436 protein-coding genes, 2 tRNA genes, 6 pseudogenes and 1 other annotated feature (2 of these 445 cut by a window edge) are annotated in these 450,997 nt (G+C 65.0%); of the genes and pseudogenes, 236 read left to right on the top strand and 208 right to left on the bottom strand.

Annotated features, from left to right (window positions below):
* The 3 genes in view from LO787_RS25255 to LO787_RS26290 are tightly spaced (each overlapping or abutting the next) and all read right to left on the bottom strand, a layout consistent with a single transcriptional unit that may run on beyond the window.
* Positions 1-372, bottom strand: partial view of a hypothetical protein gene (locus LO787_RS25255; RefSeq protein WP_232493710.1) — the start only. It extends 378 nt beyond the left edge of the window; 372 of the gene's 750 nt are visible here — the first part of the coding sequence; it begins with the start codon at positions 370-372; the stop codon falls past the left edge of the window.
* On the bottom strand, positions 369-2,003 hold the full coding sequence (locus LO787_RS25250; protein ID WP_420847826.1) for a pyrroloquinoline quinone-dependent dehydrogenase: 1,635 nt from the start codon (positions 2,001-2,003) through the stop codon (positions 369-371). Before LO787_RS25250 ends, LO787_RS25255 begins: the two co-directional genes overlap by 4 nt.
* Positions 1,996-2,370 (bottom strand): hypothetical protein, encoded by a 375-nt coding sequence (locus LO787_RS26290; RefSeq protein ID WP_420847825.1) that lies wholly within the window; start codon positions 2,368-2,370, stop codon positions 1,996-1,998. The genes LO787_RS25250 and LO787_RS26290 overlap by 8 nt, the downstream gene beginning before the upstream one ends.
* Positions 2,371-3,265: 895 nt before the next feature.
* On the opposite strand from LO787_RS26290, the gene LO787_RS25245 reads away from it, so the two are divergent.
* The 9 genes and pseudogenes from LO787_RS25245 (at position 3,266) to LO787_RS25205 (ending at position 10,156) form a co-directional block, all read left to right on the top strand.
* Entirely contained in the window at positions 3,266-3,583 is a 318-nt protein-coding gene (locus tag LO787_RS25245; protein ID WP_232493708.1) for a hypothetical protein, read from the top strand.
* Positions 3,583-3,969 (top strand): EF-hand domain-containing protein, encoded by a 387-nt coding sequence (locus LO787_RS25240; protein ID WP_232493707.1) that lies wholly within the window; start codon positions 3,583-3,585, stop codon positions 3,967-3,969. The genes LO787_RS25245 and LO787_RS25240 overlap by 1 nt, the downstream gene beginning before the upstream one ends.
* A complete protein-coding gene (locus LO787_RS25235; RefSeq protein ID WP_232493706.1) occupies positions 3,966-4,532 on the top strand; it encodes an RNA polymerase sigma factor in 567 nt (188 codons plus the stop codon). Before LO787_RS25240 ends, LO787_RS25235 begins: the two co-directional genes overlap by 4 nt.
* Entirely contained in the window at positions 4,522-4,938 is a 417-nt protein-coding gene (locus tag LO787_RS25230) for a hypothetical protein (protein WP_232493705.1), read from the top strand. The genes LO787_RS25235 and LO787_RS25230 overlap by 11 nt, the downstream gene beginning before the upstream one ends.
* A complete protein-coding gene (locus tag LO787_RS25225; protein ID WP_232493704.1) occupies positions 4,935-5,411 on the top strand; it encodes a periplasmic heavy metal sensor in 477 nt (158 codons plus the stop codon). The genes LO787_RS25230 and LO787_RS25225 overlap by 4 nt, the downstream gene beginning before the upstream one ends.
* Positions 5,408-6,787 carry a DUF1800 domain-containing protein gene (locus tag LO787_RS25220; protein ID WP_232493703.1) on the top strand — a complete coding sequence of 460 codons (1,380 nt, stop codon included), beginning with the start codon at positions 5,408-5,410 and terminating at the stop codon, positions 6,785-6,787. The genes LO787_RS25225 and LO787_RS25220 overlap by 4 nt, the downstream gene beginning before the upstream one ends.
* A 2-nt stretch (positions 6,788-6,789) precedes the next feature.
* Positions 6,790-7,935, top strand: coding sequence for a DUF1501 domain-containing protein (locus LO787_RS25215; RefSeq protein WP_232493702.1), 1,146 nt, complete (start codon positions 6,790-6,792; stop codon positions 7,933-7,935).
* 111 nt (positions 7,936-8,046) lie between these two features.
* A pseudogene (locus tag LO787_RS25210) lies at positions 8,047-8,371 on the top strand (integrase core domain-containing protein); the annotation flags it as partial.
* A 150-nt stretch (positions 8,372-8,521) separates the two neighbouring features.
* Positions 8,522-10,156 carry a Na+/H+ antiporter gene (locus LO787_RS25205; protein ID WP_232493701.1) on the top strand — a complete coding sequence of 545 codons (1,635 nt, stop codon included), beginning with the start codon at positions 8,522-8,524 and terminating at the stop codon, positions 10,154-10,156.
* Here LO787_RS25205 and LO787_RS25200 read toward each other — a convergent pair.
* Complete coding sequence (locus LO787_RS25200; RefSeq protein ID WP_232493700.1) at positions 10,113-11,018, bottom strand: Rossmann-like and DUF2520 domain-containing protein; 906 nt, start codon at positions 11,016-11,018, stop codon at positions 10,113-10,115. The genes LO787_RS25205 and LO787_RS25200 overlap by 44 nt on opposite strands.
* Positions 11,019-11,113: 95 nt before the next feature.
* On the opposite strand from LO787_RS25200, the gene LO787_RS25195 reads away from it, so the two are divergent.
* Positions 11,114-12,007 (top strand): pirin family protein, encoded by an 894-nt coding sequence (locus LO787_RS25195; RefSeq protein ID WP_232493699.1) that lies wholly within the window; start codon positions 11,114-11,116, stop codon positions 12,005-12,007.
* Here the strand turns inward: LO787_RS25195 and LO787_RS25190 are convergent.
* On the bottom strand, positions 11,982-12,671 hold the full coding sequence (locus LO787_RS25190) for a Coq4 family protein (protein WP_338045403.1): 690 nt from the start codon (positions 12,669-12,671) through the stop codon (positions 11,982-11,984). The two genes, LO787_RS25195 and LO787_RS25190, sit on opposite strands and share 26 nt — an antisense overlap.
* Positions 12,672-12,858: 187 nt before the next feature.
* Between LO787_RS25190 and LO787_RS25185 the strand changes: the two genes are divergently transcribed.
* Together LO787_RS25185 and LO787_RS25180 are read left to right on the top strand one after the other, a co-directional pair.
* Positions 12,859-13,476, top strand: a complete 618-nt coding sequence (locus LO787_RS25185) for a TetR/AcrR family transcriptional regulator (protein WP_232493697.1) — start codon at positions 12,859-12,861, stop codon at positions 13,474-13,476.
* Between the two features lie 200 nt (positions 13,477-13,676).
* Positions 13,677-15,188, top strand: a complete 1,512-nt coding sequence (locus tag LO787_RS25180) for an MFS transporter (RefSeq protein WP_232493696.1) — start codon at positions 13,677-13,679, stop codon at positions 15,186-15,188.
* 14 nt (positions 15,189-15,202) lie between these two features.
* Here LO787_RS25180 and LO787_RS25175 read toward each other — a convergent pair whose 3' ends face one another.
* The 4 genes from LO787_RS25175 to LO787_RS25160 are packed head-to-tail and all read right to left on the bottom strand — an operon-like array spanning position 15,203 to position 25,596.
* Positions 15,203-16,393, bottom strand: a complete 1,191-nt coding sequence (locus LO787_RS25175; protein ID WP_232493695.1) for an HlyD family type I secretion periplasmic adaptor subunit — start codon at positions 16,391-16,393, stop codon at positions 15,203-15,205.
* Positions 16,383-18,545, bottom strand: a complete 2,163-nt coding sequence (locus LO787_RS25170) for a type I secretion system permease/ATPase (RefSeq protein ID WP_232493694.1) — start codon at positions 18,543-18,545, stop codon at positions 16,383-16,385. The genes LO787_RS25175 and LO787_RS25170 overlap by 11 nt, the downstream gene beginning before the upstream one ends.
* Entirely contained in the window at positions 18,542-19,753 is a 1,212-nt protein-coding gene (locus tag LO787_RS25165) for a TolC family protein (protein WP_232493693.1), read from the bottom strand. The genes LO787_RS25170 and LO787_RS25165 overlap by 4 nt, the downstream gene beginning before the upstream one ends.
* 59 nt (positions 19,754-19,812) lie before the next feature.
* Entirely contained in the window at positions 19,813-25,596 is a 5,784-nt protein-coding gene (locus LO787_RS25160; RefSeq protein ID WP_232493692.1) for an Ig-like domain-containing protein, read from the bottom strand.
* A gap of 257 nt (positions 25,597-25,853) precedes the next feature.
* Between LO787_RS25160 and nhaA the strand changes: the two genes are divergently transcribed.
* A complete protein-coding gene (gene nhaA / locus LO787_RS25155) occupies positions 25,854-27,035 on the top strand; it encodes a Na+/H+ antiporter NhaA (RefSeq protein WP_232493691.1) in 1,182 nt (393 codons plus the stop codon).
* 75 nt (positions 27,036-27,110) lie between these two features.
* Positions 27,111-33,143: pseudogene (locus tag LO787_RS25150) on the top strand (pertactin-like passenger domain-containing protein); the annotation flags it as partial.
* 330 nt (positions 33,144-33,473) lie between these two features.
* Here LO787_RS25150 and LO787_RS26285 read toward each other — a convergent pair.
* A pseudogene (locus LO787_RS26285) lies at positions 33,474-35,345 on the bottom strand (glycosyltransferase); the annotation flags it as partial.
* Between the two features lie 68 nt (positions 35,346-35,413).
* Positions 35,414-36,091 (bottom strand): DUF4214 domain-containing protein, encoded by a 678-nt coding sequence (locus LO787_RS25145; RefSeq protein ID WP_232493689.1) that lies wholly within the window; start codon positions 36,089-36,091, stop codon positions 35,414-35,416.
* Positions 36,092-36,552: 461 nt separating this feature from the next.
* Between LO787_RS25145 and LO787_RS25140 the strand changes: the two genes are divergently transcribed.
* Positions 36,553-37,251, top strand: a complete 699-nt coding sequence (locus tag LO787_RS25140) for a ParA family protein (RefSeq protein WP_232493688.1) — start codon at positions 36,553-36,555, stop codon at positions 37,249-37,251.
* Positions 37,248-37,643: a hypothetical protein gene (locus tag LO787_RS25135; RefSeq protein ID WP_232493687.1), complete on the top strand. Its 396-nt coding sequence runs from the start codon at positions 37,248-37,250 to the stop codon at positions 37,641-37,643. The genes LO787_RS25140 and LO787_RS25135 overlap by 4 nt, the downstream gene beginning before the upstream one ends.
* A gap of 66 nt (positions 37,644-37,709) precedes the next feature.
* On the opposite strand, the gene LO787_RS25130 is transcribed toward LO787_RS25135, so the two are convergent.
* The 3 genes from LO787_RS25130 to LO787_RS25120 form a co-directional block, all read right to left on the bottom strand.
* Entirely contained in the window at positions 37,710-38,009 is a 300-nt protein-coding gene (locus LO787_RS25130) for a hypothetical protein (protein WP_232493686.1), read from the bottom strand.
* A 232-nt stretch (positions 38,010-38,241) separates the two neighbouring features.
* On the bottom strand, positions 38,242-39,108 hold the full coding sequence (locus tag LO787_RS25125) for a helix-turn-helix domain-containing protein (RefSeq protein ID WP_232493685.1): 867 nt from the start codon (positions 39,106-39,108) through the stop codon (positions 38,242-38,244).
* A gap of 505 nt (positions 39,109-39,613) precedes the next feature.
* Entirely contained in the window at positions 39,614-40,918 is a 1,305-nt protein-coding gene (locus LO787_RS25120) for a capsule biosynthesis protein (protein WP_420847776.1), read from the bottom strand.
* A gap of 264 nt (positions 40,919-41,182) precedes the next feature.
* Between LO787_RS25120 and LO787_RS25115 the strand changes: the two genes are divergently transcribed.
* Positions 41,183-42,649, top strand: coding sequence for an LTA synthase family protein (locus LO787_RS25115; protein WP_232493684.1), 1,467 nt, complete (start codon positions 41,183-41,185; stop codon positions 42,647-42,649).
* 180 nt (positions 42,650-42,829) lie between these two features.
* Here LO787_RS25115 and LO787_RS25110 read toward each other — a convergent pair whose 3' ends face one another.
* Entirely contained in the window at positions 42,830-43,573 is a 744-nt protein-coding gene (locus tag LO787_RS25110; protein ID WP_232493683.1) for an SDR family NAD(P)-dependent oxidoreductase, read from the bottom strand.
* A gap of 172 nt (positions 43,574-43,745) precedes the next feature.
* On the opposite strand from LO787_RS25110, the gene LO787_RS25105 reads away from it, so the two are divergent.
* The 3 genes from LO787_RS25105 (at position 43,746) to LO787_RS25095 (ending at position 47,152) form a co-directional block, all read left to right on the top strand.
* Positions 43,746-44,321 (top strand): sterol desaturase family protein, encoded by a 576-nt coding sequence (locus tag LO787_RS25105; protein ID WP_338045402.1) that lies wholly within the window; start codon positions 43,746-43,748, stop codon positions 44,319-44,321.
* Positions 44,322-44,657: 336 nt separating this feature from the next.
* Entirely contained in the window at positions 44,658-45,803 is a 1,146-nt protein-coding gene (locus LO787_RS25100) for a DUF2279 domain-containing protein (protein ID WP_232493681.1), read from the top strand.
* Between the two features lie 314 nt (positions 45,804-46,117).
* Entirely contained in the window at positions 46,118-47,152 is a 1,035-nt protein-coding gene (locus LO787_RS25095) for a glycosyltransferase 61 family protein (RefSeq protein WP_232493680.1), read from the top strand.
* 294 nt (positions 47,153-47,446) lie between these two features.
* Here the strand turns inward: LO787_RS25095 and LO787_RS25090 are convergent, their stop codons facing one another.
* From LO787_RS25090 to LO787_RS25060, 7 genes are all read right to left on the bottom strand, one after another.
* Positions 47,447-47,767: a hypothetical protein gene (locus LO787_RS25090; protein WP_232493679.1), complete on the bottom strand. Its 321-nt coding sequence runs from the start codon at positions 47,765-47,767 to the stop codon at positions 47,447-47,449.
* Between the two features lie 95 nt (positions 47,768-47,862).
* A complete protein-coding gene (locus tag LO787_RS25085; RefSeq protein WP_232493678.1) occupies positions 47,863-48,150 on the bottom strand; it encodes a helix-turn-helix domain-containing protein in 288 nt (95 codons plus the stop codon).
* Positions 48,147-48,341, bottom strand: coding sequence for a type II toxin-antitoxin system RelE/ParE family toxin (locus tag LO787_RS25080; RefSeq protein WP_232493677.1), 195 nt, complete (start codon positions 48,339-48,341; stop codon positions 48,147-48,149). Before LO787_RS25080 ends, LO787_RS25085 begins: the two co-directional genes overlap by 4 nt.
* A 190-nt stretch (positions 48,342-48,531) precedes the next feature.
* Entirely contained in the window at positions 48,532-49,764 is a 1,233-nt protein-coding gene (locus tag LO787_RS25075) for a glycosyltransferase family 4 protein (RefSeq protein ID WP_232493676.1), read from the bottom strand.
* Positions 49,761-51,326 (bottom strand): capsular polysaccharide export protein, LipB/KpsS family, encoded by a 1,566-nt coding sequence (locus LO787_RS25070; RefSeq protein WP_232493675.1) that lies wholly within the window; start codon positions 51,324-51,326, stop codon positions 49,761-49,763. Before LO787_RS25070 ends, LO787_RS25075 begins: the two co-directional genes overlap by 4 nt.
* Complete coding sequence (locus LO787_RS25065; RefSeq protein ID WP_232493674.1) at positions 51,308-51,895, bottom strand: histidine phosphatase family protein; 588 nt, start codon at positions 51,893-51,895, stop codon at positions 51,308-51,310. The genes LO787_RS25070 and LO787_RS25065 overlap by 19 nt, the downstream gene beginning before the upstream one ends.
* A gap of 13 nt (positions 51,896-51,908) precedes the next feature.
* On the bottom strand, positions 51,909-52,727 hold the full coding sequence (locus tag LO787_RS25060; RefSeq protein WP_232493673.1) for a 3-deoxy-manno-octulosonate cytidylyltransferase: 819 nt from the start codon (positions 52,725-52,727) through the stop codon (positions 51,909-51,911).
* 125 nt (positions 52,728-52,852) lie between these two features.
* Between LO787_RS25060 and LO787_RS25055 the strand changes: the two genes are divergently transcribed.
* The gene (locus LO787_RS25055) at positions 52,853-53,098 is read left to right on the top strand and encodes an AbrB/MazE/SpoVT family DNA-binding domain-containing protein (protein ID WP_232493672.1); all 246 of its coding nucleotides are present in this window, start codon (positions 52,853-52,855) and stop codon (positions 53,096-53,098) included.
* On the top strand, positions 53,095-53,484 hold the full coding sequence (locus tag LO787_RS25050) for a type II toxin-antitoxin system VapC family toxin (protein ID WP_232493671.1): 390 nt from the start codon (positions 53,095-53,097) through the stop codon (positions 53,482-53,484). Before LO787_RS25055 ends, LO787_RS25050 begins: the two co-directional genes overlap by 4 nt.
* A gap of 13 nt (positions 53,485-53,497) precedes the next feature.
* Here LO787_RS25050 and LO787_RS25045 read toward each other — a convergent pair whose 3' ends face one another.
* Complete coding sequence (locus tag LO787_RS25045; protein ID WP_232493670.1) at positions 53,498-54,484, bottom strand: KpsF/GutQ family sugar-phosphate isomerase; 987 nt, start codon at positions 54,482-54,484, stop codon at positions 53,498-53,500.
* Between the two features lie 191 nt (positions 54,485-54,675).
* Here LO787_RS25045 and kdsA point away from each other — a divergent pair, with 191 nt between their 5' ends.
* The 4 genes from kdsA (at position 54,676) to LO787_RS25025 (ending at position 57,160) form a co-directional block, all read left to right on the top strand.
* Positions 54,676-55,503 (top strand): 3-deoxy-8-phosphooctulonate synthase, encoded by an 828-nt coding sequence (kdsA, locus tag LO787_RS25040; RefSeq protein WP_232493669.1) that lies wholly within the window; start codon positions 54,676-54,678, stop codon positions 55,501-55,503.
* A 77-nt stretch (positions 55,504-55,580) separates the two neighbouring features.
* Positions 55,581-55,802, top strand: a complete 222-nt coding sequence (locus LO787_RS25035; RefSeq protein ID WP_232493668.1) for an antitoxin MazE family protein — start codon at positions 55,581-55,583, stop codon at positions 55,800-55,802.
* Entirely contained in the window at positions 55,799-56,122 is a 324-nt protein-coding gene (locus LO787_RS25030) for a type II toxin-antitoxin system PemK/MazF family toxin (protein WP_232493667.1), read from the top strand. The genes LO787_RS25035 and LO787_RS25030 overlap by 4 nt, the downstream gene beginning before the upstream one ends.
* Before the next feature lie 42 nt (positions 56,123-56,164).
* On the top strand, positions 56,165-57,160 hold the full coding sequence (locus LO787_RS25025; RefSeq protein WP_232496417.1) for a phytanoyl-CoA dioxygenase family protein: 996 nt from the start codon (positions 56,165-56,167) through the stop codon (positions 57,158-57,160).
* 14 nt (positions 57,161-57,174) lie between these two features.
* On the opposite strand, the gene rfbD is transcribed toward LO787_RS25025, so the two are convergent.
* From rfbD to LO787_RS25000, 5 genes are all read right to left on the bottom strand, one after another.
* Positions 57,175-58,053, bottom strand: a complete 879-nt coding sequence (rfbD, locus tag LO787_RS25020; protein ID WP_232496416.1) for a dTDP-4-dehydrorhamnose reductase — start codon at positions 58,051-58,053, stop codon at positions 57,175-57,177.
* 25 nt (positions 58,054-58,078) lie between these two features.
* Positions 58,079-58,654, bottom strand: a complete 576-nt coding sequence (gene rfbC, locus LO787_RS25015; protein WP_232493666.1) for a dTDP-4-dehydrorhamnose 3,5-epimerase — start codon at positions 58,652-58,654, stop codon at positions 58,079-58,081.
* A 189-nt stretch (positions 58,655-58,843) separates the two neighbouring features.
* Positions 58,844-59,731 (bottom strand): replication initiator protein A, encoded by an 888-nt coding sequence (locus LO787_RS25010; protein ID WP_232493665.1) that lies wholly within the window; start codon positions 59,729-59,731, stop codon positions 58,844-58,846.
* A gap of 87 nt (positions 59,732-59,818) precedes the next feature.
* Positions 59,819-60,184 carry a helix-turn-helix domain-containing protein gene (locus LO787_RS25005; protein WP_232493664.1) on the bottom strand — a complete coding sequence of 122 codons (366 nt, stop codon included), beginning with the start codon at positions 60,182-60,184 and terminating at the stop codon, positions 59,819-59,821.
* 17 nt (positions 60,185-60,201) lie between these two features.
* A complete protein-coding gene (locus LO787_RS25000; RefSeq protein ID WP_232493663.1) occupies positions 60,202-60,504 on the bottom strand; it encodes a type II toxin-antitoxin system HigB family toxin in 303 nt (100 codons plus the stop codon).
* A gap of 170 nt (positions 60,505-60,674) precedes the next feature.
* On the opposite strand from LO787_RS25000, the gene LO787_RS24995 reads away from it, so the two are divergent.
* Positions 60,675-61,634, top strand: coding sequence for a tyrosine-type recombinase/integrase (locus LO787_RS24995; protein WP_232493662.1), 960 nt, complete (start codon positions 60,675-60,677; stop codon positions 61,632-61,634).
* 10 nt (positions 61,635-61,644) lie between these two features.
* Here LO787_RS24995 and LO787_RS24990 read toward each other — a convergent pair whose 3' ends face one another.
* Entirely contained in the window at positions 61,645-62,778 is a 1,134-nt protein-coding gene (locus LO787_RS24990) for a polysaccharide biosynthesis/export family protein (protein ID WP_232493661.1), read from the bottom strand.
* A 426-nt stretch (positions 62,779-63,204) separates the two neighbouring features.
* On the opposite strand from LO787_RS24990, the gene LO787_RS24985 reads away from it, so the two are divergent.
* From LO787_RS24985 to LO787_RS24960, 6 genes are all read left to right on the top strand, one after another.
* A complete protein-coding gene (locus tag LO787_RS24985; protein WP_232493660.1) occupies positions 63,205-64,314 on the top strand; it encodes a KpsE/RkpR family capsule polysaccharide export protein in 1,110 nt (369 codons plus the stop codon).
* Positions 64,315-64,324: 10 nt separating this feature from the next.
* A complete protein-coding gene (locus LO787_RS24980; protein WP_232493659.1) occupies positions 64,325-65,122 on the top strand; it encodes an ABC transporter permease in 798 nt (265 codons plus the stop codon).
* Positions 65,119-65,784: an ABC transporter ATP-binding protein gene (locus tag LO787_RS24975; RefSeq protein ID WP_232493658.1), complete on the top strand. Its 666-nt coding sequence runs from the start codon at positions 65,119-65,121 to the stop codon at positions 65,782-65,784. Before LO787_RS24980 ends, LO787_RS24975 begins: the two co-directional genes overlap by 4 nt.
* Positions 65,785-65,822: 38 nt before the next feature.
* Entirely contained in the window at positions 65,823-67,091 is a 1,269-nt protein-coding gene (locus tag LO787_RS24970) for a glycosyltransferase (protein ID WP_232493657.1), read from the top strand.
* Between the two features lie 76 nt (positions 67,092-67,167).
* On the top strand, positions 67,168-67,929 hold the full coding sequence (locus tag LO787_RS24965; protein ID WP_232493656.1) for a class I SAM-dependent methyltransferase: 762 nt from the start codon (positions 67,168-67,170) through the stop codon (positions 67,927-67,929).
* Between the two features lie 23 nt (positions 67,930-67,952).
* A complete protein-coding gene (locus LO787_RS24960) occupies positions 67,953-68,642 on the top strand; it encodes a class I SAM-dependent methyltransferase (protein ID WP_232493655.1) in 690 nt (229 codons plus the stop codon).
* Between the two features lie 78 nt (positions 68,643-68,720).
* Here LO787_RS24960 and LO787_RS24955 read toward each other — a convergent pair whose 3' ends face one another.
* The 4 genes from LO787_RS24955 to LO787_RS24940 form a co-directional block, all read right to left on the bottom strand.
* Positions 68,721-69,677, bottom strand: coding sequence for an FkbM family methyltransferase (locus LO787_RS24955; RefSeq protein WP_232493654.1), 957 nt, complete (start codon positions 69,675-69,677; stop codon positions 68,721-68,723).
* Positions 69,678-69,687: 10 nt separating this feature from the next.
* Positions 69,688-71,925, bottom strand: a complete 2,238-nt coding sequence (locus tag LO787_RS24950; protein WP_232493653.1) for a glycosyltransferase — start codon at positions 71,923-71,925, stop codon at positions 69,688-69,690.
* A 58-nt stretch (positions 71,926-71,983) separates the two neighbouring features.
* The gene (locus LO787_RS24945; RefSeq protein WP_232493652.1) at positions 71,984-73,654 is read right to left on the bottom strand and encodes an FkbM family methyltransferase; all 1,671 of its coding nucleotides are present in this window, start codon (positions 73,652-73,654) and stop codon (positions 71,984-71,986) included.
* A 102-nt stretch (positions 73,655-73,756) separates the two neighbouring features.
* The gene (locus LO787_RS24940; RefSeq protein ID WP_232493651.1) at positions 73,757-74,014 is read right to left on the bottom strand and encodes a glycosyltransferase; all 258 of its coding nucleotides are present in this window, start codon (positions 74,012-74,014) and stop codon (positions 73,757-73,759) included.
* A gap of 426 nt (positions 74,015-74,440) precedes the next feature.
* Here LO787_RS24940 and LO787_RS24935 point away from each other — a divergent pair, with 426 nt between their 5' ends.
* From LO787_RS24935 to LO787_RS24910, 6 genes are all read left to right on the top strand, one after another.
* Positions 74,441-74,608 carry a helix-turn-helix domain-containing protein gene (locus tag LO787_RS24935; protein WP_232493650.1) on the top strand — a complete coding sequence of 56 codons (168 nt, stop codon included), beginning with the start codon at positions 74,441-74,443 and terminating at the stop codon, positions 74,606-74,608.
* Positions 74,609-74,819: 211 nt separating this feature from the next.
* Positions 74,820-75,020 (top strand): hypothetical protein, encoded by a 201-nt coding sequence (locus tag LO787_RS24930; protein ID WP_232493649.1) that lies wholly within the window; start codon positions 74,820-74,822, stop codon positions 75,018-75,020.
* Positions 75,017-75,340 carry a hypothetical protein gene (locus tag LO787_RS24925; protein WP_232493648.1) on the top strand — a complete coding sequence of 108 codons (324 nt, stop codon included), beginning with the start codon at positions 75,017-75,019 and terminating at the stop codon, positions 75,338-75,340. The genes LO787_RS24930 and LO787_RS24925 overlap by 4 nt, the downstream gene beginning before the upstream one ends.
* Positions 75,337-75,789, top strand: a complete 453-nt coding sequence (locus LO787_RS24920; protein WP_232493647.1) for a hypothetical protein — start codon at positions 75,337-75,339, stop codon at positions 75,787-75,789. The genes LO787_RS24925 and LO787_RS24920 overlap by 4 nt, the downstream gene beginning before the upstream one ends.
* A complete protein-coding gene (locus LO787_RS24915; protein ID WP_232493646.1) occupies positions 75,786-76,706 on the top strand; it encodes a DUF7146 domain-containing protein in 921 nt (306 codons plus the stop codon). The genes LO787_RS24920 and LO787_RS24915 overlap by 4 nt, the downstream gene beginning before the upstream one ends.
* Positions 76,703-78,256, top strand: coding sequence for a hypothetical protein (locus tag LO787_RS24910; RefSeq protein ID WP_232493645.1), 1,554 nt, complete (start codon positions 76,703-76,705; stop codon positions 78,254-78,256). Before LO787_RS24915 ends, LO787_RS24910 begins: the two co-directional genes overlap by 4 nt.
* A 257-nt stretch (positions 78,257-78,513) precedes the next feature.
* On the opposite strand, the gene LO787_RS24905 is transcribed toward LO787_RS24910, so the two are convergent.
* Positions 78,514-79,341: a hypothetical protein gene (locus LO787_RS24905; protein WP_232493644.1), complete on the bottom strand. Its 828-nt coding sequence runs from the start codon at positions 79,339-79,341 to the stop codon at positions 78,514-78,516.
* Positions 79,342-79,570: 229 nt separating this feature from the next.
* Here LO787_RS24905 and LO787_RS24900 point away from each other — a divergent pair, with 229 nt between their 5' ends.
* Positions 79,571-80,155 carry a hypothetical protein gene (locus LO787_RS24900; protein WP_232493643.1) on the top strand — a complete coding sequence of 195 codons (585 nt, stop codon included), beginning with the start codon at positions 79,571-79,573 and terminating at the stop codon, positions 80,153-80,155.
* A gap of 17 nt (positions 80,156-80,172) precedes the next feature.
* Here LO787_RS24900 and LO787_RS24895 read toward each other — a convergent pair whose 3' ends face one another.
* The 6 genes from LO787_RS24895 to LO787_RS24870 form a co-directional block, all read right to left on the bottom strand.
* Positions 80,173-80,346, bottom strand: coding sequence for a hypothetical protein (locus tag LO787_RS24895; protein ID WP_232493642.1), 174 nt, complete (start codon positions 80,344-80,346; stop codon positions 80,173-80,175).
* 61 nt (positions 80,347-80,407) lie between these two features.
* Positions 80,408-80,596, bottom strand: a complete 189-nt coding sequence (locus LO787_RS24890; protein WP_232493641.1) for a hypothetical protein — start codon at positions 80,594-80,596, stop codon at positions 80,408-80,410.
* Positions 80,593-81,069 (bottom strand): DUF5681 domain-containing protein, encoded by a 477-nt coding sequence (locus LO787_RS24885; RefSeq protein ID WP_232493640.1) that lies wholly within the window; start codon positions 81,067-81,069, stop codon positions 80,593-80,595. Before LO787_RS24885 ends, LO787_RS24890 begins: the two co-directional genes overlap by 4 nt.
* Before the next feature lie 5 nt (positions 81,070-81,074).
* Entirely contained in the window at positions 81,075-84,896 is a 3,822-nt protein-coding gene (locus LO787_RS24880) for a thermonuclease family protein (RefSeq protein WP_232493639.1), read from the bottom strand.
* Positions 84,896-86,032 (bottom strand): hypothetical protein, encoded by a 1,137-nt coding sequence (locus LO787_RS24875; protein ID WP_232493638.1) that lies wholly within the window; start codon positions 86,030-86,032, stop codon positions 84,896-84,898. The genes LO787_RS24880 and LO787_RS24875 overlap by 1 nt, the downstream gene beginning before the upstream one ends.
* A 6-nt stretch (positions 86,033-86,038) precedes the next feature.
* Complete coding sequence (locus LO787_RS24870; RefSeq protein WP_232493637.1) at positions 86,039-86,785, bottom strand: hypothetical protein; 747 nt, start codon at positions 86,783-86,785, stop codon at positions 86,039-86,041.
* Between the two features lie 311 nt (positions 86,786-87,096).
* Between LO787_RS24870 and LO787_RS24865 the strand changes: the two genes are divergently transcribed.
* The 3 genes from LO787_RS24865 to LO787_RS24855 all read left to right on the top strand — a co-directional run bounded on the left by LO787_RS24865 (position 87,097) and on the right by LO787_RS24855 (position 88,076).
* Complete coding sequence (locus LO787_RS24865) at positions 87,097-87,288, top strand: helix-turn-helix domain-containing protein (protein WP_232493636.1); 192 nt, start codon at positions 87,097-87,099, stop codon at positions 87,286-87,288.
* Positions 87,288-87,563 (top strand): hypothetical protein, encoded by a 276-nt coding sequence (locus tag LO787_RS24860; RefSeq protein WP_232493635.1) that lies wholly within the window; start codon positions 87,288-87,290, stop codon positions 87,561-87,563. The genes LO787_RS24865 and LO787_RS24860 overlap by 1 nt, the downstream gene beginning before the upstream one ends.
* 132 nt (positions 87,564-87,695) lie before the next feature.
* Positions 87,696-88,076: a hypothetical protein gene (locus LO787_RS24855; RefSeq protein WP_232493634.1), complete on the top strand. Its 381-nt coding sequence runs from the start codon at positions 87,696-87,698 to the stop codon at positions 88,074-88,076.
* Between the two features lie 139 nt (positions 88,077-88,215).
* On the opposite strand, the gene LO787_RS24850 is transcribed toward LO787_RS24855, so the two are convergent.
* A complete protein-coding gene (locus LO787_RS24850; RefSeq protein ID WP_232493633.1) occupies positions 88,216-89,172 on the bottom strand; it encodes a hypothetical protein in 957 nt (318 codons plus the stop codon).
* Positions 89,173-89,275: 103 nt separating this feature from the next.
* Here LO787_RS24850 and LO787_RS24845 point away from each other — a divergent pair, with 103 nt between their 5' ends.
* Positions 89,276-90,265: a PGN_0703 family putative restriction endonuclease gene (locus tag LO787_RS24845; protein ID WP_232493632.1), complete on the top strand. Its 990-nt coding sequence runs from the start codon at positions 89,276-89,278 to the stop codon at positions 90,263-90,265.
* Positions 90,266-90,302: 37 nt separating this feature from the next.
* On the opposite strand, the gene LO787_RS24840 is transcribed toward LO787_RS24845, so the two are convergent.
* Positions 90,303-90,542 carry a helix-turn-helix domain-containing protein gene (locus tag LO787_RS24840; protein WP_255700823.1) on the bottom strand — a complete coding sequence of 80 codons (240 nt, stop codon included), beginning with the start codon at positions 90,540-90,542 and terminating at the stop codon, positions 90,303-90,305.
* A 168-nt stretch (positions 90,543-90,710) separates the two neighbouring features.
* Here LO787_RS24840 and LO787_RS24835 point away from each other — a divergent pair, with 168 nt between their 5' ends.
* From LO787_RS24835 to LO787_RS24795, 9 genes are all read left to right on the top strand, one after another.
* On the top strand, positions 90,711-91,355 hold the full coding sequence (locus LO787_RS24835) for a hypothetical protein (protein WP_232493630.1): 645 nt from the start codon (positions 90,711-90,713) through the stop codon (positions 91,353-91,355).
* Positions 91,355-91,768: a hypothetical protein gene (locus LO787_RS24830; protein WP_232493629.1), complete on the top strand. Its 414-nt coding sequence runs from the start codon at positions 91,355-91,357 to the stop codon at positions 91,766-91,768. Before LO787_RS24835 ends, LO787_RS24830 begins: the two co-directional genes overlap by 1 nt.
* Position 91,769: 1 nt before the next feature.
* On the top strand, positions 91,770-91,994 hold the full coding sequence (locus LO787_RS24825) for a hypothetical protein (RefSeq protein WP_232493628.1): 225 nt from the start codon (positions 91,770-91,772) through the stop codon (positions 91,992-91,994).
* A 2-nt stretch (positions 91,995-91,996) separates the two neighbouring features.
* Positions 91,997-92,251, top strand: a complete 255-nt coding sequence (locus LO787_RS24820; RefSeq protein WP_232493627.1) for a hypothetical protein — start codon at positions 91,997-91,999, stop codon at positions 92,249-92,251.
* A 188-nt stretch (positions 92,252-92,439) separates the two neighbouring features.
* Positions 92,440-92,616 (top strand): hypothetical protein, encoded by a 177-nt coding sequence (locus LO787_RS24815; RefSeq protein ID WP_232493626.1) that lies wholly within the window; start codon positions 92,440-92,442, stop codon positions 92,614-92,616.
* A complete protein-coding gene (locus LO787_RS24810) occupies positions 92,613-92,942 on the top strand; it encodes a hypothetical protein (protein ID WP_232493625.1) in 330 nt (109 codons plus the stop codon). The genes LO787_RS24815 and LO787_RS24810 overlap by 4 nt, the downstream gene beginning before the upstream one ends.
* 23 nt (positions 92,943-92,965) lie before the next feature.
* Complete coding sequence (locus LO787_RS24805; protein ID WP_232493624.1) at positions 92,966-93,514, top strand: hypothetical protein; 549 nt, start codon at positions 92,966-92,968, stop codon at positions 93,512-93,514.
* Positions 93,515-93,572: 58 nt separating this feature from the next.
* A complete protein-coding gene (locus tag LO787_RS24800) occupies positions 93,573-94,193 on the top strand; it encodes a hypothetical protein (protein WP_232493623.1) in 621 nt (206 codons plus the stop codon).
* Between the two features lie 1,077 nt (positions 94,194-95,270).
* Positions 95,271-96,131 (top strand): nucleotide kinase domain-containing protein, encoded by an 861-nt coding sequence (locus LO787_RS24795; protein WP_232493622.1) that lies wholly within the window; start codon positions 95,271-95,273, stop codon positions 96,129-96,131.
* Here LO787_RS24795 and LO787_RS24790 read toward each other — a convergent pair.
* The 4 genes from LO787_RS24790 to LO787_RS24775 all read right to left on the bottom strand — a co-directional run bounded on the left by LO787_RS24790 (position 96,105) and on the right by LO787_RS24775 (position 98,122).
* Positions 96,105-96,854: a dCTP deaminase domain-containing protein gene (locus tag LO787_RS24790; protein ID WP_232493621.1), complete on the bottom strand. Its 750-nt coding sequence runs from the start codon at positions 96,852-96,854 to the stop codon at positions 96,105-96,107. The two genes, LO787_RS24795 and LO787_RS24790, sit on opposite strands and share 27 nt — an antisense overlap.
* Before the next feature lie 14 nt (positions 96,855-96,868).
* The gene (locus LO787_RS24785) at positions 96,869-97,459 is read right to left on the bottom strand and encodes a hypothetical protein (RefSeq protein ID WP_232493620.1); all 591 of its coding nucleotides are present in this window, start codon (positions 97,457-97,459) and stop codon (positions 96,869-96,871) included.
* 69 nt (positions 97,460-97,528) lie between these two features.
* Complete coding sequence (locus LO787_RS24780) at positions 97,529-97,900, bottom strand: hypothetical protein (protein WP_232493619.1); 372 nt, start codon at positions 97,898-97,900, stop codon at positions 97,529-97,531.
* 145 nt (positions 97,901-98,045) lie between these two features.
* A tRNA-Arg gene (locus LO787_RS24775) sits at positions 98,046-98,122 on the bottom strand.
* Positions 98,123-98,225: 103 nt separating this feature from the next.
* Between LO787_RS24775 and LO787_RS24770 the strand changes: the two genes are divergently transcribed.
* The 12 genes from LO787_RS24770 to LO787_RS24715 all read left to right on the top strand — a co-directional run bounded on the left by LO787_RS24770 (position 98,226) and on the right by LO787_RS24715 (position 110,509).
* Complete coding sequence (locus tag LO787_RS24770; protein ID WP_232493618.1) at positions 98,226-98,723, top strand: MmcB family DNA repair protein; 498 nt, start codon at positions 98,226-98,228, stop codon at positions 98,721-98,723.
* A 252-nt stretch (positions 98,724-98,975) separates the two neighbouring features.
* Positions 98,976-100,460, top strand: a complete 1,485-nt coding sequence (locus tag LO787_RS24765) for a DEAD/DEAH box helicase (protein WP_232493617.1) — start codon at positions 98,976-98,978, stop codon at positions 100,458-100,460.
* Positions 100,461-100,578: 118 nt separating this feature from the next.
* A complete protein-coding gene (locus LO787_RS24760) occupies positions 100,579-101,322 on the top strand; it encodes a sterol desaturase family protein (protein ID WP_232493616.1) in 744 nt (247 codons plus the stop codon).
* A gap of 29 nt (positions 101,323-101,351) precedes the next feature.
* On the top strand, positions 101,352-101,714 hold the full coding sequence (locus LO787_RS24755) for a DUF2141 domain-containing protein (RefSeq protein ID WP_232493615.1): 363 nt from the start codon (positions 101,352-101,354) through the stop codon (positions 101,712-101,714).
* A gap of 41 nt (positions 101,715-101,755) precedes the next feature.
* A complete protein-coding gene (locus LO787_RS24750; RefSeq protein WP_232493614.1) occupies positions 101,756-103,057 on the top strand; it encodes an MFS transporter in 1,302 nt (433 codons plus the stop codon).
* A gap of 92 nt (positions 103,058-103,149) precedes the next feature.
* The gene (locus tag LO787_RS24745; RefSeq protein ID WP_232493613.1) at positions 103,150-104,511 is read left to right on the top strand and encodes a PAS domain-containing protein; all 1,362 of its coding nucleotides are present in this window, start codon (positions 103,150-103,152) and stop codon (positions 104,509-104,511) included.
* A gap of 208 nt (positions 104,512-104,719) precedes the next feature.
* Positions 104,720-106,081 (top strand): M48 family metalloprotease, encoded by a 1,362-nt coding sequence (locus LO787_RS24740; protein ID WP_232493612.1) that lies wholly within the window; start codon positions 104,720-104,722, stop codon positions 106,079-106,081.
* Positions 106,082-106,123: 42 nt separating this feature from the next.
* Positions 106,124-106,822 (top strand): DsbA family protein, encoded by a 699-nt coding sequence (locus LO787_RS24735; RefSeq protein ID WP_232493611.1) that lies wholly within the window; start codon positions 106,124-106,126, stop codon positions 106,820-106,822.
* A gap of 54 nt (positions 106,823-106,876) precedes the next feature.
* Entirely contained in the window at positions 106,877-108,040 is a 1,164-nt protein-coding gene (locus LO787_RS24730) for a sensor histidine kinase (protein WP_232493610.1), read from the top strand.
* Between the two features lie 46 nt (positions 108,041-108,086).
* Positions 108,087-108,884: a LytR/AlgR family response regulator transcription factor gene (locus LO787_RS24725; protein ID WP_232493609.1), complete on the top strand. Its 798-nt coding sequence runs from the start codon at positions 108,087-108,089 to the stop codon at positions 108,882-108,884.
* A gap of 66 nt (positions 108,885-108,950) precedes the next feature.
* Complete coding sequence (nadC, locus tag LO787_RS24720; RefSeq protein WP_232493608.1) at positions 108,951-109,811, top strand: carboxylating nicotinate-nucleotide diphosphorylase; 861 nt, start codon at positions 108,951-108,953, stop codon at positions 109,809-109,811.
* The gene (locus LO787_RS24715; RefSeq protein WP_232493607.1) at positions 109,808-110,509 is read left to right on the top strand and encodes a ribonuclease T2 family protein; all 702 of its coding nucleotides are present in this window, start codon (positions 109,808-109,810) and stop codon (positions 110,507-110,509) included. Before nadC ends, LO787_RS24715 begins: the two co-directional genes overlap by 4 nt.
* 103 nt (positions 110,510-110,612) lie before the next feature.
* Here the strand turns inward: LO787_RS24715 and LO787_RS24710 are convergent, their stop codons facing one another.
* Entirely contained in the window at positions 110,613-111,068 is a 456-nt protein-coding gene (locus tag LO787_RS24710; protein WP_232493606.1) for a nucleoside deaminase, read from the bottom strand.
* A 112-nt stretch (positions 111,069-111,180) separates the two neighbouring features.
* Here LO787_RS24710 and rpmB point away from each other — a divergent pair, with 112 nt between their 5' ends.
* Positions 111,181-111,465 (top strand): 50S ribosomal protein L28, encoded by a 285-nt coding sequence (rpmB, locus tag LO787_RS24705; protein ID WP_232493605.1) that lies wholly within the window; start codon positions 111,181-111,183, stop codon positions 111,463-111,465.
* Positions 111,466-111,547: 82 nt separating this feature from the next.
* Here the strand turns inward: rpmB and LO787_RS24700 are convergent, their stop codons facing one another.
* Genes LO787_RS24700 through xseA form a run of 4 tightly spaced genes read right to left on the bottom strand, consistent with a single transcriptional unit; the run spans position 111,548 to position 115,229 of the window.
* Positions 111,548-112,555 carry an esterase-like activity of phytase family protein gene (locus LO787_RS24700; RefSeq protein ID WP_232493604.1) on the bottom strand — a complete coding sequence of 336 codons (1,008 nt, stop codon included), beginning with the start codon at positions 112,553-112,555 and terminating at the stop codon, positions 111,548-111,550.
* Between the two features lie 59 nt (positions 112,556-112,614).
* Positions 112,615-113,448 carry a M23 family metallopeptidase gene (locus tag LO787_RS24695; RefSeq protein WP_420847824.1) on the bottom strand — a complete coding sequence of 278 codons (834 nt, stop codon included), beginning with the start codon at positions 113,446-113,448 and terminating at the stop codon, positions 112,615-112,617.
* A gap of 59 nt (positions 113,449-113,507) precedes the next feature.
* Entirely contained in the window at positions 113,508-113,711 is a 204-nt protein-coding gene (locus LO787_RS24690; protein ID WP_232493603.1) for a DUF2093 domain-containing protein, read from the bottom strand.
* A 27-nt stretch (positions 113,712-113,738) separates the two neighbouring features.
* Entirely contained in the window at positions 113,739-115,229 is a 1,491-nt protein-coding gene (xseA, locus tag LO787_RS24685; protein WP_232493602.1) for an exodeoxyribonuclease VII large subunit, read from the bottom strand.
* A 5-nt stretch (positions 115,230-115,234) separates the two neighbouring features.
* Between xseA and purD the strand changes: the two genes are divergently transcribed.
* A complete protein-coding gene (gene purD, locus LO787_RS24680; RefSeq protein WP_232493601.1) occupies positions 115,235-116,518 on the top strand; it encodes a phosphoribosylamine--glycine ligase in 1,284 nt (427 codons plus the stop codon).
* The gene (locus LO787_RS24675; RefSeq protein WP_232493600.1) at positions 116,511-117,011 is read left to right on the top strand and encodes a hypothetical protein; all 501 of its coding nucleotides are present in this window, start codon (positions 116,511-116,513) and stop codon (positions 117,009-117,011) included. Before purD ends, LO787_RS24675 begins: the two co-directional genes overlap by 8 nt.
* Before the next feature lie 150 nt (positions 117,012-117,161).
* On the opposite strand, the gene LO787_RS24670 is transcribed toward LO787_RS24675, so the two are convergent.
* Entirely contained in the window at positions 117,162-117,668 is a 507-nt protein-coding gene (locus LO787_RS24670; protein ID WP_232493599.1) for a 3'-5' exonuclease, read from the bottom strand.
* A gap of 14 nt (positions 117,669-117,682) precedes the next feature.
* Entirely contained in the window at positions 117,683-118,675 is a 993-nt protein-coding gene (locus LO787_RS24665) for an adenosine kinase (protein WP_232493598.1), read from the bottom strand.
* Between the two features lie 162 nt (positions 118,676-118,837).
* Between LO787_RS24665 and LO787_RS24660 the strand changes: the two genes are divergently transcribed.
* A complete protein-coding gene (locus LO787_RS24660) occupies positions 118,838-119,305 on the top strand; it encodes a hypothetical protein (protein ID WP_232493597.1) in 468 nt (155 codons plus the stop codon).
* A 68-nt stretch (positions 119,306-119,373) separates the two neighbouring features.
* Here the strand turns inward: LO787_RS24660 and LO787_RS24655 are convergent, their stop codons facing one another.
* Both LO787_RS24655 and pdxH read right to left on the bottom strand, forming a co-directional pair.
* Positions 119,374-120,297, bottom strand: coding sequence for a cation diffusion facilitator family transporter (locus LO787_RS24655; protein ID WP_232493596.1), 924 nt, complete (start codon positions 120,295-120,297; stop codon positions 119,374-119,376).
* Complete coding sequence (gene pdxH, locus LO787_RS24650) at positions 120,294-120,917, bottom strand: pyridoxamine 5'-phosphate oxidase (protein ID WP_232493595.1); 624 nt, start codon at positions 120,915-120,917, stop codon at positions 120,294-120,296. The genes LO787_RS24655 and pdxH overlap by 4 nt, the downstream gene beginning before the upstream one ends.
* Before the next feature lie 183 nt (positions 120,918-121,100).
* Between pdxH and LO787_RS24645 the strand changes: the two genes are divergently transcribed.
* The 3 genes from LO787_RS24645 to fabI all read left to right on the top strand — a co-directional run bounded on the left by LO787_RS24645 (position 121,101) and on the right by fabI (position 123,796).
* Positions 121,101-122,051 (top strand): DnaJ C-terminal domain-containing protein, encoded by a 951-nt coding sequence (locus LO787_RS24645; RefSeq protein WP_232493594.1) that lies wholly within the window; start codon positions 121,101-121,103, stop codon positions 122,049-122,051.
* 67 nt (positions 122,052-122,118) lie between these two features.
* Complete coding sequence (locus tag LO787_RS24640; protein ID WP_232493593.1) at positions 122,119-122,973, top strand: YihY/virulence factor BrkB family protein; 855 nt, start codon at positions 122,119-122,121, stop codon at positions 122,971-122,973.
* Positions 122,974-122,992: 19 nt separating this feature from the next.
* Positions 122,993-123,796, top strand: coding sequence for an enoyl-ACP reductase FabI (fabI, locus tag LO787_RS24635; protein WP_232493592.1), 804 nt, complete (start codon positions 122,993-122,995; stop codon positions 123,794-123,796).
* Positions 123,797-123,888: 92 nt separating this feature from the next.
* Here fabI and LO787_RS24630 read toward each other — a convergent pair whose 3' ends face one another.
* The 6 genes from LO787_RS24630 to LO787_RS24605 form a co-directional block, all read right to left on the bottom strand.
* Entirely contained in the window at positions 123,889-124,740 is an 852-nt protein-coding gene (locus LO787_RS24630) for a sulfite exporter TauE/SafE family protein (RefSeq protein WP_232493591.1), read from the bottom strand.
* Positions 124,741-124,917: 177 nt separating this feature from the next.
* A complete protein-coding gene (locus tag LO787_RS24625) occupies positions 124,918-125,493 on the bottom strand; it encodes a hypothetical protein (RefSeq protein ID WP_232493590.1) in 576 nt (191 codons plus the stop codon).
* Between the two features lie 93 nt (positions 125,494-125,586).
* The gene (locus LO787_RS24620; RefSeq protein WP_232493589.1) at positions 125,587-126,108 is read right to left on the bottom strand and encodes a demethoxyubiquinone hydroxylase family protein; all 522 of its coding nucleotides are present in this window, start codon (positions 126,106-126,108) and stop codon (positions 125,587-125,589) included.
* Between the two features lies 1 nt (position 126,109).
* The gene (locus LO787_RS24615; protein WP_232493588.1) at positions 126,110-126,592 is read right to left on the bottom strand and encodes a disulfide bond formation protein B; all 483 of its coding nucleotides are present in this window, start codon (positions 126,590-126,592) and stop codon (positions 126,110-126,112) included.
* An 18-nt stretch (positions 126,593-126,610) separates the two neighbouring features.
* The gene (locus tag LO787_RS24610) at positions 126,611-127,966 is read right to left on the bottom strand and encodes a S41 family peptidase (RefSeq protein WP_232493587.1); all 1,356 of its coding nucleotides are present in this window, start codon (positions 127,964-127,966) and stop codon (positions 126,611-126,613) included.
* Positions 127,967-128,183: 217 nt separating this feature from the next.
* On the bottom strand, positions 128,184-128,366 hold the full coding sequence (locus LO787_RS24605) for a hypothetical protein (RefSeq protein WP_232493586.1): 183 nt from the start codon (positions 128,364-128,366) through the stop codon (positions 128,184-128,186).
* Between LO787_RS24605 and LO787_RS24600 the strand changes: the two genes are divergently transcribed.
* The 4 genes from LO787_RS24600 (at position 128,353) to LO787_RS24585 (ending at position 133,742) form a co-directional block, all read left to right on the top strand.
* Positions 128,353-129,327, top strand: coding sequence for a glycosyltransferase (locus LO787_RS24600; RefSeq protein ID WP_232493585.1), 975 nt, complete (start codon positions 128,353-128,355; stop codon positions 129,325-129,327). The genes LO787_RS24605 and LO787_RS24600 overlap by 14 nt on opposite strands.
* A gap of 8 nt (positions 129,328-129,335) precedes the next feature.
* Entirely contained in the window at positions 129,336-130,847 is a 1,512-nt protein-coding gene (locus LO787_RS24595; protein ID WP_232493584.1) for an oligosaccharide flippase family protein, read from the top strand.
* A gap of 95 nt (positions 130,848-130,942) precedes the next feature.
* Positions 130,943-131,845 carry a retroviral-like aspartic protease family protein gene (locus LO787_RS24590; protein WP_232493583.1) on the top strand — a complete coding sequence of 301 codons (903 nt, stop codon included), beginning with the start codon at positions 130,943-130,945 and terminating at the stop codon, positions 131,843-131,845.
* Positions 131,846-131,921: 76 nt separating this feature from the next.
* Positions 131,922-133,742 carry an ABCB family ABC transporter ATP-binding protein/permease gene (locus LO787_RS24585; RefSeq protein WP_232493582.1) on the top strand — a complete coding sequence of 607 codons (1,821 nt, stop codon included), beginning with the start codon at positions 131,922-131,924 and terminating at the stop codon, positions 133,740-133,742.
* A gap of 124 nt (positions 133,743-133,866) precedes the next feature.
* On the opposite strand, the gene LO787_RS24580 is transcribed toward LO787_RS24585, so the two are convergent.
* The 6 genes from LO787_RS24580 to LO787_RS24555 all read right to left on the bottom strand — a co-directional run bounded on the left by LO787_RS24580 (position 133,867) and on the right by LO787_RS24555 (position 137,799).
* Positions 133,867-134,187 carry a hypothetical protein gene (locus LO787_RS24580; protein ID WP_232493581.1) on the bottom strand — a complete coding sequence of 107 codons (321 nt, stop codon included), beginning with the start codon at positions 134,185-134,187 and terminating at the stop codon, positions 133,867-133,869.
* A gap of 408 nt (positions 134,188-134,595) precedes the next feature.
* Entirely contained in the window at positions 134,596-134,796 is a 201-nt protein-coding gene (locus LO787_RS24575; RefSeq protein ID WP_232493580.1) for a DUF1737 domain-containing protein, read from the bottom strand.
* Between the two features lie 63 nt (positions 134,797-134,859).
* Entirely contained in the window at positions 134,860-135,258 is a 399-nt protein-coding gene (locus tag LO787_RS24570) for a GFA family protein (RefSeq protein WP_232493579.1), read from the bottom strand.
* Positions 135,259-135,367: 109 nt separating this feature from the next.
* The gene (gene hslU / locus LO787_RS24565) at positions 135,368-136,666 is read right to left on the bottom strand and encodes an ATP-dependent protease ATPase subunit HslU (RefSeq protein WP_232493578.1); all 1,299 of its coding nucleotides are present in this window, start codon (positions 136,664-136,666) and stop codon (positions 135,368-135,370) included.
* Between the two features lie 11 nt (positions 136,667-136,677).
* A complete protein-coding gene (gene hslV, locus LO787_RS24560; protein WP_232493577.1) occupies positions 136,678-137,268 on the bottom strand; it encodes an ATP-dependent protease subunit HslV in 591 nt (196 codons plus the stop codon).
* A gap of 42 nt (positions 137,269-137,310) precedes the next feature.
* Positions 137,311-137,799 carry an outer membrane protein assembly factor BamE gene (locus LO787_RS24555; protein ID WP_232493576.1) on the bottom strand — a complete coding sequence of 163 codons (489 nt, stop codon included), beginning with the start codon at positions 137,797-137,799 and terminating at the stop codon, positions 137,311-137,313.
* Between the two features lie 182 nt (positions 137,800-137,981).
* Here LO787_RS24555 and LO787_RS24550 point away from each other — a divergent pair, with 182 nt between their 5' ends.
* Together LO787_RS24550 and LO787_RS24545 are read left to right on the top strand one after the other, a co-directional pair.
* The gene (locus LO787_RS24550; protein WP_232493575.1) at positions 137,982-138,509 is read left to right on the top strand and encodes a ubiquinol-cytochrome C chaperone family protein; all 528 of its coding nucleotides are present in this window, start codon (positions 137,982-137,984) and stop codon (positions 138,507-138,509) included.
* Positions 138,506-139,033: a YceD family protein gene (locus LO787_RS24545; protein WP_232493574.1), complete on the top strand. Its 528-nt coding sequence runs from the start codon at positions 138,506-138,508 to the stop codon at positions 139,031-139,033. Before LO787_RS24550 ends, LO787_RS24545 begins: the two co-directional genes overlap by 4 nt.
* Before the next feature lie 40 nt (positions 139,034-139,073).
* On the opposite strand, the gene ssb is transcribed toward LO787_RS24545, so the two are convergent.
* The 5 genes from ssb to LO787_RS24520 all read right to left on the bottom strand — a co-directional run bounded on the left by ssb (position 139,074) and on the right by LO787_RS24520 (position 143,606).
* Complete coding sequence (gene ssb / locus LO787_RS24540; RefSeq protein WP_232493573.1) at positions 139,074-139,670, bottom strand: single-stranded DNA-binding protein; 597 nt, start codon at positions 139,668-139,670, stop codon at positions 139,074-139,076.
* Between the two features lie 187 nt (positions 139,671-139,857).
* Positions 139,858-141,702: a ferrous iron transporter B gene (feoB, locus tag LO787_RS24535; protein WP_232493572.1), complete on the bottom strand. Its 1,845-nt coding sequence runs from the start codon at positions 141,700-141,702 to the stop codon at positions 139,858-139,860.
* Positions 141,699-141,938 carry a FeoA family protein gene (locus tag LO787_RS24530; protein WP_232493571.1) on the bottom strand — a complete coding sequence of 80 codons (240 nt, stop codon included), beginning with the start codon at positions 141,936-141,938 and terminating at the stop codon, positions 141,699-141,701. Before LO787_RS24530 ends, feoB begins: the two co-directional genes overlap by 4 nt.
* A gap of 340 nt (positions 141,939-142,278) precedes the next feature.
* Positions 142,279-142,950: a COQ9 family protein gene (locus tag LO787_RS24525; RefSeq protein WP_232493570.1), complete on the bottom strand. Its 672-nt coding sequence runs from the start codon at positions 142,948-142,950 to the stop codon at positions 142,279-142,281.
* A gap of 11 nt (positions 142,951-142,961) precedes the next feature.
* The gene (locus tag LO787_RS24520) at positions 142,962-143,606 is read right to left on the bottom strand and encodes an ankyrin repeat domain-containing protein (protein ID WP_232493569.1); all 645 of its coding nucleotides are present in this window, start codon (positions 143,604-143,606) and stop codon (positions 142,962-142,964) included.
* 75 nt (positions 143,607-143,681) lie between these two features.
* On the opposite strand from LO787_RS24520, the gene LO787_RS24515 reads away from it, so the two are divergent.
* Genes LO787_RS24515 through LO787_RS24490 form a run of 6 tightly spaced genes read left to right on the top strand, consistent with a single transcriptional unit; the run spans position 143,682 to position 147,671 of the window.
* Positions 143,682-144,296 (top strand): SCO family protein, encoded by a 615-nt coding sequence (locus LO787_RS24515; protein ID WP_420847775.1) that lies wholly within the window; start codon positions 143,682-143,684, stop codon positions 144,294-144,296.
* Positions 144,297-144,303: 7 nt separating this feature from the next.
* Positions 144,304-144,816: a YcgN family cysteine cluster protein gene (locus LO787_RS24510; RefSeq protein ID WP_232493567.1), complete on the top strand. Its 513-nt coding sequence runs from the start codon at positions 144,304-144,306 to the stop codon at positions 144,814-144,816.
* A 5-nt stretch (positions 144,817-144,821) separates the two neighbouring features.
* Positions 144,822-145,547 carry a M48 family metallopeptidase gene (locus LO787_RS24505; RefSeq protein ID WP_232493566.1) on the top strand — a complete coding sequence of 242 codons (726 nt, stop codon included), beginning with the start codon at positions 144,822-144,824 and terminating at the stop codon, positions 145,545-145,547.
* Positions 145,548-145,579: 32 nt separating this feature from the next.
* A complete protein-coding gene (locus LO787_RS24500) occupies positions 145,580-146,065 on the top strand; it encodes a hypothetical protein (protein ID WP_232493565.1) in 486 nt (161 codons plus the stop codon).
* Positions 146,066-146,075: 10 nt separating this feature from the next.
* Positions 146,076-147,050 carry a bifunctional diaminohydroxyphosphoribosylaminopyrimidine deaminase/5-amino-6-(5-phosphoribosylamino)uracil reductase RibD gene (ribD, locus tag LO787_RS24495; protein ID WP_232493564.1) on the top strand — a complete coding sequence of 325 codons (975 nt, stop codon included), beginning with the start codon at positions 146,076-146,078 and terminating at the stop codon, positions 147,048-147,050.
* A 3-nt stretch (positions 147,051-147,053) separates the two neighbouring features.
* A complete protein-coding gene (locus tag LO787_RS24490) occupies positions 147,054-147,671 on the top strand; it encodes a riboflavin synthase (protein ID WP_232493563.1) in 618 nt (205 codons plus the stop codon).
* A 48-nt stretch (positions 147,672-147,719) separates the two neighbouring features.
* On the opposite strand, the gene LO787_RS24485 is transcribed toward LO787_RS24490, so the two are convergent.
* Complete coding sequence (locus LO787_RS24485; protein ID WP_232493562.1) at positions 147,720-152,774, bottom strand: autotransporter domain-containing protein; 5,055 nt, start codon at positions 152,772-152,774, stop codon at positions 147,720-147,722.
* A gap of 296 nt (positions 152,775-153,070) precedes the next feature.
* Between LO787_RS24485 and LO787_RS24480 the strand changes: the two genes are divergently transcribed.
* The 4 genes from LO787_RS24480 (at position 153,071) to LO787_RS24465 (ending at position 160,770) form a co-directional block, all read left to right on the top strand.
* The gene (locus LO787_RS24480) at positions 153,071-153,670 is read left to right on the top strand and encodes an RNA polymerase sigma factor (RefSeq protein ID WP_232493561.1); all 600 of its coding nucleotides are present in this window, start codon (positions 153,071-153,073) and stop codon (positions 153,668-153,670) included.
* Between the two features lie 100 nt (positions 153,671-153,770).
* Complete coding sequence (locus tag LO787_RS24475) at positions 153,771-154,736, top strand: FecR family protein (RefSeq protein ID WP_232493560.1); 966 nt, start codon at positions 153,771-153,773, stop codon at positions 154,734-154,736.
* 111 nt (positions 154,737-154,847) lie between these two features.
* Positions 154,848-157,751: a TonB-dependent receptor gene (locus LO787_RS24470; RefSeq protein WP_232493559.1), complete on the top strand. Its 2,904-nt coding sequence runs from the start codon at positions 154,848-154,850 to the stop codon at positions 157,749-157,751.
* A 169-nt stretch (positions 157,752-157,920) separates the two neighbouring features.
* A complete protein-coding gene (locus LO787_RS24465) occupies positions 157,921-160,770 on the top strand; it encodes a type III effector HrpK domain-containing protein (protein WP_232493558.1) in 2,850 nt (949 codons plus the stop codon).
* Positions 160,771-160,783: 13 nt separating this feature from the next.
* On the opposite strand, the gene sctT is transcribed toward LO787_RS24465, so the two are convergent.
* Genes sctT through LO787_RS24405 form a run of 12 tightly spaced genes read right to left on the bottom strand, consistent with a single transcriptional unit; the run spans position 160,784 to position 168,686 of the window.
* Positions 160,784-161,599 carry a type III secretion system export apparatus subunit SctT gene (gene sctT, locus LO787_RS24460; RefSeq protein ID WP_232493557.1) on the bottom strand — a complete coding sequence of 272 codons (816 nt, stop codon included), beginning with the start codon at positions 161,597-161,599 and terminating at the stop codon, positions 160,784-160,786.
* Between the two features lie 10 nt (positions 161,600-161,609).
* Positions 161,610-161,867 (bottom strand): EscS/YscS/HrcS family type III secretion system export apparatus protein, encoded by a 258-nt coding sequence (locus tag LO787_RS24455; RefSeq protein WP_232493556.1) that lies wholly within the window; start codon positions 161,865-161,867, stop codon positions 161,610-161,612.
* A gap of 16 nt (positions 161,868-161,883) precedes the next feature.
* A complete protein-coding gene (sctR, locus tag LO787_RS24450) occupies positions 161,884-162,540 on the bottom strand; it encodes a type III secretion system export apparatus subunit SctR (protein WP_232493555.1) in 657 nt (218 codons plus the stop codon).
* Positions 162,537-163,547, bottom strand: coding sequence for a FliM/FliN family flagellar motor switch protein (locus LO787_RS24445; RefSeq protein WP_232493554.1), 1,011 nt, complete (start codon positions 163,545-163,547; stop codon positions 162,537-162,539). Before LO787_RS24445 ends, sctR begins: the two co-directional genes overlap by 4 nt.
* Positions 163,548-163,555: 8 nt before the next feature.
* Positions 163,556-164,032, bottom strand: a complete 477-nt coding sequence (locus tag LO787_RS24440; protein WP_232493553.1) for a hypothetical protein — start codon at positions 164,030-164,032, stop codon at positions 163,556-163,558.
* The gene (locus LO787_RS24435) at positions 164,029-165,363 is read right to left on the bottom strand and encodes a FliI/YscN family ATPase (RefSeq protein ID WP_232493552.1); all 1,335 of its coding nucleotides are present in this window, start codon (positions 165,361-165,363) and stop codon (positions 164,029-164,031) included. The genes LO787_RS24440 and LO787_RS24435 overlap by 4 nt, the downstream gene beginning before the upstream one ends.
* Positions 165,360-165,953, bottom strand: coding sequence for a type III secretion system stator protein SctL (sctL, locus tag LO787_RS24430; RefSeq protein ID WP_232493551.1), 594 nt, complete (start codon positions 165,951-165,953; stop codon positions 165,360-165,362). Before sctL ends, LO787_RS24435 begins: the two co-directional genes overlap by 4 nt.
* Positions 165,950-166,519 (bottom strand): hypothetical protein, encoded by a 570-nt coding sequence (locus tag LO787_RS24425; protein WP_232493550.1) that lies wholly within the window; start codon positions 166,517-166,519, stop codon positions 165,950-165,952. Before LO787_RS24425 ends, sctL begins: the two co-directional genes overlap by 4 nt.
* A gap of 11 nt (positions 166,520-166,530) precedes the next feature.
* Positions 166,531-167,283, bottom strand: a complete 753-nt coding sequence (sctJ, locus tag LO787_RS24420) for a type III secretion system inner membrane ring lipoprotein SctJ (RefSeq protein WP_232493549.1) — start codon at positions 167,281-167,283, stop codon at positions 166,531-166,533.
* A 52-nt stretch (positions 167,284-167,335) separates the two neighbouring features.
* A complete protein-coding gene (locus LO787_RS24415) occupies positions 167,336-167,758 on the bottom strand; it encodes a hypothetical protein (RefSeq protein WP_232493548.1) in 423 nt (140 codons plus the stop codon).
* A 22-nt stretch (positions 167,759-167,780) separates the two neighbouring features.
* A complete protein-coding gene (locus LO787_RS24410) occupies positions 167,781-168,002 on the bottom strand; it encodes a hypothetical protein (RefSeq protein ID WP_232493547.1) in 222 nt (73 codons plus the stop codon).
* A 30-nt stretch (positions 168,003-168,032) separates the two neighbouring features.
* Positions 168,033-168,686, bottom strand: coding sequence for a hypothetical protein (locus LO787_RS24405; RefSeq protein WP_232493546.1), 654 nt, complete (start codon positions 168,684-168,686; stop codon positions 168,033-168,035).
* 346 nt (positions 168,687-169,032) lie between these two features.
* Between LO787_RS24405 and LO787_RS24400 the strand changes: the two genes are divergently transcribed.
* The 7 genes from LO787_RS24400 to LO787_RS24370 all read left to right on the top strand — a co-directional run bounded on the left by LO787_RS24400 (position 169,033) and on the right by LO787_RS24370 (position 176,923).
* Complete coding sequence (locus LO787_RS24400; RefSeq protein WP_232493545.1) at positions 169,033-169,191, top strand: hypothetical protein; 159 nt, start codon at positions 169,033-169,035, stop codon at positions 169,189-169,191.
* 109 nt (positions 169,192-169,300) lie between these two features.
* Positions 169,301-170,272: a SctD/MshK family protein gene (locus LO787_RS24395; protein WP_232493544.1), complete on the top strand. Its 972-nt coding sequence runs from the start codon at positions 169,301-169,303 to the stop codon at positions 170,270-170,272.
* A complete protein-coding gene (locus LO787_RS24390; RefSeq protein WP_232493543.1) occupies positions 170,269-170,679 on the top strand; it encodes a hypothetical protein in 411 nt (136 codons plus the stop codon). Before LO787_RS24395 ends, LO787_RS24390 begins: the two co-directional genes overlap by 4 nt.
* A complete protein-coding gene (locus tag LO787_RS24385) occupies positions 170,676-171,038 on the top strand; it encodes a tetratricopeptide repeat protein (protein WP_232493542.1) in 363 nt (120 codons plus the stop codon). Before LO787_RS24390 ends, LO787_RS24385 begins: the two co-directional genes overlap by 4 nt.
* The gene (sctV, locus tag LO787_RS24380) at positions 171,035-173,152 is read left to right on the top strand and encodes a type III secretion system export apparatus subunit SctV (RefSeq protein ID WP_232493541.1); all 2,118 of its coding nucleotides are present in this window, start codon (positions 171,035-171,037) and stop codon (positions 173,150-173,152) included. The genes LO787_RS24385 and sctV overlap by 4 nt, the downstream gene beginning before the upstream one ends.
* Before the next feature lie 10 nt (positions 173,153-173,162).
* The gene (locus LO787_RS24375; RefSeq protein WP_232493540.1) at positions 173,163-174,212 is read left to right on the top strand and encodes an EscU/YscU/HrcU family type III secretion system export apparatus switch protein; all 1,050 of its coding nucleotides are present in this window, start codon (positions 173,163-173,165) and stop codon (positions 174,210-174,212) included.
* A 203-nt stretch (positions 174,213-174,415) separates the two neighbouring features.
* A complete protein-coding gene (locus LO787_RS24370) occupies positions 174,416-176,923 on the top strand; it encodes a TonB-dependent receptor (RefSeq protein ID WP_232493539.1) in 2,508 nt (835 codons plus the stop codon).
* A 164-nt stretch (positions 176,924-177,087) separates the two neighbouring features.
* On the opposite strand, the gene LO787_RS24365 is transcribed toward LO787_RS24370, so the two are convergent.
* The 5 genes from LO787_RS24365 to LO787_RS24345 all read right to left on the bottom strand — a co-directional run bounded on the left by LO787_RS24365 (position 177,088) and on the right by LO787_RS24345 (position 185,778).
* The gene (locus tag LO787_RS24365; protein ID WP_232493538.1) at positions 177,088-178,440 is read right to left on the bottom strand and encodes a HAMP domain-containing sensor histidine kinase; all 1,353 of its coding nucleotides are present in this window, start codon (positions 178,438-178,440) and stop codon (positions 177,088-177,090) included.
* Complete coding sequence (locus LO787_RS24360; RefSeq protein ID WP_232493537.1) at positions 178,437-179,114, bottom strand: response regulator transcription factor; 678 nt, start codon at positions 179,112-179,114, stop codon at positions 178,437-178,439. Before LO787_RS24360 ends, LO787_RS24365 begins: the two co-directional genes overlap by 4 nt.
* 128 nt (positions 179,115-179,242) lie before the next feature.
* On the bottom strand, positions 179,243-182,035 hold the full coding sequence (locus LO787_RS24355; RefSeq protein WP_232493536.1) for a M14 family metallopeptidase: 2,793 nt from the start codon (positions 182,033-182,035) through the stop codon (positions 179,243-179,245).
* Between the two features lie 94 nt (positions 182,036-182,129).
* A complete protein-coding gene (locus LO787_RS24350) occupies positions 182,130-183,410 on the bottom strand; it encodes a M20/M25/M40 family metallo-hydrolase (protein ID WP_232493535.1) in 1,281 nt (426 codons plus the stop codon).
* 25 nt (positions 183,411-183,435) lie between these two features.
* Positions 183,436-185,778 carry a TonB-dependent receptor gene (locus LO787_RS24345; RefSeq protein WP_232493534.1) on the bottom strand — a complete coding sequence of 781 codons (2,343 nt, stop codon included), beginning with the start codon at positions 185,776-185,778 and terminating at the stop codon, positions 183,436-183,438.
* Between the two features lie 47 nt (positions 185,779-185,825).
* Here LO787_RS24345 and LO787_RS24340 point away from each other — a divergent pair, with 47 nt between their 5' ends.
* The 5 genes from LO787_RS24340 to LO787_RS24320 all read left to right on the top strand — a co-directional run bounded on the left by LO787_RS24340 (position 185,826) and on the right by LO787_RS24320 (position 191,083).
* Complete coding sequence (locus tag LO787_RS24340) at positions 185,826-186,071, top strand: hypothetical protein (RefSeq protein ID WP_232493533.1); 246 nt, start codon at positions 185,826-185,828, stop codon at positions 186,069-186,071.
* A 65-nt stretch (positions 186,072-186,136) separates the two neighbouring features.
* The gene (locus LO787_RS24335; RefSeq protein ID WP_232493532.1) at positions 186,137-186,799 is read left to right on the top strand and encodes a response regulator; all 663 of its coding nucleotides are present in this window, start codon (positions 186,137-186,139) and stop codon (positions 186,797-186,799) included.
* A gap of 13 nt (positions 186,800-186,812) precedes the next feature.
* Positions 186,813-188,384, top strand: coding sequence for a sensor histidine kinase (locus tag LO787_RS24330; protein WP_232493531.1), 1,572 nt, complete (start codon positions 186,813-186,815; stop codon positions 188,382-188,384).
* A 98-nt stretch (positions 188,385-188,482) separates the two neighbouring features.
* Positions 188,483-189,781, top strand: a complete 1,299-nt coding sequence (locus LO787_RS24325) for a dicarboxylate/amino acid:cation symporter (protein ID WP_232493530.1) — start codon at positions 188,483-188,485, stop codon at positions 189,779-189,781.
* 30 nt (positions 189,782-189,811) lie between these two features.
* Entirely contained in the window at positions 189,812-191,083 is a 1,272-nt protein-coding gene (locus LO787_RS24320) for a dicarboxylate/amino acid:cation symporter (RefSeq protein ID WP_232493529.1), read from the top strand.
* Here LO787_RS24320 and LO787_RS24315 read toward each other — a convergent pair.
* The gene (locus tag LO787_RS24315; protein ID WP_232493528.1) at positions 191,059-191,964 is read right to left on the bottom strand and encodes a LysR family transcriptional regulator; all 906 of its coding nucleotides are present in this window, start codon (positions 191,962-191,964) and stop codon (positions 191,059-191,061) included. The two genes, LO787_RS24320 and LO787_RS24315, sit on opposite strands and share 25 nt — an antisense overlap.
* 128 nt (positions 191,965-192,092) lie before the next feature.
* Between LO787_RS24315 and bdcA the strand changes: the two genes are divergently transcribed.
* Complete coding sequence (bdcA, locus tag LO787_RS24310) at positions 192,093-192,806, top strand: SDR family oxidoreductase (RefSeq protein ID WP_232493527.1); 714 nt, start codon at positions 192,093-192,095, stop codon at positions 192,804-192,806.
* Between the two features lie 277 nt (positions 192,807-193,083).
* Here the strand turns inward: bdcA and LO787_RS24305 are convergent, their stop codons facing one another.
* From LO787_RS24305 to LO787_RS24260, 10 genes are all read right to left on the bottom strand, one after another.
* The gene (locus LO787_RS24305) at positions 193,084-193,428 is read right to left on the bottom strand and encodes a rod-binding protein (protein WP_232493526.1); all 345 of its coding nucleotides are present in this window, start codon (positions 193,426-193,428) and stop codon (positions 193,084-193,086) included.
* A complete protein-coding gene (locus LO787_RS24300) occupies positions 193,425-194,552 on the bottom strand; it encodes a flagellar basal body P-ring protein FlgI (protein ID WP_232493525.1) in 1,128 nt (375 codons plus the stop codon). Before LO787_RS24300 ends, LO787_RS24305 begins: the two co-directional genes overlap by 4 nt.
* Positions 194,553-194,806: 254 nt before the next feature.
* On the bottom strand, positions 194,807-195,652 hold the full coding sequence (locus LO787_RS24295; RefSeq protein ID WP_338045401.1) for a flagellar basal body L-ring protein FlgH: 846 nt from the start codon (positions 195,650-195,652) through the stop codon (positions 194,807-194,809).
* A complete protein-coding gene (gene flgG / locus LO787_RS24290; RefSeq protein ID WP_232493524.1) occupies positions 195,652-196,440 on the bottom strand; it encodes a flagellar basal-body rod protein FlgG in 789 nt (262 codons plus the stop codon). Before flgG ends, LO787_RS24295 begins: the two co-directional genes overlap by 1 nt.
* A 68-nt stretch (positions 196,441-196,508) precedes the next feature.
* Complete coding sequence (locus LO787_RS24285) at positions 196,509-197,249, bottom strand: flagellar basal body rod protein FlgF (protein ID WP_232493523.1); 741 nt, start codon at positions 197,247-197,249, stop codon at positions 196,509-196,511.
* Positions 197,250-197,382: 133 nt separating this feature from the next.
* Positions 197,383-198,192 (bottom strand): flagellar hook-basal body complex protein, encoded by an 810-nt coding sequence (locus LO787_RS24280; protein ID WP_232493522.1) that lies wholly within the window; start codon positions 198,190-198,192, stop codon positions 197,383-197,385.
* A 24-nt stretch (positions 198,193-198,216) separates the two neighbouring features.
* Positions 198,217-198,528 (bottom strand): flagellar hook assembly protein FlgD, encoded by a 312-nt coding sequence (locus tag LO787_RS24275; RefSeq protein WP_232493521.1) that lies wholly within the window; start codon positions 198,526-198,528, stop codon positions 198,217-198,219.
* Positions 198,525-198,929 carry a flagellar basal body rod protein FlgC gene (gene flgC / locus LO787_RS24270; protein WP_232493520.1) on the bottom strand — a complete coding sequence of 135 codons (405 nt, stop codon included), beginning with the start codon at positions 198,927-198,929 and terminating at the stop codon, positions 198,525-198,527. The genes LO787_RS24275 and flgC overlap by 4 nt, the downstream gene beginning before the upstream one ends.
* Before the next feature lie 2 nt (positions 198,930-198,931).
* On the bottom strand, positions 198,932-199,279 hold the full coding sequence (gene flgB, locus LO787_RS24265) for a flagellar basal body rod protein FlgB (protein ID WP_232493519.1): 348 nt from the start codon (positions 199,277-199,279) through the stop codon (positions 198,932-198,934).
* Positions 199,280-199,405: 126 nt separating this feature from the next.
* Positions 199,406-199,594, bottom strand: coding sequence for a hypothetical protein (locus tag LO787_RS24260; RefSeq protein ID WP_232493518.1), 189 nt, complete (start codon positions 199,592-199,594; stop codon positions 199,406-199,408).
* Position 199,595: 1 nt separating this feature from the next.
* On the opposite strand from LO787_RS24260, the gene LO787_RS24255 reads away from it, so the two are divergent.
* From LO787_RS24255 to LO787_RS24220, 8 genes are all read left to right on the top strand, one after another.
* Positions 199,596-200,240 carry a MotA/TolQ/ExbB proton channel family protein gene (locus tag LO787_RS24255; RefSeq protein WP_232493517.1) on the top strand — a complete coding sequence of 215 codons (645 nt, stop codon included), beginning with the start codon at positions 199,596-199,598 and terminating at the stop codon, positions 200,238-200,240.
* A complete protein-coding gene (locus LO787_RS24250; RefSeq protein ID WP_232493516.1) occupies positions 200,237-200,644 on the top strand; it encodes a hypothetical protein in 408 nt (135 codons plus the stop codon). Before LO787_RS24255 ends, LO787_RS24250 begins: the two co-directional genes overlap by 4 nt.
* A gap of 39 nt (positions 200,645-200,683) precedes the next feature.
* Positions 200,684-201,169: a flagella basal body P-ring formation protein FlgA gene (locus LO787_RS24245; protein ID WP_232493515.1), complete on the top strand. Its 486-nt coding sequence runs from the start codon at positions 200,684-200,686 to the stop codon at positions 201,167-201,169.
* 89 nt (positions 201,170-201,258) lie between these two features.
* Positions 201,259-201,555, top strand: coding sequence for a flagellar biosynthesis anti-sigma factor FlgM (gene flgM, locus LO787_RS24240; protein WP_232493514.1), 297 nt, complete (start codon positions 201,259-201,261; stop codon positions 201,553-201,555).
* Complete coding sequence (locus LO787_RS24235; protein ID WP_232493513.1) at positions 201,555-201,896, top strand: flagellar protein FlgN; 342 nt, start codon at positions 201,555-201,557, stop codon at positions 201,894-201,896. Before flgM ends, LO787_RS24235 begins: the two co-directional genes overlap by 1 nt.
* A gap of 169 nt (positions 201,897-202,065) precedes the next feature.
* Positions 202,066-202,923, top strand: coding sequence for a lytic transglycosylase domain-containing protein (locus LO787_RS24230; protein WP_232493512.1), 858 nt, complete (start codon positions 202,066-202,068; stop codon positions 202,921-202,923).
* Positions 202,920-205,046: a flagellar biosynthesis protein FlhA gene (locus LO787_RS24225; RefSeq protein ID WP_232493511.1), complete on the top strand. Its 2,127-nt coding sequence runs from the start codon at positions 202,920-202,922 to the stop codon at positions 205,044-205,046. Before LO787_RS24230 ends, LO787_RS24225 begins: the two co-directional genes overlap by 4 nt.
* Positions 205,043-205,777 (top strand): sigma-70 family RNA polymerase sigma factor, encoded by a 735-nt coding sequence (locus LO787_RS24220; RefSeq protein WP_232493510.1) that lies wholly within the window; start codon positions 205,043-205,045, stop codon positions 205,775-205,777. Before LO787_RS24225 ends, LO787_RS24220 begins: the two co-directional genes overlap by 4 nt.
* A gap of 41 nt (positions 205,778-205,818) precedes the next feature.
* On the opposite strand, the gene LO787_RS24215 is transcribed toward LO787_RS24220, so the two are convergent.
* Complete coding sequence (locus LO787_RS24215) at positions 205,819-207,576, bottom strand: bifunctional metallophosphatase/5'-nucleotidase (RefSeq protein WP_232493509.1); 1,758 nt, start codon at positions 207,574-207,576, stop codon at positions 205,819-205,821.
* Positions 207,577-207,643: 67 nt separating this feature from the next.
* Positions 207,644-208,045, bottom strand: coding sequence for a metallopeptidase family protein (locus LO787_RS24210; RefSeq protein ID WP_232493508.1), 402 nt, complete (start codon positions 208,043-208,045; stop codon positions 207,644-207,646).
* 97 nt (positions 208,046-208,142) lie between these two features.
* Between LO787_RS24210 and nagZ the strand changes: the two genes are divergently transcribed.
* From nagZ to LO787_RS24170, 8 genes are all read left to right on the top strand, one after another.
* Positions 208,143-209,153, top strand: coding sequence for a beta-N-acetylhexosaminidase (gene nagZ, locus LO787_RS24205; RefSeq protein WP_232493507.1), 1,011 nt, complete (start codon positions 208,143-208,145; stop codon positions 209,151-209,153).
* A gap of 1 nt (position 209,154) precedes the next feature.
* Entirely contained in the window at positions 209,155-209,952 is a 798-nt protein-coding gene (locus tag LO787_RS24200; RefSeq protein WP_232493506.1) for a segregation and condensation protein A, read from the top strand.
* Positions 209,953-209,956: 4 nt separating this feature from the next.
* A complete protein-coding gene (scpB, locus tag LO787_RS24195; RefSeq protein ID WP_232493505.1) occupies positions 209,957-210,586 on the top strand; it encodes an SMC-Scp complex subunit ScpB in 630 nt (209 codons plus the stop codon).
* A 110-nt stretch (positions 210,587-210,696) separates the two neighbouring features.
* A complete protein-coding gene (locus LO787_RS24190; RefSeq protein WP_232493504.1) occupies positions 210,697-210,939 on the top strand; it encodes a twin-arginine translocase TatA/TatE family subunit in 243 nt (80 codons plus the stop codon).
* A 20-nt stretch (positions 210,940-210,959) separates the two neighbouring features.
* The gene (tatB, locus tag LO787_RS24185; protein ID WP_232493503.1) at positions 210,960-211,370 is read left to right on the top strand and encodes a Sec-independent protein translocase protein TatB; all 411 of its coding nucleotides are present in this window, start codon (positions 210,960-210,962) and stop codon (positions 211,368-211,370) included.
* A gap of 10 nt (positions 211,371-211,380) precedes the next feature.
* Positions 211,381-212,211, top strand: coding sequence for a twin-arginine translocase subunit TatC (gene tatC / locus LO787_RS24180; protein ID WP_232493502.1), 831 nt, complete (start codon positions 211,381-211,383; stop codon positions 212,209-212,211).
* Positions 212,212-212,215: 4 nt separating this feature from the next.
* Entirely contained in the window at positions 212,216-212,425 is a 210-nt protein-coding gene (locus LO787_RS24175; RefSeq protein WP_232493501.1) for a hypothetical protein, read from the top strand.
* Between the two features lie 252 nt (positions 212,426-212,677).
* Entirely contained in the window at positions 212,678-213,283 is a 606-nt protein-coding gene (locus tag LO787_RS24170) for a phytanoyl-CoA dioxygenase family protein (RefSeq protein WP_232493500.1), read from the top strand.
* A gap of 177 nt (positions 213,284-213,460) precedes the next feature.
* Here LO787_RS24170 and LO787_RS24165 read toward each other — a convergent pair whose 3' ends face one another.
* The gene (locus tag LO787_RS24165; RefSeq protein ID WP_232493499.1) at positions 213,461-215,155 is read right to left on the bottom strand and encodes an amidohydrolase; all 1,695 of its coding nucleotides are present in this window, start codon (positions 215,153-215,155) and stop codon (positions 213,461-213,463) included.
* Positions 215,152-216,084 (bottom strand): NAD(P)-dependent oxidoreductase, encoded by a 933-nt coding sequence (locus LO787_RS24160; RefSeq protein WP_232493498.1) that lies wholly within the window; start codon positions 216,082-216,084, stop codon positions 215,152-215,154. The genes LO787_RS24165 and LO787_RS24160 overlap by 4 nt, the downstream gene beginning before the upstream one ends.
* A gap of 114 nt (positions 216,085-216,198) precedes the next feature.
* Between LO787_RS24160 and LO787_RS24155 the strand changes: the two genes are divergently transcribed.
* The 4 genes from LO787_RS24155 to LO787_RS24140 all read left to right on the top strand — a co-directional run bounded on the left by LO787_RS24155 (position 216,199) and on the right by LO787_RS24140 (position 221,090).
* Positions 216,199-217,455 carry a threonine ammonia-lyase gene (locus LO787_RS24155; RefSeq protein WP_232493497.1) on the top strand — a complete coding sequence of 419 codons (1,257 nt, stop codon included), beginning with the start codon at positions 216,199-216,201 and terminating at the stop codon, positions 217,453-217,455.
* 191 nt (positions 217,456-217,646) lie between these two features.
* Positions 217,647-218,477: an arginyltransferase gene (locus LO787_RS24150; protein WP_232493496.1), complete on the top strand. Its 831-nt coding sequence runs from the start codon at positions 217,647-217,649 to the stop codon at positions 218,475-218,477.
* A 135-nt stretch (positions 218,478-218,612) separates the two neighbouring features.
* On the top strand, positions 218,613-219,437 hold the full coding sequence (locus LO787_RS24145; RefSeq protein ID WP_232493495.1) for a hypothetical protein: 825 nt from the start codon (positions 218,613-218,615) through the stop codon (positions 219,435-219,437).
* 44 nt (positions 219,438-219,481) lie between these two features.
* Positions 219,482-219,537, top strand: a sequence feature (sul1 is cis-regulatory element that is thought to sense ions involved in sulfur or methionine metabolism; They are found in Alphaproteobacteria).
* A 62-nt stretch (positions 219,538-219,599) separates the two neighbouring features.
* The gene (locus LO787_RS24140; RefSeq protein ID WP_232493494.1) at positions 219,600-221,090 is read left to right on the top strand and encodes a SulP family inorganic anion transporter; all 1,491 of its coding nucleotides are present in this window, start codon (positions 219,600-219,602) and stop codon (positions 221,088-221,090) included.
* A gap of 4 nt (positions 221,091-221,094) precedes the next feature.
* Here LO787_RS24140 and LO787_RS24135 read toward each other — a convergent pair whose 3' ends face one another.
* The 7 genes from LO787_RS24135 to LO787_RS24105 all read right to left on the bottom strand — a co-directional run bounded on the left by LO787_RS24135 (position 221,095) and on the right by LO787_RS24105 (position 227,591).
* A complete protein-coding gene (locus tag LO787_RS24135; protein WP_232493493.1) occupies positions 221,095-221,481 on the bottom strand; it encodes a DUF1801 domain-containing protein in 387 nt (128 codons plus the stop codon).
* Positions 221,478-222,104, bottom strand: coding sequence for a lysozyme (locus LO787_RS24130; protein ID WP_232493492.1), 627 nt, complete (start codon positions 222,102-222,104; stop codon positions 221,478-221,480). Before LO787_RS24130 ends, LO787_RS24135 begins: the two co-directional genes overlap by 4 nt.
* A gap of 313 nt (positions 222,105-222,417) precedes the next feature.
* Positions 222,418-223,827, bottom strand: a complete 1,410-nt coding sequence (gene glnA / locus LO787_RS24125) for a type I glutamate--ammonia ligase (RefSeq protein WP_232493491.1) — start codon at positions 223,825-223,827, stop codon at positions 222,418-222,420.
* A 104-nt stretch (positions 223,828-223,931) separates the two neighbouring features.
* Positions 223,932-224,270, bottom strand: a complete 339-nt coding sequence (locus tag LO787_RS24120) for a P-II family nitrogen regulator (RefSeq protein ID WP_008832116.1) — start codon at positions 224,268-224,270, stop codon at positions 223,932-223,934.
* Positions 224,271-224,754: 484 nt separating this feature from the next.
* Positions 224,755-225,678, bottom strand: a complete 924-nt coding sequence (argC, locus tag LO787_RS24115) for an N-acetyl-gamma-glutamyl-phosphate reductase (RefSeq protein ID WP_232493490.1) — start codon at positions 225,676-225,678, stop codon at positions 224,755-224,757.
* Positions 225,675-225,980, bottom strand: a complete 306-nt coding sequence (locus LO787_RS24110) for an SH3 domain-containing protein (RefSeq protein ID WP_232496413.1) — start codon at positions 225,978-225,980, stop codon at positions 225,675-225,677. Before LO787_RS24110 ends, argC begins: the two co-directional genes overlap by 4 nt.
* 228 nt (positions 225,981-226,208) lie before the next feature.
* A complete protein-coding gene (locus LO787_RS24105) occupies positions 226,209-227,591 on the bottom strand; it encodes a leucyl aminopeptidase family protein (protein WP_232493489.1) in 1,383 nt (460 codons plus the stop codon).
* A 49-nt stretch (positions 227,592-227,640) separates the two neighbouring features.
* Between LO787_RS24105 and LO787_RS24100 the strand changes: the two genes are divergently transcribed.
* The 3 genes from LO787_RS24100 (at position 227,641) to LO787_RS24090 (ending at position 230,588) form a co-directional block, all read left to right on the top strand.
* Positions 227,641-228,468, top strand: a complete 828-nt coding sequence (locus LO787_RS24100) for a DUF4163 domain-containing protein (RefSeq protein WP_232493488.1) — start codon at positions 227,641-227,643, stop codon at positions 228,466-228,468.
* A 51-nt stretch (positions 228,469-228,519) separates the two neighbouring features.
* Positions 228,520-229,350, top strand: coding sequence for a type I methionyl aminopeptidase (map, locus tag LO787_RS24095; RefSeq protein ID WP_232493487.1), 831 nt, complete (start codon positions 228,520-228,522; stop codon positions 229,348-229,350).
* Positions 229,351-229,499: 149 nt separating this feature from the next.
* Positions 229,500-230,588 carry a hypothetical protein gene (locus LO787_RS24090; protein ID WP_232493486.1) on the top strand — a complete coding sequence of 363 codons (1,089 nt, stop codon included), beginning with the start codon at positions 229,500-229,502 and terminating at the stop codon, positions 230,586-230,588.
* Between the two features lie 162 nt (positions 230,589-230,750).
* Here LO787_RS24090 and LO787_RS24085 read toward each other — a convergent pair whose 3' ends face one another.
* The 6 genes from LO787_RS24085 to bioF all read right to left on the bottom strand — a co-directional run bounded on the left by LO787_RS24085 (position 230,751) and on the right by bioF (position 237,566).
* Positions 230,751-232,943 carry a TonB-dependent siderophore receptor gene (locus tag LO787_RS24085; RefSeq protein ID WP_232493485.1) on the bottom strand — a complete coding sequence of 731 codons (2,193 nt, stop codon included), beginning with the start codon at positions 232,941-232,943 and terminating at the stop codon, positions 230,751-230,753.
* Between the two features lie 200 nt (positions 232,944-233,143).
* Positions 233,144-234,397: an adenosylmethionine--8-amino-7-oxononanoate transaminase gene (locus tag LO787_RS24080; RefSeq protein ID WP_232493484.1), complete on the bottom strand. Its 1,254-nt coding sequence runs from the start codon at positions 234,395-234,397 to the stop codon at positions 233,144-233,146.
* Positions 234,394-235,026, bottom strand: coding sequence for a dethiobiotin synthase (gene bioD, locus LO787_RS24075; protein ID WP_232493483.1), 633 nt, complete (start codon positions 235,024-235,026; stop codon positions 234,394-234,396). Before bioD ends, LO787_RS24080 begins: the two co-directional genes overlap by 4 nt.
* Positions 235,023-235,808, bottom strand: coding sequence for a methyltransferase domain-containing protein (locus LO787_RS24070; protein WP_232493482.1), 786 nt, complete (start codon positions 235,806-235,808; stop codon positions 235,023-235,025). The genes bioD and LO787_RS24070 overlap by 4 nt, the downstream gene beginning before the upstream one ends.
* Entirely contained in the window at positions 235,801-236,406 is a 606-nt protein-coding gene (locus LO787_RS24065; RefSeq protein WP_232493481.1) for an alpha/beta fold hydrolase, read from the bottom strand. Before LO787_RS24065 ends, LO787_RS24070 begins: the two co-directional genes overlap by 8 nt.
* Entirely contained in the window at positions 236,403-237,566 is a 1,164-nt protein-coding gene (bioF, locus tag LO787_RS24060) for an 8-amino-7-oxononanoate synthase (protein ID WP_232493480.1), read from the bottom strand. The genes LO787_RS24065 and bioF overlap by 4 nt, the downstream gene beginning before the upstream one ends.
* 60 nt (positions 237,567-237,626) lie before the next feature.
* Between bioF and LO787_RS24055 the strand changes: the two genes are divergently transcribed.
* From LO787_RS24055 to LO787_RS24035, 5 genes are all read left to right on the top strand, one after another.
* Positions 237,627-237,776 carry a hypothetical protein gene (locus LO787_RS24055; protein ID WP_232493479.1) on the top strand — a complete coding sequence of 50 codons (150 nt, stop codon included), beginning with the start codon at positions 237,627-237,629 and terminating at the stop codon, positions 237,774-237,776.
* A gap of 65 nt (positions 237,777-237,841) precedes the next feature.
* Positions 237,842-238,333 (top strand): rRNA maturation RNase YbeY, encoded by a 492-nt coding sequence (ybeY, locus tag LO787_RS24050; RefSeq protein ID WP_232493478.1) that lies wholly within the window; start codon positions 237,842-237,844, stop codon positions 238,331-238,333.
* Between the two features lie 22 nt (positions 238,334-238,355).
* Complete coding sequence (locus LO787_RS24045; RefSeq protein ID WP_232493477.1) at positions 238,356-239,279, top strand: hemolysin family protein; 924 nt, start codon at positions 238,356-238,358, stop codon at positions 239,277-239,279.
* 98 nt (positions 239,280-239,377) lie between these two features.
* A complete protein-coding gene (locus LO787_RS24040) occupies positions 239,378-240,217 on the top strand; it encodes a LysR substrate-binding domain-containing protein (RefSeq protein ID WP_232493476.1) in 840 nt (279 codons plus the stop codon).
* 254 nt (positions 240,218-240,471) lie between these two features.
* Positions 240,472-241,203, top strand: coding sequence for a DUF2059 domain-containing protein (locus LO787_RS24035; RefSeq protein WP_232493475.1), 732 nt, complete (start codon positions 240,472-240,474; stop codon positions 241,201-241,203).
* Between the two features lie 257 nt (positions 241,204-241,460).
* On the opposite strand, the gene LO787_RS24030 is transcribed toward LO787_RS24035, so the two are convergent.
* The gene (locus LO787_RS24030) at positions 241,461-242,480 is read right to left on the bottom strand and encodes a PhoH family protein (RefSeq protein ID WP_232493474.1); all 1,020 of its coding nucleotides are present in this window, start codon (positions 242,478-242,480) and stop codon (positions 241,461-241,463) included.
* Between the two features lie 268 nt (positions 242,481-242,748).
* On the opposite strand from LO787_RS24030, the gene LO787_RS24025 reads away from it, so the two are divergent.
* Entirely contained in the window at positions 242,749-243,240 is a 492-nt protein-coding gene (locus tag LO787_RS24025) for an RcnB family protein (protein ID WP_232493473.1), read from the top strand.
* A 57-nt stretch (positions 243,241-243,297) separates the two neighbouring features.
* Here LO787_RS24025 and LO787_RS24020 read toward each other — a convergent pair whose 3' ends face one another.
* The gene (locus tag LO787_RS24020) at positions 243,298-243,990 is read right to left on the bottom strand and encodes an alpha/beta fold hydrolase (RefSeq protein ID WP_232493472.1); all 693 of its coding nucleotides are present in this window, start codon (positions 243,988-243,990) and stop codon (positions 243,298-243,300) included.
* Positions 243,987-245,336 (bottom strand): tRNA (N6-isopentenyl adenosine(37)-C2)-methylthiotransferase MiaB, encoded by a 1,350-nt coding sequence (gene miaB, locus LO787_RS24015; RefSeq protein ID WP_232493471.1) that lies wholly within the window; start codon positions 245,334-245,336, stop codon positions 243,987-243,989. Before miaB ends, LO787_RS24020 begins: the two co-directional genes overlap by 4 nt.
* A 186-nt stretch (positions 245,337-245,522) precedes the next feature.
* Between miaB and LO787_RS24010 the strand changes: the two genes are divergently transcribed.
* The 4 genes from LO787_RS24010 to LO787_RS23995 all read left to right on the top strand — a co-directional run bounded on the left by LO787_RS24010 (position 245,523) and on the right by LO787_RS23995 (position 250,186).
* Positions 245,523-246,962 (top strand): hypothetical protein, encoded by a 1,440-nt coding sequence (locus LO787_RS24010; protein WP_232493470.1) that lies wholly within the window; start codon positions 245,523-245,525, stop codon positions 246,960-246,962.
* Positions 246,963-247,151: 189 nt separating this feature from the next.
* Positions 247,152-247,649 carry a hypothetical protein gene (locus LO787_RS24005; RefSeq protein WP_232493469.1) on the top strand — a complete coding sequence of 166 codons (498 nt, stop codon included), beginning with the start codon at positions 247,152-247,154 and terminating at the stop codon, positions 247,647-247,649.
* On the top strand, positions 247,646-249,394 hold the full coding sequence (argS, locus tag LO787_RS24000; RefSeq protein ID WP_232493468.1) for an arginine--tRNA ligase: 1,749 nt from the start codon (positions 247,646-247,648) through the stop codon (positions 249,392-249,394). The genes LO787_RS24005 and argS overlap by 4 nt, the downstream gene beginning before the upstream one ends.
* A gap of 3 nt (positions 249,395-249,397) precedes the next feature.
* On the top strand, positions 249,398-250,186 hold the full coding sequence (locus LO787_RS23995) for an SPOR domain-containing protein (RefSeq protein ID WP_232493467.1): 789 nt from the start codon (positions 249,398-249,400) through the stop codon (positions 250,184-250,186).
* A 244-nt stretch (positions 250,187-250,430) separates the two neighbouring features.
* On the opposite strand, the gene LO787_RS23990 is transcribed toward LO787_RS23995, so the two are convergent.
* The 3 genes from LO787_RS23990 to hemC all read right to left on the bottom strand — a co-directional run bounded on the left by LO787_RS23990 (position 250,431) and on the right by hemC (position 253,135).
* The gene (locus LO787_RS23990) at positions 250,431-251,348 is read right to left on the bottom strand and encodes an MICOS complex subunit MIC60 (RefSeq protein WP_232493466.1); all 918 of its coding nucleotides are present in this window, start codon (positions 251,346-251,348) and stop codon (positions 250,431-250,433) included.
* Between the two features lie 20 nt (positions 251,349-251,368).
* Positions 251,369-252,058, bottom strand: coding sequence for a uroporphyrinogen-III synthase (locus LO787_RS23985; protein ID WP_232493465.1), 690 nt, complete (start codon positions 252,056-252,058; stop codon positions 251,369-251,371).
* A gap of 126 nt (positions 252,059-252,184) precedes the next feature.
* A complete protein-coding gene (gene hemC / locus LO787_RS23980) occupies positions 252,185-253,135 on the bottom strand; it encodes a hydroxymethylbilane synthase (RefSeq protein WP_232493464.1) in 951 nt (316 codons plus the stop codon).
* A 44-nt stretch (positions 253,136-253,179) separates the two neighbouring features.
* Between hemC and tsaD the strand changes: the two genes are divergently transcribed.
* The 5 genes from tsaD to LO787_RS23955 all read left to right on the top strand — a co-directional run bounded on the left by tsaD (position 253,180) and on the right by LO787_RS23955 (position 258,246).
* Positions 253,180-254,214 (top strand): tRNA (adenosine(37)-N6)-threonylcarbamoyltransferase complex transferase subunit TsaD, encoded by a 1,035-nt coding sequence (tsaD, locus tag LO787_RS23975; protein ID WP_232493463.1) that lies wholly within the window; start codon positions 253,180-253,182, stop codon positions 254,212-254,214.
* The gene (locus LO787_RS23970) at positions 254,211-255,209 is read left to right on the top strand and encodes an NAD(P)H-dependent glycerol-3-phosphate dehydrogenase (RefSeq protein ID WP_232493462.1); all 999 of its coding nucleotides are present in this window, start codon (positions 254,211-254,213) and stop codon (positions 255,207-255,209) included. Before tsaD ends, LO787_RS23970 begins: the two co-directional genes overlap by 4 nt.
* Positions 255,206-256,750 carry a lipopolysaccharide biosynthesis protein gene (locus tag LO787_RS23965; protein WP_232493461.1) on the top strand — a complete coding sequence of 515 codons (1,545 nt, stop codon included), beginning with the start codon at positions 255,206-255,208 and terminating at the stop codon, positions 256,748-256,750. Before LO787_RS23970 ends, LO787_RS23965 begins: the two co-directional genes overlap by 4 nt.
* A 9-nt stretch (positions 256,751-256,759) precedes the next feature.
* Complete coding sequence (locus LO787_RS23960; RefSeq protein WP_232493460.1) at positions 256,760-257,482, top strand: OmpA family protein; 723 nt, start codon at positions 256,760-256,762, stop codon at positions 257,480-257,482.
* Between the two features lie 146 nt (positions 257,483-257,628).
* On the top strand, positions 257,629-258,246 hold the full coding sequence (locus tag LO787_RS23955; protein WP_232496412.1) for a hypothetical protein: 618 nt from the start codon (positions 257,629-257,631) through the stop codon (positions 258,244-258,246).
* A 152-nt stretch (positions 258,247-258,398) separates the two neighbouring features.
* Here the strand turns inward: LO787_RS23955 and LO787_RS23950 are convergent, their stop codons facing one another.
* The 6 genes from LO787_RS23950 to LO787_RS23925 form a co-directional block, all read right to left on the bottom strand.
* Positions 258,399-259,472 carry a helix-turn-helix transcriptional regulator gene (locus tag LO787_RS23950; RefSeq protein ID WP_232493459.1) on the bottom strand — a complete coding sequence of 358 codons (1,074 nt, stop codon included), beginning with the start codon at positions 259,470-259,472 and terminating at the stop codon, positions 258,399-258,401.
* A gap of 237 nt (positions 259,473-259,709) precedes the next feature.
* The gene (gene rutA / locus LO787_RS23945) at positions 259,710-260,780 is read right to left on the bottom strand and encodes a pyrimidine utilization protein A (RefSeq protein WP_232493458.1); all 1,071 of its coding nucleotides are present in this window, start codon (positions 260,778-260,780) and stop codon (positions 259,710-259,712) included.
* Positions 260,781-260,783: 3 nt separating this feature from the next.
* The gene (gene rutD / locus LO787_RS23940; RefSeq protein WP_232493457.1) at positions 260,784-261,566 is read right to left on the bottom strand and encodes a pyrimidine utilization protein D; all 783 of its coding nucleotides are present in this window, start codon (positions 261,564-261,566) and stop codon (positions 260,784-260,786) included.
* Entirely contained in the window at positions 261,559-261,942 is a 384-nt protein-coding gene (gene rutC, locus LO787_RS23935) for a pyrimidine utilization protein C (protein ID WP_232493456.1), read from the bottom strand. Before rutC ends, rutD begins: the two co-directional genes overlap by 8 nt.
* Positions 261,943-261,944: 2 nt before the next feature.
* Positions 261,945-262,673, bottom strand: a complete 729-nt coding sequence (rutB, locus tag LO787_RS23930; protein WP_232493455.1) for a pyrimidine utilization protein B — start codon at positions 262,671-262,673, stop codon at positions 261,945-261,947.
* A gap of 41 nt (positions 262,674-262,714) precedes the next feature.
* The gene (locus LO787_RS23925; protein ID WP_232493454.1) at positions 262,715-263,212 is read right to left on the bottom strand and encodes a PilZ domain-containing protein; all 498 of its coding nucleotides are present in this window, start codon (positions 263,210-263,212) and stop codon (positions 262,715-262,717) included.
* 322 nt (positions 263,213-263,534) lie between these two features.
* Here LO787_RS23925 and LO787_RS23920 point away from each other — a divergent pair, with 322 nt between their 5' ends.
* Both LO787_RS23920 and LO787_RS23915 read left to right on the top strand, forming a co-directional pair.
* A complete protein-coding gene (locus tag LO787_RS23920) occupies positions 263,535-265,628 on the top strand; it encodes a RelA/SpoT family protein (RefSeq protein WP_232493453.1) in 2,094 nt (697 codons plus the stop codon).
* A 232-nt stretch (positions 265,629-265,860) separates the two neighbouring features.
* Positions 265,861-267,222, top strand: coding sequence for a M20/M25/M40 family metallo-hydrolase (locus tag LO787_RS23915; RefSeq protein WP_232493452.1), 1,362 nt, complete (start codon positions 265,861-265,863; stop codon positions 267,220-267,222).
* A gap of 134 nt (positions 267,223-267,356) precedes the next feature.
* Here the strand turns inward: LO787_RS23915 and LO787_RS23910 are convergent, their stop codons facing one another.
* The 4 genes from LO787_RS23910 to LO787_RS23895 form a co-directional block, all read right to left on the bottom strand.
* A complete protein-coding gene (locus LO787_RS23910) occupies positions 267,357-268,241 on the bottom strand; it encodes an HpcH/HpaI aldolase/citrate lyase family protein (protein WP_232493451.1) in 885 nt (294 codons plus the stop codon).
* A gap of 326 nt (positions 268,242-268,567) precedes the next feature.
* Positions 268,568-269,419: an SDR family NAD(P)-dependent oxidoreductase gene (locus tag LO787_RS23905; protein ID WP_232493450.1), complete on the bottom strand. Its 852-nt coding sequence runs from the start codon at positions 269,417-269,419 to the stop codon at positions 268,568-268,570.
* Between the two features lie 17 nt (positions 269,420-269,436).
* The gene (locus LO787_RS23900) at positions 269,437-270,678 is read right to left on the bottom strand and encodes an MFS transporter (protein WP_232493449.1); all 1,242 of its coding nucleotides are present in this window, start codon (positions 270,676-270,678) and stop codon (positions 269,437-269,439) included.
* Between the two features lie 55 nt (positions 270,679-270,733).
* On the bottom strand, positions 270,734-271,375 hold the full coding sequence (locus tag LO787_RS23895) for a TetR/AcrR family transcriptional regulator (RefSeq protein ID WP_232493448.1): 642 nt from the start codon (positions 271,373-271,375) through the stop codon (positions 270,734-270,736).
* A gap of 98 nt (positions 271,376-271,473) precedes the next feature.
* On the opposite strand from LO787_RS23895, the gene LO787_RS23890 reads away from it, so the two are divergent.
* Positions 271,474-272,823: a hypothetical protein gene (locus tag LO787_RS23890; protein ID WP_232493447.1), complete on the top strand. Its 1,350-nt coding sequence runs from the start codon at positions 271,474-271,476 to the stop codon at positions 272,821-272,823.
* Positions 272,820-274,244, top strand: coding sequence for an acyl-CoA reductase (locus LO787_RS23885; protein WP_232493446.1), 1,425 nt, complete (start codon positions 272,820-272,822; stop codon positions 274,242-274,244). Before LO787_RS23890 ends, LO787_RS23885 begins: the two co-directional genes overlap by 4 nt.
* On the opposite strand, the gene LO787_RS23880 is transcribed toward LO787_RS23885, so the two are convergent.
* A complete protein-coding gene (locus tag LO787_RS23880; RefSeq protein WP_232493445.1) occupies positions 274,241-274,531 on the bottom strand; it encodes a type II toxin-antitoxin system RelE/ParE family toxin in 291 nt (96 codons plus the stop codon). The genes LO787_RS23885 and LO787_RS23880 overlap by 4 nt on opposite strands.
* Positions 274,524-274,769, bottom strand: coding sequence for a type II toxin-antitoxin system ParD family antitoxin (locus LO787_RS23875; RefSeq protein ID WP_232493444.1), 246 nt, complete (start codon positions 274,767-274,769; stop codon positions 274,524-274,526). Before LO787_RS23875 ends, LO787_RS23880 begins: the two co-directional genes overlap by 8 nt.
* Before the next feature lie 184 nt (positions 274,770-274,953).
* On the opposite strand from LO787_RS23875, the gene LO787_RS23870 reads away from it, so the two are divergent.
* The 5 genes from LO787_RS23870 to LO787_RS23850 all read left to right on the top strand — a co-directional run bounded on the left by LO787_RS23870 (position 274,954) and on the right by LO787_RS23850 (position 279,323).
* Entirely contained in the window at positions 274,954-275,184 is a 231-nt protein-coding gene (locus LO787_RS23870; RefSeq protein WP_232493443.1) for a biotin/lipoyl-containing protein, read from the top strand.
* A gap of 40 nt (positions 275,185-275,224) precedes the next feature.
* Positions 275,225-275,776 (top strand): peroxiredoxin, encoded by a 552-nt coding sequence (locus tag LO787_RS23865; protein ID WP_232493442.1) that lies wholly within the window; start codon positions 275,225-275,227, stop codon positions 275,774-275,776.
* A gap of 126 nt (positions 275,777-275,902) precedes the next feature.
* On the top strand, positions 275,903-277,030 hold the full coding sequence (prfB, locus tag LO787_RS23860; protein WP_232493441.1) for a peptide chain release factor 2: 1,128 nt from the start codon (positions 275,903-275,905) through the stop codon (positions 277,028-277,030).
* 100 nt (positions 277,031-277,130) lie between these two features.
* Complete coding sequence (locus LO787_RS23855; RefSeq protein WP_232493440.1) at positions 277,131-277,886, top strand: class I SAM-dependent methyltransferase; 756 nt, start codon at positions 277,131-277,133, stop codon at positions 277,884-277,886.
* A gap of 30 nt (positions 277,887-277,916) precedes the next feature.
* The gene (locus LO787_RS23850; RefSeq protein ID WP_232493439.1) at positions 277,917-279,323 is read left to right on the top strand and encodes an NAD(P)H-dependent flavin oxidoreductase; all 1,407 of its coding nucleotides are present in this window, start codon (positions 277,917-277,919) and stop codon (positions 279,321-279,323) included.
* A 22-nt stretch (positions 279,324-279,345) separates the two neighbouring features.
* Here the strand turns inward: LO787_RS23850 and LO787_RS23845 are convergent, their stop codons facing one another.
* From LO787_RS23845 to LO787_RS23835, 3 genes are all read right to left on the bottom strand, one after another.
* Positions 279,346-279,825: a DUF805 domain-containing protein gene (locus LO787_RS23845; RefSeq protein WP_232493438.1), complete on the bottom strand. Its 480-nt coding sequence runs from the start codon at positions 279,823-279,825 to the stop codon at positions 279,346-279,348.
* Between the two features lie 31 nt (positions 279,826-279,856).
* Positions 279,857-281,194: an ammonium transporter gene (locus LO787_RS23840; RefSeq protein ID WP_232493437.1), complete on the bottom strand. Its 1,338-nt coding sequence runs from the start codon at positions 281,192-281,194 to the stop codon at positions 279,857-279,859.
* A 136-nt stretch (positions 281,195-281,330) separates the two neighbouring features.
* The gene (locus LO787_RS23835) at positions 281,331-282,329 is read right to left on the bottom strand and encodes a 2-hydroxyacid dehydrogenase (protein ID WP_232496411.1); all 999 of its coding nucleotides are present in this window, start codon (positions 282,327-282,329) and stop codon (positions 281,331-281,333) included.
* A gap of 96 nt (positions 282,330-282,425) precedes the next feature.
* Between LO787_RS23835 and LO787_RS23830 the strand changes: the two genes are divergently transcribed.
* Entirely contained in the window at positions 282,426-282,902 is a 477-nt protein-coding gene (locus LO787_RS23830; RefSeq protein WP_232493436.1) for an SH3 domain-containing protein, read from the top strand.
* Positions 282,903-283,029: 127 nt separating this feature from the next.
* Positions 283,030-283,404, top strand: a complete 375-nt coding sequence (locus LO787_RS23825; protein ID WP_232493435.1) for a DUF4168 domain-containing protein — start codon at positions 283,030-283,032, stop codon at positions 283,402-283,404.
* A gap of 77 nt (positions 283,405-283,481) precedes the next feature.
* Here the strand turns inward: LO787_RS23825 and LO787_RS23820 are convergent, their stop codons facing one another.
* On the bottom strand, positions 283,482-284,675 hold the full coding sequence (locus LO787_RS23820; RefSeq protein WP_232493434.1) for an acetyl-CoA C-acyltransferase: 1,194 nt from the start codon (positions 284,673-284,675) through the stop codon (positions 283,482-283,484).
* Positions 284,676-285,120: 445 nt separating this feature from the next.
* Here LO787_RS23820 and LO787_RS23815 point away from each other — a divergent pair, with 445 nt between their 5' ends.
* Genes LO787_RS23815 through trhO form a run of 21 tightly spaced genes read left to right on the top strand, consistent with a single transcriptional unit; the run spans position 285,121 to position 304,627 of the window.
* Positions 285,121-285,495 carry an NADH-quinone oxidoreductase subunit A gene (locus LO787_RS23815; RefSeq protein ID WP_008833064.1) on the top strand — a complete coding sequence of 125 codons (375 nt, stop codon included), beginning with the start codon at positions 285,121-285,123 and terminating at the stop codon, positions 285,493-285,495.
* Entirely contained in the window at positions 285,492-286,061 is a 570-nt protein-coding gene (locus tag LO787_RS23810) for a NuoB/complex I 20 kDa subunit family protein (RefSeq protein ID WP_232493433.1), read from the top strand. Before LO787_RS23815 ends, LO787_RS23810 begins: the two co-directional genes overlap by 4 nt.
* A 7-nt stretch (positions 286,062-286,068) precedes the next feature.
* Positions 286,069-286,878, top strand: coding sequence for an NADH-quinone oxidoreductase subunit C (locus tag LO787_RS23805; RefSeq protein ID WP_232493432.1), 810 nt, complete (start codon positions 286,069-286,071; stop codon positions 286,876-286,878).
* A complete protein-coding gene (locus tag LO787_RS23800) occupies positions 286,875-288,086 on the top strand; it encodes an NADH-quinone oxidoreductase subunit D (RefSeq protein ID WP_232493431.1) in 1,212 nt (403 codons plus the stop codon). Before LO787_RS23805 ends, LO787_RS23800 begins: the two co-directional genes overlap by 4 nt.
* Positions 288,083-288,433, top strand: coding sequence for a nuclear transport factor 2 family protein (locus LO787_RS23795; protein WP_232493430.1), 351 nt, complete (start codon positions 288,083-288,085; stop codon positions 288,431-288,433). Before LO787_RS23800 ends, LO787_RS23795 begins: the two co-directional genes overlap by 4 nt.
* A 16-nt stretch (positions 288,434-288,449) precedes the next feature.
* A complete protein-coding gene (locus LO787_RS23790) occupies positions 288,450-288,653 on the top strand; it encodes a hypothetical protein (protein ID WP_232493429.1) in 204 nt (67 codons plus the stop codon).
* Complete coding sequence (locus LO787_RS23785; protein WP_232493428.1) at positions 288,646-289,314, top strand: complex I 24 kDa subunit family protein; 669 nt, start codon at positions 288,646-288,648, stop codon at positions 289,312-289,314. Before LO787_RS23790 ends, LO787_RS23785 begins: the two co-directional genes overlap by 8 nt.
* Positions 289,314-290,624 carry an NADH-quinone oxidoreductase subunit NuoF gene (gene nuoF, locus LO787_RS23780; RefSeq protein WP_232493427.1) on the top strand — a complete coding sequence of 437 codons (1,311 nt, stop codon included), beginning with the start codon at positions 289,314-289,316 and terminating at the stop codon, positions 290,622-290,624. Before LO787_RS23785 ends, nuoF begins: the two co-directional genes overlap by 1 nt.
* Positions 290,624-292,642: an NADH-quinone oxidoreductase subunit NuoG gene (gene nuoG / locus LO787_RS23775; protein ID WP_232493426.1), complete on the top strand. Its 2,019-nt coding sequence runs from the start codon at positions 290,624-290,626 to the stop codon at positions 292,640-292,642. Before nuoF ends, nuoG begins: the two co-directional genes overlap by 1 nt.
* A complete protein-coding gene (gene nuoH / locus LO787_RS23770) occupies positions 292,639-293,685 on the top strand; it encodes an NADH-quinone oxidoreductase subunit NuoH (protein WP_232493425.1) in 1,047 nt (348 codons plus the stop codon). Before nuoG ends, nuoH begins: the two co-directional genes overlap by 4 nt.
* Positions 293,682-294,167, top strand: coding sequence for an NADH-quinone oxidoreductase subunit NuoI (nuoI, locus tag LO787_RS23765; protein ID WP_008833054.1), 486 nt, complete (start codon positions 293,682-293,684; stop codon positions 294,165-294,167). The genes nuoH and nuoI overlap by 4 nt, the downstream gene beginning before the upstream one ends.
* A 27-nt stretch (positions 294,168-294,194) precedes the next feature.
* A complete protein-coding gene (locus tag LO787_RS23760; RefSeq protein ID WP_232493424.1) occupies positions 294,195-294,812 on the top strand; it encodes an NADH-quinone oxidoreductase subunit J in 618 nt (205 codons plus the stop codon).
* Positions 294,809-295,114, top strand: coding sequence for an NADH-quinone oxidoreductase subunit NuoK (nuoK, locus tag LO787_RS23755; protein ID WP_043975203.1), 306 nt, complete (start codon positions 294,809-294,811; stop codon positions 295,112-295,114). Before LO787_RS23760 ends, nuoK begins: the two co-directional genes overlap by 4 nt.
* Before the next feature lie 4 nt (positions 295,115-295,118).
* Entirely contained in the window at positions 295,119-297,221 is a 2,103-nt protein-coding gene (nuoL, locus tag LO787_RS23750) for an NADH-quinone oxidoreductase subunit L (RefSeq protein WP_232493423.1), read from the top strand.
* Between the two features lie 4 nt (positions 297,222-297,225).
* A complete protein-coding gene (locus LO787_RS23745) occupies positions 297,226-298,758 on the top strand; it encodes an NADH-quinone oxidoreductase subunit M (protein ID WP_232496410.1) in 1,533 nt (510 codons plus the stop codon).
* Positions 298,758-300,221, top strand: coding sequence for an NADH-quinone oxidoreductase subunit NuoN (nuoN, locus tag LO787_RS23740; RefSeq protein ID WP_232493422.1), 1,464 nt, complete (start codon positions 298,758-298,760; stop codon positions 300,219-300,221). Before LO787_RS23745 ends, nuoN begins: the two co-directional genes overlap by 1 nt.
* Positions 300,218-300,922 carry a biotin--[acetyl-CoA-carboxylase] ligase gene (locus LO787_RS23735; RefSeq protein ID WP_232493421.1) on the top strand — a complete coding sequence of 235 codons (705 nt, stop codon included), beginning with the start codon at positions 300,218-300,220 and terminating at the stop codon, positions 300,920-300,922. Before nuoN ends, LO787_RS23735 begins: the two co-directional genes overlap by 4 nt.
* 15 nt (positions 300,923-300,937) lie before the next feature.
* On the top strand, positions 300,938-301,717 hold the full coding sequence (locus LO787_RS23730; protein ID WP_232493420.1) for a type III pantothenate kinase: 780 nt from the start codon (positions 300,938-300,940) through the stop codon (positions 301,715-301,717).
* Entirely contained in the window at positions 301,714-303,339 is a 1,626-nt protein-coding gene (locus LO787_RS23725; protein WP_232493419.1) for a ribonuclease J, read from the top strand. The genes LO787_RS23730 and LO787_RS23725 overlap by 4 nt, the downstream gene beginning before the upstream one ends.
* Positions 303,340-303,351: 12 nt before the next feature.
* The gene (locus tag LO787_RS23720; RefSeq protein ID WP_232496409.1) at positions 303,352-303,642 is read left to right on the top strand and encodes a DUF1467 family protein; all 291 of its coding nucleotides are present in this window, start codon (positions 303,352-303,354) and stop codon (positions 303,640-303,642) included.
* Positions 303,643-303,685: 43 nt separating this feature from the next.
* Positions 303,686-304,627, top strand: coding sequence for an oxygen-dependent tRNA uridine(34) hydroxylase TrhO (gene trhO, locus LO787_RS23715; protein WP_232493418.1), 942 nt, complete (start codon positions 303,686-303,688; stop codon positions 304,625-304,627).
* Positions 304,628-304,649: 22 nt separating this feature from the next.
* On the opposite strand, the gene LO787_RS23710 is transcribed toward trhO, so the two are convergent.
* Entirely contained in the window at positions 304,650-307,247 is a 2,598-nt protein-coding gene (locus LO787_RS23710; protein WP_232493417.1) for a coiled-coil domain-containing protein, read from the bottom strand.
* A gap of 126 nt (positions 307,248-307,373) precedes the next feature.
* On the opposite strand from LO787_RS23710, the gene LO787_RS23705 reads away from it, so the two are divergent.
* The 4 genes from LO787_RS23705 (at position 307,374) to LO787_RS23690 (ending at position 311,285) form a co-directional block, all read left to right on the top strand.
* Positions 307,374-307,676: an Hpt domain-containing protein gene (locus LO787_RS23705; protein WP_232493416.1), complete on the top strand. Its 303-nt coding sequence runs from the start codon at positions 307,374-307,376 to the stop codon at positions 307,674-307,676.
* 89 nt (positions 307,677-307,765) lie between these two features.
* The gene (locus LO787_RS23700) at positions 307,766-308,947 is read left to right on the top strand and encodes a hypothetical protein (protein ID WP_232493415.1); all 1,182 of its coding nucleotides are present in this window, start codon (positions 307,766-307,768) and stop codon (positions 308,945-308,947) included.
* A 35-nt stretch (positions 308,948-308,982) separates the two neighbouring features.
* Positions 308,983-309,915, top strand: a complete 933-nt coding sequence (locus LO787_RS23695) for a hypothetical protein (RefSeq protein ID WP_232493414.1) — start codon at positions 308,983-308,985, stop codon at positions 309,913-309,915.
* Positions 309,912-311,285 (top strand): sensor histidine kinase, encoded by a 1,374-nt coding sequence (locus LO787_RS23690; RefSeq protein ID WP_232493413.1) that lies wholly within the window; start codon positions 309,912-309,914, stop codon positions 311,283-311,285. Before LO787_RS23695 ends, LO787_RS23690 begins: the two co-directional genes overlap by 4 nt.
* 1 nt (position 311,286) lies before the next feature.
* Here LO787_RS23690 and LO787_RS23685 read toward each other — a convergent pair whose 3' ends face one another.
* From LO787_RS23685 to gltX, 3 genes are all read right to left on the bottom strand, one after another.
* Positions 311,287-311,484 (bottom strand): hypothetical protein, encoded by a 198-nt coding sequence (locus tag LO787_RS23685; RefSeq protein WP_232493412.1) that lies wholly within the window; start codon positions 311,482-311,484, stop codon positions 311,287-311,289.
* Positions 311,485-311,639: 155 nt separating this feature from the next.
* On the bottom strand, positions 311,640-312,923 hold the full coding sequence (locus LO787_RS23680) for a citrate synthase (protein WP_232493411.1): 1,284 nt from the start codon (positions 312,921-312,923) through the stop codon (positions 311,640-311,642).
* 11 nt (positions 312,924-312,934) lie between these two features.
* A complete protein-coding gene (gene gltX, locus LO787_RS23675) occupies positions 312,935-314,401 on the bottom strand; it encodes a glutamate--tRNA ligase (RefSeq protein ID WP_232493410.1) in 1,467 nt (488 codons plus the stop codon).
* Positions 314,402-314,536: 135 nt separating this feature from the next.
* Between gltX and LO787_RS23670 the strand changes: the two genes are divergently transcribed.
* Positions 314,537-316,645: a ComEC/Rec2 family competence protein gene (locus tag LO787_RS23670; protein WP_232493409.1), complete on the top strand. Its 2,109-nt coding sequence runs from the start codon at positions 314,537-314,539 to the stop codon at positions 316,643-316,645.
* 165 nt (positions 316,646-316,810) lie between these two features.
* On the opposite strand, the gene lexA is transcribed toward LO787_RS23670, so the two are convergent.
* From lexA to LO787_RS23625, 9 genes are all read right to left on the bottom strand, one after another.
* Positions 316,811-317,503 (bottom strand): transcriptional repressor LexA, encoded by a 693-nt coding sequence (lexA, locus tag LO787_RS23665; protein ID WP_232493408.1) that lies wholly within the window; start codon positions 317,501-317,503, stop codon positions 316,811-316,813.
* A gap of 101 nt (positions 317,504-317,604) precedes the next feature.
* Positions 317,605-318,831: a molybdopterin molybdotransferase MoeA gene (locus tag LO787_RS23660; protein WP_232493407.1), complete on the bottom strand. Its 1,227-nt coding sequence runs from the start codon at positions 318,829-318,831 to the stop codon at positions 317,605-317,607.
* The gene (moaC, locus tag LO787_RS23655; RefSeq protein WP_232493406.1) at positions 318,819-319,304 is read right to left on the bottom strand and encodes a cyclic pyranopterin monophosphate synthase MoaC; all 486 of its coding nucleotides are present in this window, start codon (positions 319,302-319,304) and stop codon (positions 318,819-318,821) included. Before moaC ends, LO787_RS23660 begins: the two co-directional genes overlap by 13 nt.
* Before the next feature lie 34 nt (positions 319,305-319,338).
* A complete protein-coding gene (trpC, locus tag LO787_RS23650) occupies positions 319,339-320,130 on the bottom strand; it encodes an indole-3-glycerol phosphate synthase TrpC (protein ID WP_232493405.1) in 792 nt (263 codons plus the stop codon).
* A 10-nt stretch (positions 320,131-320,140) separates the two neighbouring features.
* The gene (gene trpD, locus LO787_RS23645) at positions 320,141-321,133 is read right to left on the bottom strand and encodes an anthranilate phosphoribosyltransferase (protein ID WP_232493404.1); all 993 of its coding nucleotides are present in this window, start codon (positions 321,131-321,133) and stop codon (positions 320,141-320,143) included.
* The gene (locus tag LO787_RS23640) at positions 321,130-321,729 is read right to left on the bottom strand and encodes an anthranilate synthase component II (RefSeq protein WP_232493403.1); all 600 of its coding nucleotides are present in this window, start codon (positions 321,727-321,729) and stop codon (positions 321,130-321,132) included. Before LO787_RS23640 ends, trpD begins: the two co-directional genes overlap by 4 nt.
* Positions 321,726-322,514 (bottom strand): phosphodiester glycosidase family protein, encoded by a 789-nt coding sequence (locus LO787_RS23635; RefSeq protein ID WP_232493402.1) that lies wholly within the window; start codon positions 322,512-322,514, stop codon positions 321,726-321,728. Before LO787_RS23635 ends, LO787_RS23640 begins: the two co-directional genes overlap by 4 nt.
* Positions 322,511-324,022, bottom strand: coding sequence for an anthranilate synthase component I (trpE, locus tag LO787_RS23630; protein WP_232493401.1), 1,512 nt, complete (start codon positions 324,020-324,022; stop codon positions 322,511-322,513). Before trpE ends, LO787_RS23635 begins: the two co-directional genes overlap by 4 nt.
* A gap of 19 nt (positions 324,023-324,041) precedes the next feature.
* Entirely contained in the window at positions 324,042-325,991 is a 1,950-nt protein-coding gene (locus LO787_RS23625; RefSeq protein ID WP_232493400.1) for a peptidylprolyl isomerase, read from the bottom strand.
* 328 nt (positions 325,992-326,319) lie between these two features.
* On the opposite strand from LO787_RS23625, the gene tpiA reads away from it, so the two are divergent.
* The 5 genes from tpiA to add all read left to right on the top strand — a co-directional run bounded on the left by tpiA (position 326,320) and on the right by add (position 332,037).
* Positions 326,320-327,081, top strand: coding sequence for a triose-phosphate isomerase (gene tpiA, locus LO787_RS23620; protein ID WP_232493399.1), 762 nt, complete (start codon positions 326,320-326,322; stop codon positions 327,079-327,081).
* A gap of 124 nt (positions 327,082-327,205) precedes the next feature.
* The gene (secG, locus tag LO787_RS23615; RefSeq protein ID WP_232493398.1) at positions 327,206-327,607 is read left to right on the top strand and encodes a preprotein translocase subunit SecG; all 402 of its coding nucleotides are present in this window, start codon (positions 327,206-327,208) and stop codon (positions 327,605-327,607) included.
* Between the two features lie 142 nt (positions 327,608-327,749).
* Positions 327,750-329,384 carry a CTP synthase gene (locus LO787_RS23610; protein WP_232493397.1) on the top strand — a complete coding sequence of 545 codons (1,635 nt, stop codon included), beginning with the start codon at positions 327,750-327,752 and terminating at the stop codon, positions 329,382-329,384.
* A 123-nt stretch (positions 329,385-329,507) separates the two neighbouring features.
* The gene (locus tag LO787_RS23605; RefSeq protein ID WP_232493396.1) at positions 329,508-330,902 is read left to right on the top strand and encodes an alkaline phosphatase family protein; all 1,395 of its coding nucleotides are present in this window, start codon (positions 329,508-329,510) and stop codon (positions 330,900-330,902) included.
* Positions 330,903-331,047: 145 nt separating this feature from the next.
* Complete coding sequence (add, locus tag LO787_RS23600; protein ID WP_232493395.1) at positions 331,048-332,037, top strand: adenosine deaminase; 990 nt, start codon at positions 331,048-331,050, stop codon at positions 332,035-332,037.
* Here add and LO787_RS23595 read toward each other — a convergent pair.
* Together LO787_RS23595 and LO787_RS23590 are read right to left on the bottom strand one after the other, a co-directional pair.
* Positions 332,034-332,969 carry an AEC family transporter gene (locus tag LO787_RS23595; RefSeq protein ID WP_232493394.1) on the bottom strand — a complete coding sequence of 312 codons (936 nt, stop codon included), beginning with the start codon at positions 332,967-332,969 and terminating at the stop codon, positions 332,034-332,036. The genes add and LO787_RS23595 overlap by 4 nt on opposite strands.
* 195 nt (positions 332,970-333,164) lie before the next feature.
* Positions 333,165-333,632 carry an Hsp20 family protein gene (locus LO787_RS23590; RefSeq protein WP_232493393.1) on the bottom strand — a complete coding sequence of 156 codons (468 nt, stop codon included), beginning with the start codon at positions 333,630-333,632 and terminating at the stop codon, positions 333,165-333,167.
* Between the two features lie 154 nt (positions 333,633-333,786).
* Here LO787_RS23590 and grxC point away from each other — a divergent pair, with 154 nt between their 5' ends.
* The 4 genes from grxC to LO787_RS23570 all read left to right on the top strand — a co-directional run bounded on the left by grxC (position 333,787) and on the right by LO787_RS23570 (position 335,506).
* Positions 333,787-334,050 carry a glutaredoxin 3 gene (gene grxC, locus LO787_RS23585; protein ID WP_232493392.1) on the top strand — a complete coding sequence of 88 codons (264 nt, stop codon included), beginning with the start codon at positions 333,787-333,789 and terminating at the stop codon, positions 334,048-334,050.
* 4 nt (positions 334,051-334,054) lie between these two features.
* Positions 334,055-334,882 carry a carbon-nitrogen hydrolase family protein gene (locus LO787_RS23580; RefSeq protein WP_232493391.1) on the top strand — a complete coding sequence of 276 codons (828 nt, stop codon included), beginning with the start codon at positions 334,055-334,057 and terminating at the stop codon, positions 334,880-334,882.
* A gap of 7 nt (positions 334,883-334,889) precedes the next feature.
* Complete coding sequence (locus LO787_RS23575) at positions 334,890-335,390, top strand: DUF1178 family protein (protein ID WP_232493390.1); 501 nt, start codon at positions 334,890-334,892, stop codon at positions 335,388-335,390.
* Between the two features lie 39 nt (positions 335,391-335,429).
* Positions 335,430-335,506 (top strand) — tRNA-Arg (locus LO787_RS23570).
* Positions 335,507-335,585: 79 nt separating this feature from the next.
* On the opposite strand, the gene LO787_RS23565 is transcribed toward LO787_RS23570, so the two are convergent.
* The gene (locus tag LO787_RS23565) at positions 335,586-336,644 is read right to left on the bottom strand and encodes an NAD(P)-dependent alcohol dehydrogenase (protein ID WP_232493389.1); all 1,059 of its coding nucleotides are present in this window, start codon (positions 336,642-336,644) and stop codon (positions 335,586-335,588) included.
* Between the two features lie 234 nt (positions 336,645-336,878).
* On the opposite strand from LO787_RS23565, the gene LO787_RS23560 reads away from it, so the two are divergent.
* Both LO787_RS23560 and LO787_RS23555 read left to right on the top strand, forming a co-directional pair.
* Positions 336,879-338,279, top strand: a complete 1,401-nt coding sequence (locus tag LO787_RS23560; RefSeq protein WP_232493388.1) for a M20/M25/M40 family metallo-hydrolase — start codon at positions 336,879-336,881, stop codon at positions 338,277-338,279.
* Complete coding sequence (locus LO787_RS23555; RefSeq protein WP_232493387.1) at positions 338,276-339,553, top strand: Xaa-Pro dipeptidase; 1,278 nt, start codon at positions 338,276-338,278, stop codon at positions 339,551-339,553. Before LO787_RS23560 ends, LO787_RS23555 begins: the two co-directional genes overlap by 4 nt.
* Before the next feature lie 12 nt (positions 339,554-339,565).
* Here the strand turns inward: LO787_RS23555 and LO787_RS23550 are convergent, their stop codons facing one another.
* Both LO787_RS23550 and LO787_RS23545 read right to left on the bottom strand, forming a co-directional pair.
* The gene (locus LO787_RS23550) at positions 339,566-341,167 is read right to left on the bottom strand and encodes a phytoene desaturase family protein (RefSeq protein ID WP_232493386.1); all 1,602 of its coding nucleotides are present in this window, start codon (positions 341,165-341,167) and stop codon (positions 339,566-339,568) included.
* A complete protein-coding gene (locus LO787_RS23545) occupies positions 341,164-342,333 on the bottom strand; it encodes an aromatic ring-hydroxylating oxygenase subunit alpha (RefSeq protein WP_232493385.1) in 1,170 nt (389 codons plus the stop codon). Before LO787_RS23545 ends, LO787_RS23550 begins: the two co-directional genes overlap by 4 nt.
* Positions 342,334-342,369: 36 nt before the next feature.
* On the opposite strand from LO787_RS23545, the pseudogene LO787_RS26215 reads away from it, so the two are divergent.
* Both LO787_RS26215 and LO787_RS23540 read left to right on the top strand, forming a co-directional pair.
* Positions 342,370-342,483: pseudogene (locus LO787_RS26215) on the top strand (TetR family transcriptional regulator C-terminal domain-containing protein); the annotation flags it as partial.
* Positions 342,484-342,516: 33 nt separating this feature from the next.
* On the top strand, positions 342,517-342,963 hold the full coding sequence (locus LO787_RS23540) for a TetR family transcriptional regulator C-terminal domain-containing protein (RefSeq protein WP_338045439.1): 447 nt from the start codon (positions 342,517-342,519) through the stop codon (positions 342,961-342,963).
* On the opposite strand, the gene LO787_RS23535 is transcribed toward LO787_RS23540, so the two are convergent.
* From LO787_RS23535 to LO787_RS23525, 3 genes are all read right to left on the bottom strand, one after another.
* Positions 342,960-344,273 carry an APC family permease gene (locus LO787_RS23535; protein ID WP_255700816.1) on the bottom strand — a complete coding sequence of 438 codons (1,314 nt, stop codon included), beginning with the start codon at positions 344,271-344,273 and terminating at the stop codon, positions 342,960-342,962. The genes LO787_RS23540 and LO787_RS23535 overlap by 4 nt on opposite strands.
* 4 nt (positions 344,274-344,277) lie before the next feature.
* Positions 344,278-346,578 carry a TonB-dependent receptor gene (locus LO787_RS23530; protein ID WP_420847774.1) on the bottom strand — a complete coding sequence of 767 codons (2,301 nt, stop codon included), beginning with the start codon at positions 346,576-346,578 and terminating at the stop codon, positions 344,278-344,280.
* Between the two features lie 264 nt (positions 346,579-346,842).
* On the bottom strand, positions 346,843-348,606 hold the full coding sequence (locus LO787_RS23525; RefSeq protein ID WP_232493382.1) for a tetratricopeptide repeat-containing sulfotransferase family protein: 1,764 nt from the start codon (positions 348,604-348,606) through the stop codon (positions 346,843-346,845).
* A 263-nt stretch (positions 348,607-348,869) separates the two neighbouring features.
* Between LO787_RS23525 and LO787_RS23520 the strand changes: the two genes are divergently transcribed.
* The gene (locus tag LO787_RS23520; RefSeq protein WP_232493381.1) at positions 348,870-349,016 is read left to right on the top strand and encodes a hypothetical protein; all 147 of its coding nucleotides are present in this window, start codon (positions 348,870-348,872) and stop codon (positions 349,014-349,016) included.
* A 157-nt stretch (positions 349,017-349,173) separates the two neighbouring features.
* Positions 349,174-350,976, top strand: a complete 1,803-nt coding sequence (locus LO787_RS23515) for a DEAD/DEAH box helicase (protein WP_232493380.1) — start codon at positions 349,174-349,176, stop codon at positions 350,974-350,976.
* A gap of 209 nt (positions 350,977-351,185) precedes the next feature.
* Here LO787_RS23515 and LO787_RS23510 read toward each other — a convergent pair whose 3' ends face one another.
* On the bottom strand, positions 351,186-351,347 hold the full coding sequence (locus LO787_RS23510) for a hypothetical protein (protein ID WP_232493379.1): 162 nt from the start codon (positions 351,345-351,347) through the stop codon (positions 351,186-351,188).
* A 462-nt stretch (positions 351,348-351,809) separates the two neighbouring features.
* On the opposite strand from LO787_RS23510, the gene LO787_RS23505 reads away from it, so the two are divergent.
* Entirely contained in the window at positions 351,810-351,980 is a 171-nt protein-coding gene (locus LO787_RS23505) for a hypothetical protein (protein ID WP_232493378.1), read from the top strand.
* Positions 351,981-352,189: 209 nt separating this feature from the next.
* Positions 352,190-352,423, top strand: coding sequence for a hypothetical protein (locus tag LO787_RS23500; protein ID WP_232493377.1), 234 nt, complete (start codon positions 352,190-352,192; stop codon positions 352,421-352,423).
* A 746-nt stretch (positions 352,424-353,169) separates the two neighbouring features.
* Here LO787_RS23500 and chrA read toward each other — a convergent pair.
* Together chrA and LO787_RS23490 are read right to left on the bottom strand one after the other, a co-directional pair.
* Positions 353,170-354,573, bottom strand: a complete 1,404-nt coding sequence (chrA, locus tag LO787_RS23495) for a chromate efflux transporter (RefSeq protein WP_232493376.1) — start codon at positions 354,571-354,573, stop codon at positions 353,170-353,172.
* Positions 354,570-355,526: a chromate resistance protein ChrB domain-containing protein gene (locus LO787_RS23490; protein WP_232493375.1), complete on the bottom strand. Its 957-nt coding sequence runs from the start codon at positions 355,524-355,526 to the stop codon at positions 354,570-354,572. The genes chrA and LO787_RS23490 overlap by 4 nt, the downstream gene beginning before the upstream one ends.
* 152 nt (positions 355,527-355,678) lie before the next feature.
* Here LO787_RS23490 and LO787_RS23485 point away from each other — a divergent pair, with 152 nt between their 5' ends.
* Positions 355,679-356,941, top strand: a complete 1,263-nt coding sequence (locus LO787_RS23485) for an alginate export family protein (RefSeq protein WP_232493374.1) — start codon at positions 355,679-355,681, stop codon at positions 356,939-356,941.
* A 301-nt stretch (positions 356,942-357,242) separates the two neighbouring features.
* Here LO787_RS23485 and LO787_RS23480 read toward each other — a convergent pair whose 3' ends face one another.
* The 4 genes from LO787_RS23480 to LO787_RS23465 form a co-directional block, all read right to left on the bottom strand.
* Positions 357,243-357,491 carry a hypothetical protein gene (locus LO787_RS23480; RefSeq protein ID WP_232493373.1) on the bottom strand — a complete coding sequence of 83 codons (249 nt, stop codon included), beginning with the start codon at positions 357,489-357,491 and terminating at the stop codon, positions 357,243-357,245.
* Positions 357,492-357,836: 345 nt separating this feature from the next.
* The gene (locus LO787_RS23475; RefSeq protein ID WP_232493372.1) at positions 357,837-360,896 is read right to left on the bottom strand and encodes an autotransporter outer membrane beta-barrel domain-containing protein; all 3,060 of its coding nucleotides are present in this window, start codon (positions 360,894-360,896) and stop codon (positions 357,837-357,839) included.
* Positions 360,897-361,445: 549 nt separating this feature from the next.
* Positions 361,446-362,261, bottom strand: a complete 816-nt coding sequence (locus LO787_RS23470) for a transglutaminase-like domain-containing protein (protein WP_232493371.1) — start codon at positions 362,259-362,261, stop codon at positions 361,446-361,448.
* A 5-nt stretch (positions 362,262-362,266) separates the two neighbouring features.
* The gene (locus LO787_RS23465) at positions 362,267-363,205 is read right to left on the bottom strand and encodes a transglutaminase family protein (protein ID WP_232493370.1); all 939 of its coding nucleotides are present in this window, start codon (positions 363,203-363,205) and stop codon (positions 362,267-362,269) included.
* Positions 363,206-363,219: 14 nt separating this feature from the next.
* Here LO787_RS23465 and LO787_RS23460 point away from each other — a divergent pair, with 14 nt between their 5' ends.
* Complete coding sequence (locus LO787_RS23460; protein WP_232493369.1) at positions 363,220-364,065, top strand: N-formylglutamate amidohydrolase; 846 nt, start codon at positions 363,220-363,222, stop codon at positions 364,063-364,065.
* Between the two features lie 28 nt (positions 364,066-364,093).
* On the opposite strand, the gene LO787_RS23455 is transcribed toward LO787_RS23460, so the two are convergent.
* From LO787_RS23455 to LO787_RS23445, 3 genes are all read right to left on the bottom strand, one after another.
* Positions 364,094-365,257, bottom strand: a complete 1,164-nt coding sequence (locus tag LO787_RS23455) for an extracellular catalytic domain type 1 short-chain-length polyhydroxyalkanoate depolymerase (protein WP_232493368.1) — start codon at positions 365,255-365,257, stop codon at positions 364,094-364,096.
* A 1,043-nt stretch (positions 365,258-366,300) separates the two neighbouring features.
* Positions 366,301-366,735: a response regulator gene (locus LO787_RS23450; RefSeq protein WP_232493367.1), complete on the bottom strand. Its 435-nt coding sequence runs from the start codon at positions 366,733-366,735 to the stop codon at positions 366,301-366,303.
* 11 nt (positions 366,736-366,746) lie between these two features.
* The gene (locus LO787_RS23445; protein WP_232493366.1) at positions 366,747-367,955 is read right to left on the bottom strand and encodes a PAS domain-containing protein; all 1,209 of its coding nucleotides are present in this window, start codon (positions 367,953-367,955) and stop codon (positions 366,747-366,749) included.
* On the opposite strand from LO787_RS23445, the gene LO787_RS26210 reads away from it, so the two are divergent.
* The gene (locus tag LO787_RS26210; RefSeq protein ID WP_338045400.1) at positions 367,954-368,184 is read left to right on the top strand and encodes a hypothetical protein; all 231 of its coding nucleotides are present in this window, start codon (positions 367,954-367,956) and stop codon (positions 368,182-368,184) included. The two genes, LO787_RS23445 and LO787_RS26210, sit on opposite strands and share 2 nt — an antisense overlap.
* Here LO787_RS26210 and LO787_RS23435 read toward each other — a convergent pair.
* A complete protein-coding gene (locus LO787_RS23435; RefSeq protein ID WP_232493364.1) occupies positions 368,178-368,912 on the bottom strand; it encodes a Crp/Fnr family transcriptional regulator in 735 nt (244 codons plus the stop codon). The two genes, LO787_RS26210 and LO787_RS23435, sit on opposite strands and share 7 nt — an antisense overlap.
* 190 nt (positions 368,913-369,102) lie before the next feature.
* On the opposite strand from LO787_RS23435, the gene katE reads away from it, so the two are divergent.
* The 8 genes from katE (at position 369,103) to LO787_RS23395 (ending at position 377,712) form a co-directional block, all read left to right on the top strand.
* Positions 369,103-371,331 carry a catalase gene (gene katE / locus LO787_RS23430; RefSeq protein ID WP_232493363.1) on the top strand — a complete coding sequence of 743 codons (2,229 nt, stop codon included), beginning with the start codon at positions 369,103-369,105 and terminating at the stop codon, positions 371,329-371,331.
* Between the two features lie 76 nt (positions 371,332-371,407).
* Entirely contained in the window at positions 371,408-372,505 is a 1,098-nt protein-coding gene (locus LO787_RS23425) for a glycosyltransferase (RefSeq protein WP_103097292.1), read from the top strand.
* A complete protein-coding gene (locus tag LO787_RS23420) occupies positions 372,498-373,454 on the top strand; it encodes a glycosyltransferase family 2 protein (protein ID WP_103097260.1) in 957 nt (318 codons plus the stop codon). The genes LO787_RS23425 and LO787_RS23420 overlap by 8 nt, the downstream gene beginning before the upstream one ends.
* Positions 373,451-374,494, top strand: coding sequence for a glycosyltransferase (locus LO787_RS23415; protein WP_232493361.1), 1,044 nt, complete (start codon positions 373,451-373,453; stop codon positions 374,492-374,494). The genes LO787_RS23420 and LO787_RS23415 overlap by 4 nt, the downstream gene beginning before the upstream one ends.
* Entirely contained in the window at positions 374,491-375,621 is a 1,131-nt protein-coding gene (locus LO787_RS23410) for an acyl-CoA dehydrogenase family protein (protein WP_103097254.1), read from the top strand. The genes LO787_RS23415 and LO787_RS23410 overlap by 4 nt, the downstream gene beginning before the upstream one ends.
* A complete protein-coding gene (locus tag LO787_RS23405; protein ID WP_232493360.1) occupies positions 375,594-376,295 on the top strand; it encodes a PIG-L deacetylase family protein in 702 nt (233 codons plus the stop codon). The genes LO787_RS23410 and LO787_RS23405 overlap by 28 nt, the downstream gene beginning before the upstream one ends.
* Positions 376,292-376,879: an SAM-dependent methyltransferase gene (locus LO787_RS23400; protein WP_232493359.1), complete on the top strand. Its 588-nt coding sequence runs from the start codon at positions 376,292-376,294 to the stop codon at positions 376,877-376,879. Before LO787_RS23405 ends, LO787_RS23400 begins: the two co-directional genes overlap by 4 nt.
* Positions 376,876-377,712 carry a glycosyltransferase family 2 protein gene (locus LO787_RS23395; protein WP_232493358.1) on the top strand — a complete coding sequence of 279 codons (837 nt, stop codon included), beginning with the start codon at positions 376,876-376,878 and terminating at the stop codon, positions 377,710-377,712. The genes LO787_RS23400 and LO787_RS23395 overlap by 4 nt, the downstream gene beginning before the upstream one ends.
* A gap of 62 nt (positions 377,713-377,774) precedes the next feature.
* Here the strand turns inward: LO787_RS23395 and LO787_RS23390 are convergent, their stop codons facing one another.
* Together LO787_RS23390 and LO787_RS23385 are read right to left on the bottom strand one after the other, a co-directional pair.
* The gene (locus LO787_RS23390; protein ID WP_103097243.1) at positions 377,775-377,954 is read right to left on the bottom strand and encodes a hypothetical protein; all 180 of its coding nucleotides are present in this window, start codon (positions 377,952-377,954) and stop codon (positions 377,775-377,777) included.
* Between the two features lie 271 nt (positions 377,955-378,225).
* Positions 378,226-378,444 (bottom strand): glycine zipper domain-containing protein, encoded by a 219-nt coding sequence (locus LO787_RS23385; RefSeq protein WP_232493357.1) that lies wholly within the window; start codon positions 378,442-378,444, stop codon positions 378,226-378,228.
* Positions 378,445-378,734: 290 nt separating this feature from the next.
* Here LO787_RS23385 and LO787_RS23380 point away from each other — a divergent pair, with 290 nt between their 5' ends.
* The 6 genes from LO787_RS23380 to LO787_RS23355 all read left to right on the top strand — a co-directional run bounded on the left by LO787_RS23380 (position 378,735) and on the right by LO787_RS23355 (position 382,225).
* Positions 378,735-379,580, top strand: a complete 846-nt coding sequence (locus tag LO787_RS23380; protein WP_232493356.1) for a transglutaminase-like domain-containing protein — start codon at positions 378,735-378,737, stop codon at positions 379,578-379,580.
* A gap of 375 nt (positions 379,581-379,955) precedes the next feature.
* Positions 379,956-380,192, top strand: coding sequence for a hypothetical protein (locus LO787_RS23375; protein WP_232493355.1), 237 nt, complete (start codon positions 379,956-379,958; stop codon positions 380,190-380,192).
* Positions 380,193-380,274: 82 nt separating this feature from the next.
* Entirely contained in the window at positions 380,275-380,523 is a 249-nt protein-coding gene (locus LO787_RS23370; protein WP_232493354.1) for a hypothetical protein, read from the top strand.
* A gap of 663 nt (positions 380,524-381,186) precedes the next feature.
* Complete coding sequence (locus LO787_RS23365) at positions 381,187-381,447, top strand: hypothetical protein (RefSeq protein WP_232493353.1); 261 nt, start codon at positions 381,187-381,189, stop codon at positions 381,445-381,447.
* 8 nt (positions 381,448-381,455) lie between these two features.
* Positions 381,456-381,722: a hypothetical protein gene (locus tag LO787_RS23360; RefSeq protein WP_232493352.1), complete on the top strand. Its 267-nt coding sequence runs from the start codon at positions 381,456-381,458 to the stop codon at positions 381,720-381,722.
* A 320-nt stretch (positions 381,723-382,042) separates the two neighbouring features.
* Positions 382,043-382,225, top strand: coding sequence for a hypothetical protein (locus LO787_RS23355; RefSeq protein WP_232493351.1), 183 nt, complete (start codon positions 382,043-382,045; stop codon positions 382,223-382,225).
* Positions 382,226-382,952: 727 nt separating this feature from the next.
* On the opposite strand, the gene LO787_RS23350 is transcribed toward LO787_RS23355, so the two are convergent.
* Both LO787_RS23350 and LO787_RS23345 read right to left on the bottom strand, forming a co-directional pair.
* Positions 382,953-383,267: a hypothetical protein gene (locus tag LO787_RS23350; protein WP_232493350.1), complete on the bottom strand. Its 315-nt coding sequence runs from the start codon at positions 383,265-383,267 to the stop codon at positions 382,953-382,955.
* 108 nt (positions 383,268-383,375) lie between these two features.
* Positions 383,376-383,666 carry a hypothetical protein gene (locus tag LO787_RS23345; protein ID WP_232493349.1) on the bottom strand — a complete coding sequence of 97 codons (291 nt, stop codon included), beginning with the start codon at positions 383,664-383,666 and terminating at the stop codon, positions 383,376-383,378.
* 252 nt (positions 383,667-383,918) lie between these two features.
* On the opposite strand from LO787_RS23345, the gene LO787_RS26280 reads away from it, so the two are divergent.
* Both LO787_RS26280 and LO787_RS23340 read left to right on the top strand, forming a co-directional pair.
* Positions 383,919-384,257: a helix-turn-helix domain-containing protein gene (locus LO787_RS26280; RefSeq protein WP_420847773.1), complete on the top strand. Its 339-nt coding sequence runs from the start codon at positions 383,919-383,921 to the stop codon at positions 384,255-384,257.
* Between the two features lie 10 nt (positions 384,258-384,267).
* Positions 384,268-384,627, top strand: coding sequence for a hypothetical protein (locus LO787_RS23340; protein WP_232493348.1), 360 nt, complete (start codon positions 384,268-384,270; stop codon positions 384,625-384,627).
* 179 nt (positions 384,628-384,806) lie between these two features.
* Here LO787_RS23340 and LO787_RS23335 read toward each other — a convergent pair whose 3' ends face one another.
* Positions 384,807-386,285 (bottom strand): phytoene desaturase, encoded by a 1,479-nt coding sequence (locus LO787_RS23335; protein ID WP_232493347.1) that lies wholly within the window; start codon positions 386,283-386,285, stop codon positions 384,807-384,809.
* A gap of 138 nt (positions 386,286-386,423) precedes the next feature.
* On the opposite strand from LO787_RS23335, the gene ispH reads away from it, so the two are divergent.
* Positions 386,424-388,289 (top strand): 4-hydroxy-3-methylbut-2-enyl diphosphate reductase, encoded by a 1,866-nt coding sequence (gene ispH, locus LO787_RS23330; RefSeq protein WP_232493346.1) that lies wholly within the window; start codon positions 386,424-386,426, stop codon positions 388,287-388,289.
* Here the strand turns inward: ispH and LO787_RS23325 are convergent.
* Positions 388,286-388,864 carry a PAS domain-containing protein gene (locus tag LO787_RS23325; protein WP_170065963.1) on the bottom strand — a complete coding sequence of 193 codons (579 nt, stop codon included), beginning with the start codon at positions 388,862-388,864 and terminating at the stop codon, positions 388,286-388,288. The two genes, ispH and LO787_RS23325, sit on opposite strands and share 4 nt — an antisense overlap.
* A gap of 328 nt (positions 388,865-389,192) precedes the next feature.
* Between LO787_RS23325 and LO787_RS23320 the strand changes: the two genes are divergently transcribed.
* From LO787_RS23320 to LO787_RS23310, 3 genes and pseudogenes are all read left to right on the top strand, one after another.
* Complete coding sequence (locus LO787_RS23320) at positions 389,193-390,182, top strand: NAD(P)/FAD-dependent oxidoreductase (protein WP_232493345.1); 990 nt, start codon at positions 389,193-389,195, stop codon at positions 390,180-390,182.
* A complete protein-coding gene (locus tag LO787_RS23315) occupies positions 390,172-390,918 on the top strand; it encodes an SDR family NAD(P)-dependent oxidoreductase (RefSeq protein ID WP_232493344.1) in 747 nt (248 codons plus the stop codon). Before LO787_RS23320 ends, LO787_RS23315 begins: the two co-directional genes overlap by 11 nt.
* 240 nt (positions 390,919-391,158) lie before the next feature.
* Positions 391,159-392,681 (top strand): annotated as a pseudogene (locus LO787_RS23310) (cryptochrome/photolyase family protein).
* A 207-nt stretch (positions 392,682-392,888) separates the two neighbouring features.
* Here the strand turns inward: LO787_RS23310 and LO787_RS23305 are convergent.
* Positions 392,889-395,402, bottom strand: coding sequence for a PAS domain S-box protein (locus LO787_RS23305; protein ID WP_232493343.1), 2,514 nt, complete (start codon positions 395,400-395,402; stop codon positions 392,889-392,891).
* Between the two features lie 1,184 nt (positions 395,403-396,586).
* On the opposite strand from LO787_RS23305, the gene LO787_RS23300 reads away from it, so the two are divergent.
* The 7 genes from LO787_RS23300 to LO787_RS23265 all read left to right on the top strand — a co-directional run bounded on the left by LO787_RS23300 (position 396,587) and on the right by LO787_RS23265 (position 405,321).
* Positions 396,587-396,850, top strand: a complete 264-nt coding sequence (locus tag LO787_RS23300; protein WP_232496407.1) for a DksA/TraR family C4-type zinc finger protein — start codon at positions 396,587-396,589, stop codon at positions 396,848-396,850.
* A gap of 743 nt (positions 396,851-397,593) precedes the next feature.
* On the top strand, positions 397,594-398,298 hold the full coding sequence (locus LO787_RS26165; protein ID WP_103095072.1) for a cold-shock protein: 705 nt from the start codon (positions 397,594-397,596) through the stop codon (positions 398,296-398,298).
* 328 nt (positions 398,299-398,626) lie between these two features.
* Positions 398,627-400,657 (top strand): RNA polymerase sigma factor RpoD, encoded by a 2,031-nt coding sequence (gene rpoD / locus LO787_RS23285; RefSeq protein ID WP_232493342.1) that lies wholly within the window; start codon positions 398,627-398,629, stop codon positions 400,655-400,657.
* Positions 400,658-400,847: 190 nt separating this feature from the next.
* A complete protein-coding gene (locus LO787_RS23280; RefSeq protein WP_232493341.1) occupies positions 400,848-401,300 on the top strand; it encodes a VOC family protein in 453 nt (150 codons plus the stop codon).
* Between the two features lie 617 nt (positions 401,301-401,917).
* On the top strand, positions 401,918-402,439 hold the full coding sequence (locus LO787_RS23275; RefSeq protein ID WP_232493340.1) for a lipocalin family protein: 522 nt from the start codon (positions 401,918-401,920) through the stop codon (positions 402,437-402,439).
* 457 nt (positions 402,440-402,896) lie between these two features.
* Entirely contained in the window at positions 402,897-403,763 is an 867-nt protein-coding gene (locus LO787_RS23270; RefSeq protein WP_232493339.1) for an EAL domain-containing protein, read from the top strand.
* A 1,243-nt stretch (positions 403,764-405,006) separates the two neighbouring features.
* Entirely contained in the window at positions 405,007-405,321 is a 315-nt protein-coding gene (locus LO787_RS23265) for a hypothetical protein (RefSeq protein ID WP_232493338.1), read from the top strand.
* Between the two features lie 244 nt (positions 405,322-405,565).
* Here LO787_RS23265 and htpG read toward each other — a convergent pair whose 3' ends face one another.
* Together htpG and LO787_RS23255 are read right to left on the bottom strand one after the other, a co-directional pair.
* The gene (gene htpG / locus LO787_RS23260; RefSeq protein WP_232493337.1) at positions 405,566-407,449 is read right to left on the bottom strand and encodes a molecular chaperone HtpG; all 1,884 of its coding nucleotides are present in this window, start codon (positions 407,447-407,449) and stop codon (positions 405,566-405,568) included.
* A gap of 20 nt (positions 407,450-407,469) precedes the next feature.
* Positions 407,470-407,733, bottom strand: coding sequence for a hypothetical protein (locus LO787_RS23255; protein ID WP_232493336.1), 264 nt, complete (start codon positions 407,731-407,733; stop codon positions 407,470-407,472).
* 229 nt (positions 407,734-407,962) lie between these two features.
* On the opposite strand from LO787_RS23255, the gene LO787_RS23250 reads away from it, so the two are divergent.
* Entirely contained in the window at positions 407,963-408,532 is a 570-nt protein-coding gene (locus LO787_RS23250) for a type 1 glutamine amidotransferase domain-containing protein (protein ID WP_103095077.1), read from the top strand.
* Between the two features lie 159 nt (positions 408,533-408,691).
* Here LO787_RS23250 and LO787_RS23245 read toward each other — a convergent pair whose 3' ends face one another.
* A complete protein-coding gene (locus LO787_RS23245; protein WP_338045438.1) occupies positions 408,692-408,880 on the bottom strand; it encodes a DUF3253 domain-containing protein in 189 nt (62 codons plus the stop codon).
* A gap of 760 nt (positions 408,881-409,640) precedes the next feature.
* Between LO787_RS23245 and LO787_RS23240 the strand changes: the two genes are divergently transcribed.
* Complete coding sequence (locus LO787_RS23240) at positions 409,641-410,780, top strand: GGDEF domain-containing protein (RefSeq protein WP_232493335.1); 1,140 nt, start codon at positions 409,641-409,643, stop codon at positions 410,778-410,780.
* Positions 410,781-412,080: 1,300 nt separating this feature from the next.
* Here LO787_RS23240 and LO787_RS23235 read toward each other — a convergent pair.
* A complete protein-coding gene (locus LO787_RS23235) occupies positions 412,081-412,368 on the bottom strand; it encodes a hypothetical protein (RefSeq protein WP_232493334.1) in 288 nt (95 codons plus the stop codon).
* Positions 412,369-412,518: 150 nt separating this feature from the next.
* Here LO787_RS23235 and LO787_RS26275 point away from each other — a divergent pair.
* Positions 412,519-412,669 (top strand): annotated as a pseudogene (locus LO787_RS26275) (IS5/IS1182 family transposase); the annotation flags it as partial.
* 131 nt (positions 412,670-412,800) lie between these two features.
* Here the strand turns inward: LO787_RS26275 and LO787_RS23230 are convergent.
* Together LO787_RS23230 and LO787_RS23225 are read right to left on the bottom strand one after the other, a co-directional pair.
* A complete protein-coding gene (locus LO787_RS23230; protein WP_232493333.1) occupies positions 412,801-414,063 on the bottom strand; it encodes a multidrug effflux MFS transporter in 1,263 nt (420 codons plus the stop codon).
* Between the two features lie 328 nt (positions 414,064-414,391).
* Positions 414,392-414,631: a hypothetical protein gene (locus tag LO787_RS23225; RefSeq protein WP_232493332.1), complete on the bottom strand. Its 240-nt coding sequence runs from the start codon at positions 414,629-414,631 to the stop codon at positions 414,392-414,394.
* Between the two features lie 652 nt (positions 414,632-415,283).
* Here LO787_RS23225 and LO787_RS23220 point away from each other — a divergent pair.
* The 4 genes from LO787_RS23220 (at position 415,284) to LO787_RS23205 (ending at position 419,988) form a co-directional block, all read left to right on the top strand.
* Positions 415,284-415,589: an integration host factor subunit alpha gene (locus LO787_RS23220; protein WP_232493331.1), complete on the top strand. Its 306-nt coding sequence runs from the start codon at positions 415,284-415,286 to the stop codon at positions 415,587-415,589.
* Positions 415,590-416,019: 430 nt separating this feature from the next.
* Positions 416,020-418,404, top strand: coding sequence for a glycosyltransferase (locus LO787_RS23215; protein WP_338045399.1), 2,385 nt, complete (start codon positions 416,020-416,022; stop codon positions 418,402-418,404).
* On the top strand, positions 418,391-419,701 hold the full coding sequence (locus tag LO787_RS23210) for a glycoside hydrolase family 130 protein (RefSeq protein WP_232496404.1): 1,311 nt from the start codon (positions 418,391-418,393) through the stop codon (positions 419,699-419,701). Before LO787_RS23215 ends, LO787_RS23210 begins: the two co-directional genes overlap by 14 nt.
* Before the next feature lie 98 nt (positions 419,702-419,799).
* A complete protein-coding gene (locus tag LO787_RS23205; RefSeq protein WP_103095089.1) occupies positions 419,800-419,988 on the top strand; it encodes a ComEA family DNA-binding protein in 189 nt (62 codons plus the stop codon).
* A 412-nt stretch (positions 419,989-420,400) separates the two neighbouring features.
* On the opposite strand, the gene LO787_RS23200 is transcribed toward LO787_RS23205, so the two are convergent.
* From LO787_RS23200 to LO787_RS23150, 11 genes are all read right to left on the bottom strand, one after another.
* Positions 420,401-420,694 (bottom strand): hypothetical protein, encoded by a 294-nt coding sequence (locus LO787_RS23200; RefSeq protein WP_103095154.1) that lies wholly within the window; start codon positions 420,692-420,694, stop codon positions 420,401-420,403.
* 143 nt (positions 420,695-420,837) lie between these two features.
* The gene (locus LO787_RS23195) at positions 420,838-421,656 is read right to left on the bottom strand and encodes an SDR family NAD(P)-dependent oxidoreductase (protein ID WP_103095090.1); all 819 of its coding nucleotides are present in this window, start codon (positions 421,654-421,656) and stop codon (positions 420,838-420,840) included.
* A 10-nt stretch (positions 421,657-421,666) separates the two neighbouring features.
* Positions 421,667-422,866, bottom strand: a complete 1,200-nt coding sequence (locus LO787_RS23190) for a zinc-dependent alcohol dehydrogenase (RefSeq protein WP_103095091.1) — start codon at positions 422,864-422,866, stop codon at positions 421,667-421,669.
* Positions 422,866-423,441, bottom strand: coding sequence for an SRPBCC family protein (locus LO787_RS23185; RefSeq protein WP_232493330.1), 576 nt, complete (start codon positions 423,439-423,441; stop codon positions 422,866-422,868). The genes LO787_RS23190 and LO787_RS23185 overlap by 1 nt, the downstream gene beginning before the upstream one ends.
* 150 nt (positions 423,442-423,591) lie before the next feature.
* Positions 423,592-426,708: a helicase-related protein gene (locus LO787_RS23180; protein WP_232493329.1), complete on the bottom strand. Its 3,117-nt coding sequence runs from the start codon at positions 426,706-426,708 to the stop codon at positions 423,592-423,594.
* 266 nt (positions 426,709-426,974) lie between these two features.
* Entirely contained in the window at positions 426,975-427,154 is a 180-nt protein-coding gene (locus LO787_RS23175; protein WP_103095094.1) for a hypothetical protein, read from the bottom strand.
* A gap of 126 nt (positions 427,155-427,280) precedes the next feature.
* Complete coding sequence (locus LO787_RS23170) at positions 427,281-427,577, bottom strand: UvrB/UvrC motif-containing protein (protein ID WP_232496403.1); 297 nt, start codon at positions 427,575-427,577, stop codon at positions 427,281-427,283.
* Positions 427,577-428,422, bottom strand: coding sequence for an oxygenase MpaB family protein (locus tag LO787_RS23165; RefSeq protein WP_103095096.1), 846 nt, complete (start codon positions 428,420-428,422; stop codon positions 427,577-427,579). Before LO787_RS23165 ends, LO787_RS23170 begins: the two co-directional genes overlap by 1 nt.
* A 222-nt stretch (positions 428,423-428,644) precedes the next feature.
* The gene (locus LO787_RS23160) at positions 428,645-429,124 is read right to left on the bottom strand and encodes a helix-turn-helix domain-containing protein (protein WP_232493328.1); all 480 of its coding nucleotides are present in this window, start codon (positions 429,122-429,124) and stop codon (positions 428,645-428,647) included.
* 13 nt (positions 429,125-429,137) lie between these two features.
* A complete protein-coding gene (locus LO787_RS23155; RefSeq protein WP_232493327.1) occupies positions 429,138-429,659 on the bottom strand; it encodes a hypothetical protein in 522 nt (173 codons plus the stop codon).
* The gene (locus LO787_RS23150) at positions 429,649-430,941 is read right to left on the bottom strand and encodes a tyrosine-type recombinase/integrase (protein ID WP_232493326.1); all 1,293 of its coding nucleotides are present in this window, start codon (positions 430,939-430,941) and stop codon (positions 429,649-429,651) included. Before LO787_RS23150 ends, LO787_RS23155 begins: the two co-directional genes overlap by 11 nt.
* Before the next feature lie 187 nt (positions 430,942-431,128).
* On the opposite strand from LO787_RS23150, the gene LO787_RS23145 reads away from it, so the two are divergent.
* Both LO787_RS23145 and LO787_RS23140 read left to right on the top strand, forming a co-directional pair.
* Positions 431,129-432,109 carry an outer membrane protein assembly factor BamB family protein gene (locus LO787_RS23145; RefSeq protein WP_232493325.1) on the top strand — a complete coding sequence of 327 codons (981 nt, stop codon included), beginning with the start codon at positions 431,129-431,131 and terminating at the stop codon, positions 432,107-432,109.
* 86 nt (positions 432,110-432,195) lie between these two features.
* Positions 432,196-432,543 (top strand): RidA family protein, encoded by a 348-nt coding sequence (locus tag LO787_RS23140; protein ID WP_232493324.1) that lies wholly within the window; start codon positions 432,196-432,198, stop codon positions 432,541-432,543.
* Here LO787_RS23140 and LO787_RS23135 read toward each other — a convergent pair.
* Positions 432,518-433,159, bottom strand: coding sequence for a DedA family protein (locus LO787_RS23135; protein WP_232493323.1), 642 nt, complete (start codon positions 433,157-433,159; stop codon positions 432,518-432,520). The genes LO787_RS23140 and LO787_RS23135 overlap by 26 nt on opposite strands.
* A 427-nt stretch (positions 433,160-433,586) precedes the next feature.
* Between LO787_RS23135 and LO787_RS23130 the strand changes: the two genes are divergently transcribed.
* Positions 433,587-436,577: a TonB-dependent receptor plug domain-containing protein gene (locus LO787_RS23130; protein WP_232493322.1), complete on the top strand. Its 2,991-nt coding sequence runs from the start codon at positions 433,587-433,589 to the stop codon at positions 436,575-436,577.
* 46 nt (positions 436,578-436,623) lie between these two features.
* Here LO787_RS23130 and LO787_RS23125 read toward each other — a convergent pair whose 3' ends face one another.
* The 6 genes from LO787_RS23125 to LO787_RS23100 all read right to left on the bottom strand — a co-directional run bounded on the left by LO787_RS23125 (position 436,624) and on the right by LO787_RS23100 (position 440,212).
* On the bottom strand, positions 436,624-436,833 hold the full coding sequence (locus LO787_RS23125; RefSeq protein ID WP_232493321.1) for a hypothetical protein: 210 nt from the start codon (positions 436,831-436,833) through the stop codon (positions 436,624-436,626).
* A 10-nt stretch (positions 436,834-436,843) separates the two neighbouring features.
* Positions 436,844-437,545, bottom strand: coding sequence for a murein L,D-transpeptidase catalytic domain family protein (locus LO787_RS23120; RefSeq protein WP_232493320.1), 702 nt, complete (start codon positions 437,543-437,545; stop codon positions 436,844-436,846).
* Positions 437,546-437,674: 129 nt separating this feature from the next.
* Complete coding sequence (locus LO787_RS23115) at positions 437,675-438,523, bottom strand: formate/nitrite transporter family protein (RefSeq protein WP_232493319.1); 849 nt, start codon at positions 438,521-438,523, stop codon at positions 437,675-437,677.
* Positions 438,520-438,945: an SRPBCC family protein gene (locus tag LO787_RS23110; RefSeq protein WP_232493318.1), complete on the bottom strand. Its 426-nt coding sequence runs from the start codon at positions 438,943-438,945 to the stop codon at positions 438,520-438,522. Before LO787_RS23110 ends, LO787_RS23115 begins: the two co-directional genes overlap by 4 nt.
* A 188-nt stretch (positions 438,946-439,133) precedes the next feature.
* Positions 439,134-439,547, bottom strand: a complete 414-nt coding sequence (locus LO787_RS23105) for a mechanosensitive ion channel family protein (RefSeq protein WP_338045398.1) — start codon at positions 439,545-439,547, stop codon at positions 439,134-439,136.
* A gap of 416 nt (positions 439,548-439,963) precedes the next feature.
* Positions 439,964-440,212: a hypothetical protein gene (locus LO787_RS23100; protein WP_232493317.1), complete on the bottom strand. Its 249-nt coding sequence runs from the start codon at positions 440,210-440,212 to the stop codon at positions 439,964-439,966.
* Between the two features lie 255 nt (positions 440,213-440,467).
* Between LO787_RS23100 and LO787_RS23095 the strand changes: the two genes are divergently transcribed.
* The 3 genes from LO787_RS23095 (at position 440,468) to LO787_RS23085 (ending at position 444,638) form a co-directional block, all read left to right on the top strand.
* On the top strand, positions 440,468-441,775 hold the full coding sequence (locus LO787_RS23095) for an NtaA/DmoA family FMN-dependent monooxygenase (RefSeq protein WP_232493316.1): 1,308 nt from the start codon (positions 440,468-440,470) through the stop codon (positions 441,773-441,775).
* Positions 441,775-442,953, top strand: coding sequence for an alpha-hydroxy acid oxidase (locus tag LO787_RS23090; RefSeq protein ID WP_232493315.1), 1,179 nt, complete (start codon positions 441,775-441,777; stop codon positions 442,951-442,953). Before LO787_RS23095 ends, LO787_RS23090 begins: the two co-directional genes overlap by 1 nt.
* A 65-nt stretch (positions 442,954-443,018) precedes the next feature.
* Entirely contained in the window at positions 443,019-444,638 is a 1,620-nt protein-coding gene (locus LO787_RS23085) for a phospholipase D family protein (RefSeq protein ID WP_232493314.1), read from the top strand.
* Between the two features lie 249 nt (positions 444,639-444,887).
* Here LO787_RS23085 and LO787_RS23080 read toward each other — a convergent pair whose 3' ends face one another.
* From LO787_RS23080 to LO787_RS23060, 5 genes are all read right to left on the bottom strand, one after another.
* Positions 444,888-445,664, bottom strand: a complete 777-nt coding sequence (locus tag LO787_RS23080; RefSeq protein WP_232493313.1) for an SDR family NAD(P)-dependent oxidoreductase — start codon at positions 445,662-445,664, stop codon at positions 444,888-444,890.
* A gap of 1 nt (position 445,665) precedes the next feature.
* Entirely contained in the window at positions 445,666-446,745 is a 1,080-nt protein-coding gene (locus tag LO787_RS23075; RefSeq protein ID WP_232493312.1) for a nuclear transport factor 2 family protein, read from the bottom strand.
* Positions 446,742-447,500, bottom strand: a complete 759-nt coding sequence (locus LO787_RS23070) for an SDR family oxidoreductase (protein ID WP_232493311.1) — start codon at positions 447,498-447,500, stop codon at positions 446,742-446,744. The genes LO787_RS23075 and LO787_RS23070 overlap by 4 nt, the downstream gene beginning before the upstream one ends.
* A 123-nt stretch (positions 447,501-447,623) precedes the next feature.
* Positions 447,624-449,897, bottom strand: a complete 2,274-nt coding sequence (locus LO787_RS23065; protein WP_232493310.1) for a TonB-dependent receptor — start codon at positions 449,895-449,897, stop codon at positions 447,624-447,626.
* Positions 449,898-450,070: 173 nt separating this feature from the next.
* Positions 450,071-450,997, bottom strand: the 3' portion of a protein-coding gene (locus LO787_RS23060) for an aromatic ring-hydroxylating oxygenase subunit alpha (RefSeq protein WP_232493309.1). Its footprint extends 411 nt past the window's final position; the window shows 927 of its 1,338 coding nt (coding positions 412-1,338); the start codon falls outside the window, past its right edge; it ends in the stop codon at positions 450,071-450,073.

Genomic DNA, 450,997 nt, shown 5'->3' with positions numbered 1-450,997 from the left:
CCTTTCCCTCACCAGATAGACATCGACGGGGCAGGTCCTGCCGATATGATGTTCCATCTGACGCGCGAGCGCCTCAACCGCGCCGGTCGCGGCATTCACTTCGAGGCCCGCGAGAAACGGGGACGGACGTCCCAGAAGATCAAGATTGAGGTCGGGATCCACCGGCCAGTCGAGCACGACGCGGCTCGTTCGTCGGTCTTCGGCCATCCGGTGCGCCAGTCGATCAAGCGCTGGTGTCAGGCGCGCCAACTGGCAGTCTTCCGCATGAACGAGAGCGATAGCCTTGTCCGGCGCTTCGGAGGCTTGACCGGGAACCGGGCTCGCGCCGATCATCGCTGCCGCGACAGACAGCACGGTGATCCGGCCCCTCATCGAGCCAACTCGAATACGTAGATGGACGAACTGGCGTTGCCGGGCACGGCTATTTCCGGCACCAATGGCAGATACCCGCCAGACAGCATCGTCCCGTAGCCGGCGACGATCGCGATATACTGGCGGCCATCCACGGAATAGCTGATAGGCGCGCCGCTAGGTACATCCCCAAGCCTTGTCGACCAGAGGATTTCACCGTCCGCCTCGTCTCTCGCCGTAAAGACACGGTCGAGCCCGCCGGAAAAGACGAGGCCGCCCGCCGTCGCCAGCAGGCCGCTCGTCATCGGTGCGCGCTGGGACGCGATCCATTTCGTCTTGCGGGTCTGCAGATCGAAGGCCTGCACGCGGCCGTAATTTCCGTCGCTGTGCGGTCGGGGCATGACGCTCCATCGCACTCCACTCGACAGCGGAGACATCTCCCCCGCATCCACGGGTTGCATTTCCATGCAGGCGACGTTTAGCGGAAGGAAGAGCGTTGAACTGGCTGCATCGTAGGAGCCCGGTATCCAGTTCTTGGCGCCGTTCTGCGCCGGACAGACGGTCGTAGCCTTGCCCTGACCGGGGATCAGGGCAGGGTTGGTCGTCTTCCTGCCGGTTAGCGGATCAATGCGGGTTACCACGTTTTGCAGGCCCGCATCGATCGAGAACAGATACGCACCGTTCGCCGCATCGAGTGCATCGATGATCGCCGTCTTGCCCACCGTCACCACCACCTTGGCCGGTTTGCCCTTGACGGGCAGGCTGACGATCATGCGCTCGAAGGCCCAGTCGAGATCCCACTGGTCGTTCGCCTGATGCTGGAAATGCCATACCAGTTCGCCGGTCGGGGGCCGCATGGCGAGGGTGGTATTGGTATAGAGAGCGTCATTGGTCACCCCGGGCTTTTTGACCGGGTGAGCCAACGGTGCAGTGTTGTAGGTGTTCCCCGTGCCGAAGAACATGAGGCCGAGTGCGGGATCATAATAGCCCGTTGTCCATACCGAGCCGCCGCTTCGTTGCGAATAGGGCAGATCATTCCATGAACTGGCACCGGGTTCTCCGGGTTGCGGCACGGTGTTGAAGGTCCACAACTGCTTGCCCGCATCGGCGGAGAGCCCCAGGATCCGGCCAAACCCGCCGCATGTGACGCACACCACGCCATTCGCGCTGCCTTCCGGCATCCGCCCCCCTCGAAACAGCCCTTCCACAACGATTCCGTCGACGACCATCGGTCCGCCCGAGGTGGGCCCGGTCGAGGTTTGCCAGACAGGTCGTCCGGTCGTCGCGTCGAGCGCGACGAGTTGGTCGTCGCCCGTCGCCAGGTAGAGCCTGTGGCCATACAGGGCCATGTTGCGCTTGACCCGCATCGGCAATCCAGAAGCTGTGGCGGGCACCTCGTGCTTGTAGGTCCACAGCACACGCCCGCTCGCGGCATCGATTGCATCGACCTGATCGCGGTTGCTGTAGACGAACAGCACGCCGTCATGGACCAGCGGAGTTGCCGCATTGGGCCCCGGCGAGAGGTTATAGGACCATGCAAGGCTCAGTTGCGAAACATTCGTCCTGGTGATCTGCGACAGGGGGCTGAACCCTTGGCCATCCAGCGTTCGGCGCCAACTCAGCCAGTCACCCGCCGGCGGATTTTCAAGCATGGCGTCGGACACCGGCGTCATGCTTGCGGCCGGATCCGGCAAAGCGGGCCAGGGTGGTAACTTCGCCTGCGCCGCGAGCCCTCCGCTCGTATCCCCGGTATAGGGCAGATACAGCTTCTGCAGGGCCAGATAGTCCGAAGGCAGGGCCGCGCTTCCCACCTTCTGGCCGTTCTTCGCAAGGATCAGGGTGACGAGCCCCGATACCTGTTCGGACGAGAAGGAACCGGCACCGCCCGGCGGCATGGTATCTGAACAGGGCGCCGAGCGACGTTCCGGCCGACCATTTGCCCAGAAACGTGCGGCCCTTGAGTGCCGGTGCTGCGCCGCCTTCAAGCTCCGGGCCGTGGCACGCCGCACAGGCTCTCATGTATAGGTCTCGGCCCTGCTGCATTTGTGCGTTCGTGAACGAGATGGCCTGGACGGAGCGGGCTGGGGCGGCTCTTTCGCCGGGGCTGCCCAGTGCATTGCCGTGTGCAAGCGCGCCGCCCAGCAATGCGACGGACGCCAGTGGCAGCGCTTTCGCTGCTTGTTTCGCCATATCCTGTCCCATCCGAATCGTTATATTGGACATCATGACCGGGTGACCGGCTTCCTGCGGAACTCTCGACTGCCATCGCGACCAGCAGCATTCTCGAAATTACAGCCTGGTGGCTGCGGCAGCTGGACGATATTCCGGTCGAGGAGATCGCGGATCTGATGGTTGCACTCGTCCACGACCCGATCGCACGGGTCTCGACGTCAGCGAAGCTGAAGTTTCGCTGACGCAGCGAGCACTTCACTGTGACCGAAGTACAGAAACTTCACTCCAGTGGACCAGAGCATGGTGGCGGGTCAAACAATGCAGGCGATCATCACCTAGGAACAAGAAATAGGCGGTTAAGAATCTGAATAGGGTCGATTTCAGAATCGGGCAGGATGGTGCCGCAGCGCACGACATCCAAACGGGCAGTCTTACAAGGCTTCAGGCAGACTGCACTCCGCCGCTCCTTGTGGCTTTGTTACCCCAGCATGCTTTGCTTCTGATGGAGCAACTATCCACGCAGATTCATGATGATAACGTCTGCCCCACAGCGGTGGCAAATCCCCTGATCTTTGTGCCCGGAATCGGGATCTGAAATGGTGAACCGAGAGAACTGTGCGTAGCGTTCAAAAACATTGCTTCGGGATCAAACATGTTGCGACGGGTTTCCGGTCCTGCTGCGTTCAAGAAGCGTCATGCATGAAGCGTGGCATCCACGATCATCCTTGAAAGAGGTGAAGTCATGAACGCAAAGAGCTTCGCGGCGCGCATCGGAGCGGTCCTTCTGACCGCGAGCGTCATCACCACTCCGGCATTGGCCGGGGTCAACGGTCGGCAGGCCAACCAGCAGCACCGCATCGCGCAGGGCTGGCACTCCGGCCAACTGACCGGACGGGAGGCGGTGCGCCTCGAACGGCAGCAGCATCGCATCGCCCGCACCGAGCATCGCATGCGCGCCACCAACGGCTTGAACCCCCACGAGCGCGCGCGCCTGCATTATCGGCAGGACCGGGCGAGCGCCAACATCTATCGCCAGAAGCATGATGGGTGGCGCCGCTGATGCGCCGTCTCTCACTGCTCGCCATCCCGGCACTCGCTGTCGCGGGGATGGCCTGCGCGCAGAGCCCGGCGGCGACTGACGGGATCGCCAAGGCCGACTTCCAGTCCATGCTGCGCGCCCGGATGCTGAAGGCGGACACCGATGGCGATGGACGCATCAGCGCCGCCGAATGGTCCGCCGCCGCCAAGGCGCGGGGCAAGGGCCGGATGGGCGACCGCGTGTTCTCGCGCATGGACGCCAACGGCAACGGCTTCATCGAGGCTGCGGAACTCGACGCCATAGCGGCGAAGCGCTTCGACAAACGGGACGTCGATCATGACGGCAGGCTGTCCGGCGACGAGCGCAAGGCGATGGTCGACGAGATGCGGGAGAAGGCCGGCGCTTGATCGAGGGCGTGGACAGTCACGACCCCGACGCCGATCTTGTCCGGCGCGTGGGGCAGGGCGATGCGGCGGCTGCGCGCAGGCTCGTCGCGATCAAGCTGCCCCGCTTGCTTGCACTCGGTACGCGTATCCTTGGCGATGGCGCTGCGGCGGAGGAAATCGCGCAGGAAAGTCTGCTGCGTGGCTGGCGTCAGGCGCCGCGCTGGCGCTTCGGCACGGCGCGGTTCGATACCTGGCTGCATCAGGTCGCGCTCAACTTGTGCCGCGACCGGTTGCGCAGGTTGCGGCGCGAGGATCTGACGCCGGAACCGCCCGAGCGCATCGATCCCGCGCCGCTGCAGGATCAGGCGTTGTCAGGTCGGGACGAAAGCGAACGCATAGAACGCGCCCTGCAGGCCCTGCCGCCCCGCCAGCGCGAGGCGATCGTGTTGCAGTACTTCCAGGAACTATCGAATGCCGAAGCCGCCCGCATCATGGAGATCAGCGTGGAAGCCCTCGAAAGCCTGTTGGCACGCGCCCGGCGCGGCCTTCGCGAACTCTTGATGGAAACCGACGATGACGCCTGAACGCCTGTCCCGGATACTCGCCGCCTATGGTGCGAACGCCGACCGCTGGCCCGCCGCCGAGCGCGACGCCGCGCTACGCCTGTTGACGGACGATCCCGAGGCGATGCGGTTCATGCGGGAGGAGCAGTGGCTGGACGCCCTGCTGTCCCGCCATGTCGTTCCCGCGCCCCATGCGGCTCTGGTCGGCAGCGTGCTGGTGGGATTTGCGCCGCCTTCCGGCCTTTCGGTGCTGCGAAGCTGGTGGACGCGCTTTGCCTTGGCGGGGGCGGCGCTGGCGGGCGTGGCGGTGGGCGTGCTTACGCTCGACGTGATGCACGCGCGTTCGTCCGGGCGACAGGCGATGACCCTTGCAGACGACCAGGAGACGATCTTCACGCCGCTGGATACCGATGAGGCATCGCTGTGAAGGGGCGCGGCTTCCAGATCCTGCTAGTCTGCTCGCTGGTGCTGAACGTGTTCGTGGTGGGCGGGCTGGTCGGCGCGGGCGTCATGTGGAAGCAGGCCGATGTGCAGCGCCCGGTCGCCGGACTGGGCCGGGGCGGGCGACTGCGCGCCGCCGCCCAGGATCTGCCGCAACCTTACCGCCGCGAACTGCGCCAGACCGTCGTGGAGACCATGCGTGAGCTTCGCCCCCGCATCCGCGAGGCGCGGGCGGCTCGACAGGAAGCCGCGCGCCTGCTGGCCGAACCGACGCTCGACCGGGCCGCGCTGGACGCGGCGCTGACGCGCGCGCGCAGTGCCGACATGGCGGTGCGTACCGGGCTGGAGAGCAGCGTCGTGCGCTTTGCCGGGACGCTGCCGCAGGCCGAGCGCGTCCGGCTGGTCGAGGCGCTGACCCGGCAGCAGCCGCGCACCGCCGCAAAGGATACGCAGCAATGACCGCAGCCATCGCCCTCAATCGCTTCGGCCTCGGCGCGCGGCCCGACCAGTCGGCGCCGGACGATCCGAAGCGCTGGCTCCTTGCGCAGTTCGACCGCTACGATCCGCGCGGGCAGGGTTGGGCCGATCTGCCGTCCACCGCGACCATCGCTGCGGATTACCTGGAAGACCGCGAAGCCGTGCGCACGGCGGACAAGGACGCGAAGCAGCTTGCCCGGATGGAACTGCGCCGCGACGGGCGCGATCTCTACCGCGTCGCGGTGAATGCGCGGGCGACGAGCGCGCTGGCCACGCCGACGCCGTTCGTCGAGCGGCTCGTCCACTTCTGGTCCAACCATTTCGCGATCTCCGCTGACAAGCAGACAGTCATCCCCTTCGCCGGCGCGTTCGAGGCGGAGGCGATCCGGCCGCATGTGCTGGGCCGCTTCGAGGACATGCTGCTCGCCGTGGAGCGGCATCCGGCGATGCAGCTTTTCCTCGACCAGACGCAGTCGGTCGGCCCAGCCAGTCCGTTCGCGCAGAGGGCTGCCGGGCGCAACCCGGCCAAGGCGCCCGGCCTCAACGAGAACCTCGCACGCGAAATCATGGAACTGCACACGCTGGGCGCGCGCACCGGCTATACGCAGGCGGACGTGACCGAGTTCGCCCGCGCCCTTACCGGCTGGAGCACGGCAGGGCTGGGACGCGGCGGCAAGGGTGGACGAGCAGGCACGCCCGGCGGCTTCGTGTTCCGCCCCATGCTGCACGAGCCGGGGCCACGCACCATCATGGGGCGCACTTACGCGCAATCGGGCGAGGATCAGGCGCTTGCGGTGATGCGTGACCTTGCCGCCGCTCCGGCAACCGCGCAGCATGTCGCTACAAAGCTGGCGCGGCATTTCGTCGCCGACGATCCGCCGCCCGGACTGGTGCGCCGTCTGTCTGATGCATTCCAAAAGAGCGACGGCGATCTGCCGACCCTCTACCGCGCGCTTGTTGATGCGCCGGAAAGCTGGTCGTCCGTGCCGGTGAAGTTCAAGACGCCGTGGGAATGGCTGGTGTCCTCCATGCGCGGTCTCGGCATGAGCGACGCGGGCGAGGTGCAGGTCGCCGGTATCATGCAGCAGTTGGGCCAGCCGGTCTGGAGACCGGGATCGCCCGCTGGGTTCGACGATATCGCCGCAAGCTGGGCCGCACCCGACGCCTTGTTGCGCCGGGTCGAGATGGCCCAGCGCCTCGCCACCCGCGTCGCCGATCGCATCGACCCGCGCGAGCTTGCGCCGCGGCTGCTTCCCGGCGCGCTGTCGCCGCAGACCGCGCAGGCCATCGCGCGGGCCGAGAGCCTGCCGACCGGCTTGGCACTGCTGCTGGTCTCGCCGGAATTCCTGAGGAGATGACCATGATCCGCTCCCGCCGTCACGCCCTGCGCGACATAGCCGCAGTCGGCACCGCTCTGCTGTTCTGCCCGAGCGTGGCCTTCGCCGCCGCGCCGGGCGAGCGACGCTTCGTCTTCGTCATCCAGCGCGGCGCAGCCGACGGGCTGCATACACTGGTCCCTCACGGAGACCCCGACTATGCGCGACAGCGGGGTGCTCTCGCGGTCGATCTAGCGGGGTTGACGAAGCTGGACGGCATGTTCGGCCTTCATCCCGCGCTGGCGGAGACCGGCAGGATGTACGGCGCGGGGCAGGTCATCGGCTTCCACGCGGTCGCCTCGGCCTATCGCGAGCGGTCGCACTTCGACGGGCAGAACGTGCTGGAGACGGGCGGCAGCCGTCCCTACGCGCTCAAGGACGGCTGGATGAACCGGCTGGTTGCCCTGATGCCGGGGCAGAAGGCCGAGCCCATCGCTTTTGCGCCCACGGTGCCGCTCGCCCTGCGCGGTGCCGCGCCCGTGACCTCATACGCCGCCTCCGGCCTGCCGCGCGCGACGGATGACCTGATGGCGCGTGTGGAGCAGCTCTATTCGCAGGATGCGGCGCTCCATGCCTTATGGACTGCCGCGACGACCACCCGCGATCAGGCGGGAGAGGACGCCAAGGGTCAGGATCCCGCCACCGTCGGCAAGCTTGCCGCCGGGTTCCTTGCCCGCCCCGACGGTCCGCGCATCGCCATGATCGAGACCGGCGGGTGGGACACGCACAGCGGGCAGGCCGGGAGGCTGGCGGCGCAATTCAAGCGGCTCGATACGCTCCTCGCCGCGCTGCGTGACGGCATGGGGCCCGCTTGGGACAAGACGGTGGTCCTCGTCGCCACCGAATTCGGGCGGACTGTGGCGGTGAACGGCACCGGGGGGACCGACCACGGCACCGGTTCCGCCGCGCTGCTGGTCGGCGGTGCGGTGAAGGGCGGGCGCGTGATCGCGGACTGGCCGGGGCTTGCCACACAGGCGCTCTACGAAGGGCGTGATCTGCGACCTACCGCCGCGCTGGAGGATATCGTCGCCGCCACCGTTTCCGAAACCTTCGGCGTGGATGCGACTTCCCTTTTCCCGGATAGGGCAAGGAAAGTACCTTTTGGAGGACTTATTCGACTCGCCCAATAATGCTGCAGGTTATCGGCGGCGACCGAAATAGCATGCGCTACTGGTCACAGCAGGAAGATCATGCCGGACTTCGGGCAAAACCGGCGTCGTGCCATCGGGGCATGGGCATCGGCTCCGGTGCGGGACACTCCGATTTCGGGGCGCCGGGTGGTGCGCAGGCGCACCGATCTGATCGCCGAACGCGACAAGCCTGGGATGAGTGTCAGCGATAACTGCACCGAACTGACCTCGAACGCCGTCCTCGCCTGGTGTGGGGAAATCGGGGTGGAGGGTACTTATTGCCCCGGGCAAGCCGAGGCGGAACGGCTACGTCGAGAGCTTCAACGGTCGCATGTGCGACGAAGTGCCCCATGAGAGCTTGTTCCTGAGCCTGGGCCATTTCCGGGTGGTGATCTGCGCCTGGCCAGAGAATTACAATCTGGAGAGGCCGCACTCATGCGCAACAAAGCTGCTCCAATCCGTGCTGGTGGGAACCTGAGCCTCACGTCACACGTCGCGAACAATCAAGGCCGCTTTCATTGCAGGGTTGCCCTCGCAGTTCCAGGCCCTCTAAGCTCCAATCACGTCAAGGACATGGAGTGAGGTTTTGGAGACAGTTTCGATCGTGCTTTTCCTGCTGCTGGCGGTCGTCGTCAGCGGTGCCGTTGCCAGAATGTTGCCGTTTTCCGTACCCACGCCGCTGGTGCAGATCGCACTTGGCGGGGCCATCGGCCTTTCTACCTCGCACCGGGTTGATCTCGATCCAGAACTGTTTCTTTTTCTCTTCCTGCCGCCACTGCTTTTTCTCGACGGCTGGCGAATTCCCAAGGACGAGCTTTTCAAGGATGCCTCGACGGTAGTCGAATTGGCCTTGGGGCTAGTGCTCATGACCGTGATCGGCATGGGGTTCCTGATCCATTGGATGATCCCCGCGATGCCGCTGGCGGTTGCGTTTGCATTGGCTGCGGTCGTTTCGCCTACCGACCCCATCGCGGTTTCCGCGATTGCTGCGCGTGTGCCCATTCCCAAGCGGATGATGCATATCCTAGAAGGGGAGTCTCTGCTCAACGACGCTTCGGGGCTTGTCTGCCTGCGTTTCGCGGTGGCGGCGGCGTTGACGGGGACGTTTTCCGCGAGTTCGGCAGCGTTGAACTTTGTTTGGGTCGCGGGCGCGGGGCTGGCGATAGGCGTCGTCGTTACCCTTGTGGTCACGCGGGTCAAATCCTGGGTAACGAAGCGCTGGGGTGAAGATACCGGATCGCAGATCCTGGTGAGCCTCCTCATTCCGTTCGGTTCCTATCTGCTCGCGGAGCATCTCCATGCGTCCGGCATTCTCGCCGCCGTCAGTGCGGGCGTGACGATGACGTATGCCGAGATATCGAGGCAGGCACTTGCCGTCACGCGGATGCGGCGCAATTCCGTGTGGGACATGGTCCAGTTCACGCTCAACGGCATCATTTTCGTGCTGCTGGGGGAGCAGATGCCGGGCATTCTGGCCGGGGCGAAGCAGACGGTCGCGGCGACCGGCCACAGTCAGCCATGGTGGCTTGGCGTCTATATCCTCGTCATCGTGGCGGGCCTTGCGGGGCTGCGCTTCCTGTGGGTCTGGGCGTCGCTCAAGCTGACGATCCTTCGCCGCGCACGTCGGGGCATCGGCGTGCAGAGCCCCGATTGGCGCCTGATCGCGGCGACATCGGTGGCCGGTGTGCGAGGGGCGATCACGCTGGCAGGTGTGCTGACGCTGCCGCTTACTCTGGATGATGGAACTCCGTTCCCCACGCGCGATCTGGCGATCTTCCTCGCGGCCGGGGTCATCGTGGTTTCGCTCGTTCTGGCCAGCCTGGCATTGCCGATATTGCTCAAGGGGCTGGCCATGCCGCCGGAGCCGGTTCGGCAGGCCGAGGAGGACGGTGCCCGCATAGCGGTGGCCGAGGCCGCCATTCAGGCGATCGAACGGCATCAGCACGCGCTGGCCGAAAGCCATGGCGAGGCCGACATCTACGCCGACGCAGGCGGGCAGGTCATGACGCTCTATCGCGAACGGATCGAAGGGTTGAGCGAGCGCCAGACCAGCGAGGCGGTGCGCACGGGGAACCGGTTGCTGCGCGAGTTCAGGCTGGTGGGCGTGAAGGCGGAGCGGACCGCGCTGCTGAAACTCGTCCGCGGGCGGCAGATCAACAGCGAGACCGCGCGCAAACTCACGCGCGAACTGGACTTGTCGGAAGCACGCTATCTCGGCTGAGCACCGCGCGCAGTTCTGACTGGGCCAAGCCACTGCGCCGCTGCTGCGCATCGAGCGTCGCCTGCGCCATCGCGCGGTAGGCGTCGAGCAGTTCGGGGCTGCCGTCGGATATCGCCTGCAGGTGCCGTGCAACAGTCCCAGCATCGTCACGCAGGATCGGCCCGGAGAGAGCCGCATGCCCGCTGACGAGGCTGTTTTCCAGCGCGGCGCGGGCAAGCGGGGCCAGCAACGAGCCGGGCTCAGCTACTCCAGCGCTGGCAAGAGCCTCGGACGCCCCGGCGATCAGGGTCACGAGATGGTTGGCCGCATGGCACAGCGCGGCGTGATACAGGGCGCGCTGTGCCTCTGCGATCTCGACCGCAGTGCCGCCGAGGGCCGCCACGATCGTCCGGGCCTGCGCGGCCGCGTCCGGGCTCGATCCGGTCACGGCGAAGCGGGCCGACATCATGCGCTCAACCTCGCGCCGGGGATTGCCGGTGAAGGTCATGGCGGGATGCACCGCGGCGGTGCGCGCGCCTGCGTTTTCGAGCGGGTCGAGGATCGTCGTGCCGCTACCCCCGCTGACGTGGAAGATGAAGCGCCCGGCGACCATCGGGTTCGCGGCCATGGCTGCGACCACATCGGGAATCGCATCGTCGGCAACGGCGATGGCGATCACGTCGCACGCCTCGAGCAACTCCGACAGCCGGTCCACGGCAAGGCAGTTGCCGATCTCTGCGACGGCGGCCTGTGCCCGTCCTGCCGAGCGCGACCAAATCAGAGGCGCGGCGGCCGAATGCGGGCCAAGTCCAAGCGCCATGGCGCGACCGACCCGGCCGGCTCCGACAATGCCGATCCGGCCGAGGGGGAGAAGGTCATCCATGCACCTGCGCATAGCGCCTTCCGGACGAAGTTGCACGGCGGGCGGGAAGCGGCGTATGGATTGCCCCCAAAGCTTCGCAACAAGAGTACCATGACATGATCGAAATGGTTATCGAACAGCGCCGCCGCAGCCTTGGCGGCGGGCTGGACGTCGGGCGCGTGCTCCCCTTCGCCAAGCGGCGCATGGTGGGGCCGTTCGTATTCTTCGATCACATGGGGCCGCTCGATGTCGCGGCGGGTGCGGATCGCAGCCTCGATGTCCGCCCGCACCCGCATATCGGCCTGTCGACCGTGACGTACCTGTTCTCAGGCGAGATCATGCACAGGGACAGCGTGGGCTCTCACCAGCCGGTGCGCCCGAACGAAGTGAACTGGATGACCGCCGGCAGCGGCATCACCCATTCGGAGCGTTTTGAGAAGGCCCGTGCCGTCGGCGACCATCTGCACGGGATTCAGGCCTGGGTGGCCTTGCCACAGGAGGATGAGGAGACCGATCCGGGCTTTTCCCATCACGCAGGCGACGACCTGCCGCAGTGGAGCGAGGCCGGTATCCAGGGCCAACTCATTGCCGGAAGCGCCTACGGCCTCGTTGCAGGGGCGCGGACGCATTCGCCGCTGTTCTATGCCCACCTCGACATGGAGCCGGGTGCGACCGCTGAAATCCCTTCGGGTCATGCGGAACGGGCAGTCTACGTCGCTACGGGCGCAATCGAGATCGACGGCGCGCGGCACGAAGCCGGACGGATGCTGGTGCTCGGCGCGGCTGTGTCGCGGATGACGGCGGCCGAGCGCTCGACGGTCATGGTGCTCGGCGGCGAACCGGTCGGCGAGAGGTTCCTTTACTGGAACTTCGTATCGTCATCGAAGGACAGGCTCCGGCAGGCGGCAGAAGACTGGAAGGCGGGGCGGATGAAACTGCCGGACGCCGACGACCAGGAATTCATTCCGCTGCCGGATGACCCGTTCATGAAGCCACCGGCGATGTCCTGAAGAACCCGGCGCGCTCGCTGCCCATGGTTTCGTAGGCGGCGGGCCGCGCGATCCGCAGTCTGATGCGGGCCGCGTCCAGCGGTTCGCTCAGGATCGCTTCGTAATCCTCGCCGAGCAGCCACGCGGCTCGTCGCCCGTTCCGATAGCCCTCCCGGATGGCGCGCAAGGCGCCGCCGCCACCGGGCGTGCGGCAAGCCTTGAAGGCCGCGCCGAGCGCGATGAATGCCCAGCCGAGCCCGCCGGTCTGCGCGTAGGAGAATGCGACGAGGCAGGCCTCGCCGAGCGGGTCATCGGCCCGGTAACCTGTCAGGATGTGCCAGATGTCGTGGACGTCGCGGGTGCGCCTGCCGAACCAGGCATGCGGGTGCTCCGCTTCGCTCGCCATGCCGTCCTCCATGCTCACGGCGGCCAGTCCCTTTGCGGAATAGCCTGTTCTTGTGAGAAAGTCGGCATAGGCTGCGCCGACGCTCGATGGCGGACAGGAAGCTACGAAGCTTGCGTCCGAAAGAAGCCGGGCCAGTTCGGTTCGGCGGTAGGCGATCCGTCCGCCGGCTTCCGTGCGCAGCAGACGCGCGTATCCCTTGCCTGCCGACCCCGCATTCAGGGCGCGCATGATGCGGAACACTTGCGCAGTGTCGTCGGCATTGGACAGCAATTGCCGCAAGGCATTCAGGGCTGCGCCCCAGTCCCTGCGTGTGGCGAGATCGAAACTGCCGGAATTGCCTGACATCGAGCTTTCCTTTCAGCAGCGGCATGGGAAAGTGATTGAACCGCTTGGCTACTGCGATAATATGAGCATCGCTCACATTCGAAAACTCGCGTTCGCCTCACTCCACTGGCGCAGGTGAAAAATGGCGGAAGATAGCCGATCCACGGTCCGCACGCCGCGTCAGGGACGGGCGCTGCACAAGATCGAACTCATATTGGAAGCCGCGATCCGACTCGTCGACAGCGGCGGCATGGGTGCGTTGACGACCAACGCGGTGGCGCAAACCGCTGGGGTCAGCATCGGCACGCTGTACCAGTACTTCCCGAATAAGGAGGCGATCCTCGATGCGCTGGCCGACCGGGAAATGGCCGAACTCTCCCAGCGGGTGATCGCGGCGCTGTCGGACGCCTCGATGCATGACGCGGGGGAGAAGGTGTCACGCATCGTTCGGGCCGTCACCTGCGGCTATGGCGAGAGGCGGCAGGCTCACCGGCTTGTCGCGGAATACTCGCTGTCGCGCGGTGGCGGGCGGCTGACGCCGTTGATCGAACGCGTCATCGCCTTGCTGACTGCCGGTGATGCCGAGGCTGAGCAAGCCGGTTTTGGCGCCACCGAAGCCTTCGTGCTGACCAACGCATTCGCCGGAGTGCTGCGCGCGATGATCCTGGGGCATGAGGACGGCGAACCTTCGCAAGCCGACATCGAGGCTGCGCTCAAGCGCCTTGTCATGGGCTTCGTACAGACCTTGCCAGGCGATTGAATCCGAGGGATTGTCCGGGCACTGCGCGGTTCGGGGTTCCAATATGCTGCGTTGCACCTATATGCCCCGTAGCGGCAGCGCCCGCGACAAGATGGGCGCGCCGGATGGGGGATCCCAGCCGTCCGTAACCCGGAAAGTCCGAACATGCCTTCAATCGCCCGATATCTCGAGGTCCATCCATGAGGCCGCGGCGGCGAGGTATGGCTTCGGTCAATGCCGAAGTGCGCGACGGCATCGTGCCTGCCGCAGGGTCACTGGCAAAGACGAAGGATCTCGGCCCTCCCGAATCCAGCCCGAATTATCGGCTTGTCGCGCTGATCGTGGCCTCGGCGCTGTTCATGGAATTCGTCGACTCGACTGTTCTGGCGACGGCCTTGCCAACCATGGCGCGCGACTTTGCGGTACGGCCGCAGGAGATGAGCGTCGCGCTGACATCCTACCTGCTCGCGCTGGCCATCTTCATCCCCGCGTCGGGCAAGCTGGCGGATCGCTTCGGCTCGCGCACCGTGTTCCGCAGCGCCATACTGCTCTTCGTTCTCGGAAGCCTCGCCTGCGGGCAATCCCGCACGCTCGAGATGATCGTGGTGTCCCGCTTCGTGCAGGGCATGGGGGGCGCGATGATGATCCCGGTGGGGCGGCTCGTCCTGCTGCGGTCGGTCGCCAAGCGGGACATGGTCAATGCGATGTCGTGGCTGCTGGTGCCGGCGCTGATCGGGCCGATCCTCGGCCCGCCGCTGGGCGGATTCATCGTGACCTACCTCGACTGGCGCTGGATATTCTACATCAACCTGCCGATGGGCGCGCTGGGCTTCTGGCTGGTGGGGCGGTACATCGCCAATATCCGCGAGGATGATCCCGGCCGTTTCGACGCCCGCGGTTTCGTGTTGAGCGGCGTATCGCTGGGATGCCTGCTGTTCGGCTTCGAAATGGTCAGCCGACCGGGCGAGGGCGCCATGGCGGCGATCCTGATCGTGATCGGCGGCGCCGCCGGAGCGCTCTACGTCCGACATGCCATCGGGCGAGAGGGGGCGATACTCGACCTTGGATTGCTGCGCGATCCCACGTTCCGGCTGTCCGTGATCGCCGGTTCGATCACGCGGATAACGCAGGGCGCCCAGCCGTTCCTGCTGCCGCTGATGATGCAGGTCGGCCTCGGGTTCACGGCGGCGAAGAGCGGTACCATCACCGTCGCTACGGCCATAGGCTCGCTGGCGATGAAGAGCTTTGCACCCCGCGTCCTGCGTCGCTTCGGTTTCCGCCGGGCGCTCATCTGGAACGGCATCATCGCAACCGCGGGCTATGCGATCTGCGGGCTGTTCGGCCCTAGCTGGCCGACCTGGGCGATGTTCTGCGTGCTGGTGCTCTGCGGCTTCTTCATGTCGTTCCAGTTCACGGCCTACAACACGATCGCCTACGACGGCGTGGACAAGCAGCACATGAGCAGCGCCACGGCATTCTACTCCACCTTCCAGCAACTGATGCTGTCCCTCGGTATCTGTGTCGCTGCGACGGCCCTGCATCTGGCTATGTTGGCCAATGGTAGCTCTACGCCCACGCTCAGTGACTTCTCGGTGGCGTTCTGGGTGGTCACTGCGATCTCCGTGACGGCCACGTTCTGGAACCTGCGCTTTGCAACGGATGCCGGAGCGGAAATCAGCGGACACGCGGCCCCATCGGAAGGCGACGAGGCGGAACAGCGCTCGGCAGCCTGACCTGACGCAGCCGTTCAGTGCAACCGCGCCTTGAGTAGAGGGCGCAGCAAGTAGTTCAAAACGCTGCGCTTTCCCGTCAGGATATCGACCTCGGCAACCATGCCGGGAATGATCGGCAGAGGCTTTCCGTCCCGGACAAGATGCGCGCCGTCGGTCCTGACAAGAACCTGATAGTAGGCCTCCTTGCCATGCACCGTCTCTTCCTCGATCGTATCGGCGCTGATCCTCTCGACCCTGCCCTTGAGGTCGCCATAAATCGTGTAGTCGTAGGCCGTTATCTTGACCTTGGCTGCCATTCCCGGAACGAGAAACGCCACGTCACGCGGCCGCACTTTCGCTTCGATGAGCAGGCGGTCGTCCATGGGCGTGATTTCCATGATCGGCTCGCCAGGCTGCACCACGCCACCGCGAGTATTGACCAGCACCGTATTGACCCGCCCGCGGACCGGTGAACGGATTTCCGTGCGTCGCAACTGATCGCCACGCTGCTGCATGATGGGATTGAGCGCGCTCAGCTCTGCCTGCTTGTTGGCCAGCTCGGTATAGGCTTCCTGCGCGTAGGTGTTCTCAAGTTCTACCAGCTTGCCGGTGAACGTCGCGATATCCTGTCGCAGCTTGAGCGCTTCCATCTCGCTGACGACCTTGCGTGCGGTGAGCGGCTGCACGATCGCAAGTTGGCCCTGAGCGATGCGAATCTGCTGCTGCAATGTGCTCCGACCTTCCTCCAACTTGCTGCGTCGCGACAGGAACAGTTCGCGCTCCGACCGGGCCAAAGCGCCGTTGAGCGGTAGCCCGGAAGGAAAGGTAATGGTTTGCTTGCCGAGGACTTCGGCATGCAGGCGAGCAATGGCCGCTTTCAGAACATCGGACTGGTTGGAGGTTTCCTCGAACGACGTCCGAAAATGCGTCGGATCGAGGCGCAGCAGCGACTGCCCTTGCTCGACCATGTCGCCTTCGTGGACAAGCATTTCCCCCAATATGCCGCCTTCGAGACTCTGAATCTTCTGCATACGACTGATCGGAACTACGCGGCCCTCGCCGCGTGTCACTTCGTCAAGACGGGCAAGCGCAGCCCATCCTACGGCGACGATTATGCAGGCCAACGATGCCCAGAATAGAGGACGATACAGAGGGCGTGTTCCGGTTCCAAGCGGATCGCTCAGTTCGCGGCGCAGGTTTTCAGCAACGATGCCATCAGTCTGCATGAGCAGCCTCGGCTTTGACCCGCATCGGCGCGCTATGCTGGGTGTTGGAGAGGATGCCATCCGAGGGGCCATCCATCGCCACAGTGCCGTCTCGCATCACTACGATGCGCTGGACCAGAGCGAGCATGGAGCGCTTGTGCGTGATCAGGATCAGCGTTCGGTTACCCAGCCAGCTTTTCATGCGGGCTATGAATTGTTCTTCTGCAGCTTGATCGAAAAAGGCGGTTGGTTCGTCGAGCAGCACGATCTGTGGATCTTGAAGCACCACTCTTGCAAGTCCTACCGCTTGGCGCTGCCCTCCTGACAGGCTGCGGCTTCCCGAAAGCTGCATATCGAGACCGAGGGGGTTGGCGCGAACGAAACGGCCCAATCCGACGTCGTCCAGTACGGCATACATGTCAGCATCCGATATTGCCTGACCCTCGAGATTTAAATTCTCCCGCAAGGAGCCGTGCATCAAGGCGACATCCTGCGGTAGAAAACCTATCGCAGCGCGGCGGTCAGCCGGATCGATCTGGGAGAGGTTGATCCCGTCAAGCATTATAGTGCCAGAACTGGCATCGCCAAAGCCGGACAGAATCCTCAGCAGTGTTGACTTGCCCGCGCCGTTGCCACCGAGGATTGCCAATTTCTCGCCGGCATCGATTGTCAGTTTCCTGACATCCACGACCGGGGGCCCGTCGTCGTATCGAGCGGTGAGACCGCTTATCGTGAAGTTTCCGCGTAACTTCTCAACTCTTGCGAAAATACGGGCTTCCGGACGTTCGACGGGAGCCGCCATGAGTTGGTCCAGCCCCTCCAAAGCGATGCGCGTATGCTGCCAGCGTGTGAGGATCGCCGCAGCTTGGGCCATGGGCGCAATAGCCCGCGCAGCGAGTAGTGAACAGGCGACCAACGCGCCGACAGTCATGTCTCCATTGCTGATCAGAAATACGCCAAATATGACGACTCCGACGTAGCAAAGTTGTTGCACCATCGCTGCGCCGTATGTCAGCGCGCTCGACAGCGAATGACTATGGCGTGCGGTTTCGGCAAGTTGGGCGGTGAGGGCTCGCCATATCATCATCGCGCGCCCCTCGCCGCGTCCTGACTTGATAGCTTCGAGGTTTTCGACGGCTTCGATCAAGATGCTGTTCTTGATCGCTCCTTCGCGCAGGCTCTGGCGCGACAGCCTGGCCAAGCTGCGCTGCATCAGCAGACTTGGCAGTATCATGAGTACGATTGCGGCAACGGGCACTATGACCACCCATCCACCAATCAAGGCGATGATTCCAAGGAAGATCAGCGTAAAGGGCAGGTCGCTGGCTATGGCGGCGCTGGAGGATGTGAAAAACTCGCGCACGCCCTCGAACTCACGGATTTGGCTGGTGAACGATCCGAGAGCTGCGGGGCGTGCTGAAAGTCGCGTCTGGAGGAGCCGTGCAAAAAGCTGGGTCGATAGCGTGAGATCAAGGCTCTTGCCCATCGTGTTCAGCAAGTGCCCCCGCATATGTCGGAGCAGGGCTTCGAACACTATGGCGAGGACCACTCCGCTTGCGAGAATCCACAGGGTATCAAACGCTGCGTTCGGTACGACGCGATCATAGACTTGCATGGCGAAAATGGCCGTTGCGATAGCAAGCAGGTTTGCCATCATCGCGCCCAACGCGACTTCAAGATAGCTTCTGCGATAACTTCGAAGGGCGCCGAAGAACCAATGCCGCCCGTTTCTGGCAATCGGGCCATGAATGCTATGGTCGTTACGAAACTGCGCCTTGGCAAAGATTGTCGTGCCGCTGTGCAGTCCAGCCAGATCGGCAACCGGCATTCGTTGCACGCCTCCGTCAGCGCTTGGCAGGCGCAAGATCGCATAGTCTGCTTCGATGGAGGAAAGGACCGCGCTTTCGCCATCCTTGAAGATCAATAATGACGGGAGCAGATAGCCGGGAATGGGGAGGCTGGAATCCCGAACCCGTGCGGTAATGTCCAGCCTCCGCATTGCCTGCGGGACCATGGACAGATGCAGTCTTCCGTTATCCAACGGCAGTCCATCGGCGAGCTCGCCAGCGCTCGTGTGGCGCCCCAGCATCCCTGCAAGGAGAACGAGGCCCTCTCGTAGCGGGTCTCGGCCTGGCATCGATGGACTGCGTTTCGTGGATGCCGCTTCGGTCATTCCATCTCCGTCGGAAGTTCGACCAGATCGGCCAAGCAACCTAATTGGGCCGCCAGGCGATACTGGATGCGTATCAATTGGAGCCGGACATCGTTCAGGGACCGCCGTGCGTCGAAATGCTCGCGTTGGATCGTCACGAGATCGACGATATCCCGCCTGCCGACCTCGAATTGCTCGCGGTAGACCTGACTCAACTGCGCGGCATCGACGACCTGACGTTCCAGCGCCCGTGCCTGCTCGACGAGTGCTGCACCGTTGGTGGTCAGATTGCGCAATTTACGTTCGATGTCGCGGCGAGCGGCAGCTTCATTCCACTGCGCAGCCGCGATGCGTTGGCGAGCGCCTTCGGTTCTATCGAAGGCGGAGAGCCCCTGCATGGGATTGACCCTGAGGCGTAGGGCAAGAATGCCGTCGCTCTGCATACGTCCGCCAATTTCCCGGCTGAGTGCAGTTGCCTCGACATTGACGCGAGGCAGAATAGAAGAACGCGCTTCGTCGTATTGCGCTCGTGCATGGTTCGTGGCTTCGACCGCTTTGCGGTAAAGCGGGGCGGCCTCAATGAGAGTTTCGAAGTTTGTCTTATCGATTTGGCCGAGCATGGGAGCAGGTGCAGGCTCGACCAATGCTTCGGCGGGCGCACCGACAAGCGTATCGAACTGCGCGACAGAATCCAGAACCATTCCCTGATCGCTGGCCAGACGCTGTCTGGCACGCGCCAGTTCGAGCGCCGTGCGGTCGGGTTCGCTACGATCTGCGTATCCGCTGTCGGTCCGCAGGCGTGTCATCCGGTCCAGATCTTCGAGGGTGCCAATCTGTGTTTGATCGACTTCGCATTGGCGTCGATACAACAGGACATCGAGATAAGTCTCGATAACGTCGAGTGCAGCCTCGTCGCGTGCGATCAGCCATTCTTCCTGGCGTTGCCTTTCGGTCGCGCGGGCGCCTCGCACCTTGCTTCGCGTCTGCCCCCAGTCATAGATCATCTGTGCGGCGGTCACTTCATACGCCCACTCGTCGGGGGTAACGTCCCGAGGGCCTCCTGACGCGGAAAGTGATGGCAGGTAACCTGCTTTCGCGACATCGACATCGACATGGGCCGCCTTCGCTTCCGATGCCGCTGCGGCCATGGACGGGTGGTTCAGGATGGCGGTCGCCACCGCTTCCTCGATCGTCATCGCCCGCGTGAAGGCAGGCGTAAGCAGCAACATGATCGCGAGAGTTATCGGCGAGAAATCCCATGCGGTTCTGCGGATTGCGCATGATATGCTCACACGACGACCTGAACTGTATTGTCCTCTACCAGGACGGTCGTCGCACCGAACGTGTAGACGTCGAAGACAAGGCCGTCATGCGTCTCCGTTGTACCTGTATCTATGGCGCCGACGATGCGAAGAACGTCGTTTCCTTCGCCTGTCACCTGCAGGGTATTACCCGCATCGGTAATGGCATCGATCTCGCTCGCTGTGAGAGTGAGTGTGCTGCCGTTGTCTCCGGAACCGAGATCGATCCGTTCGATGTTGGCAAGTGTGCCGGCACCGGGGCCGTAATCGAGATCCATCCCATTGGCGAGCCACAGAGTATCGAAACCTGAGCCCCCATCGATGATCGAGAAATTGGCAGCCGTTATCTCGATGGTGTCGTTGCCCGGCCCCGCCAGCACATGATCGCCGGTCGCTACGTTGAGGATCAGGTCGTTGCCACTATTGCCGTTGATATGCTCGGCACCGGTGGAGCCTGACATTATGTCATCGGCGAGAGTTCCGTTCACATCTATCTGGCCGATGTTGAGCGACAACCCCGCCGGGCTCAGCGCCAGACCGTAGAAGGCACTTTCGTGTCCTTGCGGATCCGTCGCGACGAAGCCGAGCGAAATCTGTGATCCCAGGTTGAGGATGTCGGTTATGTTGAGGCCAAGCTGCGACAGGATTGCGGGGCTGAGCAGGTTCAGCGTGAAATGGCCTGAATTATCGGCGATTATCGGCAGAAGTTCGACATTGAGCGCCGGAGTAACTACACGGATAACGACGATTGAATCCGGCTCGGTCGTTCCGGTCACTCCGAATTGCGGACTGAAGGGATTCAGGCTGACTGCCAACCCGAAATTGCCAATCGCCACAGGTGGTTCGATATTGGGCGCCACCGCCAATGAAGCGACATCGCTCACATTGCCTGCCTCATCCTGGCCGGATACGGTAACCTGAGCACCGAGGAGTTGTGCCCAGTCCAGTTGGATATCGAGGCCGGTCAGCAGATTGAGAGAAGCTAGCCCGGCCCCATCCACGACGACCACGGTACTGGCAACTGTTCCGCCGATATCGACGGATATTGTCAATTGTGTCCCCGGATCGGCGGATATGTCCAAAATGCTTGCCAGCAGTGACAGAACCGGAGTGGATGGGGGTATGGTGTCGATATCGAAACTGTCGGGTGCCGAGGATGCGCCGCCGTCGATAGATGTGGTTATGTTAGCAGGACCTTGGGGCAGGGATGCAATGCCGCCGGCGGGCGAGATATTCAGCAATACGATACCCGCAGTCACATCTGCCGAAGTCAGTTCATGCGAGACTTGAACCTGATAGCCGCCTTGGCCATTGAGCGTTACGGTGACTATTTGGCCAACTTGCATGGTCGGACGGAGGGATATCTCGACCTCGATGCCGTTTGCCGCTTCATCCGCATTTAGCCAGCCGTCGGCCACTTCCACGACTGTGAAAGCGGGCGGAGCGTAATCGGGGGCGATGAGGAGTGCGGGCGCACTTTGGTTTCCGGCGGCATCGATCGCTATCGCCTCGACCGTTTGCCCCGCGATCAGAGGAGCAGTGAGAGGCAGATTGAAGCCGCCGCTTCCATCGACGGTAACGGTGATTGCGTTTGCCGTATCACCGTCGATGATTATGCGGACCTGGCTATTGGGTTCGGCAGTGCCGATGAGCAGTTCCCCGTTTGCCAATAGAGTTAGAAAGGGACTGGTGGGTGGCAGGCTGTCTATGGCGGTGCTGGCAGTCAGGCTCGTATTGCCCGCCTCGTCCTGCGCCACGGCGTTGATTATGGTCGCGTTGGGTAAGGGCAAGACAGGCGTAAACGTCCACGTGCCATCCGGGTTTGTGATGGTCTGGCCGATCACCAGGCCGAGGCTGTCGGTCAACGTCACCAACGAGCCTGCTTCAGCAGTGCCGAAGATTACGGTCCCGTCGCTGGCACCTATCACCGGCGTTGCCGGAGCGATGGAATCGACGAGCGTGGTCGCAGGGAGGCTCTCGTTGCCGACTTCGTCGATTGCTACGACATTGACCGTGGTGCCATTGGGCAGAAGGACGGAGGGAGTGAAACTCCAGTTTCCTTCACCATTCGCGACAGTCTGACCGATCATGTTGCCGAATTCATCGGTCAGCCGCAGGAGGACGCCAGCGTCGGCTGTGCCTTCCAGGAGTAGCCCGGAAGTAGGGTCGATGGTCGGGATGGACGGCGGTACACCATCAACGACTGTGCTCACGGGACCGCCAACATTGCCGGCAGCATCAATAGAAATGGCGATCACGACTGTTCCATCGGGAAGCGGCAGCAGCGGGATGAATACCCAGTTTCCGTTGGTATCCACCGACACTTCACCGATGGGCGGACCGAGGTCTGGAGCAGTCGCGTTCACGGAGTAGACCGCGATGCGCCCTGAACCGGATTCGGCTAACGAGAACGATGCCAGCGTGTTTCCGGTGCCATCCATGAGGACCACGGTGGCACCAGGTTCACCTGTGCCCGTCACTTCCCAGCCATTGGTGGGGTCGATAGTCGGCGCGATCGGGGGTGATGAATCAACGGTCGTGGTGGCGGGGGAACTGATGTTTCCTGCCGCGTCCTGAGCTGTGGCGTTGACCACCGTGCCATCGGCCAGTGGCGCGGAAGGCGTGAAAGTCCAGAAACCGAATGCGTCGGTTGTCACCTGTCCGATGACATTACCGTTCCCGTCCGTCAGAAGAAGCAGAGAGCCAGCCTCGGCGGTGCCGTTGAGTTCGGTGCCGTTGCTGGGATCGATAGTGGGAGCGGATGGGGCCGTCGCATCGACTGCAGTGCTGACGGGCGAACTGACGTTACCAGCTGCATCCTGCGCTGTCGCCTGGACGATGGAGCCGTCCGCCAGAGGTGTGGCAGGCGAGAAACTCCAGTTGCCCATGCCATCCGTGATGGTTTGTCCAATGAGATCGCCATGGTCATCGCTTAGAGTGACCAAAGTCCCTGCTTCCGCTGTACCGGTAATGAGGACGCCGTTCGTGGCAGCGATCGTCGGAGCAAGCGGGGCCGTTGCGTCGATCGTCGTCGATACATCGGCGCTTGTGTTTCCTGCTGCGTCCTGCGCTACGACGTGGACCACCGATCCGTCGGGCAATGGGTTGACTGGAACGAAGCTCCAATTCCCAGAACCGTCAGTTGTGGCCTGACCGATGATTGCGCCGCTTTGGTCACGCAACGTGATCAGCGAGCCTGCTTCAGCAGTCCCGGTAAAGACCATGCCATTGCTCGGGTCGATGGTTGGTATTGGCGGAGCAATGGCGTCCACGACAGTACTGGATGCGGGACTTGTGTTGCCGGCAGCATCCTGAGCGACGACACTGACCGTGGTTCCGTCGGGCAGGGACGATACCGGCGTAAAACTCCATTGACCAGATGCATCGACGAGCACCTGACCGACCGGATTACCGGAAGCGTCGGTCAGGATCACGGTGGTTCCAGCTTCGGCGGACCCGGAAAAAGTTGTTCCGCTGGAGGCGTTGATGACCGGCGTTGCCGGTGCGACCATATCGACAATGGCCGTTGTGGCGGGGCTGGCATTTCCCGCAGCGTCCTGAGCGGTCGCGGTGATTACCGTGCCATCAGTCAGTGGCGAAGCGGGCGTGAAGGACCATATCCCGCTTGCGTTGGCGACGGCCTGTCCGATCGGGTTGTCGTCGCCGTCCGATAGAATGACGATTGCTCCGGCTTCTGCGCTGCCGCTTATCACGATGCCGTTGGTTGGTTGAATTACAGGGGCGTCCGGTGCAACCGCATCGACTACGATGCTGGCGGTTGCGCTAAGGTTCCCGGCTGCATCCTGAGAGGTCGCGTTGACTATGGTGCCATCCGGCAACGGAGAAGGCGGCGCAAAAATCCAATTGCCGTTCTGGCTTGCCGTGACTTGTCCGATAGCATTCCCGTTGCCATCGATCAGGATCACGATCGATCCTGCTTCGGCGGTCCCCGACAGGACGCCACCGTCGGACGGCGCTATGGTTGGCGTGGCAGGTGCCGAAGCATCCACGGTGGCGCTGGTCTGATCGCTGACATTGCCTGCTGCATCCCGGGCCACGGCAATCACGGTGCTGAGGTCCGGCAGGGGGGCTGTCGGGCTGAATGACCAGACGCCGTTTTCATCGGCGCTGGTCTGGCCGATCAGGTTACCGCCGCTGTCGGAAAGGAAGACCGTGGTGCCTGCCTCTGCTGTCCCTGAAATGGTCATGCCATTTGTAGGGGCAATTGTTGGGGCGACGGGGGCATTGCCATCGATGGTGACTGTGGCTTGCGGACTTGCATTACCCGCGGCGTCGTATGCTGTGGCGGATACGATCGTGCCATCGGGCAGGGGCGTGGCGGGAGTAAAGGACCAGTTTCCGGCGCCATCGACTGTAGCCTGACCGATTATCGTGCCCTCATCGTCGGTCAGGATGATCGTGGCACCGGCTTCGGCAGTTCCCTGCAAAGCTTCGCCGTTTGACGGGAGCAATTCCGGGGCAGGAGGCGCAGAGGCATCCACGATCACTGTCGATGTCGGACCGGCCTGACCCTCGGCGTTGACCGCGAAGACTATGACAGGAGTGCCGTCAGCGAGTGGTGTCTGAGGTGTAAAGGACCATGTGCCGTCGGCTGCGATTTCTGCCTGCCCGAGGATGTTCCCTGCTGCGTCGGTAAGCACGACAGCGACACCTGCTTGTGCTGTCCCGGAGAATTCCATTCCGTTCGAAGGCGCGACGGAAGGTGCGGTTGCCGGTGGAGGCGTCAGGTCGGGAGCCAGAATGGTGGCGGTGGGGCTGGAGTTGCCGGCTGGATCTGTGATCGTGACCTCGATCTGCTGCCCGTTGTCGACGGGCGCGGGAAAGAGGATCGTAAAGGTGCCGTCGGGTGATATCTTGACCGAATAGTCCGGTTTCCCGTCTCCATCGACATCCACGCTGACTGTGGCGCCCGGCTCGCCGATGCCGCTCAGGCCGGTTCCGTCGGGTGCGATGCTGAGTTGCGATGCCGGAGCGGGCGGCGTTGTGTCAGGCGCAGTGACGGTGGCCGCGGGGCTGACGTTGCCGGCGGTGTCGCGCACAATGACGCTCAGCGTTTCGCCATTCAGCAGGGGCGGCGTCAGCGGCACGGAGAAGGTGCCGTCTGCGGCTACGGTAACGGAATAGTCGAAGGCACCGTCGCCATTGGCGTCAACGCGTACCGTCGCGCCAGCTTCGGCGCCGCCCGTAAGGCGATCGCCCGTGGTGTTGACGGCGAGGTTGGTCGCTATCGTCGGCGCTGTCGTATCCGGTGGCGAATTGCTGTCATTATCACCTCCGCTGCTGCCCGAGGCAGCAGCGACGACAAGCCCGCCGCCGCCAATCGCGGCCAGTGGTATGAGCGTGCCCGCTCCCAAAGCGCTACCGCTCGCCCCCGCCGTCACGCCCGCAGCGACCGTGCCGGCGGGACCGCTGAAGCCCGCCATGGCGTCCATCGGCACATAGCTGGACGCAGCTAAGCCGCCGCTTGCGGTCTGCGCGAGGTCGACTGCCATGAGCTGATCGTCGTTAACGAGCAGTAGGTGAGAGGCGCGCGTCGGGTCGAGGTAGAAGTTCGCGATGCGCACCACCTCGCCCGACTTGAGGTGGACGAGCAAGTCGCTGCCTTCACGGCTGAAGTTGGACACTGCGGAGGGTTCGATGTCGAGGGCGACGCTGCCGCCGGGCGGTACAGGTATGCCGCCGTCGATGGTCTGGATCGGTGCGGACCGAAGACCTGCGGAATCCGGGGCGATCTTGGCTTCGACGGGCATCGTGCGCCTCCCTCAGCGATCGGCCGGAGTTCGCCGATCAGGCGATCGGGATAATCGCGCGCTGAAAATCTCCAACCGAGACTTCATCCGTTTTCGAGGGGGTTTGGCGGCGGCCAAGTGCCTTAGCTGGATAGGGAAAAGTTTCTTGGTTAAGGCAGGTCTATAACGGATGCAGTTGGCCGCTTGAGCTTTTGGAAAAGCACGCCAATTGCCTGATTATTCTCGCGATCTGCGGGAAGGCCCACTATGCCGGGTGGATGACGAAGAAGCTTGCCGTGGAGGCGATCCGCCGGCCACGATCCGTTCTGAGAGACTTCCTGAGGAGCGAAGCCGCAGGCGGCATTCTGCTGATGGCCGCTGCCGCCGTTGCGCTCGGCATGGCGAACAGCCCTTTGGCCGATGCCTACTTTCACAACCTGCATCGATATCTCGGGCCTCTTTCGGTCTCTCACTGGATCAACGATGGCCTGATGACGCTGTTTTTCCTGCTCGTCGGGCTGGAGATCAAGCGGGAACTGGTGGACGGGCAACTCGCACGATGGTCGGATCGCGTGCTGCCGACCATCGCCGCCGGAGCAGGAATGGCGGTGCCTGCACTGATCTATCTTTCCGTCACGGCTTCGGAGCCGTCCTTGCATCGTGGTTGGGCAATCCCCACGGCAACCGATATCGCTTTCGCCATCGGCGTAATGGCGATGCTGGGCGATCGCGTGCCGGCTTCGCTCAAGCTGCTGCTGACGACCATCGCGATCGTCGATGACATGGGTGCGGTCGCGGTGATCGCACTGGCTTATACGGACACGATCGACGCAATGGCGCTTGGCGCGGCGGGAGCGATCCTGGCCGCGATGTTCCTGCTCAACAGAAAAGGCGTGCAGCGGCTTGCTCCCTACATGGTGCTTGCCGCATTGCTATGGCTGGCTGTCCTCCTTTCGGGCATCCATGCTACGGTTGCAGGCGTGCTCGCTGCGGTCTTCGTGCCGATCAGGGCCACTCCCGGCACGCCGGAGAGCACCGAGTCTCCGCTGCACCGGCTGGAACACGGCCTCCATCGGTGGGTGGCCTACGGGGTCGTACCCCTGTTCGGTTTCGCGAATGCCGGCGTCTCGCTTCGAGGTATCGGCATCGATCAGGTGCTTGCACCCCTGCCGATGGGCGTGGCCGGCGGGCTTTTCCTGGGCAAGCAGGCGGCGGTGTTCCTGGCATTGCGGATCAGCGCATGGCTCGGGTTGGGCTGTCGCCCGGCCGGTGCGGGATGGTTGCAGACTTACGGGATGTGCCTGCTGTGCGGCATTGGCTTCACGATGAGCCTGTTCGTCGGCGGGCTGGCATTCGATGACCCCGCGCACATCGATCAAGTCAAGATCGGCGTGCTGGGCGGATCACTCGTATCGGCCCTGACAGGCTTTCTGTTGCTCAGGTTCGCCCCTCGACGGTAACCGCATTGCAATCTTGCGAGGGTAGGGCGCAAGTTTTCGTATCAGCCGCGTAAATTTTCTTACGGGTCTGCACCCATGGCGACGTTCAGCTCGCATCAAAAAGGGGGCAACGGGTCGGATCCCATAGCCAGTTCTGAAGTCTGCCATCGTCATCGGCGTCCGTCGGTGGGTGCGGGATCCGATTGTGGATTGCTCCTGGACGTCACCAGGGAGCACATTGTGCACGACGATCGCGTTGTTTCGAGCATCAAGTCCGGGCGACCTTCCCGCCTTCAGGCCCGCCGCCGTCAGGCGCTGCGTCTCGGCACCACTCTCAGCGGCGCTGCGGCTGCACTGCTTCTGGGAAGCGTACCCGCGATAGCGGCGGCTCCGGTCTGCGGTGTGCTGACCCTCACCGCGATCACCTGCCCGGCGTCAGCCAGCTATCCCGGTGGCATCCAGTACGTCATCGGCAACGAGGACACGCCGCAGGATCTAACTGTCCATCTTGCCGACCGCATCTCGGTCGACACCGGCGACGATTACGTGAATGGCGTCACGGTCAGCAATTTCTCCGGCGGCGCCGCCTCGCTGATCGCCGATGGCGCGAGCACGATCGCCACGCATGGTGCAGGCTCGATCGGCGTCGCGGGACACACGAGCACGGGCGACCTGACCATCCACGTCGGCGACGTGACCACGCAGGGCTTCGAGGCCCACGGCATCGCCGCAGGCAGCGTGTCCGGTGCGATCGACGTGAAGGCTGGCGCAGTCAAGACTACCGGCGACTATGCGGACGGCATCCGCGCCATCGGCTACAGCGGCGCTATCCATGTGTCGGCCGACAGTGTCGAGACTGACGGATTTTACTCGCGTGGGGTGCTCGGGCGGACCGTCTCCGGCAGCCTGACCGTCGATGTGGGGTCGGTCACCACGCACGGGGACTATTCTGTCGGCATTGATGCACAGGCAGGGCAGAGTCCCGACTTCGATCCGGAGACCGGTCAGGCTCTCCTTGGCGCCCCTGCCGACCTGACCATTCATGCAGGCGCCATCGCTACAAGCGGTTACGCTTCCGACGGTATCCTGGCCACCAATCTCACCATGGGAGAAACGAAGGTATCGGCGGGCGATATCGTCACCACGGGCGATAACGCCTGGGGAGCCTACGCGGGCGGGTTCGGGAACATTTCGTTGTCCGCCGATACGGTCGAGACTAGCGGTGCGAGTTCGGCCGGTCTTGCTGCTGTCAGCGTCTACGGCAATGTCGATCTGACTGTCGGGACGGTAACGACGCACGGCGATTTCTCGAATGCCGTCAACATCATGGCGTATAGCAATGCCGCCCAGGTCACAGTTGACGCCGGGGACGTCGCCACTTCCGGCACAAGCTCGGTCGGCATCTATGTCGGCGGCTCGACGGGCTACGTCGTCGAGGGGCGCACGCTGGCGATCAAGGCCGACAGCGTCACGACCAGCGGCACGAACACGGCGGGCGTGGTGGCTAAGGTCAATGGCGACGTGTCGATCGACCTCGGGACCGTGGTCAGCGATGGCGACCTTTCGCGCGGCGTGATCCTCTACAATACCGAAGGCAATGCCACGATCGACATCGGCAGCATCGAGACACGTGGCGACGTCGCGCGCGGTCGCGATGCTATTGGACTTACGATCGTCAAGAACGGCGGAACGCTCGAAGCTACGATCGGGTCGATCAGCACGGTGGGCGACCATTCTCCGGCGATGCTCGTCGGCGGAGTGGATGCGGAGCAGAATTTCATCATTACCGGCGGACTGACCACCAGCGGTGATTTCGCTGCCGGCTTCCAGTCGGCGATGGTTCGCGGCGCGCTGAACCTTGATGTCGCCAAGGTAGCTACATCGGGCGACTTCAGCCACGGCATTTACACAAGCATCGATTCCGGTGACTCGATCATCAAGGCGGGGTCCGTTTCGACCGCCGGATCTGACTCGACCGCTGTTAAAATGGTTAGTGTCAGCTACGATGGTGTTGCACACCAGACCTCTGTCGATGCAGGTACGATTACGACCAAGGGCGAGGGTTCGACCGGTGTCGACATCATTGCGCTGGGCAACAACGCCAGCGTGAAAGTCGGTTCGCTGACGACTTCGGGTGCTCACTCGTCGGGCATCCAGATTGCCGCGTTGCGAGGCTACAACCCTGAAACCGGCGTGTTCGGCGGCGACGTGACCGTCGACGCCGGTACGATCGTCACGATGGGTGATAATGCCCACGGCATCGATACCTTTGCCGACGGCAAGACCAATATAACCGTTCAGCAGGTGAGCACTTCCGGCAAGGATTCCATCGGTATCCATGCCGTCGGCTACGGCGATATCACCATCAACGCCGGCACCGTTAAGACCACGGGCTATCATTCCTTCGGCATCTATGCCGCCAACAACGTTGCCGGTCTGCCGGGCGGCATCACCATCAACGCGGACGAAGTGTCGACTGCGGGCTTCGCTTCGACCGCAATCCGTGCCAACGCCTATGTCGGTCCAGTATCGGTTCATGCGGGCAAGATCACGACTTCGGGCTACGGTTCGGACGGCGTCTATGCATCGAGCTTCTTCGGCGACGTCAGCGTCGATGTGGGATCGCTGACGACCACGGGCGGGGCCGGTCGCGGCATCGTCGCCTACACGGGCGGCACGGCCACCATCAATGCTGGCACGGTCGTCACCGAAGGACAGGGTTATGGCCCGGATTCCGACGCGGGCGGCATCAAGGCGGTGGGCGCTGCCGTCATCGTAAATGCTGACTCGGTCAGCACCAAGGGCGATCACTCGGTAGGCATATTCGCCAACAGCAACTACGTCTGGACCACGGACCAGGCGGATCGCGACATCACCATCAGCGCGGGCAACGTATCGACCGCAGGCTACAGGTCGGACGGCGTCTACGTGACCAACATCGGCCGGGACGGCAACACCTCGATCACGGTGGGTGACGTGCAGACGAAAGGTGATTTCGCCTTCGGTGTCTACTCCAACAACCTTTACGGCAACAACACGATCAAGGTCGGCACCGTGTCGACCGAGGGCTTCTATTCGCGCGGCATCCATGCCCAGGCGACCCTCGGCAACGTGAGCATTACCGGTGACAGCGTCAGCACCAAGGGTGACTCCTCACACGGGATCATGGCCCTGACGGGAGGTTCGTCGCGGTCGTACGGGCAATCGATTTCGGTCGATGTGGGCAGCGTGTCCACCGCAGGCAAGGACTCCTACGGTATCCTGACGGTGGCGCTTGGCACCCAGATGGACACCGTCATCAAGGTGGATACGGTCAAGACCACCGGCGACGGTGCCCACGGTATCTACGCCTATAGCGACGGCCGGGACAATTCTATCTCCATCGACGCGGGATCAGTGGAGACGGCGGGCAAGGAGGCAGTCGGCATCTTCGCAGTCAACACCGCGATCAACGGTGATGTCTCGATCAACGTCGGCAGTGTCAAGACCACCGGCGACGTCAGCGCCGGGATATTCGCCTACACGTTCGATGGCGACGTTTCGATCAATGCAGGCGCCGTGGAAGGCGCAGGCATCGGCGTCTCTGCGGTACGTGGTGACGTGACAATCAAGGCCGGCTCGATCGCGTCCAACAATTATGAGGCAACCGGTATCTCGGCGAGCGGCAAGAACGTTGCCATCGACGTGGACGACGTGACGCTGAACGGCACGCTCGGTACGGGCATCCTCGCCCTCGCTTCAGACGATGTGACGGTCACTGCCGGCAGCGTGACGACGACCGGTTCCGGCTTCGGTATTCTTGCAGCGGGCGAGAACGTCACCATTGCGGTCGACAATATCGAAACGAGCGCGCTTGAAGCGGCTGGCATTTATGCAACCAGTTACGGCAGAGGCAATGCGCTCGATATCACGATCAATGAGGCCATCAAGGTGGCCGGCGACTATGCGCGAGGAATTATCGCAATTTCCGGTGGGACGATTGCCGTTCATAACAATGGCGAGATATCGACCGGCGGCTATAATTCCTCTGATGCGATTTACGCCATAGCCTTAGACGGCATCACTATCGATGGCGCTCAAGGGGAGATTGACACCACCGGTGCCAACTCATGGGGCATTTTTGCTTATGCCTTGGGCGGCGATGTCTCGATCGAGCAGGATTCCGTGCTTACACGCGGCGCTGGGTCAGTCGGCGTCTATGCGAATAGCCGTGGCCTGGCATACGAGGGCGGGGCGGCTTCAGGAAATATCAAAATAGCGGTCGATTCCATCCAGACCGTCGGAATGCAGTCCGACGCGCTCGTTGCGATCAATTCGGACGGTAACATCGACATAGATGTAGGCTCAGTCGTGACCTGGGGTGACGGCTCTGCCGGCATTCTGGCCTTCGCAAACTACGGCGACGTGACGGTGAATGCGCAGAACGTCACGACGCGGGGCGAAACATTGTCCGGTCGCTGGATCGACGATACGTACGTCCCGGCGCGCGTTCCGACGGGTATCTATGCGCTCGGTGAGAACGTGACGGTGAATGTCACTGGCACGGTTTCCACCGAGGGCCACGAAGCAAGCGGTATCTACGCCGCTGCGCTGGGTGGCAAGGCGGTGATTCACGCAAACAACGTGTCTGCTCATGGCCGCTTCGCGGCGGCCGTTCGCGGGTTCAGTACGCAGGACGGCGTCGAGATCACCACCACCGGCGCCATCTCGATGTCCGGCGCACTCAACGCCTACGGCGTGCTCGCACTTGGCGATGGGCCTTTGTCGGTGACGAACAAGGGTTCCATCGAAGTCGAAGCGGACTACGGCTCGGTCGGCATCTATCTTCGCACCGGCACCCGTTCAGGAAGCCCGATAAAGGTGACGAACGCCGGAACAGTCAGCGTCGAAGGTGGAGCATCATCCGGTATTCGCGCCGTTTCGGCTTCCAAGGATGACATCACCGTAATCTCTACCGGCAAGGTAAGCGCCTTCGGCGACCGCAGTGGTGGTATTGCTGCAGCGGTGTACTCCCGTCGTCGCTACCGCGACGCGGCACCCGTCGTTGCTCTCGCTGACGAAGCAACTCCAACGGTTACAGTTGCCGCTGCCGACGTATATGTATCTGGTGCATTCTCGACCGGCATTGGTGCCAACAACAATCTGGGCGCCGTCGATGTTCTCGCGGACAAGGTTGTTGCGAAGGGTGATTTTGCCAACGGTATTGTCAGCCAAGCGATCGATTTGAGCATCAAGGCGAATTCCGTCACTGCAGATGGTCACGGTATTTTTGTACAGGTGGACACCGCAAAGATCGAAGTCGGTAATGTAGCATCGAAGCACGGCGGCGTGATCGTTGCCGCCGTCACCAGCGCAGAACTGACGGTTCGTGGCAGCGTCGTATCGCAGGACTATCATGCCGTCGAACTGTCTGCGGGCTCAGGAACGAGCGTTCTGAATGTGCTCAAGGGCGCGACGGTCACGGGTGGCGGCAAGGTGGGATCCGTCGGCGAATTGACCGGCCCGGGCTATTCGATCGCCATCTTTGGCGCGGAAGGCTCGACCATCAACAACGCCGGCACCATCAACAACAAGGGCGATGGCTATACGATCTATGTCTTCAATCCGCTGAACGAGGCGGGGCAGCCGACTTCCGGCAATCACGCCGTCACGATCAACAACAGTGGCCTGATCGAAGGCGACCTGCGTCTCACCAACCAGAAGGACACCTTCGTCAATTCCGGCAAGTTCCTCGCCATGGGCGACAGCGACTTCGGGGACGGCGACGACTTGCTGCTCAATAGCGGCACGCTGGTGGTGCGCAACCTCGCCAACGAAGCGCGGGCAGCGGCTGGAACCTCGGTCACGCTGAAGGGGCTTGAGCGCTTCGAGAACAGCGGCACCATCGACCTGCGCAGCGGCGCGGTCGGTGACACGCTGACTCTCACCGGCAATTACGTCGGTTCGGGCAATGCCCTGCTGGCTCTGGACGTGAACAATGGTCTGGCCGACAATCTGGTGATCCAGGGCGCCGCAACCGGCTCGACCGGCATCGTGCTCAACCAGTTGAGCAAGGACGCGACGCTGCTCTCCAAGCCCATCGAACTGGTCAAGGTCGGCGCGGGCAGTTCGTCCACCGCGTTCCACATGGCGCAGACCGAAGTCGGCCTCGTCCACTACACGCTGGCCTACAATGCGGGCAGCTTCGGCCTCACCTCCCAGGCGGGCGCGGGCGTCTATCGTCTGGCCAAGCTGGGCGAGGGCGCGCAGGCGATCTGGGATCAGTCCGCACAGGCGTGGAGCAGCCACATGACCGAACTGCGCGACGTTGAAGGTGCAGACACGCGTGTCTGGGGTCAGGTCTACGGCGGCGTCATGAACCGCGACCAGTCGCAGGCGATCGGCGACACGACCTACAGCCTCGACGATGTCGCAGCTCGCATAGTGGCGCAGCAGATCCTCGCGGGATACGGCGCCGTGGAACGTCACCCGCCGCATGTCGAGCCCGGCATCGCGCCAGCGCGCCTCGTACCGATGGCGCAACGTCTCGCCGTCGATCACCAGGCCATCGTCGCCCACGATGTCCACTTCGAGCTGCGGATGATCGCGCAGCAGGCCGGGCAGCGCATCGAGCAGGAGATCGGCACCCTTGCGCAGTTCCAGTCGCCCGACGAACAGCAGCCGCACCACGCCCGGCTGCGCCGCCATGGGTTCGACCCCGCGCGCGAGATCCTCGATCCCGTGAGGGACGATCGTCACCCTGTCCGGCTTCAGCGAGACGGCGTAGCCCGCCTCCAGGTCGGCGACCAGCGCGCCGGTGTTCGCCAGGATGAAAGGGGCCGTTTCCAGCAATTCCTTTTCTTTCGCGATGACCTTGTCGACGTGGGACTTGCGATACCACGCGTTGCCCAGCCAGTCAGGCTTGTGCGGCAGGGCGAGCTTGTAGGTCGTCTGGAGGCTGACGACCGTCGGGATGTCGAGGTTGCGCAGCGCGGCCAGCGGTTCGAGATCGAAGAGCGGGCCGCAGACCACCTGGAACCGGCGGCGCGACTGGATGCGCTCGATCTCCGCCGCCGCCGAGGCGCTGTAGTTCAGCAGCGTCAGCGGCACGTCCTCGCGCTCGGCCTGCGCCGGATCGGCAGGACTGACGACGATGCGATGGACCCAGACCCCGTCGATGAAGTCGATATAGGGAAAATCCGTCTCGCTGCGGCAGATCACCGTGACCTCGTGCCCGCGCGCGGCGAGGCCGATGGCCATCTCGCGGGTCCACTGGCCGATGCCGCCGTTGCCCACCGGCGGATAGTCCTGCGACAGGAAGCAGAGCCGCAGCCGGTCCTGCGCCGCCAGCGGCAGCGCGAACCGGTGGAACTGCGCCGGGTCTCCCGTGAATTCGGCGGACGGGTCCGCCAGCAGGCCTTGCGGGCCGTGGTACAGGAAGGCATCGCGCACGCCGTCGCGCACACCGCGCTCGACTTCCTCGATCAGCCGGTCGACGGTGGCCTGGTCCGCATGGCCGTACCGGAACAGGTCGCCCTTCCAGGCCCGCTCCTTGCGAACGAAATCGGCAAGATAGGCCATGACCTCGTGCAGCGGGCGCTGGCGGCCGCCGTGAACGCAGCAGAAGTACGCCTTGGAGCGCGCCGTCGGGTACATGGTGCGCGGCACGCGGGTCTCGGTCCGCATGTGGCTGGCTTCGTACTTGTGGTGGATCTCCGCCTCGGGAACGATCGCGGAAGTCCAGCCCCGGTCGTGCAGGCGCACGGTGACGTCGGTTTCGTCGAGGAAGTAGGCGTACTCCTCGTCGAAGCCGCCGATCGCCAGCAGCCGGTCGCGCCACGCCGAGAAGTTGGTGCCGGTCAGTGCGAGGAAGCGGTCGTCGCCGAGGTTCTCGGGGGCGCCTTCGCTCTCGGCCGAATCCCCGAAGCGGTCCACCACCAGATACTTCGCCTGGAAGTCGATGCCGCGATTGTCGCGGATGAATCCGCCGACCTGCGCGACGTCGGGATCGTCGTAGCCGGTCAGCAGCAGGTCCAGCCAGTCCGGCTCGGGTATGGCGTCATCGTCGATGAACGCCACGATGTCGCCGCGGGCCATGGCGAGGCCGATGTTGCGCGCCGCCGACAGGTTGAGCCTGTCGATCGTGCCGAGGCGGACGAAATCGGCATGCCGCGCGACGATCCGTGCGGAATCGTCCGGCGACGGGCCGAGGACGACGATCACCTCGAACAGCGGGTAGCGCAGCTGGCGCAGGCTCTGCAGGGTCCGGTCCAGCGACAGCGCCCGGCCGGCGGTTGCGATCACGATGGATACGGACTTGGGCGAAGCGGGGAAAAGGGCTGGGTTGGTCATATGTGATCTGTCGGGATGCATCCCGACCGGGGTTCCACTGTTTCGGGTAGAGGGTAAGGCTGCCGCGCTCAGGCGGAGAGCCCCGCAGCGTCGCGGGCCGCGATCAGCGCATCGATGCGGGCGGCGTCGCGCTTCTGCGCGGCGGCGAGCCCCTCGATCGCGCTGGCGAGAAGCATGATCTGGTCCTTGAGCGCGGCGTTCTCCTCGCGCTGGACCTGCAGCATTTCCTTGGCGAACACGGCCATCTCCCCCTGCGAGGAGCCGCGCGCCGAAGGTGCCCTGCCCCGGACCTCCGGCAGCAGCCTGCGCCAGCCCAGAAGACTGGTCTCGCGGCGGATCAGGTCGTCGAGTTCGCGGCGGAACGACCATCCCCGCGGATCATGCCGGCGGGCTTCTTCCGAGGCGCCAATGCCGCGCAGGATCCTCATCCGGTCGCCGTGCCTGCCGAGCTGGCCAAGATAGTGGCGCATGCCGTCCGCATCGGCATTGCGGCCGAGCATGCGGACATAGACGGCGTCCACGAAAGCCTCGTCCGACAGCTCGAACAGCGCGGGCGGCGCAAACCGCGCCTGCGCTTCCTTCGAACGCGCCAGCGCCACCAGGACGGACTGCCTGCTGCGCCCCTGCGCAAGCTTGCGGCGGTATCCTTCAAGGCCGGAAGTGTCGATCTCGCGCCCCAGCACGAGGCGGTACGCTTCGTGGAGGAACGCCTCGTCTTGCAGGGAAACGAGTTCCGCAATGGTCATGTCTTTGGTTCCGGGTAAGTCGTGTCGTTCAATTCGACGCTTGTGCAGGTGTACTGGAAGGCGGGTGCGCGATCGCTGCGGCCAGGATCAGATCGACGAGGCGCGTGCCAAAGCCACCGCACCGGTTCATCGCACAGCTCCGGAGCCGACCGCATTTCCGGCGGGACTGGACCGCAACGATCGCTTCCGGTTCGGTATTCCCACATTGAAGCCTTGTTGCTCGATTGCGGCCCGCACACGCGGATGGCGCGATATGCGAGCAGGAATTGTGCCATAGCGACTGCCCTTCGGCGCGTCCATATGACGGCGCCTAAGCGAAGCGGTCGCGCGGCCAGATCAAAGATATCCTGTGGATACCATTCATGGTACTTCGATGGTATCTCATGTTATCCGGAACGTCTTCGTGAATTGACATGGTAGCTACCAGCTAGCTATCCGGTACTGCGAAAGGGGAATCGTCCATGCCGACCGTCGTCTTCGTCAGTCCCAAGGGGGGCGTGGGCAAGACCACCGCCGCCCTGCTGCTCGCCTCGGAGCTGGCGCGCGCCGCGCCCGTCACCGTGGTCGATGCCGACCCCAACCACCCCATCGCCGCCTGGAGCAAGGGCGCGCAGCTGCCCGACACGCTCTCGATCCTAGCCGACGTGGACGAGGACAACGTGATCGACCGGATCGAGGAAGCGGCGGCGACGACGCCCTTCGTCGTCGTCGACCTAGAGGGCACCGCGGCCAAGATCGTGCTGCTCGCGGTCAGCCAGGCCGATCTCGTGGTGATCCCGATGCAGGGCTCGCAGCTCGACGCCGAACAGGCGAGCCGCGCCATCCGCGTGCTCAAGCAGCACGAGAAGATGACGGGCCGCGCGGTACCCTACGGCGTGCTGCTGACGCGCACCTCGCCGATCATCCGCACCCGCACGATGGGGCACATCCAGGGCGGGCTGCTCGATGCCGGGGTGCCGGTGTTCGAAAGCCAGCTCAACGAGCGCGAGGCGTTCCGCGCGGTGTTCTCGTTCCAGCAGACGCTGGAGAACCTCGACCCGCGCGAGGTCTCCAATCTCGACAAGGCGCAGGCCAATGCCGAGCAGTTCGCCGCCGAAGTGATCGAGCGGCTGCGCGCCGCGCGCACGCCCGCCGCCGGTGAAGTGGAGACTGCCCGATGAGCCGTGCTAACCCTTTCGGCAACCTCGATGATTTCGCCGCCCCGCCCTCCCCCAAGCCGGTTCCGGCCGAAGCGATCGAGGAGATCGCGCAGGCAAGCGGCTTCCCGAGCCGCAAGGCGCGCACCGAGGGCGCCCCCTCCCCTGCCCCGGCGGCCCCGGCAAAGCCCGCGAAACGCGAGAAGGCAGCGGTCGCGCCCCCTCCCCCGAATCCGGCCCCCGCACCGGTCCGTCAGCCGCGCCGCCGCACCACCGGTCGCAACCAGCAGATCAACATCAAGGCCACGGAGGAGACGATCACCGCGCTCTACCGCATCGCCGACGAACTGGACCTCCCGCTCGGCGCCGTTCTGGAGCGCGCACTGGCAGCGCTGGAGCAATCGGGCGGCAAATGATGGATATCGGGTAGCTATCCGATAGGCGATAGCTACCCGATATCGTTATGGTACTATTGAGATATCTTAAAGATATCGACGCCGACTCATGAAGCGGGCGAGGGTGCAGGTCGTGACGACCGGCCCGATCCAGTCGATCCACTGATCCGCCTTGGGCCAGACGCGCAGGTCGAACGGTCCCCACCATGGCATGTTGGCACGCAGGCCGTGCCCGAACATCTCGATCCAGCGATATTCGGCCTGGGCGATCTCGCGGCCGATGAAGTAGGCGCTCGCCAGCGCCGCGCCGGCCCACCAGTTGCGGGTGAGAAGACCCACCGCCAGTTGCAGAGCGAGGGCCGCGAGGATGTGCTCCAGATACATCATTCCGCAGGAAACTCCGTGGGGGAGGGCAGGGCGCTATCAAACGGATAGCTGATAGCTATCGCATAGCTACTACGTATCATCAGGATATCCTCCAAGCAGCACCAACCTCCCGGAACAGGACAAGGCTCGCTCCGCGCGATGCCGCCTCGGCTTGTTCCCCCCGGGAACACTCGCGCCGCGCAGCGGTGCGTCGGCCCTTGCGGCCAGGAAGTGGGTTGGCAGGTTCATGGTGTCATTTCCGGCGTCCGTGTCGCCAGACATTCAGGCGTGGACCGTCCAGGTCCACTCCATATTCCCTTGTTCTGATGAAATCAGGTAGCGGTTGCGTATCGGTTTGAGACTCGCGCTCCTGGCGATCCGAAGCCGCGTCGATCGCCGCGCCCAAGCGGGCGAGAACCTTGCCGAGCGCGCCGCCGACATGGGCCTCGGCGAGTTCGCGGCAGGTGAGAGACCTGACCATCGCCTCCATGTCCTCGGCGTGGGCTTCCTCGCGGTGCAGGGCATCGTCGGGCGCGGGGGCAGGGCGCATCCAGCGCGGTAGGTAGTCCATGACGATCTTCGGCAGGAAGGCGCGGTAGGCGTTCGAGGTCTGCTCGTAGCGCGGCCCCGGACCCTCGGCGTCCTCGATCCGCCTGAAGCGGCGCTGGCGCACGAGGAAGCCGATGCCTTCGAGGATCTTCAGCGCGCGCGCCACCGTGGCGCGGCCGAGGCTGGTCGCTTCGGCAAGGTGGTCGTAGCTCGGGAAGACGCGGCCGCCGTTGAGGCGCGAGAGCGTCAGGATCTCCTCGAAGACGCGCACGCTCGCGGCGGTGAGGGTGGTGAGTACATGCTCGGCCGGGGTGAGGGTGCGCGTCCCCTCGCGCGCCTCGCGGCGCAGCTGGCGTCCGGCATCGAGGATGCGGCGCGCGGCGCGCAGCAGGCGGTCGGTCTCGCCCTTGCCGGGCGTCACGAAGAAGGCATGCTCGAAAGTGCCCGCCTCGACGCTGCCGCGCAGCACGCGCGCGCCGGTACGGTGCGGGGCGCCCGAGCGCGCCTTGCGGGCGGGCCTTACGCCGCCGAGTGCGGCGGCAAGCGCCATGTTCAGGGTATGCGTCGCCATTCGTCCCTCCACGGGAGGGCCGTCATCGAGACAAAAAGAGGGCGTGGCGCGAAGCGCGCATCCTTGAAAACGGTTTCGGGATGGGGTATAAGGACAGCCGAAGTGGTTGTTTTCGGGTGAGCGTTTGGCGACGCTTGTCCTTGCCTCATCAGGATGCCCGGCCTTCGTGCCGGGCTTTCTTTTAGGTGATCACGGCCTGTCCTTTTTCCAGAATCCGGCTGCCCGGATCGCCACGTTGCAGCGCAGCCGGATGGCTCCACTTCAATCGGACAATTTTCGCAGCAATCCCCACCGGGCGGAACCCAATACGGTTCGTGCTATCGAGTAGGAAAATGAAAATTCGTTCGTGCTTTCAGATAGAAATTGCCGAACGCATTCGTGCTATCGCGTAGAAATTCGCCGCGCAATTCGTGCTATCGAGTAGCAATTGGCGGCAAACTTCGTGCTTTCGAGTAGGAATTCGCGAGAGTCCGCGAATCACCCCCCGCGCCGCCTTACGCGCCCCTCATTCGGGGGCGATCGGGTGGCCTTCGAGGCGGGCGACGGCATGGCGCACCACCTTCTCCAGCGCCTCTTCGGAGAAGAAGCCGCCGGGGATCAGGCAGCGCTCGATCAGCACCCGCCGGAACGCCGCGAAAGTCTCGGGCGAGGGGGGCACGGGATCGTTCCAGAAGGCGTCGATGCCGTTCTGATAGGTGATGTCGGCGATGTCGTAGACCGCATGGCCCAGCACCACCACCGGCAGCCCCTCGGCGAGCGCGAAAGTGCCGCTGGTGCTGTTGATCGTGACGACGCCCTGCGCGCCGCGCGTGACCGCCACGATATCCCCCCAGGCAAGGTAGTCGACGCGGTCCTCCACGCCGAACAGCGCGGCCATGTCCGCCGTCACCTGCCGCCAGTCGCGCACGCCGTTGTCGAGCGGGTGCTCCTTGACCACCAGGCGCGTGCCAGCGGGGGCATGCGCAGCGAACGAGCCGATCACCAGCCTCAGCGCATCGGCGATCCCGGCGAAAGGCGAGTGCAGGCGGATCTGCGCGTCGGAATCGAGTTGCAGCGGGAACAGGAAGTAGGGCGCCCTGGACGCCGTCAGCCGCGCCATCAGCACGGCGGCAGAGCCTTCGCGCTCCTTGCGGCGGCGCAGCTTGCGGAACCAGCCCATGCCCTCGACTACCGGATGCCAGGGGCGATGGTTGCTCCAGCCCGGATAGTACCAGCGGCTGAGCACGTCGGCGACGTTGTAGCCGAGCCCTTCGAGCGCGCGGCGGCGGAACGAGGAGGGCACTTGCGCATGGGGCGGTACCGGGGGGAGGGCGGCCGCGGTCGCGCGATACCACGCCGGGTCGCGCGGCAGCGAGGAGTGGCCGTTGACGCCCCCCAGCTCCAGCGTCACCCAGTCGGGCCGGATATAGCCTTCCTCGAAGACGTGGACCGGCACGCCCAGATCGCGGCAGATGCGGATCGCGGGCATGTGATGGTCGCGGCAGTCGCCGAACAGCACGACGTCGGTCGCGCCGATCTCGTCGACCAGCGCGGCGAAGGCATCGGGCCAGTCGGCCAGCGTGCCGCGATAGTCGATGCCATTGGGCAGCCGCCAGAACGCGCGGTCGCCGCCGTTGAAGTTGACCTTGTGGACCTGGTGCCCGGCGGCGATCAGCCCCTGGCCGAGACGGCGGAACAGCGGCCCCATCAGGCCCTGGAGCAGCAGCACGGTGCGCTTGCGCGGCGCGGGCTCGCGCCCGCTTGCGAACCCCGAGGGTCCGCTCGAAAATCCGGCTGAAGGTCCGGTTGCCGTGGTTCGATATTCAGGCATTCGGAAAACCCGTGCTCCGTGGTGACATACGTAAACCTGCGTGGCGGCAGGCACTTGCGCCGCCCGGCCTGCGTGGCATGTCCCGACGAGCGTTAGTCCCGCCGACGCCATGCGGCAAGCCCGAGCCGCGCGCGCATGCCCTGCATGGGAGAGGACGGAGTCGCCTGATGACAGCCTTGGCCGCGCCCGCTATGAGCCCGTCCCCACCCCCGCCTGCACGCCTGTCGGCCCGCACGGGGGCCAAGTGATGGTGCCACGCAGACAGTGACCTTCGACGGACCGACATTCGCGGCAAGCCTCATCGGCGCAGGGCTGCTGGACGCGCTGGTGCGGCCGCGCAAGTCCTTGCAGGGCGGCGAAAATCCCGGATTCCTGCGCAGCGGCGCGGGGCTCTGGCTGCTCGCCTGCATGACGACGGCGCTCTACGGCGGGTTCCTCGCGATCTGCGGCAACGGCGCGGTGGCGATGGTGCTGGCGCTGGCGGTGCAGGCGCTGCTCGCGGTCGCCTCCAACGCCAAGCACGCCATGCTCGGCGAACCGTTGCTGTTTTCGGACCTGGCGTTGATCGGCGCGGTGTTCCGCCATCCCCAGTTTTATCTTTCCGCCGTGGCGGTGTGGCAGCGGGTGGCGGCCGGCATCGTCGGCGCGGTGCTGCTCGGCCTCGTCGCGTGGCTTTCGATCGCGGACGCGGCGGCGCACCTCAGCGGCCTCGTGCTCATGGGGGGAGGGCTCCTCGCGCTCGCGCTCTCGCTGCGCCTGCCGCCCTGGCGCGCGCTGGCGCAAGTGCCCGACGCCCATGCCGACACCTGCCGCCATGGCCTGCTGCCGGTGCTGCTGCTCTACTGGCTGCGCTGGCGCGCCGGGCGCGATCCGGCGCCATGTGCGGCCGTCGCCCGGCAGGCTGAGACAGATGCCCCCGAACTGGTGATCGTCATCCAGTGCGAGAGCTTCGCCGATCCGGTCGAACTGTTCGGCGATCCGGCGCTGGCGCTGCCCGCGCTGGAGGCCGCGCGCGCCTCGGCCTGCCGGTGGGGCAACCTGAACGTCAGCGGCTTCGGCGCCTATACCATGCGCACCGAGTACGGCGTCCTGTTCGGGCGCGACGAGGCCGCGCTCGGCTTCCGCCGCTACGATCCGTACCTTACCGCCACCGGAGAGGGCTCCTACGCGCTGCCCGCAAGGCTCGGCCCGACATGGCGCAGCCTGTTCGTCCACCCGCACGACATGCGCTTCTACGGCCGCGACCGGATCATGCCCGCGGGCGGCTTCGCCGCGCTGGTCGGCGAGGACCGCTTCGCCCCGCCGGGGCCGGGGGAGGGCCGCTACGTCACCGACGCGGCGATGGCGGACGAGATCATGGCGCTGGCCGAGGCCGCGACGCAGCCGACGCTGCTCTACGCCGTCACCATCGAGAACCACGGGCCCTGGGAGACCGAGGCGGGGGTTGAGCTGGTGGAAGGCTACATGCACCTCGTCCGCAAGGGCGACGTGATGCTGGCGACGCTTTCGGCGCGGATGGCGGCGCTGGGGCGCCCGGCATTGCTGGTGTTCTTCGGCGACCACCGCCCCAGCATCCCCGGCGCGACCGCTCCGGGCGGAGACCGGCACACGCCCTACGTGATGCTGCGGATGGACTCTGCGGGCAGGGTGCTGCCGGGAGACAACCGCCGCGAAGACCTCACCCCTGCGGAACTGCACCACGCGATCCTCGGGCAAGTGCTGGGACACTGAATTCCTCCCCCACCGGGGGAGGGGGACCGCCCGCAGGGTGGTGGAGGGGCACGCGCAGGATCGCGTACCCTCGAAGGACCGCGCTTTTGCAAGGCGCGCGCGGCGAGGTCCGGCGATCCGCCGCGTGCCCCTCCACCATGCTTCGCATGGTCCCCCTCCCCGTACCGGGGAGGAACTGCGTCACCCCGGCGGGGCCAGGCCGCCCAGCACGCGGTCGCGCAGGAGGCGGGGGAGCAGGCGGTCGAGCCAGCGCAGCGCGATGAAAGGCCAGGGCAGGACGAGGTGCGCCTGCCGCCGCACCGCCGCCCTGGCGATGCGTGCGGCCACCGCGTCCGCCGTCATCAGCATCGGCTTGGGCCCCGGCACCTTGCGGCCTGCGGCAGTGTCGATGAAGCCGGGGGAGACCAGCGTCACGCTCACCCCGTGGCGCGCGACGCCGATCCGCAGCGCGTCGGCGAAGCGCGCGAGGCCCGCCTTGGTGCCCGAATAGGCCGCCGCGAAGGGCAGGGCGTGGAACGCCGCCGCCGAGCCGACCAGCACGATGCGGCCCGATTTCCGCTCCGCCATCCGCGCCGCCAACGCCGCCGAGAGCGCGGCAGGGGCGGTGAAGTTGACCGTGCCCATCCGCGCCACCATCGCCGCGTCCTCGACGAGGTCGCCCGCCGCGCGCACGTCGCCCCGGCCCGAGGCGAATAGCGCCAGATCGAACCGTTCTTCCGCGTCGTCCTCCGCCAGCGCCGCCAGCGCCGCGTCGACGTCGCCGATATCGAGCGAGCGCACCTGCGCCTGCGCCCCCGCAGCCCGGCAATCCGCCGCGATCGCCGCCAGGCGCGCCGGATCGCGGCCCCACAGGGACAACCGGACACCGGCCTTCGCATAGTGCCGCGCCAGCGCCCCACCGAGCCCGCCCGAGGCGCCGGTCACCAAAATACGGGTGGGGGCAAACGATTCCGTCATCCCCATGATTGCCGTTTCCTCATTCTTCCTGTCACATGTTAACCCCGCCTGGAGGCATTTCGACTTGACAGCCAAGCTGCCCTCCTGTCCAGCATCGCCCGCAATGCCTGCTCCGGTTTCCAGTCCGCAACGCATCCGGTTGTTCAAAAGCGAGCGCCTGGAAAAGCTTACCCTGATCTCGCCGCGAACCTTCGCGGTGAGCTGGGCGGTGCTGCTCCCGCTGATCGCATGGGCCGGGTGGGGCTGGGCGAGCCCGCTGCAGGCCCTCGCGCTGGTCGCCGTGGGCCTCATGGCGTGGACGCTGTTCGAGTATGCGATGCACCGCTACCTGTTCCACCTCGACAGCAAGGTGAAGGCGGTGCGCTGGCTGGTGTTCCTGATCCACGGCAACCACCACGACAGTCCGAACGACCCGATGCGCGGCCTCATGCCGCTGCCGGTGAGCATCGGTGTCGGCCTGCTCGTCTGGGCAGGGTGCGAGGCGGCGCTGGGCATGGCGGGAACCTGGGCGTTCCTCGGCTTCATGACCGGCTACGTGATCTACGACGCGGTGCATTACGCCTGCCACCAGTTCCCCATGCGCGGCCGCATCGGCGCGATGCTCAAGCGCCACCACATGCGCCACCACTACGTCGACGACGAAGGCAACTTCGCGATCTCGGCGATCTTCTGGGACCGCGTGTTCGGATCGCGGATCACCTCGCTCAAGCGCTGAGGACGCGGCGCTGGCCGATAGGGCTGGCGCTACCCTGTTCCATTCTTTCCCGTCGCCCCTGCGCAGGGGTTGAGCGCACAGGCGGTGTGTGAACCGCCACAAGGACGAATTCCGCAGCGATCTCAGCGTCATGGTGAATCGGCCCGTCCGGCAAACCATGACTCTTCGATGACAAAACGCTGGCAAGATCGTCTCACGGCATTAAAAACAGTTCATTCCGGATGATTTTCTTCCGGACCGGCCTCCGGCAGCGGGGGGACCGGCCACGGCCTCGGTCGCCGCGCGGGCTCGTCCCGCAGGCGCCCGGCGATGGAACGCGCTGCGACAGGGAATGCGATGAGGAACCGCTACGGGTGCTGGACGGCGATGGGGCTGTTCGCCTGCCTCACGGCCACTCCGGCCTGCGCCGAGGCGCTGGAAAGCTCCATTCCGGAGGAAAACGCGCCGTTCCGGATCGCGGCACCGCAAACCCTCGCCGGCATCGCCCCGGAGCACTGGGATCTCGACGACATCGCCCGCGCCGAACGCGGCGCCGCGACCGAGGCGCGCCTCGCCGCGCTGCCGCAGGAGGCGCAGCCCGCGCCCGCCGCCTACGGCCCGCCCGCACCGCCGTCGCCGTCCGACCCCGCCGCCGCGCCTTCGATCACCGACGGCCCGCCGCCGCGCGACGCCAACGGCCACGTCCCGCGCGAATTTTCCACGCATCGCGGCTTCTTCCGCCAGACCGGCGCGGTCGGCACCGAGCTCGCGCTGCTGAGCGCCTACGTCGGCGCGCAGTCGATCCCCAAGCTGTTCAAGCCGACCACCGGCTTCCACTTCAAGGACGAGGGGTGGTTCGGCAAGGACACCCACAACATCGGCGTCGACAAGCTCACCCACGCCTACAACACCTACCTCATCGCCGAGCTGCTGCACTACCGCATCCACCGCAACACCGGCGGCTCGGAAGGCGATGCGCTGACCGCGGGCATCCTCGCCGCAGGGCTGATGGCGATCAACGAGATCTCCGACGCGATCGAGCCCGACAGCGGCTATTCGATGCAGGACGTGACGATGAACATCGCCGGCGCCGCCTTCTCGGTGCTGCGCAACACGGTGCCCGGCCTCAAGGAAAAGGTGGCCTTCAAGCTGGAGATCATCCCCAACGGCAACATCTACAGCCACGTCGGCAAGAAGCACTACGAGCAGCAGCGCTTCATGTTCTCGCTGAAGGGCGCCGGGTTCGAGGGGCTGGAGCGCAGCCCGCTGAAGTACCTCGACCTCCAGGTCGGCTACTACGCCAGCGACTTCCTCAACAGCGACCGGGACAGGGGGATCACCCCCAAGCGCCACCTGTTCGTCGGCGTCGGCCTGAACCTGGGCGAACTGCTCTTCGCCAAGTCCGGGTCGCGCATCGGCCGGGCGGCGTACTCGGTGCTCGACTATCTGCAGGTGCCCTATACCTCGCTGCGCTACGACACGACGGGGCGGTTCGGGAACTGAGGCCGCCCGCATCACTGCGACGACGGCGACATGTATCGGCGCGTCCCGCAGGCAGGAGACAGGCAGTCCACTGGAGCACGGCTGATACGACGCAGAATGAAACTGTCTTACGCTTCAGCAATATTGTAGAAATAATTCTTTCTTTTTCTTCGGGCATATGCTAAAGGCAGAATGGTCCGAATATTACGGATACTTCCTGCGACTTGAGTGTGCTTGACTGGCATACTCAAAGCGGGAGTATTTGCATGTACGCATCGCCCGATGCAGCCCCCGGGGGCCGGACATCCGATCGCAAGCCGGCAGTCGCGCCGCGCATGTCGTTTCGGCCCGCCGCATTCGCGGTCAACAGGCTGCTGCGTCGTCCCCGCGCCGAACTGCTCTCCGCCGCCACCGATTCCTGGCAGATCGCACCCGGCACGGAAGTGATCGTGCGTCCGGCGATCTGTCTGCCGGGCCAGCTCGACCGCATCCGTGGCTCGGAATTCGGTTCCGTGGAAGAGGTCCTGCGCGACTTCAGGGGCGGCTTCGCGTCGATGCAGGGCGCGACGATGGGCTACCGCCTCAAGAACGTGCTGCTCAGCGACGGTACGCTCTATGCCGAAAGCGCCGTGCGGCCCCTGCGGCAGCGCGCCGGATGGACGCCCGCGGCGCGGCCCGCGCGCGAATTCGACACCGCCTCCATCTACGAAAGCTGGATGGGCAACCGCTGGTTCGGGCTATGGCTCGCGAACGACTGCCCCACCTACCGACTGGCGGAGGAAACCGGACACCCGTTCACCACCGGCCAACCGACCGGCCACAAGGCCGATTACGAGGCCCGGCTCGGCATGGCCCCGGAGCGGGGATCGAGCGCGTGGTTCCGCGAGCTGCACATCTTCGACGATGCCTCCAACAACCAGCACAAGCGTCGCCGCGCCGATGCCATTCGCGACCGGCTGGCCCGCGATGCCATGCCCGAGCACCCGGGCGTGTTCCTGCTGCGGGGCAATACCGGCGACCCGCGCGTGCTGCGCAACGAGTGGCACATCGCCGAGCGGCTCGGCCGCTCACGCGGTTTCCAGATCCTCGATCCCAGCCACGCGAGCGTCGATGAAATCGCACACGTCTGCGCGAATGCCCGTGTCGTCGCCGGTGTCGAGGGCAGCCATCTCAACCACGGTTTCGCGGTGATGCCGCCCGGATGCTGCGCCCTCGCCATCTTCCCGCCGACGCGGGCGGTTTCCGTGATGAAGATGCTGACCGACCGGCAGGAGCAGGATTTCGCGGTCGTCATCGGCGAAGGCCATGACGAGGCCTTCACCGCCGACATCGACGATATCGAGAGGACGCTCGACCTCGTGAAGTCCTGATCCCGCCGACACCTTCGGCCCGGCAGTTCGCTCACCAGCGATGATCGAAAAGAATAAAAGAGGAATCACGCAGAGGCGCGGAGACGCGGAGGATCAGCCCTTGCGGCGAAGCTGCTTTTGCTTTCGAGGCTGCGGTTTACGCTCTGTCGGATCATGGAATGAGCCTGCGGCTCAAAGCGACACCTCTGCGCCTCCGCGCCTCCGCGCGAACCCTTTTCTTTCTTCCAAGCGGGGCTCACCCAACGTCCGCTAGGGGGCGTGTGCTGACTGGCAGATTTTGTCCGCAAGGGGTGGTTAGTTGCCGTTCGCTTCGCTCAGGCTGCCGAATATTTCTCGGTGCCAAATCATCGTATTGTCACGTAGCCATGCAGTGTTTTCAGGCGTCTCGAATTTAGCAAGCTGCGTCATATTAATGCCGTATCTGCGACAGAAGCCGATGATCTCCCACATATCATCATCCGTTGGAGATCGATTGAGATTGATGAACAAATCCCTCACTTCGCCGTGATAATCCGCGACAAAGGCCATACGGTCCAGCCATTCAAAAAACGCTCTCTCGTCGGCATCATGGTAATAAAGCACGTCAGTTGCGACGATTTGAAGAAGCGTGGTCATGCTGACTTGCTGCCAGTGGAGCTTGAGAGAAGCAAGGTCCGCTATGGGGCGTATCCGGACAGCCCGCAGTCGCCGGCAACCGACCGCCGATACTCTCAGCCCAGCAGTTCACTCACCAGCGAGGGTTTGCGCGCGATCATCGCCAGCAGCACCTGCGCGGGGCCGGTGGGGTGGCGGCGGCCCTGTTCCCAGTTGAGCAGGGTGCCCTTCGCCACGCCGATGCTGCGCGCGAAATCGCCCTGCGAAAGCCCGGTGCTGGCGCGGATCGCGGCGACGTCGACGGCGGGCACCACGACGTCATGCACCTGCGCGCCGATGTCCTTGCCCTGCGCATGGTCCAGCGCTTCGCTCAGGCCCTGCATGATGCTGTCGTAGGCACTCACTGTCTTTCTCCATAGCGCGCGACGAGGAGCTTGCTCAGTTCCACTGCGGCGGCCTGTTCGGCCCTTGTCAGGTTGTCCTTCTCGTTCTTGGCGAAGACCGTGAGGAGAAAGATCGGCATGTGCAGCCCCCCGAACACGTAGACGGTGCGAAACCCTCCGCTCTTGCCACCGCCCTTGCGCGCAATACGCATCTTGCGCAGACCACCCCCAGCGACATCCCGGATTCCGGCCGCGCGGCGACATGGTTGACCAGTGCCATGCGTTCGTCATCGCTCATGATCGCCCTGGCGCGCCGGATGAACTCCGGCAGCTCGACGACGGTCTGCAAGGCGGTCACGGCACCAATCTATGCGTCAATGGCGTATGCGTCAATGGCGCATGTCATGCCCGCAGCCCCTCGATCGCCTTCGCGACGATGGCCATGTGCTCGGCCCAGCTCGGGTTGTGCCAGCCCGGCAGGCGCGCCATCTGCGCGGCGTGGGCAGGCCCGCGCGCGGCGTGGTCGAGGATCATGGCCTGCCAGCCCGGACCGTCGAGCGGGTCGAGGTAGTCGGGCACCGCGCCGCCCACTTCGCGCAGCGCCGCCAGGTCGCTGGCGATGACCGGGGTGCCGACCGAGAGCGCCTCGGCCACCGGCATCCCGTAGCCTTCGGCGAACGAGGGCATCAGCAGCGCCCGCGCGCCGCGCAGCAGGGCGGAGAGGCGCGCGTCGGGGCAGCCGCCGAGTTCCTCCACGTTGCCGACGAGGCCGGGGCAGCGCTCCAGCATGTCGACGATCTGCTCGTTCTCCCAGCCCCGGCGGCCGATGACGATCAGGCGCGGAACCTGCCCGGGCGGCAGGGTCTCGGCCAGATGCCGCCAGAGGTGGAGCAGCAAGAGGTGGTTCTTGCGCGGCTCGATGGTGCCGAGGCACACGAAGTAGGGGCGCCCGTCCGTGTTTGGTTCGTCCGGCGACTTCTCGGGCAGGGCTGCGGGAAGGGCCTCGGTGCCGAGCAGCGCAACGTGGACCGGGGTGCCGGGCACGAGCCAGGGCTCCAGCGAGCGCCCGGTGGCGGCGGAATTGACCACCGCCGCGCCGCCGCTCGCCGCGATGGCCGAGGCGATCGTCTCGATCCGCCGCCGGTGCAGCGCCGCGCCGGAGGGGCGGGCGTACTCGGGAAACTCGATCGGGATGAGATCGTGGACGAGGCAGAGGAACCGCGCCCGCTCGCGCCCGAGGATGCGGTGGACCTTGGCAGAATTGGTCAGGTGGTGGGGCGAGGCTTGCACGTAGACGGCCCCGCCCTCCGCGCCCGAGCCGATGCCCCCGCTGCCCACACCCTTGCTCGTCGGCAGCAGCGCGGCAAGCTGCGGCATGACCGAGGCGAGCGAACGCTGGCGCGGCGCGTCCTCCTCGCTCGCCCAGCGGCGTTCCAGCTCGTCGAGGTAGGCGCGCGCGGCATCGCGCTTCAGGCGGCCATAGAGCCCCGAGGGGTGGACGGCGGCGAAGGCGAGGTCGTCGCCGTAATGCGCCAGCAGGCCGCGCGCATAGGCCATCTCGACGCGGTCCACGCCCGAGGGCGTCGAATAGCGCAGGCGCGAGATCAGGCGGGATATGTCGAGGATTACGGTCATTTTCTGCGGATCAGGTTCATCAGCCTGCCCTGCCAGCGGCGCAGCGGCGCGATCCAGCCCAGGCGATTGGTTGCGCTCTGCGTCGCCATGCGGCCGACCAGCACCTCGGGCGGGCAGGGCAGGCCGGTCACGGGATCGAGATAGCGCGGGTAGAGGATCAGCACCCCCGCCACCAGCGCATCGAGGGTGAGCGTGCGGGTGCGCCGTTCGGGCACGGCGCCCAGATCGCGGGTCAGGCCCCAGCCCGCATAGAACGGGACGCCGTGGCACGTCACCTCCCGCCCGCGCATCAGCGCCTCGAACCCGGCGAGCGAGGTCAGCACATGCACCGCGTCCACCGCATCGAGCAGCGGCGCCATGCCGCCGCCGCGCACGACCCGGTCGGCATGGGCGAGCGCCTCGGCATCGGGGACCGCGCCCTTGCGGTGCCCGGCGTCGACGTCGGGGTGCGGGCGGAACCAGATCTCGGCATCGGGTTCCAGTTCGCGGGCGCGGCGCAGGAGGGCGAGGTTGGAGCCGGGACCACCGCCCGCGGCGAGGACCGACATGTCGTCCTCGACCTGCCCGGTGACGAGGACGAGACGGCGGTTCGGATCGCGTTCCGGCAGCGTCGCGGTCAGGTCCGCCGCATACTTGCTGATGCCCGCCTTCACGATCGTCTCGCGCAGCGCTCTGGCCCGTTCAAGCACCCTTGGGTGCATCTCTGTGCCGTTCAGTACCGCTTCGAGATCGCTGGGTTGCGAGGGGTCGAAATGGATGCCGGTGGCGTCGACGACCACGGAAGACGGCGGCACGAGGTCCACGCCTAGGCCGACGGAGCGCACGAAACCGTCCTCCACGCGCACCAACGGCACGCCTTCGGCGCGGGCCTTCTCGATGAGGGCAGGGGAGACGCGCGAGGGCCAGATGGCGACCGCGCCGCCGCCCCGGCGGGCGATCTGCAAGGCCCGGTCGGCGGACGGCACGATGGCCAGACGGTGCGCCGGATGCCAGAGGAAACGGCGGATTTCCGCGCGCTTCCACCATGCCATGCCGCAGGCGGCGAGGATCGGCCGGTTGGCCTCCAGCGTGCTGCGCCACAGCGCCAGCAGCTCCACCACCGCCGCGATGGTGGAAGGCCCACCGGTGAACGGATCGCGCCATTGCGCGCAGGTCAGCGCCTCTGCCGCAAGCCGGTCGAGCTTGGCCGCATCGTCGCCCGGAGCACCGAAGCGGCCCGGCGACAGCACCTCCACCGCCAGCCCGGTGACGCGGGCGAGGACGATCCACTCGTCATCGCCGTGCGCCTCCAGACGCTGCGCATGGAGCAGCACGGACCATGGATCGACCTCAGGATAATCCTTGGTATTCAGCGGCCTGCGCACGATGGCGACGCGATGCTCGGCCCGTGCGGGCGCGGCCCAGAAGTCCCCCCCGACACGCGCCTCGCGCACCAGGGCGAACAGCGCGGCGGGGTCGCCCGGAGCATTGCCCTGAGAGGCGGGGAGGGACACCCCGGAGCTTCCCCCGGGAAACGGGGGAGAGCGCAGGATCGGCGGAAAACTCACGGTCTGACGCTCCATTCGGCCAGGCCGAGCACGCCATCCTCACCTCTGCGGATGATGCCGTAGGAGCCCGTCGCCAGCTTCATTCCACCCGGCACCTCGAGCCCCGCCGCGATCAGCGCGAACCGCGCCGCGCCGTTGCTGGTGACGAGGAGGGTCGGGCCGTGATCCCCGGAAAACAGCGCGCGCCAGGCGGCGATCCGCACCTCCGCGTCCACCGTCCAGCCCGGCGGCGGCTCCGCGCGCGCATCCCACGCCGCCAGCGCCTCTGCGCCGATGCGGGCAAGGACTTCGGGCTCGGTGCGGTCCTCGTCGGGGCCATGGTCGATCTCGCGCAGCCAGTCGACCGGTTCGGCCTCGGGCGCGCCGGGCAGGTGGGCGAGGATCGCATCCGCCGTCTGGCGGGTGCGGGCGAGGGGGGAGGCCAGAACCCGCAGGAAACCGAGGTTCTGCGCCGCGAAATGCGCGCCCAGCGCGTCGGCCTGCGCCAGCCCCGCGGCGGTCAGCGGCAGGTCGGTGCGCGCGCCGATGCGGCGCGGCGGCTCGCCGGCCTCGAAGGTATTGCCGTGTCGGACGATAACGAACATCGGATGCGCGGTATCAGGCCGGGAACGGATCGCCTAGCCGCGCGATGGCTTCCTCCGCCAGCGCGAGGTCCGCCGGGGTGTCGATCCCCGACATCGCATGGCTCGGCGGGGCGACCTCCACCGTCGCGATCGAGCGCCCGCCTTCGAGGAAGCGCAGCTGTTCCAGCCCCTCCAGCACCTCGTAGGCGCTCTGCGGCGCGGCGGCAAACCAATCCAGCGCGGCCATGCGGTAGCCGTAGAGGCCCATGTGCTGCCAAACCGGCGAAAGCGGCCCGGCGGCGCGCAGCTTCGCCTCGTCACGCAGGGCGGGGACGATGGTCTTGGAGAACCACAGCGCCCGCCCGTCCGCGCCCCGGATGCAGGTAGTGCCGCTGAAAGGCGCGGTTTCCTTGTGTTTGCGCAAGGCTTCGAGGCGCTCCCAGTCGAGCCGGTAGACCGGCGTCGCCACGTCCGCACCGCCTTCGCGCAGCGTCGCGATCAGCCCCGCCACCACCGCAGGCGGCACGAACGGCGCGTCGCCCTGCAGGTTGATGACAAGTTCGGGCAGCACACCCCGAGAGCGCGCGGCGGCGCAGGCGCGCGAGGAGCCGGAGTCCAGCTCCGCCGCCGTCATCGCCACCTCCGCGCCGATCTGGCGGGCATGTTCGGCGATGCGCGCGTCGTCGGTCGCGACCACCACCGCGCACCCGCCCGCGAGATCGGCGGCGGCGCGGGCGACCGCGTGGACGCGCTCCAGCAACGTGCGCCCGGCGATGGGCAGCAGCGGCTTGCCGGGCAGCCGCGTCGATCCGTAGCGCGCGGGAACGACGATGAGGGCGGGGGAGATGGTCATCGGTGGCGTCAATGCCCGAACGCGGGGGGCTTCGACAAGCTCAGCCTGAGCGGGGTTGATGGCAATTCATCGCGTTTCATGGCATAAGCTGCAATCAGTGGCATATATGATCGAATGAGGCATGCATGACCATTCAGGTCAACATAACGCCGAACGGGCGCATGAGCCTTCCCGCCGAGATCCGCAAGCGGCTCGGCCTCGTCGATGGCGGAGCGATCTTCCTTGAGGAGACCGAGGACGGCATCGTCATGCGCACCGCCGCGCAGGCCGTTGCCCGCGCACAGGCCCTTGCCCGGCAGTATGCGGCGGGACAGCCCGCCGCCGATGCCGCAAGCTTCCTTGCCGGCCGCCGGGAAGACAGCGGCGAATGACCGGCATCGTGCTGGATGCGTCCGCGCTGATCGCCATGCTGAACGCGGAACCGGGCGCCGATAGGGTCGCGGAGGCGATAGCGTCCACCCGCATGTGCGCGGTGAACTATGCCGAAGTCGTCAGCCATTACGCGCACCTCGGCATGCCGCCCGCCACCATCGACGCGATGCTGGACCCGCTGCCGATCGAGATCGTGCCCGCCGACCACGCGCTGTCGCGCATCGCCGGTCGCCTGCGCGCGCTGACGGCGGAGGCCGGGCTCTCGCTCGGCGACCGCTACTGCCTTGCCCTGGCGCAGCGCGACGGGCTGGCGAGCTGGACGTGCGACAGGCAGTGGAGCCTCGTTGCCGAAGCCATTGGCGTGGATGTCGTGCAGATCCGCTGACGTCGCGGACGCCTCAGGCCACCCCGGTCCGCACGATGTCGTGCATGTGGACGATGCCCACCAGCTTGCCCGCATCGACCACGAACAGCACCGAAACCGCGTTCTCGTTGAGAATGCGCAGCGCGTCGGAGGCCAGCGTGTCCGCCGACACGGTCAGCGGGTTTACCGACATGTGCAGGCCGATGTTGTCGTTGAGGTCATGCACCGTGATGCAGCGGCGCAGGTCGCCGTCGGTGAAGGCGCCGATGAGCCGGTCGTCAGCGTCCACGACGGCGGTGCAGCCGTAGCGCTTGCGGCTCATCTCGATGGTGGCGCTGGTGAGCGAGGCGTCGCCGCCGACGCGCGGGATGGCGTCGCCGGTGCCCATGATCTCGCCCACGGTGGAAAGCTGCGCGCCCAGCTTGCCGCCAGGGTGAAACACGCGGAAGTCGGAGGACGTGAAACCGCGCGCCTCGATCAGCGCCACCGCCAGCGCATCGCCCAGCACGAGCTGGATGGTGGTGGAGGAGGTCGGCGCCAGCTCGTTCGGGCAGGCCTCGCGCACCGGCGGCATGATGAGGGCGATGTCCGCCGCGCGCGCTGCGGTGCTTTCCGCATGGCTGGTGGCGACGATCAGCGTCACACCGTAGTGGTTGCAGTAGTGCAGGATGTCGCCCAGCTCGGCAGTCTCGCCCGACCAGGTGATGGCCAGCACCACGTCCTGCTTGGTGATGACGCCAAGGTCGCCGTGGCTCGCCTCGCCGGGGTGGAGGTACAGCGCCGAAGTGCCGGTGGAGCGCATGGTCGCGGCGATCTTGCGCGCGATATGACCACTCTTGCCCATGCCGGTGACGATGACGCGGCCGCGCGTGGCCGCCAGAGCCGCGATGGCCCGTTCGACCTCGCGGCTGAGGTCGGGGCCCTGCAGCGCGGTCTTCAGCGTTTCCAGCGCCTGCATCTCGATATCGAGGGTCTTCAGTGCCGAAGCGGCATATCGCGTCTGGAAGAAAGCGCTCTTCATATCGTTCTGTGTCTTTTTGTTATTCGGCTACCCGCAAGCAGGCAGGAATCTGGACCATTATTTGAACCAGAGAGGGATTGCCAGAAGTTTCATTCCCGGCTTAGGGAAGCCCCTTAAGGCGCATCGCCCTGGCCGCATGGCATCGGGCGCACCACCCTGTTTCAGCAATTCAACCAGTCAAGGCATCACCCATGATCCTCTGCGGAAACGCCGTAGGCCCCCAGACCCCCATATTCGCGATTGCGGGACCATGCGTCATCGAAAGCGAGGAACTGACGCTTTCCGTCGCCGAAACGCTTGCTGCGACCGCTCGGCGGCTCGGTCTGTTCCTGATCTTCAAGAGTTCGTTCGACAAGGCCAACCGCAGCTCGGACAAGTCGTTCCGCGGCCTCGGCATGGACGAGGGCCTGCGCATCCTGGAGAAAGTGCGCGCCGAGACCGGCCTGCCGGTCATCACCGACGTGCATGAAGCGGCCCAGGTCAAGGCCGTGGCCGAAGTGGTCGACGTGCTCCAGACGCCCGCGTTCCTCGCCCGCCAGACCGACTTCATCGCCGCCGTCGCCGCCTCGGGCAAGCCGGTCAACATCAAGAAGGCGCAGTTCATGGCGCCCGGCGACATGAAGCAGGTCGTCGCCAAGGCCCGCAACGCAGCCGAGGCGGCGGGGCATGACCCGGACGCCTTCCTGCTGTGCGAGCGCGGCACCTCGTTCGGCTACAACACGCTCGTCTCCGACATGCGCGGCCTGTCGATCATGGCCGAGACCGGCTGCCCGGTGGTGTTCGATGCGACCCATTCGGTGCAGCAACCCGGCGGCCTTGGCGAGCGTTCGGGCGGCCAGCGCGAATACGTGCCGCTGCTGGCCCGCGCGGCCGTGGCGGCAGGCGTCGCGGGCGTGTTCATGGAGACCCACCCGGACCCCGACAAGGCGCTGTCCGACGGCCCCAACGCCCTGCCGCTCGACCAGTTCGAGGCCCTCTGGGCGCGGATGATGGCGATCGACGCAGTGGTGAAGGGGTGAGGAGTGCGGGAGGCATTCCCTTGCCTCCCCACCGGTCCGGCATTATGTTACATGTAACGATTGCCAAGGAGCACGCCATGCCCGCACCTGTCAGCGAACGCGTCCGGAAGCGCCGCGATGCGCTGCGTGCCGCGGGGCTGCGTCCGATCCAGATCTGGGTGCCGGACACGCGCAGGCCCGGGTTTGCCGAAGAATGCCGCAGGCAGGCCCTCGCCGTCGCTGCTGCCGATACCACCGATGCCGACCTCGACGACTTCCTTGACGCCGCGCTCGTCGACCTGGACGCCGAAGACGAGTGAAACGCGGCGATCTCGTGACGATCGCGGCGCCAGGCGATTTCGGCAAGCCGCGCCCGGCCCTCGTCGTCCAGTCCGACCGCTTCGATGCGACCGGCACGCTGACGGTGCTGCTGCTCTCCGGCACGCCGGTGGACGCGCCGCTGATCCGCGTGCCCGTGGCGCCGACACCCGATAACGGCCTGCGCAAGCCCTCGCAGGTCATGGTCGACAAGGCCATGTCGGTGAAACGCGAGCGGATCGGCGCAACCATCGGTCAACTGGACGCCGAAACGATGCTGTCGGTGACGCGTTCGCTAGCGGTCTTCCTCGACATTGCGTGACCTGAATTGAAAGAGAATGCCGTGAAAATCGCCAAGGTGCTGATGGCTCCGGTCTGGGCGGCACAGCTGCTGACGGGCGCCAAGAGCTTCCTCGACAACCCGCTGATCGGCTCGCGCCGCCTCAACGCGCGCGGGCTGCACGTCGCGCGGGTCAGACTGGCGGCAGGGCTCTGTTCTTGGCGGCGGCGGCGGCTTGCGGGCAAAGTGCGAGCCGACTGGCGCGAGGCGTTCGACCGCGACGGCTTCGTCGCCATTCCCGACATCGTGCCCCCGGCCGAGTTCCCGACGCTGCGCGCGGCGCTGCTGGCCTACGAAGGCCCCGCGCGCGAGATGCGGCAGGGCGATGCCATCACCCGCAGGCTGGCGATCGACCTGGACATGCTCGCCGCGATCCCGGCGCTGCGTGCGCTGCTGGAGCGCGAGGATGTCGTGGCGCTGTTCCACTACGTCGCCGGCTTCCGCACGACGCCGCTGCACTACATCCAGACCATCGTCAGCCACTTCGAGGGCAACGAGCCGGACCCGCAGGAGACCCTCCACGCGGACAGCTTCCACTCCTCGCTCAAGGCCTGGCTGTTCCTCAATCCGGTGGCGGAGGACGAAGGGCCGTTCACGTATGTGCGCGGCTCGCACCGCTTCACGCCCGAGCGGCTCGCTTGGGAGCGGCAGCGCTCGCTGGCCGACCCACGCGCCATAGACCGGCTCTCGGCGCGTGGTTCTCCGCGGGTTTCGGCGCAGGATCTGGCGGCAATGAAGCTTGGCGACGCGGAGGCGCTAGCGGTGCCCGGCAATACGCTGGTGGTCGCCGACACCCTCGGCTTCCACGCGCGCGGCCTCTCGGCACGGTCTGGCGAACGCGTCGAGATATGGTCCTATGCCCGCCGCAACCCCTTCCTGATGTGGCTGGGCGGCGACCTGCTCAGCCTGCCGGGCATCGCCGAGCGCCGCGTGAACTGGCTCTGGTCCGCGCGCGACAGGCTGGAAAAGCGCATCGGCCAGCCGTGGCGCCCGGTGGGAACCCGGCGCCCGACGGACTGAAAAGCGGCCCGCCGTCAGGTCAGCCGCGCGACCACGGCATCCAGCGAACCGCGCCAGTCAGGCAGTGCAACGCCATGGATCCGGGCGATCCGCGTGCAGTCGAGCCGCGAATTCGCGGGCCTCGTCGCCGGGGTCGGATACTCGGCGGTAGTGATCGGCCGCACCCGCGCCGACGGGCCGCCCTGCGCCGCCGAGGCCGCGAAGATGCCCTGTGCGAAGTCGGCCCAGCTCGCCTCGCCGCCCGCAGTCATGTGGAACACCCCGCGCAGATCGGGGTCGTCGCTGGCGACAAGGTTGGCGGCTACCATCAGGATACCATCGGCGATATCCAGCGCACTGGTCGGATTGCCGCGCTGGTCGGCGACCACCGCGATCTCGTCGCGGTCCCCGGCAAGACGCAGCATGGTCTTGACGAAATTGCCGCCGAAGGGGCTGTAGACCCAGGCGATGCGCAGCACCGCGCTGTTGTCGCCATGCTCGGCCAGCACGGCGCGCTCGCCCGCCAGCTTGGATGCGCCGTAGACGCCGGTCGGGCCGACGGGATCGCTTTCCACGTAAGGGCGGTCCAGCATCCCGTCGAACACGTAGTCGGTCGAGACATGGACCAGCGGCACGCCCAGCCTCCGGGCGGCGCGCGCCACCGCGCCCGCGCCCGCCGCGTTCACGGCATGGGCAAGGTCGCGCTCCCCCTCGGCCTTGTCCACGGCGGTATAGGCGGCGGTCGAGATCACCACATCGGGCGTCGCTGCCTCCAGCGCGCACATGATCGAAGCGGGATCGGCAAGGTCCAGTTCGGGGCGGCCAAGCGCGATCACCTGATGCCCGGCAGCGGCGGCGCGCTCGACGAGCGCGGTGACGACCTGCCCGGCCTTGCCGGTCACCGCGATCCGCAGCGCCGGACCGTCAGAGTAAACGCCGTCATGCATAAGCTCTCTGACTCCAGGCGAAATACTCGGGCAGGTCCGCCAGCAGCGGCTGCTTGCGGTCCTTGCCCGAAAGGGTTTCCGGGTCGGCCACGTCCGGCCAGGCGACGCCGATCGCCGGGTCGTCCCAGGCGAGCCCCTTGTCGCACGCGGCACTGTAGTAGCCGGTGACCTTGTAGCAGATCACCGTATCCGGCTCGAGCGAGCAAAACCCGTGGGCAAAACCCGGAGGCACCCACATCTGGCGGCCATTCTCCGGCGTCAGCGTCTCCCCCACCCACTGCCCGTAAGTGGGCGAGCCGGCGCGGATGTCCACCGCCACGTCGAACAGCGCGCCCGCTGTGCAGCGCACCAGCTTGCCCTGCGCATGCGGTTCGCTCTGGAAGTGGAGCCCGCGGATGGTGCCCGCCTTCGCGCTGCGGGACTCGTTGTCCTGCACGAAGGTCCAGTCTCCGCATTCCCGCGCGAAGACGTCGGCGCGGAAGGTTTCGGCGAAGTAGCCGCGCTCGTCGCCGATGTGGCGCGGCGTGACCAGCATGACGCCGGGAATGTCGAGGGCCCTGATCTCCATGTCCTGCCTTTCACCTTAGTTCGCTCGGCAAACCGGGAAGGACATGGCTTCGTCCGTCGGCCGTGTCATGTCGCTGGGACTTGCACGGCCACGCCCTATGACGGAGCCACCTTCCGGCAGCCTTGAAAATTCGTGCTTTCGAGTAGGAATTAAATTCTGGAAATTCGCCACACCGTGCGCAGACCACGATCAGTCCATTGCAAGCTGCCCAGCCACCTTCGAACGTCGCCGGATCACGACCTTGGCCTTGGTCGATTTTCTCCCGCGTTTTCCTGTATTTTCAGTATCTTCAGGTTCCTCAACCAGCTGCAAGTCATAGTCCGGGATGGCGTTTTCGGCGACGATCTGGCGCATCGCCACGCGGAAATTGGAGAGCTGGTTCTGGAATCCGATCTGCAGGCGGAAGGTCGCAAGGTCGATTTCCAGCGCCTCGCCCTCGACGCAGGTGCTGCGCGCCACTTCGTAGATGCGCCGCTCGATCGGGCCGAGCTGGAAGTAGGTGTGCGCGTAGTCGAGCACCTGCCGGTCGCGCAGGATGGCGCGAAACAGCCAGTCGCAGAGACGAACCTTGACGGCTTTCAGCCGTTTTTCGCCCTTCTTCCCCGACCTTGCATATTGCAGTCGCGCTTCGGAGAGCCACGAGAAGAAGCCCTCCTCGCCCTCTCCGCCGGCCTCGATGTTGGTGCGGATCTGCGTGCCCTGCAGCCGCTCCAGCGCGTCCGCGAGGCGCGAATAGGAGCGCGCCGAGTGGTTCGATCCGGTGACGCTGAAAAGGTCATGCGCGGTGAACGTGAAGTCCTGCGAGACGGCGTCCCCGTCGTCGATCTTCGACGCCATAAGACTCGCAATATAAAGGACAATTTCCTTGTCATAGATCGTCGCGACGCCCCGTGCGCTGGGCCGCACCTCGATCGAGACCGAGGGCGTGGCGTAGGCCAGCGGCTTCATCCAGGCGTTCTTGGACAGCGCGAAGAACGGGAACGCCATCAGCGAGCGTTCGCCGCGGATCTCGCCGGTCAGCGGGCTGTCGAGCAGGAACAGCTCGCCCTGCGGCATGGGGAGTGGAGTTTCCGTCATTTTCCGTGCCCTTCCCCGGCCTGCGCGGCCTGTGGGTAATTTCTACTCGAAAGCACGAATTCACGCCCTTTCACGTTCGAGCCGCCCTCACGCATTGAGCGCATACTCCTGAACCAGCACCCTTTCGGGCACATGCCAGGCGCGCGCGATCTTGCGGATCATCGGCAATGTCAGCGCGCGCTTGCGGCCGAGGATCTCGGTCGCGCGCGACTGGCCCACCAGCGCGGCAAGGTCGGCGCGGCTGTGGCCGTTCATCGCCATGGCCGCCTCGATCGCGCCCACCGGGTCGAGCGCCGCGATCGGCCAGCGGTCGCGCTCGTAGGCTTCCACCAGCGTCACCAGCACGTCGAGCCGGTCGCCCTCCTCGCTGCCTTCCTCGGCGCCCCAGAGTTCCTCGATCAGGCGCAGCGCCGCCTCGTGGTCCTCGTCGGTCTTGATGGGTCGGATGTGCATCCGCGCGTCTCCTGAGATCAGAACAGGCTGACGCGCAGGGCGTCGATCCTGTCGTATTCGGCGTGGGTGCCGAGGAATTTCACGAAGGCGATCGACCGCCTCCAGTCGAAGGCGACCACCATGCGATAGTCGCCGCCTGCCACCTCGAAGCGGACGCGCTCGCCGTTGAGCGCCTTCGCCTTCGAGAAATCGGCCATCACGTCGAGCGGACCCGCCCAGCTGGCCGCTTCCGCCACTTCGAACCAGTGCCGCAGGGACCGCTCGGTCCCCGGATGGCGTTCCCAGAAGGCGACCAACCGGTTCCTCGCGATGATCCTCATGGGAGGAATGCCTACACTTTCCCAAGACGGGAAACAAGCGTGATTTTCCCAAAACGGGAAATACCACCGATCATTCTGTGATAATGTCCTTTATCATGGACTGATTATGCGCCAGACAGGGTGACTGAACTGAACCTAGCGATACCCAAGGCGCCCTGAGCGGAACCGGCATGACACAGCTCGCACTTTCACCCGCACAGGTGCCGATCATAAAAGAGGCATCACCCGAAGCGCGGATTCGCTTCCTCGAATTCTTCGCCGCCGCCATCCGCAATCCCAACACGCGCCGCGCCTATGCGCGCGCCTCGCGCGATTTTCTCGCCTGGTGCCACCGGCATGGCGTGCGCGATCTGCCGAGCATCGCGCCGATCCATGTCGCGGGCTGGATCGAGGAGCTGGGACAGTCGCTTTCCGCGCCGACCGTCAAGCAGCGTCTGGCGGCGGTGCGGCATCTGTTCGACTGGCTGGTGACCGGGCAGGTCGTGCCGTTCAACCCGGCGTCCTCGGTGCGCGGTCCTTCCCATTCGGCGCGGACCGGGCGGACGCCGGTGCTGGAGGGGGAGGAAGCGCGCGCTCTTATCGAGAGCATCGACCTTGCCGCGCCGACAGGCTTGCGCGACCGCGCGCTGATCGCGCTCATGGTCTACAGCTTCGCGCGGATCGGGGCGGCGCTGGCGATGAAGCGGGAGGACGTCTTCGTGCAGGGCCGCCGCCTGTGGGTGCGGCTGCACGAGAAGGGGGGCAAGCGGCACGAGATGCCCTGCCACCACCTGCTGGACGAGTACCTGACCGCCTACCTCGACGCCAGCGATCCCGGCAGCATCCCCGGCAACGCAAAGGCCCCGCTGTTCCGCGCCCTAGACCGCAAGACCAAGCAGCTCGGCGACCGGCCGCTCACCCAGCCCGACGCCTTCGCCATGGTCCGCCGCCGCGCCGAGGCGGCAGGCATCGCCACGCGGATCGGCAACCACACCTTCCGCGCCACCGGCATCACGACATATCTGAAGAACGGCGGCACGCTGGAGAACGCGGCGGCCATGGCCAACCACGCCTCCACCCGCACCACCCAGCTCTACGATCGCCGCCGCGACGACATCACGCTGGCCGAAGTGGAGCGGGTGCGGCTCTAGGCCGTCATCGTCACTGCGTCACGGTGATGGTCGTCGCAACCGGCAGCAGGGTCGAATAGATCACGTTCACGAACTTCTGGAAATCGGCCAGCGGCGCGTTGGACACGTAGAGCACGTCCCTGTCGCGGATCGGGAAGCCCTGCGCGACGAAGAACATCGCCGGATCCTTCATGTTGATCCGGTAGATCACGGGAACCTTGCCGTCCGGCGTCAGCCTTGCGTTCGCCTGCTCCTCGGGCGCCAGCGCGGCGGGATCCTCGAGCCGGAACAGGAACACGCCCTTCACGTCGGCGCGCGCATCCTGCAGGCCGGCGACGCGGCCGAGCGCCTGGACCAGCGTCACGCCGGTCGCCTCGAAGGGCACTTCCTCGTTGCGGTTGGTCGCACCCAGCGCGACGAAGCTGTAGGGCTGGAACAGCACCGTCATCACGTCGTCGGGCTGGAGGATGACGTTCTGCCGCGGATCGCGGATCACCGCTTCGAGCGGCATCGCCGACGTCTGGGCGCCGCGCGTGATGCGCACCATGGTCTTGTTCACCGGCTGCCTGGCGCCGCCCGCGCTGGCGAGCACGTCGAGCACGCGCTCGCCCCGGGCGCTCAGCGGCACGCGGGTGCTGCCGCCGACATCGCCGACGACGGTGACCGCCGCAGTGGCATTGCGCACGAGGCGCACGATGGCCTGCGGCTGATGCGCCTTGCCGGCGAGACGCGCGGTGATCTCGCGCGCGATGTCCTGGGGCGTGCGGCCGGCGGCCTGCACGTTGCCCACGAAGGGAATGACGATGCGCCCGTCGCTGTCGACCATCTGTTCGGGCAGCGAGGTTCCGCGCGCGGTGGCGCCGGACGAGGACATCCTGGGATCGGGGGCGGAAACGCCGAACAGCGCGGCGGGCGGGGCTTCCCAGATGCCGATGTCGAGGACGTCGCCCTTGCCGATCGTCGATCCGATCGCGCGGCCTTCGCCGAGGTTTTCCGAGAACGCGGACTTTCGGTCCGTCGCGAGCAGGCGGCGCGCGACCGCATCGGTCACGTCGATGACCTTGATGTCATAGCCGTTGCGGGCGGCGTCCGGGGCATTGCCGACGCTGCGCGCCGAAGGGCCGCTGGCAGGCGCGACGGCACAGGCCGAAAGCATGCCGGCCATGCAGGCCGCAACCATCGCCCGAGAAAGTAGATATTCTTTTTTCATGGTAAATCAGACAACTGCAGGAGTGAAGCTTGGCATTTCCCAGGCAGGCAGGCCTGCGCTATGGCGCAAGCGGGGGCACAGATCAAGAAAGCCCGTCCGGTCTGCGGCACTTTTCAGCGCCTTTGAAGGGCTGCGCAGGCGACCTCGCGACCTGCCCGGAACGGCTCCCGTTTAGCCACAGGCTTGGCGTGTCCCGGGGCGATGCCTGCCGTCGCGGGCTGGACGCCCGAAACGATGGCAGCTAGAAGCCGCCGACACTCACGGGGGCCGCCTCGAGACGATCCGAAGGGCAAGCCCCCTGTCGATGCCGGAAGGAACCACCTTCGCGCCGACACCGCCTGCCCGGGAAACCCGGCACCTAAGGCACGAACGTAACTGCGAATGATGAATACCATTTCCAAGAAGATCATGTCCGCCGGCCCGCTGTTCTGGATAACGGTCCTGATCCCGACTGCCCTGTCCATCTTGTATTTCGGAATATTCGCTTCCGACGTCTATGTGTCGGAATCGCAGTTCGTCGTGCGCAGCCCGGACAAGCCCTCCACCACCGGCCTCGGGATGCTGCTCAAGAGCAGCGGCTTCGCCAATGCCGGTGACGAGATCTACGCCGCGCAGAACTACGTGCTCTCGCGCGATGCGCTCCAGGCGCTGAACGCGAAGCAGGAATTCGCCAAGGCCTACGGCGCCCCCTCGATCTCCGTGTTCGACCGCTACAATGCGTCGGGCATGGAAGGAAAGTTCGAGGATCTCTACAAGTATTACGAGAAGAAGGTGGACGTCGAGCACGACACCACCTCCTCGATCGTGACGCTGACCGTGCGCGGCTACACCGCGCGCGATGCCCGCCGCTTCAACGAGCGCCTGCTCGAGATGGCGGAAGCCACGGTCAACAAGCTCAACACCCGGGGCCGCCAGGATCTCATCCGCTTCGCGCAGGCCGAAGTGGACGAGGCGAGGAAGAAGTCGGAGGACGCCTCGGTGGCGCTCGCGCTCTATCGCAACCGCCAGGGCGTGGTCGATCCCGAGAAACAGGCGACGATCCAGCTGCAGATGATCTCCAAGCTGCAGGACGAACTGATAACGACGCGCACGCAGCTGCGCGAACTGCGCGCGCTGGCGCCGCAGAACCCGCAGATCGAGGCGCTCGAGACGCGCGTGCGCGGCATCGCCTCCGAGATCGACGAGCAGACCGGGCAGGTCGCCGGCGGCAAGCGCTCGCTCTCGTCGCAGGCGGCCGAGTACCAGCGCCTGCAGCTCGACAACCTGTTCGCCGAAAAGCAGCTCGCCAGCGCCCTGGTCTCGCTCGAGGACGCACGAAACGAGGCGCGCCGCAAGCAGGCCTACGTGGAACGCATCGTCGAGCCGAACATGCCCGACGACGCGCTCGAACCGCGCCGCCTGCGCGGCATCCTCGCCACGCTGGTGCTCGGCCTCATCGCATGGGGTATCCTGAGCATGCTGCTGGCCGGGATGCTGGAGCACAAGGACTGAGGCGCGCACCGTGGCTCTTTCCCAGCTTTCCGCGATAGGCCGCAGCGCAAGCGTCCAGTGGCGCGTGATCCACGCGCTGCTGATGCGCGAGATCCTGACGCGCTACGGGCGGCACAACATCGGCTTCCTGTGGCTGTTCGTCGAGCCGATGCTGTTCACCACCGGCGTCACCATCCTGTGGACGCTGGCCAAGTCGGTCCACGGCTCGAACCTGCCGATCGTCGCCTTCGCGCTGACCGGCTATTCGGCCGTGCTGCTGTGGCGCAACATGCCCGCGCGCTGCATCGGCGCGATCGAGCCGAACCTGTCGCTGATGTACCACCGCAACGTGCGGGTCATCGACATCTTCCTCGCCCGCCTGATACTCGAGGGCGGCGGCGCGACGATCTCGTTCGTCACGCTGTCGCTGTTCTACATCTCGATCGGATGGCTGGAACCGCCCGAGGACGTCATGACGATCGTCGCGGGATGGCTGTCGATCGCGTGGTTCGGCGCCAGCCTCGCCGTCTTCCTGGGCGCGCTGTCCGAGAAGAGCGAACTGGTCGAGAAGATCTGGCACCCGCTGTCCTACCTCACCTTCCCGTTGTCGGGCGCCGCGTTCATGGTCGATGCCCTGCCGCCCGAAGCGCAGCGCTACGTGCTCTACGTGCCGATGGTGAACGGCGTGGAACTGGTGCGCGAAGGCTACTTCGGCGCCCATATCCGCGCCCACTACGACATCCCCTACCTGATCGGCTGCTGTGCGGTCCTGACCCTGCTGGCGCTGGCGCAGGTCGCCGTCGCCAACCGCGAGATCACCCCGGAATGATCCGCCTCGACAACGTCCACAAGGTCTACCCGACGCGCTCCGGCGACCGGGTGGTGCTGAACGACATCTCGTTCACGCTGGATCGCGGCGAGAAGCTGGGCATCCTGGGCCGCAACGGCGCGGGCAAGTCCACGCTGATCCGTCTCGTCAGCGGCGCCGAGCGTCCGACCGCGGGCGAGGTCACCCGCGACATGACGGTATCGTGGCCGCTGGCGTTCGGCGGCGCGTTCCAGAACACGCTGACGGGCCTCGACAACGTGCGGTTCATCAGCCGCATCTACAACCAGCGCACCGAGCACAACATCGACTTCGTCTACGAGTTCACCGAACTCGGCGCCTACCTGCGCGAGCCGGTGCGCAACTATTCGTCGGGCATGCGCGCGCGCCTCGCCTTCGCGATCTCGATGATCATCGAGTTCGACTGCTACCTGATCGACGAGATCACCGCGGTCGGCGACGCCAAGTTCTACGAGAAGTGCGAGGAGGAGCTGTTCGGCAAGCGCCGGGACCGGGCCATGCTCATCATCTCGCACGACCTGGAATACGTCCGGAGGCACTGCCGGCGCTTCGCCGTCCTCCACGAAGGCGACCTCGTGTTCTATCCCGAGTTCGACGAGGCGCACGAGGCGCACTTGCGCAACCTGCACATCGGGGAAGGCTGAGAAGGCCGCCCGGCACGCCGGCGCTTCTTCCACGCACCATGCGGACATTCCTCGAACTTCTGCCCCATCGGATCGAGCAGGCGCTGGACTGGCGCGCCCTGCGCGTGGCGCGCGCGCGCCGGAACCGGCAGCGGACGGCTCCCGCCCCTGCTTCAGGCCCTGCCCTGCCCGTCGCGGCGCACGCGGACAGGCCCCGGCTGTTCATCGACATGGCGGTCATCAGCAACCACGATGCCGGGACCGGCATCCAGCGCGTCGTGCGCGCGCTGGCGCTGGCGCTGCTCGACGAGGCGCCCGCAGGCTGGGACATCCGCTTCGTGTCGGCCCGCCGCAAGCGGCGCTACTTCGAGATCGCATGGCCCGTGCCCGACCTCGCCCGCCCGGTCGGCGAGGAGATGCGCGCGCGGCCCGGCGACGTCTTCGTGGGGCTGGACTATTCGCTCGACGCGGTGCGCCGCCACCGCCGCCAGCTCGCCCGCTTCCGGCGCGACGGCGGCGCGCTGTGGTTCCTCGTCCACGACCTGCTGCCGCTCGACCGCCCGGAATGGTTCTCGCGCAACACGGTCATCCGCTACGGCGCCTGGCTCGGCGTGCTGGCCGGGATCGCCGACGGCTTCCTGTGCAACTCACCCCAGACCGAAGCCGAACTGCGCTGCGCCCTCAGCCGCGTCCACGGCCTGACGCGCGGGTTCCGCACGCAGGTGCTGCCGATGGGCCACGCGATCCTGGAGGCGCCCGATGCCCCTCAGGGCGAGCCCGTGGCGGCGCGCTTCGACACGACCGCACCGTTCGCGCTGATGGTCGGCACGCTGGAGCCGCGCAAGGGCCATGCCGCCGTCATCGCCGCCTTCGAACTGCTGTGGGCGCGCGGGCGGCAGGACAGGCTGGTGCTGGTGGGCCGCCTGGGCTGGCAGGTCGATCTGCTGCGCGACCTCATCGTGAACCACCCCGAGCACGGTTCCCGGCTGCTGTGGTTCGACGACGTCGGCGATGCCGAGCTTTTCGCGATCTACGAAGCCTGCACCGGCGTCGTCATCGCCTCCCACGGCGAGGGCTTCGGCCTCCCGCTGATCGAGGCGCTCGGCCATGGCAAGCCCGTGCTCGCGCGCGACCTGCCGGTGTTCCGCATCCACGAGGGTCGCGGCGTCCACTTCTTCGCGGCGGACGCCTCGCCGCGGGTTCTGGCCGATGCGGCGCGGGCGTGGTTCGAGGCGGCACAGGCAGGTCAAATCCCGGTCTCCGTTCCCTCCGAGGACTGGCGCGTCTCGGCCCGCATGTTGCTGGCGGCGCTGGACGCAAAGAGTTGATGACAGTTCCCGCAAGGGCATGACAAAGCCTCGGGCGGACCATATCAAGCCATGTTCCAAGGGGTTAGGGGAATTCATGCTAAAGCGCCTGCTGTCGGGCTTTCGATCCGACGAACCGATCCGGGACACCGACCGCGACTGGCAGATCATCGGCGAGACGGAGCCCTTCTTCGGAGTCCTGACCGCCGACCGGTTCAAGCGCGAGAACCTCGATGAGGATGCACGCGCCGAATTCTTCCGCTCCGGCGAAGGCGACATCAACCATTTCATCGACCGCATGCGCGAGATCTTCGGGCCCTTCGAGCCTCGCTCGGCGCTCGACTTCGGCTGCGGCGTCGGCCGCCTTACCGCCCCGCTCGCCGCGCTGACGGGAACCGCCACCGGCGTCGACATCTCGCCGGGCATGCTGGCCGAGGCGCGCAGGCACCCGCATCCGGGCCTGCGCTTCCTCGATGCCATCCCCCACGAGCCGTTCGACTGGGTGGTCTCGGCCATCGTGCTCCAGCACATCCCGCCCGAACGCGGCTACGACATCATCGCCGAGTTGCTCGACCGGGTGGGGCCGGACGGCGGCGCCACCATCCAGATCATGTTCGGCCGGACCGTCCATCACGAGAATTCGGTCGGCGCCCGCCTCATCATCGACGACGAGGGCGGCGTGCGCCCGCCCCGTCCCTTCAGGCGGCGCCGGAAGATCCCGGAAGGGGTGATGATCATGCACGACTACGACCTCTCGCGGGTCGTGGGCCTGTTCTACCGCGCCGGCCTCAGGCGGCTGTACCTCGACCACATCGACCACGGCGGCATCGTCGGCGCGACGATCTACGCGAGAAGGTGAATTTCGTACCAACAGGGACCTGGATGATCGACACGGTTATGATCGACACGATTTTCGCAAATGGAGGCATTGATTTCGGAAAGCTCGAAGGCTGCTCCGTAGATGGAAGGTTCTTCCCGCATGGCTGGACGAACGGAACGGAAGTCAACGTCCTGTACAATATCGCCAAGAACATTGCAGGCGACATTCTGGAAATCGGTCCCTGGCTGGGCCGGTCCACGCTTGCCATCGCCGCCGGCGTAAGGGACGCCTCCAACGCCAAATCGTTCGACACGATCGACTATGGGCCGACGTCGATCGCCGAGTGGAAAGAGCTGTTCGACAACGACTTTTCCGAGTTCGTCGACGACGACGAGATCGTCAGGAACATACACTGCACCGGCGGGAGCATGGGCGCTCTCATCGAGAATATCCGCCGGGCAGGCCTGCTGAAGTACGTAACCACGTTCATCCGCGGAAACTTCCTGCACGTTCCGAAGCGGGATCGCTATTCCATGATCTTCTGCGACACCCTGCATGACGAGAAAGAAGTCCGGTCTTACTCGGCCGCGATCAACACGCTGCTCGCCCCGGGTGGCTGGCTGGTCTGCGACGACGTCCCCAACGAGACGCTCGGCGCCATCGTGAAGGAATACGTCGACTGCGACATCGTCGTCTATTCCCGCGCCTTCGATCCGTATTCGAAGTTCATGATCGCCCGCAAGGCGGCCTGAACGCCGCTCGACCATTGCCCGGCTTCGCGCCGGGCAATGGTTCGGGTCGTCATGCCGGAACCCGCCGGGACAGCTATCCTACGGTCTCCACAGCAGGATATTGTCGTAGGCAATTTCACCGAGGCGATCGAACCGGATCACTTCGGTGTCCGAAATTCTTCCGCTGTCGGGGACCGAAGCCGCCACCAGCCCGAGTTCCCGGAACATCGCGATCATGTCGTCGGCCGATACTCCCGCGTCGCGCATCTGGTTGACCGACCACTCCATGACGATCCTGACGTCCGGCGATCTGGCGATGACGCGCCGCGCGCCCTGCAGGACTCCGAGTTCGTGACCCTCCACATCGATCTTGAGCCAATCGACCTTGAGGTCCTCCGGCAGACTGTCGTCCAGAGAGACGACCTTCACGTCATGCCTGGCGCAGTCTCCGCCGACGTCCGATAGCGTAGCGTTCGCCGCGCCGTTCAGGGGAACGGAGATCGTCGCGCTGCCTTCCCCGGCGCCGACCGCCGCATCGCTGATCGTGACCGGCGCCATCGACCAGTTGATCTCGCAATTGGCCCGCAGGAGCGGGACGAGGCGCGGGTTTGGTTCATAGGCGTAGACTTGCCCCGAGCCTGACGCGCCAATGCGGTTGGCACCAAGTACCGTGAAATATCCGAAGTTGGCGCCGACATCGACGAAAACAGTCGACGGATCGAGGTTATGGAGGAACAGACGCGTCATCTCCGCTTCCCATTGCCGGTAGATGATGAGCTGCGGCGCCATTATCCGGTCGTTCGGGTCGATCAGGAACTTGACGCCGTGAATCGTCTGCACGAGCATCGATCCGTCCGGCATGGGCGTGCCGAACGGGCCTACAAGCTGGCGGGTCTCGGTGGCGACATTCAGCAGATGATCTACAGTCTGCGTGAGCGTACCTATGGATGCCTGCAAGGCCTGGATCTGCTTTTGAAGCACATCGAGACTTTCGTTGTCGTCGTGAACTTTACTCTTGAACATCACACACCCTCGCAAATCAAATAGCCCGCCCATTCGCCGGCATTCAGTGTCCCGCGACTTTCCTGAAGTAGGCTTCGCTGGCGTCGATCATCGCTTCCATTCGGAATTTCTCTTCGTAGGCCGCACGGCCCGCGCGACCCATGGCGCGCCTGCGTTCCGGATCGCGGATCAGTTGCGCCAGGGCGTCGGCCAGCATGGCTGGATCGTCGCGGGGGATGAGCAGTCCGTTGACGCCGTCGGCCACCACGTCGACGACGCCGCCCACGGCGATCCCGACAACCGGCTTGGCGAAGATCATGGCCTCGACGAAGATGAGGCCGAAGGATTCATAGCGTGACGGGGCGACGAAGATGTCGCAGCCCGCATAATGGCGCAGCAGATCCTCGCGGGATACGGCGCCGTGGAACGTCACGCGGGCCGTATCGACACCGTCGCGCCGGCAGCGCTCCTCGAACGTGCGGCGCAGCGTGTCCTTGCCGATGACCTGCTGGTCGTCCCCGACGATATCGACGTCCAGCTGCGGATGATCTCGCAGCAACCCCGGCAGCGCATCGAGCAGGATGTCCGCCCCCTTGCGCAGTTCCAGGCGTCCGACGAACAGCAGCCGCACCCGGTCCGGGGCCGCCGGCATCGGCACGATCCCGCGCGCGAGATCCTCGATCCCGTGGCCGATGGTGGTGACCCGGTCCGGCGTCAGGCGCACCGCATAGCCCGCCTCGAGATCCGCGATCAGGCCGGGGGTATTGGCGAGGATGAAGGGCGCGTTCGCCAGCAGATCCCCCTCCTTCGCGATCACCCTGTCGACGTGATTCTTGCGATACGAGGCGTTGTCCAGCCAGTCCGGCTTGTGCGGCAGCGCCAGCCTGTACGTCGTCTGCAGGCTGACCACGGTGGGAATGCCCGACCGGCGAAGCACCGCCAGCGGTTCGAGATCGAACAGCGGCCCGCACACCACCTGGAACCGGCGACGGTCCTGGATACGCCGGATTTCCGCTTCGATCGAGGCGCTGTAGTTCCACAGGGCGGCGGGCACGTCCTCGCGAACGGCGTGGTCGCCCACGTCGACCTGCTCGGTGATGCGATGCACCCAGACCCCGTCGATGAAGTCGATGTAGGGATAGTCGGTTTCGCTGCGACAGATCACCGTGACTTCATGCCCGCGCGCCGCAAGGCCCGTGGCCATCTCCCGGGTCCACTGCCCGATCCCGCCGTTGCCGACCGGTGGATAGTCCTGCGACAGCAGGCATATCCGCAGCCGGTCGCCCGCAGCCAACGGCAGCGGAAACGCATGGAATTGCGCCTGGGCCGTCTGCTCAAGCTGCGCAGCGGTCATCCCGCGCGGGGAGCGATAGAGGAATGCATCGCGCATGCCGTCATGTGCGCCGCGCTCCACTTCGCCGATCAGGCGCGCCACGGTCTCCTCGTCGGCCTGTCCATCCACGAGAAGGTCGGTCTTCCACCTGCGTTCCTTCTCGATCAGGTCCGCGAGGTGATCGGTGATCGCGTCGAGCGAATGGTTGCGGCGACCGTGGACGCAGCAGAAGTAAGCCTTCGAACGTAGCTGCGGGTACATGGTGCGGGGCACGCGCGTGGCCGTGCGCATGTGGCTGGCTTCGTACTTGTGATGGATTTCCGCCTCGGGAACGATCGCGGCCCCCCAGCCCCGGTCGTTCAGGCGCACGGTGACGTCGGTCTCGTCGAGGAAATAGGCATATTCCTCGTCGAAGCCGCCGATTGCCAGCAGCCGGTCGCGCCGCGCCGAGAAGTTGGTGCCGGTCAGCCCCAGGAAGCGGTCGTCGCCCAGCTCCACCCCGGACAGATCCTCGTGGTGCGTGCCATCGCCGAGCCGGTCGACGGTGACGTAGCGGCACTGGAAGTCGATGCCGCGATTGTCGCGGATGAAGCCGCCGACCTGCGCGACGTCGGGATCGTCGTAGCCGGTCAGCAGCAGGTCCAGCCAGTCCGGCTCGGGAATGGCGTCGTCGTCGATGAACGCCACGATGTCGCCGCGGGCATGGGCGATGCCGATGTTGCGCGACATCGAAAGGTTCAGCTCGGGACAGGTGGTGTACCGGATGAACCCGGCATGCCGCGCGGCGACTTCGGCGCTCCGCCCGTCGCGCGAACCGTCGACCACGACGACCTCGAACCGCTCGTACCGCAACTGGCGCAGGCTCTGCAGGGTCCGGTCGAGCGATTCCGCGCGATCGGCCGTGCAGATGACGACAGAGACGGTCGGCAGCCCGACCGGGGAAGAGAATGCCTGAGGCACATCCGACATGATTTTTCGCACCTAAAACCAAAACCGCCCACGCCCGGCCGCCACCGGGCATCGACGTTCACTGACGGGAGCCGACCCCCTCGATCGCTGCGGCCAGCAGACTGACCTTGTCCTGAAGGTGCCGCATCTCTGCGGGATCGACCAGCGCGGCGCTGCCCTGCTCGTCGGCCCGCGCCTGCCCGGCACTTTCGCGCCCGGCGCCGGCGAGCAGCGGCGGCAGGGGATCGGGGTGCAGCCATGTCCGCCAGCCCAGCGGGCTGCGACGGCGCTGCAGGAGATCGTCGATCTCCTGCCCGATGCCGTCGTCATGAGCGCGCCCCTCGGCGGAAGCGCGCAGTACCTTCAGCAATTCCGCCCGCGCGAGCCCGGCCTGAAGCCGCTCGGTGTGGTGCGCCCTGCCCTCGTGATCGGACGGGCGACCCAGCGCCCGCCGGTAGGCGGCATCGACGAAGTCCTCGTCGGCCAGCCCGGCAAGGTCGCTCCCCGTCGCATGGGCGCGGGCTTCGGCGGAAGCGGCCAGGTCTTCCAGCAGCCACGACCGGCTGCGCCCGTGGGCAAGCCGGACGAGGTAATGCGTCCTCCCGTGCGGGTCCGCATCGCGCCCGAGGATCGCGCGATAGGCGCCGTCGACGAAATCGCCGTCGGGCAGCGCCAGCAGCCCGCCCAGCGCCGAACCGTTCCCGTGCCGGCGCCAGACCCGCAGCGGCCAGGGCAGCGACCGGTCCGCGAGCGAGCGGGACACCAGGCTGCGCGTCAGGACCTCGCGCAGGCGAAGCTCTTCGAGCGCCGCCTTCATCTCGGCAATGTTCGTCTCGCGCTCCACCAGACGCACGACCAGTTCGTCGGCGCGCGCGGTCGCCTCCTGCCACGCCTTCCTCGACTGCTCGTGCAGCATGTGCTGCTGCGCATGCTGCTGCAACGCGGCGTGCAGCTCCGCGCGCGATCGGGCAAGTTCGCCCTCGATCCCGGCGATGCGCCGGTCACGGGCGAAGATCTCGCCTTCCATGAACGCCTTCATGTCCTGCGAGAAGACCGAGCCGCCGCTGGGTTCGATCTGGAACTCGTCGAAGATGTTCGGCGGATGGATCAGGCTTTCGCGCAGCTCGGCATGGCTGTCGCTGAGGTAGAAGCGGTTGAGGCCGTCGTCGTAGGCGAAGCTGTACCCCTTGGAGAGGACGATGTCCTCCCATTCGCCATATGTCGGGGTGCGCGTCTTCGGATACGTGGCCTCGACCACGACGATCCACGGCCGGCGTGGCGATGTCTGCCAGGACTCCAGCACCTGCCGCTCGAAGCCCTCGACGTCGATCTTCATCCAGTGGATGTCATCCCCCGGAACCTGGTCGAGCAGGTCGTCCAGCGTGATCGAGACGACGCTGGTGGCCACGACCGGAGCATGCTGCTGCCCCAGGTGGAAGTCCGCCACTTCGCGGTCCGCCGTCGAAAGGCCGCCGCCCGGCGTCTCGAAGAAGGGCCTGACGCCCCTCTCGTTCGAGACGATGGCCTGCACCACCATGTCGCCGGGCCGCTTGTCGCGCAGCAACCGGGCGACCTCCGGCCCCGGCTCGACGTGGACGCCGTGCCAGCCGTGGTCGTGGAAGGCCCGGCTGACGGAATCGATGTCGGGATGATGTGCGCCGACATCGACGTAAGTGCCGTTCGGAATATGCCCGAGCGCCCGCCAGAGAATGACGTCCTCGAAATTCTGGGCGTAGGATACGATACCCATCAGGCGGCGACCGCTCCCGGCTGGCGGACGGCGTGGAAGCCGTTGCAGTCTATCATTCCAGCACGACTGTTCAGCATCTTGTTCTCCTCGGTGGTGCGCCGGTCATCGGGCGAATGCCACCTTCCTGAAACAGTTCTCGGTGCCTTCAACCATCTTTTCTATATTAAATTTTTGTTCGTACAGGGCGCGACCAGCCTGCCCCATGCGCATCCGGGCGACCGGATCATCCACCAGACGGGCAATCGCCTCGCCGAGCAGCGCGGGATCGTCCCGCTCCACCAGAAGGCCGTTCACGCCGTGGTCGACCACGTCGACCACGCCCCCCACCGCCAGCCCGACCACCGGCTTGGCGAACGTCATCGCCTCCACATAGATCAGCCCGAAGGATTCGTAGCGCGACGGGGCGACGAACAGAATTACGTGCCCTTCAATGGGATGCCTGGCTCAAGGAAAAGGGGGAAAAACCTGCCGCGCGCCACGACGCAATATCCGCAGCGTTTGGGGTTCCTTGGGATACCATCAGAAAATGGAGAGCACCGCTTCAATCTACCCTCGGTGATCGACCGTACAACTACCACATTCAGGTTGCAAAGCGCCTCGCGGCAAGCGCGTCGCCATTAGGCGATCTCGCAGGTGACGGCGCTCGCTATCGCGCAGCAAAGGGCTTTGCTCGGTAACGGGAAGTAGGTTTGGAAAAGATTTGATTTCGTTTCCTTGGATTTGCCTTCGGATCGAGCGTTAATTCGCTGTCGCCCGCCAGTGTTCGCTGGCTCGAAGGAGCGACAGATGGAACCCCTCACCCTCACTATCGACGATACGAAGAAGGCAATCGGCCTCGGTCGGACCAAGATTTACGACCTGATCGGACAGGGAAAGCTGGAAACCGTGAAGGTCGGCCGCCGCACCCTCGTGAAGACTGCCAGCATCCGCGCCCTCGTGGATCAGGCCGCGTGAACCGCCGTGCGCACCACCGCGAGGGCTGCGTCGCCCCGTAAGACGCGAAAGGCCCGCACCATTGGCGTGGTGCAGGCCCCCACAAATTTCCTCTACAGCAGCACTGACGAGGATAATCTGATCGGACAGCAGGCGCAACGGCTCGTTCGCCTCTTCGGTCTTCCTGACGGTCGCGCGCGCACCATCGCCGCCCTCGCATGGGGAGGCGCTCATGGCTGATCCCTTCACGACGCCACAGTCCGCCGCGCTCGCTCTGCTAAACTCCGATCAGCACCTGACGCGCAAGGCAGGCTCGTTCCTCGGTCAGACTGCCGTCGATCCCAAGCCGCTCACCTCGGCGCAGATCGAATGGCTGGCGACGCTGCTGGAGCGTGCTGGCTTGCCCAAGCTCGCAGAGGGAGACCGCTCGTGATCCACGAACCGATCTATCCTCATGCCCCTGGCCATCGTGGCATCGACACGTCCATTGAGGCTGCGGAGGCTATCGAGATGTCCGTGGGGCATCTCCAGCGCGTCGCCCTGCGGGCTATTCGCGCCGCCGGTAGCCGAGGCCTGACGACGAACGAATTGGTCGCCGCTGTCGGCATCCACCGCGATTCTTTGCAACCAAGAACCACCGAACTTCGGGCTCTTGGCTTGATCCGGGACAGTGGTGCCCGCCGACGCAATGCCAATGGCAAGAACGCCATCGTTTGGGTCGCTGTGCTCCAGCTCGGGAGGGCTCCCCAGTGATCCATTCGACGCTCTCCCGCGCCCACATCGACCGGAAGCTGGACGAGGCGGAACCTCACCTGGTCCCGATCCTCGAAGCGGTGCGCGACTATAAGGTGGGGCTCATGTTCGTCGGCCAGAGCGGCGAGGCATTCCGGCTGCCCGTCGATCGGAAGCGCTCGGCCATCACTATCATCGGTGATGACCTGCACGAGGCTCTCGGGCCTGCGGGTTTCCACATGCCGTCGGTCCGTCGGATCATCCGCGCCTCGCACACCTTCGCAGTCATCTCCTGCGCCGCGTTGGAGCCAGTCTACGACGCGATGGCGTTCGCCGCATCGACGGCGCGCAGGAACGCCCTGCTGATCGAGACGCAGCCCGAGTTCGAGGCCGAGTGGGCAGAACTCATCCGCAAGCTGGCGCCTGGACGGCCATTGACCATCGCTACCGTGAAGGGAGGGCGCGCATGAACATGCTCGTCAATGTCGCGGCTGTGGCCGCAGCGAACCCGCTCCCGCAGATCATCGGCGCCGTGGTCCCATTGCATGCCGCTGGCGACGAGTGGAAATGTTGCTGCCCGTTCCACAATGACCGCTCTCCGAGCCTGTCGATCTACAGCGGCGGCAAGCGCTGGTACTGTTTCGGCTGCGGCAAGGGCGGCGACGTGATCGACTTCTTGCGCGAGTTGCATCAGATCGAGTTCCGCGAAGCTGCCGCCATGCTCGCCGCTGGTGACATGCCTGCCGTGGCCGTGAAGCCGATCGTTGATGCGCCGGAGCGGACGAAGGAAGAGCGAATCGAGGAAGCCCGCACCATCTGGCGGGCGGCGTCTCCGGCTACGGGCACCCTGGCTGAAGCCTATCTGCGGTTCCGCGGCCTGGACCTCGCAATTCCCGAAACCATCCGCTTCACTTGGCTGACCTATGGCAACCACGGCCAGAAGCATCCCTGCCTGATCGCCGTCATCACCGGGGCTGACAACCGCCTGTGCGGCATCCAGCGGACCTACCTTGCAGCCGACGGGCGCGGAAAGGCGAACGTCCGCAAGCCAAAGCTCTCGCTCGGCCGGATCTCAGGCGGCGCCGTCCGTCTTGCACCTGCGGCGTGCGACCTGATGGTCTGCGAAGGGCTCGAAGATGGTCTGACGCTCCAGCAGGAGATGGGCCGTGCCGTTTGGGTGGCGGCAGGCGCGGGCAACATGCCGAAGATGCGTTTCCCCTCGCTGGTGTCCCACGTGACCGTCGGCGGCGATTCCGACGAGGCGGGCCGCACCGGGGCCGATTCTGCAATTGATGCCTACCGGACGCGCGGGATCAGCAGCCGCGCGATCTTCCCGGTAGGGGCCAAGGATTTCAATGCCGAGCTGATGGGGAGGCTCGGGAAATGAGCGCACGTCCGAATTCGAATATCGCCGTCGTATCAAACCCGCCCCGCCCGCTCATCACTGTGCGCGCTGGCGAATTGCACCTCATGGCATCGGAGGGAGAGCGCGCGCTGATCGGCGCCGGTTCTCCGCTCTATGTGCGTGGCGGTCTCGTACGCCCGATCGTCGATGAGTTGCCTGCCGCTCATGGCCACAAGACAAAGGTCGCGCGCTTGGCTGAAGTCACGGCAGATACCCTGGTCGATCACCTTTCCCGCGAGGCAGACTGGGAGAGGTTCGACGCCCGCAAGAAGCGCATGGTCATCACCGACCCGCCCCGGCCCGTCGCCGCGACGATCCTTTCCCGCGATGGCGAATGGCAGTTCCCGAGGCTGGCCGGGGTCATCACGACACCGACGCTGCGCCCGGACGGCACGATCCTTTCGACGCCCGGCTACGATGCCCAGACGCAGCTTCTGCTCATGGACCCGCCACGTCTTCCTGCGATCCCCGAGCAGCCTACCCGCGCAGATGCCTTGAAGGCCCTGGCATTCCTCAACGCGCTGCTGGACGAGTTCCCGTTCGTCGATGAGGCAAGCCGCTCGGTGGCCCTCTCGGGCCTCATCACGCCGGTTGTGCGCGGCGCGATGCAGGTTGCCCCCATGCACGTCACCAGCGCGCCAGTAGCAGGCTCAGGCAAGAGCTACATCATCGACCTCGCGGCGGCCATCAGCATCGGGCAGCGCGCGCCCGTGATGGCTGCTGGACGTGATGAGGCCGAAACCGAAAAGCGCTTGGTGTCGGCTCTCTTGGGCGGGCAGGCCATCATCTCGATCGACAACGTGAATGGCGATCTTGGAGGGGACTTTCTGTGTCAGATGATCGAGCGTCCCATCGTCGAGCCACGCGTGCTGGGATCTTCAAAGCTCATGCGGATCGAGAGCCGGGCTACAACCTTCGCCACGGGCAACAACATCCACCTTGTCGGCGATATGACGCGCCGCGTGGTGTTGTGCTCGCTCGATCCCAACATGGAACGCCCGGAACTGCGGCAGTTCAAGAAAAGCCCCATGGATCAGGTGCTCTCCGATCGCGGGAAGTACGTGGCGGCGGCACTGGTCGTGGCCCGTGCCTATGCGGCGGCTGGCTACCCCGATCAGCTTCCGGCGCTTGCGTCCTTCGAGGACTGGAGCCGAATCGTGCGCTCGGCGCTTGTGTGGCTGGGAAAGCCTGATCCGGTGAAGACGATGGAGACGGCCCGCGCCGATGATCCTACCACTTCTGGCCTCCGCGCCGTCTTGGCGTCTTGGCATAACGCTATCAGTTCAGCCGAGCGAACGATCGGGAAAGTGATCGCCACGACCGATGAGCGCATGTTCGAGAACCGCACTCACAGCGACCTCTATCAGGCGCTGCTCGATGTCGCGCAGGGAAGGCCGGGGGAGATCAACGCGAAGGCGCTCGGAATCTGGCTAGGTCGGCATAAGGGCCGGGTGATAGATGGCCTTAAGATTGTTGACGGGTATGATAAGAGTGCCAAGCAGAAGACTTGGGCGGTGGTGCGGGTGGGATAGAGTGGCGCGTCGCGAAGTTGGGCCGGGCAACTCATCCTTGCGTCATTAGATATGGCGTGCGATTCCCATAGCTGAGGCCCGACCATGTTCATGAAGCTCATTGCTGCCGCGATCCGCGACCCGGTAGTGATCGGGATTAGCGCCATATTGGGCGGTATCGTAACTTGGTGCGCCACTCAATGGCCCGTCCCGACGGCTGGGGTTGTAGCGGTCGTTGGGCTTCTCTCTCTCGCGCTGCTGCGGCAATCCGGAAGCCCCTAAGGCTTGGGGTTCAATACCTGAACGATTTTGTAAGTACCGGGGACGGGGATCCAGAGCTGTCCTTCTAGGCGCTCGCGATAGGACACCCGCACCTCCATGGTGACGCCTTCTTGAAGAGTGATTGGCAAGGTGCCCAATTTCATTGCCTCAAGAAACTGCTCGTCCACCATCTTCGCCCGGAATGGCAGACCGTCGCGCATGAAACCCCAGGCGTAAGGCTTCGCAATCGCGACGGGTCGAGTCACGATCACGTTCCAAACGCCCCCGCCCTCGCGTTCGCTGGGAGCATCCTCTTCCATAGCCCATAGCCCGCTTCGCTCAGCAAACTCCGATTGATTAACTGACATCACCGGCGGGCCGTCTCGCGTCTCTCGAACGACCACACGCTTGATAGCCGGATCCGAATGCACGATTTTGTAGAAGCTCTCGACGTGCCCTTGGACTGCCGGTGATTCAGCGACCTGGCGCTGCTTCTCTGCAACGTCGGGGTCATCGCTGAATGCATTAACCGCGATACCTCCGATGATTGCGCCCGGCAGGATCAGAACATTCAGTGCCAAAATCTGTTTGATGCGTGGATACGGCTCCAGCTTTTCAGCAACGGGAGCCAAAACATTCTGCTCAATGAAATTCAGGACAGCTGAGAACCTCAGGCATGCCGGTTCCGCGCTGATCAGATCGATGGAAACGTCGCCTGATGGATCGATCACCCGCGCCGCGGCTTTGATGGCCTCCGCCCACTCGATGAGGGCCCGGGCAGCGATGATCGCGTCAGCATTCTTTCCGGACGATAGTTCAAATTCAAGAATTGCAGGCGCTTGCACCGTGGTTCCCCCATTTACGCATCGCAGAACCTGCCAACCTTCCCCACCAAGTCAATGCGGGTAGTACGGGTAGATACGGGTAGTTTCCCAGCCTCTATATGTATTTTGTCACTGACAAATCCCCGCGTTAGGTTGGGAGACTACCCGTATCTACCCGTACTACCCGCAAATTGGTCTTGAGCTTGGACGCCTCAGGGGTGCTATGTAGTCTGCGAAGCGGGGGCTTTTCATGCGCGGATATTTGTCGTTCCTACTGTCGCTCGTCGCGTCATTCGCGATGCAGGCATTTGCTCCGTCCAGTGCAAAGGCCACCGACTGCTACGAGGCGACGGTAATGGCGCCATCCCCCTTCATGGGGAACCATGACGAAGTGATCAAACTGGATGATGGCTCACTCTGGCAGGTGCAGAACGAATACGAGTACCTGTACGAATATCAGCCCGAGGTCGTCATCTGCCCCTCCCGAGGTGTTCTCGTGATCGAGGGCAAGTCATTGGATGTCGTTGCCTTGCAGGCATCCAGGCCGTTGGGGGCTCACATCACGCCAAGTAAGCCATCTGCTGTTGTGACGGTCGTGTACCGCCCGGAAGGTTGCGATTACTTCGTGGCCGACGGGCCAAGGGGCTATTACCTTTTGGAGTGGTACAGGGGGCACGATCCAGCGGAAGGCGAAACGTTGGTTGGTTACGATCGCGGCTATGGGTTCAAAGATGTGGTATACCCCGATAATGGGCAAACCGGGCGTATATATGCCGAGGATTATCTACTGAGCCGGGACAGCGTCATCGAAAAGCTAGCGGAGAAATGCCGCTGACATGGATAACAGATAGGTCAGATTTCGGGCTGGAACTTCGACCATCGGCCAGCTTCGAATGTGGCAGCGAATATTGGGCCGATGCCGCCTCCGGGCTGCACACCATGTAGCTCGATGCGGTCAACCCGCTCGAGCTGTGGCCGCCCGGCTTCCAGCTTTTCTACCCGGCGATGAATGTTGGATGTGCTCATTTTCAATCTCCAAGGGGTGCCTGACAAAATTAATTCGAGGCTGATCCAGACAGCCGTTTCTTCAATGGGATCGGCGTCCAGGCTTATCGATCCAGACCGACAGTGCTGCGGTGATGGGATCAGCCCCGCCGTCCGCCAGATGACGCTCTCGGGCTTCGTCCAAAGTCTCCCCGGCGTAGACCAACACCGTGACCACACCGGACGATGATAGGGATGTCTCCAGTTTGGAGATCCGACGTTCGAGGTTCATGCCTGCTTCTCCTCCAGTGCTGCGATGCGTGCTTCCAGATCACCGACCTCCACCAGCGACTTATGGGCGGTGAGAAGCGCCATGACGCGCCCGGCCTCGTCCGGTGTCACCTCGCCCTCCGAAACCGCCTGCAACAGCGCACAGGACGCCGAGACGGTATCCGCCGCCGTCTTGATGGGCGGGAGGTCGAACGTGATCGGGGCGTCCTTGCGAGGGGGCGCAATGCGATCGAGACACAGGCGCATCGCGGTGGTGTCACCGGCAAGGGCCATGTCGATCGCCTTTCTGGTCAGCTTGTCGTGCTCACCCGCCAGCATTTCTTCTATGGCACGAGTGGCACGGTGCCGTGTCCCAGGTTTCTTGCCAGCTGGATTGCCCGAGGTGCCAGGTGCGAACCTGCCGTCTGCATGGCGCGCCTCCTGCTTTTCGCCTGCATTTCCATGTTCGGACTCATTGGGATGATCTTCCCCCATGTCACTCATCGGCGAGCATCCAGACTGAAACCGGGCGGCGGCGGATCGGCCCTCACACCTGAAGGAGGAAAACCGCGGAACAGTTCTGCTCGGGCAGCTTGGCGAGCCTGCTTCACGACCTTCGCGGCTGCATCCTCCTTGGCTTCGTGGTCCATCTCGCCCCACTGCGGCGTCGATACGAGCGCGGTCATCGCCTGGTGCGAGGACTGACCGGCCATCGCCACGTAGCGATCGTACTCCTGCGGCGTCAGTTCACGGTCGCCGATCCTCTTCGACGGATAGCCCGGCGCATAGCTGAGCTGGAGCAGCGCCTTGTTGACCGGATCATTGAGCGCGGTGCTGACTGCCGAGGGCGAAAGGAAGTCCGGGCCAATACCGCCTTCGCTCCTGATCTCCTTGCCCCAGATGTCGCGCCGGGGGAGCAGGGTTTCACGCATGCCGGGGATGCGGGCCTTCAGGGCCTCGCCCATCGTCTCGACTTCACGCTGGGTCGGATCGAGCGTGCGCGCGGTGCCTGCGACGATGTTGGGCACCAGCAGCGAGCCGACAAGGCGCTGCATCATGTTGTCGGCATTGCGCTCGGGGTCGCTCAGGGCTTCCACGAAGCCAGTCGCGCCGGAGAGCCAGGTCTTGTTGGCGAGGTTCCCGAGGATCGACGCAACAAGCAGCGTAGCCTTGTCCTCCTTCTGCCGATCGCTCATGCCTTCGGGCAGGGTCGCCATATCGGCCGCCACGCCGATCGTGGACGAGAAGGGATCGAGGCGGGCATAGCTGTAGTAGGTATCGCCGACCTTGACGCTGTAGGGTTTCCAGCCATCGGCATAGAGTAGCCGGGTCTTCTTGGGGTCCGACGGGGCGGCGCCGGTAATCATGCCGCTGCGAGCCGCTTCATACATTGCCGCACCAAACCCGGTCCCTACCAGCATCTTTGCCATTGCGAGGTCGCGGCGCGCACCGCCAGCCACGTAGTCCTTGCGCCATTCAGCCAGCAGCGGGGCGGCCGGGGAGCGCTCCGTCGCGAACTTGAGCAGATTCGTGGGTGTGCGGATGAACGGCAGGAAAAACTTCGTGACGATGCTGCTGTTCGCCATGTTCGAGACGCCCTGGGCAAATGGCCCAAGCTTCGACTGAAACGTGACGTAGCGCCCGTAATCCTCTGCAGCATGCAGCATCCCGTTCGTGGGGTTCGCTACCAGATCGGCGATGCGGTTGGCGGCATCGGCACCCCGCAACCCCTCCTTGTGAGCCATCCGAGCCGCGATGCCGTTGAGTTCCATTCGGCGGGCGATGCCCTTGAAGAACTCGTCCTCCGCCGTCAGCAGGCGGGTCGGCGTCCGGACAATCTCACCCGCGATACCGGGGATGGCCTTGTACTCCTGTCCCTCGACCTTGCTGATGAAGTCGGCAGGCTCGCCGGTACGCAAGGCCTGCGAGAACAGCCTTGCGCCTTCCTTTGCGCCCTGTACCAGGCCGAACATGCGCTGTCCGACCTCAGTGCCGGTGATGCGGTCCAAGTTGGCGCGGGGGAGTACCTGACGGGCCTTGCCGATAGCCGCTGCCGCCGCATGTTCCGGCACCTGCGCGAGCGCCGTCAACGTGTTGGAAGTGATGTTGACCGCGTGCGTCTGGGGGAAGGACAGCAGGAAGTTGACGTACAGCTCGGTCAGCTTGTTCTTCCACGTCGGCTTGAGCGCCTTGTCGATGAGCGCGTTGAACTTGCCCGGCTCCAGTTCCTGCGCATCGAGAATGACGTTCGCCACGTCCTGAAGCGTGTCCTTGCCACCACCGCCACGCACCATCGCGGAAAGCACGTTGCCGCGCACGGCTCGGCTGTCGGCCATCATGCGGAACTGCGCCAGCGCCCGCCCGGCTTCCGCCGTTGCGCCTGCGACCTGCTCCTGGATGGCGACGTGCCGCACGAGCTTCTGGCGAAACTCGGCCAGCAGTTCATCGCCGGGGCTGTCCATGCCCTGGATGCGCTTCGCGGCGTTCACCAATTCATTGCCCGACTTGGCGAGTATCTGACGGGCGGCCAAGGCTTCCTCGGCGTTGAACGCCTGCCCCTTGCGACGAGCCATCAGCGTTTCGGGCGTCATGTTGAGATCAGCGGCGAGCCGCGCCGTCTCTTCCTGAGTCACCCGGCCGCGCTTGGCGGCATCAAAGCCGATCTCGCGGTCAACGGTTTTCAGCGCGCGGGAGATGTCCTGCGGGGTATCCAGCTTGCCGAGGTTGATGTTGCCCGCAAAGTCGGGAGCAGTGGGCCATTCCTCGCTCGCGGCAGTCGGCAGCACATCGCGCGGCTGTATGTCGCTGGCGCGAGCCTGCACCTGGGCCTCGGTGAGAGGCTGGCCCATCGGCTGCGGCCGATCCATCGCAAGGTAGTCAAGCTGACGCACCTCCTGCGAGATCGACGGCGTTGGCTCCGCAGCCATGGGAATCGGCGCGTCATCTAGTTTGAATCCGGGCGGAGGCGGCGCGACATCCTGTTCGACGCCGGCCACCAAGTCATCCACGGCACCTCCTGCGGCGGGCATGTCATCGGATGCGCGTCCGAGCACGCGGCGTGCGAGCCTACCGACGCGGGGAGCGGCATACTCCAGCAGTTTCCCACCGGCCACGCCAAGGACAGCACCGGCAGGAGCACCCACCGCAGCGCCAAGCGCACGTTCACTCGCAGAACCTTCGGTGCCCAGAAAGCCAGTGGCGCCACCATAGATCGCGCCAACGCGCGCCAGTTCGGCAGCGGTCTTCGCCTCAGCACCAAACGGGACAGCCAAGCCGCCTGCGATCTCGCCAGCAGTGGTGGCATAGGGATGTTCGTATTCGTCGAAGCCTAGGATCGAGGCGTTCTGCTGCTGGTTGTTGGACCAGATGTCGGCAAACCGGCGGTCGCTGTTCCAGATGCTCTCTCGACCATCAGTGCCGCCAAGCGTGTCCACGACGGCACCAGCCTCATCGAGGCCGCTGGCAAGAATGCCGCTGCCGCCGCCCCGAACGAATGCACCGAGCGCGCCGTCGCCCTGATCGGTCAATGGGCGGACGTAATTCTGGTAGCCGACGGTCGCGGCGAGCCCGGTCTTCTCGATCTGCTCACGTGCGCGTTTCACATCGGCGGGATCGGTGATGAAGCCATTCTCCTTGGAGAAACGCACGACCTGCTCGACCGAAACCTTGGGGTCGTTGACCATGCCAAGGAAAGCCTGCTCGACCTCGGGGCGCATCCCGGCCATCGGCGTCGGCGTATCCCACCACTGCGCTACGGTTTCGCGGGATGGCGCAGGAAGAGGCTCCTTGCGATAGTCGGCGGGGGACTGGAATTTCGTGTCGTGGATGCCGAGGCCGTTGAGGCGCGCCAAGCGTTCGGCCTGCATGTACTCGAACCGGCGCTGGGGATCTGCGGCAAGGTAATCGGGAGCGGCAAGCGCGTTGCCATTCTTCGCCAGCGTGAGCCCGGCATCCTTCCCGCCGATGTCGATAGGCGCGACAGGACGGCGAAAGGACATGCCGACAGGGGAACCGATCGTGTGCGGCCCTTCGGTGAGCAAGCCACCGAAGGCGTCACGTGACTGTTGCCCGATCGGGACGGCGCGCCCCGATCGATCCCAGCCCTGCTGCGACAGTTCGGGCGCATCGACGCCCCACAGCCTCAGGTTCTGCCCGGAGGAGAGCTTTGCCGTGTCGCCATCCACCGAACGCACGATGATGTCGCCGGATAGCGACGGCGCGGCAGAGGGCTTGGAAGCCGGAGAATCGAATTGAAACCCCGGCGGCGGAGCCGGAGCATCATCCAGATCAAAGCCCGGAGGAGGAAGCGGATTGCTGGCCATCAGTTGATCGGCACCCAGCGAGAACCGTCCCAACCGACCTGTTTGCCGGTGCTGGGGTCAGTGGCAGTACGGCTGAATTTCTGCCCGCCTGTGCCAGTGGGGCGCGACGGCACCGCCGGAGCACTTCGGCTTCCGTGCTTGCTGCCCGTATCTCGAAGTCGAGCGTCAGTGATGTCCTGCCCTCGGCGACGATCAGTCGATGCAATATCCTGCCCGCGACGTCCGCGTGCATCAGTCAGATTCTGGCCGCGAGCAATCAGGCCCCGACGGGCATCACGGCCGGAAATGAGGCTGGCCGTGTTGCGGTCCGCTCGCTCGTTGTCAGCTTCGTCATCGGCAACGTCCTGTTCGAGCCGTCGTTCTGCCCTGCCATCCTGAAACGCCTGCATAGCCGTCAAAGCCATGCGCTGCTGAGTTTCAGCTTCCTCCTCACTCCACCGTTCCGGCAATCCCTGAATGCCCCTGGAGGCAAGATCGTCGCGAATTTGCTGATAGAGCGCAGGCCGCTGCGCCTCGGGCGCGCTCCGAACCGCGCCGACAATCTGTCCTACGAAGCGAACGTGTTCAGAAACTCGGGAAAATGCTCTGGCACGCGCTTCATCATCCATCTGCAGAAGGGTGTAGGCCCCCTTGGGATCCAGATCGGCCAACTTGTCGAGGCCCTCGCGGTTTAAGGACAAGCCTGGCGAGAAGTCGATACCATCATCCGAGTGTTCCGCGTCGGGAAGGAGGTAGGACGGCGGGGTGGGAACGTCGGGCATCGCCGGACGCGGTGCTTCAATCGGTAAGGCGCCCTGAGGTGCCGAAGCGAGAGAAGCAGACTCCACCGACGCCGCCGGACCGGCAGTGTCCTGCACAGGAGCCGGGATCGCGCCACCCGTTCCAGCAAGCTCAGGCAAACTGGAGAGCTTGCGTAGACCCTGCGTGATTCCAATCCCGGTAGAAGGTGGAGGACGCTTCCTGATCGCCGCGCGATATGCGTCCTCGATTTCCATCTCTTTCTGATCGGCGCGGTCCTGCCGATCCATCTGGCGCTGCATGTACAGATCGGACAGGCGCTGGCGCTTGAGGCCCTGATGCATGCCAATAAGTTCGGGGATGCTCACCTGTTCGATGCCGTAGGGATTGGGGGCCATGTCAGATCAATCCTTCTTCTGGCGGATTTGGCGAGCACGCTGGGGCACCGATGACGGCCCGTCGGACGCAAGGATGGAAATTAGTTCGGCACTTTCTTCGTCGCCCTGGTCGGCAGCGCGGTCGAGATTAGCCATGCCGTTCGCCGCCATCTCGTGAGCGTAAGCGTTCGCGCCTCTCTCCTCGGCATCCAAGGCCTTGAAATACTGCGCTGCGCCTAGCCTTCGAATGCTCAGAAGGCGCTGCGTCGGCGTGGCGTTGGGGTGGATCGCGGCAAGCTGGACCAGCAAAAGGACCACCGCCAGTTGCTCAGCCCGGCTGACACCCTCGGACAAAGGCGCGTCATAGGTGCGCTGCGCGAGTTCAAGGATGGCGCCCACATTACCCGCAACCACAAAGGCCAGCAGATCGTCATCCGCGTGATCGTCCCGGATCTCCGCAGGCTCATTGGCGAGCGCCGACAAACCCTGATGCAGAAATGTGGCAAATGGCAGTCCACGGCGCTTAGCAGCCCCGATCAGACGGTCATGCAACTTAGCCGGGATGGATATGTCTTGAGGCGGTGCCTTGTAGTCCGGCCCAAAGAGCATCGCCATGAAGATCGGATCAGGACTGTAAGGCACTGAGCGAACAGATGCGGCGCCTTCAGTCGCCGCACGGAGAGCGTGGCGAACATATTCGGGCCGCGACATGCCCAGCGATGCCGCGCCATCAGAGACGCTATCGCTCAAGGCGGCCGGGAGCCGCAGATGCATGACGCTATGAGAGAAGTTTGGATCGGCCACAGACAATCTCGCGCAGGTTGCGATGAGAGCGTTGTCTGTTGCCTTTGACCGGCCGCTGAAACGGTCGAGTTGAAGATCAACTCCGGCCGAAACTGTCTAGCATCGCTGGCACTGCGCGGCAAAGCATTTGTATAAGAAAAGGATACAAAACCGCCTCGCCACCCGCGCCCCGCATTCGCGATTTCCGCGACACCTGCAACGCTCCGGGAAGTGGGGGCGGTACCGCCTGATCTTACTACTGGCAGACTTCGATATGCGACCTCAACGACGGAGGAACCGCAATGTCGCCAATCAAGCCTGCCATGCTGACGATCAACGAATTTCGGCAATGGGCGCGCATCGGACGCACCAAGATCTACGAGGAGATAGGCAAAGGAGCCCTGCCCGCCAAAAAGGTTGGTGGCCGTACCCTCATACCGATGGAAGGAGCCGAACGCTGGCTAGCGTCTCACCCTTCCTTGGGAGAGCGTTGATGCCCAAGCGCCGCTCGCTCCCTCTCGACGATGCCAGCCCGCAGATGAAGACCCTGGCCGCCTGGTGCACCGACCATGGCCTCAATGTGCGACGCACCTCAAGCCTGCAACTCAAGGTCGGTCCCTTCAACGTCTGGCCCGACGCCGGGACTTGGAACCGGGACGACGACCTCAAGCGCAAATCCGGCCTTCGCCTATTTCGCGAAGCAGTCGAGCGCTGGGGGCGTGAATCCGGCATCTGGGTAAGCGGCACCATCATCGCTTTCCCGCTCTGAACGCTGGGGGAGTTGCCGTCCGATGACGTATCCAGCGCCTTGCGCATGGTTTACCTTCGCGATCAGGCTCTCCCCACGCTTCGCCGATGCGATGCAATCGCCACTTCTACCTCCATCCATCGTCTACCTGTCTTGCAGGTTTCAGAAATCTTTGCCTTTCCGGGGAGAGAACCATTGGATTTTCTAGATAATCAATTCGAGCTTCCGGCACCGCCTGCCGACATCAGTATTGATCCGGAGGGCTGCTGGCCCCCGCTACCATTCGACCTGCGGCTGAGCTGGTTGCCCAGACCCTACGGTGCCTCCGTGCGTGCATGGATCGAATGCGGGCTACTCGATGGGGCTTTCGTTGCAGGCGAATGGTGGGTCGAGCGTCGCGCGCTGGAGCACATTGTTCGCGAGGCCGGATTCAGTACCTTTGTGGCAGCAGACCCCGCCTACGTCCCTGGCGACTTGCTGATGACGGATGCTCGGCGCGCCCAGATCATGGAGGGGAGAGGGGAGGTTTGGTAATGGTGGAGTATGACGCGACAGTCGGATGAGATTGGATGGACTTCCAATGGGATAGGGTCATAGAGTATCCGGTTTTTATACGAAAATCTCCGGTTATGTGATTTTCTTCCGGAAATGGCAGGGAGCCGGTTGGCGGAGGTCAGATCGTAATTTGCCTCAGACTTCGCGCCAACTCGCCCTGATTCAGGTAATTTGCTCCATAGTGCAGGCCTTGTGGGTCGAAGTCCTCGGGCCACAGCGGCGGCAATCCGATGGTCCGCCGAAGCTCGTCCCTTGCTGCTGGCCCGATAGACCGGGATGCGCCGCACCTTGCCCCTTCGATGCGCCCTTGCGGCACCGACTTCAGCAATGGGAACTCGCCGGTGAGAAACTGGCGAAAGTCAGGATGCATGGTGGGTGGCAGCACCTCACGATCTAACCCCTTCATCATGTACCGGAACACCCGCCATTGATCGGCAACATCACCGAGCGGCTGGATGCGCACGAGATGCTTCCCCGTGGGGCCCTTACGAGGATCCGGCATCGGCGTTTCGGTGAGAGTGTGGGCCGCGCGGCGTGCCCCGCGCCGGAACCGTTGGAACAGCGGCGGCGGCACATGCACGAGCAAGTGAGTGTGCAGCCCCATGCGCTCGCCTACCTCCCGGACCCATATCCCAGCGAATGGAACCTCCTGCTGTGACAGCCGGGTGTCGGGGGACTTCTGCAGGGCTGTTGTCACGTCGCGGCACCATCGCCGCATCAGGTCAGTGAAGCGATCATGCAGCGATTTGATATATGGCGGGTGCTGGACGCCGCTCAATTCCCAAGAGACCGTGACAAAGGTGTTGAGCATCCAGCCGCGATAGTTGGCGGTCGCCACGGCAAGATACATGCGCTTCCATTCGGCCAGCGTCAGATGGTCTGAGATAGGCTGCTGGCGCACGTGGCGAACATGCGCAGTGCTAAGCGCCAGGCGCGATTCGGGGCCGTCCCCAAGCACCACGCGAGGCCTCCCCTGTCGATCGATCGGCTCGATCCCGTCGCGCCTCAAGGCAGCCAGCCGTTGCTCACGTTCTGGGAGGTCGCGGAAGCGATCGGAGGCGAGGTCATCATCCATGGTGCATGCGTAGCCGCCAGAAGGTCGGGAAAGCGTAAACACCTCCCATGCATCCGTGAATTTTCCGGGCCTGCAAGTCTCGCAGGCTGAACGGAGACTCACCTTGAACCGAACCCATCTACCCCTCGTCCCCGAGCCCATCCTGCGGCGCTTTCGGGTGAACGAGCCGAACGACACCCGCTTCCGCTCCTGCGCGCGCCTGTTGCAGAGCCTCTGGCGTAGTGGCCGCGAGCTTCGTCCCGGTCGCCACGTCTCACCGAATGGAGACAAACGCTGGCTCGGCTCGCGCATCAATGACTACGCTGCGCGCCGGGGTGGGAACTTCATGACGCCGGAGATCTCGAAGCTGGCCTATCTGGAGCACGCCTACCGCGAACCATGGGCAACCTCGGACGAGCAGCGCCTGTGGACGAACCTGCTCTCCAGCCACCCGCTCGTTTTCAATGCCCTCGGTCCGCTGCGGCTGGACCCGGAACTGGCGACCGCCATGCTACGCGCCATGTTCCCGGACCTTGCCGATGCCACAGCCGACACAGTGCTGTTCGAACATTCCCCGGGGCGCGGCGCGGCAGACCTCACCGAGGACCACACCGCTTGGGATGCGGCCATCACCTACGCTCGCGCCGACGGTACCAAGGGCGTCATCGCGATCGAGATGAAGTACAGCGAGAGCGGCTGGGAGCCCATCAAGGAGCTTCGGAAGCGGTACGCCGATCTGATGCCAGCGGCGGGCCTGTTCATCGACCCCATGGCGCCCGAACTGCGCAAGCGCCCGATCCAGCAACTCATGCGCGAGCATGTCCTGCTTCAGTCGGCGATCATGCGCGGCGACTACGCCGAAGGGCGGTTCGTGGTGATCCTGCCCGAACTGAACACGCCGATGCAGCGGGCCTGTCAGCGATATGCCGGGCAGCTTGCAGACCCGACCGAAGGCAAGGCTAGTTTCTCCACCTTGAACCTCGAAGCGTTCATCGGCCTGATGCGCAGCAACGGCGACGAGGACTACGCCGATGATCTGCGCCACCGCTACTGCGCGTGGGAATACATCGACGAGGTGATCGCGGAGGGCATTCCGGCTGAACTGGAGGGTTGAAGCGAGGCCCCCCGGCCTCATCACAGGCCGGGGGCCTTCATTCGGCAAGCCTGACGCCTGCCCCGCCTAGTTCAGAAGTTTCTCCTCCGGCAATAAGCACCGCCCCATGATTCGCCAGCACGGCAGCAATGGCATCGAGGTTATTTGCTACCGGAACGGAGCGACCGGCTTCGTAATTCCGAACGGTCGATTCACCGACCTTTGCCAGTTTCGCCAAGTCCGCTTGGGACAGACCTACTAGCCCCCGTGCGGCGCGGCAGGTTGCGGGCGTAAGCAAAATCGCGTGCTCCTAACGGCTTTCAGCAACCATAACGAAAACCGTTGACAGGTGCAAACTGGTAGAGGATAACGAAAACCGTTACCCACAGTTGGTAATGGTCGAGCTAGGAGGCGGCAACCACCGAGCCCGACCTAATCGCAACCTTGCATAATCAAGGAGACGACTATGACCGTCACTACCACTCGGCGTGCGCTGTTGAAAGCTACGCCTGTCATCGCCGCGAGCGCGTTGCTCACCGCCCCTGCCAGTGCTGCGCCGACCAGCGCCGACCTCCTTGGCTGGGAGCGTGCAAAGGCCGCTTATCTGGCCGCCGTCGATCACGCTGCTGTGCTCGGAAAGCGCTTCAGCGAGTGGGAAGCGGAAATGTTCGCGGACAAGAAGACCGCGCCGACCGCGACCATCGAGTACACTGCGGAAGGCTTCACCCACGGCCCTGTAACGATGGCGTCATACGCATCGACCGTCGATGTGAGCCGAGGCGACTACAAGAGCGAATATGTCGTGAGCCGCATCGGCGGCACTCCCGAATATGCGGCATTCTGCCGTGCCGTCGAAGCGTGGGAGGCAAGGCCGGAACGTGTCTCGCTGCTGGAACGGAAGCAGCAGGTTCAGGTCGAATGGGAGGCCGCCGTCGAGGGCTGCGGAGCAACCTGGGCAACCGCCGTCGAGTTTCCACTTTCCGACACTGCGTTGGTCAGCGAGAAGATCGCGCTCCTCCAGCGTGAGACCGAAGGCGACGGCGGCCTGCTCACCGAGCTTCTCAATGCCGTCGCTGCGGACCTTGCCCGCGTGAACGGGAGGCCGGTCTGATGTCCGCTCAATTCGACCTTTCGCGCTTCACTGAGCAGCTGCTTGCCCCACTTCCTGATGGCACAGAGGTAGCTGACAGCGACAAATTCCGCCGCCTGCTCAAGAAGGATATGAAAGCGGCGTGGCACCCGGTCTGGCTGAAGCTGAGCATTGCCAAACAGTATCGCGACATCGCGATGTCGGAGCGGGCTTATGCAGGAAGATACGGAACCCTCACAGCCGACATGAGGAACGAGGGAGATCGTCGCCATAGAGCGTTGGTTGCCGCTGTGGCTGATCTGATGGATGTGCCCGCCCCGACAAAGACGGACCTCAGGGAAAAGATCAGCTGGCAGAAGTTCGATGGCGGCTATCCCGCATGGGATGCGGCAATTGCTGCCGATCAAGCCCGGCTCTGCGGCGAGGAGGCGTAACATGGCGACCCAACTCGCATTCGACGCCGCCGTCTGGATGGCCCGCTTCAAGGAAGCTGGCGGCGCCTACGTCCTCGCCGACGATCACCTCCACCTCTGGCCCTCACCTGGCACGCGCACTCACGCCGACCGCGCGGAGACGTTCTCCATGGTTGTCGGTCTCTCGAACGCCGACCGCCAGCAACTCGCGGAGCACCTCAGCTCAGCCAAGATGGTGGAGGGCTGACCATGGCGCTTCTGACTATCACCACGGCGGGCCTACGCCCTCTACCGCTCGGCTTGCTGTCTCAGTCGATCCCGCTGCTTTCGCGAGGTGAACTGGAGGACGTGATCGAGCGACTGATCGACGAACTGGACCACCGGGACGGCGACCACGATCTGGAGCCTGAGGAGGATGTCTGCCTCGCTGGCGATGACGGCTGTGCTCCCGTCTATCGCCACGGGCGGCTGTATTGGGGCGGCGATCAGGAGGAAGGCGTGTGAAGGCGCCCCTATTCCTCCGTCGCCTGTTCGATCGGAAGGGCGAGCAGCCAGAGCTTTGGGCGCCGCGTCGCCGCTGCAAACCGAGAGTGCGTATCCGGCCCGACGGGTGGATCGTTCATCCTGTAGGGCAGCCCTTCCCGTTCTATCCAATGACGCTCGTCGAAACGTGTATGCGGGGCGGTCTCGTATTGACCGGCCGCGACGCCGAATACGCCAAGTTCTGGCACGAGAGCTTCTGGACCGGGCGCGCCACCAGTTGGAAGCACAACATCGTAGCCTACCGGATCGTCGCCTTCTCGGGCGAGCTGATACCTTCGCAGTGCCCCGATCCCCGGCGCCCTGCGGGTGAAGGAGAACTGAGATGAGTATGAAGACCGAACAATGCCGCCCGTCAGGCAGCGCAACGACCCAGGCCATCCGTGACTTCATTCTGGCGGGCGGCCGTATCATCATCACTCCTGACGGCGAACTTACCGAGGGCGGCGGGCTACCTCGCGCCTTTACGCATGGCTCTGTGGCCGAAGCAGACGAATACCTCCGCGCCGGGCGGGCCTACCTTGTCGCCCGGACAACGCACGGGGGCGACGCTCGGATCATGCGGGCAGTTCGACGGCTAGGGCGGCGCACCGAAAACGGCTGGCTGGCCTTGGGGACATCGGGGGCCAGTATCCGAAAGCGAGGTCTCAACTGAGCGAAACGCAGCATTTGCTGCCGATGGCGCCCTGGTCCCTGCCGGATCAGGGCGTTTCGGCGCGCGTACCGCAGGTTCACGACTTCGCGGCCAGCCTCGCCATGTCGAACGAGCAAGCCGAGGCAGGCTGGTGGGTCGAGTTATACCGCAAGGCGTTCCCGACCATGATCTCGGCCGTCTCCGTGCGCGACGATGGATGGGCCCAGCGCGGCGGTATCGATCGCGTCATCACCCTTGCTTGCGGTCGGACCTACACCATCGACGAGAAAGTACGAGCCGCCGACTGGCCGGACATCCTCTTGGAGCAGTGGAGCGATGAGGAGCGGCGCAAGCCCGGCTGGGTCCAGAAGCCGCTGGCTTGCGACTTCATCGCCTATGCCTTCGCGCCGTCGCGGCGATGCTACCTACTCCCGGTCGTGCTTCTCCAGCGCGCTTGGCGCCACAATGGGCGGCAGTGGATCGAGCGGTTCGGGCAGCGGCGAGCGCGGAACGTCGGCTATATCAGCACCAGCGTCCCCGTGCCTTTGCCGGAGATGGCGCAGGCGCTGCTGCAGGCGATGTTGGTGGAGTGACAAGCGAGCAGCATTTGGCGGTTTCCCCGCCTTCAAGCGTCCATTAAGCTGTTTTCAGATGGATGAAAAACTTCTCAGCCTGCCTTGGCAGATCCAATTGGCATTGGGCAGCGGATATGCTGCATATCTAGTGGCTTATGCTGGGCGGCGCGCCCATCACACCGCCGTCGATGTCACCTTCCGGTCGCTCGCATTCGGTCTTGTGGCGACGACAACGTTATTCGTGGTGCAATCGCTGCCCGCTCTGGTCGTTATTCCGGAAACGGTTTTGTTGACCGTGATCACCGGCGCCTTGTGGAGGCGGTTTGGCATACCTGTATATGATTGGCTGATGAGAGAAGCTGACATCTCATGGGCAGATGACACCCCTACCGCATGGCAAAGCATTACGGTCTGCAATAATAAACACGAGCTTAGCCAACTGACCGTTCAGCTTGATGACGGTACGCTGTTGGTTTGCAACGATACGAGCCAGTTCGCCGATCAGCCGTTCGGCCCTGCGGTGATTGGAGCTAACGGCGACGTCGCCTTGTACGTAAATTTCGAGGTCGCGGCGGATGGCACTGAGATCGACATTGATGACGCCGTTGTCCCGTATTGGGGCGCAAGAATGACCTACATTCCAGCCTCAAAGATCGCGCGGGTCAGCTTGCGACACCGTCTTTTTACCCCCGCTTAGGAGGAGGAGGAGCGGGCGGCGGAGGTGGGGGCGGAGCCTTCGGTCTGACGCTATCGGGAATGTAGACCGGAGGCGGGGGCGTAGGCATCTCAGGCATCTGCGTCAGCCCTTCTTCGGAGGCGGCGGCGCTGCCGTAGACGAAGTTGGCGCCGGTTTCGGTCGATACGAAAACTCGCCCTCAGGCCTCGGAGTTACTTTCGGGACATAACTCCTCTGTTCCCGTTCTCTATCCGCCACAGAATCATTCCTTCTCTTGCTGACCAGCACTCTCGCGGCAACCGAGCTTCAGCGTCAATGTGGTCTCTAGAGATATTCACTTTATCCTAGACGCCCTAGCTACGGAGACGCGTTAAGTGCTGCGGACGAAACGGTTTTCAGCCACCAAATCTGCGTGCAGGAGACGCCCTCGGAAATCCTCAGATCGCCTGTGCCTACGAAGCCGCATTGAGCGTCGTAGCGGCTTGGTCTGGTTGAGGGATCGCATGTCGATTGCAATTACATTTCCGCTTCAGAGTTCGGGTTACGGGGTGCTTCTGCGGCGGTAGGGATTTGCCACTCGGTTCCGCCGTGGCTCTGTTCCCAAGTCGGGGCATCAGCGCTGCAGCGTATTGATCCTTGGAAATCACCCCATTGAGGTAAGCATTACATAGTTGCCACGCCACCTGTTGCGCTGAGGGCCCTTGGTCTTCTCTATCTGTCCTGTGACCGCTAGTATCGACCTTTTCCATGGATGCCCGCCGCGCAAAAGCTGGCTCAATGCAAATCACCTTAACTCCATTAATCTGGCCGTGCCGTATCATACGGCGATCGCTTTTGACTGATCCAAGGCCAGCTAATTCGGCCGGGTCATATGCTCCAAAGAGCGGTTTTGATCCACCTTGGAGCAGGCGGAATGAGGCGTAAGCCAGGATTGTGATCGCGATCGCAATTGATGCCCAAACTGCCGCCCGCGCAAGGGTGTGCACCCACGTGGAAAATCGATAGCCGCCCATTCAAATCATGCCCATCCATGTGCATGCTTCGGCATGCCGTAAAGCCTGATGTCGCAGGCGACTGAGTATGACAAGGCCAGTATCAATGCAGGATTCTGAAGAAGCCTTTTTTGCCTTCATGGCGAAAAGAGAACAACTCCGCCTTCGGAAAGAGAGCGGGGCCCCATGGCCTTGGTCAGAAGACCCGATCTTGAACGCCTTCAAGTTCACGAATGTCAAACGCGAGGATGACCGGACGACCAAATGGATGCGCCAAAATTGGACTATGCCGCATGGGAACCGTCCCCATGGGGAGATCATCTTTAATTGCGCATTCTTCCGATATTTCGGCACAATGGAGTTCGCCGCTGCTGCCGGTTGGCGGGATCACTGGGACAGCGAAGAGATTTGTCGCTTGGCTGCGGAGCGTCAGAACGCTGGTGAGCGAGTTTTCACCGGCGCTTACATCATTCCTAGCCTAGGGCACCGGGGTCCGAAGGCTGAAGCGGTTTCTCGCCTTATATTAACGCCACTATGGCAGCGGCGGGACGAGCTCGCGGACGTTGCTGACCAGTCAAAAAGCTGGGAGCAGGTTGCGAACGTGCTTCGAGGAATGCCCGGGTTCGGCGGAAGCGGGTTTATGGCAAAGGAGGTGCTGCAAGACGCGATGCACACTCCCGCCATGTCTCATGTGCTTGATCGCAATACTTGGTGTCCAGCGGGACCTGGCGCTCGGCGGGGCCTCAATCGCCTTTATGGCCGCCCCATCGGCGCCCAAGTCAAAGAAAGAGCCTTAATTGCCGAAATGATCACGCTGCTGGCTATGGCCGAAGAAAATCTGCCGGATTACATGCCTGAACTGGAACTCCACGACATTCAGTTCCAGCTCTGTGAATTCGACAAATACGAGCGGACCAGGCTTGGCGAGGGCCGGCCTAAATCACGATACCTCTATCGCGGATCCTGAATTGCTCTGGCCGTCTGCAGAAGGGAGAAGAGCCCAGGCCGCCAATATTAGTCCGGCTATCACTGCTAGCGCGGCCATAACTCGATGGATCATCGATAACTCTCGCTGCAGGGCCTCAACCTTTTCCGAAAGGCTTTGAAGTGAGTGCAGAGGACGATCAACTCGGGACACCAGATCAGTGGGGATTTCTACTAGCGGCTCGTTGTTGGTCTTGATGAAGCGGTTCGCCCCGGGAGCCGTAGCGGTATCCAAATCGGCAATCCAAAGAAGGAAAAGCTTCTCGCCCCGCCTTACGTGGATGTTGGACGGCCCAGCGTTATAGACTGAATAGACCAGTCTTCCGTGAAAGCCAGGATCCACGTGAAACCCGGATACGTTAATCAAGCCGTTCCATTTGAGCTTCGACTTCAGCGAGATGAAGCCCATACAACCAGCAGGGATCTTGACGACTTCATGCGTCAATAGAAACGCAAATTGGCCAGCAGGAATGACCAATTCCCCGCCTGATACAGGCATTTTGATGCCCGCGATGTCTATTTCCCCAGCTTCGGCAAGCTGCTGCTTGATGTTGGGGCCAGCTTCACCGAACTGTGGAGTCACGAAAGACTCATGCCCCAACCTAAGCGTATACGCTGAACAATCGATCAGCTTGTCGTCGAACGGGGTCACCAGGTCGACTTGCTTGCCGTCGCGTAGCAAGCGATCCCCGCTCCAAAAGGTCACGCTCTCACTCCGACCTACAGGCGCCCATAGAAAATGGACTTCTCTTTGACCCGCTGAAGGCGCTCCTTCACAAGCAGAGGCATAGACCACTGACGCGCTTCTGCTGCGCTTAGCGCCAAAGCGACCATTGTCGCTGCCGCGCCTTGGAGCGTCTGGCGGTAAGGAAACTCTTCAAGATGATCGAGACGCTCACACGCCGACGCCATTTCACCTGCCAATATCGCGACACGACGGGCCAACGCCGACCGTGAGGTATCTTCGATCTGGCCTATCTCAGTGACCAATGGATGGGCTCTGACGTTCAACCCATTAAGCGTTGAGAGCCCGATCACGAAAAGGTCTGTGATAGTACGGCGTAGACGAAGGTCGTCTGGATCGTTCGCAAGGTAACCTGAGTACTTCGCAAAGTGCAGCGTCATGTGGGTCAGCCGCTCTTTGACCGTCAAGCGGCTGATTTCACGATGGAAATTTTCGTCATGGCAGAACTGATCAAACTGAAGATTTTCGAATTCTTCAGCGCCAATCGACGGCCAGTTGACCATCGAGTCTGCGGCCCGCGCCGCCACCTGATTATCGGGGTGCATTTCTGCGACTCCCAGGTCCATTGAGCTGATCCCCATAACATCGGCAGTCGGCGCCCATGGCGCAAGAGTAACATTTCGTCCAGCGTGGAATCAACTTGATTCCACACCCATCGCTTGAGCTAACCAGCGATCGCGCAACTCGGTTGCAATGAGCAAGCGTAAACCCGCATCAAAGCTGATACCAGTTGTAGATGCGAGGTGCTCAAAACGCAGAGCGTGTTCCTGAGAGTGCCCCGGCAAGGTGATGCGGCGTCTCAATGAGCTAGCCCCAGGGGAGGGGAAATCAATCGCATCTTCCGGCAAAACCCCTAGATGCACAGCACGAACGATGAGGACGCTCGCCAAACTCGGAGCCTTCAATCCGACAAGGTGTGCGTACGCGGCAAAATGCCTTGCCTCTTCCGATGCCAGCCAAACCCCAGACCTTTCTTTCAGGTCATCGCCTGCGAACGCATTACGCATAACGGAGGTAAGCCTGCCCACGCTCAATCCTGTCGCCAAGCCTAATAGGCATACGTCAGCCCCCAAATGTGGGATAAAGTGTGGGAACCATCAAATCTCTGCCGGCCCATTTCCGCGCAAAATCAGATAGTTAGAAAAATAAACATGGCGCACCCGACAGGATTCGAACCTGTGGCCTCTGCCTTCGGAGGGCAGCGCTCTATCCAGCTGAGCTACGGGTGCAGTGCAGCGGCGGGTAGCAGAGGGCGGCGGGGACTTCCAGCGGCAAATTTCGCGTCGGGTGACGAGACTTGCAAGTTCCCTTTATGTTCCTATGATGACCCACATGGCCGAAGCCGATTCGCTCTCCTTCTCTCCCCTCGCTTCGCACGTCGCCGCCGATGTGGCGCGGGGAATCTCGCGGCTTTTCGCGCGCAACGGGATCTGGTGCCTGCCGGAAATGCCGCTGCGCGGAGGGCGGCGGGCGGACCTCATGGGGATCGACGCCAAGGGCCACGTCATCATCGTGGAGATCAAGGTTTCGCGCGCCGACCTGCTCGGCGACGGCAAGTGGACCGACTATCTCGACTATTGCGACAGGTTCTACTGGGGGCTTTCCCCCGCGCTCGACCGTTCGCCGCTGGAGGGCGAGGCGTTCCTGCCCGACAGTTGCGGCGTGATCGTGGGCGACGGCTACGATGCGGAAATCCTGCGCCCGGCGCCGCTGCGCCAGCTTGCCGCCGCGCGTCGCAAGGTGGAGACGGAGCGCCTCGCCCGCGCCTCGCTGCGGCGGCTGGTCACGCTGGGCGATCCGCATACGGCCCAATGGGGCAGCGACGGCTGACGCAGTTATCCGCAATTATCTTGCGCAACGCTGCAATGCACACTATGTAGCGGCCCAGCAACCGGCGTGCGGGGTCCACCCCGCCGCAATCCGAGAGCAGCGTGAGGCCACGGCGCAATGCCAAGGCCGGCCCGGACTTGCGGTTGCGACCAACCAGCTTCCTTCCTCACGCAGGGTCGCCACAACGACACCTTGCCGTGCGCGCGCCTTTCTCAAAAGCCTTCGCGCGCCCCGCACTTTTGAAAGTGACGCATGTCCTATTTCTCTGAACTTGGCCTCGCCGAGCCCATTCTCCGCGCGCTCGCAGCCAAGGGCTATACCGATCCCTCGCCGATCCAGCGCAAGGCGATCCCCTCGCTGCTCGAAGGCCGTGACCTCCTCGGCATCGCGCAGACCGGCACCGGCAAGACCGCCGCGTTCTCGCTCCCCTCGCTCCACCGCCTCGCCAACGATCCCAAGCCGCGCCAGAACGCCGGCTGCCGCATGCTGGTGCTTTCGCCGACCCGCGAACTCGCAGCGCAGATCGCCGAGAACATGCGCGGTTATGCGAAGTTCCTGAACCTCACCGTGCAGTGCATCTTCGGCGGCGTGCCGGTGGGCAAGCAGGCGCGTGCGCTTGAGCGCGGCACCGACATCCTCGTCGCGACGCCCGGCCGCCTGCTCGACCTGATCGACCAGCGCGCACTGACGCTCAAGCACGTCGAGATCTTCGTGCTCGACGAAGCCGACCAGATGATGGACCTCGGCTTCATCGTGCCGCTGAAGCGCGTCGCCGCGCTGCTGCCCAAGACCCGCCAGAGCCTGTTCTTCTCGGCCACCATGCCGCAGGCGATCGCGGAACTGGGCCGTCAGTTCATCAACGATCCGGTCAAGGTCGAGGTCGCCCCGCAGTCGACCACCGCCGAGCGCGTCGAGCAGTACGCGACGCACATCAACCAGGCCGAGAAGCAGGCGCTGCTGACCATCTCGCTGCGTGAGGGCCTCGCCCCCGACGCCGCCGAGAACGCCAGCCACGGCGCCATCGACCGCGCTCTGGTGTTCACCCGGACCAAGCACGGCGCCGACCGCGTGGTGCGCCACCTCGTCGCCGCCGGCATCCCCGCCGCCGCGATCCACGGCAACAAGAGCCAGGCCCAGCGCACCGCCGCGCTCGGCGGCTTCCGCCAAGGCACCGTGCGCATCCTCGTCGCCACCGACATCGCGGCGCGTGGCATCGACGTCTCGGGCGTCAGCCACGTCTATAACTTCGAGATCCCGAACGTCGCCGAGCAGTACGTCCACCGCATCGGCCGCACCGCGCGTGCGGGTGCGGACGGCGTCGCGATCAGCTACGTCGCGCCGGACGAGAAGCCCTACATCCGCGACATCGAACGCCTGACCCGCGTGAAGCTGGAAGCGCTGCCGCTGCCGGAGAACTTCATGCAGCTGGCCGCGCGCCTGCCCGCGCCCTCGCGCAAGGTGGAACAGCCGCAGGGCGAGCGTCGCCAGGGCGGCGGCCGCAGCGGCGGTGGTCGCGGCGGCGAAGGTCGCGGTGAAGGCCGTGGTGGCCAGCCGCGCCGCGAAGGCCAGCGTGACGGCCAGCGCAGCGATCGTCCCCAGGGGGAGCGCAGCCGCTCCGAAGCTCCGCGCGGCGACCGTCGCGAAGGCGCCGAGGGTGGCGAGCGCAAGCGTCGCTTCCGTCCGCGCGGCCCCAAGGGCATGGGCGCTCACAAGGGTGCGGTGAAGCGCGCAGGCTGAGCCTGATCCGCTGAGGCAGAAACAAGGGAGCCCGGGGCCGACGCCTCGGGCTTCTTTGGTTTCCGGGATATGCCTTTTCACTTCCCCTTGCCCCGTCGAAGGCATAAGCCCGGCGCCCATGGCGCTCGACGCTCCCCTTCTTGCGATATGCGCCTCGGCGCTGGCCATGACGGCGATCATGGGCGTCCGCTATCTCCTGACATCGGGCCTGTTCGCGTGGATCACCGCGCGGGTGAGGCCGGGGCACTATCGAGGCCTCGACCGGCAGATCCGGCGCGAGATCGCGTGGTCGCTCGCCTCGGCGGCGATCTACGGCTTTCCCGCCGGCGTCGTCGCATGGGGCTGGCGCGAGCATGGCTGGACGCGGATCTATACCAACGTGCAGGACTATCCGCTGTGGTGGCTGCCGTTCTCGGTGCTCGCCTACCTCCTGCTCCACGACGCATGGTTCTACTGGACCCATCGCTGGATGCACGAGCCGCGCGTGTTCCGCGTCGCCCATGCCGTCCATCACGCCAGCCGCCCGCCGACGGCCTGGGCGGCGATGAGCTTCCACCCCGTCGAGGCGGTGACCGGCGCCATCGTGATCCCGGCGCTGGTGTTCCTCGTCCCCATCCACGTCGGCGCGCTCGGCGTCGTGCTCACGATCATGACCGTGATGGGCATCACCAACCACATGGGCTGGGAGATGTTTCCCCGCGCCCTGGTGTATTCGCCGCTTGGCCGCTGGCTCATCACCGCCAGCCACCACCAGCGGCACCATGAGAGTTATCGATGCAACTACGGCCTCTACTTCCGCCACTGGGACCACTTGTGCGGGACCGACGCCGGGCTCTCGCAGGCATTCTCCTCCTCGCGCTGACGGCGGCTGCGCCAGTTCAGGAGACCGGGGTGTCCGTGGCGGTCAGCGGAATGCGCTCGGCGAAAGGTCAGGTGCTCGCCTGCCTCACCACCCGAGCCGACGCCTTCCCCGATTGCAGCAAGGATCCGCAGGCCCGCAAGCTGACCGTCACCGCCAGCGAAGACCTGCACCTCGATTTCGGTCGCGTCCCCGCCGGGCGCTACGCCGTCTCGCTGATCCATGACGAGAACGGCAACGGCAAGCTCGACACCAGCCTGATGATCCCGCGCGAGGGCTACGGCTTCTCCCGCGATGCCGCCGTGCGCTTCGGACCGCCTAGTTTCAGCCGCGCCGCGGTCGACATCGGCGGCGAAAATGTCCGCCTGGCGATCCACATGCGATATCTGCTCTAGCCGCCCTTGCCCCGCCCCGCCGCCCGGCTTACCCCGGACAGGTGAGACGGGACGAGGACAGGCTTGAGGAGGCCGTCGAGAAGACGGTCGAGGCGACGACGGCGGGGCTGGTTCCGCCTCCGCCCAGCGGTGCGTTCTCGCCGTTCCGCTACCCGGTGTTCCGCGCGATCTGGACCGCGAACCTGTTCTCCAACCTCGGCGGCACGCTGCAGGGCGTAGGCGCAGCGTGGCTGATGACCGAACTGACGCCCTCGCACCAACTGGTCGCACTGGTGCAGGCTTCGGCGACGGTGCCGATCATGCTGTTCGGCGTCTTCGCAGGGGCCATCGCCGACAACTACGACCGGCGACTGGTCATGCTGGTGGCGCAGGTGGGCATGCTGGTCGTCTCCGCCGCGCTGGCCGCCCTCGCCTACGCGGGGATGCTGACGCCGTTCCTGCTGCTCGCCTTCACGCTGAGCGTCGGCATCGGCACCGCGCTGAACTCGCCCGCGTGGCAGGCATCGGTCCGCCAGCAGGTCGCCCCGCGCGAGATTCCGCAGGCGATCGCGCTCAATTCGATCTCGTTCAACATCGCCCGCTCGGTCGGCCCGGCGCTGGGCGGGCTGCTGATCTCGATCTGGGACGTGTCGTTCGCCTTTGCCTTCAATGCGCTCAGCTACATCGGCCTGATCGGCGTGCTGCTGTGGTGGAAGCCCGAGCCGCGCCCGATCGAGCGCCGCCCGATCCTGCCCGCCGTCGGTGTCGGCATCCGCTACTGCGCCACCAACGGCCCGGTCCGGCGCATCCTGATGCGCGGCTTCGCGCTGGGGTTCAGCCTCTCTGCCTACCAGTCGCTGCTGCCGACCGTGGTGAACGGCCCGATGCACGGGACCGAGCTGGATTTCGGGCTGATGCTCGGCCTGTTCGGGATCGGCTCGATCATCGCCGCCCCCTTCACCGGGCCGCTGCGCCGGAAGATCGGGCTGGAGGGCATCCTCGCGGCAGGCGCGGCGATGTTCGTCATATCGCTCTCGGTCGTGGCAGAGGTGCAGAGCGTGGCCTTCGCCCTGCCCGCCGCGTTCATCTCCGGCATGGCCTGGGTGATGATCCTGACGACCCTCAACACCGCCGTTCAGCTGCGCTCGCCCGACGCGATCCTCGGGCGGTGCCTGTCGATCTACCAGGCGGTGACGTTCGGCGGCATGGCGCTGGGATCGTGGACCTGGGGCGCGGTGGCCGACTGGCAGAGCCTGTCCGTGGCGCTTCACGCCGGATCGGTGTTCCTGATCGTCTCGTTCGTCGCGCTGCGCGTGGTCGCCCCGCTGCCGAAGCCGGGCGAGGGTATCGTCAAGCAGGCCTGAGATCGCGGGGATCACCGGCGGGCGCAACTTAAGCCTTAATAAACCATGTTGCGCCAGAACGGGCGAACTACAGGGGCGAGTCGGGATTCGACATGGACAGTTTGCGCGGTGAGTTTTCCGGTCAGGATGATTCCGAAGGGGAAGACCTCGGAACCGATGCCGGTGCCGCCACGCCTGCGCGCAAGTCCGGCAACGACGAGCGCCGCATGCAGGTGCGCGCCTACAATTTCTGGGCGAGCCTGCTGGGCGAGAAGACCTTCCCCGACATCGCCGACCTCGATCCCGCCAACCTGCCCGACTTCGGCCCGCGCAGCGTTCTGCTCGATTTCAGCCCCGAGCACGGCAGCGGCATCGAGGATCCCGCCATCGCCTATGTCGGCGCGACACTGGCACAGGAATGCGGAGCGGACGGCCCCATCGTGCGGCTGGCCGACGTGCCGGGCGGCTCGCTGCTGTCGCGCATCACCGATCACTACATGCAGATCCTCGCCAATGAGGCGCCGATCGGGTTCGAGGCGGAATACGTCAACCCGCGCGGGATGACGGTGCTCTATCGCGGCATCCTCATGCCGTTTTCGCGCGATGGCTACCGGATCGACTACATCTACGGCGTCATCAACTGGAAGGAGAGCGCCGAGCCGCTGCCGCCCCACGCACCTGCCCCGGTGGACGAGGACGCGGACGAGCGCCCCGCCATGCTGCGCGCACCCGCGCCGCTGACCGACTGGGCGGACGGCCCCGCCGATTTCGGCTTCGCGCTGCCCGCCATCGACGCCTATGCGCCGATGGAACTGCCGAGCCCCGGCTTCGACACTGGCTTTTCCTTCGATGCCGAGCCGACCGCGTTCGACGAGAGCACCTTCGGCCTCGCCGACTGGCTCGCCTCGGCCCGCGATCTGGCGCTGGCCGCCAGCCGCGCCGAGGACCGCTCGCACCAGGCGCTCTACGAGGCGGTGGGCAGGGCCTACGACTTCGCGCTCGCCGCGCAGGATTTCCCTGAGGATCTGGCCGAACTGGTCGAGGATGCCGGGCTGAAGGTGCAGGAGCGCGCCCCGCTGCTGGCGCTGGTGAAGCTCGTCTTCGGCGCCGACTACGACAAGACCCGCCTCACCGAATACGCCACCGTCATCGCTCACGGCCAGCGCCTGTCGCTGGGGCGCGGCATGCTGGCGGCCCATCTGGCGACGACACAGGGCGGGCTCAAGGCCGTGGTGCGCGAAGAACGCCGCCTGCGCCGCGAGGAGGCTGGCACGGTCCCCGCCAATGCCCGCGAGCGTCTCGCCAGCGACCTGCGCACCATCGAGGCGCGCCCGCTGGCCGATCTCGCCTCGGACGGGGAAGAGTTCACCCTCCTCGTCGCCCGCCGCCTGCCAAGCGGCGAAGTGGTGCTGGTGGGTGAAGTCGGCGACGACGAGGCCCTGCTCCAGCGCGCGGCGCGGCGGTTGCTGGGGTAACTGCGCTCTTTTATCGTTCGTCATTGCGAGGGCCGCAGGCCCGCGGCAATCCGGAGCCCAGTGGGCTGCACTGGATTGCTTCGCTCCGCTCGCAATGACGAAGTGAAGGGCAAACGTCCGGAACACCCCGCCCTCGACACCGTTATCCCAACCGTGCATGCATGCGGCTTCATCGCCGGTTAAGCCCGTCCGGTCCCCAAGGGAAACGATGCCGAAGCTGCGAATACCCGCACTGCTCCTCGCGATTCCCGCGCTGATCGGACTGTCCGCGGCTCCGGCCTATGCGCAGTCGATCCTGCGCGATGCCGAAACCGAGGCGCTGCTGCGCGACATGGCGGCGCCGCTGGTCAAGGCCTCCGGCCTGCGCCCCGGCGACGTCGACATCGTGCTGGTCAATGATTCCTCGGTGAACGCCTTCGTCGCGGGCGGGCAGGCGGTCTACATCAACTCGGGCCTCATCAACGAGGCGGACACCGCCGCCGAAGTGCAGGGCGTGATCGCGCACGAGCTGGGCCACGTCACCGGCGGCCATGCCGTGCTGAACCTCGGCGGACAGGGTGCCACGAACATCTCGTTGCTCTCGCTGCTGCTCGGTGCCGCTGCTGCCGCTGCGGGCGGGGGCGAGGCGGCGATGGGCGTCATCATGGCGGGCCAGCAGGCGGCCATGGGCAAGTACCTTGCCTACAACCGCTCACAGGAAGCCTCGGCCGACGCGGCAGGTGCGCAGTACCTGTCCAGCGCCGGGATCAGCGGGCGCGGGTCGCTGGACTTCTTCAAGAAGCTCCAGAGCCTCGAATTCCGCTACGGCTACCGCCCCAAGGACGGGGACGAGTTCTATTCCAGCCACCCGCTGACCGGCGATCGCATCACCACGCTGCAGGATACCTACGAGAAGGATCCGGCGTGGACCAAGCCGGACGACGCGACGATCCAGAAGCGCTTCATGCGCGCCCGGGCCAAGCTCTACGGCTTCCTCGCCGAGCCCAACCAGGTCATGCGCAAATACCCGCTGACCGACAACTCGATCCCCGCCCGCTACGCCCGCGCCTATGCCTTCCACCGCGAATCCAAGTTCGCCGAGGCCCGCACCGAGACCGAGGCGCTGATCGCCGCCGATCCGAACGATCCCTATTTCCTCGAACTCGACGGCCAGATCCTGCTCGAAGCGGGCAAGCCCGCCGAAGCGCTCGGCCCCTTGCGCAAGGCGACCGAACTGTCCGGCAACTCGCCGCTGATCGCGGTGCTGTTCGGTCACGCCCTGATCGCCACGGAAGACCCGGCAAACTTCAAGGAGGCGCAGAGCGTTCTCAAGAACGCCGTGGCGCGCGACCGGGAGAACCCCTTCGCGTGGTATCAGCTCGGCGTGATCTACGCGGCCAACGGCGACATGCCGCGCGCCTACCTCGCCAGCGCCGAGCAGCAGGCGATGTCGGGCCGCATGGAGGAAGCGCTGCGCAGCGCGCAGGCTGCCGTCGCCGGTCTGCCGCAGGGCACGCCCGACTGGCTGCGCGCGCAGGACATCGAGATGCAGGCCCGCGCCGCGCTGGAACGCGACAAGAAGCGGCGCTAGAGCGCCCCCAGTTTCCCTCACGATCAGGTAATCATCAGCACAATGGGTACAGCCGCAAGGTTCGCAGTGGTCGCCGCAGGCATCGTCGTCGTGGGTGTCGGCGGGTGGTTCGGCGGGCGCGTCGCCGTAGAGCGCGTGGTCCACGACTACATCCTCCAGAACCCCGAGATCCTGCCCGAAGCGATGGACGAACTGCGCCGCCGCGAGGCCGCCAAGGCGCTTGCCGGCGTGAAGCAGACGGTCGAGACGCCGTTCCCCGGCGCGGTGCTCGGCAACCCGAACGGCGCGGTGACGCTGGTCGAGTTCTCCGACTATGCCTGCGGGTATTGCCGCCAGAGCCTGCCGGACGTGGCGAACCTCATCGCCAGGAACCCGGACCTGCGCATCGTCGTGCGCGAACTGCCGATCATCGGTCCGCAGAGCCCCGAGGCCGCCAAGATGGCCCTCGCCGCCGCCGAGCAGGGCAAGTACGCGCAGTTCCACGATGCCATGTACAACGCCGGGCAGGTCGACGCGCCGACGATCGAGGCGGTCGCTAAGAAGATCGGCCTGGATATCGAGCGCGCCCGCCGCGTCGCCGCCAGTCCGACGGTCGAGGCGGAACTCGGCCGCAACCTCGAAATGGCGCAGCGCCTCGGCTTTTCCGGCACGCCGAGCTGGATCGCGGGCGACCGCCTGATCCCCGGCGCGGTCGGCTTCGACAAGCTGGCCGAGGCGGTGAAGGGCGCGCGTGGCGGCTGATCTCCCGGTTTCCAAGGTTTCCCAACGCCTGCAACATCGTCTAGGCTTTCCCGCATGAGTGTCCTGCCGATCCAGCCGATCCCCTTCTTCGCCGACAAGGACCGCGCCTTCTGGCGGCTTCAGGCCGTGGGCTGGGGCGGGGCGATGGTGCTGCGCACGATGTCGGCGCTCGCCAACAGCCTGCCGCTGGCCTCGCTGGTGCTGGTGCTGATCGCGACGATCACCGGCTTCTCGATCTCGCTAGTGCTCTCGGTGGTCTACCGCACGCTCATCAAGAAGCGTGCGCTGGTCACCTGGGGCTTGACGATCCTGGTGCTGCCGGTCGCGGTCGCGCTGCACGCCTTCATCGACGCCTGGGTGATCTCGCTCTGGCGGACCGAGGGCGACGCCAGCTTCGCGCAGCTCTTCGTCGGCGTGTTCTACCTCGACGCGACGCTGCTCGGCGCGTGGACGGCGCTCTACTACATGGTCAACTTCTACCTTCAGGTGGAGGAGCAGAACGACCAGCTGATCCGGCTGGAGAATCAGGCGACCAGCGCCCAGTTGGCGATGCTGCGCTACCAGCTCAACCCGCACTTCCTGTTCAACACGCTGAACTCGATCTCGACGCTGGTGCTGCTCAAGCAGACCGAGCCCGCCAACGCGATGCTCAGTCGCCTGTCGTCGTTCCTGCGCTACACGCTCATCAACAAGCCCTCCGCGCGCGTCACCGTGGAGCAGGAGGTGGAGACGCTGCAGCTCTACCTCGACATCGAGCGGATGCGCTTCGAGGAACGGCTGCGCACCACGTTCGACATCGATTCCGCCACGCAGCACGGCCTGCTGCCCTCGCTCCTGCTCCAGCCGCTGGTCGAGAATTCGATCAAGTACGCCGTCAGCCAGCAGGAAAGCGGGGCGGAGATCACCGTGGCGACGCAACTCGTCGGCCCCATGCTTCGCATCACCGTCTCGGACACCGGCCCGGGCTTGCAAAGCCCGACGACCGACAACAGGTTGTCGGGCATGACCTACGATGGAGGGGAGCCGGTCTCGACCGGCGTGGGATTGTCCAACATCCGCGATCGCTTGTCGCAGGCCTATGGCGAGAACCACCGCTTCGAGACGATCGAGCCGCTGGAAGGCGGTTTCGCGGTCGTCATCGAGCTTCCTTTCGAACGCCGCGAAACCACGCAGGACATAGCCGAACCCGCGCGTCAGCCCGCATTTGTGGCGCGATGAAACCTTTTTGCCCCGTGCGCGTTGGGCGCACCGGAGAAACTGACATATGACAATCCGCACGATCCTTGTCGACGACGAGAAACTCGCCATCCAGGGCCTGCAGCTTCGGCTTGAGAAATACCCCGACGTCGAGATCATCGACACTTGCGCCAACGGGCGCGAGGCCATCCGCAAGATCAAGACCGAAAAGCCCGACCTCGTCTTCCTCGACATCCAGATGCCCGGTTTCGACGGCTTTTCCGTCGTGAAGGGCGTGATGGAAATCGAACCCCCGCTGTTCGTCTTCGTCACCGCCTACCAGGAACACGCCGTCCGCGCCTTCGAGGCGAACGCGGTGAACTACCTGATGAAGCCAGTGGACGAGAGCAAGCTGGACGACACCCTCGCCCGCGTGCGCCAGCGCCTTGCCGAGAAGCGTTCGGCCGACGAGGCGGAAAAGCTCAAGACGGTCCTCGCCGAAGTCGCCCCCGATGCGGTCGACCAGATCCCCGAGGAAACCGACCCCAACGCCGACCGCTACGAAAAGCTCATCAACATCAAGGACCGCGGCCAGATTTTCCGGATCGACGTGGACTCGATCGAGCACATCGAGGCGGCGGGCGACTACATGTGCATCCGCACCGCCGACAACTCGCTGATCCTGCGCGAGACGATGAAGGATCTGGAGCGCCGCCTCGACCCGCGCGTGTTCCAGCGCGTCCATCGCTCCACCATCGTCAACCTCAACCAGGTCCGCCAGGTGAAGCCGCATACCAACGGCGAATGCTTCCTCGTGCTCGATTCGGGCGCGCAGGTGAAGGTGAGCCGCTCGTACCGCGACGTGATCGCACGGTTCGTTCACTGATATTGCGGGGGAACAGCGAAACCGCTCCCCCTCGACAACCCGCCGGGAACGCGCGACAGAGCGCGCATGACCCAGTTTGCGCTTCCCGGCTTCGACCTCTCCGCCTTCGTCACCGCAACGCTCGCCGAAGACCTCGGCGAAGGGCTTCCCGGCGGCGGGCGTGACGTCACATCCGAAAGCGTGATCGATGCCGACGCCCGGTTCTCCGGCGTCATGGATTCGCGCGACGCGATCACCGTCGCCGGACTGCCCATCGCAGCGGCCTTCTTCCGCGCGCTCGATCCCGCGATGGATATCAAGATTCTCGTCGAGGAAGGCGCGCAGGTCTCGCCCGGATCGGACCTCATGCGCCTGACCGGCAACGCGCGCGCCATGCTGACGGCGGAGCGCAGCGCGCTCAACACCGTGCAGCACCTCTCCGGCATCGCGACGATGACGCGCGAATACGTGGACGCGATGGCGGGTAACGCGACGCTGCTCGACACCCGCAAGACCATCCCCGGCCTGCGTCATCTGGAAAAGTACGCGACCCGCATGGGTGGCGCGAAGAACCATCGCATGGGCCTGTGGGATGCGGCGATGATAAAGGACAACCACGTCCTCGTCGCAGGCGGCGTCGGCCCCGCCGTGGCCCGTGCCAAGGCGGCAGGCGTGGCGCAGATCATCTGCGAGGTCGACCACCTCGACCAGATCGAACCCGCCATCGCTGCGGGCGCACATCACCTGCTGCTCGACAACATGGGCCCCGACATGCTGCGCGAGGCCGTGGCGCTCGTCGCAGGCCGCGTGCCGACCGAAGCCTCGGGCGGGGTCAATCTCAAGACCATCGGCGCCATCGCCGCCAGCGGCGTCACTTACGTTTCCGTTGGCCGCCTGACGCAAAGCGCCCCCGCCGCCGACATCGGACTGGACTTCACCCCGCTGTGAGGCTGGCCGCCGCCCTCGTCGCGGCGATTGCCGTCCTGCCTGCTCCGGGCTTCGCGCAGGCCTATCAGTGCTCGGTGCCGCGCGCGCTCGATCCGGTCGGTCCCATCACGCCTGATGGTCCTGCGCGCCGGACACCTGTCGCCGGGTACACGCTCGCCGCCAGCTGGTCGCCGGACTATTGCAAGACCAGCGGCGATACGCGCTCGATGCAGTGCAACCGCGCCAACGGACGCTTTGGCTTCGTGCTGCACGGCCTCTGGCCCGAGGCGGCGCGCGGCCCTTCTCCGCAGTGGTGTGCGACGCAGCCGGTGCCTTCCCCCCAACTGCTGCGCGAGAACCTGTGCATGTCGCCCTCGCCGCGCCTGCTGGCGCATGAATGGGCGAAGCACGGCAGTTGCATGGTGGCGAGCCCGCAGAAGTACTTCCGCGTCAGCGCGATTCTGTGGCGCTCGATCCGCTGGCCGGACGCCGACCGCCTGTCGCGCAAGAAAGACCTGACGGTGGGCGACCTGCGTGAGGAGTTCATCGCGGCGAATCGCGGGTGGCCGCGCGAGGCCGTGGGCGTCGAGACGAGCCGCACCGGATGGCTGCGCGAACTCAGGCTCTGCTACGGCAAGGACTTCCGTCCGGCGCGGTGCCCGACGCGGTCTTATGGGCCCACCGATTCGACGGCGCTGAAGATCTGGCGTGGACTCTAATTCATGTATTTTCGTCATTGCGAGCGTAGCGAAGCAATCCAGAGCAGCTCAAGTGCCTTGGATTGCTTCGCTACGCTCGCAATGACGACGGGATACTTATCGGTCACCGCCGCTCGCGAAAGAACCCGCGCAGCATCTCCGCCGATTCGGCCTCCCCCATGCCCGAATAGACCTCGGGCCGGTGCAGGCACTGCGGATGCTCGAACACCCGCGCCCCGTGCTCCACCGCGCCGCCCTTGGGGTCCGAGGCCGCGTAGTAGAGCCGCGCGATGCGGGCGTGGGCGATGGCGCCGGCGCACATGGCGCAGGGCTCCAGCGTGACCCACAGTTCGCAGCCCTCCAGCCGCTCGTTGCCGAGCAGGCGCGCGGCGGCCCGAATCGCCTCGATCTCGGCGTGGCTGGTGGGGTCGTGCCTCTCGCGCGGCGCATTACGTCCGGTGGCTAGAACCCGCCCGTCCTTGACGACGACCGCACCGATGGGCACTTCACCCGCATCGGCGGCTCTGCGCGCTTCCTGGAGGGCAAGCGCCATGGGTTCGGGAAGCGGCCAGCGGGTCATGTCTCCGCGCTAGCCCGTCAAAAAGCTGTGCGCAACTTGACCTTCGAAGGGGGAATCGGTAAGGGCGCGCCTTCCCGTACTAACGGCAAGCAATTTTCGAGCGAGAAAGACTATGTCCCGCATCTGCGAACTGACTGGCAAGGGCCGCCAGGTTGGCTGCAACGTCAGCCACGCGAACAACAAGACCAAGCGCGTCTTCCTGCCCAACCTCCAGAACGTCACGCTGATGTCGGAAGGTCTGGACCGCAGCTTCAAGTTCCGCGTTTCGACGCACGGCCTGCGTTCGGTCGAGCACAACGGCGGCCTCGACAACTGGCTGCTGAAGACCTCGGACGCCAAGCTTTCGCCGCGCGCCGTCAAGGTGAAGCGCGAGCTGAAGAAGCAGGCCGCAGCCTGATCCGTCGCTCCCTTCTGGGAGCGCGTCAGGATACGGGTTTGAAAAAGCGTGCGAAGCTTGGCTTCGCGCGCTTTTTTCGCGTCTACTTCGGCCAGGGCAATTGCTTCGGATCGACCGACAGCTTCCACAGCAGCGTGCGCTGGAGCACGCGCATGGCGTTGTCGTCGGACATGATCCAGACGGTGATCCGCCCGTCCTTCTCCGGCACCGCCGCAATCGCCTCGAAATTGTCGACCGGCAGCACCGAGGCCAGCGAAGCCAGCGGCGCTGAGCGCCACACGCCGCCTGCGCGAATCGTCGCGGTGTCGGCGATGACGATCCTTCCCGCGAATCGCATCGGCATCGGCCAGAGCAGCCGCCGCATCAGGACCAGCGCGCGCCCGTCAGGCAGCATCGCCATATCGACGACCGAGAAATTGTCCGGCCCATCGAACCGGAACGGCTGCGCGTGGGGATGCTCGACGGGATCGCCCGCGAACAGGAGGGCGTCATGCAGACGCGGTTCGGCAAGCGTGGGCGGAATCTCGCGAATCACCACGAAGCGACCGTCGGCCAGCCGCGTCATCGCTTCCGGCCCGGTATTGGTGCCCCAGTCCGCCATGCCCGCCGGCTCGACGCGCCCGGTCTGGTGCAGTTCGGGCGAGAGGCGCACGATCGCGTTCACCCCCTCCATGCCCACCCAGTAACGGTCGCTCGCCGGATCGTAGGCCACCGATTCGACATCGTGCCACGCCTTGCCGCGCTGGGTGTGCTCGAAGACGATCCGCCGCGCCCGCGGCTTCGACGGCGCGGCTCCGGGCGGAGAGAACCACAGCGAATGCGCGCCGTCGTTGAAAGCTGCCAACCGCCCATACGGCTGCGCGACGAGCGCCGAATAGCCGAACACCAGCCCATTGTCCGAAGTCACCTGCCATGCACCCTCCAAATGGAACGGGCCGAGATATCGGTCGAGCACTCGTTTGGGCGGCATCGTCACCGGCGTGATCGCGATGACGGGTGAATTGTCTACGGGCCGCTTCGGCTCGGGCGCGTGGGTCCATGTCACCCACAGCAAGGTCGCAAGGGGCAGGAAGGCGATGCTGCGGCGCACAAGGCCTGAATAGGGCCTGCGCCTCGCTTGGCAAGCCGGACCGGGCCGTTACGGAGCGATCAGATCATCGGCCCTGTGAACAACAGCGGATCGAGCCGCGCATCGTTCCATTTGATCGACCAGTGCAGGTGCGGACCGGTGGCGCGCCCGGTCATGCCGATGCGGCCGATCACCTGCCCCTGTTTCACATGATCGCCTTCTTTCACAAGTATCTGCGAGCAGTGGAGGAACGCGCTGTTGAGCCCCATGCCGTGATCCAGCATCAGCAGGTTGCCCTCCAGCGTGAAGGGCTTTTCCGCCGCAAGGATCACCACGCCGTCGGCCGGAGCCACGAACGGCGCGCCGCTGCCGCCGGTCGCGATGTCGAGGCCGGAGTGATAGGCGCCGGGCTCTCCGCGATAGATGCGCTGCGAACCGAAGCGGCCCGAGATACGCCCCTTGGCAGGCCACGCGAAGCGCTGGCGCCACCCCTGCGCATCAGTGACTTTCGCACGCGCCGCCTCGATCCGGGCCAGTTCGGGACGGCGCAGAGCCATGAACGCCTCGGACGGTCCGCCGGTACTACGCGCGATGTTGACGTTCTCGATCTGCCAAGCGCGCGGCGCGACGGCGAGGCGTTGTTCGCCCAGCGTGCCGTTGGAATAGGAGACGCGCAAGACCGCCTGCGGTCCCGCATCACGATCGAAGGCAACGAACCAGGCACCGTCCGGACCGACCTTCACCGGCATCCCATCGAGCGAGAGCGAGCGCACGCCGCTCGGCAGATTCCCGCGAATCCAGCCGCCCTGCGTCAGTTCGCCGGTGAAGGCGAGCGCCACCGGCTTGGGCGGCGCGGCGGGCGCGACCGGGGCCACGCCGCCGGGCTGTGCCGCGCGCAGCGCCACGAAGGGCACCGAGACGGCCACGGCTACCGCGACCAATGCCAGCGATGAAAGGCCCCGTTTCTTGCGGGTCACGCCTGCCCGGTCAGCCGCCGAGTGGCGATCTCGGCCGTGGCGTAGGCTTCCTGGTGCTCAACGCTCCAGTAGCGCAGTGCTTCGAGCGCGATCTTCTCACCGGTCACGGCGCAGGTGACGTAGTGGCCCGGGCTGAGCACGCGAAAGCCGTTGGGGCCGTAGGCGAGCTTTGCGGGGCGGTCTGCGGAGGACATCAACATGGCCACGGTTCTAGCAGAGCCTCCGCCTCAGAACAAATCACCCTGCCGCGACGCGGGTGGAGTCGGTCGCGCGGGCTTGGCCGCAGTGGGACGCGGCGCGGGCGGCGGAGCGCCCTCGCCCGCACGGACCGCCAGTTCACCGTCGCGGAACTCGATCACCAGATTGCCTTCGCGCGCGGCGGCATCGCGGGTAGTGAGCGCCGCGCCGGACGCCGTCTTCACCAACGCATAGCCGCGCTGGAGCGGCAGGCGCGGGTCAAGCTGCGGCAGCACGCGGGCGACGGGGGCGAGCGAATCACGCGCCAGCGACCAGCGTCGCTCCAGCAGGCGCGGAGTGAGGCCGATGCGGGCAAGACGCTCCTCGCTCACCTGCACGCGATGGCGCAGCAGCGGCAGCGAGAGACGGCCCGCGACCTGCTGCAAGACGCGGCCCTTGCGGGTCGCCTCGTCCTGCAGGCCTCGGCGGAGGCGTTCGGAAAGTTCGTCCAGCTTCTGCGCCTTGGCGGCAAGGATAGCCTCGGGCTTGGGCAGGCGCTGGACGCGGGCCTCCAGCCGCTCGCGCCCGAGCACCACGGGGCGCAGCGCGCAGCGGCGCTTGCGCAGGGCAAGGTCGGCCAGCTGGCCCATCAGTTCGGCGCGCACCGGCACCGCCATTTCGGCGGCAGCGGTCGGCGTCGGCGCGCGGCGGTCGGCGGCGTAGTCGCACAGTGTCGTGTCGGTTTCATGCCCGACCGCCGAGATCACGGGGATCGTCGATTCGGCGACGGCGCGCACGACGATCTCCTCGTTGAAGCTCCACAAGTCCTCGATCGAACCGCCGCCGCGCGCGACGATGACGAGGTCGGGGCGCGGAACCGGGCCGCCGGGCTGGATGGCGGAGAAGCCGCGCACCGCGTTCGCCACCTGCGCCGCGGCGCCCTCGCCCTGCACCAGTACCGGCCAGACCAGCACCCCGCTTGGGAAGCGGTCGGCCAGACGGTGCAGGATATCGCGGATCACCGCGCCGGTGGGCGAGGTGACGACGCCGATGGTGCGCGGCAGATAAGGCAGCGCGCGCTTGCGCTCGGGCGCGAAAAGCCCCTCTGCGGCGAGGCGGGCGCGCAGCTTTTCCAGCAGCGCCAGCAAAGCGCCCTCACCCGCGATCTCCATCGTCTCGATGACGATCTGGTACTTCGAGCGGCCGGGATACGTCGTCAGCTTGCCGGTGGCGATGACCTCGACGCCGTCCTCGGGCCGGAAGGCGAGGCGCTGCGCACCGCCCTTCCACATGACGCCGTCGATGACCGCCTTGTCGTCCTTGAGCGCGCAGTAGAGGTGGCCTGACGCCGCCCGCTTCACGCCCGAAAGCTCGCCACGCAGGCGCACGAAGCCGAAGCGGTCCTCCACCGTGCGCTTCAGGAGATTCGAAATCTCGCTGATCGAGAGCGGCGCGGCGTTGTCCCCGGCCGTGTCCTTCGCTACCAGCCCCCCCGAACGATAGGCGTCGTCATCGTCGTAGAAGAACTGATCGGAAGGCACGGGAAATGAACATCCTGCTACTGGGCTCGGGCGGCCGCGAACATGCGCTGGCCTGGAAGCTGGCGCAATCCCCGCGCTGCGATGCCCTGTGGGCGGCGCCCGGAAATCCCGGCATTTCCGAGCTCGCGACCTGCATCGACCTCGACGCGACCGACCATGCCGCAGTGCTGGCCTTCTGCGAGGCCAACGTGATCGGCCTCGTGGTGATCGGCCCCGAGGCCCCGCTGGTGGACGGCCTTGCCGACTCGCTGCGCGCCGAAGGCTTCGCGGTGTTCGGCCCGGGCAAAGCGGCGGCGCAGCTCGAAGGCTCCAAGGGCTTCACCAAGGATCTGTGCGCCCGCGCCAATATCCCGACCGGCGGTTACGAGCGCGTCTCCGGCGAGGAAACCGCCATGGCGGCGCTGGCGAAATTCGGCGCACCCGTCGTCATCAAGGCGGACGGGCTTGCCGCAGGCAAGGGCGTCACCGTGGCGATGACCATGGGCGAGGCCGAAGCGGCGGTGCGTGACATCTTCGCCGGGCGCTTCGGGGAAGCCGGCGCGGAAGCGGTGATCGAGGAATTCCTTGAGGGCGAGGAAGCCAGCTTCTTCGCACTGACGGACGGATCGACCATCGTCCCCTTCGCCTCCGCGCAAGATCACAAGCGCGTGGGCGACGGCGACACCGGCCCCAACACCGGCGGCATGGGCGCCTACAGCCCCGCCCGGGTGCTGACGCCCAAGCTGCAGGCCGAGGCGATGACGAAGATCATCGCGCCGACCGTGAAGACCCTTGCGGACGAGGGCATGCCCTATTCGGGCGTGCTGTTCCTCGGCCTGATGCTGACTGCCAAGGGGCCGCAGCTGATCGAGTACAACTGCCGCTTCGGCGACCCGGAATGCCAGGTCATGCTGATGCGCCTCGAATCCGATCTCGTCGAGCTGCTCCATGCCTGCGCGGAAAACCGCCTCGCCGCGATCGAGCCACCGCGGTTCTCGGACGATGTGGCGCTGACGGTGGTGATGGCCGCCGATGGCTATCCCGGCACCCCCGCGAAGGGCGGCGCGATCCGCAACATCGCGGAAGCCGAGGTAGAGGGCGCGAAGGTCTTCCATGCGGGCACCGCGCTGAACGACGGCGAACTGGTGGCGAGCGGCGGGCGCGTGCTTGCCGTCACCGCCCGTGCGGGCAGCGTGACCGAGGCACAGGCCAGGGCCTACGCGGCAGTCGACGCCATCGACTTCGCCACCGGCTTCACCCGCCGCGACATCGGCTGGCGCGAGGTGGCGCGCGAAAAGGCTCATGCTTAAGCACGCCGACCCGATTCTGAAGCTGTGCCTCGCGGCGGGCGCGCTGCTGGGCGGCGCGGGCGTGGGATACTACTACGGCATCTACCTGCCCGCGCAGGACATCCGCCGCCAGACGCTGGCGATGGCGGAAAAGCAGACCCTCGCAGCAGAGCAATCCCGCGCGCTGGCCGAACGCGCCCGGCGCGAACAGGCGGCGCAGGGCGAATACGCGCAGTGCGTGAACTTCGCCGAAACCGCCTACCACCAGCGCTGGACGCAGGCGTGCCAGACCATGCACGATGCCGACCAGTCCGCCTTCGAGGACTGCGCCGACAACCTGTTCTCCACCGAGCGCGGCTGCCTTGCCAAGCATCCGATCCGCCCGGCGCAGGACTGCGCGCTGCCGACGCAGACCGCGCAGGCGCTGTCCGAGGCGCGCGAGCAGCGCAAGATGCAGTGCGCGGCGCAGCTAGAGACGGCGCAACGTGGCGGACAGGCGGCGCAGCTTAACTGAGCACCGAGTTCTGCTCCGACTGAGCGGGGTCATATCTTTTTCGTCATTGCGAGCGCAGCGAAGCAATCCCCCATCGATTGCCGACCGTGGATTGCTTCGCTACGCTCGCAATGACGAAAGGTGGAGGAAGGTGCTCGTTTCTACGACGCCCTACTCCACTTCCCCGTCCACCAGCAGCTTCACCACCAGCGCCAGCCGCTTGGCGTCTTCCCGCGCGAGGTGCTCCTTGGGAAGCCGCAGCTTCGCCTCTTCCAGCGCGGCGACGACCTGCGGGCGGGAATAGCCGCCATCCTTGAGGAATTCACCGAGGTAATGCACGGGAAACGGCGGCTTCGTGCCGATCGCCTGGCACAGCACCTCAAGCCAGTACTGGTCGAGGTCGGCATCGGCATAGACCGGGCAATCGCGGACGAACTCGGCCATTTCGGCCAGCACCTGGGTGGGCGGCAGCCCCTCGTCATCCAGCATCTGCTGGGTGATGCCGTGGAGCTTTTCCGCGTCGTCCGACCAGTCCCAGTAGCGCCAGGCCTCGGCGGGCCTGATCAGCCAGGCCCGGTTCGAGCCGTCGATCCGCGCCACCGCGACTTCGATGGGATAGGACTGCCCGTATTCAGGCAGGCAGCTCGCCTCGAAGTCGATCAGTGCGGGACAGCTCAAACCATTTCCTTTCGTTACATGCGTGCAGCCACGAACTCAGCGAGGTCGCATTCGGGGCGCGCGCCGTAGTGCGAGATGATCTCGCTCGCGCAGATTGCACCGATCTTCAGGCTTTCCTCAAGCCCCTTGCCGCGGACGTGCCCGTAGAGGAAACCCGCCGCGAACAGGTCGCCCGCGCCGGTGGTGTCCACCACGCGCTCGATCGGCTGCGCGGCGACTTCCGCCCGCTCGCCGCCCGCCAGCGCCACGGCGCCGTCCGCGCCCTTGGTGACGACCAGCACCGGAACCTTGGCCGAGAGCATCGCGATGCCGTCCTCGAAGGCAGCGAGGCCGGTCAGCGTCGCCATTTCGCTCTCGTTGCAGAACAGCAGGTCGATCAGGCCTTCGTCGATCAGCGACAGGAAGTCGGCGCGATGCATGTCGATGATGAACGATTCCGACGGCGTGAAAGCGATCTTGCGTCCGGCGGCCCGCGCAGCCGCGATCGCCTTGCGCATTGCCGCGCGCGGCTCGACCGGATCCCACAGGTAACCCTCGAGGTAGAGCACGGCAGCGTCGGCGATCACCGCATCGTCCACCATGTCGGCGGACAGCAGGTGCGAGGCGCCGAGGAAGGTGTTCATGGTCCGCTGGCCATCGGCGGTGACGAAGATCAGGCAGCGGGCAGTCGGCGTCTCGCCGGCGCGGGCGGGGACATCGAACTCGATGCCTCCAGCGCGGATGTCGTGCGTGAACACTTCACCCAGCTGGTCGTCGGCGACCTGGCCGATGAACCCGCACTTGGCGCCCAGCGCGGCGAGGCCCGCCAGCGTGTTGGCGGCCGAACCGCCCGAGACTTCGCGGGCCGGGCCCATCGCGGCGTAGAGGGTGCGGGCCTGATCGCCGTCGATCAGCTGCATGCCGCCGCGCACAAGGCCGAGTTCTTCGATCTGCGCGTCGGAACAATTGCCGATGACGTCGATGATGGCGTTGCCGATGGCGATGACGTCCAGACGGGGTTGCGTCATGGGGTGGGGAAGTCCTTCAGTGATAATCGGGAAATTGCGGTATGGTGCGCGACTAGCCTGCCCCGCGCCCGCCTACAAGCTGGCAGCTGCGACGACGGGCCCCGCAGGCGCGGCGAAGCAGCGTTGACTCGCACGGTGCGCCGCGCGATGCCGCAAGCGACCATGAGCACGACGATCCCCGGGAGAGCCTCCCTTCACCGCCGCCTTGTTGCCCCATTATGTGCGGGCGCTCTGGCGCTTGCACTGGCGGCCTGTTCCAGCGGCGGCACCACACCCGTGAAGAGCACGCCCGCCGCGCCTGGCAAGCGCATCAAGGGCGTCCCCGTCGTGCGCGAACCTACGCGTTCGGCTCCGCGCGATGCCGCCGTGCAGATGGCCCCCGGCCTCGAAGGCGTGATCGGCGCCAGTCAGAGCCAACTCACCCGCATGTTCGGCCAGCCCCGCCTGGACGTATGGGAAGGCGACGCGCGCAAGCTGCAGTTCACCGGCACCGCCTGCGTGCTCGACGTGTTCCTCTATCCCAGCACCACGTCGAAGGAGCCCCATGCGACTTACGTGGAGACCCGGCGCGCCTCTGACGGACAGGATGTCGACCGCGCAGCCTGCATCGCCGCACTGCGGGGGAAGTAAGGGCTTCGACAAGCTCAGCCTGAGCGGGCAGACATCAAATTCCTCCCCGGCACGGGGAGGGAACGCCCTCACCCCACCCGGATCGGCGGAAGCACGTCCAGCCCGGCGTCACCGGCTTCGTCCACCAGCCCTTCGGGATCGGGGTGGATGAGGATGTCGGTATCGGGAAACTCCACCCGCAGCCTCTCCTCCAGCGCGTCCATGACCTTGTGCGCCTCGCGCACGGTCATGTTCCCGTCGACCCAGACGTGGAACTGCACGAAGTCGCGGTTGCCCGAAGTGCGCGTGCGCATGTCGTGGACGCCGGTGATATCCGGATCGCGGGCGAGTACCTCCAGGAAGCGCTGCTTCTTCTCGGCAGGCCATTCGTGGTCCATGAGCTGATCGAGCACCTGCCGCGAAGCACTCCATGCCCCCCACGCCAGCCAGACCGCGATGGCGAGACCAAACAGCGGATCCGCGCGCGAGACGCCGAGGTAGCGGTCCAGCACCAGCGCCGCGATCACCGCGCAGTTCAGCAGCAGGTCCGACTGGTAGTGGACGCTGTCGGTGGCGATGGCGAGGCTGTCGGTACGGCGGATGACGTGGCGTTGCCAGCCGATCAGCGCGAACGTAACGAGGATCGCCGCGATCGAGACGCCGATGCCCGCCTCCGCCGCCTCGACGCGCCCGCTGGCGAAGAACTGCTCCACGGCACGCGCGGCGATGCCGAGCGCCGAGATGGAGATCAGCACGATCTGGAACAGCGCCGCGATCGCCTCTGCCTTGCCATGGCCGAAGCGGTGCTTGTCATCGGGCGGGTGCGCAGCGATCCACACGCCAAGCAGCGTGGCGAGGCTGGCGACGAGGTCGAGCGTGGTGTCGGCAAGGCTGCCCAGCATCGCCGTGGAGCCGGTGAACCATGCCGCCCAGCCCTTGATCGCCAGCAGCAGGCTCGCCGCGCCGATGCTCGCAAAGGCGGCGCTGCGATTGAGGGTAGCGTGATCGCTCACGGATAGAGCAGGCTGCTCGCCCAGCCTTCGGGGCCATGCTCGAACCGGCGGCGCTCGTGGAGGCGGTACGGGCGGTCATGCCAGAACTCGATCGCCTGCGGACGAACCCGCCAGCCACCCCAGTGAGCAGGACGCTCCACCTCAGCGCCTTCGAACCGCGCGCGCGCCGCCTCGTAGCGGGCGAGGAAGGTCTCGCGCGAATCGAGCGGGGCGGACTGGTCGGACGCGACCGCGCCCAATTGCGAATCGCGGGCGCGAGAGTGGAAATAGGCTTCGGCCTCGGCCTCGCTCACCGGCGACAGCACACCCTCGATGCGGATCTGGCGGCGCAGGCTCTTCCAGTGGAACAGCAGCGCGACGTGCGGATTCGCGGCGATTTCCTGCCCCTTGCGGCTGTGGCCATTGGTGTAGAACACGAAGCCGTCGGCATCGTAGCCCTTGAGCAGCACCATGCGGACCGAAGGCGCCCCGTCAGGCGTCGCGGTAGCCAGCGCCATGGCGTTGGAATCGTTGGGTTCGGCCTCGCGCGCCTCATCGTACCAGCGCGTGAACAGCGCGAAGGGATCGCCATGCGGGATGACTTCGTGGGCGTCGGTATCGGTGGGGTGCGCGGTGCTCACGGTATGGATGTCCTGACTTGCGACGCCTTGATGGCAACGGGGAACCTGCCCGCCGGTGCCCGGTTGCGTCAGGCACGACCTTGATCGCGGACAATTCTCCTGTGCGAATTAGGGAACCGCGCCCCACGGTGCAACCCACGGAACGCTTGTCCAAATCCGAGTCGCAACCTAGCTAGGGGCATCATGGCAGCAGATCCCTATACCACCCTCGGCGTGTCACGCGGTGCGAGCGAGAAGGACATCAAGTCCGCCTATCGCAAGCTGGCGAAGGAACTCCACCCGGACACCAACAAGGACAACCCGGCAGCGGCCGCGCGCTTCAACGACGTAACGCGCGCCTACGACCTGCTTTCGGACAAGACCAAGCGCGCCCAGTTCGACCGGGGCGAGATCGACGCCGAGGGCAACCCGGCGCATCCCTTCGGCGGCGGCGGTTTCGGCGGGGGCGGCTACGGCGGCGGTCCGGGCGGCCAACGCGGTTTCGGCGGCGGCTTCGGGGCCGAGGACGGGATCGACCTGGAGGACATCTTTGGTGGCATCTTCGGCGGCGGCGGTCGCGGGGGAATGGGCGGCATGGGCGGCGGAGGTCGTCGCGCGGCTCCCAAGGGCGCCAACGTGAACTACCGCCTTGCCGTGCCGCTGACCGATGCGGCGGAACTGAAGCCCCAGCGCATCACCCTGTCGGATGGCAAGACCATCGACCTCAAGCTGCCTGCGGGGCTGGAGGACGGCACCCAGATGCGGCTTGCGGGCAAGGGCGAGCCCGGCCCCGGCGGCAACGGCGATGCCACGGTGACGATCCAGATCCAGCCGCACGCATTCTTCAGGCGCGACGGCGACGACCTGCGCATCGACCTGCCGATCACGCTGGACGAGGCGCTGCTCGGCGCGAAGGTCAAGGCGCCCACGCCGGCAGGGGCGGTGATGCTCTCCGTCCCGGCGGGCGCGAGTTCGGGCAAGGCGCTGCGTCTCAAGGGCCGCGGCATGACCCGCAAGGACGGCACCCGCGGCGACCAGCTCATCACGCTGCAGATCATGATGCCCGAGCCGGACTCCGAAGCCGGGGTCGACCTCGCCAGCCGCCTCGAAGGCTGGAGCGACGGCCGCGACGTGCGCGGGAAGCTTGGCGTCTGACGCCTCCCACGAAGCGCTGAGGGCAAAGCTCCGGCGCAAGGCGGGGCCGGGAACGCGGTTCTTCCGCGTGACCCGTCGCGTCGTGGGCGGCACGTGGGACGACGGGTTCATCCACGCGGGCAACCTTGCCTACATGAGCCTGCTGTCGCTGTTCCCGTTCTTCATCGCCCTCGCCGCCATCCTCAAGGCGCTGGGCGAGCAGGACCAGATGGGCGCGTCGATCGATACGATCCTGCGCGCCCTGCCCCCGCGGGTCGGCGATGTGCTGCGCCCGGTGGCTCATGACGTCGCCGCAGCGCGCCACGGTTGGCTCCTATGGGTCGGCGGTCTCCTCGGCCTATGGACCGCCGGCAGCCTGATCGAGACCATCCGCGACATCCTCCACCGTGCCTACGACGTGAAGAAGCGCCACCGCTTCTGGCGTTCGCGCCTCGTGTCGAGCGCGGTGATCTTCGGATCGGTGCTGCTGCTGCTCGTCTCGCTGTCATCGCAGGTGCTGCTGTCCACCGCCGAGACGGTGCTGGCGACGCTGTTTCCCAGGCTCGACACGCTGTCCGAACAGATCGCGCTCAGCACGGCGATGAGCGGAGGCGGGATTTTCATCTCGATCTATCTGCTGTTCTATCTGCTGACGCCCTCCGCCTATCAGCGGCGGCGCTATCGCAAATGGCCCGGTCCGGCGTTCGTCACACTCTGGTGGCTTCTGGTCGCCTGGGCGCTTCCGAAAGTGTTGCAGAGTTTCCTCATGTACGATTTGACGTACGGAAGCCTCGCCGGAGTGATGATCGCGCTTTTCTTTTTCTGGCTTGTCGGACTAGGGATGGTCATAGGCGCTGAACTGAACGCAGCGCTCGCGCAGGCGAACGAGATGGAACACGTCCCGACAAGCCCCGCCACGGCTTTTGGGCCGAACGACAAGTAAGAGTTACAGGAAGAAACGAATGACCGGTCTGATGCACGGCAAGAGGGGGCTCATCATGGGCCTCGCCAACGACAAGTCGCTGGCCTGGGGTATCGCGAAGAAGCTGCACGAACAGGGCGCCGAACTGGCGTTCTCCTACCAGGGCGACGCGCTTGCCAAGCGGGTGAAGCCGCTGGCGGAGAGCCTCGGCTCAGATTTCCTGATCGACTGCGACGTGTCCGACATGGCCGCGCTCGACGCCGCCTTCGATACGCTGAAGGCGCGCTGGGACACGATCGACTTCGTGGTCCACGCCATCGGGTTCTCGGACAAGAACGAACTGCGCGGCAAGTACGTCGACACCAGCCTCGACAACTTCCTGATGACGATGAACATCTCGGCCTACTCGCTGGTCGCCGTCACCAAGCGCGCCGAGGCGATGATGCCCAACGGCGGCTCGATCCTGACGCTGACCTACTACGGCGCCGAGAAGGTCGTGCCGCACTACAACGTCATGGGCGTCGCCAAGGCCGCTCTCGAGGCCTCGGTGAAGTACCTCGCCAACGACCTCGGACCGCAGGGCATCCGCGTCAACGCGATCTCGGCCGGGCCGATCAAGACGCTGGCGGCCAGCGGCATCGGCGATTTCCGCTACATCCTCAAGTGGAACGAGTTGAACTCACCGCTCCGCCGCAACACCACCATCGAGGACGTGGGCGGATCGGCGCTGTACTTCCTCTCCGACCTCGCCTCGGGCGTGACCGGCGAAACGCACCACGTAGATTCGGGCTACCACCTGGTCGGCATGAAGCAGGAAGATGCCCCGGACATCGCGCTGGCCTGAGCCTTCGCGGTCTTGTGAAATGCGAAAAGGCCGGGGCTGATGCTCCGGCCTTTTTCTATGGCGCGCTTACGGTAAGAGCTTCTCCGGAAAGCTCACCGCTCCGCCGCCTTGGCAGGCGCGATTACATCGACCTTGACCTTCTCAGGCGTGGTAGCCTTCACGAAAAGCTGCCACGAGGACACCGCCAGCACCGCCGCCAGCAGCGGCTGCAGCACCTTGTCCGGCGCATGCGAGGACAGGTAGCTGCCCACGACCACGCCCGGGATGGAGCCGATCAGCAAGTTGGTCAGCAGTGTCCCATTGACGTCGCCCATGATCCAGTGCCCGGTCCCGGCGATCAGCGCGAGCGGGACGGCGTGGGCGATGTCCGAGCCGACGATGCGCGCCACCGGCAGCTTGGGGTAGAGCACCAGCAACACCGTCACGCCGATCGCGCCCGCGCCCACCGAGGATATCGACACGGCAAACCCGATCAGCGCCCCCAGCAGCACGGTGCCGCCGATCTCGCGCTCTGGCGAGCGTGCGGCGTGACGCTCATGCGCGTGGCGGAACAGCCACTTGCGGCCGATCACGGCGAGCGAGGTCAGCGCGAGCAGGCAGGCCAGCGAGATCAGGATGACGTGCTCGGTGGACTTGCCCACCTTGCCGACCCAGGCCAGCACCAGCAGCGTCAGCAGCGCGGCGGGAATGCTGCCCAGCGCCATGCGCTTGACGATCTTCCATTCCACCGTCTCGCGCGATCCGTGGACGGCAGACCCGGCGATCTTGGTGATGGCGGCGAACAACAGGTCGGTGCCAACCGCCGTCTTGGCACTGACGCCGAACAGCAGCACCAGCAGCGGCGTCATCAGCGAGCCGCCGCCCACGCCCGTCAGCCCCACCAGCGTGCCCACGAGCAGTCCCGCGACGGCGTGGAAGATATCGATCGAACCGGTCAGGCCCATTGCATACCCGTGCTTGCCACCCGGCGCTTCACCCGGCGTTCTTATCGCGCCGTTCCAGCCGGTTTGGCCGCCCAAGACAAGCGGATTTCGGGTTTCAGGGGGTCAAGACGGACTTCGCGGGATGCGCGATCAACGCGTAGTTCTGGACCGATCCGGTACGAAGCGTTGATCGCGGTCTTATTTCTTTTCAGGCGCAGGGACCGGAGCACCGCCCTCAGCCGCATCCTGCTCGGCGGCCTGACGCTTGCGTTGCTCGAAGTAGGCCTTCTCGGCTTCCTCGACCCGTGCCTGATCGGCGGCGGCATCAGCGTCGATGGTCGACAGGCGCTTCTCCCGCTCGGCCTGAATCAGTTCGCCGAAGCGGACATCCGAACCGTTGGCCTTCTCGGCATAGGCCTTGTTGATGAGCTGCTGCGTGCAGCCCAGCGAACCGCCCGCACCGACCGGCGAGCAGCTCTGCGTGCCGAACTTGCCCACCGTCTCATAAGCCTGCACGCGGTTGGCCCAGGCATCCGACTTGGGGCTGTCGAACCCGCGCAGCGGCTCGGGAATGCGGTAGCGTTCCTCTTCCGGCTTGCGCGCGCAGACAGTGATCTCTCCCGAGCCCGAGCCTGGGCACGGATCGTCACCGTAGACGATGAGCTGGTTCACCTTCTCGCCCGAGGGGTCGACCATGCCCCCATCCTGCGCGAATGCCGGCGCAGCGGCCAGCGAGAGGGCGGCTACTGCGGCAGAGAGGAGGAGGCGGGTCATCGGTGGCTCCAGCAGGTCGATGTGGGGGCGTCGCACCCGATATAGGAAGGTGGCAGCTTGAATGACAGCTTAAGAACGTCAACCCGCGAGGTATCAGATCCGTTCCGACAGCTTGATGGCGACACGGCAGCCCATACGGATGGCGTGGAACAGCACCGGATAGGCCGGGGCCTTCTCCGCGCCCGCCGCCAGCGCGGCATCACGGTGCTCGCGCTCCTCGTCCCGGAACTTGAGGATCGCGGCACCCAGTTCGGGATCCTCGTCGCCCAGTTCCTCAAGCTGTTCGGTATAGTGACGGTCGATCTCGGTCTCGATGGCGGCGGTGCAGGCCATCGCCGCCTCCGGCCCCATCAGCGCCGTCGCCGCGCCCAGCGCATAGCCCGCGACCGACCACACCGGCTGGAGCAGGGTCGGGCGCACACCGCGCTCGGCGATCATCGCGTCGAACTTCGCCTGATGCTCGGCCTCCTGCGCGGCCATGCCGGCCACCTCTGTGGAGTGCGGCGCGCGCGTGCCCATCACTGCGAGCTGACCCGCATAGATACGATTCGCGCCGTATTCGCCCGCCTGATCGACCCGCAGCATGCGCTCGCTGCGCTTGTTCATTGTCGTCATCTCACGCCTTTCCACTGCGGGCGATGAGGCCGAACACGGCCAGCGCACCCGCGGTCGAGAACAGGAAATTCCATCCCGCCAGCGATACGCCAAGCAGGCTCCATGGCGCGACGTCGCAGCGGATCACCGGCGCCTTCATGATCGCGTCGAGCGGATCGCCACCCGCTGCGAAGGGACTGGCGGTGCAGGCGGTCATGCCCTCCCACCAACCGTATTCAACGCCTGCGTGGAAGCCGCCGATCAATCCGGAGACGAGCACCGCCAGCGCCGCCACGGCCACCAGCGGGCGCACCGGCCTCCAGAAGAAGGCGAGCAGCCCCAGCAGGATCGCGAACATGTGCGGATAGCGCTGCCACCAGCACATCTCGCAAGGATGCAGCCCGAAGACATACTGGCTCACCAGCGCGCCACCGAGCAGGAAAACGGGCACGCCCAGCGCAAGCCAGCGGGCGGCGCGCACGGGCGCGGCGACGGAAACGGCCATATCCCCCTGCTCCGCCGGTCAGTTCTTGGTCGCGGCGGCGAGCGCGGGCTTGCCGGCTGTGCGCTGCAGGGTGGAGATCGCGTAATTCAGCTGGAAGTCCTTGATGCCCTGCTTCTCAAGCTCTGCGGCGGTCACCTTGAAGCGCGGATCGTCCTGCTTGTCGGTCTCCAGATCCTTGTCCTTCAGCGCCGCCTCGTTGATGAGATGGCCGCGCAGGTCGGATTCGCGCACTGCCCGCTCAGCCCGCGCGCGGGCATCGGGATCGGAAAGCTGCGGCACCTTGATGTCGGGAACGATGCCGCCCTCCTGCACCGAATGGCCCGACGGCGTGAAGTAGCGCGCCGTGGTGATCTTGATCGCGCTGTTCTGGTCGAGCGGCAGGAACGACTGGACCGAGCCCTTGCCGAAAGTCCGCTCGCCCATCACCACCGCGCGGTGCTGGTCCTGCAGCGCGCCCGCAACGATCTCCGACGCGGAGGCCGAACCGGCGTCCACCAGCACGACTACCGGCAAGCCCTTGGCGGCATCGCCGCGGAACACCGACTCGGCGCGGTAGAACTGGTTCTCGTTCGGGTTGCGACCGCGCTGCGAGACGATGTCGCCCTTCTCGAGGAACAGGTCCGACAGCGCCACCGCCTCGTCCAGCGAGCCGCCGGGGTTGGAACGCAGGTCAAGCACGATGCCCGCCAGCTTGCCGCCACCCTTCACCGCCGCCTGCTTCTTGAGATCGGCGATCGCGCTGTTCACGTCGTTGCCGACGTCGCGCGAGAACTCGTTCACCGAGATCACGCCGACGTTGTCCTTGTACTCCCAGGTCACGGGCTCAAGCTCAATCACGCCGCGCGTCACGGTGACGTCGAACGGCGCATCGCGGCCCGGGCGGAAGATCGTCAGGCGGATCGAGGTACCCGCCGTCCCGCGCATCTTCGACACCGCCTCGTCCAGATCGCGCTCGTAATAGAGCACGCCGTCGAGGTGGGTGATGTAGTCGCCCGCCTTGAGCCCCGCCTTCTCCGCCGGGCTGCCCTTGAACGGCGAGACGATCTTCACCGCGCCGTCATCCTCCACCACCGAGAGGCCAAGGCCGGTGTACTTGCCGTCGATCATCGTCTCCAGCCGCTGGAGCGACTGGCCGTCGAGGTAATTCGAATGCGGGTCGAGGCTCGCCAGCATCCCGTCGATCGCGCCCTTGAGCAGCTTGTCGTCGTCCACCTGGTCGACATAGTTGTCCTTCACGATCTGGTAGATGGTGAAGAGCTTGTCGAATTCGTGGCTGGTGCGCGTGTCCACCGCAGCGAGGCCGGAGGTCGCGACGGGCAGGACCGCCACGGCAGAAACCAGAAGCGCGGCGCGCGCGAACGGGGCGATCTTCATCGGGCGTGATGCCTCTTCATTCGTCGATCCGGCGCGTTCCGGCCGGAGATGGGGTTCATGACCGTCATCCTATCGTCCCAATGGCGTGAACGCCAGCGGAACGGGGATGTGCATCCATATAGGGGAGATCGGGAGAATTGCTCCGAATATCCGGCGGGTACGATCTCTCACTGCCATCTCAGCCCCGGAAAACCGGGACTTCGATCACCGCGAGGCCTCATATGGTATCGCTGGACGCATGTTCAAGGTCTTGTGATTGCCGATCAATCCCAACGCTTTCTTTACCATGCCACGGATAAGCCCGAGGACGAGACGGCGCAGCCACACGCATCAGACAAGCCAGGGAACCGATCATCTTCATGCCGACACCGGCAATCAGCGTCGCGATGAGCGTCTTCAATGGCGACCGCTTTCTGGCGCTCGCCATCGAGAGCGTTCTCGCCCAGGATTTCGGCGACTTCGAGTTTCTCATCCTCGACGATGGCTCGACCGACGGTTCGACCGACATCGTCCGCCGCTATGCTCAGGCCGATTCACGTATCCGTCCGATCCTTCGTGAGAACCGCGGGCTCGTGGCGAGCCTCAATGAGATGATCGAGGCCGCTCGCGCGCCGATCATCGCCCGCATGGATGCCGATGACATCTGCCGTCCTGACCGCTTCGGAAAGCAGATCGGGTTCCTTGCAGACAATCCCGACTACGGCGTCGTCGGAAGCTGGAGCGAGGACATCGGTGAGAACGGCGAGAAGCTTGTCCGCTCAGGCGCCGATCACCCCGAGACGCACGAAGACCTTATCGCCGCCATCGAAGTGGGCGGGCAGCTCATCTGCCACCCCGCCGCCATGTATCGACGTGAGGTGGTCCGCTCGGTCGGTGGCTATCATGCAGCATTCCGTCACTGCGAGGATCTGGACTTGTGGCTCCGGCTGTCCAGCGTGACCTGGCTGGGTAATATTCCCGAGCGGCTGCTGCGCTATCGACGCTATCCGGGTCAGGTTTCATCCCGTCATGCGACCGAACAGCAGATCGGCACCGCTGTCGCTCAGGCTGCGTGGCGCGAACGCAAGGCCGGTAGATACGACCCCACCGCCGATCTCGACAGGCTCCCCCCGATCGATGAGCTGGATGCGCTGTTCGGCCGCCCCGGTATTTCCCGACAGGTGCGCGAGCAGGTTGCGCTGGGGCTGCTCTACTCGGCGAGCGCCATGCGTGATGAAGGATTCGAACTGCTCATGACGCACTTGCGCGATGGCGGACGCCGTGACGGCATGTGGCGCACGGTCGCTCGCCTGGTGCGCTTCGGCGAACCGGCGCGGGCGCTCAGGCTTGCCGCGACGCTCACGACGTCCAGCCCGGCCTGATATTTCCTATGTCGACCGAGACAGCATCTCCGGACAGCGGACGCGGAACGGGCAGCGTCAAATCCGCAGCGCTCTGGGCTGCCGCGAGCCAGTACACGCAATTCGCGATGCAGTTCGTGACGTCTGTCATCGTCTCGCGCTTCTTCCTGAAGCCGGAAGAGATCGGCCTGTTCTCGGTGGCGCTGGCGGCTGCGATGATCCTGTCGGTCGTGCAGGACTTCGGACTTACCCGTTACCTCGGACGCCACCCCACCGCCGACGAGGACACCGTGCGCCATTGCACCGTGATCGCGGCGTGCTTCTCGTTCCTGCTTGCCGCGCTGATCCTCGCCGTCGCATGGCCGGTCGCGCGGTTCTACGGCGAGCCCCGGCTCTTCCCGATACTCGCGCTGATCGCGGGCTCCTATCTGCTCAATCCCTGGAGCATCGTCCCGGTGGCGCTGCTTTCGCGGCGGCTCGACTTTCGCGGGACTTTCCTTGTCAGCGCAGCAGGCTCGGTGACGAACAGCGCCTGCGCGCTCACGCTTGCAGCCATGGGCTACTCGGCCGAGTCGCTAGCCTGGGCGATGATCGCGCAAGCGGCCGCACGCGGAATCGCGGCGCAGATCCTGCGCCCCACCCCGCCGAGCTTCCATGTGAACTTCGGCCGGGCCCGCGAGATCATCGGCTTCGGCTCGGGCAGCGCGATCCTGTACCTGTCAGGCGGAATCGGCATGCGCACGCCGGACCTGATTATCGGGCGGATGCAGGGCATGGCCGCAGCCGGCCTGTTCAGCCGGGGCGTTGCCCTCGCCACCCAGTTGCACTACCTCGTCGCCGGCGCGGTGGGCTCGATCTACTATCCCACGTTCGCCCGTCTGCGCGACGAGGGCAAGGATCTCGGCCCCTATTACGAGCGTGTCGTCGCGGCGCACGGCGCCATCGTATGGCCGGCCATGGCGCTGCTCGCAGTGCTGAGCGAACCGGTGATCCTGCTGCTCTACGGTCCCGGCTGGGCGGGGGCAGCGCCCCTCCTCGCCTTCGTGGCGATAGCGGAATGCTGCTTCGTGGCGCTGCCGCTGCACATGGACCTGCCGATCCTCCTTGGGCGAATGCGCCAGTTGCTCTGGTTCAACCTGTTCGATACCGCCCTGTCCGTCGGCACGCTGGCGGCGGGGGCGGCAGTCGGCGTGGAAGCGGCGGCGGCATCGAGGCTGGTCTATGGCCTTGGATGGTTCTGCCTCTACGCCATCTGGCTGCAACGGCTGGTCGGGTTCCGCTGGAGTGCGACGCTGAGGATTTACGCGGCAAGCATTTTCGTGGCCGTGGTGACGATAGCCCCGGCGCTGTTCGCCGTCATCGTATGGCGTTCGCCTGCCACGCTCGGCTTCCTCGACCTGGTCGCTACCGGTATCGCATCCGGCCTTGCATGGATCGGAGCGATCTGGCTGCTGCGCCACCCCGCCCGGGACGATCTCTTCGGCATGGCGGCACATGTTCTCAAACCGATCCGCACCAGGCTGAATCCGCATTCGGCCTGAAACGGAACAATGTTCCACATGGTGTTTCACGCAATATCGTGATATCAAGTTCTCCCATAATGCAGGCATGGCGTTGACCGTGCCGGGAGGATGCGATGTCTGGAATGAGCATGGCGCTGGCGATGCTGATCGCCAATCCGGTTATCCTCGGTGCGACGCCCACGCCGCCCTCCTCTGCCGTCGAATCCGGCGATACCGTACAAGGTGCGACTGATACCTACGCACGGATGACCGTCGACGTCGCAGTTCATGGCATAGGGCCATACCGCTTCCTCATCGACACCGGATCGCAGCGCACCGTGGTCTCGACGGCACTGGCCGGAACCCTGGGGCTCACTCAGGGTCCGCAAGTGCGCGTCGTCGGCATCGCCGGTGCTGGTGACGTCGCTACGGCGCAAGTCGACAGCATCGCCATCGGCCCGCGCGCCTTTTACGACCTGACCGTGCCGCTGCTGGAGCGCGCCAATATCGGCGCGGACGGCATCCTCGGCACTGACAGCCTGCAGCACCAGCGCGTCGTGCTCGATTTCGTGCGCGATACGATCCGGATCGGTGATCCGGCACAGACCGGCGGGAGCGGCGGATACGAGATCGTCGTGCGCGCCAAGCAGCGCTCGGGTCGGCTGATCCTCACCGATGCGCTGGTCGATGGCGTGCGCATCGACGTGGTGATAGACACCGGCGCGAGCGGCACGGTCGGCAACCGCGCGCTTCAGGAGGCGCTGTCGCGCAAGCATCGGCAAGCCTTGCTGAAAGGCTCTCTCTCGAGCGTGACCGGCCATGAGCTTCCGGTCGACCTCGGTCTTGCCGGGAAGCTGGAACTGGGCGGGGCCGGGCTCACCAACGTCGTGATCGCCTATGCCGATGCGCCTGCATTCCGCGAACTGAAGCTCGACAAGCGGCCCGCCGTGTTCCTGGGGATGCGCGAACTGCGCGCGTTCAAGCGCGTGGCGATCGACTTCTCGAGCCGGAAAGTTCTGTTCGATCTCGTCAAGTGATCGCGGCCCCGGACTTCGCGCCTTGCCGGGACGATTGCCGGATTGTTTCGTGCGCGCCATTGCCTAAATAGCGCCGATGCCTCCCGATACTGCCGTCAGAGACCCGAATGCCCGCCACGATGGCTGGCGCACGCTGCTTCGCTTCCTTCCCTACCTGTGGCCGCGCGACAATCCCGCGCTGCGCTGGCGGATCGTGTGGGCCTGCGTGTTCATCGTGCTCTCGACCGCGACCCAGCTGGTCCTGCCCTATCTGATGAAGTGGGCGGTCGACCTCATGGGTTCGACCGGTCCGAAGCTGGTGCAGCTGGCGATGCTGATGGTGCTTGGCTACTCCGCCGGGCGCCTCGCGCAGACCGCGTTCGACAACCTGCGCAACATTGTGTTCGAGAAAGTCGGGCAGGACGCGACGCGCCAGCTGGCGGAGAACGTGTTCGGCCAGTTGCACCGCCTGTCGCTGCGGTTCCACCTTGCGCGGCGCACCGGCGAAGTCACCAAGACGATCGAGCGCGGCACCAAGAGCATCGACACGATGCTCTACTTCATGCTGTTCAACATCGCGCCGACGGTGCTGCAGCTCGCCGTGGTGGCGGTGATCTTCTACGTCAATTTCGGGCCCGGCCTGGTGATCGCGACCGCAGTTGCCATCGCCGCCTACATCTGGGTCACGCGCGTCATCACCGAATGGCGCACCAAACTGCGTGAGCAGATGAACCGGCTCGACGGGCAGGCGCTCGCCCGCGCGGTGGATTCGCTGCTGAACTACGAGACGGTGAAGTACTTCTCTGCCGAAAAGCGGGAGGAGGAACGCTACGCGCAGGCGACGCGCGCCTATGCCGTCGCCGCCGTGAAGAGCGAGAATTCGCTCGGCCTCCTGAACATCGTGCAGGGCGTGGTCATCAACCTGCTGATGGCGGGCGCGCTGGCGTGGACGGTCTACGGCTGGTGGCGCGGGAACTACACGGCGGGCGAACTGGTCTTCGTGCAGACGTACCTGACGCAGCTGTTCCGCCCGCTCGATATGCTGGGCATGGTCTATCGCACGATCCGGCAGGGCCTGATCGACATGGCGGAGATGTTCCGCCTGCTCGACACCGCCGTCGAAGTGCCCGACGCCCCCGGCGCTCCGGCGCTCGTCATCCGCCAGCCTTCCATCGTCTTCGACGACGTGGTGTTCGGCTACGAGCCCGACCGCACGATCCTGCACGGCCTGTCGTTTGAGGTTCCGGCGGGACAGGCCTTCGCCATCGTCGGCCCCTCCGGCGCGGGCAAGTCCACCATCGCGCGGTTGCTCTATCGTTTCTACGATCCGCTTTCGGGGCGCATCCTGATCGACGGGCAGGACATCCGGCAGGTCACGCAGGGCTCGCTGCGCGGCGCCATTGGCATCGTCCCGCAGGATTCGGTGCTGTTCAACGATACCATCGGCTACAATATCGGCTATGGCCGCGACGGCGCCACGACCGAAGAGATCGAGGCGGCGGCGCGCGGCGCGGCGCTGATGGGACTGGTCGACCGGCTGCCGCAGGGCTTCGAAACCGAAGTGGGCGAGCGCGGGCTCAAGCTCTCCGGCGGCGAGAAGCAGCGCGTCGCCATCGCCCGCACGCTGGTCAAGAACCCGCCGATCCTGATCCTCGACGAAGCGACCAGCGCGCTCGACACCCGGACCGAGCAGGACATCCTCGCTACCCTGCATCGCGTGGCCGAACATCGCACTTCGCTGTCGATCGCGCACCGGCTGTCCACCATCGCCGATGCCGACCGCATTCTGGTTCTCAACGAAGGTCGGCTTGCCGAGAGCGGGAGCCACGCCGAATTGCTGCGCCGTGACGGCCTTTATGCCGAGATGTGGATGCGTCAGGCGGCCGAAGCGGAGGCGATGAACGAGGCGGCGGAGTGATTCGTACCGCTGGATTCTACCTACATCGTCATTGCGAGTGTAGCGAAGCAATCCACGGTCGGCCTGTGTCGCTGGATTGCTTCGCTACGCTCGCAATGACGACACGAGGAACCCCAATCTGACCTCAATAACCCGACGCCTTGCAGAGTTCTTCCAGCTTCTGGACCTGCGGGTGATCCTCGCCGTACTGGCGACGATAGATCGGACGGTTTTCACAAGCCTGCTTCTGGTATTCCGGCGTGCCGGGTGCGGGGCGACCTTCGGATGCCTGCGGTGCCGGATCGGCTACCCTTTCCCGCTGGCGGCGCGCTTCGGCATCCATGCGCGAGCGGTAGAACACGCCCTCGGCAGCCTGACCGGGCGAGATGAGCGGGATGATGTCCTGCGCCACGGCAGGTGTGGCGAAGAGCGCCAAGGCCAGGGGGGCGACCGTCTTGCGGACCATGTCGTTCTCCGAAAAGCGTCGGGCGGATTTCGTTTCCCGAGCATCGCGATATGGTCGGAGCGGGCAACCGCAAAGCCCGCGGACCGTGCCGCAATCACGGTGAACCCATGGCCTCGACACCACGGAACCTATTGAAGAGCCGTCAGTTCTTCGACGCAAGGTTCACAGGGAAGACGATTCGATGAGGCCATGTTTCGCGAGCATCGGCGCACTTGCACTGGCGGCGGCGCCACTGGCCGCCATCCCGCTCGTCGTACCCACCACGCCCGCGCAGGCGGAAGACACCCGGCAGGCCGAAACGCTTCAACCTGAAACAACCGTGATATCTGCGGACAAAGCGCGGCCTGGTCGCTGAGCATCCTTTTCGTCATTGCGAGCGTAACGAAGCAATGACGAAGTGAAGCCGGATCACTTCACGACATCAGCCTCGTGCCAGACGACGGCCTGTGCCGCCTTCATGCAGTTTTCCGCCGTATCCCATGACAGCGACGGCGAACCGTAGAGCCGCCAGCCCTGTGCCAGAGCCTCCGACACGCGCTCGCAGAAGGCGCGGTCGTCCGCACCGGTGAGCAGGCGATACACGGGGCGATCTTCAGGCGTCTGGTACATCTTCGGCATCTCTCTCCAAGCGAGGAGAAATGCCTAGCCGCTCCTTAGAAGCTGGCAAGCCCCTTAGCCCGGATAGCGCGCGAATTCCGGCAGGCTGCCGGTCGTTTCCATCCAGCCAACCCGTTCCGCCACCTGGATATGCGCCTGCGGTTGCAGCGCATCTGGATCGTCGAGCGTGGCGACCTGGATATCGACCAGTCCGGGGAGCACATCCTCGTTGACGTAGTAGAGACCTGTTCCGCAGGTCGGGCAGAAGTGCCGGAACGCCGCGCCGCTGGAGTTGTACGCCGTGGCCATCCCTGCCGTCAGCGTGAAGTCCGGTGTCGCGAAAGCCGCCCATGCCACCACCGGCGCCCCCGCCGACTTGCGGCAATCACTGCAATGACACAACGCGACATGCTGCGGTTCACCTTGGACACTGTAGCGCACCGCGCCGCACTGGCATCCACCCTCTAGGCTCATGGCGATTCTCCTTCGCCATCGAAGCTACCCATTTCAACGGAACATTCAAGGAACAAAAAGGGCGCGAACCGAAGTCAGCGCCCTTCCCGTTTCCCGTCCGATCCGCCGATCAGAGGATATACTTCGACAGATCCGCGTTGCCCGCCAACCCTTCGAGCTTGGTGCGCACGTAGGCCTCGTCGATGGTCACCGTCTCGCCCTTGCGGTCCTCGGCCTCGAAGCTGAGTTCCTCGAGCAGCTTTTCCATCACCGTCTGCAGGCGGCGGGCGCCGATGTTCTCGACCGTCTCGTTCACCAGCGCGGCGATGCGGGCGATCTCCCCGATGGCGTCCGACGTGACCTCGACCGTGACCTGCTCGGTGCCGAGCAGCGCCTTGTACTGGGCGATGAGGTTGGCGCGCGTCTCCGACAGGATGCGCACGAAATCCTCCTCGGTCAGCGCCTTCAGCTCGACGCGGATCGGCAGGCGGCCCTGAAGTTCGGGCAGCATGTCACTCGGCTTGGCGACGTGGAAGGCGCCGCTGGCGATGAACAGGACATGGTCCGTCTTCATCGGACCGTACTTGGTGGCGACCGTCGTACCCTCGATCAGCGGCAGCAGGTCGCGCTGCACGCCCTCGCGGGACACCGAGCCGCCGCGCACGTCCGACACCGCGATCTTGTCGATCTCGTCAAGGAAGACGATGCCGTTGTGCTCCGCATTGGCCAGCGCGACGCGGGCGACATCGTCCTGGTCCATGCGCTTTTCCGACTCCTCGTCGACCAGCTTGTCCCAGGCGTCGGGCACCTTCATCTTGCGGCGCTTCATGCGCTGCCCGCCGAGCTTGCCCATGATGTCGCCGAGGTTGATCATGCCGACCGAACCGCCCATGCCCGGGATCTCCATCGGGCCGGAGGGGCTGTCCTCCACCTCGATCTCCACCTCGGTCTCGTTCATGGCGTTCTCGGTGATGCGCTGGTGGAAGGCCGCGCGCGTCGCTTCCGAGGCGCCCTCGCCCACCAGGGCGTTGAGCAGGCGATCCATCGCCGCCTTGCTAGCGGCCTCGCGCACCGACTCGCGGCGGCGGTCCTTCTCCAGCCGGATCGCTTCCTCGACCAGATCGCGGGCGATCTGCTCGACGTCGCGGCCGACATAGCCCACTTCGGTGAACTTGGTGGCTTCCACCTTCACGAAGGGCGCATCGGCCAGCTTGGCCAGACGGCGGCTGATCTCGGTCTTGCCGCAGCCCGTCGGCCCGATCATCAGGATGTTCTTGGGCGTCACCTCGTCACGCAGGTCGGCGTCGAGGCGCTGGCGGCGCCAGCGGTTGCGCAGCGCCACGGCCACGGCCTTCTTGGCGTCCGTCTGGCCGACGATGTGCGCGTCGAGGGCGGCGACGATCGCCTTGGGGGTCAGGTTGTCGTTCATATGTGTTCCGGTCAGACGGTCTCGACCGTCACGCGGTCGTTGGTGAATACGCAGATGTCGGCGGCGACCTGCATGGCCTTGCGCGCGATGGTTTCGGCGTCGCTTTCATAAGCGTCGATCGCGCGGGCTGCGGCGAGGGCGTAGTTGCCGCCCGAGCCGATAGCCGTGATCTGGCTGTCGCCGCCTGATGATCCGGCTGCAGCGCCCTCGGGCTCCAGCACGTCGCCGTTGCCGGTCAGCACCAGCAGCGTGTCCGCATCGGCCACGATCATCAGCGCTTCGAGATTACGCAGGTACTTGTCAGTGCGCCAGTCCTTGGCGAGTTCGACGGCCGCGCGCATCAGCTGGCCCCGATACTGCTCCAGCTTGCGTTCGAGCCGCTCGAAGAGGGTGAAGGCATCAGCCGTTGCGCCCGCGAAGCCGGCGATGACCTTGCCGCCCTCACCGATGCGCCGGACCTTGCGGGCGTTCGGCTTCATCACCGTATTGCCCATGGAAACCTGGCCGTCACCGGCGATGACGGTCTTGCCGCCCTTTCGCACGCCGATGATGGTCGTTCCGTGCCACTGGATAAGGCCGTGGCTCGCCCCGTCGTTGTTCATGAGCGCGGATATATGCCGCTGTCCGCGCGGTTCAAGAACCGATCAGCTGCCGTTCGGACCCGGGCCGGTCGGAGCCTGGCCCATGCCGCCAGCGCCCACAGCGCCGATGTTGCCGAACAGGTCTTCGAGCAGGCCGCGCTTGCGACCCAGCGTCGGGGTGCTGTGGCCGTCCGGATCGATCCGCGCCACCTGCTCGATGCCGCGCTTGTCGACGCCGACCACGTTGTTGGCCGCATCGAAGCGCACGCGCAGGATCGTCTGCTCGTCCGTGCGGGGCTTGCGGAAGGGCGGGGCCTTCACGGTCTGCGAGACGTAGTACCAGTCCTTCTGGCCGAACTGGCTTTCGAAGGTCGGGCGGCCCAGCGTCTTTTCCACCGACATGCGGTTGTCGATGCCGGGCTGGACCGAATCGAGCAGCGCCTGGTCGATCAGGTAACCGCGATGGTCGCGGATCGACGAGCAGCCGCCGACCAGAGTCGCCACTGCCAGCGCGAAGCCTGCTGCCGCGACCTTGAGACCCACCTTGCGCATTTCAACACTCCAAACCGCAGGAACGGAAGCAACGGCCATTGCCAGCCACGTCCATACCCATATATCGCCGGATGGCCTTACGGCCCCACAAGCGCCCGCGCAATGGGCGTTGCGGTGTGCCGCTTGAATTGCCCCTGAACGGATTCCTTAAGGATACCCTCGTAGAAAGGTTTGCCGCCATAGTGTCCCTGATTTCCCGCCTCCTCGGCAAAGGCACAGATTCCCGCGATGCCGTGCGGCCGCTCTGGCATCGCGTGGTGGAGATCGCGCGCGAGAAGCCATGGTATGCCGAATGCGGCGTCGCCGACACCGTCCCTGGCCGCTTCGACGCGGTGACGCTGGTGATGGCAGTGGTCATGCTGCGCGTCGAGCGCGACAAGGCCGTGGACGACACGCTCATAAATCCCTCGGTGCGGCTGACCGAGCTGTTCGTGGACGACATGGACGGGCAACTGCGCCAGTCGGGCGTGGGGGATCTCGTCGTCGGCAAGCGGATGGGCAAGCTCATGAGCGTGCTCGGTGGCAGGATCGGCGCTCTGCGCGAAGGGCTGGCAGGCGACGACGCGGCGCTGGCGGCGGCGCTGGAGCGCAACGTCACGCTGGTCGAAGGGGCCGACACCGCCCGCCTCGCGGCTCGCGTGCGCACGCTTCATGCGCAGGTCGATGCGCTTTCCAACGAAGAACTGCTTTCTGCCAGGATCGAACGATGAACCCTGAATTTTCCCGCCTGCTCGATGTCCGCCAGGTCGAGGGCAAGCATGTCTCCCTCACCCCTAACGAGGCGGAGCGCGCGGCGCTGGCAGCGCGTTTCGGGCTGGTGCGGATCGACACGCTCTCCGCCGAACTGGACCTGACGACGAAGGACCGGGCGGACGGCTTCCAGGTGGAGGCGCGGGGCACCCTCAAGGCCGAGATCGTGCAGCCCTGCGCGGTGTCGGCGGAGGATATCCCGGTATCGATCGACGAGCCGGTCTACGTCCGCTTCGTACCGCAGAGCACCGCCTATGCGCCCGATGAAGAGATCGAGCTGACCGCCGACGAGCTGGACGAGATCGAGTACGAAGGCACGCACTTCGACCTTGGCGAAGCGGTGGCGCAGAGCCTGGCGCTGGCAATCGACCCGTTCCTGACGGGGCCCGATGCCGAAGCGGCCCGGAAGGCGGCGGGCATCGGTGCGCCTGAGGATCAGGGGCCGTTCGCCGCGCTCAAGGGATTGAAGCTGGGGAAGGACTGAGCGCCCGAAGGCGCTCAGAGTATCAGGGGGCGCGGCGCGCTCAGAACGGGATGTCGTCGTCCAGATCGTCGCCGTAGCCGCCGCCCGAACCGCCGGAAGAGCTGCCCGAGGATGAGCCGCCGGTGCGGCCCCATTCGCTGCCGCCGGACGAGGAGCCGCCGCCCCATTCATCACCGCCGCGCGAACCGCCGCCGGAGCGCTGACCACCGCCGAAGCCGCCTCCCGAGGAACCACCCTCGTTCCAGCCGCCACCGCCGCTGCGCTGGCCACCACCGCCGCCACCCGGCGCGCCGTCGAGCATGGTCAGCACGCCGCCGACGCCGCCGACCGAGACTTCGGTGGTGTAGCGGTCGTTGCCGTTCTGGTCCTGCCACTTGCGGGTGCGCAACTGGCCTTCGATGTAGACCTTGGAACCCTTGCGCAGGAAGCGCTCGGCCACGCCGACGAGGCCGTCGGACTGGAGCACGACCGAGTGCCACTCGGTCCGTTCCTTGCGCTCGCCGGTGGCGCGGTCCTTCCAGCTTTCCGATGTCGCGATGCGCAGGTTGGCGATGCGGCCGCCGTTCTGGAACGACTTGACCTCGGGGTCGGCCCCCAGGTTGCCGACGATGATGACCTTGTTGACGCTGCCTGCCATGCGGGAATCGCTTTCCTTCGAATTTCGGCGTCCGGGTTAGCCTAAGCGCGGCGCTGGATGCGAGTCCGGCTGACCGCCTTTTCGACAATTCTAACCGTCATTGCGAGCGTAGCGAAGCAATCCAGCGTCGCAGGCCTTAGATTGCTTCGCTACGCTCGCAATGACGAGATAGGGAAGGACCGGCGTGTCAGAGCCCCGCCGCGATCGCGATCCAGTACGTCGCACCGGCGGCGATGTAGGCGAGGCCGAAGAGATAGGCGAGCATGAACGTCGGCCACTTCCAGCCGTTCGTCTCGCGCCGCGTCACCGCGATCGTCGACATGCACTGCGGCGCGAAGACGAACCACGCGAGGAAGGCCAGCGCCATCGGCAGCGTCCAGCGCGCCTTGAGCTTGTCGCCCAGTTCCAGCGCCTGCTCGTCCTCGTCGTCGCCCGCATCGACAGCATAGGTGGTCGCCAGCGAGGCGACCGCGACTTCGCGCGCGGCCATCGCCGGGATCAGCGCGAGCGCCATGTCGCGATTGAAGCCGATCGGTTCCACCACGTAGGCGAGGCCGTTCGCCACCTTGCCCGCGATCGATGCATCGACCTGGCTTTGGCCGGGTTCGGCCTTGGGGAAGTTCAGGACCACCCAGAGCACGACCGTGACCATGAAGATGATCGTGCCCGCACGGCGCAGGAAGATCCACGCACGCTGCCAAAGGCCGATCGCCATGTCCTTGAGGCGGGGCATCTGGTACTTGGGAAGTTCCATGATGAAGCCCGACGCCGCGCCCTTCGTCACCGAAAGGCGCAGGATCAGCGCCACGAGCACGGCGCCGACGATGCCGAACAGGAACAGCGCGAACAGGACGAGACCCTGCAGGCCAATTCCCCAGCCAACCGTGGTGTTCGGGATGAAGGCGCCGATGATGACGGTATAGACGGGCATCCGGGCCGAGCAGGTCATCATCGGCGCGATCAGGATCGTCGTCAGCCGGTCCTTGGGATCGGTGATCGAACGGGTCGCCATGATGCCCGGAATGGCGCAGGCGAAGCTGGAGAGCAGCGGGATGAAGCTGCGGCCGGACAGCCCGACAAGGGCCATCAGCCGGTCCATCAGGAACGCCGCGCGCGCCATGTAGCCCGAAGCCTCCAGCGCCAGGATAAAGGCGAAGAGGATGACGATCTGCGGCAGGAACACCACCACCGCACCGACACCGGCGATGACGCCTTCCGTCAGCATGTCGCGCAGCAGGCTCTTGGGCAGCGCCGCCTGCACCGCGTCGTGCAGCCCGCTGACTCCGGCATCCAGTGCATCGGCGAAGGGCGTCGCCCAGGCGAAGACCGCCTGGAACACCACGAAGAGGATGGCCGCCATGATGACGAAACCGAGCCAGGGGTGCAGCAGCACCTTGTCCAGCTTGGCATGAAGGCGATGGCGCTTCGATTCCGACAGGATTGCGGCGTCGGCCATGGCATGCGCAGCAACGCGGCGCTCGGTCGGGCCGATGTCGGTGAGGCCCGGCCCCGCGTGGCGCTCACCGGCATTGGCGATAGCCTCGCCCAGTTCGGCAAGGCCGCGGCGGCGCACGGCGACGGTCGGGATGACCGGGACGCCCAGTTCCTCGGCCAGCACGGCGGCGTCGAGCACCAGTCCGTCCCGCTCGGCAAGGTCGACCATGTTGAGCGCGACGACCGTGGGCTTGCCCAGCGCCAGCAGTTCCTGCGCGAAGACGAGATGCTGTTCGAGGTTCGATGCGTCGAGCACCACGACCAGCACGTCCGGCGCGGCTTCGCCGGGGAAATGCCCGGCGATGACCTTGGCGGTCACTTCCTCGTCCGGGCTCGTCGGGTCGAGGCCGTAGGCGCCGGGAAGGTCGGTCATCTCCACCGGCTCGCCGGTCGGCAGCACGAAGCGGCCCGACTTGCGCTCCACGGTGACGCCCGGATAATTGGCGATCTTCTGGCGCGCGCCGGTCAGCGCGTTGAACAGCGCGCTCTTGCCCGCGTTCGGGTTGCCGACGAGCGCGACTTTGCGTTGGCGGCTCACAGTTCCTCGACCTCCATGGCGCTTGCATGGGCCCGACGCACCGCAACCGTCATGCGTCCGACGGTGATCGCGATGGGATCGTGCCCGCCGAGGATGCCACGATGCGACACCGATATCTTCGCGCCCTGCTCCAGCCCCAGCGCACGAAGCCTGCGCGCCTCTTCCGGAACGAGTACGGACCAGTCCACGGCGACGATTCGCGCGCTCCGGCCAATGGGAAGCTTGTCGAGAGTCATTGCGGCCCGGTGCCAGATAACATCCTTAATTGCAACTGGATCGCAATAGGGGAAGCGCTGGATTTCTGCGGGGGCAAGGTTTTGACATATGCGCAGAAGCGAGAGTGCCCTTGAATCGTCATTGCGAGCGTAGCGAAGCAATCCAGCGTTGCGGGCCGACCGTGGATTGCTTAGCTACGCTCGCAATGACGAAGCATGGGTGGCTAATTCCTCCCCGAGCTTGTCTCGGGGAGGGGGACCGCCGCCGCAGGCGGTGGTGGAGGGGGAGAAGGCGCGCAATTCCCCCTCCGTCAGCCCTGCGGGCTGCCACCTCCCCGAGCAAGCTCGGGGAGGAATTGGTTTACCGTGCCGGGTAGCGCATGCGGCCAAGCAGGCGCGTCACGCTGAAGCGCTCGTCGGGCTTACGCAGCAATTGCGCCTTGGCCTTCTCAAACCGCATGATCCCGGCGATCCGCCGGTCAAGGAAGGCGCGGGTCTCGGCCTTGTCCTCGCTGGTGTCGCGCGCGAAGGCGTGGAGCGTCGCGGCATAGATGCCGCCGAGGATCGCGCGCTTGGTGTAGTGGTTGTAGTCGGTCGCGGTATCGCCCGCGAGGCGCCACATCCTGTCCGCGCTGCGCCAGCCCAGCCGCGTCGAGGCCGCCACGTTCTGCGGCATCGCCATGATAGTGAGCGCGCGCAGCAGCGCTTCCTCACGCCCGGCGACGGCATCGAGCCGCGCCCAGACGAGGCGGCGGATACGTTCGCGAATGGAGAGGTTGGACAGTGCGCCCACCCTGCCCTCCGACGCGCCCACCGACGCATTCATGGTCGCATCGACATGGCCGATCCATGCGGAGATCATCGCCATCGCCCCGTCGCGGAAGGCATAGGCGGCAAGCGCGGGATCGACGCCCGCCGAAGCCGCGGCGGAAGCCACCGCGTCCGCCGTCCAGCCATCGAACACGGCGGCATCGGCGATCAGCGGGGCCAGTTGCAGCCGCAGTTCGTCGAGCGATTCAGCCTGCTGGGTCATTGCGCGCGCCTTCAGAACGTCGGGCCGTAGACGGGCTTGGCATTCTTGCCGGCACCCTTCTTGGCATAAGTGTTGATGACGTTCGCGAGATTGGCACCGCCACCCTCGATCTTGGCGTAGTCGCGCGCACTACGGCCCGAATTGTCCGAACGGTCCGGGTTCGCGCCCGCTTCGAGCAGCGCCTTCATGAGCTGCATGTCCTTGCGGTGGACCGCGAAGATCAGGGGCGTCTCGCCCGCGTCGTTCGGCGTGTCGGGCTGCGCCTTCTGGTCGAGCAGAAGCTGCGCGCCTTCACGCCAGCCTAGGTTCACGGCGAGTTCCAGCGCGCTGCGGCCACGGTCGTCGGTGGCGTTGACGTTGGCGCCCTTGGCGATGAGGTAGCTCAGCCAGGTGAGGTCGCGGCGGGCGGTGACGATGTGCAGCGCGCCTTCGCCGGTGGTCACGTCCTTGGCGTTGATGATCTGGGAGGACTTCATGATCGCCTCCTCGACCTTGTCGCCTTCCTTCTTCTTCACCGCTTCAAGGAACTTGTAGCCCTCGGAAAAGTCGGCGCGAGCGGGCGAAGCGACGAGCATTGCCATCGCGAAAGCCGGGATCGCAACCTTGAGGACCGCGCGAGCCAGGTCCGCAACGCCGCGCATCTTGATCTTCAACACCTAGAATGTCCTTCCACCACAGGTCTTTCGCGCGGCCCCGCCACCCGCGCCTTGCATGGAATCGTCTAGCAGGTCATGAGCGATGGCGCCATGACATACCGTTCATTCCGCCACCTCGCCGCGATCATGCTTCTGGCGGGCCTGCCGCTCGCCGCCTGTTCGCAGCAGCCGAGCGCCGAGCGCCCGCCGCTGGAAGGCGCCGCCATCGGCGGGCCGTTCACGCTGATCGACAAGGACGGCAAGTCCGTGACGTGGGACAGCTTCAAGGGCAGCTGGCGCGTGGTCTACTTCGGCTACACCTTCTGCCCGGACGCCTGCCCGCTCGACGTCCAGTCGCTGATGCGCGGCTTCGCGCTGTTCGAGAAGAGCCACGCGGCGCAGGCCGCGAAAGTGCAGCCGATCTTCATCACCATCGACCCCGCGCGCGATACGCCCGAGGTGGTCGGCCAGTGGACCGCCGCGTTCAGCCCGCGCCTGCTCGGCCTGACCGGCTCGCCCGAGCAGGTCGACAAGGCCGCCAAGGCTTTCGCCGCCTATTACAAGAAGGGCGCGGAGACTTCGGGCGGCTACCTCATGGACCACAGCCGCATCGCCTACCTGATGGACCCGGACGGCAAGCCCATCGCGATGCTGCCGATCGACCAGAAGCCCGAGGCGGTCGAGGCCGAACTCGCCAGGTGGGTGAAGTGACGCTAGCGTGACGCGCGAAAAGCCCTTCTGGGAACGCCCCCTCGACCAGCTCAGCCGCACGGAGTGGGAAGCCCTGTGCGATGGCTGCGGCCAGTGCTGCCTGCACAAGGTCGAGGACGAGGACACTGGTGAGATCTATCACACCAACGTCGCCTGCAAGCTGCTCAACCTCAAGACCGCGCAGTGCAGCGACTATGCGAACCGCCGCAGCTTCGTGCCCGACTGCCTGAAGCTGACGCCCGAGACGGCGGGCAAGTACGCCTGGCTGCCGCCAAGCTGCGCCTATCGCCTGCGCGCCGATGGCGATCCCCTGCCCGAATGGCATTACCTGATCAGCGGCAGCCGCGACACGATCCACGAAGCGGGCATATCGGTGGCGGGCAAGGTGATCTCCGAGACGGTGGCGGGGCCGCTCGAACAGCACATCGTCTGGCCCTACGGCGACGAGGACGAGGAGGACTGGGAGGACGACGATGCGTCCGAGCCCTGGGACGTTCCGCCGCCCGGCGGGAAAGGCTGACGGCGGTGCTGGACTGGCTGCGGCGCGATCCCCGGGAAGAGCCCGTCGTCGAAGTATCCGGTCGCGCGCTGCCGGTGGTGATCCGCCGCCTCGAACGCGCCCGCCGCATGACCATGCGCCTTGCCCCAGACGGCAGCGAGGTGCGCATCTCGATCCCGCGCTGGACCCGCAGCGCCGAAGCCCTGACGTTCGCGCAGAGCCGCCGCGACTGGCTGGCCAAGCAACTCGCCGCCCTGCCCGATGCCAGCCCGCTGGCGGACGGCGCAACGATCACGTTCCGGGGCGATGCGCTGGTGGTCCGCCACGACCTTACAGCGCCGCGCCGCCCGGTGGTGGACGACGGCGAACTTCGGCTCGGCGGTCCGCCCGACTCGCTCGCCCCGCGCGTGTTGCGCTGGCTCCAGGCCGAGGCGCGCGACCTCCTCGCCGCCGACCTTGCCGAATATTGCGAGCGCGCCGCCCAACCCTGCCCGCCGCTCGCCCTGTCGAGCGCGCAGCGGCGCTGGGGTTCGTGCTCGCACGAAGGAACGATCCGGATCAACTGGCGGCTCGTCATGGCGCCCGATGCGGTGCGCCGCTCGGTGGTCGCGCATGAGGTCGCGCACCTCGTCCACTTCGATCACTCGCCCGCCTTCCATCACTTCCTCAAGACCATCTTCGAAGGGTCGGTCCATGAGGCCAACAGATGGCTCAAGGCGCACGGTCGGGCGCTCTATGTGCCGTTCGGGTAGCGCTAGGTGCATTTAGGTTCTATCTAGGCGCCATGCTTAAGCGCTCCGGATACTGGAAACACGTCAACCCGACCGGGATGGTCGCGGACTTCAAGATCGTCTGGCAGCAGGCGGGGCACAACCGCTGGCGCATCGCCGCGGTCTCCGCCGCCTGCACGTTCGGCGTGTTCTACCTGATGTTCACGCAGGAAGGCAGCGCCCCGCACCCGCCGCCGAAGGTCACCTGGATCTCCGTCCTCAAGGAACACCGGACGGACGAGGAAATCAGGGCGGAGAACATCGCCAACCAGAAGGCCAAGGAATCCAACGCCCGCGAACTCGCCCGCCGCGACAAGGAAGTGCGCGATCTCTACAAGGCGATCGGCCGCTATTCCGGCATGGACGTGGACAAGATCGCCCGCGAAGCCGAGGCCGAGGAAGCCGCCAAGGCCAAGGCCGACCGTGAACGCGTCGAGGAAACCCTGCGGCGCGGCGGCATCGCCAACCCCACGCTGGCCCCGGCCCCCGACGGACAGTGAGGACCGGCCAGTGAGCGAAGACGCGCGCTGGCTCGCCGCCGCCGCCGCCCTTGCCGCGCGTGCCCGCCCGCTGAGCAGGCCGAATCCGGGTGTCGGCGCGATCATCGTGAAGCATGGCCGCGTGATCGCGCGCGGCTGGACGCAACCCGGCGGTCGGCCCCATGCCGAAGCCGTGGCGCTGGCCTCAGCCGGTGAAGCCGCGAAGGGTGCGACCCTCTACGTCACGCTGGAACCCTGCGCCCACAAGTCCGAGCGCGGCCCCGCCTGCGCCGATCTGGTCAGCGCTTCGGGCCTTGCCCGCGTCGTCGTCGGCTGCATGGACCCCGATCCGCGCACCGCCGGAGCAGGCATTGCCCGCATCCGTGACGCCGGGATAGCCGCCGAATACCTGCCTTCTCCCGCCTGCGCTGCCAGCCTTTCAGGATATCTGATCCGCAGCAGGCTGGGCCGCCCCGAAGTCACGCTGAAACTCGCGCTGTCGCTCGACGGCTGCATCGCGCTGGCGAGTGGGGAGAGCCAGTGGATCACCGGGGCCGAGGCCCGCGCCCACACCCACGCCATGCGTGCCCGCGCCGACGCGATCCTCGTCGGCGCGGGCACGCTGCGCGCCGATGCGCCGCGCCTCGATGCGCGACTTCCGGGTCTTGCCGAGCGCAGCCCGCAGCGCTGGGTGCTGACCCGCGGCGAAGCGCCGGAAGGCTGGCACACCCTGCCCTCGCCGGAAGCGGTGAGCAGCATGGCGGGCGTCCAGTATCTCTTCGTCGAAGGCGGCACGCATGCCGCCGCGGCCTTCCTGGCGGCAGGACTGGTGGACAGGCTGCTGATCTACCGCGCCCCGGTGTTGCTGGGCGGCAGGCCCGCGCTGGGCGACTTCGGCCTTTCCGCTCTCGCACAGGCGCATGGGCACTGGCGCATGGCCGAACGGCGACAGCTTGGCAGCGACACGCTCGAAGTCTACGAGGCGCTCAGCATTCACGAAGGTTAGGCCATGTTCACCGGAATCGTCACCGCCATCGGCACCATCCGCGAAGCCCGTCAGACCGGCGACCTGCACGCGGTCATCGCCTGCCCCTTCGACCCGGCGGGCATCGCCATGGGCGCCTCGATCGCCTGCTCGGGTGTGTGCCTGACCGTGGTGGACAAGGGCGGCGTCGCCGGTGACGCATGGTTCGCGGTCGACATTTCCGCCGAGTCCGTGTCCCGTACCGTCGCCGGGCGCTGGGAGCAGGGCAGCAAGCTCAACCTCGAACCGGCGCTGAAACTGGGCGACGAACTCGGCGGCCACATCGTCACCGGCCATGTCGATGGCGTCGGCACCGTCGCCAGCATCGAGCCGGTGGGTGACTCCCGCCGCTTCACCATCGCCGCGCCGAAGGAACTCGCGCCCTACCTCGCGCCCAAGGGCTCCATCACCGTCGATGGCGTATCGCTGACCGTGAACGAGGTCAGTGACGAGGCCGACGGCACCTGCCGCTTCACCCTCAACATCATCCCCCACACCGCCGAAGTCACCACCATCGGCGCGATGCAGGCGGGCGACGGCGTGAACCTCGAGATCGACGTGCTGGCGCGCTACCTCCAGCGCATGCAGTCGCTGCGCGGCTGAGTTCTGCGGCGGCACCGGGAACCTCCCGATGCCGCCTCAAGCCTTGCGTCAGAACGCGAAGCGGACGCCCGCACGGCCACCGCCGCCGCTGACGTTGTTCCCGAACACCGCGTTGCCCTCGACGAAGCCGCTGACCGGTCCGCTGGACAGGATAGTCACGCCCAGCGCCGCCTGACCGTAGTCCGAAGGGCGCATGCCATCGACGATCTCGGAAAGGCCGCCGCTTGTCAGCGTGACCTTGCCCTCGCCCCTGAACTCGTGAACCCACGCGCCCTTGGCGTAGAACGCCGCGGCCCGGCCAAGCTTTCCGCCGACGCGGGCGCCGATGCGTCCGGTCAGCCCTTCGCCACGACCGAACTCCAGAGCCTGCCCGAAGGGATGGAGGGCACCCAGATCGTCTTTCTGCCACGCCAGCGACGCCTGCGGTTCGATCAGGAAGGCGTCCGTGCCCAGCCGCGCACCTATCTCTCCCTGCATGCCGTAGCCGTCGCCCGTGGTCCTGTCCGACCAGCCGAGCGCGATGCTGCGGGCCCCGATCCAGTGGTGAGAATACTGGCCCAGCAGGTTCGCGTAGAACGCTCCCGAACGTAGCGAGCCGTAGCCGCCAAAGTTGACGGTGTCGAACTTCGCCCGATCGCCGCCCTCGGTGAAGTTCTGGCGTGAACTGACATAACCGGCGCTTACGCCGAAGACGGTGCCGTTGCCACCGTCCGCCTGCGATCCCGCCAGATCGACGCCCATCTGGAAGCCGAAGAAGTCCTGCCGATAATCGAGCGCGTAGTCGTCCCCGTCGATGACAACCGACTGGTCGCGGTCGATCACGCCGCCATAGGCCTGTCCCCACAGGCGTGTGCCGGCGCCGGTGTCGTCGCGCAGGTGCGCCATGTGCCCGGACCACGCCTGTGCAGCCTGATCCCAGATCGCCCGAGCGCCTTCACCCAGCTTGACCGCGCGATGCACCGGAGCACCGGCGCGCCCGGCGAGGCCATACGTTCCAGCCGCGGTATCGTAGGTGAGCGTATAGCGGATCAGGCCGACATCGGGCCGGGCGATGCTGAACGTGTCCGCCGCGCTCTTGCCTTCCACCCGGACCAGAGTGACCGTAGCGAACAGCGTCGCCTCGGATGCCTTGCCGTCGAGCAGGATGGACGTATGTCCCTTGGCGTCGCCTTCCACGACCAGCATGTCGCTCGCCAGCTTGCCGATATCGAGGCCGAGCCGCGCGTTGCCGGACCCGACATAGTCCCCCTCGATCACCAGCTTGTCGCCGACGAATCCGTTGCGCATCTCGATCACGCCGCTGTTCTCGAACAGATCGAGCCCCTTGAACGTGATGGACCCGCCTCCCGTCACGCGCTGGCCCGCGCGTAGCTGGGCCACTTCCGGCGCAACGACGAGCGAACCGCTGTTCGTGAAGACGTCCCGGCCCGAGCCGAAATCGCTGTCGCGCGTGGCGACGAACTGCCCTGCGTTGACGAACACGTCCTGAATCGATGTCAGGCGGACGTTACCCTCGATCACGCCCGTGTTGTTGATAGTGGCGCCGAAAGTGCCCGCAGGCACGCTGGTCGGCTCCCAGTCGGTGACGTTACCGACGAATATCGTGAACTGATCCCCCATGTTGCGGATCAGCCCCGCGTTGTTCACCGTCACACCGCGCTGTGAGCCCAGGATAAGCGCATTACCCTTGCCGATCGCGCCCTCGTACTCATGCCTCCCACCGCCGATCACGGTCACGCCCTTTGCGATGTCAAGCACCGATGCGCCGTAGTCCGAGCCCAGTTCCACCGCGACGTCGTTCCCCGCATCGATATTGCCGGTTAGGGTGAGCCGCATGTCGCCCCGCGCCCGCGCCAGAATGCCGCGCGCGTCGGAGACGACACCCCCATTGACGATCGACACGTTTCCTGCGCCGAGCGCGGAAAGCCCCGCACCCCCGCCCATCGCAGTCAGTTTCCCGGTGCGGATCGTGATGTCCCCTTGATAGTTCAGCGCGGTAACCGCGGTCGATCCCTCCCCCGAAACACTGACCTGCCCGACATCGACCGTCAGCACAGGCGCGCGCTCGGCTGCGCGGAAAGATGCCGCAGGGCGATCGCCGCCGCGCCCCTGCCTGTCGACAACCGCAACGACGCCGCCAGCGTACTTTCCTTCAGCAGTGATCGCCCCGGTCGCGATCACCGAGACATCACCGCCGACACCCTTGGCGCGGATCGCGTTGACGAGATCGCCCCTGGCCGAAACCGCGCCGCTGGTGCGGACGGTCACGGTTGTGCCGGAGGTAGCGCCTCCCACGGCGTAGATGCCATGCGCACCCAGCCCCTGTGTCGCCACGGCACCCGAACTGGAAACCGAGATCGGGCCTTCTCCGAAAGCGAGGACGCCGTAGCTGGCACGGCCGTTCGTCCTGACAGCACCGGAAAGCGCCACGTTCACTCCGCCGGACGCCGCGAACGCCTTCACACCGGCCGAGAAATCACCCTGAGTGGAAACGTCTCCCGCAGTCACTTCGACGTGGCCGTTAAGGGCGCTGGCATAGATCGCCGTCGCGGCAAGACCTTTGGTGGATACCGCCCCACCGGCATGGATGGTTATTCCGCCGTCCTCACCCGGCTCGAACCCGGCAAGAGCCATGATACCGCCGTTGTACTTGCCGGTGGTCGCGATCGCGCCCTTGCTCGTCACCGTGACCTTGCCGTCGATGTCGCGCGCCACCGCCGTGATCGCGGCGCCGGGGCCGTAGAGATCGCCCTGCGACGTGACCGCACCGGTAACGCTGACCACGGCGCTGCCGCCGTCCGCGCGGATCGCGTAGGACACCGGCCCTGCGACGGCTATGTCGTGCGCCACGACCGTTGCCGTACCTCCGGCAATGGCGACGATTCCGTAGAGATGCCCGTAATCGTGCGACGCCTTGATCGATCCGGTGCTCGTCACCGTCACGTCGCCGGCTCCGCTGATGCCGACGATACCGGCCGCTGCGTAGCCGGTGACGTTCAGATCGGTTACGGCGATATCGACGTTGCCCTTGCCGGAACGCGCATAGATGCCCGTGCCGAAGTCGCTGTCGATGTCGACCTTGCTCTGCGTGATGGCGATGGAGCCGTACTGCGTCCGCGCATCGATGCCGTTCGAATAGAGGCTGCCGACCGAGACGGAGCCCTTGCCGTCGATCGTGATATCGCCCGAACTGCGCGCGATGATGCCGCCGCCGAATGCGCCGTCGCTGGCGATGGTGCCGTCGTTGGTGATGGTCAGCCCGGAATCGCCAGACAACGCGGCGATGCCGTAGGAATAGTAGTCGCCGCTGGTGTGGATCGTGCCCTTGTTGACGATCTTCACCTCTTCGCCGACGGCGACAATACCGCTTGAGTAGCTGCCGCTCGTGCTGATGGTCCCATCAACAGTGATGTCGACCATACCCTGCCGCGCCTCGGCGAACACGGCATCGCTGCGACCGCCCTGCGTGGATACGCTACCGGCAGCGATGGTGATGTTGCCGCCGCCCGACACCGCGTAGATGCCGTCGGAGATGTAGCCCTCAGTCGTAATCTCGTCGGCTTCGATAGTGATGTCGCCGTGCGCCGAGAGGGCGTAGATGGCGTCGGCATAATTACCCGAAGTCGCGATCGATCCCGCCTTGATATCCACCTTGCCGACGTCGCCATAGCTCGCGGCAGCGATGCCTGTCCCGCCGAGTCCGCTGGTCGAGACCGAGCCCGCCGTGATGGAAATCCCGCCGGTCCCGCCGTAGCTCACGCCGACGATACCCGCCGACGCCATGCCCGTGGTGCTCACCGCGCCCGCGTCGATCACGACATCGCCATTCCACGAGCGCCCGAACACCGCGTCGGACTGCATCCCCTGAGTCTCCACCGTACCTGCGGTAATGGTGGCGGTCCCGGGCTGGTACACTCCCGCCGTCGCGGCGATTCCGGTAGCGAAATCACCGGTGGTGACGACCTCTCCTGCATCAACGCTGACGTTGTGCCCGGCGCTGGCGACGATGCCGTTCGCCGCCATGCCCTGAGTGCTCACCGTCCCAGCAATCACTGCGGTGTTGCCGCCAAGACTGGAAGCGATGATGCCCGTGCCGTAGAGCCCCCCCGTCTTTATCGAACCCGCATCGACGCGCGTGTCGCCCGAACCCGTCGTCGTGGCGATGACGCCATATGCATAGGCGCCGACCGTCGACAGGCGGTCCACATGGACGCTCGTACTGGCCGAGCCGGAGGCATAGATACCCGCTGCGTAACTGCCGCCCACAGTAATCGTGCCAACGTCCACGGATGCGCTGCCCTGGTCCGAAGTCGCGAAAATGCCGGATGAGCGGTCGTTGTGGACTGAGACCTCGCCTGCCGTGACCGACACGTCCCCAAGCACCGACGCCGCGAAAATGCCGTTGGCGTTGAACCCCTCGGTCTCCGCCTTGCCGACCGAGATGCTGACATTGCCGCTGTAGCCTATAGCAATCACGCCATCCGCATATTCGCCACGCGTCTTCACCGATCCGAGATCGACGTCGATGTTGCCGTTGTAGCCTGTGACTGTCACGCCGTCCGCTTCGTCGCCCCGCGTCGTCACCGATCCGAGATCGACGTCGATATTGCCGGAAACGCTGCCGGCGACGACGCCCAGCGCATGCCCTCCCGACGTGGTGACATCGCCCGCGTGAATGGTGAGGTCGCCCGCCCCGGTGATCCCCGCGATCCCGATCGAGCCGCCTCCGTGCGTGGTGACCGAACTCGCGCCGTCAGCGATGATCGCAGTCGCACCGCCCGAGAAGTTGGTGACGGTGATCCCATTGACGTAGTCATCTCCGGTTTCCAGCGAGAGGCCGTCGCCAAGGCGAACGGTCAGATCGTGCGGAGGCATTTCGTCACCGATCACGTAAGTGACGCCGCCCTCGTAAGCACCGGAGGCTGGGCAGATGACCGTCGTGAGCGTGAGCGGCCCGCATTCCTCGCTCGCCCTGACAGGAGTGCCTGCCAGCAGGAATGCGGCAGCGCCGCCCAGGCAGGTGCCCAGCCGCAACGCCAGGCGTGAAACGGTGAGGTTCGAGGGATTCTTCAGACTGGAACGCGCACGACCGGAATACTGCACAGGATGCTCCTTGCTGCGTGTGCGAGAGCATCGGCGATCCGGCGCGGCTTCGGGCGCTCAACGCGCCTCTAGCGAAGGATCAAACGGCTGCCCCCGTCATTTCGCGCAAACGCCGCCCGGCGTAAAAACCCGTAACTATTCTGTCATGGCGTGAAATATTGTTAACGCCCGACACATGCCGAGACGGCTTTCCGCGCAATATCGCTCTGTCCTCCCGGCAACATCGCGCCGTCCAGTCGCTAAATTGACATGTGCAGGCCGTACCGGGCGACACGGTTCAACCGGGGCTGGGCGGGATGCCGGAAGTTCGTCCAATCGACAGATGGTTCATCGACGAGGTGTTTCCGCATGAGCGGCGCTACCTCGCCGCTGCCCTGCGCCTGACGTCCGACGCGGAGGACGCGCGGGACATCGTCCAGGAGGTGTACCTCAAGCTTTTCGCCATCGACGGCTGGGCAGCCATCGACAATCCGGCGAACTACGTGCTGCGCATGATCCGCAATGCAGCGATCGAGCGCATGCGCCGGGCACGCATCGTCTCGTTCCAGCAACTGGCTGAAATCGAGACATTCGATATTGCCGATGAAGCGCCGGACCCCTTCCGCGAGGCGGCCGGGCGGCACGAGTTGCGCCGGGTCAAGGCGGCGCTCGATACCCTGCCCGAAAGGTGCCGCGCCGTCGTGCTGCGTCGCCGGTTCTCGGAAGAAACGCCAAGCGAGATCGCCCGCGCTACCGGAGAGAGCCTTTCGACCCTCGAAAAGCGCCTTGCACGGGGGATGCAACTGCTCACCGCCGCGCTGTCGATCGATGGCCCGCTTGGTCGGAAAGCCACACGAAAATCCGATATCGTCGATGCCGATGATCCGGTTTCACCTGATGAGGCGGTCAGCCGCTAAGGGCTGGCGCCCTGCCATTATTTTCCTGTAATCGTGATCCCGACATGGAGGTGCGCCGCGCGTGACGCGTCCTGTTAATGAATGGTTTTGGCAGGTACGCGTGGGCATTCGAGGCGACGAAGCGGAAGACGGCGATACGGTTGAGGCGCAGGCGGCGGGCTGGTGGTCGCGCCTGCAGCTCGATACGGCGGATCGTGAGGAATTCCGCCGCTGGCGTGATGCCGATGCACGCCATGCTCTCGCCTTCGCCCGGGTTCAGGCCAGTTGGGAGACACTGGGCGAACAGGATGCGCTTGCGGCTTCGGGACAGGGGCAGACCGACCTGTCCCGGCGACGGTTGCTGAAGGCTGCCTGCTTCGGCGCGGTGTTCGTGTCCGCAGGGGCCGGGCTCTACAGTACGCGCGCGCTCGCGTGGGATCATGCGAGCACGGGTGTAGGCGAACTTCGCCGGATAGCCCTTCCCGATGCAAGCGTGCTGGAACTCAACACCGATACCGCCGTGTCCTGGCATTTCACCAGCGAGTCGAGGAAACTGAGGCTGGATCGCGGCGAGATCGCATTGAGCCTTGCCCGAGGGGCACCGGCGATGCTCTCCGGAGGGCCGGTCACGCTCACGCTGTCGGCAGGGCGCTTCAATGCCCGCCTTGTCGACCAACGTGTGGGCCTGACCGCGCTGGCCGGGCGCGCCATCCTTACCGGCGGCACGTCGCTGCTCGGTGGTATGCCGGGAGGAGCGATCGGGGCAGCAGTTGAAGCCGGGCACAGCGCCGACCTGACCGCGAACGGCCTCACGATGCAGCCGACGACGGCTGAAAACCGCGCCGTGCTGACGGCATGGCAGAGCGGCGACATCGTGTTCCTGAACGAGCGGCTCGAAGACGCGGCCAACGAATACAACCGCTATCTCTCCCGCAAGATCGAGGTCGCACCGGAACTGCGCGACTTGCGGGTGGGCGGACGCTTCACGACATCAGACCCCAGCGCGTTCCTGGATGCCGTGACCCTCGCGCTGAATGCGCGCGTCGATACCAATGCGCAAGGCACGCGGATCAGCGCGGCGAGGTAAATTTTGCGGTACGTCAGGTAAATTTTTCCGGAAACTTGGCGGCCCCGCAGCATGCCAATCGTCCTTTGGGCCGGTGACGCTGATGTCATCTGACCGATCGAAGGAACCGGAATGTTCGGGGCACCCTCTCGCACTGGCATTGCTCATGCCAGCCTTTTCGCCATCGCATGCGTCGTCGCATCGCAGCCCGCCGCAGCCCAAAGCAATACCCAGGCCACTGCGGGCCACGCACTGTCGTTCAACATTCCCGCACAGTCGCTTCCTGCCGCGCTGACGGCATTCGCCAAGCAGGCGGGAATCCAGATCTTCTTCCCCGCCGACCGCATCGCGACCCGGCGCTCCCCCGCGATCAAGGGCAAGTCGAGCACGAAGGCGGCCCTCGCGCGCCTGCTGGCGGGTAGCGGCCTGGAGGTCGCCAGCGAAAGCGGGGGCACCATCGTCCTGCGCCCAGCACGCCAGAGCACTATCGAAGCCGCCGACCGGACCGACAGCGCGCAGGACGCCGCTTCGCGCGCCGAGGAAATCGTCGTCACCGGCTCGTCCCGCAAGGGCACCCTCAAGCGCCAGAGCGACACCGTCGTCAACGCCGTGACCGAGCTTGAAATCAAGCGCCTGCCCAACCTCGGCGTATCGGACGTTCTCCTCCGCCTGCCCGGCATCCGCCGCAACGATACGCAGAGCGGCGAGAACCGCTACGTCTCGATCCGCGGCCTCAACAATGCGGCCGCGTCCCAGTCGATCGACGGTGTGCTGCTGACCACCTACATCAACGGTTCGCGCGCCACCTCGACCGAGGCGCTTGGCGCGAACTTCGTGAAGAACGTCGTCGTCGCCACGACCGTCACGCCTGACATGGATGAGAACGCCAACTCCGGCCACGTCGCGCTGACGACCATCAGCGGGCTCGACGGCGATGGCCAGCACCTCCTCGATGCGCGCGCGTTCATCGGCAGCAACAGCCGTCACGACGGCGACATGGACACTCGCCAGCCGCTGCGCGCATCGGCCACATGGCGCGGCAAGCTTGACGATGAAGGGCGCATCGGCCTTGCGGTCGGCGCAGGCATCGACCGACTCGGGTCGCGGCAGGACGCGATCTCGGTCGGCAGCTACACCGACGTCGCCGGCAACCTGGTGCCCAACGGCGCCCTGACGCGCGGCGCGACCTATACCCGCAGCGAGCGCATCTCGGCGATGGCCCGCCTCGACTTCCGTCCCACCGACGCGCTCTCCCTCTTTGCCGAGTATTTCTACTTCTCGCACGATTTCACCACCGACCAGCGCACGTCGAGCGTCAATGTCTCGGCCGCCACGGCAACCGGTGTCTCCTCGGGTGAAGGACAGTTCAACCGCGCCAGCGCGACGTTCGGCTTCAACCATTCGGAAAGCCCGCTCATCCGCAGTCATATCGCCATCGCGGGTGCGGACTATGCGATCAGCGACAAGGACGCCCTGTCGTTCCGCTTCGGCGCGACGTTCAACCGCGTCAGCGCCTGGGGTATCGCCACCAGTGGCTTCAGCGCCGCGTCAAGCGCACTCACCTCGCCCATCGGCTACAGCTTCGGCGACAACGGGCTGGACTTCACGCCCGGCACCAGCACTGCGCTGGCCGACCCCGCGAACTATCGGCTGGGCGGCAAGGTCACCGTCAACGACGTCCGCAGCACGGACCGGAACTACTTCGCCCGTCTCGACTATGCCCATAATGTGGATACGGGCGACCAGGGCCTCGGCATCAAGGTGGGCGCCCAGCTCAAGACGCTGGACCGCACCAACCGTCAGCGCGGCTATGCCCGCATCCTTCCTTCGGGCCAGTCGATCAGCCTGGCTGACGTAACCGACGCATCCTCGGTTACGCTGTTCGATCCGCTGGACTGGAACCAGGACACCTTCCTGAGCCTGATAAACCAGCGCGGGATCGCCTCGCCGGATGCCAACCGGCTCTATGCGGTCGATCCCGCCGATGGGTACGGACAGAACTTCGACGGACAGGAGCAGATCGTCGACCTCTACGGCGTCGCCTCCTACTCGCTCGATCGCGCCCGACTTTCCGCAGGTCTGCGCGCGGCTCGCACGCACCGCGAACTCGACGACTTCGAACCCGACGCGACCGGCCGCTGGGGTGAGCGCCACTACGAGCAGAATTACTGGCACGTCCTGCCGAGCGTCTATGGCTACTTCGACGCCACCGACCGCCTGAAGCTGCGCGCCGCGTTCTCGAAGTCGCTGGAGCGCCCTGCCATCAACAGCCCTGCCCGCCGCCTCGTCACCAACTACGACACGCCGGTCACGCGAACCATCAGCTACAGCAATCCGTACCTGCTGCCGATCCGCTCGACCAACTTCGATGCATCGGCCGAGTACTACTACGGCAGCCACGACGCCTATTTCTCCATCGGGGCCTTCTCCAAGTACCTGCGCGACATCCCGGCTGTCAGCAGCACGCAGTCGATCGCGGCCGATGGTGTCCGCGAAATCGTGACCTACACCAGCAACGTCACCCAGGTCGGCGACAAGAAGGTCTATGGACGCCTGCGCGGGATCGAGGTCGTCTGGTCGGACCCGCATCTCGGGTTCTTCCCGGAAAGCCTCGGCAATCTGGGGCTGATGCTGTCCTACGACTACATCGTCTACCGCAGCACCGCGATCAATGGAGGCGGCGGCACCCCGCCCAACGACACGCGCCTCGTCGATGCGGCGCAGCGGCATTACGTCAACGCCTCGCTCTCCTACAACTACGGGCCCTTCGCGGCGAACCTGTTCGCCCAGAAGCAGTCGTCGGTTCCCAACCAGACTTACGTTCCAGCCAACGACCGCCGCGTCAGCTACGGCGCCCTGGTGGACCTGCAGGTGAGCTACGCGATCACCCCGAACCTGCGCGTCATGGCGGAAGGGCGCAACCTGTTCGATCAGGAGATCGTCGATCGCATGGGAGTGACGGACTACGGCCCCGCCTATCAGGTCCGCAACAATGGCCGGACACTGTGGCTTGGAGCGCAGTTCACGCTGTTCTGACGGCTGCTTGAACGCGGGGGGCATGGCGATGTCCCCCGCGGCCTTTCGCGCTCAACAACAACCAACCACTTCCCACAGAACCGCAATATGGCTGAATGAACACAATGCTTCACCTGACGGGATAAGCCCATTTCCCGCGCACCGCGCGTACCCGTCAGGAGGATTGCCAATGCCCGTCGACAAGCTCAGTCGCATGGATGCCGCGAACATGCCGGATCAGCAGGCAGGCTGGGACGATGCCGTCAAGCGCGCCCAGGGCGAAACCGGCGCCGAAGGCGAGGGGCAGGTCTTCAAACCCGTCATTTTTGCCGCGAACGACGCGAACTGGCGCGATCAGGCCAACAACGTGCTCGACAAGGGTGCGGGCAGTGACAAAGGTGCCTGGAAAGATCTGTTCCCGGATCTTACCGGTGCTGAGCGAGACAAGGCCATCCGGGAGGCAAACCGCTCCATCACGGCGGTTAACGAACTCAACGACGAGTTCAAATCTCGTAACGACGTGGACGGCTTCTCATTCACCGACGATGGGCTGGTCTTCTACAAGGAGGGCAAAGTCGTCGACGTCCCGAACCTGACCGACGACCAGAAGCTGATGTTCAAATGGCTCGCCAACAATGACGGTCTCGTCAAGGAACTGGGCGGTGGCGACGGCATCGCACTCCAGATGGAAATCGCGCCATGGCTCGACAGCAAGGTCGAGGGGATCAAGTCGGCCGGCAAGGAATACAAGGCGTGGGTCGAACAGAATCCCGGCGCCTCGCACGAACAGCGTGTCGAGAAGCGGCTTGAGCTGATCGGCAAGGCAGGCGAAGGGCTTGTCCCTCAGGATTCGGTCAATCCGGCGCTGAGCCCCACCGCCCCTGAAAAGTCCGGTCCAGCGCTTGAGAAGTGGCTCAAGGCGCACGGAAAGGATGCCGATCCAATGTCGAAGGAGGTGGCAGGCAACGCCGACTACCTCATCGGCCACTGGGATCAGATCACGAACGGCAAGAACGAACTGACGCTCGACGACCTCAAGGCCTATATCAGCGCGCACCCCGAACTTTCTCAGGACGCCAAGGATGCGCTCAACTTCTGGTCGCACCCCGGCATGTTCGACCAGATCGACAGCGGCGGTGACAACCCGGCCATGGGCAAGGACGACGGCATCGTCCTGAAGGGCAACATCGAAAGCTGGCTGGATATCGAAGCGCCGACCAATGCCTCGCAGTTCAGCAACCTGCTCAATGACGCTGCGCTTCAGTCGCTTGGCAACAAGGTCGATATCTCCAACATCGGTCCCGATATCTTCGCCAATCCGAACAACTACACGAAGGAGCAGCGCGCTGCCGTTCTCGTCGAACTGATGAATGCGCGGACGATGATCCACGCCGGCATCCAGTCCGGCGTATGGAGCGACTATGCATCGCAGCTTCGCGTCGAGCATGTCGCCAAAGTCAATCCGGACAGCGACAAGGTCATCGCGGACCTCGATGACAAGATCAACAAGCTCATGGATTCCGAAGGCATCCAGGATTACATGCGTGATGCGACGGGCACCGAGATCAAGAACATTCTCGACGGTGATCCGGGGTTGAAAAGCAGCACCCAGAACTATTTCGACACCCACATCAAGAACGGTTCGGAATTCAAGAACATCAACGAGATAAAAGACTCCAAGGGCAACGCCGTCGGAATCCCCGCCGCGCTCGAGGCGTTCATCAACCAGGCCGAAACGCTGTCCAAGGGCCTCGGCCTCGCGCCGCCGGATCTGCGTGCGATGATTACCGAATCCGGACAGATGCCGGCGGTCGAGCAATACTTCAAAGACAAGATCGTCACCGGCAGCGATTTCTCCGACATGATCGCCAAGGGTATAGACCCGAACATCGCGATGATGTCTTTCGGTGACGAGATCGCCAAGTTCTCCCAGGTTCTCGATCCGGCGCTCGTCGAAAGCACGCGTGATGAGACAACCAGGAAGTTCGGCGAAATCGCGAATGACGCCCTGCTCAACGGCGTGAAGTTCGAGGACATCAAGGCCGCCTACGGCAAGGAAGACGGGACTCTGGATGAGGACAAGATCCGCGAACTCTTCACCACCATGGCGGAGCAGAACCCCGAGCTTTTCGTTGGTCCAAATGGCACTAAGATCACACCGGATCAGGTTGTGGCGATGTTCCGTCAGGCCTTCGACGCGATCCGTCAGGGCGCCAAGGTCACCGATGCTTTCAAGAAGCTGGATTTCATCAAGGATTTGCCGACCAACTTCGTGCAGTCGGCATACGGCAAGGGCATAACGCACCTGCTCAGCGGCACGATCATGGGCGGTGTCACTATCGCGCGCGGCATAAAGTACGGAAACGGTGCAAAGACACCTGCCGACATCGCCGGTATCGTGACCGGCAGTACGATCACCGCCGGGCTTATGATCGAGGGCGGAGCCAAAGCATATAACACCTGGCTTAACGATGTCGGAGCTCAGCTCGAAGCCGAAGGGCGTCTGGGCCCGAAGCCCGGCCCGGATACGCCCGCCACTGAACAACGAAATGCCTATGAGGATTGGAGGAACAGCAAGGCCCAATGGGCCAGCAAGGTCGAGAATGCCGGCAAGATCCTCGGCGGATCGTCCAACATCGTCATGGGTATTTTCAGCATCATCTCCGGCGCAGCCGATATCAAGAAAGGCAACACGGTCGTTGGTGGCGTGAACATCGCCGGCGGCGGTCTCACGCTCATCGCGGGCGGCGTTTCTGCAGCGGAAGGGATCATGAACTTTTTCGGCCTCGGAACACGGCTGGTGCTAAGCAGCATGGGCATGGTCGCCGGCGTCGCGGGCGGTATTGCCACCCTGTTCGGGCTGGGCGCCATGATCGGCCTTCAATACTGGGCCGACAAGCAGCAGGAAAAGATGTTCGACAAGTTCGCGCGCAACCTCGACGACTTCCTTGGCCAATGGCATATCACCGGCGGGCCGACGCAGGATGGCGACTTCACGCACGAAGACGACTACATCAACTGGGGTGCCGAAAACCCCTGATCGGCTCTGACGCCTAGTTTCCGGCAAGGGCGCGCAGGATGTCCTGCGCGCCCTTCAGCATTCCGAACTGGTCGACCATCAGCGGCACCAGGAACACGGCGTAGAGCAGGATCACGAGGCAGAAGATCAGGTTCTTCACCGAAAGCGACAGGTCGAAGATGTTGAGCTGCGGGCTCATGCGGGAGAGGAACGCCAGCATGACCTCGGCGATCAGCAGCGCCACCACCACCGGCGCGATGAGGACGAGCGCGGTCTGCATGATCCGGTCGAGCAGTCCCAGCACCAATGGGAACGCCCCCTCGCGCAGCACCGGCCCCATGCTCGCCGCCGGCCACAGGTCATAGCTGCGATATAATCCGTCGAGCAGCAGCAGGAACGCGCCCGACATGAAGAACAGCGCGACCATGGTGATCGTCAGCAAGGTCGCCATGATCGTCGATTCCGTGGCGGAGCCGGGGTCCACCAGCTGCGCCATGGTCGAGCCGCGTTGAAGGTCCACAAGGTCGCCCGCCACTTCGGCCGCCCAGAACGGCACGCCGAAGACGAGCCCGATCACGCAGCCTACCGCGAGTTCCTTGATGAGGATCATCGCAATCAGCACCGCGCCCGGCTGCTCTGCCCCCTGCGGCATGGCGTGGAGCACCGACGGTATCATCGGCAGCGAGATCACCACGGCGACCGACGAGCGGATCATGCCCGTGAGCCCGAGCCGGGTGAAGGCAGGCGTCATCATCACCATGCCCATCGCCCGCGCCACCGCCACCGCCGCGCCCGACAGCAGCGTATAGGCGAGCGGCAGCAGCACGCCGGTGACGTAAGTGGCGTCCATCGCGGATCGACTAGCGCGTCAGCGCGGGAAATGAATCGAGCGCTTCCCCGGCAAGCGCCGTGACCTGCGTTGCCAGCAGCGGCCCGAAGAACAGCACGACCAGCAGCACCATCACCAGCTTCACCGCCTGGGGCAAGGTCTGGTCCTGTATCTGGGTGAGCGCCTGGAAAAGCCCCACCGTGAGCCCGATCGCGATCGCCGTGGCCAGCGCCGGGGCGGACACCAGCAGCACGGTCAGCAGCCCGCGATTGATGAAATCGAGGAACATATCCTGATCCACCGTATCAGCCTCCGTAGCTCAGGATCAGGCCGTGCATCAGCCGCGACCAGCCCTCCACCGCCACGAACAGGAATATCTTGAGCGGGATGGAAATCAGCGTCGGCGTCACCATCGACATGCCCATCGCCATCAGCACGTTGGCGACGATGAGGTCCACCACGAGGAACGGGATGTAGAGCAGGAACCCGATCTCGAACGCGCGGGTCAGTTCCGACGACACGAAAGCCGGGATCAGCACGATCAGGTCGTCGTCGCGCAGATCCTCGCGCGCATCCTCCGACCAGACGGTATCGGTCGCTTCCACGAAGAAGCGCCGTTCACGTTCCTTGGCGAAGCGGGCGAGGTAGGTCTGCAACGGCTCGCGCACGGTCTCGGCGGCATCCCGCAGCCCATCTATCGTCTCTATGTCGACCGGCCTGCTTTCCAGCGCATTGTACATGTTCCCCGCCAGCGGCGTCGTCACGTAGACGGTCAGGATCAGCGCGATGCCGTAGAGCACCAGATTGGGCGGAGACTGCTGCACGCCCATCGCATTGCGCAGCAGGAACAGGACCACCGAAATCTTCAGGAACCCGGTCATCGTCACCACCGCGAGCGGCAGCAGGCCGATGAGCGATACAACGATGATGATGCCGATGATGTTGGGCTGAAACTCGTTCATAGTCGCACGGTCTCGTCCGTGCCTGCCAGCCGCACGATGCGCACACCGGTGCCCTCGCCGATACGGACGAGTTCTCCAACGCCGATCCGCGAACCGTTGACGACGAGGTCCACGCTCGCCTGATCCGCAGGTTGCGCGGACAAGGCCAGAATGCTCCCCGGCCCCAGCGCACGCACTTCGCCCAGCGTCATCGTGAGGCGCTGGAATTCGAGCACGACCGTCAGCGGCAGTGCATCCAGCGCCACATCGTCGAGCGCGTCCATGGCATCCATCCTTCCCGTAATCGGTGCGCGCTGTGGCAGCGGCGCGAAATGTCCGTCGAGCACCAAACCCTTGTCGCTGCGGCGCAAGGGCGCCGCCTGAGCGCCTGCAAGGGTCAGCAGCGGCTCGACCCGATCCAGCATGACCACGTCGCCCGGCCGCAGACTGCGTATGTCTGCGACAGTGAGTTCCTGCCGCGCAGCCTCCGCGCACAACAGCAACGGCAGTTGGGTCGGGTCGGCCGCTGTCACCGGTGCAAGTCGATCGAAATGGTCGGCCAATGACAGCGCAAGCTTGAGCGGCAGTTCCAGGACCAACGGCATGGCATCAAGTCGCATGCCGATACTGACCGGCTCTACCGAAGCACCGCCCGCGCCAAAGGTGATCGGCGCAAATCCGGCGTCCTCGATGCAGGTGAGCAGGTCCAGCATCGCGAATTCGAGCAGCAGCGCGAATGCCTGCGGATCGGGCTCCTGCGGCCACGTCTCCAGCGGAGCGATGCTCCACGCCGCCAGATGTTCCGGCAGGCGCACGCAGCACCCCGCTTCCGCAACGGTGAACGGCAGCGCAAGCCACTCCGGCTCGGACGCGACCATGGTGTCGAGGACCAATGTGACGGCCCTGCCACCCACCGTGGCGACCACAGGCGGGCGGGTGCGCGACAGGCGGTTAAGGATGTCCACCGCGTCTGCTGTGACCTGATGCAGGCGAGACGGCCACGGTCCGGGCTGGAACGGCAGATCCATGTGCTCTCTCAGCATGGCCGCGGTCCCCCCAGATCCTCGCTTTCCATCTCTTCCGCCAGTTCGCGCTCGCGGACGTCACCGCGAAGAGCGTCCGCCAGCGCCAGATCGATGCGGTCCCGCTCCCGCAAACGCTTGCGCCAGGCCGTTCGCAGATCGTCTAGCCGCACCCGCCGCGCGGCGACCGCACACTCTGCCTCACCAATCCGCACCAGCAGGTCGCTGCGCGCAAGATCGGCATTCAGAAAGCCGGCGCGAACACGGCCAAGCTCCGCCTGTCCCATGGCATCGAGCCCGAGCGCCTGCAGGAGATGCAGTTCGCGCAGTTCGACCTCCTGGTCGTGCCTGCGCGCGGCATCCCGAGCAGCACCAGCCTCGGTTTCATCAACCGCGAGGCGCGCCGCCTCTGCAATGACGCCTGCCTGCGCCCGTTCCTCGCGCAGCCTGCGGATGGCTGCGATGGCCTCGATCTCTGCAGAACGCTTCATGCGACGATGGCCCTCATGCGAGAAACCGTGTTCTCGAAACCGCTGACTTCGCCGGATGGCTGGCGCAGGAACGCGTCGATCACCGCGCGGCGGGCTACCGCAGCATCGGCGCGCGTGTCGGCACCAGCCGCATATTCACCGATGCGGATCAGCAACTCGATCTCCTGGTAGGCAGCCATGTGATCGCGCACTGCCGCCGCAAGCCGGCGGTGCTCGGCAGAGGCGACGGCGTCCATCAACCGGCTGCGGCTCCGGAGCACGTCGATCGCCGGGAAGTGATTGCGCTGCGCCAGATCAGGCGACAGCATCAGGTGCCCGTCGAGGATCGACTTAACCTCCTCCGCCACAGGATCCTGCGCTCCGTCGCCTTCGGTCAGCACGGTGTAGAGCGCGGTTATCGACCCACGGCGGCCGGTTCCGGCCCGCTCCAGCAGACGCGGCAGAGCCGCGAAGAACGAGGGCGGATAGCCCCGGCGGGTCGGCGGTTCTCCAGCGGCGAGACCCAGTTCGCGCTGCGCCCGCGCGAAGCGGGTGATGGAATCGAGCACCAGCAGGACGTGGCGCCCCTGATCGCGGAAATGCTCGGCGATCGTCGTTGCGGTGTAGGCCGCCTTGACGCGCTCCATCGCCGGGCGATCCGACGTCGCCATGACCGTCACCGAGCGCGCGCGGGCGGCATCGTCGAGATGCACCTCCACGAATTCCCGTACCTCGCGGCCACGCTCGCCGATCAGGCCGATCACGATGACGTCCGCCTCGGTCCCCGTGACGAGCGAGGCCAGTAGCGAGGACTTGCCCACGCCCGCTTCGCCGAACAGGCCGATACGCTGCCCGCGCGCCACCGTGAGCAGACCGTCGATAGCCCGCACGCCCAGCCGCAGCGGATGCGCGATCCGCGTGCGCTCCAGCGGATGCGGGGGGGCGGCATGGACCGAGCGCATCGGCGTGTCGGGCGGCAGCGCCGGTCCGTTGTCGAGCAGTCGCCCGAGCGGATCGACCACGCGGCCGAGCATCGCGGCTCCGACCGGAACCCGCAGCGCATCACCGGATGCGAGCACCTGCGTATGCACCGACATGCCGTCCAGATCGCCGATCGGCGCAAGGATCGCCTCGTCGCCGGTGAGGCCGATCACTTCCGCAGGCACCATGCGCTGCCCCGCCGGATCGCGCAGCAGGCACAGTTCCCCGATGCGCGCGGAGGGCAGGCTCGCCCGCACGACGACGCCGCGAATCTCACGCAGACGGCCATGGACCGGGTGAAGGTCGATCTGCCCGACCGCTTCGACGAGGCCGGGCAGCAGTCCCTGAAGTCTGTGCGTCGGATTACTCACGTCAGCGCACCCGCCATGGACTCACCGAGCATTTCCCGGACGACGGCGAGTTGGGTATCGACACCCGCATCGATGCTGCCGGTCTCGTCGGAGACGAGACACTGGCGTGAGCCCAGATGCCGGTCGGGCACGACTTCGATGCTTCGTGCGGTGCCGAAATGCTCCTCCACGAATGCCTCGACGTGCGGCACCATCGCCGGTGCGACCGTTACGGTCAGATCGCGCTCCTGCCCGAAGGCCGCGAGCGCCGAGCGGATCGCCGTCCCGACGAGATCGCGATCGTCGAAACCGTTGAGGATTCGCGCAACGACGGTCAGGGCAAGGTCCGTCAGATCGTTTTCGATCCCCGCGAGCAGGCAACCGGCATCCAACCGGGCCTGCTCGAGCAGGCGGGCACCTTCGTCCGCCCCGACCCTGTGGCCTTCCTCGTAGCCTTGCCGCCGGGCGGCTTCGACTTCGGTCGCGGCGGATGCGCGTATCCGGGCGGCTTCAGCCTGCGCCTGGCGGAGCACGGCATCAGCATCGAGCCAACGCACGGCATCATCCGCCCGCAGGATTCGCTGCGCCGGAATGGCGGGAAAGATGCTCATCCCTGAAACTCCGCTACCGCAACGCGCCTCAGAATTGCGGCTCCCTCGGCAAGAACATCGAGATCCTGCGTGTCGGGCACCAAGGCGTCCGATGGCCACTTGAGCCGCAAGTGCGCCTGCACGGGTGCCGGTTGAGCAGCGATCCAGGCCGCTATACAGCCCCGACCATCCGCACGCAGCGCGACGTCAAAAGCATCGATCCCCTCCGGCATCATGCGGTCGAGAGCGAGGTCGGACAGCATGCGGGCCAACGCCATCGCGTTCGAACCGAACCGGTCGATCATGGCTGCGACGACGTTCCCCCGGATCTCGCGCAGGATCGCGGACGACCAGACGACAGCCCCGCAAGGGACCGCGAACGCTTCCAGCTCATCGCGATCGAGCGCGGCAAGCCGGCGATCCACGGGGTCCGCGATGTGCAAGTCGGAAAGGCGATAATGCCGCATCGCCAGTTGATGCAGCCGGGGCGCGAAGCGCTCGCTTGCCGCCATGGCCGTGGCGACGCCGGACGCCCCCGCACCGGCGAAGCAGGCGGCAAGCCGCTCGGGATGGATCGCGAATTTCATGCCCGGCACTTTCAGTTCGGCGACGCCAGCTTGTAGATTTCCGCCTGCTGTCGGCGGAGCACGAATGCGGCGGCGACAGCGCCGAACGCGGCCGCAAGCAGCCCGAGCAGGCCGAAGGTCCAACCGGCCCGCGTCACGCTGGACGGCGCCATCGCGAGGCCCATGAAGTGAACGAGGCGTCCGTCGCCAACGGAGGCAGCCTCTCCCGGCACCGCCACCGTGACCACCGACACGCGGTCGTAGCTCAGACCGGCCACGCTGCCTGCGACCAGCGACTTGATGCGCGGCACCAGCGGGCCCACGGCGAGTGCCGGCTCATGGCGGATGAAGACCGAGGCCGAGGACGGCTGCGCATCGCGGCGCAATGGATCGCTCGACGGCAGCACCACATGGACGCGCGCGGACACGACGCCATCGATCTCGGACACCGTCTCGGACAGTTCCTCCGACAGCGCATAGAGCATCTGCGCGCGCTCCTGCGTGGGCGACACGACGAGGCCGTCGCGCTTGAACACCTGCCCCATCGATTCGAACTGGCGGTGGGGCAGCCCTGCCCCTTCGAGCACGCGCACGGCCTCGGCGAACCTGCCCTTGTCGACGTGGATCGCGATCCTGCCGTCTTCCTGCTGCACGCGCGTCGCCGGAATGCCCTGATCGTCCAGCGCAGCCAGCATCGCGTTCGCCTCCCGCTCGGGAAGGTTCGCATAGAGTTCGGTATCGCAGCCGCACAGCAGGAGCGCCGCCGACATAACGAGTCCGGCCATGGCGCAGCGCACACCAACCCGCCTTCGCATTGACCCTCTTTCCGTCATGTCGTCACTGTCCGCGCAACAGCGTGTTCGCCGCGCCCGAGACCTGCGTACCGCCACGGACCACAAGCTGCGTCTCGATCGAGTAGTTGAACACCGCACCGAGCGACGTGATGATCCGGTCGATATGCGAAGGCTGCCCGCCGCCCGCGCCGCCTTCGATGCTGGACGCGCCACCGCGCGGTGCGGTGACCTGGATCGCGTCCGCGCCATCGCGCAAGGGCGACTTTTCGGCGAAGCGGCTGACGCGCTCCATGTAGCCGCCGAGGTTGTCGAGCACCATCGAGCCGAACTGACCCGGACTGGCTGCATCCTGCGTGCGCTCGCGCGCCTCTGCGGCGATCTTGTCGAAGACCGCCGCAGAGGCGTTGTGCGAGGGAGGCTCCGCCATCGCCGAAAGCGGCACGACGGGTATCGTTCCTGGTGTCATGGCATCAGCCTCCGCGCCTGCCTCACTCGTCCGACATGGCTTCGCCGAGGATGTCGTTGGCGCGTGGCATGATGATCATCTGGCCACCGGCGACGACCATTCCTTCGACCATGGCGTCCTCGAAGCCTTCGGGCAGATCGTCCTCGGCCGCAGCGGCGCGCGCGCTTTCAAGCGCGCCTTCGAATTCGGCCTGACCGGAAATCTCGGAGAGATCGCCTGCACCGGAAACGGGATTGACGGGCATCTTTATCTTCCTTTCGCTGCTGGGTTGAAATCAGGTGTTGGGCCGGGAGACGGAGACCGTCTCCATGCGGGAATTACCGCGATGAATGCGGACCTGCGCGCCTCTGGGCTCGCTTCGGGGAGGTGGCATGCGCGCCCCTGAAGGAGCGGCGGCCGCAGGCGGCGCGTCGGACTGCATCTGCTGCACGACCTGCTCGACGGCGCCGACATAGGCAGGCGGCCCCGATACCCGCACGATGCGTCCGTCGGCCGACGGGCTGAGGACGAAACGCCCGTCGGCAAGGCCGAGGGTGCGCACCTGCCCAACGATCCGCCCGCCGCTGGACCGTCCCGCATCGAGGATGCGCGTCACATATTCGGACTGCGCGCAGACGTGCAGCACGAACCCGTCGAAATACCAGCCGAGGCCGCCGGAATCGGCGACCATGTCGAGGAAATCGCCCGCCGTCTCTCCGCGCAGCGGCCCCTTGATGCGGCCGCGAACCGATTTCGAGACCTGCACGGGGACGCGCATGTTGCGCCCGAATTCGGCGAAGACGTTGCGCGTGTCCTGGGCGATCACGACGTAGGGATAGGGCGCGAAGGCCCATTCGGGCCGCGCCTCGGCCGGCGAACACAGTGCGCCAGACAGCGCCACGGACATCATCGCGCAGACCAGTCGCGGAGCAGAAAGCGCCCGTATCACGCCACTTCTCACATTTTCCAACTTTGTGGGATGAAGACCTGACGCTAGCATCGAAAGCGATCCGCTTTATATAAAGTGATAATGATCGTTATTTATTCATAATAACTATCTCCAATTACTTCTCGTAAATGACGATTTTCTTTCATATCAGCAAATTATATTTTAATTCTCTGAAATATTTTTGCCATTCTCGCGGTGATAGATACTTCCAGCATCAGGACAGAAGGAGCAATCCGACTGTCAGGGTGTCACGGAAGGCCGCGTCAGGGACTTCGCAACGTCGCGGATCTTCCAGTGTGTCTCACCGAGGGGTCTTCCGACCCCTCAGCCAACGATGGAGAACGACATGTCCGTAGCCCCCGCCGCTTCGACCGGTGCCGACGCCGCGATCGCCAAGATGGAAGCCGCTTTCGACGCCGCCATCGAGAAGTCGGCCAAGATCACGGAAGTGACCACCGAGAAGAAGACCGAGCTCGACGCCACCAAGCAGCGTCCGCAGAACTGATCCGGTGGAAGCCGTGGGCATCGCCCATGGCTTCCCCTCCGTCACCTGGCCTCCGTCGCATCATCCACCGCGACGGGGCCGGGCGACGCGTCCATGAAGTTTCCTGCCGTTGTCCCGAAAGATCGCCCTCATGCCGCTGGCGCGCACGCTGGCTCCGCTCGGACGCCCGGCGCCGAGTCCCGGCGTCGGTGCAGCACCGCGCCCCGGCACGCTGAACGCTCTCGTTCTTGCCCCGCCCTTCGAACTCGAAGTGCTCTCGGGCATCCAGCAGGGCGTCAAGATCGAGATCGCAGGCCCGACGTGCCTGATCGGGGCATCGACCGAATGCGATGTGGTGCTGGCGGGTACGGGCGTTGCCGACCGCCATTGCCGCATCAGCCTCTACGCGTGGAAGGCTGCGGTGGAGGCTCTCGATGGCGATGTCGGGCGCGAAGGCCAATCGACCGTCGTGGCGGGATATGGATGTCGCGCCGAACTGCCGATGGACCTGCTCCTTGGCGAGACCCGCATCCGCATCTCCCGCAAGGCAGGCTCGTCGCGACGGTTGAAGCCGCTGCTGATCGGCGCCGGAGCGTTCGCGCTGCTGACCATCGTCACCATGTTCGCCTCGCGCGCGACCGAGCCTGATTACGATGCAGCGCGCCAGCGGAGCGCCGCTTCCCGCTTCCCGGACCGCGCGCCCTACGCTGCCAGCCCGGAAGCGATGCGCCAGCTTCGCGCGCGGATCGAGGAAGCCGGTCTCTCGTCGCTCAGCGTGACGGCTGCGGATGGCCGTATCGAGGTTGCGGGCGAACTCGTCCCGGCGGAAATGGCGAAGTGGACCGAGATCGAGCAATGGTTCGACCGCACGCATGGCCGCGATCATCTGCTGTCCAGCATGGTCGAGCCCGGCGACGGCACCGCCGCACCGCAAATCCGCCTGCAAGCGATCTGGCTCGGCCCGCAGCCCTACGTGATCGACCGCAGGGGTGAGCGCATCTATCCCGGCGGCGCGCTGGAGGACGGCTGGGTGCTCAAGTCCATCGACACCGAACGCGTGACGGTTTCGCGCAACGGGCAGGACATGGCGATCGTCCTATGATCCCGCACCTGCCACCCGTTTCGCCGCAGTCCTCCTCGGGCGCGGCACAAGCCGAGCGCCGCCGCATCGATCCCGCGCTGGCCGAAGCCTGGCGCCGGGTGCAGCCCGGAGCCGACCCCGCCGCCGCCTTCGACGCGCTGGTGCGCCAGAAGCGGGACGCCGACGCGACGGTGCGCCGGTCACTGGCGCAGGAACTCGACGCCCTGACCGCGCCCGACTTGTCCGATCCGACGGTCTTCGGCGGGCCGCGCAGCCTGCAACTGCTTCGCCATGTCGCCGACACCCTGCTCCCCGCCATCGACGTGGACGAGGAGACCCGCTCGGTCACGCTCGCCCTCATCCGCGAGGAGATCGAGGCGCGCGTGGCCTGCGACCTGCAGCGCCAGATCGACGCGCCGCAGCCGTGAGCCGGTTGCCCGCCGCCCCTCCCGCCGATCCCGATACGCGATCGGCCGCGACGCTGCTCCACTCGACCGGCTACCTGTGCCTGCGCGCGGGGAGAAACCGGCGGGCGCTGGCGTTCCTGCTCGTCGCCCACCGGATCGCGCCCGCCGAGCCCGCCATCCTGCGCGCGCTTGCGGTCGCCTTCCTGGCCAACGGAAGTCCCCGGCAGGCCCTGGGCGCGCTCGACCAGATCGCCCCGATGGAACGGACGCAGTCGCCTGCCTTGCAGCTTCTGCGCGCCCGCGCGCTCCGGCTGGCCGGGCATGACGGCGAGGCGCGCGCCGCTTTCGCGATCTATCTCTCGCTAAGGAAGACGCCATGAGCGCGCTGCGTTTGCGCCTCGACGCCCTCGCCCGGTCGGCGACGTACCGGTCCGACGTCGTCGTCGCCGCGTCCATGCTGCTCGCCATAGTGATGATGCTGATCCCGCTGCCGACCGCGCTGGTCGACACGCTGATCGCGGTGAACATCTCCTTCAGCCTGCTGGTGCTGATCGTCGCCATCTGCATGGGACGCCCGGCGGGGTTCTCCTCACTGCCGCCGATCATCCTGCTGGCGACGCTGTTCCGCCTGTCGCTTTCGATCTCGACCACGCGCCTGATCCTGCTCGACGGCGACGCGGGGCAGATCGTCGAGACGTTCGGGCGCTTCGTGATCGGTGGACAGGTGGTGGTGGGGCTGGTGATCTTCCTCATCATCACCACGGCGCAGTTCCTCGTCATCACCAAGGGCGCCGAGCGCGTGGCGGAAGTGGCGGCGCGCTTCACGCTGGACGCGATGCCCGGCAAGCAGATGTCGATCGACACCGACCTGCGCAACGGCGACATCGACCAGACCGAGGCCCGCGCCCGGCGCGGCCGTCTGGAGCGCGAGAGCCAGCTTTACGGCGCGATGGACGGCGCGATGAAGTTCGTTAAGGGCGATGCCATCACCGGGCTCATCATCGTGTGCATCAACCTCATCGGCGGGCTGATGACGGGGATGCTCCAGAAGGGCATGAGCTTCGGCGACGCGGCGACGACGTACTCGCTGCTGACCGTGGGCGACGGCCTGATCGCGCAGATTCCGGCGCTGCTGATCTCGGTGGCATCGGGCACCGTCGTCACCCGCGTCACGAGCGACCGGGACGAGGGGCTGGGCTCCGAGATATTCCAGCAGCTCGGTGCGAGCGAGCGGCCGCTGGGGCTGGCTGCCGCCGCCGTGACGGCGGGCGCATTGGTGCCCGGTTTCCCCACGATGGTCTTCCTGATCCTCGGCGCCTGCTTCGGCGGTGCGGCGTGGATGGTGCGGGCGCGACGGCTGCGGGCGGAGACGGCGCTGGACGAGAGCGCGCCGGTTCCGGAGACCGAGGCTCTCGCCGATGAGGCCGGGGATGCCCTGCCCGCGCCCGTGCCGATGACGTCGGACGGGCCGACGCGGGTGCGGCTGGTGATGCGGGTCGGGCTCGGGCTGGCGGCTCAGGTGCCCGGCACGCGCTTCGTCGCCGAGGCGGACCGCCGCCGCGACGACCTGCTCGCCGATCAGGGGCTGGAGATGCCCGCCGTCGAATGGCACCCCGACGCCAGCCTGCCCCCGCAGCGGATGCGCATCGACCTTGAGGGCGTGCCGGTGACGGTGGGCGAGATACCCGAGGGCTGCCTCCTCCTCGACGACGACGCCGCGCACCTCGACCTCGCCGGGATCGCCTGGCGCGAGGGACCGTCGGCAGGCCTGCCCGGCCCATCGCGCTGGGTCGCGGCCGCAGATGGCGCGGCGTTGCAGGCGGCGGGGATCGCGACGCTCGCGCCGGTGGAGGTCATGAGCCGGTGCCTCGAACGCGTACTGCGGGGCTATGCGGCGCACTTCATCGGCTTGCAGGAGACGCGCGAGATGCTCTCGGCGATCGAGGGCGACCATGGCGAACTCGTCAGGGAAGCCAGCCGCCTCGCCAACATCAAGCGGCTCGCCCAGTTGCTGCGCGGGCTGGTCGAGGAGAACGTGCCGATCGGCAACCTGCGCCTGATCCTCGAGGCGGTGGTCGAGTGGGCGCCTGCAGAGAGCGACGCGGCACAGCTTGGCGAGCGCGTGCGCGCCGCGCTCGGGCGGCAGATTTGCCACCGCCATGCCCAGCTCGACCGGGTGCTCAGCGCCTGCGTGCTGACGCGCGCGGTGGAGCAGGCGATCCGCGATTCGCTGCGGCAGGGCGCGGTCACGCTGTCGGGCGAGAAGGCGGAAGCATTGCAGCGGGACTTGCGTGAGATCGTCGAGGGCCAGCCGCAGCCGGGCATGGTCGTGCTCGTCTCCTCCGACCTGCGCCGCCCGCTGCGCCAGTACCTCATGCGCGCCGGAATCGAGGTTCCGGTGCTGTCCTATGCCGAGATCGCGCCCGAATATGCGGTGCAGTCGGTCGCCTCGCTGGCGCTGCCCGCGCCCGAGGGGCTTGCGCTGACCGCGTGAGCCCGCGCCGATGAGCGACAGCAGCGAGGAGAAGAGCCTCCCCGCGTCCGACAAGAAGATCCGCGACGCCCGCCAGAAGGGGCAGGTGGTCAAGAGCAAGGATCTCGTCACCGGCGTGGCGCTGGCTGCGAGTTCGATCTACCTCGGCTGGGCCATCCCCGCCATCGGCGACCGGGTGCAGGCCCTGCTGGGAGCAGTGGCCGAGCGTACTTACACCGAGCCTTTCGATCAGGTCTGGCCGATGGCGCTCGACCTCATGCGGCAGGTGCTGCTGGGCGTCGCACTGCCACTGCTCGCGATCACGCTGGCCGCCGTCGCGTTGACCAATCTGACAGTGATGCGCGGCTTCGTGTTCTCGGTCACACCGCTCACGCCCAACTTCAAGCACGTAAATCCGGCCGAGGGCGTGAAGCGGATCTATTCGATTCGCGGGCTGATCGAGTTCGCCAAGTCGCTGGTGAAGATCGCCGCGCTGCTCGTCGCCTTCGTCATCGTGTTCCGCTCGCACCTGCAGGATCTGATGATGCTGTCGAGCTGCACGGCCTCGTGCCAGCTCGCCGCGTTCGGGGCGATGGTGCGCCCGCTGATGGCGACGGCGCTGGTGGCGTTCATCGTCGTCGGCCTGATCGACGTGCTCCTCCAGCGCTGGCTGTTCCAGCGCGACATGCGCATGACCCGCAGCGAATCGAAGCGCGAGCGACGTGACATGGAGGGCGATCCGACGATCCTGCGCCAGCGCCGCCGCCAGCGCGAGGAGGCGCACAGCCAGTCGAGCGCGCGCGGCGTCGCCAAGGCCACGCTGCTGATCGGCGCGCCGGGGCTATGGACCGTGGGCATCCGCTACGTGCGCGGCGAGACGCCGGTTCCGGTCGTCGTCTCCCGCGCCGAACCGGGAGAGGCCGCCGAAACCATCGAACGCGCGCGCGCCGCCGGAGTCACCGTCGTCCGCGACGACGCGCTCGCCCAGATGATCGCCCGCACCGCGCGTACCGGCGAGCCGGTGCCGCGCCATGCCTTCCAGCAGGTCGCCGATCTGCTGGTTTCCGCGGGCATGATCTAGTTTCGGGACAGCGTGCGAAAGATTCTTTCGTGCCTCAACCCTCGTATAAATCCGCGGATTTTCAGGAGGTTCATCCAAAGATGAGGTGAACATGAAGATCACGCGACTCAGGTGTCATCAAACCTCCATACAACTGTCGTGATGCAGCCATATTAGCCAGCCCGAGACAGACATATCCTGTCAAAAAAGGGTGGAATTTCATCATGATAAACAAGATGGCCCGCGCAACGTTGCTTGCCGGCTCGATGCTCGCCAGCATGACTGCGACGACTGCCTGGGCCGACGAGGCCGCAGCGGTGAGCGCGGACACCACCGCAGATGCCGCCGATTCGGGCATCGGCGACATCGTCGTCACCGCGACCAAGCGCGAGACGAACCTCCAGGAAACCCCGATCGCCATCGCGGTCGTGAACCAGGAGGCGCTCAAGGAGCGCCATGTCCAGAGCCTTTATGACCTCGCCGACGGCGCCGTGCCGTCGCTGCGCGTCGCAACCTTCGAAGCCCGCCAGAGCGCGCTGACCATCGGCATCCGCGGCATCGTGCCGCTCGACGCCAACCAGCCCGCGCGTGAGCAGGGCGTCGGCATTTACGTCGATGGCGTCTACATGGGCCGCCAGCACGGCCTCAACGCGGCGCTGTTCGACATCGAGCGCGTCGAAGTGCTCAAGGGCCCGCAGGGCACCCTGTTCGGCCGCAACACCGAGGGCGGCGCCCTCAGCATCGTCAGCAAGGCCCCCAGCGGCGAGTTCGGCGGTCGCATCGACGGCGGCTACGGCAACTACGGCGCCTACACCGGCGGCATCCACCTCGACCTGCCCGAAATGGCCGGTTTCTCGGTCAAGCTGGACGGCATCATCCAGCACCAGGATCCGACCACCAAGAACCCGCTCGAAGGCCAGGCCGGCTTCAACCAGTACCACCGCAAGGGCGGCCGCGTCGCGGTCCGCTGGCAGCCGACCAGCAACATCACCAACGATTTCGCCTTCGACATCGCGCGTGACGAGAACACCCCGTTCTACAGCCAGCTGCTGAACTACAACCCCAACGGCTGCGTCGCCGGAACCCAGGCCGCCAGCGCCGCCTGCGCCCTGCCGGGCACCAACTACACCAACCTGACCGGCGTGGTTAAGCCGCTGCTTCCGGGCGTCGTGGTCAACGGCAAGACCCGCATGAAGGTCGCCGACATCGGCGTGCCGCAGCAGCCCAGCGTCGACAAGACCCACGGCTTCACCAACACCTTCAAGTGGGAAGCGACCCCCGAGCTGGAAATCCGCTCGATCACCGCATGGCGCGGCGTCGATGCGACGCAGTGGGACAACTCGGGCGGTGCGCACCGCGTCCCGGTCGTCACCCTGACCTCGGCCTGCACCGAGGCGAAGCCCTGCGCGTTCAGCCGCTACAGCCTTGCCGACCTGCGCCAGCGCCAGTTCAGCCAGGAATTCCAGGCGGTCGGCACCATCGGCAAGATCGACTACGTCGCAGGCCTGTTCTACTTCAACGAGCACGTCAGCGACGACGCCGCCACGCCGAACTCGAACGGCGTCTACCTCAATGCTCAGGGTCAGGCTGTCTACACGATCCTCGATCCCTGCACCGGCTCGGGCGGTTTCGGCTCGACGGTGGGCTGCCGCTCGATCGACCGCGCTTCGGAAGTCTGGTCGAAGAGCTACGCTGCCTATGGCCAGCTGACCTACAACGCCACCGAACAGCTCCACCTGACCGTCGGCGGCCGCTTCACGCATGACGAGAAGAAGGGCGTCCTGCACTTCTCGCGCAACGTGAACTACGACACCGACACCGCGAAGGCGGCGGCGGCAGGCTACAAGCCGCTCGACAAGAAGTGGGATCGCTTCAACCCGATGGTCACGCTGGCCTATGACGCCACCGACGACCTGCACCTCTACGCCAAGTATGCGACCGGCTACCGCGCCGGCGGCGCCAGCTCGCGCACCGCGAACTACCAGGCGTTCGATCCCGAGGACGTGAAGTCCTACGAAATCGGCCTCAAGAGCGACTTCTGGGATCACCGCGCCCGCTTCAACCTGGCCGGCTACATCATGGACCGCAAGGACAGCCAGGTCGACATCAGCTCGATCCAGTCGTTCAACGGATCGAACTTCAACAACCTGGTGACGATCAATGCTCCGGGCACGACGAAGATCCGCGGCATCGAGGCCGACCTCACGCTCGAACCGGTCGAAGGCCTGGTGCTGAACGCATCGTATGCCTACACCTACACGAAGATCCCGCTGGTTCCGATCACCTACACCGGCACCAACGGCGTCTCCACCACGGTCGACCAGCGCTTCTACATCGTGTTCACCCCGCGCAACGCGGCGAGCGGCTCGATCGACTACACCCTGCCGATCGGCGGCGGCGACACGGCGGTCAAGTTCCACCTCGACGGCAACTACTCGCAGGCGACCCAGGCCTTCGACCAGTTCGCCACGAAGAACGATGCCTCGCTGATCTTCAACGGCCGCGTTTCGGTGGCTGGCATCCCGGTTGCGGGCGATCGCAAGATCACCATCGGCCTGTGGGGCCGCAACATCTTCAACGAGCAGTATGTCTTCCGTCGCGACCCGTCGAACAGCCTCCCCGGCGCCCCGACGACCAGCGCGACCACGGGCAGCATCGCCAACATCCTGGGCGACTACGGCAACTTCAACGCGCCGCGCACCTTCGGTGTGGATGCGAGCTTCTCGTTCTGACGAGCTTCCCGGACCTTCGGGTCCGGGGACAAACGATAGCCCGAGCGGAGCGGCCTCCTTCACGATGAGGGGGCCGGTCCCAGGTCACTCGAGCAATCGCATACTCGACCGGTGTGATGCCCCCGCGTCACACCGGTCATTTGTTTTCCGGCCCATCGTTTGTGTCAGGCAGGCAGGGTCACGACGATGCGAAGCCCCGGCGCCGCATCCTCCAGCGCCAGCCCGCCGCCGTGGAGCCGCGCTATCGCGTCCGCCAGCGGAAGGCCAAGGCCGTGCCCCCGGTGGCGATCCGCGCCCCGGCCGCTGCGATCCAGCCGCCCGAAGCGGCGCATGACCTTCGCCCGCTGCTCGCGCGGGATGCCCGGGCCATCGTCCGCCACGATGGCGGCAACGGTCCTGCCCCGCTGCTCGACCGACAGCCGGATCGTCGTTCCCGCCGGGGTGTGCATGACGGCGTTCTCGGCAAGATTGGCCAGGAGCTGCGTCAGCAGTTGCCGATCGCCGACCATGGGCACGGAGACATGGGGCGCGAGCTCGACGTTATGCCCACGTTCGTCCGCCAGTGGACGCACCATTTCGGCGACATCCTCGGCAAGCGCGGCGAGGTCCAGCGCCTCGAAACCGGCACGGCGCGATCCGCTCTCGATCTCGGCGATGCGCAGCATCGCGGCGAACATGCCGAGCAGGTCGTCGGCCTGCTCGCGCGCAAGCTCGATCTCCGCGTGCAGCGGCCCGGCGTCGGCGCGCTCCTCCAGCATGGCCAGTTCGTTGCGCAGGCGGGCGAGCGGCGTGCGCATCTCGTGCGAGACGTCGTTGGTGACGTTGCGAATCTCGGCCATGAGCTGTTCGATGCGATCCAGCATCCGGTTGAACGCCGCCGCCTGCTGGTCGAACTCGCCCCCGTCGCCCGCGACCGGCACGCGCTGGCACAAGTCGCCCTCGATGATCGATTCCGCCGTCTGCCGCACCTCGCCGATGCGACGACCGACGAGGCCACGGAACAGCAGCAGGCCGGTCAGCACCACCAGCACGATGGCCCCGAACCCGGCGACGTAGATCAGCCGGCGGGCCGAAGTGTAGTTGTCGATCGGCTCGGTCTCGGCGAAGACCGCCAGCCGCATGCCCCCGGCAAGCTCGCGCACGAACACGCGGCCCGCGCTCAGGCCCTCGATGCTGTCGGCGTCGTCGAGGCTGGAAAAGCCGAGCGGAAGCTGCCGGGTGAAGCGGGTGTTGCCCGCGATCATCCTCCCCTGCGGATCGGTGAGCAGTATGCCGAGGTCCGCGGTGTCCCTGCGCCCGGTCAGGTCGTCTATGCGTCGGCTCAGTTCAGTTCTGTGCACGGTCGTATCGAGCGGCGCGATCTCGTGGCTTTCGAACTCAATGCGTTGATCTACAAGCGCATTTATGGTCGATCGCGTGGCGATGAAGGTCGCCAGCCCGGCCGTCGTGGTGACGCAGAAGAACAGCGCCAGGAAGGCGATGGTCAGTCCGCGCAACGACCGGGGGATCATGCTCATACCTGCAGGACGTAGCCGATCCCGCGCACCGTGCCGATGGGATCTTCCCCATATTGCAACAACTTGACGCGCAACTGCCGGATATGGGCATCGACGATGTTGGTCGTCGTCACGAAGTCCCGACCCCAGACCCGCTCGATCAGCATGGCCCGCGTCAGCACCGTCCCCGCATCACGCACCAGTTCCAGCAGCAACTTGAACTCGGTCTGCGACAGGTTCAGCGGCTGATCCCCGCGCCATGCCGCCATGCGCGATGGGCTGATGACGATATCGCCCGCAGCGATAGTATTGGCCGGACGCTCACTGACCTTGCGCGCGCGCATCAGCGCCTGAAGGCGGGCGTTGAGTTCCAGCGGATCGACCGGCTTGACGACATAGTCGTCCGCCCCGGCCTCCAGTCCCTCCACCTTGTCCATGGTATGCCCGAGCGCGGTGAGCATTAGCACTGGCATGTCCATGCCCTCGGCCCGCAATTCGCGCAGGACCGTGATCCCGTCCACGGAGGGCAGCATCCAGTCGAGGATGACCACATCGAAAGCATGCCGCCCAACGAGGGACAGGGCCTCCGTCCCGTCCCCCGCGACCTGCACTTCATGGCCGAAACCGGCCAGTTGCCCGGCGATCTGGCGCTGGAGATGAAGGTCGTCCTCGACCAGAAGGATTTGCAGGCTCATGACCGGATGCGCGCGACGTTGTGTACCACATCGGCACCATAGCCGCGCACGGGCAGGCTGACCACAGCATCCTCGCCCAATTCCGCCAGAGCGGCCCGCCTTTCGACGGGCCACAGCGGGATGGTCGATCAGTTCCCTTCGGCCGGCTTCGCGTCGCTGCCCGCAAGGAGCACGCCGTTCAGCAGGAACTTGAACGTCGCGAAGGGCTGGCCGCGCTGGGTCACTTCCGGTCCCATCAGGAACACGCGGCCCTTGCCAAGCCCGCCTTCGACGATGCCCGCGCCGCCGTTGAGCAGCTTCTGGCCCCAGCCCCAGCCGGAAACCAGCGGGTCGTCCTTGTCGAACCAGCTGACCTTGCGGACGCTGGGGCCGTCGGCGCGGAAGACCGGGTTGTTGTTGTAGAACATGTTGACCGTGGGTGCGACGCCGAAGGCCAGGGGATCGCTGCTGTCGACTTGCGCGCTCAGGATCGATCCGGGGACGTAGAAGCTGTTGGAGGATACCTGCTTGGCCTTGCCATCCGCCCCCTTGGGAGCGAGCAGGTTCGTCACAGGCAGGCCCAGCGCCTCGCCCATGCGGGTGGAGTTGCCGACCGCAATGACGGTTCCACCCGCCTTCGCAAAGGCCGCGACCTGCGGGAAGGTGGCCTCGGGCGTGATCTTGCCGAGCATCTTGCGATAGGCCGCTGGAATGTCCGCAGCCTCAGGCTGCGGGCGCGAGGGGCCTTCCTCCCGGCCCAGCACGTCGCTCTGGAAGACGAGCACGTCGTACTTCCCCTTGAGACCGCCCTTGTCCAGCGCCTGCGGGTAGACGAGTTCGTAGGGGAATTCATACTGCTCGAAGATCCAGCGCGTCCAGCCCGAGGCCATCGAGCCGCCGTAGACATCGACGAGGCCGATCTTGACCGGCTTCACCGCGACGGCTTCGCCCTGCGGTTTTGCGTCGACGGCATGAGCGTCGAGCCCGAGCGGGCCAACCGCAGCGCCGACGATGGCCTTGGCCTTGGCCGAAGCCGGGATCCACAATGCCCCGGGTGCCAGCGGCTTGCCAGCGAGGGTCAGACCGGACTTGAGCCAGAACACCGGCAGCCCGGCCTTCAGCAGCCGGTTGGTCAGCGTGTAGCTGTTGTTCACGCCATGATCGACGACCCAGCCCGCCGCGCCGGAACCGATCACACGGCCGGGCGGTGGCGCGGCGATCTCGTCCGGAATCAGCGGGAACGCCGGCGGCGGAGCGTCGAGTACGCGGTCGAACGCCACGTTCATCTGCAGCGCCAGCGTATAGCCGGTCACGTCGTAGGGCTTGATCGGCGGCCCGCCTTCGTAGGTGAAGTCCTGCGGATGATCCTGCGGCTCGAACATGTCGAGCACATGGGGGCGGAACGCCTGATCGGAGCGCACCACGTAGCTGCCCGCCGGATAGCTCTTGCCGCCGAAGCTGAATGCGGCGGGGGCCTGCTGAACTTCAATCCCGGTCTTGATGAGCGCGTTCAGGAAGCGCACCGTCGTCGGCATGTCCGCCTGCGCATCCGCCGGAATGATGTAGGCGCGCGGAGCGCGCTTTTCCGGCGCATTCAGGACGGTCTTGTAGAGGCTCGCGGGAACGACCTTCTCGTTGCCCCAGCCATAGGCGCCGCCCATTTCATCGGGGCCAGGAGGTGGCAGCTTCTTCGCCTCCTCCTTCACCGCCTCCAGCCGCTTGGGCGTGATGACCCAGCTGTCCTGGCTGCCCTTTGCGATCTGGTTGCGGCCCATCACGTAGCGGTTGTACTGGATCGTCTCGCGATAGCGCGATGCGTAGTCCAGGATCGCGCGGTCCATTTCCTTCACGTAGTCGAGCGACTGCTGGAAGTGCCAGTCCTGCGGAGCGATGGGCAGCACCTCGTCCTGTCGCGGCAACTGGTTGTCGGGGACGAGCGGGATCTTCATCGGCGTGGGATTGCCGATGATCTCGGTGAGGATGCCGATCTGGTTGTGGAAGTAGCCGATCGTGCGGATGCCGCCGTTGAACCACGTCGAATAAGGCGCGGCCGAGCGCATCGCCGAACCGCCCTTGCCCTGCGCGACAAGGCGCGCGTGCATCATCTGGCCGACCACGTCGGTCTGGTTGATGACCAGCGGCTCGTTATTGAAGTTGTAGGGATCGCGAAACGGCGGGATGAACACCACCGCGCCGAGCGGGCCGGTCTGGTGCTGGTTGTAGAGGATCTGCGGGAACCACTCGCGATACCCCGCCCGGTTCATGTTGGTCGTCTCGGGCTGGGTGGAGGCGAAGCTGTCGCGGTTGTTATCGTGGCCGATGTACTTCTGGTAGAGCACCGGGATGGAATCCGTGGTGACCTTGCGCGGGTTCGCCATGTACCAGTCGGCCACGAGTTCGAGGCCGTCGGGGTTCGCGAAGACGAACAGCATGATGTCGTCGCCGAGCAGGCGCAGCGTCTCGGGATCGTTGCGCGTCAGCATCTCGTGGATGATCTGGACGTGGCTCTGCGCGTTGACGATCTCGCTCGCGTGAAGCCCGGCGTCCATCCACACCATCGCGCGCCCCTCGGCGGCGAGTTTCTTCGCGGCTTCGTCGTCGAGGCCCTTCGCCAGCGCCAGCTTCTGGGCGATCTGGCGGTACTTCTCCAGATTGCGGATGTTATCGGGCGAGGAGACAATCGCCATGTACTGCTCGCGCCCCTCGGCGGTCTTGCCGATGCTGACGAGCTTCATGCGGTCGCTCTCGCCGGCGACCTTGGTCAGCCAGGCGGAGATCTTCGTGTAGTCGGCAAGGAAGTAATCGGCACCGACCTGTCCGCCGACGACCTTTTCCGGCGCCGTGATCACGGCGCTGGTCGGCGGGGCATCCTCGGCATGGGCCGGAGCGGCGAGCGGGAGCGAGAGACACGTGGCGGCAAGCAGAAGACTGCGACGGGACATGACAGGACTCCTTGCGGCTCGCGGCGCCGCCGGGGGGTGAAGGAAGGAAAAAGCCGGGGCGGGCCGCTGGATAAGCCCGCCCCGTCAGGATGGGTCAGCGTGCTTCTGCGAGGGTTAGGACCGTTGCGAGGCCGACGGCCATGTTCTTGAGGTCTTCGGGCGGGTTCATCTTCATGCCTTCCTCAAGCGAGTGGGCGCGGAAGGTGTCGAACCCGGAGCCGAGCGTTACCGCCTCGATCCCCATGCTCATCGGGATGTTGCTGTCGGTCGATCCCGCGCCGTAGCGCGGCTCCACGCCCGATCCCTTGGCGACGGCGGTCGCGACCTTGATGATCCGCGCGTCGAGCGGGGTCGTGCCCACCGGACGGTCGCCGATCAGCTTGGCATCGTAGGAGATCTTGCCCTTGGCGGTCGACCGGGCCGCGTTCTCCTTGTCCACTGCCGGTTGCAGCAGGGCGAGGAACTGCTTCTCCTCGGCATCGAGTTCCAGCTTGCCGTTGGAGCGCATGTCGATGGTCATCGCGGTGGCGAAGGGGATGGAATTCACCGAGGTGCCGCCTTCGAGGATGCCGACGTTGTACACCGTCTTGGGCTCGGCCGGGGCCTTGATCTTGCCGAATTCGACCATCGCGTTGGCCATCGCGAAAGCGGGGCTGACGATGCCGAAGTCACCCATCGAGTGACCACCCGGACCGTTGAACGTCACCTTGTAGCGGCGCGATCCGGTGCCCGCGTTGGTGATGCGTCCAGCCTCGCCCGGCTCGAACGAGATGAAGTACTTGATGCGGTCCTTGTACTTGCCCTTCTGGAACAGATAGCGCGATCCGCGCAGGTCGCCCGGACCTTCCTCGCCGACGTTGCCCATGAACAGGATGTCGGCCTTGGTCGAATAGCCCGCGCGGTTCATCGCGCGGATGAAGGCCAGCAGGACCGGCAGGCTGGAGGTGTCGTCACCGATGCCGGGAGCGTAGAGCCCGTTCCCCTCGCGCCGCACCTTCACGTTGGTGCCGCCCGGAAACACGGTGTCGAGGTGCGCGGTCACGACGATCAGCGGGCCGCCTCCCGTGCCCTTGCGCAGGCCCATGACGTTGCCGACCTCGTCGCGCTCCACGTCGGTCAGGCCCTCGGCGCGGAGCATTTCCATGTAGGCGGCGCCGCGCGCGTCTTCCTTGAACGGCGGGGCCTCGATCTCGGTCAGGGTGATGATGTCCTGGATGATCCGGTCATAGTCGCCCTTCAGCGATTCCTTCGCCTTGGTGAACTTCGCGCCGGAAAGCAGCGTCGTCGCGGCCTTGTCCTCGACGGTGGTGGCAGCCATCGCGCCGGGGGCACCGAGGACGAGGCCTGCGGTGAGGGCCAGCAATGAGATACGCATCGTATTTCCCCTGTTCGGAGTTGGATCAGAAGTTGCTGTAGAGGGTCGCGCCCAGCGTGCGCGGTGCGGTGGTGGCCCAGTAGTCAGGCACGCCCGCCGCGCTGGAGATGGTATTCACGCCGACCTTGTTGAGCAGGTTGCGCACATAGAGGAACACCCCGATCCGGTCGTTCTGCACACCCGCGCGCAGGTTCACCATGCTGTACTTGCCGAACTCGCGGTAGAGCGCGTTGGTCGGTCGGATCTGCGAGGTCATCTTGCCGGTATAGGTCCAGTCGGCGCGGAGCAGGGCCGAGAAATCGCTGAACGCCGGGAAGGTGTATTCGGCGCCCGCGCTGGCGGTGGTGCGCGGAATCAGCGGCAGGATGTCGCCCTTGCGGCCCGCGGCGGTCACTTCGGCGCTGATCTGGTCGGCGGTCAGGCGCGGCTTCAGGTAGTGGAACGCGGCGTTGAGGTAGAGACCCGGGAACGGCGTCGCGCTCGCCTCGGCCTCGACGCCCTCGATCCGGGCCGAGCCGACGTTGCCGATGTACGAGAAGTTGCCGTAGGTCGCCTGGACCGACGTCTGCAGGTTGTTCCAGTCAATGCGGTAGGTATCGACGTTGAACGTCAGCTTGCGGTCGAACCACTGGGTCTTCAGGCCCGCCTCGTAGTTCCACAGCGAGTCCGCCGCATAAGTCTGCGCCGATTCCGGGATGCCCGGCGTCAGGTTCGCGCCGCCGGGGCGGAAGCCCTGCGATGCAGTGGCGTAGAACATGATGTCCGGCGTGATCTTGAGATCGACGTTGAACTTCTTGATGAGGCCGTTGGCGTTCGCGGTGACCTCACGGTAGGCCGTCGGCACCTGCCCGTTGAAGTAGTTGTAGCCGAGGTTCATGCCGCCAACGGTCTTCTTGTAGTCGTAGTAGCGCAGGCCTGCGGTGATGGTGAGCGGCTCGAAGATGCGATAGCTGACCTCGCCGTAGACCGCGGTCTGCTTCACCTCGTCGGTGACGTAGCGCGATCCCAGATCGACGGTCGGCTGCTGCGGCTCGCCCGTCGCCGGGATGCCCGCGAAGACAAGCGTGTCGACGCGATCGTTGCGATCCTCGCGGAACAGGCCCAGCGTGTAGCCCAGCGAACCCGAGCCGGTCGAGCTGAGGCGCAGCTCGTTCACGAAGTTGCGCACGAAGCGGGGCTGGTAGTTGCCGATGGGCTGCTGCGCTGCCGCCCAGCTCTGGTAATCGGCGCGAAGCTGCGCCGAGGAGAGACCGTTCGCGCCGCTCGCGCAGTTGCTCGAACTGGTCGAGGCACCTGCGCTCGTCTGCTGAAGCAGTGAGCCCGAGTAGGTGTTCTGAAACAGTCCGCAGTAGCGGTTCGACGCGGCGATGCTGGCGTAGTTGTCCGAGTTGTCGTTGGTCTGGCGCACGTCCCAGCGGTAGAACGAATTCGCCAGGGCAAGCTGGCCGATCGGCGTGTCCCACTTGGTTTCGAGCGCGTAGAGCTGCAGCTTGTCGTAGGCGGGCGAGGCGACCTTCTGCGCGGACGTGAACTTGCCGACAGAGGGCGCCCACTGCGACGTGCCGTCGAATTTCTGCGTCTGCACGATCGTCATGAAGTTCATGTTGAGCGTATCGGTGGGCTGGAAGCCGACTTGAAAGCGCGCACCCTCCAGCACCGAGCGGTTCAGATCCTTGCGGCCGATCGTCGGATCGTCGACGTAGCCGGGGTTCTGCTGGCGGTAGAGCACCAGTCGCGCGCCCAGCACGTCGCTGACGATCGGCACGTTGACCGCGCCTTTCAGGGAGTAACCGAACTCGCCGTGCTCCACGGTTTCGCCGCCGAATTCGGTCGCGCCCTCGTATTCCGTGAGGTTCGGTTTCTTGAAGATGACGCGCAAAGTGCCGCCCATCGAGCCCGAGCCGTAGAGCGTGCCCTGCGGCCCGCGCAGCACTTCGACGCGCTCGACGTCGAAGAGGTTGAGGTTGGGGGTGACGCCCGAGGGGTCGGAGCTGGTGCCCGAGGGGCCGGTCAGCGGCGTCTCGCCGTAGTACAGGCCGACGGTGCTCTCGCCGGCGGTCTGGATGCCGCGGATCGAGATGCGGGTGCGGCCGGATTCACCGGCGATCAGGTTGAGGCCCGGCACCTGCCGGACGATGTCCGCGATGCCCGTGGCGCCCAGGTTCTGCAGCGATTTCTCGGACAGCGCGGTGATCGCCACCGGCGTTTCCTGGACGCGGGTGGAGCGGCGCAGCGCGGTGACGAGGATGTCCCCGCCGACACCGTCCGCCGCCTCCTGAGGCGCGGATTCCTGCGCCTGCGACACGCCGGGCAGGGCGAGCAGCGACACCGAGAGTAAGAATGCAGCGCGACCGTAGTGAGTGGCCATGATTGCCCCCTGTTGCAGCCGGTCCGCGCCCCGTCGCGACGCCGCCGGTGGTGGCGATCTTCTGCGCGGAACGGGATGCGGACCCGGATTTTGTTGTCGAGGTTTCCCCTCCCGACGCCATGAAGGCTGCGGGCGCCCACCTGTCACGAAGCTGTCACTGCCTGCTGCATCGCAAAAAGAATCTTGCCCATCGCGACAGGTTGATGACAGGTTCGGTTCACAAACTTGCGAATCAAACGGAAGGAAATTGCGTCGGAACAGGGCCGGCGCGTCCGAAGCCGTGCAAGCACTGAACGACACCTAGAAGGTGCACAAAGGGGTCTGGAGGGTGCCGCAACTCGTGTGAGGGAGTGAGTTGTTGCGGATACTGATCGTTGAAGACGACGAGCGCCTGGCGCGCGGCATGGAAGCCTCGATGAGCGCGGGCGGCTTCGCCGTCGACGTCGTCGGCACCGGCGAGGAGGCGCTCGATGTCGTCGCCGCCGAAAGCTACAATGCCGTCATCCTCGACCTCGGGCTGCCCGACATCGACGGGCTCGAGGTGCTCCAGACGCTGCGCCGTGCGGGGGATGCCACGCCGGTGCTGATCCTCACTGCGCGCGACGCGGTGAGCGACCGCATCGCCGGGCTCGATCGAGGCGCGGACGACTATCTTTCGAAGCCGTTCCACCCACGCGAACTGGAATCGCGCCTGCGCGCGCTGATCCGTCGCAGCCAGGGCACTGCGGACCCGGTGCTGCGCGTGGGCGACCTCAGCCTCGACCGGTCGACCCGCGTGGTGGAACTGCGCCGCTGCGTCCTCGACCTGCGCCGCCGCGAGATGGCGGTCCTGGAGACGTTGATGGGCCGCCCTGGCAAGGTCGTGACCAAGCAGCGCCTCAATTCCGAGGTGTTCAACTTCGCCGACGCCGTCGCCCCCAATGCGCTGGAGGTCTACGTCGGCCGCCTGCGCCGCAAGCTCATGCCCGACGGGCCGACCATCCGCACCATCCGGGGCCTCGGCTACATGCTCGAAGCATGAGGTCGCCGGGCTGATGGCGTCGCTGCGATCCCGGCTGACGGCGGCGGTGATGGTGCCGCTGCTCGCCCTCGCCGTGACCTTCGGCGGCATCACCTGCTGGATGATCCAGAGTTCCGGCGCGAACACGTCCGACCGTATCCTCGTCGGCTCGGTGCGCCTGCTGAGCCGCGCGGCCGACGCCGGGGACGCGGTGCGCGACGAACTGCTGCCGCTCGCGGTCCACCTGCTCCAGCGGCGCTCGGCCCCCGTCACCCACTACAGCATCTGGGACGCCGGCCGCCTGCTTGCCGGGGAGCGCGGCCTCGTGCCGCCGCCTCAGTACGACCCCCGCACCGGCGAGACCGCCCTGCGCCTGCCCGCCGCCAGCTTTCCGCGCACGTACCGCAACACGCGGCTGACCGGCGGCTATGTAGATCCCCGCGATGCCGAAGGGGTGATCCAGCCCGCCTACCTTCGCGACGGCACCCTCGGCGGCAAGCCGGTGCGCATCGCCACCGAGATCCGCCGCCTCCACCGCAACGGCCGCCCCGTGGTCATCCAGGTGGCGGACTTCGTGGACGATCGCGACGCCTTCCAGCAGACCTATTTCCTGCGCGTGCTGGGCGCCGGCGTGCTGATCGCGATGACGGCGGTGCTGCTGTTCTACTGGGCGATCACCTGGGGCCTCAGGCCCTTCGCCTCGCTCACCGGCCAGATCGAGACTGCCCGCCGCGAGCCGCCGCCGCACTTCCGCCTCGCGCTGGAGGAGGACGCCCCGCGCGAGGCGCGGCTGCTCTCCGATTCGTTCAACGCCCTGCTCGCCCGCACCGAGCGCGCGGTGGATTCGCTGCGCCAGTTCACCGCCAATGCCTCGCACCAGATGCGCACGCCGCTCGCCATCGTGCGCGTCCATCTCGACGTGCTGGAGCGCTACGGCCCGGCCTCCCCGCGCGGCAGCGCGGCGCTGGACGACATCGGCAACGCGGTCGCCTCGCTCGAACGGCTGCTGCTGCAACTGATCGCGCTCGCCCGCACCGAGGAGCAGGGCATCGCCGCCGACGCCAGCTTCGATCTCGCCGCCGTCGCCTCAGACCTCGTCGCCGCGCGGGTGGTCCAGCCCGGGCTCGATGCGATGGACATCGGGTTCGAGGCCGAGGACGACGATCCCGTTCCCGCGCTCGGCCATCCGGTGCTGGCGGCGGAGATGATCGGCAACCTGTTCGACAACGCCGTGCGCTACAACCGCCCCGGCGGCGCGGTGACGGTGCGCGTGCTGCGGCGCGACGGGATCGCGCGGATCGAGGTGGAGGACGACGGCCCCGGCATCGCTGCCGAAGACCGCGAGCGCGTGTTCGAACGCTTCTACCGCGCCCGCGCCGAAGCCTCTCCCCCCGGCAGCGGCCTCGGCCTGTCGATCGTGCGCGCGCTGGCCGAACGCATGGGCGCGCAGGTGCGCCTCGATGCCGGGGCAGGCGGGCGCGGCGTGCTTGCTGCGATCGATTTTGCCGCCCCGCCGCAGGCCGACGACGTGCCCGACCATCTCGACGGGCACGCGCCCGCCCGCATCGCCGACGCGCATGAAATCAAGCTCGTGACAGCTTGCTGACAGGCTACCTGCGTCAGACCCGACATCATGGACTGCGCGCCTTCCGGCGCCGCAACAGGACCGCAAATGCTTCCAATTCAATCCGCTCGATCGGTGCGATGATCGAGACCGTGCCTCCTTCTCCCCCGCCCTCCCCGTCCCGTCTGACGGACATGCGCCCGCAGGGGCGGTTCCGCCCGCACCTGCAGGTCCGCCTCCTCCTCGGCTTCGTGCTGGGCATGGGCGGCGGGACGCTGGCGGGCCTGTTCGCCAGCACCTCCCCCGCCACCGCGCTGCTGATGCGCTGGGTGGTGAAGCCGGTGGAGCAGGCCTTCCTGTTCGGCATGTTCCTGCTGATCGTGCCGCTGCTGGTCTCCGCCATCGTCAGCGGCATCGCGCGGCTGCGCAGCATGGCGGGGATGCGGCGGCTGCTGTTCTCCACCCTCGCGCACATGCTCGCCGCCTCGCTCGCGGCGGCGGTGATCGGGCTCGCCATGGCGAACCTGTTCCGCCCCGGAGACGTCGTGCCCACCGAGATCGGCCAGCAGATCCTTGCCGCCAGCCACCCGCAGGCGCCGCAGGGCTGGCTGGACGCAGCGTTCTCCTATGCTGCCGTCGAGCGCCCGATCCTCATCGTGATCCTCGCCTCGGTGCTGACCGGCGTCGCCCTGACGTTCCTGCGCACCCGCCGCAGCGGGCAGGTGCTGGCCAACAGCGAGCGCGTGTTCGACGCGGGCCTGCGCGTCCTCGGCTACGTCGCCCATCTCGCCCCCATCGCCGTCGCCTGCTTCATGTTCGACCTGACGCTGGTCTTCGGCTGGCACCTGCTGCTCTACCTCAGCGCCTATGTCGGCGTGGTGGTGGCGGCGCTGTTGCTGCAGGTGGCGCTGACCTTCTTCGCGGTGGTGTGGATGCGCGGCGGGGTGACGCCCACGGTCTTCCTGCGCGGGGTGCAGGAACCGGCAGTCATCGCCTTCTGCACCTCCTCCTCCAACGCCACCCTGCCCAGCGCGCTCAAGGCCGCCGAACTCGACCTGCACCTGCCCCCCCGCGCCGCGCGCCTCGTCCTCGGCGTCGGCACCATCGCCAACCAGGGCGGCACCGCGATCTACACCGCCGTCACCGTTCTGTTCATCGCCCAGTTCTTCGGCATGGACCTCTCGCTCGGCAAGCAGGGCATGGTCCTGGCGGTCGCCGCGCTGGCGGGGATGGGCACCATCGGCGTGCCCGCCGGATCGCTGCCAACCGTCGCCGCCGTGCTCGCCCTCACCGGCCTGCCGCCCGAGGGGATCGGGCTGGTGGTCGGCGTGGACCGGCTGCTCGACATGTTCCGTACCATGGTCAACGTGGTCGGCGATATCGCCATCGCGACCGCCGTCTCGCGCGACCAGCAGGGGCGCACGCTGCCCGCGATGTAGCGCGCCCGCTGCCCCCCACAGGAGATTGCCATGACCCGCAAGATGACGCGCAACGTCGTCGTCGCCATCGTGCTCGGCGTGATCTGCGGCCTTTCGCTGCACGCCGGGTTGGCCGACGATCCGCACCGGCTGGAGACGACTGCCAGGCTGCTGCACCTGCCCGCCGACGTGTTCATCCACCTCGTCAAGATGGTGATCGCCCCGCTCGTCCTCGCGACGCTGGTGCAGGGCGTGGTCCACGCCGGAAGCCAGGGCGCGGTCGGCCGCATCGGCCTGCGCGCGATGGCGTGGTTCCTGACCGCCAGCCTCATCTCGCTCTCGATCGGGCTGGTGATGGTGAACCTGTTCCAGCCCGGCGAGGGGCTCGGCCTCGTGCGGACCGGCGCGCCGGGCGTGGTGGAGACATCGGGGCTCGACCTCGGCACCTTCGTGCTCCACGCCTTCCCCACCTCGATGGTGGACGCGATGGCGCGCAACGCGGTGCTGCAGATCGTGGTGTTCTCGATCTTCGTGGGCGTGGCGATCGCCTCGATCGGCGAGGCGGCGCGGCCCGCCGTCGATCTGGTCGAGGCACTGGCGGCGATCATGCTGCGGGTGACCGGCTTCGTGATGCTGGCCGCCCCGGTCGCGGTCTTCGCCGGGCTGGCTGCCACGCTCGCCACTCACGGTGCGGGCGTGCTCGGCACTTTCGCGCGGCTGCTGGCGGAATACTATCTCTCGCTCGGGCTGCTGTGGTTCGTGCTGCTGGCGGCGGGCGCGGCCTTCATCGGGCGCGACATCGCGCGGCTGCTGCGCCATCTCCGGGTGCCGCTGCTGATCGCGTTCTCCACCGCCTCCTCCGAAGCGGCGCTGCCGCGCATGATGGAGCAGCTCGACCGCTTCGGCGTGCCCCGCCGCACTTATGGCTTCGTGCTGCCGCTGGGCTACAGCTTCAACCTTGACGGCTCGATGATGTCGGCCACCTTCACGGTGCTGTTTATAGCGCAGGCCTACGGCATCGACGTGCCGCTGGCGACGCAGGTGACGATGCTGCTGGTGCTCATGGTGACGAGCAAGGGCGTCGCCGCCGTGCCGCGCGCCAGCCTCGTCGTGGTCGCCGCCACGCTCGGCCAGTTCGACCTGCCGGTGGAGGGGGTCGCCTTCATGCTCGCGGTCGATCAGTTCATGGACATGGGACGCACCGCCACCAACGTGCTGGGCAACGGCATCGCCACCGCCGTGATCGACCGCTGGGAAAGCGCCGCGCCCGAAGGGGCCGGGGAGCCGCTGCCCGAAACTCAGTCCGCCGCCTTGTCCCAGTAGGGCGGATCGCCGAAGCTGCGGCGCAGGCTGTCCGCCAGTGCATGAATCTTGGCCGAGGCGCCATGGTCGCGTGGATAGGCAAGGAACAGCTCAGCCCCTTCCGCCTCCACCCCGATGTCGATCTCGACGAGCGTGCCTGCCCGCAGCGCCTCATGCACGAAGAACGTCGGCAGCAGCGCGATGCCGAGCCCGGCCACGGCGGCATCGCGCATGACCAGCCCGTTGTTGACCCGCAGGCATGCGCGCGGCCGGATCACGCTCCACCCCTCCGGCGCGGCGAAGCGCCAGTCCCCCTCGCGATTGGCATAGAGCACGCCCTTGTGCCGCTCCAGCTCCGTCGGGGTCGCGGGGCAGCCACAGCGGTCGAGATAGGCGCGCGACGCCACCAGCAGCCGGCGGCTCGTGGCAAGGCGGCGCGCGATCAGCCGGTTGTCGCCCACCGCGCCGTGCCGCAGCACCGCGTCGAACCCGCCCGCCGCCGCATCGACGAAGCTGTCGTCCAGTTCCAGCGAAACCTCGATCTCCGGGTGGTCGACAAGGAACCGCGCCAGCGCCGGGCCAAGGTGCAACACCCCGAAGCTCACCGGCGCAGAGAGCCGCAGCGGCCCCGCCAGCCTGCCCGTCCGCGCCGCCAGCTCCGCCGCAGCCTCCGCGACTTCGCGCAGGATGCGCTGCGCCCGCGGCAGCAGGGTCTGCCCACTGTTCGTCAGCGAAAGCCGCCGCGTCGAACGCTGGATCAGCGTCGTGCCGAGCCCGCGCTCCAGTTCCGCAAGCCGCTCGCCCACGACCGACTTGGCCAGGCCGAGCCGCCGCGACGCCTCGCTGATCGAGCCCGCGTCCGCCGTCGCCACGAATGCCGCAATCCCGTCCAGCTTCATCATCGTTCGGTTTTTCCGTCGGCCAGTCCCAAGTTTCGCCCGCTAGTCCGAACGATGTCCAGCGGTCATTTTCATCTCCGGAAGGCGGACCGACGACCGGACCGCACCTCGAACGAAAATGGAGACCTCTCATGGATGATCTTGCAGGAAAGAATGTCATGATCCTCGGCGGCAGCCGCGGCATCGGCGCCGCCATCGTCCGGCGCTTCGCCGCAGGCGGCGCCTCGGTGACCTTCACTTACGCCGGTTCGCACGATGCGGCGGCAGCACTCTCGGCGGAGACCGGCGCCACCGCCGTGCGCGCCGACAGCGCAGACCGCGACGCCCTGATCGCAGCGGTCGCGGAACGCGGCGCGCTCGACGTGCTCGTCGTCAACGCCGGTACGCTGGTGCTCGGCGATCCCCTCACGCTGGATCCCGACGCGATCGACCGCATGATCGACATCAACGTGCGTGCGCCCTACCACGCCTCGGTCGAAGCCGCGCGCCAGATGAACGACAACGGCCGCCTGATCGTTATCGGTTCGACGAATGGGGATCGTATGCCGTTTGCGGGGGGAGCGGCGTATGCTTTGACGAAGTCGGCGATGCAGGGGATGGTTCGTGGCCTGGCGCGCGATTTCGGGGGTCGGGGGATTGCGGTGAACAGCATCCAGCCGGGGCCCACGGATAGCGACATGAACCCGGCGGACGGCCCGATGGCGGCGACGATGCATGGCTTCATGGCGATCCCGCGCCATGTTGCTGCCTCGGAGGTCGCCGAACTGGCAGCTTACCTGGCGGGCCCGCATGGCGCGATGATCACCGGTTCGCTGCAGACGATTGACGGCGGTTTCGGCGCGTAGGCGGTGCGGTGCGGGATCGGCGCGTTTGCGTGCCGGTTCTGCGCCGTGCGGATTGCAGACGCAAGAAAGGCCCCGTTCGGGGCCTTTGCTTTGTCTTTGCCCCCTGCCTTTGCAGGGGCGACGGGAGGAGGGGGCAGAGTTCTGGCGCATGCTTTCGGCGCTGTATCCGAACCTCGTTCCCCCTTTTCGTCATTGCGAGCGCAGCGAAGCAATCCAGCGTCGTGAGCCGACCGTGGATTGCTTCGCTGCGCTCGCAATGACGAAAGGAGGGGGCGCCTCACTTGTCGGCCTTGGGCTCCGTCGTTTCCTGCGGGGCCGTCGACCCATCCGACACGAACCGCGCCATCTGCGCCTCCAGCATCTTCGCAAGGCCGATGGTGCCTGTTTCGGCGGTGGCGTCGGTGAAATGCTCGTCCTGCAACTGGCGGAAGGTATCCATCGCCTGCCCGCCCGAGATGTCGCCCGCGCCGCCCTCTTCGCCGAAGCTGGTCTTGCGCGCGGCGCCGAGCATTTCGCGCAGGAACACCGCCTCGAACTGCTTGGCGACGGTGTGCAGCTTTTCGCGGTCGGTCTGCTCCGCCTTGACGGTCATGGCGGCGCTGGAAGGCAGGATCGTGCTCATATCACCACCATCTCCGCCTTGAGCGCGCCCGCCTGCTTGAGCGCCTCCAGGATCGCGACGAGGTCGGACGGGGTGACGCCCAGCATGTTCAGCGCGTCCACCACTTTCGACAGCGAGGCGCCGCCCCGGAAGTACGCGACCGAGCGCTGTTCCTCCTCGACCGAGACGTTGGAGTGCTGCTCTGTCTCGGTGCGGCCCCGGCTGAAGGGGGCGGGCTGGACGACCATCGGGTTCTCGTCCACGCGCACGGTCAGCTTGCCGTGGCTGATCGCGGCGGGAGACAGGCGCACGGCCGAATTGATGACGACGGTGCCGGTGCGGCTGTTGACGATGACGCGCGCGGCGGTCTCGGCCGGGTCCACGTCGATCATCTCGATCGCGGCCATCATGCTGGCACGGCTGTCGGCATCGCCCGGCAGGCGCAACGCAAGGGTCACGCCGTCCTCGACCGAGGCGATGCCCGGAACCTTGCGGTTGATCGCGTCGCGCACCCGCGCGGCGGTCAGGAAATCGGCGCTGAACAGGTTCCAGCGCAGCGTGTCGCCCGCGTCGAAGCCGGTGGCGACGGCGCGCTCCACGCTGGCGCCCTCGGCGATGCGGCCCACGGTCGGGATGTTGACGGTGACTTTCGAGCCGTCGCGGCCCGATGCGTCGAGCCCGCCGACCGCAAGGTTGCCCTGCGCCATCGCGTAGATCTGCCCATCCGCGCCGTAGAGCGGCGTCAGGATCAGCGCCCCGCCGCGCAGGGACTTGGCCTTGCCGATGGTGGAGACGGTGACGTCGATGCGCTGGCCCGGCTTGGCGAAAGCGGGAAGATCGGCGGTGATGACCACGGCGGCGGCGTTCTTGAGCCCCGGCGCGATCCCCGGCGGCAGGGTCAGCCCCATGCGGCCCGAAACGCCCTTCATCGCCTGCGTCACGTATTCGAGGTTGTCGTCCCCGGTGCCCGGCAGGCCGACTACGACGCCGTAACCGGTCAGCTGATTGGTGCGCACGCCCTGAAACTGGCCGAGATCGCGCACCCGCTCGGCATGGGCGGGAAGTGGGGTAAACGCGGTGAGGAGCAGCGCGAAGAAGGCGAGCAATCCCCAAACCGCGTCATTCCCGCGCAGGCGGGAACCCATCTCCTGTCCCATCCCCTTGCGCAACGGGCAAGCGCACGAGATGGGTTCCCGCCTGCGCGGGAATGACGGGACAGGGGGAAGGCTGCAAAGCAGCCGCAGCAGCGCCGGGATACCGCACTCCCACTTCGTCATTGCGAGCGAAGCGAAGCAATCCGGCGCAGAGCCACGGCGCGCTGGATTGCCGCGGCCCTGCGGGCCTCGCAATGACGAAGTGGAGGAGGAGACGGAGAGAGCAAAAGTCACGTCGGCCACCATCAGAACGGCGAGATCTTGTTGAAGAAGCGGCCCAGCCAGCCCTGCTTGCTGGCCTGCTGCAAGGCGCCCTTGCCCGAATACTCGATGCGGGCATCGGCCACGCGGTCGGAGGCGATCTGGTTCTCGGCGTCGATGTCGGCCAGCCGCACGATGCCGGAGAAGCGCACCCATTCGTCGCCCTGGCTGATGAGCATGCGCTTCTCGCCCCGGACCAGCGCGGTGCCGTTGGCGCGCACTTCGGCGATCGTCACCGACAGCGTGGTGTCGAGCGAGGAGGTCTGCGCCGCATTGCCCTGCCCGTTGAACGAGGAGTTCGACCCGGCCTTCAGCGAATCCGCCTTGAGCAGCTTCGAGACGAGGCCGCTTGTCGGCGGCTGGACGGAGAGCGAGCCCGACTTGCCGCTCTTGGAACTGACCGCCTTGGAGGCGCTGGTGCTCTCCACCAGCAGGATCGTCAGCGGATCGCCTACGCGCGCGGCGCGGGTGCCCTGATAGAGCGCGCCGTAACCGGTCGACGCGGCGAAGATGGACCCGGTCGCCACCACCGGCACAGGCGCGGCGACGGGCAGGGTGGGCTCGAAGCCGGAGGGCTTGGGCGGCTTCTTCGCGAGCACGGGGGCGGGCGAAAGCGCCAGCAAGGCGACGGACGCAAGGATCCTCCCCCGACGGGGGAGGGGGACCATGCGAAGCATGGTGGAGGGGCACGCGGCGGATCGCGTGCCCTCTAAGGACAGCGCCGTCTCGGGCGTGCGCAGCGAGGACACGCGACCCTGCGCGTGCCCCTCCACCACCGTTCCGGTGGTCCCCCTCCCCGTCCCAGGGAGGAACTGGCGTTCCCTGCTCATCACAGCGTCTGGTTGGCGTTGCGCAGCATCTCGTCCACGGCGGAGATCATCTTGGAATTGATCTCGTAGGCGCGCTGCGTCTCGATCATGTCGACGAGTTCCTCGACGACGTTGACGTTGGAGGCTTCGAGCATGCCCTGCCGGACATGGCCGCGCCCCTGCTCGCCCGCGATGCCGATCTGCGCCGGGCCGCTGCCCGCCGTCTCCAGCATGAAGTTGTCGCTGGCGGCCTGCAGCGCCACCGGGTTGGTGAAGCTGGCGATGGTGATCTGCCCCAGCTGCGTCGGCTCCGACTGCCCGGCCAGCTGCGCCGAGACGGTGCCGTCGTCCGAGACGGTGATCGAGGTCGCCCCCTCGGGCACGGTGATGCCGGGCTGCACGGGGTAGCCCTGCGACGTCACCAGCTGGCCTTCCGCCGTGCGGCTGAAGTTGCCCGCGCGGGTATAGCCGAGCTGGCCCCCCGGCATCTGGATCTGGAAATAGCCGTCCCCGTCGAGCGCGAGGTCGAAGGCGTTGCCGGTGGTCTGCAACGAGCCCTGCGTCTCCATCCGCGTGGTCGACTGGACGGCGACGCCGGTGCCGAGGTTGAGCCCGGTGGCATAGGCGGTCTCGGTCGAGGACTGGGCACCGGCGACGCGCGTGTCCTGATAGGCCAGCGTCTCGAAATTGGCGCGGTCGCGCTTGAACGCGGTGGTCGAGACGTTGGCGAGGTTGTTGGCGATCACGCGCATCCGCGTGTCCTGCGCCTCGAGTCCGGTGCGGGCGACCTGAAGGGCGGAACTGGGCATGGTCAAGATCCTCTGGGTGGTGGTCGGTGTCGCTTAGGTGCAGTTCAGTGCAGCTCAGTCGGGGCAGTTCAGTCGAGGCGCATCAGGCGGCTTCCCGCCTCGTCGAGATCGCCTGCGGTCTTCACCAGCTTGGTGCGCATGTCGAAAAGCCGCTGCGCCGCGATCATCTCGGTCAGTACCTCGGAAGGGTTGACGTTGGACTGCTCAAGGGCTCCGGGAATTACCTGAGCGTTCTCGTCGACCGGCAGGATTCCGCCATTGGGCACGCGGAACTGGCCCGCGATATCCTTGGCGATCTTCGTCCCCGCAGTGCTGACGAGCTTGACCTTGTCGAGCACCTGCGGCGCCGCATCCGGCGTGTCGGGGTCGCTCACCAGCACCCCGCCGTCCGGCCCGATCGACACTTTCGACCCGGCGGGCACGGTGATCGGTCCCGACTGCCCGATGACCGGCAGCCCGTCCCCGTTCTGCAGCACGCCGGTCACGGTGATCGAGAGATCGCCGCGCCGGGTGTAGCTTTCCTGCCCGTCCATCGCCTGCACCGCGAGCATGGCATCGCCCTGCATCGCGATGTCGAGCGGCAGGTTGGTGCGGTTGAGACCGCCCGCCTTCATTGACGCCGCCGAGACTTCCGAACTGGAAAGCGCACGCACTTCCAGCTGCGGACCTTCGAGGGTGGTCGGCGTCGCCTGAAGGATTTCCGCTTTGAAACCAACGGTCTGCGCGTTCGCCATGTTGCTGGCGATCACGCGTTCCCGGTTCATCGAGGCGTTCATGCCCGAGACGGCGGTGTAGATCAGGCGGTCCATGGGCGGTCCTTCTGGCGCGCATCCGTCCCCGCTTTCGTCATTGCGAGGCGGCGTAGTCGCCGTGGCAATCCACCGCTGCGCACGCCGCTCGGGATTGCTTCGCTACGCTCGCAATGACGAGGGAACGGGGTCATCAGGTGCGCAGGTTGATGACGGTCTGCGAGATCTGCGTGGCGGTATCGATGGCCTTGGCGTTGGCCTGGAAGTACCGCTGCGCACTGATCAGATCGACGAGTTCCTCGGCGATATCGACGTTCGAACGCTCCAGCTGGCCCGAGTTGATTGGGCCGAAAGCGCCCGAACCCGGCGCACCGTAAGCGGCAGGGCCAGACTTGCCGCTAACCTTCCAGCTCGAATCGCCGATCTGCTTGAGGCCGGTGGGCGAGGTGAAGTTGGCGAGCGCCACGGTGCCGACGTTGATGCTGCTGCCGTCGTCGTAGGAGGCGACGAGCTGGCCTTCCTGGTCGATCGTCACGCTGGCGAGGGTCGATCCGGCGGCGTTGGTCGGGGCGACCAGCGCGTCCTGACGCACGGCGGTGTTCACGGTGCCGTTGGTGTTCGGGAAGATCTGCAGGCGGCCGCCCTCGGCGTTCTTGATGTAGCCGCTGCCGTCGACGCTGAAGGCGCCGTTGCGGGTGTACTGGGTCTGGCCCGAGGTCGGTGAGACGGTGGTGAAGAAGCCTTCGCCGCCGATCGCGAGGTCAAGCGCGTTGCCGGTCTGCTCGACCGCGCCCGAGGTGAAGTTCTGCTTGATCTCGGCCACGCGCGAACCGATGCCGACGGTCAGTGAGGGATCGGTGACGACCGAGGACGAGACGATGTCGGCGAAGTGCGTGGTGCTCTTCTTGAAGCCGTTGGTCTCGGCGTTGGCGATGTTGTGCGAGATGACGTTGAGGTCGGTCTGCGCGTTCTTCAGGCCGGTCAGCGAGGTGTAGTAGGACATCGGTTATCTCCGGGAAAATGGGGTTCAGGCGGGCTTGGTCTGATTTTCGGCGAGCTTGGCGATGGCGGCGGCGGTGGCGTTCTGGGCCGAGACCACCGCGTCCAGCTTCTTCGCGATGGCATCGAGCGTCTCGCCGCTCTTCGTCGTGCTCGCGAGCGAGGAGAACTGCGCCATCTGGGCCAGCATCTCGCTGTTGTCGGTCGGGTTGGTCGGATCCTGCTGCTTGAGCTGGGCCGTCATCAGCTTGATGAAGTCCCCCGAATCCAGGTCGGCGAGCGAGTTCTTGGCCTTCGCGGCCGGAGCTGCCGCCGTTGAGTTTATGGCGTTGACGGTCATTTCATCCTCAGGGTGTCGAGCATCAGCTGCTTGGCGGTGGAGAGCGCCTCGACCATGTTCTGGTACTGGCGCGAGGCTTCGAGCATCTCGACCATCTCCGCGTTCTCATCGACGGGAGCGGTCCACACGTCGCCGTTCTCGTCGGCGAGGGGGTGGTCGGGGTTGTGCTGGCGCACTGCGGCGGCCTGTTCGCGCATCACGCCGTTGACCTTCACCGTCGCGAGGCCGCTGGCGCGGTCGAGGTCTTCCGAGAAGACGGCGCGGATCGGTTTGTAGGCGCCCTGTTCGGTGGCCGAGACTGAGCCCGCGTTGGCGAGGTTGGACGCCGCCGCGTTCATGCGCACCAGCTGCGCCGACATGCCGCGCTGGGCTACGCCGAAGAGGTTAAGGGGATTGGCCATCCTCACTCGCCCCGCAGCGCGCGCTTGACGGTGTCGACCCGCCCGCGAATGAAATCGAGCGTGGCCGAATAGCCGACCGCGTTTTCCGAGAAGGCGAGTTGCTCGTTCTGCAGCTCCACCGTGTTGCCGTCGAGCGAGGGCATCACCGGCACGCGGTAGAGCGCGGCGGTCTTGCCTGCGGCCTCGGCATCCATGCCCTTGTCGGCCGCGCGGATGGCGGTGGCGAAGTCGATGTCCTTCGCCTTGTACCCGGGGGTGCCGGCATTCGCGATGTTCGAGGCGATCAGGCCCATGCGCTGCGAGCGCAGCTCAAGCGCCTTGCCGTGTATGCCGAATAAGTCCTGCGCCATGCGGTACTGGTTCCCGAAACGTGGTTCGCCGGGAACTTCGCAAGGGGTGTGCCAAACGGTTGCAGAGGCGAGCGTATGGCCATTTCCAGAGTAGAGTCTGTTGCTCGGGAATGGCCGTTTTCCTCGTCATTGCGAGCGCAGCGAAGCAATCCAGAGCCGGGTCGCGCTGCCGTGGATTGCTTCGCTGCGCTCGCAATGACGAAGGGGTGAGCGTGCCCCCGGCAAACCCTTGCCGCCAACCGGCAAATGCAGGTTGCCGCCTGAAAACGCGCGGGAACTGCCGTTCTGGTCCTCAAAAGAAGGATCCTTGCGCAAGATGATCTCCCATTCCCTGTTCGATCCGCTCGGCGTCACGATCGTCGTGGGCGGCACCTGTCTGGCGACCGTCCTGCGCTGCGGGGTGAGCGACACGCGCACGGCGCTGGGCGCGGCGGCGCGGCTGTTCCAGCCACGCTTCAAGGCGTCCCGCGCGCGGGCCGAACTTGCCGTGCAGGTGCAGGAGATCCAGCAGGATGGCGTCATCCGCGCCGAGCCGCACCACGTCGGCGATGCCGAGATCGACGACGTCACCGACGCCCTGATCGAATCACGCTCGATCGAGGCGTTGCAGGAGGCGCACGTCGCCCACAAGCGGCGGCGGCTGGGGCAGAGCCGCCGCGCGATCCGCACTTTCGAGCAGGCGGCGGAACTCTCGCCCGTGTTCGGGCTGGCGGGGACGCTGGTGTCGCTGACCCGGCTGCCCGCCGATCCCGGCGCGGCGGCCGACTTCACCGGGGCGATCTCGATGGCGGTACTGACCACGCTCTACGGCCTGCTGCTCGGCAACCTGCTGTTCGCGCCCGTCGGCCGCATGATCGCCCGCCGCGCCGCGCATGAGGAAGGCGAGCGCCAGCGCGTGCTCGACTGGCTGGAGAAGCAGGTCGCCGGTGCCCTGCCGCACAATTTCGGGGTCGGGCGATGAAGGGCAACGCTTTCGGCTGGCAGACTTCGCTGGCGGATCTGTCGCTGATCCTGTTCATGCTCTCTGCCGCCGCGCTCCATGGCCGACCGGCGGCACACAGGGCAGAGGTCCGCGCCTCGCCGCGGTCGGAGCCGCTGGCCGTCTACGATGCCGCTCCCGATGCCCCGCGCCTTGCCGAATGGCTCGGTCAGCAGGCTGTCGATCCGCGCCAGCAACTGACCATCACCACCCGCTACGGATCGCAGTCCGGCGCCCGCGAGGCCGCTCTGCGCGAGGCGGCGCGACTGCTGGCGGAAGCGGGCGAGGCCGGGCGCTCCGCTCGCGTCGTGATCGAGCCGGGGGCAGGGCCCGCACGCGTGGCGCTGGCCTACGACGTGCCGGGTGGCACGGCTCTTGCTCGATAAGGGGCGCAACCGCCCTCAATCGAAAGGCCGCTATCCCCGATGTCCGCCAGCCTGCTCCTGTTGGCAGCAACCGTATCGGCGCAGTTCGCCGATCTCGACGCCATCGACCGCCAGGTCGCGGCCTTCACCGGCGCTGCGGCGGGCGAGATCGGCGGGGCGACGACGCCCCTCGACCGCCGCCTGCGCCTGCAGACCTGCCGCACCGGCACCGCGCTGTCGTGGCGCACGCAGGCGCATGACAGCGTCGTCGTACAGTGCGGAGACGCGGGCGGCTGGCGCCTCTTTGTCCCCGTCCGCGCCGTCGCGGCGGCGCAGGCCGGTGCCATGGCGGTGACGCGCGGGGATGCGGTGTCCATCGCGGTCTCGGGCGAGGGCTTCACCGTCTCGCAACCCGGCGAGGCGCTGGAATCCGGCCCCGTCGGCGGCTGGATCAAGGTGCGCCCGGTCTCCGCGGGCAATGCGCGCGGGGAGACGATGCGGGCGCAGGTCCAGCGGCCGGGTCTGGTCGCGGTGCCCCTGCCGTGAATTGCCGCTCCGGCAAAAATCTGCCGCTACCCTAAAAGTCCTGCCGCCCCTGCCGTTCTGAGGGGCAGGACATCTCAAGGAGCGGCAACATGCCACCAATCGAAGTGGGGTCTGCGCAGCGCGTCGGCGCTATCGAAAGCAGGCTGGCCCGCGTGACGGGCGGTGACACGAATCTCGCGGTCGTGAAGACCCCGACCACCAACACCGTCTCGGCTGCACCGTCGGTCGAGACTTCGCAGGCGCTCGCGGCCGGGAAGGCCCCGATCGACACCGACCGCGTCGCCCTCATCCGCCAGGCGGTGGAGGCCGGGACTTATCCGCTGGTCCCCGCGAAGATCGCCGACGCCATGATAGCAGCGGGAATGCTGCTGAGGACCGGACACTGATGCTTACGCCCTCTTCCGACCTGCGCGACGCCCTGCGGCAGATGCTTGCCGTTCTGGAAGAGGAGCGGCAGGCGCTTGCCGGTCTCGACATCGACGCGATCGTCGGCACCACCCGCGACAAGGACCGCCTCTGCGGCGCGCTGGAGCATTTCGGCGAGGCGCAGCTGGACGAGGAATCCCGCTCGATGCTCGACGCCGCGCGGCGGCTGAACGAGGTGAACCGGCAGGTGCGCAACATCATCGCCGCCAACGTCTCGCGCCGCCTGAACGCGCTGACGGGGAGCCCGCAGCTGTACCGCATTCCCAAGGGATACGCGGCGATGGCGAACGGGCGGGGCTAACGTCCTTCAATCGTCATTGCGAGCGCAGCGAAGCAATCCATGGTCGGCCCGCCGCCGCTGGATTGCTTCGCTGCGCTCGCAATGACGATGCGAGAGGAAAGCGCTACTCCCTTCTGGCACACCTCTTGCTGAAACCGCTCCCGGCAACCCCTTTGCCGGGAGTTCTGTTTTGAGCGACGGAAGAGTTCTCAGCAGTCTAGGCATGCTTGCGGGCGCGGGCACGCAGGTGCGCGACGCCATCGCCCGCGCCGCCGAAGCCACCGGGGTCGATTTCGACTACCTGCTGGCCCAGGCCAAGATCGAATCCAGCCTCGATCCCGCCGCCCGTGCCGCCACCTCCAGCGCGGCGGGGCTCTACCAGTTCACCACGGGAACCTGGACCGCGACGCTGGGCCGCCACGGCGCGGAGCACGGCATGGGCTGGGTCAACGACGCGCTCGCGACGCCGACCGGCCGCGCGCAGGTCATGGCGCTGCGCTACGATCCGCAGGTCGCCGCGCTGATGGCCGGGGAACTGGCGTCCGACAACCGCGCCGACCTTACCGCGCGGCTGGGGCGCGAGCCTGATGCCGCCGAACTCTATCTCGCGCATTTCCTCGGCTCGGCCGGTGCAGGCAAGTTCCTCGAGGCGCTGGCGGCGGATTCCACCCAGAGCGCCGTTTCCCTGATGCCCAAGGCGGCTGCGGCCAACCGCTCGATCTTCTTCGCAGGTGGTGCGCCGCGCTCGGTCGGCGGGGTCATGGCGCTGATCCGCGACAAGGTGCAGGGCGCGATGGAGGGCGGTTACACGCCGTCGACGACGGTCGACTGGTCCAATCCCCAGATTGCCTACCAGACCGCCGGGCTGGACATGCCTGCTGGCCCACTCGCGAGGGAGTTCCACGCCGGGCAGCCGCAGGGCGCGGCGCAATCCGCTCCGGCCCGTTCGATGTCCGAAACCCTCGCCAGCGCCTTCGGGACAGGCGGCTCATCCGCGCCCGAACATGTGCGCGCCGCTTACGCCAAGCTCGCGAGCCTCGGCCTGTGAACCTGCTTTCCCGTATCGGCAATCCGGGGGCGATGGCGCTTCCGGCGGGAATCCTCGTCCTCATCTGCCTCATGATCGTGCCGGTTCCCGCGATCGTGCTGGACGTGTCGTTCGTGCTCAACATCGCGCTGTCTGTGGCGGTGCTGATGGCGGCGATGAACGCGGAAAAGCCGCTCGACTTCTCCGCCTTCCCCTCGGTCCTGCTGTTCGCGACGCTGCTGCGGCTGGCGCTGAACGTCGCCTCCACCCGCGTCGTGCTGGTCCATGGGCACGAGGGCGAGGCGGCGGCGGGCAAGGTGATCGAGAGCTTCGGCGCCTTCCTCATCGGCGGCAACTTCGCGGTCGGCATCTTCGTGTTCCTGATCCTGATGATCATCAACCTGGTGGTCGTCACCAAGGGCGCGGGCCGCGTGTCCGAAGTCTCCGCCCGCTTCACGCTCGACGCGCTGCCCGGCAAGCAGATGGCGATCGACGCCGACCTCGCCGCCGGGCTGATGACGGCGGACGAAGCCAAGGCCCGCCGCCGCGAAGTGGCGACCGAGGCGGACTTCTACGGCTCTATGGATGGCTCCTCCAAGTTCGTGAAGGGCGACGCCATCGCCGCGATGCTGATCCTGGGCGTCAACGTCATCGCCGGGTTCTGCCTCGGCATGCTGAGCCACGGCCTGTCCGCGAGCGAGGCGGCGCAGACCTACATCACGCTCGCCATCGGCGATGCGCTGGTGGCGCAGGTGCCGGCGCTGCTGCTCTCCATCGCTGCCGCCATCATCGTCACCCGGGTGTCCGACAGTCGCGGTCTGGCCGGGCAGATCGGCGGTCAGTTCGCCTCTCCGGGCACTTGGCTACCCGTAGGTGTCGTTCTGTGCGCGATCGGTGTCATCCCGGCGATGCCGCAGTCGATCTTCCTGCCCGCCGCCGCCATGGCATTCTGGCTGTGGCACAGCCTCAAGAAACGCGCCGATCGAGCCCTCATCGCGCCGGTGGTGGAGGAAGAACCCGTTGCTGCGCCGGACCCTTCGAAGATCGCGCTGGAGGACGTCTCCGACCACACCCTCGTCACCATCGAACTGGGCTACGGTCTCGTCCAGCTGGTCGACGAGCGGCGCGGAGCCCCGCTCGTCAGCCGCGTAACCGGGGTGCGCAAGCAGCTGAGCCAGAGCTTCGGCTTCATCGTCCCGCAGTTTCGCGTGCGTGACGCGCTCGACATGCCGCCGCACGAATACCGCATCGTATTGGGCGGCGTGAACCTTGGCGGCGCGGCGGTGCGGGCGGACAAGGTGCTCGCCATCGACGCAGGAGAGGCGCGCCCCGGCCACGCCCTGCGCGGCGAGCCCTGCTTCGACCCGAGCTTCGGCTGCCCGGCGTTGTGGATCGACCCCGCCGCGCGCGATCAGGCGACGGCGGACGGCTTCCTTACGGTCGATCCCGGCACGGTCATCGCAACGCACCTCAACCAGCTGCTGTCGGCGCGGCCGCAGGATCTGCTCGGCCCCGATCAGGTGCGCACGCTGATCGATGCGCTGAAGGAGCACTCGGCGGGCCTTGTCGAGACGGTCCATCCCCAGCCGCTGTCGCTGGCCGCCGTCACCCGCCTGCTCCGCGCGCTGCTGGAGGATTATATCTCCATCGCGCATCTGGTGCCGATCTTCGCCAGCCTTTCGCGCGCGGTGCAGCAGACGGTGGAGCACGACCGCCTCGTCGAACTGGTCCGCGCGGACCTCGGCGCGCTGATCGTCGGGCGCATCTGCTCGCCCACCGAGCGCCTGCCGGTGGTGACGCTCGACGCCGGTCTGGAGGGCGCGATCGTGCAGGGCATGGTCGATCCCGCGACCGGCCAGCCCGTGATCGAGCCCGACCTCGCCCGCATGATCGGTGAGCGTATCCTGGCGCTTGGCGAGATGCGCGGTCCCCACGCGACCCCGCTGGCACTGGTCGTGCAGCCACGGGCGCGCCGCGCGCTGGCCGCCCTGCTGCGCCTGCGCGCGCCGGGGTGCCTCGTCCTCTCGATCTCCGAACTGCCCGCGACGCAGCCGATCGAAGTGATCGACGTGATCGGCGCCGCCGCTCCGCCAGCCACACCGCCGGGGCTTCCCGCGCCCGATGAAGAAAGTATGGCCGCATGAATATCGACCAGATGGCCTTTTCCGCCGCCCGGAGCGCATACCGGGGCGACGTGGCGGATCGCGTCCGTCGCTTCCTGCCGATGGTCAAGCGGCAGGCCTGGCACGTCCACGGCACCGGGCGCCCGGGCATCGAACTGGAGGATCTGGTGCAGGTCGGCCTCGTTGCTCTTACCGAATGCGCGCAGAAGCACGACCTGCCGACCGAGGACGGCTTCGCGGCCTATGCCAAGATGCGCGTGCGCGGCGCGATGGTGGACCTCGTGCGGCGCACCGTGCCGGGATCGCGTGGTACGTCGGAGCGCCGCCGGATGCTGGCCGACAAGGAAACGCAGCTGCGCGGCTATCTGGGCCGCGATCCCCGGCCTGACGAACTGGCGCGGGCGATGGGCATGGGGGAGGGCGAACTCGTCAGCATGCGCGACGCCGCCCAGCCGCTGCGCTTCGAGCCCATCGACGAGGTCTATTCCGACCAGTCGATGACCTTCGCGACGGAGACGCCCGACAGCTTCGCCATGCTGGCCGATGCGCAGTTGCGCGGTGCCGTGATCGAGGCGATCACCGACCTGCCGGATCGGCTCAAGATGATCGTGCAGCTCTACTTCGTCGAGGAACTGAATCTCGCGGAGATCGCCGAAGTGCTGCAGGTGTCGATCCCGCGCGTCCACCAGCTGAAGGCGCAGGCGATCGACAAGCTGCGCGCGAGTTTGCAGGGGGTGGCGGAGGTTTTGTGACGCTCACGTCGTCCCGGAGCAAGTCTGGGACGACGATACCCTTACTTATCCAGCCGCACCGCCCGCTCTTCCTGCGGAACCTCGCGCACCGGCACGGCGGCGAGCCAGTCCTGGAACGCCTCGTTGTCGACCATGCCGCGCACCACGTCGGTGCCCTGCTTGAAGGTCGCGAAGCCGTCGCCGCCTTCCGCCAGGAAGTTGACCACGGTGACGCGGTACTTCGCGGTCGGGTCGAGTGGCTTGCCGTTCAGCGTCAGCGAAACCACCCGGCTGCCAGAGGGGCGGCGCATGTCGTAGCTGAACTTCAGGCCCGCCGAGGGCGCCAGCGCCTGCTTGTCGCCGGTGTCGTCGAGGCCGTCCTCGATCACCGCGCGGACTTGCGCGCCGGTCAGGGTCATGGTGACGAGTTCGTTGTTGAACGGCTGCGTCGCGTAGACCTGTCCGAACGTGACGGTGCCGTCCGCTGCCGGATCTATGGGCGCGCGGATGCCGAAGGGGTTGGTGAAGGCGATCTGCGATCCCGCCGCCTTCGCGCCCGCCAGCTGCGAATCGGCGATCAGGTTGCCGAGCGGGCCGCCCGATCCGCTCTCGCTCGATGCCTTGGCAGCGGGGCCGGACAGCTTGCCGACCGGCCGGGCGATGAGGCCCGCCGCATCCTTCACATAGCCCGCGATGTACTCTGCCACGTCGGCGCGGGGCTGGAACTGCGGATAGAGCGGCGTGTTCGGAACGTCGCCCCGGCCGCTGGTGTAGCCGGGCGACTGGACGATGACGTTCTGCGCCTTCTTGGCCACGACCTTGTGCGTCGTCGGGTCGATGCTGAGCGTGATGTCGGTGACGAGCTTGCCGTAGACGCCCGCGCTGGTCAGCAGGATCGGCGTGCCGTCGCCCGACTGGCCGTACTGGCACACATACTGCCAGTGCGTGTGGCCCGAGACGACAAGGTCGACGCCGGGGTTCAGCCGGTCGAGGATCGGCTGGATGTCACCCGCAAAACCCTCGCACGAATTGGGGTTGGAAACGGTGGTCTTGCCGCCCTGGTGGATCAGGACGACGACCGCGTCCGCGCCCTCCGCCTTCAGCTTGGGGATGGCGCGGTTGATCGCGTCGGCCTCGTCGCCGAAGGTCAGGCCCTTGAGCTGGTCGGGCGAGACGAGCGTGGGCACGGTCTTGAGCGAAAGCCCGACGAAGCCCACCGTCACCTGGCGCGCGCCTTCGCCGAAGGTCTTGAGGCCGGTTGCCGGGAACAGCGTGGTGCCGTCCGCCTTGAAGGTGCCTGCCGACAGGTACTTGTAGCTGGCGCCCTTGAACTGCTCCAGCTGGCACGGCTCCAGCCGCGTGTTCTTCTCGCACCCGCCGTTCTGGAGGCGCTGCAGTTCCTTCCAGCCGCGGTCGAATTCGTGGTTGCCGACCGCGTTGAACTCCAGCCCGATGCGGTTCATCACGCCGACCGCGGGCTCGTCGAGGTGGAGCGAGGAGGCGAGCTGCGAGGCGCTGGTCAGGTCGCCCGCCGCGACGACGACGTTGTTCTGATGCTTCGCCCTGATCGAGTCCACTGCCGAGGCGAGCCATGCGCCGCCGCCTGCGGGAACGGGGATGGTTTTGCCGTCAGCGCCGGGGGCCTCCACCGCTGCCTTGGGCGGCTCCAGCGCGCCGTGGAAGTCGTTGATCGCGATGATCCCCACTTCGACCGGCGCGGCGGCAGTCGGCGTGCCGGGGCGGCTGGCCTGAGGCGCGGCGCAGGCGGCAGTGAAGGCAAGGGCGAGAAGCGGCAGCGCGCGGAGACGGGGGGAAGTCATGGCCCGGCTCTATCGCAACAGAACGTGACGAACCAAGGACGATTTTCGCGCCGGGGCGCGCGCAGGATCAGCGCGCCTGATCCTCCAGCGCGTGCATCGCATCGTCCGACAGGCCGAAGTGGTGGCCGACCTCGTGGATCACGACATGGGTCACGAGGTCTTCCAGAGCGACTTCCGTTTCGCACCACTCGGCCAGCAGCGGCTGGCGATAGAGCGTGATGCGCGGCGGAAATTCACCGGAAACCCACGATGATTCCATGTCCATCGAACGCCCGTGGTAGAGCCCGGTCAGTTCCCAGGCATCCTCGATCCCCATGTCCGCCAGCGTCTCCTCGTCGGCGAATTCCTCGATGTGGACGGTGATCCCGTCTAGGTGCTGCGCGAAGGGTTCGGGGATGCGCGCGAAGGCGGCGCGGGCGAGCCGGTCGAACTCGGCGGCGGAGGGGGGAGGGCCGAAACTGCGCGTCATGCCGGTGGTCATGGCAGGTTTCGTCGCAGCGCGCCATCCACACCCTGATGGGGGCGCCAGCTTGCGAAAATCGCCCGTTTCTGCGAGCCAACAAGGCATGGTTCCGGCAATCTTCGGCCTCTCCGGCCTGACCCTCACCGACGACGAGCGCGCGTTCTTCCGCGATGCCGATCCGGCGGGCTACATCCTGTTCGGCCGCAACGTGGAGAGCCGCGCGCAGGTCCGCGCGCTCACCGACGAGCTGCGCGCGATCCACGGGCGCGACCGCCTGTTCGTCTGCATCGACCAGGAAGGCGGCCGCGTCGCCCGCATGAAACCGCCAACGTGGAGCGCCTATCCGACCGGCGAAGCGTTCGACCGGCTTTACGACCTCGCCCCCGCCAGCGCCATCGAAGCGGCGCGGCTGAACGCGCAGGCCCTGGGCATGGACCTTGCCGAAGTGGGCGTCAGCGTCGATTGCCACCCCTCGCTCGACGTCCGCCAGCCGGGCGCGCACGACGTCATCGGCGATCGCGCGCTGGGCGCCGAGCCGATGCGCGTGGCAGCGCTGGGCCGCGCCATCCTCGACGGGTTCGCGCGCGCAGGCGTCGCGGGCTGCATCAAGCACATTCCCGGTCATGGCCGCGCGATGGCGGACAGCCACAAGGAACTGCCGACCGTCACCGCCTCCGCACAGGAACTGGCGACCGACATCGCGCCCTTCCGCGCGCTCGCCTCCGCCCCCATCGGCATGACGGCGCATGTGCTCTACACCGCTTGGGACGCAGAGAATCCGGGCACCCTTTCGCCCGTCGTGGTGGGCGAGGTGATCCGCAAAGCGATCGGCTTCACCGGCTTGCTGCTGACCGACGACCTCGACATGCAGGCGCTCTCGGGCACCGTGCCGGAGCGGGCGGCACGGGCCATCGCGGCGGGTTGCGACATCGCGCTCAACTGCTGGGCGAAGATGGACGACATGGTCGGCATCGCGAAGGCCCTGCCGGTGATGGGCGCCGAAACCGCCGCCCGCCTCGACCGTGCGCTGGCCGCCACCGGAGAGCCTGCCGCCGCCGAGCACGCCACGCTGCTCGCCCGCCGCGACGCGCTGCTGGCGCTGCGGAGCGCTTGAGGTGGCCACGGCCCCCGGCCTCTTCGACAACTGGGACGCAGAGGACCGCAGCGGCGTCCAGACCGACAAGCTGTACCTTGAGATCGAGGGCTGGGAAGGGCCGCTCGACCTGCTGCTCGACCTCGCGCGGCGGCAGAAGGTGGACCTTCTGCGCATCTCCATCCTCGAACTGGTGGACGCCTACCTCACCTATATCGAGGAGGCCGAGGCGCTGCGGCTGGAACTGGCGGCGGACTATCTGGTGATGGCGGCGTGGCTCGCCTACCTCAAGTCCGCGCTGCTGCTGCCGCGGGACGAGCAGGAGGAGCCCGGCCCCGAGGAAATGGCGCTGCGCCTGCAGTTCCGGCTCCAGCGGCTGGGGGCCATGCGCGAGGCGGCGGCGCGGCTGATGGGGCGCGACCGGCTGGGCCGCGACGTGTTCGTGCGCGGCGCGCCGGAGGGGCTGCGGGTCGACCGCAAGTCGCTCTGGCAGTGCGAGTGGTTCGACCTCGTAAGAGCTTATGGCGACGTGAAAATCCGCTCGCAGCCGGTGGTCCACATGGTGCGCGAGCGGATGGTGATGACGCTCGACACGGCGATCCAGCGGGTCGCCTCGATGCTGGGTGTGGCGATCGACTGGGTGGACCTCAAGGACTTCCTGCCGCCCGCGCACGACAGCTGGGCGAACCCGCAACTGCGCCGTTCCGCGCTGGCTTCCAGCTTCGTCGCGGCGCTGGAACTGGCGCGTACCGGCAAGGCCGAACTGGCGCAGGAAGAGACATATGGCCCCCTGCGGATCAGGGCGCCGAAGGGACATTGAGACGGTGACGGATAGTGTACTGAACGGCACCGACGATGTGCTGAGGGCGGTGGAGGCGACCCTGTTCGCCGCCGAGGAGCCCCTGAGCGCCGAGCAGCTCGCACTGCATCTTGGCTTCGGCGAGAAGGCCTCGACCGTGCTTCCGGCGCTGGCCGAACTCCAGCGGCACTATGCCGGTCGGGGCGTCCAGCTGATCGAGCGGGGCGGGCGCTGGCATTTCCAGACCGCGCCCGATCTTGCCCACCTGCTCCGCCGCGAGAAGGAGGATCTGCGCCGCCTGTCGCGCGCCGCCACCGAAGTGCTCGCCATCGTCGCCTATCATGAACCCGTCAGCCGCGCCGAGATCGAGGCGATCCGCGGTGTGCAGACCGCCAAGGGCACGCTCGACGTGCTGATGGAGGCGGGCTGGGTGCGCGTGGCCGGGCGGCGCGAGGTGCCGGGGCGACCGGTGATCTATGCGACGACGCCGGTATTCCTCGACCATTTCGGACTTACCTCCCTGCGCGAGCTTCCGGGCATCGACGAATTGCGTGCGGCGGGCTTGCTCGATCCGGTGGACGAGGACATGATCGAATCCGTGCTCGGTGGCGGAAAACCGGGCGCTTCGGACAAGGCGCAGCCCGAAGACGACTGAGGTGCGACCGTCGAAGGACAGAACCATGACGGGCTGGCAACTTGCCGTCAAAGCGCCTACATGCCCCCTATGAACGGTCGGAATCGGCCGCATGTTTTGGAGTTGAGGTTATGGGTAGCTTCTCGATCTGGCACTGGCTGATCGTTCTCGTGATCGTGCTCGTGCTGTTCGGACGCGGCCGCGTGTCGGAAATCATGGGTGACTTCGGCAAGGGCATCAAGAGCTTCAAGGACGGCATGAACGAGGAAGAGGCCAAGAAGGCTTCCAACTCGACCCCCGCCGCCCAGATCTCGTCGCAGAAGGCCGATCCCGCGCCGACCACGACGACTGAAACCAAGAACGAACAGGCCTGAGAAACCGGGCCTGATCGGGGATGTTCGACGTAGGCGCATCCGAGCTGCTGATGATCGTCATCGTGGCGGTCGTGGTCATCGGTCCCAAGGACATGCCGATGGCGTTGCGCACGGCCGGTCGCTGGATCGGCAAGATGCGCAAGATGTCGAACCACTTCCGGTCCGGCATCGACGCCATGGTGCGCGAGGCCGAGCTGGAGGAGATGGAGCGCAAGTGGCGTGAGCAGAACGTGGCCATCATGAAGGCGAGCCCGCAGCTCCCTTCGATGGATTCGACCGTGAACCCCACTGCCGACGACATGCAGCCGCCGCTGGCATCGGTCTCCGAACACGCGCCCGAGGAGGCCGTGGAACCGCAGGTCGAGCCTGCGGCGGAGCCCAAAGCCGAACCCAAGCAGGCCGAACTGCACCTGCCGCCCCCGCCGCCCTGAGTTTCACGCCATGCAGCCCTTCCGCATCTCCGACATCGACGACACGCAGGCGCCGCTGCTCGACCACCTGATCGAGCTGCGCGGCCGCCTGCTGCGCGCCTTCCTGGCCTTCGCGGTGGCGTTCGCGGTGTGCTTCTACTTCGCAGGGGACATCTTCTCGTTCCTCGTCCGCCCGCTGACCGAGGCGTTCCCGCCCGGGCAGGGCAAGCTGATCTACACGAAGCTGTACGAGGCCTTCTTCGTCGAGGTGAAGATCGCGATGTTCGCGGCCTTCTTCGTCAGCTTCCCGGTGATCGCCAACCAGATCTGGCAGTTCGTCGCCCCCGGCCTCTACGCCAAGGAGAAGAAGGCGTTCCTGCCCTTCCTCATCGCGACTCCGGTGCTGTTCACCATGGGCGCCGCGCTGGCGTACTACGTGGTGATGCCGACGGCCTTCCACTTCTTCCTGGCGTTCGAGGGCGAGAAGGGCGGTCTCAAGCTGGAGGCGCTGCCGGGCACGGGTGACTACCTCGCGCTCGTGATGCAGTTCATCCTGGCGTTCGGCATCAGCTTCCTGCTGCCGGTGCTGCTGATGCTGCTCAACCGCGCCGGCATGGTGACGCGCGCCCAGTGCGTCGCCGCGCGCCGCTACGCGATCGTCGGCGTCTTCATCGTGGCCGCCGTGGCGACCCCGCCGGACGTCGTCTCGCAGCTGCTGCTGGCGATCCCGCTGCTCATGCTGTTCGAAGGCACGCTGATACTGATGTGGTTCACCGAACGCCGCGACGCGAAGGAACGCGCGGCCGAGGAAAAGGCCATCGAGGAAGCCGCCAAGGAAGCCGGACACGCCGCGGCGGAGTGAGGGTATGATCCCCGTCGAGGTCTTTGGAAATGAGGAGAGCGACGACGCTCCGCTGTTCGTCGCCTCGTTTGATTTTCTGCCTCGGGTGGGTGAGAATATCTCCAAGGACGTGGGCGGCTACTTTGCCTATTACGAAGTGGTCGAGATCTGGCATCGCGAGGACGCGGACAGCGGAACGTTCCGGGCCTGCCTGGCGGTGAAGTTGAACGATTGAAACTGCCGTTGGGGGTGGGCTTCGACAAGCTCAGCCTGAGCGGAGCCAGGCTAAGACGCTGCGAGGGGGCACTGCCCACTCCCCACCAACCACCTCCAAACCCGCTCAGGCTGACCTTGTCGAAGCTCCCGGCGGCAAGGCGCTCGCCTTGTGCTCATCTATTCCGATGCCTAACCCATGGGCATGGATAGTCTGACAGACGATTTCGCAACTACAGGTGCCGTGCGGTTGCGAGGGGCGCTCGCGTCCAGCATGGCCGAATTGGAGCGCAGCCTCTCTGGCTTGCCTGCCGACAATGCCGGGGTTCGCCTTCATGGAATAAGGCCGCTGCGGGAGATGTTGGCCGCTGATGGCTGCGTGGGTATGCGTCCCGCCAGCTTGCTCGGCCAGTCGGCCAGACCCGTTCGAGCGGTCCTGTTCAACAAGACGTCCGCGACGAACTGGTCGCTCGCCTGGCATCAGGACCGGACGATCTGCGTGAAGGCGCGGCGGGAAGTCGCGGGATTCGGCCCATGGACCGTCAAGCAGGGCATGATCCATGTCGCGCCGCCGGTCGAACTGCTGGCGCGGATGGTGACGATCCGCGTCCATCTGGATGACGTTCATCCGGGCAACGCGCCGTTGCTGATCGCGCCGGGATCGCATCTTGCAGGCATGGTGCCGGTTCAGGATATCGCCGAGGTCGTGGAGCGCTACGGGACGAAGGTTTGTCTGGCGGAGGCGGGCGACGTGTGGATGTATTCCACGCTTATCCTGCACGCTTCCGAAGCGGCGCGGGAACCGGCAAGCAGGCGCGTTCTACAGGTGGACTACGCGGCGTTCGACTTGCCCGGCGGGCTCGAATGGCAGGGTGTGTGAAGCGGCTTCAGCCCTTTGGAGCGCTCTAACTCCCGACAAGCCAGATTTACCCCGCCGCCCCTGCGCAGGCAGGGGCTTATCCCGGGCTAGCTGCCTCGCAGTGAGCAAGGTGTCGTGACGAGAGAAGCGATGGGCCCCTGCCTACGCAGGGGCGACGGGCAGTGGGGCGGAGAGCCCTTACCGCCGCACGCCCGCCTTGCCGCCGTCCTGCGCGGCCGACCATGCCAGTCGCCCGCCGATCCACGTTTCCAGCACCTTCGTGCCGCGTAGCACCTGCGGGTCGGCGGTCATGGGATCCTGATCGACGAACAGGAAATCCGCGCGCATTCCCTTCGCGATGCGGCCGAGGCGGTCTTCGGCGAACAGGGAGTAGGCCGCGCCGGTGGTGTAGGCGGCCAGCGCCGCCTCGCGCGGGAGGCTCTCCTGCGGTTGCCAGCCGCCGGTGGGCTGGCCGTCCGCGCCGGTGCGGCTGATCGCCACCGCCAGCCCCTCGAACGGGTGGGCGGGCTCGACCGGGGTGTCGGAGCCGAACGCCAGCTTCGCGCCGGTCGCGGCGATGGACTTCCACGCATAGGCCCCGGCCAGCCGCTGCGGGCCGAGGCGGGCCTCTGCCATCGTGCGGTCCGAGGCTTCGTGCTGCGGCTGCATCGAGGCGATGGTGCCGTTGCGACCGAAGCGCGGGATGTCGGCGGGGTCGACGATCTGCGCATGCTCGATGCGCCAGCGGCGGTCGCCCTTGTAGGTCTGCGACAGTTCCTCGATCGAATCGAGCACGGTCGCGTTGGCCTCGTCGCCGATTGCGTGGACGGCCACCTGGAAGCCGTCCATCGCGGCGCGGCTCATCAGGTTGCCGAGCTGGGTGCCGCTCATCTGCGGCAGGCCCTTGGTGGCGGTATCGTCGGCGTAAGGCGCCTTGAGCCACGCCCCGCGCGAACCCAGCGCGCCGTCGAGGTAGAGCTTCACCCCGTTCATCTTGAGCTTGTCGTTGTAGAGCCAGGGCGTCGGGCCCGGCCCGCCGATCAGTGTCATCGCGTCGATCCCGCCCGCATAGGCGACCACGCGCATGCGCAGCTGGCCCTTGTCGGCGGAGCGGCGATAGGTCTGCCAGTCCTCGATCGAGGTGCCCATGTCCGCGACGGTGGTGACGCCCGCCGCCAGGAACTGCAACTGCGCCTCGCCGAAGGCGGTGTCGGCATCCTCGGGGCGGGCCTTGGGGCGCTTCTTCTCGACCAGCGCGGTGGCGCCGTCGATGAGGACGCCCGCCGGGGCCTTCGATCCCGCGACGCGCACGATCTCGCCGCCCGCCGGGTCGGCGGTAGCCGCGGTGACGCCTGCTGCCGAGAGCGCGGCAGAGTTGGCCCATCCGGCGTGGCCGTCGATCCGCATGAGCCACGCGGGCTTGCCGCCGGTCGCGCCGTCGAGTTCGGCGGCGGTCGGCATGCGGTCCAGACCCCAGTTGGCCTGGTTCCAGCCGCCGCCGAGGATCCACGGCGCATCCGGGTGCGCCGCCGTCCACGCCGCGATGCGCGACAGGGCCTCATCCAGAGACTTCGCCATCGACAGGTCGAGCGTCATCTTCGCGAAGCCGGTCTCCATGACGTGGCCGTGCGCGTCGATCATCCCGGGCACGAGGATGCGGCCCTTGCCGTCGACCTTGTAATCGACCTTCTTGGGGCGCTTTTCGTCCTTGTGGAACACCTGCAGGATGTGACCGTCAGGGCCGATCAGGAAGCCCTCGAAGCGCTCCACCCCGCCGTTGCCGTCAGGGGTCAGACCTTCGACGTTGTCGACGAGGATGTCGGCGCGGGCCTGCGTGGCCAGCGCCGTGGTGCCGGAAAGCAGCGCGATGGCTGCCGCAATCTTCAAATTCACTGGCTACCCTTCTTCGGCAGGCGCTTGATGATGGCGCTCGTATCGAGCCGCCCGCCGCCCTGGGCCTGCACTTCGGAGAAGAACTGGTCGACCAGCGCCGCGATCGGCAGCGATACGCCGAGCCCGCGTCCTTCCTCGAGGCTGAGACCGAGATCCTTCCTCATCCAGTCGATCGCGAGGCCGAAGTCGAACTCGCCCGCGTCCATCGTTTTCCAGCGGTTGTCCATCTGCCAGGACTGCGCCGCCCCGCCCGAGATCGCCTCGTAGACCTTTTCCATGTCGAGGTGCGATGCCTGCGCGAAGCGCACTGCCTCTGCCAGCGCGGCCACGTTGCCGGCGATGCAGATCTGGTTGGCCATCTTGGCGATCTGGCCCGAACCCGCCTTGCCGACGTGGACGATGCGGCTGGAATAGCTCTCCATGATCGGACGCGCCGCTTCCAGCGCGTCGTCCCGCCCGCCGCACATCAGCGTGAGGGTGCCATTTTCCGCGCCGATCTGCGACCCGGTCATCGGCGCGTCGACGCAGTGGATCTTGAGGTCGCGCGCCTCGACCGAGATCTGGCGGGCGATGCGGGCCGAGACGGTGGTGTGGTCGATGAAGGTGCCGCCCTTCTTGAGCATGCGGAACACGCCGTTGGGGCCGAGCACGACGTCGGACAGGTCATCGTCGTTGCCGACGCAGGTGATGACGACGTCGGCGTCCTGCGCCGCGTGGGCCGGGTTGGCGGCGATGCGGTGGGCGAGGCCGGGGTTGGCGTCGCGCCACTTGCGCGCGCGTTCGGGCGTGCGGTTGTAGATCGTCAGCTCGTGCCCGGCTTCGGCGATATGCCGCGCGATCGCGCCGCCCATCGTGCCGAGGCCGATCATCGAGACTTTACGCGGCGGGGTCGCGGGGGCGGGCGCTGGGGAGACGGTCTGCTCGGTCATGAGGGCGTTCTAGCGCCTTTTGCGCGAAAGCAAACCGCCATGGCTCGTGCATCCATGCACGTGGAGGCGACTGCGCTTTCAATTCATCGCGCAATCCGGTAGTCGCGCGGTTCTATGGACCAGACTCTGCTCAACATCGCTCCCGCGGACGTTTCCGACGCCCCGCTGACCGCAGCCGACGTTCGCGCGGCGGCGGAGCGAATTTCGGGCAAGGTCGTGCGCACGCCGACCGAGTACAGCGCCACGCTCAGCGCGATCACCGGCTGCGACATCTGGCTCAAGTTCGAGAACCTGCAGTTCACCGCCGCCTACAAGGAGCGCGGTGCGCTCAACGCGCTGCTGCAGCTGCCGGAAGAGCGCAAGGCCCGCGGCGTCATCGCGGCCTCGGCGGGCAACCACGCGCAGGGCCTCAGCTACCACGGCACACGCCTCGGCGTGCCTGTCACCATCGTCATGCCCAAGACCACGCCGACCGTGAAGGTCATGCAGACCGAGAGCGTCGGCGGCAAGGTCGTGCTGGAGGGCGAGAGCTTCGACGAGGCCTACGCCCACGCGCGCAAGCTGGAGGGTGAGCTTGGCCTGACCTTCGTCCACCCCTTCGACGACCCGCACGTCGCCGCCGGGCAGGGCACCGTGGCGCTGGAGATGCTGGAAGATGCCCCCGAACTGGACACGCTTGTGCTTCCGGTCGGCGGCGGCGGCCTGTCCTCGGGCATGGGCACCATCGCGCGCGACATCAACCCGGACATCCGCCTGATCGGCGTCGAGGCGCAGCTCTACCCGTCGATGTACAATCTGCTCAAGGGCACCAACCTGCCGATCGGCGGCGATACGCTGGCCGAGGGCATCGCGGTGATCGCGCCCGGGCTGATGACCTCCAAGGTGCTCCGCCCGCTGCTCGACGAGTTCCTGCTGGTCAGCGAATCGTCGGTCGAGAGCGCGCTGTGCCTGCTGCTCCAGATCGAGAAGACGCTGGTCGAGGGTGCGGGCGCCACGGGCCTTGCCGCCGTCATCAACAACCGGGAACTGTTCGCGGGCCGCAAGGTCGGCATGGTGCTTTCGGGCGGCAACATCGACACGCGCCTGCTGGCGAACGTGCTGCTGCGCGACCTCGCCCGCTCGGGCCGCCTCGCACGCCTGCGGATCGGCCTGCAGGACCGCGCCGGTGCGCTGTTCAAGGTGGCGAAGGTGTTCCACGAACACAACGTCAACATCATCGAGGTCTTCCACCAGCGCATCTTCACGCACCTGCCCGCCAAGGGTCTCGTCACCGAGATCGAGTGCGAGGCGCGCGACAAGCAGCAACTCGAAACCCTTGTCTCCGCCCTGCGGCGCGAGGGCTACGAGGTGAAGCTGGTCGAGACCGAGTAGTAACGATTACACCATCGAGCCGCCCCGAATTGACACGCGGGGCCCTCGATGGTGCCGCTTCGGTGCGATTTTGCCTCCGGACGGTCGGTTTTTGTGGTTAAATGACTCGCAACAGGCTGAGCCCGTATGCATATTTGCATGAGCAGACGGACCTGAGAGCCGGCCACAACGCTAGAGGAAGACCCAGTTAGGTGACCGCGCCCGTTCGATTTCCGCGCTTTTTCGTAACGAGCCCGGCGCCGTGTCCGTACCTGCCTGGCCGCAGCGAGCGCAAGGTCTTCACGGAACTCAAGGGCCCGCACGCCGATTCGCTGAACGATGCGCTGGGCCGCATCGGCTTCCGCCGCAGCCAGACGGTCGCCTACCGCCCTTCCTGCATCGATTGCAACGCCTGCGTCTCGGTCCGCGTCGTCGCTTCGGAATTCCAGCCCTCGCGGACGCAGAAGCGCACGCTTGAGGCGCATGCAGACCTCGTCGCCACGGTCTGCCGCCCCTGGTCCACCAGCGAGCAGTTCGACCTGCTCCAGCGCTACCTCGCGGTGCGTCACCCCGAAGGCGGCATGACAACGATGGACGAGGTCGACTTCGCCGACATGGTGGAGCACACGCCCGTCACCAGCTACGTCATCGAATACCGTGAGCCGTCCGCAGACGGCGTGACCCCGGGCCGCCTCGTCGGCGCCTGCCTGACCGACCGCCAGTGCGACGGGCTCTCGATGATCTATTCGTTCTACGATCCCGAAAGCATGCGGCAGGGCCTCGGCAACTACATCATCCTCGACCACATCCAGCGGTCGAACGAGATGGGGCTGGGCTACGTCTACCTCGGCTACTGGGTCGAAGGCTCGGCGCGGATGCAGTACAAGGTGCGCTATCGCCCGATGGAAAAGCTGGGCCGCGCGGGCTGGGAGCGCATCTCGGCCACCGAACACGACCGCCTGATCGCCGCCGCTGTCGCCAATCCCGGCGCAGGCAAGGGCGCGACCGGCCCCAAGGACGGAATGCCCGCGATCAAGGGCTGAGGGCGCGTCGCGCGTGCGACATCCCGCGTGCGACAACCGTTCGTTTCGCTTGATTGGCAGGGGCGGAGCAGGGCATAAATCCGCCTCGCAGAACCATGTGGACGGGCGGCGATCACCATGCACCAAAAGCGTTTGATGCTTTTCGCGATCATCGGCCTGCTTCCCACGGCTCTGTCTGCCCAGACCCCTCCCGAACTGCGTGATCTGGTCGGGGCTCGCGGATCGAGCGGCGAAACCCAGCTCAAGGCGCGGGGCTATCGTTTCGTGCGCCTGCAGGAAGGCGACGATCGCAAGTGGAGCTACTACTGGAACCCCGCCAACCACCAGTGCGTGACGGTGGCGACATATGATGGTCGCTACGACGCGATCACATCGAGCCCCGCACCCGATTGCGGAGAGGCCGAGCGCGCCGGCGACGCGCATCATGGTTCAGATGACCGTGGTCGCCATCCCGACATAGGTTTCGGTCGCCCTGCGCCGACGCGCGAAAGTCCGAGCTTTGCCGCCGCCGGGACCGGATACGTCGAGGTCCAGGGGCAGCAGGTCGAACTGGGCCTCGTCTGCTTTGGAGACGGGCAGCGGTCGGGTGTCGTCAACAGCAACGGCTGGACCTGGGATCGCGACAAGGACCGCTATGTCTACGGCAACCGGGTGGACATGACCGCGCAGCAGTTCGATGCCTCGGTGATGATACAGCTCTGGCCGGGCGGCGGGCGTATCAAGCTGCCGAAGAAGCTCATCCCGCCGATCCATTCGCGTGGAGACGGGGCATGGTGGGATATCTACGACGTGTCGCTCGGGCGCGACGTTATTTCAGGCGCCTACAGGCTGAACGGGCTCAACAAGCCCAAGCTGACGATCAACCGCACCAGCGGGCAGATTTCCATCGTCGGCACCGCGCCTTACGCCTTTCGCGGCACCTGCGACCTGATCGACGGGCACGACCACCGGCGTTTCTAGCCCTTGCGGACTTCGACGCATTTCCGCTAACAGCGGCGTACTCGCAAGGATCCGGTGCAATTCCGGATGGCTATTCCGGCCGCCGATCCGCCGGACAACATCACACATGACCTTGAAACCAAGCGCAGCCCGCTGCGCCATGTGCCTTGTTGTGGAATTTCCATGTCAGAACAGTTCACCCGCTACCGCCGGCAGTGGTTCAGCGACGGCGCGACCGCGCGCCGCGACGTGCTCGCCGGTATCGTCGTCGCGCTCGCGCTGATCCCGGAGGCCATCGGCTTCTCCATCATAGCGGGCGTGGACCCGCGCGTCGGGCTCTATGCCTCGGTCGCCATCGCCATCGTCGTGTCGCTGATCGGCGGGCGGCCGGGGATGATCTCCGCCGCCACCGCCGCCGTGGCGGTTCTGGTCGGCCCGCTGGTGCGCGAGCACGGCGTCGAATACCTGTTCGCCGCGACCATCCTGATGGGCGTGTTCCAGGTGATCGCCGGGCTGCTGCGGCTCAATCTCGTGATGCAGTTCGTCTCGCGCTCGGTCATCACCGGGTTCGTCAACGCGCTCGCCATCCTGATCTTCATGGCGCAGCTGCCGCAGCTTACTGGCGTGGGCTGGCAGACCTACGCGATGGTCGCGGGCGGGCTCGCGATCATCTATCTGTTCCCGCGCGTCACGAAGGCGGTGCCGTCTCCGCTGGTGGCGATCCTGGTGCTGACGGTGCTCGCCATCGGGCTCGGCATTCCGGTCAACACCGTGGGCGACATGGGCCGCCTGCCCGAAGGGCTGCCCACCCTCGCGCTGCCGCAGGTGCCCCTGAGCTTCGAGACGCTGCGCATCATCGCGCCCTATTCGCTGACGATGGCGGCGGTCGGCCTGCTCGAATCGATGCTGACTGCGCAGATCGTCGACGACATGACCGATACCGACAGCGACAAGCGCCGCGAATGCATGGGGCAGGGCGGTGCCAACATGGTCGCGGCGCTGTTCGGCGGCATGGGCGGCTGCGCGATGATCGGGCAGTCGGTCATCAACGTGACCTCGGGCGGGCGCGGCAGGCTCTCGACTTTCGTCGCGGGGGCCTTCCTGCTGTTCCTGCTGGCGGTGCTGGGCCCGTGGGTGGGACGGGTGCCGATGCCCGCGCTGGTCGCGGTCATGGTCATGGTCTCGATCGGCACGTTCAGCTGGGCCTCGATCGCCAACCTGCGCCGCCATCCGCCGACCTCCTCGGTGGTCATGCTGGTGACGGTTGCGGTGGTGGTGGCGACGCGCGACCTGTCGCTCGGCGTGCTGACGGGCGTGCTGCTCTCGGGCATGTTCTTCGCCGCCAAGGTGCAGCGCCTGTTCGCGGTGGAACGTAGCGAGGCAGGCGGCATCGCGACCTACCGCGTCTCAGGCCAGATCTTCTTCGCTTCGGTGGAGCGGTTCACCCGCGCGTTCCAGAACGAGGCCGACGCCGCGCATGTCGTGATCGACGTGTCGCGCGCGCACTTCTGGGACATCTCGGCAGTCGGCGCGCTCGATCGCATCGTCGCGCGCCTGCGCCGCGAGGGGCGCAGCGTGGAAGTGGCGGGCTACAACGCGGCGAGCGCCGATCTGGTCGACCGCTTCGCGCTCCACGACAAGACGGGCGTGGAGACGGGGGCGGTGCCGCACTGAACGCCTAGCGCTTCTTCTTCGCCCCGTTCAGCGCCGCCGCTTGCCGGAGCAGAGCCGCCAGCGCCGCGTCGTCGAGCGCGTCCCCCTCGTGGATGTCGATGGCGCGGCGGACATTGCCGTCGAGGCTGGCGTTGAACAGGCCCGCCGGGTCGGGCAGCGCTGCGCCCTTGGCGAAGGTCAGCTTGACCGCAGCCTTGTAGGTCTCGCCGGTGCAGACGATGCCGCCGCCCGCATACCAGGTGGGCACGCCGCGCCACTTCCATTCCTCGACCACGTCGGGAAGCGCGGCGAGGACGCAGGCGCGGACCTTGGCGAGCATCTCACCCCGCCAGTCGCCGAGTTCGGCGATGCGCGCGTCGATCAGCTGGGCAGGCGTGAGCGTGTCGGTCATGGCATCCCGTAGAGCTTGGCCTCTTCCGCGCGGCGGTTCTTGAGGCCGTTCATCGGCTTTCCGTCGTTGTAGATCCACTGCCCGAACTGCGCCTTCGCCTCGGCGAACTTGCCCGCCTTGTGCATCTTGCCCAGCGTCGAGGAGCGGATCGCGCCGGTGTTGTAGTGGAACGAGACGAGCGCGTCGAACTGGTTCTGCGTGGTCGCCGCCGTGCCGAGGAAAGCCGCCACTTCATCGACGTAGCTGACCATGTCGACGTCGAAGCGGGCGTCGCACTGTTCCTGCGTCCAGATCGTGCCCTTCTTCACGTCCGCGCCGGTCGAGCCCCAGCCGATGGTCCAGGGCTTGCCGTCGGCGCTGCCGGGGTCGGGATAGGCGGCGAAGGTGCCGTTCGCGAGGCGCTTCTCGCAGCCTTCCCACTTCTTGATGAGCTTCGCCCCCGCAGCGCCCAGCTTGCGGCCGCTGGCTGCCGGGGCGGGTGTTGGCGTGGGTTCGGGGGCGAGGCCGCCGGGAAGCGCGCCGGTGGACTGGTCGATGGCCTTGTCGAGCGCGTTGACTTCGGCCTGCGTGAAGGAACGGCCCAGTATCTTGCGGACCGCGTCGAAGATCGGCTTGCGATTCATGGAAAATGCCCTCCGCTGGAAAGACCACGCGCAGTATCGCGCCCGGTTCGGACTGCTTGTTTGCGTACCCGATGTTCTTGGGAGCGGCTTTGGTGCCGCCTTGGTGGCGCTCGGTCACTTCAAGCGCTCAGGATCAGGTACGCCTGCGGGCATGTTGTAGGAAAGCGGAATTTGCGCAGCGGCCGCCAGCTATCGTGATTTGTCATCGGCGCGCAGGCAGGGTGCCGATCGCAGGCCCTGAACGCGAAAGGGGCGCCCGGATTGCTCCGGACGCCCCCTCTCGGCGAACTTGTCGCCAGCGCTGATCGTGGGATCAGGCGCTGTAGTACATGTCGAACTCGACGGCCGACGGCGTGGTTTCCCAGCGCAGCACTTCGGGCCACTTGAGTTCGAGGTAGGCTTCGATCTGGTCCTCGGTGAACACGCCGCCTTCGAGAAGGAAGGCGTGGTCGGCCGCGAGGGCGTCGAGGGCTTCACGCAGCGAACCGCAGACGGTCGGCACTTCGGCGAGTTCGGCCGGCGGCAGATCGTACAGGTTCTTGTCCATGGCTTCGCCCGGGTGGATCTTGTTCTTGATGCCGTCGAGGCCGGCCATCAGGAGCGAAGCGTAGCACAGGTAGGGGTTGGCCATCGCGTCGGGGAAGCGGAATTCCACGCGCTTCGCCTTGGTGCCCGCACCGTAGGGGATGCGGCACGAGGCCGAGCGGTTGCGCGCCGAGTAGGCGAGCAGAACCGGTGCTTCGTAACCCGGGACCAGGCGCTTGTAGCTGTTGGTGGTCGGGTTGGTGAAGGCGTTCAGGGCCTTGGCGTGCTTGATGACGCCGCCGATGAAGTACAGGCAGGTCTCCGACAGGCCGGCGTAGCCGTTGCCGGCGAAGGTGTTCTCACCCTCGTTCCAGATCGAGATATGCGTGTGCATCCCCGATCCGTTGTCCTTCATGATCGGCTTGGGCATGAACGTGGCGGTCTTGCCGTATGCCTGTGCGACCATGTGGACGACGTACTTGTAGATCTGCATGCGGTCGGCGGTGGTGACCAGCTTGCCGAAGGTCAGGCCGAGTTCGTGCTGCGCCGAGGCCACTTCGTGGTGGTGCTTGTCGCAGGGCAGACCCATCTCGATCATGGTCGAGACCATCTCGGCGCGGATGTCGACGGCCGAGTCGACCGGAGCGACCGGGAAGTAGCCGCCCTTGGCACGCGGACGGTGAGCGAGGTTGCCCACATCGTAGTCCTTGTTGGTGTTGGTCGGCAGTTCGATGTCGTCGATCTTGAAGCCGTTGCCGTCGTAGCCGTCGTAGAACTTCACGTCGTCGAACATGAAGAACTCGGCCTCGGGGCCGACGAACACGGTGTCGCCGAAGCCGGCCGACTTCACGAACGATTCAGCGCGCTTCGCGGTCGAGCGCGGGTCGCGGGCGTAGAGTTCGCCGGTCGAGGGCTCGACGATGTCGCAGAACAGGATCAGCATCGGGGTGGCCGAGAACGGATCGGTGTAGACCGCTTCGAGGTCGGGCTTGAGGATCATGTCCGACTCGTTGATGGCCTTCCAGCCCTCGATCGACGAACCGTCGAACATCAGGCCGTCTTCCAGCTCATCCTCGCCGAGGACGGTCGAGACCATGGTCAGGTGCTGCCACTTGCCCTTCGGGTCCGTGAAGCGAAGATCGACCCACTCGATCTCCTCGTCCTTGATCTTCTTGAGGACGTCCTTTGCACTAGCCATTTTCTTGGTTCTCCAGCGTTACTCTTCCGATCCCGAAAGAGGATAGGGTTGGTCTTGTTGCGGGAATGCGACGGCCCCCATGCCGCCGAGACCCGATCCTGCGATCAGAGCGCGTCGTCGTCGCGTTCGCCGGTGCGGATGCGCACGGCGGTTTCGACCGGGACGACGAAGATCTTGCCGTCGCCGATGCGGCCGGTCTGCGCGGCGTCGGCGATGGCTTCGACCACGCGCTCCGCCAGCGCGTCGGGAACGACGACTTCGAGCTTAACCTTGGGAAGGAAGTCGACGACGTATTCGGCGCCGCGATAGAGTTCGGTGTGGCCCTTCTGGCGTCCGAAACCCTTGGCTTCGGTGACGGTGATGCCCGAGACGCCCACTTCGTGGAGCGCTTCCTTCACTTCGTCGAGCTTGAACGGCTTGATGATGGCTTCGATCTTCTTCACGCCTGCCTGGACCCCTGCACTTGCACCCGGACTGTCTCTTGAGGATGCCGGTCCGGGAACCAGAAGCCTCGCGCGCGATTCCCATCAAGAATCGTGCCAATGCGGTCGTACCCCTGATAGGACGAGTGTGCGTCTGCGAAAAGACCGGATTTGGGCGATTTACCCGGTCAGCAAACAATCTGTCGCATATGATGCGGGGGATCGGGGCAATCTTGTGTTCAAGATTCGGGCATCGGGTGCTCGAAAATTGTGCATTGCGGTGTTTGTGGCGCGGCTAACGGCTGGGCGCGACTCCGGGTCGTCCCGAAGCCTCTTGAATCGTCATTGCCAGCGCAGCGAAGCAATCCAAGGATCATGTGTCGGCCCTGGATTGCTTCGCTGCGCTCGCAATGACGAAGTGTCATTTAGTCGAGTTCACGGGCGCTCTGACGCGACGTAGGCCGTTCACGGCCAGCGGTCCCGGGGCGAGCCCGGGACGCGAGGGTCAGACCCGCAGGCCCGCCGTCTCTTCCAGACCGGCCATGATGTTGAGGTTCTGCACCGCAGCCCCGCTCGCGCCCTTGCCGAGGTTGTCGAGGATCGCGACGAGGCGCGCCTGCGAGCCGTCCTTCGCGCCCAGCACGCGCAGGGTGAGGGTGTCGACGGGCTCCATCGAGCCGCGCAGGAGCAGTTCGTCGGGCTGGTCGGCCTCGACCTTCACGACCTTGCTGCCTGCGTAGAATTCGGCGAGCGCGGCGCGCAGGGCGTCGGGCGAACCGGCGTCCTGCATCATCGAGAGGTGCAGCGGCACTTCGACCAGCATGCCGCGATGGGCGGGCACGACGGCGGGGGCGAAGATCGGATCGTGGCCGATGCCGGTCTGCGCCTTCATTTCCGGCACATGCTTGTGGCCGAGCGCGAGGCCGTAGGCGCGGAAGGCGATGTCGGTATCGTCCTCGAAGCGCGCGATCAGGGCCTTGCCGCCGCCCGAGTAGCCCGAGACGGCGTGGCAGACGTAGGGCCAGTCGGCGGGCAGCAGCCCGGCACGGACGAGCGGCGCGACGAGGCCGATGAAGCCGGTGGGATAGCAGCCCGGATTGCTGACGAAGCGCGCCTGCGCCACTGCATCGTGCCCGACGACTTCGGGGAAGCCGTAGGTCCAGCCTGCCGCGACGCGGTGGGCGGAGGAGGCGTCGATCACGCGGGTGCGGTCGTTGGCGATCATGCCGACGGCGGCCTTGGCGGCGTCGTCGGGCAGGCACAGGATCACGAAGTCGGCGTCGTTCAGCGCCTCTGCGCGCGCGGCGTCGTCCTTGCGGCGGTCATCGCTGAGCGTGATGAGCTGGAATTCGGCACGACCGGCGAGGCGGTCGGCGATCTCGAGGCCGGTGGTGCCCGCGGCGCCGTCGATGAAGACGCTGGCGGTCATGCCGCTTCGAGGTCCGAAAGCGCGACGTAGCCGACCGCGCCGTCCTCGCCCAGTTGGCCCCAGGACCAGCTTCCGGCGATGTCGAGCACGTTGAAGGTCTCTCCGGCGGGCAGGTCGGCGAGGGCGTCCGCCTCGTCGCGGCCGAAGGCCCGCAGCACTGCGCCCGCCTTGATCGTGCGCGGCATGGGCACGGCGTAGTGCGGCACGAAGTAGCGGCCCGCCAGCTTGATGTGGGCAAGGTCGCCGCGCACGGGAAGGCAGCCGGGATCCGCGCTCACGCTCGGTCCGGTCATGACCAGCATGCCGTCCGTATGGTCAGGGCGAGTATACGAATCCACAGAAGCCAACGCGGGTGCGTCTCCAAAATCAAAGATGCGCGCGCCTAGCCGAGACACGACATTTTCGCAAGTTCGGGAGTTCCGGGGTGCTGTCTCCCTCCTTCGTCATTGCGAGCGGCAAAGCCGCGCGGCAATCCAGCCCGGTTTGCGAAGGTCTGGATTGCTTCGCTTCGCTCGCAATGACGAAGAGGGTCAGCCATAGCGGCCCTTCAGCATGTGCCATGCCGCGCGCAGGCCGAGGGCGTCGCCGCCCTTGGGACGGCCGGGCTTGGCGGTGGGGCGCCACGCGAAGGTGTCGAAATGCGCCCAGTCGATGCCCTTCGGCACGAAGCGGTCGAGGAACAGCGCCGCCGTGCTCGCGCCCGCGAAGCCGCTGGAGCCGGCGTTGTTGATGTCGGCCACGTCGGACTTGAGGTATTCGCGGTAGCCCTCGTGCAGCGGCAGGCGCCAGCAGGGATCGTCGACCGCCTTGCCCGCCGCCAGCAGCGCGTCGGCAGTCGCGTCCTCGCGGGTGAAGAGGGCGGGCAGGTCCGGCCCGACCGCGACGCGCGCGGCGCCGGTGAGGGTGGCGAAGTCGATCATCAGCTCCGGCTTGTCCTCACCCGCGCGGGTCAGCGCGTCGCCGAGGATCAGGCGGCCCTCGGCGTCGGTATTGCCGATCTCCACCGAGATGCCCGCCCGGCTGCGCAGCACGTCGCCGGGGCGGAAGCTGTTGCCCGAGATCGCGTTCTCGACCGCCGGGACCAGCATGTGCAGGCGCACCGGCAGGTTCGCGCTCATGATGAGGCGGGCGAGGGCGAGGGCATGTGCCGCGCCGCCCATGTCCTTCTTCATCAGCAGCATGCCTGCGGACGGCTTCACGTCGAGCCCGCCCGAATCGAAGCAGACGCCCTTGCCGATCACGGCGATGCGCGGATGCTTGGGATCGCCCCATTCCAGCTCGATCATGCGCGGCGCATGGCTGCGGCCTGCCGCGCGGCCGACGGCGTGGACCATCGGGAAGTCGCGCTCCAGCACGTCGCCGCGCGTCACGCGAATCTCGGCGCGGAAGGCCTTGTGCAGCGCCTCGGCCTCGGCCTCCAGCTGGGCGGGGCCCATGTCCTCGGCGGGGGTGTTGACGAGGTCGCGCACCAGCATGACCGCCTCCGCCTCAGCGGTCAGGGCGTCGATCTGCGCGGGCTCGCCGGTCAGCAGCACGCGCGGGCCTTCGTCCTCGGCCTCCGACTTGTAGCGGTCGAAGCTGTACTGGCCGGTGATCCAGCCGAACAGCGCCGCGCCCGGCTCCCCGCCGACGCGGCGGTAGGTGCCGGCGGGCAGCTTCTCGGCCAGCTTGGCCATGCACCAGGTCGAGAGGGCGGCGGTGTCGGCCACGCCCGCGACCACGGACCAGCCGTCACCATCAGGGATGATCGCGTATTCGCCCGCGCTGCCGTCGAAGCGGTTCGCCTCCAGCGCGGCGCGCTGGGGAACGGCGAGGCCCTTCACGAATTTCTCCAGTCCATCCTTGTCGACGAGGTGGATGGAAACGGCCTTCTGGCCGCGGTCGGGCTGGATCAATGCGTTCTTGTCGCTCATGCCGCATTTCTCTAGCCTTCCCGGTAGCCCTGTTGCGAGAGGTATTTTGATGCGGATTGGCGGTATCGTGGTGGGTCTGGCGCTGCTGGCGGGTGCATGCAGCGGTTCAGGCGATGCCGGGACGCAGGCTACAGGCGGCGCGACTTTCGTCGCGCAGGATCTCGATTTCGGGACCGAGGCCCCGACCGAAGCCGCACCGCAGCCCAAAGGCCGCTCCGAAAAGGAGGAGACCGAGCTTTACGAGTTCGCCTATTCCTACCCCGATGCCGCCGCCGGGATCGAGGGGCTGCGCGCGATGCTCGACCGCAAGCTGGACGACACCAAGGGCGAACTCGTCACCACCGCGCGCGGGAACCGGGAGGAGGCGAAGAAGGACGGCTATCCCTACCACGCGCACTCGATGCAGGTGGACTGGAAGGTCGTCACCGACCTGCCGGGTTGGCTTTCGCTCTCCGCCGAGATGTACCAGTATTCGGGCGGCGCCCACGGGATGAGCGGGTTCGACACGCTGGTCTGGGATCGCGGGGCCGACACCGCGCGCAAGCCGGTGGACTTCTTCACCGGGCAGGACGCGCTGCGCTCCGCCCTGCAGGCGCCGTTCTGCAATGCGCTCGACAAGGAGCGCGAGAAGAAGCGTGGCGAACCGGTGCGGCATGATAGCAGCGACATGTTCGCCGAATGCATCGACCCCACGGCGCAGACGCTGATCCTGGGCTCGACCAACGGCAAGACCTTCGACCGCATCGGCATACTCGTCGCGCCTTACGAGGCGGGGCCATATGCCGAGGGCAGCTACGAAGTGACGCTGCCAGTGACGGGCAAGGTCATGGCCGCGTTGAAGCCCCAGTATCGCAGCGCGTTTTCGGTGAAGCCTTGATTTCTGGCCGATGATCTCGCAATTCCGCCCCCGATGCGCTATCTGGGGCGGATGACCGAATACCAGATCGTAGAGCCGGGCCAGGAAGACCTCCTGCGCGACGGCACCATCAAGCTGCACGGCCCCGACGGTTTCGAGGGCATGCGCCGCGCGGGCGCCCTTGCCGCGCGCATCCTCGACGAGATCGCGCCGATGGTGCAGCCGGGCGTCACCACCGCCGCCATCGACGACAAGGTGCGCGAACTGACCCTCGCGGGCGGCGCTGTTCCGGCGACGCTGGGCTATCGCGGCTATGCGCATTCGTGCTGCATCTCGATCAACCATGTCGTCTGCCACGGCATCCCGTCGGAAAAGACGCTCAAGGACGGCGACATCGTCAACATCGACGTGACCCCGCTGCTCGACGGCTGGCACGGCGACACCAGCCGCATGTACCTCGTCGGCGACGTGCCGCTGAAGGCGCGCCGCCTGGTCGACGTGACCTACGAGTGCCTGATGATCGGCATCGAGCAGGCCAGGCCCGGCAACCGCGTGGGCGACATCGGCGCGGCCATCCAGGCCTATGCCGAGGCGAACCGCTACGGCGTCGTGCGCGAGTTCTGCGGTCACGGCCTCGGCCGCCTGTTCCATGACGCTCCCGAAGTGGTCCACGCCGGTCGCCCCGGCACCGGCCCGGAACTGCGCCCCGGCATGTTCATGACCATCGAGCCGATGATCAACCTCGGCAAGCCGCCGGTGAAGCTGCTCTCGGACGGCTGGACGGCGGTGACCCGCGACAAGTCGCTCTCGGCCCAGTTCGAGCACTCGATCGGCATCACCGAGGACGGCTGCGAGATCTTCACCACCAGCCCCACCGGGATGCACAAGCCGCCTTACGCTTGAGGCGGGGCGGTTAGCGCATCCGTTCGTCATTGCGAGCGTAGCGAAGCAATCCAGCGGTGCGGGCCGACATGGATTGCTTCGCTGCGCTCGCAATGACGAGGGGGAGGGGATTGCCTTCCCACTCATCGCCCCGGCGCGCGCCTCTGCGCGTGACCCCGCCCGCACCGCATGACAGCTTCCCTCCCGCACAGACGGAAGGGAGAGCGATGGACCTGTCGGGCGGGATCGCGGTCGAACGCGAGCATGTCGTGGCGGAAAGGCCCGAGGACGGCATCCGCGATGCGGTGAACGTGTGGATCGAGGAGGAGAACGGCCTCTTCGCCATGCGCGTCGGCGTCGAGGCGGTGGGCGCGCAGTGGGACCGGCACGAACTCTGGCTCGACATCGCCTTTGCCGATGGTCGCCTGTGGTCGCGGCGCGGCGACGGGGAGACGCATCCCGCCTATGACGCGCAAGGGCGCCCCACCGTGCGCGGGACCGGGCCGGTGCGCTTCGAGTGCGTGGAGCCGTTCCGTCTTTGGACCGTGGCGTTCGAAGGGCCGGTGGCGCGGACCAGCGCGCAGGAGATCCTCGATAACCCGGACTTCGCCGAGACCGCGTGGAGCGAGGTGTCCTTCTCCGTCGATATGGAGATGGCCGCGATCCCGTGGGAGCCGGGCTCGATCCTGCCCGAAGCGGCCGAGGCGCTGGGTGGCAAGCAGGGCGACTACATGAGCCCGCGCTACGAACAGCTGTTCCGCGCCACAGGCACCCTGACCATCGACGGCGAGGCGCGGACGTTCCGGGCCAATGGCCTGCGCATCCGCCGCACGGGATTCCGCGCCTTCGCGGGGTTCTGGGGGCATTGCTGGCAGTCCGCCGTGTTCCCGGACGGGCGCGCCTTCGGCTTCAACTCCTACCCGCCGCGCGAAGGCGAGCCGCCGAGCTATTCCGAAGGGTGGATCATCGAGGACGGAGTTCGCACCGGCGCGCGGCCGGTGGTCATCCCCTGGTTGCGGCGGCTGGTGACGGGCGGGGAGGACGTGTCCTGCGAACTGGAGACGGTGGACGGCAGACGCATCGCCATCGGCGGGCGGACTTTCGCCAACACCCGGTCGCGCGGCGGGCATGTGCTGCCGCCGGACTGGCCGAAGGACTGGCCCATCGTCCAGCAGGCCCATGCGGTCTACACCTGGGACGGCGCGACGACGACGGGGATGATCGAACGCTCCAGCAAGCCGAGCGTGATGGACTTGTAGAAGGCCTTCCGTTCGTCATTGCGAGCGTAGCGAAGCAATCCAGCGGCATCGGATGGCCAACGGATTGCTTCGCTGCGCTCGCAATGACGAGAAGGGCCGTATGAAAGCAAGAGGGCCGCCGCGATGTGCGGCGGCCCCCCGTAGCCGATCAGACCTTGCCGATCAGAACTTGTAGTTCGCGCTGACCGTGAAGTTGCGCGGCGCGCCGTAGCGGTACTGGCTGAACGAGCCGGTCTGGCTGTAGTACTTCTTGTCGAACAGGTTCTCCAGGTTGCCCTGGATCTGCAGCTGCTCGGTGACGCTGTAGCGCGCCATCAGGCTGACCAGGGTGTAGCCTTTCTGCTGGAAGCGGAACGGTACGGGGTCGCCGTCGGCATCGAAGAGGTACGGGTTTGTGCCGTCCGAATAGCTCTTGCTGCGATAGTTCACGCCGCCGCCGACGGTCAGGCCTTCGAGGAAGCCCGGCAGGTCGTAGGTGGTGAAGATCTTGAGCAGCTTGCGCGGCTGGTCGGGATTCGCGGCGACGTTATTGGCGTCCTCGGCCTTGAACTGGCTGTAGCTGGCGTTGACGTTCCAGCCTTCGAGCGGCTGGCCGGTGACTTCGACCTCAAAGCCCTTGCTGGTGACGCCCTGCGCCGCGCGATACGGCTGGACCGGGTTGGTGCCCGGAACCGCGATCGGCTCGCCGTCGGTGATGCCGACGTTGTCCTGCTCGATGCGGAACAGCGCGACCGAGGTCTGCAGCGCGTCGTTGAAGAAGCTGCTCTTCAGGCCGATTTCGTAGGCGTTGCCGTCAAGCGGATCGAGCAGGTTCAGATTGCGGTCACGCAGGTTCTGCGGCTGGAAGATCTTGGTGTAGCTGGCATAGACGCGGTGGTTCGGCGTGATGTCGTAGAGCGCGCCGACATAGGGGATGAACACGTTGTCATCGCCATAGTCGCTGGTGCCGCTCCAGGCGAAGCCCTTCTGGTTCCAGCTGGCGAGGCGTCCGCCGACGATGATCTTCAGCGGATCGGCGACGTTCATGCGCAGTGCGCCGTAGTAGCCGGTCTGCTCGATGCGCTCCTGCTCGTTGCGGACGGGGGTGGTGCCCCAGACCGGCTCGGGGAAGGGCAGGCCCTTCTGGCCGATGAACGGGGTGTTCGTGGCCCACGAGTTCAGCCCCGTGCCCCATGCCGGATTGTTCTCGGTATAGGGTGCAACGAAGTTGTCGGTGTGGCGCTTCAGTTCGCTGTACAGCGCGCCGAGGACGACTTCGTGGTCGCGGCCGAACAGGGTGAATTCACCCTTCAGCTGCGCGTCGATGCTGTTCTGGGTGCTGACGCCCTTGGACTTGTAGGGGTTGCTCGATTCCAGCGTGCCGGTCGCCTTGTCGACGCCGCCGTACATGTAGAGCAGCTGGGTGTCGCCGGTGTTGCGCAGGCGGTTGTAGTTGACCGTCAGGTTCCAGCGGTCGCCGAAGCCCTGGCGGACAGTGGCGAAGATGTTCTGGTTGGTGGAGTTCCAGTAGGTCCAGTCGGCGGCCGTCGCCTGCGAGCGCGGCAGGTCGGTCAGCGTGCCGTCGGTGTAGAAGGTCGGCAGCGCGCCCCAGCTTGCGCCCTTGGGCTTGGTGTCCTGGTGGCTGATGCCGGCGCGGACCAGCGTGGAGTCGGTCAGGTCGGCCTCGATCACGCCGTACAGCACCCACTTCTTGCGGTGCTGGATGTCCATGTAGAAGTCGCCTTCCTCGTAGCGGCCGACCGCACGGGCGCGCACGCGACCGTCGGAGGTAAGTGCACCGCTGACATCGGCGGAGAGGCGCCAGGTGTTCCAGCTGCCGATGCTGGCGCTGGCGTAGCCGGTCAGCTCGGTGGCGTCGGCATGCTTGCGCACGAGGTTGACCGAGGCCGACGGGTCGCCCGCGCCCGAGAGCAGGCCGGTGGCGCCGCGCACGATCTCGACGCGCTCGTAGATCGAGACGTCGATGCTGGTCTCGCCGTTGCCGCCGGCGAGGGTCCAGGCGGCGGGGACGCCGTCGACCTGCGTGTTGCGGATCTCGAAGCCGCGCGCGAAGAAGCTGTTGCGAACGTCGTCGACCTCGTTGGCCGACACGCCGACGCTGTTCACGATCACGTCCTTAACGCTGATGAGGTTCTGGTCGAGGATGCGCTGCGAGGTCATGATGCTGACCGACTGCGGCGTTTCCTGCACCGAGAGGCCGAGGCCGGTCGCGGTGTCGATCTTGTTGTCGATGGTATACTTGCCGGTGACGACGATCTCGTCGCTGCCGGGCTCTTCGGCCGGAGCCTGTGCCATCGCGGGCATGGCGCTGAGCGCATAGGCGCTGCCCAGCATGAGAGCGAACTTGAACTTCATTATTGGTCCCCTGCCTGGAGCGTTTCCACTCGATTGCAGGGGCCGCTAGTAGGATTGCGGATCATTCGCAATAGCAATTTCGAGCCTATGCCGCATTTCGGCCCGAAGTGTGGCGCGATGCCTACAGCGCGCGCGTGGTCGCTGCTCGCCACGCGATCATCGGTTGCGGCATTGGTGGGGAAGCGGCGCTGTGGCGCGGCTCAGAACGAGATGACGGCCTCGCCGATGGCGTTCCACACTTCGTCGAGTTGATCGTCGGTGATGCAGTAGGGCGGCATCACGTAGACGGTGTTGCCCAGCGGGCGCAGCAGCGCGTCGCGCTCGCGGAAGAAGGCAAGCAGCCGGGGCGCGAGGTCGTTCATGTAGCCCGTCTCCCCGCCCGTCCGCAGGTCCAGCGCGGCGATGGTGCCGAGCGTGCGCGGGTTTTCGAAATGGCAGAAGCGGCCGAGCTTCTCCAGCCACGCGGCCTGACGCCGGGCGAGGTCGGCGACGCATTCGCGCACCGGCTCCTCGCGCCAGATGGCGAGGTTGGCGGCGGCGGCGGCGCAGGCGATCGGGTTGGCGGTGTAGCTGGAGGAGTGGAAGAACATCTTCGCCCGGTCGGTGGACCAGTGCGCGGCGAAGATCGGCTCGGTCGCCATCGTCACTGCCAGCGGCAGCGCACCGCCGGTCAGGCCCTTCGACAGGCACAGGATGTCGGGCACCACGCCTGCCTGCTCGCACGCCAGCAGGGTGCCGGTGCGGCCCCAGCCGGTCATCACCTCGTCGGCGATGAACAGGACGCCGTACCGCGCGCAGATCTCGCGCATCGCCCGCAGCGTTTCCGGCCCGTAGACCAGCATGCCGCCCGAGCCGAGGATCAGCGGCTCGACTATCAGCGCGGCGATATCGCCCTCGCGGCACAGGGCTTCCAGCGCGTCTAGCGTGACCTGCTCCGCCCCGGCGGCGGGGTAGGGGATGCGGCCGACGTCGAACAGCAGCTGCTCGTAAGGCTGGTTGAACACCCCGCGCGCGCCGACCGACATCGCGCCGATGGTGTCGCCGTGGTAGGAATGCTCCATCACGACGATGCGGTGGCGGGCCTCACCCTGCGCATGCCAGTAGCCGAGCGCCATCTTCAGCGCGACCTCGACGCTGGTGGAGCCGGAATCGGAGAAGAACACCCGCGTCAATTCGGGCGGCATGATCGCCCGCAGCCCGGCGGCGACGGCCTCCGCCGGCTCGTGCGTCCAGCCCGCGAAGATCAGCTGGTCCAGCTTCCCCGCCTGCTCGGCCACGGCGGCCATGATGCGCGGGTGGCAGTGGCCGTGCGTCGTCACCCACCACGAAGAGATCGCGTCGATCACCGTGCGGCCGTCCGCCGTGTGGAGCAGTGCCCCTTCGGCATGGGTGACGAGGGGGATCGGCTCTTCCAGCCCGTGCTGGGTGAAGGGGTGCCAGATCGCCGAACTCACGCGAAGTCCTCCACGCGGAAATTCGCGGCGAAGGCGGCGGCGAGCGTTTCGGGCGTCAGCGGATCGAGGCGGGGCAGGCGGCCGAGGCGTTTGACGCCGCCCATCGCGCAGATGGTCGCCTCGCTGTCCTCCACCGCATCGCCGACGAAGGCGACGCCGAGCACTTCGACGCCGCGCGAACGCAGCGCCTCGATCGAGAGCAGCGAGTGGTTGATGGTGCCCAGCGTGGTGCGCGCCACCAGCACCACCGGGGCGCCCCAGCGGGCGAACTGGTCGGCGTAGGTTTCGCTGCGGGAGATCGGGACGAGCGCGCCGCCCGCGCCCTCGACCACCAGCGGGCCATCGACCTGCGGCAGCGCGAGGCGGTCGGTGTCGATGGTCACGCCGTCGATCTCGGCGGCGAGGTGGGGGGAGCAGGGGGTGGCGAGGCTGTAGGCTTCGGCCAGCACCTTGCCCTGCGGCAGCCCGCCGAGATACGCCACGCGCTGCGCGTCGGGGCCTTCCTCCTCGATCCCGGCCTGCACCGGCTTCCAGTAATGCGCGCCCAGCGCACCCGCGAGCGCGGCGGCGAACACGGTCTTGCCGATGCCGGTATCGGTGCCGGTGACGATGATGGGGCGCGAAGTCATGAGGGGCTCACGTAAGGAAAGGTCGGGGCGCGGCGCAAGTGGCAGGTCGCGACTTCGTAGGTCACTTCGCATCCGCTTTGGGCGAAACGGGCCATGACGCGGCGCAGCTGCGCAGGGGTGAGGGGGCGGTGCGCGGGGGCGGAAGTGCCCGCACCGATGGCCTTCACGGCGCGCAGGAACGCGCGCGGATCGGGGTGGCGCTCAAGGTGGTCTTCCACCAGAAGCGTCTCGGGCGAGAGCGTGGCGAAGCTCTCCACGGGCGCGAAGGCGGGGGTGCCGGGGGCGATGCCCTCGGCCTCATGCGCGGCGCGCCACTCGCGGAAACTGTGGGGGCCGAGCGTGGTGACGACGAGGTGGCCGCCGGGCGCCAGCCACTGCGACAGGCGCGCGAGCGCGGCGGGCGCATCGTCGAACCACTGCACTGCAAGGCTGGAGCAGATGAGGTCGAAGGGCGCCCCCCCGGGCGTGCCGTGTTCGCCGTCGAGAGTGGCGAAGCGCAGCGTGCGGCCCGGTTGCGGGGCGGCGAGGCGGGCCTTGCAGCGCTCCACCATTTCGGGCGCGATGTCGGTGACGAGCCACTCGCCGCCAAGGCCCTGCGCGGCCAGCGCTTGCGTCAGGAAGCCGGTGCCGCAGCCGATCTCCAGCACGCGGGGGCTGGAGGGCAGGTCCAGTGCGGCGATGCGCGCGGCGAGGCGGTCGGCCACGTCGCGCTGCACGCGGGCGTTGCCGTCGTAGTCCGGCGCGGCGGCGAAGGCGCTGCGGATGCGGTCGCGCCTAGACATGCCCGAGCATCCCGCGAATGGCGGCGGCGCACAGGTCCGGCGCTTCGAGGGGCAGCAGGTGGCCGCCCGCCGCGTCGATGCGCTGCACATCGGCCCCGGCGAAGGTGGCCGCGCGCATGGCGGGCGGGAGCAGCGGGTCGGCCTCGCCGTGGATCGCCAGTACCGGCACTTGCGGGAGCGTCGCGCAGGCGTCGCGCAGGCGCAGGAGGTCGGCGGCGAGCGGTTCGGGGGCGATCTCGCCGAACGGGTCGGTGCAGCCGACGCTGTGACGGAACTCGGTGAGGACCGCGCGCGGGTCGGTGGCGAAGCGGCGGATCATGCGGTCGAGCACGCGGACGGGGACGCCCGTATCGCCGCTGAAGCGCTCGAACCCGTTGATCGCGACGACGCCTACCAGTCCCGGCGGCGGGGCGGAGAGCACCCGCATGGTCCCGAACGAGTGCGTCACCGCGATGCAGGGGCCTTCGACGAGAGGTTCGGCAGGCGCACCGAAGTAGCCGCGGTCGTCGGTCACGGCCTCGCATTCCGGCAGGAGCGCGATCAGCGGCGTCCAGAAAGTGCGGTCGAAGCCCCAGCCGTGGGCGAACAGCAGCTTCACCGAAGCGACTCTATCGCGGCGAGCAGGGCGTCGATGTCGCCCTCTTCATGCGTGGCGCGCAGGGCGATGCGCAGGCGGCTGGTGCCCGGCGGCACCGTCGGCGGACGGATGGCGGAGGCGAGGAAGCCCGCGTCCTCCAGCCTGGCGGAGAGCGCCATGGCATCCTCCTCCGCGCCGATGACGGCGGGCACGATCTGGGTCGAGGACGCGCCGTGGTCGAGGCCGAGGCGCGTCAGGCCACCGCGCAGACGCTCGCCCAGCGCGGCAAGGTGCGCGCGCTCGGCATCCATGCCGGGGATCAGGTCCAGCGCGGCATCGACCGCGCCCAGCACGGCGGGCGGCGGCGCGGTGGTGAAGATGAACCCGCTCGCCGCGTTGACGAGGTAGTCGATCAGCACGCGCGACCCGGCCACATAGGCCCCGAACCCGCCCAGCGCCTTGCTGAAGGTGCCCATGACGAGATCGACCTTGCCCGGCACCAGTGCCGAAAGCCCGCGCCCTTCCGGGCCGAGCACGCCCGTCGCGTGCGCCTCGTCGACGAAGAGGGCGGCGTCGTGGCGCTCGGCGATCTCGGTCAGGCGGGCGATGTCGACGCGGTCGCCGTCCATCGAGAACACGCTTTCGGTCAGGATCAGGCGGGCCGGGGCGTCGGCGCCCTTTTCCGCCAGCAGCGTTTCGAGGTGGTCGAGGTCGTTGTGGTGGAAGCGGTGCTGGCGCGCCCCGGCCATGGCGATGCCGGCGTGCATGCTCGCGTGGATCAGGCGGTCGGTGAAGACGGCGATGCCGGGAATGGCCGCCAGCAGCGCCGGGATCACTGCCGCGTTGGCCTGCCACCCGCTCGCGAAGATGAGCGCCGCCTCGCAGTGCTTGAACGCCGCGATCCGGGCTTCCAAGGCGAGGTGCGCCGCGCTCGTCCCCGTCACCAGCCGCGATGCGCCCGAGCCCGCGCCGTCGCGCGCGGCCCATTCGGCGGAGCGCTCCACCAGCAGCGGATGGCGGGCGAGGCCGAGGTAGTCGTTGCTGGAAAAGTCGATCAGCGTTCGCCCGGCGCGCTCCACGCGGCCTTGCGGCAGCAGCGCCGTGGCGCGAAGCTCGCGCCGCCGACCTGCGCGGGTCACGCGCTCCAGCGCCGCCTCGAGGTGGGAATCGAGCCTGCTCATGCCGCGCCCGGTATGGCAAGCTGGCCCTTGGCACAATGGGCCGCGCGTCCGGGGTGGGGTATGAAGGCGCTGTCCGGCGGGGTTTCGTCGATCGTTTCCTCTCTCCCCGAGGCTCTCGCCGGACGCATCCCTCCTTTCGTCATTGCGAGCGCAGCGAAGCAATCCGGCGTTGCGCGAGGTCGCTGGATTGCTTCGCTGCGCTCGCAATGACGAAGTGGTGGGGGAGTGCGCGCATGGCGCTCGACCCGCACCGCGCCCCGCGATAAAGCCCGGCGATGGATCTCGAAATCGACATCGAAGCCCCCTGGGCACCCGGCACCGACTGGGCCGACCTTGCCGAAGCGGCGCTGGAGGCGCTCGTCACGCTGGCGCCGGAGCTGGACAACCCGCGCCTCACCGCCAGCCTGCTGTTCACCAGCGACGAGGAGGTCCACGTCCTCAACCGCGAATGGCGGGCCAAGGACAAGCCGACCAACGTGCTCTCCTTCCCCATGCTGGAGCGCGACGCGCTGCTCGATCTGGCGCAGGACGGCCCGCCCGAGATGCTGGGCGACCTTGCCCTCGCGTGCGAGACCTGCACGCGCGAGGCGGCGGAGAAGGGGGTGCCGGTGGAGCACCACGCCAGCCACCTCATCATCCACGGCCTGCTCCATCTGGCGGGGCACGACCACGAGACTTCGGACGAGGATGCCGAGGCGATGGAAGCGCTCGAAACAAAGGCACTTGCGATTTTAGGCATTCCCGACCCATATGGGGACCGCACTTAGGCAACAGGGGTAATACCGAACGATGGCCGACAATGGCCGCCACACCGACTCCGCTTCCGGAGAAGGCGACAGTACCAACACGCTTTGGCGTGCTTTCAAGCGGCTTTTCCAGGCAGAGGGCGACCAGTCCCTGCGAGCCCAGCTTGAAGAGGTCATCAACGAGCACGAAGGCGATCCCGAGGGCGCCTCGACCGTCAGCGGCGATCTTTCGCCGATCGAGCGGCAGATGCTGCGCAACCTCCTGCATTTCAGCGAGCACGACGCGGACGACGTGGCGATCCCGCGCAGCGAGATCGTGGCGATTCCCGCATCGGCCAGCTGGGCCGACGTGGTGGAAGCCTTCGCCGAGCACGGCCACAGCCGCATGCCGGTCTACGGAGAGACGCTCGACGCCATCAAGGGCATGATCCACATCAAGGACGTGTTCCCGCTGCTGGCGCGCGGCGCGCCGCCGCCGGAGGACTGGACCACGCTGATGCGCCAGCCGCTCTACGTGCCGCAGTCGCGCGGGGCGCTGGACGTGTTGGCCGACATGCGCGCCCAGCGCACGCACCTTGCGGTCGTCATCGACGAGTACACCGGCACCGACGGGATCATCACCATCGAGGATCTGGTGGAGGAGATCGTCGGCAACATCGAGGACGAGCACGACGATGCTCCCGAGGAGTTGCTGGTTGCAATCGACGACGGGATGTGGGACGCGGACGCCCGAGCGGAACTCGACGAAGTGGCGCAGCGGATCGATCCGCGCCTTGCCGAAGTCGAGGAATCGGTGGAAACCCTTGGCGGCCTTGCCTTCGTGCTGGCCGGGCAGGTGCCCGAAGTGGGCGCCGTCCTGGACCACGACAGCGGCTGGAAGATCGAGGTCACCGATGGAGACGAACGGCGCGTGACGCGGCTTCGGCTGCATCCGCCGGTGGAAGAGTTGGAGAGAGAGGCAGAGTAACCGTCGTCGCCGGGCTTCCGGCGATGGCCACAGCTGAGTGAAAAGACAGTCTATTGCCTGTACGTCGTCTACCCCCTCTGCGCGCGCTCGAAGCGTTCGTGCGCGTCGTTCGCCTCGGTTCCGCCAAGGCGGCCGCCAACGAACTCGCGCTCAGCCCCTCGGCGCTGTCGCGCCGCGTCGCCGCGCTTGAGGACTTCACCGGCAAGCGGCTGTTCACCCGCCAGCACCAGGCGATGAAGCTGACCGACGAGGGCCAAGCGTTCTACACCGCCATCGCCCCGAAGCTGGAGGAGCTGGCCGAGGCGGTCGAGGCGCAGATCGATCGCGGGCAGGTGCTGCGCCTGCATCTGGGCGTGCCCTCGCTGTTCGGCGGCCAGCGCCTGTTCCCGCGCCTGCCGGAACTGCGCAAGCTGCACCCGCGCCTGCACATCGACATCGACACCGGCGCGCATCTGGAGGATCGCGTGGGCGATACGCTCGACGCGGCGATCATCCTGGCGAAGGAGCCGGACCCGCAGTATTACCGCGTCCAGCTCGATCACAACAAGGTCTACGCCATCACCTCGCAGGCGCTGGCGGACGAGATGGGCTCGGTGCCGGACGAGGCCAAGCTGTCGCGTCAGACCTTCCTGATCCATCAGGATCTGCCCGACAGCCTCGAGGCGTGGAAGCGGGCGATCGACATGCCCGACCTCGATCCGGCCTCGGTCGATCGCTTCGATTCCGGCCAGCTCGTGCTGGAAGCGGCGGCGCAGGGCCTCGGCATCGCGATCATGCACGACGACCACTTCCGCCGCGCGCACGACACGCGGCTGGCGCGTCTCTACGACGTCGAGGTGGAAAGCCCGTACCGCTACTGGTTCGTCTGCCGCCCCAAGTCACTGGAATCGCGCCCGGTGCGCATTTTCCACGAGTGGCTGCTGCAGGCGGGGCTGTAAGGGCCCACCGCCCTTTCCATTACCCTACCGTCGTCATTGCGAGCGGGATAGGTTGGACCCTGCCGAGGGGGCTTCGACAAGCTCAGCCTGAGCGGGTTTTGGAGATTACCTCTAATTCCGGTCAGGCTGAGCTTGTCGAAGCCCCCGCTGCGCGCGCCATCGCGTGACCGGCACCCTTTTCATTTTTCCCATTGCGGCGAACGGGATATGCATCGCGCCGTCCCGTTCATGCGGACCCCATGGGAGTATCTCAGATGCGCTTCGTCCTCACCGCCTGCGCGGCCCTGCTCGCGTCCGTTTCTCCTGCCTTCGCCGCAGAGCCTGTCGCGACCGATCCGGCGCGCCTTGCTGCCGCGAAGCAGACGGTGGACTACGTGTTCCCGCTCGGCACCTACGGGCGGATCATGAACGGCACGATGGACAAGATGATGGATTCCATCATGGACTCCATGATGCAGATGCCGCTGAAGGATCTTGCCGGGATCAGCGGCGTCGATACCTCGCAACTGGGCAGCGGCACCATGGCGCAGATCATGGAGATCTACGATCCCGCCTTCAAGCAGCGCATGCAGGTGTCCACCCGCACCATGATGACCGACATGATGGGCCTGATGACCCAGTTCGAGCCCGACATCCGCGAGGGGCTCGCCAGCGCCTATGCCGGGCGGTTCGACGCGAAGCAGCTTCAGGAGATGAACGCCTTCTTCGCCACGCCCACCGGCAAGGCCTATGCGGCCGAATCCTACATCATCATGATGTCGCCCGAAGTGATGAACCGGATGCAGGCGCTGATGCCCCGGCTGATGAAGGAGATGCCCGCCATCGTCGAGAAGGTGAAGGCCTCCACCGCCAACCTGCCCGCCCCGCGCGCCTATGCGGACCTCAAGCCCGCCGAGAAGGACAAGCTGGCCGGACTGCTCGGCATCTCGCGCAAGGAACTGGACGACGGCGAGGCGAAGAAGGCGCAGTCGCTCAAGGAGGAGTGAGGGGCGGAGAGGCGTGATGGCGTCGTCCCGGACTTGATCCGGGACCGCTGGCGGTCTTCAGGCGGGCGCTCTCGACCTGAGCAGAAAATAGAAGTTCGTCATTGCGAGCGCAGCGAAGCAATCCAGCCGCATGGCGCCGACATGGATTGCTTCGCTGCGCTCGCAATGACGAGGTGTGGGGCTGCACGCTTCAAGCCCGCTCACCCTGAGCTTGTCGAAGGGTCGCAGCCGAGCGAAGGGCCCATCCGCGCAGGGCGTTACTCCGTCGGCCCCTCGTAAGCCTCGACGATCCGCCCCACGATGGGATGGCGCACCACGTCTGCCGCGGTGAAGCGGGTGACGGCGATGCCTTCCACGCCTTCCAGTCGCGATACCGCGTCGGCAAGGCCGGAGTGGCGGTCGCCGCCGGGGATGTCGACCTGGCGCGGGTCTCCGCACACTACCATGCGGCTGTTCTGGCCGAAGCGGGTGAGGAACATCTTCATCTGCTCGCGCGTGGTGTTCTGCGCTTCGTCGAGGATGACGAAGGCATCCGCCAGCGTGCGGCCGCGCATGAAGGCGATCGGCGCGATCTCGATCTCTCCGTTCGCCAGACGACGCTCCACCTGCTCGGGCGGCATGCAGTCGTAGAGCGCGTCGTAGAGCGGGCGCAGGTAGGGGTCGACCTTGTCCTTCATGTCGCCGGGCAGGAAGCCGAGCTTCTCGCCCGCCTCGACGGCGGGGCGCGAGAGGATCAGGCGCTGGACCGATCCGGTCATCAGCTGGCTGACCGCCTGCGCGACGGCGACGTAGGTCTTGCCGGTGCCTGCCGGGCCCAGCGCGAAGATGACGTCCGACTTGGCGAGCTGGCGCATGTATTCGATCTGCGTCGCGGAGCGCGGCACGATCGTCTTCTTGCGGGTGCGGATCATGATCGGCGGCGCGCCCGCGTCACCGGTGATGATGCCTTCGAGGGTGGGCTCGCTGCTCATCGCGATGAGCGATTCGATGGCTCCGGCGTCGAGTGCCTGGCCCATCTCGAGCCGGTGGTACATGCCCTTGAGCGTGTCGCGGGCGCGGGCGACGGCGTCGTCCGGTCCTTCGATCTGGATCTTGTGGCCACGGGCCGAGATGTAGACGCCGAGGCGGTTTTCCACCTGCACCAGATTGGCGTCGAACTGGCCGAAGACGGCCCCCAGCAGCACGGGTTCGTCGAACTCTATTTCGACACGCGCCCGACGATGGGTTTCGGGGCGGAACTGAGCCGGATCAACGGCGCGAGCTGCTTTGCGGGCCATGTGCTCCTTTCATGCGAGATGGAGTCTCGTTCTGTCGTGAAGATGGCTCTGCATGGCGCATGCTGCAAGGAGGCGCGCCGGAAATTTCTTTCGTTTCGCCGGGGATAACTGCGCATTTCGGCGCTTGCGTCTGCAACTGTCGCAGGGGTGCGACACTTATGTCCGGCGGCTGCACGCCACATTCCCGGGTCGTTCAGGAGGGGGTGTGCAGAAGTGCAATCACAACAAGGCCACCAAGGCCCTGAGTTTTCGAAGAAGGAGAATAACGGTGCGCAAGTTCTTCATGATGGCCCTGGCTGCAAGCGTCGCACTGCCCACGCTGGCGGTCCCCACCATGGCCTCCGCCCAGAGCGCCCGCGAGGTCCGCGACAGCGCCCGCGACGTGCGCCGCGACCAGCGCGACCTGCGCCAGGCCCAGCGCTACGGCGACCGCCGCGACGTCCGCGATGCCCGCCACGACCTGCGCGATTCCCGCCAGGAGCTGCGCGAGGACTGGCGCGATTATCGCCGCTCCAACCGCAACGTCTATCACCGCCCCGCCTACGTCGGCCCGCGTGGCTATGCCTATCGCCCGGTCGCGGTGGGCCACCGCTTCGACCGCGCCTATTACGGCGACCGCTACTGGGTGCGTGACTATGCCCGCTACCGCCTGCCCGCCCCGCGTGCCGGCCACCGCTGGATCCGCTACAACAACGACATCGTGATGGTGAACCCGCGCAACGGCCGGGTGGTCACGGTCTACAACGGCTTCTTCTGGTAAGAAGCGTCAGGTTTGACGAGAGAGCCCCGTGGCGAAAGCTGCGGGGCTTTTTTGACGTTATCTTGCCAGCCACTCCCGCAGCGCCGCGTTCACCGCATCGGGCTGCTCCATCGGCGCCATGTGCCCGCAGTCCTCGATCCGCCGCAGCACCGCGCCGGGCACGGCTTCGGCAATCGTCTCGGCATAGCGCGGCGGGGTGGTGCGGTCCTGCGCGCCCACCAGCACCAGCGCAGGCACGGCGATCGCGCTGAGGCCCGGCAGCGCATCGGGGCGTCCGACGATGGCGCGCTGCTGGCGCTCGAACGCATCGATGCCGACGCGCAGGGCCATCGCCACCACCGCATCGCCGATGGCGGGGTCGGCGCCGGGATGCACCAGCAGGCCGAGGCTGCCGCGCAGCACTTTCTCGAAACCGCGTTCCTGTGCGGTCTTCACCGCCGCGCGGCGCACGGCGGCATGGCCCGCGTCGTCGGCATTGGCGTTGGTGTCGAGCAGGGCGATGCGCGTGACCCGATGGGGTGCGCGGGCGATCACTTCCATCGCCACGTAGCCGCCCATCGAGAACCCGGCTAGGGCGAAGCGGTCCGGCGCGTCGTCCAGCAGCCGCTCGGCCATCGCGGCGATGGAATCGTCGCTGAGGGTATCGGCCACCGTCATGTCCGCCACGTCCGCCAGAGCCGCAGTCTGCGCGCGGAACACTTCCGCGTCGCAGGTCAGGCCGGGGACGAGGACGAGTGGCTGGCGGCTCACGCCACTTCCGCGGCGAGTGGCACCGCGCCGAGGCTGTTCGGCCCCGCGCTGGTGATCTCGAAGCGGACCAGCTGGCCCACTTCGGCCTCGCCGGTGAAGTGGACCGACTGGAGCCACGGCGACTTGCCGAGCCACTGGCCGGGATGCTTGCCCTTGCGCTCCACCAGCACGTCACAGACCTTGCCGACGGTGGCGGTGTTGAAGGCGTACTGGTCGCGGTTGAGCGCGGACTGGAGGCGCTGGAGCCGCTCGTCCATAACCGACACCGGCACCTGATCGCCCATAGTCGCGGCGGGCGTGCCGGGGCGGGGCGAATACTTGAAGCTGAAGCACTGGGCATAGCCGACCGCATCGACCAGCTTGAGCGTATCCTCGAACTCGGCATCGGTCTCGCCGGGGAAGCCGACGATGAAGTCGCCCGACAGCGCGATGTCGGGGCGCACGGCGCGCACGCGGTCGAGGATCTCCAGATAACTGGCGGTCGTGTGGCTGCGGTTCATCGCCTTGAGCACGCGGTCGTTGCCCGCCTGCACCGGCAGGTGGAGGAACGGCATCAGCTTGTCGACCTCGCCATGGGCGTCGATCAGGCCCTGCGTCATGTCGTTGGGGTGGCTGGTGGTGTAGCGGATGCGCGCGAGGTCGGGGATCGCCGCCAGTTCGCGCACCAGCCCGTCGAGGCCGACCGTGTGCCCTTTCGCGTTCTCGCCGGTCCAGGCGTTGACGTTCTGGCCGAGCAGCGTGATCTCGCGCGCACCGGCATCGACCAGCCGCAGCGCCTCGTCGATCAGCGCGGCGTGCGGGCGGGATACTTCGGCGCCGCGCGTATAGGGCACCACGCAATAAGTGCAGAACTTGTCGCAGCCTTCCTGCACCGTCAGGAACGCCGTGGGGCCGGAGCGCTTGCGGCGGGGGAGCGCGTCGAACTTCGTCTCGGCGGGCATGTCGGTGTCGGTCACGCGCTGGCCGGAGGAGGCGGCGCGGATCATCTCGGGCAGGCGGTGGTACGCCTGCGGGCCGACGACCATCTTCACGGCGGGCGCGCGCGCCATGATCTCGTCCCCCTCGGCCTGCGCGACGCAGCCGGCGACGGCGATCAGCGGCGAGGAGCCATCCTCGCGCCGCAGGCGGCCGATGTCGGAATAGACCTTCTCCGCCGCCTTCTCGCGGATGTGGCAGGTGTTGAGCACGACGAGATCGGCGTCCTGCCCCTCGGGCGCGGGGGCGATGCCCTGTTCGGCGAGCAGTTCGGCCATGCGGTCGCCGTCGTAGACGTTCATCTGGCAGCCGAAGCTCTTGACGCGGTAGGTCTTTGGAGCCGCAGCAGGGGGAGTCGCAGAAGTTTGCATCGCGCGCCGTTAGCCGAAAAGCGCTGCTTTGGACAGGGGGCGGGTAGTGCCCGGTTGCGCGCACGGTTAACCCTTGGTTTGCCTTCCCGGGCTAGAGCGAGACCCTGTCCGATCCCGTCGCGGAGTGCCGTCCTGCCGTTTCCAGCCGCCTTTCGCCTGCCGTTCGCCCGCGTCCTGACCGTGGCGATGCTGGCGCTGGTCGCGGCGGTCATGGCGTGGGGCTGCTTCCAGCGCGGGCCGTGGTACGATGAGTTCTACACCCAGTTCGTCTCCCGCCCGGAACTGCCATGGGGCACGGCGCTGACCGGAAGCTGGCTGCCCGACAATCACCCGCCGCTCTATTACGCCCTCGCGCGGGCGAGCGCGTGGCTGGGGGAGATCGAGTACCATCGCCTGCTCAACCTCGGCATCGGGGCGCTGGCGGTGGCGGGCGGGATCGTCGTTGTCCGCGACGTGCCGCGCCTTGCGACCACCGGCACCGCGCTGGTCATGGCGGTGGCGGCGAACCACTGGACGATGCTGGCGGGGACGGAGCTGCGGTCCTACTTCCTCTCGCTCTGCGCCGGGGCGGTGCTGGCGCTGAGCCTCTGCGCGATCCGCATGACCGGCAGCGGTGGGAGTAGAGGACGCCGCGCGGTCTACTGGATCGCGGCGCTGCTGGCGTTCAACACGCATATCGTGACCTCGCTGACCGCCGCCGCGCTGGTCGCCCCGTTCCTCGCCGCCGCGCTGCTGCGCCGGGACTTGACGGAGGCGCGCATCATCGCCTTGCCGCCGCTGGTCGGCGGGCTGGTGCTCTGCACCGTCGCCGCCGTGCAGCTCCCCTATTGGCTGGGCAACACCACCGTGTTCTGGATCGGCGAGGGCTTCGCGCCTGCCTACTGGGCGATGCACTATGCGGTCCTGCGCACGGCGGAGGCCAACCCGCTGCTGCTCGCCGGAGCGCTGGCGGGCGCGGCGCTGATGGCCCGCGACGTGGCGCTGCGGCGCCAACCCAGCGCAGAGGCGGGCGCTTTGGCGCTGCTGGTGGGCGGCGGGGTGCTGGCCATCGTCGGCCTCGTGGCGCTGCACCTGCTGCGGCCTCTCGTCATCGAGAAGTACCTGATGGCGCTCGTCGCCATGGAGATGGTCGGTCTGGCGCTGGCGTTTGCCCGGATGTTGCGCGCTCTCGGGCCGCGCATCGGCGCGCTCACGCTGGCGGTGACGGCGGCGGCGAGCATTCCCGGCCTGATCCAGAGCACCACCTCCGCCGTCATGCATCGCAGCTGGTTTGCCAGCGGGCGCGCGGTAGCGGCGGAGGCGGCGCTGTGCCCGGGCACCGTGATCCACGGCGGCGACTGGTGGAACGACGACGTGCTCGCCCTCCAGCCGCAGGACAACGCGCGGGTGGTGCCTTACGCCTATCGCGCCGTGGCGGACAGGCTGGGCTTCCGGCTGGCTCCGGCAGGTTCGCATTCTTTGTCGCGGAACTGCCCGACGATCTTCTGGGGCGAGCACGACAACAAGCTGGTGTTCGACCGCGACCACGTCGCCGCCCGCCTCCGCGCCGAGGGCTTCCCCGACCTGCCCCTGACCTTCCGCCGCATCGGCAGCGGCTGGATCGCGGTGACGCCGCCGCGGCGTTAGTATTCCTACCTTCGTCATTGCGAGCGTAGCGAAGCAATCCACACCGGCTTGCGCGTCGCTGGATTGCTTCGTCGGCTGCGCCTCCTCGCAATGACGAAGGGTAGGGGGGCGAACGGAGGGGCAAGAGCGCAGGCACGCCCCCCAAGAACCGTTTTCCTACAACCCCGCCTGCGGGTTAGCGTCCCGCGCATGACGACACTCCGCACGCCCCGCACCCGCCGCCCCAACGCCGAATACCGCTGGACGCGCGACAAGATGGTCGCCTTCCTCAACGAACTGGCGCGCGGGCATACCGTCGCGGCGGCGGCGCGCATGGTGGGGATGGGGCGCCAGTCCGCCTATCGCCTGCGCGCCCGCCTTGGCCCCGTCTTCGCCGGGGTCTGGCAGGAGGCGCTGGAGTTCGCCGCGCAAGGCGACACCCTTGCCGTACAAGGCGACACGCAAGGCGACACACAAGCCGACACGGGCCCCACGCAAGGCGACACATCCCCGCCACAAGGCGACAGGTCCGCCCGCAAGGCGGCACCCAAGGCGACACATCCGGCCCCGAAACCCCGTGTTTCCCCTCTGGACCGTGTAAACCGTGTAAACCCCGTCTCGTTCTGGCGCGCTCCATGGGCAGCATTGCGCGCCATGCGACGCCCTGTTCCCCTTTGCGCGCACATCCGCTATCCGCGCGCGTCATGAGCAAGACCGAAACCCTTTACGCCGCCTTTGCAGGCCACCTTTCCGCCGCGCTGGATGCGCTGGAAGCAGCGGGCACGCTGCCGGGCGGCCTCAAGCGAGGCGCGATCACGGTCGAGCCGCCGCGCGATGCCTCGCACGGCGACCTGTCGACCAACGCCGCGATGGTCCTCTCCAAGCCCGCTGGCCTGAAGCCCCGCGATCTGGCCGAGGCGCTGGTGGCCGAACTGTCGAAGCTCGATTCGGTGACTTCGGCGGAAATCGCCGGTCCCGGCTTCATCAACCTGCGCCTCTCGCCTGCCGCATGGCTGGCCGAACTGCGCGCCATCGCCACGCTGGGCGCGGATTACGGCCGCTCGACCATGGGCGGCGGCGCGACCGTCAACGTCGAGTACGTCTCCGCCAACCCGACCGGCCCGATGCACATGGGCCACTGCCGCGGCGCGGTCGTCGGCGATGCGCTGGCGACGCTGCTGGAGTTCGCGGGCCACAAGGTCGTCAAGGAATACTACGTCAACGACGCGGGCGCGCAGGTGCAGGTGCTCGCCCGCTCGGCCCACGTCCGCTACCGCGAGGCGCTGGGCGAGGATGTCGGCGCGATCCCCGAGGGGCTCTATCCGGGCGACTACCTCGTGCCGGTGGGCCAGCAGCTCGCCGCCGAGTTCGGTGACAGGTACGCCAAGGCGCCTCAATCGGAATGGCTGACGCTGTTCCGCGAAAAGGCGGTCGCCGCGATGCTGGTGATGATCAAGGAAGACCTCGCGCTCCTCGGCATCCACCACGACCTGTTCTCGTCCGAGGCGGAACTGCAGGCCAGCGGCAAGCCCGACGAGGCCGAGGCGTGGCTGCGGGCCAAGGGCCTCGTCTACGACGGCGTGCTCGAAGCGCCCAAGGGCAAGACGCCCGAGGACTGGGAGCCGGTGGAACTGCCGCTGTTCAAGTCGACCGCGTTCGGCGACGATCAGGACCGCCCGATCAAGAAGTCGGACGGCAGCTGGACCTACTTCGGCGCCGACCTCGCCTATCACTTCCAGAAGGCGCAGGGCGCGGACGCCCTCGTCGACATCTGGGGCGCCGACCACGCGGGCACCGTCAAGCGCATCAAGGCCGCCGTCGCCGCCATGACCGGCGCTGACGGAGCGCCGACGCCGTTCGAGATCAAGCTGGTCCAGATGGTCCAGCTGCTGCGCGACGGCGAGCCGGTGAAGATGTCCAAGCGTTCGGGCAACTTCGTGACGCTGGCCGAAGTCGTCACCGAAGTGGGCAAGGACGTGGTGCGCTTCACCATGCTGACCCGCAAGCCCGAAGCGCAGATGGACTTCGACTTCGCCAAGGTGGTGGAAGCGTCGAAGGACAACCCGGTGTTCTACGTGCAGTACGCCAATGCCCGCGTCCACTCGACGCTGCGCAAGGGCCTGGCCGAGGGCGGCTTCACGCCGTCTGCGGATCATGTCGAACTGCTGGGCGAGGAGGAGCTGGAGCTGGTCAAGCTGGCCGCGCAGTTCCCCCGCATCGTCGAGGCTGCCGCCGCGGCGCGCGAACCGCACCGCATCGCCTTCTTCCTCGGCGACGTGGCCGCCGCGTTCCACGGATACTGGAACCTCGGCAACGACAGGGTGGAAAAGCGGTTTGTTAACGCGCAGGATGCCAAGCTGACGGGTGCGCGCCTTTTCCTGGCGGCGCAGATCGGGCAACTTGTCCGCAACGGCCTGGCCCTTCTCGGGGTCGAGGCGGTGGAGGAAATGTGACGCATGGCAGGGTCTGACGACGGCTATATCCCCAGACCGGAGACGCGGAAGAACCCCGTCTTCGGCAGCGGGACGCAGGGCAATCCCTACTTCGAGGAGGACATGCCCCCGTTCGGAGATGCTCCCGAGCAGCCGCGTCAGCTTGCGCTGGAGGAGGACGTGCGCCTCCCCTGGCTGGAAGGCGATGACGAGGGATTCGAGGAGGAACGCTCCGGCATCGGGCAGGGCGTACTGCTCGGCGCGCTCGGCCTCGTCGCGCTGCTGGTGATCGGCGGCGGCGTGGTCTGGGCGATCAAGAGCCGCCCCGATGCCCCGCTCGTCGCCGACGGCGGCGTGATCGCCGCGCCCAAGACGCCTTACAAGGTGCGTCCCGACAACCCCGGCGGCGAATTCGTCGCGGGCACCGGCGACACCAGCTTCGCCGTGGCCGAGGGCCAGTCCCGCCCGGTCCAGATCGACAAGAGCGACGACACGCCGTCGCCCGGCTTCGTCACCACCGCCGCGCAACCGTCCGACAAGCCGGAGGCCAAGGCCACGCCGACGACCCCGGCGGTCAGCGGCGTCGGCGTGCAGGTCGGCGCCTACGCCTCGCGCGAGCAGGCCGAGGCGGGCTGGAACACGCTCAAGACGCAGCACGAACCGCTGGCGGGCGTCAGCCACCGCATCGTGCAGGGCAAGGCCGACATCGGCATCGTCTACCGCCTCCAGGCCGTGCCGGGCGACGCCGCGGCGGCCCGAGCGCTGTGCTCGGGGATGAAGGCGGCCGGGATGAGCTGTCAGGTCAAGAACTGAGGGGGCGGGCCGGGGCTTATGGTCCCGGGGGCTTCGACAAGCTCGGCCTGAGCGGAAACACCCTCACTTTCGTCATTGCGAGCGCAGCGAAGCAATCCATGGCCGCGTTAACCGCGCTGGATTGCTTCGCTGCGCTCGCAATGACGAATACCTATAAAGCCCGCTCAGGCTGAGCTTGTCGAAGCCCCGTCGGCAGGGCGCGCCTAAAGACAGCCAGCGGTCCCGGATCAAGTCCGGGACGACGTCAGGCCCCTTCGGTCGCGTCCGGCTGCGGCTCGGGCTCGCCGGTCGGCGCTGCCGGAGCCAGCGGGCTCGGCTGGTCGACGGTGCGGCCGGTGGCGTCCTGCAGGCGGTTGGGCTCCAGCATCGCCGTGGTTTCCAGCAGGTCGAGCGCCTTCTGCACCGCCTCATACCGGCGCGCGTCGGCGATCCAGGTTTCGGCGGCATCGGCGCCGGGCAGGCGCTCGACTTCGCCGATGGCCGAATCGATGCGCTTGGCGGTCAGCATCAGGCGGGCGCGCTCGATGCGGGCGATGGGGTTCGCCAGCGCCGCCGAATCGCGGCGGACCACGAAGAGCGCGGTGAACTCCTGCCGGGTGCGGTCCCACAGGCTGCGGTTGGTGTTGGTGACAGTCAGCTCGGGAGAGAGCGCCTCCAGCCGGGCGCTCAGCGCGTCGATGGTGACGGGGTTGGCGGCGAAGTCCACCACCGTCTGCACCGCGCGCGGCTGGGCATTCATGAAGCGCAGGCGCAACTGGTCGGCGACATAGCCCAGCGGCTCGCCGCGATCGACCATGCGGCGCGCAGCGAAGGCGATCAGCAGCCCCTCGGCCCGGCCCGCGTTCCCGGCGGCGGCGTCGGTCTGGAAGTCGATGCGCGAGATGCGGTCCTCGATCATCGCCAGCCGCCCCTCGACCGTGGCGAGCTGTCCCAGTTGCGCGGGCGCTGCTGGAGCCGCGCGGGGCATGGGCGCGGCGGCCTGCGGCGCTGCGCCGCCGCTCTCGATCAGCGTATGGAGGTAGCCGCGCTCCGCCATCCACGCGACGAGCCCGACGCCGATGACGAAGGCGATGAAAGCGACGAACAGGGTCATGCCCGCCGAACGCCCGCGATAGATGGTCTCGGGGGCGGCGGGGGGAGCCGGCGGCGGGATGTCCTGCATCAAGTCCTTGCGCGTAGCGGTTACTGTCCGGAGCCGGCTTCTTGGCACATCTGTTGCGCCAAGGCCAGCAATGCGGCGTCGTCCGGTTTCGCGGCGCTGCGCACCTCGGCCCAGCCCTCTCCGGTGCGGGCGGCGACGCGCGGGCCGATCAGGGCGAGGCCGATGCGGGCGCGGTCGATCGCGGCTTCGTCGCAGAGTTGGGCCAGCCGTGCTGCGGCCTCGCCCGAGTGCAGCAACACCACGGCGGGGCGGGTCAGCGCCTCGGCCAGACCGGGAGGCAGGGGGAGGGGATCGCTGGCATAGACCTCGCGCGTGGTCACGGCGATGCCGGGCGGCACGGGCAGCTCCACCCGCTCGCGCCCGGCAAGGCGCAGCAGGCGGGTGCGCGCGGGGTGCAGCACGCCGAGCAGGCTGGCGAGGCCGCCTTCTCCGGTTGCCGCGACTTCGAGCCCGGCCTCGGCAGCGGCCCGCGCCGTGGTCGCGCCGACGCAGTAGGCGGGGAGGCCGCGATAGGCGGCGAGGGCGGGGCCGCCGTGGCGCAGGGCGTTGGCACTGCCGAGCAGCAGGGCGTCCACGTCCTCGCGCGGGACGGGCTCCCACGGGAGGGGGTGGACCTCGAAAAGCGGGAAGGTCCGCGTATCGAGCCCCAGTTCGCGGGCGGCGGCCAGTGTTGCGGAGGCGCCCGGTTCGGGGCGCAGGATGAGGATCACGAAACCCGTCGTCCCGGGCTCGACCCGGGACCGCTGGCCGGGAACGGCTCACCTTGCTGCGCGCGCTGCAAGGTGGCGCCTAAAGACCGCCCGCGGTCCCGGGTCGAGCCCGGGACGACGGAGGTGTCATGCCCCGGCAAAATGCACCGCGATGGCCGGCACCGCGCGGGCGAGCAGGTCGGCGGCAAGGCGCTGCGGCCCCTCCGCATCCCCCGCGGCGAAGCGCGCCTCGCCGGTGACATGCTCCGCCCCGTCGGGGCTGTAGAGCGCCGCGCGCATCGAGAGCGTGTCGCCCTCCGTCCGCGTCAGGACCGCGATGGGGCTGTGGCAGTTGCCGCCGAGCCCCGCCAGTAAGGCGCGTTCGGCCAGCACTTCGGCGCGGCTGGGCGCGTGGTCGATGGCGGACAGGAAGGCGCGGGTGCGGGCGTCGTCGGCGCGGCATTCGACCATGATCGCGGCCTGCGCCGGGGCGGGCAGCCAGGCCTCGGCGGCTAGCGGACGGCCCGTGCCCGTCTCGCCAAGGCGCTTGAGGCCCGCTGCGGCGAGGAACGTGGCGTCCGCCTCGCCCGCCGCCAGCTTGGCGAGGCGAGTGGCGACGTTGCCACGGAAGGTGATGACCTTGCAGTCGGGCCGGGCATGGAGCAGCTGCGCGGCCCGGCGCGGGGCGCTGGTGCCGACCACGGCGCCCTGCGGCAGCGCGGCGATGCTGTCCGCCCCCACCAGCACGTCGCGCACGTCTTCACGCGGGAGGATCGCGCCGATCGCGAAGGCATCGGGCCGGATCGTCTCGACGTCCTTGGCGGAGTGGACCGCGAAGTCGATCTCGCCCGAGACGAGCCAGGCGTCGAGTTCCTTGGTCCACAGGGCCTTGCCGCCGATCTCGGCCAGCGCCCGGTCCTGGATGCGATCGCCGCTGGCGGTGACGGGAACGATCTCTATATGCGCCGGATCGATTCCGTGCGCCTCTGCCAGCCTGTCGCGCGTTTCGTGGGCCTGCGCCATCGCCAGCGGCGAGCGGCGTGTGCCCAATTTGTAACGCTCTGCGCGGAAGGTATCGGGTTGTTTATCGTGGGTCATCGGCGGCTTGTGCTACCGGGCAATGTCGTTCAGGGGAAGGCCGGATGAGCATAGTCCTCGGCATTGAATCCTCGTGCGACGAGACGGCGGCGGCGCTGGTCAGCGACGGCAGGGTGATCCTCGCCCAGCGCATCGCCTCGCAGGACGAGGAGCACCGCCCCTTCGGCGGCGTCGTGCCCGAGATCGCCGCACGCGCCCATGCCGAGCGGCTGGCCCCGCTGATCGAGGCGACGCTGGCCGATGCCGGGATGACGCTGGATCAGGTGGACGCCATCGCCGCCACCGCCGGGCCGGGCCTGATCGGCGGCGTCATGGTCGGCCTCGTCACCGCCAAGGCGCTGGCCATGGCGACCGACAAGCCGCTGATCGCGGTCAACCACCTCGAAGGGCATGCCCTGTCGCCGCGCCTTGCCGACGCGAGCCTCGCCTATCCCTACCTGCTGCTGCTGGTTTCGGGCGGCCACTGCCAGATCCTGCTGGTGGAGGGCGTGGGCGAATTCCGCCGCCTCGCCACCACCATCGACGATGCACTGGGTGAGGCGTTCGACAAGTCCGCCAAGGTGCTCGGCCTCGGCTATCCGGGCGGGCCTGCGCTCGAACGGCTGGCGCTGGAGGGCGATGCGAAGAAGGTGCCGCTGCCGCGCCCGCTCAAGGGATCGGACGAACCGCACTTCTCCTTCGCGGGCCTCAAGAGCGCGGTCATGCGCGCCAAGCAGTCGGGCGAATATGCCGATGCCGACATCGCCGCCTCGTTCCAGCAGGCCGCCATCGACTGCCTGATCGACCGCACGCGTCGGGCCTTGGCGAAAGTCGGTAAGGTCGAGGCGCTGGTCGTCGCGGGCGGCGTTGCGGCCAACAAGGCGATCCGGGGCGCGCTGGAAGCACTGGCGGCGGGGAACGACCTGCCGTTCATCGCTCCGCCTCTCAAGCTGTGTACCGACAATGCGGCGATGATCGCCTGGGCCGGGGTGGAACGGCTGGCGCGCGGGCAGTCCGACCCCCTCGACGTGGCGGCGCGCCCGCGCTGGCCGCTCGACCCGGAGGCCGAGGCGGTGCGCGGTGCGGGAGTGAAGGCATGAACGCGAAGATAGGCGTGATCGGCGCGGGCGCATGGGGCACGGCTCTGGCGCAGGCGCTTGCGAGTGACGGGAGTGAAGTCCTGCTCTGGGCGCGCGAGGCCGCGCTGGTGGAGGAGATCAACCGCGACCATCGCAATGGCACCTACCTGCCGAGCGCCGCGCTGTCCGCCGGGGTCGTCGCGACCAACGACCTTGCTGATCTTGCCGCGCTGCCGGTGCTGCTGGTCGTCGTGCCCGCGCAGTTCCTCGCCTCGGTGATCGCCGGACTGCCTGAAGGCGACCGCGATCTGGTGCTCTGCGCCAAGGGGATCGAGGCGGGCACGGGCCGCCTGATGGCCGATGTCGCTAAGGATGCCTGCGCGCCCGAGCGGCTGGCGGTGCTCTCCGGCCCGACCTTCGCACGCGAAGTCGCCGCCGGTCTGCCGACCGCCGTGACGCTCGCCTGCGGTGGCGGGCGGGAGCAGTGGGAGCGGCTGTCGCCGTTGCTCGCGCGCCCGGCGCTGCGGCCCTACTATTCCGACGACGTGGTCGGCGCGGAGATCGGCGGCGCGGTCAAGAACGTGCTCGCCATCGCCTGCGGCGTGGTGGAAGGGCTGAACCTCGGCCAGAACGCCCGCGCCGCGCTGATCGCGCGCGGTTATGCCGAGATGCTGCGCTTCGGCCTTGCGCGGGGTGCCCGGGCGGAGACGCTGGCGGGGCTCTGCGGCCTCGGCGACCTCGTGCTGACCTGCTCGTCCACGTCCAGCCGCAACTTCTCCCTCGGCCTTGCGCTGGGGCAGGGGCTGACTGCGGTCGAGGCGCTTTCGGGCAAGAACAGTGTCGCCGAAGGCGCCGCGACCGCCCCCGTGCTTGCCGATCTTGCCCGCCGCGAGGGTATCCAGATGCCCATCGTTGAGGCCGTCCACCGTCTGCTCGCGGGCGAGGCGCCTGCCAGCGCCGTCGTCAGCGACCTCCTCGCGCGCCCCCTGCGCGACGAGCAGGAGCCCGTTACTTGACCGATTCCACTGCCGCACCGCAGGGCGAGAAGGAGCGCGACGACATCGCCGCTCTCGCCAAGGGCGGGCGCACCAACCTGTTCGGCTTCTTCCTGCGCCTTGCCGCGCGCATCCCGTTCCTGTTCATCGCGGGCCGCGCCGCCGCCTACGGACCGGCGGCGCTGGGCCGCTTCGCCTCGGCGCTGGTGCTGATCGAGCTGACCTCGATGCTGTGCACGATGGGCGAGAAGCGCGGCCTCGCGCAGCGCCTGTCGGAGACGGAAGGGCAGGTCCGCCCGGCCAACGTCATCGCCGACGGCTCGATCATCGCGCTCATCGCCAGCTGCTCGGCGGCGCTGTTCTTCTGGTTCGTGCCGGGCGTGCTGTTCCCCGGCGGGCACTACACGCAGATCGACCGGCTGATGGTCACGGCCCTGCCGGCGATGACGATGACCGAGATCTGGCTGGCCGCGCTCGCCTATCGCCTGCGCGTGACGCCGACGGTCTGGTCGCGCGCCATCGTCGAGCCGTGGACGATCTCGATCATGGCGGGCGCGATGATCTGGATCGCGCCGGAAAGCGGCCTGTCGATCGCCTACATCGCCTCGATCTATGCGGCGGCCATCACCGCGTTCATCCCGTTCTTCCGCGAATACGGCGTGCCGCGTGGGTGGAAGCCCCGGCTGAGCGGCATGCGCAAGCTGGCCCTGCGCTCGGCGCCGATCGCCATTGCAGACGCCATCGAGTGGGGGACGCGCCGCGTCGACATCTTCCTGCTCGGCTTCCTCGCCCCGGCCTCGGCGGTCGGCGTCTACTACGCCGCGCAGCAGGTCGCGAGCCTGCCGCAGAAGCTCAAGACCAGCTTCGAGCCGGTGCTCGGGCCGGTTATCACCCGCAATCTCAAGGAGCATGACTATGCCGCCATCGCGCGGCAGGTGTGCCAGGTGGGGTTCTGGATCACCGCGTCGCAGGCGGGCATCGCGCTGGCGCTGGGCATTCCCGGCAACGGCGTGATGGGCCTCGTCGGGCGCGAGTTCGTGGGCGGAACCGGCGCGCTGGCGTTCCTGCTCGCCGCCGAGGTCGTCGCGGCGACGGCGGTGGTGAGCGAGGCGGCGCTGATCTACGTCGCGCGGCTGCGCAACCTGTGGGTGTCCATCGGCACCATCGCGCTGCAGGCGCTGCTGACGCTGGGCGGCATCCTGCTGATGCAGCGTCTCGGCTTCAACCCGCTGTTCCAGGCCGCCGCCGCCGCCTGCGCGCTGATGGTGGCGCTGGGGCTGTCGTCCATCGTCAAGTCGGTGATGCTCTCGCGCATCCTGGGCGAGCCGATCAACAATTGGCGCTGGGCGCTGGTCTGGGCCGCCGCGCCCGCCGTCGTCATCGGCTTCCTCGCCCTGCGCTTCCTGCCGGAGTGGGCGGCGCTGGCCTTCGGCATCCCGGCGATCCTCGGCTCCTACTTCCTCGTCATCTGGAAGAAGGCGTTCGGCCCCGAGGATCGGCGGCTGTTCCAGAAAGCGAAGAAGGTCGAAGCGGTGGCTGACAGTCCCGTCCCGACCCTCTAGGCTACCCGCATGAATCCCCGCCGCGCATCGCTGATCGTCGCCGGAGCCGCGCTGTGCCTCGTCATGTCGTTCGCCGTGATGCGGGCGCGCGGCGGCGTCTTCGTGGGCGAGCTGAAGGCACAGGCGCTGGCGGTCCGGGACGCTGAGGGCGGTAGGGATATCGCCATCAACTTCCGCGACCGCTACGGCTGGCTGACCCGCCACCCGGTGCTTTCGGGCGGCAAGGATCTCGACGCGGAAACCCGCAAGCGCGTCGCTGCAGGCATCGTCGCGATCCCCGGCATCTCGGGCGTAAGCTGGGCGCGCGACAGCGAGGGGCAGGCGGTCTCGGCCCATTGTCAGGACGACGTGGAGCGCATCCTCGAAACCCGCACGATCCGCTTCGGCGAGGCGAGCACCCGGCTGGAGCCTTCCAGCGAGCGCCTGCTGGGCGAGGTCGCCCGGTCGCTGCGCCCCTGCGTCAGCAGCGTGATCGCCGTCACCGGGCACACCGATGCCTCGGGCAACCAGAAGGTCAACGTCGCGCTGTCGCAGGCGCGCGCGGAGGCGGTGCGCTCGGCCCTGATCGCGCGGGGCATCCCGGCGACGAACCTGCGCGCGGCGGGGCTGGGATCGGCACGGCCGGTCGAGGGGCTCGATCCGATGGATCCCGCGAACCGCCGCATCGAATTCTCGGTGCTCTACACCGCGCCGGTCAAGCCGACCCCGATCGACACGCCGGGGCCGGGATGACGTTTGTGCGCGCGAGACACTAGGAAAGGACGCTCCCTTGCCGCTATGGCTCGAAATGGCTGTCGCCGTGCTGACGTCCTACGGGATCGGTTTCGGCTTCGGCGCGCTGATCTGGAATCGCAGGAAGGTGGACTGACGTGCTGCAAATGGTTCAGGCGAACTGGCTGGTGTTCATCGCCGCGCTGCTGGTGGGCATCGTGGTGGCCTACTGGGTCTTCGTGCAGGGTTCGAAGCCCGCGCGGCGCGAGCATCGGCCCGACGTTCTTGACGAGGGTGCGGCTCCGGCGCAGCGCAACCAGGCGCTGATCGACGATGCGCCGCCAGCCTCGCAGTACCACATCGACCCGCCGGCGATGGCGGGGACGATGGCGGGCATCGGCGAAGTGATCGCCGTCGCCGCGCAGGAAGAGGTGGACGAGGCCCGTGCGCATGAGCACGAGCCGCCGCAGACCATCGCCGCCGAACCCGACCCGACGCCTGCGCCCGCCGCGCCGCCGGTCGTTGAAACCGCCGATGGCGACGTGGCGGCGGACGACCTGCGCAAGATCAAGGGCCTTGGCCCCAAGATGCTGACGCTGCTGCACTCGCTGGGGGTCACCAGCTATGGCCAGATCGCGGCGTGGACCGATGCCGACCTCGATGAACTGGACACCAAGCTCGGCGCCTTCGCGGGCCGTCCGCGCCGGGACAACTGGGTGGAGCAGGCGCGCCTGCTGTCGAGCGGAGATACCGGCGCTTACGAGGCGCAGTTCGGGAAGCTCTGAACCCTTAATCTCAAGTCCGTCGCCCCTGCGCAGGCAGGGGCCCATCAGGTCTATCGCCATGGCACCTTGCTCACTGCGAGGCGGCGAGCTTGGGATGGGCCCCTGCCTGCGCAGGGGCGACGAGAATGGGTTGGGTGTTTGGGTGTCGGGCCTTACCGCCCTGCCATCTCGATAACGGCGCGCGCGATCGAGACCAGTTCCGCCTCGCGGTTGACGCCGGCCTTCTGGAAGATCGTGCGCAACTGGCTCGCCACCGTCTGCGCGCTGACCCCGCGTATCTTCGCAATCTCCTGCCGCGAGTGCCCCTGCGCCAGCAGCGCCACGATCTCGCCCTCGGCCCGCGTCAGTTCGAGCGCGGCGGAAATGCGCGCGCCCTGATCGCCCGCAAAACCGAGCGGAGCCTTGAGCGTCACGATGACACTGGGCGCGAAGCCGAAGTTCCAGTCCTGCTTGGGCAGCGAGCAGATCTCCACCAGCAGCGGGCCGCGCGCCGACTGCATCCACAATTCGGACGGCATCGTCAGTCGACTGTTGAGCGCGATGCCGATGCGTGCCTGCAGGACACGGTCGATATCCGGCCGGACGGAGCGCAAGGCGCTGCCGCGCACCTGCAGCGTATCGGGCGCGAGCAGCCTTTCCGCCGCGTTCGTCACCGAGCGGACCCGACCTGCGGCGTCGAGCATGATGGCGGCCGTGTGCAGGGCGTCAAGCGATCCGTGCAGCAATTCGGCGCCCTGGTGTTCGATCGCACCCTGTAGCCGTATCGCGGCCATGACTTGCGGAGCGACGTTCAGCAGTGCTTCGCGCTGGATTTCGGTAGTCCGCCCGTCGCTGGCGGAATGCAGCGCGGCAAGGCCGAAGAAGCTTGTGGAGGTGCTGTCGAGCACGATCTGGGCGCCGTGCTCGGCATCGAGTCGGCGGACGTGTTCCATGTAGGCTTCGTTGGTGCCCAGGGCCCGCACTTCGTCGTAGTGGTGTTCCCAGACGAGTTCGTAAGGCGCGCGCGATGCCGCCACGCGGTAGTTGACCTCCGGCCGGTGCCCTTCGATCGCCGCGAATTCGTCGGTGTAGCCGTCCCAGGTGTCGGTCACCCGGTTGAACAATGTGTGATGCTCGCCGAGGGCGATCAATTGCGCGCGGCCCGAACCCGTCGCGCTGGCAAGCGCCCGGAGCGCGCTGTCCCAACCAGATTCCTCGAACGGAGCGCGCGCGAACAGCGCCCCCAATTCCTCGATTCGAATGGTCTTGCCCCCCGACGTTGACCGGGAGCCAATGTGAACCTCGGCTCAGGTTAACGCAAGCCCATGTAAAAGTGAGGGATTGGCAGGCGAATACCATGATCGTGGTATGCGCCGAATCGGCCTTTGCGGCATTCCAGCTGTGCGACCCGAAGGATCGGTATTGCGAATTGCGATCCTTTATACCTGCCCGGGGCCTGTCCGCAGGCTCCGGGCACTTTTTCATCAGTTCCGCAGGTGCGCGCGGCTCTTCATCAGGGGCTGGATGCGGGTGCCGAAGTTCTCCACCCCTTCCACGAAGTCGTCGAAGGTCAGCAGGACGCCGCCGGTGCCGGGCACTTCGGCCATCTCGTCCAGCATCCGCGCCACCGTCTCGTAGCTGCCGACGAGGGTGCCCATGTTGATGTTCACCGCGCCTTCCGGGGCGGCGAGCTGGCGCACGTTGGTGTCGGTGTTGACGGTGTCCTTGGCGCCCTGATCCGCCAGCCAGGCGATGGCATCGATGTCCACGCCGTCGTTGTAGAGCTGCCACTTCGCCTGCGCTTCCTCATCGGTCTCGGCGGCGATGACCATGACGAGGACGAAGACCTGCACGTCGCGACCGGTTTCGGCGGTGAACTTAGCGAGGCGCTCGTTGTTGAAGGCGAAGGCGGTCGGCGTGTTGACGCCCTTGCCGAGGCAGAAGGCATAGTCCGCCCACTTGGCCGAGAACGCCAGTCCGGCGTCGGACGATCCCGCGCAGATGATCTTCATGTCGCCGTCGGGCTTGGGCCGCACGAGGCAGTCGTCCATCGTGTAATGCTCGCCCTTGAAGTCGGAGCGGCCGGTCTCCCACAATTCGCGCAAGATGCGCGCGTATTCGTCGAGCACCTGATAGCGGTTGCGGAAGTGCTCCTCGCCCGGCCACAGGCCCATCTGGGTGTATTCGGGCGGCTGCCAGCCGGTGATGAGGTTGAGCCCGAAGCGGCCGTGGCTGATCGAATCGATCGTGTTGCACATGCGCGCGGCGAAGGCGGGCGGGATGATGAGCGTGGGGCAGGTGGCGAAGATCTTGATCTTCTCGGTCACGGCGGCGAGGCCGGACATCAGGGTGAAGCTTTCCAGCCCGTATTCCCAGAACTCGCTTTTCCCGCCGAAGCCGCGCAGCTTTATCATCGAGAGGAGGAAGTCGAGCCCGTGCTTCTCGGCCCGGAGCGCGATCTCCTTGTTGAGATCGAAGCTGGGCATGTACTGCGGCGAGGTCGTGCTGATGAGCCAGCCGTTGTTGTTGATGGGCACGAAGACGCCGACTTGCATGGGCTAGCTCTCCAGGAACGAAAGGGCGAGGCGGTCGAAGCCGTCGGGATCGGTGATGTTGCAGGCGTGGCCGCCCCAGTCGAAGCTGGCGGTGCGGGCGCCGGGAATCGGCGCGGCAAGGTCGAGCGAGGCGGCATGAGGGACAAGGAAATCGTCGCGGGCGGCGATGACCAGCACGTCGCTCAATCGGCCGAGGTCTTCGGGCGAGGGGGCATAGGCGCGCACGGCGGCGATGCGCTTTTCCATCGTCTCCGCGCCGGGGAATGCGGCGAGGTGGTGCGCCAGTTCGGCCTCCAGATCGGCGTCGTGCGCGGCGATCCAGCCGGGCGGGTAGAGGAACAGCGGTTGCGCGCGCAGGAACGGCTCCACCCCTGCGTGTCGCAGCAGGGCGAGGCGGGTATCGAAGCAGCGGCGGGTGTGGGGGGACAGGGTGCGCCAGCCGTTTATGACCACCAGCCTGTCGATACGACCGGAGGCTAGTGCGGTTTCGATCCCGATCATGCCGCCCAGCGCATGGCCGATGAAGTGCGCCCGCTCGATGCCAAGCGCGTCCATCAGGGCGATCACGTCGCCCGCCATGTCGGCGATCGAAGTCGTGTCCGGCAGGGCACGGTCGCTGCGCCCGGTGCCGCGCTGGTCGTAGGTGAGGACGCGATAGTGCTGCGCCAGCGCGGGGAGGTTGGGCTTCCAGTAGGCCCCTGCACCGCCGAGCCCGCTCGACAGGATCAGTGTGGGCGCGTCATCCGGCCCGTGGAACTGGTAGTGGAGACCTGTGGCTTCAGCCAACGTGCGCCACCGAGGCGATCTCGACGAGGCATTCGGGCTTCACGAGGTCGGTCTTGATGCAATAGCGCGCCGGTTTGTCGCCGGGGAAGTATTCGGCATAGACGGCGTTGAACGCGGCGTAGTCGGCCATGTCCTTCAGGAAGATGTGGTTCATGGCGATGTCGGCCATGGCGCCGCCTGCGGCCTCGACAGTGGTCTTGATCGCTTCGAGCACGTGGCGCGTCTGTGCCGCCGCATCGCCGGGGTAGAGCACCAGCCCGCCGGTGCCGAGCGCCAGCATGCCCGAGACATAGAGAATGCCGTCCGCCTTCGCACCCGACGAGTAAGGGGCGATCGGGGCGGGGAATGCAGGCGGATTGATGGGCTCGAAGGGCATGCTCACTCCTTTGGGGGCAGCTGGCTCACGGCGGTGCGGAAGTCCGCGACGGTGCTGACCCAGCCGAAGAACTTCTCGACGTTGTAGACCGTCGCCGCCTTGATGAAGTCGGGTCCGAGGTGGTGCGTCGCATCTTCCAGCAGCACGCCGAAGTATTCGAGATGGAAGCCGTCGCGCAGGGTCGATTCGACGCAGACGTTGGTGGCGATGCCGGTGAACACCAGCGTGCGGATGCCGCGTGCGCGCAGGATGGAATCCAGCTGCGAGTTGAAGAAGGCGGAATAGCGCGGCTTGTGCACGCGCAGGTCGCCTTCCTTGGGCCTCAGGGCATCGACCAGTTCGTAGTCCCAGCCACCGCGCGCAAGGAACTTGCCCGCGACTTCGGGGCGCCTGCGCATGGTCTTGAGCGCATTCGACTTGTGCCAGTTGGGCGAGAGCGGCGTGCCAGCCTCCACGTAGTCCGCGTCCCAGCCGTTCTGGAGGAACACCACCGTCATGCCCGCCGCCCGCGCGGTGTCCAGCACATCGGCGATGTGCCCGATCGTGGCGGCGGCAGGGCCGACATCGAAGCCTGCCTCGTCCACGTAGCCGCCTTTGGAGGCGTAAGCGTTCTGCATATCGACGACGATCACGGCGGTCGTCGCGGGATCGAGCCGGATGGCCTCGGGCCGCGCAGGAAGCACTGCGGATGCGGTTGAACCGGGGGACGGATCGACGACGGTCTCGTTCACCCCGGTACTATTGTGCAGGCGTCAGGGGCGGTCAAGCACCCTCAGCAGGCGCGCATCCCGGCGGAGCTTCGCGGTTCCTGGGGGCGAATGCCGAGCAGCTTCTCGAGGGCGGCGGCGAAGCCTGCGTTGCGCTGGCGGTTGCTGGCGGTGATCCGGTCTACGTCGAGGCCACCGCCGCCGGTCAGCAGTACGCCGAATTCGCCCTTGCCGACCCAGCGCACCTGCGCCTGCAACTCGCTCTGGCCGGGGAGGGAGACGCGCAGCATCTCGCCCATGCTGGGCAGCAGCGTGCGCGAGGCGATGCACATGCCGCCCGGAGAGACGTTGCGCACGATCACGTCCTCGCCTGCGCGGCCATCACCGCCAATGACGGCGCGGATCAGCGTGCGCACGCGCGGCGCGCGATGAGGGTGCGACTGATCTTGCGCGTGGTCGAGCGCACCACCCGGCGTCTCGGCCCCGTCATCCGCCGCTGCGGCAGAGCGGCGCGCCAGCGCCTTGAGCCATTCGGGCCGCTCGCTGGTCGCGAAATCATCCATGTCCGCCATGAGACCGGCTACCTCTTCGAATCCATGCCCCTTCGCATCGACCCGCAGGATCGGGTGGAACCGGAGGCGCTGCGATTGGGGGGCAAAGACGGTGCGCCATCCGGTCCGACACGGATTGTGAACGGCGGATGTTCCTCGATGGTTAACAAATCCCTTACGTATCTTGCCTGTGTAAACGATTGAATTTGCGGGTGCGAACAGGCCTGTCCGCGGGATGACACGGGAGATATGTACGATTCGACGTTGCAAAATCTGCATTTCGGTGCCCGGCCTCTTGCCGCGGCGCAATAAATCCTGACATGACGGGGACAACATGCTCCGCCAGTACGAACTCGTCGAACGCGTCAAGGAATACGCCCCGGAGGCCGATGAGGCCCTCCTGAACCGTGCCTACGTCTACACCGTGCAGAAGCACGGCACCCAGAAACGCGCCAGCGGCGACCCCTATTTCAGCCATCCGGTAGAGGTCGCGGGCCTCATGACCGAACTCAAGCTCGACCAGCAGACGATCATCACCGCGCTGCTTCACGATACCGTGGAGGACACGCTGGCGACGATCGAGGAGATCGAGAAGCTGTTCGGCCCCGATGTCGCGCGGCTGGTCGACGGCGTGACCAAGCTCTCCAAGATCGAGGTCATGACCGAGAGCGAGCGCGCGGCGGAGAACCTGCGCAAGTTCCTGCTCGCGATGAGCGAGGACTTGCGCGTCCTCCTCGTCAAGCTGGCCGACCGCCTGCACAACATGCGCACCCTCCACTACATCAAGAAGGAGGAGAAGCGCCGCCGCATCGCGCGCGAGACCATGGATATCTACGCGCCGCTGGCCGAGCGCGTGGGCATGTACGAATACATGCGCGAGATGCAACTGCTCGCCTTCGAGCAGCTTGAGCCCGAAGGCTATGCCACGATCACCGGCCGCCTCGCGCAGATCCGCAGCGAGGAAGGCGGGCAGGTCGATGCCATCGCGCTGTCGATCAAGCAGGTGCTGGCCGAAGCCGGGCTCAACGTCGAAGTCTCGGGGCGCGAGAAGCACCCCTATTCGATCTGGCGCAAGATGGCCGAGCGCCACGTCAATTTCGAGCAGATCACCGACATCATGGCGTTCCGCGTCCTCACCGATAACGTCGAGGACTGCTACCGCGCGCTCGGCGTGCTGCACCAGTCGTGGCAGATGATTCCCGGGCGCTTCAAGGACTATATCTCGACGCCCAAGTCGAACGGCTACCAGTCACTGCACACGGCGCTGATCTTCCAGCGCTCCATGCGCATGGAAGTGCAGATCCGCACGCAGGACATGCACCGCCTCAACGAGTTCGGCCTCGCCGCGCACTGGGCCTACAAGCAGGGCGGCACCCGGCCCGACGGGCAGGTCGGCTGGCTGCGCGACCTGATCGAGATCGTCGATGCCAGCCACGACGCCGAGGAACTGCTCGAAAACACCAAGATGGCGATCTATCAGGATCGCATCTTCGCCTTCACCCCTAAGGGGGCGCTGTTCCAGCTGCCCAAGGGGTCGACGGCGGTGGACTTCGCCTATGCGGTCCACACCAATCTCGGCAATGCGGCGGTCGGCGTGAAGATCAACGGTCGCCATGTGCCGATGCGCACGCAGTTGACCAACGGCGACGTGGTGGAGATCATCAAGAGCACCACGTCGGAGCCGCAGCTTTCATGGCTCGGCTTCGTCGTCACCGGCAAGGCTCGCGCCGCGATCCGCCGCGCCGTGCGCGCCAAGGAACGCGCCGAAGTGGCCGAGATCGGCTCCAAGCTCTACGACGAGATCGTCGGTCGCCTGCCCCAGCGCGTAGGCAAGAAGGCGCTCGCCCATGCAGTCGAGCGCCTCGACCTGCGCGACGAGGAAGACCTGATGTTCGCCATCGGATCTGGCCGCCTGTCCGACCGGCAGGTGATGGAGGCGCTCGTCCCCGGCAGCACGGCGGAACTGCCCGACGACCCCGAATGGACCCGCACCGAGCGGGCGATCTCGATCCGCGGCCTGACGCCGGGCGTCGGCTTCGAGCTGGCGGAATGCTGCCACCCAGTGCCCGGCGACCGCATCGTCGGCCTGCGCCGCCCCGATCACAAGGTCGAAGTCCACGCGATCGACTGCATGACGCTGGCGAACGACGTCGATGCCGACTGGCTCGACCTGTCATGGGGCGAACGCACCACCGGCGCGGTCGGCCGCCTGCGGCTGATCCTTTACAACCGCCCCGGCACGCTGGCCGAAGTGACGCAGATCCTCGCCAGCAACCGCGCCAACGTCACCAACCTGCAGATGACCCAGCGCGACGAGCCCTTCGGCACTTACGAGGTGGACCTCGAAGTCTCCGACCTTGCGCACCTGACCCGCATCGTCGGTGCCCTGCGCGCGAGCGAAGCGGTGGCGGACGCCGAGCGGATCTAGTCGGACTCGTCGTCATTGCGAGCGTAGCGAAGCAATCCACGGTCGGCCCGCACCGCTGGATTGCTTCGCTACGCTCGCAATGACGAAGTGAGGATGCCGATTTGAGAGGGGAGGAGGAGGCGCAATTCCCCCTCCGTCAGCGACTACGTCGCCGCCACCTCCCCGAGACAAGCTCGGGGAGGAATTATCGGACATCTTGGCAGCGCCGAAACCCTCGGTTAGCACTTGCGGCATGAGCACCTCCTCCACGCTTCGTTGCGCGCTTCTGGCTGCCGCGCTGTCCGCCTCCGTTCCCGCTTTCGCAACGCCCCAGCAGGGTTCCGGCGTCGCCTGGGACATCGTCGAGGGCATCACCACCGAGATCGGGCCGCGCATGGCCGGTTCCCCGGCGGAAGGCCGCGCCCGGGCATGGGGTGCGGAGAAGCTCAAGGCGCTCGGCTTCCAGAACGTGAAGGTGGAGGAGTTCAAGACCCTCGCCTGGACGCGCGGGCCGGAAAGCGCACGCCTGACCGCGCCTTATGCGCAGCCGCTGGCGATCACCGCGCTGGGCTTCTCGGTGCCGACGCCCAAGGGCGGGCTCAAGGCGGAAATGGTCTACTTCCCGACGCTGGCCGCGCTGGAGGCCGTCCCCGAGGGGTCGCTCAAGGGCAAGGTCGCCTTCATCGACCACGCCATGCGCGCGGCGCAGGACGGTTCGGGCTATGGCCCTTACGGCAATGTGCGCCGACAGGGGCCGACCATCGCATCGCGCAAGGGCGCGGCGGCAGTGGTGATCCGCTCGGCGGGGACCGACAGCCACCGCAACCCGCACACTGGCGTCACCATCTTCGCCAAGGACGTGAAGCCGATCCCGGCGGGCGCGGTGTCCAACCCCGACGCCGACCTCATCGCCCGCACGGCGGCGCGCGGCAAGCCGCTGGCGATCGACCTGACGCTGGAAGGCAAGCCGTTCCCGGATGCGCCTTCGGGCAACGTGATCGCCGACCTGCCGGGCCGCGATCCCTCGCTGCCGATCATCGTCCTCGCCTGCCACCTCGATTCGTGGGATCTGGGCACCGGCGCGGTGGATGACGCATCGGGCTGTGCCATCGTCACCGCCGCAGCGCTTGCCGCGCAGAAGGATGGCCAAGCGCTGCGCACGATCCGCGTGCTGTGGTCGGGCAACGAGGAAATGGGAATCGGCGGTGGCGGCGGCGCGCACTACGCGAAGCTGCACGGCTCCGAACCCCATGCCGTAGCGATGGAGAGCGATTTCGGCGCGGACAACGTCTGGGCCGCGAAGTTCAGCGCCTCGCCCGCCGACAAGCCGCTGGTGGACAAGGTCAAGGCCGCGCTCTGGCCGATGGGCATCACCCCGCACGAAGGCCCCGCCGACGGCGGCGCGGACGTGGAGGCGATCATCAAGGCGCAGGATCTGGCGGTGATCGACCTCGGCCAGGACGGCATGCACTACTTCGACCTGCACCACACCCCGGACGACACGCTCGACAAGGTGGACCCGGCGGCGCTCCAGCAGAACGTCGATGCCTGGACGGCGGTGCTCAAGGTGATCGCCAACGAGCCGGGAGTGATCGGGAAAGCAGGGGCGAAGTAAGAAATTCCTCCCCGAGCTTGCTCGGGGAGGGGGACCATCCGAAGGATGGTGGAGGGGGAGAGCCTAGCGCCATTCTCCCTCCGTCAGCGCTTTGCGCTGCCACCTCCCCGAGACGAGCTCGGGGAGGAATTTATTTATCCTGCCGCCGCGATGCGCTCCGCCACGGTGACCAGACGCCGGGCCTGTTCCAGATGGAGCAGTTCGGTCATCTTCCCGTCGATCTTGATTGCGCCCTTGCCCTGGTTCTCCGGCTGTTCGAACGCCTCGATCACCGTCGCGGCCCAGGTAAGATCGGTCTCGCTTGGCGAGAACACCGCGTTGGTCGGCTCGATCTGCGCGGGGTGGATCAGGCTCTTGCCGTCGAAGCCGAACAGCAGCCCCTGCCGCGCCTCGGCCTCGAACACGTCGAGGTCGCGGAATTCGTTGCACACGCCGTCGAGCACGGAAACGCCATGCGCCCGCGCCGCGGCGACGGTCATCGACAGGAAGGGCAGGAACGGCGTGCGCTCCGGCGTCAAATGCGCACGCATCTCCTTGGCGAGATCGTTGGTGCCCATGATCCACAGCGACAGGCGGGTGGAGCGCGCCTTCGCCGCGATCGGCTCCAGCGCGAAGACGCTCGCGCAGGTCTCGATCATCGCCCAGAGCTGCATTGTGGCGGGCGCGGCGGACAGGGCTTCCTGATAGCGATCGATGTCGGCCGGGCCGTTGACCTTGGGGACGAGCACCGCGTCGGCCTTCGATCCGGCGATGGCGGCAAGGTCCGCCGCGCCCCATTCGGTGTCGATGCCGTTGGCGCGGATGGCGACCTCGCGATGCCCGAAGCCGCCCTCGGCGACGGCGGCGACGGCAGCGGCGCGCGCCTCGTCCTTGGCCTCGGGCGCGACGGCATCCTCAAGGTCGAGGATCACCACGTCGCAGGGCAGGGTGCGCGCCTTGGCGATGGCCTTGGCGTTGGACGCGGGCAGGTAGAGCGCGCTGCGGCGGGGGCGGTCGATGGCGGCAGGAGCGGAAGTCATCGCAGGCAGGGTTCCCGGATCGAGGATGTCGCGTCCTCCTTGGGCCGAGCCCCGCCGCGCGGTCAAGCGCACACGTCATGCCTGACCTTCGGTAAACCACTCGAGTAAACCAACGGATCAGGGAGTCTTTCTAGGACTAAAGTACAGTACGCAATCGTTTGCTCGTTCGGTATTGAAGGATGGCCGTCCATGATCGTGCGCATCGCGATCGGGGCACCGGGAAGCCCCCTCTCTTCCCGCCGTGCCTGTGGCGGCAGCCCTTCGACGGGTCGCAGACGTCGCCCCGCGACCGGTTCTCCCAACGACCGGCGCGGGGCGATGAATGGTCAGAGACTTGCGAGAATCCGCTCGCTCTCATGCCAGAGCCGCTTGGCGGCGGCATCGTCCAGCGCCTGCGGAGCGGCAGGGATTTCCTCGAGATCATGGAAGTATCTTCCGCCGTTCGAGCCTGCCTCGGGCGCGGTCGCGAGCCAGACGATGGTGCGGGCGGGCTGCTCGGGCGCGATGAGATCCTGGCTCGCCATGTAGGTCTGGAGCGATTTCTCGCCGTGGCTGGAGAAGTTGGAGCCGACCTTGCCCGGATGCATCGCCTGCGCGGTGATGCCCTTGCCCGACAGGCGGCGGTCGAGTTCGCGGGTGTGCAGCAGGTTGGCGAGCTTGGCCTGGCAATAGGCAGGTCCGGCGGCGAAATCGCCGAGCATCATCAGGTCGTCCCAGCGCATCGCCTTGCACTGCTCATGCGCGAGCGAGGACACGGCGATCACCCGCACGGTGCCGGGAGGGCTGTCCTCGGCGGCGGGCTCCAGCAACGGCAGCAGTTCGTTGGTCAGCAGGAACGGCGCGAGGTGGTTGGCGGCAAAGGTCGCCTCCAGTCCCTCGGACGACATGTAAAGCCCGTCGCGGATGCCGCCCGCATTGTTGACGAGGACGTGGACCCGGTCGGTCAGCGCGGCGATCTCTCCTGCCACGCGGCGCACGTCGGCCATCTCGGCGAAGTCGCCGCGCAGGAAATCGACCTTGCCGAGTTCGCGCAGTTCCGCCTCGGCCGCATCGCAGCGGGCAGGGTCGCGGCCGGTGGCGATGACGTGCCAGCCCATGCGGGCGAAGACTTCCGCGCTGGCCCTGCCGATGCCGGAACTGGCCCCGGTTACGACGACGGTTCTTGTCGGTGATGACATCGAAGTTCCTTGTTGAATCAGATGGAAAGGGCGGTGACCTCAGGCGAAGTCTCGATGCGGGGCGGGTGGCCGCCGCGTCCGGTCATGAAGAAGCACAGCGCGCCGACCACGGTGATCGCGGCGCAGAACAGCAGGAACAGGTCGAAGCGCTCGGTCGCACCCAGCGTCATGCTCAGCACCAGCGCGCCGACCGTGCTCGCCAGCCCCATCGAGGCAATGAGGAAGCTGTAGACGAGGCTGAAGTTGGCGACGTCGAACATGCGCGAGGTGAGGTAGGCGCCGATGTCGCCCTCCGCCCCTTGCGCCAGCCCCACCAGCAGCACCGCACTCGCGAGCAGCCACGACTGCTCGGCCGGGGAGGCGAGGATGAGAAATCCGATGGCGGGCAGCCCCAGCGCCGTCAGCGCCACCGTCTGCGGCGAGACCTTGTCGAGCGCGAGGCCGCTGATGAAGCGGCCGACGATCACGCCCACCGCATAGAGCGAGACGGTCCATGTCGCGAACTGGCTCGTGGCGCCGCTCTCCATCAGCACCAGCTTGAGCTGGGAGGAGACGATGATGGTTGGTACGTTGCAGAAGAACATGCCCGCCACCATGAGGACGAAGGCGGGGTGTCGGACCAGCGCGAGGAACTGTGGCAGGGTAATGCGCGCGGCAGTGCGCTCCGGCGCGGCGTCTCCCTTGGCGCGCCGCCCGACGAGCGTGACGGCGGCGATCCCGCCCAGCGCCGAGATGGCGGCGAGCAGGCGATAGCCCGCGCGCCAGCCTTCCGCCTCGATCACTTCGCCGACCAGCGGGACGACGACCGCGCCGACCAGCGGCGGCCCGGTCATCAGCACCGACAGCGCCATGCCCCGCGCGAGGTCGAAGCGCTGGACGACGACGCGGGTGAACACCAGCGTCGTCGTCAACACGCCGAACAGGTGCTGGACGAGGGTGATCGCGAAGAACTCATGGATGTTCCCGCGCATGAAGCTGAAGGCAAGGAAGGTGAGCGGCACCACCGTGAAGCCGATCGCAGCCGACAGGCGGGCGCCGTGGCGGTCGGCGAAACGGCCCCAGAACGGCACCACGAACATGCTGGCGAGCCCCAGCGTGCCGACCAGCGCGAACTGCGCCTTGTTCCACCCGAACTCGGCGATCAGTTCGGGCGCGAAGAGGTTGGTCATGTAGTGGTTCAGCGCCGATCCCAGCGCGACGCCCAGCGCGCCACCCAGCAGCGTCGTCCAGTTCACCCGGAACTCGCGGAAATAGGTCACTTCGGCTCTCTCCCATGACGCGCCCTGCTTTGCCGGGTCGCGGGTTGTGCTCAGGTCATCTCGGTTCAGCGCCCTTCAGGAACAGGTCGATGGCGAAGCGGACCCGGCGCTCGATGTCGTCGCGGGACAGCGCGTTGCCCGAGAGAATGAAGCGCACCGGGCCGCTGACGACCATGCTCATGAACACGTTGGCGGCAAGCATCGCGTCGCCGATGGCGAGGCGTCCGGCGCGCGTCTCTTCCTCCAGGATATCGGCAAGGAAGCGCACCGTCGGCAGGGCGGCGATGTCGTAATAGGTCTGGAAGATGTCCGGGAAGCGGTAGCTTTCGGTATTGATGAGCCGTTGCAGCTTGGCGCCCGCAGGCTCTCCGACAAGGCCGATCCGCAGCATGGCGATGGCGACGAGGGTGTCCTCCAGCGAGCCCTTGCGTGTTGCCGCGATGACCTCCGCCGAAACCGCGCGGCCTTGCGTGCCGTGGCGGACGGCGGCGCGGAACAGGGCGGTCTTGTCGGGATACTTCGCGTAGACCGTGCGCTTGGTCATGCTCACTTCGGCGGCGATCGCCTCGATGGTGGCGCTTTCGTACCCCTTGTCGAGAAAGTGTTCGAGCGCGGCGTCGAGCAGGGCGACTTGCCGGGCCTGTGCCTGTTCGCGGGTGGGCCGTCCCGCCCTGATCGGTTGCGTGTCGTCGAGCATCGGCCCTGTGGACCCGATTTGGCTTGCGTCGCCAAGAGGCTCGTGAATAATGAAACGCATAAGATGCTATTAATCGAGTCGAGAGGAGAACACAAGCGATGGGCACCGCCGCCGACAAACTCACCAGCCTCGTGGCCGATCCGGAGCGCTTCGCGTTCTCGGCGAAGGAACTGCGCGAGACGCAGGTCGCCGCGCTCGACGAGCGGTTCCGGGAGCGCAGGGACCGCATCAAGCTGCTGGGCCTGCGTGCTCGCGATGCGGGGATCGAGGGTATCGCCCGGATCGAGGACGTGGTGCCGGTGCTGTTTCCGCACACCGCCTACAAGTCCTACCCCGAAAGCTACCTCATGGACGAGCGGTGGGACCGGCTGACCAAGTGGCTCGGCACGATTTCCGCCCATCCGGTTGAGGGTGTTTCGCTCGACGGGATCGAGGGCATCGACGATTGGATCGCACGACTGGCGGAGCGGGGCCATTTCATCTCCTGTTCCAGCGGCACTACCGGAAAGTCGGCGATGCTGATCGCCTCCCAGAAGGATATGGACTGGTCGAAGGTCGACACGGTCAACGTCTTCGCCTGGGGCTCGGGCGTGGTGCCGGCGCAGGACCGCCTGATCGTCGGCTGCGCGCCGGTGGCGACGGTGCCCAAGAACGCGACGATCGCCAAGGCGCAGTACGATGCCTTCGCCAACCCGGAGTGGCCGCGCTGGAACTATCCGGTGCCGCCGATCACCGTGGGATCGCTGACCGCGATGGTCGTCATGCGCAAGAAGATCGCCGAAGGCACCGCCCGTCCGGACGAGATCGCGGCCTTCGAGGAAACCTCCGCCGAGCGCGCGCGGCTGGTCGCCGATGCTGTCCCCGCGACGGCGCAGTTCATCATCGAGAACCGCCACCGCAAGCTCCAGCTTTCGGGCCTGTGGAGCGGGCTGTGGCAGGTCGCCAAGGCGGTGCGCGATGCCGGGTACGGGCGGGAGGACTTCGACCCGGACAACTCGATCTACGTCGGCGGCGGTCTCAAGCGGGCGCAGCTTCCGGCGGACTATCAGGAATACGTGTTCGAGACGTTCAACATCCCCGCCGACCGGCATTTCCAGAACTATTCGATGCAGGAACTGAACTCCGGCATGCCCAAGTGCCGCGAGGGCGGGCGATATCACGTGCCGCCATGGATCGTTCCGATCCTGCTCGACAAGTCGGGCGACGAGGCGCTGGGCCACGCGGAAGGCGAGCGCGAAGGGCGCGCGGCGTTCTTCGACCTCTCGCTCGACGCGCGCTGGGGCGGGGTCATCACCGGGGACAAGGTCTCGCTGGATTACTCTCCCTGCGCCTGCGGCAATCACGGCCCCTCGATCCGCGACGACATCGCCCGCTACGCCGACCTCGAAGGCGACGACAAGATCGGCTGCGCGGGCACCGTCGATGCCTATGTGCGAGGTGTGGCATGAACGAGATCGTCACCCCCGAGGTCGCCGAAGACCTCGTCTCCGCCCCGTTCTTCCTGCGCGGCGAGGTGCTGCACGGGACCGACGTTATCCAGACCTCGCGCGATCTTGGCGTCACTTTTGCCACCCCGCGCATTCCCTTCGACCGCGCGGTGCCGCCGCGCACCGAAGTGCCGCCGCTGTTGAACGTGCCGCTGGCCGAGATCATCGATTTCCTCGTCGAGACCGGCCAGCGCCTGCTGGCGAGCGAAAATCCGCACATGCAGGAATGCATCGAGCGCATGTGCCGCACGCATATCCTGCCGCGCGCGGTGGTCGAGAACACCGCGCGCCACGCCGCCGCCTATCTCGACAAGCGGGTGCTGATGGCAGAAGTGGAGCAGAACTTCCCCGATCCGCGCGCGCTCGACGAATGGGTGCCGAAGGAGGACTTCACCGGCCGCCGCAGCTTCGTGCGCGCCTTCGCCCCGCGCCTGATCCATGTTTTGCCGGGCAATTCTCCGGGCGTCGCGGTGAAGTCGGTGGCGCAGGGGGCGATGGTCAAGGCGATCAACCTGTTCAAGATGAGCAGTGCCGATCCCTTCACCATGGTCGCGATCCTGCGCACGATGGCGGACCTCGATCCCACGCATCCCATCGTCCGCTCGATGTCGGCGGTCTACTGGCGCGGCGGCGACGAGGCGACCGAGCGGGTGCTCTACCGCCCGCAGTACTTCGACAAGATCGTGGCATGGGGCGGCGGCGATGCCATCGCCAATGTTATCAAGTACATCGGCCCAGGTTTTCAACTCGTTTCGTTCGACCCGAAGACGTCGATCTCGATGGTCGGGCGCGAGGCATTGGTCGATGACGCCACCATCGATGCGGTGGCCGACTTGTGCTCGGCCGACGTGATGACGCTCAACCAGGAAGCCTGCGTCGCCAGCCGCTTCCAGTTCGTCGAGGGGGACGAGGCAGCGGTGGACCGCTTCTGCGCGCGCCTCCACCACCACGTCGCCCGCCGCGCAGCCGAAAGCGGCGACGTGCGTCCGCTCGACCGGGACATGCGCGAGGCGGTCGAATCGATGACGCTGATGGACGACGAATACGGCGTCTGGGGCCGCACCGACGGCAGGGGGCTGGTGATCCGTTCGGACGAGCCGGTGGACTTCCACCCCATAAACAAGACCGCCAACGTCGTGCGCGTCGACAGCCTCGACGATGCCGTGAAGTGGATCAACGTGGCGACGCAGACGGTGGGCTTCTACCCGTTCGACCGCATGGCCACCTACCGCGATCGGCTGGCGGCTGGCGGCGCCCAGCGCGTCGTCCATCTGGGCGAGGCGGGGCCGTCGACCATCGGCAACCCGCACGACGCGATGTATCCGCTCCACCGCTTCGTGCACTGGATGGCGCATGAGGATGGGCGGGGTAGGTCGGCCTAAACGTGACGATGCGCATCCATGCGATCATGCAGGATACGCATGATCGCGACGCCGTAATCGGTCTGGCGAAAGTAGAGACTGTGTCGTTCCACCGTCCTCTTGCGATACCCGGGACGGATATGGCTGCAATCGCTCGACTGGAGCGGGGCATCGGCAAGGCTGGCGCAAGCCTGTTCGATCAGGTCGATATAACGGACGGCCTGTGCGATGCCCCATTCGGCTGCCGTGTGGTCGAAGATCGTCTCGAGATCGCGCTGTGCTCTTGGGCTGAGCCGGAATTCACCCATTCCCGGCGATCTTGCGGCGCTTGAATGCGCCGAAATCGAACCGTTCGGGCTCGCCGCTCTGCTCGCCTTCGATCAATGCGCTGCGAATGGCAGCGATCTCTCCGGTCCGTTCCTGTTCGCGGCGGATGAGATCGCGGATCGCTTCGCTGTCATTGGTATAGCGACCCGCCTGTACCTGTTCGGCGATCCAGGCGTCCTGCTGGCCTGTCAGTGTAATCGTCTTGCGTACTGTGCTCATGCTCTATCCATCATACTATCGGTGCAGTTTAGACTCGCTTTGTCGATACGACAACAGGCTCTGCCGCCCCGTCAACATCGCCGTCACGGATATGTCGGCCCCCAGCTTGCCTGCCCGCGCGGCTGCGTTACCCATCGGTCAAACAGCCCGGCCGCACGGGCACGCATAGGGGATCACCAGAACCATGGCCGTCGAAATCCTGCTCCCGAAGATCGGTTTCTCCATGCAGGAGGGGCAGGTCGCCGAATGGCTCGCGGCGGACGGTGCGCAAGTGACCGAGGGTCAGCCGCTGTTCTCGCTGGAGGCGGACAAGTCCACCAACGAGGTGGAGTCCCCGGCGAGCGGCACGCTCAAGATCGTCACCAAGACGGGCGAGACTTACGAAGTCGGCACCGTTCTCGGCTGGATCGAGTAAGTCGCTGGACAGGCGCGGACAGTCGGGTAAATTCCGCGCCATGAACCGCCTTCTCACCGCTGCCGCCGCCTTCGGGTTCCTCGCCGTCTCGGGCACTGCGCACGCCAGTCTGGCGGTCGGCGCGAAGGCTCCGCAGTTCGCCGCCAAGGGCGCGAAGGCGGGCAAGGAGGTCGATTTCGATCTCGCCAGGGCGCTGAAGAAGGGGCCGGTCGTGCTCTACTTCTACCCCAAGGCGTTCACGCAGGGCTGCACGCTGGAGGCGCACGCCTTCGCCGAAGCCACGCCCGAGTTCGCAGGTCTTGGCGCCATGGTGGTCGGCATGTCGGCGGACGATCTTCCGACGCTCAAGAAGTTCTCGACCGAGGAATGCCGCGACAAGTTCGCGGTCGCCACCGCCAGCCCGGCGGTGACCAAGGGCTACGACGTCGCACTCAGCCGCCCGGGCGTGCCCGCAGGCATGACGCAGCGCGTCAGCTACGTCATCGACCAGAGCGGCCACGTCGTCTTCGTCCATTCCGACATGGACTACCGTGAGCACGTCACGATGACGCTGGCGGCGGTGAAGGCCCTGAAAGCGAAGCGTCCGGGCTGAATTTCCCATCCTGTGACGGGTATCCCTCTTGCGACGGATACCCTGAGCGCCACTTTACAATCGGGCGTACTGCGCTAAGCGGTGCGCCCTCGACTTGCGTCGTCCCTACATCTGGAGTTTTCCGTCATGCGTGCCGAGGGGCAGGCCCACATTGTCCGTATCGAGAAGGCCCTCGCGCTGGTCCGCAAGTTCCTCGACTGGGACCGCGCCCTGCGCCGGTTCGACGAGCTGAACGCGCGCGTCGAGGATCCGACCCTGTGGGACAAGCCCAAGGAGGCCGAGGCGGTCATGAAGGAACGCCGCCGCCTTGAGGCCGCTATCGGTGCGGTCAACACCATCAGCGCCGAGATGGCCGACGCCGTCGAGTTCGTCGAACTGGGCGAGATGGAAGGCGACGAGGACACGATCGCCGAGGGCCTGTCGGCACTCGCCGCGCTGGCCGAACGCGCCGACCAGGACAAGGTCACCGCGCTCCTCTCGGGCGAGGCGGACGGCAACGACACCTATCTCGAAGTCCACGCGGGTGCTGGCGGCACCGAAAGCCAGGACTGGGCCGAGATGCTCCAGCGCATGTACACGCGCTGGGCCGAGCGTCATGGCTACAAGGTCGAGTTGGTCGACTACCACGCGGGCGAAGCCGCCGGCATCAAGAGCTGCACGCTGCTCATCAAGGGCGAGAACGCCTATGGCTATGCGAAGACCGAGAGCGGCGTCCACCGCCTCGTCCGCATCAGCCCCTATGACAGCTCGGCGCGCCGCCACACCAGCTTCTCCTCGGTCTGGGTCTACCCGGTGATCGACGACAGCTTCGAGATCGAGGTCAATCCGGCCGACCTGAAGATCGACACTTACCGCGCGTCCGGCGCGGGCGGTCAGCACGTCAACACCACCGATTCGGCCGTGCGCATCACGCACCAGCCCTCCGGCATCGTTGTTGCCAGCCAGATCGACCGTTCGCAGCACAAGAACCGCGAAATCGCCATGGGCATGCTCAAGGCGCGCCTGTTCGAGGAAGAGATGCGCAAGCGCGAGGAAGCCGCGAGCGCCGAGCATGCGAGCAAGAGCGACATCGGCTGGGGCCACCAGATCCGGTCCTACGTCCTCCAGCCGTACCAGCAGGTGAAGGATCTGCGCACCGGCGTGGTCTCCACCGCGCCGGGCGACGTGCTCGATGGCGCGCTCGATCCGTTCATGGCCGCCGCCCTGTCGCAGCGCGTCACCGGCGAGAAGGTCGAAGTCGAGGACGCCGACTGATCGGGAACGGGCGTCTCGTACCGGGACGCCCTCCCTCGCGGATGTGACGGATGTCTTTCAAGCATTTTGCCAATCCGATGCTCAGGCGCTAAGGGGCCGCATGTTTCGCGCGCGAACTCTCGCTCCTGCTGTTCTGATTATGGCGCTCGTCGCCTGCCAGAAGCCTGCCGTCGAAGACGGCCGGGGCGATGCCGCGCGCAAGTTTCCCAAGGCCGACCGCCCGATTTCCCATTCCGCCTCCAGCACATTCGCAACCGAAGTCCAGCGTGACAGCCTGAACGAAGCCAATGTCGTCATGGACCTTGCAAAGATCGCGCCGGGCATGAGCGTCGCCGATCTCGGCGCGGGTGAGGGCTATTACACCGTTCGCCTGTCGCATCGCGTCGGCAAGAAGGGCCGTGTGCTGGCCGAGGACATCGACGCCGCCGCCAACGAGCGTCTCGCCACCCGCGTCATGCGCGAGGAGCTTGAGAACGTCTCGATCAAGCACGGCCGCCCGAGCGACCCTAGCCTGCCGCTCGACAGTTTCGACCGGATATTCCTGGTCCACATGTACCACGAGGTCGGGGAACCTTATGCGTTCCTGTGGCGACTGCGACCCTCGCTGCGCAAGGGCGGCAAGATCGTCGTGGTCGATGTCGACCGTCCGTCCGATGCCCATGGCATCGCGCCGTCCCTGCTGTTCTGCGAATTTGCGTCGGTGGGCTATCGGTTGACGGAATTTGTTCGCAAGCCCGAACTTCAGGGCTATTATGCGCAATTTGAAGCCGCCGGGGCGCGGCCGGTGCCGGCTGATATCAAGCCGTGCCGAATTTCAGGCGTAGCGCCGCCGAAAACCAACGGATCGCAGGGCTGAGCGCGAAAGCCTGGGGAAAGACGAGAGAAGATGAGTTTCAAGGGTCTCAAGCCGATCATGTATGGTGGCCGCGAAGTGTGGCCGCTGGTCGAAGGTGGCAAGGGCGTTGCCGCGACCAACCACATGAGCTCCGGCGCGTGGGCGGCGGCGGGCGGCATCGGTACGGTCAGCGCGGTGAATGCCGACAGCTACGACGCCGAAGGCAAGATCATCCCGCAGATCTACAACGCCCTGACCCGCAAGGAGCGGCATCAGGAACTGATCGACTACGCCATCGCCGGCGCCGTCGAGCAGGTGCGCCGTGCCTATGAGATTTCGGGCGGCAAGGGCGCGATCAACATCAACGTCCTGTGGGAAATGGGCGGCGCGCAGCAGATCCTCGAAGGCGTGCTTGAAAAGACCCGCGGCATGGTCGCGGGCGTCACCTGCGGCGCGGGCATGCCGTACAAGCTGTCCGAGATCGCTGCGCGCTTCAACGTCAACTACCTGCCGATCGTCAGCTCCGCGCGTGCGTTCCGTGCGCTGTGGAAGCGCGCCTACCACAAGGTCGCCGACCTCATGGGCGCGGTGGTCTACGAGGATCCGTGGCTGGCCGGTGGCCATAATGGCCTGTCGAACGCCGAAGACCCGCTGAAGCCCGAGGATCCCTATCCCCGCGTGAAGGCCCTGCGCGACACCATGCGCGCTGAGGGCGTGCCCGATACAGTGCCGATCGTGATGGCCGGCGGCGTCTGGTTCCTGCGTGACTGGGACAACTGGATCGACAACCCCGAACTCGGCTCGATCGCGTTCCAGTACGGCACCCGCCCGCTGCTGACCCACGAAAGCCCGATCCCGCAGGAGTGGAAGGACCACCTGCGCACGCTGGAGCCGGGCGACGTGCTGCTGCACCGCTTCTCGCCGACCGGCTTCTATTCCTCGGCGGTGCGCAACCCGTTCCTGCGCAATCTGGAAGCGCGCTCGGAGCGCCAGATTCCTTACTCGAAGGTCGAGGCGGGCGAGCATACCGTGCGTCTGGACGTGGGCGTCAAGGGCAAGAACTTCTGGGTCGCCCCCAAGGATCTGGAGCGTGCGCGTTCCTGGTCGGCGCAGGGCTACACCGATGGCCTGCGCACGCCCGACGACACGATCATCTTCGTGAACCCGGCGGAGCGCGACGAGATCCGCAAGGATCAGGCCGACTGCATGGGTTGCCTGTCGCACTGCGGTTTCTCGTCGTGGAAGGACCATGACGACTACACCACCGGGCGCCTTGCCGATCCGCGCAGCTTCTGCATCCAGAAGACCCTGCAGGACATCGCCCACGGCGGCCCGGTCGACGAGAACCTGATGTTCGCGGGCCACGCGGCCTACAAGTTCAAGCAGGATCCGTTCTATTCCAACGGCTTCACGCCGACTGTGAAGGAACTGGTCGACCGCATCCTGACCGGCGACTGATCGCTTCTCGGGATACCGGGTTTCAAGCGACCGGCGCGGGTTCTCCTGCGCCGGTCGTTTCGTTTTCGGGCTTTGTTGACGGCCATGCCAGCATGGCGATGAAGCTGGCGACGGCAGGCAGGATCAGCAGCCAGTCGATGTAGCTCAGCACCATTTCGATCGGGCTGCGCACGCTCCATCCGGCGGCAATGCCGATCACGTCCAGCGCGAGCGTACGTCCGACGAGCGCCAGGAACGGCGCGCTCCACCATCCGCTGCGCCCGAAATCGTGGAAACGCCTGATCGACAAGGCCGCGAGCGGGATGGTGACGAGCACCATCGCGGTGAGCATCATCGCCTCGATCGCGGGGCTGGCTTCTATCCATGCGGTGGCCAGCGCGATCACGATCAGCGGCAGTTGGGACAGGACGAGATAGCCGATGAACTCCGATCGGCTCGCGCTGCCGCGAAAGTCGAAGGTGCGGTCAACGGTGCGCCCTGCCTGCCGAAAGTAGCTCTTCATCGGGGCATTTCCCGGCTCGACGGGGCAGGTGTCAATCGAAATCCCAGGCTTTCTCGCCATGTCCGGCGATGTCGAGGCCTTCGCGCTCGGTGTCTTCGGCGACGCGCATGGGGAAGGCGAGCGAGGCCATAAGGGCAAGGATCACGGTGCCGACCACCGACCAGACGGCGACCACCACCACGCCGATCCCCTGCGCGACGAGTTGCGCGACGGGGTTCATCCCCTCGTCGTAACCCACGCCGCCCAGCGCTTCGGAAATGAACAGCGCGAGCAGCAGGGTGCCCAGCACGCCGCCGATCCCGTGGACCGCGAAGACGCCGAGCGCGTCGTCGATCAGCAGCTTGCGGCGGATGACGATCGCCGCGAAGTGACAGATGAGGCCACCAAGCGCTCCCAGCAGGATGGCCGCGCCCGGCGAGATGAATCCCGCCGCCGGGGCGACCGTGGCGATCCCCGCGATTGCACCCGTGGCAAAGCCGATGGCGGTGGGCTTGCCGGAGGTCAGCCGTTCGACCAGCAGCCATGCCATCGCCGCTGCCGCCGCGCCGACGTGCAGCGCGATGATCGCGGCCGCCGCGTCGTCGTTGGCGGCCAGGGCGGAGCCTCCGCTCAGCGCCAGCGAGCCGATCCACAGCAGTGCGGCTCCGGCAAGTGTCAGGGCAGGGCTATGCGGTGTCACTGCACCCTGAACCACGCCCTTGCGGCGCCCGATCATCACCGCAACGACCAGCGCGGAAACGCCGGAGGTCAGGTGCACGGCCAGTCCGCCCGCCCAGTCCAGCGTGCCGACGCCTTGCGCCAGCCAGCCGCCGCCCCAGATCCAGTGCGCGACCGGCGCGTAGACGACGAGGCTCCACAGCGAAGCGAATGCGACCACCCAGCCGAACCGGGCCCGCTCCGCCCATGCGCCGACCATCAGCATGGGGGCAAGGGTGGCGAAGGCCATCTGGAACAGCGCATAGGCGCTTTCCGGAATGCCGGTTCCGTCGCGCACGTTGCCGAGTGCGATCAGCATCCAGGCATTGCCCTGGCCCAGCCAGCCGCCGCTGGAGTTCCCGAACGCGAGGGTGTAGCCGACGATGATCCAAAGGCTGGAAACAGCCGCGAAGACTGCTCCGCACTGGAGCATGACCGAGATCGTGTTCTTGCTCCGCACTCGTCCGGAAAGGAACAGCGCCGTTCCCGGCAGGGCCAGAAACGCGAGCGCGGACGCGGCCAGCAGCCACGCGGTGTCCCCGCCGTCCGCCACATCGAGACGGCCGTCCTGTGCGAAGGCGCTGGCGGGTGCAAGCGCTACGATGAGCCCCGTTAGCGCCGTCAGGATGGAGCGAACCGGCGGACCTTCGGCGATTTTCGGACGGCGAGTCATCGAAAGGGCATTCTCTCCATAGGGATGCAGGCCAAGCGATAGCGGCCAAACCCTTTATAGCCGGTTAGATCGGGAAACTAATCGCGGACAAGAGATTGCCGCCCCGATCTGGACGTTCCTGCAGGCGGAAGCGGCGTCAGGGCATGTCGGGCAGCACCATGTCCGGCGGCCGATGCCCGTCGACCCATGAGCGGATGTTCGTGATGATCCTGTGTCCGGCCGCGCCGCGTCCCTCGTAGGTGGCGCTGCCGAGGTGGGGCAGGGCGACAAGATTGGGCAGGGCAAGCAGGCGCGGGTCGACCTCCGGCTCATGCTCGAACACATCCAGTCCGGCACCGATCCGTCCCTCGGACAGCGCCGCAATCAGCGCCTCCTCGTCCACCAGACGGCCCCGGCTGGTGTTCACCAGACAGGCGCCCGGCTTCATCAGCGTGAGGCGGCGAGTGTCGATCAGGTGCTCCGTCTCCAGGCCGGCGGGGCAATGGAGGGTCAGGATGTCGGCCTCGGCAACGAGGCGGTCGAGATCGGGCTGGTGCCGGGCGGAGAGCATGTTCTCCACGGCCGGGGGCAGGCGGTGGCGGTTGTGATAGCGGATTTCCATGCCGAAGGCGCGGGCGCGATGCGCGACGGCCTGCCCGATGCGGCCCATGCCGACGATCCCCAGCGTCTTGCCGCTCAGCGAATGGCCCAGCATCACCGAAGGCCCCCAGCCCTGCCACCGGCCTTCGCGCAAGGTCCGGGCGCTCTCGCTGAACTGACGCGAGACGAGGATGATGAGGGCAAGCGTCAGGTCGGCGGTGTCGTCGGTGAAGACCCCGGGCGTGTTGGTTACGAGGATGCCGTGGGCACGGGCGGCCGCGAGATCGATGTGATCGGTCCCGGCGCCGAAGCTGGCGAGCATTGCGATGCGCGTTCCGGCCTGCTCGATCATCGCCGCGTCGATGGTGTCGGTGACGGTCGGCACCAGCACATCGCACTCGCGCATCGCCGCTTCCAGATCGGTGGGGCTCATCGGCAGGTCGTCGGGGTTGAGCACCACGTCGAACAGTTCCGCCATGCGGGCCTCGACGGCGGGGAGCAGTCGCCGCGTCACGATGACGCGGGGGCGGGGCGGAAGCGGACGCGCGGTTTCCATCTCAGGCATCTTCCCTTTGGCCGAGGCTATGCCGTCCACAGCGGCGTGGTCAAGCAGCCTTGAAGCCGCGTCGGGCGGCGCGGTATGGTTCCCGCGATGAACTGCCGGACAATCCTGCTGCCGCTCGCCATGCTGAGCGCCGCCGCTGCGCTTCCCGCCCGCGCCGCCAACGACGACAAGGTGCCGTACTGGGCCTCCGTCGATGCGGAGATCGCCAACCTGCGCGTGGGGCCGGGCGATTCGTACCGGATCGACTGGGTCTACACGCGTCCGCACCTGCCGGTGAAGGTGCTGCGCCGCGAGGGGCCGTGGCGACTGGTGGAGGATCCGGATGGCTCGAAGGGCTGGATGCGCGACCTGCTGCTGTCCCGCCAGCGCGCCGGGATCGTCAAGGACGGCGGACTCATCGAGATGCACGCTCAGGGCAGTTCAGGCTCCCCCATGCTGTGGCGCGTCGAGCCCGGCGTGGTCGGCCTGATCGGTGAGTGCAAGGACGGCTGGTGCCCGTTCGACACTGACGGCCACAAGGGATTCGTGCGCGAGGAACAGCTCTGGGGAACCGGCGCGCCCTGACCATACGGGAGGGCCATCGGGTCGGCTCACCCCATTTGCGACACTGCGCAGCAACCTTTCGGTTGGATTTACGCTGCTCAGTCCCGACGCTCCGTCCCGTTCCTACGGACACAGACAGGAGTGCGATATGAAATTGATCCATGCGATCGTCCCCGCAGCCGCCTTGAGCCTCTTCGGAACAGCGGCGATCGCGCAGGATGCAGGGGGAGCGGCCGCGCCATCCCAGCCACCGGCAGCGCAAGCCCCGGCCACGCCTCAGGGTGGAACATCCGCTTCGGTCACCGATGCCGAGGTCGGTCAGTTCGTCAAGGCGGTGACGGCGGTGCAGGCCATCGCCAAGGACACGGCGACACCCGCCGCGGACAAGCAGACCAAGATGGCCGCAGCGGTCCAACAGGCGGGACTTCCGCCTGAACGGTTCAATCAGATCGCCTCGGCATCGCAGTCCGATCCGGCGCTGATGCAGCGGATTCAGGCAGCGGCGGCAAAGCCTCAGGGCTGAAGTCTTCCAGGCCGATACGAAAAACCCCCGCCTGTAAGGGCGGGGGTTTTGTTTTGCCTATCGCCGGATCAGGGCGATCAGACCAGTTCGACTGCCACCGCAGTCGCTTCGCCGCCACCGATGCAGAGGCTGGCGACGCCCTTCTTGAGCCCCTTTTCCTTCAGCGCGTTGATGAGCGTAACGACGATGCGCGTGCCCGAGGCGCCGATCGGGTGCCCCAGAGCGGTCGCGCCGCCGTTGACGTTGATCTTGTCATGCGGAATGCCAAGGTCGTGCATCGCGAACATGGCGACGCAGGCGAAGGCTTCGTTGACTTCGAACAGGTCGACGTCGCCGAGTTCCCAGCCCACCTTCTTGAGCAGCTTGGTGATCGCGCCGACCGGGGCGGTGGTGAACTTCGCCGGTTCGTGTGCGTGGGCTTCGACGCCGACGACGGTCGCGACGGGCGAGAGGCCCTTGGCGTCGGCCACGCTCTTGCGGGTAAGCACCACGGCGGCGGCGCCGTCTGAGATCGAGCTGGAGCTGGCGGCAGTGATAGTGCCGTCCTTGGCGAACGCAGCGCGCAGGGTGCGGATCTTGTCCGGGTTGCCCTTGGGCGGCTGCTCGTCGGTATCGACGACGACTTCGCCCTTGCGGGTCTTCACCGTGACCGGCACGATCTCGCCCGCGAACGCGCCCGAGGCGATCGCTTCCTGCGCGCGGCGCAGCGATTCGATCGAGTAGTCGTCCTGATTCTCGCGCGTGAGCTGATACTCGTCAGCGGTCACCTGCGCGAACGAGCCCATCGATCCGCCTTCGTAGGCGTCTTCGAGGCCGTCGAGGAACATGTGGTCGTAGATCGTGTCATGACCGGCGCGAGCACCCGAGCGGTGCTTCTTCGACAGGTACGGCGCGTTGGTCATCGATTCCATGCCGCCCGCGATCACAACGTCGAGTGAACCGGCCGCGAGAGCCTCGGCACCCATGATGACCGTCTGCATGCCCGAGCCGCAGACCTTGTTGACGGTGGTGGCCTGAACCGACTTGGGCAGGCCGGCCTTGATCGCGGCCTGACGGGCAGGGGCTTGGCCGAGGCCGGCGGGCAGCACGCAGCCCATGTAGATACGCTCGATATCCTCGCCGGCGACGCCTGCACGCTCGACTGCGGCCTTCACCGCCGTCGCGCCGAGATCCGTTGCCGAGACTTCGGCGAAGGCACCCTGCAGGCCGCCCATCGGCGTGCGCGCGTAGGACAGGATGACGATCGGATCGGAGGCGGAAATCTGGGCCATTGGCATGCCTTTCACACTGATGACTGTTCTAGTTGACGAACGGGATAATGTTGCGCTGCGTCAATTGCAATGATGCGACAGTCTGAGAAAGGTCCGACATCGCCGGGCCGTGTTCGCGTTCTGCCGCGCCGGTATACAGAATGGAGATGGGCTTGCTCTCGGGATTGCCAAGTCGTGTCGGGATCATTTCGCGAACAATTCGCAATAAACGGTTGCGCGAAATGATGTGACGATTGCGCGGGGCGCCATTCCGGACGCATCCCTTGGGAAATTGCGGAGTTGACGGCTCCGGCGTGTTGCAATGCAATGCAGGTGGGCGGATTAATGCACCGGTACACCTTGCGACGGGCGGATTGACGGCCTAAGGACGCGCCAACTTGACGGGCTCTCCATGACCAATCCGAGTCCGTCGACGTCGCATCCGCGGTAAGAAGGCAAGAGACCATTGACCGATCTGTCGCAATACCTGCCGATCCTCATCTTCCTGGTGATCGCGCTCGGGCTTTCGTCGGTGATCGTGTTCCTCCCGCTGGGCGTCGCCCGGCTGACCGGCACGCACCAGCCCAGCGCCGACAAGAACAGCGAATATGAGTGCGGCTTCCCCGCCTTCGAAGATCCGCGCAGCCAGTTCGACGTGCGTTTCTACCTGGTGGCGATCCTCTTCATCATCTTCGACCTCGAAGCCGCGTTCCTGTTCCCCTGGGCCGTCTCGCTCAAGCTGACCGGCTGGGCCGGTTGGACGACGATGATGGTGTTCCTCGGCGAACTGGCCATCGGCCTCGCCTATGCATGGAAGAAGGGAGCTCTGGACTGGGAATGAGCACGCTCGTTAACTCAGCAGGCCAGCCCCTGGTGCCGGGTAACCCGGCAGGCGGCGCGATCGTCGCGCCCGACCAGGCGTTTTTCAAGGACCTCAACCAGGAAGTTTCCGACAAGGGCTTCCTCGTCACCTCGACCGAAGAGCTGTTCCAGTGGGCCCGCACGGGCTCGCTGTGGTGGATGACCTTCGGCCTCGCGTGCTGCGCGGTCGAGATGATCCACGTCAACATGCCGCGCTACGACATGGAGCGCTTCGGCGCCGCGCCGCGCGCTTCGCCGCGCCAGTCGGACGTGATGATCGTCGCCGGTACGCTGTGCAACAAGATGGCTCCGGCGCTCCGCAAGGTCTACGACCAGATGTCGGAGCCCAAGTACGTCATCTCGATGGGCAGCTGCGCCAACGGCGGCGGCTACTACCATTACAGCTACTCGGTGGTGCGCGGCTGCGACCGCATCGTGCCCGTCGACATCTACGTGCCGGGCTGCCCGCCGACTGCCGAAGCGCTGCTCTATGGCGTGATGCAGCTGCAGCGGAAGATCCGCCGCGTGGGCACCGTCGAGAGGTAAGGACCAGATGCCCGTTCTGCATTCCGCTCCGAAGATCGCCTCGAACGAGGGCGTCCTCGACGCTCTCGTTGCCGCGCTCGGCTCGAAAGTCGTCGCCACGAAGGAGGAGCATGGCGAGATCGTGCTCACCATCGCGCGCGACGAGATCGAGAACGCCCTGCGTGCCCTGCGCGACGAGCACCAGTACCAGCAGCTGATGGAAATCGCCGGGGTCGACTATCCGTCGCGTCCCGAGCGTTTCGAAGTCGTCTACATGCTGCTGTCGGTGACGAAGAACCATCGCCTGCTGGTGAAGGTGACCGCTGCCGAGAACACCCCGGTGCCGACCGTCACGACGTTGTGGCCGAACGCCGGCTGGCTCGAACGCGAAGTGTTCGACATGTACGGCGTGATCTTCGCCGGCAACAACGATCTGCGCCGCATCCTCACCGACTACGGTTTCGAGGGGCACCCGTTCCGCAAGGACTTCCCGCTCACCGGATACCACGAACTGCGCTACTCGGAAGAGGACAAGCGCGTCGTGTACGAGCCGGTCAAGCTTGCGCAGGATCTGCGCCAGTTCGACTTCATGAGCCCCTGGGAAGGCGCCGACTACATCCTGCCGGGTGACGAGAAGGCCGCTGAAACGCCCGCTCCACCGCCGGTCGCCGAACCAAAGGCCACCGAGAAGAAGGGCGAGAGCGGCGCCGGCGACCCCGCCGACACCAAGGCTGCGGACAAGGTGTCCGCTCCGGCACCCGCGAAGGCGAGCGACGGCAAGGATGCCGAAGCGCCCAAGGAAACCGACAGCCGTCCGGCCAAGGAGGACGACAAGTGAGCATCCAGCTCGAGCAGTCGCCCACCACCGGCGACGAGGTCATCACCAACTACACGATCAACTTCGGTCCCCAGCACCCTGCGGCGCACGGCGTGCTGCGCATGGTCATGGAACTCGACGGCGAGATTATCGAGCGGATCGATCCGCACGTCGGCCTGCTCCATCGCGGCACCGAGAAGCTGATCGAGCACAAGACGTATCTTCAGGCGCTGCCGTATTTCGACCGTCTGGATTACTGTTCGCCGCTGGCGATGGAGCACTCTTACGTGCTCGCCATCGAGAAGCTGCTGAACCTCGAGGTTCCGCTGCGCGCCCAGTACCTGCGTGTGTTGTTCGCCGAGCTGACCCGCATCTGCAACCACATGCTCAACATGGGCTCGCACGTCATGGACGTGGGTGCGATGACCCCGAACCTGTGGCTGTTCGAAATCCGCGAGGACTGCCTCAACTTCTTCGAGCGCGCATCGGGCGCCCGCATGCACTCGGCCTGGTTCCGCCCCGGCGGCGTGCACCAGGACGTGCCGCTCAAGCTGCTGACCGACATTGCCGAATGGCTCGACACGCGCCTGCCGACGCTGTTCGAGGACGCGATGAGCCTCGTCGTCGACAACCGCATCTTCAAGCAGCGCAACGTCGATATCGCCATCACCAGCAAGGAAGACTCGCTGGCATGGGGTTTCTCCGGCCCGATGATCCGCGGTGCGGGCATCCCCTGGGACATCCGCAAGGCGCAACCTTACGACGTCTACGATCGTATGGACTTCGAAGTTCCGGTCGGCACCAACTCGGACTGCTACGACCGCTTCATGGTCCGCGTCGAGGAAGTGCGCCAGTCGGCCAGGATCATGAAGCAGTGCCTTCGTGAAATGCCGGAAGGCCCGGTTTCGTCCGACGACCGCAAGGTGGTGCCGCCCAAGCGCGCGGAGATGAAGTCCTCGATGGAATCGCTGATCCATCACTTCAAGCTCTACACCGAGGGCTTCCACGTCCCGGCCGGCGAAGTCTATGTCGCGACTGAAAGCCCCAAGGGCGAATTCGGCGTCTATCTCGTCTCGGACGGTTCCAACAAGCCGTACCGCTGCAAGATCCGCCCGACCGCGTTCAGCCACCTGCAGGCGATGGACTTCATGTCCAAGGGCCACATGCTGCCCGACGCGACTGCCATCCTCGGCGCGATCGACGTCGTGTTCGGGGAGTGCGACCGTTGAGCAACCTCGACACGGCAAAGGCCATGATCGCGGCCTACAACGCGCAGGACGTGGGCACCTACGTTTCGTACATGACCGACGAGGCCTGCGAGGCAAACTACCGCGGCGACGTGGTGCGTGAGGGCAAGGAGGGCACGCGTTCCGGCCTTGCCGTCGCATTCGCCCGCTGGCCCGAGAACAAGGCCGAGATCGTCGAGGCTCAGCAGATCGGCACTTACGTGCTGATGCGCGAGCATGTGACGCGCGGCCCCGCGACCGACGGTTCGGCTCTGGTCGAACCGTTCGACGTGATCGCGGTCTACAGCTTCGAAGGCGACAAGTGTTCGCGCGTCGAATTCATCCGTTGAGCGGGGAGTGGGGCCGGTGACGAAGTTCAACACTGTCGAGATGATCCGTATCTGGGCGACCCTGACCGGGCTGTTCCTCATCGGGCTCTATTTCGTCGTTTTGTGGCTCGGGATCGCTCCCTCGCCGATGATCGCGATGCTCGCGACGGCCATCGGCGGCTTCGAGATTTTCTTTTTCGGCCAGGATCAGTGGCTGAAGCGCAGAGGTAAGCATGGCTGACCGCTATATCGAACCCGATACGCCCGAACTGCGGGCGCGTTGGGGCAACTTCGCCTGGACCGAGGCGAACGCCGCCAAGGCGAAGGACATCATTGCGCGCTATCCCGACGGGCGCCAGCGCTCGGCGGTGATGCCGCTGCTCGACCTTGCCCAGCGGCAGGTCGGTGCGGAACTGAACACGCAGGGCTGGCTGCCGATCCCGGTGATGGAATATGTCGCGGCGCAGCTCGACATGCCAATCATCCGCGTGGTCGAGGTCGCATCGTTCTACACTATGTACAACATCGCGCCGATCGGCCGCTTCCATGTGCAGGTCTGCGGCACCACGCCGTGCATGCTGCGTGGTTCGGACGACCTTCTCGCCGCCTGCAAGTCGCGCGGCATGAAGAAGGGGCACATCACCGGCGAGGGCATGTGGTCGTTCACCGAGGTCGAGTGCATGGGCAACTGCGCCTCGGCCCCGATGGTGCAGATCAACGACGACAATTACGAGGATCTGACTCCGGAACGTCTCGACGCCGTGCTCGACGCACTGGCGCGCGGCGAAACCCCGAAGGCAGGCACGCAGGATCCGGCACGTCACACCGTCGAGCCGGTGGGCGAGCCGACCAACCTCGTCGCCATGATGACCGAAAACCATGACTATCGGAGCGAGTGGTAATGGCTCTCCTCGATAAGGATCGCATCTTCACCAACGTCTACGGCTTCCAGCCGTGGAACCTGAAGGAAGCGCAGGCGCGGGGCGCCTGGGACAACACCAAGGACCTGATCGCCAAGGGGCGTGACGCCATCATCGACGAGATGAAGGCTTCGGGTCTGCGCGGTCGCGGCGGAGCGGGCTTCCCCACCGGCATGAAGTGGTCCTTCATGCCCAAGCAGCCGCCGCTCGACCAGAACGGCAACCCCAAGCCCAGCTTCCTGGTCATCAACGCGGACGAATCCGAGCCGGGTTCGTGCAAGGACCGCGAGATCATCCGCCACGATCCGCACATGCTGCTCGAAGGCGCGCTCGTCGCGGGCTTCGCCATGGGCGCACGCGCGGCCTACATCTACATCCGCGGCGAATACATCCGCGAGGCCGAGACGCTGTTCGCGGCGCGCGATGAGGCCTATGCAGCGGGCCTGCTGGGCAAGAACGCCAGCGGTTCGGGCTACGACTTCGACGTCTTCGTCCATCGCGGCGCAGGCGCCTACATCTGCGGCGAAGAAACCGCGATGATCGAGAGCCTCGAAGGCAAGAAGGGCCAGCCCCGCCTGAAGCCGCCGTTCCCGGCCGGCGCGGGCCTCTACGGCTGCCCGACCACGGTGAACAACGTGGAATCGATCGCGGTCGCTCCCACCATCCTCCGTCGTGGCGCTTCGTGGTTCTCCAGCTTCGGACGCGAGAACAACAAGGGCACCAAGCTCTTCCAGATCAGCGGGCACGTGAACCGTCCCTGCGTGGTCGAGGAAGAGATGTCGATCCCGTTCAGCGAACTGATCGAGCGTCACTGCGGCGGCATTCGCGGCGGCAAGGACAATCTGCTGGCGGTCATCCCCGGCGGTTCGTCGGTTCCGCTGGTCCCGGCCGAGCAAATCTGGGACGCGCCGATGGATTTCGACGGCCTGCGCGCCGTCGGTTCGGGCCTTGGCACCGCTGCCGTCATCGTCATGGATAAGTCCACCGACATCGTCCGCGCCATTTCGCGCCTCTCGTACTTCTACAAGCATGAGAGCTGCGGCCAGTGCACGCCATGCCGCGAAGGCACCGGCTGGATGTGGCGCGTGATGGAGCGCCTGCGCACCGGCGACGCGCATGTCGAGGAAATCGACATGCTGCAGCAGGTAACGAAGCAGGTCGAAGGCCATACCATCTGTGCGCTCGGCGACGCAGCTGCATGGCCGATCCAGGGCCTCATCCGCCACTTCCGTCCCGAGATCGAGCGCCGCATCGAGGAGCGCCACGGATCTCTGCAACAGGCAGCCGAATAATGCCCAAGGTCAAAGTAGACGGCGTCGAAATCGACGTGCCCGCTGGCGCGACCGTCCTTCAGGCGGCCGAACTCGCCGGCAAGGAAATCCCGCGCTTCTGCTATCACGAGCGCCTGAGCATCGCCGGCAACTGCCGCATGTGCCTGGTCGAGGTGAAGCCCGGACCGCCCAAGCCGCAGGCATCCTGCGCGCTTCCCGCCACTGAAGGCCAGGAGATCCGCACGGACTCCGAAATGGTCAAGAAGGCGCGGGAAGGGGTCATGGAATTCCTTCTCATCAACCACCCGCTTGACTGCCCCATCTGCGATCAGGGCGGCGAGTGCGACCTGCAGGACCAGTCGGTCGCCTATGGTCGCGGCGGTTCGCGGTATCATGAGCACAAGCGTGCCGTGACCGAGAAGTACATGGGCCCGCTCATCAAGACCACGATGACGCGTTGCATCCACTGCACCCGCTGCGTGCGCTTCTCGGAAGAGATCGCCGGCGTGGATGAGATCGGCGCGCTCTATCGCGGCGAGACGATGCAGATCACCACGTATCTGGAGAAGGCCGCGCATCACGAGATGTCGGCCAACGTGATCGACCTGTGCCCGGTCGGCGCGCTCACCAGCCGTCCCTATGCGTTCGAAGCGCGTCCGTGGGAGCTGAAGAAGACGCTCTCGATCGACGTTTCCGACGCGACCGGCGCCAACATCCGCATCGACGCGCGTGGCCGCGAAGTGCTCCGCGCACTTCCGCGCAACAACGACGACGTCAACGAGGAATGGCTGAGCGACAAGGCGCGCTTCCAGGTCGATGGCCTGACCAAGCGCCGCCTCGACAAGCCGTTCCTGCGCCGTGACGGCAAGCTGGTTCAGGCCAGCTGGAACGAGGCCTTCGCCGCGCTCTCGACGCTGAATCCCGGCGCCTCGATAGCGACTGTCGCGGGCGACATGGTCGATTGCGAGACGATGTTTGCCGCCAAGGCGCTCGTCGGCGCGCTCGGTTCGACCCTCCTCGAAGGTCGCCAGACCGGCATGGACTACGACACGTCGAGCCTCGCTGCGGTCAACTTCAACACCACCTTCAACGACATCGAGACCGCCGACGCGATCCTTATCGTCGGCTCGATGGTCCGCTGGGAAGCGCCGACGGTCAACGTCCGCCTGCGCAAGGCCGTGAAGCGTGGCGCCAAGGTGTTCCTGATCGGTCCCGAGTGGGAAACCACTTTCGGCGGCGAGTTCCTCGGCGAAGACCTTTCGGCGCTCGGCAGCCTGCCGCAGCATGTCTGGGATGCGCTGTCGAACGCCAAGCGTCCGGCGATGATCCTCGGCGGTGCGGCTCTGGGCCGTGGCGGCCTGGAAGCGGCGCTGTCGGTTGCTGGCCAGCTTAACCTCGTGCGCACGCTGGAAGACGGTACCGCATGGAACGGCTTCAACGTGCTGCACATGGCGGCCTCGCGCATGGGCGGACTGATGCTGGGCTACGCGCAGAAGGGCGGCATCGCCGATCTTGTTGCCGCGAAGCCCAAGGTGCTGATCTCGCTCGGCGCCGACGAAGTGGACTATACGAAATTCGCGGACTCGATGATCGTCTACATCGGTCACCACGGTGACAAGGCAGCCCACGCTGCCGATGTTATCCTTCCGGCCTCCGCCTACACCGAGAAGGCGGGGACTTACGTGAATACCGAAGGCCGCGTGCAGTTCGCCGACAAGGCCGTCTTCGCGCCCGGCGACGCGCGCGAGGACTGGACGATCCTGCGTGCTCTGGCTGACGCCTTCGGCGTTTCGGTTGGCTTCGACAGCTTCGACCAGCTTCGCGCCGCGATGGTATCGGCAGTCCCGGCGCTCGGCGTTGAGGGGCTCGCCGACTACGGCAGTGCGCTGCCGGCAGGCGGCGGTTCGGCTGCGGGCGCGATCGCCTATCCGATCAAGGACTTCTACATGACCAACCCGATCGCGCGCGCCAGCGCGACGATGCAGCGTTGCTCGGCAGAACTGCTGCACGGTGAAGAGTTCGCGGAGGCGGCGGAATGACTTCGTTCTTCCAATCCCTCGGCATGCCCTTCGAGGGGGCATGGCTGCTCTCGACGATCTGCGGCATTCTGCTGATCGCGCTGCCGCTGATGCTGGCCGTCGCCATGATCATCTACGTCGACCGCAAGATCTGGGCCGCCATGGCGCTGCGCCGTGGTCCCAACGTCGTCGGCCCGTTCGGTCTGCTGCAGTCCTTCGCGGACGGTCTGAAGGTCTTCCTGCAGGAAACCATCATCCCCTCGGCCGCGAACAAGGGCATCTTCCTGATCGCGCCGGTCGTCACCTTCACGGTGGCGCTGATGGCCTGGGCGGTTATCCCGTTCAATTCGAACGCGATCCTCGCCAACATCAACATCGGCCTGCTCTATGTCCTCGCGATCAGTTCGCTGGGCGTATACGGCACGATCATGGCGGGCTGGGCTTCGAACTCGAAGTACCCGTTCTTCTCGGCGATGCGCGCTTCGGCGCAGATGATCTCCTACGAAGTCTCGATCGGTTTCATCTTGATCTGCGTCGTTCTGTGGGCGGGTACGTTCAACATGAACGGCATCGTGATCGCGCAGAAGGGACACGTCTTCGGCCTGATCAACGGTTTCGTCGCGAACCCGCTGCTCTTCCCGATGTGGGTGATGTTCCTGATCTCGAGCCTCGCCGAGACGCAGCGCGCACCGTTCGACCTTACCGAAGCGGAATCCGAGCTCGTCGCGGGTTACCAGACCGAATATTCGTCGATGGCCTTCGCCGCCTACTGGCTCGGTGAATACGCCAACGTGCTCCTGATGTGTGCGCTCAACGCGACGCTGTTCTGGGGTGGCTGGCTGCCGCCGCTCGACATTCCCGTGCTCTACCTGATCCCGGGCTTCGTGTGGTTCCTGCTCAAGATCCTCTTCTTCTTCTTCGTGTTCAGCTGGGTGAAGGCGACGGTGCCCCGTTACCGTTACGACCAGCTGATGCGCCTGGGCTGGAAGGTCTTCCTCCCCGTCTCGCTGCTGTTCGTCGTGATCGTCAGCGGCTACCTCATGGCTACCGGACACTTCGCATGACCGTCGCATATCTCATCAAGAGCTTCACGCTCTGGGAGTTCGTGAAGGCGCACTGGCTGACCTTGAAGTATTTCTTCAAGCCCAAGGCGACCATCAACTACCCGTTCGAGAAGAACCCGCTTTCGCCCCGCTTCCGCGGTGAGCACGCCCTTCGCCGTTATCCCAACGGCGAGGAGCGCTGCATCGCGTGCAAGCTGTGCGAGGCGATCTGTCCGGCGCAGGCGATCACCATCGAGGCGGCCCCCCGCGTCGACGGTTCGCGCCGCACCACGCGCTACGACATCGACATGACGAAGTGCATCTACTGCGGCTTCTGCCAGGAAGCCTGCCCGGTGGACGCGATCGTCGAGGGGCCGAACTTCGAATACGCGACCGAAACGCGCGAGGAACTGCTCTACGACAAGGCCAAGCTGCTGGCGAACGGGGACAAGTGGGAGCGTGCTATCGCCGCGAACCTTGAAGCCGACGCGCCGTACCGTTAACCGGCGCGCGCAAGGACAGGGCTTCCCATGATACACGTAATCGCCTTCTACCTCTTCGCGGTGATGACGGTGGCCTCCGGCGCCATCACCATCCTTTCGCGCAACCCGGTGCATTCGGTGCTCTGGCTGATCCTGGCGTTCTTCAACGCTGCCGGCCTGATGGTGCTGACCGGCGCCGAGTTCATCGCGGCGCTGCTGGTCATCGTCTATGTCGGTGCAGTCGCGGTGCTGTTCCTGTTCGTCGTCATGATGCTCGACATCGACTTCGCCGAACTGCGTGCAGGTTTCGTCCGCTACTTCCCGTTCGGCGCACTGGTCGCTCTGGTGCTGCTGGCCGAAATCGTTCTCGGCATCGGCGCCTACCGCGCCGGTTCGCTTCAGCTCGGTACGCCTGACGGCACGGCCGCGACCGCAGCAGGTCTGTCGAACATCGAGGCGGTGGGCGGGCTGCTTTACAGCCGCTACCTGTTCCTGTTCGAAGCGGCCGGTCTGATCCTGCTCGTCTCCATGATCGGCGCCATCGTGCTGACCCATCGTGAACGTGGCGGTACGCGCGGTCAGAAGATCGCCAAGCAGAACCAGCGCCGTCCGCAGGATGCGACGGTCAACGTCAAGCCGGAAGTCGGCAAGGGGGTCTCGCTGTGATCGGCGTCGAACATTACGTGGTCGTGAGCTCGATCCTCTTCGTGCTCGGCGTCCTCGGCATCTTCATCAACCGCAAGAACGTGATCGTCATCCTGATGTCGATCGAACTGATCCTGCTTGCGGTGAACATCAACCTCGTCGCGTTCAGCGCCTTCCTGCACGACCTGACTGGCCAGATATTCGCCATGTTCGTGCTGACGGTCGCTGCGGGCGAGGCCGCAGTGGGGCTTGCTATCCTCGTGATCTACTTCCGTGGCCGCGGCACCATCGCCGTCGACGACGTCAACCGGATGAAGGGGTAAGACCGTGTCGATCTACCTCATCGTCTTCCTGCCGCTTCTGGCGTCGATCCTTGCCGGGTTCGCGAACAAGTCCCTCGGGCTCGTTCTTCCCAAGGTGCTGACGACGGGCGCGCTGTTCATCGCCTGCGCCCTGTCGTGGCCGATCTTCATCTCGTTCCTGACCGGATCGGCTGAGGCTTCGGTCGCGCCGGTCCTCAAGTGGGTCGCCTCGGGCACGATGACCTTCGACTGGGCGCTGCGCGTTGATACGCTCACCGCCGTCATGTTGGTCGTCATCACGTCGGTTTCGGCGCTCGTGCACCTCTACTCGTGGGGCTACATGAGCGAGGAGCCGGATCAGCCGCGCTTCTTCGCGTACCTCTCGCTGTTCACCTTCGCCATGCTCATGCTGGTGACCGCGGACAACCTGGTGCAGATGTTCTTCGGTTGGGAAGGTGTGGGCCTGGCCTCGTACCTCCTGATCGGCTTCTGGTTCCGCAAGCCCTCGGCAGGCGCCGCCGCGATCAAGGCCTTCGTGGTCAACCGCGTGGGCGACCTCGGCTTCATGCTCGGCATCTTCGGCACCTACCTGGTGTTCGGGACCGTCTCGATCCCCGAGATCCTGCACGCCGCGCCGTCGATGGCCGGTTCGACGATCGGCTTCCTCGGCTACCGCTTCGACACCATGACGGTGCTCTGCCTGCTGCTGTTCGTCGGCGCCATGGGCAAGTCCGCGCAGCTCGGCCTGCACACCTGGCTTCCGGACGCGATGGAAGGCCCGACCCCGGTGTCGGCGCTGATCCACGCGGCCACCATGGTCACCGCGGGCGTCTTCATGGTCTGCCGTCTCTCGCCGATGTTCGAGCAGAGCGAAACCGCGATGCACTTCATCGCCGTGATCGGTGCCTGCACCTGCTTCTTCGCCGCCACCGTCGGCTGCACGCAGTGGGACATCAAGCGCGTCATCGCCTACTCGACCTGTTCGCAGCTCGGTTACATGTTCTTCGCCACCGGCGTCGGCGCATACGGTGCGGCCATGTTCCACCTGTTCACGCACGCCTTCTTCAAGGCGCTGCTGTTCCTCGGTGCGGGCTCGGTCATCCACGCGATGCACCACGAGCAGGACATGCGCTTCTACGGCGCGCTGCGTAAGAAGATCCCGATCACCTTCTGGACGATGACGGCGGGCACGCTGGCCATCACCGGTGTCGGCATTGCGGGCGTGGTCGGTTTCGCTGGCTTCTACTCGAAGGACGCGATCCTCGAAGCAGCCTTCGGTTCGGGCACCCAGGTAGGCACCTTCGCCTTCTGGATGGGCATCTTCGCCGCGCTGATGACCAGCTTCTATTCTTGGCGCCTGGTGTTCCTGACCTTCTTCGGCAAGGCCCGCTGGACCCAGTCGGAGCACATCCAGCACGCGATCCATGACGCGCACGGCCACGGCCATGACGATCATGGTCACGACGATGCCCACGCGCACGACGAACATGGCCATGATGACCATGCTCATGCTCCGGCGGATATCGGCTCGCGTGGTCCGGACTACGCCGACCATGGCGACGGTACGGGTGGCTACCATCCGCACGAAAGCCCGCTGGTCATGCTGCTGCCGCTGCTGATCCTGTCGGTCGGCGCCGTCGCTGCCGGTCTCGTCTTCAACCATGCCTTCGTTTCCGAGGGCGAGGGCGAGTTCTGGAAGGGCGCGCTGGTCTTCCACGAGCACCTGATCCACGCCATGCATGGCGTGCCGACCTGGGTGAAGTGGACGCCGTTCACGGTCATGGCCATCGGCTTCGTGACTGCCTGGTACGGCTACATCAAGAATACCTCGTTCCCCAAGGCAGTCGCCGACCAGATCGGTCCGGTCTACACCTTCGTGTACCGCAAGTGGATGTTCGACGAACTGTACCACAACATCTTCGTCAAGCCTGCTTTCTGGCTCGGCGGCGTGTTCTGGAAGGTGCTCGACATCGGCGTGATCGACCGGTTCGGTCCGGACGGTGCCGCGGCGGTGGTCGCCCGGGGTTCGACTTACGCGCAGAAGGTCCAGTCGGGCTATCTGTACAGCTACGCTCTTGTCATGCTGCTGGGCCTTGTCGGCGCCATCAGCTGGGTGATCGCGGGATAAGATGATGAGTGGTTTTCCGATCCTCAGCCTGATGCTGCTGGTGCCGCTTGCGGCGGCACTGGTATGCCTCTTCCTCGAAGCGAAAGCGGCGCGCACCCTGGCGCTCGCCGCGACGCTGGTGGACCTCGTCCTCGGCATTGTCCTGTGGATGAACTTCGATATCGGTGGCGCCCAGTGGCAGTTCACCGAGCGCCTCGAAATCTTCTCGGGCTTCTCCTATGCCGTCGGCATCGACGGCATTGCGCTGCTGCTCATCATGCTCTCGGTCTTCCTCATGCCGATCTGCATCGGTGCGAGCCAGTCGGTCGAGAAGCGCGTGGGCGAGTACATGGCCGCATTCCTGCTGGTCGAAGTGTTCATGCTCGGCGTGTTCATGGCGCAGGACCTGTACCTGTTCTACATGTTCTTCGAAGCTGGCCTGATCCCGATGTATCTCATCATCGGCATCTGGGGTGGCGCGGACCGCATCTACGCCTCGTACAAGTTCTTCCTCTACACGCTCCTCGGCTCGGTGCTGATGCTCGTGGCGATGCTGTGGATGGTCCACACCGCCGGCACCAGCGACATCCCGACCCTGATGGCCTACGATTTCGACCCGCAGGTCCAGACGTGGCTGTGGCTCGCCTTCTTCGCCAGCTTCGCGGTGAAGATGCCGATGTGGCCAGTCCATACCTGGCTTCCGGCGGCGCACGTTCAGGCGCCGACCGCGGGCTCGATCATCCTGGCGGGCGTTCTGCTGAAGATGGGTGGCTACGGCTTCATCCGCTTCTCGCTGCCGATGTTCCCCGAGGCTTCGGCGTACTTCGCGCCGCTGGTGTGGGGCCTGTCGATGGCCGCCGTGGTCATCACCTCGCTGATCGCGCTGGTGCAGAGCGACATGAAGAAGCTGATCGCTTATTCGTCGGTCGCGCATATGGCGATCGTGACGATCGGCCTGTTCGCCTTCAACGTGCAGGGCCTCGAAGGCTCGATGCTGGTCATGCTCAGCCACGGCCTCGTCTCGGGCGCGCTGTTCCTGTGCGTCGGCATCATCTACGATCGTCTGCACACCCGTGAGATCACCCGCTACGGCGGCCTCGCCATCAACATGCCGCGCTATGCGCTGTTCTTCCTGCTGTTCACGATGGCCTCGATCGGCCTGCCGGGCACCAGCGGGTTCGTGGGCGAGTTCCTGAGCCTTGGCGGCATCTATCAGGTCTCGACCTGGACGGCGCTGATCTGCACCACCGGCATCATCCTGGGCGCAGCCTACATGCTGTACCTCTACCGCCGGGTGGTGTTCGGCGAGCAGAAGAACGCCGACGCCGCAGCCATGTCGGACCTCGACCTTCGCGAAATCGCGATGGTGGTTCCGCTGGCGCTCGGTGCCCTGTGGATGGGCATCTACCCCGAGAGCTTCATCGCTCCAATGCGCGCCGATATCGCCGCGCTCGACGCTCGCCTCGCTCGTGCGGCACCGCATGGCGACAGCGCGCCTACACCTGGAAAAGCTAAGCCTGCGCACCACGAAGAAGCTGCGCATGGGGGGTCACACTGATGGACTGGTCGCACTCCCTGCGCCTTATCGCGCCGGAAGAAACGCTGAGCATCGCAGGTCTCGTCCTGCTCCTGATCGCCGCCTGGGGTGGTGACAAGGCAAGCCGCCTGATCTCGATCCTCGCGGTCGCCGCCCTGGTCGGCGCGACCTTCCTCGTCGCGCCCGCGCTGTGCGGCGGCGCGATGGGGCCGGACTATTCGGCGTTCTTCGGGCAGGTCCATGCGGATGCATTCTCCAGCTTCGCCAAGATCCTGATCTATCTCTCGGCGGCGGCGACCCTCGTCGTCGCACCTGCCTTCTTCGACCGCCTCGGCGCGATGAAGGCGGAGTTCCCGATCCTCGTGATCTTCGCCGCACTGGGCAGCGGCATGATGGTGTCGGCGGGCGACCTGCTGGCGCTCTACATCGGCCTCGAGATGAACTCGCTGGCAGCCTACGTGTTGGCAGCCTTCGTCCGCACCGACGGACGCTCTGCGGAAGCAGGCCTAAAGTACTTCGTGCTGGGCGCGCTGGCTTCCGGCATCCTGCTCTTTGGCATGAGCCTGACCTATGGCTTCACCGGCACGACCTCGTTCTCGGGCATCAACGCCGCGCTTGCAGGCGGTCTTTCGAACGGTGCGCTGTTCGGCATCGTCTTCATGCTGGCGGGCCTCGCCTTCAAGATCAGCGCCGTGCCGTTCCACATGTGGACGCCCGACGTCTATGAAGGCGCGCCGACTCCGGTCACGAAGTTTTTCGCGACGTCGGGCAAGGTTGCGGCCATCGGTCTCACCATGCGTGTCATGCTCGATGCCTTCGCCGATCAGGCGGATGCATGGCGCCAGATCATCGTCTTCATCGCACTCGCGTCGATCGTGGTGGGTGCGCTGGGCGCGATCGGTCAGAAGAACATCAAGCGCCTGATGGCCTATTCGTCGATCAACAACGTCGGCTTCATCCTTGTCGGCCTGTCGAGCGCGAACGTGCAGGGCGCTTCGGCGATGCTGTTCTACCTCGTGATCTACGTTGCCATGACCGTGGCTGGCTTCGTGACCATCCTGATGCTGAAGGACGAGAACGGCGAGCCGGTTGAAGAGATTGCGCGCCTTGGTGGCCTGTCGCGCACCCGTCCAGGTCTCGCGCTGGCGCTGGCGATCGTGATGTTCAGCCTTGCCGGTATCCCGCCGCTGTTCGGCTTCTGGGGCAAGTTCCTCGTCTTCCGCGCAGCAGTCCATGCGGACATGATGGCGCTGGCCTTCCTTGGCTTCGCGGCTTCGGTGATCGGCGCGTTCTACTACCTGAAGATCGTCAAGGTCGCGTACTTCGACGAACCGGTGGACGCGGTGAAGGGTGAGAGCGACGTGTGGCACAAGGCGATCCTGATCGTCACCTGCCTGTTCATCTCGCCGCTGGGCTACCTGCTGAGCGGGTGGCTGCAGGGCCTGACCGACACCGCCGCGACAGCGTTGTTCCACACGCTTTGATAGAGGTTGTAGCCGAAACCGGCTCCACCAACGCGGATCTGGCAAAGCGGCTTTCGGGCGGGGAGTACCTGTCCGAAGGCCGCTGGCTTGTTGCGGATCGACAGACTGCGGGCAAGGGGCGGCTCGGGCGTGCGTGGGACGACGGTGCCGGAAATTTCATGGGATCGACCGTCGTGCGCATTGCGCCGACGGACCCGGCACCTGCAACGCTGGCTTTGCTGACGGGCCTCGCCGTTCATGAAGCGCTGAGCACTTTCCGCAGTGAGGGCTTGCAGCTCAAGTGGCCCAACGACCTACTGCTTGATGGCGGCAAGGTCGCGGGAATCCTGCTGGAAATGGTTTCGGGCGTCGTCATCGTTGGTATTGGCGTGAACCTCGCCCATGCGCCCGATGTTCCGGGCCGAAAGGTCGTCGCTCTGTCAGATTACGGCAAGGACGTTTCGCGGGATGATTTCGCTGGAGCGCTTGCCGCCGCTTTCGACATCGAACTCCAGCGCTGGCGCTCTGTCGGCCTTGCTCCGCTGTTGCGCCGCTGGCAAAGTGCCGCTCACCCTGTGGGAACGTCGCTTCGGGTGCTTCCGCCCGGCGAGGACGCGGTCGAAGGTACATTTGCGGGGCTTGCGGAGGACGGAAACCTTCGCCTCGCTCTGTCGGATGGCGCGATCCGCACGATCCACGCCGGCGACGTCCTGCTTGTATGAGGAACTGAAAGAGCCATGCTGCTCGCAATCGACGCCGGCAATACCAACGTCGTCTTCGCACTCTTGGAAGGGCGCACGATCAAGGGCCGTTGGCGCATCGCCACCGACCCGCGCCGCACTGGCGACGAGTATGCCGTTTGGCTGATGCAGCTTCTCGCCATTCGCGGCGTAGAGGCGAAGCAGGTCACGCAGATCATCATCTCGACCGTGGTGCCTCGCGCGCTTCACAACCTCGAGATTCTGGCGCGCCACTATTTCGACATCGAGCCCCTCATCGCCGGGCAGGGCAAGGCGGACTATCGCATCGACATCGACGTCGATCAGCCAAGTTCGCTCGGCGCAGACCGGGCAGTAAATGCCGTGGCGGCGCACGATAAGCACGCGGGCGACCTCATCGTCGTGGATTTCGGTACGGCGACAACATTCGACGTGATCGACTTCAACGGCGCCTACAAGGGCGGTATCATCGCGCCTGGCATCAACCTTTCGCTCGACGCATTGGTCGGCAACACGGCGAAGCTGCCCCGCATCGCCATCGAGGCACCCAAGTCCTCCAGCGTCGTCGGACGCAACACCGAAGATCAGATGCTGATCGGCGTCTTCTGGGGCTACGTGGCGATGATGGAGGGCCTCATCGCCCGCATTCGCGCCGAGATCGGTCGCCCGGCCAAGGTCATCGCAACGGGCGGTCTCGCCGTGCTGTTCGATGAAGCCACGAACATTTTTGACGCCGTCGATGCCGATCTCACGATCGACGGTCTCGCCATCATTGCCGAAAGGGCAGCTTCTAAGTGATTCCCGGTAAGGAACTTCTGTTTTGTGCGCTCGGTGGTTCGGGCGAGATCGGCATGAACGTCAATCTCTACGGCTGTCAGGGCAAGTGGCTGATGGTCGATCTGGGCATGACGTTCTCAGGCAACGAATACCCCGGCGTTGATCTCGTTTTCGCCGATCTTGAATTCATCGAGAACGAGCGTGAGAACCTGCTTGGGATCGTGCTGACCCACGCGCACGAGGACCATATCGGCGCCGTTCCGTATTTCGCCGAGGAATTGGGCGTGCCGCTTTATGCGACCCCCTTCACGGCGAAGCTGGTCGCAGCGAAGCTGGAAGAAGCGGGCATTCTCAACGACGTGGAACTTATCGTGGTCGATGACCTCGAGAATTTCCAGCTTGGCCCGTTTGGCATCCGTTACGTCCCGCTGGCGCACTCAATCGCCGAGGGTAATGCGCTTCTGATCGAGACGCCCTACGGCCGCATCTTCCACACCGGCGACTGGAAGCTGGATGATGAGCCGCAGATCGGCACGCCGGCAACGCAGGCGGAACTGACGGCGATCGGCGACGAGGGCGTGCTGGCACTCGTCTGCGATTCAACCAATGTCTTCAACCCGGAGGCCTCCGGTTCGGAAGGCGAGGTCTATCGCGGGCTCCTCGAAGAGGTGAAGAAGCACAACGGTCGCCGCGTGCTGGTGACGACGTTTGCATCCAATGTCGCACGGCTGCAGACGCTGGGAGACGTGGCGAAGAAGACCGGGCGGCAGTTGTGCGTCGCTGGTCGGTCGCTCGACCGCATCATTCAGACCGGGCAGTCCTGTGGCTATCTCAAGGACTTGCCCGACCTTGTCGATCCCGACACCGCTATGGATCTGCCGCGCGGCGACGTGTTGATCGTCGCGACTGGCGGGCAGGGGGAGCCGCGGGCTGCACTGGCGCGCATTTCGGAAGGCAGCCATCCGATCAAGCTGGACAAAGGCGACGTGGTCCTGTTCTCCAGCCGGCAGATTCCCGGCAACGAAATCCAGATCGGTCGCATCCAGAACCGCCTCGCGGATGCGGGCGTGGTGGTCGTGACCGACCGGCAGAGCCCGATCCACGTCTCCGGCCATCCCGGGCGTCCTGAACTGGAGGCGCTCTACGGCTGGCTGCGTCCGCAGATTCTGCTGCCGGTCCATGGCGAAATCCGCCATATGAAGGAGCAGGCACGCCTTGGCATCGCCAGCGGCATTCCCAAGGCGATCTTCCAGAAGAATGGCGATCTCGTGCGGCTTGCCCCGGATCATCCCGGCAAGTTCGGCGAAGTCCGCTCCGGGCGCCTCGTTCTCGACGGCGATATCATCGCACCGGCAGACGGCGAGGCTATCATCATGCGTCGCCGCATCGCCTTCAATGGCGTCGTCTCGGTGGCTGCCGATCGCAGGGGACATGTGGAGGTCTCCGCCATCGGCCTGCCGCTCGATGAGGACTACGCCGAGTTCGTCGAGGAAGCGAAGCGCGATGTCGCCGAAGCGCTGAACCGAGCCAAGAAGGCCGATCGCGATACCCGATCCGAAGCCGCACGCCTTGCGGCGCGTCGTGCCGCGACCCGCTGGTCGGGCAAGAAGCCGCAGGTTCAGGTGCTGTTGCTGGAGGACTGACGCGCGATGGCGATGAACTGGACCTCAATGCTGGCGATCTACGCGCTCTTCTGGGTGATGAGCGCGTTTCTCGTCCTGCCCGTGGGTTTACGTACACCGGATCAGGTGGAGGGCCACAAGGTTCAGAAGGGGCACGCGGACAGCGCGCCGGTCAATTTCCGGCCGAAGCTCGTCGCCAAGCGGGCTACGGTGGTCGCCGTGGTCCTCTTTGCCCTTTATTACGCCAACTATGCCAATCAGTGGATCACGGTCGACGATCTCAATTTCTTCGGCAAGCCACCGGTTCACGACCTGGGTTATTGATCGCCCCTTTGGCTTTGCCCGTGTTTCGCGCTAGGGGCGCGCAATGGACCAGCACGAAACCTTGTGCGTAGCGGCGCTCTACCGCTTCGCTCCGTTCCACGATCCCGCCGCACTCAAGCCTGCGCTGGAGGCCCTGTGCCATGCGCAGGGTATTCGCGGAACGCTGCTGCTGGCGGCGGAGGGCATCAACGGCACGGTAGCTGGCTCCCATGATGGCATCGATGCGCTGCTGGCGCACATCCGCGGACTTCCGGGCTGTGCGGATGTCGATGTGAAGCTTTCGGGCGCCACGGAAATGCCGTTCCATCGCATGAAGGTGCGGGTCAAGCGCGAGATCGTGACGATGGGGCAGCCGGACATCGATCCGCTGGCAAGCGTCGGCACTTATGTCGAGCCCCAGGACTGGAACGCGCTCATTGCCGATCCGGACACGGTCGTGATCGACACCCGGAACGACTACGAGGTGGCGGTCGGTACTTTCTCCGGCGCTATCGATCCCGAAACCCACAGTTTCCGCGACTTCCCGGAGTGGTTCCGCGACAACCGGGAGAGCCTGCTGGGCGGTGGGAAGACCAAGGTGGCGATGTTCTGCACCGGCGGCATCCGCTGCGAGAAGTCGACCGCGTTCCTGAAGCAGGAGGGTATCGACGATGTCTACCACCTCAAGGGCGGTATCCTGAAATACTTGGAAACCGTGCCGCAGGAAGACAGCCTGTGGCAGGGCGAGTGCTTCGTCTTCGACCAGCGTGTCACCATCGGGCACGGGTTGGTGCAGGGCAGCTACGAACTGTGCCATGCCTGCCGCCGTCCGGTCGATGCGCAGGCGCGCGCGTCCGAATTGTACGAAACAGGCGTAAGTTGCCCGGCTTGCCACGGTGAGCGGACGGCCGAGCAGCGTGCGGGTTATCGCGAGCGGCATCGGCAGGAATTGCTTGCTGCCGAGCGTGGGCAGGCGCACGTCGGCGCGGATTACCGGGCGGATTGATACCCGCCCGGCAGGAAGTTGCTCAGTTCCGCAGGCGTTCGATACCCTGCGCAAGTGCCACGTAGAGCTTGCCCATGTCCGAGGACAGCAGGGTCACGCCGAGCGCATTGCCGTCGCGGGTGGACAGCACCTGCCGCAGAATCCCTTCGAAATCATGGATGTAGCGGCTGACGTTGGCGCGGAATGCGTCGTCGCGCTCGAAGATCTGCTGGATCGCCTTCACTTCGCCCGCGTCGAGCAGGCTGACGGCGCGGCGAGTGAAGATGCCGCGATCACCGCGCAGGTAGGCGGCCCAGGCATTGTCGGCGATGTCGCTGGAGAGGACCGTTGCGATGTCTATCGCATTGGAATTGAGCGATTCCGTGATGACGGCGGCACGCCTTGAGAAGTCGTTGTCGACCTTTTCCTCGGCCTGTTCGCGCGCCTGCGTGACGCGGCCCTCAAGGTTGCCGACGAGGTCGTCGACCTTGGCGATCTGCTCGCGCAGTTGCGTCGTCGCTTCGCGGGTGACGCCTGACGCGTGGGCGACCGCCTGTTCCAGTTGGCCTGAGATTTCAGCCACTTTTCCGCGCATCGCCTTGTCGATGGCGGCTGCGCTTTCATCGGCCAGCGTGTCCGCGACGCGGGTGATGCGTTCGGCGCTGTCGTCCTCGATCGAGGCGACCGTTTCGTCGAGCGTGGTACCGAGTGCGGCGAGGGCGCCGATGAGCGCGCCGCCGGCCTTGTCGGCGGCGGCCTGCGTGGCAGCGTCGATCTCCGCGAGAGTGCCTTGCAGGCGCCCGAGAAGGGCGGCGTGGTCGGCTCCGCGCGCGGAAATCTGCGCCTGAGCCTGCGAAAGCCCGGCGATCAGCGCGTCGAGATCACGGCCCGAAATGCCGATCCCGGCAGCTACGTCCTCACCGCCCTGAACCGCTTCGCCAAGCTGGGACAGAACGACACCTAGACCGTCCTGAAGGCGACGGAGTCGGTCTTCAGAGACCGCGAGCGCTTCCGGAAGCGCATTGTGCGTCTGCCGGGCGCTCGCCTGGATCAGTTCGAGCAGGCGGACGCTGTCCTCGGTCAGCTTCTCCACCTCGCCATCGGTCGATGCGAGCGTGGCGCGTGCGGCAGTAAGGCGATCGGTCAGTGCCGAGAGGCTCCCCGCTAGACGGTGCTCCGCTTCGCTCGTCTGCGCGGCGATCGTTTCCATGCGGGCTTCGTAGCGACCGAGTTCGCCGGTGACCGCGCCCGCCCGTTCGGCCAGCGCGTCGGCCTGGATGCGGTGGCGTTCGAGCCGCTCGGCGATCGCGGCGTCGAGTTCGCCGAGCATGTGCTCGATGCGGGCGATCGCATGGCGTTCCTGCTCGACCTGTCGCGACTGGCGCTCCTGCGCTTCCATCGCGAGACGCTCGGCGCGCAGGCCGATGGACTCGTCGATCTGGCATGCTTCGGCGGCGATCGTGGCGAGGCGGCCCGCAAGTGCGTCGATGGCGCTCTGCTGTGCCTCGGCGATTGCGATGCCGGTTGCGGTCTGTTCGTCGGACAGATCCGAAATGGATGCACGCAGGGCTTCGGTGGCGCGCTGCTCGGCTTCGCGCAGGGCGCGGGAGACGACGTCGCTTTCGTCGCGCAGCGCGCCAAGGCGGGCGCGCAGCGAGGTGAGGCTTTCGGCCTCCTGCCGGTCGAGTTGGCGGCGCGTATCGTCGATCTCGTCACTGAGTGCCTTGGTGCGGGTGCGGATCGCGGCGAGAGCGTCGACTTCGTGCTTGTCGAGGCGGGCGCGGAATTCGTCCCCACGTTCGTCGAGGGTAGCGAATCGCGCGCTCAGTGCCTGTTCCAGCTGCTCGCTGCGGCTGTTGAAGCCGTCGAGCGTCTCGTTCACCTGATCGCGCAGCAGGCTGACCTGCCGGGTGCTGGCGGTGCCGAATTCGTTGAGGCGGTTGAAGCCGTGGATCATGTCTTCCAACTGTCCGTGCGCGGTGCGACCGGCGTTGGCGATGTTGTTGGTGACGTCCTTGGCGGAGCTGGCGATGACCGGAAGCTGGCCGCGCAGCTTCTCCATGTTCTCGAGCGCGGCGTTGCTGACGGTGCTGATCGAATCGACGCGGGCGCCGTTGTCACGCACCAGTTCCTGCAACCGGTCGGCGTTCTGCGACAGGCGTTCGGCGGCGAGGCGGCCCAGCGTCTCCAGATCGCGTGACTGCGAGGCGATGAATTCGCGGGCGAGGCTGAGTTCGCGGTTCACCGTGGTCAGGCGCCGTTCCAGCAGCGCCGATTCGGCGGACAGCACCCGGGCGACATCGCCGAAGCGACGGCCTTCGCGGGCGCTGTTGCGCATGACCAGCAGCCAGACGAGGCCGACCAGCAGCACGGGCACGCACCATTGCATCACCAGCGCCGGGACTTCGGCCAGAGCAATGCCACCGCGCATCGCGGGAAGCTGCGCCACGACGAACAGCGCGGTCCATCCGGCGACGATCAGGCCTGCAAGCGCAGGTGCGATCCAGGCGCGTGCGGCCGGCTCGGGCAGGGGCTCTTCGGCGGTCTCCGCAGCCACCCATGCATCGTCCCAGCTTTCGGTCGCGGGCGGCTCCGCGGTTGCTTCCGAAGTGGTGTCCGGCGCGGCTTCGGTGGCGTCCATTGCCGACTTCTCGCCAGCGCCCGTCCCGAATGCGATGATCCTGTTTTCCCCAGCCATCCGGCGACGATACCATGAGCGGCGTGGCAATAAACCCCGCCTTAAGACTTCGCCGATTAATCTGGGGAAATGGCTTATGAAGCAGGCGCCCTCGAAGCGACACTCGCCGCCGCCGCCGGCGGCGACCCGGAGCTTATGGCCGAACTGCGCGCCGCCTATATCGAAGGCGTAGGGCGTCAGGTCGACCTGCTCGAACGCGCCCGCTGCGACGGCAACTGGGTGGTCGCGGCCACCCGCCTCAAGGGGCTAGCCGCCAGCTTCCACTCCGCCCGCCTGCTGGTTCTGGCGCAGGACGCGCTCGACGCCGCGCCGGGCGAGCCGACCGTGGTGCGCCGCCTCAAATCCTATCTGGTCGAGTTTTCCGGAGACTGATCCGCCGCTGTGGCTTGGCACCCGCCCCGGACCTGCCTACATCTTGGGTCGGTGTCGGAGGTTCGGATTTGCGCATAGCATTGTTGGCCATGACGGAGCCTGCCGTGTCCGGGCAGCCGTTTCCGCGCGCGTTCCTGCGCGTCGCGGGGGCGAGCGTCGCCCAGCACCAACTCGGCATGGCGCTGGCGCTCGAATGCCAGCGGGTCATCTGCATGGCGCGCGGGACGTCGCCGGAGCTGATCGCGCTCCAGCATGACGCCGAGGACGCCGGGTTGCAGTTCGCCATCGCCACCGGGGCCGGGCAGCTTGCCGGTCTGGTGACGGCGGGCGACGAACTCGTGGTGATCTCGGAAGGCCTGTTCGCCGATCCGGTGCAGGTGGCTGCCCTGCTCGAAGGCCGCGCTCCGGTGGTTCTCGTCCAGCCGGTAGAGGGCGCGCTGGCCGCCGGGTTCGAGCGGATCGACATCAACCGCGCCACCGCAGGCGTCATGCGCGTGCCCGGATCGCTGGTTGAGCGGCTGCACGAACTGCCGATCGACGTCGACGCCGTCTCTGCGCTGACCCGCATCGCGCTCCAGTCGGGCATCACCATGCGCGAGGTGCCTTCGGCGGCGCGCGCGGGCTCGGGGTGGCGCATGGTTCGCAGCGAGGCCGAGGCCTACGCGCTGGAGGACGAGTGGATGCGCGCCCGCTTTGCGCAGGACGGAACGCGCACGCCGGGGCGGACGATCGCCCGCTTCGCGGTGCTGAGCTTCGGCTCGTCGCTGCTCCACGCGGGCAATGCCAGCAACGTGGTTTCCGCTGCCGTCCTGGTGGCATTGTTCATCGCTGCGGGCACCGGCTGGTTCGGGTTCCTGTGGTGCGCCTTCGCGTTCCTCGCCATCGCCTGGCTGCTGGTCGAGGCGAGCCGCCTGCTGCGCGCCGCGGAGCGTCATGCGCTGGGACAGGCGTCTCCGGCGATCCCGCGCGCGGATGCGCTGGTCTGGCTGGTCGATGTCGCCTTCGCGGCGCTGATCCTGCTCGATACCCCGCGCTTTCCGGGCGAGCCGGTGCTGGCGTGGCTCTGTACACCCGCGATCCTGATGCTGCTGCTGGTGCTCCTGCCGCGCATCGCGGCGGGCCGCTTCGCCGGGCTGTTCGCCGATCGTGCGCTGCTGGGGCTGGTGCTGGCCTTCGCATCGGGCTTCGGGCAGGTGCTGCTGGCGGTGCGCCTGATTTCCGCCGGTCTCGTCGTCGCGGCGCTGGTTCTCCCACGCCGACGCGACGGATAACCCGGGATTAACCAGATGCCGGTTAGACAGGGCATATGATCGATCAGGCCGTTCCTTCGGCAGATGCGCAGACTGCGGAAGCGGCGCTGCGGCGCGACCTCGCGCGGGGCGACGCGGCGGCCACTTCGGCGCTGCCGGTGCTGCGCTATCTCGTCGCGGCCGAGGAGCCAGCGCTGCTGAGCGAGGAAGTCCTTGCGCGGGTGCGCGGGATGCTCGCCGATGTCGCGGCGCAATTGCTCGACGCGCTGATCGGAAAGGCCGACCGACGCGCCCATGCGCCTGACGAGATCGCGGTGCTGACACGGGCCTTCCTCGAAGATGCGGTGCTGCTGACCCACGTTCATGCGCTGGCGCTCGAATGGCAGCTGGCGGAGCGTCTGCATGAGCGCCTCGTGCTCGATCCGGTCGTCTCGCCGCTGCTGGAAGCAGGCCTGGCGGCGGGTGACTTCGACGCGCGGGCCTTCGTGGCGGCGCAGGCGCGCTGGAGCCAGGCGCAGCGTCGTCTTGCCCTGCCGCTGGCGGAACTGCCGGGCGACGTGCTTGAGGCTGTGCTCGGCATCCTGCGCGCGCTGGTGGGGGCGGAACCGGCACTGTCGGAGCGGGCACTCGCGGTCGAAACGGAAGTGCGCGGCGCTCATGCAGTCGGGGTCAATCGGCTTGCGCTGGCGGCGCGGATTGTCGGAAAATCCGAAGGCGATGGGTCGCTGACGATCGGGAATGCGGGCGTCGCGCTGTTTCTGAGTGCGCTGGGGCTGCGGGCGGGGCTTTCCCGCGAGGCGGCGATACTGGCTACGCAGCCGGGGCAGAAGGCGCGGCTCGCGTTGGCCTTGCTGGCGGCGGGAGCATCGCAGGCGCGTCTTGAGGACCAAATGCTGGTGCTCCATCCGGCGTCGGCGCTGCCGCAGGGGCTTGCTGCGCTCGATGGACGACGTGCGGCGTCGATCCTCTCCGGGGGCGGATTCGCATGATTTCGGGAGAAGGCGCCATCCTCGCACGCGCGGCCTGCGACGGGCAGGATCGCCTGCTTAGTGCCGATGAGCCGCTGGCGGGCCTGCAACTGCGCTGTGGAGGAGAGGTGCCCGGTACCATCGCCGTGCCCGAACTGCTCGATCTGGTGCGCAGTGCCCGCCGGTCGCAGCTGCCGGTCGCTTGCGCCGTGAATGCGCAGGACGGCAGCGATGTGATCTCCACATGGGTCGAAGTCGAGCCGGAGGGCGAGGGCTGCGCGATCCGCGTGCGCAGCTGGCACGCCGAGCCGCTTATCGCGCTTGACGGCACCATTGCTGGACAACGCCGTGCGGTCACCGACCGGCATCTCGCCGAACTGTCCGCGTGGCTCGATGCCGGGCAGCGGGTGATCGCGGCGACATCCGATTCGGCAGAACTTGCCGGGCTGGCCGCCGCGATGGAGCAGGGAATCGGCCGGAACTGGACGGATTTCCTCCCGCCAGAGAACGTCACGCACCAGCAGCCGCTGCACTGGCGCCTGCTCGACGGTGCGCCGGTGATCGTCGAGGGATCGTCGCGCAGCTGGCGCGTGTCGCTGATCCCGCAGATGCGCCCCGGCTACGAGCCTTCGGGCTTCGAACTGCTGCTGCTTTCCGATCAGGCCCCGCCCGATGCCATCCCGTCGGAGCATCGCGTCGTACAGGCGCCGCGACGGGGGCTGGTCGGCCAGGATCTCGCGCCCGTGCTCAAGCAGCCGATCGCGCGCATCGTCGCCAATGCCGAGACGATCCGCACGCGCCTGGCCGGGCCCTTGCCCGATGCTTACGCGGAATATGCGGGCGAGATCGCCAGCGCGGGCAAGCTGCTGCTCGATCTGCTGGAGGACATGGCCGACCTCGAAGTCGTCGAGGCGGACGGCTTCGTGACCACGGCGGATTTCATCGACCTGTCGGAAGTGGCGCGACAGGCGGCGGGTATCCTCGGCGTCAAGGCGCGCGAGAAGGGCATCGTGATCGAGGCTCCCGGCTTGCAGGACAGCGCGCCCGCGCTCGCCGAGTTCCGCCGCGTGCTCCAGGTGCTGCTCAACCTCATCGGCAACGCGATCCGCTATTCGCCCGAGGGCTCGCGCGTGACGATCAGCGTCGAGGCCGATGGCACCCGTGCGCGGGCTATCGTCGGCGATCAGGGGCCGGGCCTCGGCATCGCCGATCAGGAACGGATCTTCGAGAAGTTCGAGCGCCTCGGGCGCAGCGGCGATGGCGGTTCGGGCCTTGGCCTCTACATCTCGCGCCGACTTGCGCGGGCGATGAACGGTGATCTCACCGTCGAAAGCACGCCGGGGCAGGGCGCGCGCTTCACGCTCGAGGTTCCGGGCGACCCGGAAGGCTGAGCTAGCAGCGCTTTCCAAGCCAGACGACGATCCCGCCGACCACCGCCAGTACCGCGCCGCGAATGGCCCAGCTCTTTTCGCCGACCATGAAGCTGTCCGCCGGCCACTTGAGCACGCCCGTGCCCTGCAGGACGACGAAAAGTCCGGCCGCAATGGCCAATATGCCCAGCGCCACCGCCAGGATTCGAATGAAAGACATGTGATAGCGGCCCCGTTGGAGCATCGAGGATGCGCTGCGGATGAGGCCGGATTGTGGCGCAAGTATCCAAATGGACAAGCCCAAACGAAAAAGACCCCCGCTTTCGCGAGGGCCTTCTTCGGGTAACCGCGATTGCTCGCGGATATCGTCGCTGCTCAGCGCTTGTCGACGGGCACGTAGTCGCGCTGCGTCGGGCCGGTGTAGAGCTGGCGCGGACGGCCGATCTTCTGGCCGGGATCCGAGATCATTTCGTTCCACTGCGCGACCCAGCCCACGGTGCGGGCGAGGGCGAACAGCACGGTGAACATGGTGGTCGGGAAGCCGATCGCCGACAGGATGATGCCCGAGTAGAAGTCCACGTTCGGGAACAGCTTCTTCTCCGCGAAGTAGGGATCGCTGAGCGCGATCTCTTCGAGGCGCAGCGCGGTCTCGAACAGCGGATCGGTGACGTTGAGAGCCTCGAAAACCTCGCGCAGGGTCGACTGCATGACCGTCGCGCGGGGATCGTAGTTCTTGTAGACGCGGTGACCGAAGCCCATCAGGCGGAACGGGTCGCTCTTGTCCTTGGCGCGATCGATGTAGTGCTGGATGCGATCCGGCGTGCCGATCTCCTTGAGCATGTTGAGCGCGGCTTCGTTCGCGCCGCCATGGGCAGGGCCCCAGAGACAAGCGATACCCGCCGCGATGCACGCGAAGGGGTTCGCGCCCGACGAACCGGCAAGACGCACGGTCGAGGTCGAGGCGTTCTGCTCGTGGTCGGCGTGGAGGATGAAGATGCGGTCCATCGCCTTCTCGACCGCCGGGATCACCTCATACTCTTCCGCCGGCACGCCGAAGGTCATGCGCAGGAAGTTGCCGGTGTAGCTGAGCTTGTTGTCGGGGTAGAGGAAGGGCTGGCCGACCGAGTACTTGTACGCCATCGCCGCGATCGTGGGCATCTTGGCGATCAGGCGGTGCGAGCTGATCTTGCGATGCTCGGGGTCCGCGATGTCGGTCGAATCGTGGTAGAACGCCGAAAGCGCGCCGACGACGCCGCACATGATCGCCATCGGGTGCGCGTCACGGCGGAAGCCGCGATAGAACGTTGCCAGCTGCTCGTGCAGCATGGTGTGGCGCGTGATGGTGTTCTCGAAGGTGGCGAGCTCATCCTTGCTCGGCAATTCACCATTCAGGAGCAGGTAGCTCGTTTCCATGAACGACGAGTGTTCGGCCAGCTGGCCGATCGGGTAGCCGCGATGAAGCAGAACGCCTTCGTCACCGTCGATGTACGTCAGCGCCGATTCACAGCTCGCGGTCGAGGTGAAGCCGGGGTCGAACGTGAACTTGCCCGTCTGGCCGTAGAGCTTGCGGATGTCGATCACATCCGGGCCAACGCTGCCCTTGAGAACCGGGTATTCGAAGTCCGCGCCACCAGCGCTCAGTTTAGCCTGATCACCCACCAATTATCTCCTTATGACTGCGACCCGGCGGGAACCTGTGCCTGCTCGCCAATGCGCGCGAGGCTCTCTTCCCGTCCGAGCAGTACCAGTACGTCGAAAATCCCCGGCGAAGTCGTCTGACCCGTCAGGGCTGCCCGCAAGGGTTGCGCGAGCTTGCCGAGTCCCAATCCGAGGGCCTCGGCCATTGCCTTCAGGTTGGCTTCCAATGCCTCAAGAGTCCAGTCGGCCTGGCCGGACAGGCGCTCGTGAATCGCCGCAAGGCGCTCGCGCCCCTCGACGGTCAGGAGAGCCAGCGCCTTCTCGCTCATGGCGAGCGGGCGCTTGGCGAAGAGGAAGGCAGAGCCTTCTGCAAGTTCGTTCAGGTCCTTTGCACGGACCTTGAGCACGGGCATGGCGCGGACCAGCAGGTCGGCAGGTCCATCGCCGTCCACGCCATCGAGGCGCGCTTCGACGAGACCTGCGAGCCGCACGTCGTCGGCCTCGCGCACATAATGCCCGTTGAGATTCTGTAGCTTGGCAAGGTCGAAGCGCGACGGGCTCTTGCCCACGTCGACCATGTCGAACCATTCGATCGCCTGCTCGCGGCTGATGATTTCCTCATCACCGTGGCCCCAGCCGAGGCGCAGCAGGTAGTTGAACACCGCTTCGGGCAGCAGGCCCATCTCGTCGCGATAGGCGTCGACGCCCAGCGCGCCGTGGCGCTTCGACAGCTTGGCGCCGTCCGAACCGTGGATCAGCGGAACGTGGCCGTAAACCGGCACGTCCCAGCCCATGCCGCGGATGATTACGAGCTGGCGGAAGGCGTTGTTGAGGTGATCGTCGCCGCGCAGGACGTGCGTCACGCCCATGTCGTTGTCGTCCACCACCACGGCCAGCATGTAGGTCGGCGTGCCGTCGCTGCGCAGGATGACGAAATCGTCGATTTCCTCGTTCTGCACGGTCACGGAGCCCTGGACGAGATCTTCGATCGTCGTCTCGCCGTCACGCGGCGCCTTGACGCGCACGACCCACGAACGGTCGGCGGGCCAGGTCGAGGGATCGGCGTCGCGCCATTCGCTGTCGATGCGGAACGGCCGGCGCTCTTCCTGCGCCTTCTGACGGCGCTCGGCGAGTTCTTCCTGGGTCAGGTAGCAGCGATAGGCGTTGCCGCTCTCCATGAGCTGCGCGGCCACTTGCGCATGGCGGTCCGAACGCGCGAACTGGAACACCGGCGCCTCGTCACCGTCGAGGCCAAGCCACGACAGGCCGTCGAAGATCGCGTCGATCGCAGAATCCGTCGAACGGGCGCGATCGGTGTCCTCGATGCGCAGGAGGTACTTGCCGCCATGGTGGCGCGCGAAGAGCCAGTTGAACAGCGCCGTGCGGGCGCCGCCAATGTGGAGATAGCCGGTCGGCGATGGAGCAAAGCGCGTGACGACAGGGCGGAGCATTGGGGCCTCCTTGCCAGTCGCTTCGCCCGATGCACTGCCGCTTGCCATCTACCCGACCTTCCTGTCCTATTGGCGGCCATGGGGACCCACGCCGCGACTTGTCAAAATCCGCCTCCGCAGGGGCCTGGAGCCGCTGCATTGCAGCATGGGCCATGGACCGGTGAAGGCGTCTTGTCGAGGGTTTTGGCGGTCGTCGAGCGTTTTCTTTCGCAGGCCGGATTCGATCGGGCTCCATGGCTCACGGTAGCCTTCGCAACCGGCATAATTGCGTGGTTTTGGCTGCCTTCGGCGCCATGGTGGGCGGGCTTTTGTGGGCTTTGTATTGCAGTTTCTGCAATTGCTTGCGCGTCCTTTCGTTGGTGCAATGCGTGGCCTCATGCGATGCGGGCGCTTCAGGTGCTGCCGCTGCTTGTGCTGGCGGGATGCATCGTGGTGTGGGGCCGGTCCGAACTGGTCGGCCAACCGCCCATCGCCCGGCCGCTTTCCGGGACATTTACAGGTCGGGTACTGGGCGTCGAACCACAACCGGCACTGGAGCGCGACCGGCTGACGCTCGCCATGCGCGAGCCGGAAACCGGACGCGCCATCAAGGTGCGCGTGAACGTGCCGGGAAAAGCCTCCACCGCGGAGCTTTCGGCGGGCGATCTGGTGGCATTCAAGGGACGACTCATGCCTCCCGCGCCGCCGATGTTGCCGGGAGCATACAACTTCGCGCGTACCTCATGGTTCTCGGGCATCGCGGCGACGGGTTCGGCGATCGGGGAGATCGAAGTCATCGAACCGGGCATGGACGACGACGCATGGCTTTCCGGTCTGCGCCAGTCGCTCACCGATCATATACGCGAGCGCATCGGCGAACGGCGCGGTGGTATGGCCGCTGCCTTCGTCACGGGCGATCGGGGCGGCATTTCCAGATCCGACGACGAAGCGATGCGCGATTCGGGGCTGGCGCATCTGCTTTCGATCAGCGGGCTGCATGTGAGCGCGATGGTGGGTGCGGTCTACCTGATCGTCATCAGGGTGCTCGCACTGTTTCCCTGGCTGGCGCTGCGGGTCAGGTTGCTGGTGCTGGCGGCGGGGGCGGGGGCGCTGGCGGGGGTGGGTTATACGCTCCTGTCAGGCGCCGAAGTGCCGACCGTCCGCTCATGCATAGGCGCACTGCTCGTACTCGCTGCCATGGCGCTCGGTCGCGAGCCGCTGTCGCTGCGAATGCTGGCCGTCGCGGCTTTTTGCGTGATGCTGTTGTGGCCGGAGGCGGTGACCGGCCCGAGCTTCCAGATGAGCTTCGGCGCGGTGCTGGCGCTTGCCGCCGTCACGACGTCCGAGCCGGTGCGGCACTTCCTCGGCCCCCGTGGCGAGGGCTTGGCGATGCGCGGGCTGCGCCATGTCGGGCTGCTCCTGCTGACCGGCGTGGTGATCGACCTCGCGCTCATGCCGATCGGCCTGTACCACTTCCACCGAGCGGGCGTGTACGGGGCGATCGCCAATGTCGTGGCGATCCCGCTGTCGACATTCGTCGTCATGCCGCTGCTGGCCGCCGCGCTCCTGCTGGATGTGGTCGGGGCAGGTGCGCCGATGTGGTGGCTGGCGGGCCATGCCATCGATCTGCTCACCGGCCTGGCGCACTGGTTCGCATCCCGACCCGGAGCCGTGAACCTCCTTCCGGCCTCGGGAACGGGTGCCTTCCTCCTGTTCGTGGCTGGGGGACTCTGGCTGGGCCTGTGGAGCGGCCAAATCCGTTGGCTGGGCCTGCCACCGGCACTGATCGGCACGGGGCTGCTGGCGCTGGCTCCACCTGCCGATATCCTGATTTCAGGTGATGGCCGTCATGTCGGTCTGGTCGATCCTGCAGGCGGCCGCCTCTTCGTCCTGCGAGATGGCGCGAGCGGTTACGCGCGGGACAACCTCATGGAACAAGCTGGCATGGAAGGCGAGCCAATGCCGCTCGACCGCTGGCCGGGCGCCGTCTGCAACCGGGACTTCTGCACTCTGGAGATCAGGCGTTCCGGCATCACCCGTCGCCTTCTCGTGTCCCGTGGCCGCGATGCAGTGCCTGAACGCGCCCTGGTCGCCGCCTGCGAGCATAGCGACATCGTCATCGCCGACCGATGGCTGCCGCGCAGTTGCCAGCCTCGATGGCTCAAAGCCGACCGCGCTTCGCTGGCCGAGACCGGTGGCCTTGCCGTTTATATCGAAGACCAGCGCATCGAAACCGTGGCTCAGACGCAAGGCGAACATGGCTGGTGGCGAACGGCGGCGCCCAACACGGCAGTTAAGCGTGCGCATCGCTAGGCCTTGCGGCCAATTCGACATATCATGCCGTCATAAGGCTTGGGCGGTAAGGCAAGCCATATGCCCGCACCACTACTGCCGGTCATGAAGGCAAAGCACCTGCGGCAGCAATTGGGATTGAAGCCCGTTCATCCTATGGGTCGAACAGGCTTCAGCAAATGAACTTCAATTGTAGCGACGAAGCAGGCCGGCGAGCTTGCCCTGGACCTCGACTTCATCCGGTCCGTAGATCTGCGGCTCGTACGCGGCATTGGCCGGGTCAAGCCGAACCATGCCAGATTCGCGCCGGAGATACTTCAGCGTCGCTTCTTCACCACGGATGAGGGCCACGACGATTTCGCCGTCGCGCGCCGAGTTGGTGCGCTTCACAAGTGCAAAGTCGCCATCGAGAATACCGGCTTCGACCATCGAGTCGCCGGAAACCTCGAGCGCGTAGTGTTCTCCTGATCCGAGAAGCGCAGCGGGAACAGGTAGCATGGACTGCCCTTCCAGCGCCTCGATCGGTACGCCGGCAGCGATGCGGCCGTGCAGCGGGATTTCGATGACGTCATTGGCAGGCTGCGGCGCGCTTCGCGCAGGCTGAATCGCCGCGATGCCGGTGTCGTCGTTAGTGGCCGTGGCGCGCGAGGGCTTCGTCCCGGCATTGTCGGGTTGGCGCAGCACTTCTAGGGCGCGGGCACGATTGGGCAGGCGGCGGATGAAGCCGCGCTCCTCCAGCGCAGAAATCAGCCGGTGAACGCCCGATTTCGACTTGAGATCGAGTGCTTCCTTCATTTCCTCGAAGCTCGGGGAAATGCCGCTGTCTTCGAGACGCGTCTGGATGAACCGGAGCAATTCGTGCTGCTTGCGCGTCAACATTGTCGCTGCCTTTTCGTAACCTCCGGACCAGGGAAAACCTGACCTTGTTTGTTCTGGTAGTGAACATTGAGGGAACAATCAAGCAACGAATCGAAACGATCTTAAGCAATACCGCCATTCTGAAGCAGATAGATTTGAACCTTGTCGTTCACCCGCGCGTCTTCGGCAAATGCGGCGCGGTCGATAAGGACATTGCTGGCCGCAATGGAGGAAAGTGCGCCGCTGTCCTGCAAGGGATTGGCGATGACGGTTTCCCCATTCCACCATCCGCGCAAGAATTCGCGACGCTTTCCGTTGGCACGCAACGGTTCGCCTAACGAGGCCGTGAAGTGCATCGGTAATGGCTGTGCAGCGCCAAGCATCGCGCGGAGCATGGGTAGCATGAAATGATAGGCGGTGACGTAGCTCGACACCGGATTTCCGGGAAGTCCAAGCACGATCTGGCGGCGGCCATTTGTGTCGCGCGTGGCCACTAGAATGGGTTTGCCCGGCTTGATCGCCACGCGCCAGAAATCGATGCTGGCACCCCATCGTTCGAGAGCGGGACGGATGAGGTCGTGATCGCCTACCGATGCTCCGCCGCTGGTTACGATGAGGTCGGCGTCGGACGATGCCTCGAAAGTGGAGGTAATGGCCTTGATCGTATCGGGAACCGGGCCGATCCGCCGGGCATCGACGGCGGTTGAACCCGCCAAAGCCAGGAGCATCGCGCCGTTACTGGCGGGGATTTGGTGAGGCGCGCAGTGCTCCGGGTCGGCAGCAAGTTCGTCGCCGCTGTCGATGATGACGACGCGGGGCTTGCGGGATACGGGCAGGTACTTGTGTCCTGCCGCGATGGCGAGGGCCGTCTGTGCGGGACCGACCGGCTTGCCTCTAGGCAGGATTTCAGCGCCTTCGATGAAGTCCATGCCGCGAGGGCGGATATGCTTCGTTGCGGGAACGGGCGCTTCGCCGGTCAGCGATATCTCGTCGCCATGGCGCGCCAGATCTTCTTGGAGAATTACTGCCGATGCGTCAGCGGGCAACACCGCGCCGGTGGAGATGCGGACGGCCTCGCCGATTGCGATAGTGCCGATATACGGATGACCCGCCGCGCTTTCTCCCACGACACGCCAGGGGCCGGTGAGGTTCAAACCAGCGACGGCATAACCGTCCATCGCTGAGAGGCTGGCCGCAGGCTGGGTCCGGCGGGCATGGAGCGGCTCGGCGAGATATCGCCCGAGAGCGCCTTCCACATCGACGTGCTCGATCGTGAGCGGAGATGCCAAGGCAAGAAGCCGCGCCTGCGCTTCCTCCAGGGGAAGGGGGGGCGCGGTTACTCGGTCCATCCTGCAGCTTTCCAGTGGCCGGACTTGCCGCCACGCTTCTCGACGAGGCGGATTTCGCCGATGACCATGCTTTTGTCCAAGGCTTTGGCCATGTCGTAAATCGTTATGAGTGCGATGGAAGTCGCTGTTATTGCTTCCATTTCTATGCCTGTCTTGCCTGTCAGCGAAGCAGTCGCAGTGGCGCGGATCGCATCGGCCTCGAACGTGAAGTCGATGTTCACGGCATCCAGCGCGAGCGGATGGCACATCGGTATGAGGTCGGCAGTCCGCTTGGCCGCCATGATCCCGGCGATCCGCGCTGTGCCAAGAACATCGCCCTTCGGCGCATCTCCGGCCTTGATGGCATCCAGCGCCTCCGCCGACATCGTGATGCGCCCCGAAGCGACTGCGAAGCGTTGTGTAGGCGATTTGGCGCCTACATCCACCATGCGGGCCGTGCCTTCGGAATCGATGTGCGTAAGGGTCTTGCTCATTTCGTCTCCCTCTTCACACAGCGGGCAGGCCGGATCAAATGCCGGTAAGGAGCATCCGCGTTGCGGCTTCGATGTCGGCCTGACGCATGAGGCTCTCACCGACGAGGAACGTGCGTGCGCCGCTTGCGGACAGGCGTTCGAGATCGGCGTGGGTGTTGATCCCACTTTCGCTGACGAGCAGCGTGCCTTCCGGTGCCAACGGGGCGAGGCGCTCGGTCGTCGAGATATCGGTTGCGAAGCGCTTCAGGTCGCGATTGTTCACGCCGATAAGTCTGGATTTCAAGCGGCTTGCACGATCCATCTCGGATTCATTGTGAACTTCGACGAGGCAGTCCATCCCCCGTTCGTGCGCTGCAGCCTCGATCTCCGCCATGAGCACGTCGTCCAGCGCAGCGACGATGATGAGGATGGCGTCGGCACCGATGGCGCGGGCCTCGACGACCTGCCACGGATCGATCATGAAGTCCTTGCGGATTACCGGCAGCGCACACGCGGCGCGGGCGGCGATCAGGAAATCCTCGTGGCCCTGGAAATAGGGTGCATCGGTCAGGGTCGAGAGGCAGGCTGCGCCGCCCTTTTCATAAGCGACCGCGTGTTCTGAAGGACGAAAATCTTCTCGGATCAATCCTTTGGATGGTGAAGCTTTCTTGATTTCCGCAATCAGCGCGTAGTCGCCGGCGGCCTTTGCGCGAAGCGCTGCCTCGAAACCGCGCGGCGCGGTTTGCTGCGAAGCCCGTGCATCGAGGTCTGACAGGGTGGCGAGCACCTTGCGGGCCGCGACTTCCTCGCGCTTGGTATCGCAGATTTCGGTAAGCTTGTCGGACATGGATTCCTCGTCAGGCGCGGGTGGCCGCGATCCAGCAGTCGAGCAGCGCTTTCGCCAGCCCCTTGTCGATGGTTTCGGCGGCTTCCTCGACGCCTTCGGCCCAGCTATCGACCTCTCCGGCGACCATGAGCGCGCCTGCCGCATTCAGGAGGACCGCGTCACGGTAAGCACCGTGTTCGCCGAGCAGAAGGCGGCTGAGGGCTTCGGCGTTGTAGGCCGGATCGCCGCCACGGATGGCTTCCACCGGAGCAACCGGAAGTCCGGCATCCTGCGGCGTCACACGTCGCATCGACAGTTCGCCGCTGCGAATGTCGGCCACTTCGTTGCCGCCGGCGAGGCTCAGTTCGTCGAGCCCCTCGTCGCCGGATATGACCATCGAATGCTCGGTGCCCAGGCGCAGCAGGGCGTCGGCGTAGATCGGCACGTAGGCGGGACGCGCGATGCCGACCAGTTGTCGCGATACTTGCGCCGGATTGGCCAGCGGCCCCATCAGGTTGAAGATCGTGCGACGGCCGAGCGACTTCCGGAGCGGCATGAGGCGGCCGAGCGCCGGGTGATGCCGGGCAGCGAAGAGGAAGCCGATACCGATCTCGGACAGGGTAGATTCGGCGGTCTCGACCGCGCGATCGAGGTCCAGCCCCAGCGCTTCGAGCGTGTCCGCTGCGCCCGCCTTAGAACTGGCGGCGCGGTTGCCGTGCTTGGCGACCGGAACGCCCGCTGCCGCGACGACGAGCGACACCGCAGTCGATACGTTGAGCGTGTGGTGGCCATCGCCGCCGGTGCCGCAGACGTCGATGGCGTTGGCGGGGGCTTTCACCGGGATCATGCGGTCGCGCATGGCGCGCGCGGCGCCGGCGATCTCGCCCGCGGTTTCTCCCCGATCGGATAGGGCGATCAGGAAGGTGGCGATTTCGGATTCGGGGACATCACCGTCGAGGATGGCGGCGAAGGCGATCTCGGCCTCTTCCTCGGGTATCGGGTGCCGGGGATCAGGCAGGCTCACAGCACAACCAGCCGTTCCGGAAGCCGGGCGTCGATCCCGCAGGCCTTGAGGAAGTTCGCGAGCATGGCGTGACCGTGCTGGGTGGCGATGCTTTCCGGGTGGAACTGGACGCCGTGGATAGGCAGGCTGGCGTGGCGGAAGCCCATGATATGACCGTCGTCCGAGCGCGCGTTGACGACAAGCGTCTCGGGAATGTCCTCGACGATCAGCGAGTGATAGCGCGTCGCCGTGAACGGCGAGGGGAGGCCTGCGAAAACGCCGGTTCCGTCATGCGTGACCGGAGAGGTCTTGCCGTGCATCAGACCGCCGCGCACGACCTTGCCGCCGAAATACTGGCCGATCGACTGATGGCCGAGGCAGACGCCCAGCAGCGGCATCCCGGCATCGGCCGCCGCGCCGACGAGATCGAGGCTGATGCCTGCCTCGTTGGGCGTGCAGGGGCCGGGCGAAATGAGGAAGCCCTTGGCTCCGCTGGAGATCGCCTGGCCTGCGCTGAGCGCGTCGTTGCGCACGACTTCCACTTCGGCGCCGAGTTCCATCACGTAATGGACCAGGTTCCAGGTGAAGCTGTCGTAATTGTCGATGACGAGGATCATCTGTGTGCCTTTGCGCTTTTCTCGACGACGATCAAGGGGCCGAGCGGGGGACCGCCATCGACGCGGCCATGTTCCGGATCCCAGAGCGAGGAAACGCTGCCGTCGAGGAACAGTGCGTTGTCGCATTTGAGGGCGTCGCGGAAGTAGCGGGCCAGCTTGCCGAAGGAGACCGGCTCGTCCGAGATCACGAAATGCGCGCGGCCCCTGGCATCCACGCCGACGCCGTTGCGCAGTTTCAAGGACTTGCCGTCGTCATCGATCCTGGGATGCAGCTTGCCTGCAATGACCAGCATCGGGCCTGACTGCGTGCCGAAATCGGGGCGATCAGTCACTGACTTCTCGAAATCGTCGGATTTGCGCACATGCCAGTTGCCGCCCGCGTCGCCGTAGAAGACGCCGTTGGGCAGCATGTGGAAGTTGCCCCAGCCCTCGTTGGTGTTGAGCGCTTGGCGTTTCTCGCCTTCTTCCACGTAGTAGCCGATGGGCTGGCCATCGGCGTCGAACATGCCGCCATTCATCGCGAAGGCGACTTCGTGGCTCTTGGCGGGCCGATTGACCGCGAGTTGCGAGAGGCTGCGGTACGGTGCGCCGTCCTTCGGCCCGAGTACCGCGTGGATGGTGTGGCGGCCGGGCACCGCTGTGCAATGCGTGAAACTCGCGCCCTCGAAACTGCCGCCTTCGCATGGCGGCGGCGGTGGCTTGGGAGGCTGCGGAGCCGATTCGGAGGAACAGGCTGCGAGGAGTATAGGCGCCGCGAAAGCAGCAATCCCCGCAAGCCGTGTCATTGCCCGAAGCCCGGTTCCCCCGCGACGCGGATAGCTTCGCGCGCGGCGGCGAACAGCGCGCCGCTCTTAGCTTCGCACTCGCGCTGCTCGTAGGCAGGATCGCTGTCTGCCACGATACCGGCACCGGCCTGAACGTGGAGAACGCCGTCCTTGAGCAGTCCCGTCCGCAGGACGATGCAGCTATCCACTGAACCGTCCGGCGCGAAGTAGCCGACGCCGCCCGCGTAGGGGCCACGCGTTTCGGGTTCGAGTTCGGCGATGACTTCGCAGGCGCGCACCTTGGGGGCGCCCGAAACGGTGCCTGCGGGGAACCCGGCAAAGACCGCATCGATGGCGTCGTGATGCGCGGAGTCGAGCTTGCCGACGACGTTCGACACGATGTGCATGACGTGGCTGTAGCGCTCGATGGTGTAACTGTCGGTCACTTCGACAGTCCCGGCGGCGGCGACGCGGCCCACGTCGTTGCGGCCAAGGTCGAGCAGCATGAGGTGCTCGGCGCGTTCCTTGGGGTCGGCGAGCAGGCTTGCTTCGTTCGCCTTGTCCTCGGCAGGGGTCTTGCCGCGCGGGCGCGTGCCAGCGATCGGGCGGATCGTGACCTCGCCCTCACGGACGCGAACGAGAATCTCCGGGCTCGAACCGATCAGCGCGAAGCCGGGCAGGTCGAGGTAATACAGGAACGGTGATGGGTTCACGCGGCGCAGAGCCCGGTAGAGCGCCAGCGGCGGCAGCGGGAATTCACATGTGAAGCGCTGCGCCAGCACAACTTGAAAGATGTCGCCGGCCTCGATGTAGTCCTTGGCCCGAAGGACCATCGCCTCGTAGGCTTGCGGCGTCATGATCGCGGTTTTGGTCGGCTCCGGAAGATCTGTGGCTACAGGCGCAAGTGGTGCCGGAGCGGCAAGTCGGCGCAGTGCCTCGTCGATCCGCTCGACCGCGCGAGTGATGGTCTGCTCGGCACCATCGCCGCCGGACCAGACCGGGGCGACGCAGAAAAGCTCGTCGGAGAGGCGGTCGAAGATCAGGATCAGCGATGGGCGGACGAACAGCATGTCGGGCAGTTCGAGTGGGCTCTGCGGTGCGCGCGGCAGCTTCTCGACCAGTCCGATGGTCTCGTAGCCGAAATAGCCGACGAGGCAGGCGAGGGCTTTGGGCAGTGCTTCCGGAACGTCGCAGCGGCAGCTTTCAACCAGAGCTCGCAGTTCAGTCAGGCTGTCGCCTGCGAGCGGGGAGAAGGCCTCGCGGTCAGCCTGCCAGCCACGATTGATCTCGCAGGCCTGGCCGCTGGCGCGGAACACCAGATCGGGGTCGAGGCCGAGCAGGCTGTAGCGCCCGCGCGTCTCGCCGCCTTCCACCGATTCGAGCAGGAAATCGCCGCGCCCGTCCTCGATCAGCTTGAGCGCTGTGCTGACGGGTGTCTCGGTATCGGCGACCAGCTTGCGCCAGACCAGCGCGGGCTTGCCCTGCGCAAGCTGGTCCATCACCTGCTGACGATCGCATTCGCGCTCCATCGCTGCCCCCTGCATCCGCTCAGTTGGCCTGCGCGGTGCCGGCGAGCTGGTCGCGGACGGACTTGATGGCGTCGTCCTTGCGCTTCACGCCCACGTCCTTGCGCATTGCGGCGCCAAGAGCGGAGGCATAGCTCTGACCCAGCTGCTGGCCGAGTTCGGTCTGCGCGCGGCGGATCATGTCGTCCGAATCGATCTGGGCGGGCACGATGTCCTTGAGCTGGACCACGAACCAGCCACGCTCCCCGGCGGCCGACTGCACCTTCACCGTGCCCTTGGCCATGTGGAACATCAGCGAGACGGGCGGCGGCACCTGACGGCCGGACTGCAGCGCGGCGGCAAGCGTCGGGCGCGACATCGAGACCTGCTGCGGCGGAGGCAGCTTCTTGCCCGAAGCGGCCATGACCTGCTCGATCGACTGACCCTTGCGCAGATCGGCCTGCATCTTGAGCGCCACCGCCTTGGCGGCCTTGGCACCTGCATCGACCGACCACGCGAGCTTCACGTCGTCCTTGATCTGGGCGAGCGGGGCAGGGGCGGATGCCTGGATGTCGGTCACGTCGTAGATCACGAAGGACTTGCCCTTCTCGACCTCGGCGACCTGAGGCTGCTCCTGATCCATGCCGAAAGCGGTGGCGAGGATCGGGCGAAGCTCAGCCGAGATCGTCTCTCCGGGCTTGAGATAGACCCCGCCGTCAGCGGTCAGCGGCTGCGTCTGCTGGACTTCGACGCCCAGCGACTTCGCCACTTCGTTGAGGTTCGATCCACCCGAGAACTGGCTGTCGATCTTGCCGAGGGCGTCGCTGAAGGCCTTGCGGGTCTTCTCCGTGGCGATCTGCGCCGTCAGTTCAGCCTTGACCTCGGAGAGCGTCTTGGCGGGCGTCTTCTGTTCCTCGTCGACGCGGATGACGTGCCAGCCGAGCACGCTCTTTTGCGGAGCTGCAAGCTTGCCCACGGGCGCGGCGAACACCGCCTGCGCCACGGAGGGCGAGAACTGGCCGGACAGCTCTTCACGGCTGAAGCCCTCGAGCTTGGCGGCGGAAAGGCCCTTTTCCTGCGCAGCGGTTTCGAGCGATTTGCCCTTCTCCACTTCCGCGATCACCGCCTTGGCGGCAGCTTCGGTCGGAACGATCAACTGCGTGATGCGGCGATTGTCCTTGGCTGCATAGGCGGCCTTGTTCGCTTCGAAACGCGCGGCGATTTCGGCGTCGGTCGGTGCCGCGGCGGCGGGAACCTTGTCCTCGCCAACGATCGCATAACGCAGGGTACGTCGCTCGGGGCGGACGAACTGGCCGGTGTGGTCTTTGTAGAAAGTCGCGAGTTCGGCGTCGGTCGGCTGCTTGGCTGGCGCGAACAGCAGCGAGGGCAGGGCGATCACAGTGCCGCTGCGCGTCTCGCTCAGCAACGAGGCATAGCGCTTGGCGGCATACTGGGACATCACCGAGCCGATCTGTGCGGGAACGACGAGTTCCTGCGCGACCATGTTCTTACGCACGTCATCGCGCACGGCTTGTTCGGAAAGCTGCTGCTGGGCGAGGGCCTGACGGAAAACATTCTGGTCGAACTTGCCGTCCACGCCCTGGAAAGCCGGAATTTGGGTCAGTTCGCTATCGACGAGCCGGTCGCTCACGACCACGCCGTTCTTGGTGCCGTAGGCGTAGAACGTGGCGCCATCGATCAGGCTGTCCAGTACCTGCTCCAGACCGCCTTCGGCGATCAACTGCTTCATCGTCGCGGTCGGGGTCTGCTGCTTGACGCGCTCCAGAGCGCGCTTTGCGCTCTGGTCGAGTTGCTCAGCGGTGATCTTCTCCTTGCCGACGGTGACGATGGCGCTGCCCGGACCGGCGGTGCCGGAACCGGTGAGACCCGCGATGTCGCCGCTGGCGAAGGCGAGGGCGATGAGCCCGAGAACCGCCAGGCCGATGAAAGCACCGACCTTGGACTTGAGAAACGAACGGAAGAAATTGAGCATGGACCGTGCCGATCAGCGATTATCTGCGCGAAACCTGCGGCTTCGCCTCTAAACGCGGCAGGCTTTAGGGTGCCTTCGCCTATCCTGCAATGCCACTTGCGCAAGGCCGGGGCAAAAGCCGATCGCGTGGCAATACTGCGACGGTCACGGCATAAAGAGCGACGAAGACAGGGCAGTAATTTTGACAAGGCGTGCTTGGGTGCCCTAGCTGCCCGCGACAGCAATGACCTGATTCCCGGTTCCGCGGCAACGGCATTACCGGAAATCTGCGAGGGAACCCGCGGGGGAGTTCCCGAAGGTTCGCCGAGATCGGATCAAGGGGGGCGAAATGGCCGGACTACCTTACATCGTCGGAAACTGGAAAATGAACGGCACGCGCGCCATGCTCAACGAAGCGCGCGCCATCGATCGGGCAGCCGCCCGGTTTCCCAAGGTGCAGGTGGCCTTGGCCCCTCCCTCGACCCTGCTCTACCGGATGCGCGACACGGTGGAACTCATCGGTGTCGGCGGACAGGATTGCCATGCCAAGGACAATGGCGCCTACACCGGCGAAGTCTGCGCGGGGATGCTCAAGGACGCCGGGGCGGACTTCACCATCGTCGGCCATTCCGAGCGTCGTGAGTATCAGTCCGAAACCGATGCGGAAGTAAAGGCCAAGGCGGAAGCTGCGCTTTCAGCGGGCCTCTCCGTGATCCTGTGTGTCGGCGAAACAGAAGCGCAGCGTGACGCAGGCGATGCGGAAGGCGTGGTCACCGCGCAGGTCGAAGGCTCGTGCCCGAGCACTGAAGGCGCTCCTGAGCGGCTCTCGATCGCTTACGAACCGGTATGGGCGATTGGCACTGGCCGAGTGCCGTCGGTCGATGACGTCGCCGCGATGCACAAGGCGATTCGCGCAAAGCTCGTTGCGATCTATGGCGATGCCGGTTCCGATGTGCGCATTCTCTACGGCGGTTCGGTGAAGGCCGAAAACGCGGCCGAACTGCTTGCCGTGCCCGAAGTGGGTGGTGCGCTGGTCGGCGGTGCGAGCCTGACGGCGGAGAGCTTCCTGGCTATCGTCGGCGCGGCCGCATCGCTAGCCGAAGTAGGCTGAATTTCGCGCGTCGGCAGTCTTGTCGGCGCAGCAATAAAGTTGCCGGGTTGCGCGCTCGCCTGCGAGCGCCTATCTGCGCGGCGAACGATGCGGGGTATGTCCCCGCGATAAGGCTGAGACGAAGATGTTCCTTTTCCTGACCGTGGTCCAGGCGCTGGTGGCCGCCATGCTCGTTGGCGTGATCCTGGTGCAGAAGTCCGAAGGCGGCGGCCTAGGCGTGGGCGGCAGCCCTTCGGGGCTGATGTCGGCGCGCGGTGCGGCCAACTTCCTGACCCGTGCGACTGCGGTGCTGGCAAGCGTCTTCGTGATCCTGAGCATTGGCCTTGCAGCGCTGGCGGTCAACGAAACCTCCGGCCGCGATATCGATACTTCGCTTGAGCGCAACGTGGCTCCGGCCGCTCCGGCTCAGCCCGTGGATCCGCTCGGCGGCGCTGCCAATCCGGCTGCTCCGGCCCCCGCGTCGCAGGGCGCTCCCGCCGGCGACTCGGTCCCGGCCGATCCTCTTTCGGGTGCTGCCAAGCAGTAACCCCGGCAAGCGTCTTCGGACGCTTCACCGTAACCGGAATGCCGTCTGGCGTTGTCAGACGGCATTTCCATGTGTTTGACCTGTGGAATGAGGCTCCGGGCGCTTGCCTGAGGGCCCCCATGCAATTTAAGGCCCGACTCCCATGGCGCGGCATATTTTCATCACCGGCGGCGTGGTCTCCTCGCTGGGCAAGGGTCTCATGGCGGCGAGCCTCGCGGCTCTCCTGCAGGCACGCGGATACAAGGTCCGCATCCGCAAGTTCGATCCCTATCTGAACGTCGATCCCGGCACGATGAGCCCTTACCAGCATGGTGAGGTTTTCGTGACCGACGATGGCGCGGAAACGGACCTCGACCTCGGCCACTATGAACGCTTCACCGGCGTGTCGGGCCGCAAGGCGGACAACATCACTTCGGGCCGCATCTACCAGGATATCATCGCCAAGGAGCGCCGCGGCGACTATCTCGGCGCCACCGTTCAGGTGATCCCGCATGTCACCGACGCGATCAAGGACTTCGCGCTGACGGAAACCGAAGACCTCGATTTCGTCCTGTGCGAGATCGGCGGCACCGTCGGCGACATCGAAGGCCTGCCCTTCGTCGAGGCGATGCGCCAGCTGCGTAACGAGCTTGGCCGCGAAAAGACGTGCTTCGTACACGTTACGCTGGTTCCCTACATCGCCGCTGCGGGCGAACTGAAGACTAAGCCGACGCAGCACTCGGTGCGCGAACTCACCGGTCTTGGCATTCAGCCCGATATCCTTCTGTGCCGCGCCGACCGCGAACTGCCTGAGAGCGAGCGCCGCAAGATCGCGCTGTTCTGCAACGTGCGCCCGCAGGCGGTGATCCAGGCGCTCGACGCACCGAACATCTACGCCGTGCCGCTGCAGTATCACCGTGAGGGCCTCGACGCTGAAGTCCTCCATCACTTCGGCATGCTCGAATCGGCCAAAACGCCCGAGCTATCGCGCTGGGACGACATTACCGACCGTTACCAGAACCCCGAGGGCGAAGTGACCATCGGCGTCGTCGGCAAGTATGTCGGCCTGCAGGACGCCTACAAGTCGCTGAACGAGGCGCTCGTTCACGGCGGTATGGCCAACCGGGTCAAGGTCAACGTGCGCTGGATCGACGCCGAGGTCTTCGAGAAGGAAGACTCCGAGATCGCCGCTGCATTGGAGCCCATGCACGGCATTCTCGTCCCTGGCGGCTTCGGCGAGCGTGGCACCGAAGGCAAGATCGCTTCCGTTCGCTTCGCCCGCGAACGCAACGTGCCGTTCTTCGGCATCTGTCTCGGCATGCAGATGGCCTGCATCGAAGGTGCCCGCGCGGCCGGCATCGAGAAGGCCAGCTCCACCGAGTTCGGTCCCACCGAGGAACCGGTCGTCGGCATCATTACTGAGTGGATGACCGAGGACGGCCTCCAGACCCGCGCCGAAGGCGGCGATCTTGGCGGCACGATGCGTCTCGGGGCCTATCCGGCCGCTCTTTCGCCCAACAGCCACGTAGCGGCACTCTACAATGCTACCGAGATCAGCGAGCGCCACCGTCACCGTTACGAAGTCAACGGCTCGTATCGTGATGCGCTCGAAGGGAACGGCCTGATCTTCTCGGGCATGTCGCCTGACGGTCTGCTGCCAGAAATCGTCGAGCGTCCGGATCATCCGTGGTTCGTCGGCGTGCAGTTCCATCCGGAACTTAAGTCGCGTCCGTTCGAGCCGCATCCGCTGTTCTCCGGCTTCATCGCTGCAGCCTTGCGCCAGGCACGTCTGGTCTAAGGATAGATCCAGTTCCGGGCTTGCTGCGGCGCAACAAGTCCAGAACGGAGCAGTCTCTGCTGGTTACTTTTACATGATAACGGGCATCTCTGTGACCAGCGAAGTGCTGGCGCGGAGGTCCGGATGTCGACGATTGTTCTCGAATTCAACGAACTGTCGCCGACACTACTCGACCGCTTCATAGCGGCCGGGCATCTCCCCAATTTCAAACGCTTGCGCAACAGTGCGCTCGTTGCCGTCACTGATGCAGAGGAGGCGGCACCCAATCTGGAGCCTTGGATCCAGTGGGTTACTGCGCATACTGGCTTGTCTTATGCCGAGCATGGCTGCTTCAAGCTCAACGATGGCGCCGCATTGAGCGCACCTCGCATATGGGATCTGGTAAGCCGGAGCGGGCGCACGAACTGGATTTGCGGCAGCATGAACGCTGCTGTCCAAGCCGGATTTCTCGGACATTTCCTGCCGGACCCATGGGCGACGGAGCCTGTCTCGCTCCCTGATGGTCATTTCGAGCCCTATACGCATCTGGTCCGCAGCTACGTGCAGGAGCATAGCGCGCAGCCGGATGTCTCGCCCCTCGATTTTGCCCGGTTTGGCCGTTTCATGCTCACGCATGGGCTGTCGGCGCAATCGGTGTTGGCCGCGATCGCGCAACTTGTGCAGGAACGTGCGGACAACGTGAAATGGCGCAGGGCCATGATCCTCGATCGACTGCAATGGGATCTGTTTCGTTCCATTTATCGCAATGAAAAGCCGCACTTTTCGACGTTCTTCATTAACAGCACCGCCCATTTCCAGCATTTCCACTGGCGCGAATTCGAACCCGAACTGTTCGGGATACAGCCTTCGGAGCAGGATTTTCGCGAGCATCGAGACACGGTGCTGGAAGGCTATCGCAACATGGATCGCTTGGTCGGCCAAGCGCTGGCCATGACAGGAGGAGATGACAATCTCGTTCTCCTGACGGCGCTCAGCCAGCAGCCGATGCTGACGCATGAAGAAGATGGGGGCAGGCAGATTTTCCGCCATCGCGACATCGCGCGGCTCATGGCTTTTGCCGGAGTGGCGCCAGGCTGGCGTTACGCGCCTGTGATGTCGCAGCAGTTCCTGCTCCATTTCGAGAGTGAACAGGCCGCTATAACCGCAGCCGAACGTATCGAAGCCCTGCGTCTTTCTGATGGTCGGCAGCCGATGTGGGCGCGGCGGGAAGGCTTGTCTCTCGACGCCGGATGCATGGTCGAACAGTACCCCGCCAAAGAAATCGTCGTATTGTCTTTGGCGGCCAACGAAGCTGTCGGCTTCTTCGACCTGTTCTATCCTCTTGAAGCGCTACGCAGCGGCAAACATCATCCTGATGGGGCTTTCTGGATCAAGGGACCGGGAATCCAGCCACGCCGTCTCGCTGACCGCGTATCGCTTCGAACGGTCGCGCCGACTTTGGCGGAACTCACGGGAGTCGAAGGTCAGTTTTCAATGCGGTCTATCCTTGTCTCCATGCCAATGGAAATCGCAGCCTGACGCTCATTCTGCTGTTGCAGTGCAGCAGATTTAGCTTTCCGGCGAATGGCGCCCCGATATAGTCTGCCGCATCGTCCGAGAGGCGATGCGGCAGAGGGCAAGATCGAAAATGCAGCCAAACTCTATCGTCGATTTCATCCACGGTATGCCCAAGGCCGAACTTCATGTTCACCTCGAAGGAACGCTGGAAGCGGAACTCAAGTTCGAACTGGCTGCGCGCAATAACGTCGATCTGCCTTATGTCGATGTCGAGTCTATGCGGGCCAGCTATGTCTTCCATGACCTCCCGAGCTTTCTCACGATCTTCTATGAAGGCAGCTTTGTATTGCATCATGAAGAGGATTTCCGCGATCTGGTCTACGCCTATCTGCGCAAGGTCGCGTCCCAGAATGTCATCTACGCAGAGATGTTCTTCGACCCTCAGCAGCACACTGATCGCGGCGTTTCGTTTTCGACGATGATCGAGGGGCTGACGCGTGGCCGCATCGAGGCTGAACGTGATTTCGGCATCCGCTCGCAACTCATCATGTGCTTTGTACGGGAGCGTAGCGCTGAAAGCGCAATGGCGGTGTTCGAAATGGCATTGCCGTATCGCCACCTGATCGTTGGCCTCGGGCTGGATTCAGACGAGTTGGACAACCCACCGACCAAGTTCGCGGAGATTTTCCGTCGCGGACGCGAGGCGGGCTTTCGGCTCACGATGCATTGCGATGTCGATCAGAAGAATACGCACGAGCATATCCGGCAGGCGATCGAGGACATCGGCGTCGAGCGGATCGACCATGGCGCGAACCTGCTCGATCGTCCTGAACTCATCGAGATGGCGCGGGAGCGCGGGCTGTTCTTTACCGTCTGCCCTTATGCCAATGAGATGATGCGACCCGGTGAAAATCAGTCGATCGCGCGCGGAATGCTGGACCTCGGATTGAAGCTGACGCTCAACTCCGACGATCCCGCCTACATGGAAGGCAATTACATCAATGAGAACATGCTGATGGTGCATGATCTTGCCGGGTTCGGACCTGATGACTTCATCACCGTTACCCGCAATGCGTTCGACGCGGCCTGGATTGACGATGAACTCCGGCAGGAATTGCACCGTAAGCTCGATGCTTACGCAATGGCGAGCGTCTAGCTGATAAGCATGAGGTAAGTCGACACCGTGACGATCGACATGACGGTGGAGATCAGGATGACTCGCGCCGTAACTCCGGCCTCTCGCCCGTAGAATTCGGCAAGCATGAATGGTCCGGTGCCGGTAGGCAGCATGGCCAGGATCACCGCAGCATGTCGAACTGGGGCTTCGAGCGGAAACACCCACATCGCCAGCAGCCACGCCATGGCCGGATGCACCATAAGTTTCACAGCGACTAGCGCGGTGGTCAGCAGTCCTGCGCCTGGCGCTGCTTTACGTGGCTCTGCGAGGAAGAGGCCGAGGCCGACCAGCGCGGCGGGCGAAGCTGCGCCACCCAGCAGTTTCAGAAAGACTTCGACGGGCTGCGGTACTGCGAGGCCGGTTGTCGGAAAGAACGTCGCCAGCACTGGCGCGACGATCAGCGGGTTGGTGGCGAGTGACTTGCTGACTTTGGCTGCGACCTTGAGTGGATGACTGCCTGCATGCAGTCGGATCTCGATGAGAACGATCGCCCCGGCAAAGAGCACGCAGGCTACGATGATCGTCGAGATCAGCGTCAAGGTGTTGCTCCAGGAGCCAAGTGCTCCCAACAGGAGAGGGAAGCCCAGAAAACCGGTGTTCGGATAGGCGGCCGCAAGGCCGAGTACGGGGCCATCCGCGCTAAAGCCGCTACGCCGAATATGCAGCAGCACCGTCAGCGCGAAGATCGCCATCGTGCTCAGCGTGAAGACCGCCACGAAGTGCGGCTGCCACAGTTCATGCCAGTTCGACTTCGCCACGATGTCGAACAGCAGCGCGGGCAGGGCGAGGTAGACGACGAACCGGTTGAGTTCGCTGGTGGCCTGCGCGCCCATCACACCGATACGCCGCACCAGCCACCCGGCGAAGATCAGTGAGAAGACGGGCAGTACGATTCCGAGGATCGCGGTCATGGGTGATCGGTCCGAGGCATGGCCTGCGGGCTAACGATCAACCCTTTCTGGCGCGAGGCTTATTCCGGCCAGGCGCGTGCGATCTGCGCAAGTCGACATGCAAAAGGAGGCGGCCCGAGATCCGGACCACCTCCATAGGGTTCGACTGGATTTGCGGAAAGGGACGGGAACCGCAAATACCTGTCGCGCCGGACTTTATGCGGCTGCGGTGTTGCCTTCGCCGCCATCAACGACCGTCAGGGTATTGCCACCGATGGCGACCTTCTTCGGCTTCATCGCTTCAGGAACCTCGCGGACGAGATCGATAATGAGCAGACCGTCTGCAAGGTCGGCACTATCTACGCGCACGTAGTCGGCGAGTTCGAACCGGCGCTCGAATCCGCGCTGGGCGATGCCGACATGCAGCATCTCGCCTTCGGCGCTTTCCTCGGGCTTGCTGCCCTTGACGACCAGCAGATTGGCCTGCGCTGTGATGTCGATGTCTGCCGGCTTGAAACCCGCAACTGCCAGCGTGATGCGATAGGCATCCTGACCGCGCCGTTCGATGTTGAAGGGGGGGTATTTGTCGCCCGAATTAACGCGCGCCTGATTCTCGATCATGTCGAAAAGGCGGTCGAAGCCGACCATGGTGCGGCGATAGGGCGAGAAATCGATACGGTTCATGACAAAAATCCTCCTATGAGCAATCTTCGTTCTTCATGAGGCCCGGAAATCCGGCGCCTCGTCGGAAAAGCCATGCCCATGGCGGGCCATGACTTGCGTACCTAGATATGATAGCCGACCGGCCTTTCAAGGGTCGCTTAAACTGGAGTTTGGCATGAGCCAGCCGAAGATCGAGATCTACACCAAGTGGGGTTGCCCCTACTGCGTTGCCGCCAAGTCGCTGCTCGACAAGAAGGGCGTCGCTTACGAGGAATACGACCTGACCATGGGCGGTCCCAAGCGCACCGAAATGCTGGAACGGGTGCCGGGCGCGAGCACGGTTCCGCAGATCCTCATTGACGACAAGGCCTATGGCGGCTTCGACGACATCAACGCGCTCGACCGCGACGGCAAGCTCGACCCCGTTCTCGGTCTCTGATCGCATGGTGCGTGCAGCGCTGTTCCAGATGACTACGGGCATCGACCCGCAGGCCAATGCGGCTGCGATCGTCGATGCGATCGAGCAGGCACGAGCAGGTGGAGCGGCCATGCTGTTCACGCCTGAAATGTCGGGCCTGCTGGACCGGAAGCGTGACCGCGCGCGCGAAGCGATCACGACCGAGACGGACGACATCGTTCTTGCGGCGGTGCGAGAGGCCGCGAGGCGCGAGGGAATTTGGGTCCACATCGGATCGCTCGCCATCGCGCGCGAAGACGGCAAGTGGGCCAACCGCGCGTTCGTGATCGACGGCAGCGGTGACATCCGGGCTCGATACGACAAGATTCACATGTTCGACGTGGATCTCGCTTCGGGCGAGTCGTGGCGGGAGTCGAACGCCTATACGCCGGGCGATGATGTCGTGACGGTAGAGACGCCGCTCGGGCGTCTGGGGCTTGCGATCTGTTATGACGTTCGCTTCCCGGCGCTGTTCGAAGCTCTGGGGCTGGCCCGCTGCGACGTGATCGCCGTGCCTGCTGCCTTCACCGTTCCTACGGGGCAGGCGCACTGGCATCTCATGCAGCGCGCCCGTGCCGTGGAGGCCAGCGCCTATATCCTGTCCGCCGCGCAGGTTGGGAGCCATGAGGACGGGCGTGAGACTTACGGGCACTCTCTGGCCGTCGATCCCTGGGGCGAGGTGTTGCTCGACATGAAAGGGGCCGACGACGGTGGTGCGGCAGGCGTGGCGTTCGTGGATATCGATCACGAACGCATCGCGCAGGTCCGTGCGCAGTTGCCGAGCCTTGCCAATCGCCGCGCTATCGCCAAGTAGCTGCCCGATGATCGTCTACGACCTTGAATGCCGCGCCGGAGCACATCGATTCGAAGGCTGGTTCAAGTCTTCCGATGACTATGCTCGCCAGCAGGAACGGGCGCTGCTTGCGTGCCCTCATTGTGGCTCGACGGCGATCGACAAGGCCATTCAGGCTCCACGGCTTGCACGCAAGGGCAACCAGATGCCGCAAGCCGCTCCGACAGGGCGCGACAAGGCATCGGTGGCGGCAAAAAGCGATACGGCGGCGGTTGCAGGTGTACCACTGCCTCCGCAGGCTGCGGAACTGATGCAGGCGCTCGCCACGATGCAAGCCGAGGCGCTCAGGTCATCGCGCTACGTGGGCGAAAGTTTCGTCAAGGATGCGCGCGCCATGCACTATGGTGAGCAAGAGGCCGAGACCATCCACGGACAAGCGACCGTCGCAGAGGCGAAGGAATTGCTGGAGGAAGGCATCGGGCTCATGCCGTTGCCATTTCCGGTTGTTTCCCCGGAACAGGCGAACTGATTGCAAAGCTGTTTTGCAGCGGCTAGGACGCCCCTGCGTGCGCCCGTAGCTCAGCCGGATAGAGCACCAGATTCCTAATCTGGGGGCCATGGGTTCGAATCCCGTCGGGCGCACCACTTTCCAGCAGATATGAAAACGGCGGCCGCTCCTTTCAGGGAGCGACCGCCGCCGTATTTCAGCCTTTGGCTATCGATATCAGGCAGTCGCATCCAGCGATGCGCTGTCGATGACGAAGCGGTAGCGGACGCCGCTGCGCTCCATGCGGCCGTAAGCCTCGTCGATCTGCTGGATGTCGATCATCTCGATGTCCGAGACGATCCCGTGCTCCGCGCAGAAATCGAGCATTTCCTGCGTTTCCGCGATGCCGCCGATCAGAGAGCCCGCAATCGTCTTGCGTCCGAATATCATGCTGCCGATGTTCGGGCTCGGATGCGGATGCTCGGGCACGCCCAGCATCACCAGCGCGCCGTCGCGCTTGAGCAGGTTGACGTAGGCGTCGAGGTCATGGCTGGCGGCCACGGTGTCGATGATGAGATCGAAGGTTCCGTTATGCGCAGCCATTTCCTCGGGCTCGCGGCTGACGACGGTGCTGTCCGCACCGAGGTCGATAGCGTCCTGCCGCTTGGCAGGGGTCGAGGTGAAGGCGACGACCTGCGCACCCATGGCGTGCGCGATCTTGATGGCCATGTGGCCGAGGCCCCCGATGCCGACGACGCCGACCTTCTTGCCCGGACCGGCGTTCCAGTGACGCAGCGGGGAATAGGTCGTGATGCCTGCGCAGAGGAGCGGAGCGACAGCGGCGAGTTGCTCAGGCGCGTGGCGGATCGAAAGGACGAAATGTTCGTCGACGGTGATGGCGCGCGAATAGCCGCCAAGCGTGTGGCCGGGAGCATCGGCAGTCGGCGCGTTGTAGGTGCCGGTGAAGCCGTTTTCGCAGTACTGCTCGAGGTCGTCATGGCACGATCCGCAATGTTGGCAGCTATCGACCATGCAGCCGACGCCGACGGTATCGCCGATCTTGAAGCGGGTCACTTCGGCGCCGACGCTGGTTACGGTGCCGACGATCTCATGACCCGGAACGCAGGGGAAGACGGTGCCACCCCACTCGCTACGGACGGTGTGGAGGTCGGAGTGGCAGACGCCGCAATAGGCGATCTCGATGGCGACGTCGCGCGGGCCGGTTTCGCGGCGCTCGATGGTGATGGCTTCGAGCGGCCGGTCGGCGGAATGGGCGCCGTAGGCTTTGACTTGCATGGTCGTTCCTTGCTGTTCGGATGAAGCAGGTGTGATCAGCTGCCGGGCCCCGTCCCGACGTGCTGCGCTTGCGAGATAGGCTTTTCGCCATCGCAAGATGAGAGGGCCGACGCTTCATGCAGCGATGAGCCTTGTTCACGATGCCGTTGCGCACCGTCTCGCCTGCCGACAGGATGCCGGTTCCGGTGATCCTCGATTCTTCCGGACAACGACATTCCAAGGGGCTTCAACGCGATGCGCTATTCGATACCGGTTCTTCTTTCGCTCGGAGCCAGCCTGCTTGCCCCCATGGCGCAGGCGAAGGCGTATCCGGAAGCGGAAGCCCAGGTGCTCGATCTGTCGAAGAAGGCTATCGCGCTGCGTTCGGTGCGCGGGCCGGGGAACAAGACCGGTGAAGTGGCTTCGCTGTTCCGTGACGCGCTGGTCAAGGCGGGCTGGGACGCGAAGGACATCGAGATCGTGCCTCTCGACGACACCGCCTATCTCATCGCGACATGGAAGGGCAGCGACCCTTCGCTCAAGCCGCTCGTTATTTCCGCGCATATGGACGTGGTGGAGGCCAAGCCGCAGGACTGGCAACGCGATCCGTTCACGCCCGTCGTCGAGAACGGCTATCTTTACGGTCGCGGCGCGAGCGACACCAAGTTCGAGGCCGCGCTGGCCCTGTCCTCGATGATCGAACTGCGCCGGGAGGGTTTCAAGCCAAAACGCAGCATCGTCATTGCCTATTCGGGCGACGAGGAAACCACCATGGACACCTCCAAGGTGATCGCGGAGCGCCTGAAAAACGCAGAACTGGTATTGAACGTGGACGGTTCCTCCGGTTCGCTCTCCGAGGAGACCGGCAAGCCGCTCTACTGGAGCTGGCAGGGGGCTGAAAAGACCTACGTCGATTACACCGTGACCGTGACCAATGCTGGCGGGCACAGCTCTGCGCCGCGGCCGGACAATGCCATCGTGCAGCTTTCCGAAGCCATGGCACGGATCGGCGCCTATCATTTCAAGCCCGAACTCAACGACGTGACGCGGCAGTACTGGACCGGGGCTTCCAAGATCGAGCCCGACCCGAAGCTGGCGGCGGCGATGAAGGCCTTCGTCGCCAACCCTGACGATCCCGCTGCGCTTGCTGTTCTGCGTGCCAATCCGGCGACTGTGGGGCGTGTCTCGACTACCTGCGTGCCGACCATGATCTCCGGCGGTCACGCGCAGAACGCACTGCCGCAGAGCGCGACCGCGAATATCAACTGTCGCATCTTTCCGGGGCACACGCGCGCTGAGATCATGGCGGAACTAGAAAAGATTGCCGCCATGCCTGCGGCCAAGTTCGCGGATGTCACTGGTGACGATTCTGTCGAGGCACCCGCGTCACCGGTTCGTCCCGATTTCGTGGCGGCGGTGGGCAGGGCGGTCAAGGCCGCCTGGGGACCGGTGCCGATCATCCCCTCGCAGTCGTCAGGCGCGTCGGACTCGATGTGGTATCGTGCGCTGGGCGTGCCGAGCTACGGCGCTAGCGCATCGATGATAAAGGACTCCGACGAGTTCGCGCATGGTCTCAACGAGCGCATCGCTCTTCTGAACATCGCACCAGGCGTGGTCTACTACACCACGTTGCTCAAGGATCTGGCGGCGAAGTGAGAGGGGCTACGATCGCGGCGGCGCTTGTCCTCGCAGGTGTCGCCATCCCGGCATCGGCCTCTTCGGTCTATGTGCGGACGGGGGCGCTTGTCGATGTCGCCAGTGGCACTGCGAAGGCCGGACAATGCGTGCTCGTCGAGGGCGAGCGTGTGGTTCGGGTCGAGGCATGTGGAGCGCCACCCGCAGGAGCGGAGGTCGTCGACTGGTCACCCTATACGGTGCTGCCCGGACTGATCGACCTGCATACGCATCTCGCCGATGTGGGCGAAAGCGCCGATGTGTCGGCACCGATCAAGACATCCCCCCAGGCAACCGCTCTTATCGGCGCGTTTCATGCGCGGCAGACGCTCGATGCGGGTTTCACGACCGTGCGCGATGTGGGGACGTATCGGGGGCTGACCGACGTCGCTCTGCGGGATGCCATCGCGCAGGGGCTTGTGCCGGGACCGCGCATGTTCGTGGCGGGAGCTTACATCACGGCGCCCGGCGGTGGTGGCGAAGTCAACGGCGTCATGCCGAACGATCAATTGCCGCCCGACATGCGTCTCGGCGTCGTTTGCAATGCAGGCGAAGCGCGGGAGAAGACCGAATACCTGTTCGATCATGGTGCCGATTTCATCAAGATGATCGCCACCGGCGCCGTCCTCGCCATCGGTACGGAACCGGGCAAGGTCGAATTGTCCGACGACGAGATGCGCGCCGTCGTCGAGGTGGCGACGGCGCATGGCTCTTACGCCACTGCACATGCGCATGGGGCGGAGGGGATCAAGGCCGCCATTCGCGCGGGAGTTCGCAGCATCGAACATGCCAGCCTGATCGATGACGAAGGGCTCGCCATGGCCAGGAAGGCGGGCGTCTGGCTCGTCATGGACATCTACGATGGCGACTGGATTAACGAGCAGGGCACGCGCGAGGGCTGGCCGGAGGAGTATCTCCGCAAGAACCGCGAGACCACGCAGGAACAGCGCGATGCTTTCGCCAAGGCCGTGAAGATGGGCGTCAGGCTGGGTTTCGGAACCGATGCAGGCGTCTATCCGCACGGTCTGAACGCGCGGCAGTTCGCTTACATGGTCCGCTACGGGATGACGCCTGCGCGGGCGATCCGCTCGGCGACGCTCGATGCGGCCACGCTCATCGGGCACGAAAAGGAACTGGGCTCGATCGCTCCGGGCAAGTTCGCGGACATGATCGCTGTCAAGGGCAACCCGCTTTCCGACGTGCGCGTGATCGAAAGCGTGGCGCACGTCATGAAGGGCGGCGTTGTCGCCAAGTGAGGAGCGAGAAGTTCAGCGGAACCGCTTGAACCGGCCCTTGTCGGCGATCACCTCATGCGCGCAGTTGTGGCCGGGCGCTCCGGTCACGCCGCCTCCGGGATGCGTGCCCGCGCCGCACATGTAGAGCCCCTTGATGGGGCCGCGATAGGCGCCGTGGCCCAGCACCGGCCGCGCCGACCACATCTGGTCGAGCGTCAGGTTGCCATGCATGATATCGCCGCCGACCAGTCCGAACTTGCGCTCCAGCCCCTTCGGGCTGAGCACCTGTCTCCCAAGGATCGAGGCGCGGAAGCCCGGCGCGTACTCTTCCACGGTATCGATGATGGTGTCGGCGGCCTTGCCTTCCTCCGCGTCCCAGTCACGTCCGTCGGGCAGCTCGGGTGCGAACTGCTGGCAGAACAGGCTGGCAACGTGTTGGCCGGGAGGGGCGAGGCTGTCGTCTATGGTCGAGGGGATCAGAATCTCGACGATGGGCTTCCTCGACCAGCCAAGCTGCTTGGCGTCGATGAAGGCGCGATCCATGTAGTCGAGCGTGGGCGCGATAATGATGCCGGACCGGTGATGCTCGCCCGGCTCGGGCAGGCAGGTGAAGCGCGGCAGTTCGGACAGCGCGACGTTCATGCGGAAGGTGCCGCTGCCTGCCTTGAAACCCTTTATCCGGCGAGCGAAGTCTGATGGAAGGTCGCTCGGGGCGATCATCCGATCGTAGAGCAGCTTAGGTCCGACGTTGGCGATGACTCGCGGTGCGGTGATCTCTTCACCGCTTTCGAGGCGAACGCCTGCGACCCTGCCACCGTCCGCCAAAACCTGCGCGACCGGCGCCTCAAGACTGATCTCGACCCCAAGATCGCGGCAGACCTTCGCCATTATCTGCGTGATCGCGCCCATGCCGCCGACCGAGTGGCCCCATGCGCCCTTCTTGCCGTTCACTTCGCCGAAGACGTGGTGCAGCAGCACATAGGCACTGCCCGGCGTATCGGGCGATGCGTAATTGCCGACTACCGCGTCGAACCCGAATGCGGCCTTGACCGCCTCGCTTTCGAACCAGCCGTCGAGGAGCCCGCGCGCGGATTTGGTGAAGAGGTCCAGCACGTCGCGCTGCGCCTCGATCGAGAGGCCCGCCAGCTTGCGGCCCTGCAATGCCGCATCGACGAGCGCACGCCAGCCGCCGCCAGCTTCGGGCGATGTCTTCAGCGCAAGATCGCGCAGCACCTCGGCCACGCCCTCAAGTGCGTCGTAGTATGCAGGCAGCACCGCCGCGTCGTGTTCGGAGCAACGGCGGAACTCGGCCTGTGTGCGCTCCATCCCGCCGCCGAGCTTGAGGTAACCGCCGTCCTCCTGCGGCAGGAAGTTGCTGATCGGCCGCTCGATCACGCGATAGCCATGGTCGGCCAGCCGCATGTCGGCGATCACCTTGGGTTGCAGCAGGCTCACGGTGTAGCTGGCGACCGAATTGCGGAATCCGGGGTGGAATTCCTCCGTCACCGCCGCGCCGCCCACGACATCGCGCCGTTCCAGAACTCGCACCTTGAGACCCGCGCGCGCGAGGTAGAAGGCGCAGGTCAGGCCATTGTGGCCGGCGCCGATGATGATGGCGTCGTACTTCGTGGTCATGCGTGTCGGCTCCAGCCGGGGGCGGGGGGGTGTTCGAGGCGCGCCGCAGGGATGACCTCGCGCATGCGCTTGCAGAAGTGGCGCAGACAGACCTCCTTGTTGGACAGCGGGCCGATCGAGAAGCTGCGCGAGGCCATGCCTGCCTGCACCCGGGTGATGAGTGCGGTGTCCTCGGCATTGACCTCGCGGTTGATGCGCCAGTTGAGATAGCGGGCCGCCTTCATTTCGCGACGGTCGTCGTCGAGGACGTAGCTGATCTCTCGGATCAGGCTCGTCGTGGGGCTGACGGGCAGCCACTGCATGAAGTCGACCTGATCGGGGTAGATGTCGAACGCAACGTTGGGCCAGAGCTTGAAGTAGAGCCAGTGGCGCTGCCTGTCGGCGGGCAAGTGCCGGACCGGAGGCAGCAGCTTCTGGTACATGCGCTCAGACCAGTTGCGGGACGGCGCATCCATCAGATCGCCCCACATGCGATCGACGTTCTCCTGCGCCTCGACACCGTAGCTGCGGCCGAACAGGCGGGTGAGGCCGGGGTGGGCGACGGGAATGTGCAAGCCGTCCGAATAGTTGTCGCCGATGTTCTTCCAGTTCACGTCGCGCGGACGCATGGTCACGCGGCCCAGCGCCTTGAGCTCCTCGAACCGATAGGGCGCGACCGTGGCTTCGTAGGGCGCCATCATCTGCGCCACCGATGGCCCGCCGTCGTCGACCAGCCGCACGAAGATGAAACCTTGCCACGTTTCGATCTGGACCGGAGCAAGTCCGTGTTGCGCCTTGTTGAAAGCCGGATAGCTGCCGCTGTCGGGAACTCCGGAGAGGCGCCCGTCAAGATCGTAGGTCCACGCGTGATACGGGCAAACGAGCTTCCTGGCGCAGCCGCTGCTGCCATCGACGATGCGCGAGCCGCGATGGCGGCAGACATTCGTGAAGGCGCGAAGCGTGCCGTCCGCATCGCGGATGACGACCACGCTTTCGCCGATGTAATCAAGCGTATGCCAGTCGCCTGGCTTGGGGACGTCGCTTTCGTGGCAGACCACCTGCCAACTGGGTGCGAAGATCCGCTCCCTCTCGACCTCGAAGAACTCGGCGTCGGAGTAGGTCCAGGCGGGCAGGCTCCAGCCTTCCAGCGGGTCGGTCATGGTGTGTTCGGCGGCCTGCGTTGCCATGGGTCGCTCCTTGCTATACGATCGTATAACAAGCTTATGGCCGACCATCAATCCTTCACGCGGGAACACCCGGACGAGCGCAGGCGCAGCCTTGTGGAAGCGACGGCGCGCTGCCTTGCGACGCACGGAGTGGCGGGGACTTCGGTGCGGGCGATCTGTGCGGAGGCAGGAGTATCGCCGGGCTTGCTGCGGCACTATTTCGGCGGCGTCAGCGACGCGATAGCGCAGGCTTATCGCTGGACGGGGGAGCGCGTCGAGCAGGCGCTGGCGCAGGCCGTGGCAGAGGCGGGCAGCGATCCACGCGCACGGCTTCTGGCCTATCTGTCGGCAAGTTTCCGACCTCCCATAGCCGATCCGCAACTCCTGGCGACCTGGCTGGCCTTCTGGAGCATGACGCCGGTCGATCAGGGCATCGGCGCGTTGCATGCAGAGATCTACGGGGAGTTTCGTGGTGGGATCGAGGGGTTGATCCTCGCATTGCGTCCCGACATGCAGGATGCCCGATTGCCCGCCGTCGCGCTGACAGCGCTGATCGACGGACTATGGCTGGAACTCAGTCTCGGCAAAGCGCCTTTCACGCCGGAAGAGGCGGAAGGGCTGGTGGGGAAGTGGCTCGACGCGTTGCTCTAGCGCTCGCGCCGGGTCCACAGCCAGATGGGCAGGCCGGCGGCCATGAGAATGAAGCTCATGCCACTCGGCCCGATGCCCGCTCCCCAGAGCATCCAGAGCGCATAGAGCCCACCGACGAGCGCGAACGGCCGACAGACCCGCAGCTTCCAGGCGGCAGCCGCGCAGGCGAGATAGAGCCACAGCGTCGCCGAGGTGGAAAGCAGCAGCAGATACTCGAACAGTTGCTGCATCGAGCGAGAACCGTTCATCGCCACGAAGGCCGTCGCGATCACGGTGGATACCAGCAGCGCGCGGCGAGGCGTGCCTTTGCCGTCGGTTCCGGCAAACCATCGCGGCAGCAGCCTGCGACTGGCCATGTCGCGCGACATTTCCGCCTCCAGCAAGGTCCATCCGTTGAGCGTGCCGATGCAGCTGACCACGGCGCAGACGGTCACCAGCACCGCCATGCTGCCGTCCCAGTATCGCGCGACGAAGGTGGCGAAGGGAGCGGGCGATGCGGCGGCTACGCTCATCGGCAGCAGCAGGCCTATCGCCGAGCACACCAGCAGGTAGAGCACCCCGGTCAGCGCCGTGCCCCAGAGCGTTGCGCGCGGGATGTTGATGGCGGGATCACGGACCCGGGCCGCGGCGATGCTGGCGGATTCGAAGCCGACCAGCGCCCAGAGCGTTAGTGCGGCCGCCGCGTTGATCGAGACGGGTGTGATCGGCACGGCATCGACTGGCGTCACCTCCGCTCCACCGTATAAGAGCAGCGCGGCGGAGATCACGATGACCATGAGGAGCGGCACGATCTTGATAGCGAGCGTGGCGATCTGGACGCCGCCCGCCGTCCGCACGCCGCGCAGGTTCACCAGCGCGATCAGCCAGACCAGCAGCAATGCGGCGAGAGCGGGCCGGAACGCTCCGGCGGCCAGCGCCGGAAAGATGTTCGAGAGATAGCTCACCGCGGCGACGGCGATGGTCGCGACGGTCGTCCAGATCGAGACGAGGTAAATCCAGCTTACGAAGAAACCCGCGACCACACCGAAAGCGGCGGATACGAACCCTGACGGCGTGCCGGCGTCTGGCAGGGCGGTGGTCAGCCGGGTGAAGACATAGGCGAGCACCATCGCACCTGCCGTCGTCACCACCCAGCCGATCACGGCGTTCCAGCCGTAGGGCGCTAGGCTTGCCGGCAGCAGGAAGACGCCCGAGCCGATCATGTTACCCATGACCAGCGCCATCGCCGCGATCAGCCCGAGGCGACCGTCTCCCTTGGGGCGGGCGCCCGTTTCAGACGCTCCAACCTCCTGATTATCTCCCGGTGCCAAGCGATCAGAAGTCCCTTCCGATCTTCAGGCCGATGACGCGTGGCCGGATCACGTAGTCGTAGAATACGCCGCCGGTCGTGCTCATGCCGTCGGGATCGCCGCAGGTCGTCTCCAGGCACTGGACCGAGCTGTTGATGACGCCGTTGGAGTCGAACAGATTGGTGGCGTAGAGGTCGATCCGCCAGACGTCGTTCTTCACGCCGATGCTGAAGTCCGCCGTCGTGTAGCCGCCGAACTGCCCCTTGATCGTATTTTCGGCGTCGCGAAGGTCGCTGCGGCGCTTGCCGATGTAGTTGACCGCGCCCTGAACATGGCCGGTCCAGCCGCCGACCGGGAATTCGTAGCGGGCGAGGGCGTTGCCCTTGAAGCGGGCGGTGATGGGCAGGTGCGTGCCGGCCCGGGCCAACAGCGAGTTCTCGTCCCCGGCAGGGCTGGGGATCGTGCAGTCGAAAGCCGTGTTGGCGTATTCGCAGAAGTCCTTCGTGATCTTCGCGTCGTTGTAGCTGCCCGATGCGTTCAGCGTCAGCCCGCCCTTGCGATAGCCCATGTCGAACTCGACGCCATAGATACGCGCCGCACCTGCGTTGCGGATCACGGTCAGGCCGTTTTCGCCGAGGAACGAGAGCTGGATGCTGCTCCAGTCCTCGCGGAACATGGCGTAGTTGAAGTGGAACGCGCCAATCTGGCTCTTCCAGCCGAATTCGTAGTTGTCGAGCGTGTCGGGCGCATAGGGCTGCCCGCCGCGCCGGTTAATGCCGCCGGGCCGGAATCCGCGCGACCATGTGGCGTAGACGAGCCAGTCCGGCGTCAGCTTGTAGGTCAGGTTGGCCTTGTAGATCGACCCGGTGTCGGAGGTCTTGCCCTGCAGGTTGGTACAGGGCGAATCCGAAACCACCGGCGCGCGGCCGTTGCATCCGGCAACGCCCGTTCCGTCGCGGATGAAGTTGCCCTCGTCGTCGTACTTGTCGCCCGAATAGCCCTCGGCATAGCCGAAGAAGCCCGCCAGCGAATTCTTGTACTTGTAGACGCGCAGGCCGCCCGTTGCGGTGAGCTTGTCGGTGATGTCGAAGCTCAATTCACCGAAGGCCGCATAGTCGCGGTCGACGCGCTTCTGACGGGTGTACCAGATGTCGCTGTCGGTGCCGGGCACGGTGATCGAATCCGCGATGCCGTCGATGATGTAGTTCTGCGTGATGTAGTGGACCTGCCGCTGTGCGAAGAGGCCCGCGATCAGCCGCACGCGGTTCTCCTGCGGCGAGCTGATGCGCAATTCGCCGAACTGGCGGCGGTACTTGTCGCGTCCCTGAATGTACTGGTTCGGGCTGACCAGATCGCCGTCGTTGTCGTAGAAGTAAGCCCCGTACCCGGCCAGCGCATCGTAGAAGTAGGCGTAATCCGAATAGTCGGATTCCGTGCGATCCTTGCGGTTCAGGATGCCGCCGGTCGCCACCAGATCCCAGTTGCTGATCTTGCCTTCGATCGTGAGGGCGGCCTGATACCACTCGTCCTTGCTGCTCTCTGGATTGTACTGAACGGTCTGCAGCTTCTTGTCGACCGCAGTGGAGCGTTCCTGCGCGAAGCTGCCGTTTACCTTCTGGACCTGGCCCATGAGGGTCGGCGTCACGGTCCAGTTGTCGTCAAGCTCGATGCCGAGCGCCAGGCGGGCGCCATACGTATCGACATCGTTGTAGTTCTTCTCGACGAACTCGTCGTTGTCCTGCGTGATGCCGGATGACGGATAGGTCCGGCTGCCCGGGATGTTGTCGATGTAGCCGCCGTCACGGCGATACCAGCCGACCACGCGCAGGGCGGAACGGTCGGACAGCTTGAAGTTCAGGAACCCCTGCGCGACCCCGCCGAAATCGCCGTGTGCGACCGAGTTCAGTTCCATGTCCGCAGCGCCGTAGGTACCCGAATAGTCCGGCTTGTTGGTCACGATCTTGATCGTGCCCGCCATCGAACTCGCGCCGTAGAGCGTACCCTGCGGCCCGGCCAACGCCTCCACCCGGGCGATGTCGTAGGCGTGGATGTCGAGCGCGCCCTGAATGGTCGTGATCGGCATTTCGTCGAGGTAGGTGCCGACGGTCGGTAGCGGGCCGGAGTGGTTGGCGTTCTCGCCCGAGGCGACGCCGCGGAAGTAGACCTGGCTGAAGCCCGGCTGGGTGGTCTGGATGGTTACCGAGGGGATGTTCTTGACCGCGTCCTGCAGTTCCTTGACCTGCAGGTCGCGCAGCTTCTCACCACCCAGCGCAGTGATGGCTATGGGCACGTCTTGGAGGTTCTCGGTGCGCTTCTGTGCGGTCACGAGGATGACGCCATCCTCTTCGCCTGCAGCGGGAGCACCCTGTGCGAACGCGGGTTGCGTCGCAGCAAGAGCGGAAGACCCAAGCAGCGCAATGACGGCGCTGCGACGACAACCCAAACGCGATGAATTCACCCGCATTCCCCTGTGCTTGCCTTGCACGGAAGCGGCCATAATTGATGAGCTTTGACAATAGGTCGGTTGTGGACGGGCGATTGTGCAGTGCGATGTATGACATTTTCGCCACAATCGCCGCTGTCCGAAGCCTTACCTCCGGGCGTAAGTTTCCGGAAGATCGCCAAGCGCCTGCTTGAGTGGGCTAAGCCATTCCTCGTAGGGCTGCCATTGATCCACGCCATCGCGGTTGATCGGACGGCGCACCTGCTCGCTGGAGGCGGTGCGGACGGCCCGGGTATTGCGATGGAATTCGAGGCAGGATTCCTCGAATTGCAGACCGAGCGCGGCCAACAGCTTTCGAACTTCCGTTTCGGGATCGTCCAGCAGATACTCATGGATGACCCGGTGAACACGGCCGGGCATCACGGTGTCGTAGTGGGTCATGGCCCGCACGTAATCCCGGTAATAGCGGCCGATATGGTTCAGGTCGTAGGAAAACGCCTGCCCCTTGGCGAAATGCTGCCGGAAGTTCGAAAAGCAGCAGTCGAGCGGATGGCGCCGCGCGTCGATGATCTTCGCGTTGGGCAATATCAGCGCGATCAGGCCGAGGTAGGCCCAGTTGTTGGGCAGCTTGTCGATGTAGAACGGCTTGTCCGTCTTGCGCTGGACCCGAGTGCGTTCGAGGAACTCGGCGCCCAGTTCGGCCAGACGCTCTGGAGGCATCGCCGCCAGCGCCTTAGGCCAGTCGCGCGGGCGGCCGCCATGAGCTTGCGCTTCGCGCATGGCCATCGCGGGAATGTCGGGCAGTTCCATGGTGCCTTCCACCTGCGAATGGCTCGACAGGATCTGCTCGATCAGAGTCGATCCTGCGCGTGGCAGGCCGAGGATGAAAATCGGATCGGGGGAGGGGTGTCCCGCATTCTTGCGCGCAGCGACGAAGGCGGGCGTCACGGTCGCGGTCATGGCATCGACCTGTTCGGATACGCCTTCGGGATCGTGCTCCAGTTGGTCCCGGCGAATGCGATTGGCCTGCGAATAGTGCTCGAAGGCACGGGCGCTGGCGGCGCGTTCGTCTAGCGCCTTGCCGAGCGCAAAATGGAGATGCAGGCGGTCGTCGTCGGACAGTGCAGGCTCCTGCAATGCGGCTTCCATGGCCGCGACATCCGCATCCTCGAAGCGCCATGTCTTGAGGTTGGCGAGGCTCCACCAGACTTCGCCGAGACCGGGTTCGATGGCGATGGCGCGACGATAGGCAGCGATGCTCTCGGCCTGCTCGCCCAAGGTCTTCAGGATATGGCCGTAGCTCATCCAGAGTTTTGCGTGATCGGGAAAGGTTGCAGTCAGTTCAGCGTAGATGCGGCGGGATTCCGCATAGTCGCCGACCCGCCCCAGAGCAGCTGCGCGCAGGTTGAGGTCGCCCGCCTGCACGTTCCCGGCAGCGAGAACCGTATCGAGTTCCGCGACCGCGTCGCCAAACCGGTTCTGCCTGTAGAGCACGGTAGCGAGATTGGCGCGCGCTGCCGTGAAGCCGGGAGCCAGTTCCAGAGCCCGGCGCAGCAGGGCTTCCGCATCGCGATAGCGGCCGATGCGCCCGGCCAGTTCGGCCATCATGCGTATCGCCGCGACATCGGTGGGTTGCTCGCGAAGGCGCTGGCGCAAGCCGCTTTCCGCCACAGGGAGATCGCCGACCATGAGCGCGCGCGCGATGGCGATCAGCGCCGGATCCTGCGTCGAAGCCCGGATCGCTTCACCTTCGGCCAGAAGCGCCTCTTCATCGCGACCGAGCTTGCGCAAGGTCCTGCCGAGCAGTCGATACGCTGACGCATTCTCCGGCTCGCGCAGGATCGCATCGCGAAGCAACGGAAGCGCGCGTGCAGGGTCTTCGGAGACGAGCGTGGCGATTGAGACGTTCATGCAGCAAGGTTTATGGGCAACTGTGGCAGTTGCTCAAGCATGCTCGACGAACGCGTGTGCAGGGCGCTCACTTTGGCCGGGATTGCCTGTCTTGCAGGATTGTGACAGCCTCCATGCCGCACTTGATCGCCGATGACGGGATCGTTAGCGGGGCGCTCCGCGGGCCGGGCTGACAACTCCAAGGGGTGACTTTAATGCGCTTAAGTACTGTGCGAAAAGGAATTTTTCGCACCAGCCTGCCCGGGCTGGGAGAATGCGCACGCGTGGACATGAGCGCCGGCGATGCTGCGCCGTTCCTCGAACGCGACATGTACATACTGCTCGGCTTCGAACCCAGCTTCGACGAACTGCCCGAAAGATGCGCCGATACGAAGACTGCGCGGGCCGCGTCATGGTCGCTGCAGGCCTGACCAGATAGGACGAATCGTCCCGGAGTGAAATTGAGCGCGCAAATTTGCACGCTTTAGTCTATGGGCCGCTCAACCGGTGCGCCCGAGGGCGACCCACGCAGCCCTCCCTACGCTCCCTCAAGGCCGCATGATCGCGGCAGGACTCGTTGATTCAGATATGACTTTTCCGCAGATTCCCCAGCTTCTCGCCGAGGCGCTTACCGCGCATGGCTATGAGACGCTGACCCCCGTGCAGGCCGCGGTTACCGAGTCGCAGGCTCATGGCCGCGACCTCGTTGTGTCGGCGCAGACCGGCTCCGGCAAGACCGTAGCTTTCGGTCTCGCCATGGCCGACGAACTTCTCGCCGACGACGAACTGGCCTTCGCTTCGACGCCGCTGGCGCTCGCCATCGCGCCGACGCGTGAACTGGCGCAGCAGGTCAGCCGCGAACTCGAATGGCTCTATGCCAAGACCAACGCGCGCATCGTCACCTGCGTCGGCGGGATGGACCCGGTGAAGGAGCGCAAGCAGCTTGAGCGCGGTGCGGCGATCGTCGTCGGCACCCCGGGCCGTCTGCGCGACCACCTTGAGCGCGGCAAGCTCGACCTCTCGGCCCTGCGCGCCGTCGTGCTCGACGAGGCCGACGAGATGCTCGACATGGGCTTCCGCGAGGATCTGGAAGAGCTGCTCGACGCAACGCCCGAAAGCCGTCGCACGCTGCTGTTCTCGGCGACGATGCCGCGTCCGATCGAGGCACTTGCCCAGCGTTATCAGAAGGATGCGCTGCGTATCTCGACCGTTGGCGAGAACCGCGGCCATGGCGATATCGCCTACAAGGCGGTGACCGTCGCGCCCTCCGACATCGAGCACGCGGTCGTGAACCTGCTCCGCTTCCATGAAGCGGAAACTGCGATCCTGTTCTGCGCCACGCGCGACAACGTGAAGCACTTGCACGCGACGCTGGTCGAGCGCGGCTTCTCGGCCGTGGCGCTTTCCGGCGAGCATTCGCAGAACGAGCGCAACAACGCGCTGCAGGCCCTGCGTGATCGTCGCGCCCGCGTCTGCGTCGCGACCGACGTCGCCGCTCGTGGCATCGATCTGCCGTCGCTGAGCCTCGTCATTCACGTCGAGATTCCGCGCGACGCCGAAACCCTGCAGCACCGTTCGGGCCGTACCGGCCGCGCGGGCAAGAAGGGCACCGCTGTGCTCCTCGTGCCCTATCCGCGTCGCCGCCGCGTCGAGATGATGCTGCGCGGTGCCCGCATCGAGGCGGAATGGGGCGATGCTCCGACCCCCGAGGCGATCCGCGCGCAGGACCGAGACCGTCTGCTCGAAAAGCTGCTGGCACCGGTCGAGGTCGAGGAAGACGACCGCGAACTGGCGAAGGTCGTTCTGGAGACGATGAGCGCCGAGGACGTCGCTGCCGCGCTGGTGCGCGCGCACCGCGCCGCGATGCCGCAGCCTGAGGAACTGCTCGGAAACTCGCCGGAATCCCGCCAGAAGCGCGAGCGCCCGGGCTTTGACGATGTCGTGTGGTTCCGCATGGACGTCGGTCGCGACCAGCGGGCCGAGGCGCGCTGGATCCTGCCGGTGCTTTGCCGCCGTGGTCACGTCACGCGCGATGCGGTCGGCCAGATCCGCATCAACGCCGACCAGACCTACTTCCAGATCCCGGCTGCACAGGCCGAGCAGTTCGAGCGCGCCGTCGCTCGTACCGCGCGTGATGATGGCGAATACGAAGCGACTGTCCGCATCGAGCGTGCTCCCGACACGCCGCGTGACGTAGCCCGTCACCGCAGCCGCGACCGTGAAGGTCCGCAGGGTCGTGGGCGTCGTCCGCATGGCAATGGCGGCGGCCAGCGTTTCGAGGGGCAGGGCGGTGAAGGCTCGGCGCCCTACCGCGCGCGTCCGACCGGCCCGCGTCAGGACCGTCCGGGTGGTGGCAAGCCGTTTCACAAAAAGCCGAAGAAGAGCTGGTAAGTTTTTGAAAGTATGACGTCCCCGTCCCGGACTTGATCTGGGACGGGCGGCTTTCTTCAGGCGAAGCTCAAAGCGTGGGAAGCGTTGCTGATAGCGAGGCTGTTCCCGGCCAGCGGTCCCGGATCAAGTCCGGGACGACGAGCAAAAAGAAACCCCGGTAGCTCATTCGAGCTACCGGGGTTTCTTTTATCCAGACTGGAAGAGGGCGCTTAGGCGGCGTGGACGAATTGGTTGACGCTGCCAATGAAGGTTGATTCAAGACTGCCTTTCGAGAAAGCGATGACATTAATGAGCGCCATGACTATGGCTGTGATCGCGAAAAAGCGCGTCTCGGCCGCGAAGAACTGCCGATTTGTAATCGCTGTATCCATTACGCTCTGCCCCGCAGCTTGACCCTCACTTGCACCCCTGTAGTACTATAGTCCTTCCGATGCGTCGAGCATTTGCCGCGGCTGGCTGAGCGACGGCCAGGACGCTCAGAGCATCAAGAGCGTGTCACCCCGCCCGAAGCTGGGCTACCGGAAGCGCGGCTAGGTTTCACCACGCCATCGTGTCGTACTGTGCATCAGGAGACTTGCTCTCTCTCTCTCTCCTGCCGCTGATGCCTTATCGAAGCGCGACTACGAGTCAGCGATAATGACGTGGGCATGGAGAGGATAAGGCTGGCGCGAGTCCATGCAACAACATTCATCGCGCGCGAGCCTCGTTCCATGCCCTTGCACTCAAGCGACAAAACTAAACTCGGAACTGATTTGTGTCCTCCGCATTTTGCGGTCCGGAAATGCCACAACTTCCTGCCACCCAAAAATGATACGACACGACAAAGACGCCCTATGACCACCGAACATGCCTCCACTCGATCGACCCAGATCGTCGCCGCCGACGACGCGGACCATGAGCCGAGCGATGTGAACCAACAGGCTCAATGGGCGACCCGCGTCATGCAGGCGTACCGAGCGTCACTCATCAATGTTCACCGGCAACTTGCTCCCTTGCGCAGCTGACGACTGGGTGTGGCGCACCCGGTGGCAGCCCTTCCATACTGATCGGATTTTGAAGAGCGTTGTTGCGGGATAACGGCGTTGTCGCTCGGCGGAGGGAGGTTCTGGAAAGGCCAATCCATCCCGAGTGGCATTCATGTCAAAGCCCGCGTGCAACCGATGCGGGTTGGCGGAGTTGACGGCAGTACAGACAGCAATGTGAGGTGAGGTAAATGGCTGATCGCAATCCGTCGCACACGACCACCGTCGTCGAAACCCGCCGCAGTTCCGGCGCGAGTGTCGTCATCGCAATCGCCGTGCTGCTGGCCGTAATTGCAGGCGTTTTCTTCGTGAGCCAACTCACTGGCAGCGAAACCGCGAAGAACAACGCGATCACCAACGCCGCCGACAGCGTGAGCAATGCCGCAGACAAAGCCGGCGACGCCGCTGAAGGCGCAACCAAGTAACACTGCAGGCGATCCGGCGGGCCGTTGGCAAGAAACGATCGACAGCGGCCTGCGCTTCTCACCACCCCCACAATCTCGATGGTGTGTGGTGGTGTTGAGCGTCACTAATTGTGTGCTACTTGCCGCCGCCACTGTTGTGTGGGGCGATTCGATGTGTGGGTCTCTTCCACCGAGGCACACGGCGGCGTAGCCGGCGGGTTCAATTCCCGCCCACCGCCATTACCTTCGCGGAACAGCAGCGAGAGGATCTTTCCTCGACCCGCTGTGTCCCCACGACGCCGTCTCGCTTCGGATTAGCTTTCTTGACGGACGCCGGCAGCACCCGCAAGTTTGCAGATGGATCCGCAGGCGCGGGTGTCGAGCTTGACGCTGTAGTCGTAGGTGCCATGAGCGACGCGTTCTGGTTCAATGGCCATATCCCGCCTCTGTGAACCCGAGGCCCCTTGCCGATCAGGACAACGCAGCAGCCGGGCGCCGCGCAGGGTGGGGGGGCTTGGTACTTGTCGGTCTTCGACTGGAATGAGACAGGAGCCCGGAGAAGCCTTTGCACCATGCCGAAAGCAATGCGACGTTGACGACATGAGCGCACGCGACGCGAAAATAGGCCGGCGTCGCTTCCTTGGAGACGTTCGTCGGCTCATCGTCGTGCGAGCCCGGGGCTGCTAGCGGTCAAGCAGACCCATGACCGTGGCGTTCCAAGGGTCGGGATTGCGCCGCGTCTCGTAAGTTCGGTCACGATGCATTCCTCACACGATCGCTACATAGCCCGCGCCAAGAACAGCACATGCCAGAAGAACAGGGATCATGCCGGTCTTGAACCTGAAGACCGCGACCGCCGCCGCCAGAGCCAGGACAAGCGCTGCAACATTCAGCGAGGTAAGCACCGGAACGTCGAGTCCTTCACCGATAAAGTCGACCTTGCGGGTGCGCGTGAAAAGCGTGTGAATCGCGAACCAGACGGCGAGGTTCAAGATGACGCCGACCACCGCTGCCGTGATAGCCATCAGCGCCGAAGAGAGCGCGCGATTGCCGCGCAGCCGCTCAACGAATGGTGCCCCGGCAAAAATCCACAGGAAGCAGGGCACGAAAGTCACCCAGGTGGTGAGGATCGCGCCGAGCGTTGCCGCAACGAGCGGAGACATCCCGGTCGTCTCGCGAAAGGCGGCGAGGAAGCCGACGAACTGCGTGACCATGATAAGTGGTCCCGGCGTGGTCTCGGCGAGACCGAGGCCGTTCAGCATCTCGCCCGGTTGCAACCATCCATAGGTGCCGACAGCCTCCTGTGCGACATAGGCAAGAACGGCGTAGGCGCCGCCGAAGGTCACGACAGCCATCTGGCTGAAGAATGTGGCGATCTGCGTAAAGACGTTGTCCGGCCCGGCAAATACCAGCAGCGCTATTACAGGCGCGAGCCACAGGACAAGGAGAGCTCCCGAGATCTTCAGCGACCATGCCAGGTTGGGACGGGCATGCTCGGGCAGGCCTTCCCCAAGTGCGGTATCCGCATCGTGGACGACGCTGCCGCCTGCCGATCCGTGGCCGCCACCGCCCTTGAAGGCGGGAAGGCCCGCGCGTCCTCCTATGTAACCGCCGATCCCGGCTAGCAAGACAATCAGCGGGAATGGCGCATCCAGAAAGAAGATGGCAACGAAAGCAGTCGCTGCGATCCCTCGCATCACGTTGTTCTTGAGCGCTCGCGATCCCACGCGCACCACCGCTTGAAGGACCACGGCGAGGACAGCCGCCTTCAAACCAAAGAACATGCCCTCGATAAGCGGTGTCTGCCCCAGGAGCACGTAGACATAACTGAGGCCAAGGATCGCGAGGAACCCCGGCAGGACGAACAGCGCTCCCGCGACCAGACCGCCCCTGGTCTTATGGAGCAGCCAACCGATGTAGGCGGCAAGCTGCTGTGCTTCGGGTCCGGGAAGGAGCATGCAGTAGTTGAGGGCGTGGAGGAAACGCTCTTCCCCGATCCACTTCTTCTCTTCCACCAGGATACGATGCATGACGGCGATCTGACCAGCAGGTCCGCCGAAGCTCAGGGCGGCGATGCGCGCCCAAACTCCCACCGCTTCGGCAAACGGGATGCCATGATCGCCGGCGCGTTGCGACGGCAACTCAGCAGGTGTGCTGACGACACTGGTCATGGTGCAGGATTCCTCGCGCTGAAGAATGCATGGAACTGGTTGAGGGCCTCGCCGGCTTGAGCGATGCGCTGAAGATCGTCGTCGCACGACGCGCACACACCGGAGAGGATAGCGCCGAGGCCAGGCGTCTCCGGGCGGTTGAACTTGCCATCGGCGATGTCGAGATCGTGAATGATCTCCCCGATGGCGACCAGAGCGGGGTCACCGGTGAGACCGGCGCGCAGCACGATCGTCTCGAAGCTGCAGCGGTCCTCCTCGTGAGTGAACTCTGCCTCGGCCATGTCGAAGCGAAGCTCTCCGGGTCCCGGCAGATAGCTGCGCGCGTCCACGAACTTGAAGGTGGCTGCGGGATCCACGAACCGGCGAATGAGCCAGGCACAGGCTATTCGGTCGACATGGACGCCGCTGCGCGTCACCCAGACCTTGGATGTGAGGTCGAGAGGTTGCTCGGCAAGCGGTTGGGAGCGGCTGACGTCAGGGTGCTCGTAGCGCTGACGATCGAGTTGTTCGAGAGCCGTTTCAGCATCGCGGCGGCCCGGTGCTCCGAAGTAGTCAAGCGCTGTGATCTCGCCCATCCGTTTCTGAAGGCGCGCGATCTCGCTACCGCTTGCAGGCCCCGTTTCCAGCAGGCGGCGGGCGCTCTGCGTGATCTCGTCGTAATCAGTGTCCCGGGCGCCATCGAACAAGGCCTTGACGTCCCCATCGGTCATCCCGGCCAGAAGACGAAGGTCGATCAGGATTGCCTCACCCCCATTTGCGACGATCTCGTTGAGCAGTTCCAGAAAGGTCGCCTCATGCTCTGGCGCCTTGGGCAGAACATGAACTGCATTCTTGATCGCCACGGCCCCGATCGCCTGAAGCCGGCGCCAGATTTTCACCCGCAGATATGGCGGCTTCGTGGGCAACTGGTGAAGGAGCGCGATCCACTCGGAATGAGGTGTTGCTCGAATCATGATAGAAGCATATCTCAATGGTGTGGATAAGGAAATAGGTATATCTAATGAGACGTGCGCCGCTGGGATGGCTCTCGGGGTACGTGATGGGGATGGTCGCTGCCTGCGCTACCACTGCGGCACCAGCTCAGGCGGAGGAGGTGCAAGAAGGCATGTCAATCTCCGGGGCGACGCGTCTGCGCTACGAAGCCATCGACGGGCAGCCACGGGTCGGCTTCAACAGACGTGATGATTTGCTGAACTTGCGTACCAATGTGCTGGCTCGATATCGTAAGGCCGACATCGAGGTCGCTGTCGAACTCTATGACAGCCGGGTCTGGGGTGACCGGGTTGGTACGCCTGTCTCGACGAATGAGGTGAACACATTCGAGCCGGTTCAGGCCTATGTAGCGGGAACCTTCCAGGATCCACTTGGCGCTGGTTCGAAAATCACACTCACCGCCGGACGCATGATGCTCAACCTTGGTTCGCGGCGTCTGGTCGCCGCCGACGATTACCGCAACACGACCAACGGCTATACCGGTGTGAAGGCCGATTTCTCCGCCCGCGGCGGGTGGAAGGGCACTCTCATCTACACTTTGCCGCAGGTTCGCCTGCCCGATACGTTGGAGGATGTTCGTTCCGCCAAAGTGAAGCTTGATCGGGAAAGCTTCGACTTCGTCCTTTGGGGCGGTCAACTTAGCCGCGCAAAGACCGTTGGCCTCGCGATCCTCGAGGTCATCTATTTTCATCTGGGAGAGCGTGACGCCCCGGGGCGGCCGACCCGCGACCGCTCGCTCGACACCTTCGGTGGTCGCCTGATCGTCGAGCCGAAGGTTTCAAATTTAGATTATGAAATCGAAGCATTTTATCAGACTGGGTCGGTAAGCACGTCAACGGCTGCATCCGCCCAGCGCCAGACCGTGGCTGCGAGCTTTTTCCATGCCGACGTGGGCTATACTTTCCCAGGCGCCTGGATGCCGCGTTTGTCTGTCGAATATGATCGGGCGAGCGGCGACAAGCCCGGCGGGAAGTTTGGCCGCTTTGATACCCTCTTCGGTATGCGCCGCGCCGACCTCGCGCCGGCTGGGCTCTTCAATGCCCTCGCGCGAACCAATATCGAAACGGTCGGTATCCGCCTCGAGGCCAAACCCAGCAAGCTCCTCGACTGGTTCGCCGCCTACCGGCCCATGTGGCTTGCTGCCCGGCAGGACAGTTTCTCCTCCACCGGCGTTCGTGACGCTTCCGGGCGGTCAGGTGATTTTGCTGGAAACCAGCTGGAGGGCCGCGTGCGTTACTGGGTTATTCCGAAGCGGCTGCAGCTTGAATTCGACGGTCTGGTGCTGGCCAAGGAACGCTTCCTTCGGGATGCGCCAAACGCCACGGCAGGCAAGTGGACGCGGTATGTGTCCTTCAACGTGATCGCGACCATCTGAAATCGTTCCAGCACGGATAGCCCGCGAGGGCGCGAGTATTTCGCTAAATAGATGCAACACAGCTCCCCCCTCGCAGACCGCCTCTCGACCGGCATGATTGACCACTTTCTGCGAGAGTGAACAACTTTAGTCCCGATGGGAACGACTGGGGTTGTCCCGCCGGCTATCACCGCCACCCGGCTCGGATCCGGACATTCGCCTGACGGCCAATCGGCTACCCGCCAATCGTGGCCATCCAAGAAGGTGACACATTCGCGACGCCTCACGGCAGCGCAAAATGTGCACCGCTCGCGACAAAAGCTCAAATCATCCTAGAACTGATATCACGCTCGCGCTCGACCGCGCCTATGCTTACCCAGAGATGCGCGCGACGGTCGCCGGGTTCAAGCCCGCGATCGACGGAAGGACGTAGCTGATCTGGAAAGTAACCCATCGCCTGGAAAAGAGCGGCAAAGCGCTCGGTAGAAAAGTGCGTGGATGCGCAGGTCGCAATCGTTTTAACCGTGCTTGCGAGATCGGCGACTTGCGGGGGACTGTCGAATTCGCGCATCAGGTCGGTGGCCGTCCCACTCTGGCGGCAAACGACGGAACTGGGACGCAGTGATGTAGGCGCTGCTGTGGATCAGGAAAGTCGCGATCGGTACAGCACCCCACGCGTTAGATCGCGACGCAGGCGCGACAGATCCACTCTGTCGCGCCCGCTTTTTTTCAAGATCGCCGATTTACATAATCCAGTTCCGGCGTGCAGTCATGACAGACACTTTGCCGGAGAAAGCTCGAGGGACGCGACGGGAGAAAATTGATCCTAGCGCAAATCGCAACCGCGACGAGCAAAAGGGGGCGATGTCAGTTACGTCCGATTGGAGCGCGTCCGACAGGACGCGCTCCCTTTAAATCAGAAGCGTATGCGCAGGCCTGCACGGCCTCCGGCGCCTTCTATGTCCGAACGCGTGGCGCTGTTGTCGCTGAACGAGCGGATATACGTTCCCTCGATGAAGCCGCTGACGCCGCCCGTCTGGGCGATCTCGATTCCCAGCTTGGCTTCGCCGTAGTCGCCCACGCGGTTGTTGCGATAGGTGAGAATTTCACCGCCGCTGATGAAGGTGACGCTGTCACGGCCTTTGAACTCGTGGACATAATTGCCACCAGCGTAGATCGACGCCTTAGAGCCGAACATATCGAACTGGGTGCCGATCCGAGCTCCGGCACGCCCGCGCAAGCCGTCCGCATCGTTGAAGTCGACATTGACACCTTGCGATGCAAAGCTGTCAAAACCGGTCTTCAGGTAGGAAACGCTCACAGCCGGTTCCGCAAAGAAGCTGTCGTTGCCGAAGCGGAGACCGGCTTCGACGCGGCCGCCGTAGGCATCACCCTTGGACTTGTCGCGGAAGCCGCCGCTGTTGCTGTGCGCCGTCGCCCAGTAATAGTCGTACTTGCCCAAGGCATTGATGAAGACGTTTCCGCTGGTGAAGGCGCCGTAGACACCGGCGTTGACGACATCGAACTGGACGCGATCGGAGGCATTGTCGAAGTTCATCGACGAGGAGATGTAGCCGCCCGTCACGCCAAAGGCGAAACCACCGCGCTCACCGCTACCGCCGCCGAAGTCGAAGCCGACCTGACCGCCGAAGTAGTCCTGCCGATAGCTGGTATCAACCGAGCGGGTCGCACCGAAGGCAGTGAAGTTGCCACCATTGCCACGGTCCTCTACCGAGCCATGCATCTGCAGCCAGAACTTGCCCGAGGTGCCGGCTTCACCCTGCGCCCACAGCTGGTCACGGCGGGCCTGAAGCTGGGCGCTGACGACATCTGCCGACTTCAGCCAGAGGCTGCGGACGCCCTCGACATAATTAAGCGTGCGATAGGCCGCATCGCTCGGGCCGCCCACGAGGTTGTACGAGGCGTCGGCCGGGTTGTAGACGATTTCGTAGCGGACGAGCCCAGCATCGACGCCGCCATTCGCCCCTGCCAGAACGAAGGCGTTCGCCGAGGATCCGGCGCCTGCCTGAACCACCGTCACGCCCGAATTGAACAGTGCCTGCGTACCCGTCTGGCGCAGCACGATGCTGCTGCTTCCCGTAGCCGCTCCGCCGACGATGAGAGTGTCGGATGCGCCAGTCCCCAGATTTACATCCACACCGAGTTGTGAGTTGCCAGATCCCGTGAAAGTGCCCGGGATGGTCAGGGTGTCACCGGTGATGCCGTTGCGCATATCGATAAGGCCGGAATTGTTGAGCCGTTCCAGCCCGACCATTGTCTTGGCAGACGCCGCAGTACGCTGGCCGAAGACGATGGTGCCGGTGTTGTTAAAGGTATCGAGGCCGGCACCGAAATTCGGGTTGTCGCCCAGAACGAAAATACCGCTGTTATTGACGGTGTCGTTGCCCGCGGTCAGCGTGATATCGCTGTTGAGGGTGCCGGAATTGTTCACCGTTGCCGGGCCGCCGGTCACAGCCAGGGTGTAGCCGTTGCGGGCGGCGCCCAGAATGCCGGCGTTGTTAATGGTCGTGCCGTTGATGGAATTGACCGTGATCAGGTTGCCATCCGCCGCAGTGATGGTTCCGCCGCTGGTCACGTTGACCGTGGCCTTGTCGCCCGCATCGATGAATACGGCATCGGCCAGATCGCCCGAAGCGGAAACGGCACCGCGCACTGTAGCGGTCGCATCGCCCGTGGCGGAAACGCTGAGCGCGCGAGAGGAAGCGCCGGTGGACCTGATCGCATTGACGTCGGCCATGGCATCGCCGTCAGTTGCGATAACGGCGACAGCATCGGCCGAACCGCCGAACAGCGCCTGGCCTGCGGCATTGGCAGTGCCGGTCAGCGTAACATTCGCGTTCGCGCCCTGGGCGTAGATGGCACTGCGGCTCGTCTCGGTATCTGCTGAATCAGCGGCTACGGTGGTGACATTGCTGGCAGACACCATCACGTCGCCTGAAGCCGAAGCCGCGTAGATACCGGATCCTCCGCGACCAGTGGCTGCGACGGTACCGGTCGTGGCGATATTCACCATGCCGGTATCGGAGTATCCGTAAACCGCAGTGGAAGCCTGGCCGGTCGCCATGACAGAGCCGCCGCTGATGTTCACGGCGCCACCAACAGATTGTGCATCGATGCCGCTGGTCAGGGTGCCTGCGACCGCGATATCGTCGAAGTTGACGGTGGTTCCGCCTGCGCCCGACATGGCATAGACGCCGTTAGCGTTGAAGCCCGTCGTCGTAATGCTGGTGACGTCGACGGCCGCAGCCCCATTCATGGCCGTGGCATAGACGCCATGGGCGAAGTCACCGCTCGTGTCGATCGCGCCGGTCGCCATTACATCGACATTGCCGGTGCCGCTGTTTGCTGCGATCGCGATTGCATTGTCGCCCGTCGTCGTGACCGCAGCCGTCGTCACGGTGACATCGCCTGCAACGGCCGATGCATTCACGCCGCGCGCTCCGAGCCCTGCGGTGCTGATGGATCCGGCGTCAACGGTGACATTGCCGGTCCCGGTTGCGGTAGCGGTGATGGCGGTCGAATTGGGGAGAAAGAAGAAGCTGCTGCCGTCAAGGCCGGTGGTAGTCACGTTGCCGGTGACCACCGTGACGTCACCATCGATACCGCCGATGGCGCGTACACCGCCTGCGAGCGAACCCGACGTGCTGACATTGCCAACCGTAATCGAAACCGGACCGCCGAGGCTGCTGACGTCCACCGCAGTCGCGTTCGCGCCTGCTGTCGATACCGAAGCCGTACCACCGGCGAGGGTGACCGTGTTTGCACCGATGCCGCTCAGCACGATACCGCGCGTGTCGTTTGCCGAAGCCGAGACAGCGACGTCGTTTTCGAGCGATACGGTCAGGTCGTCTGCGATTGCGGTGTACGAGATGCCGTTGGAAAAGGGGTTGTCGGTGGCGATGCACGTCACCGTACCTCCACCCAGAGGGGCAAGACCGCACTCGTCTGCTGCCATTGCGGGGCTCGCAAACGCAACCATTCCCAACGCAAGGGGGAAAATTGCGGTACCACGCGCTAGGCGTGCATAAGCGGACGCACAAGCGCCTTTGCGTGCAACTGTCGAGGTCATTAAAGCTTCCCTGAAACCGTATATCGCACTCAGATGCCGAGTGCCACGGTTCCTCCGGCACATCACACCGCTCACCCGTTTTTTCGGTCTGAGCGTCGGAGATACTGCCCAGAACGGGTTTTGATCCCAACAACGCGTTGCAAATTTTATATTTTTTTTGGGAACGAAATTCGAAGTTATGAAAAGACGCGTTCGGTAAGAATGTTGATCAAGGCTTAATGGAAGATGGCCAAGCTTTCCTCGCGCTCTGAACAGGCGTTGCGACCTTCCAAGATCCTATTCGTTCGCTATAGCAATAAATGCTCAGGGCAGGGTCGCAAGCAGGCATCTCTATCGCCGCGACCGTGAAAGCAGGCACAGCTTCGGGCTCCGCACCTGTGCAAACTTTGGGCACCGGGCGGGCCGACCCGGGGACGCAGCGGATTGGTGCGCCTATCATTCGACGGGCTGAATTTCTTCAGTGTACACGTCGAAGCGGGCGAGGGTCGCTGGCCCGAAAGCCGTCGTCAAGGCGACGTCGGTGGCATCGCGGCCACGCGCCATGAGGATTCGACCGATGCGCGGCTTGTTGTGGCGAGCGTCGTGGATGTACCAACTGCCATCGATATAGACGTCGAACCAGGCGCTGAAGTCCATCGGCGCGTCGGCGGCCGGAACCCCGATATCCCCCAGATAACCGGTGCAGTAGCGTGCTGGAAGGTTCATGCAGCGGCACAGCGTGATGGCGAGATGAGCGAAATCGCGGCACACGCCCTGACGCTCCTGATAGCCGTTCCAGGCGGTTTTGTCGGGCCGGGCGTGATGGTAACCAAACTCAATATGCCGATGAACGAAGTCGACGATCGCATCCACCCTGTCACGAGCATTGCCGTAGTGTCCGAAATTGCTCCAGGCCACGTCCATGAGGCGGTCGGTTTCGCAATAGCGGCTGCCCAGCAGGAACGGCATCACGAAATTCGGAAGGTCTTCGACCGGCATTTGCGGGCCGTTGGCAGGGCGCATGTCCGGCTCGCCGTTGTCCTCGATGACGAATTCGCACGACAGGGTCACACCGCCCGCCGGTATGCTGAAGCGCGTGGCGACGTTCCCGAAGACATCCTCGAACTGATAAAGCGGGATATCTGGGTCGGCCAGCAGGCGCTGGGGGGTGCGCAGGTCCTGGTGGCGCGAAGGGTGAAGGCTGAGCATCGCCATCATCGCGGTCGTCGTTTCGGTTTCAAATCGGATATCGTAGCCACAGCGGATCAGCATGGGTGTCACTTTCCTGAAGCGCCGGAACGGCGGCTGTTTACGGCGCCATGGCCGATGGAGGGGAATTGTCCTGGATCGGCCCGGTGGACATCGACGGTTACGTCCATGCCGAGGAAGCTGGCGGGCAAGCCGAACCAGGTGCCTGACAGCGGCAACGCCTGGTAGGGATCGCGCGCCACTGCCACGCGGATTAGGCCGCGATTACCGATGATGCCGTTGGTGGGGTCGAACTCGACCCAGCCGGAACCAGGGAGGAAGATGCGGACCCAGGCGTGGGTGTTGCCGCCGCCGACCACGCCTTCGGACCGGGACGGATTGTAGACGTAGCCCGAGACAAACCGTGCCGCAAAGCCGAGCGCGCGAACCGCTTCGATCATCAAGACGGCGAAGTCGCGGCACGTCCCCTGGCGCTTCTTCAATGTCTCGATCGGCGACTGGGTGCCCTTTTCATGACGCGGGACATAGGTGAAGTCCCGTTTGATGCTGGTTGCGATCTCAGTCAGCAGGGAAATAGTCCCGGTGCTCGCGTCGTGGCGGAGGAATGCCCGCGCCCAGTTGTCGACGATGCGCTCAGGGTCGAGGTGCTGCCGCTCGATCGAGCGCAGAAGGTCGGGCATGTCCTCGGCCGAATAGGTAAAGGGAAACAGGCGCGCATAGTTCTCGACGTCAACTTGCGTCTGGGTAAGCGGGACATGCTCGAGCGTCGTCTCGCTGGTGATCGTCAGGGCTTGGGCGCGGCGCTCGAACGAGGCGACGGCAACCGAATTGCCGAATACGTCGTGCAGCCAGCGCAGTTCACTCGGTTCAGGGTCGATGATCAGGCGCGCGGAGAGCAATCGCTGGTCAAACGCTTCGCGCGGCCGCATCATGATGCGATGTTCACCAAGCGACACAGGCTGCTGGTAGCGATACAGCGTTGTGTGATGGATAGTCAGCAACGGCATGGAAGGGTTTCCTCATGACCGGGGGCACGGTCGAGAGCGTGCTGGGTCCGGGAGATCCGGCGCCGTTTGCTTTATTTAACGCCGCAGGAAACTCGCCGTTCCTGATAACCGGCGACCACGCGGGATCCGCGGTTCCACGCCCTTTGCAATCCCTTGGTCTGCAACCCGATGACCTGAGGCGCCACATAGCGATCGACATCGGCGTGCTCGGCCTTGGCCGGGCTTTGGCCATCCTGTTGAAGGCGCCTTTCCTGCATCAGGTCTATTCGCGCCTTGTCATTGACTGCAATCGCCTGCCCACGCGCCCCGACGCCATCCCCGAAATTTCGGACGGCACCCCGATTCCTGGAAACCGGCGTCTGACCGAGCGGTCGCGCACTGCCCGGGCCGCCGCGATCCACGGGCCTTATCATGCAGCGATCGCTACGCTCCTCGACGCTCGGCACGCTGCCGGCGAGGAGACGATCCTCCTCTCACTGCACAGCTTCACGCCGACGTTGGACGGAGTGACCCGGCCTTGGGACGTCGGGGTATTGCACGGTTCGGGGCGGAATGATTTTGCCCTTGGACTGCGCGATGCGCTTGGAGAGCGCTCAGAGCTGACCATCGGGGATAACGAGCCCTATGCCATGGACGAAACCGACTACACAGTTCCGTTTCACGCGTTTGCGCGCAATCTGCGCTACGCCGAGATCGAGGTGCGCCAAGACCTCATTGCCAGCCCGTCTGGACAAAAAGCATGGGCGACGCATCTGGCTGAAGCGGTACGACGAGCTGCCGGTGTATTGTCGATGCGTGACCGCTCAGCGCAAGAGACGCTCGCTTCTGGGCAAGAAAGCATACGGCGGGGCAGGGCGTAATCGGCACCCCTGCAATCGGGGGCTGCCATCATCGCATCAGTCCAGCGCTCCGCAGCGCATCTTCGATGACCTTGCGTACGCCGCCGGTGCGATGCGCTTGCTGGTCATGGGCGAAGGGGCGGCGTGCAAAAATCGGCGGCATTGCATTGCTGATCGAGTCATGAGCTGCCTCCTGGTCTGATGGGCCGAGCGCAGGCTGCTTCGCAACCTTGGCGGCCCCTGTCTCAGTCTCGTGAGCAAGTCCCCAGAAGTGGCAGATGCGCTGAGTTGAAGAAATATTCGCCTCCAGCAGATAGGGACCGCTGGCTCCGCACCCGTCGGCGCTCAGGGTGTCGAGCGGAGTGCCATGACCCATGCCGTGGATGGTGTACAACTCGATTACTTCGCGACCCGCTGCGTCGGTCCAGATGCGACGGGCATGCGCTCCGATAGCCTCGAGGTGATCGGGCGCCTTCCGAGCGCCATGCAGGGTGCGCCATTGGTCGATGATAGCCTGGGCATTGTCGTGGCTCACGGTCGCATCGGCGGTGCCATGCCAGATCGATAGCGTGGGCCATGGTCCTTCGTAGTCCGAAGCGCTGCGAACCAGTGCCGTCAGTTCCAAACCGCTCGGCATGCCGTGTCCGCGCATCCGGTCGAACGCCTGCGGGACCGTATTTGCACATCCGTAGGGCAGACCAGCAATGATCGCGCCCCCCGCGAACACTTCCGGGTAAGCCGCGAGCATGACCGAGGTCATTGCCCCGCCTGCCGACAAACCGGTCACAAACACGCGCGCCGGATCCAGTCCGTGCCGCGCGGTGACCGCGGCCACCATTTGCCGGATCGAGAGCGCTTCACCCACATCGCGCCGGTTGTCGCCCGGTGAGAACCAGTTGAAGCATAGATTGGGATTGTTCTGGCGTTGTTGCTCGGGGAAGATAAGCGCAAATCCGTGCCGGTCCGCCATGTCCGACCATCCCGCGCCGATGTCGTATCCGGCGGCATTTTGCGTGCAGCCGTGCAGGACAACGACTAGCGCAGCGTTCGTCCTCAGCGTTTGAGAAATATAGACGTATCCATTCAGTGCTCCGGGATTCGGACCGAAATTGGAGAGTCGCGCCAACCGGCTGCTTGCTGGGAGAAAGGTATTTGCGTTTCCGGCAGCCCGTAGGGCTGCGAGACGGCTGATCGTGTCCGAAATCTTCCGCATGCCAATTCCTTCGGGTCAGGGCCGCTATTGTGCTGCACTGCACAATAAGTGGCGGTCAAGGCGAAAACCGCAAGGTCCGCTTGGGCAGCATTGATCTGGGTTAAGACGTTTTATCAGCCTACCTGCTGGTCCCTGACGCGGTTCGCCTCCAGGCCCTTCGCAGCGCGAAGCACGGTTTTCCACGGATGGCTGTTGCTCGCGCTTTACCGACAGGAAAAAGGGAGAGCGACACGGACCGTTCCATTTCAGATCCGGCCCCTCGCTCATGCCGCTTCTCGAGATGGTTGACCTGAGCGATCAGCGGCCGACTTGTCAGACCGAAGCATATAGAAGCAGCTATGCTGCCGCGATTGCCCATACAGATCCGATATCTCCCGTCTCAGACGACAAAGGGGCTGGCTGGAAGACTCTACGGGACCTTGTTCGGGCGTTCGACGCTGTTGAAAATAGGCGTAAGTGTTGCGGGAGGTCACCCACGCCGTCAGTGTCCGGAGCTGGTAGCGTCCGCAGTCGAGTTGCTTATCCCGTCATCTCTGCCAGCCGTACGCCGCTCGGAGACCAACCCTTTGTTCTGCGGCGACGGATCTGCTTTCGCGGCTCCCCGGCGTACAGGCGAAAACGGCTTGGCCTCGGCGCCGGCGCGGCCGTGCCTGAGGTCGAGTTCGTTGGCATCGTGGGCATCGACGCGCCCAGTCGACCCCGGCAATTCATGCTTGTCGTCCGGGCGGGCCGCTTCGGGCCCCCCAGAAGTGGTGTGTTCCATGTCGATCTCCTTTCAACAAGGAAGAGCCGGTACAGCCGCGAAGTTCCATTGCCGTGTCTCGCGCGCTGTCGAGGGCCCGGACATCACAAGAACTGCGGCGGCAGGCAGGCCCGGCACCACTGCGATTTCGGACAAGGGGGAGAGGGTAGCGCTTCCCTTATCCGCGATGAAATTCGGGAACACACGCGTGCTGCCCTTTTCAGGCGAATTGCTATCGACATGCCGCGCCTGCCCGTTTGGGCAAATCGGCTTCTTGGTACGGCACGGCACGTGCGCGATATCAGGCGAGGGCCCAGCGCTGCTCAAGATGGTGCGAACAAGTAAGACTTGCCGGCTTCTGGACATGAGGAGGAGGATCAAACACGCCGTTGGCCAGATAGTGGATCGCGTGCGTCATCCCCGCATGAGAGAAGGGCTTGGCGATAACACCATGCGCGCCGGAAAAATCATCGGGGATCCTGGCGACATTCGCGGTGACGAAAATCACCAATGCATCGGGCCATCTTTCCTGGATAAGCCGGCAGACATCAAGTCCGCTGGAACCGTTCGCAAGATGAACATCGACAAATGCAAGATGCGGGTTGGTCGCATCGGGCAGATCCTGAACGTCCTTCAGGCTTGCGGCCTCGCCAACGACCTTGTGGCCGCTGTCCTCCACTATAGCCTCGATGTCCATGGCGAGAAGAAGCTCGTCTTCGACAATCAGGATATTCATCACAAGGGTCATTATGTCGTCTCACTACGCGGAAAGGTTATGGTGACGCAGGTGCCGGGATTGTTGCCGGTCCATTCGGCCTCAGCATTGGCCTGGCTGGCGAGCCTCGCGATCAGCGCAGTCCCGATGCTCCTGGTGCGCTTCGCGGCCGGCAGGCCCGGTCCATCGTCGCAAATCCGGATCAGCCCTCGACCATCTTCACGCTCGACCGACAGCGTGAGGCAACCGCCCCGACCATCAGCAAATCCATGCTTGATGGCGTTGGTCAGGATTTCGTTCAAGATGAGACCGAGCGCGGAGGCATTGGCCGCGTCGACAAGAAGCGGTTGCGCATCGATACGAAGGCGAATGTCGTCCCGCCCGCTTGCGCCGACGACATCGATCGCAAGGCTCTGTGCAAATGTTCCGAGATCGAAAAGGGTAATGTCGTGAGACTGGTAGAGTTGACGATGCACGGTGGCCAGCGCATCCACGCGTTCCAGCATGGAGCCAAGCCTGCTGGCGACAACAGGGTCGTCAATCGTTCGAACCTGAAGACGCAGTAACGAGCCGATCATCGTCAGGTTGTTTTTGACCCGGTGATCGACCTCATGCAGCAGGATCGTTTTCGCCTCCAACGCACGGCGCAAGTCGGCGGTGCGCCGCTCCACCTCCTGCTCTACCAAATGCTTCTGGTCACTGATGATCTTCTGCGCCTCGACACGCTCGGTGACGTCCATCTGCGAGGCAAAGAAGAAGCGGATCGCGCCCCCCTGATCGCGGACCGGGGAGAGATACAAGGCATTCCAGAACGTCGAGCCGTCCTTGCGATAGTTGAGAATATCGACATCGACATCGTGTCCCGCATCGATCGCTTCGCGGACCTTGGCTACCGCCCCGGCGTCGCTGTCGGGCCCCTGCAGAAACCGGCAGTTTCTCCCGATAATCTCTGCGCGTGAATAGCCCGTCAGCGTCTGAAACGCGACATTACAAAAAACGATAGGGTTATCGTCCTGCGCCGGATCAGTGATGACCATCGGCATGCGGGTGGCGCGCACGGCTGCTGCAAACGGATCACCACGGCCATGCTCGTAATCGAGAATATCCGTCAGGTGCCAGTCGTCGCTCTGCTTCACAAGTTCCTCCGGCGAATACCAAAGGACATCGCGCACTTGGAAGAACAGGGCCAGCCCGCGTTGGTTCCTCGCTGGCCCGATCCAATCCGTGATGGAGCAGGGCATGAAAAATTCGGGAAATTTATGCGCTTTGATCGCGAACCTGTTTCTCGGCCAGGTCGGCTGCCTCAATCAGGCTTTGGCCGGTCCTGGCTGCGGCCTGAGCCGTCATGGTGACCGCCAGGCCATTGGGCCCATCGAGGATCACTACGCCATCTTCTGCGCTGGCGATACCGGGGTCGTCATGCGGCTGCGGGGGGTTTGGCGCTTGGGTCATGCTGAACGCTCTCAGTGAGAGGGAAGGACGGGATCCGGGTCTTCGAGGTAGAGGTAATCGGGGTCGAACTGCCCCAGCTTGACGAGCTGTTCGATATCAAGAATCTCGACAAGGGACGAGCGAAACACGCACACCTTCGCTTCACGTAGCTGGCGCATGACGCGATTGACGTGAACATTGGTAAGGCCGCAGATTTCAGCGAGGTCGGTCTGAGTCAGTGGAAGAGCAAACCGGCGGCCATCGCTCAGCCCCGCCGAAAAAAGCCGGGCATTGGTTTCGCAAAGGAAGTGCGCGATCCTGCCGACAGCGTCGAGCCGTCCGAGCCGAAACAGCCAGGCACGATGGATCGCAGCATCGATGAGCGTCGAGAACCAAAATTTGCGGCTCATTTGCGGCTGCTCATGGATGATCGCGTCAAGCGCTTCGTGGCGCACGATCGCGATCGTCGCGGATGTCATGGTCGCCACATCATGGTCGAGAGTTTGCAGCGGATAGGCATGCAGATCGACGAAATCACCCGGTACGTGAATGGCGACAAGCTGACGCATTCCGTTTCTGTCATCGATATAACGCGACATGAAACCTTCGACCAGAAGTGTGCTTTCCTGAAGCCTCGTCCTTGAGCGAATGACGATCCTGCGCGCATCAACGGTGCGCACCTCGTCAATGGATGTCTCAAGCAGGAGGCGTTCGTTGGCGTCGAGACTCATGCCGCGCTTGAACCTGAGAAAGCGATCCGTGAACATTGAGACCTTTTTCAATTCGGTTGTCGAGGCAGTGCGCTTTCGCACGCTCGATCCCTAACGGACAGCTCTCCAAATCCGTTTCCAGCCGCAGCCGACAAATCGTTTTGACCCAAGTTAATTTCCGATTTTAAGCGGCAACCCGCAACAAGCTCCCGGGTTGGGTGGGCAAATCAATCCATAAGGAATGACCATGGCCAAGACCCCCTCCCGATCGCCGTCATCCTCTTCCCGGCGTGCCCCCCGCACCCAGGCCGACCTGGCAGGTGCCGATATGGCAGGGGAATCGCCACAGAAGGCCGAGCCGATCCCGGCCGACGCAAAAATCTCCTTTGCGTATGAAGAACCTCAGGGTCCGGGCGGCGAAACCCGGCAAAGCGCGGGTGGCGATGTCGCGGTAATGACCACACAGCAAGGGGTTCCGGTTTCGGACAACCAGAACAGTCTCAAGCAGGGCGCGCGGGGGCCGACCTTGCTGGAGGATTTTCATTTTCGCGAGAAGATGTTCCATTTCGACCACGAGCGTATCCCCGAGCGCGTGGTCCATGCGCGCGGCTATGCCGCCCACGGCTATTTCGAGCTGACCGACAGCCTTGCCGACGTCACGCGTGCAGATGTGTTTCAGCGGGTCGGCGAAAAGACCCCGGCCTTCGTACGCTTTTCGACGGTTGCCGGATCCAAGGGTTCGGTGGATCTGGCCCGCGATGTGCGCGGCTTTGCCGTCAAGCTCTATACCCAGGAAGGTAACTGGGATCTTGTCGGCAACAATATCCCGGTCTTCTTCATCCAGGATGCGATGAAGTTCCCCGACCTCATCCATGCAGCAAAGCCGGAGCCGGATCGCGCCTTCCCCCAGGCACAGACCGCGCATGACAATTTCTGGGACTTTATCAGTCTGACGCCCGAAAGCTTCCACATGATCATGTGGGCCATGTCGGACCGTGCCATTCCTCGCTCCTTCCGTACTATGGAAGGCTTCGGGGTCCACACCTTCCGCCTGCTTGACGCACAAGGCCGATCGACCTTCGTCAAGTTCCACTGGAAGCCGAAACAGGGGCTGCAGTCCGTTCTGTGGAATGAGGCTGTCAAGATCAACGGCGCCGATCCGGACTTCCATCGCCGCGACTTGTGGGATGCGATCAATTCGGGCGATTATCCCGAGTGGGAGCTGGGCGTGCAGCTGTTTGACGATGCTTTCGCTGAAAGCTTCGACTTCGACGTCCTCGATGCCACCAAACTCATCCCAGAAGAACTCGTGCCGGTGCGGGTGGTGGGCCGCCTGGTGCTCGACCGGGTGGTCGACAATTTCTTCGCGGAGACCGAGCAGGTTGCCTTCTGCACGCAGAACGTGCCGCCCGGCATCGACTTCTCGAACGATCCGCTACTCCAGGGCCGCAACTTCTCGTATCTCGACACCCAGATCAAGCGTCTGGGCGGCCCCAACTTCACCCATATTCCGATCAACGCCCCCAAGTGCCCGATGCATCATTTCCAGCAGGACGGGCACATGGCGATGCGCAACCCCAAGGGACGGGCGAACTACGAGCCCAACAGCTGGGGGCCGACCGATGGCGGTCCCCGCGAAGATCCGGCTCGTGGCTTCACAACTTTCGAGGAGGTCGCCGATGGCCCCAAGCAGCGTATCCGTTCGGAAACCTTTGCCGATCACTACAGCCAGGCACGGCAGTTCTTCGTTTCGCAGACCCCGATAGAGCAAAAGCATATCGGCGATGCGCTGGTGTTCGAGCTCTCCAAGGTCGAGCGCCCCGACATTCGCTCGAGGACGCTTTCCCATCTCCTCAATGTCGACGAAGGTCTGGCGGCCACGGTTGCCGACGGGCTAGGGATGGCGCTGCCTGATCGGGCGCGGGCAGCACGCGCGCCCATTACCGATTTGCCGCCTTCGGAGAAACTGAGCATCGTCCGGAACGGCCCTGCCACGTTCAAGGGGCGCAAACTCGGGATCCTGCTCACCGACGGTGCCGACGCCAAGCTCTTTGCCGCTCTTGTGAAGGCGATCGAGAAGGAAGGTGCCGTCTATGAGGTCATCGCACCCAAGATCGCAGGCGTGACGCTTTCCGACGGCAAGACTGTGGCTGCCAAGCAGAAGATCGATGGCGGTCCCTCGGTACTGTACGATGCGGTGGCCCTCGTGGTTTCCGCGGAGGGCGCCGCGCTTCTGGCCAACGATGCGCCGGCGAAGGATTTCGTCACTGATGCCTTCGCGCACTGCAAGTTCATCGGTTTCTCCGCCGAAGCGCAGCCGCTGTTCGCCAAGGCCGGAATCGCCGACGATCTCGACGAAGCCTGTCTCCCTCTGACGAGTGCCAGGGACGCGACTGCCTTCCTGGAGGCATGCCGCACCTTGCGCCACTGGCCGCGCGAGCTGGAGGTGGACCTGGATGCACAGTCTGCAGCCTGACCCTGCCGGCAGTGACGACGCCTGCCCGGGAGAGGGCGTCATGCCCCTCCCGGCTGCCCCTCACAGCTCCAGGCGACTGCGCATCGCCATAATCTCTCATCTCAAGTATCCGATCCGCGAACCCTTCGCGGGAGGTCTTGAGATGCACACCCATCTGCTCGCCCGCGCGCTGCGCGGGAGGGGACATGATGTAACGGTCTTTGCCTCGGCGCGATCGGATGTCTCATTGGGTCTTGAGGCGGTCTGCGACGCCACGGCCCTGGCCGAGGTCGGAACTGCCGAGGCCCAGGACGTGGCGTTTTTCAAGGAGCATCATGCCTATCTGACGCTGATGAAAAACCTGCGGCACCGGCCGTTCGATGTGGTCCACAACAACTCGCTGCACTACCTGCCAGTGTCCATGGCCGAGACCCTTCCCATGCCGATGGTCACGACCCTACACACACCGCCGTTCTGTTGGCTCGAGAGCGGCGTGCGCCTCTGCACTGCGGCCAGTCACAGCTTCGCCGCCGTCTCGCGCTCGGTGGCAGATCTGTGGGATCACGTGGCGCGAACCGACCAAATCATTCTCAACGGTATCGACCTTGATGGATTTGCGTTCAGCCCGGAGCCCGACCCGACGCCCTATCTCGTCTGGTACGGGCGCATAGTGCCGGAAAAGGGTCTGCACTTTGCGATAGAGGCCGCAAGGATGATCGGCTTGCCTTTGCATATCGCAGGCCCGGTCCTGGACCAGGCCTATTTCGAGGCGCGGATAAAACCGCATCTTGGCCGCAATGCAGTGCATGTCGGTCATCTCGATCATGGTGCGCTCGCGAGGCTGGTAGGAGGTGCACGCGCTTTCCTGTGCACGCCGATGTGGGACGAACCTTACGGTCTGGTTGTCGCGGAATCATTGGCGTGCGGTGTGCCTGTCGCGGCCTTCGCACGCGGCGCCATCCCGGAAATTCTCGACGAAACCTGCGGGGTCCTGGCGGTCCCGGACGATGTCCGCTCGCTTGCTCAGGCAGCGCAGGCCGCGCTCTCGCTCAAACGCGAGGATTGCCGCCGGCGCGCCGAACAGACCTGCGATGCGCGCCGTATGATTGATAGCTACGAAGCGCTGTATCTGCGGCGAATTGCCGCGAATGACGCGGCCGAAGAAGCTGCAGTAGCGCCATTGCTCCATGCCTGAAGATGCAAACCTCCTGAAAGCGCCTGAAGCCGTGGATCTTGTCGTGTGCGTTCCTGCCCGGGATGAAGCTGCACGCTTGCCGACGTTGCTGGAAGCGCTGGCCGCGCAATCACTGGGTGGGCAGATCGAGGTGGTAATCGCGCTCAACAACACGACGGACAAGAGCGGCGAGATTGCTGAAAACGCGCGATCGAATTATCGAGGTCGCCTTCGCATTCACATCAAGAATGCCACGTTTCCGCCGGATCTCGCTCACGCCGGTTCCGCCCGACGCCTCGCCATGAATACGGGGCTCGCTTTGTTGAGCGGCCGGGAAGACGGTATCCTTGTGAGCACCGACGCGGATACGCGCCCACCGCCGCAATGGCTCCACGCCACGATCGGTGGCTTCGCGCGCGGCGCTGATATTGTCGGTGGCCGCATCGTCATAGATTCCCGCGAGGAGATGCCGCACGAGGTCGTCGCGCTCAAGAAAGCGCACGATGCCTACTGGGAAGCTGTACGGGAGATCGAGGACGCTCTGGATCCCCTCCCTTGGAATCCAGCGCCGCGTCACGGCGATCACACGGGCGCGTCGCTGGCTTTGCGCGGCGGGCTCTATGCCCGGTGCGGCGGGGTCCCCTTGTTGCGCTCAGGCGAAGATCGTGCCCTGGTTGCCGCCGCGACAGCCTGCGGCGGTCGCCTGGCGCATCCGGCGGACGTGTTCACGTTTGTCTCTTCGCGCCGCGACGGAAGAGCCGAAGGCGGTATGGCGCAGGCCATGCAGGAGATGTTCGATCTGGCGGCATCGGGCAAGCCGTTAAGCATGCCAGATTTCGGACACTGGCGTGAACGGGCGCTTTGGCGCAGACGCTTGAGAGCAAGGCCGGGAGGACAAATGAGGATCGCGCGGGAAGAGCAGCTTCTGCCGCCAATGCCCAGCGATATGATCCTGGACATCCGGCCATGAGCCGCCGACCGATCGGCTATTACGTCCATCACCACGGTGCCGGGCATCTGCACCGTGCCGAGGCGATACGGGCGAAGGCTTCACGGCCGATCGTTCTGCTTGGAACGGGCATGAAGGACGGTGACATCGATCTGCCCGACGACCGCCCGCCATCCGGCCGCTTCGATGGCATCGACCAGGCGGTCTCGCGTCCCGACGCTCTTCACTACGCGCCCCTCTTCCATGAAGGTGTGCGGCTGCGCGCTGCGAAGATAACGAACTGGATTGCGGAGGCTGAGCCGAGCCTTCTGGTGGTTGACGTCTCCGTCGAGGTAGCGATGATCGCCCGATTGGCCTCTGTCCCGACCGTTTACGTCCGTCTTGGCGGTGAGCGCTCCGATCCTGCGCACCTTGACGCATTCAGGGGCGCGTCGGCTATTCTTGCGCCCTTCCATCCCGCGTTCGAGGTGCCCACCATACCCGACTGGGTCCGGGAAAAGACGTTGTATGTGCCCGGAGTGACAGCGCCGCCCGTCCGCGCGCAAGCGCACGCCAACCGCATCCTCGTTGTCATGGGACAAGGAGGCGAGCCGGGCGACGGTGATCTTATCGCCGACGCCGCGCGGGCCTGCCCGCAATGGCGCTGGCGGGTGATCGGCCCTGCAACGCCTGCTCGCGATTGCCCCGCCAATCTCGAGATGTGCGGATGGGTGTCGCGCCCGGAGGTCGAAATCGCTCACGCCGCGATCGTTGTCGGGTCTGCAGGAGATGGGCTGGTAGGCGCGGTCATGGCGGCAGACAAACCCTTCATCTGCATCCCGCAAGAGAGACCTTTCGGGGAGCAGGAAGCGTCAGGCCGGGGGTTGAAGGCTCTCGGCGCCGCGATTGTCGTGCCTGAATGGCCTGCAGGGTTGTGCTGGCCACGTCTCCTGGAGGATGCCGTCGCCCGCCCGGCGGCGCCTCGGCGCGGACTCTACGATCCTCACGCCGCTTCCAAAGTCGCTGAATGGCTTGAACGGCACGCAGACCTGTTGCTCGAACGCGGAGAACTCCAGGCGTGAGCCGCTTATCCACTTCTCAGCGCGAGCAGGAAACGCCAAGGGTGCGGGCATCGGCCCTGGCGGATAAACTGATCGAGCTTGGCGTCCGCTACGACGCGGCACCGGTGTTTCCTCTGGAAAGCATGCGCATGCTGGCAGGAGCCGGGCTTCATCGCGATTTTGCCAGTCCGCAAGCAGGTGGGACGATCTTCAAAGATTCCCTGGATCGTTACGGTTCGCTCATGGATGTCCTTCGTATCATTGGCCGCGCTGACCTTAGTGTCGGGCGCTTGTTCGAAGGTCATGTTAATGCGCTGGCCCTCCTTGAATGGTACGGATCGCCCGATCAGATATCCCAGCTCTCCCATGCCCTGTCGGCTGGCGCGTTCTACGGCGTCTGGGCAACCGAGCCCCCGCCAGGGGTCAAGCTTATCGGCCGGACCGATGGCAGCATGAAACTAGAAGGCGCGAAGAGCTTTGCGAGCGGCGCGGGCGGACTTTCGCATGCGATAGTCACCGCTATGCCCCGGACAGGCAGTCGCCAACTTGTGATCGTCGCAGCCGATGATGCGCAGCGCGCCAATCTTTCGCAGTGGCGCATGCGCGGAATGCGCGCAAGCAACAGCGGGATCTACGACCTCACCGATTTGCGGGTATCCCCGGCCGACCTTCTTGGCGCGCCAGGCGATTACGACCTAGATCCCTGGTTTACCACCGGCGCCTGGCGGTTTGCCGCAGTTCAACTGGGAGGCATCGAGGCGCTGCTTAGCGAGACGCGAGACGCAATGTCCGATCAGGCGCGTGGCGATCCGCTTCAGCGCGCGAAGTTTGCAGATTGCGTCGTCGCTGCCCGTACCGCCTATCTATGGGTCCGCGAATGTGCCGCTCGAGCCGCTGCGCAGGATCGCGATGGACCCGCATTCGCGCGGCTCACGCGCGGTGTCGTCGAGCGTGCGGGCCTCGACGTCATGGAGCTTGCTACGCGCATCATTGGCACGCGTAGCGCCATGGACGGCCAGCGTATCGACAAGATCATTCGCGACCTTTCCCTCTATCTGCGACAGGCCGGACCCGATTACGCGCGCGACCAGGCGGCGCTCGCCTGGCTCGACCATGATGCATGGGGAAGCGAGGATGCGTTGTGGTAGCGCAAAGGCTCGATCAGGCGCCGTGGCGCGCAACGCGGTGGCTGGTACTGGCGCCGCACCCGGATGATGAAACCTTGGGAACGGGGGCACTCATTGCCCAGACCGCCGCGGGATCGCGCCTGGCCGGGGTAGTCTATCTGACTGACGGTTCCGGCTCTCATCCGCATACGGATGGCGGCGTTCGCAAGCTTGCCGGTGTGCGGCTGCGGGAAGCGGGCTTGTCTCTTTTCTACCTCACCGGTTGTCGGCGGTATGCTCCTGTCTGTCTTGGTTGGCGCGATGCGCGACCGGAAACGCCGCAGAGTATGGAGTTTCAAAAGAGCGTGTCGCAGATGGCTGCCTTGTGCCGGCGGCGGCGCGTCGATGCGATTGCCGTGACCGCCCATCATGAACCGCATTGCGATCACGCGGCAGCTGCGCACCTAGCCTATGCGGTCGCTCGCTGCGCCAAACGGCCGATCCGGGTGGCGGAGTACTGCGTCTGGGCTCCGCATCTGCCGGTAAAGGCATTCACGCCCCTCCGGACAAGGTCGATGCCGATCGGGAAACGCCGAAGGGCCCTGCGCGCGCACCGCAGCCAGTTGACACTTTCGTACGGCCCAGGCTTCCGGCTCCCTGCCGATGAGCAGCGCATGGCAGCGCGCGACATCCTTTTTGTAAGGACGGGCAGATGACCCGACACGCAGCCAGCATGCCGCCCGAATATTTCGAAGCGATGTTCCTGGGAACGCCCGATCCGTGGGACCTGGAGACCAGCGCGTATGAGCAGGCCAAGTACAGGCACTCGATCGAGGCGCTGGGGGCACGCCGTTATGCTGCCGGCCTGGAGGTCGGCTGCGCCAAGGGCGTGCTGACCCGAAGTCTTGCAGGCAAGGTAGCGTCACTGTTCTCCCTCGACGTAAGCGGCACCGCTTTGCGAGCTGCCCGTCGGCGCTGTGCCGACCTTGACCATGTCGGCTTTGCCAACATGCGCTTCCCCGCGCAGGCGCCCGACCGCGACTTCGATCTCATAGTCCTGTCCGAGGTCGCCTATTACTGGGACGATGACGACCTTGCGCAGACCGGCGTCTGGTTGCAGGAACATCTCGTGCCCGGGGGCGACCTGCTCCTCGTTCACTGGACTGGAGAGACCGACTATCCGCAAAACGGAGATGAGGTCGTGAACAAGCTCCATGCAATCGTGGGTAAACAAGTGTCGGTATCGATAGCCGAGCGACGCATGCACTATCGCCTCGATCTATGGCGCAAGACGAGATGAGCATCAGCGTTCTGACGATCGTGCGGAACCGGGCCGGGCACCTCGCGCAATTGATCGAAGGTCTCCGGCGCAGCGATCATTATCCGGACGAGCTCATCATCGTGGACATGAACAGTTCGCCTCCGGTCGGCATCGACGATCTGCCCTTTGCGAACAAACTCATCCGCCTCTCCACAGGTGGGCTACCTCTCGCGGCGGCGCGAAACGCTGCCGCCGCGGTGGCAACCGGTGACCACCTGCTCTTTCTTGATGTCGATTGCATCGCGATGCGCGGTCTTGTTGGCGCGATGACCCGGACGCTAAGTCAGCAAGACGCGCTGATCTGTGCCGAGGTTCGATATCTTGGTCCGGACGACGCACGCTCGAACTGGGAGGAGGCGGACCTCTTGGTTCATGCCCGTGGCCATCCCGTTCGTGATTTTCCGGTGTCCGGGTTACGGCAGGTCGATAACCCTGGCCTTTTCTGGTCGCTGGTCTTCGGAATACGCCGTTCGCGTTTCGACGCCCTTGGTGGGTTCGACCAACGCTTCACAGGCTACGGTGCGGAAGATACCGATTTTGGTTTCGGTGCTGAGAGGGCCGGATTGCCGCTACTGTTCATGGGTGGGCCGGGCGCGTTTCACCAGCACCATCCCGGTTTCGACCCGCCACTCCAGCACTTCCACGACATCGTGCGCAATGCGCAGGTCTTTTACGAGAAATGGGGAGTATGGCCGATGTATGGATGGCTGAGCGCCTTCGCCAAGGCGGGCCTGATCGAGTGGGACGAGAAACTGCTGGCGATCAAGCGAGCGCCCACCGGGGAAGAGATTCAGGCTGCAATGGTCGACTGAAAGGTCGTTGCGGTGCGAGCCCGAAGCAAAAAATACCCCCGCCTGAGCGGGGGTATGATGTTTCACTTCTTGCCAGCGCCCGGCTCGGAGATAATCGGCGGCTTGCCATCTTCCAGCCGTCCTTCGTTGCGCAGATCGCGGCCCTCCTGAGCCTTCTTCTGGCTCTCGGGCGACTTGGCGTGTTCGTTCAGCTCTTCCTTGACGTAGCCGGCCGCTTCCTTGGCTTTGCCTTCGATGCTCATGATTGTCTCCTGGCTGAGGGCTCAATGTGGCCCGTTGTATCCTTGGAGCGCCCGCCGGGCTGGATTGGTTCCCAGCGAGGACCTTGTTTCGCCACGTCACAACGGTACGCCGCTTTATAAAGCCGATCGCAGGACAGGCTGGCTACGGGCATATCGTTTGGATGGCGCGCATAGCAGCGCAATCGTACGCGCCGCAAATTAAGAGGCCGGCGTCCCTGGTACGCCGGCCTCCCGCAAAAAAGGTGTCTGGAAGACTATGATGGGCAAGCTATCAGTGGTGATGACGATGCTTGTCCTTGTCGCCGATAATTGCGCCTGCCGTACCGCCAACGACGGCGCCTTCCGTCGTGCCAAGACCGGTGGCACTGCCCACGACCGCGCCGCCGGCGCCGCCAATCAATCCGCCACGGGTTGCGCCGCGTGAACATGCCGATGTCCCGGAGGCGAGTACCACGAGAAGGGATAGTACCGAGGCGACTTTGATATTCATGGGTTTTCCTCCTGTTAGGCGAGGCAGCAGCGTTCGGTGTTTATGATTGTTCCCAGGAATGCGGGGCTGGTTTCCTTGGCACGCTTTGCCTTGACGGACTGGTGCGCGCCATTGTGTCGCAACCACCAAAAGGCACTCTCGGCCCGGTCACGGCTGGCGGACGTCTCGTCACTACGCATCTGTCTCCGGCGCCAAAGCGGCACGCTGTGCAACCAAATTCCAGGGTTGGGCTTTCTTCAGTAACCAAGGCAAGCTCGAATTACCGCGGATGAAAGGTCGTTGAGGTCAAGATGCTGATCCAGGCAGGCTACAAGATCGTTGTTGAGACTTGTCGAGAGACGCCTCTGGTACTGATGACTAGTGTTCGACCTGAACGAATGTGCGATCTGAAGTCGAAGCATGAGATCGTCACGGATCGTCAATTGACGGCGGTCGAATATCGCGACGGGTTTGACAATGTCTGTACGCGCATGACCCTTCCTGTGGGTCAAACACAGATCAGTTGCGACTTCATCATCGAGGATGATGGCGTGCCTGATCGGCAAGTCCCCATGGCGCGGCAGCATGACATTGCGGATCTTCCCAGCGATGCGCTGGTATTTCTTCTCGCCTCACGGTATTGCGAGACGGATCTGCTCAGCGAGATTGCCTGGGAAAAGTTTGGTCATATAGAGCCCGGTTGGCAGCGGGTTCAGGCGGTCGTCGACTTCGTTCATGGCCATCTGGATTACGGGTATCAGCATGCGCGCGCAACGCGGACCGCATGGGAGGCGTACAACGAAGGGGTCGGGGTTTGCCGCGACTTCGCGCATCTCGCGGTGGCGCTATGCCGCTGCCTGAATATTCCAGCACGCTACTGCAGCGGTTATCTTGGCGACATCGGCGTGCCGCCTTTGCCTGCAGCGATGGATTTTCACGCGTGGTTCGAAGTTTATCTTGATGGAGACTGGTTTAGCTTCGATGCGCGTCACCGAACACCCCGCATCGGCCGCATCCTGATGGCCTGCGGTCGCGACGCTGCCGATACGGCCCTTTCGACTGCGTTTGGCGAGATGCGTCTGGTCAGCTTCGAGGTGATCACCGAAGAGACGTCACAGGATGCCCGCCCAGCCGGATCTCTGGCGCTCGCGGCATGAACGTTGGGAACGGCCTGGAACAGCCTTCACTTTATCGGCCGCTAAACGCCCGCTGCCATTTTTGTCCGGGCCTACGCCACTGATGCGAAAGGCTCCCCGTTCCCGCAGGTTTGTGCACTGCGGGGCCATCGTGCAGGGGGGGACCGTCCGCTTGCTGGTGGCATGCCTCGGGAACCCCCGCATCATCGGGCGCGGCTCGGCGGTCTCGATCACGAGGCTGGTGTCGCCGGGCCAGGCTTTTGAGACATGGGCCGCGACCCGGTAGAGGTTGCACATGCAGGGATGATGAAGGGGGCCGGTTGTCACTCTTGCCGCGATGGAACGTAGGGGGGGCTGCCCCGTTGAGACGGCATTGCAATTCAAGAGGCGCGACCAATGACCGACCCCACCCAGCGCAGTCATGAGGATAAGGCCCATCGCGACGATAAGCGCGAGGAAAGGCAGAACCCGGGCCAGAACACTGAGGGCCGCAGCGACACCGGAGCCACGCCGAGGGCGGAGCCTGGTGGGGTGGCTGTCCGAAAGCATCCGCTGGACGAAGCCGATGCCGAGCAGGCGGGCACTCAGCGCAATCCAAAGTTCAAAACCGAACACAATGGCGGCGCGGCCTAGGTCGCCCCCCACCGAGCTGTGGAAGCGTCCCCGCGCTGGCGAACACTCTTTAGGCGAACGACGAGGGTCGGAGGACTATGCCGTGATTCCGCTCTCCTACTTCTACTTGGTCAACGTCGAGACGAATGAACCGCTCGCAATCTTCTCCGCCGACGAGTGCCACAGCAGCAACGATCTTGCTGCGCTGGAAGGGCGCTTACGCCTCGAGCACAACGTCGATGACGCCACGAACGGCTTAGCGCTCCGGAATAGCGTGTCGGCGCGGCTTCCGACCGATCAGATTATGGTTTTGCTGGCGAGGCAGGCTCACCGGCGAATGCGGAAAAGCTGAGATGCAAAGAGGCCCAGCGCTGCGAAGGCAGGCCGGGCCAGTTGTTTCAAGGGCATAGCCCTTCGGGTCGCTCGGCATATCTACACGACATTGCTGCACCGCATCATGACAAAGTCCGTTACCCGCGCTGACCAGCAACGAGCTTCCAACGGTGGAGGTAAATCTGGATGTCTCGGGTCCGACAAAAGGGGGCCATTCCATGTGTGCCGGGTTGCGTCGTTATTCATGCCCAGAACCGCTCGACCTGTCATCCCTCTGCGACTCCCGCAATTGACGGCCAAGCTGGCGCCGGTCACACCATGGGTCTCGGAGGCATCGGCGTTTTGCCCGCTTCGACGGCAGCGGCATCGAGGATGTCGATTGCACCGCGGTTCATGCGGGAAAAAAGACGGCTGTGGAATGGATGCCTACGCCATCGCGCGTGTGGTCGCGGTATCCAACTCTCAGGAATGGGGCGGCGTATTGCCGACCATTCCCTGCCGGGCTTGCTGTCGATGCAGGAGGCCCACATCTCATGTGTCAGCTCATTGGCCAGCGCATCCCGGTTGGCGGTGCAGATCCGGCAGGTCATGGCGTCAGGGTACGCGGGCAAGGGCTGTGAGAACAAACATCGAACATGCTATGAGCGCATGATAGCGATTCGGAAAAGAAGGATGTGTCGAGATGAAACTGCCCAGCCGTGACGACCTTCGCATAGATGTCCGCGACGCGCCGGAAAAGCCGGTGCCGTTCGGACAGTGGGTTCTTCAGCAGGTAGAGCGGGGCGGCTCCATCGGCCAGCTGGCGACAATCGCGAAATCGGACAGGGGCTTTCCAAAGGACGGGAATGCGGATGCGGTACGCAAGCGGCTGGGAGATACCGGTGCGGATCCGGAGATGTTCGATGCGGTGGATGACGCTGAAATGGACTGGGCAGCACTATGACGGGCCCGATGACGGACGACGCGCTGATCGCGTTGGCGGAGCACCGCTTTACACAAGCCGATCGCGACGGCGCCACCCCCGACGACTGCCGTCAACTGCGCAACATCTTCCCCGCTGTGCTCCAGCGCTTGCGCGAGAAGGTCGAGATCACCCGCAACCTGGTGATGATCGAGGAAATCGACCTCAATGATGCCGCAGCCGCTGCCCGCCTGCTTGATCGTGCCGGAAGCGCCCCGGCGGACGACCAGCCTCAACTATCGCTGCTCGACCTGTGATGCCGTCGCGCCGTTACCGCGTCCCCACGTTCGACCGGCAGTGCATGAGCGCCGGAGATCTCCCGACCGTGGCAGCGGCATGGATCTATGCCGCCGAATTGGCCGACCAGCTCGGTCCCAGCGTCGCATGTGTCGTCAGCCAGCATATTCAGAGCATGTCAGGCAGCGGCGATTATACGGGGATGGCCAGATGGCTGTCGGTCTTTGACAAGGTGACCATTCTCTTGCGGGCACAGCACGGAGCGCGTCGGCACTGACACGCCTCAGGAACTCCTCCTGATTGATCCAAGTTGATTTTCCGCAGTTAACGAGGAAGAGCAATGGACATCATCGACGACCTGCGCGCAGCGACGGAAGGCGACGTTAGCGAGGCTCTTGAAAGGGCCGATACCAGACTTCCGATCGAAAGCGTCGTTGATCTGCTGGAAGCGTATAACAGGATTCTGGATCAGAGGCTCGGTTTGCCGGAGCCGACAGAGACTGAAACCAAGAGGATGCCGTGACCCGAGACTCGGATGCCGTGTCCCATCTGCTTTTATCAGCACTGGGGGCGGAACTTGGACGGCGGATTATCGCTTTGCGTAAACGCCTTATCGCATGCAAATTGAGAAGAAGCGCTCACTTGTACACATATGGGCCGCTGCGGTGGGAAATTAGCCAGTCCCCCCGACAAACTTCATTCGCCCCGCCGCAGCAACCCGAAACGAAACGGCGTGAGAATGATCCATAAGGTGAAGGCTCGGAAGAGGTCGATCAGCCAAACAATCTCGATGCATTCGGATCTGATTGCAAGAATCGATGCGTGGCGGGAGCGCGAGTTCGGACATCCCACCCGACCTGAGGCTATCCGGCGCCTTATTGAGAAGGCGCTTGCCGGCGAATAGCACGTCGCCAGAAAGCTCGAACAGGAGCGAAAACGATTTGGCGCGCCGGTGAGGTCTGGAGCGGCACTTGGAACCGGCGGGCAGGGCCGCTCGATCTCGGGCCGTCATACGAATGAACGCCGGGCCGGAGGGGATGAAATATCGGTCTGAGGCTCAGAAGCACTCGGCACAATCCGTAGCCCGCCGAAGAAATGTGCGGATCTGGAAACACGGATCTTGCCAGCGCGACTGTCGCCGATAACTTTAGGGCGGCATGGACTGCAATGATCGACGCCGCGCTTGCTGGAAATTGATTGAGGTGCATGAAATGGGTGGGCGGCGATGCAGCGCTCGCAGCCGGCGTTAACTAGCCGCCCGTGGGCCCACCTTTATCGATTCCCCCGTCGAGGTACGCGATCAAAGCGTTCGCTCCGTCCTTTAATCGGTCAACTTCGCGTTGTAGCGCAAACAGTTCTTGTGCATAGCTCTCAGCGATGCTGGAGGGAAGCGTCTCGCCACGGTCGGGCAGGTCTTCAAGCACCTCCCTGATCGCCGTGCGTATGTCTTCCTCTGAGATACATTTGAGCAATTGTATCGCCACCTCTCGTAATGCGAGAAGCGCGCCTTCGGTGAGTTCGCGCGACGGATCGTCGCTGCCGTGGGCAGGCAAAATCTCTTCCAATCGTTCTATGCGCGACCATCAAATGCACAAGCACGCAGCGGCATGGCTGCATAGCACATCGCGATCGAACCGCGAACCTGTCGTGTTTGCTGACGGGATCGAGCGCGCTCAGATTCGGCGAAGTCTGCCCAGCAGGCCCGAGGTCGGAGGCCGTGCGTGCTCGACCTCGTCCGCGATCGATGCAAGCTCATCGCGATAACCTGCGATCCGATCCGCCCCAAGGCGTGGATCGAGGTCATCAGCCTGCTTGGCCAAGGAGCGCATGAGTTGATCGTAATCAGCAGTAGGCAGCCGGCCCAATGCGCGGGCGAGAACATCATGCAGCGCATAATGAGCCCCCTCGGCCCTTAGAAGTGCTTTCTCTATTTCCTTAATCCGGTCGTCGTCCTTCCACGACATATCTCCCACGCCTCCGAGATTGAGTCCGAACTGCGAATGCGGCCAAGCCGTGTATCTGGACCGAAACCAGCGTTAGTCCAGTTAAGTTTCTGATAAATCTATCGCCCGGAGAATTTTGCGCTCGACTTCCCAACGCTTCGCCACTGGTTCTCGCGCTATTCGGAATGCCTGCTCTCCCAGGTATTCCAGACCGCTCCCTGCAATGCCACGCAGATGATCACATAAAGCGCGGCGAAACGGCTCCATGCCCCGATGAGCAGGACGCGTGGCTCGCAGTTTGCGCTTACCCATGTGCAACTGGCCGGGGTGCTTGGTGTTGGCCGATCGTTCGTGACGCGCGTGATCTCCCGGTTGCGTGTGCCCGGAACGATAGAGATGCGCCGGGGTGTCTTCATCGTGAAAGATGAGCAAATTCTGCGGGAGACGGGGGCGATTGCGCGACGACAACCGAGGACCATTTCGATTTCGTCCTGCATGACATCTACCCGCAGCAGTGATGCGAATGATTGGTCGGATTGCCGAATGACGAACATGCGCCGCGATCTGTATCGGCGCTCTGTGAATAAGCGGAACGCGACCGCGCGCAGTTAGTTAGACTGGCATGAAGACGCTATCCATCATCTGCGCCTCCTCACTCGCATTGCTCGTGGCCGGGTGTGACGGACCCAAGGAAAAGGCTGGGGCCCAAAAAGACGAGGCCGCTGCCAAAGCAGCAGGGCGTGAATACAAGGGTGGCGGGCCTGCGGAAAAGGCAGGAGCCGCAGCCGATCGAATTGACCGTGCTCAGGAAAAAATGCGCGCTTCGCAGGCCGATGCCCTCAAGGATCAGGGCCGACTGCTAGAAGAGCAGGCAGATGCGGAAGCTGACAAGCTGGAAGCGAAGGCAAAGGAAATCCGCCAAGCTGCGAGTGAAAAGGCGAATGAGCTTGGTCGCCAGGCGTCCGCCCTCGAACAGCAATGATTCTGATCGCTCCGATAGGGCGGAGAGTGTTGGTGTTCCGCGATATTGGAAACCGCTTGCGCACTTTGCTTCATCACTGCCTGAGGCTGCGATCACTCAGGTACCCTGCCGACTTTTGACCCGTTTGATGCCGTCGCACACACCCCGCACGGCTCACGTGCCGCATACAACGGCGGCACTTATGGTCCGATCATCAATCCTGCTGTTGCCTTCGCACTTCCGACGACACCGGGAATGCCCGCGCCGGGATGGGTGCCTGCGCCCACGAGGAAGAGATTGCCGAAATGATCGTCGCGGTTGTGGGCGCGGAACCACGCGCTTTGCGTCAGTGTCGGCTCCAGACTGAAAGCGCTGCCCAGATGAGCGCCCAGATCGCTTTCAAAGTCGCGGGGCGTATAGTGAAAGCAGACCTCGAGGCGATCGTCGATGTCCGGGATCAGCGTGGCGCGGATGCGCTCGATGACGATCTTCCGGTAGCGATCTCCTTCTGTGGCCCAATCGATCGGTGCGGCACCCAGGTGGGGGACGGGGGCCAGCGCATAAAACGCCGATCTACCAGCCGGGGCGACACTCGCATCGCTGGCGCCGGGATTGTGCAAGTAGATCGAAGGGTCTTCGGGCAGGCGGCCGTGCCTGTAAATATCGTCAAGCAACGGCCCATAGCGATCCGAAAACAGAATCGAATGATGGGCAATCCGCGGGAACGTACCCTTCAAGCCAAGGTGCACCACAAACAGGCTGGGTGAAAAGCGCTTGGACTTCAGCGAGCGCAATTTGCGAGCGGCATAGCGGGAACCGGTGATCGTCGCATAAGTGCTCACGACATCCCCGTTGCTGGCGATCTGGTCGGCACTGAAACGGCGCCCGGACTGGGTGACCACGCCCGTTACCCGGCTGCCCTCGTACGTGATTGTCTGGACCTTTTCGTTCAGCACCAGCCTCCCGCCCAGACGTTCGAACAGCCCCGCCATCCCGTCGATGAGCGCATTCGTGCCGCCTGCTGCGCACCAGACCCCGCCCAGCTTTTCAAGATGGTGAATGAGGGCATAAATGCTGCTCGTCTTCATGGGATTGCCGCCGACCAGCAATGTGTGGAAGGACAGCACCTGCCTCAACTTCTCGTTTCGCACGAAAGAGGCAACCGTTGCATACACCGATTGCCAGGCTTTGTGCCGGGCCAATGCGGGCGCCGCTTTCAGCATGCTTCTGAAGTCGAGGAACGGGACGGCGCCAAGCTTCACGTATCCTTCCTGATAGACCGCGCGGGAATAGGCCAGAAAACGTTTGTAGCCCTCGACATCCCGCGGATCGAGCTTGCCGATTTCTGCTTTCAGTAGGGCATCGTCGTTCGAGTAATCGAACTGCGTCCCATCGTTCCAGACAAGGCGATAGAACGGGTCGACCGTCCGCAAGGTCACATCATCGGCCATTTGGCTCCCCGACAGTGCCCAGAGTTCTTCCAGGCAAGCCGGGTCGGTTATCACAGTAGGACCGGCATCGAAGGTGTACCCTTCCCGCTTCCAGCAATAGGCGCGGCCGCCAGGGCGGTCGCGCGCTTCGAGCACTGTCGTGTCGATGCCCGCGCTCTGCAGACGGATCGCGAGTGCCAATCCGCCGAAGCCTGACCCGATGACAATAGCGCAGGATCTGGAAGGCATGAAAATGTCGCCATTCTTGGAGGGCCGGATGATTCCATGTCGTACCGGATGATCCCCATAGCACTACCTGTCCAAAGGGGAGGGTGGAAATCCGGGCAAAAAGACGAAACAGTGCCAGTGAGTTAGGATAATACGAAAATGGTTTCACAAAGCTTGTATCTCGATCAAAGACACGCGGCTGGGTGCAAGTCGGTGCTGCTAGCCAATCCGCGTGGCTTCTGTGCAGGTGTGCGGCGGGCTATAGCCGCCGTCGAAGACGCATTGGCCGCCCATGGCGCCCCGGTCTACGTTCGCCGCGCAATCGTGCACAATCGCCAGGTAGTCGCGCGTCTCGAGCGCCTTGGGGCAGTTTTCGTTCAGGATGTGAGCGAAATACCGCAAGGCGCAGTTACCATCCTCTCCGCCCATGGCAGCGCAACTGCTGTGAAAGAGGCGGCTCGGCGGGGCAAGCTGCGGGTTGTCGATGCGATATGTCCGCTTGTAGCCAAGGTGCATGCCGAAGTAGTCCAGTGGCATCTGCAGGGCCGACATGTCGTACTCGTCGGACACCTCGATCACCCGGAGATCATTGGGACAATTGGGCAGGTCCCCCGCGCAAGTATTTCGGTGGTCGGCACCGTGACGGACGTCAATGCCTTAATACTTCCTGACGACACGCCGGTTGCTTATGCGGTTCAGACCACGTTCTCCGTCGGCGAGGCAGACAGCATGATCAAGGCCATAAAGACCCGATTTCCGGACTGCGCGGGGCCTCGCACAAGCGACATCTGTTATGCAACGACCAACCGCCAGGCCGCTGTCGTCGAGATCGCTGCGCAATGCGATGTGGTGGTGATCGTTGGCGATCCGATGTCATCGAATGCGCGCCGGCTCGTCGAGACCGCGATTGCTGCCGGATGCCCTCAGGGCCTGTTGGTCGAAGGCGCCGACGATCTGGCATCGCGTTTCCCCGCTGCCGCCATGAGGGTTGGTCTCAGCGCGGCAGCATCGGCTCCTGACGAGGTGATCGAGGAAGTATGCGCCTGGCTGCGTGAACACGGGTTCGGTTTCAGCGAGGTGGCCGGAACGGAGGAAGGCATGAGATTTCGACCGGTGCCGGTTACACTTCCGGGCCGCGAGCGATCCGATGCCGCGGCGATCCTGGCAGACATCCGCCGGGATGTTGACGAGGCCATTCTCGAGGCGATCGGCGATATGCCCGCGCGAAGTCTGCGTCTTGCCGATGCCATGCGCTACGCAGCGACCTCAGGAGGCAAGCGGTTTCGCGCCGCTCTCACCGTTACGGTGACGCAGATGCTGGGCGGGACCAGAAGCATGGCGTTGCGCGCTGCGGCAGCCATCGAATGCGTCCACGCCCAGTCTCTCGTTCATGACGATCTCCCCTGCATGGACAACGACGACCTGCGGCGCGGAAGGCCAACGGCGCACCGCCAATTCGACGAAGCCACTGCTCTGCTCGCCGGGGATGCACTGCTCGCGCTTGCGTTCGAGATACTGGCGGATCCCCGTACGCATCACCATGCGGGCGTGCGTGCTGAACTAGTGCTGCGCCTTGCTCGAAGCGTGGGTCAGGACGGGCTTGCCGGCGGCCAGATGATGGACCTTTACCCGAGCGAGATAATTTCCTCGGCGGAATTGATCGCCTGTCTGGCCGGCAAGACCGGGTCACTCATACGCTATGCCGTCGAAGCGGGCATTCTTCTGGGTCACGCCGATGACCAATGCAACGCAGGACTGTTATCCTTCGCGCAAGACCTCGGTCTGCTGTTTCAGTTGCAGGACGACCTGCTGGACGCGGTCGGCGATGAGCGGGTAGTCGGCAAGGCCTTGGGCAAGGACGCCGCAAAAAACCGAAAGAATGCTGTCTCGGTTCTTGGTGCCGAGGGGGCGGCGCAGGAGGCGCAGCGTCTTCTCGCGTCCTGCGCTAAGGCCCTGGAACCCTTTGGTGACAGAGCCGCTTGCCTGCTAGAACTGGCACGCTTCGCGGCTCGGCGCACGCTTTAGAGACCGGCTTCGATCGCGATCCGGATCGCCTCCGCCACTGTGCGGACGTCCAGTGCGCGCAGGAGCGCGGCGCGGTGCATCTTGATGGTCCGCTCGGTCACGCCCAGCTCGAAGGCAATCTGCTTGTTCAAGCGTCCCTGTGCCAGTGCCTGGACTATCTGGAGCTGACGCCGGCTCAGACCCTCGATCCGCGCCCGTGCTTGCTGGTGGCGACTGGGCTGCCTTTCGTCTATGGCCATTTGCGAGCCGAGGAAGAACTCGATCTCCCCGTCGCCGTTGAATAACGGGGCGACCATTACGGCGTTTCGAAACGCCGTGCCGTCCTTGCGATAATTGATGAGCTCGACCATCGCCGGACGGACTTGCGCGATTGCATCGCGCAGCATCGCGGCCTGGTCTTCTTCGGTCCGCATGCCGCGCAGGAACCGGCAGTTGCGACCCATTACGTCCGTCCTGGAATATCCTGTCAGCTCGAGGAACGCCTCGTTGCAGGCGACGATCGGATTGTCTGCCAGGCAAGGGTCACTCACCACGGCTGCAACCCGGCTATTCGCTATCAATGCGTTCGGATCCAAGGTCTTTAGCACTGTGCTTCCCTTCCCGTTAGGCCATATCGCAGAGAGCGGAAGAGATGCCTAGAACGTTTCTCTAACGTCCGCATGCGCTCGGCTGGCGGCCAACCTTTCGAGAGAACGCCATGAAGGTTATGTCTGCGCGGTTTGCGCCGGATCATCAGCACGATGATAAGAGGCAAACCACTCTTGAGCTTACAGAAAAATCTGTCGGTAATGCTTTGCGCAGGTTCCGGCACCGCGAGATGATGACCACCAGGGCGCCTGCGTGGTATCTGGATAATGTCGGCAGGCGCGGGCAAATGCCCAATGAGGCACAGGTGCGCAGCAGATGAGCCGCGGCGTGCGCCGGCGGATCGGCATCGTTGGGGCAGGCATTGCAGGGCTTGCTTGTGCCGAGCAACTGCGCGGGATTGGCGATATCGTGCTATTTGACAAAGGGCGGCGCCCCGGCGGGCGTCTGGCCACCGTGACAATCGGGAACGCTTCCTGGGACTTGGGGGCACCGTCGTTTACAGCGCGCGATCCGCGCTTTCGTGCCGAGGTCATGCGCTGGCGCGAGGCCGGTTGGGTTGCACGTTGGGATGACGGTCCGCGCAACGCGCTGGTAGGCATCCCGTCAATGGCAAGCCTCGTTGCCGAACAGAGCAGAGGGCTCAACGTGAGGTTCGGGTTTTCCGTCCAATCACTTGTCACGACCGACGGTGGATGGGTGATAGAGGGGGAACGCTGTCAGGCAGGTCCCTTTGATGGTGTGGTGGTCGCCGTACCGGCCGAGCAGGCTGCGCCGCTGCTTGCCCTGCACGATCTGAAGGCCGCGCGCCATGCCGCCTCCGTACGATCTTTTCCCTGCTGGGCGGTCATGGTCGAATTTTGCCGCCCCCTGAAGCCATCCGGGCATCTCGCGACGGATGCCGGGATCTTCTCCGTGATTGCGAACAACCGTTCCAAGCCGGGCCGAGGTGAGGCAGAATGCTGGGTCCTGCACGCCAGCGCGCAATGGTCCCAAAAGCATCTAGAGAGTTCGGCGGACAACGTCGCAATCCAGCTGCTTGCGGAACTTGCTGAAACGATCGGTACTGATCTCCCGGCCCATACGTTTATCAAGGCTCACAGGTGGCGGTTCTCAAGGCCCTGCGGTCAGTCGGACCAGGTCATCTGGAATTCTTCCTTGGGATTGGGTGCATGCGGAGACTGGTGCACCGAACCCACTGTCGAGGGAGCATGGCTATCGGGCATCCAACTTGCCGAAAGGATGCGGGAAACCTTGATGGATTGGGAAGCTCCGGATCTGGTGGAGGACTTGAGGGATGCAGGATGAGGCAGCCGGACAAGGCATCACGGGCAGGACGGCGGCGGTATTCGGCGCCAGTGGGGCTATCGGCGCAGCGGCGGCAGCAAGGCTGGCCGGAAGCGGGCGTTTCGCTACGGTGATGGCCGGATCGCGCGGTGGCGTGGGCCTCCCGTCCGGATGCACGCCATTCCGCTTCGACCTCAACGACGACGCGTCAATTGCTGCGGCTGCCGCAGAGCTGGCGCCGCCGCTTGGCCTGGTATTGGTTTGTACGGGTTTGTTGCACGACCAGGCATCGGCCATTGTCCCTGAAAAAACAGTGCGGGCACTCGATGCCGAGGCGCTTGCGCGACTTTACGCGGTGAATGCGATCGGTCCTGCACTCATCGCCAAACACGTGCTGCCGCGGCTGCCACGGCAGGGGCGCTGCGTCTTCGCCGTGCTTTCGGCGAAAGTCGGCTCCATCGGGGACAACCGGCTGGGCGGATGGCACGGCTATCGGGCGAGCAAGGCGGCATTGAACATGATGATACGCAATTTCGCGATAGAAATGGCGCGCACCCATCCTGAGGTCATTGTCGCCGCACTGCATCCCGGCACAGTCAAAAGCAGGCTATCCGCGCCATTCGAACGCGGTGTGCCGGCAGGACAGCTTTTCACACCGGATTATGCGGCCGAGCGCCTGCTCAACGTCGTCGACCGCCTGGAAAAAGCCGACAGCGGCGGTCTCTTCGCCTGGGATGGCACGCGTCTGCCGGACTAGGGCGGAAACCTTTCCGGAATGGCCCAAAATGCGCACCAGATCGGAAGCTAGCGCATGTTTTACAGCGACTGAGGCTACACCTTCACGGCGCTTGCGTGTGGGCCCGAGATCGAGCGCAAGCGAAAAAGGGGCCCGAGCGGATAGCGGGAGCGAGAAGGGGGGAAGGATGAGGGTGTCCGGCAGCGCGTGCATTGCGAGGCTGGTCGGGCAGCACCACCTCCTGTTCCAGGACGGACTCTAATGAAAACTCTCGTGCCTGTGCTTGGCGACCAGCTTTCCTTCGACTTGTCCTCGCTTGCCGGACTTAAACAGAGCCAAACCGTTCTTCTGATGATGGAAGTGGCACAGGAGACGACATATGTGCGCCATCACAAGAAAAAGATCGCCTACATCCTGTCCGCCATGCGCCAGCATGTCAAAGCGCTCTTTAAGGCCGGCTGGACACTCGATTATATTCATCTTGAAGATCCTGAAAACAGCGGCAGCTTCACTGGAGAGGTTGCCAGGGCGATCAATCGCCATCGTCCCGATCGGGTGATCGTTACCGAAGCGGGTGAGTGGCGCGTCGCGGCCATGCTCGAAAGCTGGCAGCCCTTTTCGGACTGCCCGTCGAAGTCCGGTCGGACACCCGATTTCTGTGCACGCATTCCGAGTTCGAGGAATGGGCTGACGGACGGCGCGAGCTGACCATGGAGTTCTTCTATCGGGCCATGCGGCGCAAGACCGGTTTGCTGCTCGACGAGGGCAAGCCTGCCGGAGGGCGGTGGAACTATGAAAAGGACAACCGAAAGCCCGCAGGCGCCGACCTGTTCATGCCGCGGCCCTTGCGCTTTAAGCCGGATTCCATCACCCGCGAAGTCCTCGCCCTCGTCGCGGAGCGGTTCCCAGACCATCCGGGATCGCTGGACGATTTCGATTACGCTGTCACCGCTGCCGATGCTCGGCGGCAGGCAGACCACTTTTTCGACTCCGCCCTTCCTGATTTCGGCCGTTACGAAGATGCGATGCTGATCGGCCAGCCGTTTTTATGGCATTCGATACTTTCGCCCTACATCAATTCGGGGCTGCTCGATCCGCTTTATCTGTGCCGCCGCGCCGAAGCGGAGTACCGGGCGGGCCGCGCGCCTATCAACTCCGTGGAAGGCTACATCCGGCAAATCCTGGGATGGCGCGAATACGTGCGCGGGATTTACTGGCGCGAGGGGCCCCGATACGTGGCACGCAATTTCCTCAATCACCACGGGCCTTTGCCCGCGTGGTTCTGGACTGGCGAAACCGACATGCGATGCCTGCGCGAGGCAATTGGGCAGACCCTGTCCACAGGGCATGCGCACCAAATTCAAAGGCTCATGATCATCGGCAATTTTGCGCTGCTCATCGGCGCCGATCCCCGGCATGTCCACGAATGGTATCTTGAGGTCTATGTCGATGCCTATGAATGGGTTGAACTGCCCAATACGCTCGGCATGAGCCAGTTCGGCGACGGTGGTCTGCCAGGCTCGAAGCCCTATGTATCGTCCGGTTCCTACATCAACCGCATGTCGGATTATTGCAGTGCATGCGCATACTCGGTGCAGGTGCGGGTCGGCGACAAGGCTTGCCCTTTCAATGCGCTTTACTGGGATTTCCTCGCTCGGCACCGTGACAGGCTCAAGGGCAATCACCGCCTGACAATGCCCTATCGCACTTGGGATAGCCAGAGCAGCGAGGATCAGGCGGCCGTCTTGACGCAGGCACAAAAGCTCCTTCGTCAGATCGTATAGCATGGCCGGGAATGCGGTACGTGGATAGGTCGCGATCATTGCCCTTGGAAAATCACGCCCGCGTCGCGGCGTTTGCGCCATATCCGCAGAACCCTTTTCGGCTTTGGCATAAGAAGACCGGTAATGCGTAATTGCGGAGCGGGGATGGGATCAGGCCTGCGAAAGCGCAATTCGAAAGGCCCATCGCCCAGTATCGGCTGCGCCTCGTCAAACCGATGTTTCGCGTATCAGCATCTCCCGGACTTTCGTAGCCAGCGTGTCGGCTGCGAAAGGCTTGGTCAGCATGCCCATGCCCTCGTCGAGAAAGCCCGATCTTGTCGTGGCGTTGGGCGCATAGCCTGTGATGAAAAGCACGTTGAGCCCGGGCCGGGTCTCACGGGCGATCTCCGCAAGCTGGCGGCCGTTCATGCCGGGCAGGCCCACGTCCGTAACCAGAAGATCGATGCGCTCGTCAGATTGCAGCAGAGGGATCGCGGCCGCTGCGTCAGGTAGCTCGAGCGCATTGTATTGCAGATCCTTGAGCACCTCGGTGATGATAAGCCGCACCGACGGATCGTCCTCGACCACCATCACCGTCTCGCCAAGTCCCATAGGATACTCAGGCGATCCGCGTTGCACGGTTTCCGTCTCGCCGTGGGCTCGCGGAACGAACAGCTTGACCGTGGTTCCAAGGCCCAGCTCGCTGTAGATGCGCACGTGTCCACCGGACTGGCGCGTGAACCCATAGATCATCGAAAGCCCGAGCCCTGTACCCTGACCGACCGGTTTGGTCGTGAAAAAAGGTTCAAAGACCTTTTCGACGATCGATGGCGACATGCCAATGCCAGTGTCGCTAACGCTCAGGACCACGTACTCGCCGGGTTGAAGATCGGGATAGGCGCGGGTGTATCGCTCGTCCAGATGGATATTGTCGGTTTCGATGATCAGCTTGCCGCCATCGGGCATCGCATCACGGGCGTTGATGCACAAGTTGAGCAGCGCGCTTTCAAGCTGATTCGTATCGGTGGACGCTGGCCACAGATCCGCCTTGAAATGGGTCTCCAGCGCCGTCTGCTCGCCCAGAGTACGTTCAAGCAAGTCGCTCATCCCGCACACCAGGGTGTTGATGTCGGTTACTCGCAGGTCGAGCGACTGGCGCCTGCCGAATGCCAGCAAGCGCGCTGTCAATGCGGCGGCGCGCTGAGCGGACGCATTGCCGGCATCGATGTAGCGATCGACCCGGTCGAGCCGGCCTGCCGCTATATTGCGCTGAATAAGGTCGAGGCTGCCGATGATCCCGGTAAGCATGTTGTTGAAATCGTGCGCAATGCCGCCGGTCAGTTGCCCGATGGCCTCCATCTTCTGGCTCTGGCGCAAGGCCTCCTGCGCGGTTTCCAGTTCGGCTTCGCGCGCCTTGGCATCGGTGAGATCACGGCCCACCGCCACGAAGTTGATGCCGTCAGGTTCGGGCGCGACGATCCATTCGATGGTTTTCCAGCCACCGTCGTGCGCGGCGATGCGGTTCTCGAAGCGCACGGGTTCACGCGAGAGCGCCATCTGGCCGATCACATCGAGCGAACCCGGCCTGTCCTCGGGATGCATGAGGCTGGCGTAACCGCGCGTGAGCAGATCGTTCTCGCTCCAGCCCAGAACACGCGTCCACGCCGGATTGACGGCCGACATCATTCCGGCGAAATCGGCGCGCACAAGCATGTCCTGCGACAGATCCCACAGCCGATCGCGCTCCGCGCGCGCCCGCTCGATCGCCGCCTTCACCCGTTCTGCGACTTCCTGGACGAGCATCTGCTCGGCCTCGTTCCATACGCGCGGCGTGGCGTTCTGGACTGCAAGCAGGCCGACCCACTGCTCCTCCTCGAACAGGACAACATCAATGAAGGCGCCTACCTCCCGGGCGGACAGGCCGTCCCGGGCCGCAGCGCTCAGGCGTTCATCGGCGGGGATGTCGTAAACCACCACGGGGGCGCCGTTACGGTAAGCAGCGAGGAGGTCGGGACCAAATGATGCCAGCGAATGCACTCCCGCGATCGAGCCGACGCTGCGCGCATAATCGCGCTCGACCGTCATCATGCCGGTACTGGTTATCTCGGCATAGAAGACGCGGCTGGCGTCGAGCAGTTCCCCGATACGGGCCGCGGCGAGGCTGGTGATCTCGGCCGGCGTCCTGAGCGAGCGCAGGTCGTCCGAAAGGGCAAGCAGAAATGCGCTGCGTCGCTGCGCCGCAACCCGCTCGGTCGTTTCCGAAAGAATGCAGATGACGCCTGCGGGATTACCCTCGGCATCACACACCGCGGAGTAATCCAGATCCATCCACACCTGCTCCGGGGCCCCATTGCGCAGCAGGGTCATTTCCTGATCGTGATAGTTCGGCGTCTCGCCCGAGAGGACCGCTTTGATCACCGTGTCGTTGAACGCGGCGACCTCCGGCCAGCTTTCGCGAACGTATGAGCCTAACGATTCAGGATGTCTGCTTCCCGCGAAATTCGAGTAGGCATCGTTGTAGAGCATGACGCCGCCTTGCCCCCACATCAAAACCATGGGAAGGCGGGAGCGCAGCACCAGCGATAGCGCGCTGGTGAGGCACTGCGGCCATTGGTCGATCGGCCCGAGCGGTGTGGCCGACCAGTCCTGCCTTTCGATGAGCTGCGCGCACGCACCGCCTCCGCGCAGGAAGAGCAGGGCACCCGAAGCAGGCGAGAAGTCAAAAATCGGTACTGAGGACATGCATCGGGACCTTGAAAGCCGCTTTCGAATCGTCGGTATGACAAGGGGGCGCGCGCTTGGTTATCGCCGTTGCCATAGCCGAAGCCGCTTTGTTCTGGAAACTCGGAACTCCGAGGGTGAGGCAAAGAGTTGCTATTGCGCAGCGGCCTCGGAGTTTCGGGGGAATGCAGATGAAAGCGATCCTGAAGCGACCGCTTCATCAGGCTTTTTCATTACGCGGCGAGCGGCGCCTTTTCCGGCGATTGTCGGCGCGTGGTATCATCGCGTTATGTCAGCACGTGCGCCGCGTTGTCGCTTGCAGCCCACAGGACCGGCAGCGGGCGGTGTGAGCAGGGCATATGCGATAGACGCGCTTCCCCCTTCATCACCGCGCTTGGTTTCGAGATCAATGGCGGGCCAGCCACTGCCGAGCAGCGAATTCCTGGGCTCGCGGGCGGATCACCGCGAGATCCGCCTACGTAGACGAGAGGGTTCATGTGTCGCGCGGCTTCGTAGAACTAAGATCGCCTGAAAGTCGGCACGGTGTAAATTGCGCGTTGGTTCGGCGTGCCTCCTGGGAGATGGTTCCCTGTCGACGACGTCTGACAGACGAGCTTAGAATACCGTGAATTGTAAGGGGCGGGCTATACGGCGAACAGCAGCCTCGATTTCTCGCTCTGGCACGTCATATCCGTGTTGCGCGTATCGCCGGGCGATGCTCAGAGCGCTGCGTATTGCCAGAGGCTGACCGATTTCGGCCATGTCCATTCGGATTCTGGTTTCCAGACGTTCCAACTCCGTCACCGGTTCGATCCTTCGCGCATGGCCGTATATCCTGTACCTCATGCTCAACCGGAAAGTCTGAAGTTTGATCCCGAGAATATCATCGCCCCTTCGCCTAAAGCGCTGGTTGTCGCCGCATCGTTGTCAGCCCGCTTTAACAAGTCGAGACGATAACGAAGCGTTCAACCCCTAAATGCTCCAACCTTAAGCACTCAAGGACCGGAAGGTGACTATCGCCTCAACAGGCTCCGCATTGCTTCACAACATTGCTTGGCAGGCGCCAGCAAAGGAATCTACCGAGGTTCGCCTAGGAGGCAGTCGCACGAGGCTGCTCCATGCGGCCCGTATGGCAATGAGTAGCCGCTATTGAACCGCAGGCATCGGGTTCCCACGTCAGGCCGGAAAGATGATTGGAAATCTATATGGCCGGAGGATGGTCGCGCGATGGCGCGGTGCAGGATCAGATCGACGATACCGTGAGTGACGCCGTCCGCAGTGCCCGTGCGCGCATGCCAGTCGGCGAGGGGCTAGAACATTGTGAAGACTGCGGGGAAAAAATCCCCCCTCGTCGGCGCAAAGCACTGCCAGGTGTACGCACGTGCGTCACTTGCCAAGGGCAGCGGGATAAAGCCATCGTCCATACCCACATCAACCGGAGAGGCAGCAAAGATAGCCAGTTGCGGTGAAGGGACCCCGTGTGTGGGCTCACGTTTGCAACTCTGCAGCTTGTCCTCAAGGCCCGCTCTAGAGCGGTCAGGGTCCGGTAGTAAGCTCCAGTTGATTAGCTGCCGACAGGGGCTAAGTGGCAGGGATGACGGCATCCGATCTCGAACACTTGCCTGTGGCTCGCCTTGTCCGGGAAAGAGGTGGCACCTCGCAGACGTGGCGTCATGCGCTTGGCAAGGTCATCGTGAGAGACAGGATGACCCATCCCCACTGCAATTGGGACTTCAGGCTCAGTGGTACGGATCCGCAGCGCGCTGCGATCGAACATCTGTTAGACGACCTGCGCCTTGAATATTTCTATCGTGACGATCGATTGATAGCCCGAAGGGATTCGGCACATAACGGATTTCGCCTCTCTTTCGCGCGAGCTTCCGTCCTTTAATCAAAGCGGGCAACCGTTAAGGAGCGGTGCGGACTTTCCGCCATTCCCGGATCGACGGTGAAAAACAAAAATGCGCCCGGGCAACCCAAATTCCGGAAAAAGGCAAGGAGTAAGACAAGGGATCGTACACGCGATGCTGAGGGCTTCGGCAGGCGTCAGGGCACGATGACGCGCGAAAGTATCGGGATCGATGCGCTCGACTCGCAGCCCTGCACTGCTATCTTGTTCTATTATGGATCTTGCGACAGGCTGCGCGACCTTGCGTGCCACGTTCACGCGCGAGGACAGGTTTCTTTGAGCGTAGCTAAAGGTGTTTAGACAGTGACATTCGACAGGGGAAATCGTGGCTATGGCCGTGACCGGTTCGGCGGCGGTGATGATCGCTGGGGCAGCGGAAACGATCGATTCGGCGGCGGTGACCGGTTTGGAGGTGGCGGTGATCGTTTTGGTGGCGGCCAGCGCGGCGGCTTCGGTGGATCGCGCGGTGGTGGCTTTGGCGGCGGCGGTTTTGGTGGTGGCGGCGGTTCGCGTGGCGGCCCAGGCCAGATCGTTGGTCAGGGGCGTGGCACGGTCAAGTTTTTCAACTCCGACAAGGGTTTCGGATTCATCCAGCTTGAAGACGGCGGCGACGATGCATTCGTTCACATCAGTGCCGTGCAGTCCGCCGGCCTCGAAACGCTGGCGGAGGGACAGCAACTGGAGTTCCAGCTGGTCGAGCGAGGCGGCAAGGTTTCCGCTTCCGAACTGACCATAGTCGGCGAGGTCATCGTGGCCGAGCGCCGCGAGCGTGCTCCGGCTCCGCGCCAGTCGACTGGCGAAAAGGCCAGCGGCACCGTCAAGTTCTTCAACGCCGCCAAGGGCTTCGGCTTCATCGTACGCGATGACGGCCAGCCCGATGTGTTCGTGCACATCAGCGCCGTCGAGCGCTCTGGTGTGCACGGCCTTTCGGAAGGCGACCAGCTCGAATTCGAGATCGAGATCGACCGCCGCGGCAAGGCATCTGCCGCGAACCTGATCCAGCGCTAACGAATCCGGCCATGGCTGCTGCAAGTGGCCATGGCCTCATCTTCGGCTTTCCTCGATCGTATCGCGATCGGGGAAAGCATCCGGAAGCCCAAGCTTCTTCGCGTGTATGCCTTCGATAGAGTGCGCGCGGGGGCATGGATTTGCATCCTGCAGGCCCCGCACCACATAATCTGCTGCGAGCATCGGCTTTCTTCCGGAACTGATGATCGGCCACATTACTTGATTCGCAGACCGGCAGCCGTTCATTGCCGCGTGATGACCTTAGAACCTGCACCGGCCATGGCCCCATCATTGCCATGAAAAAACCAAAGAGACGACAGCGGATTACATGACCAACGACCAGTGCCGCGGCGACAGCGACTTTCCTCTTCTTGACCTGGACAAGGGCTCGGTCGGGCGGTTCATCGCCCGTGCCAAAAGTCAGGGTGTCATCACGGTCAAGGAACTGAATGCCGCTCTGCCGCAGGACCAGATGACCACCGATCAGATCGAGGACATCATGGCCGCGATCTCGGAAATGGGCGTCAAGATCATCGACAACGACGATAACGACGAGGATGAGAGCGAGAATGATGGCGTAGACGCCGTCGATGGCAGCGACGACGATACCGATCCGGATTCGGAGTCCGACGAGGGCAATGCCCGGCGCCGCGTTGGTGAAGGCCGCAAGGCCGACACGGCCGCGCGGTCCGACGACCCGGTGCGCATGTACCTGCAGGAAATGGGCGCGGCCGAGATGCTCAGCCGCGAGGGCGAGGCCGCCATCGCCAAGCGCATCGAAGCCGGCCGGGACATGATGATCATGGGGCTATGCGAAAGCCCCATGACCTTCCACGCGATCATCGGATGGTCCGAGGCGCTCAACAATGGCGAGATGCAGCTTCGCGAGATCCTCGATCTCGACGCGATGCTCTCCAAGGAGCCGCAGCCGGAAAACCTGGGCGAGGACGGTGAGGGCGACGGCGAGATTTCCGCTGCCACGGCCGGTCCGACCTTCAAGGACGATGACGATTCCGGCGAGGACAACTCGGAAGAAGTCGACGAGGAAGGCAACCCGATACCCAAGCGCAGGGTCGAGGAGGATGAAGAGGACAACACCCTCTCCCTCGGCCAGATGGAAGCCGCGCTGACGCCAGAAGCGCTGGAGAAATTCGCGCTCATCACCGAACTGTTCCGCACCTTCGAGCGCCTGCAGAGCGATCGTCTCGAAGCGCTGGCGCTGAGCATCGATTTCCCGACCACGAAGGAAGAGCAGTACCTGCAACTGCGCGAAGACCTCACCGCGCAGGTGGAATCGGTGCAGTTCCATGCGACCAAGATCGAACTTCTGGTCGACAACCTGTACTCCTTCAACCGCCGCCTGACGACGCTGGGCGGCCAGATGCTGCGTCTGGCCGAGCGTCACAAGGTGAAGCGCGCCGACTTCCTCGAAGCTTACACGGGCCGGGAACTGGACGACGCCTGGGTCGCCGAAGTGGCCAAGAAGGACAAGAAGTGGGCCGCCTTCGCGGAAAACGAGGCTGAACCTGCCGAGCGCATCCGCGTCGAAGTGTCCGACATCGCCGCCGCCACCGGCATGGCGCTTCCCGAGTTCCGCCGCATCGTCAACATGGTCCAGAAGGCCGAGCGCGAGGCGCGCATCGCCAAGAAGGAGATGGTCGAAGCGAACCTGCGTCTGGTGATCTCGATCGCCAAGAAGTACACCAACCGCGGCCTGCAGTTCCTGGATCTCATCCAGGAGGGCAACATTGGCCTGATGAAGGCGGTCGACAAGTTCCAGTACCGCCGCGGCTACAAGTTCTCGACGTATGCGACCTGGTGGATCAGGCAGGCGATCACGCGCTCGATCGCGGATCAGGCCCGTACGATCCGCATCCCGGTCCACATGATCGAGACGATCAACAAGCTGGTTCGCACCAGCCGCCAGTTCCTCCACGATCAGGGCCGCGAGCCCACGCCGGAGGAAATGGCCGAGAAACTCTCGATGCCGCTCGAGAAGGTGAAGCGGGTGCTGAAGATCGCCAAGGAGCCGATCTCACTCGAAACGCCGATCGGCGACGAGGAAGACAGCAGTCTCGGCAACTTCATCCAGGACGAGAACGCCGTCATCCCGGTGGACGCGGCGATCCAAAACAACCTTAAGGAAATGATCACTCGCACGCTGGCCTCGCTCACGCCGCGCGAGGAGCGCGTGCTGCGCATGCGCTTCGGCATCGGCATGCCCACCGATCATACGCTTGAGGAAGTCGGCCAGCAGTTCTCGGTGACCCGCGAACGTATCCGCCAGATCGAAGCGAAGGCGCTGCGCAAGCTCAAGCACCCGAGCCGGTCACGCATCATGCGCGCATTCCTCGATTAGGCGCGGCCCGCTCGACATTCGATCGAATTGCGGTCGGGGAGCACCGGGGGCAGAATTGCGGGCTCAATGGCGTGGATGGGTGGTAAGCGGCGGTTGCAGATCGCCTCGTATTCGCGCAAGTCCTACTAACAATCTGGCCTGTGCCTCGACTCGATGTCCAGCCATCTTGGAGCATTACTGGGGAATCGTCATGGTCAAGCAGCTTGCACATTTCGGGATGGCGGTCACGCTTGCTCTCACTTGTCAGGGACATGCTATGGCAGAACAAGCAGGTCACGTCACCGGCGTCGGCGGCGTTTTCATCAAGAGTAATGACCCGCAGGCGCTCATAAACTGGTATCGAGAAGTTCTTGGTCTTGATGTCCAGTCTTGGGGCGGAGCTGCATTGGCGTTCGATGCGCCGGGCCATCCTCCAAAGGTCTCCTGGACGCCGCTCCCGGAATCCAGTGACTACATGGCACCGTCAAAGCGAGAGTTTATGATCAACTTCGCTGTGGACGACATGGACGCTATCGTCGCGAGACTTACCGCTCACGGCGTTCCGATTTTGAAGCGCGATGATGATGACGCTTTCGGTCGGTTCGCCTGGATACAAGATCCAGACGGCACCAAAATCGAGCTTTGGGAGCCGAAGCGAAGTTAGGTGCAGCCGAGGCGAATAGGCAAAACTTTAATATCCGCTTTGGGACGTGTGCCGCTGGAACGCGTTGGAGGCCAAATCTCTGTAAGGTCGTTGTTCCGGTTCCAAGATTTGGATTGCATCTCCGGCGGCTGAAAAGGGCGCCAGCTGCCGATCTGTGCGGCATCAGCGATGCGCAATCAGTGTGCTCGAAGCCATGATCCGAACCTCAACTCGAGAAATGCGTCGATACCGACTGTCGGAACAGCAAGGGCAAGGATCGCAGTATTCTATGAGGGCGAGATCGACATCTTCCTGCTACGAAACGCCAGACAACCGCAAAAAGACAGGTGGCGCAGCGTAAGCCCCGCGCTTGATCGCGGGTTGATCTGCGCAAAATTGCCTTCAATCAGGCAACAAGGCCCGCCCACGCGATCAGGGCGGTAGTTCGGGGGCGGGCCTTGCATTCGGGTCACCCGACTGTGCCAGGCCGGTGCACCATCCACTTTGCATATTTCGAATTGGTAAGGATCGTTGATGAAGCGGCGCTTTACCATTGTCACAGTGAAACCCTGAACCGGTAAGGCGAGAGACAGGAACCGGTGCCAATCGCCTCGGTTCTTCCGTCCATGGAGACCCGGATGACCACCGACCCGCACGAAATCAAGACCGTTCCTAACCTGGATCTGAACCGGTACCTTGGCACCTGGTTCGAGATTTGCCGCCTGCCGCTCAAATGGGAAGATGCACAGGCGAGCGACATCACGGCCACGTATTCGCTTAACCCGGACGGATCGATCAGGGTCGACAACCGCTGCATCGACAAGAAGGGCGAACCCGATCAGGCAATCGGACAGGCTTTTCCTGTTGACGCAGGAAATGCAAGGCTGAAGGTCAGCTTCCTGCCACAATATCTGCGCTGGCTTCCTTTCGCCAAGGGTGACTACTGGGTGATGAGGATCTCGCCGGACTATACCGTCGCTCTGGTCGGAACGCCGGATCGCGCCAACCTGTGGCTGCTTGCGCGTACGCCTCGTCTGTCGGCGAAGGTGCGCGACGATTATCTGTCGAGCGCGACTGCACAGGGCTTTGATCTGGCCGCGCTCATTTCACCGCGCCAGAGCGGGAACATCGTCTCAGACACAGTGCTCGCCTCGACATAAAGGGATGGAAGACCTCATTGGTCAGCGCGCACGGACTTCCAAGCTGTAGGCAGAACGCCGACACGCCGCAAATCACGGCGTTCCGCTGAATCTGCGTCAGTAATATCGGCCTACTGCGTTGGGCACTTGCAAGCGCGTCGCTCTGCCAGACATCGACGCCGCGCCGTGTCCGGAAACACTATTGGGCCGATCACATATGGAACGGATTGTGCGCGGTTGTGGGACGACGAGTAAACCCATTTCCTCCTCCCGGGCGACCTTGCGATTGAGCGACCGGCTGGGATCGTCGCGCCGCACTGCTTCCGGCGCCAGGATCCCGAAACATGGAGCTACGTGCTGGCTGAAGATTTCTTTCCCGATACGCTCAAGAGGTACAGGCATCGTCTCGTCGACGTTGAGATTAAGGCATTATTATTCTTCCTCTTTTACCTTTGCGAAGCGGGCAGGAGACGGCAGTATGCAAAGAGGATGTCAGGGCTGTAGATCCGACGGCGAGAATTTTGATCTTGCGATGGCTTTTCAACCGATAGTCGATTGCGAAACTGGCGATCCTTTCGCTTTTGAAGCGTTGGTCCGCGGCAGCAACGGCGAGGGTGCGGCTGAAGTGCTGTCCAGGGTGACACCCGAGAATAGGTACGCATTCGACCAGCAATGCAGGGTCGCAGCGATCAAGGGGGCGGTCGAGGCCGGAATCCTTGACTCCGGCGCCAGGCTTTCAATCAACTTTCTGCCCAACGCTGTGTATTCTCCAGCGGCGTGCATCCAGCTCACGCTCAAAACTGCCCGCGATGTCGGCTTTCCGGCCGATCGCCTGATTTTCGAGTTCACCGAGAACGAGCAGATGATCGACACCGATCATGTTCGCAGTATCGTTGCCAGCTATCGCAAGATGGGCTTCACGACAGCGATCGACGATTTCGGGGCGGGCCATGCGGGCCTGGGCCTGCTGGCGAAATTTCAAACCGATCTCATCAAGCTCGACATGGACCTGATCCGCAGCATCGATGAAAGCGAGCCGCGAGCAATCATCGTCTCAGGCGTCGTGGCGATAGCCGGGGCGCTCGGTATTGCCGTCATCGCAGAAGGGGTCGAAACTGTTGGCGAGTACAACGCCTTGCGCGAGATCGGCATCCGCTACATGCAAGGGTATCTGCTGGCGAGGCCGGGATTCAAGAGGCTGCCGTCTCCCCTGTCGATGGCGTTTGCGAAAAATACGCTTCGAACTGCAAGCCAAGCCGAAACACTCGTCCATCCGGCGGTGTTTACGGCACCCAGTACAGGTCACTGGCCTATGCCGGCGCCTTATCACGTGTCTGGCTCTTAGTCCGGCGACGGCCCGCCTGCCGCAGCTGCGGGCCTGACCCTTGCGAACGCGCTTCACGGCAAAAGGCTACCTTGCCTGATCATTGCTCGCGAGCAGCCGCTCGGGGTCTATTGCGATCAACGGACCAACCACCCAATAGTAGGTCTCCAGAACTGCGTCGCAAAGAAGCGGAGTCTCCCAACGCAGGTCGCCCGCGATACGAGTCAGCCATTGATGGAGATTGGTGGTGCGGTTCAATGAGCGGCTCACCTCACATATGTGGGATACCGACACGTTTCGCGCAACTTCGAACTGCGGGCCATTCCGCGAAGACCCGGTGAGGTCTGCAGGCTGATCATTCACCGTGAAGGGCGGACAGACGCGAGGAGGTGCCCAAGCACCAGAGTGAACGCAAGAACTTCGCAGAAGATGCGCCTTTCGCATGGGCGATTCAGGCCAGGCTCCAATACTCCACGTCGTTGGGGGCCTCACGGCAAAGTGAGACGAGCCGCCGAAAGTTAACTCACTAGGATGCTATGAAAAAGAATCGTAAGCAGAAATCTTCAAGGCGCCGTGACAAGCACGCCAGAACGACAAGGCGGCGTCTCCCCGCGCTCGAGGGCGTACACAGAAAAGTCCGGGAAAAAGCGCCCGCTTGCGCGTCTCCGGACCTTGGATCAGTAATTCCGCCTATTCGAGATGCCGCATCAAGGTCTGGGCTTGTCAGGCAGATCATCCGGGAACCTGCGTGCCGTTGCGGCCCACCTCGGACCGCGCTCAGGGCGGTCCGAGGTGGGGACCGGGGCCCCTGGCTCGTCGACTTCTGTCGTTACTATCGCCGGGCTTCCATGGCCCTGTCCCGAGATCGTCGCGCTGCTATCTCCCGGTGAAACCTTGTCTCTGGCCTTGCGGTTGGTGCTCGCGCCAGCTCCGGTCTGGGCGGGGCCATCGGTCGTCTTGGGTGTCGAGGGCATTTTCGGGCTCCTGTTCCGCAGGTCTCGCAAATTCAACACCGTGAATGTGCAATCGGTTTCATGGGGGAAACGAGATGACCATTGATCCGATCGAGGTTGAACGAGAGGCATGCAGGCTTATCGGATGTTTCTCTCGCTCTGGCCGCACGCAATACAGCAAGGCGCCCCGGGTGCACCGTAGATGTCTCGGCGCCTTGTTGACCTCAAGACAATATAGGAACCTCACATCGCCTCTGGACTTGGGAAGGTGCCTGTCGAAGGTTGATCCATGTTAAAGGGAAATACCTCGCATGGACTGCCTGCGCGAGGTAGGTTTTGCCATTGCCAGTCGCTGCTGTGGTTTCTCGGGATGTAGAGCCCGGCGAGCGTTTTGTGCTGCCGCCTTTTGCGACCGGAGAGCGACAATATCGACTTTCAGCATCTTCCCGATCGACAGTGTCGACAAAGTGGTTGAACTTGAGACATGCGATCCGTCGCTCGCTTTAATGCGGATCGATGAGGATCGTCTGGGCGAGGCCGATGTGTTTGAAAATGGTGTCTATTCTTTTTCGTGCCAGCCACTTTACCAAGACGCCTGGCGAATTTTCCGCCGCCGGAAGGTATGACCCGAGGGCGCCACATTCGTCAAATCCGGCATTCAGATTGATGCCGAAAGACGTCGTCGGGCGTCGCTATCGCCGCAAATGGGATTGAGCACCTTCAGTGCCCGTTATAATGCAGCCAGGTTTTCCCGTCTCCTGAATGTTTGGGCGCAACGGATGCATCAGGCAGGTTTCCGGCGCCGTTTTCCTCAAATTGACCGCCATGGGCGACGGGCAAGAGGGGAGCCGTCCCGCTCCCCATCCGGCATCATCGCAACGCCTTTGTCATCAGACGCTCCAGCCGCTCGGCAAATGCGCGAGGATCAGCAGGAGGCTCGCCTTCGGCGATCAGGGCCTCGTCTAGGAGCAGGAATGCGAGGTCACGCCTTGCCTCGAGATCGCCGTCGGCCTGGCCCAATCTTGCGATGAGCGCATGTCCGGCATTGACCTCAAGGACCGGCTTGGCTCGTTCGGGTGCTCGGCCGGCCGAGGCCAGCATCTTTTCCAGCTGGAGATCCATGGCGTTCTCGGGCGCCACGATGCAGACCGCGCTGCTGGTCAAACGATCTGATACCCGCACTTCCGAAACCTGATCTGCCAGCGCCTCCCTCGCAAACGCGATGAACCTGTTGGCCTCCTCGCTCGGCTCCTTCGAACTGCTGCCTTCGGTAAGCGGTATCAGGCTCAGATCGGCTGTGCCCTGGGTCACTGACTTGAAGGGCTTTCCTTCGTAATCTAGGCCCATCGTCGTCCAGAAACTGTCGACCTGATCGGGAAGCAGCAAAACCTCGATGCCCCGGGCCTTGAAGCCCTCGAGTTGCGGCGACTGGGCGATACGATCGAGGTCATTGCCGGTGGCGTAATAGATCGCTGTCTGGTTCTCCTTCAGGGAACCGAGATAGTCGTTCAGCGAACGCCACATTCCATCGGACGTCGTGCTCTTGAACCGTGCCAGGCCCAATAGCGCCTCGCGACGCTCGAAATCCTCATAGAGACCTTCCTTGATCACCGCTCCGAAGTTCTCCCAGATGGCGGCGTAACGCTCAGGCTCGCTCGTCGCGAGCTTGTCGAGTTCGGCGAGGATGCGGTTGCTCACGCCCTTCTGGATTGCCGAGAGAACCGGACTGTCCTGTATCATCTCGCGCGACATGTTGAGAGGAAGGTCTGCCGAATCCACAAGGCCACGCACGAAGCGCAGATAGCGCGGCAAAATCTCTGCTTCGTCGGTTATGAACACGCGCCTTACGTACAGCTTGATGCGGCCACTTCGATCAGCGTCGAAAAGATCGAAAGGCCTGCTTTCGGGGATGAAGGTCAGGACAGAATACTCGTGACGTCCCTCCGCCCGGTAATGCAGTGTCAGCGCCGGTTTGTCGAATTGGCCCGCGAGGCTGCGGTAGAAGTCCGCATAGTCGTCATCGCTGATGTCTGACTTCGCCTTGGTCCAGAGTGCCACGCCGTCGGCCACCTGGTGCGGCTCTTCGTCGCTTGCGCCTTCGCGAAGGACGATGGGAACCGGGACATGGCCCGACTGTGCCCTGACGATCCGTTCCACGGTATACCGCTCGGCATAGGCTTTGGCGTCATCGAGGAGGTGAAGCGTAACGCGCGTGCCGCGCGCGGGCGCCGCTGCAGCATCGAGAGGCGCAACGGTATAAGTCCCAAGACCATCGGACGACCAGATGGCGGCACCGGGCTCGCCGGCACGACGGGATACGACCTCGACCTTTCGGGCCACCATGAATGCCGAATAGAACCCTACGCCGAACTGGCCGATGAGCTGATGGCCATCACCATTTTTTTCGGCGACAAGATTTTCCATAAAAGCCTTGGTGCCCGAACGCGCAATGGTCCCGAGCGTTTCAGCCATATCGGCGGCGGTCATGCCGATGCCATTGTCTTCGACGACAAGCGTGCCGGCGTCCTTGTCGAGAGTAAGGGTGATGCGGGACTGGGGATCATCGCCGAGCAATGCCGGGCTCGAGATTGCTTCATAGCGCATCTTCTCGCAAGCATCGGCGGCATTGGAGATGAGCTCGCGAAGGAACACATCCCGATCGGAATAGACCGAGTGAACCATCATATGGAGAAGTTTGGAAACATCTGCCTCGAAGGCGTGGGTTTCGGGGGCGGCAACTGTATCGGTTGTCATCGTCTCTCGAGCTCTCGCATTCACGGATTTGCGCGCGACAGATGGGTTTGAAACTTTTGACGTTCAAGAGCAGCGGCTGCCCATCGTACCCTATGATGTGCCGAATTGCAGTCTCGGGCGACGACAAGATTGGGGCGCATTCGCGAACGTGAAATCGCCTTAAGTGGGAGCAGCCGCTCTTTTTGCCGGTCGATAGCGCGCGGGCCATCAGCAGCCACCCTTCCTTCGATCTTTATGCGGGCCATCGGAAAAGCGAAGAAATAGTTACCCTGGCGCAACAGCATCGTGGAACGACCCGACCTGCTATTCAGCCCTTGCATTAGATAGCCACACCGACCTCTTCGATGAACGCGTCAACGCGCCTTGCCCCTGAGGCAGTCTCACGCAAAGTCACAGCACGATCTCGGGCCCAGCGGATCAAGAGCAGCCTCAGGCAGTTCACTGGAGGACGGGCGCATCGTCTTCCGTACCATCGGGAATGGAGGCGTCGCCCACCACTCGACAGGAGATGTCATGTCCCTCGACAACCGTTCGATCGCCATTCTCATTGCCCCACGCGGCACGGAAGAGCCCGAGTTCGTCAAGCCCAAGGAAGCACTGGAACAAGCTGGTGCGAAGGTCACCGCAATAAGCCTGGAGAGCGGGACCGCGCAGACGAACAACAACGATCTTGACCCTGGGGGCAGCTATTCCATCGACAGGACGTTCACCGAAGTGTCCGCGGACGACTTTGACGCACTTGTCATCCCTGGCGGGAGCGTCGGCTCGGACAAGCTGCGCGGTAGCGAGGAAGCCGTGCGGTTCGTGCGGGATTTCTTCGAGGCCGGCAAGCCTGTCGGCGCCATCTGCCACGCTCCATGGGTACTGGTAGAGGCCGGCGTCCTGAAGGGGCGGACCGTCACATCGTTCCCATCCGTTCGCACCGACATCGAGAACGCCGGAGGCCGTTGGATCGACGAGGAGGTCGTCGTGGACGACGGCCTGGTCACCAGCCGGACGCCGGACGATCTTCCCGCCTTCTGCGCGAAGTTGATCGAGGAATTCGCGGAAGGCAGGCATGCTGCGCAGGCGCCCAGCGGCTGAGAGGCATTGGGTGGGGCTGGCTCAATCGCTCGCCCCATCCGACGAAACAAGCTGGAACTCTGCTTGTCCGACGCAGGGGGTGTGGATCGCGCGTCACTTGCAGTGCATCTCTTACGAGGCGATCACCGGTGTCGGGGGCGATTTCTGCGACAGGCCGATCTATCGCAGTCTGATACGATATGCCCCGCTTCGCCGGTCCAGATCTCGGCCTTTCCAGCTTAGACTGATGATGCCATCGGCTATCATCTCATCGACCGCAGCGTGGACCGCCGGCATCGCTTCTCGCCAGTGATCCTCAGATGCGACGGCGCGGGCGACTTCGCTCGGGCAGATCGTTGCCCCCGCCATGCGTTCGCCAAGCAGTTGCAAGATTGTCTTTCGAGCATCCGGTGTCATTTGGCGGGTTCCGCGTTTTCCTGGATCGATTGCCCTTCGTGAGGACCGATTCCGCAGGCTGGGGTTGGCACCGACTGTGGCCGGCGATGGCAGAGGCCCGAGTCTCTGCGCTCGATTCTCGAAAGATCGGCGAGAGCTGCTCAGTACGCCGCGGCGCAACCCGCCATCAGACGCCCTTGTGCTCGTCTTCGCCGCTTATCAGTACGCTGCTTACTTCAAGAGATGCAGCGCCCACCAGCCCGGGGTCGTGGCGGCAGACAAGGTGAATCCGCAGACTGAACCGGGCTCGTGGGCTGTGAGCTGAAGGCCTGTCAGTCCGGCGGCGGAAGTTCGACAGGTGCCGTGTCCGGCTGATCGAAGTCGGGGCCGACGGGTGGCACGTCATCCGGTGCGCCCGGACTGCCTGGTTCAGGATATTCAACAGGGACGTTGCCCGGATTGTCGTTCCCGGGGTGCTCTATCGGTTGGCTGGCCACTCTGACATCTCCTGCAGGGTCTGGATAAGTCGATAATCTCTATCCCCGAATATGGTTTCGATTGGGGAGGCGGGCGGCCCGTGGAGGTTAAAATTTGCGATAGTCCGATGGTTTACCTTGATGCCGATGAAGGGCGGGGGGCGTGGAAGGAAACCCGACACCGAATGCGCATTCGCCGCGGACCAGCTGAAGCCAAAACCATTGTTAACCTATCGAGCGTATGCGGGCGCCGGGACATGCTAACTTCGATCGATCTTGCAACCTTGCGCCTGTGCAGCGTACTGGCATCGGTGACTTTCACGGTCATCTTCCTGTCGCTGTGGCGCGGCCGCAAGGATGAGCGTCATAACCTGCTTTGGGCTGCGAGCCTGCTTCTTTACTGCGTGGCTCTTGCCGGACTGGAGTGGATCAACCGGCCGCAGGACGTGCTCATCCGATCCTTGCTCGTTGCGGCGCTCACGGCCTCCAACATCCCCTTGGTCGCCGGGGTGCGCCTATTTGCAGGACGAACGCTATGGCGCTGGTGGATGGCGGTGCCGCCCGCCGTGACGCTGGCGGGGTTCCTGCTGCCCCAGGCCCTCGGCCAATTCGCAATCGTCATGCCACCACATAGCGAGCAATTGCTGGCGGCCATCGGTCTCGCGACGGGAATGGGCGTGTTTGGGGCCGACATGATCCGGCAAGCGGGCCGAGCTGTGCCGGACGGGTACGGTGGGCGCATTGCCGGCGGTGCGATGCTGGCTTACATGCCTTGTTATGTGTTCGCCATTGCAGGGGAGGTTCTCCATTTCGCGACGCCGAGCACCCTTGCGGTCGCCGCGCTTCTGTCAGACCAGCTTTTGCTGATGCTTCTCAACGTTGGCCTGCTGGCAATGCCAGCGGAGGCCGCGTTCGCTGCGATGCGAGAGAGGGCGTGGCGCGATGGATTGACAGGGGTCCACAATCGCGCTTGGCTTGCGGGCGTGCATGACGAGTTCCTGAAAACAGGCACTTGGCTGGCTCATATCGACATCGACCATTTCAAGGCGATAAACGATCGCTTCGGACATGCCGCGGGCGACGGCACGCTAACCGCCCTTGCCCGTGCTCTGGTTCTCGCCACAGCCGAGAGCGGGTTGCAGTCTGGTGCGAAAGTGGTTCGTATGGGGGGAGACGAGTTCCTCGTCATCATGCCGAACGCCTCGCTGCTCACCGCGCAAGCACTGGTTCGTCATGTAAGAACCGCAATCAACTGCATCGGACCCTTCGATTGGACGGTAAGCATTGGATTGACTGAGGTCGCGGCCCAAGACACCTCATTGGCTGACGCCGTCGAGCGAGCGGACCAGCAGCTGTACGCGGCAAAGCTTGCGGGTCGTGACCGCGTCGCGGCTTAGAGATTTTCGGTAGCAAGCGAATGTGTCGGCTGCGCGCGGGGCATCCGGACGGGTAACAAGTGGGGCAGCGCCCGTCACTGCACGGCAGGCCAGACCTGTATTACCGCATAAAAACGATGAACGCCTTTTTTACCCGACCCGCCGATCATTTGCTAAGCCCTATCGCACACATGAGAGGTACGGCGCAGTCAGGTCATCCGAGGACCTCCGTCCGCGCGCCGTGGCGATTAAGGCTGCGCCAAGTGTGTTTTCGGCTGCGAGGGGGCAAAAATCCGTTTCTGGTTGCTGTTTTGCCTGTTCGGCAAACACTTTGCAGACTTTCGGACAAGGACTGGCGACGGCGTGCACGAATACGCCAGATGCCGAGGCTGCCGCACACCGCTATATCGAACGCGCGTGCGGCCGTGGGGTAAGTTGTAACGGGGGGATGAGGCTCAGGCATTGCTATCGGGGCGCGGCATTCAGGGGCCTTCCGAACGGACCCCCATTCCGAGAAATCGGGTATCATGCGCCAATGCGTCGTCAATGCGGCTGGGACCAGCCCCGCATACGCAGCCAGTCCTCTTGATGTCGCTCGGTGGCATAACCACGCGCCCATTCCGAGCGCGCAAGAGAATTTCGGTAAGGGTTTCCGTAGGAGGGCATGCCTTCCCGCGCCGCTTTGCGGCCCCATAAGTATGCGTCGTTTATCGGTGCCATGGCGAATCCCCCTAACGAATGCCGCGCTGCGACACGGGACACTCTGTCAGCACTACATACGACTTCATTGCGCCGAGATGTGCTGAACGTAAGTCCAGCGAAGTAGGTCTGCCTGTCGCCACTACCCCTTGGTCGAAGGCAGCGCTCTCCGACCGAGAAAGCAGAGGCCAAGGTCAGTCGGGAAAGGGCCGGAAGGATAATCCGGTTGTGCCGTGACGGGTTCGGCATGGTTGCAATATCAGAAAGGGTCGCGATTTACCCTTCCCGACACTTGCTCGTGTCGACGCAGATGCAAAAAAGTCGAAAATAGGCCCGGTCGCCGCAGCGGGAGAAGAGTTCCCAACGACCGGGCCTGAGTATCCGGCCACGGGAAGAATGGGCCGGATGAGGGTCAAGCGCCTAACGTGTCCCGCATTGGATTGTTTCCGGTCAGGTCGACCGAATGTCGACAAGAGTGCGCCGGCGATCAATCTGCCAAGCTGCATGCCAAACCTCAGAGATGCCAAGACACTGTGCGTTCTGGCAGCTCGCATGTCCGATAAAAAAACGAAAAAGGCCCAGGTGATGAGCAAGGGCCTTTTCTTTTTCTTGCCGCGCTGTCTCAGTTTTCGCCGTTATCCTTCACACCGACGGTAGGAACATCGACTTCGGTCTTCTTGGTACCGACAACCACTTCCTTTGAGTCGACATCGACCTTCGGAAGCTCTCCGCCCTTGACGCTCACTTCGGGCATGTCCCCGCCAGATACGTCAGCCTTCCAGAAGCCCGTCGCGAAAAGAACTGCGACGACCGCGAGCAGGACCACAACCACGATCCCAATCGTCCGACCCGCGTTGCTGCGCTTCACAACAACGCGATCGCCGTAGGGATCCTTGCGAACTTCGACCATAACACCTCTCCATATTACCTGCGGATCTGAACAGGCGCCGCAAAACTATGTTCCAAATGAGACACGTTCGCAAATGTCGCAGGGGCTCTCTGGGCCATTAAGTCCTGCTCAACGTAACGAGAGGCGAGATGAATTATCTTGAGGTGATTAGCGACGGGCTACCTTGCTCGTTCGGGCTGGGGCGTGCGGATCCTGCCAGCTCGTTTCGGTGAATGGCAGGGTCTATGGCTCGTTCCGGCAATTGGCTCGCAGGTTCCTGGTCCAGACAATTCAGGACATCGGACGCATGTCTGATCGCGAATAAGGAAAGCTGCTCTTTCCCACCTTTTGTATGACCATTTGGGCTGCCTGAAACGCCATATCCGGTTACATGTTCACGGAGAAAGGGTCGTGCTGATCCACTGACCGACGGTCTACGCTAAAGCGCCACCGTCAAAGCCCGCCATCCAGACGATCAGAGTGTTCTCGAAGTCCACAGCGTTTGAATACTTCGCCGTGTGCTGGCGCCTCATGCGCGCGGAACAGCTGGCCGCCTTCTATGATGTAAACCGTAGCCAAAACAGTCACGCCGATGCACAGGTATCCGACCGCCAGGGGCAGTGTGGTGCCGGCATAAGCTTGCCCAATCGCCGAACCCACCAGCACGGCGCCGATGCTCGTTACGAAGCCCTGCACCGACGATGCCGTTCCCGCGATGTGGCCAACCGGTTCCATGGCCATTGAGCCGAAATTGGAGCCGCACAGCCCGATTGCCGTCATGCTTAGCGCCTGAAGGATTGTGAAGCTCACTAGCGTCTCGACGCCGGCATATATCACCAACACATGCAGTATCGAAAAGGCGATCAACGCGATCAACGCCGACTGCGAGATGATACGCGTACCAAGCGTTCCCACTAGACGGCTATTTGCGAAGGCCGCTACCCCCATCGCGCCAGCGCAAATTGCAAACAGCCAGGTGAACTTGCCTTCTGCGCCGAACTGATCGACGAAAATTTGTTGTGAGGACGAAACGAATGCGATGATCGCGCCGAAGGTGAGGGATGCAGCCAGCGCGTAGCCGATCGAGAATCGGTTTGTCAGCGTCAGCCAGTAACTCTGCCTCAATGCACCTACTGAAAAAGGCACCCTGCGGGCAACGGGAAGGGTCTCTGGAAGCCGCACCAGTGCCCATGTGAGAACAAACGCTGCAAAAGCGCCAAGCCCGTAGAAGATGAACCGCCATGTGCCGAACGCGAGCAGCGCCTGACCCAGCGTCGGGGCAAGGATCGGGACGACGAAGAAGATCATTTGCGCGACAGACATGGTGCGGGCCATCCTCCGCCCCGATGCGCCATCCCGCACGATCGCTACTGCGAGCACTCGGGTTGATGCTGACATCAAACCCTGCAGCAAGCGCGCACCCAGCAGCGCCGAGAACGTCGGTGCACTGGCGGCGAACACACTTGCGGCTACGAAGCCAAGCAGCGTACCAATGAGGATCGGCCTTCGACCGATTCGATCCGCTAGGGGACCATAGATGAGCTGGCCTGCACCGAAGCCGACCATGTAAACGGTCACTATCCACTGTCGATGATTGGCATCGCTTATTGTAAGGTCCCGGCCGATGTCCGCCAGAGCGGGGAGCATCAAGTCCACTCCCAATGCGTTAACCGCCATAAGTGCAGCTATAAAGGTGACAAATTCGCGAGGATGCATCGCGGCGGCGGACCCAGATTCTGATCTCATTGGCGGCCATATCGATGATTTGCCACCGCCTTACAAGCAAAGCGCGCCGTCCGCTGAGGAGCGTACTCTGGTTGGGGTTCAAACAGCTGGTGACTAAAAATAGCATCGCAAGCGATGGCACAACGACCGGTCGGAAAATTCACCACCCCATTTGTTCACGCCGAAAGGGCATGTCCCTTCTCATGCCTTGCTGCATTTTGGCATGCTGCCAGAAGGTGAACCCGGCCGATAGCGCGATCATCAATGAGCAGAACAAAGTCCAAGCCACCATTAATGTTACCGCAGGCTGTAAAACATTCTAACCAGTCATAGTTTGCCCATCAGAGATTATATCCTTGCTATCAGCCGAACGGCTGTGATCGTCACCAACAAGCTTCTCGCCTGGATCGTCGAGGTCGGGCGCAGCGTCCAAGAGAGCCGTTAGCACAGTCCTCTCATCACGTTTGAGGCATTCTTGCAGCATCGGGGGGAGATCGTCCCAATCTTCGGAGGTCCGTTCGTAAGCCAGCGCCCGCGCCGCATGCTCGATCAAATCCATCTGCGAATCCCCCTCGGTCGTCCCAAACCTATCACGGTCCTGGTTTGCCGCCAGCCGTTACGTTCCCGCAGTTGGGGTAAACCTCCGTCTTTTTTAGCGTTAGCACTGTCGGCCCGTCGAAGCGGCGACTGGTCGAAGCATGTTTTTAGAACACTCCTTCCTGCCCTAGTCGTAAGAGAATTTCGTTTTTGAGTCGGCGAGTTTGGCGTCGAGCCCGATCGCATAGATCAAAGGCAAAGTTCCCTGCGGCATCCGTTGCTCCGGACATGACCGTTCTACCGAGGCCAAAGCCAAAATATTCTTTCAGTTCACCGCATTTTGGCAGGAGTGCGTACACAAGTGGGTGGTCACCACACTGCCATCAGTCTTAACCATATTTTTCGAAATAGACGGGCGCAAAGGGTTCACGCTTCTGCAAATTATTCGGGCGATGTGTCCAAGCGGGGGTTCTCCCGCAAAAATCGGAAAATAGCAGTGCCGGGCTGGCGTGTTTCAGGAAAGTCGCGATCGTTACCGCACCCCATGCGTTGATCGCGACGCGGGCGCGACAGAACCACCTTCTGTCGCGCCCGCACCCTTCTTCAAAATCTTTCACTTACCGGGTGCTACCTCGGCGGGGCCCGTGGTAGATTGACCTTTGAAGGAGAAAGCTTTGGCACGCGATGGGAAGACACTGACCCGAGCACAAATCGCAAAGGCAATTAGCAGGAACACGCCGATAACCGTTGTGCAAGCTTATGCCTTCGCTGATGCGATCCTCGAGCATATGGCCTGTGCCCTTGAGCGGGGTGAAAACGTGAAGATTTCGCGCTTCGGCACCTTTGTTCAGAGGGAAAAGGCACGGCGGCTCGCCCGAAATCCGAACACCGGCGAAAAGGCAGTTGTCACTGCCCGGCGCGTTGTGACATTCAATCCCAGCGACTTTCTTAGACAGCGTGTTGCCGCGCCGATCGACTGAAGCCCCAGATGATCAAGCAGACCGCAACGTTGTAGCCCTCGTTCGGGATGTACTTGACCTAAACCAGAACCGGCAGCGCTGCGCGCTTCGAAAAAGCTCAGCGTCGCCGGAACGCCGCGCGTCTCCCCGCTAAAAGGTCCTGTTGGGCGGGAATTGAACCCACCGGCTACACCGCCGTGTGCCTCGGTGGAAGAGACCCACACATCGAATCGCCCCACACAACAGTGGTCCGACGGAACATTAGCACGAGGTCTGTCTAAAAACGAAAGTGGATGAGGCGTAGTCTCGACCGGTATTCCGTATGCGTGCTGGGCCCACCTGCGTTGCTCCGCTCTAACAGTCACCCTCACATTGGCGGTGTGGCTTACCCGCGTCCTGTCTTTGCGAATTGCTTGCGGATCCATCGGCCTATCCGAATTTGCAGTGCAGCATGAAACCGAATGGCGGCGAACGACTTAGGAAGATGTGTTCATTTCTCGCTCAAGGGTTTCATATGATGCGCATGACATTCGCTCGAGACCCTGAGTTCGGGCGCGAAGTCGCTGGCGTCCACTCGATCTTCGAGGCTAGTGGCACAAAACCTCAAAAACAGATGCGTGTGGCGCTTGTAGGTAATTTTGCCCCTCGCAAATGCGGTATCGCCACATTCACGACCGACGTATTTGAGAAGCTTTGCGAATTTCATCCGGAAATCGCGGTGGACGTTTATCCGCTGGATGATCCGGACACACCTCTTGAATATACGGGCGTAGCGGACACCATCGCCCGTGGTGATCCGGAGGACTATGCCCGCGTCGCCCGCCGGATCAACGAGGCCGGGGTTGATGCGGTCTGGCTCCAACACGAGTATGGCATTTTCGGCGGTTCTGATGGCGAGATGGTCATTCAGTTCGTCGATCGGCTGGCCGCACCTTTGGTGCTGACTCTCCACACGGTGCTGGGAGAGCCTTCCGCGCGCCAGGACGGCATCCTGCGCCATCTCGTGACCCGCGCCTCGCGCATCATGGTGATGTCGCGTCATTCGCGCGACCTGCTGGAGAGTGAATACGGCGCACCGCCAGGCATTCTGGAGGTCATCGACCACGGCGCGCCGGACCGACCGTTCGGCCGTCAGGACGAATTCAAATCGATGCTGGGCTTGTCAGGCCGCAAGGTGCTCATGACATTCGGCCTGCTTGGCCCGGGCAAGGGGCTGGAGCATGCGATCCGCTCACTCCCCGCGATAGTGGCTCGCCATCCCGAGGCGCTCTATCGCATCGTCGGCGCCACCCATCCAAACCTCGTCGTCGAGGAAGGCGAGGCCTACCGCGACGAGCTCATCGCCTTGGCCGAAGATCTTGGCGTGGCCGATCACATCATGTGGGACAACCGGTTCCTCGAAACGCCGGAACTGCTCGACCAATTGGAAGCCTGTGACATTTACCTCACGCCCTATCCGGGGCTGGAGCAATCCACATCCGGAACTCTGAGCTACGCGGTGGCGCTGGGCAAGGCTGTCATCTCAACGCCCTATGTCCATGCGCGCGAACTGCTTGCGCAGGACGTTGGGCGGCTGATCCGCCCTTGCTCCAGCGAAGCCATTGCCGAAGCCGTCAACGCCCTCCTTGATGCGCCGGAGGAGATCGCCGCCATGCAGCGGCGTGCCTATGATCGTGGGCGGGCCACCGTCTGGCCGCGATTTGCCGACGCCTCCGCGCGCTTGGTCGCTCATGCGGTAGCGCCCCAGCGGACGGCGCCGCCGGCCACCGCCATTCCGGGGCTCGCCGCAGTGCTGGAGATGAGCGATGCGACTGGCATGCTCCAGCATTCGATCGGCGTGGTTCCAGACCGTCGCCACGGCTACTGCCTCGACGATAATGCCCGCGCGCTCATGCTGATGAACGTGGCGCAGGGTCTATCCGCAGCGGAGCGGATGAAGTGGACGCTCGCCTATGCCGCCTTTGTGCAATCCGCCTGGAATCCCGATCTCGGGCGTTTCCGGAACTTCATGCGGTTCGACCGCAGTTGGTGCGAGGATGAGGGCTCCGAAGACTCGAATGGCCGAGCGATCTGGGCTCTGGGCGAGACTTATGCGAGGTCGCCCGATGAGGGCGTCGCTGAATGGGCGCTTCACCTCTACGACGATGTGAACAAGAACATGGCGCCGCTGGGCGCCCCCCGAGCAATCGCCTTTGCCATGCTCGGCGCCTGCGCGGTGCTGCGCCGCGATCCAGGGCATCGCGCCTCGCGCGATGCTGCTGAGCACGGCGGCGACATCCTGATTCGTCTGCTTTGCGAGAGAGGACGGCCGGACTGGGCGTGGTTCGAAGCGGTTATCGGCTATGACAATCCGCGCCTGCCGCAGGCCCTGATCGAAGCTGGCGCGCTGCTGGGGCAGGAGCACTGGACCAGCGCAGGCCTGGAAACGCTGGAATGGATATGCGCCCAGCAGATTTCGGCGAAGCGCCAGTTCCGGCCAATCGGCTCGGAGAGCTTCCACAAAGAGCACAACTACCTGCCTTTCGACCAGCAGCCGCTCGAAGCGCAGGCGGCGATCGAGGCTGCAGGATCGGCATGGCGAGTAACCGGTGACACGTTCTGGCGCGAACATGCGATTATGGCATGGCGATGGTTCTTTGGCGAAAATGACCGGGGTGCGATCCTTGCTGACATTGCGACGGGGCGTTGCCGGGATGGCGTGACTCCACGCGGGGCCAACGCGAATTGCGGCGCGGAGTCGATACTGGCCTTCCAGTTGTCGCATTATGCGCTTATGGAAATGGTCCCTCTTTCCACCCCGCTCCCGCGGGAAGGAGAAATGCTTGAACCGGCCTGAGAACGTTTGGTCTGAGCCGCTTCGTATCTTCGAGACGCGTCTGCACGCCGATCCGGCGCGCGTGGTTATACGCCCCTTTCATCTCGGCTGGCAGGCGAAGAACGCGCCCGGAGGTCGGGCGCTGGCCTTGGTGAATGACATTGCCGCACTCACCGAGGAGCGCGCCGCAGTAGAGTATGAGCGCGTGCTACGCGACTTCAAGGAACGCCACTGGCAGACCGAAAGGATTTTCGCCTGCCGCTTCGACGAAGTGGCGAGCAATCTCGAGCTTGATCCCGCCCTGTTCTCGGAAACCAAGCAGCGGCTGATCGGCTCGTACTTCTGCCATGAGTATACTTTCGCCGCCGCTGCGCTCATGAATCCGTCTATCGTGCCTTCGCCCGACCAGACAGGACTGCAGGGCGGCTGCGTGCGTTTCATCATGAGCCTGCGCGCGGTGGGCGAAGGCCACATCAGTTCGATCGCCTTTCGCGAGGGTATCGCGGAATGCAACGGCGATTTCCGGCTCTGGCCGCAGGCCGCCTTCGCGACATCGGTGGAACTGGACGAGGAGGACCAGTTCGATGCCGATTGCTCGGTGTCGGTCCATCGCCATGCGGAATCGAGCCTGTCCAACACGGTGATCTTCCCGATAACCGAGCAGCAGCGCGGCGGCCTGGAGGATTTGCGCCTTGTGCGCTTCGATCATGGCGGCGGCGATTTCGAATGGGTCGGTACCTACACCGCCTATTCCGGCAGTTCGATCCGGTCGGAATTGCTGCGCACCCGTGATTTCCAGCGTTTCGATCTCGAACCGATCCGAGGGGAGGCGGGCCGCAACAAGGGCATGGCCCTGTTCCCTGAGAAGATCGACGGACAATTCGCCATGGTCGGGCGGCAGGACGGCAAGAACCTGTTCCTGCTTAAATCGGACACTATCGATACGTGGGACGACGAGGGCGTTTTGCTGATGGAGCCCAAGTACCCTTGGGAATTTATCCAGATCGGCAATTGCGGCAGCCCGATCCCAATCGATGAAGGTTGGCTGATGTTCACGCATGGGGTCGGCGCCATGCGAAAGTATGCCCTCGGCTGTGCGCTGCTCGATCGTAACGACCCCAGCAAGGTGCTCGCTCGTACGCCCGAGCCGGTGCTCACGGCGGAAAATGCGGACCGTTCGGGTTACGTGCCCAATGTCATTTACACTTGCGGCGCGCTCAAGGTCGAGGATCGGTTGCTGATCCCCTATGGAATATCCGACAGTACCGTGGGCTTCGCGACCTGTTCGATAGACGCCCTGCTTGCGATGATGGAGTAGTTGGTGACGGGCGATTTACGGCGCTCGCCTGTGCGAATAATGCGCCGCCCTTAAGTACTGCCTAATGCCGATCTTTCACAAGGAGGAACGGTTAATCCATGACAAAGATGAACATGAATACTGCCACTGCAACGCAATTGGATGCTGTCCCGCAACTTCACGGGCATGGCTTTGAAATCGTGCGTTATCGCGAGGATCGTGGAAGGTTCACCGCGCTGCGGCAGCTTGAAGAGGTGCCAGGCATGGCTGGGAAGAGCAAGGGACTGGAAGCATTTTTAACTCTTTAGGCCGCCATTTGTGCGGACTATCCATGGTTCCAGTTACGCGACCCCGCAATTTCGCGGCGATAATCCGCACAATTTCCGACGCAAGCCTGTCGTAGGTCGTGGAAGTCGTTGAAGGGTATCACCGTCGACGGCTTTGCACGACGAACGGCTTTACGCACTACGACTGATACGCACGTTTGCTTCACGTTTCGAGTGGCCATCTTCCCGTGGAAATTGGCCAGGTTGGGCGGAACACACCGATATGTGGAGCCGGCGGCGTTGCTGGATCCGCTTTTTTTCCTTCATGCTGAATTCTGAAAAGGCGGGCCTTTTGACTGAGGCGGTTTTGCACGCATAAGCGGGATGAAAGCTTTGCGCAGATCGGCCTGCTCGCGACATCCGCAGGCAGGCCGAACAATCAAGCTCAATCAGATCAGATTTCTCCGCCAGCTTCCGTCATAACATCGCGAACGACATCGACCTGATCATCATTCACGTCGACGGAAACGGTGATCGCCCCCTCCAGGGCTGGTTCGCTGTTCTTGTCAAAGCCCGGATGTCCGCTTTCAGCGTCTGCGCCGGCTTCGACAACCCCCGCGCTGTTGGCATTCGATTCTGGTTCGATGAAGATATCAGTTCGTTCGACACCATGCTCTTGAACAAGGTGTTCCACCGCAAGCTCCGCTTCGCGGCGGCTCTCGAACCGGCCGGTAACTGTATCACCCATGGTCTTCTCCTTTTGATGCACTCTATCCCGTCACGACTTGGATCGATAACTGGTGATGACACGCGATCGGCCATCCTTCGTATCGGACGCGGTGCCGGCCCGAGGAGCCTGGCCTGTCATGCCGCGCCGTCGGATCGTTGCCATCACCGATTACTTGCTGGTCGCGGACTGTTATCATCGGCACTGAGCGAGGTTGGCTCGGCCATCTTTCGATGCTGTTCGGCAAGGACTGCGGCTGGCATCACATGAGCCACTGCAGCCTGGATCTTGTTCTTCCATCCCGAGACGATGTGCGCGTCACCGTTCATCAGCGCGTTCCAACCGTCGCGCGCGACGTCAGCGGGATCGCTCTTGCTTTCTGACGCGCCCACGCTGGTGTCGAGCATGTCGGCGCGATCGAAGAACTCGGTCTCGACTGGTCCGGGCATGAGTGTCGTGACAGTCACGCCTTTTGCCTCCTTGATCTCGTTGCGCAGCGCGTCGGCAAAGCTGTCCACGAAAGCCTTGGTGCCGTTGTAGACCGCCTGAAAGCTGCCCGGAATGAAGCCGGCGATGGACCCGGTAATCAGTACTTTGCCATCGTCGCGTGCCACCATTCCCTTTACCACCTGTTGCAACAGATAAAGCGTGCCGGTAATGTTGGTATCGACCACCCGGCGCCAGTCGGCGACATCCTGCTCGAGGAAACCGTGGCCCAGCCCCCGGCCCGCATTGGCGCAGAGAAGATCAATGCGGCGGCCAGCAGTGGCGGCCAGCAAGGTATCGACGCCTTCCAGGGTCGACAGGTCGGCTTGCACCGCGTCTACCGAAACGCCGTGCAGCCTAAAGTCCTGTGCGGCCGCCTCAATAAGTCCTTCGTCCGCGACGACCAGCAGGTCGAAGCCGTTTTCGGCGGCTATGCTCGCCAGTTCAAAGCCGATGCCGGTGGAGGCGCCGGTGACGATCGCGAATTTGTCAGCCATGATGCGTGTCCTATTCTGCCGCGACGGCGGTTTCGGTGAAGCCGGGCTTGAGTACGACCTTGGTGACTTCGTTCTGGTTGTCGTGGAACATCCGGTAGCCCTTGGGCGCGTCCTCCAGGCTCATCCGGTGCGAGATCAGGAAGGTCGTGTCGATCTTCCCCTCGACGATCGCGTTGAGCAGCCCCGGCATGTAATGCTGCACGCTGGTTTGCCCGGTCTTGAGCGTCAGCCCCTTTTCCATGAAGGCGCCGAGCGGGAACTTGTCGACAATGCCGCCATAGACGGCGGGCATCGAGACACGGCCACCCTTGCGGCAGGCAACAATCGCCTGGCGGATCGAATGAATGCGATCCGTGCCAAGCATCAGCGAGGCCTTGATCTGATCGACCACATTATCGACGAAGAAGCCATGCGCTTCCAGGCCCACCGCGTCGATCACCGCATCGGGCCCTATCCCGCCAGTCATCTCCATCAGGGCTTCGTAAGTCTTGGATTCCTCGAAATTGATGGTCTCGGCACCGAACCTGCGGGCCAGTTCCAGCCTGCGGGGGAAGTGGTCGATGGCGATCACCCTCGCCGCGCCCATCAGGAAGGCCGATTGCACCGCGAACAGACCGACCGGGCCGCAGCCCCACACCGCAACAATGTCGCCCGGCTCGATGTCGGCGTTTTCAGCTGCCTGCCAGCCCGTGGGGAGGATGTCGGACAAAAACAGGACTTCGTCGTCGTCAAGCCCTTCGGGCACGACAATCGGGCCGACGTCGGAGAACGGCACGCGCACGTATTCCGCCTGGCCCCCGGCATAGCCACCGGTCAGGTGGCTGTAGCCGAACAGTCCTGACATCGGCTGACCGTAAAGCTCCATGCCGATGTCCTGATTGTCGGCCGGGTTGCCGTTGTCGCAGGCGGAGTACTGGTGCTTGCCGCAGTGATAACAGCTTCCGCAGGCAATGGTGAAAGGCACGACGACGCGCTGCCCCTTGACCAGCGTCGATCCGGGGCCGGTCTCGACGACTTCGCCCATGAACTCGTGGCCCAGGATGTCGCCAGCCTTCATGGTGGGGATGTACCCATCGTAGAGGTGAAGGTCAGATCCACAGATCGCGGTCGAGGTGATCTTGATGATGGCGTCGCGCGGGTTCAGGATTTCAGGGTCGTCGACCGTATCGACGCGGACGTCATGCTTGCCGTGCCAGGTGAGCGCGCGCATCAGGCTGCCTCCTCGTGCATCTGCGCGCGAGTGCGCGACGAGGTGGCGACTTCGCCGGTTTCCATGAGCTGCTTGAAGCGCCGCAGATCGCGCCGCGCCTGGATCGCCGGTTCGCGCTGGAACATCTTTGCGATGAGCCTGCCCACCACGCCAGCGGGCGGGTCGTAGACGATCGTGGCGGTGACGATGGTGCCGCGATCGCCTGCGTCGCGAAATTCGATGCGGCCGCTGTTGGGCACGTCGGCATCTTCGGTGGAGGCCCAGGCGATCATTTCGCCCTCCTTCTCCTCGGTTACGAGCGCGTCCCATTCGACCGTCCTTCCGCCTGGCGCCTTGACGACCCAGTGCGAACGGGTCGGCGACAGCACGTCGACCCGTTCGACGTTGTCCATGAACGTGGGCAGCCGTGCGAAGTCGCGCCAGTAGGCGTAGAGTTCCGCGCGGGGCCGGTTGATCGTCACGGTCCGACCCAACAAGGTGTCACGCCGCGTTTCTGTGAAGGTCTGCAACGCGGCGTCGCGCGTCTCGCGGGATTTCGAGGTGGTAGGCGGCGCGTCGTCGTTCACGGTTGCCATTCCTGCTCTCCATGTTCTGGGATGTGATGCCCGTCCGGTGGACCCCCGGTCGGACCTGACCGCTGTTGCAAAAGAAACGATCGCCGCGCGCATAAAGACCCGACGCGACCGAAAGATAATCCCGCGGCAGGCACGGCTGGGCCCGACAGGTCAGCATTCGAACCCGTCGAGCAGGCGTTCGACGCGCACGATACGATCGGCTTCGCTCGGCAGTGCCTCGGCAAGGATCCACCGTCCCTTGCTCTGCGCGAGCCCCGAGGCCGCGAAGTCGATCGGACAATCGACGCGCGGAGTGAGTGCAATCGCGGCCGGGCCCGCGTCTATGCGCGCGATCCGCAAGGCCCGCGCGGTTAGGCGGATGCGGGCATGGGCCAGCAGCATCGCCGCTTCGGCGGGCAGCGTTCCGAAGCGATCCAGAAGTTCATCATCGAATGCATCGAGCGCCTCTTCGGTCTCGATGCGCGCGAGCCGCAGGTAAAGGGACAGCCGCAGATCCGCCTCCGGGATCCAGCTGTCGGGCAGCACGCCGCTCATGCCCACGCAGAGTTCGGGACTCCAGCGCTCGGCGTCCTCGCCGCGCGCAGCCTTCAGCGCGACACGGAGCAGATGCTGGTAGAGATCGACGCCGATCAGCTTCATGTGCCCGGCCTGATCATCGCCGACGAGGTCGCCTGCTCCGCGCATGTCGAGGTCCTGGCCACTGATCGCGAAACCCGCGCCCAGCCGGTCGAAAGTCGCGAGCGTGCGCAGCCGCTTGAGCGTGCGCGCGGCGATAGCATCCTCGCTTTCGATCAGCAGGATCACCTGCCCGCGCCGGTTGCCGCGCCCGACGCGGCCGCGCAGCTGGTGCAGCTGTGCCAAGCCGAAGCGATCGGCACGCCAGACGATCATGGTGTTCGCCCGCGGCACGTCGAGGCCCGCTTCGATGATGTTGGTCGCCAGCAGAATATCCCCCCGGCCAGCGCCAAAGCCGACCATGACGTCGTCGATTTCGGCCGCTGACATTTTTCCGTGTGCTTCGACCACCACCAGATCGGGGGCCGCGCGTTTTATCTTCGCGGCGACTTTCGCCATGTCCTCAATACGCGGCACGACCACGAAGCTCTGGCCTCCCCGCGCCTTTTCGCGAGTGAGCGCGGTACGGACGAGCACATCGTCATACTGCCCGATGCTGGTGCGGATAGGCTGGCGCCGGGCGGGAGGCGTGGCGATGACGGACATCTGCTGCAGGCCCACCAGCGCGGCCTGCAGGGTGCGCGGGATCGGCGTGGCGCTCAGGCTCAGGATATGGACGGTCCCCAAGCCGCGCAACCGGGCTTTGTCGGCAGCGCCGAAGCGCTGCTCTTCGTCGATGACGACCAGCCCCAGCCTGGCGTAGTTCACGCCCTTCGCCATCACCGCGCCGGTGCCCACGACGATACCGATCGAGCCATCTGCAAGCCCCGCTTTCACAGACTTCCGTTCTGCCGCACTGCTCAGCCGTGACAGGCCGGCGACCTCGATTTTCGTTCCCTCGAAGCGGCGGCGGAACGTCTCCAGGTGCTGCCGCACGAGGACGGTGGTCGGCGCGGCGACCACGACCTGGAAGCCGGCCAGCGCTGCCAGAGCGGCAGCCCGCAGCGCGACCTCGGTCTTGCCATAGCCGACGTCGCCGATGACCAGCCGGTCCATCGGCCGGCCGCTCGCCAGATCGTCGCGGACGGCTGCGATGGCTCCCGCCTGGTCGGCCGTTTCGTTGAAGGGGAAGCGGACCGCGAAGCGTTCGTAGGCGGCAGGATCGGGCTCCATGACCGGCGCTGTCAGCGTCTCGCGCTCGCGCGCCAGAAGCGTCAGGGCCTTCGCGCTCTCGTCGATCGCGGCGTTGATCGCCGCGCGGCGCTTGTCCCAGGATGAGCCATCCAGCTTGTCCAGGCTCACCGCGTCGCCGTCAGCGCCGTATCGCCAGATCCGGTCGGCCTCATCGACAGGGACCAGCCGCCGAGCACCCCCCGCATACTCGAGCACGATCGTGTCGATAGGGGACTGGTCGTCGCCCGCGCCGACCGGCGAGGCCTCCAGCCCCCGCACGCGCCCGACGCCATGGTCCTCGTGGACCACCACGTCTCCGCTGCGCACTTCGATGCCGACGTGCCACGGGTTCGCGCCGGTCGGGCCACCAGCGCCGATCAATGCGCGACTGCCCATCAGGTCTGCCGCCGCGACGAGAACGATGCGCTCGTCAACGTATCCGGCGTCGACCGGCACCGTCAGGCTGCCGCCGCAGCCTGACGGCAGGTCATCCAGTGCCGCCCATGCGTCCAGTTCCACGATTTCCATCGACAGGCGCCGGACGACCTTGCCGCGCAGGAAGCGCAGGTCTCGCGCACTGCCCGCCAGCACGAACTTGCGTCCCGCAGCGAGCAGCGGCTTCACGAAGCGCACCAGCGCGGTAAGCGGCGAACGCTCGTTGGCGAACCGCGGCACCGGCGTGAAGTCCGCGTCAAACGGAGCCGGCCTCCAGTCCTTGCAGTCCTTCTTCCAGGCGATGTCGTCAATCGCATCCAGGCGATGGGGCGCACCGCCCATAGCGTCGCGGGCAAGCTGGATGAAGCGCCTGCGGCGATAGTCGGCTTTATCGGAAAGAGCGAGTATACCGGGCGTCAGGTGGGCAAGGATGGACGTCGGCTCGTCAATCGGCGGTTCGGCGGCGCGGCCGATCTCCAGACGCTCCAGATCGCCAACCGTGCGCTGCGTGCCGGGATCGTACGAGCGGATCGCGGCGATCCTGCCCGCTGCCAGCTCGATGCGGGCCGGGCCGCCGGCGTCGGCGGGAAAGATATCGATGACTTCGCCGCGCACCGCCATTTCGCCCGGCTCGTCGACGCGGTCGTCGGCGACATACCCCAGCTCTTCGAGTTGTATCGCGAACGATTGGGTGTCGGCCTCGTCACCGGGGTGCAGCGTGGGCGGGGCGCTGTCGAACGCATCAGGCGCGGGATAGCGCCGCGCTGCGGCCTCTCCGCTCAGGATGCAGGCGACGGAAGTGCCTTGCACCAGGCGAAGGGCCCGCAGAGCCGACGCGCGGCGCCCCGCGTTCGCCGGCGTCGCGGGAGCCGTGTCCCCCGGAAGGGCGTCGCTGGAGGGCACGTGGACGACATGCCCTTGCGGCGCCAGCGCCTTGACGACTTCGGCCAGGGCCTCGGCCTGCTGCTCGTCGTCCGCCAGGAAGGCGATGGACCTCTCGGCGAGGGTTTGCGCGATGCGGACCGCGGTGAACGCCAGGTTCACGCCGCACCTGAGACGCAGTCGCGCCGTTGGGTTGCGGGGCGTACTGCCCAGTGACTGAGCTCCAGCCGCATGGTCATGTCAGTCAGATTGCGCTCCTTGCCTGTGAAGCTGATCGCGTGGGAGGTGCGGCGACTATCCTGGCTCCACAACGCACAGAGAAAGCGAAAGAAAAGGGGCCCGCCGGCTAAATTTGATTGATCTGTGTTGATGGCGGCATCGCGCCGCACCGGCGTCACCGGGCGGCTGAGCCGGGTCACACCGTTTCGTCAGGCTCCCTTCGCGCGCTGGTCTTCAGGATAGTCTTCGGGCCTGACGGTGCTTTCCGAAGGTCGGTCCTTCAGTTTCTGAGGCTTCTGGCCGCTTTCATTCTGCTCGTGCGGATCGAATGAGTCCGGGCGCGCATCGCCCATCGGGCCGCGCGGAGTTTCCGGATCGCTTTTGGACATGTTGATTTCCTTCGGTTCGGGGCGTGGATAGGGCCGCCGCCCGGTATCGAGGAAGAAAGCCTCCGGCAGGCCCCCGCGTTCCCGGAAGACGCAACGAAGTTATCCTTTCCTACGACCGGGCGCAGGTCAGTCCGGGTCCTTGCGTCTCCTTCGGCGGCCCTTTGTTAGTGGGGCCGGTTTCTTCGGCGGTGTCCATCCAGGAGGTGGCTTTACGTGCCCGCGGCTTGTGCCAAGCCCCATCGCTCCCGGTTGTTGACGAACGAGACCGGAGGGATCGATGTCCTGTGCCAGCGTATCGGCAGGAATGCCGCGCAACAGGCTGATCCGGTCGCGCAGTTGCGCCGCCTGCTCAAAATCCCCCTGCGCCGCCGCGTCGTGCATCGCGCGATGCAGGTCTCGTAGCTGCTCGTCCTGGCGGGCCATTACCTGAATGCCCACCGCAGCGCCTGCGCAACGCCCAGCGTGCTCGCGCGCACCAGCGGTGTTCGAAGCGGCGAGGGAGACAGGCCATGGAACGCGCGGGCCCAGCGTGGCAGCAGATCGACACCGGCCTGTGCGGCAAGCCTGCCGGGCAGGCCAGCGAGCCGGTTCGCTGCGACCGGATGCAGGATCAGCCGGGCGACTTCGGCCGTTCGCGCATCCGCCCTCAGCGCCGGACGCATCCCGGTTATCAGGCGGTTCGCCTCGGCCCGCGTGCGCGGCAGGGGTTCTGCCCCCAGCGCCCCGCCGATCAAGGCCATCTCGGCAAAGTATCGGTCCTGGTCGGCGCGTGACATCCAGGGCTCGCCGTAGCGAATCCAGGCGTCGAGGAAGCTGTGGGTCTCTGTGACATGCACCCACGCCAGAAGCGCGGGTTCGTTCGCTTGATACGCCGTGCCGTCCGGCAGATGCCCCTTGACGCCATCATGGACGGACCGGACCCGCCTGATCATAGCCTCGGCTGCGGACCGATCGGCATACGTGGTTGTGGCGATGAAGCGGGCGGTACGCCGCAGCCGGCCGTGCATGTCGGCGCGGAAATTGGAGTGGTCCCACACGCCTGCCAGAACGCCGGGATGCAACATCTGGAGCAAAAGGCTAGCGATGCCGCCTGCCATCATCGAGGCGACGTCACCATGGACTCGCCAGGCGACAGATGTCGGCAGGAATAGCGCATTTTCGCTCTTGGTGACCGGCTCTTCGCCTCTGGTGTGGTCGTTGAATATCTCGACGATCTTTCGTCGGATGGCACGCTTGACCGGATTGGGGGTGAAGTTGCCTTTGGTCATGGCTCTTCTAACGTACCGTCGTCACAATCGCTCCTGGGACGGCGGCGCGGTCGTCTCGTACCGCGCGCGCTTGGGCCGAACTCACTCAGAGCGGCGCTTTCGGCTAGCGATAGGCGAGGCGCCGGAAGGCGTTGTTCGTTTTGCCAGCCAAGTCGTGTGTTCTGTTGCTGCCGCCAATTGTGGGACCGCCGGGCTCCGATGAACGCCGATCTTACGACGTAATCATCGATGAATGATCGGAGTAACTCGACCGCTGATTAGCCAGGAAATCAGTTCATCCATCGAATATCGAATATAATGACCAAAACGTATAAAACGCGGGCCCCCGCCGTCTGAGCGTAGATCGTTCAGATGTTTATGGCTTAAAGTTAATATTTTACTTGCAGTTTTTGGATCGATAATAATTCCTCGTCCGAAAATATCGATGAAGGGGTTTTTCGCATATTCTCTCGATGGTGAGCCTTCTTCGAACTTGGCTTTGTATACACCGATGTCGACTGAGCAGTATCGAACTGCTCTACCGATTTTAAAGTATGGCAATCCATAACCGCGCGCCCTGTAGTATGAAAGATCTTCTTTCCGGATCCCTAATATCCGTTCAGCTTCCGCAGCCGTAACAAGGCCTAGCGAAGGTACGTCTTTGCAGAAGTTGACCGCTCGCAGTTCGATTGGCCTCATCTCGTTGTTAAATACATAATTCATATACTGTCCCCCGTCAGGTGTGAGATTGTTCAGCTTCGTGAGGATCGAGTTGTCGGTCGGAGTGTCCTGGATCCATGCGTCGACTTTTCTTGAGCCACGAAATGACGTCCCCAAGAAAATAGCGGACATGGCGGCCGTAAGTTTGATATTGCGGACCGTAACCAAACTGCCGGAACTTCCAGATGGTCCGGACATCGAGGGTTAAGAACGTCGCCACTCCGTGGTGATCGAGAACTATTATTTTTGTTGAGATATCGCTGAAGGGATAATTACTAAATCTCGGCATTCGGTGGCTAAGTACGGATGAATTATAGTAAAGTTCAATGTCACTTTCAGCGTATCGAATGGCACCGCCCATCTTAAAGTAGGGAATCTTCACGCGCCGCCCGCATTCTTGCCTTGGTCGCCGCAGGCGTACGCCTAAGCGGTGCTCAGCCTCCCGGGCGGTAATCAGTGGAAGAGGCGCGATGTCTCTGACGAATAGCAACGAACGCCAGTCGATTGCCCGCGCGGGATTTTCGCCGTCATCGGTCATTTACCGCACTCCATTGGGTGGCAGCAATTTTCCTCGTCTCACCTAACTTCCTGGGCGACAGTCCACGAATTTTACCAGCTGGCTTGAGTTCGATATTCTCGACCGGCGGTCCGGCTAGCATTGCTGACTTTCGTTCTGAAACAAGTTCGGCGGCAGCTCGGACTTGCTCGTCTTCGGCATGGACGTAGCTCATGAATACCTTGACGGCCTTATGGGCGGTCAGCGCCATCCCGACTTTCAGTGGAACGCCGGAATTTGCGATGTCCGTTGCAGTGCGGTGACGGATGGCATGCGTCCCGACATGTGGGATCTCGCATGCAGTGAGGACGCGCTTCCAAGCTTGCCAATATAGACCGGGCTTCAGCGCCTTCATGTAATTGGTCGTGCCTGGGATGACAAAGGGTGAGCCCTCGAAGCGGGGGGCCGATTTCAGCAGGCGGTAGGCCTCGGCGCTGATCGGCTTCGAAATCGGCCCGGTCTTGCTGTCTGGCCAAGTCACTCGACGTTCTTCGAAATCGATCCATGACCACTCCAGATTTGTGATCTCGGACATTCGAGCCGCGAAGGCGAACTGGAGGCGGATACCGAGGGTATAAATCGGATGTTCCAGCCCGAGCGTGTCCGCCCGATCGAGATAGTCGAACACTTTCCTCATTTCCGCATTCGAGAGCAGTCGCGTGCGTTTGCCCGCAGGATAGCGAGGAATCATTTTACAAGGATTTGTTCCGTCAGTCCTATAGCCCCAGACCTCTGCGCATTTGAACATAAACCTTAGGATATCGAGCGCCTTGTTCGCCGAAATGGGTACACGCGCCATATCTCGGACGAGGTTGGCAATATCAACTCTGGTCACCTCATCTACTTTAATCGCGCCGATTCGAGGAATAATGTGTTTTCTGAAGAGCGCTTTATACCCATATGTAGTGAGGGGTTTATTATTAGGAATTGAGTGACGGCTAATGAATTCGTCGCAGAACTGCCGCATCGTCGGATTATTTCTGGCATAGTCTTTGGCCTGAGATGGATCCTTTCCTGCGCGGACCCTAGCAGACCACTCCTGAGCGATTGCGCGAGCCTGTTCCACGGTCAGTGCGCCGAAAGAGCCGATAGCAGGCTTGCGACGCTGGCCTGCCAAGGTCCGATACTGCAGCATAAATATCTTGGAGCCAGCGGGAGTGACTTTGCAAAGGAAGCCCGGGACCTCTGTATCTCGAAGTTCGTAGGCTTTTGGCTGCACTTCGGCGGCATCGAGAAGTCGCTTCGTAAGCTTTTGAGTGGGCATTTGAATCTCCTCGGTGGAGAGAGCCTAGGGGCCAAATAAGAACCGCGCGGACGAAAGTCCGGGCGAGCAACGGCGTACAATGCGCTCTTTATACGCCTCCATAAGGCCAAATTTAACAAGGTCTTATCGTGTTGTGGCGTAGTTTAGCATGCTGCATCGTGAAGCTTTCCCTAGCAGGGACTACGACATGCCCGCCCAGCCGGTGCTCTTCGAGTATGCGGTAAATGGCCGAAAAGTGCCCGCTCTGGCGGCTCCGACCAAGCGGGGCGAGATCTTCATTCTGGACCGGGCGACCGGGAAGCCGCTGACGGGCATCGAGGAACGGCCTGTCCCGCGCGGCGCCATTCCCGGCGAACGCTATTCGCCAACGCAGCCCTATGTGCGCGGTTTCGCGTCGTTCGAGCCGCCTCCCCTGACCGAAGCGGGGATGTGGGGCGCTACGCCCATCGACCAGATGTGGTGCCGCATCCGCTTCCGGTCGCTGGATTACAAGGGGCTGTTCACCCCGCCGTCGGAGCGCGGAATGATCCAGTGGCCGGGCACGTTCGGCATCCTCAACTGGGGCAGCGTCAGCATCGATCCCGAGCGGCAACTGATGATCGTGAACTCCGCCGCCATCCCGCAGGAAGTGCGCCTGTTCCGCCACGGAGCGAATACCGATCGGCCCGCGATGGCGAAGGATTCGCACGCGCCCGGCTACCTGCCGCAATACGGCACGAACTACGGTGTCAGCCTGCTGCCGATGCTGTCTCCGCTTGGCATTCCCTGCGAAGCGCCGCCGTGGGGCAAACTCGCGGCGGTGGACCTCAGGACGGGCAAGATCGCATGGAGCCGTACTTTCGGCACTACCGCCGACACCGGGCTCGGCGTGCCGGTGCCCGGTGCCTTCAATCTGGGCGGCTCGGTGAACACCGCAGGCGGCGTGACCTTCATCGGCGCCGCGCTCGACAATTACCTGCGCGCTTTCGACACCGCGAGCGGCAGGGAACTGTGGCGCGGCAGGCTGCCTGCGGGTGGTCAAGCGACGCCGATCACTTACGTTTCCCGCAAGTCGGGCCGACAGTACGTCGTCATCGCGGCAGGAGGGCACGCCTACATGCAGACCACGCCGGGAGATTATGTCGTGGCATTCGCGCTGGATGATGGAAAGGAGCGAGCCGCCCGGTGAAACGGGAGATGCGGGCTGCGGGAAAGGGCTGGCGCTCCTGCGACAGCCCGCTAGTTACCGGGCCTCGCAGTCCTCAGGAGTACTTCATGACCATCATCCGCATCGATCAGGGGCCGCGCATGAGCGAGGCCGTCGTTCACGGCGACACCGTCTACTTGGCGGGTCAGATCGGCGCTCCGGGTGAGAGCGTGACCGAACAGACCAAGGCCGCTCTGGCGGAGATCGAGGCACTGCTTGCGCAGACCGGCAGCAGCAAGGATCATCTGCTGATGGCGACCATCTGGCTTGCCGACATCGCCGACTTCGAGGAGATGAACGCGGTGTGGGATGCGTGGATCGCAGGCCATCCGGCCCCGGCGCGCGCGACCGGAGAATCGAAGCTCGCCGCGCCGGAATACAAGGTCGAGATCATCGTGATCGCCGCCCGCGCCTGACCATGACGGCGAGCCCGATGACCATGGCGACGGCCCCCACGGCCAGCAGTATATGTGCAACGGAGCGTATCTTGCCGAACGCCGCTTCGATCGCGGTGCCGAAGGCGTATCCCATGCTGACGAAAGCCGCGCCCCATACGATAGCGGCCGTGGCGTTGATGAGCAGGAATGTGCGCGCTGACAGGCCGGTTGTGCCGATGGCAATGGGGCTGACCGTGCGCAGGCCGTAGAGAAAGCGAAAGGCGAATACGAACAGGGCAGGATGCCGGTCGAACGTCGCAAGCGCCCTTGAGAACGCGGCCTTTTGTTGCACCTTGCGGACGAGCGCATGGTTGCGGAAATGCCGACCGAGTAAAAAGAACATCTGGTCCGCCATGAACGACCCGGTTGATGCGGCGGCAATGGCGGGAAGAAGCGGCAGCAGGCCACGATGGACCATGATGCCGCCTATCACCACGACCGTTTCCCCCTCGACGGCCGCTCCCGCGAAAAGGCCTAGCAGTCCATAGTCGGATATGATCTGTTCGAACGAAATCCTGAGGGCCTTTCGTGACGCAGCGAGGAAGCGCGGTTGTAATCGAGCGATGCGTCGCTGGGAATCTGAATAGACCGTCACCGAGCTCGGAATGGGGTGCATCTGCTCGCGGCGTGCGGGCACGAGATGCGAAGCGCAGGTTGCTGGCCAGCGGGGGGGGGGGGGGGGCATAATCCGATTTTCAGGGTCGCCAGTTCCTTTCCGGAAGAATCCTGCCGCGCGACGGGTCGTTGGATTCTCGGAAGGCGACAGCCTCTCGGTCCGGGCAGGACTACAGACGGACGTGACGACGACGCCATCGCGGCAGCAACGCTAAAATACCTTCGTCACCCCTCTAGACACAAATTGTCGCAATATGTTGCCATGTTACAACGGGTTGCGTCTTTATTACGGTTGTGCTGCATATCTCTGTTGCAGTGTGGCGGCGCCGAAGCAAAATGTCCTCACCGATCCGGCTTTCGGCTGGAAACCTGGCCTCGCGGCCGAAAGGGTAACAAGGGGACATCATATGAAAACTGCAAGGAGCTACCTGCTTCTTGGCGTCGCGGCCGTTCCCGCGATGATCGCTTTGGCTTCTGCTCCGGCAATGGCGCAGGACGCCGCCGCACAGGCTTCTGAAAGCGAAGAGCCGTCCGATACGATCATCGTTACCGGTTCGCGCATCAATCGCTCCGAGCTTGACGTCGCCAACCCGGTGGTCGCGATCTCGGCCGAGCAGATCGAGCAGACCGGTCGTACCAACGTGGTCGATGTGCTGCTGCGCAATCCGGCTCTTTCCGCTTCCATTGGCAGTTCGCTCTCCGGCGGCGCGGACGCAGGCTTCGGCGAAACCGGCGTCAACCTGCTGAACCTGCGTAACATGGGCGTCGACCGGACGCTGGTCCTCGTCAACAGCAAGCGCCATGTCGCGGGCATCCCCAACTCGGCCGCCGTCGATATCAGTTCCATCCCGCAGGATTTGATCGAGCGCGTCGACGTCCTCACGGGCGGTGCCTCGGCCATCTACGGCGCCGATGGCGTGTCGGGCGTGGTCAACTTCGTGCTGAAGCGGAATTTCGAGGGCCTGGTCGTTCGCGGGCAATCGGGCCTTTCGTCCAAGGGCGATGCGGCCAACCGGTATATCAGCGCCACGGCAGGACAGAACTTCAACGACGATCGCGGCAATATCGCGCTCGCTTACGAATACAACAAGTCGGACCGGCTCAGCCCGCTCAAGCGCAAGTTCTCGGGCGACCCCATGCGCAACCGGGGCCTGTGGCAGAACCAGGATGACCTCGACGACGATCCCAACGTGCCGGATCGTGTCGTCTACAACAACCTGACCTGGGCAGACAGCGCACCCGACGGTGCGATCGACCTCGATCTTGACGGTATCCCCGATTTCACCGGCAGCGGCCTGGTCTACGATCGCGGCATTCCGCTGGTCAGCGCTGGCGGTCGCGCCATCGGCGGCTCGAACACGCCGGTCGCCGGCTACTTCGGCGACCTTCAGCCGGAAACCGAGCGGCACGTTGTCAACGCTCTGGCCAGCTACGAGTTCTCGCCCGCGATCCGCTTCTACGCGGAAGGCAAGTATGCGGAGACGCAGGCGTACTCGGTGGGGCAGCCCAGCTTCGATTTCTACACCTACCTCTACCCTGACAACGCCTATCTGCAGAACAGGTTCGGCGCTGACGCAGCACCTGACGGTGCTCTGCTTTCGCGTGACAACTTCGACTTCGGCATTCGTGGCGAAACCGTCAAGCGCAAGACCAAGCGCGTGGTGCTCGGCTTCGAGGGCGATCTGTCCGATCACCTGAAGTACGACATTTCCTATGTCTACGGGCAGACGAAGGTGAAGAATCGCCAGACGGCCAGCCTGATCGGCGACCGCTACTTCGCCGCTCTCGACGCCGTGCGCGATCCGGCGACCGGCCAGATCGTCTGCCGCTCCACCCTGTCGTATGACGGTGTCATCGATCCCGAGAACTTCGGCGGTCCGGCGACGACGTTCACGCCGGGTGCCGGCAGCGCCTGCCGTCCGCTCAATGTCCTGGGCAATGGCGTCGCAGATCAGGCCGCGCTCGACTTCGTGCTGGCCGACAACGTCAGCCGCTCGAAGATCTCGCAGGAAGTCGTCTCGGGCTCGGTTTCAGGCGATCTCGACTCGGTCTTCACCTTCCCCGGCGGCGGTTCCTTCGGGTTCGCGGTCGGCGGTGAATATCGTCGCGAAAAGAGCGAGGACACTCCGGATGCGCTGATCCAGAACGGCGAGTTCCGCGATACCGCAGCGCTGGCGGCCAGCAGCGGGCGCTTCAACGTCAAGGAAATCTTCGGCGAATTCAACGCTCCGTTGCTCAGCAACATGCGCTTTGCCGAACTCCTCTCCGTGTCGGGCGCACTGCGCTATTCCGACTACAGCACGATCGGCAAGACCACGACATGGAAGATCGACGGCATCTACTCGCCGATCCCCGACGTGCGCTTCCGCGGATCGTACTCGCAGGCCGTCCGCGCGCCGAACATCGGTGAGCTGTTCCGCCCCTCGACCGGCACGTTCGGTTTCGTGACCGATCCCTGCGACTTCCGCCGCACCGGTGAAGGCACCCAGTACCGCCAGGCGAACTGCGCCACGATCCTTTCGGGTCTCGGCCTCAGCCCGTCCGAAATCGCTGCATTCAGCCCTTCGACGAATGCCCAGGCGACCACGTCGCGCCGCGGCACTTTCGGCGGCAACACCAACCTGTCGGAAGAAACCGCGAAGACCTGGACTGCCGGCATGATCCTGCAGCCCCGGTTCATCCCGGGCCTGACGCTGTCGTTCGACTGGTACAACATCAAGATCAAGGACGCGGTCAACACGCCGACGCCGACCGAGCTTGCACAGTTGTGCGTCGATCAGCCGACCGTGCAGAACGTGTTCTGCGAGAACATCTTCCGTGACCCCAGCACCGGTTTCGTACTGGGTGACGGCGCCGATCCCGCGCGCCGGATCGGCTTCAACGTCCGTCCGCAGAACGTTGCCGCCCTCACCACCTCGGGTGCCGACTTCACGGTTCGCTATGCCTTCGACACCGCCAGCATCGGTTCATTCGTCTTCAACCTGACGGGCGGCTATCTGGATACGAAGACCGAAGTCCCCTCGATCGGGGCCGACGTCGACAACGACATCCGCGAGGAATACAATCCGCGCTGGCGTGGGTCGGCTGACGTGATCTGGAAGCTGGACAAGTTCACGGCGAACTACTCGTTCCTCTACACCAGCGATACGCGTCGCTACACGACCGAGCAGCTCGCGGGTAACCCGGACCTGTCGGATCCGCGGTACTTCTCGGTCAAGGGACTGCGTCAGCATGATGTGCGCGTCGCCTACGAAGTGGACAACCGCTTCCAGTTCTTCGCAGGCGTCAACAACCTGACCGACCAGAAGCCGGACTTCGAGAGCCTGAACTATCCGATCTCGGGTATCGGGCGCTTCCTCTATGCGGGCTTCAAGGTCCAGATGGACAAGCTGTTCTAAGCAGTCTCGACAAGCAAGGAAGGGGGGCGAAAGTCCCCCTTCTTCATTATGGCGAAGTCGATTTCCCAGACGACGGGCGTTCCTCCCCCAGCGCCATGCCGTGTTCTTCGACGTTGCTGTCCGAACTGATGCCGACATGGAGACGGGTGCCGTCCACGCCTGCGGTCAACGACCTGGCGAGCCTGGGCGGCAGGTCTTCGCCGGACCATGGCAAGGCGTAGAACTTCTTCGCATCGGAGCCGCCGTGGGCAAGCACGGCTGCGGACTCAGGTTCGAGCCGCGAAGATCATCCTGCCCTTTCCGAGGAAGGAGAACACGTCATCGAGCTTGTTCTCGCCCACCGCAAAGCAGCCCTGGCTGCGGCCGAGCTTGCCATGTGTGCGGATCATGTCCTCGTTGGCGTACCAGGCGCTATGGATCACCACGGCACGGGCCAGCGCGTTGCTGTTCGTCGGGTCTAGGCCGACGAGCCGCTGCGAGCGACCGTGTTTGCCCACGTAGTAGTCCTGCGTCAGGAATGCGCCTTCGCTCGATGCGTTGGAGTTGAAGGCATTGGAGAACCGTTCGACGAACCCGGTGTGGCGCGGGTCCGAGCCGGAGCCGTGTGCCACCAGCAGGCGCGACGCCTTGCCGTCCGCGACGTCGAGGAAATGCATTCGCATGTCGGATGAGGACGCGGAAAAATCGACGATGGCGATCCGGTCGCGCGCCTTGATCCGGTCGCCATGCCGGTCGAGGGACGCCAGTGCCTTGCGCAGCAGGCTGGGCTCTACGGTCGAGAACGTTTTCGGCCCGCTGTCGCCGCGCGCTACTGCGGGAACGCTCGACAGTTTTCCGGGCGGCAGCGCAGGTGCCGCAAGCGGTGTGGACGTCAGAGGCGAAGAGGACCGTGAACAGGCGCCGACTACCATGGCCGCGCCCGCCATCATCATCGCCCGGCGATGCATCATGGTTTCATGCTGGGCCATGTTCGGGGATATGGGAAGGGTCGGCGCGGATGGAAGAGATGTCTTCCATGATAATCAATCAGGTATGGTCAGTCGTGTTCGTAACCGGATGGGCTGTGACTGCCTATCCGGTACTTTACGGATGCACTGCTATTCTTCCGCACTTAGGTCGCTGCGCATCTGGCCATGGGCGAGGACGGCGAACAGGCCGGTGCCGCCGATGATGTTGCCCACCAGCGCAGGCAAAGCAAATTCCAGCCACGCCTCGCCAAAGCCGATGCTGCCGCTGAGCCACAGGAAGCTGACCTGCGACGACCCGGTGACGACGTGCGCGAAGCCGCCCAGCGCAATCACGTAAGTCAGCGCGAAGATCACCCAGAACTCGCTGCCACGCGCATTGGGCAGTACCCAGGCGACCGCCGCCATGATGAACCCGGCGGGAATCCCCAGCGTCAGGGTGCGCGTCCAGTGCTGGAGTTCGAGCTTGCCGAGGATGTCGAGCGCGACCATGTGCTGCTCATGGGTGACGATGATCTCGCCCGCCATCAGGGCGCTGACCAGCGTGACGCCCACGAGATTTCCCGCAAGGACGCAGGTCCAGAGCCGGGCGAGCCTTGCGAAGTTGTCCAGCGACGGCGTTTTCGCGACCGGCAGGACCGCCGTCACCGTGCTTTCGGTGAAGAGTTGTAGTCGACCCATGATGACGATCACGTAGCCGATCGGATAGCCGAGGAAATAGACCAGCGGCGCCCAGTCGGTATCGGGCAGGTGGCTGCGCAGGAACAGCTCGCACAGCAGCGACAGCGCGATCGCGAGGCCCGCCGCAATGCCCGACAGGGTCAGCGCGAGGGCAGGTCGGCGCAGTTCCTCCTCGCCCTGAAGGCGCACGACCTCATGGACGATCTTGGAGGAACCCGCGCGCCTTTCCTCGACATCGCGCGTCTCGTCAGCGTCGAGGCCTTCATCGGGTTCGGCTTCGGGCTCGGATATGTCGGTCATGACTGCCTGCTTTCGAGAGGCTCACGGTTTTCCAGCAGGCGCTTGAGCGCGGTGAGATCCTTCCCGACCATCGCGGCGTCCCTGTCGAAATCCGCGTCGGTCATGCCGGGCTGCCGGAACAGCGTGAACACCACCTGCGTCCCGGTGCCGTTCTCGATCAGGCGCAGCGGGATGTAGACCACCGGCTTGCCGGGCAGCATGACCCAGTGGTCGAGCACGCCGAAGTCGTTCGCAGGGCTGAACCGGATCGTGGCCTCCCCGAGCGGCGTCTCCGCCAGCCATCGCTCGCCGTCCCGGTGCAGCGACGACGACATGCCCGCCGCCCACTCCGGAAAGTTCTCGGGCCGACTGGCAAAGGCGTAGGCCTCGTCCATGGGGCGATCGATCGTGATACCGATCAGGCGGGCTTCGAGACTGGCCATCGCACAACTCCTTCGCCGGTCGATAACCCTTGAACGGGCGAGGAGTTCGCACCCTGCTTTCCGAAAGGACGCGCGAAGACCGGGGCGGCGTGCGAAACGAGACGCCCGAGGGGCGCGGCAGCTTCTTTCCCAAGGTGTGGTACGATTGAGCGCGTGGCGGATGCGCCCCGCATCGACTTTCAGTCCAGCTATGGCCTGTCAGCCATCGTGTCCCTGTCATCCTTCCGACCGCGCAGTGCCTCGATCACTTCGCGGATCGTCTCGGTGTCGCGCAGGTTGAGGTCGCGCTGGGGGTAGGGCACCTTGATGCCGTGTTCGCGCATCAGGCGCCACAGGGTCTTGAGGACATCGGATCGAACGTTTCCAATGCCTTCCTCGGGATCGGTGATCCAGACGTGGATGACGAAGCTGACGCCGTTCTCGGCGAAACTGTCGAGCCAGACGGTCGGCGGCGGGGCGACGAGGACGCGCTTCACCGACTTCGCGGCTTCCAGCATGAGCTGCTCGGCCAGTTCGATGTCGGAGGCGTAGGGGACCACCACCGGCACCTGGATACGCACGTTGCGGCTTGAGTAGGACCAGTTCTCGACCTGATTGATCATTATCGAACCTGGCATCTTGTACCGTCTCCGTCAGTCCAAATTTGGCTTTGATTCGTTGTTTTTGCGGTTGCTACGATCCCGCGAAGCTTCAAGATCTCTCTTCGTGTCTGACGCAAACGTATCCTAAACGTATCCAAATTCGGCCGCTTTCTAAATTTGGATACAGGGTGCAGCAATCGGAGCGGTTGATCATCGCCGATCTGCGCTGTCGCCTGTTTCAGCTCCACACGACGTCTTGTACGCCATGGCACAGACCTATTGGAAACGGCAGGCTATTCGCCACCTTCCAGCCCCAACCAGACAGTCTCCAATCGGCCCGGCACGGTTATTCAAACGCAGTGGCGAATGTCGGCTTGGGGCGCTTGCCGAACGCTTGGAAACTGGCGCTCCCGGGTGGCTCGCCGCCGTTCCGCCCCTCAAACCCCCATCCGCCCCGTCGTCTCGCCGCGCAGCAGCGCTTCTTCGCGCAGCCAGTGGGCGAGGGTTTCGGCGCGCGTTTCGCCCAGCAGCTGCGCGCGGCGGGCGATCACAGCGAAGTCGCCCGGGGTCTGGCCGTGCAGCGCCGTGTCTTGCGGCAGCGCCGCGCCGAAGTGCGCGGCGAACAGCTGGGCCGCCTGCGCCTCGCCCATGGGGCGGAAGACTGGCTGGCTCGCCTTGTGTAGCATCCCTTCATTTCGTCATTGCGAGCGCAGCGAAGCGATCCAGCGGCAGGGCGCAGCGCTGGATTGCTTCGCTATGCTCGCAATGACGACGGGTGGGGGCATTTGCTCAATCATACGCTCTAGCGATGAATTGGATAAGATGTTTCGCAGAATCGGCTGAATATCGCCGTTCCTCCTCCTTCATCCTACCGTAGTGTATACATCCAGCTTGCCCGCATCCTCATCGCGCTCCATCACCCGCCGAGGAGAGGAACGCGCATGAGCAAGCACATCCATCTGGTCAGCTTCCTGATCAATTCGCCCATCAACCATACGGTGTTGAGCTGGGCGCAGCCGGGGGACAATCGCCTCGACGCGCTGCATGACCTGCGGTTGTGGCAGGAACTGGCGCAGACGCTGGAGCGTGGGCGGTTCGACGGGATCTTCTTCGCCGATACGCCGGGCGTTTTCGACCGCTATCGCGACAGTCACGAGGATGCGGTGAAGTACGGGGTGTGCTGGCCCTGCATGGACCCGGTGGTGCTGCTTTCCGCGCTCGCCGCCGCGACGACGCATCTGGGGCTGGCGGCGACGATGTCGACCAGTTCGTACCAGCCTTGGACCATCGTGCGCCAGCTGGGCACCATCGATTACCTTTCCGGCGGGCGGGTCGGCTGGAACATCGTGACGGGGCACTTGCGCGGAGAGCACCGCGCGCTGGGTCTGCACCAGCTGGAGCATGACCGCCGCTACGACCGCGCCGACGAGTACATGGAGGTCTGCTACAAGCTGTGGAACTCGGTGAAGCCGGGGGCCATCGTCGCGGACCGGGCGGCGGGGATCTATGCCGACCCGGCGAAGGTCGAGTTCATCGACCATCAGGGCGAGTTCTTCTCGTGCCAGACGGTGTCGCCGGTGCCGCCCTCGCCGCAGGGGCATCCGGTGCTGTTCCAGGCGGGCAGCTCCGGGCGCGGGCAGCAGTTCGCGGTCAGCCATGCCGACGTGGTGTTCTCGATCCAGCCCAACGTCGCCGGGATGAAGAGGTTCGCGGCCAACCTTGCCGATGCGGCGCGCGGTGCGGGCAAGCCGGTGCCGGGCGTCAGCTTCGGCATCCAGCCCATCGTCGGCGGCACCGAGGAGGAGGCGAAGCGCAAGCTGGCCGATCTGGTCGAGAAGCTGCCGATCGACGGCTGCCTTGCGCGGCTTTCGGGGACGATGGGCGTGGACTTTGCGGGCATGGACCTCGACCAGCCGCTGGCGGAGATCGAGACGCAGGCGTCGCAGGGGCTGATGAAGGCTTTCGCCAATATCGAGGGCGACCGGCCGCTCACCTTGCGCGAAGTGGCGGTGCGCTGGGGCCTTGCGGTAGGCAAGCCGCAGATCGTCGGCACGCCCGAGCAGGTGGCGAGCGAAATGGAGCGCATCTGGCGCGAGACCGGCTGCCACGGCTACAACGTGACGCCTACGGTGATGGCCAGTTCCGTCACCGACTTCGTCGACCAGGTGGTGCCGGTCCTCCAGAAGAAGGGCGTCTATCGCACCGAGTACGAGGGCACGACCTTCCGCGAGAATCTGGGCCTGTCCTGATGGCCGATATCCGGGGCAGGGCTCACAACATCGCGCAAATCCGCGCGCTGGCGCGGCGGCGCCTGCCGCGCGCGATCTGGGAGTTCATCGAGCGCGGGACCGAGGACGACCGGCTGATCGCGGCCAACGTGGCGGCGCTCCAGTCGGTGCAGCTGCTGCCGCGCACCTTGCGCGACGTGGGGGAGCGCTCGGCGGAGATCGAGCTGTTCGGCCGCCGCCAGCCGCTGCCGCTGGTGATCGCGCCGACGGGGGTGTCGGATCTGCTGTGGCATCGCGGCGAGCGCGCCATCGCCCGCGCCGCGGCTTCGGCGGGGATACCCTTCACCCAGACGACGAGTTCGACAACCAGCTTTGCCGACATCGCCGGGTGCGCGACCTCGGGCCACTGGATGCAGATGTACTTGTGGGAGCGGCGCGACCTGTCGTGGCAGGTGGTGGAGGCGGCGCGGGAGAACGGGGCGGAGGTGCTCGTCCTGACGGTCGACACGCCGATATGGCCGCTGCGCGAATTCAACCGGCGGGCGGGGATGTCGAACCCGGTGCGGCCCAATGCCACGCTGGTGGCGGACTTCCTGAAGCGGCCTTCGTGGTTCGCCTCGGTGATCTGCCGCTACTATCTGGAGGGCGGGCTGCCGCAGTTCGCCAACTATCCGGCGGAAGTAGGCGGCAAGCTGACCGGCACCGTCAGCCGGGTGGCGAACTCGGCCTCGGTCAGCTGGAAGGACGTCGACGAATTGCGCCGCCGCTGGCCGGGCAAGCTGGTCATCAAGGGCGTGCTGAGTGCGCAGGACGCGCGGATCGCGCTCGATCATGGGGTCGACGGCATCGCCGTCTCCAACCATGGCGGGCGCAACTTCGACAGTTCCCCGCCCGCGATCGACGTGCTGGCGGGGATCGTCGATGCCGTGGGGGACCGCGCGACGGTGCTGTTCGACAGCGGCGTGCGGCGCGGGGCGGACGTGGTGAAGGCGCTCGCCATCGGGGCGAAGGCGGTGCTGGTGGGACGCGCCACGCTCTATGGCTGCGCGGCGGGCGGAAAGGCGGGCGCGCGTCATGCGATAGACTTGCTGGCGAACGAGATCGACGTCGCCATGGCCATGCTGGGGGTGTCGCGGCTGGAGGAGCTGGACCGGAGCTACCTGATGTCGGGCACGTTTCGCGAAGGGGATGCAGCCTAAATCCCGCCCCGCGCTTTACCCCTACGCCTCGCGTCCCTAACTCCGGGGGTGACGGAGGATTACGGATGGCAGGATTGCAGCGATGGCACACCGCGCTGCTGGGGCTGGGCGCCCTGGCGGCGGCCGGGTTCGGGCTGCATCGCGCCAATCGCCTGCCCAAGCGCCATGCCCGCCGCACGCCCGCGCCTGCCGTGTCCGGCGAGACCACGCTCTCGCGCGTCGCCAAGGAGATGGCGGCGCAGCATCCCGGGCTCTCGGGGCTGCACCTGCTGGCGGATGGCGTGGACGCCTTCGCCGCGCGCTACCTGCTGGTCAAGGCGGCGGAGCGCACGCTCGACCTCCAGTACTACATCTGGCACGGCGACCGCACCGGCACCCTGCTGCTGGAGGCGGTGCACGAGGCCGCGCAGCGCGGCGTCAGGGTGCGGCTGCTGCTGGACGACAACGGCATCACCGGCCTCGACCGCGTGCTGGCGGCGCTCAACGACCATCCCAATATCGAGGTGCGGATCTTCAACCCGTTCCGCATCCGCTACCCCAAGGCGATCGGCTTCCTCGTCGACTTCGGGCGGCTCAACCGGCGGATGCACAACAAGAGCTTCACGGTGGACGGCGCCGTCACCATCGTCGGCGGGCGCAACGTGGGCGACGAGTACTTCGGCGCGGGCGACGGCGCGCTGTTCGCCGACCTCGACGTACTGGCGCTCGGCCCCGTGGCGGGCGAGGTGGAGGCCGATTTCGAGCGCTACTGGATCAGCGAGTCCGCTTATCCCGCCCGCCAGATCCTGCCGATCCTTGGCCGGGCGCAGCGCCGCAAGCTCGTGCGCCGGGCCTCGGTAGTGGAAAGCGACGCCTCCGCGCGCCAGTACGTCGAGCGCCTGCGCAGCCTGCCCATCGTGCGCGAGGCGGCGGAGGGCACGCTCGACCTCGAATGGGCCGAAGTGCGGATGATAAGCGACGATCCCGCCAAGGTCGTGCGCGATCTCGACTACGCGAACCTGCTGGCGGGCAAGCTCGACAGCGCCATCGGCAGGCCGCAGCGCGAACTGGCCATCGTTTCGGGCTACTTCGTGCCGGGCGAGGAGGGCACCGCGCAACTGAGCGCCTACGCGCAGCAGGGCGTGAAGGTGACGGTGCTGACCAACGGCTATTCCTCCACCGACGTGGCGCTGGTCCACGCGGGTTACGTGCCGTGGCGCAGGCGCCTGCTGCGCGCGGGCGTGCGGCTGTTCGAGACGGCGGCGGAGGTGCATGAGGAACCCTCCCGCAAGGACCGACGCAAGGAGCGTCGCAAGGGCAGGCGGCTCGGCATCGGCAGCAACCTGCGGCCGACCGGCAGCGGCTCCTTCGCGGCGTTGCGGTCGGGCGCGTCCACCGTACACGCCAAGACAATCACGGCGGACCGCGAGCGGCTGTTCGTCGGCTCGTTCAACTTCGACCCGCGCTCGATGCGGCTCAATACTGAACTGGGCTTCGTGATCGACAGCCCGCTGCTGGCGGCGCAGGTGGCGGATGCGTTCGAGACGATCATTCCCGCCGTCGCCTACGAGGTCACCCTCGATGCGCAGGGCCGCCTGCGGTGGAGCGACGAGGATGGCACCGAGACGCGCGAGCCGGGGATGGGGCTGCTGGACAGCGCGATGATCGCCGTGGCCTCGCGCCTGCCGATCGGGTGGCTGCTTTAGGCTGGGCCCTTGCACTTCGTCATTGCGAGCGGAGCGAAGCAATCCACGGTCGGCCCATGCCGCTGGATTGCTTCGCTACGCTCGCAATGACGAATGGGGGAGGGTGTATGGTCGAGCCCCTCAACCCCGTCGCCCCTGCGGAGGCAGGGGCCCATCAGGCCTGTCGCCAAGGCACCTTGCTCACGAGGCGGTGAGCTTGGGATGGGCCCCTGCCTGCGCAGGGGCGACGGGGTGTGTGAGCAGGCTGCCCTAACTCGCCGCGTAGCCGCCATCGACGTGGATCGCGTCGCCGTGGACGTAGCGGGCGGCGCTGGAGGCCAGGAATGCGACGGCTTCGGCCACTTCGGCGGGCTCGACGAAGCGGCCCATCGGGTTGCCGGAGGCGACCCCTGCGCGCAGATCCTCGACCGGAGTGCCGCCGGTGATGCGCGAATAGGTGGCGAGGATGTCGTCCATCATCGCGGATTCGACGACGCCGGGATGCACCGAGTTGACCCGGATCGGCTGCTTGAGGGCCGCGAACTCCACCGCGGCGACGCGGGTGAGCATTCGGGCGGCGGCCTTGCTGACGCAATAGGCGGCGCTGAACGCGGCGGGCCGGTCCGACGCGCCCGAGCACAGGTTCACCACCGAGGCGCCGCCTGCTCGCCGCGATCCGCTGCGGGCGAGCAGCGGCGAGGCCAGCTTGAGGCCGAGGAACATCCCCTCGACATTGACCTGCTGGCAGCGCCGCCAGTCTTCCAGCGCCATCGCGTCCAGCCTTTCCATCGGGGCGATGCCGGCGTTGTTGACGAGGATGTCGAGCGCGCCGTGGCGGCTTTCGATGGTCGCCAGCGTCTCGCTCCAGCTTGCCTCGCTGGTGACGTCGAGCGGGAGAAACCCGTCCGCGCCATCGGCAGATGGTCGCAGGTCCGAGCGGATCACGGTGGCGCCGCGCGCTGCCAGCAGGTGACACACGGCCGAGCCGATGTCCCCGTTCGCGCCGGTGACGAGGGCGATGGCACCGTCGAGGCGGGTCGCGTCCATCTCAGGCCTTCCCGAAGGCGTAGACGGGATCGCCCTTGCCGCGCGTGCCGTGCAGGTCGAGCGCGGCGTACATGCCGCCGGTCATGTCGCGCGTGCTCGGCTCGGAGCGCAGCCAGTCGAGCACGAACGTCCGCTCGGCGATGGCCCAGCGCCCGTCACGCCGCTCGAAGCGGTCGATGTAGCGGCCACCGGTGAGGGTGTCGGTCTTCTCGTCCCCGCGCGAGGTGGAGACGGCGATCACGTAAGTCTCGCCCACCGCGCCGTCGCCATCCACCTCGATCCACTGGTTCGCGATGGAGTGGAAGGTCTGCTCGTAAGTCGCCTCCACCAATGCGCAGATCTCGGCGGCGAACGTGCACCCGTCCCCGTTGAACGCACCGCTGACGATGGTGCTGTCGGGGTGGAACACGCCCGCCAACAATGCCTCGTCGGCGCGGTCGACGCCGCGGCAGTAGGCCATGGTGAGGTCGGCGATCTGCTGGCGGGAGACCACCGCGTCGATCGTGCTGGCATCGTGCGTCATCGTTTGGGCTCCTCGGGTCGGGTTCTTCGCGCAGGCCTGCGCGAGCAGGGCGATGCCTGCATCGGCGCTGCCGTGGCCGCCGGTGGGGACGTGGTGGTCGAGCGGGCCGAGCGCGGGCAAGGCCCCAATCACCTCTGGCCCGCCGGTCCAGTTCACGCTGGTGTCGAGCACGTAAGTGCGGTGGTTCATTCGCCATCGTCCGTCGCGGCGCTCGTGCCGGTCGAGGTAGCGCCCGCAGATCAGATGCTGCGTTGTGGGACCACTCTCTCCGGGGCTGGAAGCGTAGGCCATGATGTAGCTTTCGGACACGGCGTGGTCGCCCTCGGTTTCGATCCACATCTGCGCGGTGCGGTGGAGGGTGACCGGCCCCGCCTTCTGCGCGGCGCACAGGATCGCGGCGAACCCGGGCGCGGGCCCGGCGTAGAAGCGATAGTCCACGGTGCCGTCGGGATGATAGCAGTCCGCCAGCAGCCCCGCATCGGCGCGGTCCACGCCCCGGCTGTGCTGGGCGAGGACGTTGGTGATGGCCTGTCGGTCGGCGACCTGGGAGATGCTCATCCGACCGTCTCCCCGTTGTCGATGACGATGTGGGTGCCGGTGATCTGGCGCGATTCCTCGGAAGCGAGGAACAGCACGAGGTTCGCCACGTCCTCGGGCCGACCCTGCCCGTGGGCGTTCACCTGATCGAGCCCGGCATTGTCGCCCGGCAGCTGGTCCAGCGCCTGCCGCGTCATCGGCGTGTCGTGCGCGCCCGGTGCGATGGCGTTGCAGCGGATCGCGTAGCCCTGTTCCTGACAATGCACCGCGACGCTGCGGGTGAGCGCGATGATCCCCGCCTTGGCCGCGCTGTAGGCGGGAATGGCGCTGATCCCCTTGAGCGCCGCGACCGAGGCGACGTTGACGATCGAGCCGCCCCAAGGACCATTGGCGCCCTTGGTCATGTGCGGGATCGCGCTCTTGCAGCCGAGGAAGCAGCCCTCGACCATGACCTGCATCTGGAGGCGGAAGGTGTCGAGGTCGCAGTCCTCGACATTGCCGAAGCGTACCAGCCCGGCGTTGTTCACCAGCACGTCGAGCCTGCCGAAGCGGCTGATCGTCTGCGCCACCACATGCTGCCACTGCGCCTCGTCGCGAACGTCGTGTTCGAGGAACAGCGCGTCCGGGATCGACGCGGCGACTTCCCGGCCGAGGTCGCCCTGGAGGTCGGTGATGACGACTTTCGCGCCCTCCGCCGCCAGCATCCGGGCGTCCGCGGCGCCGAGCCCGGATGCGCCGCCGGTGATGAGGGCGACTTTGCCTGATACGCGGTTCATGGGGTCTCGATCTCCTTACATTTCGTCATCGCGTGGCCCGCAGGGCCGTGGCGATCCAGAGCGGAGCGAGTCCGCCCTGGATTGCTTCGCTACGCTCGCAATGACGAGCGTTTGGGCACACCCTCAGAACTCGAAGCTCACCGAGCCGCCCCACTGGCGCGGCGGCGCGTAGCCGGCGAGGCCCGCGTAGCCGGGGCTGTCGTAGACTGTCGAAAGGTAGCGCGAGTCCAGCAGGTTGGTCGCCCACAGGCCCACCGACCACGCCCTGCCGTCCGGTTTATAGGTCAGCGAGGCATCGACGAGATGCGTCGGCTGGATCTTCGAGCGCGGGGTGTCGAGGATCGCGGTGTAGTACTTCGAACTGGTGTAGGTGTAGCTCACGTCGCTGACGAGTTCCGCCCCGTTGCCGAGCGGGATCACGAAGTTCGCACCGAAGCTGGCGTTCCACTTGGGCGCGTTCTGGAGGCGGTAGCCTTCGAGGTCGAGGATCTGGCCCGAGAGCGGATCGCCGTAGAGGAACTCCTTGTACTTGGCGTCGAGGTACGCGAGCGAGGCGCGCAGCGTCATGCCCTCCACCGGGACGGCGGTGGTCTCAAGTTCGAAGCCCTTGATCTCGGACTTGCCCGCGTTGAGGATGCGGTTGCCCTGCGTGTTGGTGTCGCCGTCGAAGTAGATCTGCGCGACCTGCATGTCGCGGTAGTTGGTGTAGAACGCGGCAAGGTTCACGCGCAGGTGCCGGTCGAGGAAGTCGGCCTTGATGCCCGCCTCGAACGTATCGACCTTCTCGGGATCATAGGGCGTGTCGCCGTCCGCCGGGACGCCGACGCGCGCGGTGAAGCCGCCCGACTTGAAGCCGCGCGCCCAGCTTGCGTAGAGCAGCGTGTCGTCGGCGACTTCGTAGTCCGCGCCGAGCTTCCAGCCGACGTTGTTCCAACTCTTGGTGCCGCCCACGGTGAAGCTGCCGATCACGGTGTTGCCGATGCCGGTGTAGTTGGAGCCCGCCGGATCGCCGATGCTGGTGGTCAGGCTGGGCGTCGATTCCGTCTTCTCGTGCGTATAGCGGATGCCCGCCTGCAGCTTGAGCCGGTCGGTCGCCTGCCAGTAGGCCTGAGCGAAGCCGCTGATCGAATAGTTGTCCTGATCCTGCAGATTGGTCTGGAGCAGGCCCGGCGCGGCGAACTGCAGGCGGTAGGCCTGGATGTGGTCGTAGTGGTTCTTGAGGTAGAACCCGCCGACGAGGACGTTGAGCGTGTCGGTCAGCTCGAGATTGGTGCGCAGTTCCTGGCTGAACTGCCAGCCCACCGTGCGGCGGTAGGTATCGTTGAGGAACAGCGGGGTGCCGTCCTGGTCGGTATATTCGCGCAGCTTGAAGCGCTTGTAGCCGGTGATCGAGGTCCAGTCGCCGAGCCCGGTGTTGCGCCAGTTCATCGTCAGGGTGCCGCTGTAGGTGTCCATGTTGGACTGGTCGGGCACGGAGTTGTTGGCGCCGTAGTACTTGTCGGGCGCGATGCAGGCGCCGTCGGTGGCGCAGGGGCTGGTGTACATGCCGCCGGTGCCGGGGCCTGCGGTGCCCGGCGCGACGTAGAGGATCTCGCCCGGGCGCGCGCCGTTGATGACGATGGGCGATCCGTTGCGGGCGTTGACGTACTCGCCCTGCAGCGTCGCGTCGAAGTTCGAACCCGGCGTGAAGTGCAGGTAGGCGCGCACCGCGTCGAGGTTCTTGCGACCCATGTCGGAGCCGTCGACCACGTTCGTCACCCAGCCCTTGCGCTGGGTGTGGATGCCCGCGACCTTGAGCGAGAGGACGTCCTTGACCAGCGGCGCCTCGATCGATCCGGTCAGGTCCATGCGATTGTAGTTGCCGTAGACCGCCTTGACGTGGCCGCCGAACTCGCCGGTCGGCTGGGCGGTGACGACGTTGATGACGCCGCCGGTCGTGTTCGCGCCGAACAGCGTGCCCTGCGGCCCGCGCAGCACCTCGATGCGGTCCACGTCGTAGAGGTCGAGAAGGGCACCCATCGAGAAGAACTGCGGCACCCCGTCGACCACGATCGACACGGTGTTGCCCGCGTAGGGGTCGGGCTCGATCACGCCGATGCCGCGCACGGTGAAGACGGCGCTCTGGGGCGTGTTGGCGAAGTTGTCGATCTGGACGTTGGGGATCTGGCCCTGCAGCGCCTGCAGCGACGTGCCCTGCGTGGCGGCGAGCGCCTCGCCGCCGACGGCGGTGATGGAGATCGGCACGTCCTGGATGTTCTCGGACTTCTTCTGCGCGGTGACGACGATCTCCTGGATGCCGCCCTGCTGCTCCGCTTCCTGCGCCGATGCGGCGTGCGGAGCGATGAGGGCGGCAGCGCCGAGGGCGATGCGCGAACTTGCGGTGAGCCAGGTTTTCATTGGTATCCTCCCTATGTTTTTACGTTCTGTTTTCTGGACACAGTGGATCGTCATCCCGGCGCAGGCCGGGACTGCGGGCCGTCAACGACCCGCATCGCGTGGAAAGCTGCTGCTCGAAAAGTGCGTCTAGAGACCGCCCGCGGTCCCGGCTTTCGCCGGGATGACGGACGACGTCAGCGCCGTCCTTCCAGATAGTCGTTCAGGACTTCATGGAAGAAGCGGACCCGCGTTTCCTGCGCCGCCAGATAGGCGTCGGAATAGCCGCGCGAGTGCATGCCCTTCTGCTGTCCTTCCGCCAGCAGCATGTCCTGATAGACGATCTGGTCCTTGATCTCTGGCGTGCCGCGTCCGTTGTCGAAGGCGCGGTGCTGGAACTCCGCCTCGCGCAGCGGCTGAGGTCCGGCCATGACCGATTCCACCACGGTCTGCCCCTCCACCGGGAAGGCCATGCACCACAGGTCGAAGGTACACTTGTTGGGGTCGGTCGGGTGCGGCTCCGTGCGGAAGAAGATCAGGTTGTCCGGCAGGAAGCTGATGGTGACGTTGGGGAACATCACTGTATGCGGGCTGTCGGTGATCTCCTCGTCGTCCATGTGCTCGTAATGGACGTAGCCGCGCTCCTGCCACAGCCGCCGCTTGGCCGCCTTGAGGTCGAGCCAGCCCTGCATAGCCTTGGTCTCGTAGTCCGGGTAGGCGTCGGGATCGATGTCCCAGGCCCGCAGGATCATGTCGAAGGGATGATCCACGCCTTCCGGCAGCCGGTCCGACAGCGAAGGGCGCATCGGCTGCACCGTGCGGCCATGGCCGTTCGCCCACATCTCGTGCCGCGCGGTATCGACGTCCTGATCGATCCATGGCGGCACCTGCGGATGCGCGGTGCGGGTGTGGTAGCTCTCCGAGAAGTTGTCGGTCGCGAACTTCCAGTTGGTTTCGAGGTCGATCTTCATCCAGAACACGCGCACGGCGGTGTCCATCGGATAGTTCTTGTAGAGGTCCGGCATCGGCGCGAGGAAATCGAGCAGTTCCGGCGCCTCGTCGTCCATCGTGTACCACACGAAGCCGCCCCAGGTGGCGCAGCGCAGCTCCTTGAGCTTCAGCTT

Origin of the sequence: Novosphingobium kaempferiae, from assembly GCF_021227995.1 — a bacterium.
GTDB lineage: Bacteria > Pseudomonadota > Alphaproteobacteria > Sphingomonadales > Sphingomonadaceae > Novosphingobium > Novosphingobium kaempferiae.
Note: the sequence above shows the minus strand (reverse complement) of the source record. Positions and strands in the feature narration are given on the sequence as shown.

What these genes read in the sequence shown, in the direction of transcription:
- LO787_RS23265 (WP_232493338.1), top strand. Translation starts at nt 405,007, where the DNA reads ATGGACTGCCTGCGCGAGGTAGGTTTTGCCATTGCCAGTCGCTGCTGT.
- LO787_RS24245 (WP_232493515.1), top strand. Translation starts at nt 200,684, where the DNA reads ATGTCCGCCAGCCTGCTCCTGTTGGCAGCAACCGTATCGGCGCAGTTC.
- LO787_RS24570 (WP_232493579.1), bottom strand. Translation starts at nt 135,258, where the DNA reads ATGAGCCTAGAGGGTGGATGCCAGTGCGGCGCGGTGCGCTACAGTGTC.
- LO787_RS24610 (WP_232493587.1), bottom strand. Translation starts at nt 127,966, where the DNA reads ATGAAGATCGCCCCGTTCGCGCGCGCCGCGCTTCTGGTTTCTGCCGTG.
- LO787_RS24805 (WP_232493624.1), top strand. Translation starts at nt 92,966, where the DNA reads ATGGCGCCCTGGTCCCTGCCGGATCAGGGCGTTTCGGCGCGCGTACCG.
- LO787_RS24890 (WP_232493641.1), bottom strand. Translation starts at nt 80,596, where the DNA reads ATGAACCTCGAACGTCGGATCTCCAAACTGGAGACATCCCTATCATCG.
- LO787_RS24440 (WP_232493553.1), bottom strand. Translation starts at nt 164,032, where the DNA reads ATGAAGCGTTCTGCAGAGATCGAGGCCATCGCAGCCATCCGCAGGCTG.
- LO787_RS24725 (WP_232493609.1), top strand. Translation starts at nt 108,087, where the DNA reads ATGACAATCCGCACGATCCTTGTCGACGACGAGAAACTCGCCATCCAG.
- rpmB (WP_232493605.1), top strand. Translation starts at nt 111,181, where the DNA reads ATGTCCCGCATCTGCGAACTGACTGGCAAGGGCCGCCAGGTTGGCTGC.
- LO787_RS23250 (WP_103095077.1), top strand. Translation starts at nt 407,963, where the DNA reads ATGTCCCTCGACAACCGTTCGATCGCCATTCTCATTGCCCCACGCGGC.
- LO787_RS23700 (WP_232493415.1), top strand. Translation starts at nt 307,766, where the DNA reads ATGACGGAGCCTGCCGTGTCCGGGCAGCCGTTTCCGCGCGCGTTCCTG.
- LO787_RS24160 (WP_232493498.1), bottom strand. Translation starts at nt 216,084, where the DNA reads ATGACCGAGCAGACCGTCTCCCCAGCGCCCGCCCCCGCGACCCCGCCG.
- LO787_RS23660 (WP_232493407.1), bottom strand. Translation starts at nt 318,831, where the DNA reads ATGGACCGAGTAACCGCGCCCCCCCTTCCCCTGGAGGAAGCGCAGGCG.
- LO787_RS24690 (WP_232493603.1), bottom strand. Translation starts at nt 113,711, where the DNA reads ATGTTGATGTCCTCCGCAGACCGCCCCGCAAAGCTCGCCTACGGCCCC.
- add (WP_232493395.1), top strand. Translation starts at nt 331,048, where the DNA reads ATGCCCAAGGCCGAACTTCATGTTCACCTCGAAGGAACGCTGGAAGCG.
- nuoH (WP_232493425.1), top strand. Translation starts at nt 292,639, where the DNA reads ATGACTTCGTTCTTCCAATCCCTCGGCATGCCCTTCGAGGGGGCATGG.
- LO787_RS24930 (WP_232493649.1), top strand. Translation starts at nt 74,820, where the DNA reads ATGGCTGATCCCTTCACGACGCCACAGTCCGCCGCGCTCGCTCTGCTA.
- sctT (WP_232493557.1), bottom strand. Translation starts at nt 161,599, where the DNA reads ATGGACGCCACTTACGTCACCGGCGTGCTGCTGCCGCTCGCCTATACG.
- LO787_RS23380 (WP_232493356.1), top strand. Translation starts at nt 378,735, where the DNA reads ATGCTGATCCAGGCAGGCTACAAGATCGTTGTTGAGACTTGTCGAGAG.
- miaB (WP_232493471.1), bottom strand. Translation starts at nt 245,336, where the DNA reads ATGCAAACTTCTGCGACTCCCCCTGCTGCGGCTCCAAAGACCTACCGC.
- grxC (WP_232493392.1), top strand. Translation starts at nt 333,787, where the DNA reads ATGAGCCAGCCGAAGATCGAGATCTACACCAAGTGGGGTTGCCCCTAC.
- LO787_RS23185 (WP_232493330.1), bottom strand. Translation starts at nt 423,441, where the DNA reads ATGGCAACCGTGAACGACGACGCGCCGCCTACCACCTCGAAATCCCGC.
- LO787_RS23905 (WP_232493450.1), bottom strand. Translation starts at nt 269,419, where the DNA reads ATGTCATCACCGACAAGAACCGTCGTCGTAACCGGGGCCAGTTCCGGC.
- sctL (WP_232493551.1), bottom strand. Translation starts at nt 165,953, where the DNA reads ATGAGCATCTTTCCCGCCATTCCGGCGCAGCGAATCCTGCGGGCGGAT.
- rutA (WP_232493458.1), bottom strand. Translation starts at nt 260,780, where the DNA reads ATGCAAGTCGGCGTCTTCGTGCCCATCAACAACAACGGCTGGCTCATC.
- LO787_RS23270 (WP_232493339.1), top strand. Translation starts at nt 402,897, where the DNA reads ATGCAAAGAGGATGTCAGGGCTGTAGATCCGACGGCGAGAATTTTGAT.
- LO787_RS25035 (WP_232493668.1), top strand. Translation starts at nt 55,581, where the DNA reads ATGCCCGCACCTGTCAGCGAACGCGTCCGGAAGCGCCGCGATGCGCTG.
- LO787_RS24250 (WP_232493516.1), top strand. Translation starts at nt 200,237, where the DNA reads ATGAAGGGCAACGCTTTCGGCTGGCAGACTTCGCTGGCGGATCTGTCG.
- LO787_RS23275 (WP_232493340.1), top strand. Translation starts at nt 401,918, where the DNA reads ATGACCACCGACCCGCACGAAATCAAGACCGTTCCTAACCTGGATCTG.
- tsaD (WP_232493463.1), top strand. Translation starts at nt 253,180, where the DNA reads ATGAGCATAGTCCTCGGCATTGAATCCTCGTGCGACGAGACGGCGGCG.
- LO787_RS23385 (WP_232493357.1), bottom strand. Translation starts at nt 378,444, where the DNA reads ATGAATATCAAAGTCGCCTCGGTACTATCCCTTCTCGTGGTACTCGCC.
- LO787_RS23610 (WP_232493397.1), top strand. Translation starts at nt 327,750, where the DNA reads ATGGCGCGGCATATTTTCATCACCGGCGGCGTGGTCTCCTCGCTGGGC.
- LO787_RS23415 (WP_232493361.1), top strand. Translation starts at nt 373,451, where the DNA reads ATGAGCCGCCGACCGATCGGCTATTACGTCCATCACCACGGTGCCGGG.
- LO787_RS24660 (WP_232493597.1), top strand. Translation starts at nt 118,838, where the DNA reads ATGAGCACGACGATCCCCGGGAGAGCCTCCCTTCACCGCCGCCTTGTT.
- trpC (WP_232493405.1), bottom strand. Translation starts at nt 320,130, where the DNA reads ATGTCCGACAAGCTTACCGAAATCTGCGATACCAAGCGCGAGGAAGTC.
- LO787_RS23480 (WP_232493373.1), bottom strand. Translation starts at nt 357,491, where the DNA reads ATGCGCGAATTCGACAGTCCCCCGCAAGTCGCCGATCTCGCAAGCACG.
- LO787_RS24365 (WP_232493538.1), bottom strand. Translation starts at nt 178,440, where the DNA reads ATGAGCATGATCCCCCGGTCGTTGCGCGGACTGACCATCGCCTTCCTG.
- LO787_RS25005 (WP_232493664.1), bottom strand. Translation starts at nt 60,184, where the DNA reads ATGCACATCCGACCCATCAAGACCGACGAGGACCACGAGGCGGCGCTG.
- LO787_RS25100 (WP_232493681.1), top strand. Translation starts at nt 44,658, where the DNA reads ATGAGGAACCGCTACGGGTGCTGGACGGCGATGGGGCTGTTCGCCTGC.
- LO787_RS23065 (WP_232493310.1), bottom strand. Translation starts at nt 449,897, where the DNA reads ATGAAAACCTGGCTCACCGCAAGTTCGCGCATCGCCCTCGGCGCTGCC.
- LO787_RS23190 (WP_103095091.1), bottom strand. Translation starts at nt 422,866, where the DNA reads ATGCGCGCGCTCACCTGGCACGGCAAGCATGACGTCCGCGTCGATACG.
- LO787_RS23690 (WP_232493413.1), top strand. Translation starts at nt 309,912, where the DNA reads ATGATTTCGGGAGAAGGCGCCATCCTCGCACGCGCGGCCTGCGACGGG.
- LO787_RS24835 (WP_232493630.1), top strand. Translation starts at nt 90,711, where the DNA reads ATGACCGTCACTACCACTCGGCGTGCGCTGTTGAAAGCTACGCCTGTC.
- LO787_RS24110 (WP_232496413.1), bottom strand. Translation starts at nt 225,980, where the DNA reads ATGCTGGTCATGACCGGACCGAGCGTGAGCGCGGATCCCGGCTGCCTT.
- LO787_RS25065 (WP_232493674.1), bottom strand. Translation starts at nt 51,895, where the DNA reads ATGTTCGTTATCGTCCGACACGGCAATACCTTCGAGGCCGGCGAGCCG.
- LO787_RS24330 (WP_232493531.1), top strand. Translation starts at nt 186,813, where the DNA reads ATGGCGTCGCTGCGATCCCGGCTGACGGCGGCGGTGATGGTGCCGCTG.
- argC (WP_232493490.1), bottom strand. Translation starts at nt 225,678, where the DNA reads ATGACCGCCAGCGTCTTCATCGACGGCGCCGCGGGCACCACCGGCCTC.
- bdcA (WP_232493527.1), top strand. Translation starts at nt 192,093, where the DNA reads ATGGATGATCTTGCAGGAAAGAATGTCATGATCCTCGGCGGCAGCCGC.
- LO787_RS23470 (WP_232493371.1), bottom strand. Translation starts at nt 362,261, where the DNA reads ATGCTGATCCGCTGTGGCTACGATATCCGATTTGAAACCGAAACGACG.
- LO787_RS24620 (WP_232493589.1), bottom strand. Translation starts at nt 126,108, where the DNA reads ATGACGACAATGAACAAGCGCAGCGAGCGCATGCTGCGGGTCGATCAG.
- LO787_RS24710 (WP_232493606.1), bottom strand. Translation starts at nt 111,068, where the DNA reads ATGACCCGCTGGCCGCTTCCCGAACCCATGGCGCTTGCCCTCCAGGAA.
- LO787_RS23730 (WP_232493420.1), top strand. Translation starts at nt 300,938, where the DNA reads ATGCTGCTCGCAATCGACGCCGGCAATACCAACGTCGTCTTCGCACTC.
- nuoG (WP_232493426.1), top strand. Translation starts at nt 290,624, where the DNA reads ATGCCCAAGGTCAAAGTAGACGGCGTCGAAATCGACGTGCCCGCTGGC.
- LO787_RS23685 (WP_232493412.1), bottom strand. Translation starts at nt 311,484, where the DNA reads ATGTCTTTCATTCGAATCCTGGCGGTGGCGCTGGGCATATTGGCCATT.
- LO787_RS25075 (WP_232493676.1), bottom strand. Translation starts at nt 49,764, where the DNA reads ATGACCGTAATCCTCGACATATCCCGCCTGATCTCGCGCCTGCGCTAT.
- LO787_RS23155 (WP_232493327.1), bottom strand. Translation starts at nt 429,659, where the DNA reads ATGACCGATGACGGCGAAAATCCCGCGCGGGCAATCGACTGGCGTTCG.
- LO787_RS23705 (WP_232493416.1), top strand. Translation starts at nt 307,374, where the DNA reads ATGGCTTATGAAGCAGGCGCCCTCGAAGCGACACTCGCCGCCGCCGCC.
- LO787_RS25045 (WP_232493670.1), bottom strand. Translation starts at nt 54,484, where the DNA reads ATGAAGAGCGCTTTCTTCCAGACGCGATATGCCGCTTCGGCACTGAAG.
- flgM (WP_232493514.1), top strand. Translation starts at nt 201,259, where the DNA reads ATGCCACCAATCGAAGTGGGGTCTGCGCAGCGCGTCGGCGCTATCGAA.
- LO787_RS24730 (WP_232493610.1), top strand. Translation starts at nt 106,877, where the DNA reads ATGAGTGTCCTGCCGATCCAGCCGATCCCCTTCTTCGCCGACAAGGAC.
- LO787_RS25060 (WP_232493673.1), bottom strand. Translation starts at nt 52,727, where the DNA reads ATGACCATCTCCCCCGCCCTCATCGTCGTTCCCGCGCGCTACGGATCG.
- LO787_RS23225 (WP_232493332.1), bottom strand. Translation starts at nt 414,631, where the DNA reads ATGGATTTGATCGAGCATGCGGCGCGGGCGCTGGCTTACGAACGGACC.
- LO787_RS24355 (WP_232493536.1), bottom strand. Translation starts at nt 182,035, where the DNA reads ATGTCCCGTCGCAGTCTTCTGCTTGCCGCCACGTGTCTCTCGCTCCCG.
- LO787_RS24765 (WP_232493617.1), top strand. Translation starts at nt 98,976, where the DNA reads ATGTCCTATTTCTCTGAACTTGGCCTCGCCGAGCCCATTCTCCGCGCG.
- LO787_RS23365 (WP_232493353.1), top strand. Translation starts at nt 381,187, where the DNA reads ATGAAACTGCCCAGCCGTGACGACCTTCGCATAGATGTCCGCGACGCG.
- LO787_RS23405 (WP_232493360.1), top strand. Translation starts at nt 375,594, where the DNA reads ATGGGGAAGCGAGGATGCGTTGTGGTAGCGCAAAGGCTCGATCAGGCG.
- LO787_RS24500 (WP_232493565.1), top strand. Translation starts at nt 145,580, where the DNA reads ATGCTTAAGCGCTCCGGATACTGGAAACACGTCAACCCGACCGGGATG.
- kdsA (WP_232493669.1), top strand. Translation starts at nt 54,676, where the DNA reads ATGATCCTCTGCGGAAACGCCGTAGGCCCCCAGACCCCCATATTCGCG.
- LO787_RS24315 (WP_232493528.1), bottom strand. Translation starts at nt 191,964, where the DNA reads ATGATGAAGCTGGACGGGATTGCGGCATTCGTGGCGACGGCGGACGCG.
- LO787_RS24625 (WP_232493590.1), bottom strand. Translation starts at nt 125,493, where the DNA reads ATGACCCGCCTCCTCCTCTCTGCCGCAGTAGCCGCCCTCTCGCTGGCC.
- sctV (WP_232493541.1), top strand. Translation starts at nt 171,035, where the DNA reads ATGAGCGCGCTGCGTTTGCGCCTCGACGCCCTCGCCCGGTCGGCGACG.
- LO787_RS24155 (WP_232493497.1), top strand. Translation starts at nt 216,199, where the DNA reads ATGGACCAGACTCTGCTCAACATCGCTCCCGCGGACGTTTCCGACGCC.
- ispH (WP_232493346.1), top strand. Translation starts at nt 386,424, where the DNA reads ATGGTTTCACAAAGCTTGTATCTCGATCAAAGACACGCGGCTGGGTGC.
- gltX (WP_232493410.1), bottom strand. Translation starts at nt 314,401, where the DNA reads ATGGCAAGCGGCAGTGCATCGGGCGAAGCGACTGGCAAGGAGGCCCCA.
- LO787_RS23825 (WP_232493435.1), top strand. Translation starts at nt 283,030, where the DNA reads ATGAAATTGATCCATGCGATCGTCCCCGCAGCCGCCTTGAGCCTCTTC.
- LO787_RS25220 (WP_232493703.1), top strand. Translation starts at nt 5,408, where the DNA reads ATGACCGCAGCCATCGCCCTCAATCGCTTCGGCCTCGGCGCGCGGCCC.
- LO787_RS23845 (WP_232493438.1), bottom strand. Translation starts at nt 279,825, where the DNA reads ATGAAGAGCTACTTTCGGCAGGCAGGGCGCACCGTTGACCGCACCTTC.
- LO787_RS24975 (WP_232493658.1), top strand. Translation starts at nt 65,119, where the DNA reads ATGATCCGCCTCGACAACGTCCACAAGGTCTACCCGACGCGCTCCGGC.
- LO787_RS23375 (WP_232493355.1), top strand. Translation starts at nt 379,956, where the DNA reads ATGACCGACCCCACCCAGCGCAGTCATGAGGATAAGGCCCATCGCGAC.
- LO787_RS23355 (WP_232493351.1), top strand. Translation starts at nt 382,043, where the DNA reads ATGGACATCATCGACGACCTGCGCGCAGCGACGGAAGGCGACGTTAGC.
- LO787_RS24885 (WP_232493640.1), bottom strand. Translation starts at nt 81,069, where the DNA reads ATGGGGGAAGATCATCCCAATGAGTCCGAACATGGAAATGCAGGCGAA.
- LO787_RS24105 (WP_232493489.1), bottom strand. Translation starts at nt 227,591, where the DNA reads ATGAGCGACAAGAACGCATTGATCCAGCCCGACCGCGGCCAGAAGGCC.
- LO787_RS23565 (WP_232493389.1), bottom strand. Translation starts at nt 336,644, where the DNA reads ATGCAAGTCAAAGCCTACGGCGCCCATTCCGCCGACCGGCCGCTCGAA.
- LO787_RS24220 (WP_232493510.1), top strand. Translation starts at nt 205,043, where the DNA reads ATGAATATCGACCAGATGGCCTTTTCCGCCGCCCGGAGCGCATACCGG.
- LO787_RS23335 (WP_232493347.1), bottom strand. Translation starts at nt 386,285, where the DNA reads ATGCCTTCCAGATCCTGCGCTATTGTCATCGGGTCAGGCTTCGGCGGA.
- tatC (WP_232493502.1), top strand. Translation starts at nt 211,381, where the DNA reads ATGCAGCCCTTCCGCATCTCCGACATCGACGACACGCAGGCGCCGCTG.
- LO787_RS24590 (WP_232493583.1), top strand. Translation starts at nt 130,943, where the DNA reads ATGTCTGGAATGAGCATGGCGCTGGCGATGCTGATCGCCAATCCGGTT.
- LO787_RS24130 (WP_232493492.1), bottom strand. Translation starts at nt 222,104, where the DNA reads ATGAATCGCAAGCCGATCTTCGACGCGGTCCGCAAGATACTGGGCCGT.
- bioF (WP_232493480.1), bottom strand. Translation starts at nt 237,566, where the DNA reads ATGAGCAGGCTCGATTCCCACCTCGAGGCGGCGCTGGAGCGCGTGACC.
- tatB (WP_232493503.1), top strand. Translation starts at nt 210,960, where the DNA reads ATGTTCGACGTAGGCGCATCCGAGCTGCTGATGATCGTCATCGTGGCG.
- LO787_RS25000 (WP_232493663.1), bottom strand. Translation starts at nt 60,504, where the DNA reads ATGAGGATCATCGCGAGGAACCGGTTGGTCGCCTTCTGGGAACGCCAT.
- tpiA (WP_232493399.1), top strand. Translation starts at nt 326,320, where the DNA reads ATGGCCGGACTACCTTACATCGTCGGAAACTGGAAAATGAACGGCACG.
- LO787_RS24210 (WP_232493508.1), bottom strand. Translation starts at nt 208,045, where the DNA reads ATGACGCGCAGTTTCGGCCCTCCCCCCTCCGCCGCCGAGTTCGACCGG.
- LO787_RS25145 (WP_232493689.1), bottom strand. Translation starts at nt 36,091, where the DNA reads ATGACCATTGCGGAACTCGTTTCCCTGCAAGACGAGGCGTTCCTCCAC.
- LO787_RS24285 (WP_232493523.1), bottom strand. Translation starts at nt 197,249, where the DNA reads ATGGACCGCCTGATCTACACCGCCGTCTCGGGCATGAACGCCTCGATG.
- LO787_RS23920 (WP_232493453.1), top strand. Translation starts at nt 263,535, where the DNA reads ATGCTCCGCCAGTACGAACTCGTCGAACGCGTCAAGGAATACGCCCCG.
- LO787_RS24960 (WP_232493655.1), top strand. Translation starts at nt 67,953, where the DNA reads ATGATCGACACGGTTATGATCGACACGATTTTCGCAAATGGAGGCATT.
- LO787_RS24425 (WP_232493550.1), bottom strand. Translation starts at nt 166,519, where the DNA reads ATGAAATTCGCGATCCATCCCGAGCGGCTTGCCGCCTGCTTCGCCGGT.
- LO787_RS23505 (WP_232493378.1), top strand. Translation starts at nt 351,810, where the DNA reads ATGACCACCGAACATGCCTCCACTCGATCGACCCAGATCGTCGCCGCC.
- LO787_RS25070 (WP_232493675.1), bottom strand. Translation starts at nt 51,326, where the DNA reads ATGGAGCGTCAGACCGTGAGTTTTCCGCCGATCCTGCGCTCTCCCCCG.
- LO787_RS24045 (WP_232493477.1), top strand. Translation starts at nt 238,356, where the DNA reads ATGGCCGACAATGGCCGCCACACCGACTCCGCTTCCGGAGAAGGCGAC.
- LO787_RS23165 (WP_103095096.1), bottom strand. Translation starts at nt 428,422, where the DNA reads ATGACCAAAGGCAACTTCACCCCCAATCCGGTCAAGCGTGCCATCCGA.
- LO787_RS23970 (WP_232493462.1), top strand. Translation starts at nt 254,211, where the DNA reads ATGAACGCGAAGATAGGCGTGATCGGCGCGGGCGCATGGGGCACGGCT.
- LO787_RS23640 (WP_232493403.1), bottom strand. Translation starts at nt 321,729, where the DNA reads ATGATCCTCGTCATCGACAATTACGACAGCTTCACCTGGAACCTGGTC.
- LO787_RS24345 (WP_232493534.1), bottom strand. Translation starts at nt 185,778, where the DNA reads ATGGCCACTCACTACGGTCGCGCTGCATTCTTACTCTCGGTGTCGCTG.
- flgC (WP_232493520.1), bottom strand. Translation starts at nt 198,929, where the DNA reads ATGGCCAATCCCCTTAACCTCTTCGGCGTAGCCCAGCGCGGCATGTCG.
- LO787_RS24135 (WP_232493493.1), bottom strand. Translation starts at nt 221,481, where the DNA reads ATGACCGACACGCTCACGCCTGCCCAGCTGATCGACGCGCGCATCGCC.
- LO787_RS24410 (WP_232493547.1), bottom strand. Translation starts at nt 168,002, where the DNA reads ATGCCCGTCAATCCCGTTTCCGGTGCAGGCGATCTCTCCGAGATTTCC.
- LO787_RS23075 (WP_232493312.1), bottom strand. Translation starts at nt 446,745, where the DNA reads ATGAGCATCTCCCAGGTCGCCGACCGACAGGCCATCACCAACGTCCTC.
- LO787_RS24785 (WP_232493620.1), bottom strand. Translation starts at nt 97,459, where the DNA reads ATGGACCTGGGAGTCGCAGAAATGCACCCCGATAATCAGGTGGCGGCG.
- LO787_RS23395 (WP_232493358.1), top strand. Translation starts at nt 376,876, where the DNA reads ATGAGCATCAGCGTTCTGACGATCGTGCGGAACCGGGCCGGGCACCTC.
- LO787_RS24070 (WP_232493482.1), bottom strand. Translation starts at nt 235,808, where the DNA reads ATGTCTAGGCGCGACCGCATCCGCAGCGCCTTCGCCGCCGCGCCGGAC.
- LO787_RS23990 (WP_232493466.1), bottom strand. Translation starts at nt 251,348, where the DNA reads ATGCAGGACATCCCGCCGCCGGCTCCCCCCGCCGCCCCCGAGACCATC.
- LO787_RS23465 (WP_232493370.1), bottom strand. Translation starts at nt 363,205, where the DNA reads ATGCCGTTGCTGACTATCCATCACACAACGCTGTATCGCTACCAGCAG.
- LO787_RS23720 (WP_232496409.1), top strand. Translation starts at nt 303,352, where the DNA reads ATGAACTGGACCTCAATGCTGGCGATCTACGCGCTCTTCTGGGTGATG.
- LO787_RS23870 (WP_232493443.1), top strand. Translation starts at nt 274,954, where the DNA reads ATGGCCGTCGAAATCCTGCTCCCGAAGATCGGTTTCTCCATGCAGGAG.
- LO787_RS25010 (WP_232493665.1), bottom strand. Translation starts at nt 59,731, where the DNA reads ATGACGGAAACTCCACTCCCCATGCCGCAGGGCGAGCTGTTCCTGCTC.
- LO787_RS23315 (WP_232493344.1), top strand. Translation starts at nt 390,172, where the DNA reads ATGCAGGATGAGGCAGCCGGACAAGGCATCACGGGCAGGACGGCGGCG.
- LO787_RS23175 (WP_103095094.1), bottom strand. Translation starts at nt 427,154, where the DNA reads ATGTCCAAAAGCGATCCGGAAACTCCGCGCGGCCCGATGGGCGATGCG.
- LO787_RS24415 (WP_232493548.1), bottom strand. Translation starts at nt 167,758, where the DNA reads ATGACACCAGGAACGATACCCGTCGTGCCGCTTTCGGCGATGGCGGAG.
- purD (WP_232493601.1), top strand. Translation starts at nt 115,235, where the DNA reads ATGAACATCCTGCTACTGGGCTCGGGCGGCCGCGAACATGCGCTGGCC.
- LO787_RS23080 (WP_232493313.1), bottom strand. Translation starts at nt 445,664, where the DNA reads ATGGACGCGACCCGCCTCGACGGTGCCATCGCCCTCGTCACCGGCGCG.
- LO787_RS24030 (WP_232493474.1), bottom strand. Translation starts at nt 242,480, where the DNA reads ATGGCCCGCAAAGCAGCTCGCGCCGTTGATCCGGCTCAGTTCCGCCCC.
- LO787_RS25215 (WP_232493702.1), top strand. Translation starts at nt 6,790, where the DNA reads ATGATCCGCTCCCGCCGTCACGCCCTGCGCGACATAGCCGCAGTCGGC.
- LO787_RS24275 (WP_232493521.1), bottom strand. Translation starts at nt 198,528, where the DNA reads ATGACCGTCAACGCCATAAACTCAACGGCGGCAGCTCCGGCCGCGAAG.
- LO787_RS24860 (WP_232493635.1), top strand. Translation starts at nt 87,288, where the DNA reads ATGCCCAAGCGCCGCTCGCTCCCTCTCGACGATGCCAGCCCGCAGATG.
- LO787_RS23320 (WP_232493345.1), top strand. Translation starts at nt 389,193, where the DNA reads ATGAGCCGCGGCGTGCGCCGGCGGATCGGCATCGTTGGGGCAGGCATT.
- LO787_RS23455 (WP_232493368.1), bottom strand. Translation starts at nt 365,257, where the DNA reads ATGCGGAAGATTTCGGACACGATCAGCCGTCTCGCAGCCCTACGGGCT.
- LO787_RS23840 (WP_232493437.1), bottom strand. Translation starts at nt 281,194, where the DNA reads ATGACTCGCCGTCCGAAAATCGCCGAAGGTCCGCCGGTTCGCTCCATC.
- LO787_RS24770 (WP_232493618.1), top strand. Translation starts at nt 98,226, where the DNA reads ATGGCCGAAGCCGATTCGCTCTCCTTCTCTCCCCTCGCTTCGCACGTC.
- lexA (WP_232493408.1), bottom strand. Translation starts at nt 317,503, where the DNA reads ATGTTGACGCGCAAGCAGCACGAATTGCTCCGGTTCATCCAGACGCGT.
- LO787_RS23525 (WP_232493382.1), bottom strand. Translation starts at nt 348,606, where the DNA reads ATGAACGTCTCAATCGCCACGCTCGTCTCCGAAGACCCTGCACGCGCG.
- LO787_RS25025 (WP_232496417.1), top strand. Translation starts at nt 56,165, where the DNA reads ATGGCTCCGGTCTGGGCGGCACAGCTGCTGACGGGCGCCAAGAGCTTC.
- argS (WP_232493468.1), top strand. Translation starts at nt 247,646, where the DNA reads ATGAGCAAGACCGAAACCCTTTACGCCGCCTTTGCAGGCCACCTTTCC.
- LO787_RS24005 (WP_232493469.1), top strand. Translation starts at nt 247,152, where the DNA reads ATGACGACACTCCGCACGCCCCGCACCCGCCGCCCCAACGCCGAATAC.
- LO787_RS23230 (WP_232493333.1), bottom strand. Translation starts at nt 414,063, where the DNA reads ATGCATCCTCGCGAATTTGTCACCTTTATAGCTGCACTTATGGCGGTT.
- LO787_RS25180 (WP_232493696.1), top strand. Translation starts at nt 13,677, where the DNA reads ATGGCTTCGGTCAATGCCGAAGTGCGCGACGGCATCGTGCCTGCCGCA.
- LO787_RS24375 (WP_232493540.1), top strand. Translation starts at nt 173,163, where the DNA reads ATGAGCGACAGCAGCGAGGAGAAGAGCCTCCCCGCGTCCGACAAGAAG.
- LO787_RS23805 (WP_232493432.1), top strand. Translation starts at nt 286,069, where the DNA reads ATGCCCGTTCTGCATTCCGCTCCGAAGATCGCCTCGAACGAGGGCGTC.
- LO787_RS23635 (WP_232493402.1), bottom strand. Translation starts at nt 322,514, where the DNA reads ATGACACGGCTTGCGGGGATTGCTGCTTTCGCGGCGCCTATACTCCTC.
- LO787_RS24630 (WP_232493591.1), bottom strand. Translation starts at nt 124,740, where the DNA reads ATGGGCCTGACCGGTTCGATCGATATCTTCCACGCCGTCGCGGGACTG.
- LO787_RS23085 (WP_232493314.1), top strand. Translation starts at nt 443,019, where the DNA reads ATGGCAGGATTGCAGCGATGGCACACCGCGCTGCTGGGGCTGGGCGCC.
- LO787_RS23955 (WP_232496412.1), top strand. Translation starts at nt 257,629, where the DNA reads ATGGTTCAGGCGAACTGGCTGGTGTTCATCGCCGCGCTGCTGGTGGGC.
- LO787_RS24745 (WP_232493613.1), top strand. Translation starts at nt 103,150, where the DNA reads ATGGACAGTTTGCGCGGTGAGTTTTCCGGTCAGGATGATTCCGAAGGG.
- LO787_RS24910 (WP_232493645.1), top strand. Translation starts at nt 76,703, where the DNA reads ATGAGCGCACGTCCGAATTCGAATATCGCCGTCGTATCAAACCCGCCC.
- glnA (WP_232493491.1), bottom strand. Translation starts at nt 223,827, where the DNA reads ATGGCTAGTGCAAAGGACGTCCTCAAGAAGATCAAGGACGAGGAGATC.
- map (WP_232493487.1), top strand. Translation starts at nt 228,520, where the DNA reads ATGACCGAATACCAGATCGTAGAGCCGGGCCAGGAAGACCTCCTGCGC.
- LO787_RS25050 (WP_232493671.1), top strand. Translation starts at nt 53,095, where the DNA reads ATGACCGGCATCGTGCTGGATGCGTCCGCGCTGATCGCCATGCTGAAC.
- LO787_RS23160 (WP_232493328.1), bottom strand. Translation starts at nt 429,124, where the DNA reads ATGAATTATGTATTTAACAACGAGATGAGGCCAATCGAACTGCGAGCG.
- rpoD (WP_232493342.1), top strand. Translation starts at nt 398,627, where the DNA reads ATGACCAACGACCAGTGCCGCGGCGACAGCGACTTTCCTCTTCTTGAC.
- LO787_RS23890 (WP_232493447.1), top strand. Translation starts at nt 271,474, where the DNA reads ATGGGCACCGCCGCCGACAAACTCACCAGCCTCGTGGCCGATCCGGAG.
- LO787_RS23090 (WP_232493315.1), top strand. Translation starts at nt 441,775, where the DNA reads ATGGCCGATATCCGGGGCAGGGCTCACAACATCGCGCAAATCCGCGCG.
- LO787_RS23305 (WP_232493343.1), bottom strand. Translation starts at nt 395,402, where the DNA reads ATGTCCTCAGTACCGATTTTTGACTTCTCGCCTGCTTCGGGTGCCCTG.
- LO787_RS24850 (WP_232493633.1), bottom strand. Translation starts at nt 89,172, where the DNA reads ATGGATGATGACCTCGCCTCCGATCGCTTCCGCGACCTCCCAGAACGT.
- LO787_RS23360 (WP_232493352.1), top strand. Translation starts at nt 381,456, where the DNA reads ATGACGGACGACGCGCTGATCGCGTTGGCGGAGCACCGCTTTACACAA.
- LO787_RS26210 (WP_338045400.1), top strand. Translation starts at nt 367,954, where the DNA reads ATGAAAAATTCGGGAAATTTATGCGCTTTGATCGCGAACCTGTTTCTC.
- LO787_RS24580 (WP_232493581.1), bottom strand. Translation starts at nt 134,187, where the DNA reads ATGGTCCGCAAGACGGTCGCCCCCCTGGCCTTGGCGCTCTTCGCCACA.
- LO787_RS25140 (WP_232493688.1), top strand. Translation starts at nt 36,553, where the DNA reads ATGCCGACCGTCGTCTTCGTCAGTCCCAAGGGGGGCGTGGGCAAGACC.
- LO787_RS24235 (WP_232493513.1), top strand. Translation starts at nt 201,555, where the DNA reads ATGCTTACGCCCTCTTCCGACCTGCGCGACGCCCTGCGGCAGATGCTT.
- LO787_RS23575 (WP_232493390.1), top strand. Translation starts at nt 334,890, where the DNA reads ATGATCGTCTACGACCTTGAATGCCGCGCCGGAGCACATCGATTCGAA.
- LO787_RS24735 (WP_232493611.1), top strand. Translation starts at nt 106,124, where the DNA reads ATGGGTACAGCCGCAAGGTTCGCAGTGGTCGCCGCAGGCATCGTCGTC.
- sctR (WP_232493555.1), bottom strand. Translation starts at nt 162,540, where the DNA reads ATGAACGAGTTTCAGCCCAACATCATCGGCATCATCATCGTTGTATCG.
- LO787_RS23475 (WP_232493372.1), bottom strand. Translation starts at nt 360,896, where the DNA reads ATGGCAGCAGACGAGTGCGGTCTTGCCCCTCTGGGTGGAGGTACGGTG.
- LO787_RS23510 (WP_232493379.1), bottom strand. Translation starts at nt 351,347, where the DNA reads ATGGATACAGCGATTACAAATCGGCAGTTCTTCGCGGCCGAGACGCGC.
- LO787_RS24965 (WP_232493656.1), top strand. Translation starts at nt 67,168, where the DNA reads ATGCTAAAGCGCCTGCTGTCGGGCTTTCGATCCGACGAACCGATCCGG.
- LO787_RS25120 (WP_420847776.1), bottom strand. Translation starts at nt 40,918, where the DNA reads ATGCCTGAATATCGAACCACGGCAACCGGACCTTCAGCCGGATTTTCG.
- LO787_RS24555 (WP_232493576.1), bottom strand. Translation starts at nt 137,799, where the DNA reads ATGCGCAAGGTGGGTCTCAAGGTCGCGGCAGCAGGCTTCGCGCTGGCA.
- LO787_RS25165 (WP_232493693.1), bottom strand. Translation starts at nt 19,753, where the DNA reads ATGTTGCTGCTTACGCCTGCCTTCACGCGGGCGATGACGATCGAGGAA.
- LO787_RS25130 (WP_232493686.1), bottom strand. Translation starts at nt 38,009, where the DNA reads ATGATGTATCTGGAGCACATCCTCGCGGCCCTCGCTCTGCAACTGGCG.
- LO787_RS24595 (WP_232493584.1), top strand. Translation starts at nt 129,336, where the DNA reads ATGTCGACCGAGACAGCATCTCCGGACAGCGGACGCGGAACGGGCAGC.
- LO787_RS23785 (WP_232493428.1), top strand. Translation starts at nt 288,646, where the DNA reads ATGGCTGACCGCTATATCGAACCCGATACGCCCGAACTGCGGGCGCGT.
- flgB (WP_232493519.1), bottom strand. Translation starts at nt 199,279, where the DNA reads ATGGCGCAGGACTTATTCGGCATACACGGCAAGGCGCTTGAGCTGCGC.
- LO787_RS24190 (WP_232493504.1), top strand. Translation starts at nt 210,697, where the DNA reads ATGGGTAGCTTCTCGATCTGGCACTGGCTGATCGTTCTCGTGATCGTG.
- LO787_RS24985 (WP_232493660.1), top strand. Translation starts at nt 63,205, where the DNA reads ATGATGAATACCATTTCCAAGAAGATCATGTCCGCCGGCCCGCTGTTC.
- LO787_RS24320 (WP_232493529.1), top strand. Translation starts at nt 189,812, where the DNA reads ATGACCCGCAAGATGACGCGCAACGTCGTCGTCGCCATCGTGCTCGGC.
- LO787_RS23560 (WP_232493388.1), top strand. Translation starts at nt 336,879, where the DNA reads ATGCGCTATTCGATACCGGTTCTTCTTTCGCTCGGAGCCAGCCTGCTT.
- LO787_RS24445 (WP_232493554.1), bottom strand. Translation starts at nt 163,547, where the DNA reads ATGGATCTGCCGTTCCAGCCCGGACCGTGGCCGTCTCGCCTGCATCAG.
- LO787_RS24870 (WP_232493637.1), bottom strand. Translation starts at nt 86,785, where the DNA reads ATGCATCTGCGGCTCCCGGCCGCCTTGAGCGATAGCGTCTCTGATGGC.
- LO787_RS24795 (WP_232493622.1), top strand. Translation starts at nt 95,271, where the DNA reads ATGCAGGATTCTGAAGAAGCCTTTTTTGCCTTCATGGCGAAAAGAGAA.
- LO787_RS23280 (WP_232493341.1), top strand. Translation starts at nt 400,848, where the DNA reads ATGGTCAAGCAGCTTGCACATTTCGGGATGGCGGTCACGCTTGCTCTC.
- LO787_RS23710 (WP_232493417.1), bottom strand. Translation starts at nt 307,247, where the DNA reads ATGGACGCCACCGAAGCCGCGCCGGACACCACTTCGGAAGCAACCGCG.
- LO787_RS24990 (WP_232493661.1), bottom strand. Translation starts at nt 62,778, where the DNA reads ATGGCCGGCATGCTTTCGGCCTGTGCCGTCGCGCCTGCCAGCGGCCCT.
- LO787_RS23850 (WP_232493439.1), top strand. Translation starts at nt 277,917, where the DNA reads ATGAGTTTCAAGGGTCTCAAGCCGATCATGTATGGTGGCCGCGAAGTG.
- LO787_RS24300 (WP_232493525.1), bottom strand. Translation starts at nt 194,552, where the DNA reads ATGGGTTCCCGCCTGCGCGGGAATGACGCGGTTTGGGGATTGCTCGCC.
- LO787_RS24875 (WP_232493638.1), bottom strand. Translation starts at nt 86,032, where the DNA reads ATGGCCCCCAATCCCTACGGCATCGAACAGGTGAGCATCCCCGAACTT.
- LO787_RS23925 (WP_232493454.1), bottom strand. Translation starts at nt 263,212, where the DNA reads ATGGATGATTTCGCGACCAGCGAGCGGCCCGAATGGCTCAAGGCGCTG.
- chrA (WP_232493376.1), bottom strand. Translation starts at nt 354,573, where the DNA reads ATGACCAGTGTCGTCAGCACACCTGCTGAGTTGCCGTCGCAACGCGCC.
- LO787_RS23625 (WP_232493400.1), bottom strand. Translation starts at nt 325,991, where the DNA reads ATGCTCAATTTCTTCCGTTCGTTTCTCAAGTCCAAGGTCGGTGCTTTC.
- LO787_RS24350 (WP_232493535.1), bottom strand. Translation starts at nt 183,410, where the DNA reads ATGCGTATCTCATTGCTGGCCCTCACCGCAGGCCTCGTCCTCGGTGCC.
- LO787_RS24170 (WP_232493500.1), top strand. Translation starts at nt 212,678, where the DNA reads ATGGCCGAATTGGAGCGCAGCCTCTCTGGCTTGCCTGCCGACAATGCC.
- LO787_RS23830 (WP_232493436.1), top strand. Translation starts at nt 282,426, where the DNA reads ATGAACTGCCGGACAATCCTGCTGCCGCTCGCCATGCTGAGCGCCGCC.
- LO787_RS23435 (WP_232493364.1), bottom strand. Translation starts at nt 368,912, where the DNA reads ATGTTCACGGATCGCTTTCTCAGGTTCAAGCGCGGCATGAGTCTCGAC.
- LO787_RS25245 (WP_232493708.1), top strand. Translation starts at nt 3,266, where the DNA reads ATGAACGCAAAGAGCTTCGCGGCGCGCATCGGAGCGGTCCTTCTGACC.
- LO787_RS24035 (WP_232493475.1), top strand. Translation starts at nt 240,472, where the DNA reads ATGCGCTTCGTCCTCACCGCCTGCGCGGCCCTGCTCGCGTCCGTTTCT.
- LO787_RS24780 (WP_232493619.1), bottom strand. Translation starts at nt 97,900, where the DNA reads ATGCGTAATGCGTTCGCAGGCGATGACCTGAAAGAAAGGTCTGGGGTT.
- LO787_RS24010 (WP_232493470.1), top strand. Translation starts at nt 245,523, where the DNA reads ATGCTGGCGCTGGTCGCGGCGGTCATGGCGTGGGGCTGCTTCCAGCGC.
- LO787_RS24480 (WP_232493561.1), top strand. Translation starts at nt 153,071, where the DNA reads ATGCCGGAAGTTCGTCCAATCGACAGATGGTTCATCGACGAGGTGTTT.
- LO787_RS23580 (WP_232493391.1), top strand. Translation starts at nt 334,055, where the DNA reads ATGGTGCGTGCAGCGCTGTTCCAGATGACTACGGGCATCGACCCGCAG.
- LO787_RS24140 (WP_232493494.1), top strand. Translation starts at nt 219,600, where the DNA reads ATGTCAGAACAGTTCACCCGCTACCGCCGGCAGTGGTTCAGCGACGGC.
- LO787_RS23745 (WP_232496410.1), top strand. Translation starts at nt 297,226, where the DNA reads ATGAGTGGTTTTCCGATCCTCAGCCTGATGCTGCTGGTGCCGCTTGCG.
- fabI (WP_232493592.1), top strand. Translation starts at nt 122,993, where the DNA reads ATGACCGGTCTGATGCACGGCAAGAGGGGGCTCATCATGGGCCTCGCC.
- LO787_RS23255 (WP_232493336.1), bottom strand. Translation starts at nt 407,733, where the DNA reads ATGCTGTTGCGCCAGGGTAACTATTTCTTCGCTTTTCCGATGGCCCGC.
- LO787_RS23835 (WP_232496411.1), bottom strand. Translation starts at nt 282,329, where the DNA reads ATGGAAACCGCGCGTCCGCTTCCGCCCCGCCCCCGCGTCATCGTGACG.
- LO787_RS24665 (WP_232493598.1), bottom strand. Translation starts at nt 118,675, where the DNA reads ATGACGCAACCCCGTCTGGACGTCATCGCCATCGGCAACGCCATCATC.
- LO787_RS24940 (WP_232493651.1), bottom strand. Translation starts at nt 74,014, where the DNA reads ATGACGTTCGCCAAGCCGGTGGTCGGGCTGGCGGTGGGGGGCGTGGTC.
- LO787_RS23960 (WP_232493460.1), top strand. Translation starts at nt 256,760, where the DNA reads ATGAATCCCCGCCGCGCATCGCTGATCGTCGCCGGAGCCGCGCTGTGC.
- LO787_RS24545 (WP_232493574.1), top strand. Translation starts at nt 138,506, where the DNA reads ATGAACCCTGAATTTTCCCGCCTGCTCGATGTCCGCCAGGTCGAGGGC.
- LO787_RS23865 (WP_232493442.1), top strand. Translation starts at nt 275,225, where the DNA reads ATGAACCGCCTTCTCACCGCTGCCGCCGCCTTCGGGTTCCTCGCCGTC.
- LO787_RS24400 (WP_232493545.1), top strand. Translation starts at nt 169,033, where the DNA reads ATGTCCGTAGCCCCCGCCGCTTCGACCGGTGCCGACGCCGCGATCGCC.
- LO787_RS23450 (WP_232493367.1), bottom strand. Translation starts at nt 366,735, where the DNA reads ATGAATATCCTGATTGTCGAAGACGAGCTTCTTCTCGCCATGGACATC.
- LO787_RS25080 (WP_232493677.1), bottom strand. Translation starts at nt 48,341, where the DNA reads ATGCGTATTGCGCGCAAGGGCGGTGGCAAGAGCGGAGGGTTTCGCACC.
- LO787_RS23245 (WP_338045438.1), bottom strand. Translation starts at nt 408,880, where the DNA reads ATGGCGGGGGCAACGATCTGCCCGAGCGAAGTCGCCCGCGCCGTCGCA.
- LO787_RS23095 (WP_232493316.1), top strand. Translation starts at nt 440,468, where the DNA reads ATGAGCAAGCACATCCATCTGGTCAGCTTCCTGATCAATTCGCCCATC.
- LO787_RS24295 (WP_338045401.1), bottom strand. Translation starts at nt 195,652, where the DNA reads ATGAGCAGGGAACGCCAGTTCCTCCCTGGGACGGGGAGGGGGACCACC.
- LO787_RS23460 (WP_232493369.1), top strand. Translation starts at nt 363,220, where the DNA reads ATGACCGGGGGCACGGTCGAGAGCGTGCTGGGTCCGGGAGATCCGGCG.
- LO787_RS24530 (WP_232493571.1), bottom strand. Translation starts at nt 141,938, where the DNA reads ATGACTCTCGACAAGCTTCCCATTGGCCGGAGCGCGCGAATCGTCGCC.
- LO787_RS23105 (WP_338045398.1), bottom strand. Translation starts at nt 439,547, where the DNA reads ATGATCAATCAGGTCGAGAACTGGTCCTACTCAAGCCGCAACGTGCGT.
- trpE (WP_232493401.1), bottom strand. Translation starts at nt 324,022, where the DNA reads ATGGAGCGCGAATGCGATCGTCAGCAGGTGATGGACCAGCTTGCGCAG.
- LO787_RS24360 (WP_232493537.1), bottom strand. Translation starts at nt 179,114, where the DNA reads ATGAGCCTGCAAATCCTTCTGGTCGAGGACGACCTTCATCTCCAGCGC.
- LO787_RS25125 (WP_232493685.1), bottom strand. Translation starts at nt 39,108, where the DNA reads ATGGCGACGCATACCCTGAACATGGCGCTTGCCGCCGCACTCGGCGGC.
- LO787_RS23195 (WP_103095090.1), bottom strand. Translation starts at nt 421,656, where the DNA reads ATGGCTGACAAATTCGCGATCGTCACCGGCGCCTCCACCGGCATCGGC.
- LO787_RS23820 (WP_232493434.1), bottom strand. Translation starts at nt 284,675, where the DNA reads ATGGCCCAGATTTCCGCCTCCGATCCGATCGTCATCCTGTCCTACGCG.
- LO787_RS23995 (WP_232493467.1), top strand. Translation starts at nt 249,398, where the DNA reads ATGGCAGGGTCTGACGACGGCTATATCCCCAGACCGGAGACGCGGAAG.
- LO787_RS25055 (WP_232493672.1), top strand. Translation starts at nt 52,853, where the DNA reads ATGACCATTCAGGTCAACATAACGCCGAACGGGCGCATGAGCCTTCCC.
- LO787_RS23235 (WP_232493334.1), bottom strand. Translation starts at nt 412,368, where the DNA reads ATGGTCGAAGTTCGCAAGGATCCCTACGGCGATCGCGTTGTTGTGAAG.
- LO787_RS25135 (WP_232493687.1), top strand. Translation starts at nt 37,248, where the DNA reads ATGAGCCGTGCTAACCCTTTCGGCAACCTCGATGATTTCGCCGCCCCG.
- hslV (WP_232493577.1), bottom strand. Translation starts at nt 137,268, where the DNA reads ATGAACAACGACGGGGCGAGCCACGGCCTTATCCAGTGGCACGGAACG.
- LO787_RS23200 (WP_103095154.1), bottom strand. Translation starts at nt 420,694, where the DNA reads ATGGGTGATACAGTTACCGGCCGGTTCGAGAGCCGCCGCGAAGCGGAG.
- flgG (WP_232493524.1), bottom strand. Translation starts at nt 196,440, where the DNA reads ATGCCCAGTTCCGCCCTTCAGGTCGCCCGCACCGGACTCGAGGCGCAG.
- LO787_RS23885 (WP_232493446.1), top strand. Translation starts at nt 272,820, where the DNA reads ATGAACGAGATCGTCACCCCCGAGGTCGCCGAAGACCTCGTCTCCGCC.
- LO787_RS23100 (WP_232493317.1), bottom strand. Translation starts at nt 440,212, where the DNA reads ATGCTACACAAGGCGAGCCAGCCAGTCTTCCGCCCCATGGGCGAGGCG.
- LO787_RS25170 (WP_232493694.1), bottom strand. Translation starts at nt 18,545, where the DNA reads ATGACCGAAGCGGCATCCACGAAACGCAGTCCATCGATGCCAGGCCGA.
- LO787_RS23500 (WP_232493377.1), top strand. Translation starts at nt 352,190, where the DNA reads ATGGCTGATCGCAATCCGTCGCACACGACCACCGTCGTCGAAACCCGC.
- LO787_RS25200 (WP_232493700.1), bottom strand. Translation starts at nt 11,018, where the DNA reads ATGGATGACCTTCTCCCCCTCGGCCGGATCGGCATTGTCGGAGCCGGC.
- LO787_RS26290 (WP_420847825.1), bottom strand. Translation starts at nt 2,370, where the DNA reads ATGAGAGCCTGTGCGGCGTGCCACGGCCCGGAGCTTGAAGGCGGCGCA.
- LO787_RS23145 (WP_232493325.1), top strand. Translation starts at nt 431,129, where the DNA reads ATGCCCGCCCAGCCGGTGCTCTTCGAGTATGCGGTAAATGGCCGAAAA.
- LO787_RS23810 (WP_232493433.1), top strand. Translation starts at nt 285,492, where the DNA reads ATGAGCACGCTCGTTAACTCAGCAGGCCAGCCCCTGGTGCCGGGTAAC.
- LO787_RS24455 (WP_232493556.1), bottom strand. Translation starts at nt 161,867, where the DNA reads ATGTTCCTCGATTTCATCAATCGCGGGCTGCTGACCGTGCTGCTGGTG.
- LO787_RS24825 (WP_232493628.1), top strand. Translation starts at nt 91,770, where the DNA reads ATGGCGACCCAACTCGCATTCGACGCCGCCGTCTGGATGGCCCGCTTC.
- LO787_RS24740 (WP_232493612.1), top strand. Translation starts at nt 104,720, where the DNA reads ATGCCGAAGCTGCGAATACCCGCACTGCTCCTCGCGATTCCCGCGCTG.
- nuoI (WP_008833054.1), top strand. Translation starts at nt 293,682, where the DNA reads ATGACCGTCGCATATCTCATCAAGAGCTTCACGCTCTGGGAGTTCGTG.
- LO787_RS24305 (WP_232493526.1), bottom strand. Translation starts at nt 193,428, where the DNA reads ATGAGCACGATCCTGCCTTCCAGCGCCGCCATGACCGTCAAGGCGGAG.
- LO787_RS24970 (WP_232493657.1), top strand. Translation starts at nt 65,823, where the DNA reads ATGCGGACATTCCTCGAACTTCTGCCCCATCGGATCGAGCAGGCGCTG.
- LO787_RS23215 (WP_338045399.1), top strand. Translation starts at nt 416,020, where the DNA reads ATGAAACCGAATGGCGGCGAACGACTTAGGAAGATGTGTTCATTTCTC.
- LO787_RS23595 (WP_232493394.1), bottom strand. Translation starts at nt 332,969, where the DNA reads ATGACCGCGATCCTCGGAATCGTACTGCCCGTCTTCTCACTGATCTTC.
- LO787_RS24895 (WP_232493642.1), bottom strand. Translation starts at nt 80,346, where the DNA reads ATGAGCACATCCAACATTCATCGCCGGGTAGAAAAGCTGGAAGCCGGG.
- LO787_RS25185 (WP_232493697.1), top strand. Translation starts at nt 12,859, where the DNA reads ATGGCGGAAGATAGCCGATCCACGGTCCGCACGCCGCGTCAGGGACGG.
- nadC (WP_232493608.1), top strand. Translation starts at nt 108,951, where the DNA reads ATGACCCAGTTTGCGCTTCCCGGCTTCGACCTCTCCGCCTTCGTCACC.
- htpG (WP_232493337.1), bottom strand. Translation starts at nt 407,449, where the DNA reads ATGACAACCGATACAGTTGCCGCCCCCGAAACCCACGCCTTCGAGGCA.
- ybeY (WP_232493478.1), top strand. Translation starts at nt 237,842, where the DNA reads ATGGATCTCGAAATCGACATCGAAGCCCCCTGGGCACCCGGCACCGAC.
- LO787_RS24175 (WP_232493501.1), top strand. Translation starts at nt 212,216, where the DNA reads ATGATCCCCGTCGAGGTCTTTGGAAATGAGGAGAGCGACGACGCTCCG.
- LO787_RS25095 (WP_232493680.1), top strand. Translation starts at nt 46,118, where the DNA reads ATGTCGTTTCGGCCCGCCGCATTCGCGGTCAACAGGCTGCTGCGTCGT.
- LO787_RS25230 (WP_232493705.1), top strand. Translation starts at nt 4,522, where the DNA reads ATGACGCCTGAACGCCTGTCCCGGATACTCGCCGCCTATGGTGCGAAC.
- LO787_RS24055 (WP_232493479.1), top strand. Translation starts at nt 237,627, where the DNA reads ATGAAGGCGCTGTCCGGCGGGGTTTCGTCGATCGTTTCCTCTCTCCCC.
- LO787_RS24280 (WP_232493522.1), bottom strand. Translation starts at nt 198,192, where the DNA reads ATGTCCTACTACACCTCGCTGACCGGCCTGAAGAACGCGCAGACCGAC.
- LO787_RS23895 (WP_232493448.1), bottom strand. Translation starts at nt 271,375, where the DNA reads ATGCTCGACGACACGCAACCGATCAGGGCGGGACGGCCCACCCGCGAA.
- LO787_RS23880 (WP_232493445.1), bottom strand. Translation starts at nt 274,531, where the DNA reads ATGGGTGAATTCCGGCTCAGCCCAAGAGCACAGCGCGATCTCGAGACG.
- LO787_RS24255 (WP_232493517.1), top strand. Translation starts at nt 199,596, where the DNA reads ATGATCTCCCATTCCCTGTTCGATCCGCTCGGCGTCACGATCGTCGTG.
- LO787_RS23170 (WP_232496403.1), bottom strand. Translation starts at nt 427,577, where the DNA reads ATGGCCCGCCAGGACGAGCAGCTACGAGACCTGCATCGCGCGATGCAC.
- LO787_RS23115 (WP_232493319.1), bottom strand. Translation starts at nt 438,523, where the DNA reads ATGACCGACATATCCGAGCCCGAAGCCGAACCCGATGAAGGCCTCGAC.
- LO787_RS25250 (WP_420847826.1), bottom strand. Translation starts at nt 2,003, where the DNA reads ATGCTTGAAAATCCGCCGGCGGGTGACTGGCTGAGTTGGCGCCGAACG.
- LO787_RS25090 (WP_232493679.1), bottom strand. Translation starts at nt 47,767, where the DNA reads ATGACCACGCTTCTTCAAATCGTCGCAACTGACGTGCTTTATTACCAT.
- secG (WP_232493398.1), top strand. Translation starts at nt 327,206, where the DNA reads ATGTTCCTTTTCCTGACCGTGGTCCAGGCGCTGGTGGCCGCCATGCTC.
- LO787_RS23855 (WP_232493440.1), top strand. Translation starts at nt 277,131, where the DNA reads ATGTTTCGCGCGCGAACTCTCGCTCCTGCTGTTCTGATTATGGCGCTC.
- LO787_RS24995 (WP_232493662.1), top strand. Translation starts at nt 60,675, where the DNA reads ATGACACAGCTCGCACTTTCACCCGCACAGGTGCCGATCATAAAAGAG.
- LO787_RS23910 (WP_232493451.1), bottom strand. Translation starts at nt 268,241, where the DNA reads ATGACTTCCGCTCCTGCCGCCATCGACCGCCCCCGCCGCAGCGCGCTC.
- LO787_RS23110 (WP_232493318.1), bottom strand. Translation starts at nt 438,945, where the DNA reads ATGGCCAGTCTCGAAGCCCGCCTGATCGGTATCACGATCGATCGCCCC.
- rutC (WP_232493456.1), bottom strand. Translation starts at nt 261,942, where the DNA reads ATGCCCTTCGAGCCCATCAATCCGCCTGCATTCCCCGCCCCGATCGCC.
- LO787_RS24760 (WP_232493616.1), top strand. Translation starts at nt 100,579, where the DNA reads ATGGCGCTCGACGCTCCCCTTCTTGCGATATGCGCCTCGGCGCTGGCC.
- LO787_RS23515 (WP_232493380.1), top strand. Translation starts at nt 349,174, where the DNA reads ATGACTTTTCCGCAGATTCCCCAGCTTCTCGCCGAGGCGCTTACCGCG.
- LO787_RS23300 (WP_232496407.1), top strand. Translation starts at nt 396,587, where the DNA reads ATGGCCGGAGGATGGTCGCGCGATGGCGCGGTGCAGGATCAGATCGAC.
- LO787_RS24515 (WP_420847775.1), top strand. Translation starts at nt 143,682, where the DNA reads ATGAGCGATGGCGCCATGACATACCGTTCATTCCGCCACCTCGCCGCG.
- hslU (WP_232493578.1), bottom strand. Translation starts at nt 136,666, where the DNA reads ATGAACGACAACCTGACCCCCAAGGCGATCGTCGCCGCCCTCGACGCG.
- LO787_RS23120 (WP_232493320.1), bottom strand. Translation starts at nt 437,545, where the DNA reads ATGGCCCAGCATGAAACCATGATGCATCGCCGGGCGATGATGATGGCG.
- LO787_RS23485 (WP_232493374.1), top strand. Translation starts at nt 355,679, where the DNA reads ATGTCAATCTCCGGGGCGACGCGTCTGCGCTACGAAGCCATCGACGGG.
- LO787_RS24575 (WP_232493580.1), bottom strand. Translation starts at nt 134,796, where the DNA reads ATGTACCAGACGCCTGAAGATCGCCCCGTGTATCGCCTGCTCACCGGT.
- LO787_RS24100 (WP_232493488.1), top strand. Translation starts at nt 227,641, where the DNA reads ATGCGGATTGGCGGTATCGTGGTGGGTCTGGCGCTGCTGGCGGGTGCA.
- LO787_RS23590 (WP_232493393.1), bottom strand. Translation starts at nt 333,632, where the DNA reads ATGAACCGTATCGATTTCTCGCCCTATCGCCGCACCATGGTCGGCTTC.
- LO787_RS23695 (WP_232493414.1), top strand. Translation starts at nt 308,983, where the DNA reads ATGATCGATCAGGCCGTTCCTTCGGCAGATGCGCAGACTGCGGAAGCG.
- LO787_RS23140 (WP_232493324.1), top strand. Translation starts at nt 432,196, where the DNA reads ATGACCATCATCCGCATCGATCAGGGGCCGCGCATGAGCGAGGCCGTC.
- LO787_RS23760 (WP_232493424.1), top strand. Translation starts at nt 294,195, where the DNA reads ATGATACACGTAATCGCCTTCTACCTCTTCGCGGTGATGACGGTGGCC.
- LO787_RS24810 (WP_232493625.1), top strand. Translation starts at nt 92,613, where the DNA reads ATGAGTATGAAGACCGAACAATGCCGCCCGTCAGGCAGCGCAACGACC.
- LO787_RS24525 (WP_232493570.1), bottom strand. Translation starts at nt 142,950, where the DNA reads ATGACCCAGCAGGCTGAATCGCTCGACGAACTGCGGCTGCAACTGGCC.
- LO787_RS24490 (WP_232493563.1), top strand. Translation starts at nt 147,054, where the DNA reads ATGTTCACCGGAATCGTCACCGCCATCGGCACCATCCGCGAAGCCCGT.
- LO787_RS24820 (WP_232493627.1), top strand. Translation starts at nt 91,997, where the DNA reads ATGGCGCTTCTGACTATCACCACGGCGGGCCTACGCCCTCTACCGCTC.
- LO787_RS23605 (WP_232493396.1), top strand. Translation starts at nt 329,508, where the DNA reads ATGTCGACGATTGTTCTCGAATTCAACGAACTGTCGCCGACACTACTC.
- nagZ (WP_232493507.1), top strand. Translation starts at nt 208,143, where the DNA reads ATGGTTCCGGCAATCTTCGGCCTCTCCGGCCTGACCCTCACCGACGAC.
- LO787_RS23875 (WP_232493444.1), bottom strand. Translation starts at nt 274,769, where the DNA reads ATGAGCACAGTACGCAAGACGATTACACTGACAGGCCAGCAGGACGCC.
- LO787_RS25175 (WP_232493695.1), bottom strand. Translation starts at nt 16,393, where the DNA reads ATGCAGACTGATGGCATCGTTGCTGAAAACCTGCGCCGCGAACTGAGC.
- LO787_RS26280 (WP_420847773.1), top strand. Translation starts at nt 383,919, where the DNA reads ATGAGCAGGACGCGTGGCTCGCAGTTTGCGCTTACCCATGTGCAACTG.
- LO787_RS25160 (WP_232493692.1), bottom strand. Translation starts at nt 25,596, where the DNA reads ATGCCCGTCGAAGCCAAGATCGCCCCGGATTCCGCAGGTCTTCGGTCC.
- LO787_RS24880 (WP_232493639.1), bottom strand. Translation starts at nt 84,896, where the DNA reads ATGGCCAGCAATCCGCTTCCTCCTCCGGGCTTTGATCTGGATGATGCT.
- rfbC (WP_232493666.1), bottom strand. Translation starts at nt 58,654, where the DNA reads ATGGAGATCAGGGCCCTCGACATTCCCGGCGTCATGCTGGTCACGCCG.
- LO787_RS24675 (WP_232493600.1), top strand. Translation starts at nt 116,511, where the DNA reads ATGCTTAAGCACGCCGACCCGATTCTGAAGCTGTGCCTCGCGGCGGGC.
- nhaA (WP_232493691.1), top strand. Translation starts at nt 25,854, where the DNA reads ATGACGAAGAAGCTTGCCGTGGAGGCGATCCGCCGGCCACGATCCGTT.
- LO787_RS23550 (WP_232493386.1), bottom strand. Translation starts at nt 341,167, where the DNA reads ATGACCACGAAGTACGACGCCATCATCATCGGCGCCGGCCACAATGGC.
- nuoF (WP_232493427.1), top strand. Translation starts at nt 289,314, where the DNA reads ATGGCTCTCCTCGATAAGGATCGCATCTTCACCAACGTCTACGGCTTC.
- ssb (WP_232493573.1), bottom strand. Translation starts at nt 139,670, where the DNA reads ATGGCAGGCAGCGTCAACAAGGTCATCATCGTCGGCAACCTGGGGGCC.
- LO787_RS24955 (WP_232493654.1), bottom strand. Translation starts at nt 69,677, where the DNA reads ATGGGCGGGCTATTTGATTTGCGAGGGTGTGTGATGTTCAAGAGTAAA.
- LO787_RS23340 (WP_232493348.1), top strand. Translation starts at nt 384,268, where the DNA reads ATGAAGACGCTATCCATCATCTGCGCCTCCTCACTCGCATTGCTCGTG.
- LO787_RS24915 (WP_232493646.1), top strand. Translation starts at nt 75,786, where the DNA reads ATGAACATGCTCGTCAATGTCGCGGCTGTGGCCGCAGCGAACCCGCTC.
- LO787_RS25195 (WP_232493699.1), top strand. Translation starts at nt 11,114, where the DNA reads ATGATCGAAATGGTTATCGAACAGCGCCGCCGCAGCCTTGGCGGCGGG.
- LO787_RS23490 (WP_232493375.1), bottom strand. Translation starts at nt 355,526, where the DNA reads ATGATTCGAGCAACACCTCATTCCGAGTGGATCGCGCTCCTTCACCAG.
- LO787_RS24645 (WP_232493594.1), top strand. Translation starts at nt 121,101, where the DNA reads ATGGCAGCAGATCCCTATACCACCCTCGGCGTGTCACGCGGTGCGAGC.
- prfB (WP_232493441.1), top strand. Translation starts at nt 275,903, where the DNA reads ATGCGTGCCGAGGGGCAGGCCCACATTGTCCGTATCGAGAAGGCCCTC.
- moaC (WP_232493406.1), bottom strand. Translation starts at nt 319,304, where the DNA reads ATGAGCAAGACCCTTACGCACATCGATTCCGAAGGCACGGCCCGCATG.
- hemC (WP_232493464.1), bottom strand. Translation starts at nt 253,135, where the DNA reads ATGACCCACGATAAACAACCCGATACCTTCCGCGCAGAGCGTTACAAA.
- LO787_RS23445 (WP_232493366.1), bottom strand. Translation starts at nt 367,955, where the DNA reads ATGCCCTGCTCCATCACGGATTGGATCGGGCCAGCGAGGAACCAACGC.
- LO787_RS23130 (WP_232493322.1), top strand. Translation starts at nt 433,587, where the DNA reads ATGAAAACTGCAAGGAGCTACCTGCTTCTTGGCGTCGCGGCCGTTCCC.
- nuoN (WP_232493422.1), top strand. Translation starts at nt 298,758, where the DNA reads ATGGACTGGTCGCACTCCCTGCGCCTTATCGCGCCGGAAGAAACGCTG.
- LO787_RS23915 (WP_232493452.1), top strand. Translation starts at nt 265,861, where the DNA reads ATGAGCACCTCCTCCACGCTTCGTTGCGCGCTTCTGGCTGCCGCGCTG.
- LO787_RS23345 (WP_232493349.1), bottom strand. Translation starts at nt 383,666, where the DNA reads ATGTCGTGGAAGGACGACGACCGGATTAAGGAAATAGAGAAAGCACTT.
- LO787_RS24325 (WP_232493530.1), top strand. Translation starts at nt 188,483, where the DNA reads ATGATCGAGACCGTGCCTCCTTCTCCCCCGCCCTCCCCGTCCCGTCTG.
- LO787_RS23205 (WP_103095089.1), top strand. Translation starts at nt 419,800, where the DNA reads ATGACAAAGATGAACATGAATACTGCCACTGCAACGCAATTGGATGCT.
- LO787_RS24585 (WP_232493582.1), top strand. Translation starts at nt 131,922, where the DNA reads ATGCCTCCCGATACTGCCGTCAGAGACCCGAATGCCCGCCACGATGGC.
- LO787_RS25240 (WP_232493707.1), top strand. Translation starts at nt 3,583, where the DNA reads ATGCGCCGTCTCTCACTGCTCGCCATCCCGGCACTCGCTGTCGCGGGG.
- LO787_RS24370 (WP_232493539.1), top strand. Translation starts at nt 174,416, where the DNA reads ATGATAAACAAGATGGCCCGCGCAACGTTGCTTGCCGGCTCGATGCTC.
- LO787_RS24800 (WP_232493623.1), top strand. Translation starts at nt 93,573, where the DNA reads ATGGATGAAAAACTTCTCAGCCTGCCTTGGCAGATCCAATTGGCATTG.
- LO787_RS23070 (WP_232493311.1), bottom strand. Translation starts at nt 447,500, where the DNA reads ATGAACCGCGTATCAGGCAAAGTCGCCCTCATCACCGGCGGCGCATCC.
- trhO (WP_232493418.1), top strand. Translation starts at nt 303,686, where the DNA reads ATGGACCAGCACGAAACCTTGTGCGTAGCGGCGCTCTACCGCTTCGCT.
- LO787_RS24945 (WP_232493652.1), bottom strand. Translation starts at nt 73,654, where the DNA reads ATGGGTATCGTATCCTACGCCCAGAATTTCGAGGACGTCATTCTCTGG.
- LO787_RS23150 (WP_232493326.1), bottom strand. Translation starts at nt 430,941, where the DNA reads ATGCCCACTCAAAAGCTTACGAAGCGACTTCTCGATGCCGCCGAAGTG.
- LO787_RS24900 (WP_232493643.1), top strand. Translation starts at nt 79,571, where the DNA reads ATGCGCGGATATTTGTCGTTCCTACTGTCGCTCGTCGCGTCATTCGCG.
- LO787_RS24145 (WP_232493495.1), top strand. Translation starts at nt 218,613, where the DNA reads ATGCTTTTCGCGATCATCGGCCTGCTTCCCACGGCTCTGTCTGCCCAG.
- LO787_RS24865 (WP_232493636.1), top strand. Translation starts at nt 87,097, where the DNA reads ATGTCGCCAATCAAGCCTGCCATGCTGACGATCAACGAATTTCGGCAA.
- bioD (WP_232493483.1), bottom strand. Translation starts at nt 235,026, where the DNA reads ATGACTTCGCGCCCCATCATCGTCACCGGCACCGATACCGGCATCGGC.
- LO787_RS24465 (WP_232493558.1), top strand. Translation starts at nt 157,921, where the DNA reads ATGCCCGTCGACAAGCTCAGTCGCATGGATGCCGCGAACATGCCGGAT.
- sctJ (WP_232493549.1), bottom strand. Translation starts at nt 167,283, where the DNA reads ATGGCCGGACTCGTTATGTCGGCGGCGCTCCTGCTGTGCGGCTGCGAT.
- LO787_RS24215 (WP_232493509.1), bottom strand. Translation starts at nt 207,576, where the DNA reads ATGACTTCCCCCCGTCTCCGCGCGCTGCCGCTTCTCGCCCTTGCCTTC.
- LO787_RS24600 (WP_232493585.1), top strand. Translation starts at nt 128,353, where the DNA reads ATGAGCGTCTTCAATGGCGACCGCTTTCTGGCGCTCGCCATCGAGAGC.
- LO787_RS23545 (WP_232493385.1), bottom strand. Translation starts at nt 342,333, where the DNA reads ATGGCAACGCAGGCCGCCGAACACACCATGACCGACCCGCTGGAAGGC.
- LO787_RS24470 (WP_232493559.1), top strand. Translation starts at nt 154,848, where the DNA reads ATGTTCGGGGCACCCTCTCGCACTGGCATTGCTCATGCCAGCCTTTTC.
- LO787_RS24615 (WP_232493588.1), bottom strand. Translation starts at nt 126,592, where the DNA reads ATGGCCGTTTCCGTCGCCGCGCCCGTGCGCGCCGCCCGCTGGCTTGCG.
- LO787_RS24950 (WP_232493653.1), bottom strand. Translation starts at nt 71,925, where the DNA reads ATGTCGGATGTGCCTCAGGCATTCTCTTCCCCGGTCGGGCTGCCGACC.
- LO787_RS23240 (WP_232493335.1), top strand. Translation starts at nt 409,641, where the DNA reads ATGCTAACTTCGATCGATCTTGCAACCTTGCGCCTGTGCAGCGTACTG.
- LO787_RS23420 (WP_103097260.1), top strand. Translation starts at nt 372,498, where the DNA reads ATGCCTGAAGATGCAAACCTCCTGAAAGCGCCTGAAGCCGTGGATCTT.
- LO787_RS24935 (WP_232493650.1), top strand. Translation starts at nt 74,441, where the DNA reads ATGGAACCCCTCACCCTCACTATCGACGATACGAAGAAGGCAATCGGC.
- katE (WP_232493363.1), top strand. Translation starts at nt 369,103, where the DNA reads ATGGCCAAGACCCCCTCCCGATCGCCGTCATCCTCTTCCCGGCGTGCC.
- LO787_RS23400 (WP_232493359.1), top strand. Translation starts at nt 376,292, where the DNA reads ATGACCCGACACGCAGCCAGCATGCCGCCCGAATATTTCGAAGCGATG.
- LO787_RS24390 (WP_232493543.1), top strand. Translation starts at nt 170,269, where the DNA reads ATGATCCCGCACCTGCCACCCGTTTCGCCGCAGTCCTCCTCGGGCGCG.
- LO787_RS23390 (WP_103097243.1), bottom strand. Translation starts at nt 377,954, where the DNA reads ATGAGCATCGAAGGCAAAGCCAAGGAAGCGGCCGGCTACGTCAAGGAA.
- LO787_RS24085 (WP_232493485.1), bottom strand. Translation starts at nt 232,943, where the DNA reads ATGAAGTTCAAGTTCGCTCTCATGCTGGGCAGCGCCTATGCGCTCAGC.
- LO787_RS24830 (WP_232493629.1), top strand. Translation starts at nt 91,355, where the DNA reads ATGTCCGCTCAATTCGACCTTTCGCGCTTCACTGAGCAGCTGCTTGCC.